452 protein-coding genes, 4 tRNA genes, 1 other RNA gene and 3 pseudogenes (2 of these 460 cut by a window edge) are annotated in these 455999 nt (G+C 68.6%); 216 read left to right on the top strand and 244 right to left on the bottom strand.

The annotated features are described in order from the left end of the window. The 6 genes from SD37_RS02775 to topA form a co-directional block, all read right to left on the bottom strand. Positions 1-1421, bottom strand: partial view of a bifunctional MFS transporter/dTMP kinase gene (locus SD37_RS02775; protein ID WP_044853701.1) — the 5' portion only. It extends 634 nt beyond the left edge of the window; 1421 of the gene's 2055 nt are visible here — the first part of the coding sequence; it begins with the start codon at positions 1419-1421; its stop codon lies off the left edge, out of view. Between the two features lie 144 nt (positions 1422-1565). Then, positions 1566-2180, bottom strand: coding sequence for a hypothetical protein (locus SD37_RS02770; protein WP_236725261.1), 615 nt, complete (start codon positions 2178-2180; stop codon positions 1566-1568). A gap of 13 nt (positions 2181-2193) precedes the next feature. Further along, on the bottom strand, positions 2194-3417 hold the full coding sequence (locus SD37_RS02765) for a hypothetical protein (protein ID WP_044853699.1): 1224 nt from the start codon (positions 3415-3417) through the stop codon (positions 2194-2196). 30 nt (positions 3418-3447) lie between these two features. Beyond that, positions 3448-4221 (bottom strand): ESX secretion-associated protein EspG, encoded by a 774-nt coding sequence (locus SD37_RS02760; RefSeq protein ID WP_044853698.1) that lies wholly within the window; start codon positions 4219-4221, stop codon positions 3448-3450. Further along, positions 4214-5005 (bottom strand): ESX secretion-associated protein EspG, encoded by a 792-nt coding sequence (locus SD37_RS02755; RefSeq protein ID WP_044853697.1) that lies wholly within the window; start codon positions 5003-5005, stop codon positions 4214-4216. Before SD37_RS02755 ends, SD37_RS02760 begins: the two co-directional genes overlap by 8 nt. A gap of 206 nt (positions 5006-5211) precedes the next feature. Next, on the bottom strand, positions 5212-8124 hold the full coding sequence (gene topA, locus SD37_RS02750) for a type I DNA topoisomerase (protein WP_174567817.1): 2913 nt from the start codon (positions 8122-8124) through the stop codon (positions 5212-5214). Between the two features lie 268 nt (positions 8125-8392). Here topA and SD37_RS02745 point away from each other — a divergent pair, with 268 nt between their 5' ends. Further along, positions 8393-9202: a S1 family peptidase gene (locus SD37_RS02745; RefSeq protein WP_044853696.1), complete on the top strand. Its 810-nt coding sequence runs from the start codon at positions 8393-8395 to the stop codon at positions 9200-9202. Between the two features lie 91 nt (positions 9203-9293). Here the strand turns inward: SD37_RS02745 and SD37_RS02740 are convergent, their stop codons facing one another. The 4 genes from SD37_RS02740 to SD37_RS02725 all read right to left on the bottom strand — a co-directional run bounded on the left by SD37_RS02740 (position 9294) and on the right by SD37_RS02725 (position 13597). Further along, the gene (locus SD37_RS02740) at positions 9294-9905 is read right to left on the bottom strand and encodes a hypothetical protein (RefSeq protein ID WP_044853695.1); all 612 of its coding nucleotides are present in this window, start codon (positions 9903-9905) and stop codon (positions 9294-9296) included. 34 nt (positions 9906-9939) lie between these two features. Beyond that, the gene (locus SD37_RS02735; protein WP_044853694.1) at positions 9940-10524 is read right to left on the bottom strand and encodes a hypothetical protein; all 585 of its coding nucleotides are present in this window, start codon (positions 10522-10524) and stop codon (positions 9940-9942) included. Positions 10525-10615: 91 nt separating this feature from the next. Further along, a complete protein-coding gene (locus SD37_RS02730; protein WP_236725259.1) occupies positions 10616-11188 on the bottom strand; it encodes a hypothetical protein in 573 nt (190 codons plus the stop codon). 114 nt (positions 11189-11302) lie between these two features. Further along, positions 11303-13597: a sodium-translocating pyrophosphatase gene (locus SD37_RS02725; RefSeq protein WP_044853693.1), complete on the bottom strand. Its 2295-nt coding sequence runs from the start codon at positions 13595-13597 to the stop codon at positions 11303-11305. A 318-nt stretch (positions 13598-13915) separates the two neighbouring features. On the opposite strand from SD37_RS02725, the gene SD37_RS02720 reads away from it, so the two are divergent. Beyond that, the gene (locus tag SD37_RS02720) at positions 13916-16399 is read left to right on the top strand and encodes a DEAD/DEAH box helicase (RefSeq protein ID WP_044853692.1); all 2484 of its coding nucleotides are present in this window, start codon (positions 13916-13918) and stop codon (positions 16397-16399) included. A gap of 28 nt (positions 16400-16427) precedes the next feature. On the opposite strand, the gene SD37_RS02715 is transcribed toward SD37_RS02720, so the two are convergent. From SD37_RS02715 to ssd, 8 genes are all read right to left on the bottom strand, one after another. Then, the gene (locus tag SD37_RS02715; protein ID WP_044853691.1) at positions 16428-17054 is read right to left on the bottom strand and encodes a bifunctional DNA primase/polymerase; all 627 of its coding nucleotides are present in this window, start codon (positions 17052-17054) and stop codon (positions 16428-16430) included. Between the two features lie 417 nt (positions 17055-17471). After that, the gene (locus tag SD37_RS02710; protein WP_044853690.1) at positions 17472-17828 is read right to left on the bottom strand and encodes an Rv3654c family TadE-like protein; all 357 of its coding nucleotides are present in this window, start codon (positions 17826-17828) and stop codon (positions 17472-17474) included. Beyond that, positions 17825-18181: a TadE family type IV pilus minor pilin gene (locus SD37_RS02705; RefSeq protein WP_044853689.1), complete on the bottom strand. Its 357-nt coding sequence runs from the start codon at positions 18179-18181 to the stop codon at positions 17825-17827. Before SD37_RS02705 ends, SD37_RS02710 begins: the two co-directional genes overlap by 4 nt. After that, the gene (locus SD37_RS02700; protein ID WP_044853688.1) at positions 18181-18354 is read right to left on the bottom strand and encodes a DUF4244 domain-containing protein; all 174 of its coding nucleotides are present in this window, start codon (positions 18352-18354) and stop codon (positions 18181-18183) included. The genes SD37_RS02705 and SD37_RS02700 overlap by 1 nt, the downstream gene beginning before the upstream one ends. A gap of 15 nt (positions 18355-18369) precedes the next feature. Further along, the gene (locus tag SD37_RS02695) at positions 18370-18948 is read right to left on the bottom strand and encodes a type II secretion system F family protein (protein WP_044853687.1); all 579 of its coding nucleotides are present in this window, start codon (positions 18946-18948) and stop codon (positions 18370-18372) included. Beyond that, positions 18942-19679 carry a type II secretion system F family protein gene (locus SD37_RS02690; RefSeq protein ID WP_044853686.1) on the bottom strand — a complete coding sequence of 246 codons (738 nt, stop codon included), beginning with the start codon at positions 19677-19679 and terminating at the stop codon, positions 18942-18944. Before SD37_RS02690 ends, SD37_RS02695 begins: the two co-directional genes overlap by 7 nt. Continuing rightward, positions 19676-20818, bottom strand: a complete 1143-nt coding sequence (locus SD37_RS02685) for a TadA family conjugal transfer-associated ATPase (protein ID WP_037318466.1) — start codon at positions 20816-20818, stop codon at positions 19676-19678. Before SD37_RS02685 ends, SD37_RS02690 begins: the two co-directional genes overlap by 4 nt. Then, complete coding sequence (gene ssd, locus SD37_RS02680) at positions 20815-21888, bottom strand: septum site-determining protein Ssd (protein ID WP_044853685.1); 1074 nt, start codon at positions 21886-21888, stop codon at positions 20815-20817. The genes SD37_RS02685 and ssd overlap by 4 nt, the downstream gene beginning before the upstream one ends. A gap of 595 nt (positions 21889-22483) precedes the next feature. On the opposite strand from ssd, the gene SD37_RS02675 reads away from it, so the two are divergent. From SD37_RS02675 to nicT, 7 genes are all read left to right on the top strand, one after another. Beyond that, positions 22484-23281 carry an HAD family hydrolase gene (locus SD37_RS02675; RefSeq protein ID WP_044853684.1) on the top strand — a complete coding sequence of 266 codons (798 nt, stop codon included), beginning with the start codon at positions 22484-22486 and terminating at the stop codon, positions 23279-23281. 620 nt (positions 23282-23901) lie between these two features. After that, entirely contained in the window at positions 23902-25716 is a 1815-nt protein-coding gene (locus SD37_RS02670; protein ID WP_044853683.1) for a glycoside hydrolase family 3 protein, read from the top strand. Next, positions 25713-26981 (top strand): exo-beta-N-acetylmuramidase NamZ family protein, encoded by a 1269-nt coding sequence (locus SD37_RS02665; protein WP_044853682.1) that lies wholly within the window; start codon positions 25713-25715, stop codon positions 26979-26981. The genes SD37_RS02670 and SD37_RS02665 overlap by 4 nt, the downstream gene beginning before the upstream one ends. An 11-nt stretch (positions 26982-26992) precedes the next feature. After that, a complete protein-coding gene (locus SD37_RS02660; RefSeq protein ID WP_145926506.1) occupies positions 26993-28768 on the top strand; it encodes a serine hydrolase in 1776 nt (591 codons plus the stop codon). A gap of 210 nt (positions 28769-28978) precedes the next feature. Continuing rightward, positions 28979-29977, top strand: a complete 999-nt coding sequence (locus tag SD37_RS02655) for a MurR/RpiR family transcriptional regulator (protein WP_037318479.1) — start codon at positions 28979-28981, stop codon at positions 29975-29977. 17 nt (positions 29978-29994) lie between these two features. Then, entirely contained in the window at positions 29995-30924 is a 930-nt protein-coding gene (locus tag SD37_RS02650; protein WP_044853681.1) for an N-acetylmuramic acid 6-phosphate etherase, read from the top strand. Between the two features lie 74 nt (positions 30925-30998). Then, positions 30999-32102, top strand: a complete 1104-nt coding sequence (nicT, locus tag SD37_RS02645; RefSeq protein WP_044853680.1) for a Nickel transporter NicT — start codon at positions 30999-31001, stop codon at positions 32100-32102. Positions 32103-32199: 97 nt separating this feature from the next. Here nicT and SD37_RS02640 read toward each other — a convergent pair whose 3' ends face one another. Next, a complete protein-coding gene (locus SD37_RS02640; protein WP_044853679.1) occupies positions 32200-33369 on the bottom strand; it encodes an MFS transporter in 1170 nt (389 codons plus the stop codon). 51 nt (positions 33370-33420) lie between these two features. Between SD37_RS02640 and SD37_RS02635 the strand changes: the two genes are divergently transcribed. After that, positions 33421-33726 (top strand): ArsR/SmtB family transcription factor, encoded by a 306-nt coding sequence (locus SD37_RS02635; protein ID WP_037318491.1) that lies wholly within the window; start codon positions 33421-33423, stop codon positions 33724-33726. Here the strand turns inward: SD37_RS02635 and SD37_RS02630 are convergent. Then, the gene (locus tag SD37_RS02630) at positions 33703-34557 is read right to left on the bottom strand and encodes an extracellular catalytic domain type 1 short-chain-length polyhydroxyalkanoate depolymerase (protein ID WP_044853678.1); all 855 of its coding nucleotides are present in this window, start codon (positions 34555-34557) and stop codon (positions 33703-33705) included. The two genes, SD37_RS02635 and SD37_RS02630, sit on opposite strands and share 24 nt — an antisense overlap. 119 nt (positions 34558-34676) lie before the next feature. Between SD37_RS02630 and SD37_RS02625 the strand changes: the two genes are divergently transcribed. Both SD37_RS02625 and SD37_RS02620 read left to right on the top strand, forming a co-directional pair. Beyond that, on the top strand, positions 34677-35951 hold the full coding sequence (locus SD37_RS02625; RefSeq protein WP_174567816.1) for a tannase/feruloyl esterase family alpha/beta hydrolase: 1275 nt from the start codon (positions 34677-34679) through the stop codon (positions 35949-35951). Positions 35952-35955: 4 nt separating this feature from the next. Continuing rightward, positions 35956-36540: a nitroreductase family protein gene (locus SD37_RS02620; RefSeq protein ID WP_044853677.1), complete on the top strand. Its 585-nt coding sequence runs from the start codon at positions 35956-35958 to the stop codon at positions 36538-36540. Here SD37_RS02620 and SD37_RS02615 read toward each other — a convergent pair. From SD37_RS02615 to SD37_RS02595, 5 genes are all read right to left on the bottom strand, one after another. Continuing rightward, positions 36518-38362 carry a helix-turn-helix domain-containing protein gene (locus SD37_RS02615; RefSeq protein ID WP_044853676.1) on the bottom strand — a complete coding sequence of 615 codons (1845 nt, stop codon included), beginning with the start codon at positions 38360-38362 and terminating at the stop codon, positions 36518-36520. The two genes, SD37_RS02620 and SD37_RS02615, sit on opposite strands and share 23 nt — an antisense overlap. Then, positions 38359-39675: an MFS transporter gene (locus SD37_RS02610; RefSeq protein ID WP_044853675.1), complete on the bottom strand. Its 1317-nt coding sequence runs from the start codon at positions 39673-39675 to the stop codon at positions 38359-38361. The genes SD37_RS02615 and SD37_RS02610 overlap by 4 nt, the downstream gene beginning before the upstream one ends. A gap of 197 nt (positions 39676-39872) precedes the next feature. Then, complete coding sequence (locus SD37_RS02605) at positions 39873-40631, bottom strand: 3-hydroxybutyrate dehydrogenase (protein WP_044853674.1); 759 nt, start codon at positions 40629-40631, stop codon at positions 39873-39875. A gap of 155 nt (positions 40632-40786) precedes the next feature. Continuing rightward, on the bottom strand, positions 40787-41518 hold the full coding sequence (locus SD37_RS02600) for a Fic family protein (RefSeq protein WP_037318511.1): 732 nt from the start codon (positions 41516-41518) through the stop codon (positions 40787-40789). Further along, positions 41515-42012 carry a phosphoribosyltransferase gene (locus tag SD37_RS02595; RefSeq protein ID WP_037318519.1) on the bottom strand — a complete coding sequence of 166 codons (498 nt, stop codon included), beginning with the start codon at positions 42010-42012 and terminating at the stop codon, positions 41515-41517. The genes SD37_RS02600 and SD37_RS02595 overlap by 4 nt, the downstream gene beginning before the upstream one ends. 114 nt (positions 42013-42126) lie before the next feature. On the opposite strand from SD37_RS02595, the gene SD37_RS02590 reads away from it, so the two are divergent. From SD37_RS02590 to SD37_RS02580, 3 genes are all read left to right on the top strand, one after another. Further along, a complete protein-coding gene (locus SD37_RS02590; protein ID WP_044853673.1) occupies positions 42127-42705 on the top strand; it encodes a GNAT family N-acetyltransferase in 579 nt (192 codons plus the stop codon). 100 nt (positions 42706-42805) lie between these two features. Beyond that, a complete protein-coding gene (acs, locus tag SD37_RS02585; RefSeq protein ID WP_065912740.1) occupies positions 42806-44776 on the top strand; it encodes an acetate--CoA ligase in 1971 nt (656 codons plus the stop codon). Positions 44777-44943: 167 nt separating this feature from the next. Next, positions 44944-45450 carry a DUF6319 family protein gene (locus SD37_RS02580; protein WP_044853671.1) on the top strand — a complete coding sequence of 169 codons (507 nt, stop codon included), beginning with the start codon at positions 44944-44946 and terminating at the stop codon, positions 45448-45450. A 55-nt stretch (positions 45451-45505) separates the two neighbouring features. On the opposite strand, the gene SD37_RS02575 is transcribed toward SD37_RS02580, so the two are convergent. Together SD37_RS02575 and SD37_RS02570 are read right to left on the bottom strand one after the other, a co-directional pair. Next, the gene (locus tag SD37_RS02575) at positions 45506-45841 is read right to left on the bottom strand and encodes a cupin domain-containing protein (RefSeq protein WP_044853670.1); all 336 of its coding nucleotides are present in this window, start codon (positions 45839-45841) and stop codon (positions 45506-45508) included. Continuing rightward, positions 45838-47142 (bottom strand): MFS transporter, encoded by a 1305-nt coding sequence (locus SD37_RS02570; protein WP_044854033.1) that lies wholly within the window; start codon positions 47140-47142, stop codon positions 45838-45840. Before SD37_RS02570 ends, SD37_RS02575 begins: the two co-directional genes overlap by 4 nt. A 108-nt stretch (positions 47143-47250) precedes the next feature. Between SD37_RS02570 and SD37_RS02565 the strand changes: the two genes are divergently transcribed. Next, complete coding sequence (locus SD37_RS02565) at positions 47251-47931, top strand: DUF2848 domain-containing protein (RefSeq protein ID WP_044853669.1); 681 nt, start codon at positions 47251-47253, stop codon at positions 47929-47931. On the opposite strand, the gene SD37_RS02560 is transcribed toward SD37_RS02565, so the two are convergent. Then, positions 47895-48677: a tRNA(His) guanylyltransferase Thg1 family protein gene (locus tag SD37_RS02560; RefSeq protein WP_236725258.1), complete on the bottom strand. Its 783-nt coding sequence runs from the start codon at positions 48675-48677 to the stop codon at positions 47895-47897. The two genes, SD37_RS02565 and SD37_RS02560, sit on opposite strands and share 37 nt — an antisense overlap. Beyond that, entirely contained in the window at positions 48674-49126 is a 453-nt protein-coding gene (locus SD37_RS02555) for an ATP-binding protein (protein ID WP_044853668.1), read from the bottom strand. The genes SD37_RS02560 and SD37_RS02555 overlap by 4 nt, the downstream gene beginning before the upstream one ends. Before the next feature lie 113 nt (positions 49127-49239). Between SD37_RS02555 and SD37_RS02550 the strand changes: the two genes are divergently transcribed. After that, complete coding sequence (locus tag SD37_RS02550) at positions 49240-49968, top strand: VIT1/CCC1 transporter family protein (RefSeq protein WP_065912739.1); 729 nt, start codon at positions 49240-49242, stop codon at positions 49966-49968. Between the two features lie 53 nt (positions 49969-50021). Here the strand turns inward: SD37_RS02550 and SD37_RS02545 are convergent, their stop codons facing one another. After that, positions 50022-51482 carry a peptide MFS transporter gene (locus SD37_RS02545; RefSeq protein ID WP_083255243.1) on the bottom strand — a complete coding sequence of 487 codons (1461 nt, stop codon included), beginning with the start codon at positions 51480-51482 and terminating at the stop codon, positions 50022-50024. 207 nt (positions 51483-51689) lie between these two features. On the opposite strand from SD37_RS02545, the gene nhaA reads away from it, so the two are divergent. Genes nhaA through SD37_RS02525 form a run of 4 tightly spaced genes read left to right on the top strand, consistent with a single transcriptional unit; the run spans position 51690 to position 54789 of the window. Continuing rightward, positions 51690-52892 carry a Na+/H+ antiporter NhaA gene (gene nhaA / locus SD37_RS02540; RefSeq protein WP_044853666.1) on the top strand — a complete coding sequence of 401 codons (1203 nt, stop codon included), beginning with the start codon at positions 51690-51692 and terminating at the stop codon, positions 52890-52892. 50 nt (positions 52893-52942) lie between these two features. After that, positions 52943-53437: a phage holin family protein gene (locus tag SD37_RS02535; protein ID WP_145926505.1), complete on the top strand. Its 495-nt coding sequence runs from the start codon at positions 52943-52945 to the stop codon at positions 53435-53437. A 15-nt stretch (positions 53438-53452) separates the two neighbouring features. Beyond that, positions 53453-54376 (top strand): alpha/beta fold hydrolase, encoded by a 924-nt coding sequence (locus SD37_RS02530; RefSeq protein ID WP_044853665.1) that lies wholly within the window; start codon positions 53453-53455, stop codon positions 54374-54376. Next, complete coding sequence (locus SD37_RS02525; RefSeq protein WP_044853664.1) at positions 54373-54789, top strand: DnaJ family domain-containing protein; 417 nt, start codon at positions 54373-54375, stop codon at positions 54787-54789. Before SD37_RS02530 ends, SD37_RS02525 begins: the two co-directional genes overlap by 4 nt. A 346-nt stretch (positions 54790-55135) precedes the next feature. Here SD37_RS02525 and SD37_RS02520 read toward each other — a convergent pair whose 3' ends face one another. Genes SD37_RS02520 through nth form a run of 4 tightly spaced genes read right to left on the bottom strand, consistent with a single transcriptional unit; the run spans position 55136 to position 58307 of the window. Beyond that, complete coding sequence (locus tag SD37_RS02520; RefSeq protein ID WP_037318560.1) at positions 55136-56320, bottom strand: MarP family serine protease; 1185 nt, start codon at positions 56318-56320, stop codon at positions 55136-55138. Positions 56321-56326: 6 nt separating this feature from the next. Further along, entirely contained in the window at positions 56327-57034 is a 708-nt protein-coding gene (locus SD37_RS02515; protein ID WP_044853663.1) for an NUDIX hydrolase, read from the bottom strand. Beyond that, positions 57031-57627 carry a TlpA family protein disulfide reductase gene (locus SD37_RS02510; RefSeq protein WP_044853662.1) on the bottom strand — a complete coding sequence of 199 codons (597 nt, stop codon included), beginning with the start codon at positions 57625-57627 and terminating at the stop codon, positions 57031-57033. Before SD37_RS02510 ends, SD37_RS02515 begins: the two co-directional genes overlap by 4 nt. Further along, a complete protein-coding gene (nth, locus tag SD37_RS02505; protein WP_037318569.1) occupies positions 57624-58307 on the bottom strand; it encodes an endonuclease III in 684 nt (227 codons plus the stop codon). Before nth ends, SD37_RS02510 begins: the two co-directional genes overlap by 4 nt. A gap of 237 nt (positions 58308-58544) precedes the next feature. On the opposite strand from nth, the gene SD37_RS02500 reads away from it, so the two are divergent. The 4 genes from SD37_RS02500 to dnaN all read left to right on the top strand — a co-directional run bounded on the left by SD37_RS02500 (position 58545) and on the right by dnaN (position 62647). Continuing rightward, the gene (locus SD37_RS02500) at positions 58545-58796 is read left to right on the top strand and encodes a hypothetical protein (protein ID WP_005166943.1); all 252 of its coding nucleotides are present in this window, start codon (positions 58545-58547) and stop codon (positions 58794-58796) included. Between the two features lie 158 nt (positions 58797-58954). Then, positions 58955-59629 (top strand): Crp/Fnr family transcriptional regulator, encoded by a 675-nt coding sequence (locus SD37_RS02495; RefSeq protein ID WP_003081747.1) that lies wholly within the window; start codon positions 58955-58957, stop codon positions 59627-59629. Positions 59630-60298: 669 nt separating this feature from the next. Beyond that, positions 60299-61573 (top strand): MFS transporter, encoded by a 1275-nt coding sequence (locus SD37_RS02490; protein WP_044853661.1) that lies wholly within the window; start codon positions 60299-60301, stop codon positions 61571-61573. Between the two features lie 9 nt (positions 61574-61582). Further along, the gene (gene dnaN, locus SD37_RS02485; RefSeq protein WP_044853660.1) at positions 61583-62647 is read left to right on the top strand and encodes a DNA polymerase III subunit beta; all 1065 of its coding nucleotides are present in this window, start codon (positions 61583-61585) and stop codon (positions 62645-62647) included. A gap of 77 nt (positions 62648-62724) precedes the next feature. On the opposite strand, the gene SD37_RS02480 is transcribed toward dnaN, so the two are convergent. From SD37_RS02480 to SD37_RS42445, 7 genes are all read right to left on the bottom strand, one after another. Further along, positions 62725-62976 carry a glutaredoxin domain-containing protein gene (locus SD37_RS02480; RefSeq protein WP_044853659.1) on the bottom strand — a complete coding sequence of 84 codons (252 nt, stop codon included), beginning with the start codon at positions 62974-62976 and terminating at the stop codon, positions 62725-62727. After that, positions 62973-63743: an MBL fold metallo-hydrolase gene (locus SD37_RS02475; RefSeq protein WP_044853658.1), complete on the bottom strand. Its 771-nt coding sequence runs from the start codon at positions 63741-63743 to the stop codon at positions 62973-62975. Before SD37_RS02475 ends, SD37_RS02480 begins: the two co-directional genes overlap by 4 nt. Next, a complete protein-coding gene (locus SD37_RS02470) occupies positions 63740-64552 on the bottom strand; it encodes an NUDIX hydrolase (protein ID WP_044853657.1) in 813 nt (270 codons plus the stop codon). The genes SD37_RS02475 and SD37_RS02470 overlap by 4 nt, the downstream gene beginning before the upstream one ends. A 90-nt stretch (positions 64553-64642) precedes the next feature. Beyond that, positions 64643-65779 (bottom strand): hypothetical protein, encoded by a 1137-nt coding sequence (locus SD37_RS02465; RefSeq protein ID WP_044853656.1) that lies wholly within the window; start codon positions 65777-65779, stop codon positions 64643-64645. Positions 65780-65817: 38 nt separating this feature from the next. Beyond that, on the bottom strand, positions 65818-66447 hold the full coding sequence (locus tag SD37_RS02460; RefSeq protein WP_037318589.1) for a hypothetical protein: 630 nt from the start codon (positions 66445-66447) through the stop codon (positions 65818-65820). Then, on the bottom strand, positions 66447-66902 hold the full coding sequence (locus SD37_RS02455) for a RidA family protein (RefSeq protein ID WP_044853655.1): 456 nt from the start codon (positions 66900-66902) through the stop codon (positions 66447-66449). Before SD37_RS02455 ends, SD37_RS02460 begins: the two co-directional genes overlap by 1 nt. 12 nt (positions 66903-66914) lie before the next feature. After that, entirely contained in the window at positions 66915-67076 is a 162-nt protein-coding gene (locus tag SD37_RS42445; RefSeq protein ID WP_005166970.1) for a DUF4177 domain-containing protein, read from the bottom strand. Between the two features lie 130 nt (positions 67077-67206). Here SD37_RS42445 and SD37_RS02450 point away from each other — a divergent pair, with 130 nt between their 5' ends. From SD37_RS02450 to SD37_RS02435, 4 genes are read left to right on the top strand one after another with little or no spacing between them, the layout of a single operon-like run. Further along, positions 67207-68151 carry an esterase/lipase family protein gene (locus SD37_RS02450; RefSeq protein WP_044853654.1) on the top strand — a complete coding sequence of 315 codons (945 nt, stop codon included), beginning with the start codon at positions 67207-67209 and terminating at the stop codon, positions 68149-68151. Positions 68152-68173: 22 nt separating this feature from the next. Further along, positions 68174-68422 (top strand): hypothetical protein, encoded by a 249-nt coding sequence (locus SD37_RS02445; protein WP_044853653.1) that lies wholly within the window; start codon positions 68174-68176, stop codon positions 68420-68422. A 22-nt stretch (positions 68423-68444) separates the two neighbouring features. Next, positions 68445-69449 carry an ATPase BagA gene (locus SD37_RS02440; protein WP_037318601.1) on the top strand — a complete coding sequence of 335 codons (1005 nt, stop codon included), beginning with the start codon at positions 68445-68447 and terminating at the stop codon, positions 69447-69449. Continuing rightward, positions 69449-70579: an ATPase BagB gene (locus tag SD37_RS02435; RefSeq protein WP_037318603.1), complete on the top strand. Its 1131-nt coding sequence runs from the start codon at positions 69449-69451 to the stop codon at positions 70577-70579. Before SD37_RS02440 ends, SD37_RS02435 begins: the two co-directional genes overlap by 1 nt. Positions 70580-70642: 63 nt before the next feature. Here SD37_RS02435 and SD37_RS02430 read toward each other — a convergent pair whose 3' ends face one another. Further along, positions 70643-70960 (bottom strand): WhiB family transcriptional regulator, encoded by a 318-nt coding sequence (locus tag SD37_RS02430; protein ID WP_044853652.1) that lies wholly within the window; start codon positions 70958-70960, stop codon positions 70643-70645. Positions 70961-71310: 350 nt separating this feature from the next. Here SD37_RS02430 and SD37_RS02425 point away from each other — a divergent pair, with 350 nt between their 5' ends. The 3 genes from SD37_RS02425 to SD37_RS02415 all read left to right on the top strand — a co-directional run bounded on the left by SD37_RS02425 (position 71311) and on the right by SD37_RS02415 (position 74790). Then, positions 71311-73476, top strand: coding sequence for a transglycosylase domain-containing protein (locus SD37_RS02425; RefSeq protein WP_145926504.1), 2166 nt, complete (start codon positions 71311-71313; stop codon positions 73474-73476). A 285-nt stretch (positions 73477-73761) separates the two neighbouring features. Beyond that, a complete protein-coding gene (locus tag SD37_RS02420; RefSeq protein ID WP_044854028.1) occupies positions 73762-74688 on the top strand; it encodes a metallophosphoesterase in 927 nt (308 codons plus the stop codon). Between the two features lie 28 nt (positions 74689-74716). After that, positions 74717-74790: transfer RNA gene (locus SD37_RS02415), tRNA-Pro, on the top strand. Positions 74791-75015: 225 nt separating this feature from the next. Here SD37_RS02415 and SD37_RS02410 read toward each other — a convergent pair. Continuing rightward, the gene (locus tag SD37_RS02410; RefSeq protein WP_044853651.1) at positions 75016-75717 is read right to left on the bottom strand and encodes a class I SAM-dependent methyltransferase; all 702 of its coding nucleotides are present in this window, start codon (positions 75715-75717) and stop codon (positions 75016-75018) included. 39 nt (positions 75718-75756) lie between these two features. Between SD37_RS02410 and SD37_RS02405 the strand changes: the two genes are divergently transcribed. Next, the gene (locus SD37_RS02405) at positions 75757-77601 is read left to right on the top strand and encodes a prolyl oligopeptidase family serine peptidase (protein WP_065912738.1); all 1845 of its coding nucleotides are present in this window, start codon (positions 75757-75759) and stop codon (positions 77599-77601) included. Positions 77602-77683: 82 nt separating this feature from the next. On the opposite strand, the gene SD37_RS02400 is transcribed toward SD37_RS02405, so the two are convergent. The 6 genes from SD37_RS02400 to SD37_RS02375 all read right to left on the bottom strand — a co-directional run bounded on the left by SD37_RS02400 (position 77684) and on the right by SD37_RS02375 (position 81728). Further along, positions 77684-77869, bottom strand: coding sequence for a 2-hydroxymuconate tautomerase (locus SD37_RS02400; protein WP_037318615.1), 186 nt, complete (start codon positions 77867-77869; stop codon positions 77684-77686). 9 nt (positions 77870-77878) lie between these two features. Further along, entirely contained in the window at positions 77879-78505 is a 627-nt protein-coding gene (locus tag SD37_RS02395) for a TIGR03085 family metal-binding protein (RefSeq protein ID WP_044853649.1), read from the bottom strand. A 62-nt stretch (positions 78506-78567) separates the two neighbouring features. Then, a complete protein-coding gene (locus SD37_RS02390) occupies positions 78568-79941 on the bottom strand; it encodes a glutamate decarboxylase (protein WP_044853648.1) in 1374 nt (457 codons plus the stop codon). Between the two features lie 123 nt (positions 79942-80064). Continuing rightward, entirely contained in the window at positions 80065-80541 is a 477-nt protein-coding gene (locus tag SD37_RS02385) for a Dps family protein (protein WP_044853647.1), read from the bottom strand. Between the two features lie 54 nt (positions 80542-80595). Beyond that, positions 80596-81018 (bottom strand): organic hydroperoxide resistance protein, encoded by a 423-nt coding sequence (locus SD37_RS02380; protein WP_037318626.1) that lies wholly within the window; start codon positions 81016-81018, stop codon positions 80596-80598. Positions 81019-81152: 134 nt separating this feature from the next. Next, positions 81153-81728 carry an NADPH-dependent FMN reductase gene (locus SD37_RS02375; RefSeq protein WP_037318628.1) on the bottom strand — a complete coding sequence of 192 codons (576 nt, stop codon included), beginning with the start codon at positions 81726-81728 and terminating at the stop codon, positions 81153-81155. Positions 81729-81875: 147 nt separating this feature from the next. Between SD37_RS02375 and SD37_RS02370 the strand changes: the two genes are divergently transcribed. Then, positions 81876-82922 carry an alpha/beta hydrolase gene (locus SD37_RS02370; RefSeq protein ID WP_037318629.1) on the top strand — a complete coding sequence of 349 codons (1047 nt, stop codon included), beginning with the start codon at positions 81876-81878 and terminating at the stop codon, positions 82920-82922. Positions 82923-83017: 95 nt separating this feature from the next. Here the strand turns inward: SD37_RS02370 and SD37_RS02365 are convergent, their stop codons facing one another. Continuing rightward, positions 83018-83548 (bottom strand): hypothetical protein, encoded by a 531-nt coding sequence (locus SD37_RS02365; RefSeq protein ID WP_044853646.1) that lies wholly within the window; start codon positions 83546-83548, stop codon positions 83018-83020. A gap of 454 nt (positions 83549-84002) precedes the next feature. Continuing rightward, a complete protein-coding gene (locus SD37_RS02360) occupies positions 84003-85445 on the bottom strand; it encodes a catalase (protein WP_044853645.1) in 1443 nt (480 codons plus the stop codon). Between the two features lie 193 nt (positions 85446-85638). Here SD37_RS02360 and SD37_RS02355 point away from each other — a divergent pair, with 193 nt between their 5' ends. Next, positions 85639-86781, top strand: coding sequence for an MFS transporter (locus SD37_RS02355; protein ID WP_044854027.1), 1143 nt, complete (start codon positions 85639-85641; stop codon positions 86779-86781). Positions 86782-86855: 74 nt separating this feature from the next. Here SD37_RS02355 and SD37_RS41790 read toward each other — a convergent pair. The 3 genes from SD37_RS41790 to SD37_RS02335 all read right to left on the bottom strand — a co-directional run bounded on the left by SD37_RS41790 (position 86856) and on the right by SD37_RS02335 (position 89409). Then, a protein-coding gene (locus SD37_RS41790) for an IS5 family transposase (protein ID WP_236725257.1) occupies positions 86856-87724 on the bottom strand; the annotation gives its coding sequence in 2 pieces (ribosomal slippage) (positions 86856-87353 and positions 87356-87724; 867 coding nt in all). A gap of 61 nt (positions 87725-87785) precedes the next feature. Next, positions 87786-88157 carry a hypothetical protein gene (locus SD37_RS02340; RefSeq protein ID WP_037318638.1) on the bottom strand — a complete coding sequence of 124 codons (372 nt, stop codon included), beginning with the start codon at positions 88155-88157 and terminating at the stop codon, positions 87786-87788. 61 nt (positions 88158-88218) lie between these two features. Then, a complete protein-coding gene (locus SD37_RS02335) occupies positions 88219-89409 on the bottom strand; it encodes an RtcB family protein (RefSeq protein ID WP_044853643.1) in 1191 nt (396 codons plus the stop codon). Between the two features lie 239 nt (positions 89410-89648). On the opposite strand from SD37_RS02335, the gene SD37_RS02330 reads away from it, so the two are divergent. Both SD37_RS02330 and SD37_RS02325 read left to right on the top strand, forming a co-directional pair. Then, a complete protein-coding gene (locus SD37_RS02330; RefSeq protein WP_044853642.1) occupies positions 89649-91148 on the top strand; it encodes a M48 family metallopeptidase in 1500 nt (499 codons plus the stop codon). A 13-nt stretch (positions 91149-91161) separates the two neighbouring features. Next, on the top strand, positions 91162-92268 hold the full coding sequence (locus tag SD37_RS02325) for a DUF4034 domain-containing protein (protein ID WP_044853641.1): 1107 nt from the start codon (positions 91162-91164) through the stop codon (positions 92266-92268). Positions 92269-92410: 142 nt separating this feature from the next. On the opposite strand, the gene SD37_RS02320 is transcribed toward SD37_RS02325, so the two are convergent. After that, positions 92411-93451 (bottom strand): aspartate-semialdehyde dehydrogenase, encoded by a 1041-nt coding sequence (locus SD37_RS02320; RefSeq protein WP_044853640.1) that lies wholly within the window; start codon positions 93449-93451, stop codon positions 92411-92413. Continuing rightward, positions 93451-94716, bottom strand: a complete 1266-nt coding sequence (locus SD37_RS02315; protein ID WP_037318649.1) for an aspartate kinase — start codon at positions 94714-94716, stop codon at positions 93451-93453. Before SD37_RS02315 ends, SD37_RS02320 begins: the two co-directional genes overlap by 1 nt. A gap of 226 nt (positions 94717-94942) precedes the next feature. Here SD37_RS02315 and SD37_RS02310 point away from each other — a divergent pair, with 226 nt between their 5' ends. After that, on the top strand, positions 94943-95539 hold the full coding sequence (locus tag SD37_RS02310; protein WP_044853639.1) for a nitroreductase family protein: 597 nt from the start codon (positions 94943-94945) through the stop codon (positions 95537-95539). On the opposite strand, the gene SD37_RS02305 is transcribed toward SD37_RS02310, so the two are convergent. Then, entirely contained in the window at positions 95500-96969 is a 1470-nt protein-coding gene (locus SD37_RS02305) for an MFS transporter (RefSeq protein WP_044853638.1), read from the bottom strand. The two genes, SD37_RS02310 and SD37_RS02305, sit on opposite strands and share 40 nt — an antisense overlap. Before the next feature lie 103 nt (positions 96970-97072). On the opposite strand from SD37_RS02305, the gene SD37_RS02300 reads away from it, so the two are divergent. Further along, complete coding sequence (locus tag SD37_RS02300; protein WP_044853637.1) at positions 97073-97912, top strand: helix-turn-helix transcriptional regulator; 840 nt, start codon at positions 97073-97075, stop codon at positions 97910-97912. 10 nt (positions 97913-97922) lie between these two features. Beyond that, complete coding sequence (locus SD37_RS02295) at positions 97923-98522, top strand: hypothetical protein (protein WP_236725256.1); 600 nt, start codon at positions 97923-97925, stop codon at positions 98520-98522. 14 nt (positions 98523-98536) lie between these two features. On the opposite strand, the gene SD37_RS02290 is transcribed toward SD37_RS02295, so the two are convergent. Then, positions 98537-98902 (bottom strand): hypothetical protein, encoded by a 366-nt coding sequence (locus SD37_RS02290; RefSeq protein ID WP_044853636.1) that lies wholly within the window; start codon positions 98900-98902, stop codon positions 98537-98539. A gap of 244 nt (positions 98903-99146) precedes the next feature. Between SD37_RS02290 and leuA the strand changes: the two genes are divergently transcribed. Then, positions 99147-100904 (top strand): 2-isopropylmalate synthase, encoded by a 1758-nt coding sequence (gene leuA, locus SD37_RS02285; RefSeq protein ID WP_037318665.1) that lies wholly within the window; start codon positions 99147-99149, stop codon positions 100902-100904. Between the two features lie 374 nt (positions 100905-101278). Here the strand turns inward: leuA and SD37_RS02280 are convergent, their stop codons facing one another. Beyond that, positions 101279-101917: a peroxiredoxin-like family protein gene (locus tag SD37_RS02280; protein ID WP_044854024.1), complete on the bottom strand. Its 639-nt coding sequence runs from the start codon at positions 101915-101917 to the stop codon at positions 101279-101281. A 58-nt stretch (positions 101918-101975) separates the two neighbouring features. Here SD37_RS02280 and SD37_RS02275 point away from each other — a divergent pair, with 58 nt between their 5' ends. Next, on the top strand, positions 101976-102584 hold the full coding sequence (locus SD37_RS02275; protein ID WP_044853635.1) for a TetR/AcrR family transcriptional regulator: 609 nt from the start codon (positions 101976-101978) through the stop codon (positions 102582-102584). Here the strand turns inward: SD37_RS02275 and SD37_RS02270 are convergent. Further along, the gene (locus tag SD37_RS02270) at positions 102541-103479 is read right to left on the bottom strand and encodes a LysR family transcriptional regulator (RefSeq protein WP_044853634.1); all 939 of its coding nucleotides are present in this window, start codon (positions 103477-103479) and stop codon (positions 102541-102543) included. The genes SD37_RS02275 and SD37_RS02270 overlap by 44 nt on opposite strands. Before the next feature lie 86 nt (positions 103480-103565). On the opposite strand from SD37_RS02270, the gene SD37_RS02265 reads away from it, so the two are divergent. Next, complete coding sequence (locus SD37_RS02265) at positions 103566-104489, top strand: EamA family transporter (RefSeq protein WP_044853633.1); 924 nt, start codon at positions 103566-103568, stop codon at positions 104487-104489. Here SD37_RS02265 and erm read toward each other — a convergent pair. Both erm and SD37_RS02255 read right to left on the bottom strand, forming a co-directional pair. Further along, positions 104392-105201: a 23S ribosomal RNA methyltransferase Erm gene (gene erm / locus SD37_RS02260; protein ID WP_044853632.1), complete on the bottom strand. Its 810-nt coding sequence runs from the start codon at positions 105199-105201 to the stop codon at positions 104392-104394. The genes SD37_RS02265 and erm overlap by 98 nt on opposite strands. 183 nt (positions 105202-105384) lie before the next feature. Then, a complete protein-coding gene (locus tag SD37_RS02255) occupies positions 105385-106083 on the bottom strand; it encodes an SDR family oxidoreductase (protein ID WP_044853631.1) in 699 nt (232 codons plus the stop codon). A gap of 88 nt (positions 106084-106171) precedes the next feature. On the opposite strand from SD37_RS02255, the gene SD37_RS02250 reads away from it, so the two are divergent. Further along, a complete protein-coding gene (locus SD37_RS02250; protein WP_044853630.1) occupies positions 106172-106735 on the top strand; it encodes a CGNR zinc finger domain-containing protein in 564 nt (187 codons plus the stop codon). On the opposite strand, the gene SD37_RS02245 is transcribed toward SD37_RS02250, so the two are convergent. The 12 genes from SD37_RS02245 to SD37_RS02190 all read right to left on the bottom strand — a co-directional run bounded on the left by SD37_RS02245 (position 106728) and on the right by SD37_RS02190 (position 119762). Next, positions 106728-107369 carry an SDR family oxidoreductase gene (locus SD37_RS02245; protein ID WP_037318682.1) on the bottom strand — a complete coding sequence of 214 codons (642 nt, stop codon included), beginning with the start codon at positions 107367-107369 and terminating at the stop codon, positions 106728-106730. The two genes, SD37_RS02250 and SD37_RS02245, sit on opposite strands and share 8 nt — an antisense overlap. 138 nt (positions 107370-107507) lie before the next feature. Then, positions 107508-108626, bottom strand: coding sequence for an ABC transporter ATP-binding protein (locus SD37_RS02240; RefSeq protein ID WP_044853629.1), 1119 nt, complete (start codon positions 108624-108626; stop codon positions 107508-107510). Beyond that, on the bottom strand, positions 108623-109618 hold the full coding sequence (locus SD37_RS02235; protein WP_044853628.1) for an ABC transporter ATP-binding protein: 996 nt from the start codon (positions 109616-109618) through the stop codon (positions 108623-108625). The genes SD37_RS02240 and SD37_RS02235 overlap by 4 nt, the downstream gene beginning before the upstream one ends. 6 nt (positions 109619-109624) lie before the next feature. Beyond that, complete coding sequence (locus tag SD37_RS02230; RefSeq protein ID WP_044853627.1) at positions 109625-110560, bottom strand: ABC transporter permease; 936 nt, start codon at positions 110558-110560, stop codon at positions 109625-109627. After that, positions 110557-111558 carry an ABC transporter permease gene (locus tag SD37_RS02225; RefSeq protein ID WP_044853626.1) on the bottom strand — a complete coding sequence of 334 codons (1002 nt, stop codon included), beginning with the start codon at positions 111556-111558 and terminating at the stop codon, positions 110557-110559. Before SD37_RS02225 ends, SD37_RS02230 begins: the two co-directional genes overlap by 4 nt. Positions 111559-111644: 86 nt before the next feature. Further along, positions 111645-113318, bottom strand: coding sequence for an ABC transporter substrate-binding protein (locus SD37_RS02220; RefSeq protein WP_465493437.1), 1674 nt, complete (start codon positions 113316-113318; stop codon positions 111645-111647). A 335-nt stretch (positions 113319-113653) separates the two neighbouring features. Further along, complete coding sequence (locus tag SD37_RS02215; protein WP_472239681.1) at positions 113654-114157, bottom strand: uridine kinase family protein; 504 nt, start codon at positions 114155-114157, stop codon at positions 113654-113656. Between the two features lie 29 nt (positions 114158-114186). After that, entirely contained in the window at positions 114187-114624 is a 438-nt protein-coding gene (locus SD37_RS02210; RefSeq protein WP_037320289.1) for a DUF2304 domain-containing protein, read from the bottom strand. Positions 114625-114636: 12 nt separating this feature from the next. Beyond that, positions 114637-115338 carry a glycosyltransferase family 2 protein gene (locus SD37_RS02205; protein ID WP_044854022.1) on the bottom strand — a complete coding sequence of 234 codons (702 nt, stop codon included), beginning with the start codon at positions 115336-115338 and terminating at the stop codon, positions 114637-114639. A gap of 59 nt (positions 115339-115397) precedes the next feature. After that, on the bottom strand, positions 115398-117368 hold the full coding sequence (locus SD37_RS02200) for a DUF6541 family protein (protein WP_044853624.1): 1971 nt from the start codon (positions 117366-117368) through the stop codon (positions 115398-115400). A 73-nt stretch (positions 117369-117441) separates the two neighbouring features. After that, a complete protein-coding gene (locus tag SD37_RS02195; protein ID WP_044853623.1) occupies positions 117442-118749 on the bottom strand; it encodes a polysaccharide biosynthesis protein in 1308 nt (435 codons plus the stop codon). Then, positions 118746-119762 carry a glycosyltransferase family 2 protein gene (locus SD37_RS02190; protein ID WP_044853622.1) on the bottom strand — a complete coding sequence of 339 codons (1017 nt, stop codon included), beginning with the start codon at positions 119760-119762 and terminating at the stop codon, positions 118746-118748. Before SD37_RS02190 ends, SD37_RS02195 begins: the two co-directional genes overlap by 4 nt. A 61-nt stretch (positions 119763-119823) precedes the next feature. Between SD37_RS02190 and SD37_RS02185 the strand changes: the two genes are divergently transcribed. Then, entirely contained in the window at positions 119824-120936 is a 1113-nt protein-coding gene (locus SD37_RS02185; RefSeq protein WP_065912737.1) for a UDP-N-acetylglucosamine 2-epimerase, read from the top strand. Between the two features lie 168 nt (positions 120937-121104). Here SD37_RS02185 and recR read toward each other — a convergent pair whose 3' ends face one another. Continuing rightward, positions 121105-121701, bottom strand: a complete 597-nt coding sequence (recR, locus tag SD37_RS02180; RefSeq protein ID WP_005166260.1) for a recombination mediator RecR — start codon at positions 121699-121701, stop codon at positions 121105-121107. A gap of 2 nt (positions 121702-121703) precedes the next feature. Then, complete coding sequence (locus SD37_RS02175) at positions 121704-122060, bottom strand: YbaB/EbfC family nucleoid-associated protein (RefSeq protein WP_007035126.1); 357 nt, start codon at positions 122058-122060, stop codon at positions 121704-121706. A 101-nt stretch (positions 122061-122161) separates the two neighbouring features. On the opposite strand from SD37_RS02175, the gene SD37_RS02170 reads away from it, so the two are divergent. Beyond that, positions 122162-122986, top strand: coding sequence for an N-acetylmuramoyl-L-alanine amidase (locus SD37_RS02170; protein WP_044853621.1), 825 nt, complete (start codon positions 122162-122164; stop codon positions 122984-122986). Between the two features lie 34 nt (positions 122987-123020). Here the strand turns inward: SD37_RS02170 and SD37_RS02165 are convergent, their stop codons facing one another. Next, complete coding sequence (locus SD37_RS02165) at positions 123021-125060, bottom strand: DNA polymerase III subunit gamma and tau (RefSeq protein ID WP_044853620.1); 2040 nt, start codon at positions 125058-125060, stop codon at positions 123021-123023. A 29-nt stretch (positions 125061-125089) separates the two neighbouring features. Between SD37_RS02165 and SD37_RS02160 the strand changes: the two genes are divergently transcribed. After that, positions 125090-125923 (top strand): spermidine synthase, encoded by an 834-nt coding sequence (locus tag SD37_RS02160; RefSeq protein WP_044853619.1) that lies wholly within the window; start codon positions 125090-125092, stop codon positions 125921-125923. A 10-nt stretch (positions 125924-125933) separates the two neighbouring features. On the opposite strand, the gene ffs is transcribed toward SD37_RS02160, so the two are convergent. Then, positions 125934-126028, bottom strand: an RNA gene (gene ffs / locus SD37_RS02155) — signal recognition particle sRNA small type. Between the two features lie 46 nt (positions 126029-126074). Here ffs and SD37_RS02150 point away from each other — a divergent pair. Further along, positions 126075-126965: a serine/threonine dehydratase gene (locus SD37_RS02150; RefSeq protein ID WP_044853618.1), complete on the top strand. Its 891-nt coding sequence runs from the start codon at positions 126075-126077 to the stop codon at positions 126963-126965. A gap of 33 nt (positions 126966-126998) precedes the next feature. Here SD37_RS02150 and SD37_RS02145 read toward each other — a convergent pair whose 3' ends face one another. Both SD37_RS02145 and SD37_RS02140 read right to left on the bottom strand, forming a co-directional pair. Beyond that, a complete protein-coding gene (locus tag SD37_RS02145; protein ID WP_044853617.1) occupies positions 126999-128471 on the bottom strand; it encodes a sensor histidine kinase in 1473 nt (490 codons plus the stop codon). Next, a complete protein-coding gene (locus SD37_RS02140; protein WP_044853616.1) occupies positions 128449-129198 on the bottom strand; it encodes a response regulator transcription factor in 750 nt (249 codons plus the stop codon). Before SD37_RS02140 ends, SD37_RS02145 begins: the two co-directional genes overlap by 23 nt. A gap of 163 nt (positions 129199-129361) precedes the next feature. Between SD37_RS02140 and SD37_RS02135 the strand changes: the two genes are divergently transcribed. Beyond that, positions 129362-129982, top strand: coding sequence for a hypothetical protein (locus SD37_RS02135; protein WP_044853615.1), 621 nt, complete (start codon positions 129362-129364; stop codon positions 129980-129982). On the opposite strand, the gene SD37_RS02130 is transcribed toward SD37_RS02135, so the two are convergent. Next, positions 129976-131049, bottom strand: a complete 1074-nt coding sequence (locus tag SD37_RS02130) for an AAA family ATPase (RefSeq protein WP_044853614.1) — start codon at positions 131047-131049, stop codon at positions 129976-129978. The genes SD37_RS02135 and SD37_RS02130 overlap by 7 nt on opposite strands. Positions 131050-131102: 53 nt before the next feature. Here SD37_RS02130 and SD37_RS02125 point away from each other — a divergent pair, with 53 nt between their 5' ends. The 3 genes from SD37_RS02125 (at position 131103) to SD37_RS02115 (ending at position 133205) form a co-directional block, all read left to right on the top strand. Further along, entirely contained in the window at positions 131103-132278 is a 1176-nt protein-coding gene (locus tag SD37_RS02125) for a sensor histidine kinase (RefSeq protein WP_044853613.1), read from the top strand. Then, complete coding sequence (locus SD37_RS02120; RefSeq protein WP_044853612.1) at positions 132275-132931, top strand: response regulator; 657 nt, start codon at positions 132275-132277, stop codon at positions 132929-132931. Before SD37_RS02125 ends, SD37_RS02120 begins: the two co-directional genes overlap by 4 nt. A gap of 67 nt (positions 132932-132998) precedes the next feature. Next, on the top strand, positions 132999-133205 hold the full coding sequence (locus SD37_RS02115) for a hypothetical protein (protein WP_044853611.1): 207 nt from the start codon (positions 132999-133001) through the stop codon (positions 133203-133205). A 1-nt stretch (position 133206) separates the two neighbouring features. Here SD37_RS02115 and SD37_RS02110 read toward each other — a convergent pair whose 3' ends face one another. Next, a complete protein-coding gene (locus SD37_RS02110; protein ID WP_044853610.1) occupies positions 133207-133650 on the bottom strand; it encodes a nitroreductase/quinone reductase family protein in 444 nt (147 codons plus the stop codon). A 99-nt stretch (positions 133651-133749) separates the two neighbouring features. Here SD37_RS02110 and SD37_RS02105 point away from each other — a divergent pair, with 99 nt between their 5' ends. Then, positions 133750-134457, top strand: coding sequence for a TetR/AcrR family transcriptional regulator (locus SD37_RS02105; protein WP_145926503.1), 708 nt, complete (start codon positions 133750-133752; stop codon positions 134455-134457). On the opposite strand, the gene SD37_RS02100 is transcribed toward SD37_RS02105, so the two are convergent. Together SD37_RS02100 and SD37_RS02095 are read right to left on the bottom strand one after the other, a co-directional pair. Beyond that, entirely contained in the window at positions 134441-135064 is a 624-nt protein-coding gene (locus SD37_RS02100; protein WP_083254862.1) for a TetR/AcrR family transcriptional regulator, read from the bottom strand. The genes SD37_RS02105 and SD37_RS02100 overlap by 17 nt on opposite strands. Before the next feature lie 33 nt (positions 135065-135097). Next, positions 135098-135292, bottom strand: coding sequence for a hypothetical protein (locus SD37_RS02095; RefSeq protein ID WP_044853608.1), 195 nt, complete (start codon positions 135290-135292; stop codon positions 135098-135100). Between the two features lie 170 nt (positions 135293-135462). Between SD37_RS02095 and SD37_RS02090 the strand changes: the two genes are divergently transcribed. After that, positions 135463-136983, top strand: a complete 1521-nt coding sequence (locus SD37_RS02090) for a 3-hydroxyacyl-CoA dehydrogenase (RefSeq protein WP_044853607.1) — start codon at positions 135463-135465, stop codon at positions 136981-136983. 155 nt (positions 136984-137138) lie between these two features. Here the strand turns inward: SD37_RS02090 and SD37_RS02085 are convergent, their stop codons facing one another. The 5 genes from SD37_RS02085 to SD37_RS02065 all read right to left on the bottom strand — a co-directional run bounded on the left by SD37_RS02085 (position 137139) and on the right by SD37_RS02065 (position 146278). Beyond that, entirely contained in the window at positions 137139-139961 is a 2823-nt protein-coding gene (locus tag SD37_RS02085) for a PQQ-dependent sugar dehydrogenase (RefSeq protein WP_044853606.1), read from the bottom strand. An 88-nt stretch (positions 139962-140049) separates the two neighbouring features. Next, entirely contained in the window at positions 140050-142872 is a 2823-nt protein-coding gene (locus tag SD37_RS02080; protein ID WP_174567814.1) for a PQQ-dependent sugar dehydrogenase, read from the bottom strand. A gap of 103 nt (positions 142873-142975) precedes the next feature. Then, on the bottom strand, positions 142976-143611 hold the full coding sequence (locus SD37_RS02075) for a L,D-transpeptidase (RefSeq protein WP_044853604.1): 636 nt from the start codon (positions 143609-143611) through the stop codon (positions 142976-142978). A gap of 117 nt (positions 143612-143728) precedes the next feature. Next, positions 143729-144613 carry a serine/threonine-protein kinase gene (locus SD37_RS02070; RefSeq protein WP_044853603.1) on the bottom strand — a complete coding sequence of 295 codons (885 nt, stop codon included), beginning with the start codon at positions 144611-144613 and terminating at the stop codon, positions 143729-143731. Beyond that, a complete protein-coding gene (locus SD37_RS02065) occupies positions 144614-146278 on the bottom strand; it encodes an N-6 DNA methylase (protein WP_044853602.1) in 1665 nt (554 codons plus the stop codon). 77 nt (positions 146279-146355) lie between these two features. Here SD37_RS02065 and SD37_RS02060 point away from each other — a divergent pair, with 77 nt between their 5' ends. The 6 genes from SD37_RS02060 (at position 146356) to SD37_RS02035 (ending at position 151029) form a co-directional block, all read left to right on the top strand. Then, positions 146356-147102, top strand: coding sequence for a PP2C family protein-serine/threonine phosphatase (locus tag SD37_RS02060; RefSeq protein ID WP_083254861.1), 747 nt, complete (start codon positions 146356-146358; stop codon positions 147100-147102). Between the two features lie 72 nt (positions 147103-147174). Beyond that, positions 147175-147259, top strand: a tRNA-Ser gene (locus SD37_RS02055). Between the two features lie 140 nt (positions 147260-147399). Then, positions 147400-147660, top strand: a complete 261-nt coding sequence (locus SD37_RS02050; RefSeq protein WP_037320341.1) for a hypothetical protein — start codon at positions 147400-147402, stop codon at positions 147658-147660. 2 nt (positions 147661-147662) lie between these two features. Next, positions 147663-147908 carry a hypothetical protein gene (locus SD37_RS02045; protein ID WP_037320343.1) on the top strand — a complete coding sequence of 82 codons (246 nt, stop codon included), beginning with the start codon at positions 147663-147665 and terminating at the stop codon, positions 147906-147908. Positions 147909-147923: 15 nt separating this feature from the next. Next, the gene (locus SD37_RS02040) at positions 147924-150665 is read left to right on the top strand and encodes an FtsK/SpoIIIE domain-containing protein (RefSeq protein WP_044853600.1); all 2742 of its coding nucleotides are present in this window, start codon (positions 147924-147926) and stop codon (positions 150663-150665) included. Next, a complete protein-coding gene (locus tag SD37_RS02035) occupies positions 150658-151029 on the top strand; it encodes a hypothetical protein (protein ID WP_044853599.1) in 372 nt (123 codons plus the stop codon). The genes SD37_RS02040 and SD37_RS02035 overlap by 8 nt, the downstream gene beginning before the upstream one ends. A 43-nt stretch (positions 151030-151072) precedes the next feature. Here the strand turns inward: SD37_RS02035 and SD37_RS02030 are convergent, their stop codons facing one another. Then, positions 151073-153544, bottom strand: coding sequence for an endonuclease/exonuclease/phosphatase family protein (locus SD37_RS02030; protein ID WP_065912736.1), 2472 nt, complete (start codon positions 153542-153544; stop codon positions 151073-151075). 194 nt (positions 153545-153738) lie between these two features. Here SD37_RS02030 and SD37_RS02025 point away from each other — a divergent pair, with 194 nt between their 5' ends. Then, a complete protein-coding gene (locus tag SD37_RS02025; RefSeq protein ID WP_065912735.1) occupies positions 153739-155073 on the top strand; it encodes a BNR-4 repeat-containing protein in 1335 nt (444 codons plus the stop codon). A gap of 599 nt (positions 155074-155672) precedes the next feature. On the opposite strand, the gene SD37_RS02020 is transcribed toward SD37_RS02025, so the two are convergent. Then, complete coding sequence (locus tag SD37_RS02020; protein WP_174567813.1) at positions 155673-156125, bottom strand: limonene-1,2-epoxide hydrolase family protein; 453 nt, start codon at positions 156123-156125, stop codon at positions 155673-155675. Between the two features lie 93 nt (positions 156126-156218). Here SD37_RS02020 and SD37_RS02015 point away from each other — a divergent pair, with 93 nt between their 5' ends. Further along, on the top strand, positions 156219-156773 hold the full coding sequence (locus tag SD37_RS02015; RefSeq protein WP_044853596.1) for a DUF305 domain-containing protein: 555 nt from the start codon (positions 156219-156221) through the stop codon (positions 156771-156773). A 42-nt stretch (positions 156774-156815) separates the two neighbouring features. After that, positions 156816-156903, top strand: a tRNA-Ser gene (locus SD37_RS02010). Positions 156904-156949: 46 nt separating this feature from the next. On the opposite strand, the gene SD37_RS02005 is transcribed toward SD37_RS02010, so the two are convergent. The 3 genes from SD37_RS02005 to SD37_RS01995 form a co-directional block, all read right to left on the bottom strand. Beyond that, a complete protein-coding gene (locus tag SD37_RS02005; RefSeq protein WP_044853595.1) occupies positions 156950-157156 on the bottom strand; it encodes a CsbD family protein in 207 nt (68 codons plus the stop codon). Positions 157157-157241: 85 nt separating this feature from the next. Then, positions 157242-157694 carry a nucleoside deaminase gene (locus SD37_RS02000; RefSeq protein ID WP_044854018.1) on the bottom strand — a complete coding sequence of 151 codons (453 nt, stop codon included), beginning with the start codon at positions 157692-157694 and terminating at the stop codon, positions 157242-157244. Positions 157695-157717: 23 nt separating this feature from the next. Continuing rightward, the gene (locus SD37_RS01995; protein ID WP_201769701.1) at positions 157718-158200 is read right to left on the bottom strand and encodes a tRNA adenosine deaminase-associated protein; all 483 of its coding nucleotides are present in this window, start codon (positions 158198-158200) and stop codon (positions 157718-157720) included. Between the two features lie 76 nt (positions 158201-158276). On the opposite strand from SD37_RS01995, the gene SD37_RS01990 reads away from it, so the two are divergent. From SD37_RS01990 to SD37_RS01965, 7 genes are all read left to right on the top strand, one after another. Continuing rightward, positions 158277-159506, top strand: a complete 1230-nt coding sequence (locus SD37_RS01990; RefSeq protein ID WP_044853594.1) for a M20 metallopeptidase family protein — start codon at positions 158277-158279, stop codon at positions 159504-159506. A 150-nt stretch (positions 159507-159656) separates the two neighbouring features. Further along, entirely contained in the window at positions 159657-160580 is a 924-nt protein-coding gene (locus SD37_RS01985; RefSeq protein WP_044853593.1) for a dihydrodipicolinate synthase family protein, read from the top strand. A gap of 451 nt (positions 160581-161031) precedes the next feature. Further along, entirely contained in the window at positions 161032-162084 is a 1053-nt protein-coding gene (locus SD37_RS01980) for a fatty acid desaturase family protein (RefSeq protein ID WP_044853592.1), read from the top strand. Continuing rightward, positions 162081-162263, top strand: coding sequence for an RGCVC family protein (locus SD37_RS01975; protein WP_044853591.1), 183 nt, complete (start codon positions 162081-162083; stop codon positions 162261-162263). The genes SD37_RS01980 and SD37_RS01975 overlap by 4 nt, the downstream gene beginning before the upstream one ends. A gap of 10 nt (positions 162264-162273) precedes the next feature. Further along, positions 162274-162432, top strand: a complete 159-nt coding sequence (locus SD37_RS43000; RefSeq protein ID WP_167369603.1) for a DUF6307 family protein — start codon at positions 162274-162276, stop codon at positions 162430-162432. Between the two features lie 142 nt (positions 162433-162574). After that, positions 162575-163918 (top strand): diaminopimelate decarboxylase, encoded by a 1344-nt coding sequence (gene lysA, locus SD37_RS01970; protein WP_044853590.1) that lies wholly within the window; start codon positions 162575-162577, stop codon positions 163916-163918. Positions 163919-164086: 168 nt separating this feature from the next. Next, complete coding sequence (locus tag SD37_RS01965; protein WP_044853589.1) at positions 164087-164581, top strand: Lrp/AsnC family transcriptional regulator; 495 nt, start codon at positions 164087-164089, stop codon at positions 164579-164581. A 332-nt stretch (positions 164582-164913) separates the two neighbouring features. Here the strand turns inward: SD37_RS01965 and helR are convergent, their stop codons facing one another. Both helR and SD37_RS01955 read right to left on the bottom strand, forming a co-directional pair. After that, positions 164914-167118, bottom strand: coding sequence for an RNA polymerase recycling motor ATPase HelR (gene helR, locus SD37_RS01960; protein WP_265736935.1), 2205 nt, complete (start codon positions 167116-167118; stop codon positions 164914-164916). A 181-nt stretch (positions 167119-167299) separates the two neighbouring features. Next, entirely contained in the window at positions 167300-169114 is a 1815-nt protein-coding gene (locus SD37_RS01955) for a LamG-like jellyroll fold domain-containing protein (RefSeq protein ID WP_044853587.1), read from the bottom strand. 77 nt (positions 169115-169191) lie between these two features. Between SD37_RS01955 and SD37_RS01950 the strand changes: the two genes are divergently transcribed. Then, positions 169192-169731, top strand: coding sequence for a hypothetical protein (locus SD37_RS01950; RefSeq protein WP_044853586.1), 540 nt, complete (start codon positions 169192-169194; stop codon positions 169729-169731). Here the strand turns inward: SD37_RS01950 and SD37_RS01945 are convergent, their stop codons facing one another. Together SD37_RS01945 and SD37_RS01940 are read right to left on the bottom strand one after the other, a co-directional pair. Then, positions 169732-170196 carry a DUF6328 family protein gene (locus tag SD37_RS01945; RefSeq protein WP_044853585.1) on the bottom strand — a complete coding sequence of 155 codons (465 nt, stop codon included), beginning with the start codon at positions 170194-170196 and terminating at the stop codon, positions 169732-169734. Continuing rightward, positions 170141-171103: a DMT family transporter gene (locus SD37_RS01940; protein WP_044853584.1), complete on the bottom strand. Its 963-nt coding sequence runs from the start codon at positions 171101-171103 to the stop codon at positions 170141-170143. The genes SD37_RS01945 and SD37_RS01940 overlap by 56 nt, the downstream gene beginning before the upstream one ends. Positions 171104-171187: 84 nt before the next feature. On the opposite strand from SD37_RS01940, the gene SD37_RS01935 reads away from it, so the two are divergent. Continuing rightward, positions 171188-171739 carry a superoxide dismutase gene (locus tag SD37_RS01935; protein WP_044853583.1) on the top strand — a complete coding sequence of 184 codons (552 nt, stop codon included), beginning with the start codon at positions 171188-171190 and terminating at the stop codon, positions 171737-171739. Here the strand turns inward: SD37_RS01935 and SD37_RS01930 are convergent. From SD37_RS01930 to SD37_RS01920, 3 genes are all read right to left on the bottom strand, one after another. Next, entirely contained in the window at positions 171736-172137 is a 402-nt protein-coding gene (locus SD37_RS01930; protein ID WP_044853582.1) for a TIGR03667 family PPOX class F420-dependent oxidoreductase, read from the bottom strand. The genes SD37_RS01935 and SD37_RS01930 overlap by 4 nt on opposite strands. A gap of 44 nt (positions 172138-172181) precedes the next feature. Beyond that, positions 172182-174179 (bottom strand): DUF2339 domain-containing protein, encoded by a 1998-nt coding sequence (locus SD37_RS01925; RefSeq protein ID WP_065912734.1) that lies wholly within the window; start codon positions 174177-174179, stop codon positions 172182-172184. 184 nt (positions 174180-174363) lie between these two features. Continuing rightward, positions 174364-175572, bottom strand: coding sequence for an ATP-binding protein (locus SD37_RS01920; RefSeq protein WP_044853580.1), 1209 nt, complete (start codon positions 175570-175572; stop codon positions 174364-174366). Positions 175573-175951: 379 nt separating this feature from the next. Between SD37_RS01920 and dusB the strand changes: the two genes are divergently transcribed. From dusB to phoU, 6 genes are all read left to right on the top strand, one after another. Then, a complete protein-coding gene (gene dusB / locus SD37_RS01915) occupies positions 175952-177097 on the top strand; it encodes a tRNA dihydrouridine synthase DusB (protein WP_037320393.1) in 1146 nt (381 codons plus the stop codon). A 42-nt stretch (positions 177098-177139) separates the two neighbouring features. Next, the gene (locus SD37_RS01910) at positions 177140-177973 is read left to right on the top strand and encodes an alpha/beta fold hydrolase (RefSeq protein ID WP_044853579.1); all 834 of its coding nucleotides are present in this window, start codon (positions 177140-177142) and stop codon (positions 177971-177973) included. Between the two features lie 58 nt (positions 177974-178031). Then, on the top strand, positions 178032-178643 hold the full coding sequence (idi, locus tag SD37_RS01905) for an isopentenyl-diphosphate Delta-isomerase (RefSeq protein ID WP_044854017.1): 612 nt from the start codon (positions 178032-178034) through the stop codon (positions 178641-178643). 65 nt (positions 178644-178708) lie between these two features. Continuing rightward, positions 178709-179428: a GGDEF domain-containing protein gene (locus SD37_RS01900; protein WP_044853578.1), complete on the top strand. Its 720-nt coding sequence runs from the start codon at positions 178709-178711 to the stop codon at positions 179426-179428. An 810-nt stretch (positions 179429-180238) separates the two neighbouring features. Beyond that, positions 180239-181642: an LCP family protein gene (locus SD37_RS01895; protein WP_044854016.1), complete on the top strand. Its 1404-nt coding sequence runs from the start codon at positions 180239-180241 to the stop codon at positions 181640-181642. A 92-nt stretch (positions 181643-181734) separates the two neighbouring features. Beyond that, a complete protein-coding gene (gene phoU, locus SD37_RS01890; protein ID WP_037320401.1) occupies positions 181735-182397 on the top strand; it encodes a phosphate signaling complex protein PhoU in 663 nt (220 codons plus the stop codon). A gap of 82 nt (positions 182398-182479) precedes the next feature. Here the strand turns inward: phoU and pstB are convergent, their stop codons facing one another. From pstB to SD37_RS01860, 6 genes are all read right to left on the bottom strand, one after another. After that, the gene (pstB, locus tag SD37_RS01885) at positions 182480-183256 is read right to left on the bottom strand and encodes a phosphate ABC transporter ATP-binding protein PstB (RefSeq protein ID WP_037320403.1); all 777 of its coding nucleotides are present in this window, start codon (positions 183254-183256) and stop codon (positions 182480-182482) included. 10 nt (positions 183257-183266) lie between these two features. Next, positions 183267-184184 (bottom strand): phosphate ABC transporter permease PstA, encoded by a 918-nt coding sequence (gene pstA / locus SD37_RS01880; RefSeq protein WP_044853577.1) that lies wholly within the window; start codon positions 184182-184184, stop codon positions 183267-183269. Positions 184185-184186: 2 nt separating this feature from the next. After that, the gene (gene pstC, locus SD37_RS01875) at positions 184187-185104 is read right to left on the bottom strand and encodes a phosphate ABC transporter permease subunit PstC (protein ID WP_044854015.1); all 918 of its coding nucleotides are present in this window, start codon (positions 185102-185104) and stop codon (positions 184187-184189) included. A gap of 211 nt (positions 185105-185315) precedes the next feature. After that, positions 185316-186443 carry a phosphate ABC transporter substrate-binding protein PstS gene (gene pstS, locus SD37_RS01870; RefSeq protein WP_044853576.1) on the bottom strand — a complete coding sequence of 376 codons (1128 nt, stop codon included), beginning with the start codon at positions 186441-186443 and terminating at the stop codon, positions 185316-185318. Between the two features lie 229 nt (positions 186444-186672). Beyond that, positions 186673-187548, bottom strand: coding sequence for a mycothiol synthase (gene mshD / locus SD37_RS01865; RefSeq protein WP_044853575.1), 876 nt, complete (start codon positions 187546-187548; stop codon positions 186673-186675). A gap of 67 nt (positions 187549-187615) precedes the next feature. Beyond that, entirely contained in the window at positions 187616-188368 is a 753-nt protein-coding gene (locus tag SD37_RS01860; RefSeq protein ID WP_044853574.1) for a winged helix-turn-helix transcriptional regulator, read from the bottom strand. 143 nt (positions 188369-188511) lie between these two features. On the opposite strand from SD37_RS01860, the gene SD37_RS01855 reads away from it, so the two are divergent. The 9 genes from SD37_RS01855 to SD37_RS01815 all read left to right on the top strand — a co-directional run bounded on the left by SD37_RS01855 (position 188512) and on the right by SD37_RS01815 (position 194422). Further along, complete coding sequence (locus SD37_RS01855; protein ID WP_083254860.1) at positions 188512-189405, top strand: LmeA family phospholipid-binding protein; 894 nt, start codon at positions 188512-188514, stop codon at positions 189403-189405. 22 nt (positions 189406-189427) lie between these two features. Continuing rightward, the gene (locus SD37_RS01850) at positions 189428-189847 is read left to right on the top strand and encodes a TlpA family protein disulfide reductase (RefSeq protein ID WP_044853573.1); all 420 of its coding nucleotides are present in this window, start codon (positions 189428-189430) and stop codon (positions 189845-189847) included. Between the two features lie 229 nt (positions 189848-190076). Further along, complete coding sequence (locus SD37_RS01845) at positions 190077-190511, top strand: DUF4395 domain-containing protein (protein WP_044853572.1); 435 nt, start codon at positions 190077-190079, stop codon at positions 190509-190511. Positions 190512-190532: 21 nt separating this feature from the next. Further along, on the top strand, positions 190533-191369 hold the full coding sequence (locus tag SD37_RS01840) for a sulfurtransferase (RefSeq protein ID WP_044853571.1): 837 nt from the start codon (positions 190533-190535) through the stop codon (positions 191367-191369). Next, positions 191369-191680, top strand: a complete 312-nt coding sequence (locus SD37_RS01835) for a DUF1416 domain-containing protein (RefSeq protein WP_044853570.1) — start codon at positions 191369-191371, stop codon at positions 191678-191680. The genes SD37_RS01840 and SD37_RS01835 overlap by 1 nt, the downstream gene beginning before the upstream one ends. A 227-nt stretch (positions 191681-191907) precedes the next feature. Then, positions 191908-192531 carry a heme-binding beta-barrel domain-containing protein gene (locus tag SD37_RS01830; protein ID WP_044853569.1) on the top strand — a complete coding sequence of 208 codons (624 nt, stop codon included), beginning with the start codon at positions 191908-191910 and terminating at the stop codon, positions 192529-192531. A gap of 9 nt (positions 192532-192540) precedes the next feature. Further along, on the top strand, positions 192541-193152 hold the full coding sequence (gene pxpB, locus SD37_RS01825) for a 5-oxoprolinase subunit PxpB (RefSeq protein ID WP_044853568.1): 612 nt from the start codon (positions 192541-192543) through the stop codon (positions 193150-193152). Then, entirely contained in the window at positions 193149-194021 is an 873-nt protein-coding gene (locus SD37_RS01820) for a 5-oxoprolinase subunit C family protein (protein WP_044853567.1), read from the top strand. The genes pxpB and SD37_RS01820 overlap by 4 nt, the downstream gene beginning before the upstream one ends. Next, positions 194009-194422: a hypothetical protein gene (locus SD37_RS01815; RefSeq protein ID WP_044853566.1), complete on the top strand. Its 414-nt coding sequence runs from the start codon at positions 194009-194011 to the stop codon at positions 194420-194422. The genes SD37_RS01820 and SD37_RS01815 overlap by 13 nt, the downstream gene beginning before the upstream one ends. Here SD37_RS01815 and SD37_RS01810 read toward each other — a convergent pair. Then, positions 194415-195269 (bottom strand): aminodeoxychorismate lyase, encoded by an 855-nt coding sequence (locus tag SD37_RS01810; RefSeq protein WP_044853565.1) that lies wholly within the window; start codon positions 195267-195269, stop codon positions 194415-194417. The genes SD37_RS01815 and SD37_RS01810 overlap by 8 nt on opposite strands. 30 nt (positions 195270-195299) lie before the next feature. Between SD37_RS01810 and ygfZ the strand changes: the two genes are divergently transcribed. The 3 genes from ygfZ to SD37_RS01795 all read left to right on the top strand — a co-directional run bounded on the left by ygfZ (position 195300) and on the right by SD37_RS01795 (position 198459). Further along, positions 195300-196427, top strand: a complete 1128-nt coding sequence (ygfZ, locus tag SD37_RS01805; RefSeq protein WP_044853564.1) for a CAF17-like 4Fe-4S cluster assembly/insertion protein YgfZ — start codon at positions 195300-195302, stop codon at positions 196425-196427. Positions 196428-196951: 524 nt separating this feature from the next. Next, the gene (locus SD37_RS01800; protein WP_037320439.1) at positions 196952-197515 is read left to right on the top strand and encodes an RsiG family protein; all 564 of its coding nucleotides are present in this window, start codon (positions 196952-196954) and stop codon (positions 197513-197515) included. Beyond that, a complete protein-coding gene (locus SD37_RS01795; protein WP_044853563.1) occupies positions 197512-198459 on the top strand; it encodes an asparaginase in 948 nt (315 codons plus the stop codon). Before SD37_RS01800 ends, SD37_RS01795 begins: the two co-directional genes overlap by 4 nt. Here the strand turns inward: SD37_RS01795 and SD37_RS01790 are convergent. After that, entirely contained in the window at positions 198456-199355 is a 900-nt protein-coding gene (locus SD37_RS01790; protein WP_044853562.1) for a DUF8083 family protein, read from the bottom strand. The genes SD37_RS01795 and SD37_RS01790 overlap by 4 nt on opposite strands. A gap of 207 nt (positions 199356-199562) precedes the next feature. Between SD37_RS01790 and SD37_RS01785 the strand changes: the two genes are divergently transcribed. The 5 genes from SD37_RS01785 to SD37_RS01765 all read left to right on the top strand — a co-directional run bounded on the left by SD37_RS01785 (position 199563) and on the right by SD37_RS01765 (position 203543). Further along, the gene (locus tag SD37_RS01785; protein WP_007032561.1) at positions 199563-199748 is read left to right on the top strand and encodes a DUF3073 domain-containing protein; all 186 of its coding nucleotides are present in this window, start codon (positions 199563-199565) and stop codon (positions 199746-199748) included. Positions 199749-199836: 88 nt separating this feature from the next. Further along, positions 199837-200697 carry a 3-hydroxybutyryl-CoA dehydrogenase gene (locus SD37_RS01780; protein WP_081736600.1) on the top strand — a complete coding sequence of 287 codons (861 nt, stop codon included), beginning with the start codon at positions 199837-199839 and terminating at the stop codon, positions 200695-200697. A gap of 125 nt (positions 200698-200822) precedes the next feature. Further along, the gene (locus tag SD37_RS01775; protein ID WP_044853561.1) at positions 200823-201722 is read left to right on the top strand and encodes a Gfo/Idh/MocA family protein; all 900 of its coding nucleotides are present in this window, start codon (positions 200823-200825) and stop codon (positions 201720-201722) included. A gap of 234 nt (positions 201723-201956) precedes the next feature. Next, the gene (locus SD37_RS01770; protein ID WP_044853560.1) at positions 201957-202607 is read left to right on the top strand and encodes a VanZ family protein; all 651 of its coding nucleotides are present in this window, start codon (positions 201957-201959) and stop codon (positions 202605-202607) included. A 177-nt stretch (positions 202608-202784) separates the two neighbouring features. Further along, entirely contained in the window at positions 202785-203543 is a 759-nt protein-coding gene (locus SD37_RS01765; RefSeq protein ID WP_083254859.1) for a GNAT family N-acetyltransferase, read from the top strand. A 6-nt stretch (positions 203544-203549) separates the two neighbouring features. On the opposite strand, the gene arfB is transcribed toward SD37_RS01765, so the two are convergent. The 6 genes from arfB to SD37_RS01735 all read right to left on the bottom strand — a co-directional run bounded on the left by arfB (position 203550) and on the right by SD37_RS01735 (position 208716). Further along, the gene (gene arfB / locus SD37_RS01760; RefSeq protein WP_236725254.1) at positions 203550-203981 is read right to left on the bottom strand and encodes an alternative ribosome rescue aminoacyl-tRNA hydrolase ArfB; all 432 of its coding nucleotides are present in this window, start codon (positions 203979-203981) and stop codon (positions 203550-203552) included. A 32-nt stretch (positions 203982-204013) separates the two neighbouring features. Next, positions 204014-205084: a phosphoribosylformylglycinamidine cyclo-ligase gene (purM, locus tag SD37_RS01755; RefSeq protein WP_044854012.1), complete on the bottom strand. Its 1071-nt coding sequence runs from the start codon at positions 205082-205084 to the stop codon at positions 204014-204016. 30 nt (positions 205085-205114) lie between these two features. Beyond that, positions 205115-206653 (bottom strand): amidophosphoribosyltransferase, encoded by a 1539-nt coding sequence (purF, locus tag SD37_RS01750; protein ID WP_044853558.1) that lies wholly within the window; start codon positions 206651-206653, stop codon positions 205115-205117. Positions 206654-206929: 276 nt separating this feature from the next. Continuing rightward, the gene (locus SD37_RS01745) at positions 206930-207331 is read right to left on the bottom strand and encodes a hypothetical protein (protein ID WP_044853557.1); all 402 of its coding nucleotides are present in this window, start codon (positions 207329-207331) and stop codon (positions 206930-206932) included. Then, positions 207315-207554: a DUF397 domain-containing protein gene (locus SD37_RS01740; RefSeq protein ID WP_044853556.1), complete on the bottom strand. Its 240-nt coding sequence runs from the start codon at positions 207552-207554 to the stop codon at positions 207315-207317. Before SD37_RS01740 ends, SD37_RS01745 begins: the two co-directional genes overlap by 17 nt. Before the next feature lie 283 nt (positions 207555-207837). Beyond that, positions 207838-208716, bottom strand: coding sequence for a helix-turn-helix domain-containing protein (locus SD37_RS01735; protein WP_044853555.1), 879 nt, complete (start codon positions 208714-208716; stop codon positions 207838-207840). A gap of 204 nt (positions 208717-208920) precedes the next feature. On the opposite strand from SD37_RS01735, the gene SD37_RS01730 reads away from it, so the two are divergent. Continuing rightward, complete coding sequence (locus tag SD37_RS01730) at positions 208921-209718, top strand: SAM-dependent methyltransferase (RefSeq protein ID WP_044853554.1); 798 nt, start codon at positions 208921-208923, stop codon at positions 209716-209718. Between the two features lie 93 nt (positions 209719-209811). On the opposite strand, the gene SD37_RS01725 is transcribed toward SD37_RS01730, so the two are convergent. After that, a complete protein-coding gene (locus tag SD37_RS01725; RefSeq protein ID WP_037320474.1) occupies positions 209812-210192 on the bottom strand; it encodes a sterol carrier family protein in 381 nt (126 codons plus the stop codon). 59 nt (positions 210193-210251) lie between these two features. On the opposite strand from SD37_RS01725, the gene SD37_RS01720 reads away from it, so the two are divergent. The 6 genes from SD37_RS01720 (at position 210252) to SD37_RS01695 (ending at position 215776) form a co-directional block, all read left to right on the top strand. After that, complete coding sequence (locus SD37_RS01720) at positions 210252-210872, top strand: type VII secretion system-associated protein (RefSeq protein WP_418189840.1); 621 nt, start codon at positions 210252-210254, stop codon at positions 210870-210872. A 104-nt stretch (positions 210873-210976) separates the two neighbouring features. Continuing rightward, entirely contained in the window at positions 210977-211792 is an 816-nt protein-coding gene (locus SD37_RS01715; protein WP_044853553.1) for a lysozyme, read from the top strand. Between the two features lie 185 nt (positions 211793-211977). Beyond that, complete coding sequence (locus SD37_RS01710) at positions 211978-212823, top strand: lysozyme (protein ID WP_044853552.1); 846 nt, start codon at positions 211978-211980, stop codon at positions 212821-212823. Between the two features lie 175 nt (positions 212824-212998). Further along, on the top strand, positions 212999-213838 hold the full coding sequence (locus SD37_RS01705; RefSeq protein ID WP_044853551.1) for a flagellar basal body-associated FliL family protein: 840 nt from the start codon (positions 212999-213001) through the stop codon (positions 213836-213838). A 4-nt stretch (positions 213839-213842) separates the two neighbouring features. Continuing rightward, complete coding sequence (locus SD37_RS01700) at positions 213843-214952, top strand: pentapeptide repeat-containing protein (RefSeq protein ID WP_044853550.1); 1110 nt, start codon at positions 213843-213845, stop codon at positions 214950-214952. Continuing rightward, positions 214949-215776 carry a hypothetical protein gene (locus SD37_RS01695; protein ID WP_044853549.1) on the top strand — a complete coding sequence of 276 codons (828 nt, stop codon included), beginning with the start codon at positions 214949-214951 and terminating at the stop codon, positions 215774-215776. Before SD37_RS01700 ends, SD37_RS01695 begins: the two co-directional genes overlap by 4 nt. A 44-nt stretch (positions 215777-215820) precedes the next feature. Here the strand turns inward: SD37_RS01695 and purL are convergent, their stop codons facing one another. Beyond that, positions 215821-218115: a phosphoribosylformylglycinamidine synthase subunit PurL gene (gene purL, locus SD37_RS01690; protein WP_145926872.1), complete on the bottom strand. Its 2295-nt coding sequence runs from the start codon at positions 218113-218115 to the stop codon at positions 215821-215823. A 119-nt stretch (positions 218116-218234) separates the two neighbouring features. Between purL and SD37_RS01685 the strand changes: the two genes are divergently transcribed. Further along, positions 218235-219860 carry an ABC transporter ATP-binding protein gene (locus SD37_RS01685; protein WP_044853547.1) on the top strand — a complete coding sequence of 542 codons (1626 nt, stop codon included), beginning with the start codon at positions 218235-218237 and terminating at the stop codon, positions 219858-219860. Continuing rightward, on the top strand, positions 219857-221584 hold the full coding sequence (locus SD37_RS01680; RefSeq protein ID WP_065912733.1) for an ABC transporter ATP-binding protein: 1728 nt from the start codon (positions 219857-219859) through the stop codon (positions 221582-221584). The genes SD37_RS01685 and SD37_RS01680 overlap by 4 nt, the downstream gene beginning before the upstream one ends. Before the next feature lie 68 nt (positions 221585-221652). Here SD37_RS01680 and purQ read toward each other — a convergent pair whose 3' ends face one another. Both purQ and purS read right to left on the bottom strand, forming a co-directional pair. Then, the gene (gene purQ / locus SD37_RS01675; protein ID WP_044853545.1) at positions 221653-222333 is read right to left on the bottom strand and encodes a phosphoribosylformylglycinamidine synthase subunit PurQ; all 681 of its coding nucleotides are present in this window, start codon (positions 222331-222333) and stop codon (positions 221653-221655) included. Beyond that, positions 222330-222569, bottom strand: a complete 240-nt coding sequence (gene purS / locus SD37_RS01670) for a phosphoribosylformylglycinamidine synthase subunit PurS (RefSeq protein WP_037320498.1) — start codon at positions 222567-222569, stop codon at positions 222330-222332. Before purS ends, purQ begins: the two co-directional genes overlap by 4 nt. 66 nt (positions 222570-222635) lie before the next feature. On the opposite strand from purS, the gene SD37_RS01665 reads away from it, so the two are divergent. Then, entirely contained in the window at positions 222636-223424 is a 789-nt protein-coding gene (locus SD37_RS01665; protein WP_044853544.1) for a hypothetical protein, read from the top strand. Between the two features lie 106 nt (positions 223425-223530). Then, the gene (locus tag SD37_RS01660; protein ID WP_044853543.1) at positions 223531-225111 is read left to right on the top strand and encodes a GMC family oxidoreductase; all 1581 of its coding nucleotides are present in this window, start codon (positions 223531-223533) and stop codon (positions 225109-225111) included. A gap of 63 nt (positions 225112-225174) precedes the next feature. Here the strand turns inward: SD37_RS01660 and SD37_RS01655 are convergent, their stop codons facing one another. Both SD37_RS01655 and SD37_RS01650 read right to left on the bottom strand, forming a co-directional pair. Continuing rightward, on the bottom strand, positions 225175-226677 hold the full coding sequence (locus tag SD37_RS01655) for an aldehyde dehydrogenase family protein (RefSeq protein WP_044853542.1): 1503 nt from the start codon (positions 226675-226677) through the stop codon (positions 225175-225177). Between the two features lie 33 nt (positions 226678-226710). Continuing rightward, a complete protein-coding gene (locus tag SD37_RS01650) occupies positions 226711-227853 on the bottom strand; it encodes an MFS transporter (protein ID WP_044853541.1) in 1143 nt (380 codons plus the stop codon). Between the two features lie 61 nt (positions 227854-227914). Here SD37_RS01650 and SD37_RS01645 point away from each other — a divergent pair, with 61 nt between their 5' ends. Together SD37_RS01645 and SD37_RS01640 are read left to right on the top strand one after the other, a co-directional pair. Continuing rightward, a complete protein-coding gene (locus SD37_RS01645) occupies positions 227915-228859 on the top strand; it encodes an ArsR/SmtB family transcription factor (RefSeq protein ID WP_044853540.1) in 945 nt (314 codons plus the stop codon). 32 nt (positions 228860-228891) lie between these two features. Then, a complete protein-coding gene (locus SD37_RS01640; RefSeq protein ID WP_044853539.1) occupies positions 228892-229527 on the top strand; it encodes an MBL fold metallo-hydrolase in 636 nt (211 codons plus the stop codon). Here SD37_RS01640 and SD37_RS01635 read toward each other — a convergent pair. From SD37_RS01635 to SD37_RS01620, 4 genes are all read right to left on the bottom strand, one after another. Further along, positions 229524-230663 (bottom strand): DUF418 domain-containing protein, encoded by a 1140-nt coding sequence (locus SD37_RS01635; RefSeq protein WP_044853538.1) that lies wholly within the window; start codon positions 230661-230663, stop codon positions 229524-229526. The two genes, SD37_RS01640 and SD37_RS01635, sit on opposite strands and share 4 nt — an antisense overlap. Positions 230664-230743: 80 nt before the next feature. Further along, entirely contained in the window at positions 230744-231496 is a 753-nt protein-coding gene (locus tag SD37_RS01630; protein WP_044853537.1) for a TetR/AcrR family transcriptional regulator, read from the bottom strand. Next, positions 231493-232209 (bottom strand): DUF2334 domain-containing protein, encoded by a 717-nt coding sequence (locus SD37_RS01625; protein ID WP_174567812.1) that lies wholly within the window; start codon positions 232207-232209, stop codon positions 231493-231495. The genes SD37_RS01630 and SD37_RS01625 overlap by 4 nt, the downstream gene beginning before the upstream one ends. A 94-nt stretch (positions 232210-232303) precedes the next feature. Then, positions 232304-233185, bottom strand: coding sequence for a phosphoribosylaminoimidazolesuccinocarboxamide synthase (locus SD37_RS01620; RefSeq protein ID WP_044853536.1), 882 nt, complete (start codon positions 233183-233185; stop codon positions 232304-232306). A 35-nt stretch (positions 233186-233220) separates the two neighbouring features. On the opposite strand from SD37_RS01620, the gene SD37_RS41785 reads away from it, so the two are divergent. After that, positions 233221-234027 carry an SAM hydrolase/SAM-dependent halogenase family protein gene (locus SD37_RS41785; RefSeq protein WP_083254857.1) on the top strand — a complete coding sequence of 269 codons (807 nt, stop codon included), beginning with the start codon at positions 233221-233223 and terminating at the stop codon, positions 234025-234027. On the opposite strand, the gene SD37_RS01610 is transcribed toward SD37_RS41785, so the two are convergent. From SD37_RS01610 to SD37_RS01565, 10 genes are all read right to left on the bottom strand, one after another. After that, on the bottom strand, positions 233910-234797 hold the full coding sequence (locus SD37_RS01610; RefSeq protein ID WP_044853534.1) for an MOSC domain-containing protein: 888 nt from the start codon (positions 234795-234797) through the stop codon (positions 233910-233912). The two genes, SD37_RS41785 and SD37_RS01610, sit on opposite strands and share 118 nt — an antisense overlap. A 26-nt stretch (positions 234798-234823) precedes the next feature. Further along, positions 234824-235567: an amino acid ABC transporter ATP-binding protein gene (locus SD37_RS01605; protein ID WP_044853533.1), complete on the bottom strand. Its 744-nt coding sequence runs from the start codon at positions 235565-235567 to the stop codon at positions 234824-234826. Then, entirely contained in the window at positions 235564-236322 is a 759-nt protein-coding gene (locus tag SD37_RS01600; protein ID WP_044853532.1) for an amino acid ABC transporter permease, read from the bottom strand. The genes SD37_RS01605 and SD37_RS01600 overlap by 4 nt, the downstream gene beginning before the upstream one ends. Further along, complete coding sequence (locus SD37_RS01595; RefSeq protein WP_044854010.1) at positions 236323-237114, bottom strand: ABC transporter substrate-binding protein; 792 nt, start codon at positions 237112-237114, stop codon at positions 236323-236325. A gap of 8 nt (positions 237115-237122) precedes the next feature. Continuing rightward, positions 237123-237896, bottom strand: a complete 774-nt coding sequence (locus SD37_RS01590) for an ABC transporter substrate-binding protein (protein WP_044853531.1) — start codon at positions 237894-237896, stop codon at positions 237123-237125. Positions 237897-237899: 3 nt separating this feature from the next. Next, a complete protein-coding gene (locus SD37_RS01585; protein WP_044853530.1) occupies positions 237900-238727 on the bottom strand; it encodes a substrate-binding periplasmic protein in 828 nt (275 codons plus the stop codon). Between the two features lie 231 nt (positions 238728-238958). After that, complete coding sequence (purB, locus tag SD37_RS01580; protein ID WP_044853529.1) at positions 238959-240389, bottom strand: adenylosuccinate lyase; 1431 nt, start codon at positions 240387-240389, stop codon at positions 238959-238961. A gap of 53 nt (positions 240390-240442) precedes the next feature. After that, the gene (locus SD37_RS01575) at positions 240443-241036 is read right to left on the bottom strand and encodes a TetR/AcrR family transcriptional regulator (RefSeq protein WP_044853528.1); all 594 of its coding nucleotides are present in this window, start codon (positions 241034-241036) and stop codon (positions 240443-240445) included. A gap of 24 nt (positions 241037-241060) precedes the next feature. Then, positions 241061-241765 (bottom strand): hypothetical protein, encoded by a 705-nt coding sequence (locus SD37_RS01570; RefSeq protein WP_044853527.1) that lies wholly within the window; start codon positions 241763-241765, stop codon positions 241061-241063. Continuing rightward, entirely contained in the window at positions 241752-242270 is a 519-nt protein-coding gene (locus SD37_RS01565; RefSeq protein ID WP_005152531.1) for a SigE family RNA polymerase sigma factor, read from the bottom strand. The genes SD37_RS01570 and SD37_RS01565 overlap by 14 nt, the downstream gene beginning before the upstream one ends. A gap of 135 nt (positions 242271-242405) precedes the next feature. Here SD37_RS01565 and SD37_RS01560 point away from each other — a divergent pair, with 135 nt between their 5' ends. From SD37_RS01560 to SD37_RS01550, 3 genes are all read left to right on the top strand, one after another. Next, complete coding sequence (locus SD37_RS01560; RefSeq protein WP_044853526.1) at positions 242406-243437, top strand: threonine aldolase family protein; 1032 nt, start codon at positions 242406-242408, stop codon at positions 243435-243437. A gap of 2 nt (positions 243438-243439) precedes the next feature. Next, on the top strand, positions 243440-244018 hold the full coding sequence (locus SD37_RS01555; RefSeq protein ID WP_044853525.1) for an HAD family hydrolase: 579 nt from the start codon (positions 243440-243442) through the stop codon (positions 244016-244018). Positions 244019-244121: 103 nt separating this feature from the next. Beyond that, positions 244122-244949, top strand: a complete 828-nt coding sequence (locus SD37_RS01550) for an SAM-dependent methyltransferase (protein ID WP_044853524.1) — start codon at positions 244122-244124, stop codon at positions 244947-244949. A 20-nt stretch (positions 244950-244969) separates the two neighbouring features. Here the strand turns inward: SD37_RS01550 and SD37_RS01545 are convergent, their stop codons facing one another. The 3 genes from SD37_RS01545 to SD37_RS01535 form a co-directional block, all read right to left on the bottom strand. Beyond that, positions 244970-245155, bottom strand: a complete 186-nt coding sequence (locus tag SD37_RS01545; RefSeq protein ID WP_037320551.1) for a hypothetical protein — start codon at positions 245153-245155, stop codon at positions 244970-244972. 120 nt (positions 245156-245275) lie between these two features. Beyond that, positions 245276-246442 carry a pyridoxal phosphate-dependent aminotransferase gene (locus tag SD37_RS01540; RefSeq protein WP_044853523.1) on the bottom strand — a complete coding sequence of 389 codons (1167 nt, stop codon included), beginning with the start codon at positions 246440-246442 and terminating at the stop codon, positions 245276-245278. 9 nt (positions 246443-246451) lie between these two features. Continuing rightward, positions 246452-247354: a TetR/AcrR family transcriptional regulator C-terminal domain-containing protein gene (locus SD37_RS01535; RefSeq protein ID WP_044853522.1), complete on the bottom strand. Its 903-nt coding sequence runs from the start codon at positions 247352-247354 to the stop codon at positions 246452-246454. Positions 247355-247526: 172 nt separating this feature from the next. Between SD37_RS01535 and SD37_RS01530 the strand changes: the two genes are divergently transcribed. Beyond that, positions 247527-248711, top strand: a complete 1185-nt coding sequence (locus tag SD37_RS01530) for an FAD-dependent monooxygenase (protein WP_044853521.1) — start codon at positions 247527-247529, stop codon at positions 248709-248711. 86 nt (positions 248712-248797) lie between these two features. Here SD37_RS01530 and SD37_RS01525 read toward each other — a convergent pair whose 3' ends face one another. From SD37_RS01525 to purD, 7 genes are all read right to left on the bottom strand, one after another. Continuing rightward, positions 248798-249916, bottom strand: a complete 1119-nt coding sequence (locus SD37_RS01525) for a transglycosylase SLT domain-containing protein (protein ID WP_044853520.1) — start codon at positions 249914-249916, stop codon at positions 248798-248800. Positions 249917-249960: 44 nt separating this feature from the next. Then, the gene (locus SD37_RS01520; protein WP_026467133.1) at positions 249961-250272 is read right to left on the bottom strand and encodes a hypothetical protein; all 312 of its coding nucleotides are present in this window, start codon (positions 250270-250272) and stop codon (positions 249961-249963) included. A 167-nt stretch (positions 250273-250439) separates the two neighbouring features. Next, on the bottom strand, positions 250440-251210 hold the full coding sequence (locus SD37_RS01515) for an ESX secretion-associated protein EspG (RefSeq protein WP_083254856.1): 771 nt from the start codon (positions 251208-251210) through the stop codon (positions 250440-250442). 4 nt (positions 251211-251214) lie between these two features. Beyond that, positions 251215-252888, bottom strand: coding sequence for a PPE domain-containing protein (locus SD37_RS01510; protein WP_044853519.1), 1674 nt, complete (start codon positions 252886-252888; stop codon positions 251215-251217). Positions 252889-252898: 10 nt separating this feature from the next. After that, positions 252899-253540, bottom strand: coding sequence for a DUF3558 domain-containing protein (locus tag SD37_RS01505; protein ID WP_236725253.1), 642 nt, complete (start codon positions 253538-253540; stop codon positions 252899-252901). Continuing rightward, entirely contained in the window at positions 253491-253877 is a 387-nt protein-coding gene (locus tag SD37_RS01500) for a hypothetical protein (protein WP_044853517.1), read from the bottom strand. The genes SD37_RS01505 and SD37_RS01500 overlap by 50 nt, the downstream gene beginning before the upstream one ends. Before the next feature lie 130 nt (positions 253878-254007). Further along, on the bottom strand, positions 254008-255270 hold the full coding sequence (purD, locus tag SD37_RS01495; RefSeq protein WP_037306078.1) for a phosphoribosylamine--glycine ligase: 1263 nt from the start codon (positions 255268-255270) through the stop codon (positions 254008-254010). Between the two features lie 176 nt (positions 255271-255446). Between purD and SD37_RS01490 the strand changes: the two genes are divergently transcribed. Both SD37_RS01490 and SD37_RS01485 read left to right on the top strand, forming a co-directional pair. Further along, a complete protein-coding gene (locus SD37_RS01490) occupies positions 255447-256565 on the top strand; it encodes a glycerophosphodiester phosphodiesterase (protein ID WP_044853516.1) in 1119 nt (372 codons plus the stop codon). Between the two features lie 192 nt (positions 256566-256757). Further along, entirely contained in the window at positions 256758-258296 is a 1539-nt protein-coding gene (locus SD37_RS01485) for an amino acid permease (RefSeq protein WP_044853515.1), read from the top strand. Here the strand turns inward: SD37_RS01485 and SD37_RS01480 are convergent. Together SD37_RS01480 and SD37_RS01475 are read right to left on the bottom strand one after the other, a co-directional pair. After that, entirely contained in the window at positions 258280-259497 is a 1218-nt protein-coding gene (locus SD37_RS01480; RefSeq protein WP_044853514.1) for an MFS transporter, read from the bottom strand. The genes SD37_RS01485 and SD37_RS01480 overlap by 17 nt on opposite strands. A gap of 80 nt (positions 259498-259577) precedes the next feature. Beyond that, entirely contained in the window at positions 259578-260516 is a 939-nt protein-coding gene (locus SD37_RS01475) for a TIGR03564 family F420-dependent LLM class oxidoreductase (RefSeq protein ID WP_044854008.1), read from the bottom strand. 122 nt (positions 260517-260638) lie between these two features. Here SD37_RS01475 and SD37_RS01470 point away from each other — a divergent pair, with 122 nt between their 5' ends. Continuing rightward, positions 260639-261136, top strand: coding sequence for an OsmC family protein (locus SD37_RS01470; protein ID WP_044853513.1), 498 nt, complete (start codon positions 260639-260641; stop codon positions 261134-261136). A 70-nt stretch (positions 261137-261206) separates the two neighbouring features. Here the strand turns inward: SD37_RS01470 and SD37_RS01465 are convergent, their stop codons facing one another. Beyond that, positions 261207-262493 carry an adenylosuccinate synthase gene (locus SD37_RS01465; protein WP_044853512.1) on the bottom strand — a complete coding sequence of 429 codons (1287 nt, stop codon included), beginning with the start codon at positions 262491-262493 and terminating at the stop codon, positions 261207-261209. Between the two features lie 54 nt (positions 262494-262547). Between SD37_RS01465 and SD37_RS01460 the strand changes: the two genes are divergently transcribed. The 8 genes and pseudogenes from SD37_RS01460 to SD37_RS01425 all read left to right on the top strand — a co-directional run bounded on the left by SD37_RS01460 (position 262548) and on the right by SD37_RS01425 (position 271844). Next, the gene (locus SD37_RS01460) at positions 262548-263228 is read left to right on the top strand and encodes a hypothetical protein (protein WP_236725252.1); all 681 of its coding nucleotides are present in this window, start codon (positions 262548-262550) and stop codon (positions 263226-263228) included. 294 nt (positions 263229-263522) lie between these two features. Then, positions 263523-264161 (top strand): GmrSD restriction endonuclease domain-containing protein, encoded by a 639-nt coding sequence (locus tag SD37_RS01455; protein ID WP_044853510.1) that lies wholly within the window; start codon positions 263523-263525, stop codon positions 264159-264161. Positions 264162-264744: 583 nt separating this feature from the next. Next, positions 264745-266352 carry an ABC transporter substrate-binding protein gene (locus SD37_RS01450; RefSeq protein ID WP_044853509.1) on the top strand — a complete coding sequence of 536 codons (1608 nt, stop codon included), beginning with the start codon at positions 264745-264747 and terminating at the stop codon, positions 266350-266352. Beyond that, a pseudogene (locus tag SD37_RS01445) lies at positions 266349-267299 on the top strand (ABC transporter permease). Before SD37_RS01450 ends, SD37_RS01445 begins: the two are co-directional and overlap by 4 nt. Beyond that, positions 267292-268104, top strand: coding sequence for an ABC transporter permease (locus SD37_RS01440; RefSeq protein ID WP_044853508.1), 813 nt, complete (start codon positions 267292-267294; stop codon positions 268102-268104). Before SD37_RS01445 ends, SD37_RS01440 begins: the two are co-directional and overlap by 8 nt. Then, entirely contained in the window at positions 268101-269678 is a 1578-nt protein-coding gene (locus SD37_RS01435; RefSeq protein WP_044853507.1) for a dipeptide ABC transporter ATP-binding protein, read from the top strand. The genes SD37_RS01440 and SD37_RS01435 overlap by 4 nt, the downstream gene beginning before the upstream one ends. After that, positions 269675-270715, top strand: coding sequence for an LLM class flavin-dependent oxidoreductase (locus SD37_RS01430; RefSeq protein WP_044853506.1), 1041 nt, complete (start codon positions 269675-269677; stop codon positions 270713-270715). The genes SD37_RS01435 and SD37_RS01430 overlap by 4 nt, the downstream gene beginning before the upstream one ends. A 10-nt stretch (positions 270716-270725) precedes the next feature. After that, complete coding sequence (locus tag SD37_RS01425) at positions 270726-271844, top strand: glycosyltransferase (RefSeq protein WP_044853505.1); 1119 nt, start codon at positions 270726-270728, stop codon at positions 271842-271844. Between the two features lie 17 nt (positions 271845-271861). Here SD37_RS01425 and SD37_RS01420 read toward each other — a convergent pair. From SD37_RS01420 to SD37_RS01410, 3 genes and pseudogenes are all read right to left on the bottom strand, one after another. Next, positions 271862-272524 (bottom strand): annotated as a pseudogene (locus tag SD37_RS01420) (FAD/NAD(P)-binding protein); the annotation flags it as partial. Further along, positions 272521-273801, bottom strand: coding sequence for an IS701 family transposase (locus SD37_RS01415; RefSeq protein ID WP_145926500.1), 1281 nt, complete (start codon positions 273799-273801; stop codon positions 272521-272523). The pseudogene SD37_RS01420 and the gene SD37_RS01415, both read right to left, overlap by 4 nt. Positions 273802-273930: 129 nt before the next feature. Continuing rightward, positions 273931-275187 (bottom strand): annotated as a pseudogene (locus tag SD37_RS01410) (FAD/NAD(P)-binding protein); the annotation flags it as partial. Positions 275188-275333: 146 nt separating this feature from the next. On the opposite strand from SD37_RS01410, the gene SD37_RS01405 reads away from it, so the two are divergent. The 3 genes from SD37_RS01405 to SD37_RS01395 all read left to right on the top strand — a co-directional run bounded on the left by SD37_RS01405 (position 275334) and on the right by SD37_RS01395 (position 279735). Beyond that, complete coding sequence (locus SD37_RS01405) at positions 275334-276464, top strand: LLM class flavin-dependent oxidoreductase (RefSeq protein ID WP_044849313.1); 1131 nt, start codon at positions 275334-275336, stop codon at positions 276462-276464. A 502-nt stretch (positions 276465-276966) separates the two neighbouring features. Next, a complete protein-coding gene (locus SD37_RS01400) occupies positions 276967-278220 on the top strand; it encodes an MFS transporter (RefSeq protein WP_044849314.1) in 1254 nt (417 codons plus the stop codon). 201 nt (positions 278221-278421) lie between these two features. Beyond that, entirely contained in the window at positions 278422-279735 is a 1314-nt protein-coding gene (locus SD37_RS01395; protein ID WP_083254855.1) for a GGDEF domain-containing protein, read from the top strand. A 13-nt stretch (positions 279736-279748) separates the two neighbouring features. Here the strand turns inward: SD37_RS01395 and SD37_RS01390 are convergent, their stop codons facing one another. After that, entirely contained in the window at positions 279749-280330 is a 582-nt protein-coding gene (locus SD37_RS01390) for a TetR/AcrR family transcriptional regulator (protein WP_083254854.1), read from the bottom strand. 134 nt (positions 280331-280464) lie between these two features. On the opposite strand from SD37_RS01390, the gene SD37_RS01385 reads away from it, so the two are divergent. Beyond that, on the top strand, positions 280465-281691 hold the full coding sequence (locus SD37_RS01385) for a lipase family protein (RefSeq protein ID WP_044849316.1): 1227 nt from the start codon (positions 280465-280467) through the stop codon (positions 281689-281691). Between the two features lie 68 nt (positions 281692-281759). On the opposite strand, the gene SD37_RS01380 is transcribed toward SD37_RS01385, so the two are convergent. After that, positions 281760-282167, bottom strand: coding sequence for a DUF3151 domain-containing protein (locus SD37_RS01380; protein ID WP_037306058.1), 408 nt, complete (start codon positions 282165-282167; stop codon positions 281760-281762). Positions 282168-282560: 393 nt separating this feature from the next. Between SD37_RS01380 and SD37_RS01375 the strand changes: the two genes are divergently transcribed. Continuing rightward, positions 282561-283778, top strand: a complete 1218-nt coding sequence (locus SD37_RS01375) for a hypothetical protein (protein WP_044849317.1) — start codon at positions 282561-282563, stop codon at positions 283776-283778. 94 nt (positions 283779-283872) lie between these two features. Here the strand turns inward: SD37_RS01375 and fbaA are convergent, their stop codons facing one another. Together fbaA and SD37_RS01365 are read right to left on the bottom strand one after the other, a co-directional pair. Beyond that, on the bottom strand, positions 283873-284904 hold the full coding sequence (gene fbaA / locus SD37_RS01370; RefSeq protein ID WP_037306056.1) for a class II fructose-bisphosphate aldolase: 1032 nt from the start codon (positions 284902-284904) through the stop codon (positions 283873-283875). An 83-nt stretch (positions 284905-284987) separates the two neighbouring features. Continuing rightward, positions 284988-285809: an LLM class F420-dependent oxidoreductase gene (locus SD37_RS01365; RefSeq protein ID WP_044849318.1), complete on the bottom strand. Its 822-nt coding sequence runs from the start codon at positions 285807-285809 to the stop codon at positions 284988-284990. Positions 285810-285859: 50 nt separating this feature from the next. Between SD37_RS01365 and SD37_RS01360 the strand changes: the two genes are divergently transcribed. From SD37_RS01360 to SD37_RS01335, 6 genes are all read left to right on the top strand, one after another. Further along, positions 285860-286771, top strand: a complete 912-nt coding sequence (locus SD37_RS01360) for an aldo/keto reductase (RefSeq protein WP_044849319.1) — start codon at positions 285860-285862, stop codon at positions 286769-286771. An 87-nt stretch (positions 286772-286858) separates the two neighbouring features. Continuing rightward, a complete protein-coding gene (locus tag SD37_RS01355; RefSeq protein WP_037306053.1) occupies positions 286859-287749 on the top strand; it encodes an SDR family oxidoreductase in 891 nt (296 codons plus the stop codon). An 8-nt stretch (positions 287750-287757) separates the two neighbouring features. Then, positions 287758-288231 (top strand): pyridoxamine 5'-phosphate oxidase family protein, encoded by a 474-nt coding sequence (locus tag SD37_RS01350; protein WP_044849320.1) that lies wholly within the window; start codon positions 287758-287760, stop codon positions 288229-288231. Positions 288232-288312: 81 nt separating this feature from the next. After that, positions 288313-289785: a flavin-containing monooxygenase gene (locus SD37_RS01345; RefSeq protein ID WP_044849321.1), complete on the top strand. Its 1473-nt coding sequence runs from the start codon at positions 288313-288315 to the stop codon at positions 289783-289785. Next, positions 289782-290648, top strand: a complete 867-nt coding sequence (locus SD37_RS01340; protein ID WP_044849322.1) for a metal-dependent hydrolase — start codon at positions 289782-289784, stop codon at positions 290646-290648. The genes SD37_RS01345 and SD37_RS01340 overlap by 4 nt, the downstream gene beginning before the upstream one ends. After that, on the top strand, positions 290645-291640 hold the full coding sequence (locus SD37_RS01335) for a PDR/VanB family oxidoreductase (RefSeq protein ID WP_044849323.1): 996 nt from the start codon (positions 290645-290647) through the stop codon (positions 291638-291640). Before SD37_RS01340 ends, SD37_RS01335 begins: the two co-directional genes overlap by 4 nt. A gap of 4 nt (positions 291641-291644) precedes the next feature. Here SD37_RS01335 and SD37_RS01330 read toward each other — a convergent pair whose 3' ends face one another. Continuing rightward, positions 291645-291929, bottom strand: coding sequence for a YciI family protein (locus tag SD37_RS01330; RefSeq protein WP_044849324.1), 285 nt, complete (start codon positions 291927-291929; stop codon positions 291645-291647). A gap of 141 nt (positions 291930-292070) precedes the next feature. Between SD37_RS01330 and SD37_RS01325 the strand changes: the two genes are divergently transcribed. From SD37_RS01325 to SD37_RS01310, 4 genes are all read left to right on the top strand, one after another. After that, complete coding sequence (locus SD37_RS01325; protein ID WP_044849325.1) at positions 292071-292646, top strand: SigE family RNA polymerase sigma factor; 576 nt, start codon at positions 292071-292073, stop codon at positions 292644-292646. Positions 292647-292737: 91 nt separating this feature from the next. Then, a complete protein-coding gene (gene nagA, locus SD37_RS01320) occupies positions 292738-293940 on the top strand; it encodes an N-acetylglucosamine-6-phosphate deacetylase (protein WP_044849326.1) in 1203 nt (400 codons plus the stop codon). Between the two features lie 17 nt (positions 293941-293957). After that, positions 293958-294380 (top strand): hypothetical protein, encoded by a 423-nt coding sequence (locus SD37_RS01315; RefSeq protein ID WP_044849327.1) that lies wholly within the window; start codon positions 293958-293960, stop codon positions 294378-294380. Positions 294381-294433: 53 nt separating this feature from the next. Continuing rightward, a complete protein-coding gene (locus tag SD37_RS01310) occupies positions 294434-295156 on the top strand; it encodes a DedA family protein (protein ID WP_044849328.1) in 723 nt (240 codons plus the stop codon). Between the two features lie 68 nt (positions 295157-295224). Here the strand turns inward: SD37_RS01310 and SD37_RS01305 are convergent, their stop codons facing one another. Continuing rightward, a complete protein-coding gene (locus SD37_RS01305; RefSeq protein ID WP_044849329.1) occupies positions 295225-296613 on the bottom strand; it encodes an FAD-binding oxidoreductase in 1389 nt (462 codons plus the stop codon). A gap of 15 nt (positions 296614-296628) precedes the next feature. Next, positions 296629-298116: an MFS transporter gene (locus tag SD37_RS01300; RefSeq protein WP_044849330.1), complete on the bottom strand. Its 1488-nt coding sequence runs from the start codon at positions 298114-298116 to the stop codon at positions 296629-296631. 91 nt (positions 298117-298207) lie between these two features. On the opposite strand from SD37_RS01300, the gene SD37_RS01295 reads away from it, so the two are divergent. Further along, positions 298208-298735, top strand: a complete 528-nt coding sequence (locus SD37_RS01295) for a TetR/AcrR family transcriptional regulator (protein ID WP_044849331.1) — start codon at positions 298208-298210, stop codon at positions 298733-298735. A 14-nt stretch (positions 298736-298749) separates the two neighbouring features. Here the strand turns inward: SD37_RS01295 and SD37_RS01290 are convergent, their stop codons facing one another. After that, the gene (locus tag SD37_RS01290) at positions 298750-299184 is read right to left on the bottom strand and encodes a PPOX class F420-dependent oxidoreductase (protein WP_044849332.1); all 435 of its coding nucleotides are present in this window, start codon (positions 299182-299184) and stop codon (positions 298750-298752) included. A gap of 234 nt (positions 299185-299418) precedes the next feature. Between SD37_RS01290 and SD37_RS01285 the strand changes: the two genes are divergently transcribed. The 3 genes from SD37_RS01285 (at position 299419) to SD37_RS01275 (ending at position 303027) form a co-directional block, all read left to right on the top strand. After that, positions 299419-299937: a MarR family winged helix-turn-helix transcriptional regulator gene (locus SD37_RS01285; RefSeq protein ID WP_044849333.1), complete on the top strand. Its 519-nt coding sequence runs from the start codon at positions 299419-299421 to the stop codon at positions 299935-299937. A 4-nt stretch (positions 299938-299941) separates the two neighbouring features. Beyond that, the gene (locus SD37_RS01280; protein ID WP_044849334.1) at positions 299942-302212 is read left to right on the top strand and encodes an MFS transporter; all 2271 of its coding nucleotides are present in this window, start codon (positions 299942-299944) and stop codon (positions 302210-302212) included. Between the two features lie 146 nt (positions 302213-302358). Next, the gene (locus tag SD37_RS01275) at positions 302359-303027 is read left to right on the top strand and encodes a DedA family protein (RefSeq protein WP_044849335.1); all 669 of its coding nucleotides are present in this window, start codon (positions 302359-302361) and stop codon (positions 303025-303027) included. Here SD37_RS01275 and SD37_RS01270 read toward each other — a convergent pair. The 7 genes from SD37_RS01270 to SD37_RS01240 all read right to left on the bottom strand — a co-directional run bounded on the left by SD37_RS01270 (position 303024) and on the right by SD37_RS01240 (position 308693). Beyond that, positions 303024-303437, bottom strand: a complete 414-nt coding sequence (locus SD37_RS01270) for a VOC family protein (protein WP_037307179.1) — start codon at positions 303435-303437, stop codon at positions 303024-303026. The two genes, SD37_RS01275 and SD37_RS01270, sit on opposite strands and share 4 nt — an antisense overlap. Before the next feature lie 184 nt (positions 303438-303621). Next, positions 303622-304368, bottom strand: coding sequence for an SDR family oxidoreductase (locus SD37_RS01265; RefSeq protein WP_044849336.1), 747 nt, complete (start codon positions 304366-304368; stop codon positions 303622-303624). Next, the gene (locus tag SD37_RS01260; protein ID WP_044849337.1) at positions 304365-305012 is read right to left on the bottom strand and encodes a nucleoside/nucleotide kinase family protein; all 648 of its coding nucleotides are present in this window, start codon (positions 305010-305012) and stop codon (positions 304365-304367) included. The genes SD37_RS01265 and SD37_RS01260 overlap by 4 nt, the downstream gene beginning before the upstream one ends. Further along, positions 305009-305878 carry a PfkB family carbohydrate kinase gene (locus SD37_RS01255; protein ID WP_083254853.1) on the bottom strand — a complete coding sequence of 290 codons (870 nt, stop codon included), beginning with the start codon at positions 305876-305878 and terminating at the stop codon, positions 305009-305011. The genes SD37_RS01260 and SD37_RS01255 overlap by 4 nt, the downstream gene beginning before the upstream one ends. A 9-nt stretch (positions 305879-305887) precedes the next feature. Then, positions 305888-306694 (bottom strand): ATP-binding cassette domain-containing protein, encoded by an 807-nt coding sequence (locus SD37_RS01250; RefSeq protein ID WP_044849339.1) that lies wholly within the window; start codon positions 306692-306694, stop codon positions 305888-305890. Further along, a complete protein-coding gene (locus SD37_RS01245) occupies positions 306691-307680 on the bottom strand; it encodes an ABC transporter permease (protein WP_044849340.1) in 990 nt (329 codons plus the stop codon). Before SD37_RS01245 ends, SD37_RS01250 begins: the two co-directional genes overlap by 4 nt. Next, positions 307677-308693 (bottom strand): substrate-binding domain-containing protein, encoded by a 1017-nt coding sequence (locus SD37_RS01240; protein WP_044849341.1) that lies wholly within the window; start codon positions 308691-308693, stop codon positions 307677-307679. Before SD37_RS01240 ends, SD37_RS01245 begins: the two co-directional genes overlap by 4 nt. A gap of 114 nt (positions 308694-308807) precedes the next feature. Between SD37_RS01240 and SD37_RS01235 the strand changes: the two genes are divergently transcribed. The 3 genes from SD37_RS01235 (at position 308808) to SD37_RS01225 (ending at position 311381) form a co-directional block, all read left to right on the top strand. Next, complete coding sequence (locus tag SD37_RS01235) at positions 308808-309842, top strand: LacI family DNA-binding transcriptional regulator (protein WP_044849342.1); 1035 nt, start codon at positions 308808-308810, stop codon at positions 309840-309842. Positions 309843-309930: 88 nt separating this feature from the next. Next, positions 309931-310800, top strand: a complete 870-nt coding sequence (locus SD37_RS01230) for a LacI family DNA-binding transcriptional regulator (RefSeq protein WP_044849343.1) — start codon at positions 309931-309933, stop codon at positions 310798-310800. Between the two features lie 47 nt (positions 310801-310847). Continuing rightward, positions 310848-311381, top strand: coding sequence for a GNAT family N-acetyltransferase (locus SD37_RS01225; protein WP_044849344.1), 534 nt, complete (start codon positions 310848-310850; stop codon positions 311379-311381). Positions 311382-311440: 59 nt separating this feature from the next. Here the strand turns inward: SD37_RS01225 and SD37_RS01220 are convergent, their stop codons facing one another. Further along, on the bottom strand, positions 311441-312466 hold the full coding sequence (locus SD37_RS01220) for a glycoside hydrolase family 76 protein (RefSeq protein ID WP_044849345.1): 1026 nt from the start codon (positions 312464-312466) through the stop codon (positions 311441-311443). A 73-nt stretch (positions 312467-312539) separates the two neighbouring features. Between SD37_RS01220 and SD37_RS01215 the strand changes: the two genes are divergently transcribed. Next, complete coding sequence (locus SD37_RS01215; protein WP_044849346.1) at positions 312540-314684, top strand: molybdopterin-dependent oxidoreductase; 2145 nt, start codon at positions 312540-312542, stop codon at positions 314682-314684. A gap of 70 nt (positions 314685-314754) precedes the next feature. Here SD37_RS01215 and SD37_RS01210 read toward each other — a convergent pair whose 3' ends face one another. From SD37_RS01210 to SD37_RS01180, 7 genes are all read right to left on the bottom strand, one after another. Next, positions 314755-315408 (bottom strand): TrmH family RNA methyltransferase, encoded by a 654-nt coding sequence (locus tag SD37_RS01210; RefSeq protein ID WP_044849347.1) that lies wholly within the window; start codon positions 315406-315408, stop codon positions 314755-314757. Positions 315409-315589: 181 nt separating this feature from the next. Continuing rightward, complete coding sequence (locus SD37_RS01205; RefSeq protein ID WP_037307205.1) at positions 315590-315982, bottom strand: DUF2784 domain-containing protein; 393 nt, start codon at positions 315980-315982, stop codon at positions 315590-315592. 118 nt (positions 315983-316100) lie between these two features. After that, the gene (pyrE, locus tag SD37_RS01200; protein ID WP_016338130.1) at positions 316101-316664 is read right to left on the bottom strand and encodes an orotate phosphoribosyltransferase; all 564 of its coding nucleotides are present in this window, start codon (positions 316662-316664) and stop codon (positions 316101-316103) included. Positions 316665-316722: 58 nt separating this feature from the next. Continuing rightward, positions 316723-319260 (bottom strand): FtsX-like permease family protein, encoded by a 2538-nt coding sequence (locus SD37_RS01195; RefSeq protein WP_044849348.1) that lies wholly within the window; start codon positions 319258-319260, stop codon positions 316723-316725. Next, positions 319260-320021, bottom strand: coding sequence for an ABC transporter ATP-binding protein (locus tag SD37_RS01190; protein WP_044849349.1), 762 nt, complete (start codon positions 320019-320021; stop codon positions 319260-319262). Before SD37_RS01190 ends, SD37_RS01195 begins: the two co-directional genes overlap by 1 nt. Before the next feature lie 84 nt (positions 320022-320105). Then, positions 320106-320600, bottom strand: a complete 495-nt coding sequence (locus SD37_RS01185) for a PepSY domain-containing protein (RefSeq protein WP_052674777.1) — start codon at positions 320598-320600, stop codon at positions 320106-320108. 43 nt (positions 320601-320643) lie between these two features. Beyond that, positions 320644-321411 (bottom strand): SDR family NAD(P)-dependent oxidoreductase, encoded by a 768-nt coding sequence (locus tag SD37_RS01180; RefSeq protein WP_044849350.1) that lies wholly within the window; start codon positions 321409-321411, stop codon positions 320644-320646. A gap of 117 nt (positions 321412-321528) precedes the next feature. Between SD37_RS01180 and SD37_RS01175 the strand changes: the two genes are divergently transcribed. Continuing rightward, positions 321529-322677, top strand: coding sequence for a hypothetical protein (locus SD37_RS01175; RefSeq protein WP_044849351.1), 1149 nt, complete (start codon positions 321529-321531; stop codon positions 322675-322677). Here SD37_RS01175 and SD37_RS01170 read toward each other — a convergent pair. From SD37_RS01170 to SD37_RS01155, 4 genes are all read right to left on the bottom strand, one after another. Then, positions 322674-323384, bottom strand: a complete 711-nt coding sequence (locus SD37_RS01170) for a type III secretion system chaperone family protein (protein WP_044849352.1) — start codon at positions 323382-323384, stop codon at positions 322674-322676. The genes SD37_RS01175 and SD37_RS01170 overlap by 4 nt on opposite strands. A 181-nt stretch (positions 323385-323565) precedes the next feature. Beyond that, a complete protein-coding gene (gene clpB / locus SD37_RS01165; protein WP_044849353.1) occupies positions 323566-326163 on the bottom strand; it encodes an ATP-dependent chaperone ClpB in 2598 nt (865 codons plus the stop codon). 88 nt (positions 326164-326251) lie between these two features. Further along, complete coding sequence (locus SD37_RS01160; protein WP_044849726.1) at positions 326252-327436, bottom strand: MFS transporter; 1185 nt, start codon at positions 327434-327436, stop codon at positions 326252-326254. 77 nt (positions 327437-327513) lie between these two features. Next, the gene (locus tag SD37_RS01155; protein ID WP_044849354.1) at positions 327514-327978 is read right to left on the bottom strand and encodes a MarR family winged helix-turn-helix transcriptional regulator; all 465 of its coding nucleotides are present in this window, start codon (positions 327976-327978) and stop codon (positions 327514-327516) included. Between the two features lie 372 nt (positions 327979-328350). Between SD37_RS01155 and SD37_RS01150 the strand changes: the two genes are divergently transcribed. After that, positions 328351-329454 carry a globin domain-containing protein gene (locus SD37_RS01150; RefSeq protein WP_044849355.1) on the top strand — a complete coding sequence of 368 codons (1104 nt, stop codon included), beginning with the start codon at positions 328351-328353 and terminating at the stop codon, positions 329452-329454. A gap of 106 nt (positions 329455-329560) precedes the next feature. Here SD37_RS01150 and SD37_RS42440 read toward each other — a convergent pair whose 3' ends face one another. Continuing rightward, the gene (locus tag SD37_RS42440) at positions 329561-329935 is read right to left on the bottom strand and encodes a hypothetical protein (RefSeq protein ID WP_145926499.1); all 375 of its coding nucleotides are present in this window, start codon (positions 329933-329935) and stop codon (positions 329561-329563) included. On the opposite strand from SD37_RS42440, the gene SD37_RS01145 reads away from it, so the two are divergent. The 3 genes from SD37_RS01145 (at position 329922) to SD37_RS01135 (ending at position 332533) form a co-directional block, all read left to right on the top strand. Next, complete coding sequence (locus SD37_RS01145; protein WP_044849727.1) at positions 329922-331022, top strand: FAD-binding oxidoreductase; 1101 nt, start codon at positions 329922-329924, stop codon at positions 331020-331022. The two genes, SD37_RS42440 and SD37_RS01145, sit on opposite strands and share 14 nt — an antisense overlap. Before the next feature lie 159 nt (positions 331023-331181). Further along, positions 331182-331931 carry a lytic polysaccharide monooxygenase gene (locus tag SD37_RS01140; protein WP_044849356.1) on the top strand — a complete coding sequence of 250 codons (750 nt, stop codon included), beginning with the start codon at positions 331182-331184 and terminating at the stop codon, positions 331929-331931. After that, positions 331928-332533, top strand: a complete 606-nt coding sequence (locus SD37_RS01135; RefSeq protein ID WP_044849357.1) for a DUF305 domain-containing protein — start codon at positions 331928-331930, stop codon at positions 332531-332533. Before SD37_RS01140 ends, SD37_RS01135 begins: the two co-directional genes overlap by 4 nt. Positions 332534-332614: 81 nt before the next feature. Here SD37_RS01135 and SD37_RS01130 read toward each other — a convergent pair whose 3' ends face one another. The 7 genes from SD37_RS01130 to SD37_RS01100 all read right to left on the bottom strand — a co-directional run bounded on the left by SD37_RS01130 (position 332615) and on the right by SD37_RS01100 (position 339935). Beyond that, complete coding sequence (locus SD37_RS01130; protein WP_044849358.1) at positions 332615-333046, bottom strand: heat shock protein transcriptional repressor HspR; 432 nt, start codon at positions 333044-333046, stop codon at positions 332615-332617. A 5-nt stretch (positions 333047-333051) separates the two neighbouring features. After that, entirely contained in the window at positions 333052-334224 is a 1173-nt protein-coding gene (gene dnaJ / locus SD37_RS01125; protein WP_044849359.1) for a molecular chaperone DnaJ, read from the bottom strand. Between the two features lie 33 nt (positions 334225-334257). After that, positions 334258-335028, bottom strand: a complete 771-nt coding sequence (grpE, locus tag SD37_RS01120) for a nucleotide exchange factor GrpE (RefSeq protein WP_044849360.1) — start codon at positions 335026-335028, stop codon at positions 334258-334260. Then, positions 335025-336899, bottom strand: a complete 1875-nt coding sequence (dnaK, locus tag SD37_RS01115) for a molecular chaperone DnaK (protein WP_044849361.1) — start codon at positions 336897-336899, stop codon at positions 335025-335027. Before dnaK ends, grpE (SD37_RS01120) begins: the two co-directional genes overlap by 4 nt. A gap of 165 nt (positions 336900-337064) precedes the next feature. After that, positions 337065-338471 carry an alpha/beta hydrolase gene (locus tag SD37_RS01110; protein ID WP_044849362.1) on the bottom strand — a complete coding sequence of 469 codons (1407 nt, stop codon included), beginning with the start codon at positions 338469-338471 and terminating at the stop codon, positions 337065-337067. Further along, complete coding sequence (locus SD37_RS01105; protein ID WP_044849363.1) at positions 338468-339139, bottom strand: DUF4097 family beta strand repeat-containing protein; 672 nt, start codon at positions 339137-339139, stop codon at positions 338468-338470. The genes SD37_RS01110 and SD37_RS01105 overlap by 4 nt, the downstream gene beginning before the upstream one ends. Positions 339140-339167: 28 nt before the next feature. Further along, a complete protein-coding gene (locus SD37_RS01100; protein ID WP_044849364.1) occupies positions 339168-339935 on the bottom strand; it encodes a DUF4097 family beta strand repeat-containing protein in 768 nt (255 codons plus the stop codon). A 161-nt stretch (positions 339936-340096) separates the two neighbouring features. Here SD37_RS01100 and SD37_RS01095 point away from each other — a divergent pair, with 161 nt between their 5' ends. Then, positions 340097-340636, top strand: a complete 540-nt coding sequence (locus SD37_RS01095; protein ID WP_044849365.1) for a YbhB/YbcL family Raf kinase inhibitor-like protein — start codon at positions 340097-340099, stop codon at positions 340634-340636. A gap of 94 nt (positions 340637-340730) precedes the next feature. On the opposite strand, the gene SD37_RS01090 is transcribed toward SD37_RS01095, so the two are convergent. From SD37_RS01090 to SD37_RS01080, 3 genes are read right to left on the bottom strand one after another with little or no spacing between them, the layout of a single operon-like run. Then, positions 340731-341165, bottom strand: a complete 435-nt coding sequence (locus tag SD37_RS01090; protein ID WP_044849366.1) for a GNAT family N-acetyltransferase — start codon at positions 341163-341165, stop codon at positions 340731-340733. Between the two features lie 22 nt (positions 341166-341187). Next, the gene (locus SD37_RS01085) at positions 341188-341748 is read right to left on the bottom strand and encodes a TetR/AcrR family transcriptional regulator (RefSeq protein WP_037307239.1); all 561 of its coding nucleotides are present in this window, start codon (positions 341746-341748) and stop codon (positions 341188-341190) included. Then, positions 341749-342075, bottom strand: coding sequence for a DMT family transporter (locus SD37_RS01080; protein ID WP_044849367.1), 327 nt, complete (start codon positions 342073-342075; stop codon positions 341749-341751). A gap of 154 nt (positions 342076-342229) precedes the next feature. Between SD37_RS01080 and SD37_RS01075 the strand changes: the two genes are divergently transcribed. From SD37_RS01075 to SD37_RS01065, 3 genes are all read left to right on the top strand, one after another. Further along, positions 342230-344524, top strand: coding sequence for a (Fe-S)-binding protein (locus SD37_RS01075; RefSeq protein WP_044849368.1), 2295 nt, complete (start codon positions 342230-342232; stop codon positions 344522-344524). A gap of 192 nt (positions 344525-344716) precedes the next feature. After that, on the top strand, positions 344717-345229 hold the full coding sequence (locus SD37_RS01070; protein WP_052674778.1) for a DUF742 domain-containing protein: 513 nt from the start codon (positions 344717-344719) through the stop codon (positions 345227-345229). Positions 345230-345259: 30 nt separating this feature from the next. Next, on the top strand, positions 345260-346255 hold the full coding sequence (locus SD37_RS01065; RefSeq protein WP_044849369.1) for a cation diffusion facilitator family transporter: 996 nt from the start codon (positions 345260-345262) through the stop codon (positions 346253-346255). On the opposite strand, the gene SD37_RS01060 is transcribed toward SD37_RS01065, so the two are convergent. After that, the gene (locus tag SD37_RS01060) at positions 346249-346941 is read right to left on the bottom strand and encodes a CAP domain-containing protein (protein WP_044849729.1); all 693 of its coding nucleotides are present in this window, start codon (positions 346939-346941) and stop codon (positions 346249-346251) included. The genes SD37_RS01065 and SD37_RS01060 overlap by 7 nt on opposite strands. 121 nt (positions 346942-347062) lie before the next feature. Further along, positions 347063-347530 carry a MarR family winged helix-turn-helix transcriptional regulator gene (locus SD37_RS01055; RefSeq protein WP_044849370.1) on the bottom strand — a complete coding sequence of 156 codons (468 nt, stop codon included), beginning with the start codon at positions 347528-347530 and terminating at the stop codon, positions 347063-347065. A gap of 73 nt (positions 347531-347603) precedes the next feature. Here SD37_RS01055 and SD37_RS01050 point away from each other — a divergent pair, with 73 nt between their 5' ends. Then, on the top strand, positions 347604-348797 hold the full coding sequence (locus SD37_RS01050) for an FAD-dependent oxidoreductase (RefSeq protein ID WP_044849730.1): 1194 nt from the start codon (positions 347604-347606) through the stop codon (positions 348795-348797). On the opposite strand, the gene dcd is transcribed toward SD37_RS01050, so the two are convergent. Together dcd and SD37_RS01040 are read right to left on the bottom strand one after the other, a co-directional pair. After that, positions 348794-349375 (bottom strand): dCTP deaminase, encoded by a 582-nt coding sequence (gene dcd, locus SD37_RS01045; RefSeq protein WP_016338162.1) that lies wholly within the window; start codon positions 349373-349375, stop codon positions 348794-348796. The two genes, SD37_RS01050 and dcd, sit on opposite strands and share 4 nt — an antisense overlap. 13 nt (positions 349376-349388) lie before the next feature. Continuing rightward, positions 349389-350594, bottom strand: coding sequence for an oxygenase MpaB family protein (locus SD37_RS01040; protein ID WP_044849371.1), 1206 nt, complete (start codon positions 350592-350594; stop codon positions 349389-349391). A 112-nt stretch (positions 350595-350706) separates the two neighbouring features. Here SD37_RS01040 and SD37_RS01035 point away from each other — a divergent pair. After that, positions 350707-350777, top strand: a tRNA-Gly gene (locus tag SD37_RS01035). Between the two features lie 72 nt (positions 350778-350849). Continuing rightward, positions 350850-351503: a YdcF family protein gene (locus SD37_RS01030; RefSeq protein ID WP_044849372.1), complete on the top strand. Its 654-nt coding sequence runs from the start codon at positions 350850-350852 to the stop codon at positions 351501-351503. Between the two features lie 351 nt (positions 351504-351854). On the opposite strand, the gene SD37_RS01025 is transcribed toward SD37_RS01030, so the two are convergent. Further along, complete coding sequence (locus SD37_RS01025; RefSeq protein ID WP_145926498.1) at positions 351855-352145, bottom strand: hypothetical protein; 291 nt, start codon at positions 352143-352145, stop codon at positions 351855-351857. A gap of 722 nt (positions 352146-352867) precedes the next feature. Here SD37_RS01025 and SD37_RS01020 point away from each other — a divergent pair. Then, positions 352868-353389 (top strand): hypothetical protein, encoded by a 522-nt coding sequence (locus SD37_RS01020; protein ID WP_236725251.1) that lies wholly within the window; start codon positions 352868-352870, stop codon positions 353387-353389. A 27-nt stretch (positions 353390-353416) separates the two neighbouring features. Continuing rightward, positions 353417-353905 (top strand): GNAT family N-acetyltransferase, encoded by a 489-nt coding sequence (locus SD37_RS01015; RefSeq protein WP_044849375.1) that lies wholly within the window; start codon positions 353417-353419, stop codon positions 353903-353905. Positions 353906-353908: 3 nt separating this feature from the next. On the opposite strand, the gene SD37_RS01010 is transcribed toward SD37_RS01015, so the two are convergent. Both SD37_RS01010 and SD37_RS01005 read right to left on the bottom strand, forming a co-directional pair. Beyond that, a complete protein-coding gene (locus tag SD37_RS01010; protein WP_044849376.1) occupies positions 353909-354562 on the bottom strand; it encodes a hypothetical protein in 654 nt (217 codons plus the stop codon). Positions 354563-354677: 115 nt separating this feature from the next. Beyond that, on the bottom strand, positions 354678-355079 hold the full coding sequence (locus SD37_RS01005) for a DUF4279 domain-containing protein (protein ID WP_044849377.1): 402 nt from the start codon (positions 355077-355079) through the stop codon (positions 354678-354680). A gap of 36 nt (positions 355080-355115) precedes the next feature. On the opposite strand from SD37_RS01005, the gene SD37_RS01000 reads away from it, so the two are divergent. Next, positions 355116-355496, top strand: coding sequence for a pyridoxamine 5'-phosphate oxidase family protein (locus SD37_RS01000; RefSeq protein WP_044849378.1), 381 nt, complete (start codon positions 355116-355118; stop codon positions 355494-355496). Here the strand turns inward: SD37_RS01000 and SD37_RS00995 are convergent. From SD37_RS00995 to SD37_RS00980, 4 genes are all read right to left on the bottom strand, one after another. After that, the gene (locus tag SD37_RS00995) at positions 355493-355831 is read right to left on the bottom strand and encodes an MmcQ/YjbR family DNA-binding protein (protein ID WP_044849731.1); all 339 of its coding nucleotides are present in this window, start codon (positions 355829-355831) and stop codon (positions 355493-355495) included. The genes SD37_RS01000 and SD37_RS00995 overlap by 4 nt on opposite strands. Before the next feature lie 111 nt (positions 355832-355942). After that, positions 355943-357628, bottom strand: coding sequence for a bifunctional metallophosphatase/5'-nucleotidase (locus SD37_RS00990; RefSeq protein ID WP_044849379.1), 1686 nt, complete (start codon positions 357626-357628; stop codon positions 355943-355945). Positions 357629-357734: 106 nt separating this feature from the next. Then, positions 357735-358520: an alpha/beta fold hydrolase gene (locus tag SD37_RS00985; protein WP_044849380.1), complete on the bottom strand. Its 786-nt coding sequence runs from the start codon at positions 358518-358520 to the stop codon at positions 357735-357737. A 14-nt stretch (positions 358521-358534) separates the two neighbouring features. Continuing rightward, a complete protein-coding gene (locus tag SD37_RS00980) occupies positions 358535-359023 on the bottom strand; it encodes a GNAT family N-acetyltransferase (protein ID WP_044849381.1) in 489 nt (162 codons plus the stop codon). Positions 359024-359173: 150 nt separating this feature from the next. Here SD37_RS00980 and SD37_RS00975 point away from each other — a divergent pair, with 150 nt between their 5' ends. Then, positions 359174-359818, top strand: coding sequence for a VanZ family protein (locus SD37_RS00975; RefSeq protein ID WP_037307576.1), 645 nt, complete (start codon positions 359174-359176; stop codon positions 359816-359818). Here SD37_RS00975 and SD37_RS42995 read toward each other — a convergent pair. Both SD37_RS42995 and SD37_RS00970 read right to left on the bottom strand, forming a co-directional pair. Beyond that, positions 359762-359935, bottom strand: a complete 174-nt coding sequence (locus SD37_RS42995) for a hypothetical protein (protein ID WP_162835863.1) — start codon at positions 359933-359935, stop codon at positions 359762-359764. The genes SD37_RS00975 and SD37_RS42995 overlap by 57 nt on opposite strands. 97 nt (positions 359936-360032) lie before the next feature. Next, positions 360033-360686 carry a class I SAM-dependent methyltransferase gene (locus tag SD37_RS00970; RefSeq protein ID WP_044849382.1) on the bottom strand — a complete coding sequence of 218 codons (654 nt, stop codon included), beginning with the start codon at positions 360684-360686 and terminating at the stop codon, positions 360033-360035. A gap of 28 nt (positions 360687-360714) precedes the next feature. On the opposite strand from SD37_RS00970, the gene mug reads away from it, so the two are divergent. The 6 genes from mug (at position 360715) to SD37_RS00940 (ending at position 365845) form a co-directional block, all read left to right on the top strand. After that, on the top strand, positions 360715-361266 hold the full coding sequence (gene mug / locus SD37_RS00965) for a G/U mismatch-specific DNA glycosylase (protein ID WP_044849383.1): 552 nt from the start codon (positions 360715-360717) through the stop codon (positions 361264-361266). Positions 361267-361547: 281 nt separating this feature from the next. Beyond that, the gene (locus SD37_RS00960) at positions 361548-362348 is read left to right on the top strand and encodes a response regulator transcription factor (RefSeq protein ID WP_044849384.1); all 801 of its coding nucleotides are present in this window, start codon (positions 361548-361550) and stop codon (positions 362346-362348) included. 146 nt (positions 362349-362494) lie between these two features. Continuing rightward, a complete protein-coding gene (locus SD37_RS00955; protein WP_044849385.1) occupies positions 362495-364339 on the top strand; it encodes an acyl-CoA dehydrogenase in 1845 nt (614 codons plus the stop codon). Positions 364340-364462: 123 nt separating this feature from the next. Next, complete coding sequence (locus tag SD37_RS00950) at positions 364463-364738, top strand: GlsB/YeaQ/YmgE family stress response membrane protein (RefSeq protein ID WP_044849386.1); 276 nt, start codon at positions 364463-364465, stop codon at positions 364736-364738. A gap of 72 nt (positions 364739-364810) precedes the next feature. Then, on the top strand, positions 364811-365107 hold the full coding sequence (locus SD37_RS00945) for a GlsB/YeaQ/YmgE family stress response membrane protein (protein ID WP_037307283.1): 297 nt from the start codon (positions 364811-364813) through the stop codon (positions 365105-365107). Between the two features lie 21 nt (positions 365108-365128). Beyond that, complete coding sequence (locus SD37_RS00940; RefSeq protein WP_044849387.1) at positions 365129-365845, top strand: leucine-rich repeat domain-containing protein; 717 nt, start codon at positions 365129-365131, stop codon at positions 365843-365845. A 3-nt stretch (positions 365846-365848) separates the two neighbouring features. Here SD37_RS00940 and SD37_RS00935 read toward each other — a convergent pair whose 3' ends face one another. From SD37_RS00935 to SD37_RS00925, 3 genes are read right to left on the bottom strand one after another with little or no spacing between them, the layout of a single operon-like run. Further along, positions 365849-367708 (bottom strand): VanW family protein, encoded by a 1860-nt coding sequence (locus tag SD37_RS00935; RefSeq protein ID WP_044849388.1) that lies wholly within the window; start codon positions 367706-367708, stop codon positions 365849-365851. A 44-nt stretch (positions 367709-367752) separates the two neighbouring features. Further along, positions 367753-368046, bottom strand: a complete 294-nt coding sequence (locus SD37_RS00930) for a GroES family chaperonin (RefSeq protein ID WP_007032412.1) — start codon at positions 368044-368046, stop codon at positions 367753-367755. A gap of 40 nt (positions 368047-368086) precedes the next feature. Next, positions 368087-369895, bottom strand: a complete 1809-nt coding sequence (locus SD37_RS00925; protein WP_044849389.1) for an NHL domain-containing thioredoxin family protein — start codon at positions 369893-369895, stop codon at positions 368087-368089. Positions 369896-370084: 189 nt separating this feature from the next. Here SD37_RS00925 and SD37_RS00920 point away from each other — a divergent pair, with 189 nt between their 5' ends. Next, complete coding sequence (locus SD37_RS00920) at positions 370085-370654, top strand: SMI1/KNR4 family protein (protein ID WP_044849390.1); 570 nt, start codon at positions 370085-370087, stop codon at positions 370652-370654. A gap of 12 nt (positions 370655-370666) precedes the next feature. Here the strand turns inward: SD37_RS00920 and SD37_RS00915 are convergent, their stop codons facing one another. Both SD37_RS00915 and SD37_RS00910 read right to left on the bottom strand, forming a co-directional pair. Continuing rightward, positions 370667-371131: an SRPBCC family protein gene (locus tag SD37_RS00915; protein WP_044849391.1), complete on the bottom strand. Its 465-nt coding sequence runs from the start codon at positions 371129-371131 to the stop codon at positions 370667-370669. Positions 371132-371166: 35 nt separating this feature from the next. Next, positions 371167-373512 carry a hypothetical protein gene (locus SD37_RS00910; protein WP_044849392.1) on the bottom strand — a complete coding sequence of 782 codons (2346 nt, stop codon included), beginning with the start codon at positions 373510-373512 and terminating at the stop codon, positions 371167-371169. Positions 373513-373788: 276 nt separating this feature from the next. Here SD37_RS00910 and SD37_RS00905 point away from each other — a divergent pair, with 276 nt between their 5' ends. The 7 genes from SD37_RS00905 to SD37_RS00875 all read left to right on the top strand — a co-directional run bounded on the left by SD37_RS00905 (position 373789) and on the right by SD37_RS00875 (position 379177). After that, positions 373789-374436, top strand: coding sequence for a DUF3558 domain-containing protein (locus SD37_RS00905; protein WP_083254851.1), 648 nt, complete (start codon positions 373789-373791; stop codon positions 374434-374436). A 26-nt stretch (positions 374437-374462) separates the two neighbouring features. Further along, positions 374463-375128, top strand: a complete 666-nt coding sequence (locus SD37_RS00900; protein ID WP_335622512.1) for a DUF3558 domain-containing protein — start codon at positions 374463-374465, stop codon at positions 375126-375128. Positions 375129-375252: 124 nt separating this feature from the next. Beyond that, on the top strand, positions 375253-375864 hold the full coding sequence (locus tag SD37_RS00895) for a DUF3558 domain-containing protein (RefSeq protein ID WP_044849394.1): 612 nt from the start codon (positions 375253-375255) through the stop codon (positions 375862-375864). A gap of 231 nt (positions 375865-376095) precedes the next feature. After that, positions 376096-376602: a hypothetical protein gene (locus tag SD37_RS00890; protein WP_044849395.1), complete on the top strand. Its 507-nt coding sequence runs from the start codon at positions 376096-376098 to the stop codon at positions 376600-376602. Next, complete coding sequence (locus SD37_RS00885) at positions 376602-377207, top strand: DUF3558 domain-containing protein (protein WP_044849396.1); 606 nt, start codon at positions 376602-376604, stop codon at positions 377205-377207. The genes SD37_RS00890 and SD37_RS00885 overlap by 1 nt, the downstream gene beginning before the upstream one ends. Positions 377208-377210: 3 nt before the next feature. Next, complete coding sequence (locus tag SD37_RS00880; RefSeq protein ID WP_044849397.1) at positions 377211-378431, top strand: hypothetical protein; 1221 nt, start codon at positions 377211-377213, stop codon at positions 378429-378431. Between the two features lie 2 nt (positions 378432-378433). After that, positions 378434-379177, top strand: a complete 744-nt coding sequence (locus SD37_RS00875; protein ID WP_044849398.1) for an ESX secretion-associated protein EspG — start codon at positions 378434-378436, stop codon at positions 379175-379177. On the opposite strand, the gene SD37_RS00870 is transcribed toward SD37_RS00875, so the two are convergent. From SD37_RS00870 to SD37_RS00860, 3 genes are all read right to left on the bottom strand, one after another. After that, the gene (locus tag SD37_RS00870) at positions 379174-379929 is read right to left on the bottom strand and encodes an amino acid ABC transporter ATP-binding protein (protein ID WP_044849399.1); all 756 of its coding nucleotides are present in this window, start codon (positions 379927-379929) and stop codon (positions 379174-379176) included. The two genes, SD37_RS00875 and SD37_RS00870, sit on opposite strands and share 4 nt — an antisense overlap. Next, positions 379926-380732, bottom strand: a complete 807-nt coding sequence (locus SD37_RS00865; protein ID WP_005160261.1) for an amino acid ABC transporter permease — start codon at positions 380730-380732, stop codon at positions 379926-379928. The genes SD37_RS00870 and SD37_RS00865 overlap by 4 nt, the downstream gene beginning before the upstream one ends. A 70-nt stretch (positions 380733-380802) precedes the next feature. Further along, positions 380803-381624, bottom strand: coding sequence for a transporter substrate-binding domain-containing protein (locus SD37_RS00860; RefSeq protein WP_044849400.1), 822 nt, complete (start codon positions 381622-381624; stop codon positions 380803-380805). A gap of 148 nt (positions 381625-381772) precedes the next feature. Between SD37_RS00860 and SD37_RS00855 the strand changes: the two genes are divergently transcribed. The 3 genes from SD37_RS00855 to SD37_RS00845 are packed head-to-tail and all read left to right on the top strand — an operon-like array spanning position 381773 to position 385230. Further along, positions 381773-383434 carry a circularly permuted type 2 ATP-grasp protein gene (locus SD37_RS00855; protein WP_044849401.1) on the top strand — a complete coding sequence of 554 codons (1662 nt, stop codon included), beginning with the start codon at positions 381773-381775 and terminating at the stop codon, positions 383432-383434. A 9-nt stretch (positions 383435-383443) separates the two neighbouring features. Beyond that, positions 383444-384391 (top strand): alpha-E domain-containing protein, encoded by a 948-nt coding sequence (locus SD37_RS00850; protein WP_044849402.1) that lies wholly within the window; start codon positions 383444-383446, stop codon positions 384389-384391. Next, positions 384388-385230 (top strand): transglutaminase family protein, encoded by an 843-nt coding sequence (locus tag SD37_RS00845; protein ID WP_044849403.1) that lies wholly within the window; start codon positions 384388-384390, stop codon positions 385228-385230. Before SD37_RS00850 ends, SD37_RS00845 begins: the two co-directional genes overlap by 4 nt. A gap of 4 nt (positions 385231-385234) precedes the next feature. Here SD37_RS00845 and SD37_RS00840 read toward each other — a convergent pair whose 3' ends face one another. Together SD37_RS00840 and SD37_RS00835 are read right to left on the bottom strand one after the other, a co-directional pair. Then, the gene (locus SD37_RS00840) at positions 385235-386239 is read right to left on the bottom strand and encodes a FecCD family ABC transporter permease (RefSeq protein ID WP_044849404.1); all 1005 of its coding nucleotides are present in this window, start codon (positions 386237-386239) and stop codon (positions 385235-385237) included. Further along, entirely contained in the window at positions 386236-387219 is a 984-nt protein-coding gene (locus tag SD37_RS00835; protein ID WP_083255239.1) for a FecCD family ABC transporter permease, read from the bottom strand. The genes SD37_RS00840 and SD37_RS00835 overlap by 4 nt, the downstream gene beginning before the upstream one ends. Positions 387220-387333: 114 nt before the next feature. Between SD37_RS00835 and SD37_RS00830 the strand changes: the two genes are divergently transcribed. Continuing rightward, positions 387334-388332 carry an ABC transporter substrate-binding protein gene (locus SD37_RS00830; protein WP_044849406.1) on the top strand — a complete coding sequence of 333 codons (999 nt, stop codon included), beginning with the start codon at positions 387334-387336 and terminating at the stop codon, positions 388330-388332. An 88-nt stretch (positions 388333-388420) separates the two neighbouring features. Here SD37_RS00830 and SD37_RS00825 read toward each other — a convergent pair whose 3' ends face one another. Together SD37_RS00825 and SD37_RS00820 are read right to left on the bottom strand one after the other, a co-directional pair. Next, complete coding sequence (locus tag SD37_RS00825; protein WP_044849407.1) at positions 388421-389278, bottom strand: alpha/beta fold hydrolase; 858 nt, start codon at positions 389276-389278, stop codon at positions 388421-388423. An 84-nt stretch (positions 389279-389362) separates the two neighbouring features. Then, a complete protein-coding gene (locus tag SD37_RS00820; protein ID WP_083254850.1) occupies positions 389363-390775 on the bottom strand; it encodes a M20/M25/M40 family metallo-hydrolase in 1413 nt (470 codons plus the stop codon). A 373-nt stretch (positions 390776-391148) separates the two neighbouring features. On the opposite strand from SD37_RS00820, the gene pdhA reads away from it, so the two are divergent. Genes pdhA through SD37_RS00805 form a run of 3 tightly spaced genes read left to right on the top strand, consistent with a single transcriptional unit; the run spans position 391149 to position 394720 of the window. Continuing rightward, the gene (pdhA, locus tag SD37_RS00815; protein ID WP_037307337.1) at positions 391149-392354 is read left to right on the top strand and encodes a pyruvate dehydrogenase (acetyl-transferring) E1 component subunit alpha; all 1206 of its coding nucleotides are present in this window, start codon (positions 391149-391151) and stop codon (positions 392352-392354) included. Position 392355: 1 nt separating this feature from the next. Continuing rightward, a complete protein-coding gene (locus SD37_RS00810) occupies positions 392356-393348 on the top strand; it encodes an alpha-ketoacid dehydrogenase subunit beta (protein ID WP_044849409.1) in 993 nt (330 codons plus the stop codon). Positions 393349-393364: 16 nt separating this feature from the next. Continuing rightward, positions 393365-394720 carry a dihydrolipoamide acetyltransferase family protein gene (locus tag SD37_RS00805; RefSeq protein WP_044849410.1) on the top strand — a complete coding sequence of 452 codons (1356 nt, stop codon included), beginning with the start codon at positions 393365-393367 and terminating at the stop codon, positions 394718-394720. A 52-nt stretch (positions 394721-394772) separates the two neighbouring features. On the opposite strand, the gene SD37_RS00800 is transcribed toward SD37_RS00805, so the two are convergent. After that, complete coding sequence (locus tag SD37_RS00800; protein WP_044849411.1) at positions 394773-395549, bottom strand: polysaccharide deacetylase family protein; 777 nt, start codon at positions 395547-395549, stop codon at positions 394773-394775. Between the two features lie 216 nt (positions 395550-395765). Between SD37_RS00800 and SD37_RS00795 the strand changes: the two genes are divergently transcribed. Beyond that, the gene (locus tag SD37_RS00795; protein WP_044849412.1) at positions 395766-396335 is read left to right on the top strand and encodes a TetR/AcrR family transcriptional regulator; all 570 of its coding nucleotides are present in this window, start codon (positions 395766-395768) and stop codon (positions 396333-396335) included. 23 nt (positions 396336-396358) lie between these two features. Then, positions 396359-398308 carry an ABC transporter ATP-binding protein gene (locus SD37_RS00790; protein WP_044849733.1) on the top strand — a complete coding sequence of 650 codons (1950 nt, stop codon included), beginning with the start codon at positions 396359-396361 and terminating at the stop codon, positions 398306-398308. Here SD37_RS00790 and SD37_RS00785 read toward each other — a convergent pair. After that, complete coding sequence (locus SD37_RS00785) at positions 398305-399231, bottom strand: quinone oxidoreductase family protein (protein ID WP_083254849.1); 927 nt, start codon at positions 399229-399231, stop codon at positions 398305-398307. The two genes, SD37_RS00790 and SD37_RS00785, sit on opposite strands and share 4 nt — an antisense overlap. Positions 399232-399318: 87 nt before the next feature. Between SD37_RS00785 and SD37_RS00780 the strand changes: the two genes are divergently transcribed. Beyond that, positions 399319-399891 (top strand): TetR/AcrR family transcriptional regulator, encoded by a 573-nt coding sequence (locus SD37_RS00780; RefSeq protein ID WP_052674780.1) that lies wholly within the window; start codon positions 399319-399321, stop codon positions 399889-399891. Here SD37_RS00780 and SD37_RS00775 read toward each other — a convergent pair. After that, a complete protein-coding gene (locus tag SD37_RS00775; RefSeq protein WP_052674781.1) occupies positions 399873-401165 on the bottom strand; it encodes a hypothetical protein in 1293 nt (430 codons plus the stop codon). The genes SD37_RS00780 and SD37_RS00775 overlap by 19 nt on opposite strands. A gap of 58 nt (positions 401166-401223) precedes the next feature. On the opposite strand from SD37_RS00775, the gene SD37_RS00770 reads away from it, so the two are divergent. Together SD37_RS00770 and SD37_RS00765 are read left to right on the top strand one after the other, a co-directional pair. Further along, positions 401224-401706, top strand: coding sequence for an FxsA family protein (locus SD37_RS00770; protein WP_044849413.1), 483 nt, complete (start codon positions 401224-401226; stop codon positions 401704-401706). Positions 401707-401794: 88 nt separating this feature from the next. Next, entirely contained in the window at positions 401795-403531 is a 1737-nt protein-coding gene (locus SD37_RS00765) for an ATP-binding protein (RefSeq protein WP_044849414.1), read from the top strand. 9 nt (positions 403532-403540) lie between these two features. On the opposite strand, the gene SD37_RS00760 is transcribed toward SD37_RS00765, so the two are convergent. Both SD37_RS00760 and SD37_RS00755 read right to left on the bottom strand, forming a co-directional pair. Next, entirely contained in the window at positions 403541-404149 is a 609-nt protein-coding gene (locus tag SD37_RS00760) for an SCP2 sterol-binding domain-containing protein (RefSeq protein ID WP_174567898.1), read from the bottom strand. A 68-nt stretch (positions 404150-404217) separates the two neighbouring features. Then, positions 404218-404853 (bottom strand): SCP2 sterol-binding domain-containing protein, encoded by a 636-nt coding sequence (locus tag SD37_RS00755; RefSeq protein ID WP_044849415.1) that lies wholly within the window; start codon positions 404851-404853, stop codon positions 404218-404220. 129 nt (positions 404854-404982) lie between these two features. On the opposite strand from SD37_RS00755, the gene SD37_RS00750 reads away from it, so the two are divergent. Beyond that, the gene (locus SD37_RS00750; RefSeq protein ID WP_044849416.1) at positions 404983-405648 is read left to right on the top strand and encodes a TetR/AcrR family transcriptional regulator; all 666 of its coding nucleotides are present in this window, start codon (positions 404983-404985) and stop codon (positions 405646-405648) included. Here the strand turns inward: SD37_RS00750 and SD37_RS00745 are convergent. Next, positions 405631-406476, bottom strand: a complete 846-nt coding sequence (locus SD37_RS00745) for a MaoC/PaaZ C-terminal domain-containing protein (protein WP_044849417.1) — start codon at positions 406474-406476, stop codon at positions 405631-405633. The genes SD37_RS00750 and SD37_RS00745 overlap by 18 nt on opposite strands. A 2-nt stretch (positions 406477-406478) precedes the next feature. After that, positions 406479-407813, bottom strand: coding sequence for a 3-oxoacyl-ACP reductase (locus SD37_RS00740; protein ID WP_044849418.1), 1335 nt, complete (start codon positions 407811-407813; stop codon positions 406479-406481). A gap of 92 nt (positions 407814-407905) precedes the next feature. Here SD37_RS00740 and SD37_RS00735 point away from each other — a divergent pair, with 92 nt between their 5' ends. From SD37_RS00735 to SD37_RS00720, 4 genes are all read left to right on the top strand, one after another. Further along, entirely contained in the window at positions 407906-409195 is a 1290-nt protein-coding gene (locus SD37_RS00735) for an acetyl-CoA C-acetyltransferase (protein WP_044849419.1), read from the top strand. A gap of 70 nt (positions 409196-409265) precedes the next feature. Beyond that, positions 409266-410219 (top strand): daunorubicin resistance protein DrrA family ABC transporter ATP-binding protein, encoded by a 954-nt coding sequence (locus SD37_RS00730; protein WP_037307366.1) that lies wholly within the window; start codon positions 409266-409268, stop codon positions 410217-410219. Next, positions 410216-411019: an ABC transporter permease gene (locus SD37_RS00725; protein ID WP_044849420.1), complete on the top strand. Its 804-nt coding sequence runs from the start codon at positions 410216-410218 to the stop codon at positions 411017-411019. The genes SD37_RS00730 and SD37_RS00725 overlap by 4 nt, the downstream gene beginning before the upstream one ends. Before the next feature lie 98 nt (positions 411020-411117). Then, complete coding sequence (locus tag SD37_RS00720) at positions 411118-411489, top strand: YciI family protein (RefSeq protein ID WP_083254848.1); 372 nt, start codon at positions 411118-411120, stop codon at positions 411487-411489. Positions 411490-411561: 72 nt separating this feature from the next. Here the strand turns inward: SD37_RS00720 and SD37_RS00715 are convergent, their stop codons facing one another. Together SD37_RS00715 and SD37_RS00710 are read right to left on the bottom strand one after the other, a co-directional pair. Beyond that, a complete protein-coding gene (locus SD37_RS00715; protein WP_044849421.1) occupies positions 411562-412068 on the bottom strand; it encodes a DoxX family protein in 507 nt (168 codons plus the stop codon). Between the two features lie 131 nt (positions 412069-412199). After that, positions 412200-413231: a glycerophosphodiester phosphodiesterase family protein gene (locus SD37_RS00710; RefSeq protein ID WP_044849422.1), complete on the bottom strand. Its 1032-nt coding sequence runs from the start codon at positions 413229-413231 to the stop codon at positions 412200-412202. Between the two features lie 71 nt (positions 413232-413302). On the opposite strand from SD37_RS00710, the gene SD37_RS00705 reads away from it, so the two are divergent. The 8 genes from SD37_RS00705 (at position 413303) to SD37_RS00675 (ending at position 419812) form a co-directional block, all read left to right on the top strand. Then, positions 413303-414064: a MerR family transcriptional regulator gene (locus SD37_RS00705; RefSeq protein WP_044849739.1), complete on the top strand. Its 762-nt coding sequence runs from the start codon at positions 413303-413305 to the stop codon at positions 414062-414064. Between the two features lie 112 nt (positions 414065-414176). Further along, positions 414177-415367 carry an ATP-binding protein gene (locus SD37_RS00700; RefSeq protein WP_044849423.1) on the top strand — a complete coding sequence of 397 codons (1191 nt, stop codon included), beginning with the start codon at positions 414177-414179 and terminating at the stop codon, positions 415365-415367. 284 nt (positions 415368-415651) lie between these two features. Further along, positions 415652-415801, top strand: coding sequence for a hypothetical protein (locus SD37_RS42990; RefSeq protein WP_007032374.1), 150 nt, complete (start codon positions 415652-415654; stop codon positions 415799-415801). A gap of 238 nt (positions 415802-416039) precedes the next feature. Next, a complete protein-coding gene (locus SD37_RS00695; RefSeq protein WP_044849424.1) occupies positions 416040-416963 on the top strand; it encodes a bifunctional helix-turn-helix transcriptional regulator/GNAT family N-acetyltransferase in 924 nt (307 codons plus the stop codon). Between the two features lie 69 nt (positions 416964-417032). After that, on the top strand, positions 417033-417389 hold the full coding sequence (locus SD37_RS00690) for a YciI family protein (RefSeq protein ID WP_044849425.1): 357 nt from the start codon (positions 417033-417035) through the stop codon (positions 417387-417389). A gap of 2 nt (positions 417390-417391) precedes the next feature. Beyond that, positions 417392-417769 carry a YciI family protein gene (locus tag SD37_RS00685; protein ID WP_052674782.1) on the top strand — a complete coding sequence of 126 codons (378 nt, stop codon included), beginning with the start codon at positions 417392-417394 and terminating at the stop codon, positions 417767-417769. Then, positions 417766-418977, top strand: a complete 1212-nt coding sequence (locus tag SD37_RS00680; RefSeq protein WP_044849426.1) for an RNA polymerase sigma factor — start codon at positions 417766-417768, stop codon at positions 418975-418977. The genes SD37_RS00685 and SD37_RS00680 overlap by 4 nt, the downstream gene beginning before the upstream one ends. A 202-nt stretch (positions 418978-419179) precedes the next feature. Further along, on the top strand, positions 419180-419812 hold the full coding sequence (locus SD37_RS00675; protein ID WP_044849427.1) for a hypothetical protein: 633 nt from the start codon (positions 419180-419182) through the stop codon (positions 419810-419812). On the opposite strand, the gene mctP is transcribed toward SD37_RS00675, so the two are convergent. Both mctP and SD37_RS00665 read right to left on the bottom strand, forming a co-directional pair. Next, on the bottom strand, positions 419809-421452 hold the full coding sequence (gene mctP / locus SD37_RS00670) for a monocarboxylate uptake permease MctP (RefSeq protein ID WP_044849428.1): 1644 nt from the start codon (positions 421450-421452) through the stop codon (positions 419809-419811). The genes SD37_RS00675 and mctP overlap by 4 nt on opposite strands. After that, positions 421449-421727: a DUF3311 domain-containing protein gene (locus SD37_RS00665; RefSeq protein WP_037307387.1), complete on the bottom strand. Its 279-nt coding sequence runs from the start codon at positions 421725-421727 to the stop codon at positions 421449-421451. The genes mctP and SD37_RS00665 overlap by 4 nt, the downstream gene beginning before the upstream one ends. Positions 421728-421930: 203 nt before the next feature. Between SD37_RS00665 and SD37_RS00660 the strand changes: the two genes are divergently transcribed. Together SD37_RS00660 and SD37_RS00655 are read left to right on the top strand one after the other, a co-directional pair. Continuing rightward, positions 421931-423547: an alpha/beta hydrolase gene (locus SD37_RS00660; RefSeq protein WP_044849429.1), complete on the top strand. Its 1617-nt coding sequence runs from the start codon at positions 421931-421933 to the stop codon at positions 423545-423547. 180 nt (positions 423548-423727) lie between these two features. Next, positions 423728-424003, top strand: coding sequence for a helix-turn-helix domain-containing protein (locus tag SD37_RS00655; protein ID WP_044849430.1), 276 nt, complete (start codon positions 423728-423730; stop codon positions 424001-424003). Here the strand turns inward: SD37_RS00655 and SD37_RS00650 are convergent. From SD37_RS00650 to SD37_RS00600, 11 genes are all read right to left on the bottom strand, one after another. Beyond that, a complete protein-coding gene (locus tag SD37_RS00650) occupies positions 424000-424575 on the bottom strand; it encodes an EndoU domain-containing protein (protein ID WP_037307397.1) in 576 nt (191 codons plus the stop codon). The genes SD37_RS00655 and SD37_RS00650 overlap by 4 nt on opposite strands. Positions 424576-424651: 76 nt before the next feature. Further along, positions 424652-425899 (bottom strand): DUF6297 family protein, encoded by a 1248-nt coding sequence (locus SD37_RS00645; RefSeq protein WP_052674783.1) that lies wholly within the window; start codon positions 425897-425899, stop codon positions 424652-424654. Further along, positions 425893-426498, bottom strand: a complete 606-nt coding sequence (locus tag SD37_RS00640; RefSeq protein WP_044849431.1) for an ABC transporter ATP-binding protein — start codon at positions 426496-426498, stop codon at positions 425893-425895. Before SD37_RS00640 ends, SD37_RS00645 begins: the two co-directional genes overlap by 7 nt. Next, complete coding sequence (locus SD37_RS00635; RefSeq protein ID WP_044849432.1) at positions 426495-427391, bottom strand: LLM class F420-dependent oxidoreductase; 897 nt, start codon at positions 427389-427391, stop codon at positions 426495-426497. Before SD37_RS00635 ends, SD37_RS00640 begins: the two co-directional genes overlap by 4 nt. An 83-nt stretch (positions 427392-427474) precedes the next feature. Next, positions 427475-429298: a phosphoenolpyruvate carboxykinase (GTP) gene (locus tag SD37_RS00630; protein ID WP_037307401.1), complete on the bottom strand. Its 1824-nt coding sequence runs from the start codon at positions 429296-429298 to the stop codon at positions 427475-427477. Between the two features lie 577 nt (positions 429299-429875). Continuing rightward, entirely contained in the window at positions 429876-430595 is a 720-nt protein-coding gene (locus tag SD37_RS00625; RefSeq protein WP_044849433.1) for a DUF6802 family protein, read from the bottom strand. A 92-nt stretch (positions 430596-430687) separates the two neighbouring features. Continuing rightward, entirely contained in the window at positions 430688-432523 is a 1836-nt protein-coding gene (locus SD37_RS00620) for a dynamin family protein (RefSeq protein WP_044849434.1), read from the bottom strand. Further along, entirely contained in the window at positions 432520-433020 is a 501-nt protein-coding gene (gene grpE / locus SD37_RS00615; protein ID WP_083254847.1) for a nucleotide exchange factor GrpE, read from the bottom strand. The genes SD37_RS00620 and grpE (SD37_RS00615) overlap by 4 nt, the downstream gene beginning before the upstream one ends. Positions 433021-433035: 15 nt before the next feature. Beyond that, complete coding sequence (locus tag SD37_RS00610) at positions 433036-433716, bottom strand: TetR/AcrR family transcriptional regulator (protein ID WP_044849435.1); 681 nt, start codon at positions 433714-433716, stop codon at positions 433036-433038. Continuing rightward, the gene (locus tag SD37_RS00605; protein WP_044849436.1) at positions 433713-434192 is read right to left on the bottom strand and encodes a YqeB family protein; all 480 of its coding nucleotides are present in this window, start codon (positions 434190-434192) and stop codon (positions 433713-433715) included. The genes SD37_RS00610 and SD37_RS00605 overlap by 4 nt, the downstream gene beginning before the upstream one ends. 148 nt (positions 434193-434340) lie before the next feature. Further along, on the bottom strand, positions 434341-435864 hold the full coding sequence (locus SD37_RS00600) for a dynamin family protein (RefSeq protein ID WP_051173906.1): 1524 nt from the start codon (positions 435862-435864) through the stop codon (positions 434341-434343). 195 nt (positions 435865-436059) lie between these two features. On the opposite strand from SD37_RS00600, the gene SD37_RS00595 reads away from it, so the two are divergent. The 3 genes from SD37_RS00595 to SD37_RS00585 all read left to right on the top strand — a co-directional run bounded on the left by SD37_RS00595 (position 436060) and on the right by SD37_RS00585 (position 438415). Next, positions 436060-437268 (top strand): sensor histidine kinase, encoded by a 1209-nt coding sequence (locus SD37_RS00595; RefSeq protein WP_418189839.1) that lies wholly within the window; start codon positions 436060-436062, stop codon positions 437266-437268. Next, positions 437265-437921, top strand: coding sequence for a response regulator (locus SD37_RS00590; RefSeq protein WP_037307422.1), 657 nt, complete (start codon positions 437265-437267; stop codon positions 437919-437921). The genes SD37_RS00595 and SD37_RS00590 overlap by 4 nt, the downstream gene beginning before the upstream one ends. Before the next feature lie 80 nt (positions 437922-438001). After that, on the top strand, positions 438002-438415 hold the full coding sequence (locus SD37_RS00585; protein ID WP_044849438.1) for a VOC family protein: 414 nt from the start codon (positions 438002-438004) through the stop codon (positions 438413-438415). A gap of 20 nt (positions 438416-438435) precedes the next feature. On the opposite strand, the gene SD37_RS00580 is transcribed toward SD37_RS00585, so the two are convergent. Further along, complete coding sequence (locus tag SD37_RS00580) at positions 438436-439347, bottom strand: SDR family NAD(P)-dependent oxidoreductase (RefSeq protein WP_044849439.1); 912 nt, start codon at positions 439345-439347, stop codon at positions 438436-438438. Then, the gene (locus SD37_RS00575) at positions 439337-439927 is read right to left on the bottom strand and encodes a TetR/AcrR family transcriptional regulator (protein WP_044849440.1); all 591 of its coding nucleotides are present in this window, start codon (positions 439925-439927) and stop codon (positions 439337-439339) included. The genes SD37_RS00580 and SD37_RS00575 overlap by 11 nt, the downstream gene beginning before the upstream one ends. Before the next feature lie 190 nt (positions 439928-440117). Here SD37_RS00575 and SD37_RS00570 point away from each other — a divergent pair, with 190 nt between their 5' ends. The 6 genes from SD37_RS00570 to trmB all read left to right on the top strand — a co-directional run bounded on the left by SD37_RS00570 (position 440118) and on the right by trmB (position 445123). Beyond that, positions 440118-441056: an ABC transporter ATP-binding protein gene (locus SD37_RS00570; protein WP_044849441.1), complete on the top strand. Its 939-nt coding sequence runs from the start codon at positions 440118-440120 to the stop codon at positions 441054-441056. A 29-nt stretch (positions 441057-441085) separates the two neighbouring features. Beyond that, positions 441086-441835: an ABC transporter permease gene (locus tag SD37_RS00565; RefSeq protein WP_044849442.1), complete on the top strand. Its 750-nt coding sequence runs from the start codon at positions 441086-441088 to the stop codon at positions 441833-441835. A gap of 179 nt (positions 441836-442014) precedes the next feature. Next, positions 442015-442935 carry an ABC transporter ATP-binding protein gene (locus SD37_RS00560; RefSeq protein ID WP_065912732.1) on the top strand — a complete coding sequence of 307 codons (921 nt, stop codon included), beginning with the start codon at positions 442015-442017 and terminating at the stop codon, positions 442933-442935. Further along, positions 442932-443684, top strand: coding sequence for an ABC transporter permease (locus SD37_RS00555; RefSeq protein ID WP_044849444.1), 753 nt, complete (start codon positions 442932-442934; stop codon positions 443682-443684). Before SD37_RS00560 ends, SD37_RS00555 begins: the two co-directional genes overlap by 4 nt. 169 nt (positions 443685-443853) lie before the next feature. After that, positions 443854-444396, top strand: coding sequence for a hypothetical protein (locus SD37_RS00550; protein ID WP_044849445.1), 543 nt, complete (start codon positions 443854-443856; stop codon positions 444394-444396). 43 nt (positions 444397-444439) lie between these two features. Then, positions 444440-445123 (top strand): tRNA (guanosine(46)-N7)-methyltransferase TrmB, encoded by a 684-nt coding sequence (gene trmB / locus SD37_RS00545; RefSeq protein ID WP_037307446.1) that lies wholly within the window; start codon positions 444440-444442, stop codon positions 445121-445123. A gap of 213 nt (positions 445124-445336) precedes the next feature. Here the strand turns inward: trmB and SD37_RS00540 are convergent, their stop codons facing one another. Both SD37_RS00540 and SD37_RS00535 read right to left on the bottom strand, forming a co-directional pair. After that, complete coding sequence (locus SD37_RS00540; protein ID WP_044849446.1) at positions 445337-447589, bottom strand: FtsX-like permease family protein; 2253 nt, start codon at positions 447587-447589, stop codon at positions 445337-445339. Then, entirely contained in the window at positions 447589-448284 is a 696-nt protein-coding gene (locus SD37_RS00535; RefSeq protein WP_037307451.1) for an ABC transporter ATP-binding protein, read from the bottom strand. Before SD37_RS00535 ends, SD37_RS00540 begins: the two co-directional genes overlap by 1 nt. Positions 448285-448465: 181 nt before the next feature. Here SD37_RS00535 and SD37_RS00530 point away from each other — a divergent pair, with 181 nt between their 5' ends. The 3 genes from SD37_RS00530 to SD37_RS00520 are packed head-to-tail and all read left to right on the top strand — an operon-like array spanning position 448466 to position 452210. Then, entirely contained in the window at positions 448466-450241 is a 1776-nt protein-coding gene (locus tag SD37_RS00530; protein WP_044849447.1) for a sensor histidine kinase, read from the top strand. Beyond that, the gene (locus tag SD37_RS00525; RefSeq protein ID WP_044849448.1) at positions 450238-450888 is read left to right on the top strand and encodes a response regulator; all 651 of its coding nucleotides are present in this window, start codon (positions 450238-450240) and stop codon (positions 450886-450888) included. Before SD37_RS00530 ends, SD37_RS00525 begins: the two co-directional genes overlap by 4 nt. A gap of 14 nt (positions 450889-450902) precedes the next feature. Beyond that, complete coding sequence (locus tag SD37_RS00520; protein WP_044849449.1) at positions 450903-452210, top strand: amidohydrolase family protein; 1308 nt, start codon at positions 450903-450905, stop codon at positions 452208-452210. Here the strand turns inward: SD37_RS00520 and SD37_RS00515 are convergent. The 4 genes in view from SD37_RS00515 to SD37_RS00500 are tightly spaced (at most 53 nt apart) and all read right to left on the bottom strand, a layout consistent with a single transcriptional unit that may run on beyond the window. Continuing rightward, on the bottom strand, positions 452207-452893 hold the full coding sequence (locus tag SD37_RS00515; RefSeq protein ID WP_044849450.1) for an SDR family oxidoreductase: 687 nt from the start codon (positions 452891-452893) through the stop codon (positions 452207-452209). The two genes, SD37_RS00520 and SD37_RS00515, sit on opposite strands and share 4 nt — an antisense overlap. A 14-nt stretch (positions 452894-452907) precedes the next feature. Further along, positions 452908-454632, bottom strand: a complete 1725-nt coding sequence (locus tag SD37_RS00510) for an arabinofuranosyltransferase AftB family protein (RefSeq protein ID WP_044849451.1) — start codon at positions 454630-454632, stop codon at positions 452908-452910. A gap of 53 nt (positions 454633-454685) precedes the next feature. Next, positions 454686-455303, bottom strand: coding sequence for a class I SAM-dependent DNA methyltransferase (locus SD37_RS00505; RefSeq protein WP_044849452.1), 618 nt, complete (start codon positions 455301-455303; stop codon positions 454686-454688). Between the two features lie 39 nt (positions 455304-455342). After that, positions 455343-455999: the 3' portion of a DUF7850 domain-containing protein gene (locus SD37_RS00500; protein WP_044849453.1), read on the bottom strand. The gene runs 978 nt beyond the window's last position; 657 of the gene's 1635 nt are visible here — the last part of the coding sequence; its start codon lies off the right edge, out of view; the stop codon is at positions 455343-455345.

The raw sequence follows: 455999 nt of genomic DNA, 5'->3' as shown, positions 1-455999 counted from the left end.
CTCCGGCGAAGCGCGTTGCGGAGATCGGCGAGGATCGGCTCGGCGCGCCTGTCGTCCATCTGCCGGTAGGCGAAGATCCCGGCGAGCAACGCGAGGACACCGCCGCCGATCATCACCGGCCGCGTGCCGTCGATCGTGATCTGGCCGCCCCAGACGTCGATCTTGCGTGACTGCACCAGGCTGATCAGCACCGGCACCAGCACGGTCGAGCCGAACAGCACGATCTTCATCAGCGACTGGTAGATCGCGTTGATCCGGCCGCGGATGGAGTCCTCGATCCGCGAGCCGATGATCGTGACACCGGTCAGGAACGCCGTCCCGGCCCAGACCCCGACGGCCGCGACGGCGACCAGCGAAACGGCGAGGTGCGGCGACAGCGCGACGACGATGAGACAGAGACCCGCGGCGACGATCGAGATGCCGAACAGCCGGTCGTGCGCGAGACGGCGGGCGAGCTTCGGCGCCACGGCCATCCCGGTGGCGAGCCCGAGGAAGACGGCGAGCACGAGGAGGTTGAACGCCGCGTCACCGGCGAGGAGGCTGGACGAGTACGGCTTGGCCGAACCGATGACCGCGCCACCGGCGGCGAACGCACCGAAAGCACCGATCATCAGCCCGCGTACCAGCGGCGTCGTCCGCACGAAACGGGCGCCGTCGGAGATCATCTGGCGGAAGCCGAACTTCTCCTCGTCGGCGGGCTTGACCTTGGGTTTCTCGACCGCGTGGACGTTGCGCAGCGAAAGTTCGGGGATCCGGGTGGCGATCACGATGGCGCTGGCCAGGTACAGCATGCCGGTGATGACGACGGCCACCTTCGCGATGCCGAGCTGGGCGTCGCCGTCGAAGAAGTGGAACGTGGTGTTACTACCGGTGAGCACGGCGTTCGCCCCGGCCGCGGTGATCACCGCGAGGCCGTAGGTCATCACCATGCCGAGCTGGTTGGCCGTCTCGACCTGGTCCGGACGGCGCAGCAGGTTCGGCACCGCCGCGTCCTTCGACGGGATCCACATCATCGAGCAGCAGCCGACCAGGAAGTTGCCGACGAACACCCACCACGGAGTGCCGACGAACGCGATCGACAGCAGGAACCCGCACCGGCCGAGGTCGCAGAGCACCATCACCTTGCGGCGGTCGAACCGGTCGGCCAGCAGCCCGCCGAGCGGGGCGAACAGCAGGCCGGGCAGCAGCGACGTCAGCACGACACCGACGAACGCGAAGTTCTGCGCGGCGTAGTTGTCGGTCAGCTTGGTGACCAGGCCGGTCAGTGTCAGCAGGTTCAGCCAGTCCGCGACACTGCACAGATAGGTGACACCCCAGAGTCGCCGGAACGGCTTGATCGCCAGCACCCGCCGCACGCGGTGGATGGTGGAAGTGTCACGGCCCGTCGAACCACCCGTGCCCGCTTCGGGCACCGATTGCACGCCCTCGCTGATACGCCCACCCCACTAGTCACGCGGCGCCGGGCGCGACCCGCGTGTACGCCGAGTCCCCCGACCGTAGAGCCAGGGTAGCCCGATGGGTGACGTCGGCACGGACGGGCCCGTCCGGCGCTACCGCCGGACGGGTTACCCGAAGATGCCCGCGATGCTGTTGAACAGGCTGGCCAGCAGCTGGATGGCGAGGACCGCGAAGACGATCATGAGGGCGATCGCGATCATCACACCGGTGGTGTTGGACGACGGCTTGGCGAGCCGCGGAAGCTGCATCGAACGCTTGGCCCGCCGAACTTCGACCTCGGTCTCTTCGTCGACGTCGACCGGCTCTTCCTGCCTCGCGCGGCGAGGCTGGCGAAGCAGCTGCGGGGGCCTCGACGGCCAGGTGCGTTGCTGGGGAAGGATCCCGATCGGCGTAGCGCCTTGCTCACCGACCGTGCTGATGATCCCGGCGGACGGAAGAAGGGCGGACTGCGCCGTGTCCGGCGTCCGGGCGGGTTGCTCTTCCGCCATCATCGCCGCGTCGACCATCCGGCTCACGACTTCGGGGTCGTGCTGCACCGGCCCGGGGATCGGCAGATGATTTTCTTCCGCCACCGACGAAGCGTCCGGCTGCGCGGCCGTACTGGTCGTGACCAGCCCGGATACCGGGTCGGCGAACGTGTCGCCCGGAGGATCTGCCTGAGTGCCATCGCCTTTCACGAAGTCGGGGGCATCGAAGAAGGGTGTATCGCCCTTCCCGCTCATGGTGACCACCTCACTACGGAATGTCCTCTGCTTCCAGGGTAACCACCTCGGCCCGGCGCACATCCGCCCAATGGGCCAGATAAATGTCACGCGCGGCAAGGCTGATCTTCACATCCTCCAGCAAAGGTTCGAAGAAAGAACGCCGGTACCGGGCATCCGTCGCCGTCGATGCGGCGAAATACAGACCGGAGAAGACCGCGAGGAAAACGGAGACGTTGATGAGCGCGGAACTCACCGGAAGAGGGACACCCAGCAGGGTTCCGGGCGCCGATTCACGGCCGGCGAACACCGTCACCACCTCCGGCCGGAGGATCAGCACGCCGAACACGACGAAGAAGGCGAACACCAGCACCCCGAACGCCACGATCTGCACCGCCTGGGCGAGGAACAGCACCAGGGCGATGTTGAACCGCTCCACCCTCGACAGGGCACGCCGCGCCGGCAGCGGGGTGTCATCGTCGGCGAAGGGCGTACCGCGCAGGACGGGCGCACCGGGCTCCACGGTCCAGGACTTCAGCTCCTTGATCTCGTCGGACAGCATCGAGGCCAGGAACACCGCGCCGATCAGGACGAGGAAGCCGACCACCAGCCACAACCGTCCCGGGCTCAGCCGTTCCACGGCCTGCCACAGCTCGGCGGTGAAGAAGCTGAACATCACCACCAGCAGGAGCAGCGGCAGCGCCCGGGACGCCAGCGTGCCGATGGCCCTGACCTGGGCGACCGCGCTGCGCGCCGCCCAGGTCAGGATCGAACCGACGCCGATCCGCACCAGCAGCATCAGCACGGCCAGCGCGGCGATGTTGGTGAGCACGGCGACCCACAGCGGGTCTTCCCACGCCACCAGCCCAGTGAGGCGTTCACCCAGCGGCAGCACCAGCACCCAGAACCCGACCGTCGCCACCATGACGGCCAGCCGGACTCGGGCGCGACTCAGCACCCGGAGCAGCTTCGCCATCAGGCGGCCGGCGACCACCGGCACCACGACCACGGCGAACGTCAGCGCCAGCACGCCGAGGACGTAGGCGAGGCCGTTGCCGCGCATCCGGGCTTCGAGCACGTCCGGCGGGACGTCGAGCAGCTTCAGCAGCCCCGCGAGCAACAGGTCGAGCAGGCACAGGAACACCAGCCCGGGCGTCGAGCGGCGCACCATGCCGGCGCCGCGTCTTCTCCGGTGGATGACCATCGGCAGCCCTCGACGCCGGAACCACGCGTCGGCCGCCGGCCGGTCCAGATCCATCGCCCGCCCTCCCTCGTTCGCAAGAGGCGGCTACGTCCGGCTCAAGTCCACCGCCTCGTGCAGCCAGCCCGCCAATGCCCGGCGGTCCATTCCACCGAACATCAGCCACCCTTCGGAAGGGGCGGCGTACAAAACGAACCTCCCTGAATCGTTGTCGACGATGACGAATCCGTAGTCCGGGTACTCGGCGTTCAGCCCGCCGAAGGCGACCAGGTCGAGGATCGCCGTCCCGGTCCGCGGACGGCTGAGCGTCTCGACGACCAGGCCGACCTCTTCCTCCTGACCGGGCAGCGGCACGCCGTGTTCGTCGATACGGATGCGCATCGGGGCGGTGTCACCGGCGGGAACGTGCGGGAGCCCGCCGAAGACGCGGGCGCCCAGCTCACCGAAATCGCTCAGGCTGAACGTGGTCCGCCGCCCCGACCGCATCCGCCAGACGACCGCCTGCTGCCCGTCGCCGTAGCAATCGACCCGCACCGAGCGGGGAGCGGACGCGAAGACCCCGGTGAGGACGCCGCGCACCGAGCCCCGCAGCATCACGCCGTGCATCCGGACCGCGGCGGGATGGATCTCGCCGTTCTCCATCAGCCCGGCCTCTTCGAGCATCGCCGCCTTGGCCGCGTACCGCTCGGCCTGCGTGACGAGATCCGCCGGCTCGTCGTAGGACGGGCACAGGCGGCGTATCTCGTCGTCGGTGATCTCCGGGTCGTAGCCCAGGTACACGCTCCGGCGTTCCGGCACGGCACGCAGCACCGGCTCGGCGGCACGCTTCATCAGTTCCCGCACCGTGGCCGGCTCACGCATGGTTCTGCACCGCCTTCACGATCCACTGTTCGGCCGTCGACCGGGTGGCCGGTCCCCAGGTGAGCGTCCAGCGGCCGGCGCTGTTCATCGCCGCGCTGAACTGGTAGCGGCCGAGGTCGTTGTCCACCAGGCCGAACGCGCCGTGCGGATACTCGGCGAGGATGGCGTTCCGCACCGCGAGATCGACCAGGACCGTGCCGTGACGCGGCCGCGAAGCACCCTCGCGGATCACCTCGACGGCCTCCCGGGCCCGCGTCGGGATCAACCCGCCCGCGTCCGTCTCGATGCGCACTGTCTCGCCGGCGCCCGGCGGATGATCGGGCAGCCCGTCGAACACCCATCCCGGGAGCGCGCTGAGGAAACCGGACCGCAGGCGCGCTCGCCTGCCGAGCTTGTTCAGCACCGTGGTGTAGTCCTCGTCGCCGAAGAACCGGACCTCCCACGGCTCCGCGCGCGACGGGAAGACGCCGGTCACGACGCCGCGGATGAACCCTCCGCGCAGCGCGCGATACAGGCCGACGGCCTCGGGCGTGACCTCACCGCCCGGGGCGAGCCCGATCGCCGTCATCCCGCTGACGAACCGGGTGTACTGCTCCACCTCCTCGGCAAGGGTGAGCCCGGGGGTCGGCTCCTCGTCGGCCAGCACCGGCGGCACGGAGAGCTCCGGATCGTAGAACTCCATCACCGAGGGACGCTCCGGAACCTCGGCGGCCAGCGGGGCGATGACCTCGTCGATGACGTCGAAGACAGCGGTCGTTGAAGTGCTCACCTGACCATTGAACACCCTGGTACCGACAATTTTTAGAACTTTTGTTCGAACGGGTGAGACCGTTCGGCGAGCGGTCGGTGAGCGGTAGCGGGGGACCTTTGGTGTCGCTTCCGGCCGGCCGGTCCCGGCACCCGCCGCCGGATGTCACAAGGGGTCCCCATGGGACGAAATTCGTCCTATGGGGACCCCTCATGACACTCGGGCTGGGCTGGCGACAGAAGCTACTTCGTCTTCGTGGCCGTCGAGCGCGAAGCGGGCTTCTTGGCGGCAGTCGACTTCGCGGCCGCCGTCTTGGTCGCGGTCGTCTTGGTCGCGGTGGTCTTCTTCGCCGCAGCCGACTTGGTGGCCGTCGTCTTCGACGCCGCGGGCTTGCGCGCCGGAGCCTTGCGCTTGGGCGCCGGGCCCTTCGCACGCTTCTCCGCCAGCAGTTCGGCACCGCGCTCGGCGGTCAGCTCCTCGACGCTGTCCGACTTCCGCAGCGTCGCGTTGTACTCGCCATCGGTCACGTACGGACCGAAGCGGCCGTCCTTGACCACCATCGGCTTGCCGGACACCGGGTCGTCGCCCAGCTCCTTCAGCGGCGGCTTCGCGGTCGCGGAGCGGCCACGCTGCTTCGGCTCCGAGTAGATCTTCAGCGCCTCTTCGAGCGTGATCGAGAACAGCTGGTCCTCGGTCGTGAGCGAACGCGAGTCCGTGCCCTTCTTCAGGTACGGCCCGTAGCGCCCGTTCTGCGCGGTGATCTCGTCGCCGGACTCCGGGTCCTTACCGACCACGCGCGGCAGCGAGAGCAGCTTCAGCGCGTCTTCGAGGGTCATCGTCTCGATCGACATCGACTTGAACAACGAGCCCGTACGCGGCTTCGGCTGCTTCGCCTTCGCGGCCTTCTTCTGCGCGGCTGTCGCTCCCTCGGGCAGCGGCTCCGGCTCGGGCAGCAGCTCGGTGACGTACGGGCCGAAGCGGCCTTCCTTCGCCACGATCTCGTGCCCGCTGACCGGGTCCGTGCCGAGCACGCGGCCTTCCTGCGGGGTCGCGAACAGCTTCTCGGCGAGTTCCGGGGTCAGCTCGTCCGGCGGCAGGTCCTCGGGCAGGTTCGCCCGCTGCGACGTGCCGTCGACCTCGCGCTCGAGGTACGGGCCGTAGCGGCCGACGCGCACGACGACGGTGTGGCCGTCGGCGTCGCTGAACAGCGGGATCGAGTTGATCTCGCGGGCGTCGATGTCCTCGACGCCGGAGCCGACCAGCTTCTTCAGCCCGCCGAGCCTGCCGACGGAACCGTCGACGCCCATGTCGCCGCCGAAGTAGAACTTCGACAGCCACTGCGTCCGGTGTTCGTCACCGGCGGCGATGCGGTCGAGCTCGTCCTCCATCCCGGCGGTGAAGTCGTAGTCGACCAGCCGCTCGAAGTGCCGCTCCATCAGGCCGATCACGGCGAACGCGACCCAGGAGGGCACCAGCGCGGAACCCTTCTTCCACACGTAGCCGCGGTCCTGGATGGTCTTGATGATCGACGCGTACGTCGACGGGCGGCCGATGCCCAGCTCTTCGAGCTTGCTGACCAGACTCGGCTCCGAGTAGCGCGCCGGCGGCGACGTCGTGTGCCCGTCCGGGCTCAGCTCGGTCGCGGTCAGCGCCTGGTCCTTGACCAGCTGCGGGAGACGGCTCTGCTTGTCGTCCGCTTCGCCACCGCTCTCGGTGTCGACGGCCTCGACGTACGCCTTGAGGAACCCGGCGAAGGTGATCGTGCGGCCCGAGGAGGCGAAGGTGCACTCCTCGCCGCTGGTGGCCGTGCCGACGATGCGCACCGACATCGTGGTGCCCTTCGCGTCCGCCATCTGCGACGCGATCGTGCGCTGCCAGATCATCTCGTAAAGGCGGTACTCGTCGGTGTCCAGATCCTTCGCGACCTGGCCCGGCGTGCGGAAGACCTCGCCGGAGGGACGGATCGCCTCGTGGGCTTCCTGCGCGTTCTTCACCTTGCGGGTGTACTGGCGCGGAGACGGCGAGACGTATTCCTTGCCGTACAGCTGCGTCGCCTGGCTGCGTGCCGCCGAGATCGCCGACTCCGACAGCGTCGTGGAGTCGGTACGCATATAAGTGATGTACCCGTTCTCGTACAGCTTCTGCGCGATCCGCATGGTGCGCTCGGAGGTGAACCGCAGCTTGCGGCCCGCCTCCTGCTGCAGGGTCGAGGTCATGAAGGGCGCGTACGGCTTCCGCGTGTACGGCTTCTCCTCGACGCTCGCGACCTTGAAGTCGCGGTTCTTCAGCGCCTCGGCCAGCCGGACGGCGTCGGCCTCGGCCAGCACGCGGATCTCGTTGTTCGAAGCCTTGAGCCGTCCGTCGGAACCGAAGTCGCGGCCCGTGGCCAGGCGCGCGCCGTCGACGGCGATCATCCTGGCCGGGAAGTTCCGCGGCGACGCCTCGGCGCCGGCGTCCATCGTCGCGGAGATGTCCCAGTACGACGCCGAGGTGAAGCGCATGCGCTCGCGTTCCCGCTCGACCACGATGCGGGTCGCCACGGACTGCACCCGGCCCGCCGAAAGCTTCGGCATGACCTTCTTCCACAGCACGGGCGAGACCTCGTAGCCGTAGAGCCGGTCCAGGATGCGGCGGGTCTCCTGCGCGTCGACCAGGTCGCCGTCGAGTTCACGGGTGCTGTCGGCCGCGGCGCGGATCGCCTGCTCGGTGACCTCGTGGAAGACCATCCGGCGGACCGGGACCTTCGGCTTGAGGGTCTCCAGCAGATGCCACGCGATGGCTTCGCCCTCGCGGTCGGGGTCCGTGGCGAGGTAGAGCTCGTCGACGTCCTTCAACAGGCTCTTCAGCTCGGTGACCTTGGACTTCTTGTCCGGCGTGACGACGTAGAGCGCCTTGAAGTCGTTGTCGACGTCGACACCCAGCCGGGCCCACGACTCACCCTTGTACTGGGCGGGTACGTCGGCCGCGCCGCGGGGAAGGTCACGGATGTGCCCGACGGAGGACTCCACGACGTAGTTCGCGCCGAGGTACGGAGCGATCTTGCGGGCCTTGGTCGGCGACTCGACGATCACCAGCCGACGGCGGCCCGCGCCATCGTCCGACGCCGCGGTCTTCTTCGTCCGTGCTCCTGCCACGCTGTCCTGCTCTCCGCTCATCTTCGGCGCCTTCGCGCCGCCTCTCGACCCGTCAGTGTGCACGCTCGCACCACCCGGACCACGTCTAGGTGGTGCAACACGCCGCCGATCGTGTGTCCAGCGCATCGCCGCTGACCTCGCCGATGTTTCCTTTCAACACCTAGCACGTGATGTCGGACACGTCCGCCTGGGGTCCCGCGTGACCGGGTCAACACCCTCCGTTCGACGGTGGTGGGTCCTTCCCGCCAACGCTTCACTTGATATCCACGCCGACCCGAAAGGACTCCACGTGACCCGACGACTTCTCGGCACCCTGTTCGCCATGCTGACCGCATCCGCACTGGTCGGCGTCACCCCGGCGGAGGCGGCGACGACCACTTTCGCCGGAACCGTGGCCTTGTCGAACTGCTCCGGGTCGGTGGTCAAACCGCCCGAGGCGAGCCTGGACGACCCGGCCCTCGTCCTCTCCAACGGGCATTGCCTCCAAGAAGGTTTCCCGGACCCTGGAGAAGTAATCGTCAACAAGCCCTCGTCACGGACCTTCAGCCTGCTGTCCAAGGACGGCCGTCCACTGGGCACGCTCACGGCGAAGAAGCTGGTCTACGCGACGATGACCGACACCGACGTCTCGCTGTACCAGCTCACCACCAGCTATTCCAAGATCCGGTCGACCTACGGTATCTCCCCGCTGACACTGTCGCCGACCCGTCCTTCGGCCGGTGTCGCGATGGACGTGGTCTCGGGGTACTGGAAGAAGATCTACTCCTGCAACATCGACGGTTTCGTCCACGAGCTGCACGAGGCGGACTGGGTCTGGAAAGACTCGATCAGGTACACCTCGGCGTGCAAGACGATCGGCGGGACCTCGGGGTCGCCGATCATCGAGACCTCGACCGGGAAGGTCGTCGGCGTCAACAACACCGGCAACGAAAGCGGTCAGCGGTGCACGATGAACAACCCGTGCGAGGTCGACGCCGCCGGCAACGTGACCGTGCGGAAGGGCATCAACTACGGGGAGCAGACCTATCAGCTGACGTCCTGCCTTTCCCATAGCGAGCTGGACCTGGCGAACCCGAACTGCAGGGCGCCGAAGCCCTGACGCCCTCGTCTCCTCTGTCACCGAATGTTATGAACGGGACTTTCATTGCAGAATTTGCAATGAAAGTCCCGTTCATAACACTCTCCAGGCCTCAGACAGCGCGGACGACGGGCACCAAACTCGGCCAGGCGGGCTCCGCACCCACGGGCGCGTCCCCGATCAGCTCCAGCACGTGCGCGAGCCGCCGACGGCCCGTGATGCGCAGCAACGAATCTTCACCCTTGAACACCTTCGCCGGGACGCCCAGCTGGGCCAGCGCCGTGATCAGCCGTTCGTGCGTTTCCGGCGCCTCCGGATCGAGCGCGAGCAGGTAGCCGTTGCCCTGCGGGCTGCCCGCGGCCAGCGCCCACATCCTCAGCATCGCGCCGTCCAGCCGGAACCCGTCGGGCAGTACCTTTTCTTCACCACGAGTCCAGTGCCGTTCCAGCGGCAGCAGATCGACCCGGAACGGCGTTCTCACCAGCGGCCGCCCGCAGTCCGCGGCGGTGACCTGCGCCTCCGCGCCGCGACGGCGGCATTCCCTCGCCAGGGCACGCGCCCGCCACGGCTCGTCGACCACGGCGGACAGGCGCGCGGCCGTCCGCCCGAAGCCCGCCATCCGCCCGGGCCCGCACAGCACACCGGCGAGGTCGGCGAGCCCAGGCCCGCTCGCCTCCGCCGAGAAGAGCGAGATCGTCCCGTCCACTCCGACAGAATAGAACACAAGTTCGACTCATAGCCAGTGACAGCCCGGTGACTCAGCGCGGTTGCTTGACCAATTCCTGGCAAACGGGGATCCGGCTGCTCGCCGAAGCGAGCTGAGGGACGTCGTTAAGGCCCCTGAGAAGGTCGAGGCGGTCGAGTTCGTCGAGGGACGACCTCGCGTCGCGAAGAGCCGTCTTCGTCGCCTCGGCGTCGGTTGAGGAGTCGAGGCGGTGACGGACATCGTCGGCTCGGGCGCGGATGCCGTCGAGCTGGGCGACCGCGGCCGTTCGCGAGGCGTCGCCGCCGGCGACCGGTGACGGGCCGAGGCTCCGCAGCGCGGCGGACGTGCGGTTCAGCCCTTCGACCACCGAGCCCATCAGCTCACTGGAGGTCCGGGACGCCTGTTGCGGCGTGCTCGGATCGACGCTGGGCAACGTCGACAGCGCACGCACGAGGCTGCCCGCGGCGCCGCAGTATCCCTCCGCCCAGGCGGAGGTGGGGTCGGCCTGCGACGCGCTGACCGTCGCGAGACCTTCTTGTCTGGCTTGGGAAGTCACCGCGGACTGCTGCCCGCACCCGGCGAGGCCGAGCCCGATACCTGTTGCTAGCGCGGCAAGGACGGTGAACCGCGGCCGCACGAAAACACCTCCCGACCTGACGACTTCCCAGCTGGCCCCCGACGGTACCGATCCCGGGTGGCAATGCAAATCAACGTGACGACAAGAAAGGTCAGGAAGGCAGCTTCTTGCAGTTCGGGGCCTGTGCTGCCAGCGCTTTCAGCGACGCGTTCGTTTCCAGCTGCTGGAACGGGTCGGGCATGTCGTTGATGGCGGACCCGATCTGCTGGAACGAGACCGCGGCGGCAGCGGCGGCCATCTTGTCGTCCTTCGGCGCGGCGTCCAATTTGGTCTTCGCCGCGACGACCTGGTCTCGCAGCGGCGTCAGCGCGTCGACGAGGCTCTTGCGGGCGGCATCGGCTTCCGCGCTCGGCCCCTGGCCGAGGCCCTTCAGTCCGGTGACGGCGTTGTCGAAACCGGGAGCGAACACCCCGAAGGCCTCGTCCATCGCCTTCCGCGCGCTCGCGACATCGCCCTGCTGGACTTCGGGCATCTTGAAGTCGCCGATCTTGGCGAAGTCGATCAGCGAGCCGCAGAAGCCGTCCATCCACGAGGCCCCGGCCGCGGCGGCGGGGGAAGAAGTGGCGGGAGAAGAAGGTGCGGGAGCGGCGGGCGGCGTCTCGGCGCCACCACCACAGCCCGTCAGCAGGAAAGCGGTGGCGAAAAGCGCGAACGAACGCCTCATGGCAGGACTCCCCGGAACAGGATCGGCTTGACGCGCAGAGATTAGCCTGCCCCGGGAAAAACGCCGGGCCCGCCACGAAAAACGTGACGGGCCCGGCGGTGGGAATCTTCGGCGTTACGCCTTCGCTTCCGCGGGTGTGTCGGAAAGAACCGACTCACGCCGCTTGGAAATGACGATCGCCGCGACGATGATCGCGACGGCGACCAGCGAGATCGCGATACGGATGCCGACGTTGGCGTCCGCGCCGATCGAGAACTGCACGACCGCCGGGGCGATCAGCACCGAAACCAGGTTCATCACCTTGATCAGCGGGTTGATCGCGGGACCGGCGGTGTCCTTGAACGGGTCACCCACGGTGTCACCGATGATGGTGGCCTCGTGCGCGTCCGAACCCTTGCCGCCGTGGCTTCCGTCCTCCACGAGCTTCTTCGCGTTGTCCCAGGCGCCACCGGAGTTGGCGAGGAAGATCGCCATCAGGGTGCCGGTCGCGATCGCGCCGGCGAGGTAGCCGGCGAGCGCGCCGGTGCCGAGGCCGAAACCGACCGCGATCGGGGCGAAGACCGCGAGCAGACCGGGCGTGGTCAGCTCACGCAGCGAGTCACGCGTGACGATGTCGACGACCCGGCCGTACTCGGGGCGGGTGGTGCCCTCCATGATCCCCGGGATGTCGCGGAACTGGCGGCGCACTTCGTAGACGACCGCGCCGGCGGCCCGGGACACCGCGTTGACCGCGAGACCGGAGAACAGGAACACGACCGCCGCACCGACGATCACGCCGACGAGGGTGTTCGGGCTGACGACCGAGTTGACGAAGAAGTTCAGCGCGTCCGTACTGGCCTGCGCCGCCTCCGGAATCGACTTCAGCGCCTTGCTGATCGCGTCCTGATAGGACCCGAACAGCGCCGTCGCCGCGAGGACCGCCGTGGCGATCGCGATGCCCTTGGTGATGGCCTTGGTGGTGTTGCCGACCGCGTCGAGTTCGGTGAGGATCTGCGCCGCCTCTTCGTCGACGTCGCCCGACATCTCGGCGATGCCCTGCGCGTTGTCCGAAATCGGGCCGAAGGTGTCCATGGCGACGATGACGCCGACGGTGGTGAGCAGACCGGTTCCGGCCAGCGCCACGGCGAACAGCGCCACGCCGCCGCCGAGCAGGTACGCGCCGAACACGGCCGCGCCGATGACCAGGGCGGTGTACACGGCGGATTCGAAACCGACCGAGATACCGGCCAGGATCACCGTCGCCGCACCGGTTTCCGACGACTTGCCGACTTCCTTCACCGGCTTGTGCTCGGTGCCGGTGTAGTACCCGGTGAGCTTCAGGATGACCGCGGCGAGCACGATGCCGATGATCACCGAGATGGTCGCGATGAGGGCCGGGCTGCCGGACTGGGTGGTGGCCCCGCTGGTCAGCTCGGAGAACGAGCCGGGCAGGTAGACGAACGCCGCGATCGTCGAAAGCACCGCGGAAATGGCCGCGGAGATGTAGAACGAGCGGTTGATCGTGACGAGGCCGCCCTCGCCCGCCTTGGCCTTGGTGATGTAGACACCGATGACCGCGGTGATCACGCCGATGGCGGGAACGATGAGCGGGAAGATCAGGCCGTGCACGCCGAAGGCGGTGCTGCCCAGGATCAGTGCCGCCACGAGCATGACCGCGTACGACTCGAAGAGGTCCGCCGCCATCCCGGCGCAGTCACCCACGTTGTCACCGACGTTGTCGGCGATGGTGGCCGCGTTGCGCGGGTCGTCCTCGGGGATGCCCTGCTCGACCTTGCCGACCAGGTCCGCGCCGACGTCGGCGGCCTTCGTGAAGATACCGCCGCCGACACGCATGAACATCGCGATCAGCGCGGCACCGAAACCGAAGCCCTCCAACACCTTCGGGGCCTGTCCGGTGTAGACCAGGACGACCACCGCGGCGCCGAAGAGACCGAGGCCGACGGTGATCATGCCGACCACGCCACCGGTGCGGAAGGCCAGGCGCATCGCCTTCTCGCGACCGCCTTCCTCACGCGACGCGGCCGCGACCCGCAGGTTCGCCTGCGTCGCCAGCCACATGCCGAGATAGCCGATCGCGAAGGAGAACGCCGCGCCGACCAGGAAGAAGATCGACCTGCCGATCTTCTCGTTCCAGTCATCGGCCGGCAAAGCGAAGAGCAGCAAGAACACGATTCCCCCGAAGATCACGAGGGTGTTGCGCTGCCGTTTGAGATAGGCAGCCGCACCTTCCTGCACTGCCTTCGCGATGTCCTGCATCTTGGTGGTGCCCTGGCCCGCGGCCAGCACCTCCTTGAGCAGAACGTAGCCGATGACCAGTGCGGCAAGGGCGACCACGGCGATCACACCGACGATGGTGTAACCACCTCCGGTGAGCGAGAGTTCGCCCGCCGCGAGGAACTGCCGGGACATTCGTCCTCCTGGAGACGTCGCCGTTGGCCAACGACGATCCGCCGATGGAGCCGGCGTGTCGACGTTGGCATGGGGATCTGAGCCGAACGTCACGCTAGTCGCACTGCAAGGCACGTCTCACATGACGCTCGCCACAGACGGTGTGGATTGCGGGAGTGTATTGGTAGTGGGATGGCGGGCGGCAAGGCGTCCCCGGCACCGTACGTTCCGTTACCTTGTGAGGCTGATCACTGTATCGATCATCCGCGACCCTTCCCGAGGCCCGTTCCGGTCGCGGGCGGGCGTTTTCTGTCGGGGTGCTGTGCGAAGCTTCCGAAGGTGGACGGCACGGCGGAATCCGGCAAGGGCCGGCGGCTTCTCGACCGCGCGACGGCGGGTATCCCGGCTTCGCTGTACCCGGTCACCCATGTGGCCGAACTGCCCGCCCGTCCGGCGGAGGCGGTGGACTGGCCGGAGTGGGTCGCGACTCCGGTCGTCGAGGCGCTGAGGGTGAGCGGCGTCGAGACGCCGTGGCGGCATCAGGCCCAAGCCGCGTCATTGGTCCGCGAAGGCAGGCATGTCGTCATCTCCACCGGCACGGCGTCGGGCAAGTCGCTCGCGTATCAGCTGCCGGTGCTTTCGGCGTTGGTCGAGAACGAGCGGGCTTCGGCGCTGTACCTGTCCCCGACCAAGGCGCTCGGCGCCGACCAGTTGCGCGCCGTGTCCTCTTTGGACATCAAGAAGGTGCGCGCGGCGTCGTTCGACGGCGACACGCCACTCGAGGAGCGGGACTGGGTCCGCGCGCACGCGAACTGGGTGTTCACCAACCCGGACATGCTGCACCGGGGGATCCTCTCTTCGCACTCGCGCTGGTCACGGTTCTTCCGGCGGCTTTCGTTCGTCGTCATCGACGAATGCCACAGCTACCGCGGTGTCTTCGGCTCCCATGTCGCGCTGCTGCTGCGCAGGTTGCGGCGGGTCGCCGCGTACTACGGCGCTTCGCCGGTCTTCGTCCTCGCGTCGGCGACGACGGCGGACCCGGCGGCGTTCGCGGCGAAACTCTCCGGGCAGGAATGCGTCCCGGTCACCGAAGACGGCTCGCCGCGCGGCGCCCGCACGGTCGCGTTGTGGGAACCCCCGCTGTTGTCGGAACTTTCCGGCGAGAACGGGGCGCCGGTGCGGCGCTCCGCCGGAGCCGAGGCCTCCCGGATCCTCGCCGAGCTGGTCATCGAGGGTGCCCGCTCGCTGGCCTTCGTCCGGTCACGGCGGGGCGCGGAACTGACCGCCCTCGGCGCTCGGCGGATTCTGTCCGAAGTGGACAGTTCGCTGGCGGAGTCCGTCGCCGCGTACCGGTCCGGTTATCTGCCCGAGGAGCGCCGCGCCCTCGAAGCGGCGTTGCTGTCCGGGCGGCTGCTCGGCGTGGCGACGACGAACGCGCTCGAACTCGGCGTGGACATCGCGGGCCTCGACGCGGTGGTGCTGGCCGGTTATCCCGGCACGCTCGCGTCGTTCTGGCAGCAGGCCGGGCGGGCCGGGCGCGCGGGTGACGCGGCACTGGTCGTGTTCGTGGCCCGCGACGATCCGCTGGACACCTATCTCGTGCACCATCCGGCCGCGATCCTGGACCGGCCGGTGGAAGCCGCCGTCCTCGACCCGTCGAACCCGTATGTACTGGCACCGCAGCTGGCCTGCGCCATCGCCGAACTCCCGCTGACCGAACCGGAGGTCGCGGCCTTCGGCGGTGACGCGGCACGGGCCGTACTCGCCGATCTGGTCAAGGAGAAGATCATCCGGCGCCGGACGAGCGGCTGGTACTGGACTTCACGCGACCGGCCGCACGCCGACGTCGGCATCCGCGGTTCCGGCGGCGAGCAGATCGCCGTGGTGGAGGCCGATTCCGGACGGATGCTCGGCACCGTCGATCCAGGATCCGCCTGTTACGCGGTGCATCCCGGCGCGGTGTACCTGCACCAGGGTTCGTCCTACGTGGTCGACGAACTGGATCTGGAAACCGGGCTGGCCCTGGTGCACGCGGAGGATCCGGACTGGACCACGTCGCCGCGCGAGATCGTCGACATCAGTGTGCTGCGCACCGAGGAGACCCGGGTGCACGGCGGGGTCACGGTGAACCTCGGCGAGGTGTCGGTGAGTTCGCAAGTGGTCGGCTACTTGCGGCGGCGCCCCTCGGGGGAGGTGCTGGACCAGACTCCGCTCGACCTGCCGGAGCAGAGCCTGCACACCCGCGCCGTCTGGTACACGATCTCGGCGGACCTGCTCGGCCCGTCCGGGGATCCCGGCGGTTCCGATGGCGTGGCGGGGACCGGGGGCCATCGGCCGGGGACCGAAGTTCTGGAGCCGGTGGGGACCGGAGGCTCCAGGGTGGGGACCGAGGATCTTGGCAAGGCACCGAGGACGTGCGCCGAGTTGGATCCGGCGCGCGTCCCCGGTGCCCTGCATGCCGCCGAGCACGCGGCGATCGGCCTGCTACCGCTGTTCGCTACCTGCGACCGCTGGGACATTGGCGGGGTGTCGACCGCGTGGCACGAGAACACCGGGGAGGCGACGGTGTTCGTGCACGATGGCCATCCCGGGGGTGCGGGATTCGCCGATCGCGGGTTTGCCGCAATTGTCCCTTGGCTGGCCGCAACGCGGGAGGCGATCGTTTCCTGCGAGTGCCCGGCCGGCTGCCCGTCCTGCGTCCAGTCGCCGAAGTGCGGGAACGGCAACGATCCGCTGGACAAGGCAGGGGCAGTGGCCGTTCTGGACACCGTGCTCGGGGCTTTGCGTCAGCACGGGGACCGGTCAGGCCACTTGGTGGTGTGAATCGATATGGCTTGAAATTGTGGGTTGATCAGGCGGCGGTGGTCAGGGTCGCCACGGGGGCGGTGGCCTTGTCGCCGGCCAGCGCACGCACGAGCACGTCGTGCACCTCGGCGGCCTCGGGCAGCTGCCAGCCCCAGACCTCGGGCTTGACCCGCCAGTGCACGACACCGTGCTGGAACGGCGACGGAGGCAGCGGGATGTAGTCGTTCGCGCCGTGCCACTGGATCGAGGCCTGCGCGGCCAGTTCCTGCGGGATGCTCGCGGCGACGGTGGTGAGGAACAGCCAGCGGCCGTTCGGCATCGCGACGATCGGGGCCGGGTGACCGGTGGCGCGCAGCAGGCGGGCGGCCCGCTTGCCGAGCTCGTCGTCAACCTCGATGGCGTCCAGCACGGTGCCGGTGGCCACGAGCAGGCTGTGGGTGTCGTCGCCGAACCAGGTGGCGACCTCGTGCGGGTGGGTCTCGATCAGTTCACGCCAGTTGTCCTGGGCCGGGACGGGACGCCGCCAGGTGAGGTCGTCACCTTCCGGGGTGATCGCGGCGGGCTCCGCTCCCGGGAGCACCGGCCAGCCACGCCACGCGAGGCCGATCGCCTCCGCCCGCATTTCGATGCGGAAGGCGCCCCGCCAGCTGTCCGGCCAATTCGCGTCCAACATTACTGTCCCTGCCTCAGGTCAACTCTGTCCTGTGTCTGTCCTGTGCCGCGCCACCCGGCGACCTTCTCGAGGTGGCGCACATCTCAATAAACGGCAAGTTGCACATCGGGAGAAGACCTCACGCGACAACCGGCGGTTACTTAGCGATGAACGCGCGGTAGCCCGACAGGACGGACCGAACGCCGCACGTCCGATGAACGGGCGGACGCGACCGGTTCGGCACCGTTCGTCGCAGCCGAGCAGGGCATCTCGTCGTCGTGACCCCGCTCACAGGGGAGTCGCCTGACCGTTCGGCGGGGCGCTGATCATGACTTCGACCGCTCGCCGCGCACCAACGACCGCTGCTCGCGCCCGGCGGTTACTCACCCGTACTACCGGCCGGTCACCGCCGGGCGACCGTTCACCGTGCGACGCCCGTCACGGTGGCCGGCCGACCGGACCGGCCCGGGCGCGCGCCTCCGCCTGACCGACGTCCCCCAGGTGGCCGGGCACCGCCGATCGCACCTCGACCAGCGCGTCGCCTCGCTCCCATCGGCAGGTCAGCAGCGTGACCGACATCCGGACGGTGACCTGGCGGGCCCGTTCGCAGGCGGCGGCGGGACCGTCGGCCGAGTGCGAAGCCGCGGCGAGCGCGGCCAGATCGGCGGCGGCCTCGGTGTGATGCCGGGTCGCGACGGCCGCGCCCATCCAGAAGGTGAACGCCGCCACGGAGATCAGGACGGCGAGGATCGAGGCCGTCCACGCGGTCGCGACCCCGCGGTCGTCCGCGTTCATGGCCCGCCACCGGGCTCGGCGGCCGGCTCGGCGATCGCGAAGGCGCGAGAACGCAGCCGGATTCCGGGCAGCAGTCCGGCCACCGGTTCGGCCTCGACCCCGGCGGTGATGGCGTCCCCTTCGCGGACGACGTCCAGCCGGGCGCCGGGTGGCGCTATCTCCCGAACCGCCTGTTCGGCACGGGCGGGTTGGCCGCGGGCGAGGAGCCGGGCCGCCTCGCGGGCGGCGTCGGTGCAGCGGAGCTGATCGGCGGCGACCCCGATCCCGGACAGCAGCAGGGCCGAGACGAACGTCAGCGCGCCGATGCCGAGCGCGGCCTCCACCGTGACGGACCCGCGGTCGCCGCCGGGCATCAGGACTTCACCGACAAGGCCCGCTCGATGAGCGCGGTGAGCCCGGCGACGACGGCCTCGCCGTTGACGATCAGGTAGAGGACACCGGCCAGTGCCGCCGCGGCCAGAGTGGCGATGGCGTATTCGACCGTCGCCATGCCGTCGTCCTCGCCGAAGGTGGGGAACTTGCTCATGGATTCGCCTTTCGCTCAGAGGAAGCCGTCGAGACGGCCGGCGAGGCCGAGCACGACGGGCAGGACACCGAGGCAGAGGAACGCGGGAAGGAAACAGAGACCGATAGGCGCGGCCAGCAGCACTCCGGCCCTTTCGGCCCGTTCCTCGGCTTCGGCGGAAAGCGACTCGCGCAGCCGGGACGCGAGATCTTTCGCATGCGCCGCCAGCGCGGTGCCCGCCCTCGCGGTGCGCACCGCGGCGACGGACAGTTCGGTCAGGCCGGGCCGGTCACGGACCGGAGCCCAGGCTTCGGCGGGTCCGGCGCCCACGGCGAGATGCGCCGCGACCGAACGCAGCGCCGTCGCGGTCGCCGACGACGCCGAGGGCGCGACGGCTTCGAGCGCGACGGGCACCGGGAGCCCACCGGCCAGACAGGCGGCCAGGAGATCGAGGATGGCCGCGGAGCGGAGGAGTTCTGAGCCGCCCTTGTCCCGGGAGGTCCGTTCCCGGAGCCAGGTGAGGAGACGTCCCGGCCGTGCGGCGACCCAGGGGCCGTGGCGTGGCCAGCAGCAGAGCGCGGCGCCCAGCAGGATCAACGCCGTTCCGGTCAGCATGGCGCCACCCGCCCGGTGAGTGCCCGGCACCAGGCCGTACCCGCCCAGATCAGCCCGGCGCCCACGACGAGCAGCAGCCGGCCGGCGCCCGTTTCGGTGAGGACGCGGACCGGGCCCGCCCCCATCGCCTCGCCGAGCGGCAGGCAGACCAGCGGGAGGACCGCGAGCACGGCGGCGCTCGCCCGGGGGCCTGCCATCTTGGCCTTGAGACGGCGGCGGAAACCGGCCTCCGCCTCGGCGTCCCGGCGCGCGGCGTCGAGCACGTCGGCCATCGGGAGCCCGTACCTGCTCGCGAGCGCCCACGCGTTCGCCAGCGCCGGTGGCGCGCCGGGATCGGCCGTCCCGCCGAGCCGGGCGGCCGCGATCAGCCCGCGCAGCCGTCCGGACGCCGCGGGCACCGCTTCCGCCGCGGCTTCGGCCGCCGTCACCGGATGAGCGCCCGCCCGGAGTTCACCGATCATCGTCCGCAGCACGGACGCGGTGAGTTCGGCTTCGGCCATCGCCGCCTTCGCCCGTGCCCGGTGCCGGTGCTCCTGGCGAACGGCGAAGGTGAGCATCAGCGTCGCCGTCGCCCAGCCGAACCCGAAAACCGGCAGGACGAGCACAGCAGGCAACAGCCACCAGCCCGCGCGAACGGCCCGCGGAAGGCGCCATGAGAACGGGGTGCCCGCCACCGGTCTCGGCCAGCAGGCCAGCCCGGCGCCACAGGAAAGGAGGAACCACGGGTTCACGCCGCCATCTCCTCGAACGGTGTCTCGTCGCCGATCCAATGGCCCTGGCTCCACACCGGGACCACCTTGGCCTCGCCTCGGAACGAACGCAGCACGCCGACCTCGTCCAGCCGCCGGATCCCGCTCGGCAGACGGCGCATGTGCAGGACGACCCGCACCGCCGCGGTCAGCTGGCTGTGCAACGCGTCCCGTTTCAGCCCGCCCAGCGCGGCCAGCGCCTCCATCCGGGCCGGGACCTCCGACGGCGAATTGGCGTGCAGGGTGCAGGCTCCGCCCTCGTGCCCGGTGTTCATCGCGTTGAGCAGCGCGCAGACCTCTTCGCCCCGCACCTCGCCCACGACCAGCCGATCCGGGCGCATGCGCAACGCCTGCCGGACCAGTTCGCCGAGTCCGATCTCCCCTGCGCCCTCGACGTTGGCGGGGCGGGCGATCAGGCTGACGAACTGCGGATGGTCCGGTTGCAGTTCACCGGCGTCCTCGACACAGACGATGCGTTCGGCCGGGGACACCGCGCCGAGCAGCGCGGAAAGCAAGGTCGTCTTGCCCGCCCCGGTCCCGCCGGACACGAGGAACGCGAGCCGTCGGCGGAGGACCGAATCGAGCAGCTCCGCGCCACTGGTGCCGAACGCCCCGCGCAAGCGCAACGCGGCGAGGTCATGGGTGGCCGGACGCAGCACACGGAGCGAAAGGGAGGTCCCGGCCGGCGCGATCGGCGGGAGGATCGCGTGCATCCGGATCCGGCCGTGCGGTCCCACTCCCGGCAGCCAGCAGTCGGTGAAGGGCTGCGCGTCGTCCAGCCGCCGTCCGCCGGCGAGGGCGAGCCGCTGGGCCAGCCTGCGGACGGCCTCTTCGTCCGCGAAACGGATCTCCGTCCTTTCGAGACCTTGTCCGGTGTCGGTCCAGACCTCGTCCGGCGCGGTGACGAGGACGTCGGTGGTGCAAGGGTTTTCGAGAAGCGGCGCGAGTGGCCCGGCGCCGACGAACTCGTCGCGGGCCAACCGCACCGCTCCGAGGACGGCGTCCTGCCCGAGCGCGCCGCCCGCTTCGGCGCGGACCGCCCGCGCGACGCTCACCGGATCCGCCGGGACGGCCGATCCGGCCAGCCGCCGCCGGACCCGCTCCACCAGATCGTCGCTCATCGCGGCACTCCGGCCGGATTCCCGTGCGCGGCCGCGAGGACGTCGGCGGCGGCCGAGGCCAGTTGCCCGCGATGCTTGAGGACGAACTCGCCGCGGTCGAGAGCTGCCGACAGGGACCGCTCACGGCCCATCGACGCGATGAGCGGGGCGCCGACGGCGTCGGCGATCTCTCGCGGGTCCAATCCGGCGGGAGACGGCGTGCGGACGGCGACCCCGATCCGTGTCGCCTGAGGTTCGAGCCTGGCGAGGACCTGTCTCGCCGCGGCGCAGGCGCGGAGTTCCGCCGGGACGACGACCACGACCAGATCGGCCAGTCCGAGCACCGTGGCCGTCTCGGCACCGAAATACCTCGGCAGATCGCAGACGACCGTCCGCCCCGCCCGCCGTCCGGCGTGCAGCACCCCCTCGATCGCGGCCGGATCGGGACCGCGGCCTTCCCGGCCATAGGACACAAAGGACAGTGCTCCGGTCGCGTACCGTTTCCGCGGCAGGGCTTCGCTCAAGGCCGTCATGGACACCCGGCCGCCGAGGTCGAGTTCCGGCCAGCGCGGCCCGCGATCGCGTTCGGCGGCGAGGAGGACGTCGATGCCGCCGCCGAGTGGATCGCAGTCGACGAGTAGCCCGCCGCTCCCGGACTTCTCCGCCCGGTACGCGACGGCGGCCGCCAGCACGGAGGCCCCGGCTCCGCCCCGCCCGCCGATCACGCCGATGACGACGCCGTCGTCACGCGCGGGCCCGTCGACGACGTCCGCGAACGCGCCGATGAGGTCGCCTTCCTCGTCCGGGAGCGAAAGGACCTTCTCCGAACCGGTGTTGAAGGCACGTTCCCAAGTCAACGGTGTCGGCGCGCCCTTGCAGACGAGCAGGACCTTGTTCCGCCGCAGCAACTTGCTCGGTGTCCTCGCGGCTTCTTCGTCGAGTACGACGAGTGGCGCGCGGGCCCACCTCCCGCGAGCGGCGGCCAGATCGGGTGCGCGTTCGACCTCGCAGCCCGCCGCCGCGGCCACGCGCAGGATCTCGTCGAGCAGGACGTCGTCTCCGGCGACGACGAGCGGATGTTCCTCGGCCATGACTCCCCCAGGGGTTCGGTCGGACTCGGTCTGTGACTCCACGGTCGCGCCGCGTCCGCTCTCGCACAACGCCATTCCCTCCCGCCTGTGGACAACTGGGGTGTTGTGGACAACTCCGACGGCGGAAACCCATTTCCCACCGTTTCCGTCGGACCCTTCTGGCACACTTTCCGGCTTTCCACACCGGGCACCTTTTCTCGTTTCTCCACCACGAAAGGCACGAAAAAGGTTGCGAACAAAGGGCAAATGGCGAGCCCGGTCTGATTCGGCCTTGACTCGACGAAGTTTCCGCGACCGACGAGATCTGAACCTTTGGCAGGGCGGGAAAATAAGAGGGCGGCCCTCGCCAGGGGGGAGGGACGAGGGCCGCCTGGGGTTCAGCCCCGGGGGGTCGGACTGAACCTGGGCCCGGTACAAGACCGGACATTCTCACTGTAACTCCGGTACCGGCCCGTTGCGGCGGACAGCGGTACCCACAATTCGGTAACGGCACGACGCGCCGGATCCTGTTCGCGGTCGTGAATTTTCCACCGTCGTATCCCGATCGTGGTCGACCAACGGGCGAGCCGCCCTCCGGCTCTCCTATCCTTGGCGAGTGGCCCAACCCAGCACGACACCGAGCCCGGTCGCGGCGTTCTTCGATCTCGACAAGACGATCATCGCGTCCTCGAGCGCGCTGGCCTTCAGCAAGCCTCTATTGCGCGAAGGCCTGATCAACCGCCGAGCCGCGCTTCGCAGCGCTTATGCCCAGCTCGTCTTCTCTCTCGCGGGTGCGGACGCGGCGAAAACGGAACGGATGCGGGCCGAGGTTTCCGCGCTGTGCACCGGATGGGACGTCGCACAGGTGTCCGCGATCGTCCGCGAAACGCTGCACGACGTCGTCGACCCTCTCGTCTACGCCGAGGCCGCCGAACTGATCTCCGCGCATCGCGCCGACGGTCACGACGTCGTCGTGCTTTCGGCGACCGGCGAAGAGGTCGTCGCCCCGGTCGCCGAAATGCTCGGCGCGACACGGAGTGTCGCCACGCGGATGCAAATCGTCGACGGCCGCTACTCCGGCGAAGTCGATTTCTATTGCTACGGCGAGAACAAGGCCGTCGCCGCGAAGCAACTCGCGGCGACCTACGGCTACGACCTCACGCAATGCCACGCGTACACCGACTCGAGCACCGACATCCCGCTCCTCGAAGCCGTCGGAAGGCCGCACGCGGTCAACCCCGACCGCGTCCTGCGCAAGCACGCGACCGAACAGGGCTGGGAGATCCTCGCGTTCGAGCACCCGATGTCGCTGCGGACCCGGATCCCGGCCCGCTCGGCGGGTCTCGTGGCGCTCGGAGCGGTCGCCGCGGGCGCCACCTGGTACGGCTACAACCGGCGCAAACGCACTCGCTGAGCGCACACCCACACGGCGGTACCGGACCGGTTTTCGCAGCCAGGGCCGCGAATTGTCCGTCGCGGAGGGTGCCCGTGTCACTAGATCGAGCCTCTGTACCGGTGCACCCGTCTGCGCACTTGAAGTGACCCGGCTCACGGCGTAGAAAGTAGGTGCGGACGTTCGGTCGGCCAGGGAACAGGTAGAAGAGAAGCCTGTTCCACCCCGGCGAATCTCCGTGTGCGGACACCGGGTACCCACGCGCAGCGCGCCGCGGGAGGCTCGTCGTCTAGGGACTGCGTACCGGGACGCCGGACGCCGAGTCCATGAAGGTACGACCAGAGTTGCACGCTTGGTCGCCCGAGTGGTCCGCACTGACTGGCGGCGCCCGCCGGCTTCGGCCGACGGGCGCCGCCAGTGTTTTGCCCGTCTTTCCCCGTCGTGACCGGTCCGATCACGCACGGCAGACGCCCCCGTTTCCCGTCGTGACCGGCCACTTCGCGTCCCTTTGTGTATGAACGGTCCGATCGCGGGGGTGGCTGATGGACAAGCAAAGTGCTCGTGGGTAGCTTCCGGATATCAGTGCTTCCGGGTGGACTTCTTTCCACCTGAGAGTCAGGCACGAATCTGGGAGGCTTGAGGTGACGACCCGAACCGCGCACGCCCGTCATCGGAGGATCCATGCGCTCGCCCTGCCCCTCGCGGGTCTGCTCACTCTCGCCGCTGGAGCCGCGGCGGGCGTTCCGGCCACCGCGCAGCCGGTGACGGCGGACGCGGAAGCACAGCGGACGCTGCGCGGGCTGAGCCTGGAGGAGAAGGTCGGGCAGCTGTTCGTCACGTGGGTGAACGGGAAGTCCGCCGACGAGGTCAACGCCAAGAACAAGGCCGACTTCGGAGTGGACACCCCGGCGCAGGTGATCGAGAAGTACCACCTCGGCGGCGTCATCTACTTCAACAACGACAGCCGCGACAACTTCGACGACCCGGTACAGGTCGCCAAGCTGTCGAACGGGCTCCAGCGGGCCGCCGTACGCAGCGGCGCCCGCATCCCGCTGCAGATCGCGACCGACCAGGAAGGCGGCACGGTCACCCGGATGGGTTCCCCCGCCACCGAACTGCCGAACGCGATGGCGATCTCGGCAGGCCGCGACACCGCCGCCGCGCAGGAGGCCGCGCGGATACTGGGCCACGAGCTGCGCGCCGTCGGCATCAACCAGGACTTCGCGCCGGACGCCGACGTGAACTCCAACCCGGCGAACCCGGTGATCGGCGTCCGTTCCTTCTCCGGCCGCCCGGAGCTGGCGAGCCAGTTCGTCGCGGCACAGGTGAAGGGCTTCCAGGACTCCGGCCGCCGCACGGAGACCGTGTCGGCCGCCGCGAAGCACTTCCCCGGTCACGGTGACGCGGCCACCGACAGTCACCTCGAACTGCCCCGGATCGACCGGAGCGAGGCCAGCTGGCGTGCGACCGACGTGCCGCCGTTCAAGGCCGCCATCGAGGCGGGCATCGACTCGATCATGAGCGCGCACATCCAGTTCCCCAGCCTCGACCCGTCGGGTGAGCCCGCGACGCTGTCGAAGCCGATCCTCACCGGCAAGCTGCGCGGAGAACTCGGTTACCGCGGCGTCGTCGTCACCGACTCGCTCTCGATGGACGCCGTGCGCGAGATGCACACCGACGCGGAGATCCCGGTACTGGCGCTCAAGGCGGGCGCCGACCAGCTGCTCATGCCGGTGAACCTGGACCTCGCGATCAACTCGGTGCTCGACGCGGTCCGCAAGGGCGAGCTGACCGAACGCCGCCTCGACGAGAGCGTCCTGCGGATCCTCAAGCTCAAGCTGGACCGGGGCATCCTGACCTCGCCGTTCGTCGACCCGGCCAAGGTCGCCTCGAAGGTCGGCACGCCGGCGAACCTCGCGACCGCGCAGGGCATCGCCGATCGCTCGGTCACCGCGATCCGCAACGACGGTGGCGTCCTCCCGCTCAAGCAGCAGCCCGCGAAGACACTCGTGACCGGCTGGGGCGTGAGCACGACGGCGTCGCTGGCCGCGAAGCTCACCGCGCACGGCACGAGCGCGACGGCGCTGCAGACCGGTCAGACCCCGACCGACGCGCAGATCGCGCAGGCGGTCGCGGCGGCGCAGAACGTGGACCTGGTCGTGGTGCTGACCAACAACGTCGGCACGTATCCGTTGCAGGGCAAGCTGTTGCAGGCGCTGGCCGGCACCGGGAAACCCGTGGTCGCCGTCGCCGCGCAGATCCCTTACGACGCCGGCTACGAGAACCCCGTCAAGACCTGGCTCGCGACGTACGGGTACATCTCGCCTTCGCTCGAGGCGCTGGCGAAGGTGCTCCTCGGGAAGGTGAAGCCGCAGGGCAAACTGCCGGTGGACGTCCCCGCGGGCAAGGACGTGGGCACGGTGAAATACCCCTTCGGACACGGGCTGACCTGGTGAACCTCAACCGCCGTCACTTTCTCGCCGCGGGCGCGCTCGCGGTCCCCACGCTGACGGCCGGGTCCTCGGTCGCGCAGGCCCAGGCGCCAAGCGAGAGCAAAGGTCCCCCGCTCACCCGCACCGGAGCGGACGTCCTCGCGGCGCGGGGCTGGGCGCCGCTGTCCGGCCGCAAGCTCGGCGTGCTGTCGAATCCGACGGGTGTGCTGGCGAACGGCGATCACATCGTCGACTCGATGGTGGCCGCCGGAGTCCGCCCGCTCGCCGCGTTCGGCCCCGAACACGGTTTCCGCGGCAGCGCGCAGGCGGGCGGTTCCGAAGGCGACTACACCGACCCTCGCACTGGCGTCCCCGTCTACGACGCGTACGGCGCGGACGCGACGAAGCTCGCCGGGATGTTCACGAAGGCCGGCGTCGACACCGTCGTGTTCGACATCGCCGACGTCGGCGCGCGGTTCTACACCTACATCTGGTCGCTGTACACGGCGATGGTCGCGGCGGCCAGGGTCGGCGCGGCCGTGGTCGTGCTGGACCGGCCGAACCCGTTGGGCGGCAAGGCCGCCGGGCCGATGCTGGACCCGGCGTACGCGTCGGGGGTCGGCCGGAAGCCGATCGTGCAGCAGCACGGCATGACCGTCGGTGAACTCGCACGGTTCTTCGCCGCCGAGTTCCTGCCTGCCGAAGGGGTCACCCCGGGCAGACTGGAGATCGTCGAGGTCCGCGATTGGCGGCGTGACCAGCTCTTCGACCGCACCGGGCTGACCTGGGTCCCGCCGAGTCCGAACATGCCGACGCCGGACACCGCGCTCGTCTACCCCGGCACCGGGATGTTCGAAGGCACCGTGTTCTCCGAAGGCCGCGGGACCACCAGGCCGTTCGAGATCATCGGCGCGCCGGGCCTCGATTGGCGCTGGCGCGAGAAGCTCGGCGAGCTGCGGCTTCCCGGCGTGAAGTTCCGTGAGGCGTACTTCGTGCCGACGTTCGGCAAGTTCGTCAACGAGCCGTGCGGCGGTGTGCAGGTGACGATCACGGACCCGCGGGCGTTCGACGCCATCCGCACCGCGGTCACCATGTTCGTCACCGCGAAGCAGGTGCATCCGGACAAGTTCAAGTGGCGGCCCGACAACTTCCTCGACAAGCTCTCGGGTTCCGACAGGCTGCGCACGATGGTCGACAAGGGCGCCGGGGTGGACGAGATCGTCGGGTCCTGGCAGGCCGAACTGGCCGAGTTCGACCGGAAACGCCGTCGCCATCTCATCTATCGCTGAGGGGAACGACCGTGCGTGTTAGGAAGATCCTGATCGCGGCTGTTTCCGTCCTGGTCGCGGCGACCACGCTGTCGACGGCGGGAGCACAGGCGATTCCGGGTACCGAAGACCAAGGAAACCGCGCGGCCGGGCGGTTCGACAGGCCGCGGGTGGGTTTCGCGCCCGCGTCCACCGTCCTGCGTGACGGCGCGCCCGCGGACGTCGGGCTCGACCCGGCGCCGATCGAGGCGGCCGAGCGGTTCATCGACGGCTGGACGAAACCGGACGCCACCGGGCATCCACACTTCTCCGGCGCGGTCGGGCTGCTGGCGCACGACGGCGTGATCGTCGAACGCCAGGCCGTCGGCGGCGCGGTCCGCTACGCCGACGCGAACGGCACCGAGCTGCCGCCGGAGCAGCAGGTCCCGATGCGCGCGGACACGATCTTCGACATGGCTTCGATCTCGAAGCTGTTCACCTCCATCGCGGTGATGCAGCTGGCCGAGACCGGCAAGCTGGAGATCTCGGCGCCGGTGGTGCGGTATCTGCCGGAGTTCGGGGTGAACGGCAAGGAGTCCGTCACCGTCCAACAGCTGCTCACCCACGTGTCGGGGTTCGCCGCGACGCCGCTCCCGTCGCTGTGGGAGGGCTACCCGGACATCCCTTCGCGCCGGAAGGCCGTCCTCGACAGCCCGCTGAAGAACCCGCCGGGCAGTACGTACCTCTACTCCGACATCAACCTGCTGACGCTCGGCTTCCTGGTCGAGAAGGTGGCCGGAGCGCCGCTGGACAAGGTGGTCCAGGACCGCATCGCGGCACCGCTGGGCCTGGCCGACACCGGGTACAACCCGCCGGCTTCGAAACTGGCCAGGGTCGCGGCGACCGAGTACGCCGCGAAGCCGCCGCGGGGGCTCGTGCGGGGCGTGGTCCACGACGAGAACGCGTGGTCGCTGGGCGGCGTCGCCGGGCACGCGGGCGTGTTCTCCACGGCGGCCGACATGGCCGTGCTGGCGCAGACGATCCTCAACGGCGGCGCGTACCGCGGTCAGCGGATCCTGCGCGAGGAGACCGTGCGGGCGATGCTGACGAACTACAACCACAAGTTCCCCGACAACGCCCACGGGCTCGGCTTCGAACTCGACCAGCCCTGGTACATGGGCGCCCTGTCGGCGCCCTCGACCGCCGGGCACACCGGGTTCACCGGGACGTCCTTGGTGATCGATCCGCTCTCGCGGTCGTTCGCGATCCTGCTCACCAACCGCGTGCACCCGACGCGGACCTGGGGCTCGATCAACCTCGCCAGGGAGACGTGGGCGAGTTCGCTCGCGAAGGCGATGGCGGTCCGCCCGGTACGCGGGCGGGACGCCTGGTTCAGCGGAGCCGGAGATGTCTCCACAGCCACGCTCACGACCCGCCCACTGCGGACCTACGGCGGGCCGCTGAAGGTCTCCTTCGATGCCTTCGTGGACACCGAAGGGCCCGCTGATTCGCTTTTTCTGGAAATAAGTACCGACGACGGAGCGACCTGGAAAACGATTACTCTGCGTGCAAACGGACCAGGGGCTCCCGCGGGTGACCAGACCGGTCTCGGCGGGCATGGCCATCGGGCGTGGTGGCGGGTCGCCGCCGAAGTGCCACAAAGCTCACAAATCACCCTCCGCTGGCGTTACACGACCGATGCTCGTTACACCGGGCGCGGAATTTCTTTGGACGGTGTGAAAGTCACTGAACGCGGCCACATACTGCTGGACAGTGAGCATAATCCCCCTACTTTCGTCGCTACCGGTTGGAAGTTGAGCACTAGGTAACCGGACAGCTCCGATGCGGTGACCGTACGGCCCCGTTGACCGGGACACAGCCCCTTGCATCGCGACACTAAGTTGCCAAGTCGTTAGCTCGACCTCGTTAACGGCCTCGACCTGGTTAGCGACTTTCTGGTCAACGATTAATCGCAAATCGAATCCGCAGACACGGATAGGTTGCGATCTTCCCGAAGGGTGTGGGTAGCCTTGTCGCAGATGCCAACGGTTAGTAACTTTCCCACGGTGGGCGATACCGATTCCGTAATCGCGGCCGCACCGTCCGAGGCCGTGCCGGCGCAGCCGACACGGGACGCTGACGCGAGCCCGCTTGTCCGGATCCGCTCACTTCTGCCTGGGCTCGCCCGGGCGGAGCAGCGCGTCGCGAAGGTCGTCCTCGACGACCCGGCGACGGTCGCGCGGCGCAGCATCACGGAGGTCGCACTCGCGGCCAACACCAGCGAAACCACCGTCACGCGGTTCTGCAAGGCCGTCGGCGTCGGGGGTTATCCGCAGCTCAGGATCGCCTTGGCGGCCGACACCGCCCGCACGGAGGCCCGGTCGAGCCGGAACCTCGGCGGCGAGATCGGCCCGGAGGACGACCTGGCCGCCGTGATCGGCAAGGTGAGCTTCGCGGACGCCCGTGCCGTGGAGGAGACCGCCGACCAGCTCGACATCCCGTCGCTACAGCGGGTGATCGATGTCCTGGCAGGCGCGGGCCGGGTGGACGTCTACGGCGTGGGCGCGAGCGCGTTCGTCGCCGCGGACCTGCAGCAGAAGCTGCACCGCATCGGCCGGGTCAGCTTCGCCTGGTCCGACACGCACATCATGCTGACCTCGGCCGCCGTGCTGAGCCCCGGAGACGTCGCGATCGGCATCTCCCACACGGGCGCGACCACGGACACCGTCGAGGCGCTGCGGGTGGCTCGCGAGCACGGCGCGATCACCGTCGCGGTCACGAACTTCCCGCGTTCGCCGATCACCGAGGTCTCCGACCACGTGCTGACCACGGCGGCACGGGAGACGACGTTCCGTTCCGGTGCGACAGCCAGTCGCATCGCACAGCTGACCGTCATCGACTGCCTGTTCATCGGTGTCGCGCAGCGGCACATGGACGCGTCGGTCAACGCGCTCGACGCGACCAGGGACGCGGTGGGTTCGCACCGGCTGGGCGTACGGCCCGACGGCAGGCGACGGCCGCGGGAAACCGGCAAATGAGCGAAAAAGTGAGGCGCATGATGACCGTCCCACGCCAGGTGGTGCACGTCGATTCGCCAACCGAACAGCGCAATCCACGGACGACCGACATCGACCTGATGTCGACCATGGGCATCCTCGGCGCGATCAACGCCGAGGACCGCCGGGTCCCCGAAGCCGTCGCGGCCGTTCTGCCGCAGGTGGCGCGGGCGGTCGACTTCGCCGTGGAGGCGCTGCGGTCGGGGCACCGCGTGCACTACTTCGGGGCAGGTACCTCCGGCAGGCTGGCGACGTTGGACGCGGCGGAACTCGTGCCGACGTTCAACGTGCCCTCCGACTGGTTCATCGCGCATCACGCGGGCGGCGCGCGCGCTCTGCGCCAGGCCGTCGAAGACGCCGAGGACAACGCGAAGGCCGGGGCCGCCGAGGTGGCCGAGGACGTCGCGCCCGGTGACTTCGTGCTGGGGCTGACGGCTTCCGGCCGGACGCCCTACGTGCTCGGCGCGCTGGCCGCGGCCAGCCGTCGCGGTGCCCGGACAGCCCTGGTTTCGGGCAATCCGGCCGCGGTGACGCCGCCCGGTGTCGATGTCCTCATCGCGGTGGACACCGGCCCGGAAGCGATCGCCGGGTCGACGCGGATGAAGGCGGGCACGGCGCAGAAGATCATCCTCACCGCGTTCTCGACCGCGACGATGATCAAGCTGGGCCGGACGTACTCGAACCTGATGGTCAGCATGCGCGCGACCAACGCGAAGCTGCGCGGGCGGACCATCCGGATCCTGCGCGAGGCCACCGGGATGAGCATGGCGGACTGTTCCGACGCGCTCACCGAGGCCGACGGCGACCTCAAGGTCGCGCTGGTCCATCTGTTGTCCGGCGAGGACGTCGCGAACGCGGCGAAGGCGCTGGCGGCCAGCGATGGCCACGTACGCAAGGCTCTCGACTCCCTGCGGGTGCGCGCGAGCTGAACCAGTACCGATTGCCCATCACCTGCTCATCTGCTTAGGCTCTCAGGTATTCACGACTGAGAGGCCGGGTGGTCATGAGCACCGGCGGACGAACCCGTTCATCCCGACGCCTCGCGCTCACGCGACGCGAACGGGCGTCCCTGGCCGGAATGGCTGGATTCATCCTGCTGCTGAACGTCGTGGGCTGGGGGGTCCTGACGCTTTTCGTGGCGCCGCGCGGCTATGAGCTCGGCGCCACGGGTGTGTTCGGGGTCGGCCTCGGCGTAACCGCTTTCGTGCTCGGGATGCGGCACGCGTTCGACGCGGACCACATCGCCGCGATCGACAACACCACCCGCAAACTGATGGCCGAGGGGCAGCGGCCGCTTTCGGTGGGTTTCTGGTTCTCCCTCGGGCATTCGACGATCGTCTTCGCCCTCTGCCTGCTGTTGTCGCTCGGCGTCCGCGCGCTCGCCGGCGCCGTCGAGGACGACTCGTCGGCGTTGCACCGGGCGACCGGGCTGATCGGGACGTCCGTCTCGGCGGTGTTCCTGTACCTCATCGGGATCATGAACCTGGTGGTGCTGGTCGGCATCGTGAAGGTGTTCCGGCGGATGCGGCGGGGCGAGTTCGACGAAGCGGCGCTGGAACGGCAGCTCGACAACCGCGGCTTCATGAACCGGCTGCTCCGTGGCGCCACGAAGGCCGTGCGCAAGCCGTGGCACATCTACCCGATCGGCGTGCTGTTCGGCCTCGGTTTCGACACCGCGACCGAGATCAGCCTGCTGGTCCTCGCCGGTGGCGCGGCCGCGTTCTCCCTGCCCTGGTACGCCATCCTGGTGCTGCCGATCCTCTTCGCCGCGGGGATGACGCTGTTCGACACCGCCGACGGATGCTTCATGAACTACGCGTACGGCTGGGCCTTCGCGAGGCCGGTGCGGAAGATCTACTACAACCTCACCGTGACCGCGCTTTCCGTCGCGGTCGCGCTGCTCGTCGGCACGATCGAGCTGATCTCGATCCTCACCGAACGATTCGGCATCACGACCGGACCGCTCGCGGCGATCGGGGCGCTGAGTCTGGACTACGTCGGCTACGCGGTCGTAGCGCTCTTCGTGCTCACGTGGCTCTTCGCGCTTCTCGTATGGCGCTTCGCGCGGATCGAGGAGCGCTGGTCGGCCCACCTGCCCGCCGAGTAGCCCTCTGACCTGCAAAAAGAGAGCAAGGGACCTTTGCTATCGCTTATTTAGCGTACCTACGCTAACGATAGCAAAGGTCCCTTGCTATCACTTTTGATCAGGCGGGTTGAGGCGCCGCAGCCCGCGAAGGGACCGAAAGCGCGAAGGCGAGCAGAGCGACGAAGGCGGCAGCCGGACCGACCCACCAGACGCCCGCCGACGACAGGACGACGCCGCCCAGCGCGGCACCGAGGGCCCCGCCGCCGTAGATCGCGGAACCGTTGAGCCCCAGGGCGACCGTCGGCGCGTCAGGCGCCAGCGAGAACAGCCGGTGCTGCTGCGGCACCATCAGCATCCCGCCGAACGTCCCCGAAGCCAGCGCGAGGACCAGGGTGCTGGGCAGGCTCAGCACGGCGACGTCCAGCAGCGCGAACGTCACGACCGTGCCGATCAGCGAGATCGAGCGGACGCGTGCGGGGCCCAGCGAGTCGGTGGCGCGGCCCGCGAAGGCGTTCCCCGCGATCTGCCCGATCCCGAAACCGACGAGCAGCCACGAGATCGTCGCGCCCACCGCCACTGGCGCCACCAGCACCGGCAAGTACACGAAGGCCGCGAAGCCCGCAGCGGTGCCGAGAACGCTCACGCCGAGCACGCGCGCGATCGGCGGCCGCGCGACGACGACGAGCCTGTCGCGCAACGACACCGTCGGCATCCGAAGTCCGGGCAGCAGCGGTACGAGCACCATGACGACCAGCGCCACCGCGCCGATCCCCCACATCACCGCGCGCCAGCCGAACCAGTTGCCCGCCAGCACCCCGATCGGCACGCCGAGCACCATCGACACGCTCATCCCGTTGGAGACCGTGGCCAGCGCGCGGCCGCGGCGCTCGTCCGACGCCAGGGCACCGGCGAGGACATAGGCGTTGGACTGGAACGCGGCGGCGCCCAGTGCGGCCAGTACCCGGGCGACGGCGACCACGGCGAACGACTCGCCGAGCGCCTGGCCCGCCATGCCGATCGTGAACAGCACCATCCCGCCCCCGAGTACCCAGCGCCGGTCGAGCCGTCCGGTGAACGCCGCGATGAGCGGCGAGGAAATCGCGTAGGTCACCGCGAAGACCGTGGTCAGCTGGCCCGCGACGGCTTCGGAGACGTGCAGATCCGCGGCGATGACAGGCAGCAGCCCGTTCATGACGAACCCATCCGTGCCGACGGTGAAGGTACCGACGGCGAGTATCAGAAGAGCCCCCAGAGCGAGCCGATCATTTGATGATCGTCGAATCGTCATACGGGGTATAGTGGCGTGACAATTCGATGCCTGTCAAATAGTTGGAGCGAAGTGAGCAGCACGCTGCCGCAGCCGTCGATCGACGAGATCGAGATCGTGCCGGTACTCCAGGCGCTCGCGGATCCCGTGCGCCTGGAGCTGATCCGCGCCCTGCGAAGCAACCCTTCGCCGCGAAGCTGCGCCATCACCGAATACGACGTCGAGATCAGCGCGCCGACGCTCTCCCACCACTGGAAGGTCCTGCGCGAGGCCGGCCTCACGACGACGTTCGTCGAGGGCCGGACCCGCTGGGTCGAGCTACGCACCGAAGACATCCATAAGCGCTTCCCTGGCCTACTGGACGCCGTCCTCGCCTAACCGCCACTTCGCCGCCAGCTCTCCCGCCGCGCAGACGCCGACGTCGAGCAGATACGGCCCGGCCTGACCGCACCCTGACGAAGGCGCGATCGGCTGGCCGTGGCCCATGCCGTCGATGACGTGCGTGTCGACGGCGGAGCCGGCGTCGGTCCACTGCTCGGCAAGCTCGCGCAGGTTCACCGGGGCGACCGTGTGGTCCGCGGTCCCGTGCCAGACGCTGACCGGCGAACGCGGCCCCGTACTCGCGGCCCGCACCTTGTCACCCCACTGCTCCGGCGTCAGATCCTTGCCGGGATTCATGCACGGATACGCGTCGATCATCGAAGCCGCGCACCCGTACGGCAGCCCGGCGACGACCCCGCCGCCCGCGAACAGGTCCGGATACGCCGCCAGCATCACCGAAGTCATCGCCCCGCCCGCCGACAGCCCGGTCACGTACGTCCGGCTTCCGGCCGCGAAGCGCGTCATCTGCGCGATCGATTCCGCTTCCCCGTATCCGCGTTTGATGTCACCCGCCTGGAACCAGTTGAAGCACTTGCTGAAATTGTTCGTCGAAACCTGTTGGGGCAGAACGAGTTTGAAACGCAACTTGTCCGCGAGCCCGACCCAGCCGGAGCCGCGCGCGTATCCGGCCGCGTCCTGGGTGCAGCCGTGCAGCACGACCACCGCCGGACGGCCGGACGGCAACCCGTCCGGAACGTATTCGAACATCCGCAACGCACCGGGATTGCTCCCGAATCCGGTCACCGGGCGGATCGTCGCCGCCTGCGCCGGAGCCGAAAGGAGAAGGGTCAATGCCGAAACCACCGCGCCGATGAGGAGTTTTCGCATCGTCCGAGGCTAAAACCGTCACCGGCGGGTTTTCCACGTGGAAGACCACCACAGCGGCGAGCGGTTTTGTGTGGTCGCACCGGGTACCGGCAACCGGAAACGCCGCTTATCGTCGGCCGATGCGGCTCTTCCTGGTCCTCGCGACGATGCTGGCCCTGACAGTCCCCGCCGAAGCGTCGGCGAGTGAATGCGCGCAAGTCCGCGTTCCCGGGGCCACGAAACAGCAACTGTCCTGTTTGGACGATCTGACCACCACCGGCACCCTGGCCACCGGGCACACCGTCCAGGCCGATTGGGCGGGTCTGACGTCGGCCGGTTTCCCCGCCCCCAAGGGCGTTCCGGGCATCCAGATCGACGGCTATTTCCCGGACACGTCGACCGCCAACACCGCGCACGGCTGGAACCACGACGCGCAGTTCGTGCTGCGCCTGCCCGACCGCTGGAACGGCGGCCTCGTGGTCTCGGGCTCCCCCGGCGTGCGGCGGCAGTACGCCAACGACCGCGCGATCGGCGACCAGGTACTCGCCGCGGGGTACGCGTTCGCCGCCACCGACAAGGGCAACACCGGCACCGGCTTCCACACCGACGGACGCCGCCCCGGTGACGCGCTCGCGGAGTGGAACTCACGGGTCACACAGCTGACCATCGCCGCGAAAGCCGCCGTGGCCCACCGCTACGGACGCCCGCCGGACCGCACGCTCGCGGCCGGGATGTCCAACGGCGGCTACCTCGTCCGCTGGCAGCTCGAGAACCGGCCATGGCTCTACGACGGCGGAATCGATTGGGAGGGAACGCTTTGGCATGAGGACGGCCCCAACCTGTTCACCTTCCTACCGCCCGCGATCAAGGCTTATCCCGCCTACGCCGCCGGTTCCGAGGTAGCGCACCAAAAGATCCTCGACGCCGGTTTCGCGCCGGGCTCGGAATTCCTGTGGCCGTACCACAACGACGTCTACTGGGGACTGACGCAACGCATCTACCAGGCCGAATTCGATCCGGCGTTCACCGGGGACGATTACGACTACGCCGCTCGCCCGCCGTCTGTCCACCACGCGGTCGAACGGATCTCGCTGACCGGCCGGATCGGCAAACCGCTGATCACCCTGCACGGCACCCTCGACACGCTCCTCCCCATCAGCCGCGATTCCGACGTCTACCGGCGGATGATCACCGAGCAGGGCCGCGCGGGACTGCAGCGCTACTACCGGATCGTCGACGGCAACCACGTCGACGGCCTGTACGACGCGTTCCCGGACAAGCTGAGGCCCATCGGCCCGTGCTTCCGCACGGCGTTCCCCGCGCTCGAAGGCTGGCTCGACGGCGTCCGCCCGCCCGCTTCGGCGACGATCCCCCGCGCGGACGGCGACCTCGCGACCACTTGCGCACTAGGCTGATCACATGGAATTCCAGGACGTCGTCCGACGCCGTCGCATGGTCCGGAAGTTCACCGACGAGCCCGTCGCCGAGGACAGTCTCCGGCGCATTCTGCGCAACGCGCTGAAGGGTCCCTCGGCCGGTTTCTCACAGGGACAAGGATTCCTGGTCCTCACCGGCGAGGAACTCGCGAAGTTCTGGGAGTTCGGGGCCGGCTGGGCACCGGAATCAGTGACCACGGCGCCGGTCGCCATCGTGCCGCTCTCGGTCAAGAACGCGTACCTCGACCGCTACGCCAAGCCGGACAAGGGAGTCGCCGATCGCGACGAGTCATGGTGGCGTGTGCCGTACTGGGACGTCGACACCGGGATGGCGACGCTGCTGATCCTCCAGACCGCGGTCGACGAAGGCCTGGGCGCCGTGTTCTTCGGGCTCGCACCGGAAAGCGTGGAGCGGCTCCACAGCGAGTTCGGCGTACCCGAGGATCACGACCCGATCGGCGTCGTGGCGCTCGGCCACGGCGACGAACCCGGCCCCTCGCCGGGCTCGTCGGCGACCAAGATCGCTCGCCGCGACTTCGACGACGTCATCCGTTTCGGTCATTGGTGAGGCGGTGCAGCCTGAGCGCGAGCTGGAGTTCCAGCGCGCGCTCGGGCGCCTGCCATTCCTCGCCCAGCAGCGACGCGATGCGGTCCAGCCGCTGCACGACGGTGTTGACGTGCACGTGAAGGAGATCCTTGGCGCGCGTCAGGTTGCCGCCACAGGCGAAATACGCGCGGAGCGTACCGATCAGGTCCGTGCCCCGGCGTTCGTCGTAGTCGAGCACCGGGCCGATCGTCGCGGTCACGTACGCGCCGAGATCGGCGTGTTCGCCCAGCAGCAACCCGACGAAGCCGAGGTCGGCCATGCTCGCGCCCTCACCCGCCCGGCCCAGTGCCAGCAGCGACGCGACACATCGGGCGGCTTCGGCGTGCGCCTCGGCCAGCGCCCGCGGTGAGGCGGCCGGGCCCGCCGCGCCGACCGTCACCGCACAGTCCATTGTGGACGTGAGTTCCGCCGCGACCGAACGGGCCAGCGCGCCGGGATCCTCGCCCCGGACCAGCAGGACGACCTCATCGGCGTGGACGCCGACCAGATCGGCGTGCCGGGCGGCGGCCATGGCCAGCCTGCGCCGGGAGACGTCGTCGGAATGCGCGATCAGCACCGCGTGCGGTGTCGACAAATCGACCCCGAGGCGACGTGCTCGCGCCAGCAACGCGGCGGGATTGCGGCCGGGCGCGGTGAGCAGATCCGACAACAGCTCCCCGCGCACCTCGTCCTCGGCCCGCGCCACGGACCGGCGCTGCATCAGCAGTACCGCGGTGACCACGCCCGCCCGCTCGAACAGGCGGCGGTCCGCCTCGCCGAGTGACGGCCCGCCGCTCAGCACCAGGCTGCCGAGGAATTCCTGTCCCGCTTGGACGGCGCACAGCCAACCATCCTCAGTGGACACAGCGCGCCCGCTCGCCCTGGACGCCGACACCGCCGTCCGCGAAAGGCTCGAGTCCCCACCGGTCCTGGCCAGGACGACGCCCTCGGCGTCGTAAACGGCGATGGCGCCGCCGAGCACGTCCGCGACCGCGGCGGCGACCTCGGCCAGGTCACCGCCGCGCAGGACGAGATCCATCAGCCGGTCGTGCGCGTCTTCGGCGCGGCGCATCGCGTCGTTGTGCGCGCTGATCGTCGCGTTGGCGGCGTTCAGCTCGGCGACCGCGCGGCGGGTCTCGTCGAGCAGATGCGCGTTGTCCAGCGCGATCGCCGCGTGGTCGGCCAGCGAGGAGAGCAGCGCGACCTCTTCCGGGCTGAACTCCCGCGTGCTCCGGTCCGAGGCGAACAGGACGCCGATGACCTTGCTGCCGATCGCCAGCGGCACCCCGAGGATCGCCGTCAGGCCCTCGTCGCGCACGCCGGTGTCGATCGACGACGTATGGCGGAACCGCTTGTCGTTGAAGTAATCCGCCGTCGCGTACGGCCGCGCGGTCTGCGCGACCAGCCCGCCGAGCCCCTCGCCCATGCCCAGCACGATGTCCTGGAACAGCGCGGAAACCGAGCCGTCGGTCACCCGGACGTAGGTGTTTCCCTCGGTCTCGTCGTTGAGGCTGAGATACGAGACGTCCACGCCGAGGAGCGCCCGCGCCCGCCGCACGATCGACCGGAGGACGGCGTCCGGATCGTCCAGTCTGGCGAGGTCGCTCGCCGTGTCGAACAGCGCGGCCAGCTCCGCCTCACGCCGCCGGTGCTCGGCGACGGTGTCGCGGATCCGCAGCGCCAGCTCGGTGGCCTTCGGATCGACCGGGACCCGCGCCAGCTGCTCGCTGCCCGCCCCGGAGGCGAGCAGTTCGAGCAGCCGGCGCAACGCCCTCGCCGTCCCAGCACCGTCCACAACGGTCATGCTGACACGTGAGCGGGCTCCGTGAGAACTTCGGAATGCAGGGACTCGCCCTTGGTCTCCCGGGCGGCGAGCAGGGCGATGACGGTCAGCGCGCACATCGCGACGACGTAGAGCGAGACCGGGATCGTGCTCCCGAACTCCTTGAACAAGGCGACCGCGATGAGCGGGGCCACCGCGCCCGCCGCGATCGACGACAGCTGCCCGCCGACCGAGAGGCCGGTGTAGCGGACCCTCGTCGGGAACTGTTCGGAGAAGAACGCGGCCTGCGGGCCGTACATCGCCCCGTGCAGCACCAGCCCCACGGTCGCCGCGAGAATGATGACACCGGAGTTCTTCGTGTCGAGCATCGCGAAGAACGCGAAACTCCACACCGCCATGCCGATCGCGCCGAACAGATAGACCGGGCGCCGCCCGATCCGATCGGAAAGCTTGCCCCATAAGGGGATCGTCACGAAATGCACGGCCGAGCCGATGAGCACCGCGTTGAGTCCCGCCGATTTCGGCAGGCCCAGCCCGGTGGTGACGTAGACCAGGATGAACGCGGTGATCACGTAGTACGAAACGTTCTCCGCCATCCGCGAGCCGATGGTGATCAGCACCGCGCCCCAGCTCTTCCGGAACACCTCGACGACCGGTGCGTGCGTGGTCGTGTTGTTCTTCTGCGCGGCCAAGAACACCGGCGATTCGCTGACCGCGAGCCGGATCCACAACCCGATCACCACGAGGACCCCGGAGAGCAGGAACGGGATCCGCCAGCCCCAGCTGAGGAAGGCCTCATCCGACTGCGTAGCGGCGAGCACTGTGAGGACCGCCGTCGCGAGCAGGTTCCCGCCAGGGGCGCCGCATTGCGGCCACGAAGCCCAGAATCCGCGTCGCTTGTCGTCGCCGTGTTCGGAGACGATCAGGACGGCGCCGCCCCATTCCCCGCCGAGCGCGAAGCCCTGCACCAGCCGCAGCAGCGTCAGCAGGATCGGCGCCAGGACACCGACGGAGGCGTACGTCGGGAGGACACCCATCGCGCAGGTCGAACCGCCCATCAGCAGCAGGCTCAGCACCAGCAGCTTCTTGCGGCCCACCCGGTCGCCGAAGTGCCCGAACACCAGCCCGCCGACCGGCCTGGCGAGGAAGCCGACGGCGTAGGTGAGGAACGCGAGCAGCGTGCCGGTCAGCGGATCGTTGGAGGGAAAGAACAATTTGCCGAACACCAGCGCCGCGGCGGAGGTGTAGAGGAAGAAGTCGTACCACTCGATCGTCGTGCCGATCAGGCTGGCGCTGACGACCTTCGCGATCGAGCCGCGGTTCTGCGTGGTCACCGAAGGCGTCCTTTCGTTAGAAACTGTTAGCGGAGCTGGAAGTGGATCCGGGAAGCGGCCGAACGCGTGAACCCGCCCCGGCCGAAGGCCCCGCTATCGCGGTGGCGGGGCGCCCTTTCGCCATCGTGAGGTGGACGACCAGGCAGCGCCCTGCCGACGTCGATCGCGGTCGCGGGTTCACCCGGAGACACAGGGGTTCACGCGGCGGTCCAGCCACCGTCGAGGGGGATCGAGGTACCGGTGACATGGGCGGCGTGGTCGCCGGAGAGCCAGAGCACGCACGCGGCGACGTCGGCGGGTTCGATCAGCCGTTTGATCGCCGAACGCCGCAGGAGGACCTGTTCGATGACGGCGTCGCGTTCGAGGCCGTGTTCCTCGGCCTGCGCCTCCAGCTGGCCGGTGACCAGCGGCGTCCTGACGTAGCCGGGGCAGACGCAATTGCTGGTCACGCCGTGTTCCGCGCCTTCGAGCGCGGTGACCTTGGAGAGGCCTTCGAGGGCGTGCTTCGCGGTGACGTAGGCGGATTTGAACGGGCTCGCGCGGAGCCCGTGGACGCTCGACATGTTGACGACGCGCCCCCAGCCGCGGTCGTACATGCTCGGCAGCACACGGCGGATGAGCAGGAACGGCGCGGTGACCATGAGCGACTGGAGCCGGACGAACGTCTCCGGCGGGAACTCGTCGATCGGCGCTATGTGCTGGAAACCGGCGTTGTTGACGAGGATGTCGATCTCGGCCGGGAGGGTCTCGATGGCCTGGGCGTCGGTGAGGTCGATGACGTGCGCGATGCCGTTGACGCCTGCCGCCGCCTTTTCGACGGCGTCGTCGATGTCGACGAGGTGGACCTTGGCCCCGGCTTCGGCGAGCGACTCGGCGCAGGCCAGGCCGATACCGCTCGCCGCGCCCGTGACCAGCGCGGACTTCCCGGCCAGATCGCTGTGATACGCACCACTCATGCCCGACGACGTTAGGTCGCCCCCGGCACTTAAACCATGTGGCTACGCGCTACACCTGCTCAAGATCCTGTATGTGCCCGTCACACCCCTGCGTTTCGTCCTCTGGATGCGGTGGTTGCGCGTGCAAGTACCGCATCCAGAGGACGAAACGCGGGCTAACCGGCGGCGTCCGAGATGGACTTCGCCTCGCGAGCGCCCGCCTCGAACGCTTCGCACGAGAAGAGCAGCCAGGACCGGACACCCTCCGAAGTCCCTTCGGCGAAGGCCGAAGCGGCTTCGAGGTACTTCGGCACCCGGCGGAAGTACGCGACCTCCGGCACCGTCAGCGCCTTCGGGTCCAGCCCCGTCGCCACCGCCGAAAGCCGGGCGGCCGCCCGTGCGACGACCCCGTCCGCGGAGCCGAAAGGCTTGAGTGCCAACAGTTCTCCGTGCACGACGGCGGTCAGTACCGGCCCCGGTACCGACGTCGCACCGGTGACGAGCTGCGCCAGCATCTCCAGCCGCGGCCCGACGTCGCCGGACGACCGCGGCCGTCCCAGCGCGTCGAGGTCCGACACGAGATCCGACGCCGCGAGGACATGCAGCCGCGCCAACGCCTGCAGCGGCGCGCGCCGCCAGGTCGGGAGCATGCCCTCCAGCGCTTCCGCGACCCGCAACGCGCCGGCCAGCACCGGATCGGTCACCTCACCGGACTCCGGCAGTTCGGGGGCGGCGCCTTCGATCCCGGCCGACGCCCGCGCCGACCGCACGGACGCTTCGGCGGCCGTCGCGGCACCGCCGCGCAGGTTGGCGGGCAGCCGGTGCACGGCGAACACCGCGTCCTGCGCCGATTTCGCGGCCGCCGCGACCCCTTCGAGGTCGAGCAGCGGCTTCAGCGGATCCGTCATGCGTCCAGCACCTGCCCGGCGCGCCGCACCACGGGCGCCTGTACCGACCACGGGAAGTTGATCCACCGATCCGTGTGCTTCCAGACGTACTCGCACTTGACCTCGGAACGCGGCTTCTCGTAGACGACCGCGCAGCGCACCTCGGCGACGTGGTCGGCGCAGAAGTCGCGGACCAGCTTGAGGGTCGCGCCGGTGTCCGCGACGTCGTCGGCGACGAGCACCTTCTTCTTCGTCAGGTCGACGACGTTCGGCACCGGCGGCAGCATCACCGGCAGATCGAGACGCTGATCGACACCGGTGTAGAACTCGACGTTCATCACGTGCAGGTTCTTGACGTCCAGCGCGTAGCCGAGCGCGCCGGCGACGAACAGCCCGCCGCGCGCGATCGACAGGATCAGGTCCGGCTCGAAGCCGTCGTCGGCCACGGCCTGCGCCAGATCCCTGCTGGCCGACCCGAACAACTCCCAGGTGAGCTCTTCCCGCTCTTCGGCCATGCCGCCTCGCCTTCTCGATCGTTCCCGCGAGCATAGGCAACACCCCAGTGGCCTTCTCGAATGCTTCGAAACTGGCTATCCAGCAAGGCCATTACCGGTCGTAGCGTCAAGATCGTGACCGACTGGAACCACCATGCGACCTTGACCGGCGAACGCGTCCGCCTCGAACCCCTCACCCGCGACCACGCGAAGGGCCTCTTCGAAGCCGGATCCGACCCGGCGATCTGGACCTGGCTCAGTCTCCGGCGCCCGGAGGACCTCGCCGCCGCCGAAGCGATGGTCGACGACATCCTCGCCGACACCGACCGCCGCGCCTGGGCGCAGATCGACGCGCACACCGGCGAGGTCGCCGGCACGACGTCGTTCTACGCGATCAACGCGCGCCACCGGATCCTGTCCATCGGCTACACCTGGATCGGTACCGCCTGGCAGCGCTCCGGGCTCAACCGGGAGTCGAAACTCCTGTTGCTGCGCCACGCTTTCGACGACCTCGGCGCGAACCGCGTCGCGTGGGAGACCGATATCCGCAACCTGAAGTCGCAGCGCGCGATCGAACGTCTCGGCGCGCAACGGGAAGGGGTGCTGCGCGCGCATCGCGTCCGGCCCGACGGAACCGTGCGAGACACCGTCCTCTACTCCCTCACCGGACCAGAATGGCCGGCGGTCCGTACCGCCTTGTCCTCAAGCGTGTGAATGCCGTGCGCAACCGCGATGCAACCTTTTACTTCGCGTCGTAACGTCGATAGCGTGCCAACGGGCGTGAAGACACGCGAATCACAGGAGGCATCGCACCATGACCGAGCAGTCGCCGGCGCTGGACAATTTGCTCACGGAGAGCAGGACCTTCCCCCCGAGTGAGACCTTCAGCGCGCAAGCGAATGCCACCGCCGACTTCTACGCCGAAGCCGACGCCGACCGGGAAGCGTTCTGGGCCAAGCAGGCGGAACGCCTCCACTGGGAAACGAAGTGGTCACAGGTACTGGACTGGACCAATGCGCCGGTCGCGAAGTGGTTCGTGGGCGGCAAGCTGAACGTCGCCTACAACTGCGTCGACCGCCATGTCGCGGACGGCCACGGCGAGCAGGTCGCGATCCATTGGGTCGGCGAGCCCGGTGACAGCCGGGACATCACCTACGCGCAGCTGAAGGACGAGGTTTCCAAGGCCGCGAACGCTTTCGAGTCCCTCGGGCTCACGGCGGGCGACCGGGTCGCAATCCAGATGCCGATGGTGCCCGAGGCGATCGTCGCGATGCTCGCGTGCGCCCGCATCGGTGCCATGCACAGTGTCGTCTTCGGTGGTTTTTCCCCGACAGCGCTGCGTTCCCGTGTGGATGACGCGGCCGCGAAGGTCGTCATCACCACCGACGGCCAGTACCGCCGCGGCAAGGCCGCGCCGATGAAGGTGAACGTCGACGAAGCGCTCGAAGGCGCCGAATCGGTCGAGAAGGTCATCGTCGTCCGCCGCACCGGCGACGAGGTGCCCCTCACCGAAGGCCGCGACGTGTGGTGGCACGACCTCGTCGACGGCCAGTCGGCGGAGCACGCGCCGCAGGCGTTCGACTCGGAGCACCCGCTCTTCATCCTCTACACCTCCGGCACCACCGGGAAGCCGAAGGGCATCCTGCACACCTCCGGCGGTTACCTGACCCAGGCGGCGTACACGCACCACAACGTCTTCGACCACAAGGCGGGCGAAGACGTCTACTGGTGCACCGCCGACATCGGCTGGATCACCGGCCACAGCTACATCGTCTACGGGCCGCTGGCGAACCGGGCGACGCAGGTCGTCTACGAAGGCACGCCGAACCCCCCGCACGAGGGCCGCCACTGGGAGATCGTGCAGCAGCACAAGGTCTCCATCTACTACACCGCGCCCACGCTGATCCGCACGTTCATGAAGTGGGGCAACGAGATCCCGGAGAAGTACGACCTCTCCTCGCTCCGCGTGCTGGGCAGTGTCGGCGAGCCGATCAACCCCGAGGCGTGGATGTGGTACCGCGAGCACGTCGGCGCGAACTCCGCGCCGATCGTCGACACCTGGTGGCAGACCGAGACCGGCGGGATCATGATCTCGCCGCTCCCGGGCGTCACCTCCACGAAGCCGGGTTCGGCGCAGAAGGCGCTGCCGGGCATCTCGGCGAAGGTCGTCGACGACCAGGGCGTCGAGGTCGGCAAGGGTGGCGGCGGCTACCTGGTGCTCGACAAGCCGTGGCCGGGGATGCTGCGCGGCATCTGGGGCGACGAGCAGCGCTTCCGCGAGACGTACTGGTCGCGCTTCGCCGACCAGGGCTACTACTTCGCCGGTGACGGCGCGAAGTACGACGCCGACGGCGACATCTGGCTGCTGGGCCGCGTCGACGACGTGATGAACGTGTCCGGTCACCGCATCTCGACCACCGAGGTCGAGTCCGCGCTGGTCTCGCACCCGACGGTCGCCGAGGCCGCCGTCGTCGGCGCGACCGACCCGACCACGGGGCAGGGCATCGTCGCGTTCGTCATCCTGCGCGGCAACGCCGTCGACGGGGGCGAGCAGGCCGTTCAGGAGCTGCGCAACCACGTGGCGAAGGAGATCGGGCCGATCGCGAAGCCGCGGCAGATCCTGGTCGTGCAGGAGCTGCCGAAGACGCGGTCCGGCAAGATCATGCGCCGCCTGCTGCGTGACGTCGCCGAGAACCGCCAGGTCGGCGACGTGACCACGCTGGCCGACTCGTCGGTGATGGACCTGATCTCTTCGGGCCTGAAGACCGGCAAGTCCGAGGAGTAGCCCTCCCTACGCGCGCCATGAAAGGTCCTTTCCTTGCAAATTTTGCAAGGAAAGGACCTTTCATGGCGTCCGACACGCCTAGCACACCCCGCCGCGCACCACTCGAACGCCTGTTCTAGGATGTGCCGGGTACCACCCCATACCCGGGCAAGGAGACGACACCGACGATGACCGTGGATGCCTTGACGCGCACTGACGCCGCGTCCGAAGAAGCGGCTACCGAAGCGCCCGTCGACTCGACGCCGCAGGCGGAGGCCACCGAGACCCCGGCCGAGTCCAAGGCCGAGACTCCCGAAACGACCGACGCCCCGAAGTCCGACGAGGCCCCGGCTTCCGACGATCAGGTGGCCGAGTCCCCCAAGCCCAAGCGCGGCCGCCCCAAGGTCGCCACCACGGCCAAGAAGACCCGCACCGTCGAGCTGACGCTCACGGTCACCGGCACCGCCGACGGCGAGTGGCAGGCCGAGCTCAAGAACGGCGCCAAGTGGGTCGCGAAGGGCCTGGAGATCCCGGCCGCCGCCGTGTCCCGCGCCGCCAAGGAGCTGCACGCGGACCTGTCCGGCCCGATCGACGAGGTCATCAACGCCGCCCGCGAGCTGCAGGCCGCGAAGGTGGCCCAGCTCGAGGCCGAGCTGGAGAAGGCGAAGCTGGCGCTGGCCGAGCTGGACGCTTAAGACTTTCCTCCCGACCGGGGCGGACGCTGGAAATCAGTGTCCGCCCCGGTTTCTGTTATCCGCCGATCGGCGGCCGCAAAGGCAGCGGCGTCTTGAACTCGATCCAGCGACTGTCCACAATGGCCTCGACACTGTGCGGGACACCGCGCGGGTGGACGATCGTCCCGCCCGCTTCGAGCGCGACCTCCCGGCCGTCGAGCGTGCCCCGCAGTGAACCCGACAGCAGGTACACGATGCTGTCGTGATCGTGGCTGTGCACGGCAGAAGCGACACCGGCCGGATAGAAGATCTCGTACGCCAGACCGCCTTCCGCCCGCGCGAGCGCCCGGTACCGGCCCTGGCCGCCGATCAGCGGCAAACCCTCCACTGTGGACATCTGCGTCCAGCTCATCGCGCGGGCTCCGGCTCCACGACCTCCTCGCGGTCCGGGTCGCGGGCGAGGACGACGCCGATGACGGTCACCACGGCGGTCGCGAGCAGGTAGACGCCGATCGCGACCCAGGTGCCGTAGCCGGCGAGCAGCGCCGTCAGCAGCAGCGGCGCGGGCGCCCCGCCGATGACACCGGCGAGGGTGTAGGCCAGCGAACTGCCGGTGTAGCGCAGCCGCGGCGAGAACTGCTCGGTGACGAGCGCGGCCTGCGGCCCGTAGAGCGCGGCGTGGATGACCAGCGCGAGCACGATCCCGATCACCAGCATGACGAACGAACCGCCGCTGATCATCGGGAAGAAGACGAACGGCCAGATCCCGGCGGCGATGGTCGCGATCAGGTACATCTTGCGCCGCGAAACCCGGTCCGACAGCGCGCCGAACAACGGCATCAGCACCAGCTGGAACGCCGAACCGATCATCACCGCGGCCAGCCCCGCGCCGCGCGAGAGGCCGGTGTGCGTGGTGACGTAGGTGAGGACGAAGACGGTGAACAGGGCGTAGAGCACGTCCGGGCAGACACGGATCAGCACGGCGGCGACGAGCGCGCGGCGTTCGGTGCGGAAGACCTCGGAGACCGGCGCCGACGGGCGTTCGCCGCGCTCCTGGATCCGGCGGAAGACCGGCGTCTCCTCCAGTTTGAGCCGGATCCACAGGCCGAAACCGACCAGCGCGCCGGAAAGCAGGAACGCGATCCGCCAGCCCCAGCTGTTGAATTGGTCCTCGGTGAGCAGCGCGGCCAGTACGGCGAGGACGCCGTTCGCGAGCAGGTTGCCCGCAGGCGGGCCGATCTGCGCGGCCGACGCCCAGAATCCGCGTTTGCCGGGATCGCCGAACTCACTCGACAGCAGGACGGCGCCACCCCATTCGCCGCCGATGCCGACACCCTGCGCGAACCGCAGCGCGACGAGCATGACCGCCGCGAAACCGCCGATGGTCTCGTAGGTGGGCAGGACGCCGATGAGGAAGGTCGCGACACCGGTGAGGACGAGCGTCATGACCAGGATGCGTTTGCGGCCGAGCACGTCGCCGAGGCGGCCGAAGATGATCCCGCCCAGCGGACGGGCGAGGTAGCCGACGGCGTAGGTGGAGAACGCCGCCATCGTGCTCGCGAGCTGGTCCTCCGAGGGGAAGAAGAGGTGCCCGAAGATCGTCGCGGCCGCCACCGAGTAGGCCGCGAAGTCGTACCACTCGAGCGCTGTTCCCGAGAGGCTGGCCGCGAAGGCCTTGTGCAGCGAGCGCCGGTCACCGGCTGGTGAAGTCATGTCCACATCCCGTCCGTTCGAGGTCCTCAACCCCGCCGGGAGGGGTTGAATTGCGGATATACTCCTTGTATACAAGGCGTATGCGCAACCCCCAATCTCGGAGGACAGATGCCTGAGCTGCGTTTCACCCTTCCCGACGGCCAGGAGCGGCGGACCGAGGTCCACACGCTCCTGAACGCCGGATACGCCGGTCGCAGCCAGGAGGACGTCGCCGCCCACGTGGCCGAACTGGCCGAGCTCGGCGCCCCCGCGCCCTCGGTGATCCCGGCGCTCTACCCGGTCGCGCCGTACCTGGCGAGTCAGACCGACGAGGTCCCCGTGCAGCACGAGCGGACCTCCGGCGAGGCGGAGTGGGCCATCGTCATCACCGGACCCGCGCCCGAGGACGTCCTCCTGACCGCCGCCTGCGACCACACCGACCGCGCGCTCGAAGCGCACGGCGTCGCGTGGAGCAAGAACGCCGGCCCCGACGTCCTCGCCGCCAATGCCTGGCGTCTCGTCGACGTCCAGGACCGGCTCGACGACCTCACGCTCTCCGCCTGGGCCGGGGAAACCCTGATCCAGCAAGGAAAACTCGCGGAACTGCTGCCGCCGTCGTACTGGCTGGACGTGCTGCGCGAACGCGGCCTGCACGCACCGGGCACGGTACTGATCTCGGGCACGATCCCGATGGTTCACGGTGTCGACCAGTTCACCGACTCCTGGCGCGTGGAACTGGGCGACCCGGCGACCGGCGAGACGATCGACCTGGCCTACCGGGTGCGGCGGCTGCCCGAACCGATCGGCTGAAGCAGTTCGCCGACGAAGGCGCGGTACTCGTCCTTCATCGGCAACTCACGCTCGACGCGGACGCGGCGCCGGGTCGCGGCGACCTCGATCTCCCGTACGGGATCGAACCCCGTGTGCTCGTAGGTCTCCCAGTACAGCCCGACGCCGCGCCGCTGCCAGGCGGGCAGTTCGGTGAAGTTGATGCCGTGCGCGTAGAGCAGCTCGTTCTTCTCGGGGATACCGGCGCCTTCCAGGATGCCCCCCGCTTCGCGTGCCGATTTCCCCGCCTTGCGCAAGGTCCAATAGCACCAGCCGTTGAGCGCACAGCGTGTCGCGTCCGCCTGGCGCCACGAGAAATAGTCGACGACGTCGCTCGCCGTCGTGCCGAGCCAGATCCGGCCGTCGAAGTGCGCGGGCACGCCGGCCGCGTGCGTGAACGCCGCCGACGCGACCCCCGCGGAGATCGACACGAGTTTCTCCACCCCACGGCCGAAAAGAGCGGCGGCGGGGTCGAGCAGGACCGAGATCTCGTCACTCTCGGTGTAGACGTACGGCGCGGCGAATTCCGCCATCAAGGCATGCGCCGTCTCGACCATGCACGCGCTGAACCGGGGATCGAACGGCTTCTCGAAACTCGCTTCGGTGAACTTCGAGAACCCGCGGCCGTCGACGCGGAGCACCGTCCACGAACCCGGCGGCACGGTCAGACCGTGGAACCACTCGCGTTCCCGTTGCCGCGCCTCGAAACCACCGGCCTCCACGGTCACCCCCGCTCCACGACGAAACCGCCCGCACCGTCGAAACCGACGGTGTACAGCTCGTCGAACCCGTCCTCGGCGCCAGGCCGCCGAAGACGCTTGAGCGTCGCATACAGACCGACGTCCGGCACCCGGGTTTTTCCCGTCCTGAGCGCGTTGCGCCGGTGCGATCCGGCGAGGTCGGGCGGGAACCAGTACGCCGCGACCGTCGCGCCGTGCCGCCTCGCGACCTCGATCAGCGGCGCCCATTCCTCCGGGGAAGGGTTGGTGTTGTCCACCACCACCGAACGGCCGTCTTCGAGCGCCTCGGTCAGTATCCTCAGCTGCCGCGCCTGAGGGCGGCGGGCGTGGCGGAAGTTGTCCTTGCTGAGGTGGACGTGCGTGCTCGCGAACTCCCGGTGGAAGAACGTCGTCTTCCCGGACGCCTGCAGCCCGATCAGGATCACCACCTCGACCATGCGCCACAATCTAGCCGACGAGTTAGGTAAGCCAATAATGAATAAGGTTTGCCTGCATTGACCACGCACGATCCCCACTCGCCGAATTGCGTTTCCCGTGTTTCACTGAATGGGTGACCGAAACCATCTCCGGCGAATCGACTTCGCATCCCCACGAACCGCACGAGACCCTCGGCGGGAAGCTGAACTGGCTGCGCGCCGGGGGCCTCGGCGCGAACGACGGGATCGTGTCGGTCGCCGGCATCGTGGTCGGTGTCGCGGGCGCGACCACCGACTCCACCACGATCGCGACGGCCGGAATCGCGGGCCTGGTCGCGGGCGCGCTTTCGATGGCGGGTGGCGAATACGTCTCGGTGAGCACCCAGCGCGATACGGAACGCGCGCAGTTGCGGCTGGAAAAGCGCGAACTGAAAGAGATGCCCGAGGCCGAAGAACGCGAACTCGCGGAAATCTACGAGTCGAAGGGCCTTTCCGCGGAACTGGCCGCCCAGGTCGCCCGCGAGCTGACCGAAAAGGACGCGTTGCAGGCGCACGCGGAGGCGGAACTCGGCATCGATCCGGACAATCTGACCAGTCCGTGGCAGGCGGCGTGGGCGTCGCTCGTGGCGTTCACCGCCGGTGCCCTGCTGCCGCTGCTGTCGATCCTGTGGACGGCGACGTCGGCGCGGGTCTGGGCGTGCGCGTCGGCGGTGGTGGTCGGGCTGGCGCTGACCGGGTTCATCAGCGCGAAACTCGGCGACGCCCGGATCGGCCGGGCGATCGCGCGGAACGTCGGCGTCGGCGCGCTGACGATGGTGGTGACGTACTACGTCGGCGTGCTTTTCGGCGTCACCGTGGACTAGGGCCTCGTGAGTGGTGACGAGGGTCAGAACCGTCATCACCACTCACGAGAAGGTCAGTGAACGCCCTTCATGAGCTTGCGGATCATCGGTGTCGCCACCAGGAGCGCCGCCCCGATCACGATGGCCACTCCGCCCACGATGCTGAAGTACGGCGCTTCGTCGTCCACCGTGTAGTACTCGGCGAGCTTTCCGGACATCGCGGTACCGAGTGAGATGGACAGGAAGTTCAGCGCCACCATCTGCGTCCGGAACGCCTCCGGCGCGAGTTTGGTCGACAGCGAAAGACCGACAGGCGAGAGCATCAGTTCCGCCATGGTGAACACGAACAGGATGCCCACCAGCGCGAGCAGCGGGCTCGCGTTCTTGCCGCTGCCGACCATCGGGAGGAACAGCAGGAACGCCACGCCCATGGCGACCGTGCCGAGCACGAACTTGATCGGCGAGGACGGCTGCCGCGAACCGAGTTTCGTCCAGATCGCCGCGATCACCGGCGCGAACACGATGATGAACACCGGGTTGATCGAGTTGACCCACGCCACCGGCATCTCCCAGCCGAAGATGGTGCGGTCGAGGCGCTCATCGGTGTAGGCCGCGACAACGGTGAACTGCTGCTGGTACAGCGAGAAGAACGCCGCGCTCGCGATGAACATCGGGATGAACGAGTACACCCGGCTGCGTTCGTCGGAGGTGATCTTCTTGCTGCTGATGATCACCACGAAGTAGACGACCGAGATGACCGCGACGGCCCCGACCACGATGTCGACCAGGTTGGCCGGGTTGATGACACCGAAGACCACCAGCAGCACGATCGCCGCGACACCCACCGCGGTGGCGCCGAAGACCAGCGGACGCCGCGACGCGGGCAGCGGGTTCGGGATCTCGCTCGCCTTGTCGCCGAGGTTCTTGCGGCCGATCGTGTACTGGATCAGGCCCAGCGCCATCCCGATCGCGGCGAGCCCGAAGCCGACGTGGAAGCCGATCTCGCTCTGCGCGAGCCCGGTCAGCAGCGGCCCGACGAAGCCACCGACGTTCACGCCCATGTAGAAGATCGTGAAACCACCGTCGCGGCGCTCGTCGCCCGGCGCGTACAGCGTCCCGACGATGGCCGTGGCATTGGACTTCAGCCCGCCGCTGCCGACGGCCACACAGACGAGACCGACACCGATACCGGCCAGCCCCGGCAGCAGGGCCAGGCTGATGTGGCCGACCATGATCAGGATCGCGCTGTAGAACAGCGTCCGTTCGGAGCCGAGCACGCGGTCCGCGACCCAGGCGCCGATCACCGCCGAGAGGTAGACCATGCCGCCGTACGCGCCGACGATGCCGAGCGCGGAGGCCTTCGGCAGCGCGAGGCCGCCCTGGCTGACTTCGTAGTAGAGGTAGATGGGGAGGATGCCGAGCATCCCGTAGAACGAGAATCGCTCCCACATCTCGACGCCGAAGAGGTTCGCCAGCCCTCGTGGGTGCCCGAAGAACCTCGTGTCTTGCTGGACCTCGGTAGAGGTACTCACCATGCCGTCCTTATCGAAGACATCGTTGTCGTTTTCCGTTGACATGCTAGAAGCTCATGATGTGGACCGGACACCGACGTCCGTAGCGATCCTGTGGCAACAGTCATGAAGGCGAGATTTCCCCAGCTGGAAGCATTAAAATTGCGTCAAGGTGCGCCGGGAAGTCTGGTCGGCAACAGTATTCGTCGTTGCCGAAATCCGGAGGATGCCGTGACCAGCGGTCCCAACCGCCCCGCGAAAGCCGTCGTCGCCGACTTCGCCCGCTATCTCCGCACCGAAACCACCGGCGGGATGATCCTGCTCGGGGCGACCGCGATCGCCTTGCTCTGGGCGAATTCGCCCATCGACGACATTTACCGCGCGATTCGCGACTTCCGGCTCGGCCCCGAATTCCTCCACCTGAATCTGACGATCGGCGACTGGGCCAAAGACGGTCTGCTCGCGCTGTTCTTCTTCGTCGCCGGCCTCGAACTCAAACGCGAACTGGTGGTCGGCGAGCTTTCGCGGTTCAAGCAGGCGATCCTGCCGGTGGTGGCCGCGCTCGGCGGCATGGTCGTCCCGGCCCTGATCGCGCTCGCCGTCGGCTGGGGGACGCCGGGCATCGACCGCGCGTGGGCCATCCCGGTCGCCACCGACATCGCGTTCGCGCTTGGCGTGCTCGCGCTGACCGCGTCGAACCTGCCGAGCAGCGCCCGGGTCTTCCTGCTGTCGCTGGCGGTGGTCGACGACCTCGGCGCCATCCTCGTCATCGCGATCCTCTTCACCGCGAAGTTCGACCTCGTCGCCGCGGGGGTCGCCGTCGTGGCCCTCGCGCTCTACGCCTACCTGCAGCACCGCCGCGTCCGCAGCGCCTGGATCTATGTGCCGCTGGCGGTCGTCACCTGGGTCGCGGTGCACTCGGCCGGCGTCCACGCCACCATCGCCGGGGTCGCGCTCGGCCTGCTCACCCGCGTCCGCGCCGACGAAGGCGAGGAGCACGCACCGGCGATCCGGCTCGAACACCGGCTGCAGCCGTGGTCGGCCGCGGTGGCGGTGCCGCTGTTCGCGCTGTTCGCGGCCGGGATCACCGTGAACGCCGACTCGCTCGGAGCCGTCTTCACCACGGCGTTGCCGCTGGCCGTGCTCGCCGGTCTGGTCGGCGGGAAGTTCGTCGGGATCTTCGGCGCCAGCCTGCTCGCGGTGAAGTTCAAGCTCGCGGAGAAACCCCGGGGAATGGGCTGGCGGGACATCGGCGCGTTGTCGATGCTCGGCGGTGTCGGGTTCACCGTGAGCCTGCTGATCGCCGATCTGGCGCTCGACGGCGCGGACGTCGAACTGGCGAAGACGGCCGTCTTGATCGCTTCCGCCGTCGCCTCGCTGGCGGGGGCCGCCCTGCTGATGCACCGCAGCCGCGTCCACGCTCAGGAGGATTGAGGCGCGACACTCGCCGGTCCGCCGCGCCCGTGCTGAGGGCACGTGGCACGATGACCGGTGTGAGCAGCCCCAAGCACGAACGCACCGGCCCCGACGGCGTGGGGGCCGTGCCCTACCTCCCCCTGTCGAGCGATGACGACGTGGTAGCGAGCGAGCAGTCCCTCGGGAAGCTCGTCGGCGATGCCACCCAGCATGTCTCGACACTGATCCGCGCCGAAGTCGAGCTGGCCAAGTCCGAGGTCGTCGCGGAGGCGAAGAAGGGCGTCAAGGGCGCCATCTACTTCCTGATCGCGCTGGTCATCGGGCTGTACAGCTCGTTCTTCTTCTTTTTCTTCCTCGGCGAACTGCTGTCGGAGTTCCTGCAGCGCTGGGCGGCGTTCCTGATCGTGTTCGGGCTGATGCTCGCCACGACGGCGGTCGCGGGCTTCCTCGGCTACCGCAAGATGAAGAAGATCAAGGCGCCGGAGCGCACGATCAACAGCTTCAAGGACACCGCCGCCGCGTTCAAGCCGCACCGCGACGACTCCCCCGCCGACCACAGCTGACGGGTTTTCGAGGCGGTGCAGGCGACACCGGATCCGTCGATCGTCCGGATCGACGGCCCGTGGACTCATCGTGACGTCTCGGCGAACGGCATCCGGCTGCACGTCGCCGAACTCGGCGACGGGCCCATGGTGCTGCTGTTGCACGGGTTCGCCGAGTTCTGGTGGACCTGGCACCACCAGCTGACAGCCTTCGCCGACGCCGGTTTCCGCGCGGTGGCGGTGGATCTGCGCGGGTACGGCGATTCGGACAAGCCCCCGCGCGGCTACGACGCCTGGACGCTCGCCGGCGATGTCGGCGGGCTGATCAAAGCACTGGGCGCGCGCAAGGCCCACCTCGTCGGGCATGCCTGGGGCGGCATGCTCGCGTGGACGGTGGGCGCGCTGCACCCCCGGCTGGTCTCCTCGGTGAGCGTGCTCGGCGGTGCGCATCCGCTGGCGTTGCGCCGCGCCGTGCGACGACCGGCACAGCTGCGCGCGTCAGGACATCTCTTGCGCTTCCAGGTACCCATGGCGCCGGAAAAATGGCTGGTCAAAGACGACGCGCTCGCCGTCGAGGAGCTGTTCCGCGCCTGGTCCGGTCCACAGTGGACGGAGACCTCGGACTTCGCCGACACCGTGGGGACGTTCCGGCAGGCGATGCTCGTGCCGGGGGTCCCGCACAGCGCGCTCGAGTACTACCGGTGGGCGTTCCGCGCGCAGTTCCGCGGCGAAGGGCGCCGATTCAGCGACGCGCTGCGAGGCCGCTTCGCCGCCCGGGTCCTGCAACTGCACGGTGAGGACGATCGGTGCGTCCTGCCCGAGACCGCTGCGGCGTCGCGGCGCTGGGCCCCCGACGCGCGGCTTGAGCGCTGGCCCGGCATCGGGCACTTCCCGCATCTGGAGGCCCCGGACCGGACATCCGGGCGGTTGCTGGACTTCCTCCGTATTTTGGAGGCATGACCGAACGCAAACCGACGGGTGTCTCGTTCGAGTCGTGGGTGGACCGGCAGATCAGTGCCGCCGAGGCGAAGGGCGAGTTCGACAACTTGCCCGGGGCGGGCAAACCGCTGCCGAAGACCAACGGCGACGACACCGCGCTCGCTTGGGTGGTGAACAAGGTCCGCGCCGAAGGGCACGACGTTTCGGCGCTGCTGCCGCCTTCGCTGGCGATCGCCAAGGAACTCGACGACCTGCCGGATCGGCTCGCCCGGGTGCGCCGGGAGGCGCGGGTGCGGGAGATCGTCGAGGACCTGAACGAGCGGATCCGCGAGGAGCATCGGCGTCCGGCGGGTGGTCCGGTCCTGCGAGCGCGGCCGCTGGACGTGGAGGAGACCTTGGCGGAGTGGCGGAAGGGCCTCTCCGCGGACTCCTGACCCACCCGCTCACGCGTGTAATGAGCGTGTCCATCCTGGGGTTCAGAGATGTGGGTGTCGTGAGTGGTAAGTGTCGTTCTAGCGGCACTTACCACTCACGACCAGGCATGACTTCGCAAGTAGTCGACTACTTGCGACGTCCCGCACTGAGTCTTCTCATCCTGGTCGTGGCTCGGGGCTGAAGGGCCCTTTCCCCGCATCGCATGCGACGAAAGCGCCCTTCGCCGCGTGAGATGAGAGGAAAGACCCCTTCAGCCGCGCCCCTCGCGCGCCATGAAAGGTCCTTTCCTTGCAAATTTTGCAAGGAAAGGACCTTTCATAGCATCGGCCGGGGAGCGAAAGGACGCTAGTTCGCGCAGGGACCCGTCGAAGTGTTCGCGCTCAGCGCCGGAGCCGTGTCCACCACCGGCTTGACCTGTTCGGACGTCAGCGTGAACCCGGTCTCCGGATCCTCGACGGCCGCGCCGAAGACGACCCCGATGACCTGCCCGTCCGGGTCGATCATCGGCCCGCCCGAGTTGCCGCTGCGGACCTGCCCGCGCACGGTGAACACGTCGCGCTGCACGGTGTTGGACTCGTAGATGTCCGGTCCGCGCAGGTTGATCCGGCCGCGCACTCTGGCGGGCGTCGCGGTGTACGGGCCGTCGAGCGGGTAGCCGAGCACGATCGCGTTGTCGCCGGCCCGCGCGACCCGCGGCGCCAGCGGGAGCACCCGCGCCTGCAGCCTCGGCACCGCGAGCACGGCGACGTCGGCCTCGGGGTCGAAGTAGACGACGCGCGCCGCGAACTTGCCCGAAGTGGACTCGATGGCGACCTCGTCGGTGCCCGCGACGACGTGCGCGTTGGTCATCACGCGCTGCGGCGCGATGACGAAACCGCTGCCTTCCAGCGCCCGTGAGCACGAAGTCGCGTTGCCGCGGATCTTCACCACGCTGCCGTGCACCTGCTTGACGATCTCGCTCGCCTGCAGCGCGGTGTCGGGCGGGCTGGTGTCCTGGACGTTCGGCTTCTGGAACGGGTCCACAATGGACGGGAAGCCGGAGGCGTCCAGCAGTTTGCGCAGTTCGCTCGGGAAGCCTTGCGCCGCCTCCGGCATGACGTCGTTGACGCCGCCGAGCACGACCGAGCTGTTGATCGACTTCGCCAGCCCCGGCACCCCGGAGACCGCCGTGAGCGGCGTCGCGATCAGCCACGCGACCACGAACACCACCGCGGCCTGCACCACCGCGCCGAGCGTCTTGTCGACGCCGGAGAGCTTGTCCGGATTGATCTTCTGGCGCAGCTTCCGGCCGACCCAGACGCCGAGGGTCTCGCCGAGCGCGACCAGGAACACCACGGTCGCCACCGCGAAGGCGACCTTCGCGGCCGGATGCTCGAACAGTTCGACGACCAGCGGCGCGATCTTGATCCCGGCGAGCGCGCCCAGCACCACTCCGACCAGCGAGGGGAGGGCGATGATCACCCCCTGGAACGCGCCGGACACACCGGCCAGCAACGCGAGCAGGATCACCAGTACGTCAACCCAGTTCAACGGCGACTACTCCTTCTCCGGCACTTGCCGCCCGTCGACCCGCGCCTGATGTTCGGCCAACGCTACGTCAAGGTCCCGGACGTCGCCGTGGTCCCATTCGCGTTCCCAGCCGCCGAGCGACAAGGTCATCGCGAGCAGGCCGCCCGTGAAGCCCCAGACGAACAGCCCGCCGACGTCGAACGCGGGCCCTTTCCAGCCGAAGCCCTCGCGTTTCACCTGGAACCGGTTGGCCGGATCGGTGAGTTCGGCGATCGGCACCCTGGCCACCGCCGCGGTCTCACCGGGGTCGACGGCGTGCACGGGGGACGGCGTCCGCCAGTAGGCGAGCACCGGCGTCACGGCGAATCCGGACACCGGCACGAACAGTTCGGGGAAGATCGCCACCGGCAGCACGCCGGAAGGCTCGACGCCGGTCTCCTCCTCCGCCTCGCGCAGGGCGGTGCCGACCGGTCCGTCGTCGCCGGGCTCGGCGCCTCCGCCGGGGAAGGCCACCTGACCGGCGTGGGAGCCGAGGGTGTCGGCACGGCGCTGGAGCAGGACGTCCGGCCCCTCCGGGCCCTCGCCGAAGAGCATCAGGACGGACGCCGGGCGATAACTCGCGTCCGGCGGCACGCTGAACCGGCTGAACGTCTCGGCGCCGACGTCCCGGCTGATCTTGACCAGTGGTTGCAGCCAGGACGGCACGGCCTCCGGGTCCACGAGAGGGCCGGTCATGGTGTCCCTTCCACTGCGGCGCGCACCTGCTCAGTGTTCATGAAGACGCGTGGGTTCTCGATGAGCCGGACGTCGCCACCCGCCGTGACCAGGTACGTCGCGGGAAGGGATGGAGGGACCTTCAGTGCCGTCCGCACCGGCCCCGACTGCCCGTCACCGTCGAAAACGGACGGCAGCCGGACACCCAGTTCGGCCAGCATCGCCAGTCCGTCGGCCCCGGAGCTGGCGACCTGGACGAGGAGCACGCGCGCGGCACCGGGCTGGGCCGCGTACTCCTGGATCAGCGGCAGCTCGCCGCGGCACGGCTGGCACCACGACGCCCACAGGTTGACCAGCACGGGACCGCCGGAAAGCGCCTTGGCGAGGTCGACCCGGGAGCCGTCACCGAGGCATTCGACGTCGACCCCGCGCAGCTTCGCCACCTCGCCCGGCCCGGGCCGCGGGCAAGCGGCGAGCCCGGCTTTCGCGCGGGCTGCCGTGAGATCCCCCGACGTCTTGACGGGCCCCTCGTCGTCACGGGCCGTGAGCAGCGCGACGATCAGGGCCACCACCAGCACGGCGGCACCGAGGGCCAGCTTGGTGACCTTGGTCACCGGCGCGCCGCCAGGTCCAGGATGTGTTCGCGCTCTTCGCCCTTGACCAGCTTCGCGGCCTCTTCGAACTCAGTCGGGCCGATTCCGTACGAGGGGCACATCTTGGCCAGCGGGCAGGCGCCACAGGCGGGTTTGCGGGAGTGGCAGACGCGGCGGCCGTGGAAGATCGTCCGATGCGAGAGGAGGGTCCACTCCTTGCGCGGGATCAGCTCGCCGACGGCGTGCTCGACCTTGACCGGGTCCTCCTCCTCGGTCCAGCCCCAGCGGCGCACCAGGCGGCCGAAATGGGTGTCGACGGTGATCCCGGGGACCCCGAAGGCGTCGCCGAGCACGACGTTGGCCGTCTTGCGACCGACACCGGGCAGCGTGACGAGGTCTTTCAGCTTGCCTGGCACTTCGCCGTCGTAGCGCTCCACCAGCGCCGCGCCCAGTCCCATCACCGAGTTCGCCTTGGCACGGAAGAACCCCGTCGGCCGGAGGTACTCCTCGAGTTCGGCGCGATCGGCGCCGGCGTAGTCGGCGGCGGTGCGGTAGCGCTTGAAGAGCGCGGGGGTGACCTGATTCACGCGGACGTCGGTGGTCTGCGCCGACAGCACGACCGCGACCAGCAGTTCGAGCGGAGTGGTGAAGTCAAGCTCGCAATGGGCGTCCGGGAACTCGTCGTCGAGGCAACGCTTCATCCGCCTGGCGCGTCTGACCAACGCGAGCCGGCTTTCACCCTTGCCCCCCGCACGGGGGGCATTGGTGGGGGCAGGAGGCACCCCGATAGCCTACGGGCGCCATCGGACGAGCCAGTGGGAGCACCCACCGGTTGACGCCCGACACGCCAGAGCACCACCTCGGCGCTTCGATCGAGGACGCCATGAGCGAGGATCTGGAGTAATGCACAGTTTTTCGGAATTCCCAGGGCAGGGCTCATGACAGTCTGGTTCGTCATCCTCGTCCCGTTGGTGATCATGTTCTTCGCGCTGTTCATGGAACGCGTGGAGACCAGGCTCAAGCACGTCGCGGTGCAGGAGAACGAAGTCGAGGAGTTCCTCGAGCAGGCGCAGCCGAACGAGGTCAGGGCCCTCTACGGGCACGGAATCGGGCGCGCGCTCGAGCTGTTCCGGCTGCGCAGGCTCGGCGGGAAGGCGGCCAGGCTACGCGCGCGGCGCGTGCGGAGTTAGGCTCCACGTTCGAGCGAGATCGTTCTCGGCACGGACGCGCCTGCGGCGAGCCGACGGGCGATCTCGCCAGCACGCCCTAGACTGACGCGAAAAGTGATCGGCGACACGATCCCCGGCAACGAGGGTCGGCGTCGTTTCTCGATGAGGAGGCACCCGAGGTGGACGAAACCCTGGCCCGAGCGGGCATTTTCCAGGGTGTTGAGCCGGCAGCCGCCGAGGCGCTGGCACAGACCTTGGAATCCGTGGAGTTTCCTCGCGGGCATGTCATCTTCAACGAGGGTGAACCCGGCGACAAGCTTTACATCATCCAGTCCGGCAAGGTGAAGATCGGCCGCAAGTCACCCGACGGCCGCGAGAACCTGCTGGGCATCTTCGGCCCGTCCGACATGTTCGGCGAGCTGTCCATTTTCGACCCCGGCCCCCGGACGTCCAGCGCGACGACCGTGACCGAGGTCCGCGCGGTGACGATGGATCGCCCGGCACTGCGGCAGTGGATCTCCACGCGCCCCGAGATCGCCGAGCAGTTACTGCGCGTGGTCGCTCGCAGGCTGCGCCGGACCAACAACATGGTCGCGGAACTGATCTTCACCGACGTCCCCGGCCGCGTGGCGCGCGCCCTGCTGCAGCTCGCGCAGCGGTTCGGCAGCCAGGAGGCCGGTCTGCTGCGGGTCACCCACGACCTGACGCAGGAAGAGATCGCCCAGTACGTCGGCGCCTCGCGCGAGACCGTGAACAAGGCTCTCGCCGACTTCGCGCACCGCGGCTGGCTGCGGCTCGAGGGCAAGAGCGTCCTCATCCTGGACCCGGAGCGCCTGGCCCGACGCGCTCGCTAGAGATCTTCACCCGCAACTGCCGCAAGTAGTCCTCTGCTTGCGGCAGTTGCGCGTTCAAGCACCGCGTTCAGAGGACGAAACGCCCCCGACAAGGGACGACACCGCACTAGGCGACCGGCGAGCCCTGAAGGTGACCGGCGGACTGTCTCCCCGGAAGCGCGTCAGCGCGACGGGGAGACTTCACCCCGCGCGCCCTCTTTTGGGCCGAAGGCCCACGGAAACATTTTGCAGGGCGCCCTCAGCACCCACGTGACCTGACTTCGGTCCAGCGCCCTGCGGAATGTTTCCGTCAGCGCGCGGCAACAACGAAGAGCCGGGCGCCACCCCCGACGTGGCGCACCGGCTCTTCGCTGTGCGCGGACCATCCCCCGACGATCCGCGCTCCCCGCCCTCCGGAACAAGGCCCCGACCCGTACGCCGGAGGGAGCTGGAGACTGTGTGCTGTTGTACAACCATCCACGGCCGTCGGCCGTGAACTCAAGTTCTTTCACTCTCAAGGACGCCATCTGGGTCCATTTGTTGCCCCGAATGACCCAGAATGGGCCGACTGTTATCCGATCGAGATGAACCGAGGCGGTTCAAGCCCCCAAGTACCCAGAACGCGGGGGTGACAAACCTTACCGTCACAGATCTGGTACTCGCGTACCAAAGTAGGTCATACTGGTACGCGTGTCCCAGTCTGTGTCCGGAAACTCCGAGAGCCACCGCACCACCCTCGCCGACTACAAGGCCGCGCTGACCGCGCCCGGCTCCCGCGGGGCGGTCGTCGCGTCCCTGCTCGCCCGCCTGCCGATCGCCATGATCGGCATTTCCGCGCTGCTCTACGTCCAGCGCGAGACGGGCTCCTTCGCTTCGGCCGGGCTGGTGTCGGCCGGTTCGCTGGTCGGCGTCTCCGTCGGCGCGGTCGTCCAGGGACGGCTCATCGACCGCTTCGGACCGACGCGGCCCCTGCTGACGACCACGGTGCTCTTCGCGCTGGCGATGACCGCGCTGGTGTTCGCGATCGAGGCCCACGCGCCGACGCTCGTGCTGGTCCCGCTCGCCTTCGGCACCGGGATCACCGAGCCGATGGTCGGCTCGGCCTCGCGGGCACTGTGGACACGACTGCTGCCCGCCGGACCGACCCGGAACGCCGCGTTCTCCTACGAGGCGATCAGCATGGAGGTCTTCTTCATCCTCGGACCCGGGTTCGCGGGGCTGTTGATCGCCGCGCCGTGGGCGGGCACCGGCATCGTGACCGGCTCCCTGACCATGATCGCGGGCGCGGTGCTGTTCGCGCTGAGCCCGACCGTGCGGGCCTGGGGCCCGGCGCCGTCGTCGGGCGGCAAACTGCTCGGCGCGCTGGCCAGCCCGGGGATGCGCACGCTCGCGCTCGCCGCGCTGGGCTTCGGCGCCGTGATCGGGTTCGTCGAGGTCGCCGTCCCCGCGGCCGCCACCGAGGCCGGGAACACCTCGATCGGCGGACTCCTGCTTTCGGCGTGGTCGGTCAGCTCGGTCGCGTTCGGCGTCGCGTACAGCCTGCGCCCGTGGCCACGGCAGATGGGCCTGCGGCTGCCGGTGCTGCTCGCCGGATTCGGCGCGCTGGTGGCGCTGCTCGCGCTGCCGGGGTCGCTCTGGGGCCTCGCGCTCGCCATGCTCGCCGCGGGCGCGCTCATCACACCCCAGTCGACGACGCATTCGGCCGCGATCGAGATCGCCGCGCCGAAGGGCACGGCCGCCGAGGCGTTCGGCTGGGTGCTCACCGCGGTGACGCTCGGCCTGGCGTTCGGGCAGTCGATCAGTGGCTATCTCGTCGAGCACGCGGGCACCGACGCGGCGTTCCTCGCCGCCGGCGCCGTCGGGTTCGCGCTCGCCGCGGTCGTTTGGCTGCTGCGCGGCACCTTCCGTCCGAAGCCGTCGGCGCCCGCCGTCGAGACGCCCGAACTTGTCGGTGCCGCCCGCTAGCTTGCGGACATGGACCTGACCGCCACCACCCGCTCCCTCTCGTCCGCCGTTTCCGCCGCCGCACGCCTGCTTTCGTCCCGGTCCGGCCTGCTCCTGCGGGCCGGCCGGGAAGGGCTGACCGTCGGCGGCAGCGACAGTGAACGAGCTGTCCGCCTGAGCGCCGAGACGATCGTGCACACCGACGGCGAGGTCGTCGTCCCGGCCGGGCCGCTCGCGGAGACGTTGCGCATGCTCGACGACGACCTGGTGCGCCTGGTCGTCGAGGGCTCGCGGCTGGCCGTACGCGTGGAAGGCGGCCGCTTCGCGTTGCCGCTGCTGAGCCGGGAACTGAACCTTCCGGAGATGCCGCCCAAGGTGTCCGAAGTGGACGGATCCGCCTTGGTGACCGCGTTGCGCACCGTCGCGGGCACGGCGGCGAAGGACGACGCGCTGCCGATGTTCACCGGTGTCCGCGTCCAGAGCTTCAGCCGCGAGCTGCGGCTGACCGCGTCCGACCGGTACCGGATGGCCGTGGCCACCCTTCCGCTGCGCTCCGAAGGCGAGCCGATCGACGCGCTCGTCCCGGCAGGCCTGCTGGCCGAGACGGCGAAGCAGGCTCGGGGCATCGTCGGCCTCCACGGTGACCGGACCCGGTTCGGGCTGAGCTGGGCAGGCGTCGCCGTCACCACCGCCGTGCTCGACGCGGGTTTCCTGTCGGAGAAGCTGATCGAGTCGTCCACTGTGGACACGACGGTCGAGGTCGCCGCCGACGCGCTGGCCGCCGCCGTGCGCCGGGTGGGCGTCTACGCGGACGAGCGCCGCGTGCTGACGCTGGAGGTCGGCGACGCGCACCTGCGGCTGGCCAGTTCGAAGCAGGACACAGGGGAGGCCGAAGAGACCCTGAAGGCCGAGGTCTCCGGCGGCCGGACGTCGCCCTCGTTCCAGGCGCGCTACCTGCTGGACGCGCTCCAGGGTTTCACCGGCGAACGGGTGCGGCTCGAGATCCAGCCCGGCATGCGGGCCTGCGTCATCCGCTCCACCGACCCCGGCGATGTCGCCCTGACCTACTACGTCATGCCGATGCTTCCCCGCTGAAAAATGTTATGAACGGGACTTTCATAACAAAATTTGCAATGAAAGTCCCGTTCATAACACGCGCGAGGGGGGCGGGGTCAGGCCGAAGCGGCCTTCACCGCGGCCTCGATCTCCGCGAACGACGGGTTCACCATCGCCTTCGAGCCCACGAAGACCGTCGGCACGACCTCGTTCCCGTTCGCCACCGAACGCACACGCGCGGCGGCGTCCGGATCCTCCCAGATGTTGACCCGCTTCACCTTCAAGCCGCTCTTCGACAGCGGCCGCTCCAGTGCGGCGCAGAACCCGCATCCGGGCCGCCAGTAGAACTCGACCTCGACGTCACTCATTCGCCGTCCTCCGACCTCAGGTAGTCCAACTGCGCCTGCACACTCCACTCGGCGGGCGCCCACAAAGCCTTGTCGACGTCGGCGTAGACGACCTCGACGACCTGGCGCGGGGTGGCGTCCGCGCCGAGGACCTTCAGTGCCGAACGCACCTGATCGAGCCGTTCTTCCCGGTGCGCCAGGTATTCACGCGCTGTCGCGGCCAGATCGGGCAGTTCGGGGCCGTGCCCCGGCAGACCGGCGGTACCGTCGGGCAGTTCGATGAGCTTGCGCAGCGAGCGCAGGTAGTCACCGAGGTCGTGCAGCACGGTGGTGCCGCGGCCGAGGATGGTGTCACCGGTCAGGATCTGCCCCTCGGAACGCAGGCAGATCGAGTCGCCGGTGTGCCCCGGCGTGTGCAGCACCGAGATCTCCAGGCCGCCGGCCTCGACCACCTCACCGTCCACAAGGGACTTACCGCCGACGCACAACGACTCGTCGAAGGCCCGCACCGGAGCGCCGACCCGTTCGGCGAACCACGGTGCGCCCTCGGCGTGGTCGGGATGGTGGTGGGTCAGGATGATCAGCTCGACGGCGCCGGTCCCGGCGAGCAGCGTCAGGTGCTCGATGTCCTCGTGGCCGGGATCGACGACGACGGAACCGGCCGCGCCGGGACCGCGCAGCACCCAGGAATTGGTGCCCTCCAACGTCATCGACGACGGATTGCGCTCCAACAGCACCGAAGCCGTCGGCGTGACCTGACGCAGCACGCCGTACGCGGGGGCGCTCACGCCGGGTCCAATACGACGCGGACCTTGTCGCCGTCGCGCACCAGCGTCGGCATGATCTTCACGATCTCGCGCTCGCTGGCCTGCGCCACGGCGGCCGAATCGAAGGTGCCCAGTTCCGCGAGCGTGATCCAGGTCGGCGGCATGAGCATGCGGCGTCCTTCCTTGGCGTCGGCGAGGGCGTCTTCGGGCCGCTGCCAGCCGGAGCCGACGGCCTCGGAGGTGGCACCGTCGGCCTGCTGGCCCTCGGGCAGTACGGCGACGAAGAAACAGGTGTCGTAGCGGCGCGGTTCCTCTGGCGGGGTGACCCAGTTCGCCCACGGACGCAAGAGATCCGCGCGCAGCGTCAGGTCGTTCGCCGCCAGGAACGCGGCGAGCGAAAGTTCGCGGGAGACCAGTTTCTCGCGAGCGTCGTGGTACCGCGTCGCGTCGCTGACGACGGTGTCCCCGACACTCGCGAGCAGTACGCCCGATTCTTCGAAGGTCTCGCGCACCGCCGCGCACACCAGGGCGCGGGCCAGCGGTTCCTCGCACCGGAAGCGCTCCGCCCACCAGGCGGGCTCCGGGCCCGCCCAGCTCACCGAGGCGTCGACATCGCGGGAATCCACGCCACCGCCGGGGAAGACGGTCATCCCGCCCGCGAAGGGCATGCCCTTCACCCGATGCTGCAGGAAGACCTCGACGCCTTGCTCGCCGTCGCGGAGGAGGATCACGGTCGCCGCGTCCTTGGGCGTCACCGGCGTACCGCCGGCGTTGGCGCGGGTGCCCACCCCGGCCCCCACCGGGATGTCGAATGTCAGTTCTTCAGCCACACCCGCAACCTAACATCGCGTTTCGTCCTCTGGTTGCGATCGTTGCGCGTGCAACTACCCCATCCAGAGGACGAAACGCGTGGCGCTTGGTTAAGAAGACCAGCCGCTGCTGCGCGAAGCCCCGTTCAGCCGGATCTTCGCCGCCTCGGCACGCTCCCGTTCGGCGAGCTCGGCGTGCAGCTCGCGCAGGAGCGCGCGATCGCGTTCGCTCAGGCTCGGGTCGTCGAGGTCGAGAGCGGGCAGCTCGACGACCTCGTGCATGCTCGGCTTGCCCGTGGCGATCTCGCGGCCCTTTTCCGGGTCCTCCTTGAGCGCCTGGCGCAGCTGCGCCACCTCGGCCGGGGTCAGGTCGGCCGTGCGCTCGGCACGGGTCTCCGCCCTCGACTTACGCGGCGGCTGCTCCGAAGACGACCCGGACGAAGAAGACGCGGACGCCGGGGCGGGCGACGGCTGCACGATCGGCACCACCGGCGCGATCGGCTCCGAGCTGCCCACCGGCCGCAGCCCGTGCCTGCTCGGCTGCTCCTTGACCGGCTCGGGAGCCGGGGCGGGTGCGGGCGGCGGAGTCACCGGCTCCGACCGAAAGTCACTGGAATGGGTACTCCCCGTGACCCAGACAGGACTCGCGGCCGACGACGCGGCCTGGTGGTACGCGGACCGCGCGACGCCGGGTCCCGCGACCTCGACGACCGAACGGATACCCGCGCGGCGAAGCGCGGTGTCCACGCGGAAGGCGACCGCGGGCGGGTTGCCCTCCGGGCCGATCTCGACCAGGACCACCCGCTGCGGCAGCGCGCCGGGCACGCTCCCGGCGGGCGTGTTCCGCCACACCGCGTGCACCGAGCGGACGTCCGGCAGCACCTGCAGGGTGCGGTCGAGCGCCTCGGCGAGGCCGAATTCGGGCTGGTTCTCACCGGTGAACCGGTGGGTGAGCACCGACTCGTCCTCCTCCACGAGCAGGTCGTTCGCCAGGGTGGCGTCGGACCGGCTCATCTCGAGGACGAGCGCCAGCTCACGCTGTTCGGACGAGCTCACCGGGATCTTCCCCGCGATCAGGGTTCCGGTGGTGAGCTCGACCGCTTCATCGATGTGCGCACGCGCGATCAGCTCACGCGCTTCGGTCAAAGCACTGTCGTCGATTCGACCCGCCAGGGCCAGTAACAGGTTGTGCAGGCGCAGGGGCACCGAGAACCCGTCCATGGGCGGGCCGTCGTGGACCTCCACCATTGCTCTGCTCCCTCCCGGCTCGCCTGGTGGTGCGAGCGTTAAGCGGCGACCAGCCGACTTCCGGTGTCCACCGCGCCCACGCAGACCAGCTCGGAGTTGGCGAGCGCGGTGCGGTGATAGCCGGTGAGGTCGATGCTCGGCGGGAGAACCTCGACGCCGGGCTCCTCGTCACCCAGCACGCGCAGGACGCGCTGCAGTTCGCCGGTCAGCCTCGGCAGCCCGTTCAGCGCCGTGACCAGGAGGACTCGCTTCGCCCCGCCCTCGCCGACGACACCGAGGTGTCGCCAGCTTTGCCGCACTTCACCCACATCCGGCCGTCCCCGCAACGTCGCGTGGATCAATACGGACACAGAGTCGACGGAGTTCACCCATTCGGGCGCACTCTGCGTGAATGTGTACCTGGTCTCGGTGACGTCGTCTACCCCCAGGGTGGAACTCACCTGATGCCAATCGGCCCCGTGGGGAATGAGCCCGGCGACTAGCAGGCGATACTCGGTTTGATCGAGGTCGATCCTGTGCTTAAGCAAAGACCTGGGCAGGGTCCGCGCGAGGGTTCCCATCGCGCCTTCACCCAGCCAGTCACGGAAACGCCAGAGGAGCTGATCCGGCAGCCGTCCGGCCAGCCGGAGCAGAAGCTCGTGCGAGGACTTCTCGATGTCGGGGTCCATCACTTCACCTCCACGATCAGTTCGATCTCGACCGGCGCCCCGATCGGCAGCTCGGAGACCCCGACGGCCGAACGGGCGTGGATACCCGCCTCGCCGAAGATCTCGCCGAGCAGCTCGGACGCCCCGTTGATCACCGCGGGCTGGCCGGTGAAGCCCTCCGCGGACGCCACGAACCCGACGACCTTGACCACCCGCACGACGTTGTCGATCCCGACGACGGAGTCGACCGCGGCGAGCGCGTTGAGGATCGAAGTCCGCGCGTACTTCTTCGCCTCTTCGGGGCTGACCTCGGCGCCGACCTTGCCGGTCGCTTCGAGCTCACCGGAGACGAAGGGCAGCTGCCCGGCCGTGTAGACGTACGAGCCGGTGCGGACGGCGGGCACGTAGGCCGCCAGCGGAGCGGCGACGCCGGGGAGTTCGATACCGAGCTCGGCAAGCCGATCGGTCCAGGTCATGGCTTCAATCCCCTAGTTCTTGGCTCGTTTGAGGTAGGCGACGTGCTGCTCGCCGGTCGGGTTCGGGAGCACGGTGACGAGCTCCCAGCCGTCCTCGCCCCACTGGTCGAGGATCTGCTTGGTGGCGTGGATCAACAGGGGGACGGTCGCGTACTCCCACTTGGTGGCGCTCATGCCCGGGAGCGTAGCCAAACCGGCGAGCGCGCCCGACACACATGCGGCAAAACCCTCTCGCGAGCGGTTCGCCGATTTCCCCCGGATGTGGTTCACTTCACACCTACTCGGGAGTAGATAGGACGTTGACATGCGGACAACGAAGTCCCTCGCCGTCGCCTTCCTGGCCACGGCGCTTGCCCTGATCTGCGCTTCACCGGCGGACGCCGACGAGAAACTGCCCGTTCCGTGGACCCTCGCCGCGGCCTTGCCCGCGCAGGCGGCGACCCCTGGCGGACCGCCGCCGGGCGCGAACGACTTCGACTGCAGTCCAAGCACGGCCCATCCGAATCCGGTGGTGCTCACCCACGGCCTCGGCGCCAACCAGACGGTGAACTGGCAGACGTTCGGCCCGCTGCTCAAGAACAACGGGTACTGCGTGTTCTCCCTGACCTACGGCGTCCCCGGCGAGCCGCTGCCGGTCTACCAGCCCGGCGGGCTCCTGCCGATGGAACAGAGCGCGAAAGAACTGTCGAAGTTCGTCGACAAGGTGCTCGACGCGACCGGCGCGTCCAAGGTGGACATCCTCGGCCACTCCGAAGGCACGCTGATGCCTTCTTATTACGTGAAGTTCCTCGGCGGGGCGTCCAAAGTGGACAAGTACGTCAGCCTGACCCCGTTGTGGGACGGGACCACGCTCTTCGGCGCTTCTCATCTGTACGCGGTCGCCGGCGCACTGGGGCTGGCGCCCGGGTTCAACGGGATCCTCGACCCGCTCTGCGGCTCGTGCCGCCAGTTCCTGCGCGGTTCGGAATTCCTCACGAAGCTGCGTGGCGGCAACGGCGTCTTCCAGCCTGGGGTGACCTATACGAACATCATGACCCGCTACGACGAGGCCGTCGTGCCGTACACGAGCGGCATGGGCAAGGGACCGAACGTGAAGAACATCGTGCTGCAGGACAGCTGTGTGCTGGACCTCGCGGAGCACGGCGGGGTCGCCGCCGACCGCAACGCGGCCGGGCATGTCCTCAACGCGCTCGACCCGGCGCACGCGAAGCCGGTGCCGTGCGTGCCCGCGACCCCGATCGGGAGCTGAAAGACCCCATTAGGCTCGGCACGTGGAGACCTGGCGTGTGGTCGCGACCGTCCTGCTCGCCGCGGCCGGGCTGCCGCTGGTGCTGGTCCTGATGGCGAAGGCCAGGGACCGGACGGACCGCTCGGCGACGGTCGCGATCACCGGCGCGGTGGCCTTCGTGGTCCTCCTGCTGCTCGGTGTGGTGATGCTCACGCTCCTGCCCGGCGCCCTGACCTGGGTCATCGTCGCGGTGGTCGCGGCCGCCCTCGGCGTCATGATGCTGGCGAGCTGAACCCTCAATTAGGGTGGGACCGGTGAGCACTCCCCTTGCCGGCTGGACCGACGAACTCGCGAGAGCCCGGCTGCATTTCGTCACCGGTAAGGGCGGCACGGGCAAGACCACCCTCGCCGCCTCGCTGGGCCTCGCGCTCGCGAAGGGCGGGCGCCGGGTGCTGCTGATCGAGGTCGAGGGCCGCCAGGGCATCGCCCAGCTCTTCGACACCGAGCCGCTGCCCTACGCCGAGCAGCGCATCGCGGCCGTCCCCGGTGGCGGTGAGCTGCGCGCGCTGCACATCGACGTCGAGGCCGCGCTGCTCGAGTACTTCGAGATGTTCTACAACCTCGGTTTCGCCGGGCGGACGCTGCGGCGGATGGGCGCGATCGAGTTCGCGACCACCCTCGCGCCGGGGCTGCGCGACGTCCTGCTCACCGGGAAGATCAAGGAATGCGTCGGCCGGACCGAATCCGACGGCCGCCACACCTATGACGCCGTCGTCGTCGACTCGCCGCCCACCGGCCGGGTCGTGAAGTTCCTCGACGTCACCAAGGCCCTCACCGACCTCGCCAAGACCGGCCCGATCCGCGGCCAGGCCGACGGCGTCGTCCGGCTGCTGCATTCCGGCGAGACCGCCGTGCACCTGGTGACGCTGCTCGAAGAGATGCCGGTCCGGGAAACCGTCGAAGCGGTCGCCGAACTCGACGGCGCCGATCTGCGCCCCGGCGCGGTGCTGGTCAACCGGGTCCGCCCGCCGCGGCTGCCCGCGCGCTCGGTCACGGCCGCCGCGGACGGCCGCGTCGACGCCTCCCGTGTCCGCGCCGGGCTCGCGTCGGCCGGGTTGAACCTGCCCGACAGCACCCTCGACGCGCTCGTCGAGGAGACGGTCGAGCACGCCGTCCGGGTCGCGGCCGAGCAGCGCGCCCGCGAACAACTGGCCGAAGCGGATCTGCCGGGCCTGGAGCTGCCGGACCTGACCGACGGGGTCGACGTCGCGGCGCTCTACGACCTCGCCGAAGCGCTGACCGAGCAGGGGGTGCGCTGATGTCGGACGTCCTGGAGATGGACCGGCTGATCGACGATCCGGAAAGCCGGGTCATCGTCTGCTGCGGTTCCGGCGGGGTCGGCAAGACGACCACCGCGGCGGCGCTGGCGTTGCGCGCGGCCGAACGCGGACGGCAGACGGTGGTGCTCACCATCGACCCGGCGCGGCGGCTGGCGCAGGCGCTCGGCCTGCGGGAACTGGGCAATCACCCGAAGCAGGTGCAGGTCGAGGGCTTCGAACCCAAGGGCGAACTCTGGGCGATGATGCTCGACATGCGCCGCACGTTCGACGACATGGTGCGCGTGCACGCCGGTCCGGAACGGGCCGAGCAGCTGCTGCAGAACCCCTTCTACCAGACCATTTCCACGTCTTTCTCCGGGACGCAGGAGTACATGGCGATGGAGAAGCTGGGTCAGCTCGCGGCCACCGACGAGTGGGACCTGATCATCGTCGACACCCCGCCGAGCAGGTCCGCTCTGGACTTCCTCGACGCGCCGACGCGGCTTTCGAGCGCACTCGACGGCCGGATGATCCGGCTGCTCACCGGCCCCGCGAAGGCGGGCGGCTGGGGTCTGCGCAAGGTCGTCAACGCCGGGTTCTCGATGTTCGCGAAGGCCGTCTCGACGATCATCGGCGGCCAGTTGCTGACCGACGCGTCGGCGTTCATGCAGGCCTTCGACAGCATGTTCGGCGGCTTCCGCGAACGCGCGCGCAAGACCGCGGAACTGCTGCGGTCCGGCGGGACGTCGTTCCTCGTGGTGGCCGCGCCGGAGCCGGACGCGCTGCGCGAGGCGTCCTACTTCGTGGAGCGGCTTTCGGAGGAGAGCATGCCGCTGGCCGGGCTGGTCGCGAACCGGACGCATCCGGTGCTGGCGCCGCTGTCCGGCGCCGAGGCCATCGCGGCCGCCGAACAGCTGGCGAAGGGCGGGACCGGCGCACCGCTGGCCGAAGCCGTCCTCCGCCTGCACGCGGACCGGGTCGCGCTGGCCGAACGAGAGACACGGCTGCTCGCCAGGTTCACGCGGGCGCATCCCGAGGTCCCGCTGGCGCGGGTGCCCGCGCTCCCCAGCGACGTGCACGATCTCGAAGGCCTGCGCGACATCGGCACGCGATTGGCCACTCAGTCCTGAATTCCCGTGAAGGGCCCCTTCCCTACCTTGGACTCAGGGAAGGGGTCCTTCACGGAAAGATGATCACGAGACTCGGACGCGTACGTCTTCCTCTTCGTCGATCCCGACGAACCTGCGCTTCGCTGCTTCAAGCAGGTCCGCCCAGCTGGAAACATCCGGCCGCCGCCGCAGCAGCGCCCGCCGTTCCCGTTCGGTCATACCTCCCCAGATACCGAAGTTGATCCGGCCATCGAGCGCTTCGGCGAGACATTCCGTCCTGACCGGGCAACCGAGGCAGACCGCCTTGGCCCGGTTCTGTTCCGCCCCCCGGACGAACAAACCGTCCGGATCGGTGTCGCGGCACGACGCATTGACCCGCCAGCTCGACTGGTTGGTTTCCATACCCCCAGCTCCCTACCCTGGTGTTCGACACACCACGGGGGGACAAAAAGCCTGCGCTCCTGCCCCCATGAGCGTGTCTCCCTTGTGCTCACGTCGGTTCTTCCCGGCACCTCCCCGGCGCCGGTGCCTCCGTTCGGCCGAATGCGACTGCCGCTCGCACTCACCCGTCTGTCGGCTTTTTCATACGTGAGACGTTGACGGACTGTAAGGGCCCTCGGTTCCCTCCGCCAAGCCCTAGAATGCCTCCGATTACCAGACGTCATCCCATGGGGTCGCTTTTGTAACCGAATTCGCACGCTCAGCGAGGTGACGTCACGGTGGGCTAACGGGATCCGCGTACCCTGGTCCGCGTGCGCAAAACGGACGGTCTGCTGAAGCTCATTGGCCTGTGTGTGCTCGCGGGGGTGCTGGTCGCGGGAATGTTGTTCCCGGTGGCGGGTGCCGCGGGGGTGATCTCCAACCAGGCGAGCGAGACCGTCGACAAGACATCTTCGGACCTTGCGGACATTCCGCCGCCGCTGGTGACGACCATCACGGACAACACCGGCAAGCAGATCGCGACGCTGTACAAGCAGTACCGCATCCCGACGACCGAGACCCAGATCAACGACGCCATGAAGTGGGCGCTGATCTCGGTCGAGGACAAGCGCTTCTACGAGCACAACGGGGTGGACTGGAAGGGCACGCTGCGCGCCGCGGTCAGCAACACCACCGGCGGTGACACGCAGGGCGCGTCGACGCTGACCCAGCAGTACGTCAAGAACTACTTGATCAACGTCGTCTACCGCGACGACAAGCCGGGCCAGAAGCGCGCACAGGAACAGTCGGTCGCCCGGAAGCTGAAGGAAGCCCGGATCGCGATCCAGCTGGAAACCAAGCTGAACAAGATGCAGATCCTGACCGGCTACCTGAACGTCGTCGAGTTCTCGCGCGAGATCTACGGCGTCGGCGCGGCCGCGAACGCGTACTTCAACACGCCCGTGGAGAAGCTGTCGGTGCCGCAGGCGGCGTTGCTGGCCGGTCTGGTGAACAACCCCGCCGTCAACGACCCGTGGAAGAACCCGGCGAAGGCGACCGAACGCCGCAACCTGGTACTGGACCGCATGGTCGACAACCAGAAGCTCGCGAAGGCGGATGCGGAACGCTTCAAGGGCGAGCCGCTCGGCGTCGTCGAAGGCGGCCCGAAGAAACCCGCGTCGAACTGCGTCGGCGCCGGACCGGAGAACGGGTTCTTCTGCCAGTACGTCGAGGACTACCTCCTCAAGTCGGGTATGACGCTGGACGACCTCTACACCGGCGGCTACCAGATCAAGACCACTTTGGACGAACGGGCGAACCACGAAGCCAAGGTGTCGGCCGAAACGCAGGTCAAGAAGACGCAGGACAACGTCGCGAACACGCTTTCCTTGGTGAAACCGGGCAAGAACCGGCACGAAGTGGTGGCTCTGGCGGCGAACCGCGACTACGGCCTTCATGCGGACCAAGGCCAGACGACCTTCGCGTTGCCCTCCGGCGTCTACAACACCGGCGGCGCGGGCTCGGCGTACAAGGTCTTCACCGCCGCCGCGGCGCTGGAAGCGGGTGTGGCCGGGATCAACACCCCGTTGCCGGTGCCCGACTTCTACACCTCCAGCGTGTTCGCCGGTGGTGGCAACAAATGCGCCCCGACCGGGCCGCCCTTGCGCTCTCGCTGGTATTGCCTCGGCAACGCGGGTGACTACAACCCGGCCGGTGGGGTCATGTCGCTGCAGCAGGCACTGGCGACCTCGCCGAACACCGCGTTCGTGAACCTCGAGGAGAAGGTCGGGAGCACCGGGCCGATCGTGGAGATGGCGCGCAAGCTCGGCATGCGCGACACCATGGCCAGCAACCTCGGCGGCGGCACCGTCGACCCGAAGTCCGACAACCCCGGCGCCAACGCCAGCCAGCTGCAGGCCTTCGGCCCGAGGCCAGGCTGGCCGGGGAACGCCTCGTTCACTCTCGGCCCCGCCCCGCTGAGCGGACTGGAACTGGCGAACGTCGGTGCCACGATCATGAGCGGCGGCGTCTGGTGCCCGCCGACCCCGCTGACCGGCGTCACCGACCGGGACGGAAAGCCGGTGCCCGTCAAGGAATCCCCCTGCGAGCAGGTGGTCCCCGAAGGTCTCGCCAACACCCTCGCGGTCGGCATGAGCAAGGACAGTTCGCCCGGTGGCACGTCGTTCGCCGCCGCGAACGGTGTCCGGTGGAACCGGCCGGTGATGGGCAAGACCGGGACCACGCAGAGCAACGGCTCGGGGACGTACCTCGGGGCCACCCCGCAGCTCGCGGGCGCGGCGATGGTGTTCCGTCCGAAGGGCGGAAACGGCGGTCTCTGCTACCTCGGACCGGGTAACGTGAACACCCGGTGCGAAAACATGTTCGGCGGCAAGACGCCCGCGCAGACCTGGTTCGGCGCGATGTCGAAGATCCTCGAAGGACAGGAACCGCTGCCACTGCCGGCGCCGGACCCGAAGTACATGGGCGCCGGACGCTGACCATCGAGGGCCGCGTTCACCAGCGCGAATCACGATGAGTCACAGTGGACTAACTTTGAGTGAGCAGCTGGCGGCCTAACGAGGAACGGTGGTCGACGCGGTCATGTCGATTGATCACATCACCCGCCGCCGACCACGGAAAGTGAAGAAAAGAGGCCATTCCAGCGATTCTTCGACATCGCCGGAATGGGGGCGAACGATCACCACCGAAGAGCACGTAAACTGGACATTGTGAGCACGCTCAGTAACAACCACACCTCGGGGGCGACGGTACGGCGCTGGGCCGTGGGAACCGCCGCCCTGGGAGCCGCGACCCTCGGTTACGCGGTCGGCATCGAAAGGCGCCGGTGGACGCTTCGCACGGCGGAGCTCCCGGTCCTCGCGGCAGGGGCGAAGCCCTTCACGATCCTCCACATCTCGGACCTGCACATGCTCCCCGGTCACGTGAGCAAGCAACGCTGGGTAGCCGCGCTCGACCGGCTCGAACCGGACCTCGTCGTCAACACCGGTGACAATTTGTCACATCAGCAAGCCGTCCCGTCCGTCCTGCGCGCACTCGGCCCCCTGCTCGACAGGCCCGGCGTGTTCATCTTCGGCAGCAACGACTACTACGCGCCGAAGCCGAAGAACCCCGCGCGCTACCTCATGCCGAAGGGCAAGAAGAAGCGGATCCACGGCGAGCATCTGCCCTGGCGCGACCTCCGTGCCGCGTTCATCGAACACGGCTGGACCGACCTCACCCACGTCCGCCGCACCATCGAGGTCGCCGACCAGTACGTGTTCACCGCCGGCGTCGACGACGCCCACCTCCGCCGCGACCGCTACGCCGACATCGCCGGCCCGGCCGACACCGGCGCCGCCGTCCGCATCGGCGTCACCCACTCCCCGGAACCCCGCGTCCTCGACGAGTTCGCCGGCGACGGCTACGACCTCGTCCTCGCCGGGCACACCCACGGCGGGCAACTCCGCATCCCCGGCTACGGCGCCCTCGTCACCAACTGCGAACTGGACCGCACCCGGGCCCGCGGCGCCTCCCGCTGGGGCGCCCAGATGTGGCTCCACGTCTCCGCCGGACTGGGCACCTCTCCGTACGCCCCGGCCCGCTTCGCCTGCCCTCCCGAGGCGAGCCTGCTGACCCTCGTCCCCAGGGGCACGACCAGGGAGAACCACCGGAAAGCAGCCCCCCGCAAAGCCCGAAACACCGTCCGCTAAACTTCTCCTCGACCCGCTAAGAAGTATCCGGGGTGTGGCGCAGCTTGGTAGCGTGCCTCGTTCGGGTCGAGGAGGTCGTGGGTTCGAATCCCGCCACCCCGACGTAGGTCCCGTAGGGCTCGCGTGTTGGCAGAAAGCGCCAACTACGCGGGCCCTACGGTGTTTTTTGGGGGTGCGACCCCCAAACCCCGCCCGGGAGGGCTTCGCCCCCCGGACCCCCCATAGGGAGTGGGTCGGCTTGGGGAGTGGGGCTCTTGTGGGTGCGCCTTGAGTTGGTCGTGAGTGGTAAGTGTCGTTAGAACGACACTTACCACTCACGAGTCGTGGTCAGCGGGTCGCGAGGAGTTCGGTCCAGCATTGGGCGAAATCGCCGTCACCGGAGCGGGCCCAGGACCAGGCCGAGCGGGCGGCGGAGGCGAGCTGGTCGCGGTCCGGGGTGGTCGCGGTTTCCAGCGCCGTCACCAGGCAAGCCTCGACATAGGTCGCCAGCGACCGGTACGTCGCGTCCGTGCGGTAGCGGATTTTCGTTCGCACGTCACGGAAACCGGCGGCCGTGACCGCGGCGGGGATGGACCGCCCGGCGAACGGGTCGCCACCCGCGCGACGGCACAGCAGATGGTGCCCGCGGAGCGCCGCGTCGACATTCGCCGTCTTCGGCCGGAGCCGCGCGCGACTCCAGTCCGATGTGGACAGTGCGAGCGATCCGCCCGGCTTGAGCACCCGCCGGATCTCCGCGAGCGCGGCACCAGGCTCCTTCAGCTGCTCGAAGACAGCGTGCGCGAAGACCACGTCCACCGAGGCTTCGGCGAACGGCAACGCCCGCGCGTCCGCGACCAAAAAGTCCACTGTGGACTTTCTGTGTCCGTCGGCGATACCGAGGGTGATCGAACCCGGGCCGCAGCCGACGTCGACGAGCCCCATCCCCGGCCCGAACAGCGGTTGCGCGAACACGGCACGTTCGACCGCCTGGCGCGCAGACCGCGCGGACACCGCATCGCGCGCGACGCCCGGCGCGTTTCCCTCCAGCACCCCGCACACAGTACGGCTCTCCAGTGGCAGGATCGAGGGGTGAGCACGCAGCCAGGCAACAAATATCCGTCCGCGGTGGTCCCGGACCGCCTGTTCGACGACGCCGAAGCCGAGGCCAGGTGGCGGGCCCGCTTCCACGCGCCGCGCATCTCGGTCCCCGAATGGGCCATCGACGCACCGGAGGCGAACGTCTACGTCTCCAACGCCAGCGGTGTCTGGGAGGTCTACTCCTGGGACCGGTCGACCGGTGAGCACCGCCGCGTCACCGACCGGCCCGCCGGCACCATGCACGCGACCCCGTCCCCCGACGGCCGCTGGATCTGGTGGTTCAACGACACCGACGGCGACGAATTCGGTTCGTGGGTCCGCGAACCGTTCACGCCCGGCTCCGCCGCCGAGCGCGCGGTGCCGGACGTCCACGACGGCTACCCCGCCGGACTCGAGATCGGCACCCGCGTGGTCGCCGTCGGTGTTTCGACCGACGACGGCAGCGAACTCTTCGCGCGTATCGACGGCGAGACCACGCGCTTCTACCGCCATGACGACGACGCCGGGATCGCGTCGCTGTCCCGCGACGAGTCCCTGCTCGCGATCTCGCATTCCGAGCACGGTGATTCCCGACACCCCGCGCTGCGCGTGCTGTCGACCGACGGCTTCACCACGGTCGCCGACAAGTGGGACGGGTTGGGCAAGGGGCTCGGCGCGCTCGAGTTCTCGCCGGTCGCGGGCGACCAGCGGCTGCTGGTGCTGCACGAGCGGCGCGGCCGCGAGGAACTGCTGATCTGGGACACCGCCGAGGACACCGAGCGGGAGATCGAACTCGACCTGCCCGGCGAAGTGGTCGCGGGCTGGTACCCGGACGCGCGGGCGCTGCTGGTCGTGCACTTCCACCAGGGCCGCAGTTCCCTTCACCGGTACGATCTCGCGAGCGGCGAATTGTCCTCTTTGGACACTCCGCCGGGCAGGATCGGCGGCGCCGGGGTGCGGCCCGACGGCACCGTCGAGTACTCGTGGTCCAGTGCCGCGCAGCCGACGGCGGTGCGCGCGCGGGCCGCGGACGGCACCGACTCGGTGCTCCTCGAACCGCCGGGTGACCGGGCCCCGGAATCCGCGCCGGTCACCGACGCGTTCGTCGACGGGATCGGCGGGCGGATCCACGCGCTGGTGTCCCGTCCGGCCGACGCGCCCGAAGGTCCGCTTCCGACGGTCTTCTCCCTGCACGGCGGGCCGCACGCGGCCGATGAGGACCGGTTCTCGGCCTACCGCGCCGTCTGGCTCGACGCCGGTTTCGCCGTCGTCGAGGTCAACTATCGCGGCTCGACCGGCTACGGTTCGGCCTGGCGCGACGCGATCGAAGGCCGACCCGGCCTGACCGAGCTCGAAGACGTCGCCGCCGTGCACGACTGGGCGGTCCAAAGTGGACTCGCCGATCCGGAGAAGTGCGTGGTCAACGGCGCTTCCTGGGGCGGTTACCTCTCCCTGCTGGCCCTGGGGACCCAGCCGGCGCGGTGGGCGGCGGGGATCGCCGGAGTACCGGTCGCGGACTACGTCGCCGCGTACGAGGACGAGATGGAGCAGCTCCGCTCGTTCGACCGGGCGCTGTTCGGCGGCTCGCCGGAGACGGTGCCGGCGGGGTACCAGGAATGCTCGCCGATCACCTACGTCGAGGCCGTGACCGCGCCGGTGCTGGTGCTCGCCGGGGACAACGACCCGCGCTGCCCCATCCGGCAGGTCGAGAACTATCTCGACAAGCTCGCGAAGCGGGAGGTCCCGTTCGAGTTCTACCGGTTCGACGCGGGACACGGTTCACTGGTGATCGCCGAGACGATCAAGCAGACGGCGATCGAAGTGTTCTTCGCGCTGCGGGCCGTCGGGCTCCGCTGACATGTTATGAACGGGACTTTCATTGCAAATTTTGCAATGAAAGTCCCGTTCATAACATCCGGGGCGGTGCGCGGAGGGACGGTCAGCGGTCGGAGAAGAGAGTCCCGCCCGCCGCCCAGTGTTCGGCGGGGATCTCGTTGATCGTCACCCAGACGCCTTCGGGGTTGCCACCGCAGGTCCGGACGAAGGCGTCGGTCACCTCGCGCACGAGGGCCTGCTTCTGTTCGGCCGTGCGGCCGGGGAACATCGAGACACTGATCATCGGCATGCCCGAACTCTAAAGGCCGCGATCGTGCTTCCGGAGCCTGTCCACCGCGTACGCGTCGCCTTCGAAGGTGAGCCGGACCGCGTCGCGGCCGAAGACGAACAGCAGCAACTCGATCGGCGCGCCGATCACGGTCACCGTGTCCGGCCCGTCCTTCACCCGCGCTTCGCGACCTTCGGGGGTCTTCAGGATCACGCCGACCGGTGATTTCCGCAGGTTCAACTTCGACGCCTGTTTCGCCGACTTCCACGCCACCGCGTCACGGGCGGAGTCCGCCGGACGCGGCTCCCAGCCGGGTTGACCACGGCGGACGTCCTCGTGGTGCACCAGGAACTCCGGCCCGTTCACCAGCTCGTCGAGGGGGCCGATCGTGGTCGGCCAGTACCAGGCGGGACCGGAGCGGACCTTGCCGACGACCTCCGACCACGGCCGCGCGGCGTACGAGTCCTGCACCCGCTGCGTGTAGGAGGCGAGCGCGGGCACCAGTATGCCGGGCGCCGCGTCCGGGCGCCGCTCACGCACCAGCAGGTGCGCCGCGAGATCCCGCGTCTTCCAGCCCGCGCACAGGGTCGGCGCGTCCGGGCCGATCTCCTCGAAAAGCTCGCTCAACGCACGACGTTCGTCTCCGGCGACTCCCATAGCCCCCGACGTTACGCGCCGGTAGGGCCGGGGGAAATCCGGCGTGACGCAGGGCACCCGGCTCAGTGATGGAACGCGGTACGCGGTCGCGGGCCATGATCGAGCTCGGGTAGCAGCCGCTGGAGGTCGGCGAGCAGCAGGTCCGCGAGGTCGTGCGTGAACCCGTTGCGCACCACGATCCTCAGCACGGCGAGATCGGTCCTGTTCTCCGGGAAGGTGTACGCCGGGACCAGCCAGCCACGCTCGCGAAGCCGCCGTGACACGTCGAAGACATCGAAGGTGTCGACGTCGGCCTTCGTCGTGAAGGCGAACACGGGCAGCTGATCGCCGCGCGTCAGCAGTTCGAACGGGCCCAGCTCGGCGATCCCGTCCGCCAGCTGGGTGGCCACGTCCCGCGAAGCCTGTTGCACGGCACGGAAACCTTCGCGTCCGAGCCGGACGAACGTGTAGTACTGCGCGGCCACCTCGGCGCCGGGACGCGAGAAGTTCAGTGCGAAGGTCGGCATGTCGCCACCGAGGTAGTTGACGTTGAACACCAGCTCCTCCGGCAACGCCTCCTTGTCGCGCCACACCACCCAGCCGACACCCGGGTAGACCAGCCCGTACTTGTGCCCGGACGTGTTGATCGACGCCACCCTCGGCAGCCGGAAGTCCCACACCAGCCCCGGATCCAGGAACGGCGCGATCATCGCGCCCGAGGCGCCGTCGACGTGCACCGGAATGTCCCACCCGGACCGTTCGTGCAGGCCGTCGAGCGCCGCGGCGATCTCGGCGACGGGCTCGTAACTACCGTCGAAAGTGGACCCGAGGATCGCGACGACGCCGATCGTGTTCTCGTCGCACCGGGCGATCGCCTCGTCCGCGGTGAGATGGAACCGGTCGCCGTCCATCGGCACCAGCCGCGGCTCGACCTCCCAGTACTCGCAGAACTTCTCCCAGCAGACCTGGACGTTCGCGCCCATCACCAGATTCGGCTTCCCGGCACGCCCCAGTTTCGACCAGCGGCGCTTCAACGCCATCCCGGCGAGCATGCAGGCCTCGGAGGAACCGGTGGTGGAGCAGCCCATGATCGCGGTGGGATCGGGGGCGTGCCACAGCTCGGCCAGGATGTTCACGCAGCGGCGCTCGAGTTCCGCGGTCTGCGGGTACTCGTCCTTGTCGATCATGTTCTTGTCGACGCATTCGGCCATCAGCTCGCGGGCCTGCGGCTCCATCCACGTGGTGACGAAGGTGGCGAGGTTGAGCCGGGCGTTGCCGTCGAGCATCAGCTCGTCGCGGACCAGCTGGAGCGCGGTGTCGGGCGGCAGCGGTTCTTCCGCGAGGCTGTCGTGCGGGAGGCGGATACTCGCGGCGAGCGCGGGGTACGCGCCGGCGTGCAGCGGGTTGGCCCCGCCCTTGCGGTCCGGATCGGTCGGTTTCCCCTTGTGCAGCACCATGGGCCCGAAGGTAGCCCTGGCCGTCTCCGGCGGCACCTCACCTACCCCGGACGTGCAAGGAAAGGTCCTTTCCTCGCAAATTTTGCGAGGAAAGGACCTTTCCTTGCGCGCGGCAGGGGATGGTCAGGCCTGCTGGGCCTGCCACATCCAGTGCGCCTTCTCGAGTTCCTGGGTGATCTCGATCAGGAGGTCCTGGGTGACCAGGTCGCTCTTGTCGGTCTCGTCGATGCGCTTGCGCAGCCGCTCGATGAGCGCCGTGAGGATGTCGACGATCGCGGCGACCGTGGACTCGACGGACTGCCAGTTGTCGGGATAGTCCGGCAGACCGGAACTCTCCACGACGGCCTTCGCCTGTCCGTTCGGCGAGATGCCGATGGCGTTGGCGCGCTCGGCGACCTCGTCGACGTACTGGCGCGCGGTGGCGACCAGCTCGTCGAGCTGCAGGTGCGCGCTGCGGAAGTTCGCGCCGACGACGTTCCAGTGGGCCTGCTTCGCGATCAGCGACAGATCCACCAGATCGACCAGCGTGGCCTGCAAGGCGTTACCGGTGATCTCCTTGTCGGCCTCGCTCAGCGGACTCTGGATCGGGGACTTGCCCATCTTCGGTCTTCCTTTCAGAAATTGCCGGTACAGGTGGATCTGTCGCGCGCGGGATCAGACCGTCGCCGACAGCGCGACCTCGATGTTCCCGCGGGTCGCGTTCGAGTAAGGGCACACCTGGTGCGCCTGCTCGACGAGCTGATCGGCCTGCGCTTGCTCCAGGCCGGGCAGCGAAACCTTGAGCGCCACACCGAGGCCGAAGCCCTCGCCTTGTTTGAGCACGCTGACCTCGGCGGTGACGGTGGAGCCGTCCAGCTTCACCTTCGCCTGGCGCGCGACGAGCTGCAGCGCGGAGTGGAAACAGGCGGAGTAGCCGGCGGCGAAGAGCTGCTCGGGGTTGGTCTTGTCACCGCCCGGCCCGCCCATCTCCTTCGGGATCGCCAGCGACTCGTCGATGACGCCGTCAGAGGACGTGACCTCACCGTTGCGGCCGTCGCCGCGAGCGGTGGCCACAGCGGTGTACAGAGCCTCAGCCATTCTTCGCCTACCTCCTGGTTCAACACGCCCCGTTGAGCGTCTCTGTGGTGCCAACGTCCCGCAACCGCGAAACCTTGCCACCCCATGGCAGGCATCACGTCCGGGAATACCCGGACGTCGATCGGAGCAAACGACTAGTGACCGGCGCGACTCAACGCGAACTCGGCGACCTGGCTGCCGATCAGCCGGAGGGTGCGGACGGTCTTCTCGTCGGAAGCGCCGCCGGCTTCGTCGAACTTGGTCTCCGCGGTGTTGATCGAACCACCCAAGGGGGTGGCCCAGCCGCGCAGCGCGTGCGTGATCGTGCGGAGCTGATCCAGCGTGGTGACCGCGGCCTGCCAGCCGAACGCGACGGCGGCGAGGCCGACGGCGCGGCCGTCGAGGTACGGGCGCTCGTCGTCGCGCAGGTCCTCGACGTAGTCCAGGGCGTTCTTGACCAGACCGGACAGCGCGCCGTGATAGCCCGGCGAGACGACGATGACACCGTCGGCGCGGCGGATCGCCTCGACCAGCCGCACGGCCCGTTCGTGCCGTTCTTCCAACGCGGTGTCGTAGAACGGCAGCACCAGTTCGGGCCCGGCGATCAGTTCGGTGGTGACTCCGGCCTCGGCCGCGCTGCCCAGTGCGATGCGCAACGCCCGCTCGGACTGCGATCCCTCCCGCAGGGAGCCGCCGATACCGAGGACATGAACCGTGTTCGTCGAAGTCACGTTTTCGAGGCTAACCCCTCTACTTGACTGGAGGACCAGCATCTGGAACGGAGGTCTGCGTCACACCCGTTCGCCGCAAACGGCCCGATCCCGCTGGACGGTCTACCTACTCGCAAGTAACGTGATCTGAAGCGCTGAGGAGGAAGTATGGCGATACCGCTCCAGATCCGGGTCGAAGCCGCGTTTTCGCAGCTGGCGTTCTGGCTTCCGACACCGGTGAGACGGGCCATCGCCGGACCGCCGCTCCGCCTGGACGGCCAGGAACTCGCCCTGGACGCCCAGCTCCTGCTTCGCCTGCAGAAGCTGGCGAAGGCGTCGCTGGTGCGGGGCAGCGTCGAGGAGTCACGCAGTCTCCTTCTCGCGAGCAGGCATCTGGTCAGCGGGCAGGTCATCGAACCGGTCTCCACCAGGGAACTCCTGATCCCCACGGGGGACGGCGACGTGCCGGCCACCCTCTACACCCCGGCCGGACTGCCGGACCCGTCCGCGCTGCTCGTGTTCTTCCACGGCGGCGGCTGGGTGGTCGGCAGCCGCGCCTCCCACGACAACACCGTCCGCTACCTGGCGAAACAGGCCGGCGTGCGGGTTCTTTCGGTGGAGTACCGGCTCGCGCCGGAGACTCAGTTCCCCGGTGCCACCGAAGACGCGATCGCGGCTTTCGAGTACGCCTACGCGAAGGCGCGGGATCTGGGCGCCGATCCGGCGCGTATCGCCGTCGGCGGCGACAGCGCGGGCGGGAACCTCGCGGCGGTGACCGCGCAGCAGGCGGTGAAACGCGGCGGCGGGGTCCCGGCGTTCCAGCTGCTGTTCTACCCGGCGACCGATTTCACCGTGCGCCGCCGCTCCCGGGAATTGTTCGCGGAGGACCTGTTCCTCACCGACTCGGATATGAGCTGGTTCGAAGGACATTACGTGCCGAAGGGCACCGATCTGTACAACCCGAAACTGTCCCCGCTGCACGGCGACGTTTCCGGATTGCCGCCCGCGTATATCGCGACGGCCGGTTTCGATCCGCTGCGCGACGAGGGCGAGGCTTACGCGGAGAAACTGCGGAAGGCCGGGGTCCCGGTGGCGCTCAGCCGCCAGCCGGACCTGATCCACGGGTACATCAACTTCCTCGGCGTCGGAAGGCGGTTCCGTGAGGCCACCGCCGAAGCGGCGGGCGCCCTGCGACTGGGCCTGGCCCCCAAGTGACGGCCAGAGCCCGAGTGAGGAGAAATGTCCCCACTCGGGCTCCGGCCCCCATATCGTGGCCCGCCGCCCTGCACGGCGAAACCAGACGACTCCCGCTACGGCGTAGGGACCGGGAGCGGCGGCAGCGGAAGCGGCGGGACAGGGAGTCCGCCGAGCAGGCCGGCGAGAATGCCGGTCACGGCCGCGAGCAGGGCTTTCACCAGGTCACTGACGATCTTCAACGGTCCTGGCAGGTCCGGAAGCGACGGGATCGGCACCGGCAGCGGCGGCAGCTGGCGCGCCTTGGCCGTCGGGTCCGCCAGCAGCCTGCTGGTCTCGTCGGAGCGGCCCTTGGCCAGGTCACCGAGCTTCTGGGTCTCGGTCTGGATCTGGTAGCGCTTGCCGGCGGCGATGTCCGCCAGCACCGGGCTCAGCTTGTCCAAGTCCGCCCGGGTCTTGCCGACGTCACCGGCGTAGGCCACCTTCGTGAGGCCGTCTCGCATCTGCAGCACCTGCGCGGCGAGCGCCTGTGTGTTCGACGAGCCCTTCCCACCCTCGGTGCTAGCCGTTGCGGCGCCGGCTGAGGCCACCGCCAACAGACTGCCTGCGGCTATCGCGGCAATCGTCCGGGCAATGTTGCCTTTCATTCCCTTACCTCCTGGCCTCTGGGACCTAACGAGGTAAATCGATACCCGCCGTATCGAAGGAACACCAGCCGATCACCGGTTTGAACCGTTTTCTAACCCTTACGTGCCGGATTCATGAGAAGCGAAGACCCCCGCAATTGATTAACGTCGAAATCTTGTGCCTCCCCCTGAAGATCATCTTTTTCGATCCGGTTTATGACCATCAGTGACCGAACGACCCGGTAGTACAGTTCGTTCACCCACAGCGGTGTAAACGGTGATCGTTTAGCTTCATCACTCTGTCGGACAGGCGTGTCGCACTGGTCCACTCGTGTTGTCCCCCACGCACGTCCCGCCACCTGTATGGCGCAACTGGTTTCACATGCGAGTGGGGACATGGAAGCACCCGGTGCGCGAAGACGACGCGCACCGGGTGCGTTCCGGTGGTGGGAGCAGCCTCTCGAAAGAGGTCTTCTTACTCGCGGAAAGCGTCCGCGACCTTGTCTCCGAGGTCCTTGTCGACGTTCCGCCAGTACTCGAAGACGCGCTCGAGCACCGGCCGCGAGACGTCGTTCGAGGCGTGCCCGATGATGTTGTTCGCGAGCCGCTCACGCTGCTCGTCGTCCATCACCTCGCGCACGAGGGTGCCCGGCTGGCCGAAGTCGTCGTCCTCCGCGTGGAGCCGGTACGCCGACCTGATGACCTCGTCCTCGACGCCGTAGCTCGACGACGTCTCGGAGGCGATCTCCGCGTTCGCGTGCGGGCCGCCGTAGGAGTTCGGCGCGTACACCGGGTCGCCAGGGTTGTTGTAGCGCATCGCGCCATCGCGCGAGTAGCTGTTCACCGGGGACTTCGGCGCGTTGACCGGCAGCTGGGCGTAGTTCGCGCCGATCCGGTAGCGGTGCGCGTCCGGGTACGCGAACAGGCGGCCCTGCAGCATCTTGTCCGGCGACGGGCCGATGCCCGGGACCAGGTTGGACGGCTCGAACGCGGCCTGCTCGATCTCCGCGAAGTAGTTCGCCGGGTTGCGGTCGAGCACCCAGCGGCCGACCTTGATCAGCGGGTAGTCGCCCTTCGGCCACACCTTGGTCAGATCGAACGGGTTGAAGCGGTAGTCCGCGGCTTCGGCGTAGGGCATCACCTGGACGTACAGCGTCCAGCTGGGGTGGTTGCCCTGCTTGATGTTCTTGAACAGGTCGCGAATGTAGTAGTCGGCGTCCTCGCCCGCGATGCGGTCCGCGTCGGCCTGCGGCAGGTAGCCGATGCCCTGGTCGGTCTTGAAGTGGTACTTGACCCAGAACTTCTCGCCGCCCGCGTTCTCCCACAGATAGGTGTGCGAGCCGAAGCCGTCCATCTCACGCCAGTTCGACGGGATGCCGCGGTCGCCCATCAGCCAGGTGACCTGGTGCGCCGACTCGGGGCGCAGGGTCCAGAAGTCCCACTGGATGTCGTGGTCGCGCAGGTGGTTGTCGGCGCGGCGCTTCTGCGAGTGGATGAAGTCGGGGAACTTGATCGGATCGCGGATGAAGAACACCGGGGTGTTGTTGCCGACGATGTCGTAGTTGCCCTCGGAGGTGTAGAACTTCACCGCGAAGCCACGCGGATCGCGCCAGGTGTCGGGCGAACCGTTCTCCCCGGCGACCGACGAGAAACGGGCCAGGCTCTCGGTGCGCACGCCCGGCTGGAAGACCGCGGCCTTCGTGAACTGGCTGACGTCTTCGGTGACCTCGAGGAAGCCATGGGCGCCGCCACCCTTGGCGTGCACGACGCGCTCGGGCACGCGCTCACGGTTGAACTGGGCGTTCTTCTCGATGAGGTAGTGGTCCTGGAGCAGGATCGGGCCGTTGGCGCCCAGCGTCAGCGAGTCGTTGTCGCTCGCGACGGGGATGCCCACGTTGTTCGTGGTCGGCAAGGTCACGCCGGTGCCTCCTGTTTCGTGGTGGTCCCACCACCCTCCCGCGTTTTCTGGAATGAGTCAAGAAACAGCCCCGGGGCGGGTGACGATCATGACGAAATGAAGTTGCACGCGCGTACCAAGTTACGTTCTCATCGGACGTATGGCTCTCGCTCCGTACCGTCGCGTGCTGGCCGTGCCCGGGGTTCCCAGCTCGATGCTGCTGATGTTCCTGGCCCGCCTGCCGATGACCGCGATGGGCGTGACGATGACGCTGTACGTGGTCAACGACCTCGGCCGCGGCTACGGCGCGGCCGGGCTGATCGGTGCGGCCACCACGCTCGGCAGCGCGATCGGGGCCCCGCTCGTCGGCCGCTACGTCGATCGCTACGGGCTGCGGCCGGTGGTCGCGATCTGCGGGCTGGCGTCGTCGGCGTTCTGGATCGGTGCGCCGCATCTGCCGTATCCGGTGCTGCTGGTGGTCGCGCTTCCCGCGGGGGTGCTGTCGGTGCCCGCCGGGACGCTGGCGCGGCTGGTGCTGACCGCGCTCGTGCCGCTGGAGCAGCGCCGGGCGGCGTACTCGCTGGACACGATCTTCGTGGAGGCGTCGTTCATGATCGGGCCGTCGGCCGGGATCATGGCGATCACGCAACTGCCCGCGGTCTACGCGCTCACCGGTATCGGGGTCTGCTTCGCGCTTTCGGCGGCGCTGATCTACCGGCAGAACCCGCCGATCCGCGCCGAGGCCGACGCCGAGATGTCCGCCGGGGAGCGGCCCCCGATCCGGAGCTGGCTCACCGGACGGCTCGTGATGGCGATGTTCATCGCGGGCGGCGCGCTGTTCTGCCTGGTCGGCATGGAACTCGCCGCGCTGGCGACGCTGCGCGCGAGTGGCGACATCGCCTGGTCCGGACTGCTGATCACGCTGATGTGCATCGCGTCCGTCCTCGGCGGGGCGATCCACGGCGCGGTGCGGCGGTCGCTTTCCCAGGGCACGCTGATGATGCTGCTCGCGGTGCTGACACTGCCGGTCGGGCTGGTCGCGGGGCCGTGGTGGCTGCTGGCGATCGTGCTGTTCCCGAGCAACGTGCTGTGCGCGCCCACGCTCGCGGCGAGCACGGAGACGGTCAGCGCTGCGGCGCCGCCCCGAGTCCGCGGCGAGGCGATGGGGCTGCTGGACGCGGCCAGCCGGGTCGGGCTGGCCATCGGGAGCCCGATCATCGGGTTCGTGATCGACCACTCCAGCCCGGGTTGGGGCTTCGCGGCTTCGGCCGTCGGAGCGCTGGCGATCGCGTCAGTCGGCCTGTTCTGGCGACGCACCCGTACGCCCGCGAAGGTGCCCGCGCTCGCTTCGTCCTGAAGCGTTTCGTCCTCTGGATGCGGTAGTTGCGCGTGCATCTACCGCATCCAGAGGACTAGGGCGTGTCCTGTAAGTCATTGGAGCCAGAGCACGATCGCGGCGATGGTGAGCTCGGCCTGGTAGTAGGCGGCGCGTTTGGCGTAGCGGGTGGCCAGGTCACGGAACTGTTTGAGCCGGTTGAAGCACCGTTCGACCACGTTGCGCTGTTTATAGGCCTCGGCGTCGAACGCTGGTGGTCGCCCGCCGCTGCGGCCTTTGGCTGTGCGGCGGGCGATCTGGTCATCCCGTTCCGGACTGACGAACCTAATCCGCCGGTCTCGCATCGCCCGGCGGGTTGACGGATGCGAATACGCCTTGTCCGCGATCACCGTCTCCGGTCGGCAGCGTGGCCGGCCGGGACCGATCCGGGCGACGGTGATGCCGTCCAGCAGCGGAACCAGCTGCGGGTTGTCGCCAGCCTGGCCCGGGGTGAGCAGGAACCGCATCGGCAGGCCCCGCCCGTCCACAACCAAGTGGATCTTGGTGCTCAGCCCGCCACGGGACCGCCCGAGTCCTTCCCCGTCAAGGGCGAGAGCTTCGATTCCGTCGCTGCATCCCCCTTTTTCCGGGCACCGGCGGCATGCTGGTGCGCCCGGACCACACTCGAATCGACGGAAACGATCCACTCGAGGTCGCCAACGGCGTCGTCTTTGACGATCACCCGGTCGAGAATCCGGTCCCAGGTGCCGTCTTTGGTCCACAACCGCAGCCGCTCATGCGCCGTCTTCCAAGGCCCGTAACGATCAGGCAGGTCACGCCAGGGCGCACCAGTGCGCAACTTCCACAGGATCGCGTTGATGACCTGGCGATGATCCCGCCACCGCCGACCACCACCTTGCCGCGGCGGCAGCAACGGCTCGATCACCGCCCAAGCCTTATCCGTCAACTCACCACGACCAACCACACCCGCAATCCAACCGAACCCCAGCTAGATCACTTACAGGACACGCCCTAGATGCGGGGGGCTAGGCGCAAACTTTGCGGAGGGCGTCGAGGCGGTCGAGGTTGCGCTTGGTCCAGTCCGCGATCTTGCCCGCGTCCTGGATGTTCTCCTTCTGGACCTGCAGATACGAGTCGGCCATCCCGGTGAGCGCGCTCGCCACGTTCTGCTCGCCGACGCTGTTCGCCAGCTCGCGCAGGCGCTTCTCCTTGTCGGCGGCCCGTTCCTTGATCGTCGCCGGGTCCGGGTTGAGGTCGGCGAGGCTGAGCGCCTCGGCGCACGCGCCGACCTTGGTCGCGGCCTTGTTCGTCTGATCGACCGCGTTCGTGACCTCGCTGCAGCCCGCCAGCGCCAGACCGGCCGCGGCCAGCAGCGCGGCGATTCCCCACCTCTTCATGCGTCCACAGTAGCGATTTCGTGGGCGGTATGTCGGAGTCGTCCGGCATACCGCCCACGCCTCACCCCTTGACGCAGACGACCTGCTTCAGATGCGCGACCACCTCGACGAGGTCGGTCTGCGCCTTGATCACCGTTTCGATGTCCTTGTACGCGGCCGGGATCTCGTCCACCACCCCGGAGTCCTTCCGGCATTCCACGCCGGCGGTCTGCGCGGCGAGGTCGTCGGCGGTGAACAGCTTCTTGGCCTTGTTCCGCGACATCCGGCGGCCCGCGCCGTGCGACGCGGACTGGAAGGACGACGCGTTCCCGAGGCCGCGCACGATGTACGAACCGGTACCCATGCTGCCCGGGATGATCCCGAGGTCACCCGAACCCGCGCGGATCGCGCCCTTGCGGGTCACCAAAAGGTCGACGCCGTCGTAGGTCTCTTCGGCGACGTAATTATGGTGACAGCTGATCGCGTCGTCGAACGTCGTCTGCGGGACGACGTCCTTGAGCGCCTGCTTGACGAGCGCGACCATGGTCGCCCGGTTGCGCGCCGCGTAGTCCTGCGCCCAGAACAGGTCCCGCCGGTACGCCTGCATCTCCGGCGTGCCCGCCACGAACACCGCGAGGTCCGGATCCGGCAGATCCGCGTTGTGCGGCAGCTTCCGCGCGACGGCCATATGGCGTTCCGCGAGTTCCTTGCCGATGTTGCGCGAACCGGAGTGCAGCATCAGCCACACGCGGCCTTCATCGTCCCCGCCCTGTTCGAGGCAGACCTCGATGAAGTGGTTACCGCCACCGAGGCTCCCGATCTGGCGCGCCGCGCGGTCGTGCAGATCCTGGACGCCGGGGTGCAGGTCACCGAAGGACTTCCAGAAGGCGTCCCAGCCACCGACACCGTGCACCTTCGCCGGGTTCACCGGCGACTTGTGCAGCCCGAAGCCGACCGGGACCGCCGATTCGATCCGGCGGCGGAGCTTCAGCAGGTCGTCGGGCAGATCCGCGGCGGTGAGCGAGGTCCGCACCGCGCTCATCCCGCAGCCGATGTCCACGCCGACGGCGGCCGGGGACACGGCGTCGCGCATCGCGATCACGCTGCCGACCGTCGCGCCCTTGCCGTAGTGGACGTCGGGCATGACCGCGACCCCGTGCACCCAAGGCAGGTTGGCGACGTTGTGCAGCTGTCGCATGGCCTGGTCTTCGACCGAGGTGGGATCCGCCCACATCCGGATCGGAACCCGCGAGCCTTCGACCGCCGTGTACATGACTTTCCCTTCGTGGAAAACGTTTTGTCGCCCTTGAGCATGCACGGGCCGGACGAACCGGACAAGGCAATTAGCAGCCTCCACAATGGACAGTCCACACGCGACCACGCCGGGCGGGGTGATGTTCATCGCGAAGTCTTCGATCGTATTCGAAAAGTGATCGGCCCTCGCCGGTGCTTCGGGCACAATGAGCGCTCGGTGTCGGGGGTACACCAACTCTGGGGAAGGTCCGTTTCACGGTGAAGTCTTTTCGCGGGCTGCTCGCTGCCGCCCTGCTCGCCGCGTTTCCACTGCTCGTACTGGCGTTCGTCGGCGGGATCGTGGCACTCGAGGTACTGGCGCTGCGGCACAATGTGTTCACGGCGGTGAAGCTCGGCATCGTCACGGTTCCGGTCGGGTGGATCCTGCTCAAGACCCTGCTCACGGTCGAACGGGCGACCGGTGACGACGTACCCGGCGTCGCGGTGACGCCGGAATCCCAGCCCGCGCTCTGGGCGCTGGTCCGGGAGCTGGCGGACGAGGCGGGCACGCGGCCGCCGGACGAGATCTACCTCGATCCGGACGTCAACGCCGCGGTCACCGAACGGACGTCGTGGCTCGGACTGCGGGTGCTGCGCCGCCGGATGATCATCGGTGTCCCGCTGATCATGGGCCTGCGCCAGGACCAGTTCCGCGCGGTCCTCGCGCACGAGCTGGGGCACTACAGCAACAAGGACACCCGGTTCTCCGCGCTGACCTATCGCGGGCGCAAGTCCATCGCGCGGGTGGTCAACGGCCTCGGTCGCGAAGGCTACTTCGAGCGCTTCGTCGGCTGGCTCTTCAAGCAGTACGCGAAGCTGTACTTCGCCGTCTCGATGAGCGTCTGCCGTGCCCAGGAACTCGCCGCCGACGCCGTCTCGGCACGGCTCGCGGGCACCGAAGCGGCGGCCTCGGCACTGCGTGAGATCGAAGCGCTGGCCGTCACCTGGCGGTTCTTCATGAACAACTACGCCGCGATCGGCTGGGACGCGGGCTACCTCCCGGACCGGTTCGGCGAGGGCTACCGCGCGCTGCTCACCGACCCGACCCGGGCGGAGCAGATGGAGGAGATGCGGCGGAACCCGTCGGAGGAGAAGACCTCGCGGTACGACACGCATCCGGCCACGCGCGACCGTGTCGCGACGCTCGAAGCCGGGCCGCGGGTCCCCGTCCGGCCCGGTGGCGAACGCCCGGCGGCCGAGCTGTTGACCGGCGCCGAAGAGATGCTCGACGAAGCGCTGTTCACCGTCTTCTCCGACGAGGCCCACGCGATGCGGCGGACGGACTGGCAGTCCCTGGTCGCCATCGGCCGTCGTCACGCCGCCGCCGAAGCGGCCGCCGAGGTCCTGGGCGAACGCACCCTGGACATGGCGCTGGACCTGCTCGACGCGGGCAGGCACGAGGAACTCGCCGACCCGGACGAGAAGCCGCCCGCCGGCGCGGGGGCCCGCGCTCGCCGCGAGTTCGCCGCCGTCTCCGTCCGCAGGCGGATGGAGGTCGTGGTCTCCGCGGCCCTCGCCGACGTCGGGGTGGCCCGCTGGACGCTGTCGTGGTCCGGACCGGCGCCGTTCACCCTGGACGGGCAGCTCGAAGACCTGCTGCCGTCCGCCCTCGACAAGGCCACCGCGGCCGAATCCGACACCGCGCCGCTGCGCGCGCTGCTGACGGCCGCCGGGGTGACCTCGGGTTACCGGCCGTCCGTCACGCTTGTTCGTTCTTAAGGAGTTTTCGAAAGTGCTTTGGCTGCTCAAATCCCGTGAACGCAAGGCCGTCTTCGCCCTGATGAAGGAGGCGAAGCGCCGCGGCATCAGCGTCGACGAACTCACCGACACCATGACGCCGGAAGAGCTCGTCGCGCTGCTGCCGCCGGAGAAGCCCAAGTTCAAGGGCAAGATCCCGGACGTCACGCGCTGGGGTCTCCCGCCGGACCACGAGGTTTCGACCGAGGAGTACTGGACCGACGAAGAGATCCTCGCCGTCCAGGCGTCGACCGCGCGTGGTGATTGGGAGGGTGCCGCGGCGCTGCTGGCGTCGACCTGGGGGAACTGGGATCGCCGCAACCTGGTGAACGGCGCGCTGGGCGAGGCCGCCGCGCAAGACGACGCCTGGCTGCGGACGTGGCGCAAGGCCCGGCCCGGTGACCCGGGCGCGGCGCTGGTCAACGCGGAATCGCTGGTGCACGTGGCCTGGGAGGTGCGCAGCGGACTGCAGGCGAAGCACGTGACCGAGGAGCAGTTCGCCGCGTTCTTCCGGGTACTGGAGCAGGCCGAAGAGGCCGTGCGCGAGGCGGCCGCGCTCGCTCCCGAGGACCCGACGCCGTGGGTGACCGCGCTCGCGATCGCGATGGGGCGGCAGTACGAGAACGACCAGTACCTCGAGGTCTGGGCGGAACTCGTCGCGCGCGATCCGCAGCACCGCGGGGCGCATTCGCGGGCGCTGCAGTACTGGTGCCCGAAGTGGTTCGGCTCGGACGAGCTGATGTGGGAGTTCGCCGAGACCGCCGCGGCCAAGTCGCCGAAGCTGGCGCCGCTGCTGCTGATCGCCGCGCACGAATCCGAGTTCCGTGACGTGCCCGCTTGGCGGGATCCGCGGGTCGCCGGCGCCCTCGACGGGATCGTGGCCTGGCTCGACGGCGAAGGACGCGACCACCCGTCGACGCGTTCGGACCGGGCGTACGCGGCGAAGGCGCTGGTGGAGAACGGGCGCTTCGACGAGGCCGTCGAGCAGTTCCGGTTCCTGGGGACGCGGGCGGACAGCGGGATGTGGGCTTACAGCCGGGACGCGCGGGGCGAGTTCCTGGCGACGCGGTACGCGGCCTGCTTCGGCGCGACGAAACCCTGACGCGTTTCGTCCTCTGGATGCGGCTGGGATCGGGGCGCGCGTGCAATGAAAGGTCCTTTCCTTGCGAAATTTGCAAGGAAAGGACCTTTCATCTCACGCCACTGAGATAGAACGCGTTTCGTCCTCTGAACGCGGGACGGGGTCAGGAGTTCGCGGCGACCAGTTCGGCGATCTGGACGGCGTTCAGCGCCGCACCCTTGCGCAGGTTGTCGTTCGACACGAACATCACCAGGCCGCGGCCACCCTCGACACCCGGGTCGGTCCGCAGCCGCCCGACGTACGACGGGTCCCGGCCGGCGGCCTGCAGCGGGGTCGGGATGTCCGACAGCTCCACCCCGGGCGCCCCGGTCAGCAGCTCGGTCGCGCGGACGACCGAAAGCGGCTGCGAGAACTCGGCGTTGATCGAGAGCGAGTGCCCGGCGAACACCGGCACCCGCACACAGGTGCACGAGACCAGCAGCTCCGGGATGCTCAGGATCTTGCGGCTCTCGTTGCGGAACTTCTTCTCCTCGTCCGTCTCGAACTCACCATCGTCCACAATGGACCCGGCGAGCGGGAGGACGTTGTGCGCGATGGGCCGCGCGTACTTCTTCGGTTCGGGGAAGGTCACCGCCGAGCCGTCGTGGGTCAGCGCGCCCGCGTTCGCCACCGACGCGGCGAGCTGGCCTTCCAGCTCTTCGACACCGGCGAGGCCGCTGCCGGACACCGCCTGGTAGGTGCTGGCGATCAGCCGCACCAGCCCCGCTTCGGCGTGCAGCACCTTGAGCACCGGCATCGCGGCCATCGTGGTGCAGTTGGGGTTCGCGATGATCCCCTTGCGCGCTTCCTTGATCGCCTCCGGGTTGACCTCGCTGACGACCAGCGGGACGTCCGGGTCCATCCGCCAGGCCGACGAGTTGTCGATCACCGTGGCACCGGCCGCGGCGAACCGTTCGGCCTGCGCCTTGGAGGTCGCGCCACCGGCGGAGAACAGCGCGATGTCCAAACCGGACGGATCCGCGATCGTCGCGTCCTCGATGACGATTTCCTGGTCCTGCCAAGGAAGCTTCGTACCGGCGGACCGCGCCGAAGCGAAGTAGCGCATTTCCGCGACCGGGAAACCCCGTTCGGCCAGCAGACGGCGCATCACGCCGCCGACCTGACCGGTCGCCCCGACGACTCCTACCCGCAATCCCTCGGCCATCAGCGACCACTCCCCGCGTAGACGACGGCTTCTTCATCGCCGCCGAGTTCGAATGCCTCGTGGATCGCGCGCACCGCGTCGTCCAGCTGCGCGTCGCGGATCAGCACCGAGATCCGGATCTCCGAGGTGTTGATGATTTCGATGTTGACGCCTGACTGCGCGAGCGCCTCGCAGAACGTCGCCGTGACACCGGGGTGCGAGCGCATCCCCGCGCCGACGAGCGACACCTTGCCGACGTGGTCGTCGTACAGGACCGACTCGAAGCCGATCTCGTCCTTGATCTTCTCCAGCGACTGCACGGCCTTCGCGCCGTTGGCCTTCGACAGCGTGAAGGTGATGTCGGTCCGGCCGGACACCGTGCTGGACACGTTCTGCAGGACCATGTCGATGTCGATCTCGTTGTCGGCGATCACCCGGAAGATCCTGGCGGCGGCGCCGGCGTGGTCCGGTACGCCGGTCACCGTGATCTTGGCTTCGGAGCGGTCGTGCGCCACACCGGTGATCAACGCTTGTTCCACGGGGATCTCCTCGATAGAACCGGCCACCGTGGTGCCCGGCTTGTCACTGTAGGAAGAACGGACTCGGATCGGGACGCCGTAGCGGCGCGCGTACTCCACCGAGCGCAGGTGCAGGATCTTCGAGCCGCTGGCCGCGAGTTCGAGCATCTCCTCGTACGGGATGGTCTCGAGCTTCTTCGCGTCCGGCACGATCCGCGGGTCGGCCGAGTACACACCGTCCACATCGGAATAGATCTCGCAGACGTCGGCGTTCAGCGCCGCGGCCAGCGCGACGGCGGTGGTGTCCGAACCGCCGCGGCCGAGTGTGGTGATGTCCTTGGTGTCCTGTGACACGCCCTGGAAACCCGCCACCAGCGCGATGTAGCCCTGGTCGAGGGCTTCGGTGACCCGGCTGGGGCTGACGTCGATGATCCGCGCGTTGCCGTGCACCGACGTCGTCACCACACCGGCCTGCGAACCGGTGAACGACCACGCCTCCGCACCCTGCGCCGAAATCGCCATCGCGACCAGCGAGTTGGAGATGCGCTCACCCGCGGTGAGCAGCATGTCCATCTCCCGCTCCGGCGGAGCCGGATTGACCTGCTGAGCCAGGTCGAGCAGCTCGTCCGTCGTGTCACCCATGGCGGAGCAGACGACGACGACGTCGTTGCCGGCCTTCTTGGTGGCGACGATGCGTTCCGCGACGCGTTTGATCCGGTCGGCACTTTCCAGCGACGAACCGCCGTACTTCTGGACCACGAGGGCCACGCCCGAACCTCCTCGACGGGCCGGGCGGCTCCTGGTGGGCACCGAGGAGCCCCCGCGTCCCTTATTTGGGCGAAAGCCTACCGGGGACGCGCACGCCCGCCACCCTCGTAAGTGGTCCTGACCACCACTTCGAGGACTCCTCGAAGTAAATCTTCCTTAACACCAACGAAATAGTCGGAGGGCTTTCGCTTTAGTGACGGAGAGCACCCCTTGCTAGAGTCCGGCCGTGCACAAGCCCGCCGAGACCAGTACCCCGATCGCGCCGATCCTGGCGGCGAGATGGAGTCCTCGCGCCTACGACGAGTCAGCCGTCGTCACCGAAGAGCAGCTCCGCGCGCTGCTCGAAGCGGCCCGATGGGCACCCTCGTTCGGCAACACCCAGCCCGCCCGCTACCTGGTCGGCCTGCGGGGCACGCCGTCGTTCGACCGGATCCTCGCGACGCTCAACTCGGGCAACCGCGCGTGGGCGCACCGCGCCGGGCTCCTGCTGATCGGCGTGATGGTGACCACGAACGAGAAGGGCGACGTCCCTTACGCCGAGTACGGACTGGGGCTGGCGAGCGAGAACCTCGTGCTCCAGGCCGTCGAGCTCGGGCTGATCGCGCACCAGATGGCGGGTTTCTCCGCCGACGCGGCGAAGGACTTCTTCGGACTCCCGGACGAAGTCGTACCCAAGGTCGCCATCGCCGTCGGTTCGCCGGCGGACCCGTCGGTGCTCGAAGAGGATTGGCGGATCGAGCGCGAGAAGGCGCCGAGGGAGCGCCTTCCGCTGGCGGAGTTCGCCTACTCGGACACCTGGGGCACGAGCGCCTTCTCCGACTGAGGGAGCCAGCGGAGGGCGAGCACCCCCAAGGCGAGGTGCAACAGGCTCAGCACCACCACGGCCGTGTGCAGACCCGAAACGAAGGCATCCTTCGCGTCAGCCTCGGCGGCGGACGCGATTCCGGGCAGCTGGAGGGTGCCGTCGAGGGTGGGCGCGAGACCCGGTCCGGCCAGGCGGAACACCAGCGCGGCGAGCGAGCCCATGAGCGCGATGCCCAGCGCGTTGCCGATCTCGTTGGCTGTTTCGGCGATCGCGCCCGCCGCTCCCGCCCTTTCCGGGGGGACCGCCGCGACGGCCGTGTCGGCCACCACGCTGAACGAGATGCCGTAGCCGACACCCGCGACCACCGTCGAGGCGACGTACCAGCCCACCCCGCCCGTGACGCCGGTCATGAGCAACAGCAGCAGACCGGCGGCGACGGAGAAGTGGCAGAGGATCAGCGCGGTCCTCTTCCCCACGCGATCGACCAGCGCGGGGGTGACGACGCACAGGATCGTCAGCACCGCCGCCCCGGGCAGGGCCAGGAGCGCCGCGTCCGACACGGACAGGCCGAGCACCGACTGCAGGTGGATCCCCGCCAGGTAGGCGGCCGCCGACCACGCCATCAGCGGCAGCAGGCCGGTGACGATCGCGATCGTGAAGACCCGGTCGCGGAACAGGGAGAGGTCGATCAACGGGGGGTCGAGGGTCCGTTGCCGCCGGGCGAACCACACCAGCAGGACCGCTCCGGCGATCCCCGCGGCCACCGCGACCGCGGACGGGCCTTCCGCCGCGGTGTGCTTGACCCCGTAGATCGCGAGGAGCAGGCCGGTGGCGGACAGGGCCACGCTCGGCACGTCGACCCGGCCGGTCCCGCCTGCCCGGACCTCCCGGAGCAGCACCGGCGCGAGCAGCAGGAAGACCGCGATGACCGGCAGGTTGACCAGGAAGACCGAACCCCACCAGAACCGTTCCAGCAACGCGCCGCCGACGATCGGGCCGATCGCGAAACCGGCGGCGAACGCGGCCGCGAAGACGCCGATGGCCTGGGCGCGGCGCCTCGGATCGGTGAAGAGTTCGCTCAGCACCGCCAGCGCCGACGGCAGCAGCGTCGCGCCCGCCAGGCCCATCACCGCCCGGCACGCGATCAGGAGTTCCGGGCCGGGGGCGAACGCCGCGCCCGCCGACGCCGCGCCGAACACCGTTGCGCCGGTCATCAGCAGTTTCAACCGGCCGTAGCGGTCGCCGATGGCGCCGAACGCGATCAGGAACGAGCCGACGGCGAACCCGTAGCCGTCCAGGATCCACAACTGCTGATCGGCCGTCGGGGCGAGCGCCTGGCTGATCCTGGGCATCGCGAGGAACAGGATCGACCCGTCCATGGAGACCAGGAGGACCGGGCAAAGGATCACCAGCAGGCCGAACCAGGCCCGCTTGCTCTCTCGTGTCATGACGTCGACGGTGTGACAACGCCCGTCCCGCGGCCATCCCCATGTCGTGGGTACCCCTGACAGGTACACCCACGGGCCGGTCCGGCGTGCTTAAGCTCGAAGCGTGGAGAGTCTCGGGGTCTTCTTGAAAAGCCGTCGCGACCGGGTGACGCCCGACGAGATCGGGCTGCGCACCTACGGCACCTCGCGTCGCGTGCCCGGCCTTCGGCGGGAGGAACTCGCCCAGCTCGCCGGAGTGAGCGCCGGGTACTACACGCGGCTCGAACAAGGACAGGCCGAAACCGCTTCCCGCCAGGTCCTCGACGCGCTCGCCAGGGCACTACGGCTCGACGACGTCGAGACCGGCCATCTGCACAACCTCGCCCGGCAGGCCACCCTGCCCCGGATGACCGACCCGGGTCCGGAAGACCCGCACCCCCGCGTCCTCGCGCTGCTGGAGAACCTCGGCGAGGCCGTGCCCGCGCTCGTCTTCGGACGGCGTGGCGACGTGCTCGCGTGGAACCACGCCGGGAACGCGCTCATGGCCGGACATGTCGCGTTCGACGCGCCGCGGGATCCGGACCGGCGGCCGTCGCTGCCGAGGATGTTCTTCCTCGACCCGCTCGTGCGCGAGCTGTACCGCAACCGGGCCGAACTCGCCCGGGTCCACGTCGCCTACCTGCGGTTGACCGCGGGCCGCTACCCCACCGACGCCCGGCTGGCCGCGCTCATCGGCGAACTTTCGATGCGCAGCGACGACTTCGCGGCGCTGTGGGCGACGGGCGACGTCGCCGATTGCACCGTCGGCGCCATGCATCTGCGGCACCCCACGGTCGGCGCGGTGAGCGTCGACTACCAGGTGTGGGTCCAGCCGGACAGTCCCGATCACCGGCTGGAGATCTACACGCCGAAGGATCCGGGTTCCGCCGACGCGCTGAAGATCCTGACCCAGTTCGATCGCTAACCTGGGTGATATGGGGGCTTTGCGCAGTCACTTCCGGAACGAGGCACGGACGCTGGCCGGCCTCTGGCTGTATCTGAGGCGCCGCCAGGACGGGGTCGACGGCGACGCGGTGGCCGTGCCGTACGGAGCAGGCGGCAAGGCGATCTTCGTCATCTTCGCCGTGGTGAGCCTGGTCGAAGCGGGCCTGTTCTGGCTGATCGACTTCGGGCTGTTCGCCGACCTGCTGTTGCTCGCCCTCGGGATCTACTCCGTGCTGCTGATCTTCGGGATCTACGCGGGCACCGTCGTCCGGCCGCACGTGATCTCCTCGCGTGAGCTGCGGGTGCGCTACAGCTCGTTCTACGACGTGCGGATCCCGAGGGAGAACGTGGCCGCGCTGCGGCATGCGAAGGAGAGCCACGATCCGCTCAAGGCGAAGGCCTTTCGCGACGAAACGTGGCTCAGCCACGACAACTACTACGAGACCAACCTGGTCGCCGAGCTACGCGAACCGGTCACGGTGACCCGGCCGCTCGGGAAGACCGAGTCGGTGCGCGTCGTGAAGTTCCACGCCGACGACCCGAAGGCCGCCGTGGCGGCTTTCGAACGCCTCGGCTCCGATCGCGTTTAGCCCGCTAAACGCGGCTAGTTCGAGCCGCCCACGCGCCGGATGATCTTCGCGACGATGCCCGAGACGACCATCCAGAAGACCGCGGCGATGCCGTAGTTGATCAGCACGCGGAGCTTGGCGTCGGCGGGCATGAACAGGTCCTTGAAGCCCAGCAGCAGCCCGTCGGCCCAGCCGCGGACGAACGAGACGATGCCGTTGTCGGGGTTGGCCTCGCCGATCACGAAGACGATGTGCAGCACCAGGATCGCCGCGAAGATCAGCCCGATCCAGCGGACGACACCGGCCAGCACGCCGGCCGCGCGGCCACCGCCCGCGCGCCAGTCGATCTTGCGCTTGGTCGCCTGATCTGCGGTTTCCTTCTCTTCAGCGTGCTCGCCCATGCCGGGCAGTGTGGCACGCCCTCAGGTCCGATTGCTACCCGCGAGTAACCCAAATGGGCGCCACTTGAGTCACGGTTCGATCGCGGGCCGGGTTTCCTTTCGGGAGATCTCGCGGTTAAGGTGGCGTCGTGGCTCGAGCTCTCCTGCTTCGCTGCCGCGACGGGGCCTGATCTGACCGGCTCCCCGTCGCGGGGCTTCGTGGTGCCGGTCGTCGCACCCGATTCTTCAGGAGAACCGTCCCCTCATGAGCATCCGTAAGCCCACGCGCCCGGCCCCTTCCGAGCAGGCTTCGTGGAACACCCAGCGCGGCACTTCGATGCCCGTACACCGCTATCGCCCCTGGTACCAGCTGGTCGAGGACATCGACCTGCCCGACCGCACCTGGCCGGACAAGCGCATCGACACCGCCCCGCTGTGGTGCGCGGTCGACCTGCGTGACGGCAACCAGGCCCTGATCGACCCGATGTCGCCCGCGCGCAAGCGCAAGTTCTTCGATCTGCTGGTCCGCATGGGCTACAAGGAGATCGAGGTCGGCTTCCCGGCGGCGTCGCAGACCGACTTCGACTTCGTCCGCGAGATCATCGACGAAGGCGCCATCCCGGACGACGTCAGCATCCAGGTGCTGACCCAGTGCCGTCCCGAGCTGATCGAGCGCACCTTCAAGGCACTCGAAGGGGCCCCGCGCGCGATCGTCCACATCTACAACTCGACGTCGATCCTGCAGCGCCGCGTGGTGTTCCGCGAGGAGCGCATCGGCATCACGAAGATCGCTTCGCAGGCCGCCGAGCTGGTCGTCGACTACGCGGCGAAGCAGCCGGACACCGACTTCCGTTTCCAGTACTCGCCGGAGTCCTACACGGGCACCGAGCTGTCCTACGCGCTCGAGGTCTGCAACACGATCACCGGGATCTGGCAGCCGACGCCGGAGAAGCCGGTCATCCTGAACCTGCCCGCCACCGTCGAGATGGCGTCGCCGAACGTCTACGCCGACTCGATCGAGTGGATGCACCGCAACCTGGACCGCCGCGATTCGGTGATCCTGTCGCTGCACCCGCACAACGACCGCGGCACCGGCATCGCCGCCGCCGAACTGGGCTTCCAGGCGGGCGCGGACCGGATCGAAGGCTGCCTGTTCGGCAACGGCGAGCGCACCGGCAACGTCGACCTGGTCGCGCTGGGCATGAACCTCTACAGCCAGGGCGTCGACCCGCAGATCGACTTCTCCGACATGGACGAGATCAAGCGGACCGTCGAATACTGCAACCAGCTGCCGGTGCACGAACGCAGCCCGTGGGCCGGTGACCTGGTGTTCACCGCGTTCTCCGGCAGCCACCAGGACGCGATCAACAAGGGCCTCGACGCGCTGAAGGCCGCCGCCGACAAGGCGGGCACGCCGGTCGACGAGCACCCGTGGGAGGTCCCGTACCTGCCGATCGACCCGAAGGACATCGGCCGGAACTACGAGGCCGTGATCCGGGTGAACTCGCAGTCCGGCAAGGGCGGCGTCGCCTACATCATGAAGGCCGAGCACCAGCTCGACCTGCCGCGGCGGCTGCAGATCGAGTTCTCGAAGGTCGTCCAGCGCCACACCGACACCGAGGGCGGCGAGGTCGACCCGGCCACCATGTGGAACGCGTTCTCGGCCGAGTACCTGGAGCTGAAGACGCCGCTGGAGCTGGTGCGCCAGCACGTCAGGGACAACGGCGACGGTGAGTACGACATCACCGCCACCGTGCGGGTCGAAGGGGACGAGCACGAGGTCACCGGGCGCGGCAACGGCCCGATCGCGGCGTTCTTCGACGCGCTGTCGACGGTCGGGTTCGACCTGCGACTGCTGGACTACAGCGAGCACACGCTCTCGCCGGGCGACGACGCGCGGGCGGCGTCGTACATCGAGTGCGCGATCTCCGACCGCGTGTACTGGGGCATCGGGATCGACCCGTCGATCGTGACCGCCTCACTGCGGGCCGTCGTCTCGGCCGTGAACCGGGCCAACCGGTAGCGGCCCGGCTCCAGTAAGTACCCGTCCGTTCGGGCAGCGACTGTTCGCCGACGAAGGTCGATGGTCCGTGAAGGCCTCCTTGAGGGAATCAGAGTCCCTCAAGGAGGCCTTCACGGACTTGATAACACGGGCAATGATGGTCAATCGAACGAATCGGCCCGGTGAATCCTTTATGGACAGTTGGAGAGCCTCAGGAACCGCCGCTCAAGTTCCTGGCATTGCGGTTGCGTGCGGGAAGGGGACCCGGGTTCGTCCATGAAGGAATCGGGACACTCAACGTCCCAATTCCTTCATGGACGCGGGCACCGAGCTGAACCGAGGTGGGACCTACCCGTCGGCGGCTCGGATCGTCACTCACGACCCGCCAAACCGCACTACAGGGCTTTAACCGCGGCCAGGACGTCGGCCGGGTCGGTGCGGGTGGTGTAGTCCGGGTGGACGTCGATGAAGCGGATGACGCGTTCGCGGTCCACCACCAGCACGGTCGGATACGGCAGTTCCCATTCGGTCGCCCCGTTGAGCTTCTCGACGTCGCCGATGAGCGTGTCGAAGGCCGGCTTCGTCGCCGGATCCAGCCGGAACGTGATGCCCAGCGCCCGCCCGAGTTCGTTGCCCACATCGGACAGCACGGTGAACTCAAGATCCTTTGTGGACAGTGAGTCGTCCGGAAGCTGCGGGCTGACCGCGACCAGCCGCGCCCCCAGGTTTTCCAGTTCCGGCAACACTTCCTGCTGATAAGTGCGCAGCGCCAGATTGCAGTACGGGCACCATGCGCCGCGATAGAACACCAAGACCGCGGGTCCGTCCGCGACCAGTTCGCCGAGTGACACCCGCGCCCCCGTCGCGTCCGGCAGCGTGAAGTCCGGCATCGCCGCCCCCGGTTTCGCCGCCGCCTCGGCGACGACCCCGACGAAGCGCGCACGGTCGGCCTTGAGCACCTCCGCGATCTCGGCCGGGACATGGCTCGCGACGTTGCCCCGCAACTCGGCGAGGTCGGTGTTGAGATCCCCCATCATCAGCTCCTTGGATTGTACTGATCGGTACAGTGGAGCCGACTGTACTATCCGGTACATGAACGGTCAACCGGCGGCGAAGACCCCGCGCGGGCGGATGACGCGGGACGCGATCATCGACGCGGCGGCGGAACTGATGTACGTCAACGGCGTCGCCGGGACGAGCGTCGACAAGGTGCTCGCGGCGAGCGGGGCCGGGAAATCGCAGATGTACCACTACTTCAAGAACAAGGATCAGCTCGTCGAGGCGGTGATCGCCCGCTTCCTCGAGAATATCCTCGGCAACCAGCCGACCATCTTCGCGCTGAACGACTGGGCCGACTTCGAGCAGTGGACGCGGGAGATCCTGGCCATCCAGAGCACGCCGAAGGGGCCGATCGCCTGCCCGCTCGGCAACCTCGCCGGCGAACTCGGGGACGATCCGAAGATCGCGCCGCTGCTCGACAACGCGTACCGCGAATGGGAGTCACATCTCGAAAAGGGCCTGAAGACCCTGCAGGAAAAGGGAAAGCTCGCCGAGGACGCGGATCCGGCCCGGCTCGCACAGGCCGCGATGACCTGCGTCCAGGGCGGCCTGCTGATGGCACACCTGCGGCACGACATCACGCCGATCGCCGACGCGCTCAAGATCGCGCTGGATCACCTGAAGAGTCACGCTCGCCCGTAAGCGCCGCGACCTCGTCCGCGAGCGCGTCGAGCACCTTCGCCACCGCGGGCCGGGAGGACGCGCCGAGCCGGTAGACGGCTTCGACGTGCCGCGCCGCCTTGATCCCGGCCAGCGGGCGGCAGACCAGCCCGCTGCCCCGCCGGGTGTCCATTGTGTACCGGGGCAGCAGCGCGATCCCGTGCCCGGCGGCGACGAGCCGTTCGGTGATGCGGAAATCGTTGATGCGCTGGACGACCTGCGGGCGTACGCCGGTGCGGATGATCAGCGACTGGAGGATGTCGTCGACCGGGAAACCGGCGTTGACGCTGATCCAGCGTTCGTCGGCCAGTTCCGAGAGTTCGATGCGCCGTCTTTTCGCGAGCCGGTGACCGGCGGGGAGCGCGACGTCGAGCGGTTCGCGCAGCAGATGCCGCGTCTCCAGCCGTTCCGAGCCGAGCGACGGCGCGTGCTCGTCCCGGTGCGCCACCACGATGTCGTAATCCGCGACGAGCCCCGGGACCTCCGGCGGGGTCATGTCGACGTCGCGCACGATGACGTCCAGTCCCTCGAACTCCGCCGTGCGGTGCAGCAGTCCGGGCAGCAGCATCAGCCCGGCCGACTGGAAGATCGCCATCCGGACCCGGCCGCGCGGGGCACTGCGGTAAGTGTCCAATTCGGACTCCGCGCGGTCGAGCGCCGCGAGCACGTCGTCGGCGCGGGCGACCAGCGCGCGGCCCGCGTCGGTCAGCCGGAGTCCCCGGCCCGCCGGTTCCGTCAGCGCGAGCCCGACGTCGCCCTGCAAGGCGCGCAGCTGCTGGGAAACCGCGGACGGCGTGCAGTGCAGGGCCTTCGCGGCCGCCGTCACGCTGCCGCGGTCGGCGAACTCCCGCAGGGTCCGTAACCGGCCGATGTCCATGCGCCACCTACTGTGAAGTCAAACTGAATGGTCACTGAAAATATTATCGCTTGTCCTTCACGATATGCACCCGTAAGAGTGAAGGCATGCCCGCCCGCGACCGTTTTCTCGCCCTGCTCGTCGCCGTCCTCTGGGGCTGCAACTTCCTCGCCATCCACGCCACCCTCGGGCAGTTCCCGCCCGTCTTCGCCGGCGGTCTGCGTTTCGCGGTGATCGCGATCCCGACCATCCTGTTCGTGCCGTGGCCGAAGGTGAAGATCCGCCACCTGCTCGGCTACGGGCTCGGCTTCGGCACCGGGCAGTTCGCCTTCCTCTTCATCGCGATGGACACCGGCATGCCGACCGGTCTCGCGTCCTTGGTGCTGCAGGCGTCGGCGCCGTTCACCGTCCTGCTCGGCGCCGTCTTCCTGCGGGAACGGGTGTCCGGACGGCAGCTCGCCGGCATCCTGCTCGCCGTCGCCGGGATGGCGACGATCGCCTGGCAGCAGGCGGGCAACGCCGCCCTGCTGCCGGTGATCCTGACCCTGCTCGGCGCGCTGAGCTGGGCGTTCGGCAATCTGAGCACGCGGCAGGCGGCACCGGACAACCCGCTGAATTTCGTCCTCTGGATGTCGGTGGTGCCGCCGCTGCCGATGTTCGCGCTGTCGATGGTCATGGAGGGCCCGGCGGAGATCGGCCGCTCGCTGAGCACGCTGGGCACGCCGACCGGGCTGATCGGGCTCGGCGGCCTGGCCTACGTCGTGCTGTTCGGCACGATCGTCGGCTCCGGGATCTGGACCTCGCTGATGCGCCGCAACCCCGCGGGCGTGGTCGCGCCGTTCTCCCTGCTGGTGCCGGTGGTCGGGCTGTCGATGGCGTTCCTCGTCCTCGACGAACGGCCGTCGCCGCTCGAAGTCGTCGCGGCGGCCGTCGTCATCGGCGGGGTGCTGTTCGGTTCGACGAAACGCCGGGCCCGCGAGCCGGAATTCCTGGCCGAAGCCGAAACGCCTCAGCCCACTGGCGTGCGGTGAGGTTCTTGGGCAAGGCGGTCGGCGCGATCCCCTCCGCCCGGAGCCACCGGCCGGCATTTCGCAGTCCGGCCGTGGCGAGGATCTCGGCGACACCACGGCCGCGACCGGTGAACACCCGCCGCACGAAGTCCTGGTAGCGCTCGCGGTCCGCGTCCGCGACGAGTGATGCCGGCCGCCGGACCATGGTGAGCAGTCCGCCGTCCACACCGGGCATCGGACGGAACGCCGACGCCGGAACCCTGCCGACCAGCCGGAAATCGAACCACGGCCACCACTGCGCGGTCATCATGGTCGCGCCGCCGACGCCCGCCCGACGGCGCGCCACCTCCCATTGTACGAGCAGCACCGCTTCGGTCCAGCCGGGAGCGTGCAGGACACGTCGCAGCATCGCGGTGGTCAGATGGAACGGCAGATTTCCGACCAGCACGTACGGCGTCGCCGGAAGAGGGTGGCGCAGGAAGTCGGCGGTGACGATCTCCGTCGGCGGCTCGACCCGGCGCGCCAGCAGTGCGGCGCGGCGATCGTCGAGCTCGATGGCTGTCAGGCGTCTGCCCAGCCGCTGCAACGGAAGGGTCAGCGCGCCGTCACCGGCGCCGATCTCCACGATCGGCCCACCGGTGCCGTCGACGAGCTTCACGACGGTTTCGATGACCGTTCGGTCGACGAGGAAGTTCTGGCCGAGTTCGTGACGGCCAGGACGCTGTGTGCGCAAGGGATCTCCGCGGCTTCGAGGGGAGCCGGGCAGCCTGAAGCAGACCCGGCGACGACTCGCTCGGGCAGCGGTTCCTTGCGATGGACGTAGGAGCCGCCGCTAGACGCGGCGGGTCCTGGTCATTGCGGCTGCGCACATGGCGGCGAAACTACCTCGGCCCGGAGACCGTCCGCCACCGATTTTTCACGCTCCGATCCGGCTCGTGCCGAGGTGCTCGACCGGACCGGACAGCGCGGCCTTGACCTGACGCGTGAGGTCGTCGGCGAGCACCTCGGTCTCCCCCTTTTCCAGCCCGTCGACGACCTGCCGCGCGACGTCACGCGGGTCGTTCTTGGGGACCTCGAGCCCCTGCGTCATGTCGGTGTCGGTGTAGCCGAGGTGAACGCCGACGACCTGGGTGCCCTGGTCGGCGAACTCGATGCGAAGCGAGTTGGTGATCGACCAGAACGCCGCCTTCGACGCACCGTAGGAACCCGAGCCCGCCGCCCACGACAGGACCGAGTGGACGTTGACCAGCGCGCCACCGTCCTTGAGCTGCGGCGCAAACGCTTGCGCGACGCGGAGCGCGCCGAAGACGTTCGTTTCGAAGACGGGGCGGTGCGCGTCGACGTCCTCGGTCAGCAGTGAGCCGAGTCCGAGGGTCCCGGCGTTGTTGAAGACGATCGTGGCGTCGCTGGCCTTCGCGGCCAGCGCGCGGACGGAATCGGGGTCGGTGACGTCGAGCGGGAGCGGGACGATCCGCGGATCCGTCTCCTCGCGCGGCACCCTGGCCGTGGCGTAGACCTTGGCGGCGCCGCGGTCGAGGAGTTCGGCGACGAACGCCTTGCCGAGCCCGCGCTGCCCGCCGGTGACCACGGCGACGGCACCCTCGAGTGAGGTCATGACTTGCTCCCTTGACAGAAGTGTTCGGCTTTTGCCTCTGTCATTCAGGATGGAGACGAAGGCCGACAGAGTCAAGTACGCTTGACCTATGTCATGGACCGCGACGGACCGGTACCGGTTGCGCGCCGCCCCCTCGGGACTGGCGCTCGTTCAGGACTTCCTCAACACCAAGGCCATCAAGACCTACGGCCTGGACCTGCTGAGCGACGCCGATCTGGCGCGGCCTTGGGCGGGCGAGGCGCTGGCGGAATGGTCGCGGGCAAGGGACGCCGAAGTGCCCGACATCACGCTGACCTCAGGGGACCTTCGCGCGCTTCGCGACCTACGGGAGTCGTTCGTTTCGCTGGTGGACGGCGAGGACACGGCTGTCGAGAAGCCGATCAAGGCGGATCTGGTCCTGCGCGACGGCGTCGTCCGGCTGTTCCCGTCCGGCACCGGACGGCAGTGGCTCACGTCGGCGCTGTGGACGGAGACGTTGCTCGCGCAGCAGGCCGGGATCTGGCCGCGGCTGAAACTGTGCCGGCTCGACGGCTGCCGGTCGGCCTTCTACGACGTCTCGCGCAACAACAGCGGCGTCTGGCACGACGTCCGTACCTGCGGGAACGTCGCGAATCTGCGGGCTTCGCGGGAGCGGAAGAAAGCGCTCAGCTGAACGAGGACAGTGCCGACGGGATCGGGATCTCGCCGCCGATGACGTCGAAACCCTGGTTCTCGGTGAGGGGTTCCTCCAGCGTGCCGACCATGACGGCGGCGACGTCGGCACGGCAGACGCGGCCGGGTTCGAGGTGACCGGCGACCTTGACGTGCCCGGTGGGCGGATCGTCGGTGAGCGTGCCGGGCCGGACGATCGTCCAGTTCAGGCTGGAGCGGCGGAGGACGCTGTCGGAGATCTGCTTCGCCATCAGGATCGAGCGGACCAGACGGTCGCCCTGATCCGGCGAATCCGCGAACTGCGCGGAAAGCTGCACGAACCGCGAGACACCCGCCTTCTCCGCGGCGCGGATCGCGGTGATCACGCCGTCGCGGTCGACGAGGTTCACCGACGCCGGATCCGGATCGGGTGCGCCGATCGCGCTGATCACGACCTCGGAACCGGCGAGCGCCTCGACGAGGTCGTCCGCGTCGGCGGTGACGTCCGCGACCACGGTTTCGGCGCCGAGACCCGCGACCTCCTCGGCCCGGCGGCGGCTGCGCAGCCCCGCCCGCACCTGATGTCCCCGCCCCCGGAGCAGCCGGACCACGTGAATCCCCGTCCGCCCCGACGCACCCAGCACTGTGACCCGCATGGCAGAAGTCTGCCCGAAACCGGCGGCCGGTGCCCGGTGTCACGCCCCCCGCGTTTAGTCCTCTAGATGCGGTAGCGCGTGAAGGCCCCCTTCCCTCGGCTGAGCCGAGGGAAGGGGGCCTTCACGCGCTTCAACGAACTAGAGGATCTCGGCGGCCGAGCCGACGTCGGGCAGCCCGCCGATGTCGGGGTTCAGTTCCCCGGCCTCGACGAGTTCCGCCTTGACCTCGTGCGGCCTGATCCGCCCGTCGCGGATGTCCTCCGCGTAGTGGCACGCCACCCGGTGCCCCGCGCCGATCTCCCGCAGCTGCGGTCGGTCGGTGTCGCACAGGCTCTGCTGCTTCCACGGGCACCGCGTGTGGAACCGGCAGCCGGACGGCGGCCGCGCCGGCGAGGGCAGGTCACCGGCGAGCAGGATCTGCTCCCGGGTGTCCTCCACCGTCGGGTCCGGCACCGGGATCGCCGACAGCAGCGCCCGCGTGTACGGGTGCAGCGGGTTCTCGTACAGCGTGTCGGCGTCGGCCTCCTCGACCAGCGAGCCGAGGTACATCACGCCGATGCGGTCGGAGATGTGCCGCACCACCGCGAGGTCGTGCGCGATCACCAGATACGTCAGGCCGAGTTTCTCCTGCAGGTCCTCCAGCAGGTTGACCACCTGCGCCTGCACCGAGACGTCCAGCGCGGACACCGGTTCGTCGGCGACGATCAGATCCGGCTCGACGGCCAGTGCCCTGGCGATGCCGATGCGCTGACGCTGACCGCCCGAGAACTCGTGCGGGTACTTCCGCAGCGACGACTCGGGAAGGCCGACGGCGGCGAGGAGTTCACGCAGCCGCTTGGCCGTCGCCTCCTTGTCCTTGTCGAGGCCGTGCGCCTTCATCCCTTCCACCAGAATGGATTCCACCGACTGCCGAGGGTCCAAACTGGACATCGGGTCCTGGAAGATCATCTGCATCCGGCGGCGCGCCTTGCGCAGGTCCTCGCCCTTGAGCCCGGCGACGTCCGTGCCGTCGAAGACGACGTTGCCGTTCGTCAGCTCGGTCAGCCGGAGGATCGCCCTGCCCAAAGTGGACTTGCCGCAGCCGGATTCCCCGACCAGACCGTAGGTTTCACCCTTGCGGATGGCCAGGTCGACGCCGTCGACGGCGTACACGTGCCCGACCGTCTTGTCGAACACGATGCCGCGCTTGATCGGGAAGTGCACCTTGAGGTCGTTGACCTCCAGGAGCACTTCCTGCCGCGGTACCACTGACGTCATCGGGCCCCTCCTCGTGCGGCCACGGCCGGGATCACCGGGTTGTGGCAGCGCAGCAGCCCGCCACGATCGGGGGTCAGCTGCGGTGAAACCTCCCGGCACACGCCGAGAGCGTTCGGGCAGCGGGGCGCGAACGCGCAGCCGCCGTCCCATGGGATGTTGTCGGACACGGATCCCTTGATGGGGATCAGTTTCTCGCCGCGACCCGCGTCGAGACGCGGGATCGAGGCGAGCAGCCCGTGCGTGTACGGATGCCGCGGCTCGGCGAACAGCGCGTGCCGTTCCGCGCGCTCGACGATCTTGCCGCCGTAGAGCACGTTTACCTCGTCGCAGAGACCGGCGACGACACCGAGGTCGTGCGTGATCATGATCAGCGCGGTCCCGGTCTCCTGCACCAGTTCGCGCAGCAGCGCGAGGATCTGCGCCTGGATCGTCACGTCGAGCGCGGTGGTCGGCTCGTCGGCGATGAGCAGGCGCGGACGGCAGGCCAGCGCGATCGCGATCAGCGCGCGCTGCCGCATCCCGCCGGAAAGCTGGTGCGGGTACTCGGAAAGCCGCCGCGACGGGTCGGGGATGCCGACCTTGTCCAGCAGCTCGATGGCCTCTTTCGACGCCACCTTCCGCGACATCCCGCGGTGCCGTTCCAGCACCTCGGTGATCTGCAGCCCGATCGGGATGACCGGGTTCAGCGAGGACAGCGGGTCCTGGAACACCATGCCGAGGTCGCGACCCCGGCGGTCCCGCATTTCCTTGTCGGGCAGGCGAAGCAGATCCGTGCCTTCGAACGACACCGAACCGCTGACCTGATTGCCGCGCTTCGCGAGCAGCCGCATGATCGCCAGCGAGGTCACGGACTTACCGCAACCGGACTCACCGACGAGACCGACGGTCTGGCCCGGCTCGACGTCGAAAGAGACCTCGTCCACCGCGGTGAACGGCTTCTCACCGCGCCGCTGGAAAACGACCTTGAGGTCGCGTACTTCGAGGAGTGCCATGAAAGATCACCGCCTGTTCTTCGGATCGAGGGCTTCCCGCAAGGACTCGCCGAGCAGCGTGAACCCGAGCGCGACCACGATGATCGCGATGGCCGGGTAGTACGCCAGCTCGGGGCGGATGTCGAGGAACTGCCGGGCGCTGCGGCTCAGCATGATCCCCCACTCCGCCCGGTTCGGGTCCGGGTCGCCGAGACCGAGGAACGACAGCGCGGCCGCCTCGAGGATCGCGGTCGCCAGAGTCAGCGTGGCCTGCACGATGACCGGGCCGAGCGAGTTCGGCAGCATGTGCCGCAACACGATCGTCCCGCGCTTGACGCCGAGCGACGTCGCCGCGAGCACGTGGTCACTGCCTCGTTGCGCGAGCATCGAACCGCGCAGCAACCGCGCGAAGATCGGCACGCCGACCATCGACACGGCCACGATCACGGTCCACTGGCTCGGCTTCTGGAACAGCGCGGCGACCGAGATCGCCAGCAGCAGCGAAGGCACCGACAGCATGACGTCGACCAGGCGCATCAGCACCGTGTCGACCCAGCCGCCGAACGCGCCGGCGAGACCACCGATGATCATGCCGACCGCGACCCCGATGATCGTGGCCAGCACGCCGACGAGCAGGGTGTTCTGGGCTCCGACGAGCAGCCGCGAAAGGTAGTCGCGGCCGAAGTCGTCGACACCGAGCGGGAAACCGGCCTGTGCGCCGGGGATGATGCCCTGGCCGAGGATGACCTCGCTCTGCAGGTACCGCTCGTAGGGGTCCTTCGGCGCGATGAACGGCGCCAGGATCGCCAGCAGCAGGAACAGGGCGGTGATCGCGGCGCCGATGATGGCCACCGGGCTCCGCACCATCCGGCGCACCGCCTCGCCACCGAGGCTGTGCCCCTTCGCCGACGTCGCGGCGAGCTTGTCGATCGGCTCTTTCTTCTTGTTCAGCAATGTGTTCATCGGACACGCACCCTCGGGTCGATGAGCCCGTACGAGACGTCGACCAGCATGTTCACCAGCACGTAGACGAGCGCGCCGAACAGCAGCAGCGCCTGCAGCCGCGGGTAGTCACGCCGTTCGATGCCTTCGGCGAGCAGGAAGCCGAGGCCGCGGAAGTTGAACACCCGCTCGGTCAGCACGGCGCCACCGAGCAGCGCGCCGGTCTGCAGGCCGATGGTGGTGACCACCGGGAGCAGGCCGTTGCGGAGCACGTGACGGCGCCGCACGACCGGCTGGGTCAGGCCCTTCGAGTTGGCCGTGCGGATGAAGTCCTCGTTCAGCACGTCCAGCACCGAGGCGCGGGTGATCCGGACGATCACCGCGAGCGGGATGGTGGCCAGCGCGAAGGCGGGGAGGATCAGGTGGGTGATCGCGTCCCAGGCGGCGTCCCATTCCTGGGTGATGATGCCGTCGAAGACCGCGAACCCGGTGACGGTGGTGGCGTCGAGCCCCGCCATCTGACGGCCCTGCGAAGGAAGTCCCAGCGGGGCGGCCAGCACGTCCTGCATCATGTAGCCGAGGAAGAACACCGGCACCGCGACGCCGACCAGGGTCAGCACGATGATGACGTTGTCGATGGCCCCACCGCGGAACCGGGCGGCCAGGTAACCGAACGGGATGCCGAGGCCCACCGCGATGATCATCGCGGACAGGCCGAGTTCGAGGGTGGCGGGGAGGAAGTTCCCGATCTCCGCCATGACCGGCTGGGCGGAGACCAGCGAGTTGCCGAAGTCGCCGGTGACGGCCCGGCCGAGGAACTTGAAGTACTGGATGAAGATCGGATCGTCGAGGCCGAGGATCCGGTTGAGGTCGGCGATCTTCTCCGGCGTCGCCTTGTCACCCAGGAGGGCGCCGGCGGGGCCACCGGGCAGTGATCGGAGCCAGGCGAAGACCAAAATGGACAGGATCAAGAGCGTCGGTATCGCTTGTAGCAGCCGACGCACGAGAAAACGGAGCACGTGCGTTCCTTTGTTGCCAGCCCGGGAATGGGCCACAGGGGGCGGGCGCGGTAGCGCCCACCCCCTGGTGGCTTAGTGGTGGAGGATCAGTTGACCGTGACGGTGTAGAAACGCTCGTCGGTCAGCGGGCTGGCGACCAGGCCCTTCACCTTCGGGCCGACGACGATCGCCGGGGGGCCGTAGGAGATGGGGATGGCGGGCAGGTACTCCATGATCTTCTGGTTCACTTCCTGGTACGCCTTGGTGTGCGTCTCACCGGCGGGCGCGGCGTCCGCGGCCGAGATGGCCGAGAACAGCTCCGGGTTGTTGAAGCCGAACTCCGGCTTCTCGCGGCCGAAGAAGGTACCGACGAAGTTGCCGGCGTCGTTGTAGTCACCGGTCCAGCCGAGCAGGTGGACGTCCTGCTTGCCGGCCTTCTGGACGTCGTCCTTGTAGCCACCGTTCCACGGCTTGGCGATCGCCTCGACCTTGATGCCGATGGCCTTCATGTCCTCGGACAGCGAGGTGAAGATGTCCGCCGGGTTCGGCATGTAGGGCCGGGTGACCTCGGTCGGGTAGTAGAACTTCAGCGTCATGCCCTCGGCGCCGGCTTCCTTCAGCAGGGCCTTGGCCTTCTCGCGGTCGAACGGGTACTTGGTGACGTTCTCGTTGTAGCCGTCGATCGCCTTCGGCACGAACTGCGTCGCGGTTTCGGCGCCCTCGGGGAGCTTCGACTTCACGAACTGCTCACGGTTGAGGCCGTAGGCCAGCGCCTGGCGGACCTTGAGGTCCTTCAGCTTCGGGTTGTTCTTCTGGTTGATGCCCATGTACAGGATGTTGAACGACGGGCGGATGAGCACCTGCTCACCGTCGTTGCGCAGCAGGCCGTAGTCCGCGGGCGACGGGTAGTCGTAGCCCTGGATGTCGCCGGCCTTGAGCGCCTGCTTGCGGGCGTTCTCGTCCGGGATGACCTTGAAGACCAGCTTGTCGAGCTTGGCCGTCTGGGTCGGCGAGTCGGTGGCCTTGGAGAGCGTGATCTCACCCTTGGCCTGGTCCCAGCTCTCGAACTTGAACGGGCCGGTGCCGGTCGGGTGCTTCAGCGCGTACTCGGGGTACTGGAACGAGTCACCGCTCTGGGTGACCTGGTCCGCGTTGTACTTCTTCAGCGCGTCCGGGCTCTGGATCGAGAACGACGGCAGCGTGAAGGCGGCCGGGAAGGCGCCCTTGGCCTTGTTCAGGTTCAGGACGGCGGTCGACTCGTCCTTGACCTGGCAGTCCTTGTACACCGGGGCGCCGGAGGCGTCACCCTCGTTCTTGGCGAAGCCCTCGAAGACGTCGCCGTAGTAGATCATCTGGCTCTGGGCGGCGGCGCCCTTCATGTTGAACATGCGGTTGAAGTTGAAGCAGACCGCTTCGGCGTTGAACGGGGTGCCGTCGTGGAACTTGACGCCCTTCTTCAGGGAGAAGGTCCACGTCTTGCCGTCGTTGCTGCCTTCCCACTTCTCCGCCAGGCCGGGCTCGAGGTCCGCGGTCCCCGGCTTGTTCATGATCAGGGTGTCGTACATCTGGCGGATGATGCGGAAGGTCTCACCGTCGTCGTTGAACAGCGGGTCGAAGGTCTTCGGGTTACCGGCGGCGCCGAAGACCATGGTGCCGCCCGAGCCACCTCCTGCGCCCTCTTCACGCTTCGACTCGGCACAAGCGGAAATGGAGACCGCGAGTGCGCCGGCAAGCCCGATCAGGGCCACACGGCGCGCTCGGGTCGCCCGCAGTTGCTGCATCTGGCACCCCTTGAGGAGAATTTCGGTGTTTTAGTCACCGTCCGGTCGGTCGGAAACTCGAACTCCGCGGACGATCGGTGTGCTCGCCGACACTAGCGGGAACTCGGCCCGCACTTAAGCACGTGAGGTTACGATCGCGCTACGCGAAGGCCAATACGACCGCAAAGTGTCCGCAATTCCGGACGGAGCGTAATCAATTCCGCGCCACTAACGCGTAGAGTGCCGGGTCACTAACACAAATGGGTGTCCACCACTACACCCAATGGTTGACTGACAAAAGTGGACAACACCCGACTCGTTGAAGTTCGCGGAGGCCGCATCCGCGCTCGTGCGACTCAGGAAATCCGGTAATCCGCTGCCATCCGCGTGCCGTCGACGGTGAACCAGCCACGTTCGAACAGCTGCCATCGGCGCAGTTCCGCCCGGGATTCCGCACCGTCCCTGGCGACGGCACGGTCCAGGCGCTCGGCCTCACTCCCGCCGTCCAGCCAGACCAGCAGGGACAACGACGGCCGGATCCGCGCCCTGCCACTGGAAACGCCTTCCAGCACCAGGACGTCGGGGACGTCGATCTCGACTTCTTCACCCGGCTGAGGGATGCCGGTGGACCAGTCCACTCGCCGGTAGCCACCCGGTTCGCCCGCGCGCAACGGCTCCAGAACGCCGGTTTCCCAGCGGGGCCACCACGAAACGGGTTCGTCCCAGGTGGCGAAGTCGTCGGTGCTGACCAGCGCGACCCGGACCCCGCGTCCGGCGAGATCGGCGACGATCTTCCCGGCCAGCGTGGATTTCCCGGAGCCGGACGGCCCGTCGATGGCGAGTACGCGGACGGCCCCCAGTCTCGGCGGGGCCGCCAGAAGGGCGTCGATCAGCGTGCGCGTGCGGGACTCACTTCGGAAAGCCCTTTGGCGTCGTCGGGAGCCGCCGTCTTGGCCTCCAGCGCGGCGACCCGTTCTTCCAGGTCACGCTGGGCGTCGGCGAGTTCGCAGCGGAGCAGCGCGATCTCCTCGACAGAGGTCCGGACCTCTTCTTCGAGATGCCCGACCTCGGTCGACAGATGCAACGCGACCAGCGCCAGCACGACACCGGCCAAGAGGAATACGAAGTTCGACGGCGTCTGGACGCCGGTTATCCGCGCCATGAAGTCGGCGGCCTGCGGAACGAGCGCGAGCACCATCACCCCGATGGCGAGGACGAGCCACACACCCGCGTACTTCTCGCGCAGTTTCCGCCGCCGCATCATCTCGAGGACGACGAACAGCACCAGACAGGCGACGACGATGCTGAGAACGCGCCAGCCGTCCATAATCAGCTCCTTTTACGCCGAATCCGACGAGTCGACGGCGGGGCGGCGGCGCACCAGCGCCAGCAGCAGGGCGAGTCCGGCGCGGCCGAGATAGACGGCCGATTTCACCGGTGAATGGCTCGGCGTCCCGCCCGCCCGTTCCCGCATGATCACCGGGATTTCCTTGATCTTCAGTTCGGCGCGGATCGCCAGCACCAGCGATTCGACCGTGTCGCCGAGGTATTCGGCCGGGTAGTACGCGGCGAACAGTTTGATCGCCTTCGGGCCCATCGCCTTGAACCCGGAGGTCACGTCGGTGAGCTTGGTCTTCCCGAGCCGGGAGAAAACGAGGGACAGCACGACCATCGCGTATTTCCGCGGGCCGCTCGCCTTGTACGAACCCTTGCCCGCGAACCGCGAGCCGATCGCGATGTCGACGTCGTCGAGCGCGTCCAGCAGGGCGCCGACCTCGTCGGGGTCGTGCTGGCCGTCCGCGTCCACCTGGACGACGACGTCGTAGCCGCGGGCGGCCGCGTACCGGAAGCCGGTGCGCATGGCCCCGCCGACGCCGAGGTTCACCGCCAGGCGGGCCACCTCCGCGCCCGCCGCGCGCGCGAGCTTGGCCGTGTCGTCGGACGAGCCGTCGTCGACCACCAGCACGTCCATGCCCGGCAAGGACTGCTTGACCTGGGAAATGACCGCGCCGACACTGGCCTGCTCGTTCAAGGCAGGCATCACGATGAGTACGCGACGGGTGGTCACGGACGTACTGGACACTGGATCACTCTATCTTCTTACTGGCCGTGAGCGGTGTCGGACCCGGTGGTGGCGCCTGCGGCGACCACACCTTGCTGACCTTCGATTTCGTAGATCGACGCGTCGGAGTTGTGGAAGACGCGCTTGAAACCCGGAGTGATGTCGAGGCGCTGCAGGCCCACCGCGGACTGCGCGTTGGGGGCCACCTTGCCCTTGCCGACGAGCACGTACCGCACCTTGAGGTCGGTGAGCGCGGCACGCACGCGCGGCTCGCGGTTGATGTCGTTGAGGAACACGCTGAGCCAGCCGGCCTTGGTGGTGAACTCGGCGCCGTAGTTGGTCCACTCGACGGGCTGGACCCCCGCGAGGGCGTACATCCACACCGAGCCGTCGGCCTTGTCGTTCATGACGCGCTCGCCGGGGACGACGTGCTGCCCGAGCCAGGCGTAGGCCTCTTCCTCGCCCTTGCTGACCGACGGGCCCTCGCCGTAGTTCATCGCCAGCCGCGCCGAGTTGCGGCCGATGTAGCCGCCACGGCTCAGCAGCGTCACCACCAGGCCGATCACCAGCGCGCCCGCGATGGTCGCGGTGAACGGGTTCAGGTTCGGCCTGCGCTCGCCGATCTTCTCGGCGAACCTGCCCGACGCGGTGTGCACGAACTCGCCGAACGCGACCGCGCCCGCCAGCGGCACGAGCGCGCCGAGGCGCCAGTGGTCGTTGTAGAAGGGGCCGGTGAGCGTGTGGATGAGCGGGGTCTCCAGCGAGATCGTCGCGGCGAACAGGCCGCCGAGGACGACGTACGCGCCCACCATCCAGAGCATCCGCCGGTTCCGGACCAGGAAGAACACCCCGATGATCGCCGGGATGCCGATCCACCACTGCGGGAACGCCGCCATCGGCGAGAACGTGATGGTCTGCCCGAGCGCGCCGGACACGCTGGTCTCCGACGCCCAGTACGCGCTGGTCACGCCGCCCGCGTTGTAGAGCGCGGGCAGGACCGTCGGCAGCCCGAGCACGGCCGCCAGCACGATCGTGGCGACCAGCGAGGCGGCGCTGCGGCGCCAGCCGATCTTCTCGAAGCGGAACAGCACCGCGAGCAGGATCAGCAGGAAATAGACCATGATCACGAAGATCAGGCTGGTGTGCAGCCCCGCCAGCCCGGCGACGCCGACGCCGATCGCGACCGGTCCGGCGATGCCGTGCGGTTTGAGCAGCAGGCGGGCCAGCGCGAGCATCGCGGGCACGAGCGCCACCCCGGCGACGTAGGGCCACAGCGGGCCGCGCCACAGCGAGTCGTACGGGAACGCGGTGAACCAGGTGGACACGGCCGCCGCGGCGGCGGTCCCGAGGACCGGCATCCGCCAGGCGTGGCACATCGCCGCGACCCCGACCGGGACGGTCAGCACGACCACGAGCGCCGCCAGGTTCAGCGTCGGCATCATCGTCAGGCCGCCCTTGCCGAAGACCAGGGCGAGCAGCGCGTGATAGGTGTCCGGGTAGAAGTAGTCGGTCTGGTTCGGCAGGTTCGCGATGGTGCCGACCGTCGACGCGCGCGCGTCGCCGTGCTCGGCGATCCAGCGCACCAGGTTGCCGTGGAACGGCGCGTCCCAGCCCTGCTGGACGTTGTTCAGGGAGTGCGAGCCGCGCAGGAAGGTCACCGTGCCGACACCGAGGCCGACGACGACGCCGGCACCGATCAGCAGGTGATCTCGCAGGGACCGGTTCGGGGCGTCTTCGGCCTCGGCCCAGTCGGGGTGACGCTTCGCGGTGAAGCGGAGCACGAGGAACGAGACGCCGAAGCCGACGACGGACAGCAGCAGGACCCACAGGGAGACGTTGAGCATCGACCAACGGATGCCCAGGCCACCCAGGATCGGGATGCCGATGGCGACGAGGCCGAAGGTCAGCAGCGGGGCGGCCGCGGCGAGCGTCCAGCCGCGCAGCCTGATCGCGGCACCGAAGACGAGCCCCGGCAGCCAGAACGCCAGTAACACCAAAAGAACGTTCATCGAATTCGCTGTCCAACCCTACTTCGGCGTAAGAAGACCACCCCGGTTCGCGGCGCGTGATGGCGCGGCCACATTACCGAGACGTTTCGGACGGCCGTGCGTTGCCCGTGTCCGGGGTGCCCCGCACCACGAACGCCATGACGACCAGGAGCCCGACGGTCGGCCCGGCGGCGAGGCCGACGACGGCGCGCACGACGGTGTCGCCGGGGAAGAACAGCAGCACCAGCGCGGTCGCGACGACGACGGCGGCCCAGGTGATCAGCACCTTTGTGGCCTTTGCCTGCGCGACGAGCACGGCGGCGAGCAGCTGCATCGCGGCCAGCAGCACCGACGACCAGACCAGCCCGGCCATCCACCAGGCCTCGGGGTCGTTCTTGGCGCCGTAGACCAGGCGGACCACCCACGGGCCGATCAGCCAGCCGATCAGCGCGCCGAGGGCCGCGAGCGCCAGCGCGCCCGCCGAACCGAGCGCGAGCAGCCTGCGGAGCCGGTGCTTGCCCTCTTCGGTGCTGGACAGCCGCACCACGGTCGGGACCGCGAGCGCCTGGACCGGCGCCATCAGCGTCAGCGGCGTCCTGGCCACGAACAGGGCCAGGAAGAGCACACCGAGCTTGTCCTTGTCGCCGCCGGGCGCGAGCAGGCTGACCAGCGCCGGGTAGCCGGTGATGACGCTCGCGGTGAGGCCCGCGCCCGCGAGCAGCATCAGCATGTTCGTGACGATCGGCTTCGCGGGCTCGTCGGCGTCGAGCTTGGGGTCGACCAGGCGGGCGGCGCCGCGGGCGAAGAGCAGCCAGGCGAACGAGCCTGTCGCGGCCGCGATGGCGAACCAGTACAGCTGGGTGAGCCCGGCGACCACCAGCGCGGCGACCACGAGGATCCGCACGGCCGCCTCGACCAGGATCAGCCAGGAGTAGGACCGGACGTGATCCTGGCCGATGAGCAGGCCGCGCGCCGCGAACTGGAAGGCGAACGAAAGGCCGCCGGCGAGCACGATCACGGCGAGCGCGAACTGGCCGCCGTAGACCTTTTCGGTCACCGGGGGGATGAGGGTGAACAGGGCCGCCACCGTGACCGCGACGACGCTGGTGACGAACGCGATGACCGCGGGGCGCCCGGCCTTGCGGCCTTCGAGCGCGGCGTGCGCGGACTGGCGGGAGATCTCCTGTTCCAGCGGGGACAGGGCGGCGCCCAGCCCCATCAACATGCCCCAGAAGGAGAGCAGGACGGCGTTGTCCTCCGGCGGGAGGACCCGCCCCCAGACCACGGTGAGGGCGTAGCCGAGCGCGATCGCGATCAGCAGGTAGACGCCGATGCGACCGGCGGACTTGCCGGTGTCCTTGGCCAGTTGTTCGCCGGTGTTGTCGGTCACGGTGCCGCTCATCGGCGCAGCCGGGCTCGCAGTGCCATGAAGAGGCCTCGAAGTGCCCCGGCACCGAAACCGGCGGCGAACACGGGCGCGAGCCGGGCGACGGCCTTGGCCTCGGCCTTGGTCGCGCCGAACTTCGTCACCGCGAACCCGGCGGCCGTCGAACCCGCGGCGGCCAGCGCGACGACGGTCTTCGGCCGCTTCGCCGCGACACCGAGTCCGAGTACGCCGACGGCCATCGCGGCGAACAGGCCGTTGCGCGCGGGGCCGGGCGACGCGAGATACGAATCGACGAACGTGGTGCCGCGGAAATAGGACTGCCCGATGAACTTCTTGAACGAATCGCGGCCGTGGTAGGTCGCGGAGAACTCCGGGGCGAGGAAGATACGGTGCCGTTCGGCTATCCAGCGCAGAACACCGGTGTCGTCACTGGCGAAACGGACGTCTTCGAAGAGTGACTCGAACGCGTTGGAGGAATCCTCGAGAACGTCCTTGGGCGCGGAAAAGAATCCGGTGCCTTTCGGGAAGACGTCGAACTCTTCGATACCGAAGGACATCAACCGCGGGTTCGCGCAATAACGGCGCCACGGGATCTTGACCAGACCCGCCATGAATCCCGCGTACGGATTGTGTTCGGACGCGACGTTGATGTGACCGTTCCACACCGTGCGCTCCGGATGGTCCACGAGCTGGTCGCGGAGGAAGGTGAGGGAACCGTTGTCCACGATCACGCGGCTGTCGAGCAGCAGGATCTGCCGCCCGGACGCCTTCGCGATCCCCGCCCGGCGTGCCTCGAACCGGCCGCTGTTGGGCTGGGTGAGGACGGTGATCCCGTACAGCTCCTGCAGCCTGGCGAGCTTGTCCGGCGTCGCGTCGGTGCTGCCGTCGTCGACCACGACGACCTCGACCGGCCAGTTCGCCGCCTGCGCGGACGCGATCAGGGCGCCGACACTGCGGTCGATCCAGTCCTGCTCGTTGTAGACCGGGATCACCACGGACAGGGCCGGGAGGAGCGAATTCGCACTCACCCCGGCGAGGCTACCTTGCGCGGCCCACCAGTATCCTTCGGGCACCGCAGACCCCGACAGAATGGCTCTTCCGGTGATTTCCTTCATTCTCGGCACCACGGCGGAACTGATCAAAATCGCGCCGGTCTACCACGGCATCCTCGAACGCGGGGTCCGGCCGAAGATCTGGTTCACCGCCCAGCACGTCGACGAGGTCTCGGACGTTCTCGCCGACCTGAACCTCCCGGAGCCCGACGTCTGGCTGGTGCCGAAGGAGAAGGCCCACAACCTGGAGTCGCCGGCGCAGGTGCCGGGCTGGGCCGCGCAGGTGCTGCGCACCGCGTGGAGCCGCCGCGCCGAGCTGAAGGCCGCGCTGGTCGAGGACGGCCGCCCGCCGCTGGTGCTGGTGCACGGCGACACCTTCACCACGCCGTACGGCTCGCTCATCGGGAAGCGGATCCTCAAGTCGCGCGTCGGGCACGTCGAGGCGGGGGCGCGGTCGGGCAGCATCATGTCGCCGCTGCCGGAGGAGCTGAACCGGAAGATCGCCGCGAAGATCGTCGACATGCACTTCGCGCCGAGCGCCCGTGAGGTGAACAACCTCCGCAACGCCCGCGGCGTCGTCGTCGACACCGAGGCCAACACCGCGATCGACGCGATGCGGCTGGCCATCAACGGGCCGCTCGACATCGAGGGGCTGCCGGAGAAGTTCGGTCTCGCGACCCTGCACCGCTTCGAACTGGTCTCGCGCGCGGACAAGTACCGCGAGGCGCTGGAGATCCTGCGCGAGCAGAGCAAGCAGATGCCGATCCTCTACATGGCCGGCGCACCCGAACGCGAGAAGATCCGCTCGCTGGGCCTGGCGAACCTCTTCGACGAGAAGAACTTCATCATCCAGCCGAAGATGCGGTACCTGAAGTTCCTGCCGCTGGTCGCGCGCGCCGAATACGTCGTCACCGACTCGGGCGGCCTGTCCGCGGAGTGCTACTACCTCGGCCTGCCGTGCGCCGTGCACCGCGAGCGCACCGAGACGCCGCAGCACCTCGGCGAGACCGTCGTGCTGACCGAGATGCGCGGGGACAAGCTGCAGCACTTCCTCGACACCTACCAGAACCGCCGCGGTGAGTCGTGGGTCGAGAAGTTCCACCCGTCGGAGATCATCGTGGACACCCTGGCGCGCCTGGGCTACTGCTGATCGCGTGGTCCAGGGGGTCGTGAGTGGTAAGTGTCGTTCTAACGACACTTACCACTCACGACCCCCTGGACCCACCGCCGCATCCCTCGGCACGCTATGAAAGGTCCTTTCCTTGCAAATTTTGCAAGGAAAGGACCTTTCATAGCGTTCGAAACCAGCGAAGCGGAGCTAGAGAGCCCGCCGTCCCGAGAGAGCGCGGCCCAGCGTCAGCTCGTCCGCGAACTCCAGGTCACCGCCCATCGGCAGCCCGGACGCGAGCCGCGTCACGGTCAGCCCCGGGAAGTCGCGGAGCATCCGCACGAGGTACGTCGCGGTCGCCTCGCCCTCGGTGTTCGGGTCGGTCGCGATGATGATCTCGCTGATCTCCGCGCCGCCGATCCGCGCGAGCAGCTCACGCATGCGCAGCTGCTCCGGGCCGATGCCGGACAACGGGTCCAGCGCCCCGCCGAGCACGTGGTAGCGGCCCTTGAACTCGCGCGTCCGCTCGACGGCGAGGACGTCCTTCGGCTCCTCGACCACGCAGATGACCGTGAGGTCGCGGCGGGTGTCGCGGCAGATCCGGCAGGTCTCCTGCTCCGAGACGTTGCCGCAGACCTCGCAGAACTGCACGCCTTCCTTGACCTTGCCGAGCACTTCCTGCAAGCGCGCGATGTCCGCCGGATCGGCCGCCAGTAGGTGGAAGGCGATCCGCTGCGCGCTTTTGGGACCGACGCCGGGCAGCCGCCCGAGTTCGTCGATCAGATCCTGGACGACACCCTCGTACAAAGTCAGCCGCCGAGCCCGGGGAATCCGCCGAGGTCCGGCATCCCGCCACCGAGGCCGCCGGCGAGCGGGCCGAGCTTCTGTTCGGTGAGCTTCTGCGCGTTGGCCGAGGCGTCCCGCACGGCCGCGACGACCAGGTCGGACAGGGTCTCGACGTCGTCGGGGTCGACCACCTTGGGGTCGATGGACAACGACTTCAGCTGGCTGTCACCGGACACGGTCGCGGTGACGAGCCCGCCGCCGGAAGTGCCGGTCACCTCCGTGTTGGCCAGCTCTTCCTGGGCCTCGACCAGCTTCTGCTGCATCTGCTGGGCCTGCTGCATGATCTGCGACAGGTCGAAGCCGCCACCGGGTTGCACCATGATCCGATCGGTCCTCTCCTGGAAAATCCTGTGCCGCCTACCAGCCTAGCCGTCACTCGTATGGCACCGTGGGCGCCGTGCGACGACGGCTGAGCCTGGTGATGGCGATCGGATTGACGCTGTTCGCGGCGTGTGGCGTGGAAACGGCCGCGCCACCGGCGGCGAATCCGACCGTCCCGGGTACCACCACGGTCCTCACCACCCTTCCGCAGCCGAGTTCCGCGCCGAGCGCGCCGCCTTCGAGCGCGCCGCCTTCGAGCAGCCGGCAGTCGAAGACGGGCAAGGTCGTGGTGCTGGATCCCGGCCACAACGGCGGCAACTCCGGCAGACCGGGTGAGATCAACAAGCAGGTCCCGGCGGGGCGCGGCAAGACGAAACCGTGCAACACCACCGGAACCTCGACGAACTCCGGCTACTCCGAGCACGCGTTCACCTGGGACGTCGCGCAGCGGGTCTCGGAAGCCCTGAGCGCCAAGGGAATCCGCGTCATCCTCACCCGGCAGAACGACACCGGCGTCGGGCCGTGCGTCAACGAACGCGCCGCGATCGGGAACGAGGCGGAGGCGGACGCGGTGGTGTCGATCCACGCCGACGGCTCGAATTCCGCCGGTGCGCACGGATTCCACGTCGCCTATTCGGCCCCGCCGCTGAACGCGCAGCAGGGCGAGCCCTCGGCGAAGCTCGCGACGGCGTTGCGGGACGGCATCCGCGCGGGCGGCTTCCCGACGTCGAACTACCTCGGCGCGAACGGGCTCGCGCCGCGTGCCGACCTCGCCGGGCTGAACCTCTCGACCCGGCCCGCCGCGCTCGTCGAATGCGGGAACATGCGCAACGACGCCGAAGCCGCGGCGATGTCGAGCGAAGAAGGACGTCAGCGGTACGCCGCCGTCATCGCGAAGGCCATCGCGGACTACCTCGCGGCCTGACCCACTCACGCGTGTCGGCGGGCGTCAGCGTTCGTCAGCGCTCGTCAAGGGGGCGGGCGTTGAGGTGGTCGGTGAGCAGTTTCCGGGCGATCTCCTCCGGGTCCTGCTCTGGCGGGAGCGGCGGCGGGGGCGGCGCGGGGCTCGCGTCCTCGGAGTAGAGCTCCTCGTCGTCCTCGACCGGCTCGGGCGGGAGCGGGATGTCCGGCTCGGAGGTCGCCACCTTGGGCCGCTGGGGCTCCGGCTTCGGCGGCGGAGGGGCCGCGGGGGCGCCGGACGCCTCGGCGGACCGGCGGGTGAACGATCGCTCGGCCGAGGGCGGCGGCGCCGCGGCCTTGGGCGCGGCGGCCTGCCGGGGCTGCGCGGCGCCGTGCACGCACCGCACCTGCCAGTCGCCGCCGAAGACCTCCTTGAACGCGGCCGCGATGCGTTCCGTGTGCTGCGGCTCCGAAAGCCTGAGCGCCACCGGTTCCGCGTTGTGCGTGAGGGTGACGGCGTTGCCTTCGACGCCCACCACACTCGCCTGTGTGAGCATCGCCCCGGTCACGGCACCACCCGGGAGCTTGCGGATCGCGGCCTGCACCTGCGGCCAGCGGCCGCGGATCCCGTCCGCGTCCGACCCGCCACCCGCGGCCGCCGCGGGTGGCGGAGCCGCAGCGGCAGCGGGAGCCGCAGCGGACGCGGAAGGACGTTGGGGAGCGACCGGCTCGGGCCGTGCGGCGGGCTGAGCCGCCGCGGGCTGCTGTACCGGCGCGGCTTGCTGGGCGGGAGCGGGTGCGGCGGCGCGACGCGAGGGCCGCTGGAACTCGCGAACGGGCTCGCCCGCGGCGGGAGCGACCGGGGCCGGAGCCGCGGCGGCAGGAGCGGCCTGTGCGACCGGAGCCGCTTGGACGGCACCGGCGACGGGCGCCGGAGCCGAAGCGGCACGGCGTTCGAGTCGTTCGAGCCGGGCGAGCAGCGCGTCGGTGCCCTCGGCGACCGACGGCAGCAGCATCCGCGCCGTCAGCAGTTCCAGCACCAGCCGCGGCGAGGTCGCGCCCCGCATCTCCAGGAGTCCATTGTGGACGATGTCGGCGTACCGCGACAGCGTGGCGGGCTCCAGTTTGCCCGCCTGCTCCTTCATCTTCTTGAGTTCGTCGTCCGGCGCGGCGACCAGCCCGCGTTCACCGGCGTCCGGCACCGACCGCAGCATCACCAGATCGCGCAGCCTGTCGAGCAGGTCGGTGGCGAAGCGGCGCGGGTCGTGCCCGGCCTCGGCGAGGCTCTCGACGGTGCCGAACACCGCGGCCGCGTCGTCCGCGGCCAGCGCGTCGACCATGCCGTCGATGAGCGCCACGTCGGTGACGCCGAGCAGGGACACCGCCCGCGAGTAGTCGACGCCGTCCGGCCCGGCGCCGGCCAGCAACTGGTCCAGCACCGACTGCGTGTCCCGCGCCGAACCGCCGCCCGCGCGGATGACCAGCGGATACACGGCAGGCTCGACGACCGCGCCCTCGGCGGCGACGTTGCGTTCGAGCAGCTCGCGCATGGAACTGGGCGGGATCAGCCGGAAGGGATAGTGGTGCGTCCGCGACCGGATGGTGGGCAGCACCTTGTCCGGTTCGGTGGTCGCGAAGATGAAGATCAGGTGCTCGGGCGGCTCTTCCACGATCTTCAGCAGGGCGTTGAAGCCCTGCGTGGTGACCATGTGCGCCTCGTCGATGATGAAGACGCGGTAGCGCGAGTCCGCCGGGGCGTAGAAGGCCCTGTCCCGCAGCTCGCGGGCGTCGTCGACACCACCGTGACTGGCGGCGTCGAGTTCGGTGACGTCGACGCTGCCGGGGCCCTCGGGCGCGAGGTTGCGGCATGAGTTGCACTCGCCGCAGGGATCCGGCGTCGGCCCCTTCGCGCAGTTCAGCGAACGCGCCATGATGCGCGCGCTCGACGTCTTGCCACAGCCGCGCGGGCCGGAGAAGAGGTAGGCGTGGTTGATCCGGCCGGCCGCCAGCGCGGTCCGCAGCGGATCGGTCACATGCTCCTGCCCGACGACCTCGGCGAAGGTAGCCGGACGGTACTTTCGGTACAGCGCTAATGCCACGGCCGCGAGACTACCGGGAAGGTCCGACGGTGAGACCAGCACCGACCCCAGGCACGTATCCGGTCCGCTTCGGCACCGCCGAACTGCTCCGCGACGCCGATCGTTCCAACGCCTGGATGATCTCGGTCGACGGCGTGGCCCAGTCGCACGTCAACCTCGACGATCCCGCGGATCTCGAGTTCGACTACATCCGCCGGATCGCCGACGTCGTCGATTGCCTCGGCGAAGGCCCGCTCGACGTGCTGCACGTCGGCGGAGCGGCCTGCACCCTCCCCCGCTACATCACGGCGACGCGGCCGCGCTCACGCCAACTGGTCTTCGACGCCGACGGCGAACTCGTCGCGCTCGTCCGCGAGCAACTGGGCCTGAAGGGGCTGAAGGTCCGTGTCGGCGACGGCCGCGAAGGCGTCTCCGCGAGGTACGACGCTTCGGCCGACTTGGTCATCGTGGACGCCTTCGAACGCGGCGTCCTGGCAGGCGGGCTCGCGACCGTGGAGTTCACGAACGAGGTCGCGCGCGTCCTCCGCCCGGCCGGCACCTATGTCGCCAACGTCTCCGACGGCCCGAACCTGCCGTTCCTCCGCCGGTTCCTGGCCACCCTGGCGACGTCGTTCCCGCATCTCGCGCTGCTCGCGGAACCAGGCGTCCTCCGGGGCCGCCGCTTCGGGAACATCGTGGTCGCCGCTTCCCGCGTCGAACTGCCGGTCGAGGACCTGACGCGGCGGGCGGCGTCGTCCGCCTACCCGGCTCGTTGCGTGGCGGCGGAGGATCTGCGGCAGCTCCAGGGGAAGGCGCGTCCCGTCTCGGACGCGGAAGCCCTGCCGTCGCCTGTGCCGCCGAAGGATGTCTTCGGGATCTTCTAGCCCCGGAAACGAAAGGGGATCCCGCGCACCCGTCAGAGCCTGCTTATCCTTGCTGCCTTCCGGCCCTGGGGAGGTTCACAAGATGGACGCCGCGCGGGATCCGGGGACCAGTGTAGTCACTCCCGCCCCGGCATGGAGGACAGTGGGGGGTATGAGCACTCCGACCTGGGAAGATGTCCTGAAGGCCGCCGAGGCCGTTCATCCGTTCGTGCGACGCACGCCGGTGTTGCGCGCCGAGGTCGACGGGCGGCCGCTCGTCCTCAAGCTGGAGCATCTGCAGCGGAGCGGTTCGTTCAAACTGCGGGGCGCGGTGAACGCGCTGGTGAGCGGGCCGTTGCCGGAGCGGGTGCTGACGGCGTCCGGCGGCAACCACGGGCTGGGGGTGGCGACGGCGGCTTCGCTGCTGAATCTGCCCGCGACGGTGTACGTGCCGGAGTCCGCTCCGCAGGCGAAGACGGCTCGGATCGAGGCCACGGGTGCGAAGCTCATCCGTCACGGCGCGACGTACGCCGAGGCTGCCGCGAAGGCGCTCGAAGCCGCCTCAGAGCCCGGTACGCGGTACCTGCACGCGTACGACGAGCCCGCTGTCGTCGCCGGCCAGGGCACCGTCGCGGCCGAAGTGGTCGAGGACGCTCCGGACGTCGACGCGTTCCTCGTCGCGGTCGGTGGTGGCGGGCTGGTCGCCGGGACGTCGCTGGCCGGGGTGCCCACGTTCGCCGTCGAGCCCGAACGGTGCCGGGCGCTCAACGCGGCGCTGGAAGCGGGCGCGCCGGTCGACGTGGAGATCGACTCGGTGGCGGCCTCCGCGCTGGGCGCGAGCAGGATCGGGAGCGTCCCGTTCGAGGTACTCCAGGGCCGGGTGACGTCCGTGCTGGTCAGCGACGCGGAACTGCTCGCCGCACGAGACCGGCTGTGGGAGGAGTTCCGCCTCGCCGTCGAACCGGCCGCCGCGGTGCCGTTCGCCGCGTGGCTGGCCGGGCGCACCGAAGGCGAGCTGCCCTGCGTGATCCTGTGCGGCGCGAACAGCGAGTGGACACCCTGATCAAGGACTGATTCAGGACTGATTCACGCTGCATCAGGCGGCCCGGAACCGGACCCGGAACTCCGTCCGCCCCGGACGGCTGGCCACGGCGACCTGCCCGTCGTGGGCGGCGACCACGGCGGCGACGATGGCCAGCCCGAGGCCGGTGCTGCCCGCCGCCCGCGACCGCGAATCGTCGCCGCGGGCGAACCGTTCGAAGACGTCCGGAAGGATCTCCGGCGGGATCCCCGGCCCACCGTCGACAATGGACAGTGTCACCACCGAGTCCACTATGGACAGGGAGGTGGTGACCTCGGTGCCTGCCGGGGTGTGCGTGCGCGCGTTGCCCAGCAGGTTGATCACCACCTGGTGCAGCTGATCCGCGTCACCGAGGACGATGATCGGTTCGGGCGGAACCTCCAGCAGCCACTTGTGCTCCGGCCCGGCGACATGCGCGTCGGCGACGGCGTCCGCGACCAGCCGGGAAAGATCGACCGGCTCGCGCACCACCGGACGGCCCGAATCGAGCCGCGCCAGCAGCAGCAGATCCTCCACCAGGCCGGTCATCCGGGTGGATTCCGATTCCACCCGGCCCATCGCGAACGCGATGTCCGGCGGCACCTCGGAGCCGGACCGCCGGGTGAGTTCCGCGTAACCGCGGATGGCCGCGAGCGGCGTCCGCAGTTCGTGGCTGGCGTCCGCGACGAACCGGCGCACCCGGGTTTCACTGGCCTGGCGCGCCGACAGCGCGTGGGAGATGTGGCCGAGCATGCGGTTGAGCGCGAACCCGACCTTGCCGACCTCGGTCCGCGGGTCTGTGTCCACTTCGGACACTCGTTCGGACAGCGCGACCTCGCCGCGGTCCAACGGGAGTTCGGCGACCCTGGTCGCGGTGGCGGCCAGCCGGTCGAGGGGTTTCATGGTGCGCCGGACGGTGACGGCGCCGAGCGCGCCCGCCAGCACGATACCGCCGACGGCCACTCCGCCGAAGATGAAACCCAGGTTCCACAAGGTGTCCTTGACGTCCTTTGTGGGCAGTCCGGTGATCGCGACCCCGCCGTTGGACGCCTGCTTGGCCACCACGCGGTACTCCCCGAGCGACCCAAGCTCCACGTCGGTGGGTTTGTCGGTCGGCGTCGACCGCAGCAGGGCCGCGAGCTGGGCCGGGCCGATCGGGTCGTGGGGGAACGGGTCGGCGACCTTCGCGTCGTAGCTGGACCGCAGCACGGCCGCGACCACACGGCCGTCCGGGAGGATGTTCACGAACAACGAACCGGTGCTCTGGCCGTACGCGCGCAGGCCTTCCGGGACCCGGTCCCCGCCCGGCCGTCCCGACGGCGGCGGACGGCTGGCGCGTTCGCTGGTCTCGGCGATCCGGGCGTCGAGCTGGTCCATCAGGATGTCCCGCAACGCCAGTTCGGTCACCACGCCGACCACCAGGCAGACGAGCGCGAGCAGCCCCGCGACCTGGGCGATCAGCCGCCGTCGCAGGGACCAAGGCCGCCTACCCCGCGGGCTTGAGGACATACCCGGCGCCGCGCATCGTGTGGATCATCGGTTCCCTGTCGGCGTCGATCTTCTTGCGGAGGTAGGAGATGTACAGCTCGACGATGTTGGCCTGGCCGCCGAAATCGTAGCTCCAGACCCGGTCGAGGATCTGCGCCTTCGACAGCACGCGCTTCGGATTGCGCATGAGGTAACGCAGCAGCTCGAACTCGGTCGCGGTCAACGGCACCAGCTCACCGCCGCGATGCACCTCGCGGCTGTCCTCGTCCAGGGTCAGGTCGCCGACGACCAACGTCGAACCGCTCGGCCCGGCGACCCCGCCCGCGCGCCGCAGCAGCGCACGCAGCCGCAACGCGACCTCCTCCAGGCTGAACGGTTTGGTGACGTAGTCGTCGCCGCCCGCGGTGAGCCCGGCGATCCGGTCCTCCACCGCGTCCTTGGCGGTCAGGAACAGCACCGGCAGGTTCGGCACCTCGGATCGCAGGCGCCGCAACACTTCCAGGCCGTTCATATCGGGCAGCATCACGTCCAGCACCACCGCGTCCGGCCGGAACTCCCTGGCGACGCGGACCGCCTCCGTTCCGTCGGCGGCGGTGCGGAGATCCCAGCCCTCCATGCGCAGGGCCATCGACACGAGTTCGGACAAGGTCGCCTCGTCGTCGACGACCAGCACCCGCACGGGGCTGCCGTCGGCACGGCGCAGGCCTGCCTTCGCGGAACCGGACGACGGGACGTTCACACTGGTCATGCTGTCATCCTCGGCGGCCCCGGTGAGCCTTCCCTGTGCCCCGCCTGTGCGTTTCCTGTGAACGATCACCCGGCCGGGTCACAGCGCGCCCCCACCGGCGGCACAGCTTCCGCACAGCGACGGCGCAGAGCATGGCCGCAACCGAGTACACGGAGGCGACCAGATGACCGAACCGACCAAACCCGGCGAACCCGCGGGGCCCGTGACGGGGGAACCCGCGGCGTGGGGCGCGCCCCCGCCCGCCGATGCCCCCAAGAAGGCCTGGTCCGGCCGCAAGACCGCGGTCGCGGCGGGGGTGGCGTTGGTGATCGCCGCCGGTGGCGGTGCCGCGATCTGGGCCGGAACCGTCGCGAACGGTGCCGAACAGGCTCAGGGCGGGATGATGGGCGGCCCGGGCGGCCGAATGGTCTTCGGCCCCGGCGGGGGTCTGCCGCGCGACGCGCTGCACGGGGACTTCGTCGTCTCCGACGGCAACGGCGGCTACCGCACCGAGCGGCTGCAGACCGGGGAGATCACCGAGATCAGCGCGACTTCCGTCAGCCTGACCAGCAAGGACGGCTACAAGCAGGTCTACACGATCGACGCGTCGACCCGGAAGGCCGGTGATCCCAAGACCGGCGAGACGGTGACCGTGACCGCCACGGTCTCCGGGACCACCGCGACGGCGACGAGCATCGGCAAGCCGGGCCAGAATCAGCGCGGCCAGAACGGCGGCCAGCCGGGCCAGGGCCAGCCGGGTCAGGGTGGCCGGCCGGGTCAGGACGGGCCTCGGTCCGGCTACTGACGCAGGGCGGCACGCAACGCGGCGGCCGTCTCGGCGGGTTCCTGCCCGGAGGTGTCGAGGACGACGCGGCCGCCGCCGGACCGCCGCGTCCTGGCCGCCTCGGTGATCGCGCGGGCGGCCACCCGGTCCCGTACGCCGGGTGGCACGCCGCGTAGTTCGTCACCGGCCAGCAGCGCGGATTCGCCCTCGGCCCGGCTCCGGACGCGTGCGGTGAGCGTCGTGTCGTCCGCGTCGAGATGGACGACGTCGACCTCGTCGAAGACCCGCCGGTGCTCCGGAAGGAATTCGCGGGTGACGATGAGCAGCCGCCTCGCCCCGGCTTCGCGGTAGCCGCGCCAGAGGGCCGCGAGGTTCGCCGCCTCCAGTGCCGGATCCGGGCCGGGCCGGACGAACCCGAGTTGCGCGAGATCGACGTAGGCGACCGGTTCCCCTTGCTCCCAGAACTCCCTCAGCACGGTCCACGCGGCCGTCGACTTGCCGACCGCGGTCGGTCCGGTCACCACGGTCACCGGACCGGGCTGCGGCTCCACGCCCTGGGGCGGCAGGATCGGTCCGTCCTCCACGGCACAGCGGCGGAACAGGGCTTCCACGGTCTCCTCGGGCCGCTGCCCGGTCGTGTCCAGTTCCTCCCCGAAACCGGTGCGGTCGTAGGCGTCCGCCACCGCGAGGAGGTCCGGCAGCGCTGTCGCGGGCGAACCACGGCCGAGGAAACGGCTCCGGAGTTCTTCTCGGTCGCACGTCAGCCGGACGAGCGTGAGGTCGAAGTCCCGGCCCTCGAACTCCCGCTCGACGCCGTTCTCGGGGTCCACCACTCCGGACACGACCACCTGCCTGGTGCCCCGGTGGCGCAGGATTTCCAGCACCCGCAGGAGATTGGCCGCCTTGATCGCGTGCGAGGCCTCGCCCCCGCCGGGCGGCGGGCCGATGAGGCCGAGCTGATCGATGTCGACGTAGGCGACGTTGCCGCCCGATTCCACGGCGCGGGTGTACAAACCCCACGCGGTGGTCGATTTCCCCGCCCCCGGTGCCCCCGTCGTCCAGAGCACGGGCGTCTTCGCGTTTCCCATCGCTTTGGATCTTAGGAACCCGTGTCCACCGGAATTAGGGCAGAGTTGGGCGCGTGCGGGACATCAGTGGTTCGCTGGCGAGACAGGCCTGGGCGGTCGCGGCCGTCTGCCTGGTCTGCGACGCGGGGCTGTACCTCATCGGCGGGCCGCCGCTCTGCCTCGGCTGGCAGTCGTGGGTGGTCCTGCTCGGCGGGATCCTCGCCAACGCCGCCCTCGCCGGGCCGTCACGGTATTCCGGCTGGGTCTCGGCCGCGCACGCCGTGCTGCTCATCGCCGCTCCGCTCCTGCTGTTCCCCTACGACCACTACCTGCAGGCCACCAACGCGGGCGTCCTGATCGCGGGATACCGCGCGGGCGCGTGGCTGTCGGCCAAACCCGCGCTGGCCGCGCTCGGCGTCATGCTCGTCGGGCTCTTCGCCTGCAACCTGATCCCGATCGACCGGGGCAACCGGGACTGGCGGCTGCTGATCATCGACGTCGGCGTGAGCGGGCTGCTGCCGTGGATGGTCGGCCGCTACACGACCGCGCGGCGCGCGTACATCGCCGATCTCCAGCGGGCGGAGGAACAGCGCCGGCAGCATGAAGCCGAGGCGGTACGCCGTGCCGTCACCGAGGAACGCACGACGATCGCCCGCGATCTGCACGACGTGATCTCCCACCACGTCAGCGCGATCGGCGTGCACGCCGGTGCCGCGCGGCTCGGCCTGCCGGACGGGGAACCCGCCGTGCGCCGTTCACTCTCCGCCGTCGAATCGTCGAGCCGGGCGGCGATGGCCGATCTCCGGCGGCTGCTGGATCTGTTGCACGGCAAGGAGAACGGGGACGCGCAGCGACAGCCGGGGTTGGACAACCTCGACGAGCTGCTCGACAACCTCCGTACCGCCGGGCTGCCCGCGCGGCTGACCAGTCACGGCGGGCCGCGGGAACTGCCGGGCTCGGTGAACGTCGCGCTGTACCGCATCGCGCAGGAGGCGCTGACGAACGCGCTCCGGCACGGCTCCGGCGGCACCGTGGAGATCGACCTCGCCTACCGGCAGACGGAAGTCGTCCTCACCATCACGAACGAGATCGGCGGCCCGGGGCGGACTTCGCCCGCCGAGTCGACGAAACGCGGTCTCACCGGGATCAGGCAGCGGGTCGCGTTGTTCGGCGGACAGGCGGAATGCGGACCGCTGGACGACGGGCGGCATTGGCGGGTTCGAGTAGGTTTTCCCTTGGAGGCGCAGTGATCCGGGTTCTGCTGGCGGACGACCACGCGATGTTCCGGTCCGGGATGCGCGCGGTACTGGACACCCAGGCGGATTTCACTTGCGTCGGCGAGGCGGCGGACGGGCGCGAGGCCGTCGCGCAGGCGGCCGCGCTGCGCCCGGACGTCGCGGTGCTCGACGTCCGGATGCCCAAATTGGACGGTCTGGCCGCGACCGAGGCGATCATGTCCGCGCCGGGGAACGACACCCGCGTCCTCGTGCTGACGACCTACGACTCCGACGAGTACGTCTACCGCGCGCTGCGGGCCGGGGCGAGCGGGTTCCTGTTGAAGAGCCTCGCGCCCGAAGAACTCGTCTCCGCCATGCGGGTGGCCGCGCGCGGCGACGCGCTGATCGATCCGACGGTGACCCGGCGGCTGGTCTCGACCTTCGCCACCAGCATCGAACCCGCGGCCGCCGAACCGGCGGAACTGGAGCGGCTCACCTCACGCGAACGCGAGGTCCTGCTGCTGGTCGCCGACGCCTCCAGCAACGCGGAGATAGCCGCGCATCTGCACGTGGGCGAGGAGACGGTGAAGACCCACGTTTCCCGGATCCTGGCGAAGCTCGGCCTGCGGGACAGGGTGCACGCCGTCGTCTACGCCTACCGGAACGGACTGGTCGGCGGCCGGTGATCGGTTCGCCGCACGAGGCTCACGGTGCCAGAATCGCGGGTGTACACGTCGAGGCGGGGAGCTGCGGATGAAACGCTGGGTCACGCTCACGATCGGACTGGTCTTCCTGCTGGTGGGCGGGGTCTGGGTGCTCCAGGGCGCCGGCGTGCTGACCGGCAGCTTCATGACCGGGCAGAAGCTGTGGTTCCTGATCGGGCTCGTCGCGTTCCTGGTCGGGGTGGTGCTGGTGGCGGCCACCGCCCGCCGCTCCCGGCGGGCGCCCTCGGACGAATGACTCAGCGGAGCTTGAAGATCGGGTAGCCGGGCGCGATCTCCAGCAGCTTTTCGTCGGACGCCTTCGCGTCGACACCGTCGAAGAACACGCCGACCTCGAACTTCCAGCGCTTGAGGTAGGCGCGCAGGATCTCGGGCTTCTCCTCGTCGGCGAGTTCGACGTAGGTGAACGTCTCGGTGCGGCGCCCGACGGTGAGCTGCCCCTCTTCCGCGACACGCAGGTTCCGCACCCACTGCGTGACGCCGCGCGGAGCCACCAGGTAGCGCTCGCCGTCCAGCTTCAGCAGGTTGACCGGGACGGAGCGGAGTTCGCCGCTCTTGCGGCCGCGGACCGAGAGGACCCGGCTGCCGAGGACGCTGACGCCGAGCTTCGTCAGCTTGAGCACGAACTCGTTGAACACGGTCGTCGACTTGGCGGGCTTGATGTAGCGGGCTGCGGTGTTCATCTCGACTCCTGAAGTTTTGGGAGAGCAGTGCTCTCTATTAAGAGCAGTGAACACCAGTGCATCGCACCATGTCAAGAGCAGTGCTCTCATTTAAGCGCGATGCTCTATTATGAGAGCGTGCCTGCCACCCAGACCGCACGTGAACGCGCCCGTGCCGAACTCACCCGCGAGATCAAGGACGAAGCCCGCCGCCAGCTCGCCGAAGTCGGCGCGCTCGGCCTGTCACTCCGCGCCGTCGCGCGCGAACTCGGCATGGTCTCTTCAGCGCTCTACCGGTACTTCTCCAGCCGGGAGCAGCTGCTGACCGCCCTGATCGTCGACGCTTACAACGCCGTCGGCGAAGCCGCGGAGGCCGCCGACGACCCCGAGAAGACCTCGCTGGAACGGTGGACGTCGATCTGGCACGCGGTCCGTGCCTGGGCGAAGGCGCACCCGCACGAGTACGCGCTGATCTACGGTTCCCCGATCCCCGGCTACCAGGCCCCGCAGGACACCATCGCGCCGGCGGGCCGGGTCGCCTTCGCCCTCGTCGCGGTCCTGCGCGACGCGAATCTGCATGTCGAGACCGAGGTCGGCGAGATGCCCGTCGAGCTACTGCACCAGCTCGACGCCGTCACAGAGATCCTCAGCATCAACCTGGCCCCGGAGACGACGTCCCGGCTGATCATGGCCTGGACCCAGCTGTTCGGGATGATCAACTTCGAGCTGTTCGGCCAGTACGTCGGCTCCGTCGACCCTTCGGACGCCTTCTTCGCGCACGGGATCCGTCAGATGGCGGAGTTCACCGGGATCAGGATGACCGGCTGAGCGCGGTCCACGACCGCATCAGCAACTGGACGGCGTCCACCACGTCCTCGTCGCCGGTCCCCTCGGGACTGAGGAAGCGCTGCAGCAGGAGACCGTCCTCGAGCGCGTGCAGGATCAGCGCGAGGAAGGCCGGGGCGGCGGGCGGTTCCGCGCCGCGGGCGGCGAGTTCGATCTTGACCGAGGTCTCCAGCAGTGCCCTTGTCGACTTCTCGCCTTCGCCGACGAGCGGCCGCGCCCCGGGATTGCGCAGGGCGTAAAGGGCCAGCTCGGTGCGCAGGATCAGCCAGCCTTCGAGATGTTCGGCGCGTTCGACGTTCCACGCGCGCAGCCGGTCCATCATCTCGGCGAACGAGCCGACGCCCTCAGCCAGCGCGGCCACCTCCTCGGCCTCGCGCTGGGTCCGGCGGCGCAGCAGCTCGACGACCAGCTCGTGCTTGCCGTCGAAGTTGCCGTAGAAGGCACCGCGCGTGAACCCGGCCCGTTCCGCGATCTGCTCGACCGACGTGCCGTTGACCCCGCGTTCGGCGAACAGCTCCGCGGCCGCCGCGATCAGGCGCTGCCTGGTCTGCTCGCGGCTTTCCTCCCGCGTCAAGCGCTTCGCCATCACAGGGCGATCTTAGGGCCGGGCGGGAAAACGTCCTCAGAGGTTGCGGCTGGTCTTCCGGCCGGTCAGCCACACCCCGCCCGCAAGAACCGCTGAGGCGACCACGACGGCCAAGACGGTGAGCGGCCACAACGCCTGGCTCGCGAAGAAGGCGGCGACGGCGCCGAAGAGCACGGCGACGAGAAGCAACGGCGTGGTCCGGACGGTCGCGGCGGCGGGGACGGTGGTCATGGGAGGTTTCCCTTCGGGCGTGGTGCGCGGAACACTCGGTTTTCGCGGAGGAGACCGCGCCGGCTCGGTGGCCTTACGCCGAGTGGGGCACGGATCACCCTTCCGGGCGAGATACCCCCATGGCGGCTAACGTCACGCCGGGGACGACATCGAGGGAAAGGCGGCTCGCGGTGGAGAAGTGGGCGGAGCAGGTCGGCAGGATCCGGGTCATCGGAACCGGGGTGATGGGCCGGGGCATCGTCCAGCTCGCCGTGACGGCGGGGCTCGAAGTCGAGCTCGCCGACGCCCAGCCCGAAGCCGTCGAGAAGGCCATCGACCACGTCGGCGCGATGCTCGGGAAACTCGCCTCGAAGGGCAAGATCACCGAGGACGCCGCCGCGTCCGCGAAGGAGCGGCTGATCGCGGTCGCCGATCCGCTGGCCCCCGCCGACGGCGTCGACCTCGTCGTCGAAGCGGTCCGCGAGGATCTGGAGATCAAACGCACGCTGTTCGCCGGGCTGGAACGCGTCTGCGGCCCGGACACCGTGTTCGCCACCAACACCAGTTCGCTTTCGGTCACCGAGATCGCCGCCGCGCTGACCGATCCCGGCAGGCTGCTCGGGCTCCACTTCTTCAACCCGGTCCCGTTGATGCGGCTGGTCGAGATCGTGCCCGGCGCGCGGACCGCCGCGTGGCTGCCGCCCGCGATGACCGAACTCGTCCGCGGCTGGGGGCACGAACCCGTCCTCGCCCGCGACGCCCCTGGCTTCCTGGTCAACCACGCCGGCCGCGGACTGGGCACCGAGGCCCTACAGATCCTCGCCGAAGGGATCGCGAGCCCGGCCGAAGTGGACCGCGTCGCGCGGGACGTGCTCGGCCTGAAACTCGGCCCGTTCGAACTGCTCGACCTCACCGGCCTCGACGTCTCGCACGCGGTGCTGGAAAGCATCTGGAGCGGGTTCCACGGCGAGCCGAGGCTGCGGCCGTCGTGGCTGACGCGCCCTCGCGTCGCCGCCGGGCTGTTCGGGCGCAAGAACGGCGAGGGCTTCTACCGCTACGTCGACGGCGCGCAGGAGACCGAGCCGGAGCCGGAGGCGCCGGAAGCACCCACCACGCCGGTGTGGGTCGAGGACGAACGTCTCGGCACGCTCCTGTCGTCGGCGGGGATACAGGTCGTCCACACGGCCTATCCGGACACCGTCCTGATCGTCAGCCCGATCGGTTCGTCCACTGTGGACGCCGCGTTGGCCGCGGGACTTCCGGCTGAGCGGGTGGTCGGGGTCGATCCTCTGGGCGGCTACGGGAAACGGCTGACGCTGTCCGTCCACCCCGCGCTCGACCCGGCCGCCGGCCGCACCGCGTGGGGCGCGCTCGCCGCGACCGGGCTGCCGGTGACCGTCGTCCGCGACGGCCCCGCGCCTATCGCGCAGCGGCTGCTGGCGTCGATCGTCAACACCGCCTGTTTCATCGCCGGACAACGGCTCGCGACGCCGGAGGACATCGACACCGCCGTCCGGCTCGGTCTCGGCTACCCGCGCGGACCGCTGACCTGGGGCCAGGAGGCGGGCGCGGAACTCATCCTGCGGGTCCTGCGCGGACTCGTCGCGAGCACCGGTGACCAGCGCTACCGGCCGAGCGGCTGGCTCACCGAACGGGTCGCGCTCGGCCTTCCGCTCACCTCGGCGGGCACCTCCCCGGCCGACCTGCGCTGACCACTCGCGCCCCCGACGCCCGCGTTTCGTCCTCTGGATGCGGTACTTGCGCGCGCAAGTACCGCATCCAGAGGACGAAACGCGAGTCGCGAAAAGGCCGAAGGCCCCCTCCCCCGGGCTGAGCCGGGGAAAAGGGGCCTTCGGGTAGGTGCCGGTTACCAGCCGCGGTCGGTCACCGCACCGTTGGACGCGTTCCAGAAGACGTAACCGCCCTGGAAGTTGTTCTGCCGTCCACCGGTGACCGCGAACTCGTCGGTCGTCGGATACCTCAGGTACCCGGCCTCCCACTTGAGCGCCTCCCAGCGCTGGCGGATGGCACCCCAGACCCCGTGCGCGTCGGTCTGCATCGTCCAGTAGATCGAGCCGGCCTTGGTGAAGTGGACGTACCGGCCGATCCCGTCCGGCGTCGTCGCCTCTTCCATGGTCGGGTACCCCATGGGCCCCGCCTCCCAGCCGAGCGCTTCCCACCTGGCACGGATCCGGCCCCAGATCGCCTTGGCGTCGGTCTGCACCGTGTAGTAGATCGACGCGTTCTTGCTGAAGTGGTTGTACCGCCCGGCCTTGTCCGGCGTGATGCTCTCGTCCGTGGTCGGGTAGCCGAGCTCACCGGCCTCCGCGCCCAGCGCCTTCCACTTCACCCGGATCCGGCCGAACACCGGATGCGCGCCCGTGTTCACCGTGTAGTAGATCGACGACTGCATCTTGCCGGGCCACAGCGGGAAGTCGTTGTAGCGGCCCGTGGTGTCCGGCGTGGTCAGCTCGTCGGTCGCGGGCGGGCCGAACTCCTTGTGGCCGCCGACGGCGAGGTACTTCTTGAGGATCTCGCCCTCGATCTGCTTGACGCCCGTTTCCTTCGACCAGTACAGCCGTCCGCGTTCGTAGGTGCGGAAGCGGACCGTGCCGTCGACCGCCTCGGGCGCGGTCGGCGCGCCGAGTCGTTGCGCCAGCGCGGGTTCGTCTCGGTAGCGCTTGTCGATCGGAGTGATGTAGTTCGCCGTGATCGTCTGGTCGGTGGTGCCCACGGTGATCTTGGTCAGCCGGTCGGTGGCCCCGTTGGACCAGCCGGTGAAGGTCGACGAACCGTCCGAAGCGACCTGCGCCGCCTGGATCTCGATGACCGCGCCCTCGACCACCATCGCCGAGGCGGCGCCGCCTTCCGGCGTGATGCCGAGCGCCGCGGCGACGTTGCTGGTCAGCGTGAGCCGGTGCTCGCGCGGCTTCGCGATGTAGGTCTTCGACACCGTGACACCGGCGCTGTCGGTCGCCGACGCGGTGAACTCCAGGGTGGAGTCCGTGTGGTCGGTGAACGGCATGGTGAACTCGGGGCCGGTGGCTCCGTGGTCCGGATGCGCGTGGCAGACCGCGTTCTCCGGGCAGTGCCGGATCAACGTGGTCCAGGTGACCGGCAAGGCGCCGTCCTCGGCGTCGGTGACCGTCGCACCGACCTTGACCTCCTCGCCGACCGCGAACAGCCGGTCACCGGGGTCGGTCAAGGTCAGCTTCGGCGAGTGGTTCCCAGGAGCCACGGCGATTTCCGTGCTCCCGGACGCCTGCAGCCCGTCCTTCACCGTCAGTTTGGCGGTGAACTTCTCGACGCCCTCCGGGTAGGTGTGGCTGACCTTCGCCCCGGTGCCGGTCTTGCCGTCGCCGAAGTCCCATTCGTAGGTCAGCGGGTCGTTGTCGAAGTCGTACGAAGCGGTGCCGTCGAACGAAACCGTGCGGGTCTCGGCGTTCGTCTCCGAGGTGGCCACCGCGACCGGCTCCTTGTTCCCGGTGGTGTAGCTGAGCCGTCGCAGCAGACCGCTGTTGAGGTCGGCGAAGACGATGTCACCGTTGGCCGCGGCCGCGAACTTGACCGGACCGCCGATGCCGGTGAACTTCGGCGGCGTCTCCTGCGGGCGGACGATCCGGCCCTGGGTGTCGTACTTGACGGTCCACAGCTTCTCCGTGGCGTAGTCGCCGAAGAAGTACGCGCCCCGGTACTCCTCCGGGTACGACTCTCCATTGTAGACAATGCCGGCGGTGATGCTGTTGCCGTTGTCGATGCCTTCACCGTGACGGACCGCCAGCATCGGCGGGGTGTTCACCGCCGAAGCGCACTGCGCCATCGTGGAGAAACCGTCGGCGGGCTGGTTGCCCTCGAAACAGGGCCAGCCGTGGTCCGCGCCCTTCTGGACGAAGTTGAGCTCTTCCCAGGTGCCCCAACCGACGTCGCCGACCACCGGGAGACCGGTGGCCGCGTCGAGGGTGAACCGGAACGGGCTGCGGAAGCCGCTCGCGAACACCTTCGAGCGCAGGGAGTTCGGGTTCGCGGCACTGTAGTACGGGTTGTCCGGCACGCCGGCGCCGTCCGCGGTCACGTGGAAGATCTTGCCGAAGATCTTGTCGAGGTCACGCACGTTGAGCGCGTACGGGTCGGCGGCACCCTGGAAGCGGGAGCTGTCGCCGGTCGAGAACCACACCGTGCCGTCGGGAGCGGCCACGACACCGGTGATGCCGTGGATGTCGGTGTTGCCGACGCCCTCGACGAGAACCTTCTCCGCGGTCAGCCCGGTCGGCTGCGTGGTGCCGGAGACCGTCCAGCGCGAGCCGCGCATGGCGAAACCGCCGCCCGCGATGTCGACCGCGCGGGCGGTGTAGATCGTGCGGGAGGTGGCGAAGTCGGGCGCGATGGCGATCCCGACCAGACCGAGGTCGCCGGTGCTGCGGACGGGCAGGTTGGCGATGGTCTGGATCTGGCCGGTGGTGGACACCCAGTTGACCTTGCCGCCCTTGCCGGTGGTCAGGATCGAGCCGTCGGGCAGGTAGGCGAAGTCGGTCAGATCCCGGACGGCCTGGCCGCTCGGCTGGTCACGAAGGAGGAAGCCGGGTGGCAGCACAGGTGCCGCGGACGCCGATGTGGACGTCAACGGCACCAGCAAGGTCACTATCAGCAACGTCACGAAGGCGTGACAGAGCGCACGGATTCTCGAAGGCATGCAGAGGGCCCCTTTCCCCAGTCGAACGTCTCATCGACGGGGTCTACGTGGGCATTTCACACTTTCGAGTGCCTTTATGGAACTGTGATCACCAGCGCCGGTCGATCACCTGCCCCGTGGTCCGGTTCCAGGTGACGTAGCCGCTCTGGAAGCTGCTCTGCCGTCCGATCTGGATGGTGAACTCGTCCGTCGCCGGATACCGCAGGTACGAGCGTTCCCAGCCGAGCGCGGCCCAGCGCTGCCGGATCGCGCCGTAGACGGCGTGCGCGTCGGTGGCCATCGTCCAGTAGACGGAGCCCGCCTTCGTGAAGTGGTTGTACCGGCCGACGCCGTCCGGGGTCGCCGACTCGTCGGTCGACGGGTACCCGAGCGGCCCCGTCTCCCAGCCGAGCGCCTCCCACCGGACGCGGATCCGGCCCCAGATCGCGCGCGCGTCGGTCTGCACCGTGTAGTAGATCGACGCGTTCTTGCTGAAGTGGTTGAACCGGCCGATCCCGTCGGGGGTGCCGAGTTCGTCCGTCACCGGGTAGCCCAGCGGCCCGGCCTCCGCGCCCAGCGCCACCCACTTCACCCGGATCCGCCCGTACACCGGATGCGCGCCGGTCGACGGCGTCCAGTAGATCGACGACTGCATCGTCCCCGGCCAGTTCGGGAAGTGGTTGAACCGGCCGACGCCGTCCGGGGTGGCCGTCTCGTCGGTCGCGGGCGGCCCGAACTTCCGGTGCCCGCCCAGCGCGAGGTACTTCGCCAGGATCTGGCCCTCGATCTGCTTCACCCCGGTCTCGGCGCTCCAGTAGAGCCTGCAGCCCGTGTACGTCCGGTAGCGCACGGTGCCGTCGGCGACCTCGGGCCCGGTCGGCGCGCCGAGACGTTGCCGCAGCGCCGGTTCCGCCTGATAGCGCTTGTCGATCGGGGTCAGGTAGGTCGCGGTCAGCGTGACGTCGTGCGCCGGAACGGTGATGGTGACCGTGCGCGAGGTCCTGCCGTCGGACCAGGTGGCGAACGTCGAGACCCCGTCCGCGGCGACCTCCGCCGCGTCGACCTCGAACGTCGCGCCCTCGGTGACCATCGCGGTGCCGACCCCGCCCTCGGCCGGGATGCCCAACGCCGCGGGAACGTTGCTGGTGAGCGTCAGCAGATGTTCACGCGGCCTCGCCACGTAAGTCCTGCTCGCCCGCACCCCGGCACTGTCGGTCACCGTCGCGGTGATCTCGACCCGGGAATCCTGGTGGTCGGTGAACGGCATGGAGAACGACGGGCCGGTGCCGGACGTGCCGGGATGCGCGTGGCAGGTCGCCTCCTCCGGACAGTGCCGGATCAGCGTGGTCCAGGTGACCGGCAGGGCGCCGTCCTCGGCGTCGGTGGCCGTCGCGCCGACGACGACCGGTTCCCCGACCGCGAAGGTGTACGCGCCGAGATCCGTCATGCCCAGCTCCGGTGAGTGATTCGACGGCACCACGACGACGTCCGTGCCGCCCGTGGCGCCGAGGCGGTCGGTGACGGTCAGCCGCGCGGTCACCGTTCCCACACCGGCGGCGTAGGCGTGGCTCACCCGGACGCCGGTCTGGCTCGTGCCGTCCCCGAAATCCCAGTGGTAGGTGAGCGGATCGCCGTCGAAGTCGTAGGAACCGGCGCCGTCGAAGGTCACCGTCCTCGTCGACGGCTCGGTGCTCGACGTCGCCACCGCGACCGGTTCGGCGTTCGTCCCCGGATAGCTGAGCCGTCGCAGGAGACCGCTGTAGATGTCGGCGTACACGATGTCGCCGTTGGCCGCGGCCGCGAACTTGACCGGGCCACCGGCGCCGGTGAACTTCGGCGGCCGTTGCGGCGCCTGCACCAGCCTGCCCTGGCTGTCGTACGTCATCGTCCAGATCTTCTGCGTGACATAGTCGCCGAAGAAGAACGCGCCCCGGTATTCGTCCGGATAGGACGATCCACTGTAGACGATCCCCGCGGTGACGCTGTTGCCTTCGTCGGTCCCGGAACCGTGGTGGTACGCGGTGATCGGCGGGGTGTTGACCACCCCGGCGCAGCCGGGCAGACCGGAGTACCCGGGTGTCGGGGCGTTCGCCTCCCAGCAGGGCCAGGCGTGGTTCGCGCCCGGCCGCACGACGTCCACCTCTTCCCAGGTGTTCCAGCCGACGTCGCCCACGACGGGCAGGCCGAGCCGCGGGTCGAGGGAGAACCGGAACGGACTGCGGTACCCGCTGGAGAAGACCTTGGAGCGGTTGGCGTTCGGGGCCGCGGCGGAGAAGTACGGATTGCCGGGGACGCCGGCGCCGTCCGCCGTGACGTGCAGGATCTTGCCGTAGAGCTGATCGAGGTCGAGGGCGCGCAGCGCGCCCGGGTCCATTCTGGTGAAGTCGGCGGCGTCGCCGATGGAGATCCACAAAGTACCGTCGTCGGCCGCGATGAGCCCCGTGATGCCGTGGACGTCGTGAAAACCGGGAAGGTCGACGAGCACTCGCTCGTTCGTGAGCCCGGTGGGGGTGTCCGTTCCGGTGACCGTCCAGCGCGCGACGCGCATGGTGAACGCACCGACGCCGGTGTCGAACGACCGCGCGAGGTAGATCTGGCGCGACGTCCCGAAATCCGGTGCGACGGCGAGGCCGACGAGGCCGAGGTCGCCCTTGTCGTGCACGGGAAGCGCCGCGATCGTCCGTGACGGGCCGGTCGGGGGAACCCACGCGACCTTGCCGCTCTTGCCCGTGCTGAGCACGGAACCGTCCGGCAGGTAAGCGAAATCGGTCAGATCGAACGCGGCCTGGCCGCTCGGCTGATCACGGAGAACGAATCCGGACGGCAGAGTGGGCGCTCCGGTCGCTTCCGGAGCGCCCACCCATCCCGGGAGAAGCAGGATTGAAACCGACAGCGCGACGAACGCGCGAGTGAGTACCCGGCTCCTGAACATCGGCACTTCCCCATTTCCGGCGTGTCATGGCACGTCGCCGGGGCGGGGAAGGTTATTGCCGCCAGGAGCTTTCATTTATCTCAAAGCAACCGAACCGCAACCATCAGGCCACGACCTGCACCACGTCGCCACTCTGCAGAGTCGTGAAGTACTTCTGCGAAGCCGCGGCGGACAGGTGGATGCAGCCGTGCGAGTACACCGAGAGGCTGCCGGTGTGGAACGCGATACCGGGCAGGAAGAACACCGAGTTCGGCATCGGCGCGTCGAAGGCCTTCGAGTGGTAGTTCTTGACCTTGGCCGAAACGTGGAAGACACCGGTCGGCGTCGCGTGCCCCTTCTTGCCGGGCAGCTGCTTGACCGGGCCGTAGATGACCTTGCCGTCCTGCAGCAGCCAAGTCTTCAGCGCGGAGAGGTCCACGCAGGCGCTCACCCCGGGCGAGGCCAGCGCGGCCTTGCACGGAACGTCGGCCGGGTTCGCGACCGGCTTGGCCGCCGGTTTCGGCGTGGGCTTGGGCGTCGGCTTGGGCTTCGACGACGTCGGCGTGGGACTGCTGCTCGACGTCGGCGTCGGCTTCGGGGATGACGAGCTGGGCGACAAGGATGTCGTCGGCGCCGTGGTGCCGGCCGCCGGGTCGCCCTGCGCGACGGCGCCGCCACCGGGCGCGCTGCCCCCGCCGGAACACGCGGTCAGCACCAGCGCCGTGGCCAGTGCGGTCACCCCCACCAGGAACCTCTTCACGACCTTTACCCCCGATTGTCCGTAGTCCGTCTGACATGGGTAAAGACGGAACTCACCCGTCAGGGGTTGTTGATCGCCAGGTCACGATCACGTCTCGGGGTCGCTGACCTGCGGGAATCAGTGCACGCGGCCGACGACTCGCGCGTACATCCGGCCCGGATTGGCGCTTTCGTCCAGATAGCCGGGCAGGGGCGGCAGTTCCCGCGCGAACACGTCCAGCCGCGCGAACAGCTCGTTCGCGTCCGCGGGACGCCGTTCCGGATCCTTCTCCAGCAGATCCGCGAGCAGGACGTTCAGTCCACCCGGGACTCCGTCCACTTCGGCCGGACTCTCCTTGACCTGCTTCTCGAACACCGCGTACGCCGTCGGCCCGGTGAACAACTGCCTGCCGGTCAGCATCTCGTGCAGTACACAGCCCAGCGCGTACAGATCGCTGCGCGGTCCCGCGACCCCGCGCTGGATCTGCTCCGGCGCCATGTACGCGGGCGTGCCCAGGATCTGCCCGGCGCGGGTGAACTGGGCGACGTCGGTCTCGCGCAGCATCGCGAGCCCGAAGTCGAGCACCTTCACACTGCCGTCGGGGCACAGCATCAGGTTGGTGGGCTTGAGATCGCGGTGGCAGATCGAAAGCGCGTGCGCGGCGGAGAGGACGGCGCACGCCTGCGCGGCGATCGCGGCCGCCCACGGCACCGGCAGCGGCCCGTGCTCGGCGGCGAGATCGGCCACGGTCACGCCCTCGATGAACTGCATGACCTGGTACAACCGCTCGTCATAGGTCCCGAAGTCGTACAACGTCGGCGCACCCATGTGTTCCAGCGTGGCGAGGATCCGCGCTTCCCGGATGAACCGCTGTTCGAGTTCCGCGTCCGGACCGCCGGGGAGTCCGAGGAACTTCACCGCCACGCGGCGGCCGAGATGCCGGTCGTGGCCCGCGTAGACCGCGCCCATCCCACCCCGGCCGAGCGGCAGCTCGTCGAGTTCGTAGCGGTCCGCTATCAGCACCTAATTCTCCGGGATCAACTGTCCTTCGGTGAGTCCGGCCAAGCCTAGTCTCACCAGCTCCAGGCCCGATTCCGCCGCCTCTCGCAAGGCGTCCTCGAAGGCCGCGAGCCGGGTGAACGCCTCCCCGTGGGCACGCTGCGTCTCGATCGGGAGGCGGGGGACGCGGGTGCGCTTGAGGTCGATCCTGGTCGACGACGTCGGCGCGATCTGCCCGGCCGCGCGCAGGCAGCCCGCCAGGAACGCCGCGTCCAGCCGTTCGGGGTCGGTGCGATACCTGGACACAGACGGATCGACGCCGACCGAAGGTCCACTGTGGACATAGGCGGGCACGGCGGGCGAGGCGATGACGTCTCCCGCCTCCACCGAGTCCGGCACACTGAGCACACCGGCCTTCATCAGCTCGCCGATCGTGGTGAACGCGGGCTTCTCGTCGGAGACCGCCAGCGACGGCGGTTCCGGCCGGATCGCCTCGAAATGCCGTCGCACTTCGAGGAATGCCTCGCCCGCGTGTTCGTCCCGCGCCTGATGCCTGGCCGGGGAGAGGTCGATCTCCTCGTCGAGCAGGTCGATGATCCGGACCGCGCCCGGCACCTCCGCCCCGCGCAGATGCTCGCGCCACAGTCCATCCACAGTGGACGGATCGGGTTCGGCGAGCAGCAGCAGCCGGGACGGCGGGCGCTCGCCCGGCTCCGGCCGCCTCAGCAGCCAGAGATCCGCGCCGGCGACCGTCACCACCGCGCGCAAGGCACCGGCGCGCAACAGGTTCCCGCGGATCCGGCGGCCCGTCCGGCGGCCGGCGGCGGCCAGCGGCATGCGGATCGCGACCAGTCCGCCGGGTTTCACATGCGCGAGACAATGCTGCACCCACGCCAGTTCCGGTTCGCCGCGCGGCGGCTGGCCGTACTCCCAGCGCGGGTCGCCGACGAGTTCGTCGTAACCCCATTCCCGTTCGTTGAACGGCGGATCGCAGACGACGGCGTCCGCGAGAAGTCCCTCGTAGGAGTCCATCGTCAGCGCGTGCGCGCCGTACATCTCCATGTCCGCGCCCGCGAGCAGCAGCCGGTGCGCGGCGATGCACGAGATCGACGGGTCGTCGACCTGGCCGAGCAGCCGGGCGCCGCCGGAGGCGAGCAGGAGCGTCCCCAGTCCGCACGCGGGATCGAGTACGACGCCGGGACGGGGACCGATGAGCCGGGACATCAGCGCGACCACCGGTTCCGCGGTCACGGACAACTGACGGGAGTGCGCCTCGACGTAGCGGGCGCACAGGAACTCGAAGGCCTCCCGCGCTCCCTGCTCCTCGGCGAAGCGGTCCAGCAGTTCGAACAGCTCCGGATCGTCGTAGCGCGGCGAGAGTTCCCACTCCTCGGACCCCCGCCGGGACAGGAACGAGCCCATCCTGCCGACGCGCAGGCTCAACGACAGGTCGTCACCGAGGTTCCGCAACCGCTGCCAGACGCGCTCACCGAGCGGGACCTCGAACGGCTTCCCGCGCTCACGCAGCCAGTTTTCGACGTCGGACAACGCGAAGAGGGGGCTCGACGCGGTCCCGCCGACGGGCGGCGGAAAATCGCCGTACCGTCGACGCCAGTTGCTCACCGCGGCGCGGCCGACGCCGGCGACGCGGGCGATGTCCGCCGCGCTGACGGTGGCTTGCTCCTCCATCGGCGCATCGTAACCGACAGCTGAGCATTCCAGCCTCACGTTTGTGAACTCAGTACACAGCTGCTTTACTGGGTGCTATGACGTACACCCTTCGGTACGCGGCCGGCTCGGACGTCGGGCGGCGCCGTCAGGTCAACCAGGACTCGGTCTACGCCAGCCCCAGGCTGCTCGCGGTCGCCGACGGCATCGGCGGCCAGCCGCACGGCGAAGTGGCGAGCGCCGAAGCGGTCGGCGTCCTGTCCCGGCTCGACGCGGACCTCCGCTCGTTCGACCTCGCGGAGGTCGACCTGATCGAGGTCCTGTCCGGTGGCGTCCGCGCGATCGGCGACCGGCTGGTCGCGACGGCCGAACGCGAACCGGAGACGCACGGCATGGGCACCACCCTGACCGCCCTGCTGTTCGACGGCGCGCAGTTCGCGGCCGCGCATATCGGCGACTCCCGTGGGTATCTCCTGCGCGACGGGACACTGCACAAGATCACCCGCGACCACACCCTCGTGCAGGCGCTCGTGGACGACGGGCGCATCGACGCGTCGGAGGCCGAAGGGCACCCTCGCGGCTCACTGCTCATGAAGGCACTCCTGAGCACCGGCAGCGGCGAAGCGGACATCTGGACCTTCGACGCGGCCCCCGGAGACCGTCTCCTGCTGTGCTCGGACGGGTTAACGGCAACGGTTGTCGAAACCGTTATCAAGGACGTCCTGGGCGCCTTCCAAGATCCCGCCGAGACCGTGCCGAGACTGATCCACCTGGCCAACGAGGGCGGCGGACCGGACAACATCACCTGCGTCGTCGCCGACGTCCTCGCGTCATCGCGGGCTTGAGACGGCCAAGCCGGAAACGCAGGTCAGACCCGCCTTCGAAGGGGCGAGAAGGCATCCGGTAAAGTTCCCCACGGAGGATTGGCCGAGCGGCCTAAGGCGCACGCTTGGAAAGCGTGTTGGGTTCACGCCCTCGCAGGTTCGAATCCTGTATCCTCCGCCGTCAGCAAGGCCCCGGACGTTCCGACGTCCGGGGCCTTGTTGATTACTTAGCAGGACCTTCACTTAACAGAGTCAGTTGATCACGCTAAGTTTAATGGTGGTCGTTCCAGCCCCCGACGTCCCAAGGAGTCCGCCAAAATGGCCGGAGTCGAAGAGATCCGCGCTGGTATCGCGCTCGCGAACGAAAAAGCATCCGCGGGTATCGCCGCACTTCAGCAGGCAGCGCAATCTCTTGAAGAAGCCCAGCTTTCGCTGTCCCAGGCCACGCAGGGCAGCACCCAGCACGAGGTGAGCCAGGCTCACGGGCTTCTCGCCGAAGCCCTGCAGGGCATCACCGGCATGCAGAGCACCATCCAGGCGGGCATCTCGTCCGCCGAGTCGTACTCCACCCGCCTCTGAGCATGTACCTCGAAGAACTGCACCAGCTGCTGACGGCCGTCCAAACCGGCCTCGCCGACGGGCGCACTCATGCCGAGCGGGCCAGAAGCCTGCTCGAAGAGGCCCGCCGAGCCATCGTGGATCCACAGGCCCAGGCCGTGCCTTGGGTGCCGTCGCAGCTGGCGCAGGCCGACGAGGGAATAGAAAACCTCCTGACGCGCCTTTCCGCCGCTGACGACCTGGTCAGCGGTTACCAATCACGCCTCTGAGATCGGCGAGCCGGTATGGGCAGCAAAGCGAGTGAACAGCGCAATCGCGTCGCCACGGCGCTGGAGCGGGTCCGGCACCAGATCGGGCTCGTCCTCGGGGCCGCCGACGGCGCCCGCCAGGCCGCCGAGGCGGAACTGGCCAAGCTGGAACTGGAACGGCAGATAGTCCGGGTGGGGATGAACAACTCCACCGCCGATCAGCACGCCGAATGGTCGCGGCATCCCGCCGCGACCGAGGTGTTCGGCATGCTCGGCACCGTGCGGGGCCAGTTCTACGCGGACTGGGAAGCGGGGCCGGACGCGCTGCGCGACCTGGTCGCGCACAACGCGCCGGGCCCCGCCGGGCAGCAGCCGGGCAACTGGCTCGGCCGCGTCGGCGGGAATCCCGGCATCAGCGCGCCGGGGCTGTGGCGCGTCGGTTCGGCGACCGTGCCGGGCCGCGACATCCCGCGCACGTTCGACGTCGCCATCCCCCTGCTCGACGAGTCGCATCTGTCCATCACCTCGGCACCGAAGACCCGGGCCGCGGTGGACGGCATCGTGCAGAACCTGCTGATGCGCGTGCTGAGCACGTTCGAGCCCGGCGCGGTGCGCGTCCACCTGTGGGACGTCGGGCAGCTGACCGCGATCCTGCCGGACCTCTACCCGCTGAGCCGCACGAGCGCGCTCACCCTGTACGACCCGGGACGGCTCGAAGACCTCCTCGACGAGCTCGCCGGGCACATCCGCCGTATCCACGCGACCGGGATGCAGGCGGGCCACACCTCGCTGCGGGAGCTCCGGCAGGCGAGCGGCCAGCGCGTCGAACCGTTCCGTGTCGCGGTGCTCTACGGCAACGGGGAGACCCTCGAACCGGAGCGCGCCCGCGAACTGAAACGCGTCGCCAGCGGGGCGCTCGCGGCCGGGATCTGCCTGATCCTCGTCGACGTGCCGACCACGCTGTCGACGTCGGTGGAGACCTTGAGCCTCCTCGACGACCGTCGCGCGGTCAGCAGCATGACCGGTCCGGACCTGGTCGTCGACCTCGATCCGCCGATGCCGTCCGCGCAGGTCATCCGGGCCGCCGGGCGGATCGCCGAGGCGCTGATCGCCAAACAGGGCGGGCCCCGTTCGTTCGCCGACCTCCTGCCCACCGAGCTGGGCAAGGAGAGTTCGGCACGGGAACTGCGGGCGCCGGTCGGGTTCTACGAGGGCGAGGCGGTGGAGGTCGTCATCGGCGACGCCAGCCCGCACGCGCTCATCGGCGGGCCGAGCGGTTCGGGGAAGACGAACTTCCTGTACTCGCTGCTCGGCAGCCTCGCGGCGCGGTACTCGCCGGACGAACTCGCGCTGTATCTGCTGGACTTCAAGGAAGGCGTGTCGTTCGCCGGGCTCGCGCCGGGGCGGCGGGACGCCAGCTGGCTGCCGCACGCCAAGCTCATCGGCGTCAACGTCAACACCGACCGCGAGTTCGGCCTGGCGCTGCTGCGGTTCCTCGCCGACGAGCTGCGCCGTCGTTCGGCGGCGGCGAAACAGCACGAGGTCACCAATCTCGCGGACCTGCGCGAGCAGGACCCCGGCGGGCACTGGCCGCGGATCGTGGCGGTGATCGACGAGTTCCAGTACCTGTTCGCCGGCCGCGACGGGGTGACGGCGACCGCGACCCAGCTGCTGGAGGACATCGCGCGGCGAGGCCGGTCGCAGGGCATCCACCTGGTGCTGGCGAGCCAGGACGTCGCCGGGATCGAGGCGTTCTGGGGCAAACCGGCGGTGTTCGAGCAGTGCACGCTGCGGATCGCGATGCCGAAGGCGCGGCGGGTGCTGTCCGAGACCAACAACGCGGCGGTTTCGGCACCGAAGTGGCATGCGGTGATCAACCACGATTCCGGTGTCGCGCACGGGAACCAGCTCGCCCATGTGCCGGACGCGAGCAGCAAGGACGTCTTCGTCAAGCTGCAGCACCGGCTGTGGGAACGGTACTCGGAGTCGTTCAAGCGGCCCCGGCTGTTCGACGGCGCGCATTCCCCCGTCCTGGAACGGTTCCCGGCGTTCAACGATCTCAAGCCGACGAAGAAGCCGCGGGCCCTGCTGGGTCAGTCCATCGACGTCGACGAGGCCGCCTGCGGGGTCGACCTGCCGAAGGCGCCGGGCCGGAACGTCGCGGTCCTGGGCGCCGCCACGGCGGAGGCACTGTCCATCATGGACTCCGCCGCGCGCTCACTGGCCCGTCAGCATCCGCACGGGTCGGTGGAGTTCGTGCTCAGCTGCCCGATCGAGGCGTCCGTCCCGGCGGTGACGGAGCTGGTCGAACGGCTCCAAGCGGACGGCCACCACGCCTCACTGGTCGACGATCTGCCCGGCCGGGTAATCGATATCGCGGAGAATTTGTCCTCTTTGGACACTGCTAAAGTGCTGCTGCTGTACGGCGTCGATGCCTCGATCCCCGCGCTGGAGGCCAAGGCGCCCGGACAGCTGAAGAGCGGCTTGGACCAGCTACGGGTCCTGCTGAAGCAAGGGCCGACGCACGGCGTCCACACCATCGGCTGGTGGCGCAGTATCGCGCGGCTCAAGGACACCCTCGGGTTCGCGGGCACCGACGACATCGGCACCTGGGCGGCGCTGGACGTCCAGGGCAACGAACTGTCGCCGTTCGCCGCCGGGCAGGTCGTGCACTGGTCGCCGCGACCGGGTCGCGCGCTGTTCTTCGACCGCACCACCCACGGCGCCCCCGAGGTGATCATCCCGTTCCAGCGTCCGGAAGGGCTTCTCGATGGATGACGGCATCACCGCGGCGATGCGGTACAAGGAGATCGTCGGCCTCGCGCGCGCTTCGGCGGAGAACCTCCGCAACTGGGAGATCGGCCGCGCGGACGAGCTGGAGGCCCGGCTCGCCGAAGCGCATCAGGCCGTCGCGGACGCCGCCGAACGCGAGCAGCGGGCGATCGACCGGTGCACGCGCTGGTGGAAGATGGCCCAGCACAACGTCGAAGGCCTCTCCTGGCTGCCGGACGACGAGGAACCGCAGCCGGTGCCGACCGCGCGGGCCGGTTACCTGGAGCGGTACCTGGAAGAGGTCAAGCCGAGCTACCAGGAACTCGTCCAGGCCGTCCTTTCCCTCGGCTGGCGCGCCAAACGCTCGTGAGTGGTAATGACGGTTCTAACCGTCATTACCACTCACGAGACCATCAGGGCAGGTAGGGACCGAAGACCTTCTCCAGGTAGTCGGTCAGGTCATAAAAGGTGTCCTGGACCGGGTTGCCCGTGCTCGGCCGGAACCGCAGCACCTGCGGGTCGTGGTCGCTCGCCTGCTTCGCGAACTCCGCGTTCAGGTGGACGACGTCGTACTCGGTCCCGCGCGGCGCCCGCGACGCCAGGATGTGGTCCAGCACCTGCGACTGGCCCTCGAAAACGTAGCTGTACCGCTCGTTCTCCGGCAGCGACGCGATGAGGTCCTTCAGGGCGCCACCGGCGGTCAGGGTCTGTACCGCGGGCGAGAACGGGTAGTCGTTCAGGTCACCGGCCACGATGATGTTCGCGTTCTTGTCCGACGCGAGCACCTTGTCGATGAAACCGCGGAGCACGGTCGCCTGCTTGGCCCGCTGCACTTCGGAACTCCGCACCGGCGGCTGGTTGCGGCCGTGCGTCGGCTGGTCGCCGCCCTTGGAGTTGAAGTGGTTCGCGATGACGAACACGGTGCGGCCCTGGAAGACGAACTCGCCGGCCAGCGGCTTGCGGCTGGACCCCCACGCCTCGTCGGCGGGTTCGACCCGGCCGGGCGAGATGGTCAGATGGGTCTTGCCGCGTTCCTTGACCACGCCGACCGGGGTGACCGCGTCGCCGCCGGGTCGATCCACAAAGGACACCCGGGCCGGGTTGAACAGGAAGCCGACGCGGATGTTGCCGCCCGGCTGCCCGCCGTCCTTGCCGTTCTCCGGATCGATCTGACGCCACTCGTAGCGCGGGCCGCCGGCGGCGACGATCGCGTCGACGAACTTCCGCAACGTCTGGTCCGCGGCGACGGTGCCGTCGTTGGCGGGCCCGTTGTTGTCCTGGATCTCTTCCAGGTTCAGGATGTCCGGCTTCGCCAGGTTGGTGGCGATGGCCTTGGCCAGCTCGCCGAACTTCTCCGCACTGTCCAAAGCGGACAGGTTCTCGACGTTGTAGGTCGCCACCGACAGCTCACCGCCGCGCTGCGCGCGAGTGCTCTCCCGCTGGAGTCCGTTGTCCTTCGCGGCACCGAGCTTCGTCGCGAACAGCGTGTAGCCGCCGAAGTTGCTGTACTCGACCGGACCGGCGGTCTCGCCGGTGAGCACGTCACCGGTGTTGACCTTCGGGAACGGCTGCTCGGCGAACGGGATCAGCGACGCGACCTTCAGGACACCGGTGTTGAGCCGGTCGTAGTCCAGGTACACCGCGCCGCCGCGGACGCTCGGGTTCTGTTTCGGCTTGGTGGTCACGTAAAGCTCGTTGAACGACGACGTCGGGCCGACGACCCGCGCGTCGGAGACGCTGACCGGCTCGCTCTCGTGCGCCTCCCAGAAGTCCAGCGAGTACTTCGCCGGCTCCAGCGGCAGCGGTTCGATGTCGCCTCCCGGAGCGGGGGCGACGGTGTCCGGGACCGAGTCCGGCGTGACGACTGTCGGCGCGGGTACGGCATTCCCGCTCGAATCGACCGTCCACTGTGCACTCGTCAGCTCGGTGAGCGACTGGTACGGCGAGGTCGCGGGGGCGTCCGGGTAGAACTCGCGGACGGTTCCGGTGGCGGTCACCGCGTCACCGACGGTCACGGCGGGCGTGGTCGAGCCGGTGAAGACGAACAGCCCCTCGCTGGTGCGCGGGTCGGCGTCGGGGGCGGTGTCGGTGATCCAGAACCCACGAGCCGAGCCGAAGCTCCGGATCGCGGTCACGACGCCGGTGACCCCGGCGACCTTCCGGTCCTTGAACGGCGAGATCCGGGTGCTGCCCTGGATGTCGTGGATCTTGGCGGTCACCGGCGGCGGTCCGGTCTCACCCGGCGTCTCACCCTTGCCGTTGGTCGGGGTGGGCGCGCCGGCGGTGAAGTCGGCGGCGTTGTCGTCGGTGTCCGCCAGCGTCGCCGCCCTGGCGACGGACGTGGTGTTGGACGGCGCGGGTGCCGCGGCGCCCTCGCGGATGACGGCGCCGGAGCCGAATCCGACGAGGTCCTTGACCCGGGTGTCGGCGGCGCAGTCCGCGGCGGTCTTGCAGGTCAGCGCGGTGGTGCCCTGGACGAGCGCGATGGTGCCCGCGGTGGCGGACAGGGTGATCGTCCCGGTGGCGTCCGGCGTCGGCAGGGCGACGGTGCCGCCCGCGCCCTTCGCCTCCGCGACCAGGTACCGCGCACCCGGCGCGACCCCGCCGGTCAGCGGCGTGCCCTGCCAGCCGCTCCCCGACGCGGGCGCGTACTGGACGCTGAAGCCGTCGAGGTTCACGATGGCGGCGCCACGGTTGGCGAGTTCCACGAAATCGTTGATCAGCGTGGCCCCCGAGTTGCCACCACCGCCGTAGACCTCGGCGATCACGGCGTCGGCGCTGGGCGCGGCGAGCGCGGCCGGAGCGGCGGCACCGCTCACGGCCAGCCCGGAGGCGACGGCCACGGTCAGGGCCCTTCTCCGGGCAGCACGTCGGGATGTGGTCACGCTGAGTCCCCTCTTCGCAAGATCGGTCGAGGAATACTCCCCCGAACAAGTGAAATGAGGAAGACGGCAAGACAACGATTCGTCACCGCTAGCCCGTTCGGACCCCTGCTTTCGTCGGCTTCAGGGCTGGTTTCGCCGTGTTCTCGCGTGAGAGGATCAAGGTCCGCCGCCTGCACACCTCAGGAGGCGTCTTCATGCGCGGACTACTTCGCGTGCTCGTCCCTCTCCTCGCCGCGGGTCTCGTGACCCCGGTTCCCCCGGCGGCCGCCGGACCACCCGGGAAGCCCGCTTTCGAGGTGATGATCGCGGCGAGCGCGGTCGCGTCCCGCACCGACCGGCGGCCGAACGCGGGCGGGGGCCACGATCCCGTCGCGCGCAAGACCTTCATCTCGTGGTCCGGCAAGGCGGCCGACACCTACGTCCAGGCCTACGACCACCGGACCGGCGCCTGGACCGCGCCGAAGAAGATCGCCGACGGCGAGTCCGATCCGCACAACTACCCGACGATGCTGCTCGCCGGCGACGGCCACCTGCTGATCTTCCGCGGTATGCACAACACGCGCACCGTGATCAGCCGCGCGCCGCTGGCCCATTCGCTCGAAGGCACCTGGACCGACACCGAGATCCCCGAGGGGGACTCGGCGAGCTATCCGATGCCGGTCAAGACCGTCGACGGCACGCTGTTCCTGTTCTACCGGGAGACGACGAACGAACTCGATCCCACCGCGAACAGCGACTTCCGCCCGATGAAGTACATCGTCTCCCGCGACGACGGGAAGACGTGGAAGAACTCGGTGCAGCTGACCGGGAAACCGTGGGCGTTCGGTTCGCTGGGCCGCGCCGACCACATGGACGAGGTCTACGTCGGCCAGTTGCGCTATTCGCCGTCGTCCGGGCGGATCCAGTTCGTCTACACGCTGGCCGGCGGTGGGCCGACACAGCACAAGCACGACGTCTACCACCGCAACGTCTACTATCTGTCGTTCGACGTCCGTACCCTGCGCTTCTTCTCCGCGGCGGGTCACGACCTCGGCACTCAGGTCGACGACGCCGAACAGGAGCGGTACCTCAAGGTCGTCGAAACCCCGCTCGAACTCCCGGGCGGACTCAAGTCGCCGGACTACATCCTCCAGGTCGGCACGCAGCGCGACGGCAAACCGTTCGTCACCTGGTTCCAGTTCGACGCCGCAGGCTCGCCGCGCGATTTCGCGGGGGCGTGGAACGGCCGGGAGTGGGAAGTGCGCGAAGTCGCGAACGGACTCCGATTGCGCGAGATCGAACCCCTCAAGGGCGGCACTTGGCGCGTTTACGGAACGCGGGACGGACGGCCGGACATCGAAACGTTCCTGCTCGGGAATGGGCGCGTCTGGAAGCCGGAAACCGTGATCACCACACCGAAACCGGTCCAGCGCGTCGAGGTGATCACCGGATTCCGGGACCCCGCCCGCATTCTGGCGACCGGGGCGGCCAGCGCCCGTGACGTCTCCGTGGCCGACGGTGACATTTATGTAGCGGGGGCGCCGCGCTAATAGCCCATTGGGGTTTCCCTGCCTTAAATGAACCTCAAGTCCGGGTACAACCGGGCATTTCCGGAGTTACCTTTGGCGACGTGAGCGAAGACACAATCGCCGCTCACGTCGCCGGAGGGCAGGTCTCGCCCCCGGCGGCCGCAAGGCTTCTGGCGCTCGCCGGGGAGGGCGAGCGGGGGGAACCGGGGGAATGGGGGGCGCACCGCCGGTGCACGGGACCCGTCGGGGGAGGACGGAGCCCGTACGCCGGCGGTGCGTCATGTCCGGACCGCTTCCGTCCTCGTGAGTGGTGATGACGGTCAGACCGTGCCTTAAGGCTCTACTTGGGCGGCGGCGGTTGATCCCGAGCCCGGTCCGCGAAGGACTCCTTCGGGGACCCGCAGTTGCTTACCCACTGCTCCGGCTCGCGCCCCGAGAGCCGCACCCTGTGTGGCGTCGCACCGCCTCACGATCCACACGCCACCCCGCAGGTCAGGCGCCGGTCCGTGAAGGCCTCCTTGAGGGACTCTGGGTCCCTCAAGGAGGCCTTCACGGACTCGATGGTCGCCACATATGGCCCGCAAGCACCAGCAGTCACAACAGCGCTGGCCTCGCGCCACTCACGAGTCGCGGCCACGCACCTGCCGCGTCCGGTACTTCCCGAGGAGCGACTTCGCCCCGGCGATCGCCGCCTTGCCCGCGCCCTTCGCGCTCGCGGCCAGGAACGTCGTCCAGTCGAAGTAGTCGCGCCACAGCACGATGCGGCCGTCGCGCACCTCGAACGTGCCGCACACCCAGAACTCGGCCTCCCACGAACCGCGCCGCAGGACGTCGGTGCGCTCGGTGAGCACGATCGGGCCGTCGGCGGCGATGTGGTGGGTGCGCGCCTCGAACCCGCTGCCGTAGCGGGCCAGGGTGCGCAGCTGCTTCTCCACCGCGGCAAGGCCGCGAGCCGGGGGAAGCGGGACGTTCTGGTAGACGATGTCGATCGCCACGAAGCCGAGCGCGCGATCGATGTCGAGCTCTTCGAGGGCCTGAAGGAAACCGGTCACCACGGTCTTCGGATCCGTCATGCTCACCGAGGCTAATCCGTTTTTGAACCGCCGGAAGGTCACAGCCGTATCACAAGGCGGAGGGGCCGGTTCCCCATGACTACGGAGGTCTCAATGCGACGGCGACTGCCGATGGCCCTGCTCGGACTGCTCGTCTGGGTACTCGCGGGCTGCTCGACGGCCACGGGTGCCGCGCCGGCGCCGCAGGGCACGCCGGGCGCGAGCCAGGCCGACATCACGTTCTCCCAGCAGATGGTCCCGCATCACCAGCAGTCGATCCAGGTCGCGAACCTGGCCTCCGAACGGTCGGCGTCCGAGTTCGTGAAGGCCATCGCGGCCAAGATCATCAAAGCCGAATCGGCCGAGGTCCAGACCATGACCGGCTGGCTGCAGTCGTGGAACGCGGCCGCGCTCCCCGCCGCGGGCCACGCCGGGCATTCGATGCCGGGGATGATCACCTCGGGACAGGTCGCCGGGCTGGAGAACCTGACCGGCGCCGAGTTCGACCGGGCCTGGCTCCCGCTGATGGCCGAACACCTGCGCAACGGCGTCACGATGGCGAAGACCGTGCTGTCCTCGGGCGAGCACGCCGAGACGAAGGCGCTGGCGCAGGAGATCGTCGAGAACCAGACGGCGGCGATCGACGAGATCACCGCGCGGATTTCTTGACCCCCTGAAGGGCCCGTGAGGCCCTCCGGTATTGTTCTCGGCGGTGGCGTGTCCGAGCGGCCGAAGGAGCACGACTCGAAATCGTGTGACGGTTAATACCCGTCCGTGGGTTCAAATCCCACCGCCACCGCAGCGAAGAGCCGGTCTCCACGGAGACCGGCTCTTCTGCGTGTGGGCTACTGGTTGAACTTGTCCTTGAGCTCCTGCACGCCGCCTTCCGCGCGGTCGCGCAGATCGTGGCCGGTCTCCTTGACCTGGCCCTCGGTCTGATCGGCCCGGCCGGAATTCGCGAGGTCCTGGTTCCCGGTCTTCTCGCCGAGCTTCTCCTTGGCGGCGCCGATGGCCTGCTCGGCCTTGTCCTTCGCCTTGTCGAAAACGCTCATGGCGGATGTTCCTCCTTCGACCGCGGCCGCCGTATGCGACCGCCTGCCTTCGGGTTACCCGCCCAGCCGGAGGTGACACCTCGGCTCACCCGATGCGGTTACCCCGTTGCCCGTGGAAGAAGTCTTCGAGCAGGGCGGCGCATTCGCTCTCCAGCACGCCGCCGACGACCTCCGCTCGGTGGCTGAGCCGCCGATCGCGGACGACGTCCCAGAGCGACCCCACGGCCCCCGTCTTCGGCTCCCAGGCGCCGAAGACGAGCTTCGCGACCCGTGCCATCACGAGGGCGCCCGCGCACATCGTGCACGGCTCCAGCGTCACCGCGAGCGTGCAGCCTTCAAGCCGCCAGCCGTCGCCGTAGATCTTGGACGCGGCCCGCAGCGCGAGGATCTCCGCGTGCGCCGTTGGGTCGCCGAGTTCCTCGCGAGCGTTGCGGGCCGAAGCCAGCGGGGTCCCGTCCGGTGACAGGACGACGGCGCCGATCGGCACGTCGTCGCCCGCACCCCGCGCCGCGGCGATCGCCGCCTGGACGGCGGCGATGTCGGCGGCGGAGGCGGAGGGGCTCAGATCTCGTCCAGGATCTTGGTGAACTCGGCGGCGAAGCCACACCGCTGCGCGACCATCTGGAGTTGTTCGTCCGGATAGAGGTCGACCTCGCCGACGATCACCTCGAGCTCCGCCCCCGGCAGGCCGAGATCGGCCAGGATCTCCAGATCGCCCTCCGGCCAGACCGCGTCGTCATCCTCGTCCGGCGGGTCGACTCTCAGCACGTCGAGGACGTCGGCGGCGATGTCGTAGTCGAGCGCCGCGGCCGCGTCGGACAGCAGCAACGAAGGCCCTCGGGGACTCGGCCGGACGATCACGAAGAACTCGTCGTCGACCGCCAGCAGCCCGAAGGCGGCACCGGTCGAACGCAGTTTTCCGAGCTCAGTGATCGCAGCGTCGAGTTCGGCGAGCGCCCCTGGATCAAGAGAGCTGCACCGCCATCGACCGTCCTCCCGCACCACGGCCACCGCGAACCCCGTGATCGGCTCTTGCACCGCCATGCGCACACCGTATTCCGCCCGCATTCGGAACGCACGCACGGTGCGCCCGAACCGCCTCATGCGCCACTATCGAGACATGACCGGACCCACCGACCTGCCCACGCTCCCCGACGCGCGCTTCGCCGGTTTGCTGGACGAAGCCCGCGCCCTCCAAGCGAAAACCGTAGAACTCCGCCGGAAGATCCACCGGAATCCGGAACTCGGCCTCCAGCTGCCGAAGACCCAGGCCGCGATCAAGGCGGCCCTCGAAGGGCTGCCGCTGGAGATCATCGAGGGCAAATCGACCACCTCGCTGACCGCCGTCCTGCGTGGTGGGAAGCCGGGTCCGGCGGTCCTGCTCCGCGGCGACATGGACGCGCTGCCGCTGCGGGAGGACACCGGCCTCGACTTCGCCTCCGAGGACGACGGCGTGATGCACGCGTGCGGGCACGACACCCACGTCGCGATGCTGGCTTCGGCGGCGCGGCTGCTCAGCGAGCACGCCGACGAGCTGGCCGGCTCGGTCGTCTTCATGTTCCAGCCGGGCGAGGAAGGCGAGCACGGCGCGCGCCACATGATCCACGAGGGCGTGCTCGACGCCGCGGGCGAACGGGTCGAGAAGGCGTTCGGCCTGCACATCTTCACCCAGGTCGCGGCCGGCATCGTGCAGACGCGGCCGGGGCCGATCATGGCGTCGGCGAACAGCTTCCACGTCACCGTCACCGGCCGGGGCGGCCACGGCTCGGCGCCGCACCAGGCCATCGACCCGGTTCCGGCGGCGGCCGCGATGGTGAGCGCGCTGCAGACGATGGTGACCCGCAAGGTGAGCGTGTTCGAACCCGCGGTGGTCTCGGTCACCCGGATCGAGGCCGGGACGACGACGAACATCATCCCGGAGACGGCGTTCCTGGAGGGCACGATCCGCACGCTGTCCGAGCGGACGCAGGCGTTCGTGCGCGAGGAGCTGCCGAAGGTGTGCGAGGCGGTCGGCGCCGCGCACGGCGTCCGCGTGAGCGCCGAAGTCCTCCCCGGCTACCCCGTCACCGTGAACGATCCGCGGGTCGCGGGCCGGGTGCTGGAACTGGCGGCCGAGGTCCTCGGTGCCCGCAACGCCGAGGTGATGAAGGACCCGGTGATGGGCGCGGAGGACTTCTCCTATGTCCTGCAACGCGTGCCCGGCGCCTTCGCCTTCCTCGGCGCCTGCCCGCCCGGCGCGGACCTGGCCACGGTCGAGGCCAACCACTCGAACCGGGTGGTCTTCGACGAGGACGCCATGGCCAACGGCGTCGCGCTGTACGCCGCCTTCGCCCTCGACGCACTGCGGTAGTCATCTCGTCTCGTGAGTGGTAATGACGGTTCTAACCGTCATTACCACTCACGACCATTTGGACCGACCACCCGTCCCAACTTTCAGGACGCATGTCCCGATGAGGCCATCGTGCTAACGTGACTTGTCACATCATATATCAGATCGGACATGCCAGTGACGACCGCTTCTTCGTTCGACGAGCTGAAACGACGGCTGTCCGGGGTCGTAGCGATCCCGGTGACCCCGTTCGACGCCGATGGCGCCGTGGATCCGGAGACCTACGCGAAGCTGGTGGACCGGCTGATCACCGGCGGCATCGACGTCGTGACGCCGAACGGCAACACCGGCGAGTTCTACGCCCTCGACGAGGCCGAGGCGCGGCACTGCCTCGAACTGACGGTCAAGACCGCGGCCGGGCGGGCGACCGTGGTCGCCGGCGTCGGACACGACGTCGCCACGGCGATCCGCGCGGCGCGGCACGCCCGCGAGACGGGGGCGGAGCTGATCATGATCCATCAGCCCGTGCATCCGTACGTCTCGGCGGACGGCTGGGTCGAGTACCACCGCGCCATCGCGGCGTCGGTCCCGGAACTGGGCGTCGTGCTCTACGTGCGCGACCCGGCGATCGAAGGCGAGCGGCTGACCCGGCTCGGCGACGCCGCCCCGAACGTCATCGGCGTGAAGTACGCGGTGCCGGATCCGGTGCGGTTCGCGTCGGTGGCGAGGGACGCGGGCTTCGAGCGGTTCGCGTGGATCGCCGGACTGGCGGAGCTGTCCGCGCCGGGCTACTTCGCCGTCGGCGCGACCGGGTTCACGTCGGGACTGGTGAACGTCGCGCCGTCGATCTCGCTGGAGATGTTCGGCTCGCTGCGGGACGGCGACTTCCGCGGCGCGATGGCCTGCTGGGAACGCGTCCGGCCCTTCGAAGAGCTGCGGGCCGCGGACGGGAACGCCAACAACGTGAGCGTCGTGAAGGAAGCGTTGGCGCAGCTGGGTTTGTGCCGCGCGGACGTACGCCCGCCGAGCCGTCCCTTGACCGGCGCCGAACGGGACCGGGTCGGCGTCCTGCTCGGAAAATGGGGTCTTCGCTAGAAGACTTTTCTGACCGTGTTCACGCCCTCCCTGGGGGGTGGGCGTGAACACGGTGACAGGTCAGAGGTCGTGGCCATCGACGATCGCGGCTTGGCCCTTATGGGCGCCTCGAGGCACGCCGTGCGGCGTGGCGGGCGGCTGCTCACCGGCGGAGCCGGTGGGACCATGAGCGCGAGGAGATCGATGTCTGGCCGGTGCTCCTGTCTCCGGTCGAATCTCGGACCGGACGGAACCGGGGGAAGTTTCCCTCGATGTCCTTGACTGTACGCCAGATCGTGCTGTCCGGGTGAATTGCTTCCGCTGGACGGCCGTGGGACGATGGGGACAGACCACGGAGCTACCGTGGCGTGTTGTGGGACCAGTGCCTCTCTCGGCCGAACCAGACCCTTCGGTGTACCGAAACCCGTTGCTGGACTGACCACTCTCACAAACCAGAACGGTGTGATTCCTCATGACCTTCGCAACGCCGCTGGATCAGCCGGCGTCGCCGTCCAAACAGGGCACCGACTTCGCCGAACTGTCCAAATTGGTCAAAGACGCCGGCTTGCTCAAACGGAGGCGTGTCTACTACGCGCTGAAGATCTCCTTGAATCTCCTCGCCTTCGCGGGCGGCTGGGTCGCGTTCGCGCACCTCGGCGACTCCTGGTGGCAGCTGTTCCTCGCCGCCTTCTTCGCGATGATGTTCACGCAGCTCTCCTTCATCGGGCACGATGCCGGGCACAAGCAGATCTTCTCGAGCCGCAAGGCCAACGACGCCACGGGATTCGTCCACGGTGGACTGACCGGGTTGAGCTACGGCTGGTGGATCGGGACGCACAACCGTCACCACGCCAACCCCAACCACGAGGACGAAGACCCGGACGTCAACCTCGCGGCCCTCATCTTCACCAAGGCCCAAGGCGCCGAACGGCGCGGTTTCCTGCGCTGGATGGCGAAGTACCAGGCTTTCCTGTTCTTCCCCTTGCTGTTGCTGGAAGGCCTGAACCTGCACGTGTCGAGCGTGACGGCGATCTTCCAGCGCGGCTTCAAACGCCGGAAGCTCGAATCGGCGCTGATGCTGGCCCACATCGCCGCGTACCTGACGGCCGTGTTCGTGGTCCTCTCGCCGGGTGTCGGTTTCGCTTTCATCGCCGTGCACCAGTGCCTTTGGGGTGTCTACATGGGCTGCTCGTTCGCCCCGAACCACAAGGGGATGCCGACGCTGTCGGCGGGCCACAAGCTCGACTTCCTGCGCAAGCAGGTCCTGACCTCGCGCAACGTGCGCGGCGGTCCGGTCGTGGACTTCGCCCTCGGCGGGCTCAACTACCAGATCGAGCACCACCTGTTCCCGAGCATGGCGCGGCCGAATCTCAAGCACGCCCAGGTGATCGTCCGGGAGTTCTGCGAGAAGCACGGCATCGACTACGCGCAGTGCGGCTGGGCGGCGTCCTACGGGTACGTCCTCCGGCACCTGCACGAGGTCGGCGCTCCGTTGCGCGCCCAGACGACGGCGGGTGCGCGATGACCGCCGCCGTCCACTCACTCGGCGATGTCGCCGAGCCCGCCGCCGACGATCGCTGCCCGACCTGCCCGCATCCGATGTCCTCGCACGACGCGATCGCGCGGCGGTTCTGCACCGCGACAGCGGCCGGCGGCTTCAGCCGCGGCTGCACCTGCGCCACGAAGCCCGAAACAACCGAATAGAGGACGCACCATGAACGCCGAAACCATCCCCGTCTCCCGCTACGAAAAGCGGGTCGACACCGTGAAGAAGATCGTCACCGAACACACCACCCTCGACAACGAGGCGGCGTTCTCCCTGGCCGTGCACATGGTCCGGGCCCTCGACACCGTCCCGGAGCCGGTCCGCTGACGGGTGTGGCCGAAGTTACTCGCGCGTTAACAACGCGTCAGTGACCCGCCCCTGGCCGTCAGGGAGCTGTTGCCGGAGCGGCCGGGGTGGGTCGATCGGAGTTGTGCTGGCGGAGCACTGACCGATCGACGCGGAGGTAACCGTGACGCTCAGCGAGCTCCTGCCCAGCCTCGGCTGCGAGGCCGCCGACCACCTCGAACCCGGTGTCTGGCCACGGAGCACCTGTCTCGGCCCCGGCGGGGAACTGCTGTTCGCCGGCGCCCCGGTGTCCCACCTCGCCGCCCGGTTCGGCACCCCGGCGTATCTGCTCGACGAGGACGAGGTCCGGCAGAACGCCCGCGCGTACCGAAGGGCGCTGCCGGACGCCGAGGTGGCGTACGCGAGCAAGGCGCTGTGCACCCGGGCGGTCCTGCGCTGGATCGCCGAGGAAGGGCTCTCCCTCGACACCTGCTCCGCGGGCGAGATCGCCGTGGCCCGGTCGGTCGGGTTCCCCGCCGAGCGGATCCTGCTGCACGGCAACGCGAAGACCCCCGAAGACCTCAAGGCCGCGTTGTCCTACGGCGTCCGCCGGATCGTGGTGGACTCGCTCGACGAGATCGAGCAACTCGGTGCGCTCGCCACCGGCGCGCAGCAGGTGCTGATCCGTGTGACCCCCGACGTCGCGGCGGGGACGCACGCGGCGATCACCACGGGCACCGAGGGGCAGAAGTTCGGCTTCTCGCTGCGCGAGGAGGTCCGGGACAACCTCGACAGGGCCGTTTCCGCCGTCCTCGCCCAGCCGGGGCTCCGGCTGGCGGGGCTGCACTGCCACATCGGTTCGCAGGTGTCCCGTGTGGACTTCTACGAACAGACTGCGCGCAAGATGATCGCGGTGCTCGTCCGGCTCCGCGCGACCCACGGCGTCACGCTGCGGGAACTGGACCTCGGCGGCGGGCACGCCGTCCGCTATCTGCCCGGCGACACCGGTTTCGACCTCGACGGCTACGTGCGCCGCCTGCGGGTCGCACTCGCGTACGAATGCACGTCGCACGGCTTCCCCCTGCCGAAACTGACGATCGAACCGGGCCGCGCGATCGTCGGTCCCGCCGGTATCACCGTGTACCGGGTCTGCGCGGTGAAACGCGGTTCGCGCACGTTCGTCGCCGTCGACGGCGGGATGAGCGACAACGCCCGGCCCGCGCTCTACGGGGCCGCGTACACCGCGCGCCTGATCGGCAGGCGCAGCCGCGCGGCCCGGCGGCCGATGACGGTGGTCGGACGGCACTGCGAATCGGGCGACGTCCTCGCCGACGGACTGGCGCTTCCCGACGACGTCCACCCCGGGGATCTGCTCGCCGTACCGTGCACCGGGGCCTACCACCACTCGCTCGCGTCGAATTACAACCTTGTCGGCAGGCCGCCGGTCGTGGGCGTCTCGCGCGGTACGGCGACCCTGCTCGTCCGGCGGGAAACCGAGGAAGACCTGCTGAAACGCGACCTCGGCTGACTCGCCTTCCGAAAACCTCCCCACTCGCTCTATCGAACGACAGAATCCTGCGTGCGACGACGCTGGAAAAGAGAATCGCGACAAACAACTTAACGGCGGTAGCATTCTGGACATTGATCGATACGCTGCGCGACAAGAATCGCATGCCGAAACAAAGGGAGGGACGGCATGGGTGACGAACCACGCGCGCAGATGGAGCAGCGCACACCTAGAGGTTTGGACAATACCGATCGCACTCTGATCGCCCTGTTGCAAGTCGACGGGCGGGCCTCGTTCACGGCGCTCGCCAAGGCCGTCGGCCTGTCGGAAGGGGCGGTGCGGCAGCGCGTCCAGCGACTGCTGCGGGACGAGACGATGCAGATCGTCGCGGTCACGGATCCGACGAACGTCGGACTCGGACGGCAGGCGATGGTCGGGATCAAGGTCCAAGGCGATCCGCGGGCGGTCTCCGACCAGCTCTCCGGATTGCCGGACGTGCATTACGTCGTCCTCACCGCGGGAACTTACGACCTGCTCGCCGAGGTCGCCTGCCGGGACGACGAACACCTCTTGAGTGTGCTGAACGACGACATCCGGCCTATCCCGGGTGTCGTGAGCACCGAGACCTTGGTCTATCTGAAACTGGCAAAACAGACATACGCCTGGGGCAACCTGACCCGCTAGTACCTCGGTCCGTGTGACGAAGGGGCCTTTCCCCGCGAAATTCGCGAGGAAAGGCCCCTTCGTCGTCGCTCGCTTTCCTCCTGAGGTTCCGAGGGAGCGGGGTCGTGAGTGGCGAGTGACGTTAGAACGACACTCGCCACTCACGACGTCGTTGCGGGACCGGTGGCATGGCCAAGGTCGTACCCGGGCCTCCGCGGCCGCGGGACCTCGTTCCTGCTCTCAGGGGCCATGCCCGGGGGCTGAAGGGAACTTTCCCCGCGTCTCATGCGGCGAGGGGCGCTTTCCCCGCATCGGATGCGACGAAAGGCCCCTTCACCCCGCCCCCGCCACGGCTAGACGCAGCGCAGATACGCGTCCGGAGTCCGCCGCCTGGAGTCAAGCCCGCGAAGGACCTTCGGCAGCTGCCCGCTGTACAGCACCCCGAGGCGCTGGGTCGCCCTCGTCAACGCGACGTACAGTTCCGCCTCACCGCTGGGGCCTTCCACGAGGATCCGTTCCGGTTCCACCACGAGGACGGCGTCGTACTCCAGGCCCTTGGTCGCGGACGGCGCGATCGCCCCGGGGATTCCCGGCGGCCCGATGACCACCGAAGTGCCCTCGCGCCCCGCTTCCTCGCGGACGAACTCCGCGACGGCGTCTTCCAAGTCCACTTCGGACAGTTCACGCGCCCACGGCCGCACGCCGCACGAACGCACCGACTCCGGCGGGACGGCGTCCGGCGCGAAACTCGTGAGGAGCGAGGACGCCACCGCCATGATCTCCGACGGCGTCCGGTAGTTGACGGTCAGCTTCCGGTACAGCCACCGGTCGGCGACGTACCGGGAGAGCATCGCGTCCCACGACCGCGCGCCGGAGGGCGACCGGCGCTGCGCGAGATCCCCGACGATGGTGAACGACCGGCTGGGACAGCGCCGCATCAGCACCCGCCAGTCCATTTCGGACAGTTCTTGCGCCTCGTCGACCACGACGTGGCCATAGGTCCATTCCCGGTCGGCGGCGGCGCGTTCGGCCAGGTCCCGTTCGTCGCGCTTCGCGTAGCGCGCCGCCAGGTCCTCCGCCTTCAGCACGTCCGTCGGCCGGAGCGCGAACTCGTAGTCGTCGTGATCGTCTTCGACCTCGATGAGTTCGAGCACCCGCTCCGCGTACTCCTTCTGGGCCAGCTGCCGCCGCTCCTCCGCGCGGCGCTCGGCGGTGCGGTCCCAGCCGAGCAGTTCGACGGCCTCGTCCAGCAGGGGCACGTCTGACACCGTCCACGCCGCCGCGTCCTCGCGGAACAGCGCCGGATCGGCCCCGGCGGCCCGCAACCGCGCCGTCGAGCCGTAGAGGTCGGCGAGCAGCCGCCGGGGCGTCAGCACCGGCCACAGGCGGTCGAGCACCGCCCCGAGCCCCACGCTGCCCTCCAGATCCCGCCGGAGGTTCTTCAGCATCTCCGGCCGGTTGTGCGTGTCGTCCCGCGGCAGCCAGCCCTCGCCGACGCGGTCGACGGCGCGTTCGGCGAGCGCGGTGATCACCTCGCGTTCGAAGACGGCCTTCGCCTCGTTGTGCAGCAGCCCGCTCTCCCTGGCCACCTCGCGCGCGGCCGCGGCGATCCCGGCGTCGAGTGTCACGGTGACGTCGTCGAGTTCGATCGGCTCCGGGCCGGAGGGCAGTTCCTGCCGGTCCGCCACCGCCGCCGCGAGCACGTCCAGGATCGCCAGCGAGCCCTTGAGCCGCTGGACGACGGGCGGATCCTCGCGTTCGGTGTGCAGACCGGCGACGAGGTCTCCCGGCGTCGTGAAGACGGCGCTGGTCTCGCCGAGCGACGGCAGGACCCGGCCGATGTGGTCGAGGAAGCCGCTGCTCGGCCCGACCACGAGCACGCCGCGGCGTTCCATGCGCTCCCGTTTCGTGTACAGCAGGTACGCCACCCGGTGCAGCGCGACCGCCGTCTTGCCGGTGCCGGGGCCGCCCTCGACGACCACGACACCCGGGTGCTCCAGCCGGATGATCTCGTCCTGTTCGGTCTGGATCGTCGCGACGATGTCCCGCATCCCCTCGCCGCGCGGCGCGTTGACCGCGGCCAGCAGCGCGACGTCGCCCCGTTCCCCCGCCACCTCCGGGCGGCCGAAGACCTCGTCGGTGAAGTCGAGGACCTTGCGGCCGAGGGTGCGGAACTGACGTCGTCGCGCCATTCCCTCCGGGGACGCGCCCGTCGCGCAGTAAAACGCCCGCGACGCGGGCGCGCGCCAATCCTGCAGCAAGGGTTCGTAGTCGTTGTCTTCGTCGAAAAGGCCGACCCTGCCGACATAGATCCGTTCGCCCGAAAGGGCGTCCAAACGGCCGAAACAAAGGCCCTCGTCGGCGACCTTCAACCGGGCCATTTCGCGGGCTTTCGCGGCGACGGACACTTCCCGGTCCGAAAGCCCGAACCCTTCTCCGCGCAGCGCGCCCGCGTACGCTTCGCTCACCCGCAGACGTTCGGCGTCCAGCCGCCCGTACAGCGACGTGACGTACTCCCGTTCGGACCGCAATTCCTCGTCGTACCCCTGATTTGACAAGTTCCCCTCACAGCGGCTAGACTACTGACACATTCGGCGTATCGATCGAGCATTTCTGATCGGACGCCGATTTTTTATTGTCCACCCCTTGTCAAGAGGGACCCGCCGTTACCGGGAAAAGGATCGTGCGCGATAATGGGGGCGCGAACCCACCATTACCGCGCACGTTTCGTGCCGCCGTTCAGCCGAGCATGAACTCGCCGGGGTCCAGCGCCCTCCCCACCACGCGGACGTCACCGAGCCAGCCGTGGAAAGCCTGTTCGACGATCGAGTCGTAGGCGTAGGCACCGATCAGCCACGCGCCGCCGGGGTTCGCGATCCCGGCGGCCGCCGTCTTGGGGTTGCGCAGCACCGGGCAGCCGTCGACGTACAGCGTCGTCCGCCTCCCGTCGTTGACCGCGGCGACATGGATCCATTCCCGCAGCGGCAGTTCGTGCCCCCAGCAGGTGGAGATGCCGTTCTGGTTCAGCGGGAACACCGCCCACTGGAACGCCGCACCGTCCGAAAGGGACAGTGTCGCGGCCGGCTCGCCGGGATCGTCACCCGTCTTGCCCGCCTTGCCGCCGGACCCCTGCCTGCCGAAGAGCGCGGCCCAGGAATGGTTGCCGTCCTTGAAATCCTCGGGCAGCTTGACGAACGCCTCGACGGTGTAGCCGCGCGCGAACGTCTCCGCGTTCATCGGCGCGGAGTCCGCCGTGCGCAGGTAGGCCCCGCGCGCCGGTTTCTTGCCGCCATCGAACCGGAGACTCGACCTCGACGGCTGCCGCCCGGAGAACTCGCCGGAGAACCGCAGTGTGTCTTCCGCGCTGCCGGGCAGGGTCACCCGGACCAGGTCGTTGCCGCGGCCGGACAGGTCGCGGATACCGCCCGCCGGTGCGCCGTCGCGGCCTTCGAAGCGCCAGTAGGCCACGGTTCCGCGGACGAGCTGCCGTTCGGCGGGACGCGCGGGCGGGACCGGGACCGGCGCGAACCCGGCGAACCTGGCGCCGAAATCGACGTCCAGGCTGAAGTAGTCCACCGGGCCGGTGCGTTCGATCTCCTGCCGCTGCAGCTCGTTCAGCCGCGGCGCCTGCTCGGCCAGCCACGGCGAGAACGTGCGGACGTCGATCACGTTCCGCGTCAGATCGAACCGGTAGAGCCGGATCATCGCGCTGCCGCCGTAGTACCGGTCCTGGTAGTTGGTGATGTGCAGGTGGACGTCGTGGCCGGCCTTGTTCTTCTTCACCGCGCGGCCCGGCGGCCAGAAGTGCCCGTTGAGGGTCAGGAAGATCTGGTCGTTCCCGGCGACCAGTTCGTCCCACACCTTCTGCCCGAACTCGGAAAACCGGGCCTGGCCCGCGTCGTCGGCCCATACCAATTCATGGATGGTCAGGATCGCCGGAAGCCGCGGATGCCGCGCGAGTACCGACCGCGCCCACTCCAGCCCACCCGCCGACGGCCGCCAGTCGAGCGCGAGCAGCAGCCATTCGCGTCCGCCCCCGCGGAACACGTGGTAGCTGTTGTAGCCGTCCGGGCTCGCGCCGCGGAAGGTCCGCGAACCCCGTTGCCGGTGCGGGCCGAACGCGTCGAGGTACGGCGTGCGGCCGCGCTGGTCGTCGGTCGAGGACTTGATGTCGTGGTTGCCCGCCAGCGTGCTGTACGGGAACCGGCGGCGGTCCAGGTGCTGGAACGACCGGCTGATCTGGTCGAACTCACCCGGCTGCCCGTTCTCCGTGAGGTCGCCGAGATGCGCGAGGAAGACGATGTTCTCGTCGCCGCCGGTGACGTGGCGCAGGGTGGCGTCCAACGGCGCGGGGTCGCCGCGATCGGCGTCGAAGAGGTACTGCGTGTCGGGCAGGACGGCGAGGGTGAAGCAGGCGTCTTCGGTGTCCATGCCGTGGCGGCCGGGGGTCGCCGAAGCCGCCGGGGCGCCGAGCGCGGGCAACGCGGACACCGCCGCACCGGCGCCGAGCAGGCCGGCGCCGCGCAGGAATGTCCGTCGAGAGGAGTCGTTCACGGCCGCAACCTACGGCGGCGGAGGCAACGCGTCCCGAACCGCGGATGAACACTTGCCCCGCTCGGTAGCTTCGTGGCATGGGGAACGTCAAACGCTGGCCCGTGCTCGCCGGGGTCGGTGTGGTGGTGGCCGCGGCAGGCTGGTGGATCGTGGACGAGATGCCGTCGGTGGACGACGCCGTCGCGCGGGACGCGCTGCCGTCGATCGACGAGCATCTTCGCGCGTGGCTGGCGACGGCCGCCCGCTCCGGCGACCCGAACATCCGCTGGGTGTGCACGCAGAAGGTGATCGAGACCCGGGCCGACGGCGAGCGGGTCAAGGTCGGCCTGGTCGCGAGCTGCGACGAGGTCGCGAAGGAAAACGACGGACTCGTCAAGCGCGGCGGAATCCGCCGTCAGCCGGTGGTCTACCGCGTGGAACGCACGCCGGACGGGTACCGCGTACTCGACTGGAAGTTCGCGGAGGACGGCGCGGGCTACTCGCCTTCGGTCAAGGCGATGTTCTCGTGGGTCGGCGCCCGGCGGGTGCTCGACGGCACGAGCCCCGACGACCCGGCGAAGATCGCGCCCGCCGCTTTCGGCCTGCCCGAAGACACCCCGGTCCGCGCCCGGCGGTGATCAGTCGCTGTTCCGGTCGATCATCTTCGGCACGATGAACCACATCACGACGAACAGCACCGCCGAGACCACACCGAGGACCGTCATCGCGATCGGGCCGAAGACGACCTTGGCGATGAGCGAGACGGTCGTGGTGATCGCGGCCGCGAGGCAGCCGAGTCCGATCAGGACCGAACGGTTGCCGACGGTGAGGATCCGCTCACGGTTCCCGGTGCGGAACAGCAACCGGTGCCACGCGGCGGGCGCTGTCAGCAGCACCGTCGAGCAGACCGTGAGCAGGACCGCCGTCAGGTGAACGGATTTCTCGAACCCGCTCGCCTCGTGGAACTCGTCGGTGAACACCACCGTGAGCAGGAACCCGAAGAGGATCTGGACGCCCGCCTGCGCGACCCGGAGTTCCTGCAGGAGCTCACTGACGTTGCGGGTCAGGCGTTCGTTCTTCGTCTCTCCGGTGTGCTCGACCATGCGGCGACTCCAAGACCATCGGTTGACGGGTGACTTTTTCATGCCAGCCGAGCGAAGTCACCGACACGACCACGACGGCGAGGCCCAGCCACTGCGTACCGGACAAATGTGCGTTCAGGAACGATACGCCTATGACGGCCGCGGTGACGGGGAACGCCAGTTCCGCCAACGTCGCCCTGGCGGCCGGGGTCGACCGCAGGCCCAGGTAGTACAGGCTCAGCGCCAGCAGACCGGGAACCAGCGCGAGCAACCCGAGTCCGATCGCGTTGTCCCAGCCGACCGCGAACCCGCCGCCCTGGACCGCCACGATGCCCGCCGCGACCGGGAGCCCGACGGTGAACCGCAGGGTGGTGACCTCCTTCGGCGCCAGTTCGGTGGAGAGCAACCGGCCGAGCACCGTGCCCGCCGCCCACAACGCGGCCGCGCCGATCGCCAGCAGCGCCGCCTTCGCCGCGGCCACCTGGATGTTCAGCGGATCCTTGAACGCCAGCAGCCAAGCACCGAGCAACGCCGGGATCGCGAAGAAGGCGTAACCAGGGCGAACCCTTTCGCCGAGGACGAAGAACGCGGCGAGGACGGCGAACACCGGCTGGAGCTTCTGCAGCACCAACGGCGTCACGGGGTCGCCCAGTTTGAAGGCGGCGGTGAACATCGCCGTCGCCAGGGCGGACGAGCCGCCGCCGATGGCGAGCACGGCCAGCCATTCCCGCGGGCCGCACCGGCGCAGCGCGCGGAAGGCACCCGGGATGAGCGGGCTCAGCACGAGCACCACCAGCAGGTGTTCCCAGAAGACGACCGTGGCCGCCGGGAGCGCCTCGGCGAGCGGAAGGCGCAGAAGGCCGTCAGTGCCCCAGAGGGCCGCGGCGACCGCGACCAGCCAGGTGCGGTCCGGAGGATTGGTACTCACATTTCCTGCCCATAGTTTGAGAATGATCGCCCGACCGAGTGATCGGTCTGGCGTGCCCGATGTCCGGCGGACTAGGCAGGGGGCATGCGCCCCGTCCCCGCACTCGCCATCGTCCTGTCCACGGCCGCACTGGCCCTCACCTCCGGCACCGGACCGGCCACCGCCGCCACCGAAGCCCCGGTGCACGTGATCACCGCCAAGGGCAAGCTCACGACGTACAAGCCGGAACTGGTCCCGGCCGGCGCTCGCGCGCACGTCTTCGGGTTGACCTCCAAGGCTTTCGGCACCTCGACCGCGCTACTCGTGACCGGTCTGCTGCCCAACCGCGAATACGGCGCCCACGCGCACACGAAGCCCTGTGGTGCCACCGGCGACCTGGCCGGACCGCACTACCAGAACGTCGAAGACCCGGTGAAGCCGTCGGTGGATCCGGCCTACGCCAACCCCCGCAACGAGATCTGGCTGGACCTCACCACCGACGCCACCGGCCGCGGCGTCGCCGTGTCCAAAGTGGACTGGACGTTCGGCGAGCGGCGGGCGAACTCGATCGTGATCCACGAAACGCATACGCACACCGACCCCGGCCACGCCGGGACCGCGGGTGCCCGGCTGGCCTGTGTCACCGTCGGGTTCTAGAACCCCCAGCCGCGTTCCGGCCGGATCCTGATCCGGACGTTGTACTCCCGATCGAATTTCGGGACGTCGTAGTCGATCGCGGGATAATGCTTCTCGTACTTTTCGAGGAAGCCCGGCTGCTCCGACGCGAGACCGTCCGGCAGGATCTCGGCCTTGCCGCCGATCACCAGGATCGAGCCGCCGTGTTCGTCGCTGTTGAAGTGGATGCTGACTTCGGGGTTGGCTTCGATGTGCCGGGTCTTCGCCGTGTCCGGCTGACTGAAGACGATGAAGTCGTCGCCGTCGAGCACGAACCACACCGGGCGGGGCGAAGGGCGGCCCTTCGGGCTGATGGTGGTCAGCCAGGCGACGCTTTCCTTGGCCCGCTCGGCGAGCCGCGGGTCGGGTTGGTAGCTCATGTGTCGAACCAACCACGACCCGCGGGCATTTCTTCCTCGCTCGCTCAGCGAGACGCGACGAGTTTGGCGTAACGCGTCCCGGCACCGAGCAGCACCAGACCGGCGAGGAGGAAGGCGGCGACCCTGGCCAGGCCGTCGAGCGCGGAGAGATCGAACAGGACCAGCTTCAGCACCGCCGCCCCGACCAGTACCAGGCCGATCACCCGCAGGCCGACCACCGCGATACCGCGGATGAGCAGTACGAGCGCCGCGACCGTCCAGGACACCGTGATCACCACGTGGCCCACCAGGAAACCCGAGCGGCCGGGGAGGGCCAGCAGCGCGCCGCACAGCACCATCGCGCCCGCGCCGTAAAGCGCGCAGATTCCGGCGAAGAACCACGGCACGATGTTCTCCGACGCGGCCCTGAACAGCCCGAGCCGGTGCGCGACCCACGGAAGCGTGATCGAGACGGCCAGGATCGCGACGGCGACCAGCAGCGCGGCGGCGAGGTCGGCGTCCAGGCGATCCCTGATCAGGAAGAAGAGCGTGGGCGGGACGTCGAAGGCCAGCGCGATGACACCGCCGATGACGGCGAACCCGAGTCCGCCGAAGAGCGCGACATGCTTCTTCGTCCAGAGCGCGACCAGTGCCAGCAGCACCCCTTCGCCGAGCAGAATCGCCGACCGGGCACTGCCGTCGAACAGCGTCATCGTCGTCTGGAGGGCCGCGACGAGCCCCGCCGCCCCCGCCAGGTCACCCGTCCAGCCGTCGAGCCACTGCCCGGCCGCCCACACGCCGAGCAGCACCAGCGCGACAGACGCGGTCACCAGCACGGCCGAGGTCTTCGGGAGGAACAGCGCGGCGAGCAACGACGGCGCCGGAGCGGTGGCGAGCAGGGCCAGCGCGGCGGCGTCGCCGGAACGCTTGGTGGTGACGATCAAGGCGAGCGCGAGACCGACAGCGCCCGCTGCCAGCGCGGCGGCGGTGTTGGCGGCGCTGCCGCCGACACCGGTGAACGCCGTACTGAAGACCGACGCGACCAGCGGCGGGATCCCGGCGGCGACCGCGACCGACGGCCACGACTGGCGCAGCTGCACCGGCGTCGAGGCGACCTGGACCACCAGCAGGAACGCGACCAGTTCGGGCTTGAAACCCTGCGTGATCAACGGCGCGCAGACCACACAGCCGAGCACGACGGCCGTCGCGAGCAGCGACGACTTCCACCGCACGGCCAGCAGCAACCCGCCGACCGCGACCAGGAGACCGAGCGCCAGACCGGCGTAGGCCGGGAGGTACTCGTACATCGTCGTCGCGGCGATCGTGTCGAGGTACAACGCCCCGATCCCGGTCGCGGCGAGCGCGAACGCGCCCGTGCGGCCGGCCGGGGTGCGGTGCAGGCGCAGCCCGATCCCGACGAGCAGCACCCCGAGCGCGGCACCGCCGATCCCCCGCGGCAGCGGGCCGAACCAGCCACGCTGGATGGCGAGCACGAGGAACAGCACGATGCCGAGCAGCGTGACCGCGCCGCCGATCCAGGCCAGGAGCCTGCTGCCGGCGCCCTCCTTGCTCAGCTTCTCCGCCAGCGTGGTCTTGGGGACCGGCTGATACGGGCGGGCCTGCTGCGGCTGCTGGTACTGCTGACGGTATTGCTGCTGCCACTGCGAGTACTGGGCCTGCTGATACTGCTGGTATTGCTGCTGCTGGTGGTACTGCTGCTGGTACTGGGGATGCTGCGGGTGGGTGAAGTAGCGCGGGTACGGCTGGGGCGGGATCTGGGGCTGCTGGGGCTGGGCCTGCTGGGGTTGCGGGGCCTGCTGCGGCTGATGTGCGGCGGCCTGCTCCGGCTGCTGTGCCGTGGGCTGCTCCGGCGTCTCCTGCGGTGCGGGCTGGTCGGCCTGCACCTGGGGTGCCTGCTCAGGAGCCTCTTCCTGGGCCGTCTCCGCTCCGGACCGGACGGTCCGCAGCTCCGTACCGACCCGCGCGAGGCGGGCCCCAAGGTCGTCGATCTCCCCGGCGAGCCTGAGGAGCACATCCCCATCGGTGGTCATGGCGATCAGCATGCGGTCTGGAGCGGGCCGAGGGATCCGTAGCACTACTCAATCGTGATGACGATGTGGTCGCGACCTGCGAGATCATCGCGATCGGGCCCAAGCGCCGGTGGTCGACGGCAGCATGTCGAGACGCCCACAGGCGCGACGCGCCAGTTCGCGCCCCGGCGCGGGCCCAACGGCGGTTGCCGTCGATTCACTCCGGCTGCGTGGTCCACAGCGCGCTGATCGGCAGGCACGCGAGGTTCTCCCCGAAGGGGAGCTGCTGGTCGCCGCAGTAGAGGACAAAACCGGCACGAAGGCGGTCGCCCAGGCGTCGTTGAAGAACCCGGATCGAGCGAAAATCATCGGTCCGAACCGTTTCAGCGGCCTTCACCTCGATTGCGACCACACGGCCGGCATTGTCCTCCAGGACCGCATCGACCTCGTAGCCGTCGCGGTCCCGATAGTGATGCAGACGAGGCATCGTCTGGCTCCACGTGACCTGACGCGCGAGTTCGCCAATGACGAATGTTTCGATGAGCCCGCCTGTCGTGGCGTCGTTGGTGACACCGGAGACAAGGTGCCCGGCGAGGCCAACGTCGTTGAAAACCAGCTTAGGTGTGGCGACCGCCCGCGTCGTCGCGTTCGCCGACCATGCCGGAATCAATCGGATCAGGTAGATCAGTTCGAGGAGTCCGACGTAGTCGCGGACAGTCGACGCGGGGAGTGCGAGATCGGAGGAAAGCCGACTGTAGTTGAGCAAGCCACCGGACTGTGCCGCGAGCATCCCGATAAGACGCCGCATATCGGAGATACGTTGGATGTCCGCGACTTGATGCACGTCCCGGCTCATGATGTCGTCGAGGTAGGACCTGAAGAACTGAGCACGTCGCCGTGGAGTTTCGCGACGTACGGCTTCGGGATATCCGCCGCGTGCGGCGAGAGCCAGGTAATCACGGCGACGCAATGTCGAGGACGCTGCCTGCAATCGACTACCGTTGAGGAACGCCGCGTCGACGAAACCGTCAGGCCCGCCAGTGATCTCCCCTTGAGACAAGGGGAACAGCTCGATCGTCTCCGAGCGCCCTGGCAAAGAATCAGGAAGTTGACTCAATCCGAGAAGGCGGGCCGAGCCGGTCAGCAGAAATCGCCCCGGACGAGGATCCCGGTCCACTATGTGCTTGATGGTCAGCCATAATTCCGGGACTCGCTGGACCTCATCGATGAGCATAGCCCCCGGCGCGTCCAGGAACGCCACTGGATCGGCGTCGGCCGAAGCCCTGGTCCGCGGGTCGTCCAGATAGCGTCGCACACCATCCGGATGGTGATCGCGCAAACACTGCTCGGCAAGAGTGCTTTTACCGGTTTGGCGGGCTCCATTGATGATGACGACACGCGTGTCGCCGAGAGCCTCCGTGACCATGTCAGCGGCTCTGCGCGGGAGGTAACCATCAGCTCTGTGCACAACTCAACGGTACCAGTGTCCGTGAATCTGCCGACCCTACCGTCGCTGATCTGCCGAAAACTGTGTCGCTGATCTGCCGATGATCCTATCGTGAATCTGCCGATACGAGACCTTCGCTCGCACCGGCAGCCCACCTAGGCGGTCTCATCGGCCGTCCGTCCCCGGAACTTTAGGGGCCGCACGCTCAAGAAGGCGAAGCTGCGAAATCCTCCGGTCCGGGTTCAGGCCCGCTGGCCGATCCCCGACGGGCCGATGAAATCGGTCCATGGTCGCCCCTTGCCCTGTTCCGATCGGCGGAGACCGGCCCACCTGCGAGTGACAGACACCACAAGCGACAATGGAGGACGTGACAGCCACCCTGAGCAAGCCCACCCTGAAGATCGGCCCCTACGAGGTCGATCCCCCGGTCGTGCTCGCTCCGATGGCGGGCATCACCAACGTCGCCTTCCGGCAGCTCTGCCAGGAGTACGGCGCGGGCATCTACGTCTGCGAGATGATCACCGCCCGCGCGGTGGTCGAACGCCACCCCGGCACGATGCACATGATGACCTTCGGCGAGAACGAAAAGCCCAGGTCCATGCAGCTCTACGGGGTCGACCCCAAGACGATGGCCGAGGCCGTCCGCATCATCACCGGCGAGGGCCTCGCCGACCATATCGACAGCAACTTCGGCTGCCCGGTCGCGAAGGTGACGCGTAAGGGCGGCGGCGCCGCGTTGCCGTTCAAGCGCAAGCTGTTCGCCGACATCGTCCGCGAGTCGGCGAAGGCCGCGGCCGAGGCGGGCGTGCCGTTCACGGTCAAGTTCCGGGTCGGGATCGACGACGACCACCTGACCTACCTCGACGCCGGGCGGATCGCCGAGGCCGAGGGCGCGGCGGCGGTCAGCCTGCACGCGCGCACCGCCGCGCAACGCTATTCCGGCCAGGCCGACTGGACGAAGATCGCCGCGCTCAAGGAGGCCGTCACCAGCATCCCGGTGCTCGGCAACGGTGACATCTTCTCCGCCGAGGACGCGCTGCGCATGGTCGACGAGACTGGCTGTGACGGCGTCGTCGTCGGCCGCGGCTGCCTGGGCAGGCCGTGGTTGTTCGGCGAGCTGGAAGCCGCCTTCGCCGGGCGCCCGCAGCCCACCCCGCCGAACCTCGGCGAGGTCGCGAAGGTGCTGCGGCGCCACACCGAACTCCTCGTCGAACACGACGGCCACGACAAGGCCATGCGCGACATCCGCAAGCACATGGCTTGGTACTTCATGGGTTTCCCGGTCGGCTCCGAGCTGCGGCGCGGCTTCGCGATGCTGTCCAGCATGGACCAGCTCGACGATCTCATCGCCCGCCTCGACCACGAAGCGCCGTTCCCCGTCGCGGCCACCGGGCCTCGCGGGCGGCAGGGGTCGCCGGGCAAGGTCACGCTGCCGCACGGCTGGCTCGACGACCCGGACGACGACTGCGTCCCCGAGGCCGAGGACATGCACTCCGGGGGCTGAACCGAAAAACGCTCCCGCCGGACGGCCCGTAAAGTCGGCGACGTGATCGAGCAGCTGAGCATCCCCACCGCCGCCGGTTCCTTCGACGCCATCGCGGCCGGCCCGGAAGACGGGCGTCCCGTCCTTCTGCTGCACGGGTTTCCCGAGGCCGCGGTGGAATGGGAGCACCAGGTCGCGACGCTCGGCGTGCTCGGATATCGCGCGGTGGCACCGGATCAGCGCGGTTACTCGCCGGACGTCCGGCCGGAACAGTCGTCCGAGTACAGCATCGACCATCTCGTCGGTGACGTCGTCGCGATCGCGGATCGCTTGGGGTGGAACGAATTCGACCTCGTCGGACATGATTGGGGCGGTGCCGTCGCGTGGTGGACGGCCGACGCGCATCCCGGCAGGCTCCGCAGTCTCACCGTCATTTCGACGCCGCATCCGGCGGCGCTGGCCGACGCCATGAAGACCGACGAGGATCAGCATCTGCGGTCGGCCTACATGACCGAATGGCGGCAGACCCGCGTCACCGAGCGGCGGATGCTCGAAAACAACGCCGACGCGCTGCGCCGCATGTTCGACTGGAAGCTGCCGCCCAGCAAGGTCGACGAGTACATCCGGCGACTCTCCGAACCGGGCGCGCTCACCGCCGCGCTCAACTGGTACCGCGCCGGACGGCCCGGCGGGAAGATCGGCCCGATCGAGGTGCCGACGCTCTACATCTGGAGCACCGAGGACGCCGCCTTCGGATCGACGGCCGCGCTCGACACCGCGAACCGGGTGACCGGCCCGTACCGCTTCGAGATGATCGAGGACGTCTCCCACTGGGTGGTGGAGGAGGCGCCCGAGGCCGTCACTTCTTTGGTGGTGGAACACCTTTCATCCCACTAACAGGGGTAACTCTGGTCGCGGTACCGGTTACAGCGAGCCGGATGGTTCAGTGGGCCCGGTGAACAACACGACCGAAGTGGACACCGAACGCATCGTCTACGTCACCGAGGACGGCGAACCGACCGGTGAAACCGCGCCCAAGCTGGCCGCCCACCACGAAAACACCCGGCTGCACCTGGCGTTCTCCTGTTACCTCTTCCGCAGCAGCGACCAGGCGCTGCTCATCACCAGCCGCGCCGCCTCGAAGAAGGTGTGGCCCCGGGTCTGGACCAACAGTGTCTGCGGGCATCCCGCACCGGGTGAACCCCTCGAGGAGGCCGTCCGGCGCCGCGCCGCCTTCGAGCTCGGGCTGCCCCGGTTGGCCGGGCTCCGATGCGTCCTCCCGGCGTACCGCTACCGGACCCCGCCGTTCGAAGGGGTGGTCGAAAACGAGTTCTGCCCGGTCTTCGTCGCCTGGGTCGACGACGATCCCGAGCCGCATCCGGACGAGGTCGGCGACTGGCGTTGGCTGAGCTGGAATGATTACTCACTGTTGTTGAATGACGATGTGACTGACGTGAGTTACTGGGCGAAGGATCAGTTTTCGCAGCTCAAAGACGTCGAGCCTTTTTCGGCCTTACAGAACGACACTTCGGTGCGTGACAATGGTGCCGAACCGTCGTCCACTTGAGCGATATTCACTTTGGCCCGTACCGATACCTCAAGAGATCCCTCCTGTACGACGAAAACCAATTCGTGGCGGAGGTGAGCGTGGCAGCCGACGACGAGGCCGCGCTCCCACCGGGCGCGCCGTCCACCGATCTGCTCAGCCTCCACGAGTCGATCGCCGGTGTGCTCGCCACCCAGGGTGACTGGCGGCGTGCCTACCACCATCTCAAGTCCGCCTTCGACCTCGCCCGCGCCGGCAGCCTGCGGGACACGCTGACGTCCAGCTACAACCGTCGCTACCTCGACCAATGGCTGCACGGCCCGTCCGTCGAACGCCGAGGCCCGGCCGGGATGGCGATCGCACTGGTCGACCTCGACCTGTTCAAAGAGGTCAACGACACCTTCGGGCATCTGGTCGGCGATCGGGTCTTGCGTGAAGTGGCCGACCTGTTGCAGCAAGGACTCCCGTCCGAGGGGTTCTGCGCCCGCTACGGCGGCGAGGAATTCGCGCTCGTCCTGCCGGACGTCGACCACGCCCACGCGGTGCGCATCGCCGACACCGCCCGCATCCGGGTGGCCCACCATCCGTGGGCCCGGATCCGGCCTGGTCTTTCGGTGACGATCAGCGTGGGACTCGCCCACGAAAACCGTGCGGAAGTGGTGGAACCGGAACGGCAGTTGCGCCACGCCGACTCCTTGTTGTATATGGCGAAACGGGCGGGCCGGAACAAAGTCGCGTATCACGATAAGGATTCGTCGCGGACGATTCCCCGTTCGATGAACTCCGCGGACTCCCCCGGCGCCTAGCCACCCACTCGGTTATCGCCACACCGTGCGTAACGGTTCCAGGTGTTTTAACGACCTTTTAACCAGGACCGCTCACCCGATCGCATGGACCGTTCGGCGCTTCTCGGTACCTTGGGTGAAGAAATTTCGGGGATGGTTGTCGTCACGAACCTGAGGTGTCCGTACGATAACGAAAGAGCTTCGACGCCAGTTGTGAAAGGAGACCGAGTGCCCGACGAGCACCACAACCCGGGGACCGGTCGCCACAGCAACATCGACAGGAGCGCCGGTGAGCGCCGCTCCGGTCGTGAGCAGCGTGGCCGTCGCCGCTCGATGGACACCCACGGCGGGATCAGCGTTTCGGACGTCGTCGCACGTCATACCGGTGAACGCCCGATCTTCGACCCCGAAGCCGAGGCACCGGCGCCCCGTCGTCTTCGGCGGCCCGAGCCGGCGCCGGAGCCCCCGAGACCCGGTTCGCACGCCGCCCGGGCGGAGCCGCCCGCGCCCCGCCGTCCTCGGCGGGCCACCCCGGCCGAGAACCCGCCGCCCGCGCCCCCGCAGGCCCAGGCGCCGCGGACCCCGCAGCCCACCGAGACACCGCGGCCGCCTCGCGCCCGCCAGCCGCGCCGCACCACGCAGGCCGCGCCGAGCCCCGAGGCTCCGACGCAGCGCCGTCCGCCGGTGGTGAACCCGGGCGCGCAGCAGCCCGCGGCGCCGCCGCCGCCCCGCCGTCCTCGCCGACCGGCGCAGCGGCCGGTCCAGCAGCCATCCGGCCGGCAGCCGTCCGGCCCGCAGTCGCTTTCCGCCGGTGTCCCGGCGCGGTCCGAGATGGACCGGCTCACGATGACCGACGAGCTCGAGGCGATCGACGAAGCGACGATCACCAAACGCAAGATCGACCACACGCTCGCCCGGTTCTCCGCCGCGCACGACGAACTCGCGGCCGAAGAGGCCAAGAAGCGCGAGCGCCGCGAACGGCTCGCCGCCCGGCCCGCCGCGTTGCTGGAGCAGACCCGCACGGCGCTGCAGCGGGTGGTCACCACCACCGACAGCGAGCCTGCCGAAGCCGCCGAGCAGTCGGCTCCGCAGACCCGCTTGCAGGAGAAGAAGGAACGCAAGACCAAGCAGACGGCCAGGTCGGGCCGGATCGCCGTCGCCGTGGTCGCCGCGCTCGTGTTCCTCTCCCTCGGTTCGGCCTGGGGCGCGCAGACCTGGTTCGACGCGAAGTTCCACACCGTCGTCTCGCTCGACGAGGATTCGGCCGACATCCAGGACGCCGCCGGCCAGACCGGTGACGAGAACTTCCTGATGGTCGGTTCCGACACCCGCGACGGCGCGGCCGCCGAAGACGGCGTCGGCGACGCGGACGGCACTCCGGGCGCCCGTTCGGACACCATCATGATCGCGCACGTCCCCGCCGACAGGCAGCGCGTCGTCATGGTGTCCTTCCCCCGCGACCTCGAGATCAGCCGCCCCGAATGCAAGCGCTGGGACCCGGCGACGTCGTCGTACACGGATCAGACCTCTCCGGCGCAGAAGATCGCGAAGCTGAACACGGCCTACGCGGTCGGCGGCCCGCAGTGCGTCACGAAGGTCATCCAGCAGATCACCGGCATGAAGATGAACCACTTCGTCGGTATCGACTTCAACGGCTTCAAGTCCATGGTCGACGCTGTACAGGGCGTCACGGTGTTCAACGAGAAGCCGATCGACGACGGCACCCTCGGCATGATCATCCCGCAGGCGGGCGAGGTCCGGATCTCCGGCGACCAGGCGCTGAACTACGTCCGGGCGCGGCACGTCAAGGGCGACCCGACGTCGGACTACGGCCGGATCAAACGGCAGCAGACCTTCCTCGGCGCGCTGCTGAAGACGGTGATGTCGAAGGACGTCATCCTGGACACCGGCAAGCTCAGCGGTTTCATCGACGCGTTCGCGAAGGCCACCTTCGGCGAGAACCTCGGCATCAAGCAGATGATGACGCTGGCGAAGTCGATGCGCGGGATGGGTTCGGACAAGGTCAAGTTCCTCACCGTGCCCACCACCGGCGAAGCGAACAACCGCGGTAACGAGGTGCTGGTGCAGAGCAAGGCGAAAGCCGTCTTCGAGGCACTGATCAACAACACCCCGCTGGAAGAGAAAGCGCCGGAAGCGCCGCCGAGCGAGAGCGCGTCCGCTCCGACCAGTTCCGCCAAGTCCGGCGGCGGCAAGAAGAGCAGCAGCTCAGGCTGAAGATCCGCGGAAGGATCATTCGTTAGTCCGGGTTCACGTCAGGTTCACTCTGGGATGCGGCTTTTGGCCCCTGTTGCCCGTAGGGTTGGGCCATGCGTGAGGCTTACCATGTCGAACTCGAACAGCTCGCCGAGAACCTAGCGAGCATGTCGCTCCAGGTCGCCGACGCGATGGAGCGGGCGACCCGGGCGTTGCTCGAGGTCGATCTCGGACTCGCCGAGCAGGTGATCACCGACGACGCGAAGGTCGATGACGCGCGCGCCGAATGCGAGGAGCAGGCGTACGCGCTGCTGGCCCTGCAGGCACCCGTCGCGACCGATCTGCGGACCGTCCTCGCCGCGATCCACGCGGCGGAAAGTCTGGAGCGGATGGGCGATCTGGCGCTGCACGTGGCCAAGGCCGCGCGCCGCCGTCACCCCGAGCCCGTGCTGCCCGAGGCCGTGCGAGGTGACTTCGCCAAGATGGGCGAGGTGGCCGTCAAGCTGGCCCGGCAGGCCGAGCAGGTCATCAAGTCCAAGGACGTCGAGGCCGCCCGCACGATCGAGTCGGACGACGACGAGGTCGACGAGATCCACAAGCACCTGTTCACGGTCATCATGGACCGGAACTGGGACCACGGCGTCGCCGCGGCCGTGGACGTCACCCTGCTGGGCCGCTTCTACGAGCGCTTCGCCGACCACGCCGTCTCCGTCGCACGCCGGATGATCTTCGTGGTGACCGGGAAGATGCCCGGCTACGGCCCCGACGAACTCTGATCCACCCGCGCACCAAGCGCGTGAAGGCCCCCTTCCCTCGGCTCAGCCGAGGGAAGGGGGCCTTCACGCGTGATAGGGAGGCTCAGCCGAAGCGGCCCGAGATGTAGTCCTCGGTCGCCTTCTCGTCCGGGTTCGAGAAGATCTTCTCGGTGTCGTTCAGCTCCACCAGGCGACCCGGCTGGCCGACGCCCGCCAGGTTGAAGAACGCGGTCTGGTCCGAGACCCGCGCCGCCTGCTGCATGTTGTGGGTCACGATGACGATCGTGTACTCCTTCTTGAGCTCACCGATCAAGTCCTCGATCGCCAGCGTCGAGATCGGGTCGAGCGCGGAGCACGGTTCGTCCATCAGCAGCACGTCCGGCCGCACGGCGATCGCCCGCGCGATGCAGAGCCGCTGCTGCTGACCACCGGAGAGGCCGCCGCCCGGCCGGTTCAGCCGGTCCTTGACCTCGTTCCACAGGTTCGCGCCGCGCAGCGCGCGCTCGGCGACCTCGTCGAGTTCCTTCTTGCCCTTGGTGCCGCCCAGGCGGAGACCCGCCACGACGTTGTCCCGGATGGACATCGTCGGGAACGGGTTGGGCCGCTGGAAGACCATGCCGATCGTGCGGCGCACCTGCACCGGGTCGACCCCGGCGCCGTAGATGTCCTCGCCGTCGAGCAGCACCTCACCCTCGACGCGGGCGCCGGGGATGACCTCGTGCATGCGGTTCAGCGTGCGCAGCACCGTCGACTTGCCGCAACCGGAAGGGCCGATGAAGGCGGTGACGTTCCGAGGCGGCACCGAGAGGGTGACGCCGTCCACGGCATGGAACTTGCCGTAGTAGATGTCCACGTCCTTGACGTCGATTCGTTTGGCCATCTCAAACAGCTCACTTCTTCTTCGGGGCGACAAGACGGGCAAAGAGCATGGCGAGGAGGTTCACGATCGCGATGATCAGCACCAGGGTGAGCGCGGCACCCCAGATCCGGTCGAAGGCGACGGTCCCCTCGTTGAACGGGTTGCTGACCCGTTCGTTGTTCATCAGGAGCGGCAGAGCGGCCTGCTCGCCACCGAAGATGTCCCAGTTCACGTAGGCCGAGTAGCCCACGAGGACCAGCAGCGGCGCGGTCTCGCCCATGACCCGGGCGAGCGCCATCATCACGCCGCCGACGATGCCGGACAGCGCGGTCGGCAGGACGATCTTCATGATCGTCTTCCACTTCGGCACGCCGAGCGCGTACGAGGCTTCGCGCAGGTCGTCCGGAACGATCCGCAGCATCTCCTCCGACGAGCGGACCACCACCGGGATCATCAGCAGCACCAAGGCCAGCGACACCGCGAAACCACTGCGGGGCAGGCCGAGCGTGGTGATCCACAGCGCGTAGATGAACAGCGCCGCGACGATCGAGGGGACACCGGAAAGGATGTCGACCATGAACGTCGTGGTCTTCGCGAGCTTGCCGCGGCCGTATTCGACCAGGTAGATCGCGACCAGCAGGCCGATCGGCACGGCGATGATCGCGCACACCAGGCCCTGCAGCACCGAGCCGATGACCGCGTGCAGCACGCCGCCGCCGACCTCGTCCGAAAGCACCGAGCCGAAGTCCTCGGTCCACCAGTTGCTGTAGGGGATCCGCTTGACGCCGTTGATGACGACGGTGGCGAGCAGCCACACCAGCGGGACGACGGCGATCAGGAACGACAGCCAGATCAGGACCGTCGCGAGCCAGTTCTTGCTCTTCCTCGCCAGGCTGACCTGCTGGAACGCCGGGGTGAGGGCCGGGGTCTTTTCGAGCGTGGTGGACATGCTCAGTCCCCCTTCTTGGCGATGATGGATCGCGCGAGGAAGTTGACCACGAAGGTCAGCAGGAACAGCACGAGGCCGGCCGCGATGTACGCGCCAGCCGAGATCTCGTTGTTGAGTTCCGCGTAGTCCGCGGCGATCTTCGAGGCGAAGGTGGCGCCGCCGTCGAAGAGGCTCCAGGTGAACTCACGGCCCACCGCGCCGGTCAGGATGATCGCGAGCGCGATCGTCTCGCCGAGCGCGCGGCCGAGGCCCAGCATCGAAGCGCCGATGTAGCCCGCCTTGCCGAACGGCAGGACGGTGGTGCGGATGACCTCCCAGCGGGTGGCGCCCAGCGCCAGCGCGCCTTCGATCTGCGGGGTCGGCGTCCGCTCGAACACCTCGCGGGAGAGCGAGGTGATGATCGGCAGGATCATCACGGCGAGCACGATGCCCGCGGTGAAGATCGTGCCGCGCATGTCCGGCGAGACGTTGCCCGCCGCGAAGATCGGGATCCACGAGAAGGTGTCGTTGACCCACTGGGAAAAGGGCTCGATCGTCGGCGCGAAGACCATCAGGCCCCACAGGCCGTAGATGATCGAGGGGACCGCGGCGAGCAGGTCGATCACGTAGGCGAACGGCCGCGCCAGCCGCTTGGGCGCGTAGTGGGTGAGGAAGAGGGCGATCCCGAGCGAGATCGGCATCGCGATGATCAGCGCCAGCAGCGCGGAGTAGATCGTGACCAGCAGCAGGCCCATGATGCCGAACCGCATGTCGCCGGGGTCGGTCTGCCAGACCTGGCTGGTCAGGAAGCCGACATTGTCCGCCTGCAGCGCCGGGACGGCCCGCACCAGCAGGAACAGCCCGATCAGGCCGATCAGCGCGACGACGAGGACGCCGGCGCCGGTGGTCAGGAACTGGAAGATGCGGTCACCGGGCCGCACCGTCCTGGACTTGGGATTCGCGAGGGGCACCGAGGACTCCTCGGGCGGTGACGCGGCGGATTGCGGCGAAATCGGGTCCTCCGGGACGGTCTCGCGGACGGCAGAACGCCCACCGGGGTCGCCGGTGGGCGTTCTGGTCGAAGACGAATCGCTCATCGACTACTTCTGTCCAGCCTGTCTTTACTCGTCAACCTGGGGGTTGGCAACAGGGTCAGGCGATGGCCTTGACGGCGGTCAGGACCTTGTCCTGCAGGCTCTGCGGGATCGGCACGTACCCCTTGTCCGCGAGCGGCTTCTGGCCGTCCGTGGCGGCGACGGTCAGGAAGGCCTTGACGGCCTTGGCGACCTCGGCGTCGGCGTACTTCGAGCAGACGATCTCGTAGGTGGCGAGCAGCACCGGGTACGCACCCGCGACGTTGCCGGAGTAGATCGAGTCCAGGTCCAGCGCGAGGTCGTTGGTGCCCTCCTTCTTGAACTTCGCCGCGTCGAGGGCCTTGGCGACGTTCGCCGCGGTCAGCTCGACACCGCCGGAGCCGCTGTCGATCAGGGCCGACTTGATGCCGTCCTTCGCGAAGGAAGCCTCGACGTAGGTGATCGCGCCGTCGGTGGACTTCACCGCGTTGGCGACACCGTTGGACTTCTCCGCGCCGTTGCCGACACCGCCGTTGAACTTCTTGCCGTCACCCTGGGTCCAGGCGCCCTTGGACGCGACCTTCAGGTACTTCTGGAAGTTGTCGGTGGTGCCCGACTCGTCGGTGCGGGAGATGACCTGGATGGCCTTGTCCGGCAGGTTGACGCTCTCGTTGCCCTTGACCGCCTTGATGGCCGGGTCGTTCCACTTGGTGATGCCACCGTTGAAGATCTTGGCGGTGACCTCGGGGGTGAGGGTCAGCTTGTCGACACCCTCGACCTTGTAGGCGACCGCGACCGGGCCGATCACGAGCGGCAGGTTCCACGCGTCGCTGGCGCAACGGGCCTTCGCCTTCTCGGCCTCCTCGCCGTCCTTGAGCGGCGAGTCGGAACCGGCGAAGTCGACCTGGTTGCCGTTGAACTGCTTGACACCGGCGCCCGAACCGCTCGGGTTGTAGTTCACCTTCTGGCCGGAGCACTTGGCGGCGTACTGCTGCACGAAGATGTCGATCGCGGTCTTCTGTGCGGACGAACCCTCGGCCGAAAGCGGGCTCTTGCCACCGCATTCGACACCGGCCGTGCCGCTGGGCGCGGCCGCGGCACCCGTGCCTTCGGTCTTCGTCGCCGCCGGGTCGGATCCACAGGCGCCGAGCACGAGGGCGGCGCTAGCCACGATGCCGATCGCGCCCGCGGGCCGCATGATCTTCACTGCATTTCCTCCACTGGGAGACATTCGCCGGATCGGTGGAACGGGAACGTTCCTGCCGGACCCGGACATTAGGCACTCACAGTGGACAGGTGACCGTCAAAGGGTGAACGAAAGGTGAACAAGGCGCCCGATGTGAGCAGCGCGACTACTCCGAAAGGGGACCGTGTCCCGCGCGTGACCTGCGCGTTTGCTCTCCGTGACCGGTCAAGGACCAGACGTGGGAACCTGATTACCGAGCGTATTGAACGTCGACCTCGTACCGGGTGAAGCCGAGCTTCGAATAAACGGCGAGCGCGGGAGCGTTGTCGCCCTCGACGTACAAGATCACCTGACCCAGTCCGCGATCGCGGAGATACCGCAATCCGGCGAGTGTGAGCGCCTTCCCGAGGCCGCCGCCTTGCGCGTCCGGGTCGATGCCGACGACGTAGACCTCGCCGGCGGGCTCGCCACCGAAACGACCGGGCACCGCTTCGTGGACCTTCGTCCAGTGGAAGCCGATGACCTCGCCGTCCCGCTCCGCGAGGAAAAATCCTCCCGCGTCGAACCAGGCCTCGGTCTCGGTCGCGCGGACCTCGTCGGCGGTGAGGGCGCCCTGTTCGGGATGCCAGTCGAAGGCGCGCGCGTTGACGCGGACCATCGCCTCCTCGTCCTGACCGGGGACGAACGTGCGCAGCGTGATCCCCTCGCCGGTCACGGGTTCCGGCCAGTCCGCGGTCTCGACGTCGGCGTGCAGGATCAGCAGTTCGCGAGCGCGCCGGAAGCCTTCGGTCCCGGCGAGGTGTACGGCGGCGGGGTGATCGCCGTGCGCCCATACGCGCAGCGGCTTCCCCGCGGCCCGTTCGACGAGTGCCTTGACGAGGGTCCTGCCGTGTCCGGAGCGACGGCGCGAGGGATGGACGAACAGTTCGGCGACCTGGTTGCCGTGCGAATCGCCTTCGGTGTCCAGGTGCGCGTACGCGACCAGCTCGCCTTCGAGGCGGCCCAGCAGATGCAGGCCACCGGCGAAACCGGTGTCCTCCGGCTTGCCGTCGGCCTCGCGCACGGCGAGAAGGAAGCGGCGGATCTCCTCCGTGTCCGGTTCACCGGTCCACACCACATCGAGCATGAAACCGACAGTACCCGGGAACCCTGCCTCTGCCCGGACGTCTTGTCAGAGGAGGAGAGGAAGGGATTCAGTGCGCCGAAAGCTCGCTCGGCTCGTAGACGCTCGCGTCCGGGGCGATGGCCTGGTGCTTGGCCGCCGAACCCTTGGCAGGCCGCTCGAACTTGTAGCCGACGTTGCGCACGGTCCCGATCATCTGCTCGTGCTCCGGGCCCAGCTTCGCGCGCAGGCGCCGCACGTGGACGTCGACCGTGCGGGTGCCGCCGAAGAAGTCGTAACCCCAGACCTCCTGCAGCAGCTGGGCACGGGTGAACACCCGGCCGGCGTGCTGCGCGAGGTACTTGAGGAGTTCGAACTCCTTGTAGGTGAGTTCGAGGGTGCGCTTGCGGAGCTTCGCGGTGTACGTCGCTTCGTCGATGACCAGTTCGCCGACCCGGAGTTCGGCGTCGACCTGGGCGGCGCCGCCGTCGCGGGTGGTGACCAGCCGCAGCCGGGCGTCGACCTCGGCGGGACCGGCCGTCGGGAGCAGGATGTCGTCGGTGCGCCATTCCGCGCTGACCGCGACCAGGCCGCCTTCACCGACCACGGCGATGATCGGCGTGGAGGCTTCGTCCTCACCGGCGCCCTTGAGCAGGCGGCAGAGGCTCTTCGCGGAGGCGAGATCGCTGCGGGCGTCGAGGACGATGACGTCGCGGTGGCCCGCGTCGAGCAGCGCGGTCACTTCCGGCGGGCGGACGCGTACGGTGTGGGGCAGCAGATCCAGGGCGGGCAACACCGAAGTGGCATCTGCTTCCGCGGTCAGTACCAGAAGGTCCAGGCTCATCGCCGCACCGCCCTTACTCGTAGTCGCCTCGAACGTGGCTACAGCCGGTGCTTAGTGAGAATAGCGGGTGAACAGCCGGACACCTACCCCGTGCTGGATCGATCACACCTGCACAAAGAACAACCCGAAGGAGATTCGACGCGATGGTGAGCAGGCCCGTGGCGCAGGACGACCGACCGTCCCCCGGCCGGTCAGCCAAGCGACCGAGGCGCCGTGGCCGGGGCTGGCTGATCGCCCTCGCGGTGCTGGTGGTGCTGCTGGTCGGGGCCGATTTCGGGGCGGCGGCCTTCGCCGAGCACACGATCTCCCAGAAGGCCCGCGAACAGCTGAACCTGACCAACGATCCGGCGGTCACGGTGCATGGTTTCCCGTTCCTGACCCAAGCCCTTTCGGGTGACTACAGTCACATCACCATCAACGCCCAGGGCGTCGCCGTCCCGCCGAAGTTGCGTGACGTGGACTTCAACGCGGAGATGAGCGACGTCAAGGCTCCGCTTTCGGATCTGACGTCCGGCAACACGAAGTCGATCGTCATCGGCACGCTCAAGGGCGAAGTGACCGTCAAGGCGTCCGACATCGCGAAGCAGGCTCCGCTCGACAAGATCGAGAACCTCAAGATCGAGCCGGTCACCGAGGACTACGTCCGCAACGGCGAGAACGGCCAGGGCGAGACGACGCCGCCCACCACGAACGCGCAAGGCGAGCCGATCGACAGCTCCAGCGCGGGTATCCGGCTGTCGGGCAACGTGCAGATCGCCGGGCAGAAGGTGGAGATCTTCTGCTTCGCCATGATCGAACTGAACGGCCAGAAGATCAGCATCGAGCCGAAGCGGCTGCAGTTCGGGAATGACAAGGAGACAACCATCGTTCCCCAAGCGGTGCAGGACGCGCTGCTGCCGAACTTCAACGCGACCATCGACACCGGCGCACTGCCGTTCTCGGTGACTCCGACATCGGTGCGCGTGAACAGCGGCTCGGTGACCATCAAGGGTGAGGGCAAGAACGTCGCCTTCAGCGGAGCGAAGCCACGAGGTTGATCGACACAGGGGTGATCTCGAAATGACCGGAGTGTGGGTGCTGCTGGGCGTGCTGGCGCTCGGCGGGGTGGCCGGCGCGCTGCTGCGGGCGCGCAACGGACGGATCCGGGCGGCGAAGCCCAGCGCACCCACACTGCCCGGCCGCGTCTCGGGTGCCCTCGCTCCGGAGGGCGTCACCCTCATCCAGATCTCGACCACTTTCTGCGCGCCCTGCCGCCACACCCGCGCGATCCTGTCGGCCCTCGCGGACAAGACCGACGGGCTGACCCACGTCGATCTCGACGTCACCGAGACCCCCGAAGTCGCCAAGGCGCTTTCGGTATTGCGGACTCCGACGACGCTGGCCTTGACACCGGACGGCCGGGAGGTCTTCCGCGTCGGCGGCGTTCCCCGAGGTCAGGAGCTTCTCGAAGCCCTGAAGCCCCATCTGGCGAACGCCTGATCCCGGGTTTTGGGAAGCGTCCCAAGGTGTGAACACGGTTCCCAACCTGAGGGAGCTCTGCGTACCCTCGTGCCCGTGAACAGGCTGCCCCGAACCTTGCTGACCCAGCGCCGCGCAGTGGATCTGTGCCGCGTTCGCAGCAGCCTGTGTCCGGCTCGCTGAGCGCGTCTTCGCTGCTTGCGCGTGCCCTTCCGGCACGCACCTCTTCCCTCTCATCGCAGGAGGATCCATGTCCGCAGGACCGGCCGTCGACCCCCGTGGTCCGCGTTTCGCCGCCATCCTGACGACGATCGTGCTCGCGGTCGTGCTCATCACCCAGTGGTGGCCACTGCTCGCGGCGCAGGCGGTGGTGTTCGCGATCGGCGCGTTCGTCGGCCTCAAGCCGGCGCCGTACTCACTGATCTACCGGTACCTGGTCGCGCCGCGCCTCGGCCCGACGACCGAACGCGAAGACGCCGCCCCGCTTCGGTTCGCGCAGGCCGTCGGCTTCGTGTTCGCCGTCGTCGGCACCGTCGGCTTCGCCACCGGCCTGACCGCGCTCGGGTTCGTCGCGACGGCGTTCGCGCTGCTGGCGGCCTTCCTCAACGCGGCGTTCAACTTCTGTCTCGGTTGCGAGATGTACCTGCTCATCAAGCGTTTCAGTCCCAGCCCCCGCGCGTCCTAACCCAGAAAGAGAGTCAGCTCCATGAGCCGTGAAGACGTCCTGGTCACCACCCAGTGGGCCGAGGAGAACCTGGACACCCCGGGTGTCGTGTTCATCGAGGTCGACGAGGACACGACCGCGTACGACAACGGGCACATCCGCGGGGCGGTGAAGTTCGACTGGCGCAAGGACCTGCAGGACGGGGTCCGCCGCGACTTCGTCAACAAGGAAGGCTTCGAGAAGCTCCTGTCCGAGAAGGGCATCTCGAACGACGACCGCGTCGTCCTCTACGGCGGCAACAACAACTGGTTCGCCGCGTACGCGTACTGGTACTTCAAGCTCTACGGCCACGAGAAGGTGCAGCTGCTCGACGGCGGCCGCAAGAAGTGGGAACTCGACGGCCGCGAGCTGAGCTCGGAAGAGGTCAAGCGCGAGCCGACCGAGTACAAGGCCAAGGAACAGGACCTTTCGATCCGCGCGTTCCGCGACGAGGTCGTTTCCGAGATCGGCAAGAGCAACTTCGTCGACGTGCGCTCGCCCGACGAGTTCTCCGGCAAGCTGCTCGCCCCGGCGCATCTGCCGCAGGAGCAGTCCCAGGTCCCCGGCCACATCCCTGGCGCGCTGAACGTCCCGTGGGCGAAGGTCGCCAACGAGGACGGGACCTTCAAGACCGAGGAAGAGATCAAGGAGCTGTACTCCGACGAGGGCCTCGACGAGTCGAAGTCCACGATCGCGTACTGCCGGATCGGCGAGCGCTCGTCCATCGCGTGGTTCGCGCTGCACGAGCTCCTCGGCTACGAGCAGGTGAAGAACTACGACGGTTCGTGGACGGAATACGGCTCGCTCGTCGGCGTGCCGGTCGAGTTGGGAGCGAAATGATGGCGGCAGACGACAGCTGCGGCGCGCCGGTCCAGGAGGCCACGCCCGCCGATTACGACACGCGTGGCCAGGTCGTGCTCGCGGGCAAGGTGACCGGTGCGGAAGGGCCCGTCGGCGGCGCCTTCGTGCGGTTGCTGGACGGCGGCGGCGACTTCACCGGCGAGGTGGTCTCGTCGGCGGACGGCGACTTCCGTTTCTACGCGGCTCCCGGCGACTGGACGGTGCGCGCGCTGCACAAGAGCGGGAACGGTGAAGCCTCCGTCACGGCTCAGGGCCCTGGTGTCCACCAGTTGGCCATTTCGGTCGCCTGACGTTTCGCGCGTGAAGGCCCCCTTCCCTCGGCTCAGCCGCGTGAAGGGGGCCTTCACGCGCGTGTGGGCACTGCCACGCGACCTCGGCAGGCCTGTCCGGGCAGGTAGCGACTAAAGTGCGTTTCGTGGAGATCCTGTTTACGACTTTGCTGGTACTCGCCGGCGTCGCGATCACGTGGTTCGCCGTGTACGTCGTCTACCGGCTTTACGCGGACCAGCGCTGACCCATGACGGCTAGTGGCGACGAGGCCATCCAGGCCGCGGAGAAGCGCGCGGATAACACGCGCGACCGAAACCTCCCCCAGTTCGACGACATGCCCGTCCCGGGCGACACGGCGAACCTGCGCGAGGGCCCGAACCTCAATGACGCCTGCCTGGCGCTCCTGCCGCTCGTCGGCGTGTGGCGCGGCGAAGGCGAGGTCGACTACCCGACCATCGACGGCCCGTATCGGTTCGGCATGCAGCTGACCATCGCGCACGACGGCCGTCCCTTCCTCACGCACGAGGCCCGCGCCTGGCTGCTCGACGAAGACGGCAAGGTCATCCGGCCGGCCGCGCGCGAGTCCGGGTTCTGGCGCCCGCAGGCCGACGACACGATCGAACTGCTGCTGACCCACAACACCGGCATCGTGGAACTCTTCTACGGCAAGCCGCGCGGCAAGGCCTCGGTCCCGGCCTGGGAACTGGGCACCGACGCCGTCGTCCGCACCTCCTCCGCGAAGGACGTCACGGCCTCGCAGCGGCTCTACGGCATCGTCAACGGCGAACTCGGCTACGTCGAAGAGCGCGCCATGATGGGCCAGGAACTGCAGCCGCACACGTCGGCGCTGCTGCGTCGCGTGGTGGGCTGACCGTTTCCCGTGCGGTGGCGTGCCTACGGCGAGCACGCCGCCCTGCTCGACTGCGATTCCCTGACCCAGACGATCGCGGCGCACGCCACGATCGCGGCCACGCGCCCGGACGGTGTCGCCGAACTCGTCCCCGGCGCCCGCAGCCTGCTCGTGGTGGAAACCCCGGGTTCGGGCGCCCTCGCGGCCGTCCGTGAACTCCTGTCCGGCGCCGATCTCGAACATCCGCCCGGCGGCGAACCCCGCGAGATCACCCTCGACGTCACCTACGACGGCGAAGACCTCGAACTCGTCGCCCAGGACGCCGGAGTGTCCACAAAGGACGTCGTGCGGTTGCACACCGACGCCGTCTACACCGTGGCCTTCACCGGGTTCGCGCCCGGTTTCGGTTATCTGACAGGGCTTCCCGAACCGCTCCGGCAGCCGCGGCTGCCGACCCCGCGCACCCGGGTGCCGCCGGGTTCGGTCGGGATCGCGGGCGAGTTCACCGGCGTGTACCCGCGGGTCTCACCCGGCGGCTGGCGGCTGATCGGCCATACCCGGGCCGTCCTGTTCGACCCGCGCGCCGATCCGCCCGCGTTGCTGGCGCCCGGCGACCGGGTGCGGTTCCGGAGCGCCGGATGAGGGCCGTCGAAGTGGTCGATCCCGGTCCACTCGCGCTGGTGCAGGACCTCGGCAGGCCCGGATACGCGCATCTCGGCGTCCCGCCGTCCGGTGCGCTGGACGTCCCCGCGCTGAGGCTGGCCAACCGGCTCGTCGGCAACGACGAGGCCGCAGCGGGCGTCGAGTGCCTGTTCGGCGGCCTGCGGCTGCGCGCGAAGACCTCCTGCACGATCGCGGTGACCGGACCGCCCGCCACCGTTCGCGTTGACGACCGCGACGTCGGCTCGCACGCGCCCGTGTGGCTGGCTGCCGGCCAGGTCGCGTCGATCGGCGCGCCCGCCACCGGATTGCGGTCCTACCTGGCGGTTTCCGGCGGGATCGCGGTCGACGCCGAACTCGGCAGCCGGTCGCGGGACGTCCTCTCGGAGATCGGGCCCGCGCCACTGCGGGCGGGCGACGTCCTGCCGCTCGGCCCGCCGTCGGTGTCCGGCGGCGCCGACGTCGTACTGCCCACGGTGGCTCCGGCGGAGCTGGTCGTGCGGGTCGATCCGGGCCCGCGGGCTCATTGGTTCACGGGGTTGGCGGCCGGGCTCGCGAAGACCTGGACGGTGACCGCGGAATCCAACCGCGTCGGGCTCCGGCTCGACGGCCCCGCCCTGACTCGCGGGGACGAATACGCGGAGCGGGAATTGCCGAGCGAAGGCCTGCTGACCGGTGCCGTGCAGGTGCCGCCGAGTGGTTTGCCGGTGGTGTTCTTGGCGGATCATCCAACTACCGGCGGTTATCCGGTGGCGGCCGTGGTGAGACAGGCGTCACTCCCGTCACTCGCGCAGGCCCGGCCCGGAACCCTTCTCCGCTTTCACTCGTCCACGAGGATGTGGAACAGGTAAAGGTCGCCGGTGGCACTGGTGTCATCGACACGAATTCGGTCCCAACCCAGCCAGAACTGCCGCAGTCGCTGCGGATCGCGCTGGCCACCGGTCAGATGCGGCGCCCGCTCGGCGACACGCTCCGCCCGCTTCTCGATCTCTTCGCCGACGGCGAGTACCAGGTCGCCGGCCCCGAACGGCTGGCCGAAGACCGCTACCTGACGCCGAGCGCCGACTGGCCGCCCGCCGACGTCTCACGGGTCGGCTACTACCGGACCGCGATCAAGAGCGGGCACCGGCCGGTCGCGGTGGTGCTGGAGACCAGCGACGCGGCGGTGATCCTCGACGGGCACCACAAGATCGCGGCCTACCGCGAGGAAGCGATCCTGCCGCATCTGCTGATCATCAGCCCGCTCAGCTGATCGTGTACTCGCTCTCGTAGGCGGCGGCCAGTTCGGCGTGGACCGCGCTGGAGTCGCTCAGCGCGACGCCGTCGAGCGTGTGCACCCTGGTCAGCTTGCGGACCGACGAGGCCAGGAACAGGCCATCGCCCTCGCCGAGGTCGGAGACCTGGAGCGGCTCGACCTTGATCGACCAGCCCGCCCGCTCGGCGCCACGGAACAGCGCCGCCTGCGTGGTTCCCGGCAGGATGCCGATGGTCGCCGGCGGCGTGTAGAGCGTCCTGTCCTTCGCGAGGACGACCGTCGAAGTCGGCCCTTCGAAGACCGAACCGTCGGCGGCGGTGAAAATCACATCGCTCGCGCCGCGGCGGCCCGCCTCGCGCAGCGCGGCCATGTTGACGCCGTAGGAAATGGACTTCGCCCCCAGCAACAGCCACGGTGCGCGCTCGGCGAGGCCGGGGTCGATGCCGCGTTCGAGGGTGATCGCCGCGACGCCTTCGACACGGGCGCGCAGTACCTTCTCGTCGATCTCCACACCGAGCGCGAACCCGAACGGCTTCTCCTCCGGGTCGCCGTCGATCCCCCTGGTGTACACCAGTTTCAGCGCGATCTCGGCGCTGCCGGTCCAGTTGTCGATGACGGTCCGCGCCGCCAGTTCCCACGCGGAGAGATCCGGCGCCGGGAGGTCGAGCATGGCGGCGGAACGGGCCAGCCGGTCGAGATGCGGGCCAAGCTCACGAGGTCGCCCGTCGACTACGAGGATGGTCTCGAACACGCCGTCCCCACGAAGGAGTCCGAGATCGTCCACCCGCAGGTGAGCGGCTTCGGGGTCGGCAAGGGTCCCGTCGAGAAAGGCAAGCACGCGCATACCGACACGGTACTCACTAACATGGGTTTTATGTCCTACCGCTCCCCCTTGCTCGACCTTCCCGGACCGATCGCGGCACCCGACGGGCATCCCGAAGAGGGTGTCCCGTGGCATTGGGGAGACCCGTTCGCCGAGCAACGGACGGCGGCGCGCGGCGTGGTCGTGATCGACCGTTCGCATCGCGAGATCCTGGCCGTGACCGGGGAAGAACGGTTGTCCTGGCTGCATTTGGTGATCTCGCAGCACGTCACCGGGCTCGCGGAAGGCACCGGCACCGAGGCGCTCGTCCTGGACAGCCAGGGCCGCGTCGACACCCACATGGTCGTCGCGCACGCGGACGGCACGGTGTGGCTGGACAGCGACCGGGGCGCGGTGGCGTCCAGCGCGCTGCCCTCCGGTGGCAAGCAGCCGCTGCGCGAATACCTCGAAGCGATGAAGTTCTGGTCCAAAGTGGACATCCGCGACATGTCCGATGAACTGGCGTTGCTGACCGTCCTCGGCCCCGACGCGGACCGCGTCCTGTCCGCCGTGGACGTCTCGCTGGGCTCGGACGCGTACTCCGTCGCCGCGATCCCCGGCGGTTTTGCGCGGCGGATGCCGTGGCCCGGGCGGAACAGCGTCGACCTCGCCGTGCCTCGCGCGGACCTGGCGGCCTGGTGGCGCCGGCTGACCGACGCGGGCGCGCGCCCCGCGGGCAGCTGGGCGTTCGACGCGCTGCGGGTCGAGTCGCTGCGGCCGCGGCTGGGCATCGACACCGACGACCGCACGATCCCGCACGAGGTGAACTGGGTCGACTCCGCCGCGCATGTGGCGAAGGGCTGCTACCGCGGACAGGAAACCGTCGCGAAGGTCCACAACGTCGGGCGGCCGCCGCGGTACATGGCGCTGCTGCATCTGGACGGTTCGCCGGAGATCACGCCGGAGACGGGTGATCCGGTGGTCGTCGGCGAGCGGACCGTCGGGCGGGTGGGCAGCGTGGTGCAGCACCACGAACTGGGCCCGATCGCGCTGGCGCTGGTCAAGCGCTCGACGCGACCGGGTGCCGAACTTCTGGTCGGTGCCGAGGACCGCGTCGTGCAGGCGGCCATCGATCCGGACTCCGTGCCGGGTGAGGCGCCTGCTCCCGGACGGGAAGCGGCTCAGCGGCTGCGGAGCTGAGACTTGGCTGGTCCGGCGACGCGTCCATGAAGGAATTGGGACGTTGAGTGTCCCGATTCCTTCATGGACACCCTCGGGTCGACCTGCGGCGACCGTGTCGTCATGGCCGCCGTCGCACGCCATCGTCGCCTACTCGTCGCCACCCTGGCGACGTGTCCGTGAAGGCCTCCTTGAGGGACTCCTAGTCCCTCAAGGAGGCCTTCACGGACCTTGCGGCGTCTCTCACGGCAGTCTCGCTGGCCACAGCGGTCGCGCGTGACGGACTGCTTTCACCGACTCCCCCACCCCGCCATCCACAAGTTGTCCACAACCTTGCCCACCTGTGGACAACTCCGCCGACCAGCCCTTTTCCACCCCCACCCCCGGTAGACTGGACCAGGGGCCGCCCCCGGGACGGGTGGGGGGCGCGCTCTGGAAGGGACCGAAAGAGCGGTGGCCCATCGGAGGGTTCGGCAGGGGGCGAAAGATCCTTGTGGTATCGCGCCCTGCGGAACATTTCCGCTGGAGCGCGATAAGCTACGCGGGTGATCGAAGTCCGGCCCGGTGGTCGCCGTCGTATCGACCGCGTGCTCGGCCCTGGGTATCTCAGCGACCTCGGCGAGCTGCCCCTTTCCGTGCTGCGCGAGCGCCGTGACGAGGCCGCGCAGGAGGAGACTGACCTGTCCTACCTGCGACGGCTGCTGCACGCGCGGATCGACATCGTGCGAGCCGAGCAGGAGCGCCGGAGTTCGGGTGGGGAGCGCAGCGTCGTCGAGCGGCTGGCCGCGATCCTGGCGGACAACGCGATCGGCCCGGCCACGGGTTCGGGCAGGCATCAGCGGCTGGAGCCGTCGCGGGCGGGTGAGCACCGGCGGTTCGCCGAGGCGCTCATCGGCGACACGGACCTTTCCGACGTGAGCACCCTGTCGGACGAGAAGCTGGTCAGCGCCCTCGACAGGTACGCCGACGAAGAGGTCTCCGTCTCCTCGTACCGCCGCGAGGTGCAGGGCGTGATGGACACGATCAACGCCGAGATCGCGACCCGCTACCGGAAGGGCACGGCGTCGGTCGACGATCTGCTCGACACCGAACGCGGCGGACCCGAGTGACGAATCCCGTCCTGGTCGAGGTCGTCCGGTCCGGTTTCGTGGAAAGCATCCACCGCGGCGCGCTGGTGATCACGGCCCCGGACGGGTCGGTGCGGTTCTCCGCGGGCGACATCGAGCGGCCCGTCTACCCGCGCTCCTCCAACAAACCGCTCCAAGCCGTCGGGATGCTGCGCGCCGGTCTCACCATCGGCGACGAAGACCTCGCGCTGGGCTGCGGATCGCACAACGGCGAGCCCGGCCACGTCGAGGGCGCCTTGTCGATGCTGTCCCGCGCGGGCCTGACCGAGGACGCGCTGGCCTGCCCGCCCGCCTTCCCCCTGCACGAGCCGAGCATGCTCGCCGTGGCCGCGGCCGGGAAACGCCGCGCCGCCATGAACTGCTCCGGCAAGCACGCCGCCATGCTCACCACCTGCGCCCAGCTCGGCTGGGCATGCGCGGACTACGCGTCGGCGACCCATCCGCTGCAGAAGATCATCCAGGCCACCATCGCCGACCTCACCAGCGAACCGATCGAAACGGTCGGCGTCGACGGCTGCGGCGCCCCGCTGTTCGCGTTCTCCCTCGCCGGCCTCGCCCGCTCCTTCGGCAGGCTGGTCACCGCCATGGGCGGACCGGAACGCCGGGTCGCGGACGCCGTCCGCGCGTATCCCTGGCAGGTCGCGGGCACCGGCCGCGAGGACACCGTGCTGATGCGGAGTGTCGAAGGTCTGCTTTCGAAGGGTGGCGCCGAGGGCGTGCACTCGTTCGCGCTCCCCGACGGCACCGCGCTGGCGCTCAAGATCGACGACGGCGCCGCGCGGGCCAGGCTCCCGCTGCTGCTCGCGACCCTGCGTCACCTCGGCATCGACCCGGGCGGCGAAGCGGAACAGCTGGCCGGGTCGGCCGTCCTCGGTGGCGGGAAACCGGTCGGCGAACTGCGCGTCGCCGCCGGCCTGTTCGGCTAGTTGGCGCGTTCCCGCGCGGCCAGGTCGCCCCAGAAGTCCCGCAGATCGGCGAACAGATCCGCCAGCTCGTCGACGTTGCCGGTGCGGAGCGCGTCGAGAATGTCGTGCACCTCTTCGGCGGTCGTGTCGGCCTGAAGGATCGAGTCCGCGAAGAGCTGCACGAGACCGCCATAGTCGAGTTCGACCGCGGAGCCCGGATGGAAGCTGTCCAGCCAGCGTCGCGTCTCTTGCAGTACGCGGCCGGGCCCGGAGTCGCCGAAGGTCGCTTCGAGCAGGTCGCCGACATCGCGCGCCCGATGACGCGCATCGGCCATCGACACCCGCCACGACACTTCACGCTCTGGGTCGTCGCGGCCCTTGCCCAGCTTGACCCGGCGCATCCCGGGGTCGAACAAGACGAACCACGGGAGCGGAACGGTCCACGTCGTCGAGAGCGTGTGCGAGGCCGAAGCGGACAAGTCGCCGATGGCCGACTTCGCCCGCGAGCGGATCATCTCGAGCGAAGCGCCACCCGCGTCGAGCACCGCGTTCTTCAGCGCCGGATGCGCGTCACCGAGGAAAGTCACCAGCGCCGCGGCCGAGCGGGCACGGATCTCCATCGGGCAGACCAGCGGACCCGGGCCCGCGTCACCGTGCTCACCCTCGGGCACGTCCGCGGGGTCCAGGACGAGCACGTCGGTGAGCAGACTGGGCGCGGGACGGCCGTCCGCGAGTTCGGCGGGCAGCAGCCGTCCGACATGCTGTGACTTGAGCCACAGTGCCTGCTCGCGCGTCCCCGCGGCCGAACGATCGAGCCGGGCCGCTTCGACGGCCTCGAGCAGGCGTTCGTCCGGTGGATCGCCCAGCGCGAGCAGGGGCTCATAGACGCGGAGATAAGCCGCGAACGGACGGGGCACACGAGCATCGTGACACGCCGACCTGCGACTATCGCCACCGACCGGCCGGTAACCGGCGTTCGGGGAACACTGTCGCCACCGGCACACCGTGCCACGTCGCATCCAACCCCCCGGACACGGTACGGTGTCAGCAGGAAAGAATTGTCGAGACGATGCGGGGCCGCCGATTCCCCCGGCCGCCCCGCCCCTGTGCGAGGGGGTCGAGCCATGGGGCGCGGCCGGGCTAAGGCCAAGCAGACGAAGGTGGCGCGCGAGCTCAAGTACAGCTCGCACGAAACCGACTTCGATGCTTTGCAGCGCGAGCTGTCCAGTAGTTCCTCGGAAGACAGGCACGAGGACGACAAGCGGTATGACGACGACCCGTACGACGGGTACGACGAATACCGCCGCTGAGCAACGCGTGACACGCGAGGGTGGTCGGGGCTTGCCCCGGTAACCACCCTCGCGTGTCGCGTGCTGCCCAAAAGATGGAGGAGGTGCCATGTCCGACGTATCGCGAGTAGGTGTCATCGGAGCCGGTCTCATGGGCTCGGGCATCGCCGAGGTGCACGCGCGTGCCGGTCTGGACGTGATCGTCACCGAGGTGAACCAGCCGGCGCTGGACTCCGGGCGGGCGCGGATCGAGAAGTCGCTGCAACGCGGCGTCAAGAACGGGAAGCTCTCGCAGGAAGACGCCGACGCGGCGCTCGGACGGCTTCGCTTCACCACCGAGATCGGCGAGTTCGCCGACCGTGACCTCGTGATCGAGGCCATCCTGGAACAGGAGCAGGCCAAGGTCGAGGTGTTCCGGTCGCTGGACAAGATCGTCGAACGCGAGGACGCCCTGTTCGCGTCCAACACGTCTTCGATCCCGATCATGAAGCTCGGGATGGCCACCAACCGCCCGCAGCAGGTGGTCGGTATCCACTTCTTCAACCCGGTCCCGGTGCTGCCGCTCGTCGAGCTGGTGCCCTCGCTGCTGACCAGCGACGACACCGCCCGCCGCGCGGAGGAGCACGCGACGTCGGCGCTGGCCAAGACGGTGATCCGGTCGCAGGACCGGGCAGGGTTCATCGTGAACTCGCTGCTCGTGCCGTACCTGCTTTCGGCGATCCGGATGATCGAGTCGGGCTTCGCGTCGGCCGAGGACATCGACCGCGGTATGGAGCTCGGCACCGCGCACCCGATGGGGCCGCTGCGGCTGTCGGATCTGATCGGCCTGGACACCATCAAGGCCATCGCGGACTCGATGTACGCCGAGTTCAAGGAGCCGCTGTACTCCTCGCCGCCGCTGCTGCTGCGCATGGTCGACGCCGGCCTGCTCGGCAAGAAGACCGGCCGAGGCTTCTACAGCTACTCCTGACCCCGTCCTTCTCCCGCATTTAGTCCTCTCGATGCGGTGGTTGCGCGTGCAAGTACCGCATCCAGAGGACTAAATGCGGACTGCCGGAGCCGGGGCTCGCAGGCCGACGACCTAGACTCGGGATCGTGGGACAGGGACAGCTGCGCGCGGGTTTGGTCGGGGCCGGTCCATGGGCGAAGACGGTGCACGCACCGGGCCTCGCCGATCACCCCGGGACCACGTTGAGCGCCGTCTGGACCAGGCGTCCCGAAGCCGCGAAGGAGCTGGCGGAGGCGCACGGCGCCGAAGCGGTCGACAGCTTCGAAGAGCTACTGGACCAGGTGGACGCGGTCGCGTTCGCTGTGCCGCCCGCCGTTCAGGCGGAGCTGGCGGTCAAGGCCGCCGCAGCGGGCAAGCACCTCATCCTGGAGAAGCCGATCGCCGCGGATCTCGACGGCGCACGGCGGCTCGTGGACGCGGTCGACGCCGCCGGGGTGGCCGCTCTCGTGGTCCTGACCTTGCGATTCTCGCCGATGACCCGCGACTGGCTCGACGGCATCAAGGAAGCGGGCGGCTGGCGCGGCGGCGGGGCGCGCTGGCTTTCGGGCGCGCTGCTCGGCGGGAAGTACCAGGCGTCGCCGTGGCGGACGGACTCCGGCGCGCTCGCCGACATCGGCCCGCACGCCTTCGATCTGCTGGACGCGGCTCTTGGCGAGATCACCGACGTGCTCGCCGCTCACCGGACCGAGGACGATCTGTGGCGGGTCCTGTTCGCCCACGCGGGTGGCGCCACCAGTACGGCGACCTTGTCGCTGCGGTTGCCGATCCAGCCGACGGTCGTGGAAGTGGCCGTATACGGCGAGCACGGTTATCGCACTTTAGGGCGGAAACCGGGGTCGGCCGGTGAATCGTTCACCGCGCTGCTGGACGATTTCGCCGCGATGGCGGCGAGCGGAACGACGTCCCATCCCTGTGACGTGCGTCGCGGACTGCACCTGCAGAAGCTGATCGAACGCGCGCGCGAACTCGCCGGGCACGGCAAGTAGTACACAGGTCACTCACAAGGCTTTTCCTTGTGCGATAACGCCTTCTACCAGTTGCTTCGCGGTCATCCACAGGTTTGTCCACAGGCTCCATTGTGGACGGTCATCGGCTGAACCCAAGCACGGGAAAGCCTTTTCCGCTACCGGAAAAGATCACCTCATAGTGCGGCCGCTCCACCATGCCGAGTTGATCTTGCAATGCGAAGGTGATCTTGGGCGCTCCGGAAAGGAAGGGCCATGGGAGAGCTGCTCCGCGCTTTCGGCGCGATGATCCCGTTGACGATCACCGCGATTCCGTACGCATTACTCGGCTGGCCGCTGCTCGCGGCGCATCGGCGGCGAAGACAAGCCGACCGCTTCTCCGCGTCGGCGACAGCCGCCGTGGACATGACGCTGGCACTGGCGTGCTTCCTGGTGTTATGCCTGGTCACGATGCCCGTGACCGGTGCGCAGGGCAGCAGGCTGAGCCTCGAACCCGGCACCGACCTGCGTCTCGCGCTCAGCGACAGCGCCAATCTTTGGCAGGCACTGGGCAACGTCCTCATGCTGAGCCCGCTCGGCGCCCTGCTCCCGTTGCGCTCGCGACGGCTGCGTTCGCTTGGCCGGATCGCGCTGGGCGCCCTGGCCGTCTCGGTGCTGGTGGAGGGTACGCAATACCTGATCCAGGCAGGCCGGGTGACCTCCGCCGACGACATCCTGCTGAACACCCTGGGCGCCGTGCTCGGCGCCGCGCTGAGCAAACGCCTCTGGCACCGGCTGGACGTCCGACCGCCGGTGACGATCCCGATGCAGGTCAGGCGGGTTTGCGAGGCCCCTGTGCGGCTGCGGGTGCCGAGGTCGGTGTGGGACGAGCGGTATTCGGGTGTCGCGCATCCGCAACGCCGGTAAACCACTTGACCGTCGTGCGAAAGTGACTGCGAAAGCCTTGCTCACGCGGAAAGAGGGATGCCTCATGCCTGACGCCTTCAGCGGCGTCGGCACGAGCTAGCCGGCGCCCACGCCAGCTCCACACGCACGCGGTGTTCCCGTGCGTCCCTTCTTCTTGCCCGAAAGGCTTGTCCACCAGTGCTTTCCGAGACGATTCATGCTTTGCAGTCCTACATCCGCACGACCGCGGCGAAGTTCCGCGAAACCGAGCGGATCGGGCCGTTCCTCGCCACCTACACGACCGGGAACGACCACCTGTTCCTCAACTACGCGATCCCCGACAACGCCCGCGTGCCCACCTCGGGCGACGTCGCGAAGCTGACCGAGGCGTTCCGCGCTCGCGGGCTCACGCCACGGCTGGAGTTCCTGACCGAGGCCGCTCCCGGAGCCGAGGCCGTGCTGGTCGAAGGCGGCTACACCCTGGAACGGCGGATCCCGTTGATGGTCTGCCCACCGGGACAGGTCGTCGAACAGCCGGTTCCCGCCGGAATCGTCCTGAAGACTCCGGTGACACCCGCCGAACTCCGGTCGATGATCCGGGCGCAGAACATCGCGTTCGGGGAACCCGATCCCGGCGAGCACGTCGAGCCGTCGCCCGCGCAGCTGAGCGGCGAGACGATCTCGGTCATGGCACTCACCGAAACCGGTGAATGTGTCGGCGGCGGGGTCGCGACGGCGATCCTCGACGGCGCGAGCGAGATCGCCGGCATCGGCCTGATCGAGGAGTATCGGCGGCGCGGGATCGCCGCGGCGCTGACCGAGCACCTCACCCGCGAGGCCCATGCCCGTGGCGGCGATTCGGTGTTCCTGACACCGGGGGCCGGGCAGGCGGAACGCGTCTACGGCCGTGTCGGTTTCAAAACCGTGGCCGAGTGTGTGCACCTGTCACTCGTCTGAGGCCTGTCATTCCTCGGAAAAGCGGCCGCGGCGAGTTCGTTTGACCTCGCCGCGGCGCTTCTTCGAGGCCAGGCGGCGTTCCTTCGAACCCCGCGAGGGTTTGGTGGGACGCCGTTTGGCGGCCGGGGGCGCCGACGCCTCCAGGAGCAGCATCACCAGCCGTGCCCGCGCGGCTTCGCGGTTCATCAGCTGCGAGCGGTGTTCGGACGCGGCGATCGTGACGACGCCGTCGACCAGGCGCGACGAAAGCCGGTCCAGCATCCGGGCCCGGAGATGCTCCGGGACGGCGGCCGAACCGGCCACGTCGAAGGACAACTCGACCCGCGAGTCCGTGGTGTTCACGCCCTGCCCACCCGGACCAGAGGACCGGGAGAACCGTTCGCTCAATTCGGCACCCGGGATCACGAACCGGGTACCGACCACCACGTCATCAGCCACGCATCCAGTGTGTCATCCGGGACCAACGGATATCAGAAGCGCGGGTGGTCTCCGGAGAGCACGGCGCGCGGGCCGTCCGGGTCCTCCGCGGGCTGCACGTCGCCGAGGATCCACGCCGGCACGTGCCGCGCGGTCAGCATCGCCAGCGCGCGGTCGACATCGTCGGGGCCGACGATCGCGACCATGCCGACGCCCATGTTGAACGTCTTCTCCAGTTCGGCGCGCTCGACCTTGCCGCGGTGCCCGATCAGCGCGAACACCGGCGCCGGGGTCCAGGTGCCGCGTTCGAGCCGGGCGACCAGGCCACGCGGCATGACGCGGGCGAGGTTCTGCTCCAGCCCACCGCCGGTGATGTGGGCGAACGTGCGGACTTCGGCCTCGGCCGCCAGCGCGAGGCAGTCCTTCGCGTAGATCCTGGTCGGCTCCAGCATCTCCTCGCCCAGCGAGCGGCCGAACTCCTCGACATGCCCGTCGAGCGGCATGCGCGCGATGTCCAGCAGCACGTGCCGGGCCAGCGAGAAACCGTTGGAGTGCAGACCGGACGAGCCGAGCGCGAGCACGACGTCGCCAGGGCGGACCCGCTCCGGGCCGAGCACCGCGGACGCCTCGACGACGCCGATGCCGGTGCCCGAGAGGTCGTAGTCGTGCTCGCCCATCAGGCCGGGGTGTTCGGCGGTCTCGCCGCCGAGCAGCGCGCAACCCGCGCGGACGCAGCCTTCGGCGATGCCGCCGACCAGCGCCGCGATCTTCTCCGGCACGACCTTGCCGACGGCGATGTAGTCCTGCATGAACAGGGGCTCGGCGCCGGTGACGACCAGGTCGTCGACGACCATCGCGACCAGGTCGATGCCGACGGTGTCGTGCTTGTCGAGCGCCTGCGCGACGGCGATCTTGGTGCCGACCCCGTCGGTCGACGAGGCCAGCACCGGCTCTTTCCACTTGTCCAGCTTCAGGGAGAACAGCCCGGCGAAACCGCCGACCCCGCCCATCACCTCGGGCCTGGTGGCCCTCTCGGCGTGCGGTTTGAGCAGCTCAACGGCTTTGTCACCAGCGTCGATGCTGACTCCGGCGGCGGCGTACGTGGCGCTCGTGGACTCGCTCACGGAAGCGGACTCCAACTCTGAAAGAAAGGACTAAGGACGCCGGACGGCGTCTTCAGCACCGTACCCGGCAGGGCTGACAGGCTTCGCCGCGCCATTGACCGAGTCCATGCTCTCCAGCAGGTGTTTCCCGATCAGCGCGTCGTCAGGAAGCGCGATCGGGTACTCGCCGGAGAAACAGGCGGTGCACAGCCGCGACTTCGGCTGCTCCGAAGCCGCGACCAGTCCGTCCAGAGAGATGTAGCCCAGGGAGTCGGCGCCGATCGACCGGCGGATGCCGTCGACGTCGACGCCGTTGGCCACCAGTTCGGCGCGGGAGGCGAAGTCGATCCCGTAGAAACACGGCCAGCGGACGGGCGGCGAGGCGATCCGGACGTGCACCTCGAGCGCGCCGGCCTCCCGCAGCATGCGGACGAGCGCGCGCTGGGTGTTGCCGCGGACGATGGAGTCGTCGACCACGACGAGCCGTTTGCCGCGGATGACATCGCGCAGCGGGTTCAGCTTCAGCCGGATGCCCAGCTGGCGGATGGTCTGCGACGGCTGGATGAAGGTACGGCCGACGTAGGCGTTCTTCACCAGACCCGTGCCGTAGGGAATGCCGGAACCCTGTGCGTAGCCGATCGCGGCCGGGGTGCCGGATTCGGGCACCGGCATCACCAGGTCGGCGTCGGCCGGATGCTCGCCGGCGAGGCGGCGGCCGATCTCGACGCGGGTGGCGTGCACACTGCGGCCGGCGATCGAGGTGTCCGGGCGGGCGAGGTAGACGTACTCGAAGACGCAGCCCTTGGGCTCGGGGGTGGCGAAGCGCGAGGAACGCAGGCCCTCGGCGTCGATGGCGATTAGCTCACCGGGCTCGACTTCGCGGACGAAGGACGCTCCGCAGATGTCCAGCGCGGCCGTCTCGCTCGCGACCACCCAGCCGCGTTCGAGCCTGCCGAGCACCAGCGGGCGCACACCGTGCGGGTCGCGGGCGGCGTACAAGGTGGACTCGTCGGCGAAGACCAGGCAGAACGCGCCCTTGAGGGTGGGCAGCAGTTCCAGCGCGGCGGCTTCGATGCCCTTGTCGGCGGCGTTGGCCGCGAGCAGCCCGCACACCAGGTCGGAGTCGCTGGAGGAACCTGTCAGGCCCGCGTGCGGCTTGAGCCCGGCGGCGACCGTGCGGTCGCGCAGTTCGGCGGTGTTGACGAGGTTCCCGTTGTGCGCGAAGGACAGGCCGCTGCCGGTGGCGGTAGTGCGGAAGATCGGCTGCGCGTTCTCCCAGATGGTCGCGCCGGTGGTCGAGTAACGGCAGTGCCCGACGGCGATATGGCCCTGCAGCGACTGCAGGACCTGCTCGTCGAACACCTGGCTGACCAGGCCGAGATCCTTGAAGACGACGATCTGCGAACCGTCGGAGACCGAGATGCCGGCCGCTTCCTGGCCGCGGTGCTGAAGTGCGTAGAGCCCGTAGTAGGTCAGCTTCGCGACCTCTTCTCCGGGCGCCCAGACACCGAAGACGCCGCATTCCTCGCGGGGTTCCGGATCGGGCTGGTCGGTCACGGGCTGTCCGGGGACGGACGGGTCGGAAACCACCGAGGTGCTCCCAGGGGAGAAGAGGGCAGGCCGCCACCAGTGTAAACGGTGGGCAGGAGATCAACGCGCCGTGCGACGTGGCACTGGACACGCTTCAGTCGGTTACTCGCAGTGAATCCGCGTCCCCCGGTCGACGCGGGCAGGACGTGATCGGGGCTCGCGCCTCTACGTATGACCGTGAGTGACGGGCAGGGTTCAGGACCCGGCACTCACGACCCCCGACCAGCCGACCGCTCCCCCTCGACAGAGGCGGTCGACTGTGCTTGAGCGGCTTGATCAACCGGCGGCGAGCCACTTGGACGTGCCGCCACGACCCGGAACCCAGCATCCCTTGGACACCTTTTCCGGGAGATACAGCGAGCCGGGCGTGCGCTCGTCCGGGAGCGCGAGCAGTGCCGTCAGCACCGTCGCCGCGTCGCCGGCGGACCGCCACAGCCACACCTCCGGCTCGAGGATGTCCTCCTCGGTGCCGGGCATACGGGTCGCCACGACATCGTCCTCGGCGTTGAGCCGGACGACGTCGACCACGTTGTCGTGGACTCGCACGCCGACCACGGCCAGGACCTCGCCGTTCGCGTCACAAGGGTGCACGAACTGATACCCGCGGTGGATCAGTTCCTTGAGGCCGCTTTCGATATCGGTGATTTCCGCGGTGATGGTGTCACCCGAGAACATCATCGAATTCGCCGTCCTTGGCACCCGCGAGGAACGCGGCCATCTCCGCCTGGGTGTAGATCAGCGCGGGTCCGGTCGGGAAGCGCGAATTGCGCATCGCGATCTCACCGGACGCGAGCGGAGCCACCTCCACGCAGTTGCCGATCGCGTTGCTGTAGCTCGCCTTGCGCCAGTGCGCACCGGTAAGACGATCAGCCGGGATGCCGTTCTCGAACTGTTCAGCCATGGTCCCCACCTTCCCCGACAGAAGACTTCGGGCGATGCATCTGCATGTGCATTTGCCTGTGATCCAAAGTTAGCACGTGTGGCTGCAGCGGTAAATGCACGTGCAGAAGTTTTTGCAGAATTCGCGTGCAGTGAGTACTGACACCCCCGACCGCCCCACTAAAGCGTGATGATCGCCGTCTCCAATGGGGGAACAACTACAGTTCGTGAGCGGGTTTTGGGGCGAGCGCAAGAAAACCGCCACCGTCACCGGGACGGCGGAGAACCCCACAACGGTGAGTGATTCAGATTTCCGCTCGGCGCTTCAGGAGCATCTGGCGGCTGCGGTCCGGCGTCTCCGCGTCGACCGCGAGCATGTCCAGCGCCCGGCTGTACCGCTCGATCTCGTCGCGCTTGTCGATGTAGTGCGCGCCGGTCAGGTATTCGGTGTAGGCGATGTTCGGCAATTCCTCTTCCGCGAACCTGAGCAGCGAGAACGCGCTGTCCGCGGAGTAGCCGCTCCGGTCGAACGGGAGGATCTGCACCGAGATGTTCGGCTGCTGGATCATCTCCAGCAGGTGGTCGATCTGGCCCTTCAGGATCTCGCGGTCGCCGATCGGCCGGTGGAGCACCGATTCGTCGAGCACCAGCCACAACCGCGGCGCGTCCGGTCTGGACAGCATCTTCTGGCGCCGCATCCGCAGCGCGACCCGGCGGCGGACCTGCTCGTCGACCATGTCCGGACGGCCGTGGCTCATGATCGCCCGCGCGTAGGCCTCGGTCTGCAGCAGACCCGTGACGTACAGCGGCTCCCAGACCTGGATCCGGGCCGCGGCCTCTTCGAGTCCGACGAGGTCGTTGAACCAGCTCGGCATCAGGTCGCCGTAGCGGCGCCACCAGCCCGGTTCGTTCGACTCCTTGACCATGTCGAGGAACTGCTGCCGCTCGTCGGGGTCGGTCATCCCGTACATGGTCAGCAGGTCGGCGACGTCGCGTTCCTTGAACCCGACCCGGCCGAGTTCGAGACGGCTGATCTTCGATTCGGAACCCCGGATGCTGTAGCCGGCCTCCTGGCGCGTGATCCCGGCGTCCTCGCGCATCCGCCGGAGCTGTGAGCCGAGGATCATCCGGCGCGCGGTGGGACCCAGGGACTGCTCACCACCGGGCGGGTTGACCGCGTTCATCGACCGGGGACCTTTCGTACGCCACTACTCACCTGGGATCAAAACCCGACTACTCAAAGTACACGTTTGGACCTCGACACGACAGGCATGGCTCGGTTTACCGGTCGCGCACGTGGTTCTACTCTACGTAGAGCCCGAGACTTCCGACACAGTTTTGTGAGGTTCAAGATGCCCGACGCCCCGCCCCGGACGGAACGAGTGCCTGTGGGTGTCGACCCGACCCGGGCCAGCATCGCCCGGGTGTACGACGCCTTCCTCCTCGGCAAGGACAACTACGAGATCGACCGGGAGGTGCTGCGCAAGGTCCAGCAGGCCGCTCCCGAAGCGCAGGACCTGGCGACCGAGAACCGCGGCTTCCTGATCCGGTCGTGCCGGTTCCTCGCCAGCCAGACGGGCATCACCCAGTTCCTCGACCTCGGATCCGGCCTCCCGACCGCGGAGAACACGCACCAGGTCGTGCAGCGGATCAACCCGGAGATCAAGGTCGTCTACGTCGACAACGACCCGGTCGTGCTCGCGCACGGGCGCGCCCTGCTCGAAGAGAACGAGAACACGCACTTCGTCTCGGACGACATCTTCGAGCCGGAGCGGATCCTGGAGAACCCGGACATCCAGCGGCACATCGACTTCACGCAGCCGATCGCGTTGCTGCAGCTCGGCACCCTGCACCACTACAACGGGCCGCACGAAGCGCCCGCGCAGATCATGAAGAAGTACATCGACGCGCTGCCGTCGGGTTCCTACGTGGCGATCTCGCACTTCTCCGATCCGCAGGACGAGCTGTCCGAGATCGCCCGCAAGATGGAGGACTTCTTCCTCCACAGCCCGATGGGCTCGGGCACCTTCCGCACCAAGGCCGAGATCGAGGAGCTGTTCCACGACCTCGAGATGGTCGAGCCGGGCGTCACCCTGTGCGCCGACTGGTGGCCGGACGGCCCGCGGATCAAGGACCTGAACACGGCTCAGCGGACGATCTCGGGCGGCGTCGGCCGGAAGAAGTAAGGCTGGTCCTGCCCCTCGCGTGCGTGCAATGAAAGGTCCTTTCCTTGCAAATTTCGCAAGGAAAGGACCTTTCATTGCACGCGGGGACGGGGTTCAGAGCCGGACCAGCGGCAGCCAGCGGGCCAGGTCGGCCCGGCTCCCGGAGGCGGTGACCCGCCCCGACTCGACGGCGTCGGCCCAGGCGAGCAGGCCGGTCGCCAGTTCCAGCCACGTGCGCGGATCCGTTTCGACGACGTTCGGCGGCGTCCCGCGCGTATGCCGCAATCCTTCGACACACTGCACCGCCGCGAACGGCGGCACCCGCACTTCGACACTCTTCCCCGGGGCGTCCGCGGCCAGCGTCCGCAGGCTCAGGCGGACCGCCGCGGCCAGCTCGGGACGGGCCGGATCCGGAGCGGATCCGCTCAACCAGGGGGAAATCGCCGTGATCGCGGCACGTAACTCAGCGGGGTCGACCGAACGCGAAGAGGCCATGGGAGAACAGTAGAGTGAGCGCGAACAAACCTTCAGGCACCCGGAACGTGGGGATGGCGATGGCGCAGCGGGACGAGGCGGATCGGTCGGCGTCGAGCCTGGCGGGCAAGCGGAAACCGCGCAAGCCGAAGATCACCGAAGAGATGCGCGCCAACGCCAAGGCCAATCCGAACAGCTGGCTGTACGTCATCGACGAGGCCTTCGACCCCGAGGGGCCGGTGCCGTCCTGGGCGGTCGTCGGCGCGTACCCGGTGAACGGCGCGGGCGAGATCGTCGAGGACTTCCACCCCAACGACCGCTACCGGCCCTCGCCCAAGGCGCTCGGTTTCCCGGAGCCGCGCAACGAGCTGGAGCAGTTGCTGCAGCTGGTGCGCACGAACCACCGCCCGGCCGCCGACCTGCCGCGGGTCTTCCTTGACTCGACACTGTTCGTCTACGCCCTTTCCCCGGTCCAGCGCACGGTGATCGGCTTCCACAACACCGACGGCCAGGTGCTGGTGCCGGCGTACACGGCGAAGACCCTGGTCCCGAGCGAATGGCCGCACGCCCGCGCGGTGCTGGGCCGGGACATGGTCCCGTTGCTCGCCGGGCATCCGGTGGCGATCAATCCGCACGATCGCCTCACCGCGATCGTCCCCTCGGAGCACCTCGACAAAGCCCTTTCGGACGAGCGTCGCTAGGGCTCGGTTAACCCACTCGGCCCAATATTCTGCCGCTGAACGCAACACTTTCGGGTGATGTTCGAGTCGCTGATTCCCTTTCCACGGGGGATCGTGACGACGTGATGAGTCGCAGAGTGTGTTCGAAAGGCTGGGGGGCCGTCCTCGCGGCGGGGGTCTTGCTGCTCGCGCAGACCCCCGCCGCGGCACAGGAAGCCAGACCCCGATACGACGGGGCCGAGGAGCATTACGCCGGCTCGCAGATCGCGTTGCACGAAGGCGTCGACGCCGCGCTCGGCCCGCTTTACGGCGGCGAGGCGCAGACCCTCGGCCACGATGTCAGCGGACATCAGGGCGACGTCGACTGGCCGGGTGCGGCCAGGACCGGCGCGAAATTCGTCTACGTGAAGGCGACCGAGGGCACGGGTTTCGTCAATCCCCGGTTTCCTCAGCAGTACAACGGTTCCTACGGCGTCGGCATGATCCGCGGGTCGTATCACTTCGCGCGGCCCGACATCTCGGACGGCGCTTCGCAGGCGCACTACTTCGTCGACCATGGCGGCGGCTGGTCCGGCGACGGCAAGACGCTGCCGGGCGCGCTCGACGTCGAGTACAACCCGTACGGCGAAACCTGTTACGGCAAGACGCCCGCCCAGATGGTGGCGTGGATGGCGTCGTTCGCGGAGACCTATCTGTGGCGGACCGGACGGCATCCGGCGATCTACACGTCCACGAGCTGGTGGAAGCGCTGTACCGGCAACAGCAACGTCTTCTGGCAGAACCCGCTCTGGCTCGCGCGCTACAACACGGAGATCGGTGAGCTGCCGGCCAGCTGGAAGACCCAGACGATCTGGCAGTTCGCGAACAAGGGCAGCCTGCCCGGCGACCAGAACTGGTTCAACGGCACAGAAGATCGAGTACGCGCTCTGTCACAGGGCTGAACCCCTCACCTGCGAGTGTTACAAGATCACAAATCACCACCAAGATGGAAATGAAAATCACCCACGTGTAGCACCAATTTCACGGAAGTTAGTGACAAACCCGACACTGTCGTCAACAATCGTGGCCGGACGGCTACCTGCAGTTAGTCGTCCTCAGCGAGGGTTATCCGTGAAGGGATTGTCGTATGCGCACTTCCCGAAGAATCGCCATCGCCGTCGGCTCCGCGCTGCTCCTGCTCAGCAGCACGGTTCAGGCGTCGGCCGCCCCGTCCCCGGAGATCATGTCGATCGAACAGGATCTCCAGCAAAACGACCACACGATCGGATCGCAGATCCGCCGCGTGGAAGGCGACACCTCCACCCCGGAGTCCAAGGCCAAGGCCGCTCAGCCGCAGCCCGAAGCCGGGGTGCTCGCGACGGTCGCGGGCATGGACGTCGCCAGCTACCAGCAGAACGTCGACTGGGCGTACTGGTGGGGACAGGGCAAGCGCTTCGTGTGGACGAAGGCCACCGAAGGCACCAGCTACAAGAACCCGTACTTCGCCCAGCAGTACAACGGTTCCTACAACCAGGGCTTCATCCGCGGCGCGTACCACTTCGCGCTGCCCAACGTCTCCGGCGGCGCCGCGCAGGCGGACTTCTTCATCAACAACGGCGGGGGCTGGTCCGGCGACGGCAAGACCCTGCCGGGTGCGCTCGACATGGAGTACAACCCGTACGGGGCAACCTGTTACGGCTTGAGCCAGGCGTCCATGGGGGCATGGATCCGGGCGTTCCACGATCGCTACAAGGCACGCACCGGCCGCTGGCCCGTCATCTACACCTCGACGAGCTGGTGGAGCACCTGCGTCGGCACGTCGCAGAACTTCGGTGGCACCGTCCCGCTGTGGGTCGCGCGCTACGCGTCGACCGTGGGTTCCCTGCCCTACGGCTGGAGCTTCTACACCGTGTGGCAGTACACCTCCAGCCCGCTCGACCAGAACACCTTCAACGGCGCCTATGACCGTTTGCAGGCACTGGCCAACGGCTGAGCTGCGCATTTCGTGAAGAAGCGGCTCCCGGCCTCGGCCGGGAGCCGCCTTCGCGCGCGAGGTACCTTCCGAGCAGAATGCCCCTGAGCTCCTGGCACGGGCGGATCCGGAACCGGTATCGGCCACCGTCCGTCTGATCTCCAGCCTCAGGCCCCAGTACGGAAGGCGAGACCCGATGACCTACCCACCCCAGCCAGGCCAGCCCTACGGCCAGGACCCCCAGGGACAGCAGCCCGGCGGCTACCCGCAGCAGGGTGGATGGGACCAGACCCAGCAGTACGGTCAGCAGCCTCAGCAGGGCTGGGACCAGACTCAGCAGTATCCGCAGCAGCCCCAGCAGGGGTGGGACCAGACCCAGCAGTACCCGCAACAGCAGCAGGGCTGGGATCCGAACGCGCAGCAGCAGGGCTGGGACCCGAACAACCCGGGCTACCCGCAGGGTTACGGCGGCCCGCCCGCGCCGCCGCCGAAGAGCAAGACCGGGCTGATCATCGGGATCGTGATCGGCCTCGTCGTGCTGATCGCCTTCGGTGTCACCGGTTTCGTCGCGCCGGGCTTCCTGCTCAGCAAGGACGAAGGGAACAACACGGCCGCGCCGCCGCCGGCGTCGTCGTCCGGCAACGCGCCGACCGAGGCGCCGAAGAGCAGCAGCCCGAAGTCGAGCGCGCCCAAGAGCAGCCCGAAGAGCACCGAAAGCGGTGGCAGCGGCTCCGACGGCAACCCGAAGGGCGTCCAGAGCCTCAAGGACTTCATGGCCAAGGTGAGCGCCGGTGACAAGGCGGGTGCGCTGTCGCTGGTCTGCGAGGACATGAAGGCGACCATGGGCGACTCGATCGACATCATGGCCCCGGCGCCGTCGCAGCTGGAGATCACCAAGACCTCCGGCATCGGCGACGGTTTCGTCAGCGGCGACATCGAGGGCACCGTCAAGGGCAAGAAGGTGAGTGGTTCGGGCATCGCGTCGGACGACAACCCGGACAAGTCCTTCTGCGTCCGCAACTTCTTCGTATTCTGAGCAGATGAAGCGGACGCTCCGCTCCCCCCTGCTCTGGACGTTCGTGGCCTCGCTCGTCCTCCTGCTCGCCGTCGGCGGCTGGTTGCTGACCGATCCGGCGACCAGCCGCAGCGAGGCGCTGAAGACCGGCGGTATCGCCGGTGGCGCGATCGTCGCGCTCTACGCCTTGTGGCTCAACGACCGGCGGCGCCGCGTCGAGGAGCGGCGGCAGGAGATCGAACGGCAGCGCCAGGAACTCGAACTGCGGCGGGCCGACCAGGACCGGGACCGGATCTCGGACGAACGGTTCGCGAAGGCCGTCGAACTGCTCGGGCACGACGCCGACCAGGTGCGGGTGGGGGCCCTGCACGCGCTGGCCGGGCTGGCCCGCGGACGGGCGGTCTACACGCAGACGGTGCTGGACATCCTGTGTTCGTACCTGCGGCGGCCGTTCGAGCATCCGCGGTACGCGGACACGGCGAAACTGCCGGGGAACACTCCTCCCAAAGAGGGCTCGGAGGTGCAGGATCAGGAACTCCAGGTGCGGCAGACCGCGCAACGGCTCATCGGCGAGCTGCTACCGGCCGCGGATTCCGAGGGCACCCGCGGATACGACCTCGACCTGACCGGCGCGGTGCTGGAGTACTTCGATCTGTCGGATCGCAAGATCGGCAAGCTGTTGCTCCGCTACGGCGGGCTGTACAACAGCACCAATCTGTCCGGCTGTGTGTTCCTCGGGCCGGTGTACCTGACCGGCGCCGGCACGAAGGAGAAGAAACGCATCGGCTTCTTTCGGTGCAGCGGAGCCAAGTTCACCCAGCGAGCGTGGTTCAGCGGAGTGCAGTTCTCCGAGGACGTCGAGTTCGACGGCACGGTGTTCGCAGGTGAAACGTCCTTTAAGGACAGTGTCTTCGCGAAGAACGCCGTCTTCGCCCGGGCGGAGTTCGGGAAGACGCTGGATCTGCGCCGTGCGCGGTTCGAAGGCTTCAGCGACCTGAAGTTCCGCAAGGCACCGGTTTCCGTGTCGCTCTACAACACGACGGTGGAACCGGGGCGGGATCACGAACTCCCGGCGGACTGGGTCGTCGAAACCCTGCCCGACGGCCGTGCCCGGCTCACGGTGATGGCCGGATGAGACGCCTGCTCAGGTCGCCGTTGCTGTGGACGCTGCTGTCGTCGGTCGTCGTGCTGGTCGGGGTCACCGCCTGGCTGCTCACGGATCGCGCGACCAGCCGCGGTGACGCGCTGAAGACCGGCGCGCTCGCCGGCGGGGCGATCGCCGCGCTCTACGGGCTTTGGCTCAACGACAGGCGAAGGCGGACCGAAGAGGACAGGCACGAGATCGAGCGCAGCCGGATCTCGGACGAACGTTTCGCCAAGTCGATCGAGCTGCTGGGCAACGAGGCCGACCAGGTCCGCGTCGGCGCGATGCATTCGCTGGCGGGCCTGGCCAGGACGCGGCCGGAGTACCGGCAGACGGTGCTCGACGTGTTGTGCGCGTACCTGCGGCGGCCGTTCGACCATCCGAAGTTCAGCCCTGACGAAGACTGGAAAGATCCCGAACGCAAGGCCGGGGCCGAGCGGGAACGGCTGGTCCGTCGCGCGGCCGAACGGCTGATCCGCGACATCCTCCCGCACAGCGGGACCACCGGGCCGACGTTGTCGCTCAACCTCAGCGACGCCCGGCTCGACAAACTCGAGTTGCTCGGCAGGCGAGTCGGCTGGTTCGGCGCGGATCGCAGCGAAGTGCTGACGCATCTCGACCTCACCGACGCCGAACTCGCGGGGAAGTTCTCGCTCAGGAACGTGACGATCCACGGCAGGTTCGACGTCACCAGGGCCGAGTTCAAGCGGAAGGTCCTGCTGGAGAACCTCGTCGTCGAGACGCCTGTCAACCTCGACGTGGCCACCTTCGCGGAGCCGCCTTCGCTGGAGGGGGCCAAGTTCGCGGACTCGTGAGTGGTGATGACGGTTAGAACCGTCATCACCACTCACGACAGCCTTTAGTCGAACAAGGCAGGGAGCGTGCGCTCCCAGGTCTCGCGAAGCTCGTCCAGCGTGAACTCGGTGATGTCCTGGAGTTCGAGCGAGCCCGATTCCGGGTCCACCACACCGGTCTTGCGCCACGGCAGGCCGCGCGCGGTCAGCATCTCGGTGAACCGCAGTTCCTCGGTGCGCGGCACGGCGACCAGCACCCGGCCCGCGGACTCGGAGAACAGCTGCACGAACGGGTCCTGGTCCGCGTCGAGGAAGACGCGGGCGCCACACTGTCCGATGAGGACGGTCTCGACGAGGGTCTGGATCAGGCCGCCGTCGGAGAGGTCGTGCGCGGCGGAGATCATGCCGTCGCGGGAACCGGCGATGAGGACGTCGGCGAGCAGCTTCTCGCGGGCCAGGTCGACCTTCGGCGGACGGCCGCCGAGGTGGCCGTGGAGTTCGCGCGCCCAGGCGGAACCGTCCAGCTCGTCGTGGGTCTCGCCCAGCAACAGCAGGGTTTCCCCGGCCTCCGCGCCGATCCCGGTCGGGATGCGGCGGGTGACGTCGTCGATCACGCCGAGCACGCCGACCACCGGCGTCGGCAGGATGGCCACGTCACCGGTCTGGTTGAAGAAGCTGACGTTGCCGCCGGTGACCGGGATGCCGAGTTCGACGCAGCCGTCGGCCAGACCGTGCACGGCCTGCTCGAACTGCCACATCACCCCCGGGTCGGTCGGCGCGCCGAAGTTCAGGCAGTCCGACACCGCGACCGGCTTCGCGCCGCTGGTGGCGACGTTGCGGTACGCCTCGGCCAGCGCGAGCTTCGCACCCTCGTACGGGTCGAGGAAGACGAACTTGCTGTTGCAGTCGGTCGAAACGGCGACGCCGCGGCCGGTCGACTCGTCGATCCGGATGACGCCGGAGTCCGACGGCTGCGAGAGCACGGTGTTGCCGCGCACGTAGCGGTCGTACTGGGAGGTCACCCATTCCTTCGACGCCTGGTTCGGCGACGAGATCAGCTTGAGGATGTCGGCGCGCAGTTCGTCCGAAGTGGACGGACGCGGCAGCTTCGCCGAGGTGTCGGCCTGCAGGGCGTCCTGTGTGGACGGCCGCTGGATCGGCCGGTCGTACACCGGACCCTGGTGCGCCACCGTGTGCGCCGGGACGTCGACGACGACCTCGTCGTTCCAGGTGATGACCAGGTGCTCGCCGTCGGTGACCTCGCCGATGTCGGTGGCGATGACGTCCCACTTCTCGCAGACCTTCATGAACGCCTCGACGTTCTCCGGCGCGACGACCGCGCACATGCGCTCCTGCGACTCGCTGGAGAGCACCTCCGCCGGGGTCATCCCGGTGGCACGCAACGGAACCCGGTCGAGGTAGATGTGCATGCCGCCGTCACCGGCGGCCGCGAGCTCCGACGTCGCGCAGGAGAGCCCGGCGCCGCCGAGGTCCTGGATGCCGACAACGAGCTTCTGGGCGAACAGTTCGAGGCAGCACTCGATGAGCACCTTCTCGGTGAAGGGGTCGCCGACCTGGACGCTCGGGAGCTTCTTGCGGCCACCCGAGGATTCGTCGCCGGAGAAGGTGTCGCTCGCGAGCACGGACACGCCGCCGATGCCGTCGAGGCCGGTGCGCGCGCCGAACAGGATGATCTTGTTGCCCTTGCCCGAGGCGAAGGCCAGGTGCAGGTCCTCGACGCGCATCGCGCCGACGCACAGGGCGTTGACCAGCGGGTTGCCGGAGTAGCTCTGGTCGAACACCAGCTCGCCGCCGATGTTCGGCAGGCCGAGGCAGTTGCCGTAGCCGCCGACGCCGGCGACCACACCGGGCAGCACCCGGCGGGTGTCGGGGGCGTCGGCCGGGCCGAAGCGCAGCGCGTCCGCCACCGCGAGCGGGCGCGCGCCCATCGCCATGATGTCGCGCACGATGCCGCCGACGCCGGTCGCGGCGCCCTGGTACGGCTCCACGTAGGACGGGTGGTTGTGGCTCTCGACCTTGAAGGTGACGGCCCAGCCCTCGCCGATGTCGACGACGCCCGCGTTCTCGCCGATGCCGGCGAGCATCTTCTCCTTCATTTCGGGAGTGGCGGTCTCGCCGAAGTAGCGCAGGTGCTTCTTCGAGGACTTGTACGAGCAGTGCTCGCTCCACATCACCGAGTACATCGCCAGTTCGGCGTCGGTCGGACGGCGGCCGAGGATCTCCCGGATCCGGGCGTACTCGTCGTCGGCGAGGCCGAGTTCGACGTACGGCTGGCTCTGTTCCGGGGTCGCTTCGGCAAGTGCGGTGGTGTCGACTGGGATGTCAACGGTGCTGGTCACGGTGTCCACATCAGGGTTCGCCACGGCCTTAAGAGTAGGCGAGCGGATAGGGCGGCTCGCGGTCGCCCACGGATAAATCGGTCGCGCGGACGGTAGTGATCCGCTTACCGTCGACAATCGTGCTTTCCGCCACATATCCCCTTCCGAGACTGAGGCTTCCCGCCAAGCCGACCGCCTGGCGCTATCTGGTCACGATGATGCTCGCGCGCCCGGGACTGCTCGCCGTCTCGGCGATCAGTGGCGCGCTCTGGTCGCTGCCGATCGCCCTGCTGCCGGTCGCGATCGGCCGCGGCATCGACGCGATCGGCCGCGGCGACGGCGATTCCGTCTGGCTGTGGGGTCTCGCGGCCGCGGGACTCGGCATCGCGCAGACGCTCGCGGGCACGGTGCAGCACTTCGCGGCCTACGGCTGCTGGATCCATGGCGCCGGGGTCACCCAGCGGATGGCCACCGAGCACGCGGCGAAACTGGGCGCGAACCTGCGGGACACGACCACGACCGGCGACGTCGTCGCGATCACCACCAGCGACATCAACCCGATCGGTGACTCCTTCGAGGTGCTCGGCCGGGCCTTCGGTTCGCTGATCGCGTTCATCGTGTGCGCGACGGCGCTGCTGACGACGTCCCCGCTGCTCGGCGTGGTCGCGCTGGTCGGTGTCCCGCTGGCGGTGGTGGGCATCGGCCCGCTGCTGAAGCCGCTGGAGAAGCGCCAGACGAAACAGCGGGAGGAGAAGACCGAGGTCAACGCGCTGGCCGCCGACATCGTCTCCGGCCTGCGGATCCTTCGCGGCGTCGGCGGCGAGAAGCAGTTCCTCGACCGCTTCCGCGGTTCCAGCCAGAAGGTCCGGCTCGCCGGTGTCCAGGTCGGGCGCAGCGAGGCGTGGCTCGCGGCGGCGGAGATCGCGCTGCCGGGCCTGGTCACGGTGGCCATCACCTGGCTGGGCGCGCAGCTCGCGATCGAGGGCACCATCCAGGTCGGCGAGCTGATCACGTTCTACGGCGTCTCGGTGTTCCTGGTGATCCCGGTGACGACGGCGACCGAGTTCGCGGGCGTGCTGAGCGCCGCGCTGGTTTCGGCGCGGAAGGTGTGCAAACTGCTGTCCACCGAACGCACGCTCGCCGAACCGGAGCATCCGGTGCCGCTGCCGGAAGGCGCGCTGGACCTGTACGACGGGACGTCCGGGATCAAGGCCGAGGCGGGCAAGCTGACCGTCGTCGATGTCGGGGCGGACGCCGAGGCGGTCGCTTCGCGCATGGCACGGTTCACCGATCCGGATGAAGCCGCGCTGGTGGGCGGGGTCCCGGTGAACCAAGTCGCCCTCGCCGAACTGCGGCGGAGGGTCGTGTTCGCGCACAACCAGGACATCTGGTTCTCCGGGGTGCTGCGCGAGCAGGTCACCCCCGCCGAGCCCGGCGACGTCGAGATCACCGAGGCGCTGTACGCGGCGGACGCCGACGACATCGTCGACGCGCTGCCCAACGGCGTCGACGAGGTCATCGGCGAACGCGGACGTGAGGTTTCCGGCGGTCAGCGGCAGCGGCTGAACCTGGCCCGCGCGCTGGCGACCGACGCCGACGTCCTGCTGCTCGACGAGCCGACCTCGGCCGTCGACGCGCATACCGAAGCTCGCATAACCGAACGCGTCGCGAAGCTGCGGCGCGGCAAGACCACCGTCGTGTTCAGTCAGAGTCCTTTGTGGACTCATGTGGCCGACGTGGTCGTGAGTACGAAAGTACCGGCATGAAGAAGCTGCCGCTGGCAGACAAGAAAGACGTTCGACGATGGATCAAGGAGACCGCGCGGGAGAACAAGCGCGAGTTCTCCGTGATGCTCGGCCTGTTCTGTGTCGCGACCGCGATCGGGCTGGCCGGGCCGCAACTGCTGGGCGCGCTGGTGGACGAGGTCGTCGAAGGCACGACGACCACCACCATCACGCTCCTCGCGATCGCGTTCGTGGTCGTGCTGGGCGCGCAGGCGTGGTTCAAGGGGCTGGCCCGGCTCCGCGCGCGGGTGTTCGGCGAGCGGATCCTGGCGCGCAACCGCGAGGAGTTCGTCGGGAACGCGCTGACCCTGCCGCTCGGGACGGTCGAGGCCGCGGGCACCGGTGACCTGCTCAGCCGGGCGACCACCGACGTCAACCGCATCGACCACGCGGTGCGGTTCGGCGCGCCGGAGATCCTGATCGCCGCCGTCACGGTGGTGTTCACGGTGGTGGCGATGGTGATCACGTCGCCGTTCCTGGCGCTGGGCCTGCTGGTCGCGCTGCCGCTGCTGGTGCCGGTGAACATCTGGTACCAGCGGCGGATCCCGGACGTGATGCGGCGGATGCTGGACAAGTGGTCCGTGCTGCAGTCGACCACGCACGAGACCGCGGAAGGCGCGCGGACGGCCGAGGCGCTGAACCTGACCGGCCGCCGGATCCAAACCGGGCACGACGGTCTCGACGCCGCGATGCTGGGCGAACGCGAGGTCCGGGCGCTGCAGACGCGGTGGATCCCGTCGCTGGAGATCAGTTACGTGCTGCCGGTGCCGGTGATGCTCGGGCTGGGCCTGCTCGCCTACTCGAACGGCTGGGAAGGGCTCGGCACGATCACCGCGATGCTGCTGTATTCGCAGGTCATGACGGGTCCCCTGAACGAGGCGCTGTTCTGGCTCGCGGACCTGCAGGTCGCCGGAGTCTCGCTGCGACGCCTGCTGGGTGTGCGGTCCGCCCCGGAGTCCACCGTGGTGCCGGAGACCCCGCGCGGCCAGGACATCGAGGTCCTCGACGTGCGCTTCGGCTACAACGCGGACCGCGAAGTGCTCCACGGGATCGATCTGCGGGTGCCCGCCGGTGAACGGCTGGCGATCGTCGGGCCGTCCGGGGCAGGCAAGTCGACGCTCGGACGGCTACTGGCCGGGATGTCGGTGCCGACGTCGGGCTCGGTGCGGATCGGCGGCGCCGAGGTGTCGACGCTGCCGGACGACGTCCTGCGTGGCGAGGTCCTGCTGCTGACCCAGGAACAGCACGTGTTCGCCGGGACGCTGCGGGACAACCTCACGCTCCCGGCCGGGGACTGGTCCGACGACAAGCTGCTCGCCGCGCTGGACTCGGTCGGCGCTTCGGAGTGGGTGGCCGGGCTGCCGGACGGGCTGGACACGAAGGTGGGGGCCGGCGCGGTCGCCGTCCCGGCGGCGATGGCGCAGCAGCTGGCGCTGGCGCGGGTGGTGCTGGCCGACCCGCACACCTTGGTGCTGGACGAGGCGACGTCGCTGCTGGACACGGGTTCGGCGCGGGAGCTGGAGCGTTCGCTGAGCGCGGTGCTCGAGGGGCGCACGGTGATCGCGATCGCGCACCGGCTGCATACGGCGGCCGCGGCGGACCGGGTCGCGGTCATCGAGGGCGGCCGGGTGACCGAGCTGGGCTCGCACGCGGAGTTGCTGGCGGCGGGGGGCCCTTACGCGGCGCTGGTGGCCGCGGCTTCCTGAGGTCGAGAGTGTGTCATGAGGGGTCCCCATAGGACAATTTTCGTCCTATGGGGACCCCTTATGACACTTCAGGCAGTGGCCACCAGGGCGTCCACGGCGCTGTAGAACATGCCGAGGCCGTCATCGGAAGGGCCGGTGAGGGCGTCGATGGCGTGCTCCGGATGCGGCATGAGCCCGACGACGCGGCCGTTCTCGCTGCGGATCCCGGCGATGTCGTTGCGCGAGCCGTTCGGGTTGCCGCCGACGTAGCGGAAGACCACGCGGCCCTCGCCCTCCAGTTCGTCGAGGGTGGCCTGCTCGGCGACGAAGCATCCGTCGATGTTCTTCATCGGGATGAGGATCTCGGCGTCCTTGTCGTACCGGGTGGTCCACGCGGTGTCGTTGTTCTCGACCCGCAGCCACTGGTCACGGCAGATGAAGTGCAGACCCGCGTTGCGGATCATCGCGCCCGGCAGCAGCCCGGCCTCGCACAGGATCTGGAAGCCGTTGCAGATGCCCAGCACCGGCATGCCCTTGTGGGCGGCCTCGATCACCGACGACATCACCGGCGCGAACCGGGCGATGACGCCGGCGCGCAGGTAGTCGCCGTAGGAGAAACCGCCGGGGACGACGACGGCGTCGACGCCCTTGAGGTCCTCGTCCGCGTGCCACAGCGGCACGGCTTCGGCGTCGGCGTAGCGGACCGCGCGGGCCGCGTCACCGTCGTCGAGCGTGCCGGGGAAGGTGATGACCCCGATCCGCGCGCTCACGCTTCGACCCGCTTGATGGTCCACTGCTCGATGACGGGGTTCGCGAGGAAACCCTCGGCGATCTTTTCGAGCGTCGCATCGTCGACGGAGTCGTCGACCTCGATCTCGAAGTGCTTGCCCTGACGGATCTCGGTGATCCCGGTGAAGCCCAGACGACCGGCCGCGCCGAGCGCGGCCTGGCCCTGCGGGTCGAGGATTTCGGGCTTGGGCATGACGTCGACGACAACTCGGGCCACGGCAGGCTGCTCCTTATTCACGCAGGTCGTGGGTACCGCCAGAGCCTACTTCACTACGGTTGACGCATGACCTACGGGCAACCGCAGTACGGGTACACCCCGCCGCCGAAGAAGTCGAAGGCGTGGCTCTGGATCACTCTGGCGCTGGTCTTCGTCCTGCTCGCGGGCGGCGTCGCGTTCACCGGCTGGGTGACGCCCGGGTTCTTCAAGGCCAAGGCCGACACCACTTCGCGCGCGACACCGGAGCAGCTGAGCCAGTCGTTCGTGAACGGCGTCGCCGAGGACCACGTCAGCGAGCTTTGGTGCGAGATCCGCTCGAAGCGGTCTTACAGCTTCGAGCAGACCATGGCCGTCTCCGAAGGCGCACAGCTCAGCACGCCCGCGCATCAGCGTGCGCAGCAGGAGTACTCGGCCGCGTTGACCACCGCGGGCGTGACCGTCGGGTTCGCGATGATCCCCGGTGAAGGCGGCTGGTGCGTGCGCGACGCGAAGGTCGGCGGCGAACCCGAGCCGCTGCCGGGCATCGACACGAAGCCCGCGCCGCGCCCCGTGGTCAAGACCGGCGAAGAGGCGGGGAACAAGTTCGTCGACGCGATCAACGCGCGCGACATCCCGGCCGCGTTGTCCGTGCTGTGCGGGAAGGTGCCCGACACGACCCGCGACGGCGTGCAGCAGGTCATCCACGGCGAGGCGCGGTACACCGTCGAGAAGGCCGACGTGCTGACCACCGCCGAGCAGACGATCCTGCATCTCACCGGTGATGTCGACGGCGTGCGGGCGGTCGGCCGGGTGGAGACCGACGACTCGGCCCAGGACGGCCCCTGCGTGGCGTCTTTTTCACCCGACTCCGATTGAGCTCGCCCCAATCCTTCGACTGGGGGATGCTCGGAGCGCGAAGCTGGGCCAAGATGAGGCCCGTTGGCGGGACGCCAACACCGGGTGAGCAGCAGCAGGAGGCACCGTGGCCGATCAGGACTCCTTCGACTACGTCATCGTCGGCGCGGGCAGCGCGGGATGCGTGCTGGCGAACCGGCTGAGCGAGGATCCGTCAGCGCGGGTCCTCCTGCTCGAAGCCGGCGGCGAGGACGACGCCGACGAGATCCACATCCCCGCCGCGTTCCCCGGTCTGTTCAAGACGAAATGGGACTGGAACTACGAGACGGTCGAGCAGAAGCACACCGGCAAGACCCTGTACTGGCCGCGCGGGAAGACACTCGGCGGCTGTTCCTCGATCAACGCGATGATCTACATCCGCGGCAACCGCGCGGACTACGACGGCTGGCGCGACGGGCACGGCGCCGAGGGCTGGGGATTCGACGACGTCCTGCCGTACTTCAAACGGGCGGAGGGGAACCAGCGGCTCGGTGGGCCACTGCACGGCACCGACGGTCCGCTGAACGTCGAGGATCGCCGCTTCACGCACGAGCTTTCCCACGCCTGGGTGGATTCCGCGGTCGCGTGGGGCCTCAAGCGCACCGACGACTTCAACGGCGAATCGCAGGAGGGCGCCGGGGTCTACCAGGTGACTTGCAAGAAGGGCCGACGCTGGTCGACGGCCGACGCGTACCTGCGGCCCGCGCTGTCCCGCCCGAACCTCACCGTGCGGACCAACGCGCAGGCGACCCGCGTCGTCTTCGAAGGAACCCGCGCGGTCGGTGTGTCCTATTTGGACAAAGGCGCCGAGACGACGGTGCGCGCGTCGACCGAGGTCCTGCTCAGCGGCGGTGCGGTGAACTCGCCGCAGCTGCTGATGCTCTCCGGCGTCGGACCGGCGGAACACCTGCGGGAGCACGGGATCGACGTGGTGGCCGCGCTTCCCGGGGTCGGCGAGAATCTGCACGACCATCCGGCCTGCGGGATCATCTGGTCCACCCGCGGCACCACCGACCTCGTGGACGCCGCGACGCCGGGCGGCCTGGTGCGCTACCAGCTCACCAAACGCGGCCCGCTGACCTCGAACATCGGCGAGGCGGGCGCGTTCTTCCCCGCCGCGGACGGGGTTTCGCCGCCGGACATGCAGATCCACGTCGCGCCGACGTTGTTCTACGACAACGGAATGCGCGAGCCGACGGTGCCGGGCTTCACGTCCGCGGCGACACTGGTCGATGTCGCGAGCCGGGGGCGGTTGCGGTTGAAGTCGGGGAATCCCTTGTGGAAACCGGAAATCGACCCGGCCTACTACGCCGAGTCCGTCGACATGGAGAAGATGCTCGCCGGGATGCGGGCGCTGGTGGAGATCGGGAAGTCCGGTCCGCTGGCGCGGTACCTGGACAAGCCGTTCCTGCCGGAGCGGCACGACCTGACCGACAGCGAACTGGCCGACTACGTGCGCGAGAAGACGCAGACGCTGTACCACCCGGTGGGGACCTGTTCGATGGGGACGGGTGAAAACGCCGTCGTCGACCCGTCGCTGAAGGTGCGCGGGGTGGACGGGCTGCGCGTCGTGGACGCGTCGGTGATGCCCGTGGTGCCGCGCGGGAACACGAACGCGCCGACGATCATGGTCGCGGAGAAGGCCGCGGACCTCATTCGGGGCAAGTAGGACTCGTGAGTGGTAATGACGGTTCTAACCGTCATTACCACTCACGAGACCCAAAGCGCACCGTTACCTTTTTCCGTGCAGCACGGTGATCAGCTTCGCCACCAGGGCGTCGGTCTTTTCCTTGCGGGAGAACGAGGTCAGCACGATCGGCGCGGTGAAGCGCTGCCGCGCGACGGCCTTCGGGCGGGCGAACTCGCGCAGGCCTTCCGGGCCGTGGATCCGCCCGAAGCCCGAGTCGCCGACGCCGCCGAAGGGCAGCGAAGCGATACCGGCGAAGGAAAGCGGCGCGTTGATCGACGTCATGCCGGTGCGCAGGCGGGCGGCCAGTTCGAGGCCGCGCGACTTCGAGAACACCGTCGAGCCGAGGCCGTACTTGGTGTCGTTGGCCTTCGCGACGGCCTCGTCCATGTCGCGCACCTTGGCGATGGTGACGGTCGGGCCGAACGTCTCCTCCTTGACCGCCGAGGAATCCTCCGGCACGTCCACGAGCACCGTCGGCTGCACGTACCGGTCGCCGACCGCGTCGACGCCGCCGACGAGCGCCTTGCCGCCGCGTTCGATGGCGTCCGCGATGTGCCGCTTGATCACCGCGAGCTGCGAAGGCATCGTCACCGGGCCGTACTGAGCGGCCTCGTCCGAACCGGCCCGCACGTCCTTCGACTTCTCGACGACCTTCGCGACGAACTCGTCGTGCACGCTCTCGTGGACGTACACGCGCTCGACGCCGATGCAGGTCTGGCCCGAGTTGGAGAACGCGCCCCATACGGTCGCGTCGGCGGCGGCTTCGAGGTCGGCGTCCGCGTCGACCAGGACCGCGTCCTTGCCGCCCGCCTCGATGATCACCGGCGTCAGCGTCTCGGCGGCGGCGGCCATGATCTTCTTGCCCGTGCCGGTCGAACCGGTGAAGGCGATCTTGTCCACGTTTGCCCCGACGAGCGCCGCGCCGGTCTCACCGAAGCCGGTGACCAGCTGCAGGACCGGCCACTCCGGGACGACCTCGGCGAAGGCGTCGACCAGCCATTTTCCCACGCCCGGCGTGTACTCACTGGGTTTGAAGACGACGGTGTTGCCGGCGGCGAGCGCGTAGGCGATGGAGCCGAGCGGGGTGAAGACGGGATAGTTCCAGGGGCCGATCACGCCGACGACGCCGAGCGGCTGGTACTCGACCGTCGCCGCCTGGTTCGACATCATCAGCCCGGCCGCGCGGCGCTGCTTGCCGAGCACCTTGCGCGCGTTCTTGCCCGCCCACGCGATGTGCTCGATGGCGAGGACGCTCTCCAGCTGCGCGTCCGCGAGCGGCTTGCCGGTCTCGTCGCGCACGACCTGGCACAGCTGCGGCAGCCGCCGGGTGATGACGCCCTTCCAGCGCCGCAGCCGCTCCGCGCGACCGTCGAAACCGAGCCCGGACCACCATTCGGCGGCGTCCCGCGCGCGGGCGACGGCGGCGCGGACGTCGTCGGCGGTGTGCACCGGGTAGGTACCGACGACCTCGTCGGTCGCCGGGCTGAGGGAATCGAAGGTCTCCCCCACGCTGCGCGCGGTCGGCTTCGGCTGGACTGCGGTCATCGACTTCTCCCGTGTCTCGGCTCAAAGCCCAGGCTACGACGTTACTGACGGCGTGCCAATAGCTCGCCTGGGGTGTACCACCAGCATTACACAGGAGACAACGGCCGCGAGGGCACCGAGCAACGGGCAAAGCCACATCGGCAGCACCCCGATCGCCAGCGAGCCGAGGCCGAAGCCCGACGCCTGGACGGTGAACGCCAGCGAGAACCCCTCCGACCGGCGGCGTTCCGGCAGCAGTTTCTGCAGGTTGACCGACGAAACGGCCATCAGCGGACCGGTGCAGAGACCGATCAGCGCGACCCCGCAGAGCAACCCTGCCCAGCCGAAACCCGCCGACACCACGAGCCCGCCGAGTACGAATCCGGCCAGGAACAGCCGGGGGTCACCGACCTTCCCCCGCGCCGCGTACAGCGCGCTCCCGGTGATGCTGGCCGCGCACAGCACGACGATCACGACCGCGGTCGCCGATTCCGGCGCGCCGAGCCGCTGGACCAGGGGGAGCAGGCCCACCTCGATGGTCGACAGCAGCAGCCCGACGGTGAACAGCCCCATCAGCCACGGAACACAAGCGGCGACCGGGATCGACTGGCGCTCGACAGTCCTTTGTGGAGCCCGAGCGATCGTTCGCCGGGGCACGAGAAGGGCCGCGAGCAGGGCGACGACGGCCATCGCGAGGACGGGGACCGCCGGGCCGGACGTCGCCAGGAGCGCCACCAGCAGCGGCCCGCCGACGATGACGCCTTCGAGGATCATCGCGTCGACCGAAACCGCCCTCGGCAGCTCCTCCTCGCTCACCGTTCCGGCGAGCAGCGTCCGGAAGCCGCCGTTCAGGCCGCCCGCGACCAGCCCCGGCGGGATCGCCAGCGCGAGCAGCACCAGCTCCGGGGCACCGGCGGAAGCGGCCGCGGCCAGTACGAACAGTCCAGCGGCGACCAGCGGCAGCAGCAGGACGAGGCCGCGTGCGGGTCCGACGCGGTCGAGCAGTCGTCCGGTCGGCACGGCGCCCACCATCTCGGCGGCGACGAAGACGGCCATCATGAGGCCGCCGAGCCGGTACGAACCCGTCGTCGCGGTGGTGAGCACGGTGAAGGCCAGCGGCGCCATCGTGGCGGGCAGCCGGTTCAGCTGTACCCCCGCCGACCAGCGCCAATACCCGGAATTACGCAGCAAGGTCATACCGCGAACCCTGCCGAACGCACCCTGGCGCGCACTATTGATTAGGATATAGCCTAATCATATGATCGAGCTGGTCCTCACGGCCGCGAGCGCCAACCGGGTCCGCTTCGGCATCTCCCCGCTCGACGAGACCATGGGCGCGATGCAGACGCTGCTCGGACGGCGCGGGCATCCGAGCCATCTGCCCTGGCTGCGCGAGGCCGCCGCCAAGCTGCCGCACCTGCCCATCGGCGACTTCACCAAGGTGATGGGCGCGCGGCACTACATCACCGACTTCCTCGGCCCGCCGCCGAGCGGTCCGGAGACCACCGCCGCCGCCCAGCTCGCCGAAATCCGCCGCACCCCGCCGGATCAGGTCGCCCGCGAACTGTCCAAAGTGGACGCGGACCTGAGCGGACTCCCCGAGGACCCGGCCGAGGCCAGGGATCTGCTGGCCGGGCAGATGGAGATCGCCTGGACCGAACTGGTCGAACCGCATTGGCCGCGGATGCGCCGGTTCCTCGTCGCCGACATCGAGGAGCGCTCGCGGCGGCTGGCCGCCGGCGGTATCGCACTGGTACTGGAGGACATCCACCCGCGCGTGCGACTCGTCGACGACGTCCTGGTGATCGAGATGAAGGAACGCAACCGGGTCGACCTCGACCGCCGCGGGCTGCTGCTGATCCCCGGGGTCTTCGCGTGGCCGTCGGTCGGGGTGATCGCGATGGAGCCGTGGCAGCCGTCGCTGCTGTACCCGGCCCGCGGCGTGGCCGAACTCTGGTCGGATCCCGAACGCCCGTCCGGCGCGCTCGCCGGAGTGCTCGGCCGGACCAAGGCCGCGCTGCTCACGACGCTCAACGAGCCCGCGAGCACCACGGAGCTGGCACGGAGACTGAGCTTCTCGGCGCCGACGGTCTCCCAGCACCTGACCGCGATGCGTGCCGCAGGCCTGCTCGACACGCGCCGTCGCGGCCGCGAAGTCCGTTATCTACGGACCGAACTTGGCGACGCCCTGCTTCGAGCCTAGGCTGGAAATGATCCACCGCGAAGGAGAGCCCCATGCGTATCGTCCACTTTGGACACGCTTGCACCCTGCTGGAGACCGAGGGCGCACGGATCCTGATCGACCCCGGCACCTTCTCGGCCGGTTTCGAAGGTGAGCGGGAACTGGACGCGATCCTGATCACCCACCAGCACTTCGACCATCTCGACTCCGACAGGCTGCCCGCACTGCTGGAGGCGAACCCCGGCGCGCAGCTGATCGTCGACCCGGGTTCCGCCGAGGCCGTGCGCAAGATCGGCGCCGAGTTCCAGATCGCGAACCCCGGCGACGCCTTCGGCATCGGCTCCAGCGACATCAACGTCGTCGGGGGTGAACACGCCGTGATCCACGACGAGATCCCGGTGATCCCGAACGTCGGGTACATCGTCGATCACGGCGCCTTCTACCACCCTGGTGACTCGTTCTTCGTGCCCGAGCAGAAGATCGACGTCCTCGGCCTGCCCACCGGCGCCCCGTGGCTCAAGGCGGGCGAAGCCGTGGACTACCTGCGCGCGGTCTCCCCGCGCCTGGCCGTGCCGATCCACGAAGCCGTGCTCGCCCGGCCGCAGATGCACTACGGCCTGTTCGCCAACCTCGCCCCGGAAGGCACCGAGGTCAAGGTTCTCGACGTCGGGGAGCCGGTAAAGCTCTAGCGGTACGCCAGTTTGCGCACCAGGATCTCCGCCGGGCCCCGGTAGGACCGGCGGTGCATCAGGTACGCGACGACGACCGAAAGCAGCCACACCCCGAAGCCGCAGGCGGCCGCGACGAACGTCCGGCCGCCCAGCCCCAGCATGAACGGGGGCGCCAGGATCAGCCACGCCACCGATTGGAACAGGTACGCGCTCAAGGTGCGCTGTCCGAGCGCGGAGATCGCGGTGACCACGACACCGCGGCGCTTCTTGCCGATCGCCATGCCGATGAGGCCGAACAGGCTGATGTAGCCGATCGCGCCGAACAAGCCCGCCCCCTCGTACATCAGCTTCGCGAGCCCTGCGGTGCCCTCGTCGAAATCGACGTAGTCGCCGGCGAAAAGGCCCATCGGCAGCGCGCCCGCGATCGCGACCCCGAAACCGCCGAACACGCCGACGAGGAGAAGGTTCCGGTTCGGCTCCTCCAGCAGGCGCTTCTTCGCGGCCCACGCGCCCACCCAGACGAAGAGGATCGACGACAGCAGGACCGCCGTGCTGACCGGCCATTCCGCGAGCCGCTCCCGCACGGCGTCGCCGTACGTCGGCGCGAGTGACGACGCGTCCTCGACGGACGGGAAGGGCGCGCCGCCGCCGGAGTTCCCGCTGATCACCAGGTACATCAGCACGGCGAGATAGCAGAGGCCGAAGCCCAGATACAGCACCGGGATCCGGTAGAAGCCCTTGCCGCGCCGCAGGAGCAGCAAGGCGAACACCACGCCGATGACTCCGTACGCGCCGAGCACGTCACCGGAGAAGAACAGCACGCCGTCGACGGCGCCGAAGACCAGCAGCCAGGCGTGACGGCGAAGCAGGACGCCACGTGTCCGCGTCCATGGCTCGCCCAACGCCTCCTGGCGATCCGCGAACTGCACCATCCCGTAGCCGAGCATCATGCCGAACAGCGGCAGCGCGCACGCGTGGACCAGCACGAACAGCACCACGAAGTACGGCCGTTCCAGGCCCTCCGGCGTCTGCTCGACACCCGGCGTGTTCCCCAAGAAGATGCTCGCGGTATGCGCCAGCGCGACCAGCAACAGCGCGAAACCGCGGGCCAGATCGGGTGCGAGCACCCGCTCACTCGTCGGTAGCGATGACATCGATCCCCCTTCGAAAGATTTAGTATCCAACGTACACTAAATAATGTCCGACGGATACTAATGCTCGGGGGTGGTGGTTGTCAGCTCGCGTCGACGAGGGTGGCGATGCCGTTGAGGACGACGTCGAGGCCGAAGCCGAAATCGGGATCGTCGGCCTGGTCGGGTGGCGCGGCACCGAGTCCGGCGGTCAGGAAGCCCGCGGCGTCGGGGAAGCGCTCCGGGTCGATCAGCTCGGCGAGGCCCTTGCCGTAGGACTGCTCGGCCTGCGCCTGGCTCAGCCCGCTGTCCTTCCTGCCCTCGGCGAGCTGGATGGCCTGCGCGCACGCGAGGCGGACGTAGCCGCCGATCAGGACCAGGATCCCGCCCTTGGTGCTCCAGTCCAGGCCCGTGTCGCGCAGCGTGCGCAGGAACGCGTCCATCCAGGCGACCGCGTGCGGACCGGCCGGGGGCCCGGAAAGCGGCAGCTCGACCAGCCACGGATGGCTCATCAGCACTTCGCGGTTGGCCTCCGCCAGCGCGGTCAGCCCGGCCCGCCAGTCGCCGGCGGGGTCCAGCGTGGGCGGATCGCCGATGGCGACGTCGGCCATCAGCTCCAGCAGCTCCGCCTTCGAGCCGATGTGGCGATACAGCGACATCTTCGTGACGCCGAGGTCCTTCGCCACGTTGGCCAGCGTCACGTTCGCGACGCCTTCGCGATCGGCGAGCGCCACCGCGGCCGCCACGACACTGTCGATGTCGAGCACCGACGGCCTGCCCCGCGTCGGCCGCTCCGACCGCCGCCAGAGCCGCATCAGCGTCGCCTGTGCGTCACCCTGGCCGGCGTCGTCGGTCATCCGGTCAATCTAGCCCGCGATCGCGAGAGCGAGCCGTAGGTGGTTCCGAAAGCGCGGTTCTCCAGCGAGACGTCGACGGCGTCGAGGAACGCCTGCCGCAGTCCCGGCCGGGCGAGGTCGGCGGCGTCGATGCCGAGCCGCACGAGCCCGCCGCGGCGCGCGGCCCTGGCGGCGGCGAGCACCAGCGCGAAGCACCGGACGGTCTCCGTCCGCTGCGACGGCCCGCCGAACTCCTGCACCCTGGCGCGCCGGACCTCGCCGGAGACGAGATCCCGCACCGAGACCAGGTCCGCGCACAGCGTGAACCCGTGCTCGCGCAGGGCCTGGAAGGTGCCCTCCGACGCGATCCAGCGCGGCGGCGCGAAGCCGTCGACGGCCATGCCGTTGGCGTCGAGCGCGGCCTTCGCCGCGATCAGCCGCAGCCGTGCCTCGTGCGCGGGCAGAGCCGCGAACTCGGCGCGTTTGCCCAGGTAGACGGCGCGGTGGGTAGGTGGGATGCGGTGGTCGTAGCCGTGGAGGAGGACAGAGTCGCCGCGAGCGCGGCGCGTCCGTACCCACTCGGTCACCGGGCCCTCGCCGGTGCGAGCGGCGTAGAGCACGGACAACGGGACCTTGCGCCGGTCGAGTTCGGCCGCGAGGTCGGCACAGCGGTGCAACGTCCGGGTGGTCACGCCGGACAGGGAAACCAGCAAACGTGCGTCCACGGTGCCCATTGGGCCAGACCGGCCTTGCGCCGGACTGACGACGGAGTGAACGCCGCAGGTCAGCCACGCGAGAACCAGCCCTCCGTTCACCCGGCCGGGCGAATCAGGCGGGCCAGTCGTCGAGCGAACGGCCGGTGATGCGTTCGTACGCGTCGATGTACCTCGCCCTGGTGGCGGCGACGATCTCCTCGGGCAACGGTGGCGGCTCCGGTCTCTCGAGCCGGTGCCAGCCGGAAGCGGGACCGGTGAGCCAGTCGCGCAGCGGCTGCTTGTCGAACGACGGCCGCGACCTGCCCGGCCTACAGCCGCCGGCCGGCCAGTAGCGGGACGAATCCGGGGTCAGGACCTCGTCGGCGAGCACGAGGTTCCCCTCGCGGTCGATGCCGAACTCGAGCTTCGTGTCGGCGAGCAGGAGGCCGCGTTCGGCGGCGAATTCCGCGCCGCGGCGGTACACCGCCAGCGTCGCCTCCCGGACCTCTTCCGCCCGCTCGCGGCCGAACTGCCCGACGACGTCGGAGAAGGTGATGTTCTCGTCGTGCGAGCCTCGGTCGGCCTTGGTCGCGGGGGTGAAAATGGGGTCGGGCAGGCGGGAGGACTCGGTCAGGCCGGGGGGAAGTTCGACGCCGCAGACCGTGCCCGTCGCGCGATAATCGGCGAGACCGGTGCCGGTGAGATAGCCGCGGGCGACGGCTTCGACCGGCAGCATCGCCAGCCGCCGCACCAGCAGCGCGCGGCCGCGGACCTCCGCGGGAATGCGTTCGTCGTCGTAGGAGACCAGATGGTTGGGGAGGACATCGGAGAGCTGGGAGAACCAGAACACGCTCATCGCGGTGAGCACCCGTCCCTTGTCCGGGATGGGCGTGTCGAAGATGACGTCGTAGGCCGAGATCCGGTCCGAAGTGACGAGCAGCAGATGCTCGTCATCGACGGCGTAGAGCTCACGGACCTTGCCGGCGGCGATCTTCGGGTATTCGAGCGTCGTCACGGCTGCACCCTAGCGATCAAGGATGATGGCTGATCATGCCGATCCACTGCGTCTCCTTCACGACCGACTACGGCTTGAGCGACGGTTTCGTCGCCGCTTGCCACGGGGTGATCGCGCGGATCGCCCCCTCGGCACGGATCATCGACGTGAGCCATGAGATCCCTCCGCAGCAGGTCAGGACCGGCGCCGAGGTGCTGGCGCAGACCGCGCCCTTCCTGCCGGACGCGGTGCACCTCGCCGTCGTCGACCCCGGCGTCGGGACCGCGCGGCGCGGCGTCGTGGTCGTCGCCGGGCGCGGAATCCTCGTCGGCCCGGACAACGGACTTCTCATTCCCGCCGCCGAAACACTCAGCGGGGTGATAGCCGCGTACGAACTCGCGTCACCGGAATACCGCCTTCCGGTGACGTCGTCGACGTTCCACGGACGTGACGTCTTCGCCCCCGCGGCGGCGCATCTCGCGCTCGGCGTCGCACCGGAGGAGTTCGGCCCGCCCGTCGACGACCTGGTGCGGCTGCCGGATCCGTTCGTCGCGGTGTTCCCGGGCAAGCTGGTGGCCGAAGTGCTCACGGTGGACCACTTCGGCAACGTCCAGCTGGCCGCGGGCCCGGCCGACCTCGAACTGGCCGGCCTGTCCGGCACGGTCTCGGTCAGCAGTGAGCGCGTGCTGGTGAAGGCACTGGTCGGCGACACCTTCGGCACGGTGCCGCCGGGAGGGAACGTGCTCTACACCGATTCGGCCGGACGGCTCGCCGTCGCGGTGAACGGCGGCTCGGCCGCGTCGGTGCTCGGGCTCGGGCCCGCCCAGGAATGCACGATCACCTCGTCGCCGACGGCGAGCTGACCCGGCCGGGTCACCGCCATCTTGATCCCGAACGAGACGCCGCCCTCGGGCTCGCGGCGGTAGTCCGCCAGCGACCGGATGGGCTCCGGGCCTGCCTTTTCACCGGTCTCCTGATCGACCATCGGCACCGTGCACCGGATGCAGACCTTGGCGTAGCCCAGCTCCACGCCGCCCGCGGTGAGCGAACGGACTTCGTCCTCTCGATGCGGTTCCGGCCAGCCCGCGACGACGATGTTGGGCCGGAAGCGGTCCATCGGCACGGCCTCGGCGCCCCGCGACGCGATCCGCTCGTTCAGACCGTCCAAAGAGGACTCCGAGGTCAGCAGGATCGCGTGCGCGTCGGCGAACGCGGCGGTGCCGGGGACCTCGCCGTTGGTGACGCGCTCGTGCTCCGGCGCGAGCCCGACGAACACCGACGGGAGACCGAGGACCGCCGAGAACCACTCCGCGGCCTCGGCACCTTGGTGCACGCCCTTGCCCTGCCAGGTGAACGTCGCCGCCGGATGCCGCGGCCCGTCCGTGACCGTCTCGACCAGGAGTTCTTCGACGCCGGGAGCGGCGAGCCGCAGCCGGGCGCCGTCGTCGAGCACCTCGGCCCGGATCGAGGCCATCACCGGATGCTTCCGCTGACTGCGGAACTCGCCTTCGGCCGACACGACCATCCAGGATCGGTCGAACATCAGGCCCGCCGGGGTGACGTCGGCCGTGTCGACCGACGTCCCCGCGCAGCCTTTGACCGGGTAATAGACCAGCCTCGCCACTCTCGCCATAGCCGCAGGTTAGCGAGTCGTCCGCGTCAGAGCACCTGGGACAGGAACCGTTGCAGCCGCTCACTTCGCGGAGCGTCGAAGATCGCTTCCGGAGCGTCATGTTCGACGATCTTCCCGGCGTCCATGAACGCGACCTCGTCCGCGACGCCGCGCGCGAACCCCATCTCGTGGGTGACCACGAGCAGGGTCAGCCCGCGTTCGGCGAGCCCGGCCATCAGGGTGAGGACGCCCTTGACCAGTTCCGGGTCGAGCGCGCTGGTCGCCTCGTCGAACAGCATGACCTCGGGCTCCATCGCGAGCGCCCGCGCGATCGCGACCCGCTGCTGCTGCCCGCCCGAAAGCGCGCTCGGCCGGTACGGCGCCTTGTCGGCGAGACCGACCTCGGCCAGTCGCGCGTGCGCGATCTCGGTCGCCTCCTCCTTGCCGAGCTTCCGCACACTGCGCAGCGGCAAGGTGATGTTGTCCAGCACACTGCGGTGCCCGAACAGGTTGAAGTGCTGGAACACCATCCCGACGCGCTGCCGCAACGCGTCCGGATCGGACGAGATCACGCTCTCCCCGCCGAGCAGGAGGTCACCGGAATCGGGCTCCTGCAGCCGGTTCACACAGCGCAGCAGCGTCGACTTGCCGGAACCCGACGGGCCGATGATGCAGGTCGTGCGGCTCTTCTCGACCTTGAGGTTCACGCCCTTCAGTACTTCGAGGGTGCCGAAGGAGACGTGGACGTCGCGGAGTTCGACGCTGGAGGAACGGACAGCGGTGGTGCTCATGACATCGGGACCTTTCCGCTGTTGACCAGTGTCAGATCGTCACCTTCGTCGTCGACGCGGATCTTCTTGCCGGTGCGCAGCTTCTTGTCGATGTAGTTGACCAGATGCGTCAGCGGCACGGTGATCACCAGATAGACGATGCCCGCCGCCACCAGCGGCGACAGGTTGCCGGTGTTGGCCGCGAGATCCTGTCCGATCCGGAACAGGTCGCGCTGCTCGGCGAGGAAACCGAGGAAGTACACCAGGCTGGAATCCTTGACCAGCGCGATGAACTGGTTCACCAGCGCGGGCAGCACGCGTCGCACACCCTGCGGGATGACGACGAGCGCCATCGCCTTGGTGTAACTCATGCCCAGCGCGCGGCTGGCCTCCATCTGTCCTTTTTCGACACTCTGGATACCGGCGCGGAAGATCTCGCCGATGTAGGCGGCGGCGATCAGGCTCAGCGCCAGAATGCCCAGCGGGTAAGGGTTCCGCGCCAGTGACGGGATGAGGATCGCCCCGCCCTGCCCGATCACCAGGATGGTCAGGATCGCGGGCAGGCCGCGGAAGACGTCGGTGTACACCCGGGCGGGCCACCGCAGCCACGCCTTGCCGGACAGGCCCATGGTGGCCAGCAGCATGCCGAGCACGGTGCCGATCAGCGCCGAGAACACCGACAGGATCAGCGTGTTCAGCAGCCCCGTCCGAAGCAGGTCGGGGAAGACCTGCCGGATGTACTCCCAGTTCAGGAAGGTGTTGAGGAAATCGTTCACTTACTGCTGCCCGGCCTTGAACTCCGCGGGCACCGGCGCGTTCGGTTCGAACCGCTGGTGCACCTTTTCCCATGTCCCGTCGGCGATGACCTGCTTCAGCCCCGCGTTCAGCTTGCCGACCAGCTCGGTGTTGCCCTTCTTGACCGCGAAACCGTGCGGAATGGTCGTGGTGATCGCCTTGACCACCTTGAGTTTCGCGTCCGGGTTCTTCGCCGCGTAGTCCTCGGCGGTCGCCTGGTCGAAGATCGCGCCGTCGATCGCGCCCGCCTTGAGCGCGGCGAGCGCGGCGGCGTCCTGCGGGAACCGCACGGCCTGCGCCGCAGGGGCGTTGGCCGCCAGCCAGCTGTCCGAAACCGTGCCCTGCACGACCCCGACCCGCTTGCCCGCCAAGGAGTTCTCGTCGGTGATGCCGACACCGTCACGGGCTTCGATACCGAGCGACTGGTAGTTGTAGGGCGCCGAGAAGTCGACCGTTTTGCGGCGTTCGTCGGTCTGGGAGATCCCCGAGCTGCCGATGTCGAACTTGCCATTGGCGACCTGGCTCAGCAACGTCGAGAACTCCGTGGAGACGAACTCGAGTTTCAGGTTCTGGCTGGTGGCGATGGCCTTCAGCAACTCGTTGTCGAACCCGGTGAACACGCCGTTCTCCTGATAGGCGTTGGGTTTCGAATCGCTGAGCGTGCCGACACGCAACGTGCCACCGCTCGCGCTTTCGCCGCCGCCGCACGCCGCCAGGACCGCCACGAGAGAGGCGGCGGTGAGAACTCTGACGGCGGCGAGTGACTTCTTCATCGTGATCCTCACGCCTTGAACTGGTCCGGTACCGGCGCCGTCGGCAGGAACCGGTCGTGCAGTTTGACCCAGGTGCCGTCGGCGATGACCTGCTTCAGGCCTTCGTTGATCTTCGTCTGGAGTTCGGTGTTGCCCTTCTTCACCGCGAAGCCGTGCGGGACGTCGGTGGTGAAGGACTTGACGACCTTGAGCTTCGCGTCGGTGCTTTCCTTGACGTTCGTCTCGGCGATCGCCTGGTCGAGGATGTAGGCGTCGACGGCGCCGCTCTTGAGCGCGGCCAGCGCCGGGGCGTACCCGGGGAACCGCACGGCCTGCGCGTCGGGCACGGTCGACGACAGCCACTTGTCACCGACGGTCGCCTGGATGACCGCGACCCGCTTGCCTGCCAAGGCCTTCTCTTCGGTGATCGGCGAGCCGTCCTTGGTCTGGATGCTCATCACCTCGAAGTTGTACGGGCTGGAGAAGTCGACGTTCTTCTTGCGCTCGTCGGTCTGCGCGATGGCCGAACTGGCGATGTCGAACTGGTTGTTCGCGACCTGGCCCAGCAGCGAGGAGAAGTCCGTCGAAACGAACTCCAGCTTCAGGTTCTGCTTGGCGGCGATGGCCTTCAGCAGCTCGTTGTCGAAGCCGGTGAAGTTGCCGTTCTCGACGTAGATGTTCGGCGGCGCGTCGCTCAGCGTGCCGACCCGCAGGGTCTTCTCGGTGACGGACTCCCCGCCGCCGCAGGCGGAGAGCACGGTGACGAGTCCGGCGGTCAGTGCCGCGATCAGGGTTTTCCTCATGACTCAGACCCCCGGGTTCTGGACGGGCAGGCCGGGGCCGCCCTGTTCGAGTTCCTTCGGCAACGGCTCGGTCTTGAAGAACTGAGCGTGCAGACGGGCGACGGTCCCGTCGGCGACGGCCTTCGCGAGACCGTCGTTGAGCTTCTTCAGCAGCTCCTTGTTGTCCTTGCGGACGGCGAACGCGGACGGCGTGTCCTTGGTCTCGACGGTGTAGCCGAACTCCAGCGGGACGTCCGGGTTCTGGTCGATGTACTTCTGCCCGATGTCCTTCGGCACGACCCAGCCGTCGAGACTGCCGGCCTTCAGCTGCGCGAAACCGGCGTTGTAGTCGGGGAAGCGCACGACGTTCGCGCCGGGGACCTTGCCACTGGCGAAGTCGTCCTGGACCGACGCCTGCACGACGCCGAGCCGCTTGCCGCCGAACGCGGCGACGTCCTTGAGGCCCGCGCCCTTCTTGGTCAGGATCGTGGTGAACCCGGTGCTGTAGCCGTTGCTGAACGCGACGGTCTTCTTGCGGGCCTCGGTGGTGGAGATCGTGGAGCTGCCGATGTCGAACTTGTTCGTGGCGACGGCGGCCAGCAGCCCGGCGAACTCGGTGCCGACGAACTCGACCTCGAAGCCCTCGCGCTTCGCGATGTCGCGGAGCAGTTCGTTGTCGTAGCCGGTGAAGGTGCCGTTCTCCAGGTAGATGGACGGCGGCGCGTCGGTCAGGGTGCCGACGCGCAGTTTCTGGGCGCTCGTGCCCGCGTCACCGGAGCCGCAGGCGGCGAGGGCGAGGGTGACCGCTCCCGCCGTGACGACGGCGACGAACTTCGACAGCGTGGATCTCATCGCTTCTTCCGTGGGTTTCGGCGCCAAGGCGCGATACAAGCACGCCAGGCCGCGGGATGGGCGGCCTGGCGCTCCGGGTTCAGCGATCGAGATTAGGGATTTCGCCCGTTCGAGTAACTTCGTCCCACTCTGTGAACGTCCTGGGGTGGGGCTGCTCACAGAGTGGCCTCGGTACAGCGGGTCGTGAGTGGCAAGTGCCGTTCTAACGACACTTACCACTCACGACCCGCGTCAGAGGATGGGTGCGGGCGAGTAGGCGGCAGCCTCCGGGAAACGCTTGAGGATCTCCTCGACGCGCGAAGCGATCGCGGCCACCTGACGCGGGGCGACACCGGTGAACGAGATCCGGTCGGCGAGAAGTTTGTCCAGCTCACCGCGGTCGAGCGGGATGCGCTCGTCGGCGGCGAGGCGGTCGAGGAGGTCGTTCTCCGCGAGCCCCTGCTCCCGCATCGCGAGCGCGACCCCGACGGCGTTCTCCTTGATCGCCTCGTGCGCGGTCTCCCGACCGACGCCCGCGCGGATCGACGCCATGAGCACCTTCGTGGTGGCGAGGAACGGCAGATAGCGATCCAGCTCACGGGAGATGACCGCAGGGAAGGCGCCGAATTCGGCCAGCACCGTGAGGAAGGTCTCCAGCAGGCCGTCGAGGGCGAAGAACGCGTCGGGCAGCGCGACCCGGCGGACGACGGAATCGGAGACGTCGCCTTCGTTCCACTGGTCGCCGGCGAGTTCGCCGATCATCGACAGGTAGCCGCGCAGCACCACGGCGAGCCCGTTGACCCGCTCGCACGAACGCGTGTTCATCTTGTGCGGCATGGCCGACGAGCCGACCTGGCCCGGCTTGAAGCCTTCGGTGACCAGTTCGTGGCCCGCCATCAGGCGGATCGTCTTCGCCAGGCTCGACGGGGCGGCCGCGAGCTGGACGACGGTGGACAGCACGTCGAAGTCGAGCGAGCGCGGGTACACCTGGCCGACGCTGGTGAACACCCGCTCGAACCCGAGGTGCGCCGCGACCCGCGACTCCAGTTCGTCCAAAGTGGACTCGTCACCGAGGAGGTCGAGCATGTCCTGCGCGGTGCCGACCGGCCCCTTGATCCCGCGCAGCGGGTAGCGGCCGATCAGGTCGTCGAGCCGCTCGAACGCGACGAGCAGTTCGTCGGCGGCGGTGGCGAAACGCTTGCCCAGGGTCGTCGCCTGCGCGGCGACGTTGTGCGAACGGCCTGCCATCACGGTGTCGGCGTGCTCCACCGCGATCGCGGCGAGCCGGGCGAGCACGGCGCCGACCCGGCCGCGTACCAGCTCCAGCGAACGCCGCACCTGCAGCTGCTCGACGTTCTCGGTGAGGTCGCGCGACGTCATGCCCTTGTGCACGTGCTCGTGCCCGGCGAGCGCGTTGAACTCCTCGATCCGGGCCTTCACGTCGTGACGGGTGACCCGCTCCCGCGCGGCGATCGAGTCGAGGTCGACCTGTTCCAGCACGCGCTCGTAGTCGGCGACGACCCCGTCGGGCACCTCGACGCCGAGGTCCGCCTGCGCCCGAAGGACGGCGAGCCACAGCTCACGCTCCAGCACGACCTTGCGTTCCGGGGACCACAGTTCGACCAGCTCAGGCGAGGCATAGCGGCCGGCGAGCACGTTGGGGATGCGGGGCTTTTGCGTCACGCGGCCAGACTAACCCGCCGCATTTCGTCCTCTGAACGCGCTTGCCCACCCCCCTAGGCGAGCGCGGCCTGCAGCATGCGGGCGGCGGCGGCCCGGGGTTCCGGGTCGACCTCGATCAGCGCGTTGACGACGGCGCCGTCGACCAGGGCGACCAGCCGCTCCAGCTCGGCGCTGTCCACCGGGGTGCCCGAACGCGCGAAGATCTCGTGGAGCAGTTCGTACAGCTGCGCGGACAGCGTCCGCATCAGGGGCCGCAGGTACGGACGCCTGCCCGTCCCCACGAGGCGTTCGTAACGCAGGAGGACGGCTTCGGCGTCGGCCTCGCGCTCCGGGCGGAGCGGGCCGAGCAGCATGTCCAGCACCAGGTCGACGGTGGCTTCGACACCGCGGTTGCGGGTCGCCAGCTCTTCGAGCCGGTTCCGCCCGGTCTCCAGCTCCTGGTTCGAATGGTGCTCGACAGCGGCGGTGACGAGTTCTTCGAGCGAGTCGAAGTAATACGTCGTCGAGGCCAGCGGTAACCCGGCGCGTTCGGCGACCGCGCGGTGCCGCACGGCGTCGAACCCGCCCTCGGCGAGCAGGGACGCGGCGGCCTCGACGAGCTCGGCGCGCCGTCGCTCACCCTTCGGCGTTGTCGCTGCGGCGGTCATGACGGGCTATTTTGCCAGGCGCGCTCAGTAACGGGTGGCGAGCACGCCGACGAGCCTGTCGACCTCGGACGCGGAGTACGCGGGAGCGCCCGAGCCGTCGCCGAGGCTCACCACGACCACGAGCGATCCCTTGGCTGTCGCCCGCCGCGCACTGGCCGCCCCGGTGGGCAGCGGCGGGACGGAAGCGCCCGCCGGGAAGACCGCCGCGGAAACCGTGCCGCCCGGCACCTGGAACCCCGCGGACCTGGCCCCCGTCGTACAGATGTCGCCGGGCGTCGACTTGGCGACATCCACGGGGACCGGGAGCTCGCCAGCGAGGGCGGTGGCGAGCTCCCGATCCACCTGGTCGCACCCGTAGGTGCCTTCGGCCGTCATCCGGCCGGTCTTCTCTGGCCCGCTGCCCCCCTGCTGAGGCGGCGGGTTCGAGAAGTTCGAGGACTCCCCGCTGTCAAGAGGACGTGCGGAAGCCGCCTCGGGTTGCCCCGCGGAAGCGGCCTCGTTGTCGGATTTGGCCGCGGTCGGCACTCCGAGATCGACGTCGCCGAGCACGCCGAACATGCCCACTCCGCCCAAGACCAAAACCAGTGCACTACAGGCGACCGCGATACCGTTTCGACGTCGCGCCGTGGCGCGTTTGGAGGCGCGGACGACGTCGGCGGTGTCGAAGCTCGGGGACGGCATGTCGCCGGGGGCGTCACGGAACAACGCCTTGAGGTCATTCTCGTCCATCCCGTGCCACCTCCTCCTTCTCCATGACCTGCCTGAGGTTCGCCAGCCCGCGCGCGGTCTGGCTCTTCACGTTCCCCTCGCTGCAGCCGAGCGCCTTCGCCGCCGCGCCGACGTCCAGCCCTTCGAAGAACCTGAGCACCAGCACGGCCCGCTGTTTCGGGGGTACTTCACGCAACGCGGCCAGCAGGTCTTCCCTGGTGACGACCTGTTCGCCGAGGTCGAAACCGTCCTGAGGGGGTTCGGGCAGCTCTTCGGTCTGCCACTCCCGCCGCCACGGCCGCCTCGACTCGTCGATGGCCGCCCTGACCAGCGTCTTCCGCACGTAGGCGTCGGTCGCCGCCCGTTCCCTGATCTTCTTCCACCTCCGGTGCAACGCGACGAACGCCGTCTGCGCGAGATCGTCCGCGCGATGCCAGTCACCGCAGAGCATGTACGCGGTCCTGCGCACGGAGTCCCGCTTCGCGGCGAAGTACTCCGCGAACTCTTGTTCGTCGCGCTGGTTCACGCGGTTGTTGTCTCCGCTCTTGCCTCGTCGGTGGGTAGGACGGAACCGGGGGCGTCCACGGTTGCATGAGCGGGCCCGGCGGACCAGCCGGGGAGGAGGTTCAGGGCGGACCGGACGATGTGATGTGATCGTACCGTGACCTTGAGCCCCGACCCGCTGATCGATTTCCGCTCCGACACCGTCACCCGGCCCGACGACGTCATGCGCCAGGCCATGGCGAAGGCCGAGGTCGGTGACAACGTCCTCGACGGAGACCCGACGACAGCCGTCCTCGAAGAGCGCGCCGCGAGACTCCTCGGCATGCCGGCCGCGCTGTGGACCCCGAGCGGGACCATGGCGAACCTGATCGCGCTGAGCCTCCATCTCCAGCGTGGCGACCGGTTCCTCGCGCCGCGCGGGGCGCATGTGATCACCGACGAACTCGGCTCCGCCGCCTGGCTCGCGGGTGGCATGGCGGACCCGCTGGAGCACGACGCCGGACCGGGACGCCCGACGCCGGAGACGCTCTCGGCCGCGATCGGCGGCGGTCCCACCGGACCCTACTACTCGCTGCGGACCACGCTGCTCTGCCTGGAGAACACGCACAACTCGGCGGGCGGCGCGGTCACCCCGCCCGACGAGCACGCCCGGCTGCTGGCGGTCGCGAAAGAGGCCGGGCTCACCGTGCACCTCGACGGCGCCCGCCTCTGGCACGCGGCGGTCGCGCTGGAGGTCCCGCCCGCGGCGCTCACGGTCGGTGTCGACAGCGTTTCGGCTTGCTTCTCCAAGGGACTCGGCGCGCCCGTCGGCTCGGTGCTGGCCGGCAGCCCGGAATTCATCGAGCGGGCGCGGCGGATGCGGCAGATGCTCGGCGGCGGCGTCCGGCAGAGCGGCGTGCTGGCCGCGGCCTGCCTGGTCGCGCTGGACCGCGTCGACGACCTTGCGGAGTCGCACGAGAACGCGACACGGCTCGCGGGCGGGCTGGCCGAGCACGGCTGGGAGGTCAACGAACCCGAGACCAACATCGTGCTGGCCGCCGCGCCCGACCTCGAAGGCAGGTTGAAGTGGCTGGAGGGGCTCGGGATCCGCGTGCTGCCGACCGCGGGCCGGATCCGGTTCGTGGTGCACCGGGACCTGTCCGCGGCCGACATCGAAGAAACACTTCACCGCATCAGGACCGGGGGCTGAACATGAACTGGATCGTCTTCGACTACGGCGATGTCATCAGCGAGCACACCGACGCGCTGCCCACCCTCGCCGCCGCTTTCGGCGTCGAACTCGCCGATTTCGAGCCGCACTACTGGGCCGAACGGGTCCGGTACGACTCCGGCGGCTCGGACCTGGAGTACTGGCAGAACGTCGGCCGCGCGCTGAACGCCGACGTCGACCGGGCCTTCGCCGAGGAACTGACCCGGATCGACGTCGAGGGCTGGACGCATCTGGAACCGGCGGTGGTGGAACTGCTGGAGGGCCTGCACGAGGCGGGTGCCGCGCTCGCGCTGCTCTCCAACGCGTCGTCGACCTTCGGACGCTGGGTGCGCGAACAGGACTGGGCGCAACTCTTCCGGGTGAAACTCTTCTCCGGCGATCTCGGTTGCATGAAGCCGGACGCGAAGATCTACCGGATCCTGCTCGGCGAACTCGGCGCCGAACCCGCCGACTGCCTGTTCTTCGACGATCGTCAGTCCAATGTGGACGGTGCGCGGGCGGTGGGGATGAAGGCGGAACGCTGGCTCGGCGTGGAAACCGCGCGATCGGCACTCGGCTGAACGGGCGGAGATATCACCCTCATCGTTCATCCGCTCACACGCGGTGAATCCGATGACCTAAGCTGACTTCGTCCCGAACCGAGTATTTCCACGGTAGGTGCCCATGCCAGGTCCTCATGACCGGCGTCCGTTCGTGCCCGTCGATTTCGACCGGCCGAGCATCGCGCGAGTCTTCGACGCGCTCATGGGCGGCCAGGACAACTACGAGGCCGACAGGGTGGTCCTGCGCCAGATCCTCGAACTGGCACCGGAAGCACAGGTCATGGCCAAGGAGGTCCGGCACTGGCTGGTCCGGACCGTGCGGTACCTGGCCGACAGGGCCGACATCGACCAGTTCCTCGACCTCGGCTCCGGCTTCCCGACCGTGGACAACACGCATCAGGTCGCGCAGCGGTACAACCCGGAGGCGCGGGTCGTCTACGTCGACCACGATCCGGTGGTACTGGCGCACGGCCGCGCGCTCCTCGCGTCGAACGACTTCGCGCATATGGCGGGCAACGACCTGACCGAACCGGCCACGGTCGTCGAGGAACTCAAGCGCACCCACCGGCTGGACTTCGACCGGCCGATCGGGCTGATCCTGTGCGCGATCGTCCACCACATCCAGGACCTCGACGAGGCGCGGGAAATCGTCCGCGCCTACGTCGGCGCGCTGGCCCCCGGCTCGTTCGTCGCGCTGCTGCACCAGCACAACCCCGCTGACGGCTCCGAAGCGGCCGACCTCGCGACTTCACTCGAGAAGCGCTTCAGCGGCACCGGACTCGACACGCTGTACCGCACGCGCGAAGAGATCAAGTCGTTCTTCGGGGGACTCGAACTCGTCGACCCCGGGCTGACCTACCCCCACCTGTGGTGGCCGGACGGCCCGCGCTTCACCCCGCTTTCGCCCGTGAACTTCACGTCGCTCGGCGGGGTGGCGCGCAAGCCCTAGCGGCTCAGCGGTTCAAGCCTTCAGCGGCGAAGCTGCTTCGGGGTGCCCTTGCCCTTGATGGCGCCATACGCGGCCGTGCCGAGGAAGACCGCACCACCGATGACGGCGATCCAAAAGACGGCCTTCACGAGGAAACCGAGCACGGACCCGAGCACCATGAAGGCCACCCAAGCCAGCAGCAGCCCGCCGACGATCTTCCAGAACATGGCATCCTCCGATTGCCTCACCGTGCCCGAGCGGGCCCGGTGAGTCCAGGTTGTCAGGCAGAACTCGCGAGCGCCTTCGTTCTGCCCAACGTTCAGGGAGAATTCCGGGTTCCCCCTGACCTAGGGGCGCTGACCCGTGAGCCAGTCGCCGAGCCGCCGGATCCCCTCGTCGATGTCCTCACGCGAGCCCGCGAAGGAGAACCGCACGAACCTGCCGCCGTCGACAGGGTCGAAGTCGATGCCGGGGGCGATCGCGACGCCGGTGTCGGCGAGGAGGCGCTGGCACCAGCTGAGGCTGTCGTTCGTGTACTCGGAGACGTCGGCGTAGGCGTAGAAGGCGCCTTCGGCCGGGGCGAGCTTGTCGATGCCGATGCCCTTCAGCCCGGCGAAGAGCGCGTCGCGGTTGGCGCGGTAGCGCTCGACGTGACCGTCGGCCTCCGCGTACGCCTCCGGGGTGAACGCGGCGATCGCGGCGTGCTGGGAGACCGCAGGCGGGCAGATGGTGAAGTTGCCGGTCAGGACGTCGATCGCGCGATGCAGTCGCTGGGGTGCGAGCATCCAGCCGAGCCGCCAGCCTGTCATGGCGAAGTACTTCGAGAACGAGCCGAGGACGAGCGCCTCGCTCCCGTACTGCCAGGCGCAGTCGAGTCCGGCGCCGTAGGAGATGCCGTGGTAGATCTCGTCGCTGATCAACTGCACGCCGCGTGACGCGCACCAACCGCTGATCGCGGCGAGTTCACCCGGTGGCAGCACGGTGCCGGTGGGATTGCTCGGACTGGCCACGATGAGTCCCTTGACCGGCCCCAGTTCGTCGAGCAGGCCGACGGTCGGCTGGAAGTTCGTCTCGGGTCCGGTGGCGAACTCGACGACCTCGCAGCCGAGCACCTTCAGCAGGTTGCGGTAGGCCGGATAGCCGGGGCGCGCCATCGCGACGCGGTCCCCCGCTTCGAAGGCGCTGAGGAACGAAAGCAGGAAACCGCCGGACGAACCGGTCGTCATGATGACGTCCTGCGGGCTCACGTCGACCGGGTAGGTGCGGTTGTAGTGCGCCGCCACGGCCTCGCGCAGTTCCAGGATGCCGAGCTGCTCGGTGTAGCCGAGGGTGTGGTCCTTCAGCGCCCGCTGAGCGGCTTCGAGCACCGGGCCCGGCGCCGGCGCGGACGGCTGCCCCGCGACCAGCGGGACCAGGTCGCCGTGACTGCGCTGCCGGGCCTGCGCGGCCGAAAGGACGTCCATGACGTGGAACGGCGGGACGTCGGAACGAGCGGCGGGACCAGGGAAGGACATGGGGTGAGGCTAACCCGCCTTCGCGAGGAGAACCGCGAAGCCGTCGAGAAGGCGTTGAAGGCCGAACTCGAAGAGCGTGTCGAGATCGAAGTCGAACGGGGCGCGCATGACGACGTCGGTGAAGTTCGGGAACCGGCCGCCCGAGACGAGGTCCCAGAGGATCGGCTCGTGTTCGGCGAGCCAGTCGTCGGCGGTGAGCGCGGTGCCGGATTCGGATTCCGCCTCGGCCTCGAAGTTGAGGGCGGTGCCGCGGACGTGGTTGAAGATCGTGATGTGCGCGTACATGATCGTCGACGGCGGGAGGCCGTGACCGTCGAGGGCGCGGGTGGCCCAGTCGGCGTGCTGGAGCAGATTCGGCAACGGCTGCGGGCGGGTGACCGAAAGCGCTTGCGCGAGCCAGGGATGGCGGCGGAAGAGCGCCCATTGGGCCCTGGCCATCAACTCCAGTTGCGCCCGCCAGCCGGGCGGCGGATCGGGTGGGAAGCGGATCTCGCCGAGTGCGACGTCGGCCATTTCGAGGATGAGGTCGTCCTTCGCGGAGACATGGCGATACAGCGCCATCGGCGCGACGCCGAGACCGGACGCGATGCGGCGCATGGAGAGCGCGCGGATGCCCTCGGCGTCGGCGATCCGGATCGCGGCCCGCACCACCCGCCGGCGCGACAGCTCCGGCTCGGTTCTCGGCGCGGCTTTCGGGGTACGGCCCGTGACGACCGTGCCGGCGCCGGGTTTGGCGACGACCAGACCGTCCCGTTTGAGGGTGGCGAGCACCTTCGTCGCGGTCGCCATCGCGACTCCCCATTCGGCGATGATCTGGCGCGTCGAAGGGACTTTCTGGCCCTCGCGCAGCTCACCGGTGACGATCCGGCGGCGGATCTCGGCGGCGATCCGCAGGTAGGGCGGATCGGTCATGGTCGGCTCCTTGCCGTAGTGCGCTTGTTCGCCTCGCGGTCCATTCCCACAAGTGCACTAGGCACATCGCACTAGTGCACCAAGGATTCCCAGCTGCTCTTTCCAGGGTCGCCGCCGCGCTGCTCATACGTTGTACGCAGTGCTTCAAAACAGCGTACACAGGGGAGTTCACATGCGGCAGGTACTGATTTCGGGGGCGGGGATCGCCGGGACGACGCTCGCGTACTGGCTGCGGCGGCACGGCTTCGCGCCGACCGTCGTCGAGCGGGCACCGGCGCCGCGGGTCGGCGGGCACGCCGTCGACATCCGCGGCACGGCACTCGGCGTCGTCGAGCGGATGGGAGTGCTTGAGCGGCTTCGGGAGCTGAGAACGGACATGCGCGGGATGTCGTTCGTGAACGGGGCCGGGAAGACGCTGGCGAAGGTCACCGAACACACGCTGACCGGCGGGCTCACCGACAGCGACGACGTCGAGATCCTGCGGGACGACCTGACCGAGGTCCTGGCTTCGGTCGCACAGGAAGGCGTCGAGTACGTCTACGGCGATTGGATCACCGGGATCGCGCAGCACGCCGACGGCGTACGGGTCACCTTCGCCCGCGGCGAGGCACGGGACTTCGCTCTCGTCGTCGGCGCGGACGGGCAGCATTCGGCCGTGCGTTCCCTGGTTTTCGGTGCGGAGAAAGAGTTTTCGCACCATCTGGACACGTATCTGGCGGTGTTCACCGTGCCGAATTTTCTCGACCTGGACCGCTGGCAGACCTTCCACCTGACGCCGGGGAAACTGGCGGGCATCTACAGCGCGCGGGGGAACACGGAGGCGCGGGCGATGCTCGGCTTCCAGTCGCCGGAACTCGATTTCGACCGTCATGACCTTGAGCAGCAACGGAAACTCATCGCCGACCGGTTCCACGGCCAAGGCTGGGAAGTACCGCGGCTGGTGCGGGAAATGGCTTCGAGCGAGCTGTACTTCGACTCGATGACGCAGATCCGGATGGACCGGTTCACCGAAGGACGGGTCGCACTGGTCGGCGACGCGGGCTACGGCCCTTCGCCACTTTCGGGACAGGGAACCAGTTTGGCGCTGGTCGGGGCTTACGTGCTGGCGGGTTCACTTGCCACCGCTCACGACCATCGCACCGCTTTCGCCACTTACGAAAGGGAAATGCGGCCGTTCGTGCTGCGGAATCAAGCACTGGCGGCGTTGAACCAGCGGAAGCAGACGCGATTCGCGCAGTGGAAGCAGATCCAGTCGATGCGGATGCTGAGCCGTCTGCCGTTCAGCTCGCGGGTGATGAAGGCGGCGATGCGGCCGCTGACCGAAGCGTCGAACGCGTTGGTACTGAAGGACTACTGAGGCGAAGCCGGTCGCGGTGAGCGGTCGGTACAGGTGGTCGTGAGTGGCAAGTGTCGTTCTAACGACACTTACCACTCACGACGCGATCAGTAGCCCTGGTATCCGCCGCCACCGGCCATGGACTTCAGACCGGGGTGGCCGTCGAACCCGCCGTAGCGCGAGAACGTGTACCGGACCCCCGCGATGATGTTGTCGACCGGGTTGTAGATGTCGTCGTGCCCCGGCAGCTTGTGCGCGTTGAAGGTCGGGTCGATGCACTGCATCAGGCCCTTCGACGGAGTGCCCTTCGCGGCGTTGGAATCCCAGTTGTTGATGGCGTTGGGATTACCGCCGGACTCCTTCTCGATGATCGTCCAGATCTTCTGGATGTCCGCGTCGGTCACCGGGATCCCGGCCGCCTGCAGGATCTTGATGGCTTCCTGGATCCACTGCTGGACGTTGCCCGGCGGCGTCGTCGACGGCGGGCCACCGCTCGGCCCGAGGCCGCCGCCCCCACCGCCACCGCCGCCTCCTCCACCGCCGCCACCTCCGGTGTGGAGACCGCCGGTGCGTTTGGGGACGGTGCCGTCCTTGCCGGGCATCGGGACCTTCGAGTAGCCGCCCTCGATGTCCTTCTTCATCAGCTCCTGGGACTTCTGGATCATCTGGTTGGCCTGATCGAGCAGACCCTTGACCCGGGTGTCCGCGGTGCTGGTGACCGTGTTGATCTCGGTCTTGGCCTTCTGGATGATCTCGGCGGCCGAAGGACTCGGCGCCGGCTTGTGATCCTTCTCGGCCTGCGCGGCCGCGTTCTTCGCGGCGTCGGCGGCGGCCTGCGCCTTGGTGTTGATGGCGTTGACCTGCTCTTCGGCGCCCTTGTAGGCGTCCGCGACCTGGGTCTTGATGTTGCCGAGGTCGGTGTGGACGCGATCGAGGTCGTCCACGACCTTGCCCAGCTGTGCCTCGACGTTCTGCCCGGCCTTGGTGATGGACCTGACGTACTCGAAGAAGGCGTCCGCGGCCGGGCCGCTCCAGACGCCACCGTTGAGGGCGTCGGTCGATCGGGTCAAGGCGGCGCTGTGGTCACCCGCGTTGTCGGCCGCCGTCTTGAACTGCACCGAAGCGTTGTGGATGGCGTCGAGGTTCACCTTGGCGACCTGATCGGCCTTCTTGACGAGTTCACCCCAGCCGTCCGGCGTACCGGCGCCGACACCGTTCAAAGCCACTGCTCAAGCCCCCTTGGTTTCCGGCCCCCAGGCCTGGCGAGTTCTCACAGATCCCCGTGCACCTTCAGGTTGTCCACGTGGACCGCTTCGGTCTCCTTGATCAGCCCTGCCGCCTTTCGCAGTACGAAGGCCGTGGCCTCCATCAGCTGACCGGCCGAATCGAATTCGTTGTGGACGCCTTGTTTGAACTTGCCGACCGCGCCGTGCGCGTCGCCGTGTTCGTCCACTCCGCCGAAGGGGCTTTCCTTCTCGTCATCCATCCCGGTGACGCCTTTTTTGGTCTTCTCGAACTCGTCCTTGAGCTTCTCCACCTGTCCGGCGGCGATCCCCATGGAATCCGGGTCGTACACAGGCACGGTTCGTCATCCCCTTCACGGAAAACTCGTATCCGCCCGATCAGACGCGCGGCCGATCAGGACGGTTCCCGCGCACACTTTAAGACCTCGGAAGCGGGCCGTGTGCGCATCCACGCCAAGTTCCACCCCGCCGATATCGACTTCACGAAACGGCCCAATCGGGCAAGTCAGAAATCGGCGACTTCCCGGATCCGCGTCGCCAGCAGCTGATTGTCCGCCGGGGTGATGGTCGCCCAATCCCGGCCGTCGCGGTTCCGTGCGACCTGGAACAGGTACCGCCCGGCGTCCGTGTCGTAGAAGGCGACCACGCTGTCCGCGCGGCGCGGGCGGCCGTCCCGGCCCGCGCGTTCGACGCCGAACTGGCCGCGGGCCTCCTGGCCGAGCAGCATGCCTGCCACCTCCTGGGCCTGCCACAGCGGGACGTCCAGGTCTTCCAGGGCGGTGACCAGTGCTTTCGCGTCGCCGCGGGCGGCGGCGTCGGCGTCGCGGAGGACGTCGTGCGGGATGCTGATCGACTGGCCGACGCCGGGGCCGAGGTCGCCCGCGACGGAGACGGCCGCTTCGGCGAGGGCGCCTTCGCGGGCGGGGATCAACCACACCTGGCCGGAGTCGACGACGCCGAGCAGGGCCTGGTTGCCGACGCTGACGGCCTGACCCTTGATCTCCCGATCGGTCCACACCCAGACGTCGATCGCGAACCGGGGGTGCGCGAACAGGTTCAGCATGTCGACCAGCTCGCCGGACGCCTGGTACCCCCGCGCGAGGCCTCGCCCGCGCAGGGATTCCCAGGCCTCTTCGATCAGGGCCGCGCGTTCCGTATGGGTCGTTCCCGGACTCGGCACGTCAAGGGAGACATGGCGGCGGGGCAGCCGTTCGGCTTCCCAGAGCATCTCGAACTCGAGTGCGGACAGCACCAGGCTGCCGGTGTCGTTCGGCACAGGTTCAGCGCGCTTCCCGGTTGCCGTGCTCACCGATCACGTCGGGCGACACCATGCGCTCGTCGGTGAACAGATCCTTGTCGTCGACGCCGAAGCGGCGGATGTGCTCCGCGTCCTCTTCGACGTCCTGGGTGGCCGCGCGCTCCATGAACTTCGACTCGGCCTTCGGCTGCTTCGCGCCGATCTTCTCGGAGCGCCGCATGGCCTCTTCTTCGGGAAGCTCGCCGATCGGCAGCTGGCGGGTCGGCTTGCCGCCGCCTTCCTGACGGGGACGGCGGTCGCGTTCCTTGTCCCCGCTCAGCGCGCCGCCCGCGACACCGGCGCCGAGCGCGGCGGCACCGGCACCCAGGTCGCCCGCGGCCGGGCCGGTGACCTTCGGAACGGCGGGGAAGCCGCGGCCCGACTCGTTGCCGCCCGCCAGTGGCGCCTGCGGTCCGGCGCCGACCGAGCGGCCCTTGCCGAGCGCCTGGTCGCCGCCGCCCTGGCCACCGCCGACGCCACCGAAGACGCCGGGGCCCGAGCTGGAACCCGGCCCCTTGCCGAGGGCGCCGTCGATGCCGGGGCCGGGGCCGAACGACTTGCCCGGCGGCTGCGCCGACGTCGAGCTGCTGCTCGGCGGCAGGCTGCCGGTGGACTGGCCCGGCGGGACGTTCGGGGAGCCCGGGGGCAGGTTCGGCGCACCCGGCGGGATGAACGGGGAACCGGGCGAGCCGGTGATCGGGTACGACGGCCTGCCCTGTTCGGGCTGCGGCGCGGGCCGGTTCGGCGTCACCCAGCCGCTGCCGGGCGCCGGGGCCGGCCTGGACGTGCCGGACGGCGTCGTCGGTGCGGCGGCCGCGGGGGCGGTCGCGCCGGTGTTGGGCAGTGAAGCACCGGTCTTCCGGGAGACACCGCCTCCGCCGACGGCGACGCCGTAAGCCGGGGTCGGCGCGTCGTACGACGGCGCCTTCGGGTTGCTGACGGGCTGCACGACCGGCGGCACGTACTTCGACTCGACGGCGGCCGACGCGGGCCGCACACTGCCGTCCGGGGTCAGCTCGGTGGCCGTGCCCGCCAGGTCGAGCGGGCCTGCCCCGCCGCCGACCCCGGCGGCGGTCGTGGTCTGGGTCAGGTTCATCGCCTGCGGGTCGGCCAGCGTGTCGGTCGTCAGCAGGTTCTCGCCACTGGTCTTGGCGTAGTCGTTCAACGCCTCCTGCGCCTGCGCCCGCGCGTTGTTCGCCGCGCTGACGCTCTTGGCGTGGTCCGTCTCGAAGCCGATGAGGCTCAGCACGACGTCGCCGAGGGTCAAGCCGCCCGCGCCCTTCCGGACCACTTCCGGATCCGGGAGCTTGTGCAGTGTCCGGTTGAAGGCCTCACCCTGGGCGAAGATCATCTCGGCGGAATGCGAGACCTTCGAGTTCGCGTCCTGGGAGAAGCCTGCCTGCTCGGTGAACACCTGGCCGGCGGCGCCACCCGCCTCGCTCTGCCATTCCACGCCGAGCTTGCCCAGCTCGTCGCGCAGCGTCTTGTCGGTGTCGGCGAGCGCGGACGCGACGGACTTCAGCGCGTCGACGGCGATGCCGATGCTGCCGGTGCCGTCGCCGCTGCGGAAGCGCTCGATCTCGGTCGCGATCCCGGTGTCGGTGTAGCCGTCGAACCGAAGATCGCGGAGCTTGCCCGCGAGGTCGGAAACGTTCACGGCGCCCTCCCTAATTGCGTGCTTTCAAGGTCTGCAAAGCCATGTCGGCCGCCTGCGCGGACATCTCGCACAGTTGCGGCATGGTGAACGCGCCGGCGGTGACGGTGACGGCCCGCACCGCCAGCGTCTGGCCTTTCGCGACACCGACGAGCGTTTCGCAATCGGCCGGTTTCCCGGCGTCGCGGTAGTTCGTGATGGCGGGGAACCCGCCGACCGCCTTCGGTTCCGTGGTCATGCTGTTCTTGCGGCGTTTACCGGTGAACCACTCTTCGACGTCCGCGGTGACCGTGCGGAGGTAATAGCTGTGGAAGGGCTGCGCGGCGTCCGCGTCGAGGACACAGGTCGGGCCGTCGATCGGTTCCGCGGCCGCGCGCGGCTTGCTGTTGATCTTGAGCTGGTCGAGCTGCGGCTCGGTGATCAAGGCGCACGGATCGACGCCCTGCAGGCTCAACTCGGCGGGCCTGGCGGGCAACGCGGACGCCTTGGCGCCCTGCGTGGCCGAAGCCAGCGCCGGTTCGTCGGGAAACGCCTGTCCGCCCGTGTCCGTGGTACATCCGGCCAGCACGAGGGTGAGCACCCCGCCGGACACCAGCACACGAGGCTTACGCCCGGTGTACACCACGGTCCCCGAACGCGGCGGCCTTGTCCGCATCACTGGTCTTGTACTCCTTGGCCGCCGTGCGGAGCTGGCTCACCAAGCCCCTGAGCCCGGCAACGTACGCCTTGACCTGCGCGGCGTACGACTGGTCGCCGTCGGCCACGAGCTCGTTCCAGACGCTGGTCGCGTGGACGCTCACGGTGTCGTTGGCCGGAGTGTCGATGCGCAGCTGATCGAGCCGCGTCAGCAGCTTGTCCTGCAGCGCGTCGACCTGTTCTTCGACGATCTTCGCCACTTCGAGCAGCTTCGATGGATACACTCTGATGTCGGCCACCGACGGTGGCACGGGGACCGCGGACGTGAGGTCCTGGATCTTGCTCGATGCTGCCATTCCCCACCCCTTGTACGGACGGTGACCGTTCGCCCTGTCGAGGCTACCAACGCTGATGTATCGGCTGCCTAAGCTTCACAGGAAATACCGGGTTAGACGTACCCGGGACCGGAACGGTTCCGTCGGGAATTCACGAGACCGGGGTGGCGATCTCTCCCTTGGCGGCGAGCAGGGCGATGTCGGTGCGGTGGTGCGATCCGGCGAGGTGGACCTTCTCGACCGTCGCGTAGGCATCCTTGCGGGCGGCCTTCAGGTTTTTGCCGGTGCCGACGACCGACAGCACACGGCCACCGGAGGAGACCACGGCACCGTCGTCGCGGCGGCGGGTCCCGGCGTGGAGCACGCCTTCGATCTCGCCACCGGTGATGACGTCGCCCGTCCTCGGCTTGCCGGGGTAGCCGTCGGCGGCGATGACGACGGTGACCGCCGCGCCGGAGTCCCAGTCCAGCGGCGGCAACTCGGCGAGCTTGCCGGTCGCCGTCGCGTGCAGGACCTTGCCGAGCGGGCTGCGCAGCAGCGCCAGGACCACCTGGGTCTCCGGGTCGCCGAAGCGGCAGTTGAACTCGATGACCTGCGGGCCTTCGGAAGTCAGCGCGAGACCGGCGTAGAGCAGGCCGGAGAAGGTGGCGCCGCGGTTGTCGAGTTCGTCGACCACGGGCTGCACGATGCGGGCGACGACGTCGTCGACAAGGTCCTTCGGCGCCCAGGGCAGCGGCGCGTAGGCGCCCATGCCACCGGTGTTCGGGCCCGCGTCGCCGTCGCCGACGCGCTTGAAGTCCTGCGCGGGCAGCAGCGGGACGACCGTGCGGCCGTCGACGAAGCAGAAGAGCGAGGCTTCCGGACCATCCAAAAAGGACTCCAGGAGCACCGGGTGGCCGCCGTCGAGCAGCATCAGCGCGTGCTTGCGCGCGACGTCGACGTCCGTGGTGACCACGACGCCCTTGCCCGCGGCGAGGCCGTCGTCCTTGACCACCCAGGTGGGGCCGAAGCGGGCGAGCGCGGCGTCGAGGCGGGCCGGGGTGTCGACCACCTCGCAGTGAGCCGTCGGCACGTTGGCGGCCGCCATGACGTCCTTCGCGAACGCCTTCGAGCCTTCGATCCTGGCCGCGGACGCGGACGGGCCGAAGCAGGCGATGCCCGCCTTCCGGACCGCGTCGGCGACACCGGCCACCAGCGGGACCTCGGGGCCGACCACCACCAGGTCCGCCTGCCACTGCTTGGCGAGGGCGGCGACCGACTCGGGGTCTGCCGCTTCCACGCCGAGCTGCTCGGCCACCGAAGAGGTGCCGGCGTTGCCCGGGGCACAGGCCAGTGCGGTGACGGAAGGGTCTTCCGCGACCGCGAGGACAAGTGCATGCTCACGGGCGCCGGACCCGATTACCAGTACGCGCACGACGCACAGGGTAACCGTGCCGGTGAGCTACGAAGACGTCGCCGTCCTCGAGCGGGTGGTTCCATCCGGCGTTCACCCGGCGGTCAGCGCTCCGCCGGTCCGTCTTCGCCGTCCGGACGCCTCCTGCGTCAAGGGTGGCGCGGTACCCCGAGTTCAAGCGAAAGAGGTTCCCCACCATGCGAAAGCGACTGGGCGTACTCGCCCTGTCCGGTCTCGCCCTGCTCAGCGTCTCCGGGCTCGCGGGCGCCACCGAGCCGGGTGCCCGAGAGGTGACGGCGCAGGCCAAGGGTCACCATGGACCGGTGATCGTCGGACATCGCGGCGCCCCCGGCTACCGCCCGGAGCACACGCTCGCCTCGTATGAACTCGCCTACCGCCAGGGCGTCGACTGGGTCGACGTCGACCTCGTGCCCACCAAGGACGGCCAGCTGGTCGCCCGGCACGAGAACGAGATCGGCGGGACCACCGACGTCGCGAAGCACCCCGAGTTCGCGAACCGGAAGACGACGAAGGTCATCGACGGCACGTCGTTCACCGGCTGGTTCACCGAGGACTTCACCCTCGCCGAGCTGAAGACGCTGCGCGCGACCGAGCGGATCCCGCAGCTGCGGCCGAACAACAAGATCTACGACGGCCGCTACCAGATCGCCACCTACCAGGAGGTGCTCGACCTGACGCGCCGCCTCGGCCGCGAACTGCGCCGTGAGCTGGGGACCTACCCGGAGGTCAAGCACTCGACGTACTTCTCGTCGATCAAGAACCCGACCGAACCGAAGCTGGTCGAGCTGCTCAAGCGCAACGGGCTCAACCACCCGAAGGCGCCGGTGATCATCCAGTCCTTCGAGGTGTCGAACCTGATCGAGCTTTCGCGTCAGGTGCGGGTGCCGCTGCTGCAGCTGACCTCGGCGACCGGCGCTCCCGCCGACTTCATCGCGAAGGGTGACCCGCGGACGTACGCCGACCTCGTCACGCCTGCGGGCCTGAAGGAGATCTCGAAGTACGCGGACTACCTGGGCCCGGAGAAGGCGCAGGTCATCCCGGTGGTGAACGGTGCGCTGGGACAGCCGACCAGGCTCGTCGCCGACGCGCACCAGGCCGGGCTGAAGGTGGGGCCGTACACGTTCCGCAACGAGAACAACTTCCTCCCGCAGAACCTGCGCTCCTCGGCGAACCTCGCCGAGTACGGCAACGCGTTCGCCGATCAGGAGGCGTTCCTCAAGGCGGGTGTCGACGGGTACTTCGCCGACCACCCGGACACGGCGCTGGAGGCGGTGAAGGCGTTCGAGGGGCGCTGACGCTCTCTCGGCCGGGCGCGACCGCCTGAAGTGTCATGAGGGGTCCCCATCGGACAAATTCGGTCCGATGGGGACCCCTTATGACATCCGGCGGGGGTTCGGTCTTAACGGGGTCTTGACACGCCCAGGTCGGCGGGCCTAATTTCGGCGGATCTCAATGGTCTGTCCGCATACCTTTTAAGTGGGTGCCCGATGGATGTCTCAGCCAAGCAGGCCGCCGAACCCGCCGACGAAGACAGTGCCCGGCTCCACCAGCTCGGCTACGCGCAGGAACTCCGGCGCACGATGTCGACCTTCTCCAACTTCGCCGTCTCCTTCACCATCATCTCGATCCTCTCCGGCTGCCTGACCCTCTACGGGTTCGGCATGAAGACCGGCGGTCCCGCCGCGATGATCTGGGGCTGGCCGCTGGTCGGCCTGTTCGTCATCCTCGTCGGGCTGGGCATGGCCGAGGTCTGCTCCAGCTATCCGACGGCGGGCGGCCTCTACTACTGGGCCGCGAAACTCGCCCCGCGCAACGGTGCGGCGTGGTCGTGGTTCACCGGCTGGTTCAACCTCATCGGGCAGATCGCGGTCACCGCGGGCATCGACTTCGGTGCGGCGCTGTTCCTCAACGCCTTCCTCGACCTGCAGTTCGGCTTCGAGGCGACGCCGGGCCACACGATCCTGCTGCTGGCGATCATCCTGCTGATCCACGGCCTGCTGAACACCTTCGGCGTCAAGATCGTGGCGCTGCTGAACAGCATCAGCGTGTGGTGGCATCTGGTCGGGGTGCTGGTCATCGTCGGCGTGCTGATCATCGTGCCCGCGAAGCACCAGGACGCGTCGTTCGTCTTCGGCGAGTTCGTGAACAACACCGGCTGGGCGTCACCGGTCTACGTCTTCTTACTGGGCTTGCTCGTCGCGCAGTACACGTTGACCGGGTACGACGCCTCGGCGCATATGACCGAAGAGACCAAGAACGCGGCGAAGGCCGGGCCGCGCGGCATCATCAACTCGATCCTCGTCTCACTGGTCGCCGGCTGGGTCCTGCTGATAGGCCTCACCTTCGCGATCCAGGACTACGAAGGCGCCGTCGGCTCGGAAACCGGGGTGCCGCCCGCGCAGATCTTCATCGACGCCACCGGCGCGACGACCGGCAAGTTCCTGTTGCTGATCTGCATCGGCGCGCAGTTGTTCTGCGGGATGGCGTCGGTGACCGCGAACTCACGGATGATCTACGCCTTCGCCCGTGACGGCGCGATCCCCGGTTCGAAGTTCTGGCACCGCATCAACAAGCGGACCCAGACACCGACCAACGCGGTGTGGCTGGCCGCCGGCGGCGCGCTCCTGCTGGCCCTGCCGTACCTCTGGAGCGCGACCGCCTACGCGGCGGTGACCTCGATCGCGGTCGTCGGCCTCTACGTGGCCTACGTGATCCCGGTGTTCTTGCGGGTGCGCAAGGGCGACGACTTCGAACCGGGGCCGTGGAACCTCGGCCGGTGGGGCAAGCCGATCGGCATCGTCGCGACCATCTGGGTCTGCTTCATCTTCGTGCTGTTCATGCTCCCGCAGGGATCACCGGTCACCATCGACAGTTTCAACTACACGCCGATCGCCTTCCTCGTCGTCCTCGGTGGTGCCGCGGTGTGGTGGTTCGCCTCGGCACGCAAGTGGTTCACAGGTCCGAAGGTCCAAGGTTCCGAAGAGGAACTCGCCGCCGTGGAACGGGAACTCAAGGAACTCGGGTAACGGTCTCCTGGGCGCGGCCGACGCGGACTCCGGTCACCGCGGCCGCGCCCAGCCCACCGACCGCGGCGAAGGCGTAGAAGCCCCAGGGATACGCGATACCCGCGCTCAGCAGGGCACCGCCGAGGATCGGGCCGCAGATCGCGCCGACCCGGCCCACCCCGGCCGCCCAGCCGATTCCGGTGGCGCGCATGGCGGCCGGGTACGTCTTGCCGATGTAGGCGTACACGAGAACCTGCGCGCTGAACACGAACCCGCCGGTGAGGAACACGGCGACGTACAGACCGGCCGCGGGCAGCTTCACGCTCAGCAAGGCGAGGAAGACCGCCGCCCCGAGGAACCAGGCGATCACCGACGGCCGCACGCCGACCTTGTCCGCCACGCGACCCGCGATGAGCAGACCGGCGACCCCGCCGAGGTTCAGCGTGAGCAGCAGCCCGAGCGCCGCGCCGAGCGGGTAGCCGGCCTGGCGCATGATCTCCGGCAGCCAGGTGTTGAGCCCGTAGACCAGCAGCAGCCCCATGAACGACGTCACCCAGAACGCGAGGGTGGCCCGCAGCAGACCGCCCCGGAACAGCCCGCCGACGACCTCCGCCGCCGACTTCTCCTGCGTCTCCCGCGCCCGCTCGAAGGACTCGGATTCGGGCAGGTACTTGATCATCAGCGGGACCAGGACGAGTGCGGGCAACGCGCCGGCGACGAACATCGCGCGCCAGCCGAGCGGCTGGATCAGCCAGATGCCGAGCAGGGCGGTGAGCACCGCGCCGACGTGGTAGCCGGTCATCACCGTGGTGGTGGCGCTGCCGCCCCTTCCCTTGCGCGCGTACTCGGTGACCAGCGCGATCGCCGTCGGGAGACAGCCACCGAGGCCGAGCCCGGCGAGGAAGCGGAACAGCCCGAAGAAGAACGCGGACGGCGCGATCGCGCACAGCGCGGTGCACACCGAGAAGGCGCCGACCGCGATGATCAGCGCCTTCCGCCTGCCGATGACGTCGGTGATCGTGCCGATCGCCATCGCGCCGATCATCATGCCGATCAGCCCGAACGTCGAGATCACCGACGCCGTACCGGGGGTCAGGCCCCAGACGTGGTCACGGAGCAGCGCGGGCAGCACCGTACCCAGGACGACCAGGTCGAATCCGTCGAGCAGCACCGCCGTCCAGGCGAGCGGGACCACCCACGAACGGGCCGTGGCAGGGGACATGGGGACCTCCAGCTGTGTTCGCTATGCGCACGAGTATGCACAATCCGAACGCTGTGAGCAAGGCCACTGGTCCTGAGGATTCATCGGCCCTTGGCGAGGTCTCCGAGAACGCGCCAGGTGCGGAGCCGCTCCTCCGTGCCCCGGGTGCCCGCCTGGGTCGCGACGACCTCTGTCGCCCCGGCGTCGAAGTACCGGCGGATCTCGGCGGCGACGGTCTCCTCGTCCCCGGCGATCACCAGGTCCCCGGCGGAATCCACGCCCTGCGCGTCGAAAATGGCGCGGTAGGAGGGAATGTCGCGGAAGAAGGCGTACTGCCGGTCGACGATGGCGCGGACGTCGTCGGGGTCGTCGGTCACCACCACCGGCACCATCGCGATGATCCGCGGCGCCGGACGGCCCGCGGCGGCCTTGGTGATCTCCGGGACGATCAGCCGGGAAAGCGCCTTCGGCCCGGCGAGGAACGGGATCGTGCCGTCGGCGAGTTCGCCGGTGACGCGCAGCGCCTGCCGTCCCATCGCGGCGATGATCAGCGGGATGTCCGAGGATCCGGCGACCCGCACCGAAGCCCCGAAACCCTTGGCGTGCGCGCTGACCGTCTCGCCCTGGAAGTCGATCTCGCCGTCGTCGAGCACCTGGCGAAGGATCGTGAGGTACTCGCGAAGGTGCTTGATCGGCGGCGGATACTCGACGCCGTACGCCGGTTCGAGCCAGTTCTTCGCGCCGGTACCGAGGCCGAGGACGAACCGGCCGCCTGTCGCGGCCTGCGCCGTCTGCGCGAGACCGGCGATCAGCAGCGGATGCCGAGGGTAGATCGGGACGACGCCGGTCCCGACGGCGATCCCCGGCACGGCGCGGCCCGCGAGGGCGGCGACGGTGATGGCGTCGTGCTCCATCTGCTGGGAGAACCAGACCGATGTCAGGCCGGCCTCGGCGGCTTGAGCTGTCTGCGTGACGAGTTCGTCGACGATGTTGACGGCGTTCGCGGTGTCCCCGGACGGGAGGGCAACTCCGATGGTCATGTTCAACGCTAACCGCGCTGTCCAAAGGATATTTCGGTGTTCACCAGCTGAGAACACGCGCGCGGTTTCCCGGGGTGGCCCACTCTGGGCGGCGTCCGACACCTCGATCCTGGAGTGACCCGATGTCGCTGACCGATGTCATCGAAGGAACCAAGACCGCCGTCGACGCCGACCCGCGCAACGCCGCCGTTTCGTTCAGCGTCGCCAACGCGTTGATCCCCGGAACCGCGACGCGGGTGGACGTCCGCGTGCGCGACCACTCGCTCACCGTCGACGAACCGGCCGCGCTGGGCGGTACCGACACCGCCGCGAACCCGGTCGAGTACGCGCTCGCCGCGCTCGGTTCGTGCCAGGTGATCACGTACCAGTTCTGGGCGGCGAAGCTCGGGGTACCGCTCGACGGGGTCAAGGTGACCGTGGACGGCGACATCGACCTGCACGGGTTCTTCGGGTTCTCGGAGTCGACGCGGCCCGGTTTCGGCGAGGTGCGGGTTTCGGTCGAGCTGAGCGGGCCCGCCGGGGCGGAGGTCTACGAAGACCTGAAGCGGCAGGTGGACGAGCACTGCCCGGTTTTGGACCTGTTCCGGAACGAGACTCCGGTCAAGACCTCGGTCGCTTGAGACGCCATGAAAGGTCCTTTCCTTGCAAATTTTGCAAGGAAAGGACCTTTCATGGCACGCGTAAGGGGCGTCAGACGAACTCGTGCCGCACGATCGTCTGCTCCCGGCCCGGCCCCACGCCGATCGCCGAGATCCGCGCGCCCGAAAGCTCTTCGAGCCGCTCGACGTAGGCCCGCGCGTTCGCGGGCAGCTCCTCGAAGCTGCGGCAGCCCGAGATGTCCTCGAACCAGCCCGGCAGCTCTTCGTAGATCGGCAGCGCGTGGTGCACGTCGGTCTGGGTCATCGGCATGTCGTAGGTGCGGAACCCGTCGACCTCGTAGCCGACGCACACCGGCACCTTCTCCAGCCCGGACAGCACGTCCAGCTTGGTGAGGAAGTAGTCGGTGATGCCGTTGACCCGCACCGCGTAGCGCGCGATGACCGCGTCGAACCAGCCGGTGCGCCGGGAGCGGCCGGTGGTGACGCCGAACTCGCCGCCCTGCTTGCGCAGGTACTCGCCGGACTCGTCGTCCAGCTCGGTCGGGAACGGGCCGGAGCCGACACGCGTGGTGTACGCCTTGAGGATGCCCAGGACGGTGGTGATCTTGCCGGGGCCGATGCCCGAACCCGCGCTCGCGCCGCCGGACGTCGGGTTCGACGACGTCACGAACGGGTAGGTGCCGTGGTCGACGTCGAGCAGCGTGCCCTGCGAGCCTTCGAGCAGCACCGTCTCGCCGCGTTCGAGGGCCTGGTTGAGCTGCAGGCGCGTGTCGGCGATGCGGTGCGCGAACTTCTCGCCGGCGGCCAGCACCTCGTCGGCGACCTGGTCGGCGTCGAGCGCCTTGCGGTTGTAGACCTTGACCAGCACCTGGTTCTTGAACTCCAGTGCCGATTCGACCTTCTGCCGGAAGATCTTCTCGTCGAGCAGGTCCTGGACGCGGACGCCGACGCGGGCGATCTTGTCCTGGTAGCAGGGGCCGATACCGCGGCCGGTGGTGCCGATCTTGCGGCTGCCGAGGTAACGCTCGGTGACCTTATCGATGGCGACGTGGTACGGCATGATCAAGTGCGCGTCGGCGGAGATCAGCAGCTTGCTGGTGTCGACGTCGCGTTCTTCCAGCCCGGCGAGTTCGTCGAGCAGCACGGCGGGGTCGATGACGACGCCGTTGCCGATGACGTTGGTGACGCCCGGCGTGAGGATCCCGGACGGGATGAGGTGGAGCGCGAAGTTCTGCCCGTCGGGAAGGACTACGGTGTGGCCCGCGTTGTTACCGCCTTGGTAACGCACGATCCACTGGACGCGGTCGCCGAGCAGGTCGGTGGCCTTGCCCTTGCCCTCGTCCCCCCATTGGGCCCCGATCAGCACGATGGCCGGCATGTGACACTCCAGGTGTTCGGCGACTTGTGGTTTGGCGCTGGTAAATGCCGGTGCATGAGCGTAACGGAGGGCCTTCGGGTGCGCGGAATAGTGGTGGTCTGTCCAGAGGGCGAGCCCACACTCCCGGACATCGACGACGTCGAAATGGTGCGCGTCCCGAGCCGTCCCGGCAAGGCGGAAATCGACCCCTTGCTGGGCGAACACGATCATCTGGTGGTCGCGGGCACCGACGCCGACCTGGCGGCGGTCGCGCTTCGACTGTTGCGAAAAGAACAGCTCTCCGGCGTGTCGCTCGGATTCGTGCCCTCCTCGCCGGACTCCGACGTCGCCCGCATCTGGAGCCTCCCGACCCAGCCGCTGCGCGCCCTCGCGCTCGCCCTGCGCGGCGAGGTCGATCCGGTTCCGCTGATCCGGGACGACACCGGCGGCGTACTGGTCGGGCGCGGGGTGGTCGGCATGGTGCGCGGCGTGGCCTACTGCGACGAGCACACCGTCCTGCGCGGGCCCGCGCGCTCGATCGAGGTCGAGCCGGACGCGAGCGGGCCGGGGCTGATGGTCCGGGTGACCAAGGGGACCCTCTTCAAACGGCCCTCGACGCAGTACGCGCGGGCGTTCCAGCTCGGCTGCATCCCGACCCGGCCGAGCAGCGACGGCGTCGTCCACCCCCGCGCGATGAGCCGGTGGACCTGGTACCGGCACACCGAGGATCTCCGGCTGGTCCGCGGGCTCGCCTAGCCCGTTCGCCCGTTCGGCCCAGAACCTTCCGCTGGACTTTCCGAAAAACTTTCGCGCGACGCTCAGACCCCTTTCACGCCTGCCTCCCCTGCCCGCGCGCTCCCTCGACCAGCGCGTTTCGTCCTCTGGATGCGGTAGTTGCCCGCGCAAGGACCGCATCCAGAGGACTAAATGCGGCGTGTTGGTCACTCGTCGTTCACAAATGTCCAGCAGGGTGTCACTCGACGGTGTTGCGTGGGCCATTTCCGTCCCTCAAGGTGACCAGGTCCCCAAACCTGACACGGAGGCAGCAATATGCCAACTGCGCTTGCTGTTCGTCGCTCCTTCACCGTTCTCGCCGTTTCGGCCATCGTCTCGGCGGGCGTCGTCGGCGTCGCCGAGGCCACGCCGCCGGGCATCCCGTCCGCCGACACCGCCAAGACACAGCTCGCCGCGCTGACCGTCAAACCGGACGGCTCGTCGACCGGGTACAGCCGCGACAAGTTCCCGCACTGGTCCGATCAGGGCAACAGCTGCAACACCCGCGAGGTCGTGCTCAAGCGGGACGGCACGAACGTGCAGCAGGACAGCAGTTGCGCCGCCGTCTCCGGCAGCTGGTTCAGCCCGTACGACGGAGCCACCTGGACCGCGGCGTCCGATGTGGACATCGACCACGTCGTCCCGCTCGCGGCCGCCTGGCGCACCGGGGCGTCGTCGTGGACCACCTCCCAGCGACAGGCGTTCGCGAACGACCTCAGCGCACCGCAGCTGATCGCCGTCACCGACAACGTCAACCAGGAGAAGGGCGACAAGTCGCCGGACGCCTGGAAACCGCCGACCGTCGGCTACTGGTGCACCTACGCGAAGATGTGGACCACGGTGAAGTACAAGTACAAGCTCACCGTCAAGTCGGCCGAGAAGACCGCGCTGACGGACATGCTCAACCGCTGCTGAACTGGTCGGTCCGTGAAGGCCTCCTTCCCTGCCTTGAGGGTCAGGGTCCCGGCAAAGTCGCATTACCGCTGATCAGGTGGGGCGCGAGTGGCGATTCGGGTTCTCTTGAGGGGTAGGCAAACGCGACGTGATGGAGCCGGTGGTGCGCTCGCCGAAGAGGCCCGGCTCGTTCTTGACTGTCCATAGAGGACACGAAAAGAGATCGTGGTGCCCGATTTGGGTGCTTTGCGCGGCTTTGTGGCCGGGTCGTGAGTGGCAATGAGCGTTAGAACGCTCATTACCACTCACGACCCTCCTGCAGAACTACACATACAGGGCCCGCCCGCCCCCTCCGGACAGCCGGCGATGCCCGGCTCGAAGCACCAAAAACATACTGACCAGCGGCAATCGACTTTGCCGGTTCCCTGCCTTGAGAGCAGGGAAGGAGGCCTTCACGGACTTTCGGGACTGTCAAGCGGAAAGGTGGGACGTTTCGTGGGTTGGGAGGCGAACTCAGTATGTGGGCGGGCCTCAAGGCCGTGATTAGCGTGAATCGGGTCGGCGCGAGCACGAGCGCGCCCCGTTCCCCGCTGGAGGCCACCCGGTGTCCCGTACCGCCGCCACAACCCTTTTCGCCTTGTCCGCCCTCGTTCTCACGGCCTGCTCCCCGGCCGGTGGGACGACGGGCGCCGACGCCGGCCCACCCAAACCCGGCGGCACACTGCGGCTGGGGATCTCGTCGAGCCCGGACTGCGTGGACCCGCAACAGGTCGGGACGAACGCCTCGCTCAACGTCGGCCGCCAGCTGGTCGATTCGCTGACCGATCAGGATCCCGCCACCGGCGAGATCAAGCCTTGGCTCGCCGAGAAATGGGAGAGCAACGCGGATTCGACCGCCTTCACCTTCCACCTGCGTGACGGCGCGACCTTCTCCGACGGCAGCCCCGTCGACGCCGCCGCGGTCAAGACGAGCTTGGACGGGATCAAGGCGCTCGGCCCGAAATCCCAGCTCGGCTCCGGCTATCTGGCCGTCTACAAAGGAACGACGGTGGTCGATCCGAAGACGGTGAAGGTCGAGTTCTCCGTTCCCAGCGCGCAGTTCCTGCAGGCCAGCTCGACAATGTCGCTCGGCATCCTCGCGCCCGCCGCGTACAAGAAGACGGCCGAACAGCGCTGCCAGGGTGACGGGCTGATCGGATCCGGTCCGTTCGTCTTCGAAAGCCTGAAGCAGAACCAGGAAATCGTCGTCGCCAAGCGCAAGGGCTACGCGTGGGGCTCGTCGCTGTTCAAGCACCAGGGTGAGGCGTACCTCGACAAGATCGCGTACAAGGTCGTGCCGGAGCCCGGCGTCCGCACCGGCAGCCTCGCCTCCGCGCAGCTCGACGCCATCACCGACGTCCAGCCGGTCGACGAACCGCAGTTCACCGGCAACGGCTTCACCGAACCCGTCCGCCCGAATCCCGGCATCGTGTTCAACCTGCACGCCAACGTCACCAAGGGCGTGCTCACCGACGAAAAGGTCCGCCAGGCGGTGGTCAAGGGCATCAACCGGACCGAGGTCACGAACACCGTGCTGACACCGAACTACAAGCCCGCCACGAGCATTCTCGGCTCCGCCACGCCGTTCCACGCCGACCTCTCCCCACTGCTCGCCTACGACCCGGCCGGTGCGGCTTCGTTGCTGGAGAGCGCGGGCTGGGTGCCTGGTCCCGACGGGATCCGTACGAAGAACGGCCAGCGGCTGACCGCGAAGGTGGTCTTCTCCCTGGTGTTCAACCAGAACAAGAGCGTGCTCGAGCTCGTGCAGCAGCAGCTGCGCAAGATCGGTTTCGATCTCCGGATCGAACAGCACACCACCGCCGAAACCGTGCAGATCACGCAAAGCGGCGAGTACGAGTACCTCTGGTACAACACCACGCGCGCTGATCCGGACATCCTCCGCAACCTGTTCTCCACCAAGGCGAACAACCGCAGCAAGCTCGCGCCGGGCAACCCGCTGGACGCGCCGCTCGACGCGCAGTCGTCCACTGTGGACCCGGCGAAACGGAAGCCCGCGGCCGAGCAGGCGCAGCGCGCGATCATCGAAAACGGCTACTCGGCCCCGGTCTTCGAACTGACGCAGGTGCTGGCGCACGGGCCGAACGCGCACGGCATCGGCTTCGAAGCGTCGTCCCGGCTGCAGCTGTTCGACGCCTGGGTGTCCGGCTCGTGACCAGGTACCTGCTCCGTCGGATCCTTCAGGCGGTCTTCGTCCTGTGGGCCGCGTTCACCGTGTCCTTCGTGATCCTCTACCTTCTGCCGGGCGACGCGATCAGCGCGAAACTGGGCGGCGGCGAGGCCGGGATCTCGGTGACGCCGGAACAGCTCGCCGCGGCGAAGGCGGAATACGGCCTCGACGACGCCTTGCCGGTGCAGTACGGGAAACGGCTGGTCGCCGCGCTGCAGGGCGACTTCGGCCGCTCGATCGCCACCGGGGACGACGCCACGGACATGGTCGTCTCGGCGTTGCCACCGACGCTCGCGGTCACCGGATTCGCGCTGCTGCTCGCTATCCTGTTCGGCGGCGGGGTCGCCATCGCCGGGACCTACACCCGGCATCGCTGGCTGAGCAACGTCCTGCTCGCGCTGCCACCACTGGGGATCTCGTTGCCGCCCTTCTGGGTCGGGCTGCTGCTCATCCAGTTCTTCTCCTTCCAGCTCCGGCTGGTGCCGGCGCTGGGGTCGAACGGTTTCGCGTCGCTGATCCTGCCCGCGATCACCCTCGCCATCCCGACCGGCGCGATCATCGGGCAGGTGCTGGCGAAGAGCCTCCGCACGCAACTCGCCGAGCCCTACACCGAGATCGCGCTGGCGAAAGGGGCCAGCCGGTGAAGAGTCCATTTCGGACACATACTGCGCAACGCGGCGGTACCGACGCTGACCATCGCCGGGGTGGTCGCGGGCAACCTGATCGCCGGTTCGGTGATCACCGAGACGGTGTTCTCCCGCGACGGCCTCGGGCGGGTGACGTCGTCGGCGGTCACCGCACAGGACATCCCGGTGGTGCAGGCGGTGATCGTGCTCGCGGCACTGGTGTTCGTCGTGATCAACCTGCTCGTCGACCTCGTGTATCCGCTGCTGGACCCGCGGATCGAACACCGGGAGAAGGCCGATGCCTGACGTCCTCGTGCGCACCCGCCGACCCGGCCTGGTGGTCGCGGTCGCGGTTCTCGCGTTCGCCTTGCTCGCCGCACTCGTCCCGGGCCTCTTCACCGGTCAGGACCCGCTCGCCGGCGTCCCCGCCGAGAAGATGCAAGGCCCCTCGCTCGCGCATCTGTTCGGCACCGACGAGACCGGACGCGACATCTTCGCGCGCGTGGTGCACGGCGCCGCGCTTTCGTTGCAGGCGACGGTGATCGCCGTCGTCGTGGCGCTGGCGGCCGGTTCCGCGCTGGGTCTGCTCGCCGGATTCCGGGGCGGCGCCCTCGATTCGGCGATCATGCGCGGGGTCGACGTCCTGCTGGCGATCCCGTCCATCCTGCTTTCGCTGGCGCTGGTCACCGCGCTCGGCTTCGGCACGACCAACGTCGCGATCGCCGTCGGCGTCGCCAACCTCGCGCAGTTCGCCCGGCTGATGCGCGCCGAAGTGCTGCGCGTCCGCAGTGGCGTGTTCGTCGAGGCGGCGCGGGCGGGTGGCGTGCGCTGGACCGGTGTGCTCGGACGGCACGTGCTGCCCAACGCGCTCGGTCCGGTCCTCGCGCTGGCGACGCTCACCTTCGGTACCGCGGTACTGGAGGTGTCCGCGCTGAGCTTCCTCGGCTACGGCGCCACCCCGCCGACGCCGGAGTGGGGCTCGCTCGTGGCGGGCGGCCGCGGCTTCCTGGCCACCGCCTGGTGGATGACGACCTTCCCCGGTTTGACCGTCGCGGCCGTGGTGCTGTCCGCGAACCGGCTGTCACGGGCGATCGAAGGAGACGTGCGATGAGCGAACTGCTGACCATCCGGGATCTCGCGGTTTCCTACAAGAACGTGCCCGCGGTGGACGGCGTGGGGTTGTCCATCCACAAAGGACAGATCGTCGCGGTGGTCGGCGAGTCCGGTTCCGGCAAGAGCACGACGGCGCACGCGGCGATCGGCCTGCTCCCGCGCGGCGGCCGGATCGAACGCGGCGAGATCACCTTCGACGGCCGCGATCTCACCAAGCTGTCCGACCGCGCTTGGCGATCCGTGCGCGGACGTGAGATCGCGCTGGTGCCACAGGATCCGACGGTCTCGCTGAACCCGGTCCACCGGATCGGCGACCAGGTCGCCGGAGTCCTGTTGATCCACGGCCTGGCGGACCGGCGCGGTGCCGGCGCGGAGGCGGTGAAGCTGTTGCGCAAGGCGGGGATCAGCGATCCGGAGGCGCGGGCGCGGCAGTATCCGCACGAGCTGTCCGGCGGCCTTCGCCAGCGGGCACTGATCGCGGCGGCGCTCGCCGGGCGGCCGAAACTCATCATCGCCGACGAGCCGACCAGCGCGCTCGACGTCACCGTGCAACGGCAGATCCTCGACCACCTCGAAGAACTCGCCGCGGAAGCGGGCACCGCGATCTTGCTGATCACGCACGACCTCGGCGTCGCCTCGGATCGGGCATCGCGGATCGTCGTGTTGTCGCAGGGAAGCGTCGTCGAGGAGGGGACCACCGGCGAGATCCTGTCCGCCCCGTCGGAGAAGTACACGCGCGACCTGCTCGCCGCCGCGCCCAGCCTCTCCGACACGCCACTGCGGGAACCGAAGCCGCCGTCGTCCGACATCCTCGTCTCGGCCCGCGGGCTCGGAAAGACCTTCGGAGCCGTCCGTGCCGTCGACGGCGTCTCGTTCGACATCGCCCGCGGGCGAACCCTCGCGCTGGTCGGCGAATCCGGCTCGGGGAAGTCGACGACGGCGCGGATGCTCCTGCGACTGGAGACCCCGACCGACGGCACCGTCGAGTTCGACGGCCAGGACATCACCGCGCTGCGCGGCGAGGAACTGCGGCGGCTGCGGCGCCGGTTCCAGCTGGTGTACCAGAACCCGTACGCCTCGCTGAACCCGAAGTTCAGCATCGAGGACGTCGTCTCCGAACCCCTGCGGGCTTTCGGTGTCGGCACGAAGGCAGAGCGACGGGCGCGAGCGGCGGAGCTCGTCGACCAGGTCGCGTTGCCGTCCTCGGTGCTGAAACGCAAACCCGCCGAACTGTCCGGCGGGCAACGGCAGCGGGCGGCGATCGCGCGGGCACTGGCCCTGCGCCCGGAGCTGATCGTCGCCGACGAACCCGTTTCCGCACTGGACGTTTCGGTACAGGCGCAGATCCTGCGGCTGCTCGTCGACCTGCAGGAAGGACTCGGGTTGACCTACCTGTTCATCTCGCACGACCTCGCGGTGGTCCGCCAGATCGCGGACACCGTCGGCGTACTGCGCGGTGGCGAACTCGTCGAACTCGGCCCGGCGCAAGAGGTCCTGTACCGGCCGAGCGCGGACTACACCCGGGAGCTGCTCGCCGCGATCCCCGGCCGGAAACCGTTGGAGGCACGGTGAAATTCGGGCTCTTCTCCCTTGTCGCGAACCATCCCGACCCGGTGACCGGGGAGACGCCGACCCAGCACGAACGGCTGCGCCGAGTCGTCGACGAAGCGGTGTTCGCCGAGGAACTGGGCTTCGACGCGTACGGCGTCGGTGAACGCCACGGCGAGCCGTTCCTCTCCTCGGCGCCACCGGTGATCCTGGCCGCGATCGCCGAGCGCACCGAACGCGTCCGGCTGCTGACCACGCTGACCGTGATCAGCGTGCTGGACCCGATCCGGGTCGCCGAGGATTACGCGACCCTGGACCAGCTTTCCGGCGGACGGCTGGAACTGATGATCGGCAAGGGCAACGATCCCCGGCACTTCCCGCTGTTCGGCCTCGAAGAAGAGCGGCAGTGGGAATACCAGGCCGAGAAGTTCGCCTTGCTGCGCCGCCTCTTCCTGGAGGAAGGGGTGACCTGGGACGGCGAGTTCCGTACGCCGCTGACGGACGTCACGACGCAGCCTCGTCCGTTCCACGCGCGGCCGAGGATCTGGCACGGAAGCGCGTCGAGCACCGAGTCGACCGAACTGGCCGCGAAGTTCGGTGACCCGCTCTTCACCGCGAACGGCTTCCATCCCAAGAAGAAGTACGCCGATCTGATCGACCACTACCGGCGGCGATGGATCGACCACGGCCACGACCCGGCGGACGCGCTCGTCGGCTCGGGAGCGGGCGGGTTGTATGTCGCCAAGACGTCGCAGGCGGCGTTGGACGGCTACCGGCCGTACTTCGAGGCGCTGATGAAGACACCCGCGTACCGGCACAACAAGTCGGAGTTCACCACGTTGGAGGACAAGATCGCCAACGGTTCCGCGCTGGTCGGGAGCCCGGAACAGGTGATCGACAAGATCGGCGACTACCACGCGTCCTTCGGGCACGAGGTGCAGGCGGTCTCGGTCGACGGGCTGACGTCGGACGAGGCGCGTGATGTCCTGGAGCTCTTCGCCTCGGACGTCATCCCGATCGTGCGCGAAGAACTGCCCTCGCGGGTTTGGGAAAACCAGTAGGTTCGGTCACGTGCGCATCCTCTTCTCGTGCCGTCCGGCCTATGGCCACCTGTACCCGCTGATGCCGCTCGCGATCGCCGCCAGGGACGCGGGACACGAGGTGCTCTTCGGTACCGGTGAAGCCTTCGTGGACAAAGTCCGCGCGCTCGGTTTCGACACTCACAAGGTCGGCGAATCGATCCAAACCGCCAGTGACGAGGCGACCCGGAGACATGGTGAGGACAACCCGATCGAGGTCGTCCTCACCATGTTCGGCGAGATCCTGCCGCAGGCCACGATCGCCGACCTGACCCCGCTGCTCGCCCGGCTGCGGCCGGATCTGGTCGTCTACGAGATGAGCGACATCGGCGCCGCCACCGCCGCCCGCCGGGCCGGGATCCCGGTACTCTCCCACGTCATCGGCCGCTCGATGCCCGCCGAACTGATGGCGATCGCCGCCGGCCGGCTCGCGCCGCTGTGGGACGGCACGACCCCCGCCAACCTGATGCTCGGCGACGCCGGGATCGACCTGTGGCCGGACAGCCTCCGCGACCCGGAGCTGGCGGGCATCCCCACGCTTTTCCGGCTGCGGCCGGTGCCCTGGAACGAACCCGGCACCCTCCCGTCGTGGCTCGACGGCCGCGACCGGCCGCTGGTGTACCTGACGCTGGGCACGGTCGCCTTCGGTGCCATGGACGTGCTGCGCGCGGCGATCGACGGCCTTTCCCGGCTGCCCGTGGACGTCCTGGTCGCGCGCGGCCCCGGGGACCCGGCCGCCGTGGGCGAGGTGCCCGCGAACGTCCACGTCACCGGATTCGTACCGCAGGCCGAAGTCCTGCCGCGGGCCGATCTCGTGGTGCACCACGGCGGCACCGGGACCGTACTCGGCTCGCTGTCGGCCGGGGTGCCGCAACTGGTGCTGCCGCAAGGCGCGGACCAGTTCGTCAACGCCGAATCGCTGGAGGCGGCGAACGCCGGGCGAGCACTGGTCGGCGACCAGATCACCGCGGACGCCGTCGAGGAGCGGGCCAAGACGCTCCTCGACGACCGGCGGGTGCGTGAAGTCGCGGCCAAGCTGCGGCATGAGATCGCCGCCATGCCGTCGCCCGCCGAGGTCGTGCGGAGGCTGGAGGAGTTCGCCGCGCGCTAAGGAGCGCGTTTAGCCCGCTAAACGCGCTCCGGGTGCACTTGCGTTCCGCCCTCTGATCGCGAGCGAGCGGCGGCGAGGCGCAGGATCTCCCGGGCGACGGAGTCGTTCTGCCGGAAGGGAAGCGCGTTGGTCCGGGGACGCGTGAACGCCCCGGCGGACCGCGCCGACGTATGCGGGCCGAGTGCGAACCGGCGTGGGTGCGCACGGCCGTCGCGGTCGAGCATCCGGCCGTCGGAGACCCGGGTGTGGATCCGGCCCGCGAGCAGCCTGTCACCGGTGACCTTGTCCAGCACGACCTCCTCGGCGATCCCGCCGTCGTCCCGTAACTGTCGCAAGAGGACATCGGACGCCCGCGTGACGCTCGGTTCCGGCAGCCGCGCCTCGACGAACGTGCGCGCCTCGGTCTCGCCGGGGAAGCTCGCGCCGGAAGCGACGAACCTCCGGCGCTCCTCATCGGCCACCACCCGCATTTCCGCGCCCAGGAAGGAAACCAGGCCCGCTTCCTGGAGCGCGAGCAGCTCTTCGAGCCGTCGCGGCGGCGGACCGCTGGCGAAGTACGAGAAGAAGCCGAGGAACCAGCCGTCCAGATCGGACAGTTGCGAGGCCGCGTCCAGTCGTCCGGTCTGCAGCAGCGCGGGTAGCTGGCCCATCACCGACAACAACGCCATGAAGGCACCTAGTACTCCAGCTGTAGATCGTGATCTTGGTGTCGTCGCTGGTAGTGGCTTGTTTTGGCTCGGTGCTGGTGTCGGCGTCGCCATTGCGACCAGCCCAGGGTGTCGATGGTGGTGTAGGCCGGTTCGATGACGAGTTTGCTGTAGAGGTGCCTGATCTCGTTGCGTGTCAACGAGATCAGGCCCGGGGTGGTGTCGGCGCGGGCGTGAGCGCTGGCGATGGCGAGGAAGGCGTGCGCGAGCATGACCAGGGTGGTCCAGCGATACCAGGAGGTCCAGGTCCTCACCTGATGCTGGTCGAGGCCGGTGAGTTCTTTGCCGGTCTGGAAGGTTTCCTCGATGGTCCAGCGGCGCCCCGCGATCCGGGCGAGCTCGGGCAGCGACGCCGGATGCGGGCTGTAGCAGCGGTAGAACGCGGTCTCGCCGGTCCGCTGGTTCCGGCGCATCAAGGCCCAGTGATGCCCGGATTTCCCGGCCGGGTTCAGTCGGATCCGTGTCCAGAGGTAGTAGCGATGTCCTTTCGCGCCGGGCCCGGCGGAGAGTTTCTGCCACGCTCGTTTCGGGAGCCGGCCGGCCAGCTCGTCGACGCGGACGTTGCTCGGGCCGGGAACACGGTGGTCACAGGCCACGGCCAGCACATAGGCCTGTTCCCGGGTCTCGAGCGGATCCCGCAGCCCAGCGCCGTCTTTGCCGTAGGCCTCGTCCCCGGTCACCCATTTCGCGGGCGTGCCCGCGTCCAACGCACGGATGATCATCGACAAGGCGAGCGCCGACTTCGTAGCGAACCCGGTTCCGGCCGGGACACCCGCGCGTTCCCGCCGCACCGGGTCCTCGGCCCAGCTCTGAGGAAGGTAGAGCTCCCGGTCGATCAGCGTGTGCCCACGCCGCGCGGAATAGGTCAGAAACACCGACATCTGCGAATTCTCGATCCGCCCCGCCGTGCCGGTGTACTGCCGCTGCACCCCGACCGTCTCGGTGCCTTTCTTCAGATCCCCGGTCTCGTCGATGACCAGCACCGCATCCGAATCGGCGAGGTGCTCCAGCACCCAGCCACGCAGGTCATCACGGACGCCGTCGGCATCCCAGCTCGCCCGCGACAGCAGATGCTGCATCCCGTCCGGGGTCCGTTCCCCGACCCGCTCGGCGATCGTCCAGCAATTCACCCGCGACAGCCCCGACAACAGGCCCGCCACGAACCGGCCCGCTCGCCGACGCGGCTCCACCCGCGCGAACCGGCCCGCAACACGACCTAAACCCTCACCCAGCAACGCCTGCCACCGCACAACCTCTACGCTGACAGCCGCGGCCACCACACGATCTTGAGTTGTCCTCACAAACACCCATGATCACTGCGGTGGCCGCACCCATCTCAGCGGGTCACCCAGCACCATCACGAACTACAGCTGGAGTACTAGATCCGCGCTGTACTCGGCGTCCGCCCGCCGGCTCAGATCCGCTTCGACGTATTCGCGCAGTTCCTTGCCGTACTCCTCGGCGGTGCCGAACCGGACGCCCGCCATCGGCCGGTCGAGCCGGTCCAGGTCGAGCCGATCGTCCGCCGCCGGGACCGCACGCGCCACCAGCGCGTCGAGTTCACCGGGCGCCGCGTCCGCGAAGGCGTCGGCGAAGACCGCGAAATCCATGCGCACCCGTTCGGGATGGGCGGTGAACAGTTCGCTGTAGTAGGCCCAGGCGATCTCCTTCGAGATCAAGGGCCAGACATCGCGGCGGAAATCGAGAGTCCCCGGGACGGCGCAGAGCTTTTCGATGGCGTGCGCGTCGAAGAATCTGGGCAGCTGCAACGGTTTCCCGCGCAGCCGGTAGCCGATCTTCGCGTGATACGGGACTCCGCGCCGCGAACCGATGTGCAGTACTGGCTCGGCACCGCTGGGAAGGTATTTCAGCCCGCCGCACGCCTGTTCTTCGAACCGGCCGCCACGGCCTTCGGTCAGCAGCAGCATCAGATCGACGAACGCCAGGCCGAAACCACGCACCAGCACGATTTCCCCCGGCTCGATGGCCGAGTAGTCGACGTCGGCGGTGTAGCCGGCCGGGTAGTACGCGAGGCCGTGGCGTGCGGCGAAGTCCACGAGCTCGGTCTCGCGCCGATCCGGTTCGGCGTCGAGATGACCGACGGTGAACAGGACGGCGTCCACTTCGAGTGGTTCCGCACGGTCCTCCAGCCACAGCGACTGCGGCTCGCCGTCTTCGAGCCGCACCGCGCGGGTCCGGTGCTCGACGACCTCGATCCCCGCCGGGAGCCCCGCGAGGACCTCGCGGTGGAACCAGGAGAGATAGGCGCTCTGCAGCCGTCGCGTCGGGAAGTGATCACTTCGCAGTGCCTCGAGTTCGGGACGCAGACTGTCGTCGATCCCGACGTCGAGCGCGCCCTCGCGGACCAGCCGCGCCCACTCGATCAGCGAAGGGCCGGGCCGGACCGGACCGTCGATCCGCACCGTGTCGTCGGTGAAGACCGTGACGTCCTCGGGCATGGAGTTCATCCGCAGCAACGGCGACTGCCCGTACCGCCAGACCCGTCCGGCGCCGGGCGGGAACGGATCGACGAGATGCACCACCAGGCGCCGCTCACCGAGCAGCTCGGCGGCGTTCGCGCCGAGTCGTTCGAGTACACCCACCCCGCGCGGACCGGCGCCGACCACCGCGAGCACGAAGGGAAGGTCCGCGGTACTCACGAAGTCGAAGCTACGCCGGGGATCCGGCGCGTGCGCGGCTTCTCAAGGAGCGGAACTCGTTGCCACAGCTGAGAGAACGGGCGTACTCGTCGATCGGGGGAAGTCAACGGAAGGGACGGACGATGCCGGTCGAATTCCTGGGTATCGGAGGCACCAACGACGGTTCGGAGACGCATCCGCGGTCGGGCGGCGTCTTCGACAAGGACTACACGCTGCGCCTCGCGCGGGCACACGAGGAGTTCGGCTGGGATCGGGTGCTGTTCGCCTACGGTTCCAGCGGACCCGATCCCGCGCAGGCGGCGGCCTACGTCGCGGCGAAGCTCGACAAGCTCCAGATCCTGTTGGCACATCGGCCGAACGTCTCGTATCCGACGTTCGCGGCGAAGACGTTCGCCACGCTGGACCAGCTCTCGGACGGCAGGCTCACCGTCCACTTCATCACCGGCGGCAGCGACCACGAACAGCAGCGCGAAGGCGACTACCTCACGAAGGACGAGCGGTATTCACGCACGCGTGAGTACATCCAGATCGTGAAGCAGGCGTGGACGTCCGAAGAGCCCTTCGATCACGAAGGCGAGCACTACCGTTTCGCTGACTTCGTCCTCGATGTCCGTCCTGTGCAGCAACCGCGTCCAGGCGTGTCCTTCGGCGGCTCGTCTCCGGCCGCGTACGTAGCGGGCGGGGCCGAAGCGGACATCTTCTGCCTCTGGGGTGAGCCCCTCGCGCAGACCGCCGAGCAGATCGAAGCCGTCAAGGCCGCGGCGAAGGCGGCCGGGCGGACCGACGTCCCGCGGATCCAGGTCGCGTTCCGGCCGATCATCGCGCCGACCGAGGAACTCGCCTGGGAGAAGGCCTACCGCACGGTCGACGCCATCAAGGCGAGGACGACCGGGGGCAGGCAGCTGACCAGGCGGCATTCGCTCACGAATCCGGAGAACACCGGTTCGCAGCGGCTGCTCGCGGTCGCCGCGGCGGGTGAACGCTTCGACCGGGCGCTGTGGACCCCCACCGCGGCCGCGACCGGCGGCGCCGGGAACTCCACCGCGCTGGTCGGCACGCCCGAAACCGTCGCGCAGGCCCTGCTCGACTACTACGACCTCGGCGTCGACATCCTCTCCGCACGCGGATACGACATGCTCGGCGACACGATCGACTTCGGCCGCCACGTCATCCCGATCGTGCGCGAAGAGGTCGCCAAGCGCGACGCCGCGAAGGCGGCCTCGGCCCGGGAAGTCCTCGCGGTCGACGGCTGACGCTCACGGGGATCAACCGCTATCCGGCCGAGCCGTTCACCCGACCGGACGGCGGATTGATCATCCTTTTGGCGGATAGCCTCCGCATCGCTTTCGAACGTAACGGCGATCACACAGCGGAGCGGAAGTGCGGATCGGCCCCACTCCGCACGCCGGCCGCACGGGTCCGCGCGGATCATCGTCGCGGAGCCGGAATCCGAAGCCGGACAACGCGGCCGCGCCCGAATTTTCCTGACGACAGGCGTGAAACAGCCAAAAACCGCTGGTCTGGACCGCGGTATCGGTTATCGGGACATCGCCGCGGGCGACGGCGATCCCGGCGGCGCCGGGCGGTTCGCCTTCGAAAAAGATCTCTAACTCCAGAAACCCGGCGAAAGAACCTAGCCAATCACGAACAGTCAGGAGACACTTACGTGAACGAATGACGCTTCGTGACGAGCTCGTGACCGCGTTACTCTCGGTCACGAGTTTGTCGCGTAATAAGGACCCTATTGGGGGCAGCATGGCTTCGGCCGGACGGGTCACTTACCGCGAGGTGTTCGGTGTAGCCGAGTTCCGTTCGCTCTGGTTCGCCGAGCTGTTCTCGATCTTCGGCGATCAGCTCGCCAGGGTCGCGCTCTCGGTCCTCGTCTTCACCGAAACCCGCTCCGCCACCCTGACCGGCCTCACCTACGCGCTGACCTACGCCCCGTCGCTGCTCGGCGGCATCTTCCTCACCGGCTTCGCGGACCGCTTCCCCCGGCGGACCGTGATGGTGGTCGTGGACCTGCTGCGGGCCGCGCTGATCGCGCTCGTCGCCGTCCCGGTGCTGCCGTTCTGGGTCCTGTGCGTCCTCGTCGGCGCCGTCTCGCTGCTGAACCCGCCGTTCAAGGCCGCCCAGCTGGCGTTGCTGCCACAGATCCTCGAAGGCGACCGGTTCGTCGTCGGCATGGCCGTCCGCAGCATGACCGTCCAATCGGCACAGCTGGCGGGTTTCGCGGGCGGCGGTTTCCTGCTGACCGCGCTCGAACCCCATATCGCGCTCGCGCTCGACGCGGTCACGTTCCTGATCTCGGCGCTGTTCGTCCGGCTGGGACTGGCCGCGCGCCCCGCCGCGGCGACGGGCGAGAAGCGCAAGTCGTTCTTCGCCTCCATCGGCTCGGGCGGGAAGATCATCTTCGCCAGCTCCGGCCTGCGGGCGCTGCTGCTGTTCACCTGGCTGATGGGCCTGCTCCCGGTGTACGAGGGCATCGCGGCGCCCTACGCCGAAGCGTCAGGGGGCGGCCCCCAGGTCATCGGGCTCCTGCTGGCCGCCGATCCACTCGGGAGTGTGATCGGCGCGTACATCTACTCGCGCTGGGTCCCGGCGCACATCCGGCCGAAGCTGATCGGGCCGCTTTCGGCGCTGACGGCGATCCCGCTGTTGCTGTGCTTCCTGCAGCCGGGCCCGGTGTCGTCGATCGTGTTGTTCGTGATCTGCGGTGGTTTCGGCACTGTCGCGCTCATGCAGGCGACGGCGTCCTTGACGCTGGCGGTGCCGGACGAGAGCAGGGCTCAGGTGATGGGTCTTTCGAACACCGGGCTGACCACGACGATGGGCGTGAGCCCGTTGATCGGCGGCATTCTCGCCGATCAGATCGGTCCGCAGTCGACTGTCGGCGTCTTCGGTCTTGCGGGATTGGTGCTGACGATCCCGCTGGCGCTGAGCTGGTGGCGGAACCTCACCAAGAACCCGGACAGATGGCAGGAGAAAGACGCCGCACGCGCGGAACATTGAGGTGTTCCACGCGCCGGCTCACTCGCGCGGCCCGCAGGCCCGCGCCCAGCTCACTGATCCCTACCGGCCATCGCTGGCACCTTTCCCTCGGCCTCTCAGAGAAAAGTACACACCTAGGGAGCTTGTCGACAGCCCGCAAGTCGGTGGAAGCTGTCGGTAAGTAGGGGGTTTCGGAGAATGACGCAAGAGTCAGGGGGAAAGATGATCACATCGGAGGAACGCGCTGGACATCGTTCGGCTCTCACGGTAGCGACGTGGGAGCTGTGGAAGAGGCCGAAACACTGGATCGCCTACACCGGGATCTCGGTGGCGACGATGCTGGCGCTGACGGGGGTCCTCGCCGCATCGATCTCCATCACGTCTTCGCAGGTCTTGTTGTGTTTCCTGCTCGCCGGGCTGGCGATCGCGCACACCGAGGCGACCCGCCGGATCGAACGGCAGCGGCGCAGCATGAGCGTCACCCCGCACATCAACATGACGTCGGTCTGGGTGCTGCCGGGCGCGATCCTGCTTCCGCCCCAGCTCACCGCGCTTCTCGTGACCGTGATCTATCTGCACCTCGGATACCGCAGCTGGGCGGGCCTCCGGACGGTCAATCCACACCGGACTGTGGCGAACGCCACATCGATGACGCTCACCGCGTTCGCCGCCTGGGCGGCCGTGCAGGTGGTCGGGGCCGCCCCGGAATCGGTGACCTCGATCTGCGCCGCCAGCCTGGCCTTCTTCCTGATGAACGCCGTCTTCACCGGAACCGGCCTCTACTTCGCGGCGCCGACGAAGGCTTCGGTGCAGACTCTCCTCGGCTCTTGGGACGACAACATCCTCGAAGCCTCCACGGTCTGCATCGGCGCGCTGGTGCTCGCCGTGCTGCCGCACCAGCCGGTGCTCGTCCTGCTCGTCTTCCTTCCGCTGTACCTGCTGCAGCGTTCGGTGCTGATCAAGCAGCTCGAAGAACTCGCCACCACCGACCAGAAGACGCAGCTGCTCAACGCCACCACCTGGCAGCAGGGCGCCGTCCGTGAGGTCGCCCGCGCCGAACGCGAGAACGGCCAGTTCGGCGCGCTGATGATCGACCTCGACCACTTCAAGAGCATCAACGACACCTACGGCCACCTGGCGGGCGACGACGTGCTCAAGGGTGTCGCGGCGCTGGTCAAGGCCGAGACCCGGACGCAGGACCTCGCCGGCCGGTTCGGCGGGGAGGAATTCGTCGTGCTCCTGACATCGTCGTCGAAGCAGGAGTCCGTCGCGGTCGCCGAGCGCATCCGCCAGCGGATCAGCGAGATGGTCATCAAGACGCAGGACAACGAAGGCAACCACGTGGTCATCGAGCAGCGGACCGCGTCCGTCGGCGTCGCGACCTTCCCGCTCGACGGCCGGACGATCGACGAGGTGATGGCCTCGGCCGACGCGTCGGTCTACGCGGCGAAACGCAACGGGCGCAACCGCGTCGTGTCTTCGCCGGACCTGACGACGACCGTCGAAGAGCCCCTGCTGGAGGCCGTCGCGGCGTAAGTCGTGTCCTGGGCTATTTCAGCCTTTCCATCACGTCGGCGGCCGCGGTCCGAAGGCGTACCACGCCTCCGACGGTGAACTCGGTGAGCAGGTCGATGAGCGCGTCCGCGTCGGGCGGCTCGCCGTCCCAGCTCGCCTGGACGAGCGCTTCGGTCATCGCGAAGAACAGGGTGACCAGCGCCTTGTCCGCGCGGCCCGAGTCGACGCCGTGGCTCGCCCAGCGCTGCCTGCTCGCCTCGGTGTAGACGCCGGCGAGGCGTTCCCGCAGCCGGGTGAGGGCCGGATCGCCCAGGCGTTCCGCCTCACGCAGCACGGGGAACGCCTCGGGATTCGCCGCGACGAAGGCGAACATGTTGGCGTAGTTGCCGCGCGCCCACGACCGGAGTTCGGGCTGCGAGACGTCGAGCGCGGGTGCGCCGATCGCCTCGAAGGCCCGCTCCTCGATATCCGCCACGACCTCGGCGAACAGCGTCGTGCGGTCGCCGAACTGCTCGTAGACGGCCTGGCGGGACACGCCCGCGCGCCGGGCGATCTGCTCGATCGTCGCGGCCTGCGCGCCGTGCACCGCGAAGACCCCGGCCGCCGAGCTCAGCACCCGGGCGCGCTGCTCGCCGATCGGGAGTTTGCGGGGTCTCCCTCTCGGCGCGGGGCTTGACATCGTGCGCCACCTCACTGACTCTCTTTTCCGACATCCCTGTCGAAAATGTTTGTGCTCAACGAGGAGCAAGCATGCGTCCAGGTTCCCGGCGTGGTGTGCCCGCCGCCGTCTCAGCGGCCACCGTCGCGGCACTGCTGACCTTCGGGGCACCACAGGCCAGCGCCGCCCCGTCCTTCTACGACCCCCCGTCGCCGCTGCCCGCGGGTGCTCCCGGCGACATCATCCGGCACGAACCGTCCACTTTCTACGTAGATCCCGTGAAACTCATCAAGGCCGACGCGGACGTCCAGCGGATCATGTACCGCAGCACCGACACGCACGGCAGGCCCAACGCCGTGACCGGCACGGTCCTCACCCCGAAGAAGGCCTGGACCGGCCCCGGCGAGCGGCCCGTCGTCGGTTACGCCGCCGGGACACAGGGCGTCGGCGACCAGTGCGCGCCGTCGAAGGCCCTCTCCGCGGGCATGGAGTACGAAGGGCCCTTCATCGCCGGGCTGCTGCTTCGCGGCTACGGCGTCGTCGTCACCGACTACGAAGGACTCGGCACCCCCGGCGTCCACACCTACGTCAACCGCGTCGCCGAGGGCAACGCCGTCCTCGACTCGATCCGCGCGGCACAGCGGCTGCCCGAAGCGAACCTCCCCGACAGCGGTCCGGTCGCGACCGCGGGCTACTCGCAAGGTGGCGGGGCGTCGGCGTCGGCCGCCGAACTGCAGCCGTCGTACGCCCCCGAACTCGCACTGAAGGGCTCCTACGCGGGCGCCGTCCCGGCGGATCTGGCCGAGGTCGGCAAGAACATCGACGGGCACTACGCGTTCGGATTCCTCGGCTTCACGCTGGTCAGCATGGACGCGGCGTATCCGGAGCTGAACATCCCGGCCCTGCTGAACGCGAAGGGCGTCGAGGCGTTCGAGAAGGTCAAGCAGGAGTGCACCGGCGACGCGATCTTCGCGCACGCGTTCACCCAGTCGAAGGACCTGACCAAGGACGGCAGGCCGCTGACCGCGTATCTCGGCGAGGAGCCGTACAAGACGCGGGTCGGCGAGCAGCTCATCGGGGCGCGGAAGCCGGGTGCGCCGACGCTGGTCGTCCACAGTGCACTCGACGACATCGTCCCCTACGCGCAGGGACGGACCATGGCGCGTTCGTGGTGCGCGAAGGGCGCGAAGGTGCAGTTCTCGACTTCGCTGGTTCCGACGCACGTCGGCGGGGCCATCCGGGCGTTCCCGGAGGCTTTCGCTTGGCTTGAGGGGCGCTTCGCGAGGCTTCCGGCCGTAGGGAACTGCGGGCTGTTCTAGGGGTCACCAAGTGCCATGAAAGGTCCTTTCCTTGCAAAATTTGCAAGGAAAGGACCTTTCATAGCGCGCTACTTGAGGCCGGTGGCTTCCGCGGCGGCCGGATCCGAGTCGCTGAGGAAGGTCTTGCAGCGGTCGTACTCCTCGGTCTCGCCGATCTTGCCGGCGGCCTTGCCGAGGACGGCGAGGGAACGCAGGAAGCCCTGGTTGGGGCGGTGCGACCACGGCACCGGACCGTGCCCCTTCCAGCCCGCGCGGCGGAGCTGGTCGAGACCGCGGTGGTAACCGGTACGAGCGTAGGCGTACGCGGCGACGGTTTCGCCGGCATCGAGCGCCTTCTCGGCGAGCGAGGCCCACGCCTCGCTGTAGTCGGGGTGCTCGGCGGCGACGGCGGCCGGGTCGCTCCCGGCGTCCAGAGCCGCCTGCGCGGCGGTGTGCTCGGGGAGATGCGTCGGCTGGGGGCCGAGGAGGTTCGTCATACGCCCATCTTGCCAACGGTCTCCCCAAGGGCGCCCTGCGCCCGACGGAGACTTCACATCGCACGCCCTCGCTCGGCCGAAGGCCACGAAAGCTCGATGAAGGGGCGCCTTTGCGAACCACTCGACCGGAGTACGAAACTGCGCCCCTTCGGCGAGCTTTCGTCAGCGCGCGATCAGCAACACTGTGACTAGAAGAACAGGCTCCCGAGAATGCCCCCACCGGCGAGCACCAGAGCGGCGACGAGGACCGCCGCGACAAGTCGTTTCGGCATCATGGCGGCACACCTTGCCCTGCTTCGCACGCCGGCCGCAACTCCGCCACCCCTACGGGTGAACCCCGATTTTCGACCCCGAATGCCCGTCCCGTGATCTGGAGCAGGGAAGATGTGCCGCATGACAAAGGCGACAGAAGTGACCGGGGACCTTTCGCCGGGTGTCATCCCCCGCAGCCCCATCGCGAAGACGAGGCTGTTCTTCAAGCTCCACTGGCACCGCGGCGCGCCGGGACAGGCGACGCCGGACTGGGTGCTGAACTTCTGCTACAGCATGTGGCTCGCCGCGTTCGCCTTCAAACTGGTGGGCTCGTCCTGGGACATGTCGTGGCATTTCATGTGGCTCCGGGACGACCTCGCCCCGCCGCACCTGATCAACACCGTCGGGACGGTGATCATCATGGTGCTCGTCGCGATCCACAGCTACACCGGGATGGGCGCCGACCGGCGTTCGCTGCGGCTGATGCAGATCGGGCTCGTGGTCTTCCTGATCGCGGCACCGCTGGACGTCATCAACCACCGCGTCAACGGCCTCGACCTGACCGCGTGGAGCCCGTCGCACATGATGCTCTACATCGGCACGGGCATCATGCAGGCCGGCGTGATCATGGGCTGGCTGAAGTACGCCAAGCCCGGCCGGGCGCGCACCGGTGTCCTGCTCGGACTGTGGGCGTTCTTCCTGGAGAACACGTTCTTCCCGAACGGCCAGCAGGAGTACGGCATCCTCGGGCTGCGCGCCTGGGAACGCGGCGCGCCCGAAGCCGAGCCCGAACTGCTGAACTTCGCCGCGAACCAGATCGGGCATCCGGTCGACCAGGTGGCCGTCGAGTACTTCACGATGCCGATCGACGACTGGGTCTACCCGCTGTGGGGCATCGGCGTGATGGCGTTGATCTTCGCGCTGGCGCGGCACACGACCGGTTTCCGCTGGGCCGGTACGACGGTCGCCGCCGTCTACCTCGGCTACCGGCTGGTCATGTGGCCGCTGTTGCTCGGGATGGGTTTCCCGGTCTCGGTCGTGCCGTTCTACCTGCTCGCCGTCGGCCTCGCGGTGGACCTGGCGTTCCGCATCGGCCGGGGGCATCCGCTGCTGACGGCGGGCGCCGGCGCACTGCTGGTGACGGCGTTCGGCTACGGGATGCTGTGGGTGCAGTCGCAGTTCCGGCCGTGGATCCTCGGCGACGCGCATACCGAGTCGGCGCCGCCGGTGGCCTACTGGACGGCCGCGGTCTGCCTGGCCGGGGTCGGTGCGCTGTGGGCCGCCGCCGGGCCGGGAACGCGGGCGGTGAGCTCGCTGCTGGCGAAGCGTCGCGAGAAGACGACACTCCCGGCCGCCTGAGCCTCTGAGTACGTGAAGGCCCCCTTCGCCGCGCTAGACGCAACGAAGGGGGCCTTCACGTACTTCCGCATTTAGAGGACTAAATGCGTTCTGGTCAGGAGAGCTTGTTGCCCGCCGAACCCAGCGACTGGGCCGCCTCGACGACGCGCGCGGCCATACCGGCCTCAGCGGCCTTGAGGTAGCTACGCGGGTCGTAGACCTTCTTGTTGCCGACCTCGCCGTCGATCTTCAGCACGCCGTCGTAGTTCTTGAAGAAGTGGTCCACGACGGGGCGGGTGAAGGCGTACTGCGTGTCGGTGTCGACGTTCATCTTCACGACGCCGTAGGAAACCGCCTCGCGGATCTCCTCGGGCAGCGAGCCGGAACCGCCGTGGAAGACCAGCTCGAACGGCTTCGACCCGGCCGGGAGGCCGAGCTTCTTCGACGCCGCCTCCTGACCGCCCTTGAGCACGTCCGGGCGCAGCTTCACGTTGCCCGGCTTGTAGACGCCGTGCACGTTGCCGAAGGTCGCGGCCAGCAGGTAGCGGCCGTTCTCGCCGGAGCCGAGCGCGTCGATCGTCTTCAGGAAGTCGCCCTCGGCGGTGTACAGCTTCTCGTTGATCTCCGCCTCGACGCCGTCTTCCTCGCCACCGACGACGCCGATCTCGACCTCGAGGATGATGTTCGCGGCGGCGGCCTTGGCGAGCAGTTCCTGCGCGATCTCGAGGTTCTCGTCGAGGTCGATCGCGGAGCCGTCCCACATGTGGCTCTGGAACAGCGGGTGCTGACCGTTCTTGACCCGTTCGGCCGAGATCTCGATCAGCGGGCGGACGAAGCCGTCGAGCTTGTCCTTCGGGCAGTGGTCGGTGTGCAGTGCGACGTTGACGTCGTACTTGGCGGCGACGACCTGGGCGAACTCGGCGAGCGCGACCGAGCCGGTCACCATGTCCTTGACCTTCTGACCGGACGCGAATTCCGCGCCGCCGGTGGAGAACTGGATGATCCCGTCGCTCTCCGCCTCGGCGAACCCGCGGATGGCGGCGTTCAGGGTCTCCGACGAGGTCACGTTGATGGCCGGGTAGGCGAATTCGTTCGCCTTCGCCCGGTCGAGCATCTCCGCGTAGACCTCGGGGGTGGCGATGGGCATCGTTTACTCCTCCTCGAAGCAGGCTGGTGCACCTCTCGGCCGAATCGTACGAGGTCGGCCGGGAGGTGCCTACAGCCGTCGCGTCAGAGAAGGACCGAGGCGAGCGCCCGATAGGCCGGCAGAGGATCGGAGTCCAGCACCTGGATGGTGACGTGGTCCGCCCCGGCCTCGATGTGGGCGCTGAGCCCGCGCCCGATCGTCTCCGCGTCGCCGTGCAGTGCCAGCGCGTCGACCAGCCTGTCGCTGCCCTCACCCGCCAGGTCCTCGTCGGTGAAGCCGAGTTTGCGCAAGGCGTTCGTGTAGTTGACCAGGCCCAGATAGAACTTGACGGTTTGACGGCCGACGGCGCGGGCCCGCTCCGGATCGGTGTCGAAGACGACCTTGTGCTCCGGCGCCAGCAGCGGGCCCTGGCCGAGGACCTCGCGCGCCTGGCGGGTGTGCTCGGGCGTCATCAGGTACGGGTGGGCACCGGCGGTGCGGTCGCCCGCCAGCTTGAGCACCTTCGGCCCGAGCGCCGCGAGCGCGCGGGCTTCGACCGGCACCCCGGCGGCGTCCAACGCGTCCAGGTACTCGACGAGCGCCCCGTACGGTTTGACGAACTTCTGATCCTGCTCGGGATGGCCCGCCCCGACGCCGAGGAGGAAGCGGTCCGGATGCTTCGCGGCGACACGGTGGTACGACTCGGCGACGGTGGCCGCGTCGACTTGCCAGATGTTGATGATGCCGGTGGCGACGGTGATCGAAGTGGTCGCGTCGAGCAGCGCCTCAGCGGCGTTGAGGTCGCCCGGGGGCGAACCGCCGAGCCAGATCGCGCCGTAGCCGAGCTGCTCCAGCTCGACCGCCAGCTCCGGAGAGATCTTGCTCTCAAGCTGCCAGACACCGAACCTGCCGAGTTCAATTCCCATGACCCGAGCCAACGCCTGCCTCCGCCGATGTCTTCCCTTAGGTTCGAAGTATGGCGAAACTCGGCAACACCGACCTCGACGTCCGGGGGATCAACCTCGGCGGGAACGTCTTCGGCTGGACCGCGGACGAGCAGCAGTCCTTCGCCGTCCTCGACGCCTACACGGCGGCGGGCGGCAACTTCATCGACAGCGCCGACCTCTATTCGGGCGGCGGTTCCGAGACGATCATCGGCGACTGGCTGGCCAAGCGAGGCCGCCGCGACGACGTCGTCATCGCGACCAAGACCGGCATGTGGGAAGAACGGAAGGGGTTGTCGGCGGCGAACATCGCGGCGGCGGCCGAAGACTCGCTGCGACGGCTCCGGACCGACCACATCGACCTCTACTACGCGCACATCGACGATCCGGAGACCCCGATCGAAGAGACGCTGCGCGCCTTCGACGCGCTCGTGCGCGCGGGCAAGGTCCGCTACATCGCGGCGTCGAACTACTCCGCGGAACGGCTGAGCGAAGCACTGTCCATTTCGGACCGTGAGGGACTGGCGAAGTACGTCGCGCTGCAACCGCACTACAACCTCGTGGAGCGCGACTACGAGCGCGAACTGGCGCCGACGGTCGAACGCGAAGGGCTGACCGTCCTCCCGTATTTCGCGCTGGCCAAGGGTTTCCTGGCCGGGAAGTACCGGTCGAAGGAGAACATCGGCGACAGCCCGCGTGCCGCCCGCGCTTCGTCCTATTTGGACGAACGCGGCGAGCGCGTCCTCTCGGCGCTCGACGAGATCGCGGCTGCCCGCGGCGTCTCGGTCGCGGCGGTTTCGCTCGCGTGGCTGTTCGCCCAGCCGACCGTCACCGCGCCCATCGCGAGCGCCCGCTCGGTCGAGCAGCTGAACGACCTCCTGCCCGCCGCCGACCTCGCGCTCACCACCGAGGAGGTCGACGCCCTCACCACCGCCTCGGCCTGAAACCCCCGCGTACTTACTTGTGGGTAGCTTACTCCGGGTAGGTTGAGGTACCGTCCGAAAGCCGTAGGGCTCGGACGAGGAGGCAACGTGGCCAAGAACAGCGTGAACGGCAAGGTCGTCCTGATCACCGGCGCCGCCAGGGGCATCGGCGCGGGACTCGCCGAACGCCTGGCCGCACAGGGCGCGAAGGTCGCTTTGGTCGGCATCGAAGCCAAGGAACAACAGGCCGTCGCCGACAAGATCGGCCCCAGCGCGCACGCCTGGGAAGCCGACGTCACCAGCTGGGACGACCTCGAGCGGGCCACCGCGGGCGTCGTCGAGCACTTCGGCGGGATCGACATCGTCATCGCGAACGCCGGCATCGCCACCTCCGGTTTCGTCCGGTCGGTGGATCCGGCCGCCTTCGAGAAGGTCATCGAGGTCGACCTCCTCGGCGTCTGGCGCACCTTCCGCGTCACCCTCCCGCATGTCATCGACCGCAAGGGCTACCTGCTCGCGATCTCCTCGCTGGCGGCGATCACCCACGCGCCCGGCATGGCCAACTACGCCGCCGCGAAGGCCGGTGTCGAGGCGTTCTGCAACAGCTTCCGCGCCGAAGTCGCGCATCTCGGTGTGAAGGTCGGCGTCGCCCACCCGACCTGGATCCGCACCGACCTCGTCGAGAGCGCCGACAAACACCCCGTCTTCGGCAAGCTCCGCACCGGCATGCCCGGCCTGCTCGGCAAGACCTACCCGCTGTCCGTCGCGCTCGACCACCTCCAGGCCGGGGTCAACAAACGCGCCCGCACCGTGCACGTGCCCCGCTGGGTCGGCGGGCTCAAGCTGATCCGCGCGTTCCTGCCGCCGATCATCGAGATCGGCGCGAAGAGCCGGATCAAGAAGGCCGACGCGGCCGCACTCGTGGACATCGAGCAGCGCGGCGCGTACGAATCTTCGATAACCGGTCAGGCAGGCCGGGCCGCCACGAAGAAGGGCTGAGACCGCGCATGTCCCGTCGCGACCAGATCCGCATGACCCCCGACGAACTCACCGCCTTCCTCGACGAGCAGAAGGTCATCAACGTCGCGACGATCGGGCCGAACGGCCGCCCGCATCTCGCGCCGCTTTGGTACTACCCGCACGAAGCGGGCATCGCGACCTGGACCTACGGCTCGTCCCAGAAGGCCAAGAACCTGGAGCGCGACCCGCGCGCCACCGTGCTCATCGAGGACGGCGAAAGCTACGACAAGCTGCGCGGGATCTCCCTCGAAGCCGACGTCGAGGTCATCACCGATACGGCCGCGGTCACCCAGATGGGTATCAAACTCACGCAGCGCTACGCGGGCGCGAAGCCGGGCGACCCGGTCCCCGACGAACTCGCCGGCTTCATCGGCAAGCAGGCCCCGAAGCGGGTCGGGCTGATCTTCCGGCCGACCAAGATCGTGAGCTGGGACCACTCGAAGCTCGGCGGAACGTACTGACAGGTAGGTAGTACTAGCAAGTAACTGTTACTTCCGGTAACGTCATCTGGGCACGAACGCCTCGAAGTGGAGGATTGCCAGATGACCGAGCGATTCAAGGTCGTGATCGTGGGCACCGGGTTCTCCGGGCTCGGCCAGGCCATCCAGCTCGAAAAAGCCGGAATCCGGGACTACGTCATCCTGGAGAAGGCGGACGAAGTCGGCGGTACGTGGCGCGACAACTCGTACCCCGGCTGCGCCTGCGACGTGCAGTCCCACATGTACTCGTTCTCCTACGAGCAGAACCCGGACTGGTCGCGGTCGTTCTCGCCGGCGCCGGAGATCTTCCAGTACCTCAAGGATGTCACCGACAAGTACCGGCTGCGCCGCAAGATCCGGTTCGGCGTCGAACTCACCGGCGCCACCTGGGACGACACCACGCGCCGCTGGCACGTCCACACCAAAACCGGCCAGGACATCGAGGCCCAGTTCGTCGTCTCCGGCGTCGGCGGCCTGCACATCCCGCAGGTCCCCAAATTGCCGGGGATCGAGAAGTTCAAGGGCCAGACCTGGCATTCCGCGCAGTGGAACCACGAATACGACCTGCGCGACAAGAAGGTCGCCGTCGTCGGCACCGGCGCCAGCGCGGTCCAGTTCGTCCCGCGGATCGCCCCTGAAGTCGACGAACTGACGCTGTTCCAGCGCACCCCGCCGTGGATCATGCCGAAGCCCGACCACGCCATGCCCGGCTGGGCCAAGACCGCCTTCCGCCGCATCCCCGGCGTGCAGCGGCTTTACCGCAACGCCCTGTACTGGTTCCTCGAAGTGCGTGCCGTCGGCTTCAACGGCCACCCCGCGATCATGAAAGCGGGCGAGGTGATCGCGAAGCGCCACATCGGCAAGGCCATCAAGGATCCCAAGCTGCGCAAGAAGGTCACCCCCGACTACACCATGGGCTGCAAGCGGGTTCTGATCTCCAACGACTACTACCCGGCGATCAACCGGTCCAATGTGGACGTCAACACCGACGGCGTGCGCGAGGTCAAGGCGCACAGCGTCGTCGACGGCAACGGTGTCGAGCACGAGGTCGACGCGATCATCTACGGCACCGGGTTCAAGGTCACGGACGCCTTGGAATACCTGGACATCACCGGGATCGACGGCCGCGACCTCGCCAAGGAATGGGCGGCCGAGGGGATGCGCACGCACAAGGGCATCAGCGTTTCCGGCTTCCCCAACCTGTTCTTCCTCCTCGGCCCGAACACCGCGCTGGGGCACAACTCCGTGGTGTTCATGATCGAATCGCAGGCGCGCTACGTCGTCGACGCCATCAAACTCGCCGACTCGCGCGGCGCCGCCGCACTCGACGTCCGCGCCGGTGTCCAGGAGAAGTTCCAGCGGGAGATCCAGGACAAGCTGGTCAAGGGCGTGTGGACACAGGGCGGTTGCAAGAGCTGGTACCTCGACGCGAAGGGCGTCAACCGCACGATCTGGCCCGGCTTCACCTGGCGCTACTGGCTGGAGACCCGCAAGGTCGACCCGAGCGACTTCGAACTCAGCGGGAGGGCGTCATGACGGACCACGAGCAGATCGTCCTGCACGCGCGCGACGTCAGGTTCGACTGGGCGTCGCTGCCGATGCACTGGATCCCCGGCGAACCGCAGGCCACGCATACGATCAACGTGCTGCATCTCGCGCTGCCGGAGGGCGAACGCTGGTTCGTCGAGGTGTTCAAGCAGGCCGTTCCGCTGATCCGTGACGAGCGGCTCAAGGAGGACGTCCTCGGCTTCATCGGCCAGGAGGCCATGCACGCCGAGGCGCATGACGGGGCGGCCGGGCATCTCGAAGCGGCAGGCGTCGACGTACGGCCGTACATCGCGCAGATGGAGTGGATGTTCCGCCGTCTGCTCGGCGATCGCCCGCTGTCCGCCAAGCGGTGCGAGGAATGGCTGATCGAACGGCTCGCCGTCATCGCCGCGATCGAGCACTACACCGCGTTCCTCGGCCAATGGATCCTCGACGCCGAAGCCCTCGACACCGCGGGTGCCAACCCGACGATGCTGGATCTCCTGCGCTGGCACGGCGCCGAAGAGGTCGAGCACCGCTCGGTCGCGTTCGACCTGTTCATGCACCTCGACGGTCGCTACGGCCGCCGCGTGCGCAGCATGCTCGTGGTGACGCCGGTGCTCGCGTGGGTCTTCTTGCGGGGCACCAGGTTCCTGATGCGCAACGACCCGACCCGGCCGGGCAAGGCGAGCTTCCGCGCCTACCTCCGGGTGGCGAAGCTGGGCCTGCTGCCGTCGGGCAGGCAGTTGCTACGCGAGATCCGGCCGTACTTCCGGAAGTCCTATCACCCCACCGAGACCGGCGACACCGATCAGGCCGTCGCGTATCTCGCGCGTTCCCCGGCCGCGCTGGCCGCCGACGAACCCCGATGACGCGGCCGCTGCGGCTCGACGGCAGCGGGCGGACCGACCGCTTGATGTCGTCGCTGACCGGTGTCGTGGCGGTGTACCGCAGGCTCAGCGGGGTGAGCGGCCGCCGCCGTCCGCCGGTGGTCGCCGTCGACCGCGATCTCCCGCTGGTGGTCGACGATCTCCGCGCCGAGGCCGAAGGCGTCGTCAGCCTGCGGCTGGTGCACGAGCGCGGCGAGGAACTGCCGCGCTGGCGGCCCGGCGCGCATGTCGATCTCGCGCCGCGGCCGGGGCTGGTCCGCCAGTACTCCCTGTGCGGCGACCCGGCCGACCGCTCGGCCTACCGCGTCGGCGTCCGGTTGCTCGGCGAGGGATCGACGGCGGTGCACGCGCTCAAGAAGGGCGCGCGTGTCACCGCGCGCGGCCCGCGCAACGCGTTCCCGTTCGTCGCGAGCCGGGCTTACCTGTTCATCGCGGGCGGTATCGGGATCACGCCGATCCTGCCGATGGTGCGGCAGGCGGCCGCTTCCGGCGCGGACTGGCGACTGGTCTACACCGGTCGCGACGAGGCTTCGATGCCGTTCCTGGAGGAATTGTCCGGACTCGGCGACCGCGTCTGGATCCGGCCGGACACGGACTACGGGATGCCCGCTTCCGGCGCCGAACTTCTCGAAGGGGCACCGGAAGGCGCGCCGATCTACTGCTGCGGACCGGTTCCGATGATCGTCGGTGTCCGCACGGACGCGGCGCTGCACACGACCGGCCCGGTGTTCTTCGAGCGGTTCTCGACGCCGCCGATCGTCGGCGGCAAGCCGTTCCGCGTCGCACTGGCCCGCAGCGGCGTGACGCTGGACGTGCCGGCCGACCGCACGACGCTGGACGTCCTGCGCGAAACCGTGCCCGGCATCGCGTATTCGTGCCGCCAGGGATTCTGCGGGACCTGCGAGCTGCCGACGGTGACCGGCGACCGCGTCCGGGTGTGCGTCGAACGCGAGCCGGTCACCCTCGACCTTTGAGCCGTCAGGATTCCTGGGGAATCCAGGAGCCGATCACCGGCTTGAACTCGCGGACGGTCCGCTTCGCCACCACGCCTTCGAGGTGGTACGGATCCTGGTCGATGATCTCGAGCAACGCGGTCTCGTCCGCCGCCCGGTACATCGAGATGCCACCGGAGCCGTCGCCCAGCGGGCCGCCGAGCGCGACGACGCCCTGGTCAGCGAGGCGGGAAAGGAATTCCCGGTGCCGGGGGCGCACGTCCGCCAGCTTCTCCTGCACGTACGTGATCTCCACCAGGAACCAGGCCATCGACGTCTCCAAAGGTCGTTCCAACAGACACCCCCAGCTTCTCAGGATCCGATCAGGCAGGACTCCTGCCCCACCCGATACGCTGATCGAGCGCCACGCACAGGTTGTGCTTCAAAGGGGTAAATGAACAGGTAGGGGTACATGCTCGAGGGCAATGCGGAACGCAGTGTCGAGGCGACCCTCGGCCACTTGCGCACCATGGACGGACCGGTCGCGCCACCGCCGCCTGCGGCACCGCTGACCCTTGAGGATCTCTATCGCCAGCATCGGATGCGGCTCGTCCGGCTGGCCATCCTGCTCGTGGACGAACCCGCGACCGCCGAGGACGTCGTCCAGGAGGCGTTCACCGGGCTGCACCGCAACTGGGGACGCCTGCGTGACGCCGCCGCGGCCGTCGGCTATCTGCGCACCGCCGTGGTCAACGGATCACGCAGCGTGCTGCGGCGCCGCAAGACCGCTCGCGAGTACGTCGCACCGCACGCCGTCAACGCGCGTTCGGCCGAAAGCCTCGCCATGCTGTCGAGTGAACATCAGGCCGTGGTGAGCGCTTTGTCCAAACTGCCCCCGCGTCAGCGTGAAGTTCTGGTACTCCGTTACTACGGTGGGCTGAGTGAGGCCGAAATCTCGGAGGCCGCCGGGATTTCGAAAGGTACCGTTAAGTCAACCGCCAGCCGGGCGCTGGAGGCACTGCAGAAAGCGATGCAGTCGCCGAACTGACACCCGGCCTCACTCTCGAGCGCTGGGTTGTGCCGCCATGCTTGGTCCAGACCAATATATGCTGGGGGGCGTGAGAGGCGCCGGAGATTTCGTGATCGTGGGCGGCCGGGTCGTCGCCCCGGACCGTGTACTCGACGACGGTTGGCTGGCCATCGCCGGCGACAAGATCGTCCAAGTCGGTTCCGGGGCACCCCCGGACATCGACCGCGTGGACGTCGACGGGTGCCTGGTCGTGCCCGGCTTCGTCGACACCCACTGCCATGGCGGTGGGGGCGGCTCGTTCTCCAGCGCGAACCCCGAGGAGCTGTACCGCGCCGTGCGCGCGCATCGGCGGCACGGGACCACGACCATGCTCGGCAGTCTCGTCTCGGACCCCATTCCGGTGCTCCGGGACCAGATCGCGGCCCTTCGGGAGCTGGTCCAAGAGGGTGAACTTGCCGGCATTCACCTCGAAGGACCCTTCATCTCGAAGGCGCGCTGCGGGGCACACGACCCGGCGACGCTGATCGAACCGGACACGGCGACGGTCAACGCGCTGCTCACCGCGGGCCGTGGCGACATCCGGATGGTCACCCTCGCCCCCGAACTGCACGGCGGGATCAAGGCTGTCCGGCAACTGGCCGAATCGGGCGTCATCGCCGCCATCGGGCACACCGACGGCGTCGAAGACCAGATCATCCCGGCGATCGACGCCGGCGCCTCCGTCGCGACACACCTCTTCAACGCCATGCGGCCGCTCCACCACCGCGAGCCGGGCCCGATCGGCGCCCTCCTCGACGACGAGCGGATCACCGTCGAGCTGATCTGCGACCTCGTCCACGTGCACCCGACGGTGCTGCGGCTGGCCGCGCATCACGCGGGCAAGGGCCGGACGGTGCTCATCACCGACGCCATGTCGGCCACCGACGCCGCCGACGGCAGCTACATCCTCGGCCGTCTCGAAGTCGACGTCCGCGACGGCGTCGCCACGCTGGCCGGGAACGGTTCGCTGGCCGGCAGCACCCTGACCATGGACGCGGCCTTCCGCAACCTGGTCCGCGGCGCGGGCATCGACCTGCTCGACGCCGTCCGCGCGACCTCCGGGCGGCCCGCCGAACTGCTCGGCCTCGCCGACCGGACCGGGTCGCTGCGCGCCGGTCTCGCGGCCGACGTCGTCGTGCTCGACCGCGACCTGCGGCCGGTCAAGGTGCTGCGCCAGGGCGAGTGGGTCGAGGACGAGGCTGCGGCTACATTGAGCGCCACGGCCCCGCTGAGCGGCGCGGTCGAAGGTGGTGTGTCGGTCAGCGACGGGTAGCGGCGAGAGGAGTACGGATGAGCGAGCCCAAGGACCCGGAGAAGCTCCTGGCCGATGCCCTTCGCGCTCAGGCCGTCTTCGCTCCTTCGGCGGAACGGATCGCCGAAGCGTCCACCGAGAAGCCAGTCGAATCGGACACCGAGAGTAATTCGGACACCGAGGAGACTCCTGTCGCCGCCGAGCCGTCTCCGTCCGCGCCTCCGGGGGAGGGCGAACTGCCGCTGCAGTACGGGCTCCTCTCCGGCGCGGGTGCCGACTCGCTCGAACGGGAGCGCGTCGCGCTGGAGGACGCGGAAACGGCCAGGCTGGCGGAACGTCCGATGCCGCCTCCAGCCCCTTCGCCCGGCAGTGCGCCGCTGCCCGCGTACTGGGTGTTGCTGCTGGCCGTGCTGCTGGGACTGGCCGCCGGTTCGGTGATCGGGCTGCTCACGCTGATCTGAGCGGGTCTCCCCGTCGGGTCAGGCCACTCAGCGTCACCCTGTACCGTTTTGGTGTGATCCTGGCGCAGAACAACGTGACGACGATGGGGCTCCTGCCCGAGTGGCTGGACCCGATGCACCTGCTGAGCGGGCTGACCGTCCCGGTCATCACGGTGCTCTGCCTGATCATCTTCATCGAGAGCAGCATCTTCCCGGTGCTGCCCGGTGACTCCCTGCTGTTCACCGCGGGCCTGCTCATCGCGTCCAACAAGATCGAGGCGCCGCTCTGGCTGGTCTGCGTCCTGGTCACGGTCGCGGCGCTGCTCGGCAACCTGCTCGGCTACGGCCTCGGCTGGAAGATCGGGCCCTGGCTTTTCCGCAACCCGGACTCGAAGTTCTTCAACAAGAAGTACGTCGACCAGACGCACGCCTTCCTGGAGAAGCACGGACCGAAGGCTGTCGTACTGGCGCGGTTCGTGCCGTTCGTGCGGACGTTCATCACCTGGATCGCGGGCATCGGCAAGATGGACCCGAAGAAGTACTTCACCTACACCGTCATCGGCGGCGTCCTGTGGGCCGCCGGGATCACCGCGCTCGGCCACCTGCTCGGCGACATCCCGTTCATCCGCGACAACATCGACGCGATCTTCATCCTGATCGTGCTGGTGTCGGTGGTGCCGATCGTGCTCGAGTACCTGAAGTCGCGCCGCGAGAAGAAGCACGGCGCCACCGCGACCGGCATCGTCGCCGACACCGCCGAGGACATCACGCAGCAGATCCCGCGCGTGCGCGACTGACGCGTTCGCTCGTGTTATGAACGGGACTTTCATTGCAAAATTTGCAATGAAAGTCCCGTTCATAACATCTAGAGGGAGAACATCGAGCCCGGATTGAAGAGGTTCCCCGGGTCCAGCGCCTGCTTGATCTGGCGATGCACGCGAAGGCCGACCTCGCCGATCTCCTTGGCGAGCCACTCGCGTTTGATCCGGCCGATGCCGTGCTCACCGGTGACCGTCCCGCCCAGCGACAGGCTGACGTCGAGAATCGCGTCGAAGGCCTTCTGCGCGCGGGCGAACTCTTCCTCGGAATCCGGCGCGTAGACGATCGTCGGGTGCATGTTGCCGTCGCCGGCGTGGCCGACCACGGCGATCCGCAGCCCCACCTCTTCGCTGATCCGCTCGCAGCCGGCGATCAGTTCGGCGATCCGGGTGCGCGGCACGCAGACGTCGTCGGTCAGCCAGACGCCGTACATCTCCAGCGCGGTGAGCACGACCCGCCGCACCTGCAGCAGCATCTTGCCCTCTTCGAGATCGTCGGTGGCGTAGGCGAGGTCCGCGCCGCAGTCGACGCAGATCTGTTCCAGCACCGCGAGTTCCCGCCGCGCGACCTCGCCGCCGGAGTCGGATTGCGCGAGCAGCAGGGCCTTGCAATCCGATCCGGCGCCGACGTCGGTCTTGAGGTAGGTCTCGGCGGCCTTGATGGACGTCGCGTCCATGATCTCCAGCAGCGAGGGAACCAGCCCCTCGCGCACGACCCGCGCGACGGCTTCCCCGGCGGCCTCCGTGCTGCTGAAGCCCGCGACGAAGGTGGAAGGCAACTGCGGCAACGGTTTCAGCGCCACGGTCGCCTGCGTGATCACGCCGAGCGTGCCCTCGCTGCCCACGAAGAGCCGCGCGAGGTCGTAGCCCGCGACCCCCTTCACCGTGCGGCGCCCGGTCTTCAGGATCGACCCGTCGGCGAGCACGACTTCCAGGCCCAATACGGAATCCGTGGTGACGCCGTATTTCACGCAGCACAGTCCACCGGCGTTCGTGGACAGGTTGCCGCCGATGGTGCACCAGTCGTAACTGGAGGGGTCAGGCGGATAGAACAGGCCGTGCTTCTCCACCGCGTTGCGGAAATCGAGGTTCACCACACCGGGCTGCACGACGGCGAGCCGGTTGCCCGCGTCGATCTCGACGACCTTGTCGAGTTTGGTCAGCGCCAGCATCACGCAGCCGTCGATCGCGTTCGCGGCGCCGGACAGGCCACTGCCGGCGCCGCGGGGCACGATCGGCACCTCGAACTCCGCGCAGGCCTTGACCACGGCCTGTACACCCTCCACATCGGACGGCAGCACCACCGCGAGCGGCTTGCCCGCCGAGGCGAGCGGCATCATGTCGCGCGAGTACGCGGCCGTGACGTCGGAGTCGGTGAGCACCGCGGCCTTGCCGAGATGTTCACGGAGGCGGGTGACCAAGGCGTCGTTGCTCATGACCCCATCGTAGGCTCATGAGATCCGCACTACGGAATCTTTCTTCCGATTGAGCAGAACGAAGGCCTGAATACCCGTATAGACGAGCACGGCGACACCCGCCCATGCGGTGACGTGCATACCCTGGGTGAAAGCCTCGCGCGCCGACGTCAGGAGCGCCTGCCCCTGCGCCGGATCGAGCTGGTGCGCGGTGGCGACGGCGCCGCCCAGCGTGTCGCGCGCGGCCTCGGCCGTGCCCTCCGGCAGGCCGGCGCGGTAGACCGCGGTCGCGACACTGCCCAAGATCGCCGTGCCGAGCGCGCCACCCAGCTCGAACCCGGTTTCGGAGATCGCCGAGGCGGCTCCGGCCCGCTCGGCCGGAGCGGCCGAGACGACCAGGTCGTTCGTCAGCGTCTCGGAGAGGGCGACACCGCCCCCGAGCAGCGTGAACGACACCACGACGTAGGCGAGCCCGCCGCCCGCCGAGACCTGCGTCAACGCCAGGAACCCGACCGCGGCGACCAGGAGGCCGCCACTGACCAGCACCGAGACCCGGATCCGCTTCGCGAGCCAGGCCGCGAGAAGCGCGCCCGCCACACCGGCGACCGTCGCCGGGAGCATCCACAGCGCGGCGACGACGGGGGTCAGGCCGAGTACCAGCTGCAGGTACTGCGGGACCAGGAACAGCAGGCCGACCATGGCGAACACCCCGAGCATGTTCGTCACGACGGACGCGCTGAAGGCCCGGTTCGAGAACAGCTTCAGGTCGAGCATCGGCTCGTCGAGGTGGTTCTGCCTGCGGATGAACACGACGCCGAGCGCGAGACCGAGCAGGACGCTGATCGCCGCCTTCAGGCCGAAGCCGTCTTCGGCGATCAGCTTGATGCCGTAGACCACCGGCAGCATCGCGGCCAGCGAGAGCAGCGCCGACAACGGGTCGAAACGGCCCGGCTTCGGGTCACGCGCCTCCGGCAGCACGAACGGTCCGACGACCAGCAGCACGAGCATCACCGGGACGTTGATGAGGAACACCGAACCCCACCGGAAATGCTCCAGCAGCCAGCCGCCGAGCACCGGCCCGACCGCCATCCCGCCGGAGAACCCCGCGCTCCACACCCCGATCGCGATCCGGCGCTGTCTGGGGTCGAGGAAGATGCTGCGGATCAGCGACAACGTCGACGGCATCAGCGTCGCACCGCCCACGCCGAGCAGCGCCCTGGCGATGATCAGCATGAACGCGCTGGTCGAGAAGGCCGCGAGCACCGACGCGGCACCGAACGCCGCCGCACCCATGAGCAGCAGTTTGCGGCGCCCGATGCGGTCGCCGAGCGTGCCCATCAGGACCAGAAGGCCCGCGAGCATGAACGAGTAGATGTCGACGATCCACAGCTGCTCCGCACCGGTGGGCGCCAGATCCTCGGACAGGAACGGCAGCGCGAACCCGAGCACCGTCATGTCCACGCTGATCAGCAGCACCGGAAGCACCAGTACCGCCAACGCCCACCACTGCTTGCGCCCCGCCATGGCGCACTCTCCTCTGTTAGATAAACCGTCTGGACGGTACAGTTACCGCCTGATGCGAAGGTAAACCGTCCGGACGGTATAGTCAACTGATATGGCGAAGCCCACCGCGAAGGAACGCGTCCTCGACTCGTACGAGGAGATCCTCATCGAGCAAGGCCCCGGCGGGGTCACGCTCGAAGCCGTCGCCGCGCGCGCGGGGGTGTCGAAGGGCGGCCTACTCTACCACTTCGGCTCCAAGGAAGCCCTGGTCGACGGCCTGCTGGAGCGGCTATCGCGGCTCTCGGACGAGGACCTCGAGCAGGCGCGAAAGGCGCCCGAAGGCGTCGTCTCGTGGTACCTGCGCACCGCCATCACCGACGCGACCCAGCGCAAGCCGCTGCACCGCACGACCATGGCGACGATCCGGATCATGCTCAACGAACCCCGCGTCTTCGAGGTCGTCCAGATCTACAACCAGAAGGTCCACGACCTGATCAGTGAGCACGTCGGCGACTCGCTGACGGCCGAACTGGTCATCCTGGTGGGCGACGGGCTCTACCTGCGGTCGGCACTCGGCCGGGACGACGCGAGCCGCCTGCTCGACCGGATCGACGAGATCAAGGCGCGCATCCAGCCCTGACCGTCATTTCGCGTTTAGCCCGCTAAACGCGCCTGGAGGCCGTAGACGCGCTCGATCGGGATGGTCAGCAGGACACGCTGGTCGGCGACCATGGCGTCCCGGAACTCGTCCCAGTCCGGATGCTCGCCGCGAGCCCGCCGATAGTGATCCACCAGGGCGTCGACGGTGGCGTCGTCCCGGGCCGCGGCCGTCGGCGTCAAGACGGCCGGACCCTCGACGACGACGTAGCCGTCGCCGCTTTCCGTCGACACATGGAAGGTCGCCCGCGGGTCGCGCCGGAGATTCTTGGTCTTCGCGCGCGGCGCGGTCACCGAGATCAGGATCGCGCCGGCGTCCGCGTCGTAGAGATAGTTGACGGTCGACAGCTGAGGCCTGCCGTCGCGCTTGATGGTGGCGAGGGTGCCGAAGTTGCGGTCGGCGAGGATCGCGTAGAGCGCGGAGTCGGTCATGTCTCCCTCAAAGCGCGGGCCGCCCGGGTTGTTCCCCGGCGGCCAAAACACCAGCTCAGCGCCCCAAGGCGGGCGAATCGGACAAACATGCACGAATAAATGTGCTTGCATGCGGCAACTAAAGTGTTGTCCGACACACAAGGTCACTTTCTCCTTGCGAAGCACTCTTGAGAGGAACATCCTTGCTCTAGGCAACTAGTTGCAGTGACCAAGCAACCGGCGAGAGAGACACCCATGACACCCACGACACCCGGCATCAGGTCGAAGGCCGACCTCGACCTGGCCGACACCCTCGGGCATGAGCTCGTGCGGCTCGTGCGCCTGGTCAACCGGGCGAAGTCCCAGGTGTCCAAGCAGGGGCCGGACGGCATCGAGAGGGCCGCGTACGCGATCCTCTTCTGCCTCATCCACGTCGGCCCTCAGCGGACCAGCAAGCTCGCCGAGTTCCTGCACTCCGAGATCTCGACCATCAGCAGGCAGTCGAGTTCTCTCGTCCAGCACGGGCTGGTCGAGCGTCTGGCCGACCCCGAGGACGGCCGCGCCTGCCTGCTCGCACCGACCGCCGAAGGACTCCGGGTCTTCGAGGAGAACCGCAAGCAGCGGAACCTATGGCTCGCCGAGGTACTCGGCGATTGGTCCGACGCCGACCGGGAAACCCTCAACTCGCTGTTCCACCGGCTGAACGACGACATCGAGAAAACATCTCCACAGTTCGCCGACCCCGCGTCGGCGTCGAAGGCCAAGGGGGCCTGAAGCAATGAGTACCACCGTAGAAAGTCCGCCAGCCATCCAAGAAGATGGTCCCCGGCTCAGTCACCGTCAGATCGTCACGATCCTGATCGGCCTGATGTCGGGCATGTTCCTGGCGGCGCTCGACCAGACGATCGTGGGTACCTCGATCGTCCGTATCGCGAATGACCTGAACGGGTTCGACCTGCAGGCCTGGATCACCACGGCCTACCTGATCACCTCGACGATCGTCACGCCGATCTACGGCAAGCTGTCCGACATCTACGGGCGCAAGCCGTTCTACATCGCCGCGATCTCGATCTTCCTGATCGGCTCGATCGCCTCGGCGTTCGCGACGTCGATGTACGAGCTGGCCGCGTTCCGCGCGATCCAGGGCCTCGGTGCCGGTGGCTTGATGTCGCTGGCGATGACGATCATGGGCGACATCGTGCCGCCGCGGGAACGCGCCCGCTACCAGGGTTACTTCCTCGCCGTGTTCGGTATCTCCACCGTGCTCGGCCCGGTGCTCGGCGGGTTCTTCGCCGACTTCGACACGCTCGGCACCGTCTTCGGCTACCAGATCGACGGCTGGCGCTGGGTCTTCCTGATCAACGTGCCGATCGCGATCGTCGCGCTGTTCGTCGTGGCCCGCGTGCTCAACGTTCCGCACCAGCGCCACGACCACAAGATCGACTGGTGGGGCGGGCTCGCGCTCGTCGTCGCCGTGGTGCCGTTCCTGATCGTCGCCGAGCAGGGCAACAAATGGGGCTGGGGCTCGCAGAACGCGATCATCTGCTACATCATCGGCGCCATCGGCGTGGTGGCGTTCATCTTCATCGAGAAGCTGATGAAGGACGCGGCACTGATCCCGCTGCGGCTGTTCAAGAACTCGACCTTCACGGTCGCGATCATCGGCGGCGTCATCGTCGGTGTCGCGATGTTCGGCGCGATCATGATGATCCCGCAGTACATGCAGGTGGTTCAGGAGTTCTCGCCGACCGAGTCGGGTCTGCTGATGATCCCGCTGATGGCGGGCATCATGAGCGGTTCGATCATCTCGGGCCAGATCACCAGCAAGACCGGTCGCTACAAGGTGTTCCCGGTGGTCGGCACGCTGCTGATCGCGGCGGGCGCGTTCTTCTTCGCGCAGGTCGAGTACAACAGCGAGCTGTGGCACCCGCTGGTCGCGGCCGCGATCATCGGCCTCGGCCTCGGTGCCTGCATGCAGACGCTGATCATCGCGGTGCAGAACGCGGGCCCGCGCAGCGACATGGGCGTCTCGACCGCGTCGGCGACGTTCTTCCGGCAGATCGGTGGTACCGCGGGTGTCGCGGTGTTCCTGACGATCCTGTTCAACGTCCTGCCGGGCAACATCACCAAGGCGTTCGGCGGCAACCCGCCGAGCGGACCCGGCGCCGCGGCGCTGGGCGACCTGCAGTCGAACACGAGCGGTATCGCGAACCTGCCCGAGGCCATCAAGACCCCGGTCCTGATCGGCTTCACCGAGTCGATCACCACGGTGTTCTACGTGGCGGGCGCGGTCGCGCTGCTGGCGACGCTGGTGCTGCTGTTCATGAAGGAGATCCCGCTGCTCGGCGGCTCGGCTCCCTCGGCGGCTTCGGCTCTCGAAGGCGGCGAAGCGCTCCTCGAAGAGGACGAAGCGCCTGCCGAAACGGCTTCCGAGAAGACGGTCGTGACCGCGCCCGTCGAACCCGGTAAGCACGCGCTGACCAACGGGAACGGCAACGGGGTGTTCCGGGCGGGCTCCGCCCAGATCACCGGCCACGTCCGGCGGGACGACGCGACGAACGTCGCGGGTGCGGCGCTGACCCTGATCGACCACAACGGCAATCAGGTCGCCAGGACGCACACGAACGAGAACGGCGTCTACTCGTTCGCCGGCATCGTGGGCGGGCGGTACACGATCGTCGCCAGCGGCCGCTGGTTCCGGCCGGTCGCGGCGACGCTGACCGCCACCGGCGCCGGGGTGCTGCGCCACGACGTCGAGCTGGTCAGCACGATCCTGCTGAGCGGGGTCGCCAGGACCGACGGGGACCGGGTGGTGCCGGACGCGCGGATCACCGTGCTCGATTCCTCGGGCGGCGTCGCCGCCGTGGCGAGGACCGACGCGGAGGGCAACTACACGGTCAGCGACCTGCCGGCCGGGACGTACACGGTGATCGCCAGCGGCTACCCGCCCGCCACCAGCCGGGTGGAGCTGCTGGGCGGTGACCAGGCGGAACACGACGTCCGGCTGAGCTACGACCAGGCGCTCGACGAGTTGGTCGACCACTCCTGAGGCTGAGATGAAAGGTCCTTTCCTTGCGAATTTCGCAAGGAAAGGACCTTTCATGGCGTTCGGGGGAGGCGTGACCGGGACTTTCGGATACCTCGATTCCATGGTTCAGCCGCGTGAGGTTCGCCGAGTACACGTAGGCTCGCGTCGTGAGTGAGGTGTACACCGAGGCCGCGGGCATCGGCGTGAGCTGGCTCGACACCGCCGGGCCGGTGCTCGTCTGGGTGATCGTGCTGAGCTTCATCTTCGTGGAGTGCGCGCTGATCATCGGACTGTTCCTGCCCGGTGACTCCCTGCTGTTCGCGGCCGGGGTCGTCCTCGCACAGCACGGCTCCGACCTGAACGCGTGGCTGCTCTCGGCCGCCGCACTGCTCGTCGCGATTCTCGGCAACCAGGTGGGCTATTACATCGGCCGGTCGACGGGCTCCAAACTGATCGCGCGGCGCGGCGGCAAGGTGCTGAACCGGCACAATCTCGACCGGGCGCGGGCGTTCCTGGATCGCAAGGGTTTCTTCGCCATCGTCGCCGCGCGCTGGATCCCGTGGATCCGCACGCTGGCGCCCCTCATCGCGGGGACCGCGCGGATGGATCCGCGCCGGTTCGCCCTCGCGACGGCGCTGGGCGGGCTGCTCTGGGTGCCGACGCTGGTGCTGCTCGGCTACTACGGCGCCGGCCTGCTGGACGAACTGCCGTGGGTGAAGACTGTCGCGCTCTGGGTCAGCATCGCGTTCTTCGTGGTCGGTACGGCCTACGGCGTGATCCGCTACCGCCAGGAGATGCGGCGCCCCGCCGAAGAGGCCGAAGAGAGCACAACCTAGGCCTCGGGGTCAGCCCAGATTTCCAGCTGGATCCCGTCGGGGTCGCGGAACACGATGACCGAGGAACCCTCCAGGGTCCGCGAACCCTTCGACGGTGTGTAGACGACGCCGTACTCCGAAAGGCGCGCCTCCCACTCGGCCAGCTCCGAACGCGAAGAGACCTTGAACGCCACGTGGTCCAGACCGGTCCGCCGTTCGTCGAACCGCGGCCGCTCGGTGCCCTGGTGTTCGACCAGCACCACCGCGAACCCCTCGCTCGGCGAGCGCAGCACGACCTTCCGCAGACCCGTTTCCGGGTCTTCGCGACGCGTGAACTCCTCGAGTTCGAGCACGCGGGCGTACCAGGGCACGCTCCGGTCCACGTCGGTCACGGTGAGTGCCAGGTGGTGCACAGACATGAGCTTGGACATCGGGGATGACCGTCCTGATCAAGAAGCTGGGGGCGCCACCAGGGTGACACAGGCGCCTCGGGCGCCGAGGTGATCCGCCGACTTCCCACATGAATCGTGATATCCGCCGGGAAACAGTGTTAAAAAGTGGCTGAACCGCACGCGGACCCGATATCGCCTCGTGACCGCTCCGTGGCCCCGGCCGTCAACGCCCTCCGCTGACGGTCAGCACCGTCCCGGTGGTGTACGACGCGGCCGGGGAAAGCAGCCACAGCACGGCTTCCGCGACTTCGCCGGGTTCACCGGCCCGTCCCATCGGAATGGTCGGGGCGAGCCGGTCCATCCGGTCGGGCATCCCCGCCGCGGCGTGCAATCCGGTGTGGATCATGCCGGGGGCGACCGCGTTGATCCGGACGGATTCCTTCGCGACCTCTTGTGCCACGCCGTAAGTCATCGTCTCGACGGCGGCTTTCGTGCCCGCGTAATGGACCCATTCGCCGGGCGATCCGGTGCGCACGGCGGTGGAGGACACCGTGACGATCGCGCCGCCCGCGCCGCCGTACCGGGTGGACATCCGGCGGATGCCCTCGCGGACGCACAGGAAGACACCCGTGATGTTGACATCGACCACCCGGCGGACGACGTCCACGTCGTACTCGTCGAGACGGCCGGGCGTGTTGCCGGTGATGGCCGCGTTCGCGACCACCCCGGCGAGCGGGCCGAGCGCGACGGCCACGTCGAACAGGGCCACCACGTCGTCTTCGGACGCCACGTCCCCGCGCTGGGTGATCGCCTGGACGCCGTGCTTCCGGACGCGCGAAGCGACGTCTTCGGCCGCTTCGGTGTCGCCCGCGTAGTTGACGACGACGTCATAACCGCGCGCGGCGGCCAGTTCGCAGACCGCCGCGCCGATGCCCTTGCTGCCGCCGGTGACGACGAGAACCCCACTCATATGGCGAAGTTAACCAGGGGGAGATTCTCCAGGACCAGGTCGGCCCGGTCGCTGGTGGACGCGATCAAATCGGCGTTGCGCTGGTCCGAGCCGAGCGCGCGGCGGCGGGCTTCGACCAGCGAGCGGCCGTAACGGCGGTGCCGTGACACGAGCCGCTCGATGCGCTCGGGTTCGTCCGGCGCGAGGAACCACGACTCGGCGAGGATCGGCTTCACGCCGCTCCACGGATCGTCCTGCATGAGCAGGTAGTTGCCCTCGGTGATGACCAGCGGGACGTCCGGGGTGACCGCGACGGCACCGGCGATCGGTTCCTCGATCTCACGGCGGAACTCGGGCGCGTAGACCGTCTCGCGGCCTTCGGCGAGCCTGCGCAACAGGTGCACGTAGCCGGCGGCGTCGAAGGTGTCCGGCGCGCCCTTGCGCTCCACGCGGCCGAGCCGCTGCAGCTCCACCTGCGCCAGGTGGAAACCGTCCATCCCGACCACGGCCGCCCTCGTGCCCAGCGCCTTCGCCAGTCCCCAGGCCAGCGTCGTCTTACCGGACGCGGGCGCGCCGACGATCCCGAGCACGCTGCGCTGTCCCGGCTTCGCCAGCGTCTGAGCCCTGCTCAACAGGTCCTCGAACACCGATGGCGTGGCTGTCATGGCAGTCCTTCTCCCATCTTCGCGACCGCGGCCGTCCATGACCTCGGTCCTTCATGCCGCACCCGTTCGGCGGCCACCTCGTTGGCGAACGCGATCCATGTCGGGACATCCCCTTCGTCCCTGGCGACCGCATACGCGAAAGCTCCGTGCCAGACGTCGCCCGCGCCCAGAGTGTCACGCGCACGGGTGACAGGGACCGGGACGGCACCGGATTTTTCCGGCGTCGACCAGCGCACCGGCTCCGGCCCCGCCGTCGTGATGACCACCGGTACGCCGTGTTCGCGGGGATCGTCCCCGCGGTACAGCGACGAGCACGCGGCGATGTCGACCAGCGGAAGGAGTTCGGCGAAGACCGGCTTCCAGCTCCCCGCGTCGAGCACCACCGGCACCCCGCGCTCCCGTGCCCAGCGCGCCACGTGCAGGGCGACCTCCGGATGATGCCCGTCCAGGAGCACGCACCCGGGCATTTCGTCCTCTGGACGCGGTAGTTGCGCGTGCAAGGACCGCATCGAGAGGACGAAACGCGAGGAAGCGTGGGCGTTGCGCGAGACGACGGTGCGTTCCCCGTCGGATTCGCGGACGACGATGGCGCTGATCGCGGGCGGGTCGGGCAGTTCGGGATCGAGGTCGGCCAGGTCGACGCCGTGCGCTTCGAGGTCGGCGCGGGCGAGTGCCGCCAGCGGATGCGCACCGGCGACCGTCAGGAGCGTCGCGTGAGCGCCGAGCGCGGCCACGGTCACCGCCGCGTTCGTCGCCGGCCCCCCGGCGGCGACGTCCATCGACAGCGAACGCACCTTCTCGCCCGGCGCCGGGAAATCGGCGACGCGCTGAACCTGGTCGACGGTGCACAGGCCCGCCAGCAGCACTCTCACTCGCTACAACCCGGTGTGCACGGCCGAAGCGACCTCTTCGACTTCGCCGTTCTCGCCGAGCTTCAGCGCACCCGTGAGCAGGCCGACGACCTGGTTCATCGTGTGCGTCTTCGGCGAGACGACCGCGACGCGCTTGCCGAGGCGGTGCACGTGGATACGGTCGGCGATGTCGAACACATGCGGCATGTTGTGGCTGATCAGCACCACCGGCAGCCCGCGTTCGCGGATCCGGTTGATCAGGTCGAGCACCTTGCCGGATTCGGCGACACCGAGCGCGGCGGTGGGCTCGTCCATGATCACCGCCTTGGTGCCGAACGCGGCCGCCCGCGCGACGGCGACACCCTGGCGCTGCCCGCCGGACAACGTCTCCACCGGCTGGGCGATGGACTTGATGTTGATCCCGAGTTCGTCCAGGATCCGCTGCGCCTCGTTCCGCATCGCGGTCCGGTCCAGCTTCCGGAACACCTTCCCGAAGATGTCCTGACGCCGTTTCTCCCGGCCGAGGAACATGTTCGACGCGATGTCGAGCGCGGGTGCGACGGCGAGATCCTGGTACACCGTCTCGATCCCGTAGTGGCGAGCGTCCAAAGGGGACTTGAAGTGGACGGTCTCACCGTCCACTTTGATCTCCCCGGCGTCCGGGACCACCGCGCCCGAAAGGGCTTTGATGAGACTCGACTTCCCGGCGCCGTTGTCGCCGACGACGGCGAGCACCTCTCCTGGGAACAGTTCGAAGTCGGCACCGTCGATGGCGGTGACCCGGCCGTAGCGTTTGACCAGTCCCTTTGCGGACAACGTCGGCGTCGTCATGACTGCTGCCTCCTCGCGAAACGGTCGACGCAGACGGCGCCGATGAGCAGGGCACCGGTGGCGACGTCCTGGTAGAGCGCGTCCACCCCGAGCTGGGTCAGCCCGGACCGCAGTACCGCGACGACCAGCGCGCCCATCATCGTGCCGAGTACCGAACCCCGGCCGCCGAACAGGCTCGCGCCGCCGAGCACCACCGCGGTGATGGAATCGAGGTTGCCGAGCTGGAAGGCGTTCGGGTCGGCGTTCGGCACGCGGCCGAGCGCCTGCCAGGCGGCGATCCCGACGATCACCCCGGCGACGATGTACACCGAGAGAATGGTGCGGTTGACCTTGATCCCGGACAGCCGCGCGGATTCCGGCGCGTTGCCGACCGCGTACACGTGCTTGCCCCACGGCGTCCGCGTGAGCGCGTACCAAAGTCCCAGGTACATCAGCAAAGCCAGCGTCATGCCGTACGTGATCGGAATGCCGCCGAACAGGTACCGGCGGGTGCCGAGCCATTTGAGCAGTTCGTCGGCGACCGGGACGGCCTGGCCGCTCGCGAACAGTTTCGCGGCCGCGGTGAGCACCGTCAGCAGGCCGAGGGTGACGATGAACGGCGGCAGCTTGATCCGGGTGACCAGCGAACCGGTGACCATTCCGATCGCCACCGTCGCCACGATTCCCAGCAGCAGCGCCCAGATCCCGGAGACGCCGCCGACGACGAGCTTCGCCATGATCAGCGTCGCGAGCACCATCGCGGCCGCGTTGGCCAGGTCGATACCCGCGGTCAGGATGATCAGCGTCTGCCCGAGGGCGAGCGTGCCGACCACCAGGGACTGTTGCACCACAAGGGAAAGGTTGTCGAGGTCGAGGAAGGTGTCCGTCGACAGCGAGAACACCACGATCGCGACGAGCAGGGCCAGCGCGGGCCCGACGGCGGGCGCGCGCAGGAAGAACTCGCCGAGGGTGGGGCGTTCGCCGCCCTTGAGGGTGGCTGTCGTCATTTCGTCCCCCAGCAGTTCTCGAGGCCCCATTTGGTGTCCTGGCTTTCCACACCGGGGATCGGCTTGTCCGTGATCACCGCGGATCCGGTGTTGACGAATCCGCTCGGCTTCTTCCCGGTCTTGGCGTAATCGATGGCGGCGAGGACGCCCTGCTCGGCCATCTTCTTGGGGAACTGCATGACCGTGGCGGCGTACTGGCCGTCGCGCACGTTCTTGACGCCTTCGCAGCCGCCGTCGATCGAGCCCATCACGATCTGGTTCACCAGGCCGCGGGCCTGGAGCGCGGCGTAGGTGCCACGGCCCATCGGCTCGTTCATGGTGTAGACGGCGTTGATGTCGGTGGTGCGCTGCAGCAGGTTCTCCACGCCCTGCTGGGCGAGGCTCTGGTCACCGTTCGCGGGCGTCTTGCCCTTGATCTCCGGCGAGGCGTCGGTCAGGCCGATGCCCTTGAGGAACCCGGTGTGCCGCTGAGTGTCCACTGTGGATCCGGCGGTGCCGTCCACCATGAACAGCTTCGGCGCCTTGCCCGCGAGCGCGGCCTTGACGTACGCGCCCTGCTGACGTCCGGCCTCGAAGTTGTCCGTGGCGAAGGTCGCGTCGACGGCGGTGTCCGGCTCCGTCGCGGTGTCGAGCGCGATGACCAGCACCCCGGCCTTGCGGGCGCGGTCGATGGCGTCGAGGACACCGGTCGACGAACTCGGCGTGATCAGGATGGTGTTCGCACCCTGCTGCATGAGGTTCTCGATGGCCCGGACCTGACCGTCGTTGTCACCGTCGAACTGACCGGCGAGGGCGCTGAACTCCGCGCCGTTCGCGTCGGCGGCGGCCTTGGCGGCCGCTCTCAGCTCGACGAAGTAGGGATTGGTGTCGGTCTTGGTGACCAGGCCGACCTTGGCCTTGCCGCCTCCGCCGGTTTTCGACCCGCCACCCCAGTGGCGTTCGACCGTGCAGCCGGCCGTGGTCGCCGTGAGCACGGCGACCAGTGCCAACGCGACGAGACTGCGCTGTCTCATGGGGGATGCCCTCCGATTCAAGGCTGTCGGCGATGGACGGGAAGGTAGACAGGGTTATGCTCAGTCGCAAGCGTTTGCGCAAACGCTTGCAGCAGACCTGACCGAGGATTGGTAATGCCGCCGTCACGCTCCTCCCGTCCCACCCAACGCGACATCGCCGAACTGGCGGGCGTCTCCATCACGACCGTTTCGCATGTGGTCAACGGGACGAGGGCGGTCGCCGAGGAGACCAAGGCCGCGGTTCTCCGCGCGATCGAGCAGACCGGCTACACCGGTGACGCCATCGCTCGCTCCCTGGTCACCGGCGGGACCCGGTCGATCGGCGTCGCGATCTCCCTCTTGGCGAATCCGTACTTCGCGGTGCTCATCCAGGCGATCGAACGCGAAGCCGCGTCGGCCGGGTACACGGTCCTGCTGGCGGACACGCACGACACCGTCGACACCGAGCGTGAAACGGTACGGACGCTGCGTTCCCGCCGGGTCGACGGACTGCTGATCACGCCCTCGCCCGGCGACGGCTCGGTGATCGGCGAACTCGTCTCGCTCGACGTCCCGACCGTGCTCATCGACCGGCTCTCCACGCGCACCGACGTCGACCAGGTGGGCGCGGAGAACATCCAATCGACGTCGGCGCTGACCGCGCATCTGGCGTCACTCGGGCACCAGCGGATCGGCATGATCAGCGGCGCGGCCGGGCTGAGCACCAGCGAGGAGCGGATCCTCGGCTACCGGCTGGGCCTCGGCCGTTCGGGGCTGACCTGGACGGAGGAGCTGGTCGCCTGCGGGCAGTCGTCCCGCTCGGGCGGGGCACTGGCACTGAGCACGCTGCTCGCGCTGCCGGAGCCGCCGACGGCGCTGGTGGTCGGCAACGACAGCATGATGGTCGGGGTGCTGCACGAGCTGCGCCGCCGAGGCCTTCGGGCCGGGATCGACCTGCCCGTCGTGGTCTACGACGACGTCGAGTGGGCCGATCTGGTGGAGCCGCCGCTGACCACGATGGCGCAGCCGATCGAGGAGATCGGCACCCAGGCGGTGCGGCTGCTGCTCGCCAGGATCAACGAGCCGTCGCGCAAGGCCCAGACGATCCGGATTCCGCCTACGCTCCGCCATCGGGCGTCCTGCGGATGCGCGCACGTTCACTCACATTGATGATTGTTGGACGACTTTCCGGTCTTGCGGCCGAACCGGGCCCCGTCAGCCGTTACCTTCATTCAAGCTCGGATGAAGGCGTGGATCGATGACGGCATTGTCCCCGGCGTTACCCCTGTGGGAGGACACTCCAGTCACCCACCGGTTCGGGGTGGCCATGGCGATGCACGCGAACCCCTATTCGGGTGAACTCATCCGCGCCATCCGCCGCGCCGCACGCCGTCACGGCTGCGAGATCACCCTCGCCGACACCGGTGACAGTGTCGCCAACGAGGCCGCGGTCATCCGCGCGCTGCGTGCCGACCGCGTCGACGGCGTCCTGCTCGTCCCGGCGGCCGGCGACGACGCGGTGATCAACGGGCTGGTCCGGATGGGCGTACCGACCGTGCTCGTCGACCGGATGGCCGGACGCAACGACGTCGACCAGGTCGGCTCCGAGAACATCCAGGCGGTCTGCGCGCTCGTCCGGCATCTCGCCGGGCTGAGGCACCGCAAGATCGGCTTCATCTCGGGCGAAGAGGACATGACCACCTACGAGGAGCGGGCGCTGGGCTACCGGCTCGGTCTCGGCCGCTCCGGCATCCGGTGGACGTCGCAGCTGGTCGCGTGCGGGCAGTCGACCCCGGGCGGGGCGGCCGCCGCGACCGCGAAACTGCTCGACAGCTGGCCGTCGCCGACCGCGCTGGTGGTGGCGAGCGAGGCGATGATGATCGGCGTCCAGTACGAGGCGCACCGCCTCGGCATCCGGATCGGACGCGACCTCGCGATCGTCGGCTACGGCGACATGGAGTGGGCCGGGCAGGTGACCCCCGCGGTGACCACGATGGCGCAGCCGATCGAGGAGATCGGGCGCAAGGCCGTCGAACTCCTGCTGGCCCGGATCACCGACCCTGAGCGACGGCCCGAATCCGTACGGCTCGCGCCGCGCTTCATACACCGTCAGTCCTGCGGCTGCTGAGTCACAAGTCGCTGGTCAGAAGGCCGCCGCCGGGTGATGATGGCGGAATGACCGAGCTGTGGACCGTGCACACCGCCGACCTCGACGCCGCCGTGCTGGAAGCGGCGCGCGCCCTGCTCGACGACGCCTTCGACGGTGATTTCAGCGACGACGACTGGGAGAACTCCCTCGGCGGCATGCATACGCTGATCTGGGAGGGCGGCGAGCTGATCGGGCACGCGTCACTGGTCCAGCGGCGGCTCGTGCACAACAGCCGGGTACTCCGGACGGGTTACGTCGAGGCGGTCGCCGTCCGCTCCGACCACCGGCGGCGCGGGCACGGCGCCGCGATGATGGACGCGCTGGAGCGGGTCCTGCGGAAGGCGTACGACCTCGGTGCGCTTTCGGCGTCCGAAGACGCACTGGAGTTCTACGCGTCGCGTGGCTGGCTGCTGTGGCGCGGTCCTTCGTCGGTCATGACGCCTACGGGCGTGGAGGCGACGAAGGAGGACGACGGGTCGATCCATGTGCTGCCGGTGGGGGTCACCCTCGATCTGGACGGGGAGATCACCTGCGACTGGCGCTCGGGCGACGTCTGGTGACGTCGCGTTTAGCGGGCTAAACGCGAAGTCGGGGGTCTGGGACCCACGCATTTAGAGGGCTAAATGCGGTGGTCCAGGGTGGCGGCGGCCTCGAGGAGCATCCAGGCGCTGATCTGGACGGACAGGTCGCGTTCGGGGGCGTCGGGGGCGAGGGGCAGCGAAGGCGCCGGAGTCGCCCAGTCGGCGCTGAAGAGCGGCCCGTGCGGTGTCGCGGTGGCTCCGCTCCAGCAGGCTTCGGCCGACCGGAGGACCAGATCGCGCGCCACCCCGCTCGGCAGCTGCGGCGCCGCGAGCGCCAGGTACCGCGCCAAGATCCCGGCGAACAGGCCGCCGTCGCCGCCTTCCTGTCCCCGGATCACCCCGTTCGGCGCGACGTGCTCCGCGACCGCGTGGATCGTCCGCTCCACTCTGTCCATTTCGGACAGTTCCAGACAAGCGCCGAGATAGACCCCTTGGCAGTACGTGAAAATATGCTTGACCAGCTCACCGGAGTCGACGCGCAGACCGTCCCACACCAGACCGGTCGCCGGATCGACGAGCCGCTCGGTCATCCAGTCGGTCAGGCCGCGCGCGTGCTGCGTCGCCCCTTCGCGGGCATGGAAGATCGCGGCCGGGCCGTTCGCGGGCGCGTTCTTGAACCGGTCGCCGACGCGCCACCAGATCCCGCCGCCCGCGTCGTCGGTCCAGCCTTCGCGCAGCCGCGAACTGATCGCCTCCAGCCCACCGCGGACGTCGAGGCCGAGGTGGCCGACGCGTTGCAGCGCGAGGCCGAGCCAGGCGATGTCGTCGTAGTAGTCGTTGATCCACTTGCCGAAGTTGCGCAGCCGCAGAGATGCCACGAACCGGTCGATCAGCTTCAGTCGATCCGGTGAAGGATCCCGCAGTTGCGCGTCGACGAGGGTGTCCAGCAGATGCGCCTGCCACCAGTAGTTCCAATGCCAGTGGACGCGCTGATCGGCCGAGGGTGGCCAGCCGCTGCGGCCGAGCACGGTCCCCGGCAGTCCCCACACCCGGCGCAGATGCCGGTCGCGGATCGCGCGTTCGGCGGTCGCGGCCCGTTCGGCGAGAGGTCTGTCCGCACTCATCGCGTCATCATCCCTTGCCCGCTGACATACCGCTCAGTATGTTGAGACGATCCCCGAACCCGCGAGGTGCCTCATGACCACGGCGCATGTGACCTGCCCCCTGTGCGAAGCCACCTGCGGCCTGGAGGTGACTTTCGACGAGAAGAGCCTGGTCACCCGGGTTCAGGGCGACCGCGAGGACGTCTTCTCGCAGGGATACATCTGCCCGAAGGGCGCCTCGCTCGGCGCGCTGCACCGCGACCCGGACAGGCTCACCGCGCCGCTGGTCAAACGCGACGGCGAGTTCGTCGAGGTCACCTGGGACGAGGCCTTCGCCGAGATCGACAGGCGGCTGCGGCCGATCATCGACCGGCACGGCAAGAACGCCGTCGCGGTCTACTCCGGCAATCCGACGGTGCACAACGCGGCACTCGTCCTCTACGGCCGTGTGTTCTTCAAAGCCTTGGGCACCAAGAACTTCTACACCGCGACCACGGTCGACCAGATGCCGAAGCACTTCTCGTCCGGCTACCTGTTCGGCGACCCGCAGGCCATTCCCGTCGCCGACCTCGACCGCACCGGCCATCTGCTCATCCTCGGCGCCAACCCGTTGGTGTCCAACGGAAGCCTGATGACCGCGGCCGACGTCCGCGGCAGGCTCCGGGGCATCCAGAAACGCGGCGGAAAGATCGTCGTCCTCGATCCGCGCCGCACCCGGACCGCCCAGCTCGCCGACGAGCATCACGCGATCCGCCCCGGCACCGACGCGTTGTTCCTGTTCGCGCTGGTCAACGTCCTGTTCGCGGAGAACCGGGTCGCCCTCGGACGGCTCGAAGAGCACGTCACCGGCGTCGACGAGGTCCGCGCGCTCGCGGAGCCGTTCACCCCGGAGGCGGTCGCGCCGGCGACCGGCCTCGACGCGGCCGAGATCCGCCGGATCGCGCTCGACCTCGCGGACGCCGAACGGGCCGCGGTCTACGGCCGGATGGGGACCACGACCCAGTCGTACGGCACCATCGCGAGCTGGCTGGTCGACGTCGTCAACACGCTCACCGGCAACCTCGACCGCGAGGGCGGCGTGCTGTTCCCGCTTCCCGCCCTCTGGCGGCCGCGCCGGTCGTCACCGTTCACCAGCGGCCGGTGGACGAGCCGGGTGCGCGGGTACCCCGAAGTGCTCGGCGAGCTGCCGGTGGCCACGCTCGCGGACGAGATCGAGACGCCCGGCGAAGGGCAGGTCCGCGCGCTGGTGACGATCAGCGGCAATCCGGCGCTGAGCACGCCCAACTCCGCGCGGCTCAGCGAAGCGCTGGGGCAGCTGGACTTCATGGTCTCCCTCGACGTCTACCTCAACGAGACCACCCGGCACGCCGACGTCATCCTTCCCGGGCCGTCACCGCTGGAGCGGCCGCACTACGACGTCGCGCTGTACGCGCTCGCCGTGCGCAACGTGGCGAACTGGACGCCGCGGACGCTCGAGACGGAGATGCCGCAGGAGTGGGTGACCCTGCTGCGGATGGCCGGGATCGCCGCCGGTCAGGGCCCGGACGTCGATGTCGCCGCCTTCGACACGATGGTCGCGGCCGAGACCGCCCGCCGCACCGGCGTCGACCTCGCACTCGCGGAGGGCCGCACGGGCCCGGCGCGGATGATCGACCTGATGTTGCGCGGCGGACCGTACGGGCTGACGCTGGCCGACCTCGAAGCCGCCCCGCACGGCATCGACCTCGGCGCGCTGAAGCCGCGGCTGCCGGACGTGCTCGCCACGGCGAGCGGGAAGGTCGAACTGGCCCCGGACGCGATCACGAAGGACGTCCCACGGCTGCGCGCGGAGCTGGACAAGACGCCGGACGGCGGGTTGCTGCTGATCGGGCGGCGGCATCTGAGTTCGAACAACTCGTGGATGCACAACCTGACGCCGCTGGTGCGCGGCGGGAACCGGTGCACGGTCCAGGTTCACCCGGAAGACGCCTCGCGGCTCGGGCTGACCGACGGCGGGCTCGCGTCGGTGACTTCGCGGGCGGGGAAGCTCGAAGCGCCGGTGGAGGTCACGGCCGACGTCCGGCCCGGGGTGGTGAGCATGCCGCACGGCTGGGGGCACGACCTCGACGGCATGCGCACGAAGGTCGCCACGGCGCACGCCGGCGTCAACTCGAACCTGGTCGCCGACGAGACCCTGCTCGACGTCCCGTCCGGCAACGCCGTGCTGAACGGGATCCCCGTGGACGTCGCCCCGGTTTAACTCGCGTTTCGTCCTCTGGATGCGGTAGTTGCCCACGCAAGGACCGCGTCCAGAGGACGAAACGCGTGGGTCACCAGGCCTGGGTGAGGTCGGCGTGCTGCCGGACCCAGGCGTGCATGACGATCCCGGCGGCGACACCGGCGTTGATCGAGCGCGTCGTGCCGAACTGTGCGATCGAGACGACCAGCGACGCCGTCTTCTGCGCCTCGGCCGACAGCCCCGGCCCCTCCTGGCCGAACAGCAGGACGCACTCGCGCGGCAGTTCGGCGGTCTCGATGGGCTGCGACCCGGGCGTGTTGTCGACGGCGACCACGGCGAGTCCCTCGGCGGCGGCGAAGGTCAGCAGCCCGGAGACGTCTTCGTGGTGGAGAAGGTGCTGGTAGCGGTCGGTCACCATGGCGCCGCGCCGGTTCCAGCGCCGCCGTCCGACGATGTGCACGGCGGCCGCGGCGAACGCGTTCGCCGTCCGGACCACGGTGCCGATGTTGTGATCGTGCTGGAAGTTCTCGATCGCCACGTGGAACGGGTGCCGTCGGCCGTCCACATCGGACACGATGGCCTCGCGCCGCCAGTAGCGGTACCGGTCGACGACGTTGCGGCGGTCCCCGTTGGCCAGCAATTCGGGGTCGTACCGCTCGTCCGCGGGCCACTCGCCCTCCCACGGGCCGACGCCGACCTCTTCCCGCGCCACCCATTCGGTGGGGCCGGCCTCTTCCTCAGTCACCGGGTGATTGTCACTCAGTGGTCGCCATCGGAAGGCCTTCGGGGGTATTCGGCGGATCCAGGTTTCCGCTGGGCGTGCGGCGGCGAGGTCCTCGTACCGGGTTGTACTCGGGCCTTGCGGGCGTGCGTCCAGCGGGAAGCTGGGCCGTCGAGACCCCCGGAGGACTTCCGATGGTGACCACTCAGCCCATGCTGACGCGGTGCGCCGGTGCGTCCCCGTCGTGGTCGCGGTGCCGCCAGCGCTGGACCGTGCCGACGTAGGAGACGATCACGGTCGCCATCGCGATCACGACGACCAACGGCAGCGTCGAGCGCGGGAACACCGTGTCGTAGAGGTAGTAGGCGTTGAAGCCGCCGGGCAGGTCGCCGAGGCCCTGTAGGTGGCGGAAGTAGTTCTCCGCCGCCGTCAGCGGGCATGGCCAGGGGAAGACGTTGACGAGAACACCCCATGCGGCGAAGAACACATGCACGAAGATCACCTTCGGCCACCGCCACGCGAGAAAACCACCGAATCCGATGAACAGCAGCGCGAAAATGTGCACCGCGACTGTCACGTTCGCCAGGAAACCCGCCACCTCAAGCCCCCTTTCACACCCCTACCAGCGACGTTACCCCTTTCGTATCGAGAAACGCTCACGAAAAAACGGGGCATCCTCCGTTCGCGCGGAGGATGCCCCGTACGGGACGTTTTAGTCAGGACAGTCCGAGATCGTCCTTGTTCAGAATGTAACGGTATTCGAGGCCTTCCTTCTCGATGGCCTCGCGCGCTCCGGTGTCCCTGTCGACGACGGTCGCGACGCCGACCACGTTCGCGCCGGCCTCGCGCAGCGCCTCGACGGCGGTGAGCACGCTGCCGCCGGTGGTCGAGGTGTCCTCGACGGCCAGCACGCGCTGTCCCAGCACCTCGACGCCTTCGATCCGGCGCTGCATGCCGTGTTCCTTGACGGCCTTGCGGACCACGAACGCGTCGAGCACGACGCCGTCGGTGGCCGCGGAGTGCAGCATCGCCAGCGCCACCGGGTCCGCGCCGAGGGTCAGGCCGCCGGCGGCGACGTAGTCCCAGTCGTGGGTGAGCTGGCGGAGCAGCTTCCCGATGAGCGGCGCGGCCGCGTGATGCAGCGTCGCCCGCCGAAGATCGATGTAGTAGTCGGCTTCCTTGCCGGAAGACAACGTCACCTTGCCGTGCACGACGGCCAGTTCGCCGACCAGTCTGGCCAGTTCGAGTTTCGCCGCTTGATCAACCCCGGGGTACGCCACGGCCGAGAGTCTTACACACGCCCGGCCGGGCGCCCCCGGGGTGTTTCCCCCAGTGTGTTCAGTCACTGCCGGTCGTCGCGGCGTCCACGGGCTGTCCTCGGGTCGCCGCCCAGGCCGGGACCAGGGTCGCCGCCAGTGCGAGCGCCGCCGCGATCCCGATGATGGACAGGTAGATCAGCGGCGAACCCATCGGCAGCAGCGAATCGGCCGCCACCAGGCAGAACGGGACGATCGCGCCCGCCGAGACGACCGTGCCGAGCACGATCCCGATCAGCGCGACGAGCCCGCCTTCGAAGCCGGCCATCCGCAGCACCTGCGCCCTGGTCGAGCCGGTGAGCCGCTGGAGCCCGAACTCGCGGCGCCGCCGCATCGTCGCCATCACCAGCGTGTTGGCCACCGAAATCACCGTGTAGGCGATGATCATCCCGACCATCAGGTAGTTCACCCAGGCGCCGACGGCCTGGTCCTTCGCGTGCGCCGCGACGAGCGCGTCCCGGTCGCCGACGGACACCGGCTGCCCGGCCGTCGCCTCGCGAAGCCGTTCGGTCAGCACGGCCGGATCGACGCCCGGAGCCGCGCGGACGAGCATCTGCTGCGCGAGTCCGGCGGTGGTGTGCGGCGCCAGCAGGCTCGCCGGGAGCAGCATGCTCTCGAAGCCGGGGCGCTGGTCGGTCAGCGCGACGACCTTGACGTCGACCTTGGCGCCGTCGCCGAGCCTCAGGCTCAGCGTGTCGCCGATGCCGCGGCCGAAGTCCTTCGCGTAGACGTCGGGGAGCGCGATGGTGGCGCCGGTCAACGCTTTCAGGTCGCCCTGGGTCACCTTCGTGTCGGTGGTGGCTCCGGCACCGGCCGCGGTGAGGCCGATCGCCGGGCGTCCGTCGTCGGAGCGCTCGTACGGCACCTCCATGAACACGCTGCTCGTCACGTACTCGGACGCTCCGGCCACTCCGGGCACCGACTGGATCCGCTGGACCAGGTCCGGCGACAGCCCGGTCCCGTGCGGCGCGCCGAGCACGGCGTCGGCGCGGACGTCCTCGGTGAACGCCTGGTTCGCCAGTTCCTGCTGGGTGGTCTGCAGGTAGATGTTCGCGGTCGCGATCCCGACGGCGAGCATGATCGGGGTGACCGCGCCGGCCGCCCGGACGATCCCGGCACGGGTGTTGAGCACGGCGAGCCGGGCGTCGATGCCGCCGAGCAGGCGCATCGGCCACTGCAGGAGCGCCGTCATCACCTTCGCGACACCGGGGGTGATCATCGCGACGCCGAGCGCCCAGAGGATCACCGCTGGCCCGGCGGTGCTGGCCGCGATCGGACCGGTCATCACCGCGACGGTCACGATCGCCAGCGCGGTGCCGCCGCCGAAACAGAGGGCGGCGAGGACGAAGCGCGTCGGCGTCAGCCAGCGGCGGGTGACCGCGGCTTCGGCGAGCGCCTCGGTCGGCCGGATCTTCCCGGCCCGGCGGCCCGCCACGAAGGCGGCGATGAACACCGCGAGGATCGCGGCACCCGCGCCGACCACCGACGGCAGCCAGCCTTGGTAGAACCGCAGAACCTGGGGCACGACACCGTTTTCGACCAGCTGCCCGAACAGCCATTCACCGAGGAACGGGCCGAAGGCGGCGGCGAGCGCGGTGGCGAGCAGGCCGACGGCCAGCGCCTCGCCGAGCACCATGCGCCGCAGCTGGCGCGGGGTGGTGCCGATCGCCCGCATCAACGCGAGTTCCCGCGAGCGCTGCTGGGTGGACAGGCTCAGCGTGCTCGCGACGACGAACATCGCCACCATCACCGAAAGCCCACCGGACACCGCGGCGATGACGATCAGGTTGGATCCGCTCGACTCGGCCTCGGGGAATTCCGCGACACCGCGGTCGATCCCGCTCAGGACGGTCGCACCGGTCGCGGCCGCGGCGACACTTTCCCGGACCGCCTCGATGTCGGCGCCCGGCTTGGTGAAGACGCCGATGACGTCGGCCTTCCCCGGATAGCCGGAAAGCCGTGCGGCGTCGGCGGCGGAGAAGAACACCCCGGCCCGCGTGATCGAACGCGGAGCGGCGGCGACCCCGGCCACCCGGAACGTTTCGATCTCGCCCCGCGCGGCGATCTCGACGCGATCGCCGGGCTTCAGCCCCGACGTCGACTCGACGACGACCTCGCCCGCGCCGGGCGCGGTACCCGCCGTCAGCGCGTACGGCGTCAGCGCGGCGGAATCCCAAGCGTGGCCGAGGGCCTGCCGTCCGTCCGCCGCGAGCGGGATGCTCACTTCGCCGACGACGTCCGAGACGCCGGGCACGGAACGCAAGCGCGAGACGAGACCGTCGTCGAGCCGGACGCGCTCGGGCAGCCGCGCGTCCTCGAATTTCCGGTCGTCGTCGGCTTCGAGAGTGGCCGGGTCCTTCTTCGGCAGTTCGAAGGTCTGGCCGCCGGTGACGATGATCGGGACGGCCGCGAGGCGTTGTGGTTCCGCGTTGGCGCGGATCCCGGTCTCCATCAGGCCGCCACAGGACGCGACGATCAGCGCGCCGAAGAAGACGGCGACGAAGGTGCCGATGAACCCGCCCTTGCGCAGGCGCAGGGTCCGGAAAGCGAGTCGCAGCATCACACACCCGCCGTGTGAACCGGTCGGCCCCAGGCACCCAGGTGGGTCATGCGCTCCGCGACGACGTCCGCCGTCGGCGCGTGCAGTTCGTCCGCGATCCGGCCGTCGGCCAGGAAGATGACGCGGTCGGCGTAGGAGGCGGCCATCGGATCGTGCGTCACCATGATCACCGTCTGGCCGGTCGTGCGGACGGAATCGCGCAGCAGTCCGAGGACCTCGGCGGCGGTCCGCGTGTCGAGCGCCCCGGTCGGCTCGTCGGCGAAGACCACCGCGGGCCGGGTGACCAGCGCCCGCGCGATCGCGACGCGCTGAGCCTGACCACCGGAGAGTTCGCCGGGAAGATGCTTGCGGCGCCCGGAAAGGCCGACGCGGGCGAGCATCTCCTCGACGACGCGGCGGTCCGGTTTGGCACCGGCTAGCTGCTGCGGAAGCGTGACGTTCTGCTCGACGGTCAGCGCGGGGAGCAGGTTGAAGGCCTGGAAGATGAAGCCGACCCGGTCGCGGCGCAGCTTCGTCAGCTTCGTCTCGCTCATCCCGGCCAGCTCCTGCCCGTCGAGTACGACGGACCCCGACGTCGGCCGGTCCAGTCCGGCCGCGCAGTGCAGGAAGGTGCTCTTGCCCGAGCCCGAGGGGCCCATCACCGCGGTGAAACCGCCGCGCGGGAACGCCAGCGTCACCCCGTCCAGGGCGACGACGCCCTTGCCGTATTCCTTGCGGACGCCGTCGAGCCGGACCGCGTCACCGTTCCACCCAGTGTTCATGGGGAAAACCCTAGGAATCCCCGGTCGAAAGCACCCTGGGGCGAGCGTGCGTCTCGGAGGTAGGGCGTTCCCTACCTCACCGGCTCAGCGTGCCTCGCCGGTCTTCGCGTCCACAGTGATCTTGTGCTCGGCGCCCTTGCCGTCGCGAAGCCCGATCTCCCAGACGAGGGTGCCGTCGGCCGCGCGGTCGATCTCCATCTCGTCGAGCTCGCCGGGCTGACGCTGCTGCGCGGTTCGCAGTGCCTTGACCGCGTCGACGTCCGCCTGCCCGACCTTCGCCAGGTCGTCGCTCGGCTTCGCCGTCTGCTGCTCGCCGAAGACCTGACCACCGTCCCGGCTCACGCGCACTTTGTGTTCCTGCCCGTGTGACGCGACCTTGATCTCCCAGGCGTCGTTCCCCGGCTCCACGTCGAAAACCCGCCCGTCGGACACGGCGCCCGCCGCCGCTTGGATCGCCTTGACCGGCTGAGTGCCTTCCTTGCCGGGCACCGGTGCGGCCGGGCCTGGCGGCTGCTCGGTGGAACAGGCGGCCAACACCAGCGTCAGCACCCCGGCGGTGACAAGGCGTGAGGACTTCATGATCCGCGCATACCCGCCCGGAGCAGGTCCAAACCCTCAGGTCTCAGGTGCGGCCCTTGCCGCCGAAACCGCCGCCGAGCCGCCGCAGCACCGCCCTCGGCAGCAAGCCGCCGATCGCGACGATCGCCTTGTACTGCAGGCTCGGCACCGAGATCACCTTGCCGCGGCGCAGATCCGTGAGCGCCTCGTCCACGACCTGCTCGACGCCGAGCCAGAACGCCTTGGGGCCCGGCCGGTCCAGCCCCGCCCGCTCGTGGAACTCGGTGGCGGTGAACCCCGGACAGAGCGCCATCATGCGGACGCCCTCCGGCAGGGAGGCCGCGATGCCCTCGGTGAACGACGTGACCCAGTTCTTGCTGGCCGTATACGTCGAACCGCGGCCGCTGAAGAAACCGGCGACCGAGCTGACGTTGATGATCGCGCCCTCGCCGCGATCGATCATCGCGGGCAGCGCGGCGCGGGTCAGGCGCAGGACGGCGGTGACGTTGACGTCGAGCTGACGCTGCAGCGCGTCCGGCGGGATGGTCCAGAAATCGCCGTTGAGGCCGAATCCGGCGTTGTTCACCAGGAGGTCGACCGGCTCGTCGGCCAGCCGGGTCTCGACCAGCGCGCGTCCGTCCACTTCGGACAGATCGGCGGGCAGGACGACGACGTCGACACCGTGCGCCTCGACCAGTTCCGCGGCGAAGGCCTCCAGCCTGTCGACGTCGCGGGCGACGAGCACGAGGTCGTACGCCTCGGCGGCGAGCCTGCGCGCGAACTGCGCGCCGATGCCGGCGGTGGCGCCGGTGATCAGTGCGGTGGGAGTCATATCCGGAACCTACTCTCCAGTCGGGTGGTTTCCTCGCCGAGACGACGAGCGGTGGACGTCACCCTCAGTGGGGACCTGACGTGCGACGACTTCGGTCGGGAAGTATCGTCCCGGCCCATGGGGAAGCACAGCAGGCGCAAGCCGAGCTATCTGCCCAAGGTCGCGGCCGGTGCCGCGCCGCTGGCGTTGTTGCTCGCCGGCCCGGCCACCTCACTCGCCGCGCAGGCCGACCAGGCGATCCCGCTCGGCAGCCTCCCGCTGCCCCTCGACCACCAGCGCGAAGGCAGCTTCGATCGCGGCGTCGGTGCCACCAGCGAAGGGGACACGACCGTCCTTCGCGGCTTCCTGACCAGCACTGAACGGAACGTCTACAACAAGGACCTCGGCGACGCGAAGATCGTCGCGGACGTCCGCCGGTCGGTGAGCGAGAGCGTCGAGGCCCGCGACGGCGTCACCGTCCGCCCGGACAAGGTCGGCGCGCTCACCGCGTCGAAGACCGCCCAGACTGTCACCCAGGGCCAGCGGAACACGATGAAGCTCGATCCTCACGGCAGTGTCGTCGCCGGCAACGAGACCAAGGTCGAGCGGAGCGCGGCACGGCTGACGGAGGCCGCCCTCGACCCTCGCACCGGCACGCCCTCCTTCACCACCGAAGACGCCCGCGCGCTCGGCGCGTCCGAAGGGACCTACCACGCCGTCCGCCCGATGCCCGGGTTCGGCGTGATCACCGAGACCGAACACCACGCCGGTGGCGAAATCGACAGGACCCTCCGGCTCGACGGCGGTTTCTCCGGCGACCTCGGCGGCACACTGGAGGCCGGGCGGTCTTCCGGCTACGCCGTCGACCTCGGCGAACTCGCCGCCGTCGGGACGACGTCGGCGCAGCACGGCGGCGGCCGGTTCAAGGGTGTCCTGCCCCTGGACGCCGGTACCGGCACCGACTTCGGCCAGGAACACGCGTTCGGCGGCAACGCCGGTCCAGTGAACGGGCTGGTGACGACCGGGCAGGACGCGGGGCTCGCGCAGCACGGCGCCGTGCTGACCGGATCCGGCGCGAACACGATCAGCGGGGATCTCGGCGTCGGCGAGGTCGCACAAGTCCACGGCGCCACGACGTCGTCGATCCGCGGGGTCCTGCCGACCGTCGATCCAGCCCAGGCTGGGCACGTGACGCAGTCCGGGACGCTCGACGTGACGGTGCTCGGCAGGCCGGCGCACACCGGCGTCACCGCCGGGGCACTGCCGCTGGAACTCAGGCGGTCCTAGCCTTTGGGCTCGATGTCGCCGGCTTCTTCGGCCTGCCAGTGGCGGCCGGGGGTCGGGGTGTTGTTGTACTCCTCGTCGAACGGGTCCACGATGTCGGCGATCTCGCCGAGGTCGCGCAGCAACCGCTCCAGCCGCGAAGGTCCGGCGTTCGGGGCGACACTCGCGAGCACCCACTCGTTCTCCAGCCACGCCACGCCGACGTCGCCGCCGAGCGAATCGGCCGCGTCGACGAGTTCCTGCGTGATCACCTTGCGGGCGCCCTCGGAGTCGTCCGCGAAGGCGTAGCGCTGGCCGATCGGGCCGAGCATCTCGGGCATGTCCTGGCGCTGGAACGGCACGCTGGACAGCCACATCTCCAGCGGCACCTCGTGCACGCGGTTGCAGCGCACGGCGACGACGACCGCCGGGATCTGGCCCTCGGTCTCGATGTCGAAGATGAAGACGGGGCGTCGCCCGTCGGAGGTGAAGGTGGACCCGGCCACGACGTTGACCGCCGCCTGCGCGCCGAAGTACCCGATGGCGCCGCCGGACCACTGCCGCGGCAACCTGTCGTCCTCCTCGACGAACTGCCAGCCGCGCAACTCGGCCCAGCGCATTCGCTCGCGATTGCGCGAGCCCTCCTTCGCCCGGTCGGCCGCGAGCAGCCCCAACCCCGCCACCAAGGCGACGGCGGCGACGACGAACCAGATCCACGCCGGAATACCCACGACCGTCAGGGTATCCCCCTGCGCTCACCGGACGTGATCGCCGGGCGTCGTGTCGCGCCACCCCTTTCGGTGCCGTGGCCCGAAGCCGTGCCGGAAGGTCGACAAATCGCTGTGTCGCTAATGTTATGAACGGGACTTTCATTGCAAAATTTGCAATGAAAGTCCCGTTCATAACATCCGGTCACTCCACCCGGGTGACCGTGAGGGACTCCGACGCCTCCTGGGCCGGGATGTCCACCCGGACCGTGTCGCCGTCGCGGACCTCACCGGCCAGCAACTGTTTCGCCAGCTTGTCGCCGATCGCCGACTGCACCAGCCGCCGCAGCGGCCGCGCGCCGTAGATCGGGTCGAAACCGTTCAGCGCGAGCCATTCGCGTGCCGCGGCGGTGACGTCCAGCGTCAGGCGGCGCCGCGACAGCCGCGAGGCGAGCCGCGCGATCTGGATGTCCACAATGGACGTCAGTTCGTCGGTGCCGAGCGCGTGGAAGACCACGATGTCGTCCAGCCGGTTCAGGAATTCCGGTTTGAACTGCCGCTGCACGACCGCCATCACCGCGTCGTTGCGCTGCCGCTCGTCGAGCGCCGGGTCGGCGATGGCCTGCGAGCCGAGGTTCGAGGTCAGCACCAGGATCGTGTTGCGGAAGTCCACCGTGCGGCCCTGGCCGTCGGTGAGCCGTCCGTCGTCGAGCACCTGCAGGAGCACGTCGAACACGTCCGGGTGGGCCTTTTCGACCTCGTCCAGCAGCACCACCGAATACGGCCGCCTGCGCACCGACTCGGTCAGCTGCCCGCCCTGGTCGTAGCCGACGTAGCCCGGCGGCGCCCCGACCAGGCGCGCCACCGAATGCTTCTCGGCGTACTCGCTCATGTCGATCCGCAGCATCGCGCGCTCGTCGTCGAACAGGAACTCCGCCAGCGCCTTCGCCAGCTCGGTCTTGCCGACACCGGTGGGGCCGAGGAACAGGAACGAACCGGTCGGCCGGTCGGGGTCCGCGACGCCCGCCCGGGTGCGGCGCACCGCGTCCGAGACGACCTGCACGGCTTCCTTCTGCCCGACGACCCGCTTGCCGAGCTCCTCCTCCATCCGGAGCAGCTTGCCCGTCTCGCCTTCCAGCAGCCGTCCCGCCGGGATGCCGGTCCACGCGCTGACCACGTCCGCGACGTCGTCCGCGCCGACCTCCTCCTTCAGCATGACGTTCTGCTGGCTGACCTCGCTGGCGGCCGTCGCGGCCTCGAACTCCTTCTCCAGCGCGGGAATCCGGCCGTAGCGGAGTTCGGCGGCCTTGCCGAGGTCGCCGTCGCGTTCGGCGCGTTCGGACTCGCCGCGCAGCTGCTCCAGCTGCCCCTTGAGTTCGCGGACGCGCTCGATCGAGCCCTTCTCGTTCTGCCAGCGCGCTGTCAGCGCCGTCAGCGTCTCCCGCTTCTCGGCCAGTTCCGAGCGCAGCACGGCGAGCCGTTCCTTGGAGGCGGCGTCGTCCTCTTTGGACAGAGCCATCTCCTCGATCTCCATCCGGCGCACGGCACGCTCGACCTCGTCGATCTCGACCGGCCGCGAGTCGATCTCCATCCGGAGCTTCGACGCGGCCTCGTCGACCAGGTCGATCGCCTTGTCCGGCAGGAACCGGGCGGTGATGTAGCGGTCGGACAGCGTCGCGGCGGCGACCAGCGCGGCGTCGGTGATGCGCACCCCGTGGTGCACCTCGTACCGCTCCTTGAGCCCGCGCAGGATGCCGATCGTGTCCTCTGTGGACGGTTCGCCGACCAGCACCTGCTGGAAACGCCGCTCCAGCGCGGCGTCCTTCTCGATGTGCTGGCGGTACTCGTCGAGCGTGGTCGCGCCGACCATCCGCAGCTCACCGCGGGCGAGCATCGGCTTGATCATGTTGCCCGCGTCCATCGCGCCCTCGCCGGTCGCGCCGGCGCCGACGATGGTGTGCAGTTCGTCGATGAAGGTGACGACCTCGCCCGCGGAGTCGGTGATCTCCTTGAGCACGGCCTTCAGCCGCTCTTCGAACTCGCCGCGGAACTTGGCGCCCGCGACCATCGAACCGAGGTCCAGCGCCACGACCCGCTTGCCGCGCAGGGACTCGGGCACGTCTCCGGCGATGATGCGCTGGGCGAGCCCCTCGACGATGGCGGTCTTGCCGACGCCGGGCTCGCCGATCAGCACCGGGTTGTTCTTCGTCCGGCGCGAGAGCACCTGCACCACGCGGCGGATCTCGGTGTCGCGGCCGATCACCGGGTCCAGCTCGCCCGCGCGGGCCCGTTCGGTCAGGTCGACGCCGTACTTCTCCAGCGCCTTGAACGTGCTTTCCGGATCCGGGCTGGTGATCCGCGCGGAGCCGCGGACCTTGGCGAACGCGTCACGCAGCGCGTCGGGGGTGGCGCCGTGCCGTTTGAGCAGGTCGGCCACCGGGCCGCCTTCGGTGGCGAGGCCGACGAGGAGATGCTCCGTCGAGACGTACTCGTCGCCGAGTTCGGTCGCGAGCTTCTGCGCGTGCGTCAGCGCCTTGACCGCGTGCGTGTCGAACTGCGGGCTCGACACGGTGGCGCCGGTCGCCGACGGCAGTGCCGCGATCAGCGGCTCCAGCTCCTTGTGCACCTGCTCGGGGTCGGCCCCGACCGCGGTCAGCAGCGGCGCGGTGAGCCCCTCACCCTGCGCCAGCAGGGCGCCGAGCAGATGCGCGGCAGCGACGTGCGGATTGCCGGCCATCGTGGCCGCCTGCGCCGCCGACGAGATCGCCTGCTGGGTCTTCGTGGTCGGGTTGAAAGCGTCCATCCCTCACCTCGTACTAGGTCCTGCGAAGTTCTTCTCGACTCCTACAACGTCAGAAAAGTTGAGTCTGTTCCGCTCAACCCTGAATTCGTCATCCTCCGGTCGGCGAGACGGCCTCCGCGGGCAGGCGGGGGCCCACCCGGCCGAGGCCGACGACGGCCGCGCAGGCGCACGCGGCCACGAGCACCCACGGGATCCAGACTGCCACGGAGAACAGCGCGACGATGGTCGGCGCGATCACCGCGGCGAGGGTGAAGGCGTATTGGAAGGCCGCCAGATACCGTCCCCGCGCCTCCGGCGGCGCCGCCGCTTCGGCCAGCGCCCCGGACCGCGGCCCGAAGGCGAGATCGCCCGCGGCCAGCACGAGGGTCGCGCCGAGCAGGTACACCGGCTGGAAGACCTTCGGCACGAACACCACACCGAAGCACGCCAGGCACCACACCGCGAACAACGCCGAGCCCGCGCGCATCGCGGCGATCCGGGTCATCCCGCGGGTGACCCGCAACGCGACGACACCACCCAAACTGGTGACGACGGTGAGCAGCGCGATGATCGCGCCGGGCAGCCACCGAGGCCCCTGCAGCGTGTTGAAGACGTACACCGGCATCCCGATGAGGAAGAAGTCCATGGTGAGCGCGAAGAGCCCGCTGAACACGATCAGCGCGAGATAGGGGCGGTTCCGCCAGACCCCGGCGGGGCCGGAGAGCCGGCGCGCCTGCCGCGGGACCGGCGGGACCAGGGTCGAGAGGATGGCCGCGGCGACGACGAACGTGAAGACGTCGACGATCACGGCGACGTACAGGCCCTCGCGTCCTATCCAGACCAGCAGCCCACCCGCCGCGAGCCCGCCCAGCCCGAAGCCCGCGGAGCGCACCATCGCGGCTTCGGCGAACGGCCGGTCCTTCGGGCCTTCGCCCGCGACGTCGGCGATGAGCGAGAACTGCGAGCTGTAGAACAGCTGCTGTCCGGCCGCGAGCATGACCGAAGCGCCGACGACCCCGGCGAACCCGGCGGCCGGCAGGAACGCGCCCGCCCCGGCGGCCTGCAGGAGATGGGAGCAGATCATCACGGTGCGGGGGCCGAACAGATCGACGAGCCGCCCCGCGAGCGCCGGGACCAGCAGACCGGCGAGTGCACCGAGAGTGACCGCCGCCCCCGCTTGAGCGAGGGGCAGACCGACCACCCGGATGACGAAGACGAGGCCCAGCGGGAGGAAGAGTCCCGAGCCGAAGTTGTCGATTCCCAAGGCGACCAGCAACGCGACCCGGCTCCGCACGAACACCGACGTTACCGGGGGGACAGCGCTACGAAAGGGTCCGTTCAGTCAAGACCGGCGGGTAGGTACGAGCGGTGTCAGACCTCGCATGTCCGCACGGACAGGACGGCGCGGATGTCCTTGTTCATCTCGGCCAGCCGCGTCGTCAGGTCGACGACCTTCTCCTCGGTCCAGTCACCGAGCGCACGCTCCATGAAGTCCAGGTATCCCGCCCGCCTGCGGTCCAGTTCCGCGCGCCCCCGCTCGGAGAGGCTGATGATCGACGCGCGGCCGTCCTCGGGCGCGGGACGCCGGTCGATCATCCCGGCCGCGGACAGCTGGGAAAGCTGGCGGCTCACCACCGAAAGGTCCACAAAGCGCCGTTTGGCCAGTTCAGACGGGCGCGCTTCGCCGTGCTTCGCCAGGTCGGACAGCAGCATCGCGGCGGCCGGATGCAGACCGGGGTCGTCCTGCCACGCCTGCATGATCCAGGCGTGCTGCAACTGGGAGGCGGCCTTCAACTCGCGCATCAGGTCGACCCTGGCGTCGTCGGCGGAGCTCATCGATGCCTCCTCGGTACTTGTACGATACAACTTTATTCGGCGACGCTTGCGTAAGGCAACTATTTACCTCGTGAGATCGCCCACTGCCGCCCGGATTCCAGTACACCCGTCCGGAGCAACGATGCGGGCAAAAGGGCTCGCGGCAGCTAGTCTCGCGGACGAGCCGGAAGCAGCCAGACCGGCGGACAGCCACTGACCGGAGAGGTGAATGATCCGTGAATTCTTCTCCAGTGGTCACCCTTTCGTGAATCAGCGGATCCCCCTTCCGGTATGCACTACCCGATCAGCGACTCCCAGCCCGTGACAGCCGACGCGGTCAGCCCGGTTCCCCGGTCCTCGGCGCCGAGGGAAGCCCCGCCCGCGGTCACCGCGATGGTGCGGCTCATCCGGGACACCTGGGCGAAGTCGGAGCCGTTCATCCCGGAGATCTCCCAGTTCTTCTACGGGATGCTGTTCACCCTCGCGCCTGCCACCCGGGACTTCTTCCCGATCAACATGGAGGTCCAGCGCGGCAGGCTGGTGCGCGCGCTGGTCCACATCGTCCAGATGGTCGACCGGCCGGACGATCTGGTGCCGTTCCTGACCCAGCTCGGCCGCGACCACCGCAAGTTCGGCGTCATCCCCCGGCATTACGAAGCCGTCGGCACGGCACTGCTCGCCTCTCTCAAGAACCATCTCGGTCCGGACTGGACACCGGAGGTCGAGCGGGCCTGGGCGGAGGCGTTCACCATCGTCGCCCGCGCGATGCAGGAGGCCGCCGCGGCCGACGTGAACCCGGCGTCGTGGTCGGCCACCGTGCTGGAGCACCGGCGGCTCACCTGGGACCTCGCCCTGGTCCGCGTCCAGCCCGAGTTCCCGGTGCCGTACCAGCCGGGTCAGTACATGAGCGTCGAAGTGCCGCAGCGGCCGAGGCTCTGGCGCTACCTCTCCCCGGCGAACGCGCCGCGTGAGGACGGCGGCATCGAGTTCCACGTGCGCGCCGTCGACGGCGGCTGGGTGTCCCGCGCCATCGTGAGCCACACGCAGCCGGGCGACGTCTGGCGGCTCGGCCCGCCGCTCGGCAGGCTTTCGGTCGACCGGACCGACGGCCGCGACGTGCTGATGATCGCGGGCGGTACCGGTATCGCGCCGCTGCGCGCCATTTTGGACGACCTCGCGCAGTGGGGCGAGAACCCGAAGGTCTGGCTGTTCTACGGTGGACCGTCGCGTGAGGACCTTTACGACCTCGACGAGTTGCGCGCCCTCGCCGCCACGAACCCGTGGCTCACCGTCACCCCGGTGGTCGAACGCGGTGAGGAAGCCCCCGGCTGCGAACAGGGCACGCTCGCGGAAGCCGTTACCAAGTACGGATCCTGGCCCGGCCACCGCATCCTCGTATCCGGCTCGCCCACGATGATCCGGGCGACGGTGTCCAGGATGCTGGTCGCCGGCAGCGCGCTCGACCAGATCGCGTACGACCCCTTCACCATCGACTAACAGCCTTTCCCGCCGCGCGAATGCGATTCCACAATAGAGATCAGCGGACAGCCGCGTATCGTTACGCTACTCGGTAATCACGGAGAAGCACCACCCGATCGGCGGATCACGTTTTCGTGTCGGCCTGGCGAAAAGCACTGGTGGACAATGAAATCCGCGTCGCATGATCACCTTTACCGTGCGACAGACGAGGTTTACGGCGCGTATACCGTTTGCTCCGTTCGAGCGGGAAACAACGATTCTTGGATCCTTTTACGACGGTCGGGCATACAGTCGAGAACCTTCGGGGGAACACGAGCACGATGACATCGGGTCTGGAGAATATGCCCGATCCAACTGGAGAAAATCGTTCACCCATGACTGCCGAAACAGTGAAGTACGAACAATCACCGGGTTCGTCGAGATCTTCGCCGCCGGTTCCCGTCCCGCCCTTGATCGAAGCACCCGCGGCGGACAAGACGGTCCAGATGGCCAAACTCATCCGGGAGAGTTTCGCCGCCGTCGAAGCCAAAGCCGAGGAGCTTTCCCAGTACTTCTACGGGGTGCTCTTCTCGGTTTCGCCGGATGCCAGGGCATTGTTCCCGATCAACATGGCCACCCAGAGAAACCGATTGCTGCGCGCCCTCGTCTACGTCGTACAGATGGTCGACCGGCCCGATGAACTGACCACATTCCTCGGCCAGCTCGGCCGGGATCACCGGAAGTTCGACGTCCTCGGCCGCCATTACGACGCCGTCGGCGTCGCACTGATCGCCGCGCTGAAACGGTTCTTGAAGGACGACTGGACGCCCGAGGTCGAAGACGCCTGGGTCACCGCGTACGGCGTCATTTCCAAGAGCATGCGTGAGGCCGCGGGCAAGGAGATCGGGCCGGCGTGGTGGAAGGCGACGGTGATCGAACACCGCCGGGTCTCCCGCGACGTCGCCGTCATCAGGGTGCGCACCGATCAGCCGCTCCCGTACCGGGCCGGTGGCTACGTCAGCGTCGAGGTCCCGCAGCGGCCCCGGATGTGGCGGTACTTCTCGCCCGCGAACGCGCCGCACGACGACGGGACGATCGAGTTCCACGTGCACGCCGTGCGCGGCGGCTGGGTCTCGCGCGCGATCGTCCACCACACCCGGGTCGGCGACGTCTGGCGCCTCGGCCCGTCGCTCGGCGCGCTTTCGGTCCTCCACACGGAAAGCCGTCCCCTGCTGATGATCGGCGGCGGTACCGGGGTCGCCCCGCTGCTCGCGCTGATCGACGACATGTCGCGCTGGCGGCACAACCCGCCGGTGCACCTGTTCTTCGGCGGCCGGAAGCCGGAAGACCTGTACGCCCTCGACGACCTCCGCGGGCTGACCGTCACCTGCCCTTGGCTCACGGTGACCCCGGTGACCGAGGAAGGGACCATCGCCGGAGGCGACCGCGGCACGCTGGCCATGGCGGTCACGCAGCGCGGCGACTGGAAGGAGCGCGACGTCTACGTCGCCGGGTCGCCGTCGATGATCCGCGCGACGATCGCGAAACTGCTCGCCGGCGGGACGGACCTGGCGCGCATCAAGTACGACCCCTTCACCCTGGACTGAGCCGGCGAACCGTTCGTATTAGGCCGATCGGCTGTTCCACCTGGGCTCAACGCACCAGTAGGCCGGTGAATCATTGACCGCTGGTCACCGACGGATTTATGGTCTAGACCACATTGCTCCCCCTCACGGGAACACCGTCGTTCCATCCCAGGAGCCGGCATGACCGTCAAACGTAAGCTCATGGCAGCCGCCGCCGGTGCGGTTCTCGCCCCGATCGCCATCGTGGCCATCCCGCAGGTGGCCAGCGCGCACGGCTACGTGCTTTCGCCGCCCAGCCGTCAGGCGAACTGCGCTCAGGGCAAGGTGTCCGGATGCGGCAGCATCGTCTACGAACCGCAGAGCGTCGAAGGCCCCAAGGGGCTCCGCAGCTGCAACGGCGGACTTCCGCAGTTCGCGCAGCTCAACGACGAATCGAAGTCGTGGCCCGCCGCGTCGGTCGGCAACAGCGTGACCTTCAACTGGAAGTTCACCGCCTACCACCGGACCACGAACTACGAGTACTACATCGGCGGCACCAAGATCGCCGACATCAGCGGCAACAACTCCGCGCCGAAGGACCCGACGTCGCACACGGTGAACCTGAGTGGTTTCAGCGGCCGCCAGAAGGTGCTGGCCATCTGGAACATCGCGGATACGCCGATGGCCTTCTACAGCTGCATCGACCTGCAGATCGGCGGCGGCAACCCGCCCACCACCAGCAACCCGCCCACCACGTCGAATCCCCCGACCAGCACCACCACGCCCACCACCAGCACTCCGCCCGCGGGCGGCACCTGGGCGGCCGGGACGGCCTACGCGGTCGGCGACACGGTGACCTACGGCGGCGCGAGCTACCGCTGCCAGCTGGCGCATACCGCGATCCAGGGCTGGGAACCGCCGAACACCCCGGCGTTGTGGACGCGTCAGTGAAGCTCGCCCTCGTTCTCGTCGCCGGTCTCGTGGCCCTCGCGGGCTGCGGGACCGGTGATGGCTCACCCACCACCGCCGGTGCCCCGCTCTCCCCGGTCCCCCAATCGGCGGCGGGCGCCCCGGCGTCCGCGGAGTACAACGACGCCGACGTGATGTTCCTGCAGATGATGATCGCCCACAACAGTCAGGGCATCGAGATCGTCAAGCTGGTGCACACGAAACAGGGGCAGCTACAGCCGCTGAAGGACCTCTCCGCCGCCATCGAGGCGACGCAGCAGACCGAGAGCTCCGACATGCGGAACTGGCTGAAGTCCTGGGGTAAACCCGAGACGGGCTCGATGGATCCGCACGCGCATCACCACCACGGTGGCGACGGGCTCACGGACAAGGGTCTGCTCGAAGCGCTGTCCAAAAAGGACGGCAAGGAGTTCACCCTGGACTTCGTGGACATCCTCGTCGCGCACCAGCACAACGGCGTCGCGCTCGCGCGGACCGAGCTGAAGGACGGCAAGAACCCGGAATCGAAGGCGCTGGCTCAGCGGATCATGGACTCACGCACCGGTGAGGTCCAGCAGCTGCGGACCCTGGTCCCTGGCCAGTAGCCCCTCCCGTGGTGGTGTCATGAGGGGTCCCCATAGGACAAATTTCGTCCCATGGGGACCCCTTATGACACTCTCGCGAGGTCAGCGGAGGCGTGGTTTGGGCTTCCAGACCACCAGCGCGGTCTGCTGCCGCAGGGGCACGAGGTCCTTGCGGTAGGAGGCGTGCACGGCCGCGGCCGTCTGTTCGGCGGCGGTGTACGCGGCCGCGAGTTCCTCGGTCAGTTCGGCGATCCGGTCCCGCAGCGCGTCGACCTGGTTCTCCAGCTCGATGATCCGCTTGATGCCCGCGAGGTTGACACCGTCCTCTTGGGACAGTCGCTGCACTTCGCGCAGCAACGCGATGTCCCGCATGGAGTAGCGCCGTCCGCCACCGGAGGTCCGGCCCGGCGACACGAGACCCTGCCGGTCGTAGGACCGGAGGGTCTGCGCGTGCAGGCCGGAAAGCTGCGCCGCCACCGAGATGACGAACACCGGGGTGTCTTCGTCCGCACCGTGCGGCAGCCCGCCGAACATCCTGCTCACCTGCCTTCGAGAAGTTCGGTGATCTCCGGTCGCGGGTCGTGTTCGGCCATGGCGTCCGCGTAGGCCTCCAGGGCCTCACGGGCCTTGTCGTCCAATTTGGACGGAATGGCCGCCTGCAGGGTGACCAGCAGATCGCCCTGCGCGCCGTCCCGTTTCGCGATTCCCTTGCCGCGCACGCGAAGTACGCGACCACTCGCCGTGCCCTGCGGCACCTTCAGCGAAACCTTGCCTTCGAGGGTCGGCACGGTGATCGTGCCGCCGAGGGCCAGTTCCGTGAACGACACCGGCACGGTGATCGTCAGGTCGAGGTTCTGCCGCCCGAAGATCGGATGCGGTGCGACGTGCACGCGGACGTACAGATCGCCCGGCTGCGCGCCCCCGCGGCCCGGTTCACCCTGGCCGGCGAGCCGGATCCGCTGGTCGTCGGCGACGCCCGGCGGGATCCGCACGGTCAGCGTGCGGGTGCGGGTGCTGACGCCCTCGCCCGCGCATTCCGGGCAGGGCTCGTCGATGATCGAGCCGCGGCCGCGGCAGTCGCGGCACGGCTCGGAGAACGCGAACGCGCCCTGGCTCCGGCTGACCAGCCCGCTGCCCTGACAGGTCGAACACGTCCGCGGGGAAGTCCCCGGTTTCGCGCCGTTCCCGCCGCAGGTGGAACACGTCGCCGGGCTCGACAGCCGCAGCGGCAGGGTCGCGCCCTTGACCGCCTCGGTGAAGTCGATCCGGACGTCGGTCTCCACGTCCGTGCCGCGCTGCGGCCGGTTCGCCGTGGCACCGGCGGCGCCGCGACGGCCGAAGAGGCCGCCGAGGATGTCGCCGAGCCCGCCGAAGCCGCCCTGCTGCTGACCGGCCTGGCCGAAGATGTCGCCGACGTCGAAGCCGCCGGCGCCACCGCCGCCACCCGGGAAGCCGAAGCCGCCGGGACCGCCGGAGCCGAAGAGACGCCGGGCCTCGTCGTACTCCTTGCGCTTGGACGTATCGGAAAGCACGCCGTAGGCCTCGGAGACCGCCTTGAACTTCTTCTCCGCCTCCGCGTTGCCCGCGTTGGCGTCGGGGTGGTTCTCCTTGGCCAGCTTGCGATAGGCCTTCTTGATCTCGTCCGGGGTGGCATCGGAGGAGACGCCCAGCTCACGGTAGAAGTCCTTACCGATCCATTCTCGTGCACTCACCGAACGTCTCCTCCTTTCACGCCGTTTCGCCGATCAGCGGTTGTTCTCATCGAAAAGTTCGCCCTCGAGCGGCAGTTCGCCGCCGACGGGCGGGTCCACCGGGGTGGCCTGCGCCTCCGGTGCGGGGGCGGCCGCGGGGGCCGCACCCGGTTCGTGATCGGTGACCCCGACCAGCGCGGCACGGAGCACGCGCTCGCCGAAGCGGTAACCGCGGCGCATGACCGTGGTGACCGTCGGGCCCGCGACGTCCGGCGAGGTGCTGTGCTGGACGGCTTCGTGCACGCTCGGGTCGAAGGCTTCGCCCTCGGCGCCGAACGGCTCGAGTCCCGACCGCTGCAGGCTGGCGACCAGCTTCTCGCCGACCGCCTTGAAGGCACCCGTCAGATCGCCGTGCTGCTCCGCACGCTCGAGGTCGTCGAGCAGCGGGAGCAGGTCGCCGACGACCGACGCCTTCGCGCCGGCGACGACCTGCTCGCGGTCACGGTCGACCCGCTTGCGGTAGTTGGCGTACTCCGCCTGGAGCCGCTGAAGGTCCGCGGTGCGTTCCGCCAGCTCCTTCTCCAGACCGGTGGCCACCGATACCGAATCGTCCACAATGGAGTCCCCGAGGCCGGGGCCCGCGTGCGCCGCTTCGGGCGCCGCGGGCTCCTCGGTCGGAGCGGCGTGCTTCGGGCCGTCCTGGGGCTCGGACGCCGGGGCGGCCTGGCGGACCTCACCGGTCAGCGGATCGATCCGCCGACGGTCCCGCACGACCACCGGTTCGTCCGGGCCCCGGCCCTCGGTTTCGTCGTAGCGTTCGGTCACTTCTTGTCCTTCTCGTCCTCTTCGACGATCTCGGCGTCGACCACGTCGTCGGCCTTGGCCTGCGAACCGGCACCGGCACCGGCACCGGTGGCGCCTTCACCGGCGGCGGCACCGTCGGCGGCGTTCCCGGCCGCGTTGGCGTAGAGCGCGGTGCCGAGTTCCTGCGAAGCGGTGTTCAGCTTCTCGATGGACTCACGGATCTTCGCCGAGTCGGTGCCCTTGAGCGCCTCGTTGGCCTCGTCGATCGCGGTCTTCACCTTGCCCTTGAGCTCGTCGGGCAGCTTGTCCTCGTTGTCCTTGACGAACTTCTCGGTCTGGTAGACGAGCGTCTCGGCCTGGTTGCGGGTCTCCGCTTCCTCGCGACGCTTCTTGTCCTCCTCGGCGTGCGCCTCGGCGTCCTTGACCATGCGCTCGATGTCGTCCTTCGGCAGCGCGGAGCCACCGGTGATCGTCATCGACTGCTCCTTGTTCGTGCCGAGGTCCTTCGCGGTCACGTGCACGATGCCGTTGGCGTCGATGTCGAAGGTGACCTCGATCTGCGGCACGCCACGCGGGGCGGGCGGCAGGCCGGTCAGCTCGAACATGCCGAGCTTCTTGTTGTGCGCCGCGATCTCGCGCTCACCCTGGAACACCTGGATCTGCACCGACGGCTGGTTGTCGTCCGCGGTGGAGAAGATCTCCGAACGCTTGGTCGGGATCGTGGTGTTGCGCTCGATGAGCTTGGTGAACACGCCGCCCTTGGTCTCGATGCCCAGCGAAAGCGGGGTCACGTCGAGCAGCAGGACGTCCTTGACCTCACCCTTGAGCACACCGGCCTGCAGCGCCGCGCCGACCGCGACGACCTCGTCCGGGTTCACGCCCTTGTTCGGCTCGCGGCCGCCGGTCAGCTCCTTGACCAGTTCGGCGACGGCGGGCATCCGGGTGGAACCACCGACGAGCACGACGTGGTCGATGTCGCCGACGGCGATCCCGGCGTCCCGGATGACGTTGTTGAACGGCGCCTTGGTGCGGTCCAGCAGGTCCGAGGTGATCTTCTGGAACTCGGCGCGGGAGAGCTGCTCGTCGAGGAACAGCGGGTTCTTGTCCGCGTCCACGGTGATGTACGGCAGGTTGATGCTGGCGGAGTTCGAGCTGGACAGCTCGATCTTCGCCTTCTCCGCCGCCTCGCGGATGCGCTGGAGCGCCATCTTGTCCTTGGTCAGGTCGATGCCGCTGGACGACTTGAACTTGTCGACCAGCCAGGTGACGATGCGCTCGTCCCAGTCGTCACCACCGAGGTGGTTGTCACCGGAGGTCGCGCGGACCTCGACGACGCCCTCGCCGATCTCCAGCAGCGAGACGTCGAACGTACCGCCACCGAGGTCGAAGACCAGGATGGTCTGTTCCTTCTCGCCCTTGTCGAGGCCGTACGCCAGCGCCGCCGCGGTGGGCTCGTTGACGATGCGGAGCACGTTCAGGCCGGCGATCTGCCCGGCCTCCTTGGTGGCCTGCCGCTGCGCGTCCTCGAAGTAGGCCGGGACGGTGATGACCGCGTCGGTGATGGTCTCGCCCAGGTACGCCTCGGCGTCGCGCTTGAGCTTCATCAGCACCCGGGCGCTGATCTCCTGCGAGGTGTAGGCCTTGCCGTCGATCTCGGTCTTCCAGTCGGTACCGATGTGCCGCTTGACCGACCGGATGGTCCGGTCGACGTTCGTCACGGCCTGGTTCTTCGCCGGCTGACCTGTCAGCACTTCGCCGTTCTTGGCGAAGGCGACGATGGACGGGGTGGTGCGTGAACCTTCCGAGTTGGCGATGACCGTCGGCTCGCCGCCCTCAAGGACAGCGACGACCGAGTTGGTCGTGCCGAGGTCGATGCCGACCGCTCGCGCCATGGTGTGTTCCTCCTGCTATTCGTGACCTGCACGTTCACGCCCACCTTGAGTGGGCGCCACGCAAGTTCTATCGGGATGGTGCGGCTTCCGTCAAGCTGGACTTGAGCCGCCTGCACTCAACCTTGTACCCGGCTCAACGAGCGACCCGGGCGTCTTGTTCCCGGCCTACCGGCAGACCGTGCCCGGAGCCGGTGTGACCCCGCTCACCAGGTACTTCACCTCTTCGGTGCGCACGCAGCCCGAGTTGAGCAGCCCCGTGTGCCCGTATCCGGCGTCGACCAGCAACATCGAGTTCTCGATGTTCCGCGCGAGCCCCTTCGCCCACACCAGCGGCGTCGCCGGATCGTGTTCGCCGCCGACCACGAGGATCGGCGCCGCGCCCCGCACGTGCTGTGGCCGCGGCAGGTACGCGGAGGCCACCGGCCAGCCCGCGCAGCCGCTCGCCATGTCCCAGAACTCGGAGTAGCGCCAGCTGTGCGGCGCGAGGGCCTTCACCAGCCCCTGCATCGCCTTCATGTCGGCGTAGGAGGTGAAGGGCGAGCCGAAGTCGTGGCAGCCGATCGCGCGGTACGCGCCGTACGACGGGTCCAGCTGCGCGTAGGGCAGCAGCCCGTCCGCGTTCCCCGCCCTCGCGGCTTCGACCGCCTTCGCCAAGTCCGGCCAGAACATCGGCAGGATGATCGAGCCGTACAGGCCCGACGCCATCTCCTCGGCGGTCACGTTCCGCCCGAGTTGCTTCGACGGGACACCGCCGGGCGTCCGCATGAGGGCGTCGTAGGTCGCGATGACGTCCTTGCCGCGAAGCACGCACTCGTCCGAAGTCGTGCACCACTTCGCGAAGTCGTTGAGCGCGCCTTCGGTCGCGATGGCCTCGTCGAGGACCGCCTGCCGCGTCGGCCGGGAGTGGTCGACGGCCCCGTCGAGCACCATCGCCCGGATCCGCTTCGGATACTTCTCCGCGTAGGCGGCGCCGAGTTCGGAACCGTAGGAGACGCCGAGCCAGTTCACCTTCGGCTCGCCCAGCGCGATCCGGATCGACTCGATGTCGTCGGCGGCGCTCCAGGTGTCCACATGGGTCAAACCCGGTCCTGTCCTCTTGAGACACTCGGCACCGGAAACGCGGTTGTGCGCGATGAGCTTTTCGTAGTCGGCACGGCTCTTCGGGAACCGGCTGACCGCGGGGTCGTGCAGATCCGGACCACAGGTGATCGCGGGGGTGCTCGCCCCGACACCCCGTGGGTCGAAGCCGATGACGTCGAACCGCTGCCGGACCTCGGCCATTTCCGGCTTGTCCAGCGCGAACCCCTGACCGCCGTACTTGAGGACGGTGACCCCGGAGCCGCCCGGCCCGCCCGGGTTCGTCAGCAGGGAGCCGACGCGGCGCGCGGGATCGGTCGCGGGCAGTTTCGCCAGCGCGATCGAGAAGACGCCGCTCACCTGGAGCTTCGCGCATTCCAGCGTCGGCGCGTACTCGGTCGCGCAAGGTTTCCAGTCGATCCCGGGCGCGGCGGACGCGGGCATCGCGGAAAGCGGCAGCAGGGTCAGCGCCGTGAGCGCGGCGAGCGTCTTCATGCGGTCTTCACCGTGACCTTGCCGGTGCCCGCGGTCAGGTCCAGGACGTTCGGCGACGCCTGGTCCTGCCGTACGCCGCCGGTCTCGACGCCGCCGACCTCCGACTTCGCGCGGACCTGGTACGCGCCGTCCGGGACGGTGACGGTGATCTTGCCGACCTCGGCGTTCGCGGTGACCGCGCCGGGTTTGGCGAGCCCGACCTCGATGTCGCCGGTGCCGGTGCGCAGGTTCACCGGCCCGGAGGAACTCAGTACCTTGAGATCCCCGACGTCGCCGTGCAGATCGACCGACGCCGCGCGGGTGAGCGTGATCTTCCCGGTGCCGATCCCGCCGGAGATCGCCAGCTCACGCGGGACCACGACCTCGTAGTCCACGCCGCACTGGCTACAGCCGCCGAGTACCAGCGTGCCGTTCTCGACGCTGTACGTCTTGCCGGGATGACGTCCGGTGTAGGTGACCTGGCGGTGCAGCGAGACCGGTGCGCCGTCCTCGACCCGGAGCGTGACCCCGCCGACCGGGACGTCGACCCGGATCGCGGTGATCTGCTCGGTGACGGGTGTGCCGTCGCTCAGCGTCTCGCGGTTTTCGGTTGTGCAGCCGACGATCCCGAAGGCCGTCAGCGCGCCGAGTGCGAGCGCGCCGAGGACGCGCTTCTCCTTGTTCCCCATGAGAAAGTGTTTCCCCCGATAAAGTCCGTCAGGCCGCGTTGACCTTGACGCTTCCGCTGTCGGTGTTGAGATCGAGCTTGTGCGGAGCCGAACCGGACTGGTTCACGCCGATTTCGCGGTGGCCGCTGTCGGTGGTGCCGGTGACGTTGTAGTCGCCCGAGGGCACGGTGACCTCGATCGAACCGCTGTCGCTCCGGGCCGTGACGTCGGAGCCCTTGATCAGTTCGAGTTCGATGCGGCCGCTGTTGGCACGCGCTTCGACGTTGCCGCCGAGCCGTTCCCCCTTGATGGCCCCGGAACTCGCGTGGACATCGACGTCCTGCCCGATGTTCTTGAGTTCGACGCGACCGGAGCCGGCCTTGACCTTCACCGTGCCGGGGACGTCGCGGACCTCGACGCGCCCGGAATCGACCGTTATGTCCACAGTGGACATCCCGGCGATCTCCACCGCGCCCGAGTCGACCTTTCCGGTGACCGGGATGCCCGCCGGGACGACCACGTCGTAGTCGACCTCGCAGCTGGTGCCACAGCCGGCGAGGACCAGGACGTCGCCGTCCATGCGGTAAGCGTCACCGGGCTTGTTCCAGCGGTATGAAAACTCCTGGTGGACCTTCGCCGGACCGGAACCCGTGGTGATCTTCACGGCGCCCTCGTCATTCTCGACGCGGACACTCTTGATCGACTGGGTCAGCTCGGCGGTCGCCTCCGCGTCGGACGGCCACCACCAGCCGAGGCCGGTGAGGACACCGACGCCGATCAAGGCGATGCCTCCGATTGCGAGGAGTGGGCGCGCCATGGTCTTGAGTCCCTCCAGAGCAGGTTTTCGTGTGTCTCGACGCTAAGGCCCGCGCGCCGGGATGGACATAGGGGTAACCCCCGGATTCGTCCCTGATCCCGCACCGGGGTCCTCGGGGTCATAACCTGGCGGGGTCATCGGTTCCACGATCAGGAGGACGCATGCCGCAGGCACCCGATCCGTACGACTTCCTGCCCGATCTGCCTGCCTTCACCTTGAGCAGCAACGACATCGAGGAAGGCGGCTTCCTGCCGACGCCGCAGCTGTCCGGGATCTTCGGCGCGGGCGGCGAGGACCGCTCCCCGCAGCTGTCCTGGGAGGGCTTCCCCGCGGAGACCAAGAGTTTCGCCGTGACCTGCTACGACCCGGACGCCCCGACGGCGAGCGGGTTCTGGCACTGGGCGGTGTTCAACATCCCCGCCTCGGTGACAGCGCTCGCGGCGAACGCCGGCGACGAAGCCGGGTCCGGCCTGCCGAAGGGCGCCATCACCCTGAAGGGGGACGGCGGCGTGAAGCAGTTCCTCGGGGCCGCCCCGCCGCCCGGACACGGACCGCACCGGTACATCTTCGCGGTGCACGCCGTCGACGTCGAGAAGCTGGAAGTCGGCGAAGACGCTACGCCTGCCTTCCTGGGCTTCAACCTCTTCAGCCACGCGATCGCGCGGGCGACCCTTACGGCCCTGCACGAGAACAAGGGCTGAGGGGGCTCTTCCGGTCAAGTGTCATGAGGGGTCCCCATAGGACGAAATTCGTCCTATGGGGACCCCTTATGACACTCCGGCACCCACGAGCGCGCTAGACCCGCCCACCGGGCCGAGGCCGCTCCATGTACTGGCCGTCCGCCGGATCCCCGAAGCCGAACGGGCGGTACAGCTCGTGCGCGTCGGCGGTGTGCAGCATCCACCGGAACTCCGCACCCGGCCCGTTGTCGACCATCTCCCGCACCAGCTCCTTGCCGAGCCCGGCACCGCGCGCGTCCTCGACGACGAACACGTCCGCGAGGTAGGCGCTGCCGATGGTGTCGGAGAACGCCCGCGCGAACCCGACCAGACGGCCACTCGAAATCTCGTACGCGCCCACGACGCGCCACGCGTTCCTGACGACCTTCTCGACCATCTCCCGATCGCGCCACTTGCCCCAGTAGGCGCCGGTGGAGAGGAACTTCCACACCGCGTCGAGGTCCACCCGTGCCGGGTCGTCATCCAGTTCGTAAGCGCCGACAGTCCTCATGAGCCGAAAGTTACCCGGCGGGTCAACGCGGTTTCAGCAGGTAATCCACCACCGGCCGCAGCTCCTCCGCGGACGGTGGCTCGTCGTCGATCAGGCCCTGGATCAGCAGGCCGTCGATCCCGGCGAGGAAAACCCGGAACGCGACCTCGTCGTCGTGCCGGACCATCGAGGTCAGCACGTCCAGCCAGCGCCGCGCGGCGGGCCGCAGTTCGGGTTTCCGCGCGGCCAGCAGGTACAGCTCGTACTCCGCCATCGTCCGGCCCCGGCGCGGGCCGAGCGCCTGGGCGAGCAGCCCGGCGACCTCTTCGGCACCGCGGCTGCCGCGGGAACGGGCCCTGTCGATCATCCAGTAGACCTCGGTCGCCATATCCCTCGCGCACGAGATGAGGGTCGCGATCAGGAGGTCGTCGAGGCTGGAGAAGTGATACGTCGTCGAAGCTGTCGGCACGCCCGCCTCGGCGGCGACCGTCCGGTGGGTGACCCCGGCGACGCCGTCCCGCTCGATCACCCGCAGAGCGGCCGCGATGATCTCCTCGCGCCGCTTCTCGCCCCGCGCCTTCCGGCCGTCGACCTGGATCTTCACTTAGTGCGCGCTCCCTGCCTCGATCAACACGACGCCGCCGATCACCAGTACCAGCCCGCTGATCACCGCGAGGTTGACCGGCTCCTTGAAGAACACGATGCCGACGGCCGCCACCAGCGCGACACCGGCCGCGGCCCAGATCGCGTAAGCGACGCTCACCGGCACGCCGGCCTTCAGAACGTACGCGAGGGCGACGAACGCGATGGCGTATCCGGCCACCACGACGATCGACGGGCCCACCTTGCTGAAGCCTTCGGAGAGTTTCAACGACACCGTCGCGGATACCTCCGCGGCGATGGCCAAAGCGAGAAGAAGGTACGCACCCATATGACAAAAACTACCTGGACGATCGTCTTAAAACAAAGAGAGGTGTACACCACATCGGTGGGACTTGGGCGCGGTCAGTGGGTTACCCATCAGTAAGAAGCATTAGTCTGCCCGAACCACCACACCGCTTCACTCGGACGAAAGGCACCCGACGATGGGCGCTGTACAGCTGACGCTCGGCGGGATCGCGGTCCTGCTCGGCGTCGTCGCCTGGGGAATGTTCTTCGCGACCATCGCCCGCTTCGTGCGGGTGATCCGCCTCGGTCAGCCGGACTCGACCCGCAACGGGCCGTTCATGCCGCGGATGAAGACCTTGATCAAGGAATTCGCCGCGCACACCCGCATGAACAAGGTCAAGAGCGTCGGCCCGGCGCACTGGCTGGTCATGTGGGGCTTCCTGATCGGGTCGCTCGCCCTGTTCGAGGCGTACGGCGAGGTGTTCGTTCCCACCTGGGGCTGGCCCATCCTCGACGACTGGTCGGTCTTCCAGCTGCTCATGGAGCTGCTCGGGGTCGGCACCATCGTCGGCATCCTGGTGCTGATCTGGGTCCGCCAGAAGAACCACCCGCGCCGCGCCGACCGGCAGTCCCGCTTCCAGGGCTCCAACTTCAAGTGGGCGTACTTCATCGAGGCCGTCGTGCTCATCGAGGGCATCGGCATCATCGGCGTCCGCGCCGCGAAGTCCGCGCTGAACGTCCACGAGACCCCGGTCTGGGCCGCGTTCGTCTCGCATCCGATCGGTGAGCTGCTGCCCGCCAGCCCGAACCTGGTGTCGGTGTTCGCGTTCGTCAAGCTGATGAGCGCCACGATCTGGCTGTTCGTCATCGCGCGCACGATGACCATGGGCATCGCCTGGCACCGCTTCAGCGCCTTCTTCAACATCTACTTCAAGCGCGAGGCCGACGGAGGCGTCGCACTGGGCGCGCTCAAGCCGATGATGAGCAACGGCAAGGTGCTCGACCTCGAAGAGGCAGACCCGGACGAAGACACCTTCGGCGTCGGCAAGATCGAGGACTTCACCTGGAAGGGCTGGCTCGACTTCTCGACCTGCACGGAATGCGGCCGCTGCCAGTCGCAGTGCCCCGCGTGGAACACCGGTAAGCCGCTTTCGCCGAAGCTGCTCATCACCCAGCTTCGCGACCACGCCTACGCGAAGGCGCCGTACCTGCTGGCGGGCGGCAAGCGCGACATGGCCGGTGACGAGGTCGGCTTGTCGGGCGACAACATGTACGCGGGCATCGACGTCCTCGCCATCGCGGAGTCCCAGAAGGCCCTCATCGGCGACGACGGCGGTGTCATCGACCCCGACGTGCTGTGGTCCTGCACCTCCTGCGGCGCCTGCGTCGAGCAGTGCCCGGTGGACATCGAGCACGTCGACCACATCGTCGACATGCGCCGCTACCAGGTGATGATCGAGTCCTCGTTCCCCAGCGAGCTCAACGGGATGTTCAAGAACCTGGAGAACAAGGGCAACCCGTGGGGCCAGAACGCCAAGGACCGGCTCGCCTGGACCGAGGAGCTCGACTTCGAGGTGCCGGTGTTCGACGGCGACCTCGGCGACACCGAATACCTCTTCTGGGTCGGCTGTGCCGGCGCGTTCGAGGACCGCGCGAAGAAGACCACACGCGCCGTCGCCGAACTGCTGCACATCGCGGGCGTGAAGTACACGGTGCTCGGCTCCGAGGAGTCCTGCACGGGTGACCCGGCCCGCCGCGCGGGTAACGAGTTCCTGTTCCAGATGCTCGCGCAGCAGAACGTCGAGATCCTGAACTCGGTGTTCGAGGGCCGCGAACGCAAGGAGCGCAAGGTGGTCGTCACCTGTGCCCACTGCTTCAACACGCTCGCGAACGAGTATCCGGAACTGGGCGGCCAGTTCGACGTCGTGCACCACACGCAGCTGCTCAACCGCCTGGTGCGGGAGAAGCACCTGACCCCGGTCGCCCCGGTCGCCGAGGACGTCACCTACCACGACCCCTGCTACCTGGGCCGCCACAACAAGGTCTACGACGCTCCGCGTGAGCTCGTCGGCGCTTCGGGCGCGCAGCTGCGGGAGATGCCGCGACACGGTGACCGCTCGATGTGCTGTGGCGCGGGCGGCGCGCGGATGTGGATGGAAGAGAAGATCGGCAAGCGGATCAACGTCGAACGCGTGGACGAGGCGCTCGGCACCGCGCCGTCGAAGATCGCGACCGGTTGCCCGTTCTGCCGCGTGATGCTCACCGACGGCGTGACAGCGCGCCAGAGCGACGGTCAGGCGAGCGAGAAGGTCGAGGTCGTCGACGTCGCCCAGCTGCTGCTGACCGCGGTCAAGCGCAAGCCGGAGCCGCAGCTGGTGCCGTCGGGCGCCCCGTCGCTGGACGGCGTCTCGGATGCCGAACTCGACGGAAAGGCCGACACGCCCACCGACGAAACGGCCACCGGCACGCCACTGCCCGAGGAAGACAAGTAGCACGTCAAGGCCCGAGGGGACATTTTCTCGCACATAATGCGAGAGAATGTCCCCTCGTGTTTTATCTGGACCAGACCATTCCGTTCCCTTACCCGTTCGGCGGTACACCGCGACGATAAGCTGGCGTTTCCTCGTTGCCGTTGTCGTCCGCGAGGTTCCTTTCGGCGACGCAGAAATGGGGCGAGGAAATCAATGGGCAACCGTCACGAACTCCGTCCGGGCAGGGAACACCGCCTCGCGATGCCGGGATCGTCGGCCCCTCGTCCGCTCAGCCGCCTGCCGTCGACCGCGGCACTCGCCCGGATGGCGCAGGAGGCGACCATCCCCAGTATCCCGGCCGCCCGGCGGCCCCCGCGACAGCAGCAGCAACGCACGCGCGTCCGCCCGTACGTCCGCACGGGCGGACGCACCCAGTCCAAGCGGAACTTCGCCATCGAAGCGATGATTTCCGTCCGGACGGACGCCCCCTGGAACGCGCCGGGGTTCAGCGTCGAATTCCATTCGGTCCGGTCACTGTGCCGTCGTCCGACTTCGGTCGCCGAAGTGGCCGCGTCCTTAAGCGTTCCACTCGGCGTTGCAAAGGTCCTTTTGGGTGATATGGCCGAACTCGGTTTGGTCACCGTTCATGAAACGCAGGCTGAATTCGACGGTCATCCGGCACTCGCCTTGATGGAACGCGTCCTGCAGGGTTTGCGTCGTCTGTGAGATCGCCGCACTCGCACTACGCTACGCAAGGTGAGTGAAGAATCCGGTGGCGAAAGCACCCTGACCGTAGTGCTGGCGGGCGGGGTCAACCTCGCCATCGCGGTGCTGAAACTGATCGCCGGGATCATCACCGGCTCCGGCGCGATGCTCTCGGAAGCAGCGCATTCGGTGGCCGACACGATCACCGAGGTCCTCCTGCTGACCGCGCTGAAACGCTCGGACCGCCCCGCCGACCGCGTCCACCCGTTCGGCTACGGCAAGGAACGGTACTTCTGGTCGCTGCTCGCGGCGGTGTCGATCTTCGCCTCCGGGGCGATGTTCGCGTTGTACGAAGGCTTCTCGACGGTGTTCGGTGAGGAGACCGACCAGACCGATCCGATCGTCGGCTACATCGTCCTCGCGATCGCCTTCGTCCTCGAGTCCGTCTCGTGGGTCCAGGCCGTGCGGCAGGTGCGGCGTGATGCCGCCGAAGCGGGTCAGAAGGTGTCCGTCTACCTGCGGATGATCGACGACCCGGCGCCGAAGACCGTGCTGTTCGAGGACTCGGCCGCGTTGATCGGGCTGCTGCTCGCCTTCGCCGGCATCGGCCTGCACCAGCTGACCGGCTCGCACGTCTGGGACGGCGCGGCGTCGATCGCGATCGGCGTGCTGCTGGCGCTCGTCGCCTATGTGCTCGGACGCACCAACCGCGGCCTGCTGATCGGCAGGCAGGCCGATCCGCGGCTGGTGCGCGGGCTCCGGGATCACCTGGTGGCCGCGCCCGAGATCGAGGCCGTCGTCGATCTGCAGACCATGCTGATGGGCACCGATCAGGTGCTCGTCTGCGCCCGTGTCGACTTCGACGACGCACTCGGCGCGGCCGACCTCGAACGCGCCTGCGTCCGGCTGGCGACCGAGCTGACGGCGGCCTTCGGCGATGTCACCGAGGTGTTCATCGAACCGGTCCCGCGTACGGATCCCGAGCTGCGCGCGGCGGTACTGGCCCGCTACGGCGACATCGCGCAGCGATGGGACAAGGGTCAGTAGCCGAAGTTCTGCGTCCAGTACATGCCCTTGGTGTTCACGCCGACGCCGATCTTCTTCAGCTTGCAGTTGAGGATGTTGGCGCGGTGACCCTCGGAGTTCATCCACGCTTCCATCACCTTCGCGGCCGTCGACTGGCCCTTGGCGATGTTCTCGGCGCCGGGCTTGTCGTAGCCGGCGGCCCGGATGCGCTGGTCGAAGGTCACGCCCTCCGGGGTGGTGTGCGAGAAGTAGTTCCGCTCGGACATGTCGTCGCTGTGCCCCTGCGCCGCGGCGGCGAGATGCGACTCGTTGCTCACCGGGGAGCAGCCCGCGTCGGCGCGCTCGGAGTTGACGAGATCGATGACCTGACCGGCGAGGGAGCTGTCCTGCGAGCGAGGCGGCTTCGGCGGCTCACTGGAAGGCGGCTTCGGTGCCTCGGAGGGCGGGGCAGGCGGCTCGGCCGGAGCGGAGGACGAGCTGGGCGGGGCCGAGGAAGACGTTGGGGCCGCCGAAGACGACGACGGAGCGGCAGTACCGGGTGCGGGGCCGCCTGGCGCCGGAGCGGACGTCTGACCGAAGTAGGCGGGCGGCTTCGCGAGGGCGTCGCCGGGTCTGCCCTTGGTGTCGGGAACGCTCAACGACAGGTTGCTCAGCGCAGTGCCCTGGAACCGGTCGGTCACCATCAGGTAGCTCGCGCTGGCGATCACGCCGCCCAAAAGGAAGCTGAGCGTGACCAACAGTAACCGGGTTCTTGTTCTATTGGGGGACACGGGGCCGAAAACTATCACGAACTGGTTACGGCAATACCCCCGAAAGTAGTAATACCGCTCAGCGGTGGTGGCCGGTGAGCCGCTGGGTCGACTCGTTCGTGATCGCCGCCGCGTCGGCCAGGAACCGGAGCACCGTCTCGAGTTCACCGTCCGTGTACTTCTCGCAGGCCTCGCGCACCGACTTCACCAAGTGATCCCACAACGGGGCGGCGTCGGCCATCCGCGCCCCGTCGATCTCGATGAGCACCTTCCGCCGGTCTTCGGGATGCGGCTTCCGCGCGACGATCCCCTTGCCTTCGAGCCTGTCGATGAGCGCGGTGATCGAGGCGGGCGCGAGCCCGGAGAGCTGCGAGAGCGCCTTCGGCGTCTGCGGACCGAAGCGGGCGAGGTAGTCGGTCACCTTGCTTTCGACGGCCGAAAGCCCGCTCTGCTCGGCGATCGCCGTGTGGAACATGACCGTCTCGGTCGACAACGCACGCGACCCGTTGAGGATCCGCTCGACCAGTTCCGCTCGCTCACTTGACACGCCGTCCAGCCTAGCGGAGTCTTTAGTTCGATAGAACGAATTAGTTTCTAAGAGATTCGATGGGGTGAACGACATGGCGAAGGTACTGATCGCCGGTGGGGGTATCGCGGGCACGATCACGGCGATCGCACTGCACGAGACGGGCCACGAACCGGTGGTCCACGAGGCGTACGACCGGACCGCGGAAGGGGTCGGGGCGTTCCTGACCCTCGCGGTGAACGGGCTCGACGCGCTGGCCCCGCTGAACCTGAAAGACGTGGTCAAAGGCCTGGGCTTCGACACACCGCGGATAAAGATGCGGCTGGGGAACGGACGGGAAGTGGCGGAACTACCGCTGGGCGGGCCGCTGGAGGACGGCACCGTGAGCCAGACCGTGCTCCGCTCCGACCTCTACCTCGGCCTGCGCGACGAAGCCATCAGACGCGGCATCGAGGTCCACTACGGCAAGCGTTTGACCGGCGCGCGGGAGACCGGTGACGGCGTGCGCGCGACGTTCGACGACGGTTCGTCGGCGGAAGGCGAGCTGCTGGTCGGCGCGGACGGGCTCCGGTCGCGGGTGCGGCGGATCATCGACCCGCAGGCGCCGTCGCCGCGCTACGTGCCGCTGCTGAACACCGGCGGGGTGGCCGAGGGCCTGCGGCTGGACGGCGAACCCGGTGTCATGCACATGACCTTCGGCAAGCGGCTGTTCTTCGCCCACGTCATCCATCCGGACGGCGGCGTCTGGTGGTTCGCGAACGTCCCCCGGAAGCAGGAGCCGTCCCCCGCCGACCTCGCCGCGATGACCGGCGACGCCTGGCGCGGCGACCTGATCCGGCAGCTCGCGGTGGACCGCACCCCCGCCGTCGAGATCGTGCGCGCGACGCGGGAGGTCTACCGGCCGTGGGCGACGTACGACTTCCCGAGCGTGCCGACCTGGCGGACGGACCGGATGGTGATCATCGGCGACGCCGCCCACGCGACCTCACCGGCGGCGGGCCAGGGCGCCTCGATGGCCATCGAAGACGCCGTCACGCTGGCGCGATGCCTGCGTGACCTCCCTTCGATCCCGAAGGCGCTCGCCGCCTACGAAGAACTGCGACGCGAACGCGTGGAGGCCGTCGTCGAGCGCGGTAAGCGCAACGGCGACTCGAAGGCGGCCGGCCCCGTCGGCCGGGTGATCCGGGACTTCTTCATCACGCGGGCGTTCAAGAACCCGCCGGAAGAGGATCCGAACGCCTTCATGTGGCGGCACCGGATCGACTGGGAAGCGCCCGCCTTGGGTTAGCGCCAGGTGTCCACGCGGTGGAAGTTCTTGTACGCGCGGCTCGGGGTCGGTCCCCGCTGGCCCTGGTAACGCGAGCCGGCCTCGTTCGAGCCGTACGGGAACTCCGCCGCGCTGGACAGGCGGAAGATGCAGAGCTGGCCGATCTTCATCCCGGGCCAGAGCGTGATCGGCAGGTTCGCCACGTTCGAGAGTTCGAGCGTGATGTGGCCGGAGAAGCCCGGGTCGATGAAGCCCGCCGTGGAGTGGGTGAGCAGGCCGAGGCGGCCGAGGGACGACTTGCCCTCCAGACGGCCGGCGAGGTCGTCGGCCAGCGTCACGGTCTCATAGGTGGAGCCGAGGACGAACTCGCCAGGGTGGAGGACGAAGGGGTCTTCGCCCTCCTTCTCGACCAGCGACGTCAGTTCGTCCTGCTGGAGCTGCGGGTCGATGTGCGTGTACTTGCTGTTGTCGAACACGCGGAAGAAGCGGTCGAGGCGCACGTCGATGCTCGACGGCTGGACCATCGTCGGGTCGAACGGGTCGACACCGAGACGGCCGGCGTCGAGCTCTTTACGGAGGTCACGGTCGCTGAGGAGCACCCGGTCAGCGTAGTCAAGCGGCCTTCATGTGCCTGCCGTAGGTCGGGTCGAGCCGGAACACCTTGGTGACCTGCCGCAGATAATGGCGCCGCCCGGCCGCCCCGATCCGCTCCTGGAGTGCCGTCGCCCCCGGCACCAGCCGCCGGACGGTCTCGGCGGCGAAGTTGGCGCCCGCCACCGCGACCACGGCCGCCTGCGCGAGCGGATCGTCGGGCAGCTCCAGGAAGTCGGCGTTGCTCTTGCCGAGCAGCAGCCTGCTGATCGCCCCGTGCCCCGCGACCGACACGTGCGCGAGCACCTTGCCGAACGCGCCCCGGCCCTCGCCGATCCCGGCGTGTGCCTTCATGAGCGCCGCGGCGAGCCGTTTCGAGTCGTCGTCCGGGATGAACTCGGTGGTGGCGAGCAGCCACAGCAACCGCCAGGCGTCGTCCTCCCCGGCGGGCAGGAGTTCCTCGTCGACACCCATCAGCCAGCCGACGTAACGCCAGAGATGCAGGATGTCGGCGCGCTCGCGGGCGCTGTAGCGGAGTCCGAGCAGTTGCGTGCCGAAGACGTAGACAAGGGAGAAGAGGAGGAGAGTGCCCGCGGTCTGGACCTGGTTGACCGGCCTGTCCCAAGCGGCGTAATCCCAGTCCTCGCGGCGATTCATCGCGGCGCGGACATGCGCGTGCACCACCCGCACCCGCAAGGCGGACTCGTACCCGTGCCCACCGGGCACAAGCGCTCCCGGCGTGGTCACGTGGATCCACCACGTCGCAGTCTCGACGAGGCGCCGCGCCGCCTTGTACTCGATCTCGCCCGTCCCGACGAGCGACTTCGTGGCGCGCGACGCGAGGTACCCGCCCATCAACGAGACGTCGCCGAGCGGGAAGAGCCCGAGCAACCCGGCGCGCGTGATCGCCCGCGCCCCGCGCTCCAGCCTGTCCTGGTCGACCCAGTACGGCGTCGCCTCGACGTCACGGAAGAACGCTTCGAGTTCCTTCGGCGCGCCCTCGACGCTGTCGATGCCTTGCCGCAGCGCCTGTTCGAAGGTTTTCCGACCGCCGTTCCGCAGGTAGGGCACCAGCACGTCGACCGCCGGATCCTCCCGCTGCGCGAACTTCCGCAGCCGGGCCACCTGGCGCTCGTCGCCCCTGATGTCGCCCTCGATGAACAGCCTCGACGCGACCCGGAACCCGCCTTGGCGGAACAGCTCGGGATCGGGCAGCCTCTTGTCCATCCGGCTCACCTCCGACGTAGACAACAAGTGTTGTCACTTGGAGGTGGTGGCGTCAAGACAAGGTGGGGTCTTGGCAAGGAGAGATCCGGACCATGTATGCTGGCCGAGCACTGCGGATGTAGTTCAATGGTAGAACATCAGCTTCCCAAGCTGAATACGCGGGTTCGATTCCCGTCATCCGCTCTCCTGCGAAAGCCCCAGGTCAGTGGATGTCCACTGTGGACCTGGGGCTTTCGCTTTGCTTCGGAGTCCCCGATGACCAAGACCTTGCCGGACGATCTCCGCGCCGACGTCCAGACGCTCTGGGACTACCACGACATGCACCACGAACTCCGGCCCACCGATGTGGGGATCGGGCTCGGCAGCCACGACCTCGGCGTCGCCACCTACACCGCGGAACTGTTCCACGCTGGAATGTTCCCGCTCATCGTCTTCACCGGAGCCAACGCCCCGACGACCGTCGAACGCTTCCCGCGCGGTGAGGCAGTGCACTACCGCGAACACGCGCTTGATCTGGACGTGCCGGATGACGCGATCCTGATCGAACCCGAGGCGCGGAACACCGGGGACAACATCACGCTTACCCGGAAGCTGCTGGAGTCTCGCGGCGTCGAGGTCGGGTCGGTCGTCCTCATCTCACGGCCGTACCAGCAGCGACGCGCCTACGCGACCTGCAAGAAGCTCTGGCCCGAGATCGACGTCATCTGCGCTTCCCGGCCATTACCGCTGGATGACTACGTCGGGAGCATCGGCGACGTGGAGCGCGTGATCAACATGCTGGTCGGCGATACACAGCGGATCACCGTTTACGCCGAACGCGGCTTCGCCATCCAGCAGAAGGTCCCGAACAACGTCACAAACGCGTACGACCGCTTGGTCCAAGAAGGTTTCGCAGAACGCCTGATCTAACGAAAGTGTGTTCGGAGCTGGACCGGAAGAGCACGTACGTCGCGTTCATACGTTGCCATTAAGACACGTTCCACCTGGACCGGGACAGAAACCTTCCTGCACCCTGGAAATCCTTCGAACCTCACGCAGAAAAGATTTAAGTTATAAGAACGACTTCCCCGGGTCGCCCGAATCGAACGGAGCGCCAGCCCCAGACCACATGGAACGTATCTCTACTCAACTCTTCCGCGACTTCACAGTCTTGCCCTCATTTGACCCTTTGCGCCACGCCATAAGTCCCGACATTATCAACATAATCGAGAAAGCTCCAAGCGCCACAAACAGAGTCCATGTGTACCAGGCTTGAGGGCGTCACATGAGCCACATCGGCGCAGAAGCAATGGCAGTTAACAGAAAGGCTGCCGCAAGAGATGGCCAGTTTCGCCACTTCCCCCTCGCATGCGCCTCCTCCATGCCAAGCAGACTATCGATCTGGATCGAAAGCGCCGCCTCGAACTTTCCAACAAGCACGTTTTCGCTGTCCAACGTCAGTTCGCGCAACTTCTCAATCGAGTTCAAATTTTCTTGGATCGAACTTCGTAGACGATTTTCTCTACGTCTTGCCGCGACCAAACCAGCCAGTGCGGCCACCACTGTCGCCACAGACCAGTTAATGTTGAAAAATCCACACGAACTCCGTATAGATAGATCCAGACTAACAGGACGTTGCTTTACACGCCGAAAGCGTGACGCTGCGCAGTCTTACGCAATCACCTCCTTGCACGGTCCTCGGAGGGTCGTCGCTGCGGCAAAATCCGTTACAGCAACGCGTCTAGCATCCGGCATTCGTACAACAGGGGTCTGACTGCTGAGGGGCCGACACGCGAGTAAGCATGTAGCCGGTCTCTACCAGTAGCGACTCTGGCAAGACCAGCAGTTCGAGCATCGAAGGCGGAAGCTCCGTGCAGCGTTCGTGATCATCGTCGTGTCAGTTGCCTACCGCGACCACGGCCCCGTGTCGATCAGAGTCACGCCAACTTACTCGATCCGCCGCCGAGTTCGTGTCGAGCTATCACCTTGGCACGCCGACCGAGATCGCTTTCGCCGTCGAATACACCGACTGTGCGAAAACGACCACGCGGCGACTCGGTGTCCGGCTGCACCTCGGCCAGTTGCCTGAGTGCTGCCAACGCAGCCGACACCGGGTTCCCTCCAGTCGTCATATCCCCATCCCAGCCGCGGTCACGCTCCCCACTCGGGAATGCGGTGTACGCATTGTGCCTGGCGCGCAAGTTCATGTAACGCTGCGTAAGCGTAGTCGAGGTGTCCCCGACGGTGATCAGCGATGGACCGGATTTGTACCGCTCCCTGTTACGTTCCGCACCGTGCCAAGAATCTCGGGTGACAGCACAGCGGTCGCTTTGCTCATCGTGCTGGCGGGCGCGCTGGTACTTCCGCTCTTGCTGTTCGGCGGGATCTTCCTCGCTGTCGGCCTGAACACGGGCGATGAGCCAGGGCCATACACGGTCGTTTTCGCCAAGCCGGGTGACGAATGCGGGCCGAAAGGGCAATACCTCGACGCGTCCACCGGCGAGCCACTGAGGTGCATAGGCGGCGGAATCCGGACGTCGTCTGTCGAATTCCCCGGCTTTTCGCCCGCACAGAACGACGAAGTTCGCAACTGGTTGGCCACGTTGGCGGAGGACGGTGGTTTGAACGTCTTCGACCATCGTTCGGTCCAGGCGAAAATCGACGAGATCGCGGCAGGGTTGCCGCCGGGAACGCGCGTCGAGCGGGAATCCGGCACGACGGAGACCTGGATCGGCGCGGGTTTGGCGGGCGCCGGGCTGCTCTTGGGTTCCGGCTTCGCCCGGCGGTGGTTCCAGAACCGCCGGGCCGGTTATTGATTTCCGAGCGTTGTTACGGTGCGGGACATGGAGATCCGGGGGTTCACGAACGACGACTGGGCGCAGGTGTGGCCGATCGTGCGCGAGGTCGTGCAGGCAGCCGACACTTACACCTACGACCCGAACCTCACCGAGGCCGACGCTCGCCGAACCTGGGTCGAGTCGCCGCCCGGCCGGACGGTGGTCGCGATCGAGGACGGCCGGGTGCTCGGGACGGCGAAGATGGGGCCGAATCGCGCCGGGCCGGGATCGCATGTGGCGACGGCCAGTTTCATGGTGGACAAGGACGTTCGCGGCAAGGGAATCGGCAGTGCGCTGTGCGCGCATGCACTGGAATGGGCGCGGGCGCAGGGTTTCGCGGGGATGCAGTTCAACGCGGTCACCGAGGCGAACGCCGCCGGGATCCGGGTCTACGAGCGGCTCGGGGTCAAGATCGTCGGGACGGTGCCGGGCGCGTTCGAGCACCCGACGCTGGGGCGCATCGGGCTGCACGTCATGTACTGCGACTTCGGCTGAGGGTCAGCCTTCGACGAGTTCCCAAGGGGCGTCGGCGCTGGCGCGGTCGTACACCTGGCCGGGCGCGGCGCTCAGCACCAGCGCGACGTCCGGGTACAGCGTGACGGCGTGCTCCATCTCCAGGGCTTCGACCTCGAAGTCCTCGTTCTCCGGCACCTGGAAGCCGACGAGCAGCCAGGTGCCGTCCGCCTCGCGGACGACCTGGCGCACGGCGCGGGCCGGGGCGGCGGGGTCGGTGGAGATCTCGGCGAGTTCGGCGCTCACCTGCACTTCTTCCAGCGGCGAACCGGGGTGCGTCCACGCCGCGAGGCGGGCGGCGCGCACCAACAGGTCTTCGTCGTCGTCATCGGAGTCGGCGACCGAGCTCAGCAGCCACGCGCGCCGCTCCGGGTCCCAGTCGGCGGCCATGCCGGTGGGGAGGCCGGCGAGCGCGGTGAGTTCGGGGATGAGGTCCACCGCGTCCCGCAGGGGCAGCGAGCCGAACGCGTCGCGGTTGAGTTCCATGTCTTCGGAGAACTCGTTGCCGTCGCTGATGAACCAGTCGCCGTCGTCGTCGAGTACGACGAACGCGAGGTTCGACGGATCCTCCACCAGCGACCGGGAGATGATGACCGGCGACTCCGGATCCTGACGCAGCGGCCAGTTCTCGCTCGACATGCTGGGCTCCCAACGGGGTTGTCCGGCTGTGGGGCACCATCCCACCATCTCCGGCGTCGCCGCCGCGCACCGGCTCAGCCGAAGGGGCGGCGGCGGCCCTCGGTCGCCGGGCGGATCATTCGCTGAGGTCGTACTCGTCGACGTCCAGCGCCGCGGCGGCTTCGGTGAGGAAGGCGAGGACGGCGGGCGAAAGGTGCCAGCCGAACTCCTCGCCGCCGTCGCGGTGATGGAAGTAGCGGACGACCTGCAGTACCGCGCTCGCGCCCTCGTCCACCAGTTTCCGGATTCCCGGGCGGACCGGGGCGAGCCTGCCGATCACGCTCTCGATCTGGTCGTCGACCGGGCCCGGGCCACGATGGGTCACCTTCCACGTGTGCATCCGCGGCAACCGGTGTTCGGCGGACCGTGAACCCAGTACCAGGGCCTCGTCGGGCTGCATGCCGAGCCGCGCGGAGATCTCCCCGGCGGACACGGTTTCGCTCTTCAAAGCGAAGGAGCAGTACTGGTGGACCTTCATACGCCCCGGACCCTAGCTTTCGGGCAAGCTGACCAGGTGAATCGTGATCAATCGCTTATCGAACGCCTCGCCAGGGAACGAAACGCCTGGTTGTGCACGCTTCGCGCGGACGGTTCGCCGCATGTCACGCCGGTGTGGTTCGTGTATCTCGACGACGTCTTCTGGATCGGCAGCGGTGAGCGGAACGTGAAGGTGCGCAACGTCGGCGACGATCCGCGCGTCAGCATCGCGCTCGAAGACGGTGACGCGCCCGCGGTCGCCGAGGGCTCGGCTCGCGTCCATCGCGGGGCTCTGCGCGAAGACGTTCTCGCGGCGCTGGCGGCGAAGTACGACGGCTGGGCCGCCGGCGAGGAGATCGAACCCTTCGGTGCCAGGGTCCTGCTGGAAGTCCCGGTGAAACGGTGGTTGCTCCGCTAGTCGTCCAGCCCCTTCGTGAGCCTGGCGGGCGCCTTCATCCGCCAGGCTTCCTCGATGAGTTCACGCAACTGCGCTTTGTCGGCCTTCTCCAGGTCGACGAGGATCGCGCCGTAGCCGTCGTAATGCGGGGTGGTGAAGTACGCGGGATCGCCGGAAGCCAGCAGGGCCTCCTTCTCCGCGTGCTCGCATAACAGCATCAATCCGCCCTCGGCCTCGGTGCGCAGCCGGGCGAAGCTCTTGCCCGCGACCTTGAGCGACGGCGTGCGGTACGACGTGGACACCTCGACCTCGGGCAGCCTGCCGGCCAGGTCCACGACTTCTTCCCAGGTCGTCATGGCGGACATTGTGCCCTGGGTCACTGACAAAACCACGCCGTGAACGCAAGGAAAGGTCCTTTCCTCGCAAATTTCGCAAGGAAAGGACCTTTCATGGCGCGCGCCGGGGGGCTACGGCAGGACGGTGATCCGGTCCGCGGGAGGCGGAGCGATACCCGGGTTCGCCGCGAAGTAGTCGATCAGCGCGTCGAGGTCCACCGGACCACCGGAAAGATCGGTCCCCTTGGTGAACTCGGTGAAGCCGTCCCCGCCGGCGGCGAGGAAGTTGTTCACCGAAACGCGGTACGACGCCGCCGGATCGATCGGCGTGCCGTTGAGCGTCAGGTTCGAGATACGCGCCCCCTGGGCCGCCGACGCCGAGTACGAGTACTTCAGCGACTTCGAGATCTGCAGTGTCCGCACGACGCCGTTCGCCTGCCACTGCTGTTCGAGGACGTTCTTCAGGTTCGCGCCGGTGAGCGTGATCGTCTGCATGATGTTCGCGAACGGCTGCACGGCGAACGCCTCGCCGTAGGTCACGACACCGTCGCCTTCACCGGCGGGCGAGGACGCGTAGGTGAAGTCGGTGCGGATGCCGCCCGGGTTCGTCATGGCGATCTGCGCGTTGTTGCTCCGCGTGGCCGCGAGCTGGGCGTCCGCGATGACGTCGCCGAGCGGGGACTCACCGGAGGCCGCGCCCTTGGCTACCAGGTCGGCGGTGATGGTGCCGACGGCCTTGTTCGCGATCGGCGCGGCCTTGACCTTGGCCTCGTCGATCAGCTTCTGCACGTCGGCGTCCGGCGTGACGTCGCGGGTGACGATCTCGTTGTGCGCCTTGGTCTCGCCGCGGACGACGTCGCGGGTCCGGCGGTCGATCTTGAGGTCGACGACCGAAAGCAGACGGCCGAACGACGCACCCTGGATCACCGGACGCGGCTTGCCCGCGGGGTCCTCGATCGAGCAGTTGTACTGCTGGTGGCTGTGCCCGGTGAAGATCGCGTCCACTGTGGACGTCACCTGTCGCGCGATGGCGGTCGCGGCGCCCGGCCGGACCTTGCATTCGTCCGGACCCGCGGTCTCGGAGCTGTCGCCCTGGTGCAGCAGGACGACCTGCGCCTTGATCCCGAACAGGTCGAGCAGTTTGGCGGTGCGGTCGATCGCCTGGACCTCGTCACCGAACTTCAGGCCCTTGATCGCCTCCGGGGTGACGACCTGCGGCAGGTCCTTCAGCGTCGCGCCGATGACGCCGATCGGGACGCCGCCGGAGAACTCGATACTGAACGGCAGCAGCGCGGGGATGCCGTTCTCGTAGTACACATTGGACCCGAGGAACGGGAAGTTCGCGCCCTCGAAGGACTTCCGGAACTGGCAGCCGTCGGTCGGATGGCAGCCGCCGTTCTGCATCCGGCGGAGTTCCTTGAGACCTTCGTCGAATTCGTGGTTGCCCACCACGGAAGCCTCGACGCCGAGCAGGTTCAGCAGTTCGACGGTCGGCTCGTCGTGGAACAGCGCCGAGATCACCGGCGACGCGCCGATGCTGTCCCCTGCCGAGAGCACGACGGAGTTGGCCACTTCACCGCGAAGCCGCTTCAAATGCGTCGCGAGATAGGCGGCGCCACCCGCGTTGACCGTCGCGCCACCGGGCAGCGTGACGCGCCCGCTCGAACCGGACGGCGGTTCGAGGTTGCCGTGCAGGTCGTTGAACGTGATGATCCGGACGTCGGTGGTGGCCGTCGCCGCGGACGCGGGCCCGGCGACGGTGGCCAGCGCGGTCAGCGTGGCACCCGCGAGCACGGCCAGGCGGGTAGAGAGCTTCATTCTTTCCTCCGATTCGCGCCCGGAGTCCCCAACGGGCGCACGGCGGAGGAGTTTGCCTGGCGAACTTGACGATCACCAGAGGCGAAAGCAGGACGATAAGCAAACGTCACATGGCGCGTGAACCGTTCAGCAGCACGCGCGCCACCAGCTCCGGCTCGTCACTCATCGGCACGTGCCCGCAGCCGGGAAGGACGAGCAGTTCGGCCTTCGGCGCGATCCGGCGCAGCTCGGCGGCCTTCGGGCGGGCGAGGATGCGGTCGCGCCCCGCCCACGCGATGGTCACCGGAATGTCCTCGACGACGCCCGCGAACCGGAAGCCGCCCCTGGCCTGTTCCAGCGTCGGGCGGAAGCCGGGGCAGCCGGCGAGCGCGCGCATGTCCTCCATGACGACCTGCGTGGTGAGCCGGTCCGGGCGGCCGACGATCATGCCGGTCAGCATCGACCGGCCCGCCGGGGTCGCGGCGAGACGCCGGGCGGTGCGTTCGGGGATCCGCTCGGCGAGCAGGCGGTGGGTGCGCAGCATGCTCAGCGCGTACCGCTGCTGCCTCGGCGTCCACAGTCCGGCCGGGGACAACGCCGTCACGCTGCGGACGAGACCCGCTTCCCCGAGCGCGAGCGAGAGCAGGCCGCCGAGCGAGTTGCCCGCGACGTGCGGTTTACCGAGGCCGTGGTCGCGGAAGAACCTCCCGAACATCTCGACGGCGGCCTCGATGCCGTAGCCACCGGCGTGCGGGGCCGATTCGCCGAAGCCGGGCAGGTCGACGGCGATGACGTCCCGATGCGGCGTGAGCAGCGGGAGCACGGGTGACCAGGCCTGACGGCGGTGGCCGACCCCGTGGATGAGCACCAGCGGCTCGCCTTGGCCCGCGCGGTCGAAGACGACGTTGTCCATCCCCCGAGACTAGGTTATTTACTGCTACCGGCGGTAACAGGTAAATAAAGACGCTCGCGCCGCCGGCCGACGTCGTTCGGCATCGGCTCCAGGTCCCCCGTCGCGATGAACCCGAGCCGCAGGTACAGCCGCCGCGCCCGGTCGTTGTCCTCCGCGACGTGCAACCAGACCTCGCGGGCGCCGTCGGCCTCGGCGGCCGCCCGCACCTCACCCATCAGCCTCGCGGCCAGCCCCTGACCTCGCGCTTCGGGGGCGACCCACATCGAATAGAGGATCCAGCTCCCGTCGCGTGCTCGCCCGGCGACCAGGCCGACCGGGCGATCGGCGTCGAAGGCGGCGAACCAGGCGTCCCCTTCCAGCCTCGCGAGCCATTCTTCGTCGGGCTGCTCCCGTTCGGCCGCGGCGATCGAACCGTAGTTCTCGGGGGTGTCCGTGAGGGCACGCAAGCGGATCTCACGGAAGACGTCGAGATCTCCGGCGGTCAGCCGTCGCACGAGCACCATCCGGGAAGAATCCCACGGCCATCGCGGTGATGGGGAGCGAATATCGCCGATCGGCCAAGACGGGGATCGGCCGGTCGGCCGATCCGATCCCGCCTGCCGCGGCCCTTCGACCGAAGTGGCGGGACCCTGGTGATCCATAACGTCGGTGTCATGACGAACGCACAGGTCACCGCCCTGCAGTACGGCTTGATCGGCTTCTTCGCGCTGTGGGCGACGCTGCTGATCCCGCAGCTGATCATCCTGCACGCCCGGCACGGCCAGGTGCGCCTTCGTCCCGTCCTGACCATGGCCGCCGTGCTCCTCTACGGGAGCATGACCTTGGCGGTGACCTTCCTGCCGCTGCCCGGCCCCGGCGCGAAACGGCTGAGCCAGACCGTCCAGCTGAACCCGTTCCAATGGGTCGCCGACATCCACACCGAACTGCTCAAGCACGGGCTGCCCGCCGCCGACTGGTTCACCACCCAGACCTTCCAGCAGGCCACCATGAACGTGCTGCTGTTCGTCCCGCTCGGTTTCTTCGCCAGGACGCTCTGGAAGCGCGGCCTCATCGGCACCACGCTGCTCGGCCTCGCCGCTTCGCTGCTGATCGAGATCACCCAGCTGACCGCGAACTTCGGCACCGCGCCCTACGTCTACCGGATCTTCGACGTCGACGACCTGCTCAACAACACCGGCGGCGCGATGCTCGGCTGGATCGCCGGAGCCCTGCTGCTCAGCCTCGTGCGGAAGCCGGTTCCTTCACCGGTCGAGCAGCCGCTGCGCCGCGAGCGGATCGACTTCGCCCAGGCTCGCTAACCGCGCCCGCCGCCGCTCGGCCGCGCGCCGCGCGGCCCGCCGGTCTTCCAGGACCACCAGCACCGTGGCCACCAGGAAGATCACCGCGACCAGCCCGAGGATGAGCGAGAGCTGCAAAACCCCTCCTCGAAGACGACCTTGTGCGCGAGATCACAAACTGTACGCAGTTCGTGGTGACTTGGCCACCCCTCGCGACGACGGATCGTGGCGCCGGTCACGCCGGGAGCGCGGCGAACCAGGTCCGGTCCGCGGTGCACCACCGGTCGAAGGTCAATCCGGCGGCGGTCAGGGCGGCGTCCAGCGCGGGAAGCGGCAGACAGCGGCAGGTGAACGGCTGGCTCCACCACCGGTCCCCTGACGAATACCGGACGACGGCCGACAGCAGATCGCCGTCCCGGACGATCTCGCCGAGCCGGAGGTCGACCTCGCCGAGCCGTCCGCCTTGGCCGTCCCGGACCGTTTCGAACCACTCCGGCGGATGCCATTCGACGAGCACCCGCCCACCGGGCGAGACATGCCACCGGGCCGCGGCCAGGAAGGCCGCCCGGACGGCCTCGTCGGCGGTGTTGACCAGGTGACTGCCGAGCAGCACCGCGTCGAAGAGCCGGTCGAGCCGCAGGTCCTCGATCTTCGAACAGACCGTCTCGGCGCGGACGTGGGCGAGCATCTCCGGCGAATCGTCCACCGCGACCACCGGATGGCCCAGGTCGAGCAGGCCGTGCGTGATCCGCCCGCTGCCGCTGCCGAGTTCCAGGATCGACGCGCCGCCCGGAACCGCCGCGTGCACGATCCCGGGCTCGCCCGCGGGCGGCAGCAGCCGGTACACCTCCACCGAACAGCCGTCGGCCGTGAAAGCCCCCTGATCCATACCCGCCAGCGTGCCGGAAACTGGCCGGGTGAGGACACGACCGACCAAGGACCAGCTGGCCGCCGCGTACGGCAAGACCATCGACGACGTCATCGCGCCGGATCTGGACGTGCTGTTCTGCGGGATCAACCCCGGCCTCTACTCGGGCGCGCTCGGCCTGCACTTCGCCAGGCCGGGGAACCGCTTTTGGCCCGCGCTGCACCGCGGCGGCTTCACACCCCGGCAGCTCGACCCCAGTGAGCAGGACGAGCTGATCGGCTACGGACTCGGCATCACCAACGTCGTCGCGCGGACGACGGCACGGGCCGACGAGCTGTCACCGGACGAATTCCGCGAAGGCGGACGGCTGCTCACGGCGAAGGTCGCCGAATACCGGCCGCGCTGGCTCGCCGTGGTCGGGATCACGGCCTTCCGGACCGCGTTCGGCCTGCCGAAGGCGAAGGTCGGTCCCCAGGACGCCGAGATCGGCGGCGCCCGGGTCTGGGTGCTGCCGAATCCGAGCGGGCTGAACGCGCATTGGACGCCCGCGACGCTCGGGGAGGAGTTCGGCCGCCTCCGGGCCGAAGTCCACTCTGAGTAGCGAACGCGTCAAGATCTCCCGTCGACGCGCTCATTCGAGCAAGAGATCCACCACCAGCAGATACCCAGAGTTTGCTGCGACGATGCGATACATCTATGAGGGGGATACCGCGTCACGTCTCCGGACCTACTGACTCGTAATAGTTACAAGGTGTTATTCCCGTCCGGTCCCGCAGGGGGGACCGGTTGACGAGGGTGACCACGCCGGGGGGCCGTGGGCACCGAATGGACGTCATGTCCTCTTGTCCGGGGATAGCGGGCAGGAAAGCGGAGGGGTCCGTGATGCGAGGCATCGAGCCGAACCGAACGCAGGCCGGGAGGCCTGGCGGTCCGCCACCAGGCGGCAGAGGACTCGGCGTGGCCGCCGTCGATCCGATCCCGATCTTCTGCGAGGGCCTGAGTTCCCTGGTCCACCGCACCCCCGGGCTCCAGTGGCTCGGGCACGCGGGCAGCCACCATGCCGCCCTCCAGCTGTGCGAGCAGCTCAAACCGGACGTCATCGTGCTGGATTCGGCACTCGACCCGAACTGCCACCTGTCCAGGCTGCTCAGCGGCGGCGATCCGGCGCTGGTCATCATCACGCTGGTCAGGGACACGAACCGCACGCAGCAGTACCTCGCCGCGGCGATCGCGGCCGGGGTGCACGCGATCGTGCCGAGGGCGACCGACGGACGCCATCTGACCGAGGCGATCCGGCGGGCGCACAGTGACCGCCGCTACATCGATCCGACCTTGGCGGCACTGACGGCGCGGCCGAAACGCCAGCCCGTGCTCGCCAAGACGGGCGAACCGCCCAAGGCGGCGACCGCCCGCGGCCTGATGCCGCTGTCCCGGCGCGAGTACCAGGTTCTACAACTGGTGGCCGAAGGACTGGAGAACTCCGGGATCGCGAAGATCCTGTTCCTCTCCGTCGAAACGGTGAGGACGCACGTCAAGAGCATCTTGCGCAAGCTTTCGGCCCGCGACCGGACACACGCGGTCACCATCGCGTTCCGCGCCGGCATCCTGATCGCCACCCCGGACGACGCGCACACCCCGCCGGAGGCGACCCCGGCCACCACGATCGCCCCGTCCCCCCGCTGACCCCCTAAGCCCCCCAGATTGCTGATTTCCACATCACAACAGTGGCCATTCACTTGCCGCCGGTTACCCACAGGTAATATCCTGAAGTTACCGGCGAGTAGGGGACGTGTGCCCGGCCGGGGAGCCGAACACATTGGAGTGACGAAATGGGCCACTACAAGAGCAACGTCCGAGACCTGGAGTTCAACCTCTTCGAGGTCCTCGGCGTGCAGGACCGCCTCGGCAAGGGCGTCCTCGCGGAATCCGACGAGGAGACCGCGCGCGGCGTACTGACCGAGCTGAACAAGCTCGCTTCCGGTCCCCTCGCCGACTCGTACGCGGACGCGGACCGCAACCCGCCGGTGTACGACCCGAAGACCTTCTCGGTGAAGATCCCCGAGTCGTTCAAGAAGAGCTACCAGGCGCTGATGGACGGCGAATGGTGGCGGCTGGGCCTGCCGAACGAGCTGGGCGGCTTCGGCCTGCCCCCGACCGTGCAGTGGGCCGCCGCCGAGCTGATCCTCGGCGCCAACGCGCCGCTGTTCATGTACATGGCGGGTCCGAGCTTCGCCGGGATCGTCGACAAGAACGGCACCGAAGAGCAGAAGCAGTGGGCGCAGATCATGATCGATCGCGGCTGGGGCGCAACGATGGTGCTCACCGAGCCCGACGCCGGTTCCGACGTCGGCGCCGGCCGCACCAAGGCCGTCAAGCAGGAGGACGGCTCCTGGCACATCGACGGCGTGAAGCGGTTCATCACCTCGGCCGAGAACGACATGGTCGAGAACATCATGCACCTGGTGCTGGCCCGTCCCGAGGGTCCCGGCATCGAGACCCGTCCCGGCACCAAGGGTCTTTCGCTGTTCCTCGTGCCGAAGTTCCACTTCGACGGCAAGACCGGCGAGCTGGGCGAGCGCAACGGTGCCTTCGTGACCAACGTCGAGCACAAGATGGGCATCAAGGCTTCGACCACCTGTGAGCTGACCTTCGGCCAGCACGGCACCCCCGCCAAGGGCTGGCTGCTCGGAGAGGTGCACGACGGCATCGCCCAGATGTTCCAGGTCATCGAGTACGCCCGCATGATGGTCGGCACCAAGGCCATCGCGACGCTGTCGACCGGCTACCTCAACGCGCTCGAGTACGCCAAGGAGCGCGTCCAGGGCGCCGACCTGCCGAACATGCTGAACAAGACCGCGCCGCGCGTCACGATCACCCACCACCCGGACGTCCGCCGCTCGCTGATGCTGCAGAAGGCGTACGCCGAGGGTCTGCGCGCGGTGTACCTCTACACGGCCTCGTTCCAGGACCAGGTGTGGACCGGCGAGGGCGACGAGGCTTCGCAGAAGGTCGCGCACGGCGTCAACGACCTGCTGCTGCCGATCGTCAAGGGTGTCGGCTCGGAGCGCGCCACCGAGCAGCTCGTGCAGTCGCTCCAGACCCTCGGCGGGTCCGGCTTCCTGCAGGACTACCCGATCGAGCAGTACATCCGTGACGCGAAGATCGACTCGCTGTACGAAGGCACCACGGCCATCCAGTCGCTGGACTTCTTCTTCCGCAAGATCGTCCGCGACAAGGGCGCTTCGCTGGCCTACGTCGCCGGCGAGATCACGAAGACCGTCGAGTCGGAGGTCGGCAACGGGCGGCTCAAGAACGAGCGCGGTCTGCTCAAGCAGGCGCTCGAGGACACCCAGGGCATGCTCGGCTCGCTGATCGGCTACCTGACCTCGTCGCAGGAGGACCCGCAGAACATCAACAAGGTCGGCCAGCACACGGTCCGCCTGCTGATGTCGGTCGGCGACCTGCTCATCGGTTGGCAGCTCATCAAGCACGCCGAGGTCGCCATCGCCAAGCTCGACGCGGGCGCGTCGGCGAAGGACACCCCGTTCTACGAGGGCAAGATCGCCGTGGCGTCGTTCTTCGCCAAGAGCGTGCTGCCGGAACTGACCGCGCGCCGCGCGATCGTCGAGGCCGCTGACAACAGCCTTATGGAGATCTCCGAAGCCGCTTTCTAAACGATTTAGTGACGAAAGGCCCTCTCCTCCGCGGAGAGGGCCTTTCTGGTTTCGAGGGGGTTTTCGGGGGGCATCTCCGTGCTGAGTCCGCCTCCCGGCGGAGACCTCGGCAAAGGAGTCTCAATGACAGTCACCGGCATCATCACGGCGATCGTGGTCGGTTTGATCCTCGGGGTGCTCGGCAGGTTCTTCGCCCCCGGCAAGCAGTCCATCCCCATCTGGCTGACGATCATCGTCGGTATCATCGCCGCCTTCCTCGGTACCTGGATCGCCCGTGGGCTCGGCTACGCGGACACCAAGGGCTTCGACTGGCTCGAACTCATCACCCAGATCGTGGTCGCGGCCGTCGGTGTCGCCCTGGCCGCGAACCTCTACGGACGCCGGGGTGTCACCCGGTAAGGGGTCCTGAGGCGCGACGAGCCCGGATCGGTGCCACCGTGGGCTCATCGATCTCCAGCGAAGGAGGAAACCATGTTGGGTGGCCTTTGGGGCATCATCACCACGATCGTGGTCGGTCTGATCCTCGGTGTCATCGGCCGGATGCTGGCGTCCGGCGATCAGAAGATCCCGATGTGGCTGACGATCGTGGTCGGCATCATCGCCGCTTTCATCGGCAACTGGCTGGCCGGGGTGTTCGGTGTCCGTGACACCCCGGGCATCGACTGGATCCGGCACGCCTTCCAGGTCGGCGCGGCCGTCGTCGGTGTCATCGCCGCGGCCGCCATCTACGCGAAGGTCAAGGGCGGCGGACACCGCGCCGTCACCTGATCAGGGCTACGGTCGGCCCCTGTGACCACTCGACTCGAACTCAGTGGCCAGGGGCTGACCTCCCTGTCCGGCACGACCCTCCCGGCGACGCTGGAGTACCTGGACCTCTACGACAACCGGCTGACGTCCGTTCCCGACGAGCTGTGGTCGCTGTCCCGGCTCCGCGTGCTGAACCTCGCCACCAACCGGCTGACGTCGATTTCGCCCTCGATCGGCGCGCTGCGGCAGCTGCACACGCTGGATCTGGGCCACAACGAGCTTTCCGCCGTGCCCGACGAACTCGGGGAGCTTTCCGGGCTGACGGAATACCTTTACCTGAGCGACAACCGGCTGACCGCGTTCCCCGCCGTGCTGTGCTCGCTCGGGCGGCTGAAGTACCTGGGGTGTACGGACAACCGCATCTCGACGCTGCCGGAAGATCTGTCCGGACTGACGTCGTTGCGCGAACTTCGCTTGTACGGCAACGGATTGACCGAACTGCCGGAGTCGCTGGGGACGCTCTCCTCGTTGCGCGAACTGCATCTGCGGAAGAACCGGCTGACGTCGTTGCCGGAGTCCATCGGCGAGCTGAGCGAGTTGCGTCAGCTGGACCTGCGCGAGAACCGGCTCACCGCACTGCCGGATTCGCTCGTCCGGCTGTCCAAATTGGACAAACTGGATCTGCGGTGGAACAAGGACCTCCGGGAACCGTTGTGGCTCGCGGACTTCGAAGCCCTCGGCTGCATGGTGCTGCGCTGAGCCTCAGGCGCAGATGACCGCCGTCCGCGGCGAGTAGGTCGCGTTGCGGGTCTCGCGGCGGACCTCGGTGCCGGAGACGACGTCGATGAGCACGCGGGTGTCGGAGGTGCTGAAGCCGGCGGCCCCGGGGTCCGGCACGCACCCGGGGCCCGAGCCGATCCGCACCGGCTGCGGGACGAAGGAGTGCCGTTCGCCGCCGGCGCTCTGGACGGAAAACCGTTTCGTACCCCAGATCCGCACGGTCACCGAGCCGTTGGCGGGGATGACCTGGATGGCGATCCCGGTCGGGGCGTCGTTGACGATCTGCATCTCGACCGGCGAGCCGTCGTCGTTGACGGCCTTCACGTCGCGCGCGACCGGGTAGCGGTCGAGGTAGTGGTCGTGCTCCAGATGCCCGCCGTCGGCCAGTCCCGCCAGGTATGCCGCGTTGTAGAGCGTCGTGGCGAGCTGGGAGACGCCGCCGCCGACCACGACCGGGCCGGTGCCGTCTTCGTTCACCGGGGCGGGGACGTAGCCCGCGTCCGCCGTCCTCGACCCGGACCGCGCGCCCAGGCTGAAGGTCTCGTTCGGCTTCACGATGGTCCCGGAGACCCGGGTGGCCAGCGCCTGCGTGTTCGTCATCGCCGGACCGCTCAGGCCCGACGTGGTGAACTCGCCGATGATCTCGTTGATGCCGAGGACCTTCGCCGCGTCGGTGCTGACGGCGGGGCTGCTGGCGTCGTAGACCGCCTTCAGTTCCCGCTCTTCGCTCTTCGCGAGTACCGAGGTCAGCGCGGAGAAGGTGAGGTCCCAGTTGACCTTCCGCGCGTCCTTCGACGGCTGGACCGCCGGCCGGTCGTCGACGAAGACGATCTGCGCGTCCGCGCCGTCGGTCTCGGTCTCCTTCAGCTGCGGCTGCGCCGCGGCCCGGAGCTTGCCCTGGTCGATGCGGACTTCGAGATTGCCGCCGTCACGCGCGGCGAACTGGAAGGACCCCGCGAGCACGTTCGGTTTCAGCGTCGCGTCCTTGCCCTCGCCGCGGATCAGCAGCGGTTTCGCCACGGCAGGGACGACAACGCCGTCGAGCGCCGCGTGCACCCCGGCCGAGTTCGCCTTCACCGGCGCGACGTTCACCTTCAGCTCGACGCCGTCGTCGCTCAGCCAGCGGTCGATGACCGCGGTGACCGCCGCCTTGACGTCGACGAGCGTCTGACCGGCCCGCGGTTCGACCGCGACCGGGCGGACGCGGGCGTCGCTGCCCGCGATGGGCTGGAAACCGATGGTCCCCTCGACCGGCGGGCGGTTCAGTTTCGCGGCGGCGAGGTCGGAAACGGCCTTTTCCAGCTTCGGCGCGTCCGCCCAGGTGACGACGCCGACCTCACGGCTGCTGAAGAACGACATCAGCCGCGTGTACGGACTCAACGGCTGATGACCGGCGCGGCCCAGTGTCTGCGGCCAGTCCAGGCCGAGGCCGGACGACGCCGGCTGCAGCTCGGTGCGCACGTCCCCGGCGCGGACGCGCACCGGCCGGATCAGCCTCGGCTCCAGCTCACGGCGGAGCTTCGACTCGGCCTCCTTGTGCGTGAGGCCGCCGACGTCGATCCCGGCGACGGTGACGCCGCGCGGCACGTCGCCGGCGCTGACGATCAGGTCCACCGCGTACGCGAGCACGAACAGGCCCATGAGCACGCCGGCGGCCATGAAGGCCTTGCCGAGGACCTTCCGGAACTTCGACGCGGGCGGCGGCGGATGCGCCACCCTGTCGACCTCGAAGAGTTCGTCTACCAGGTCTTCGTCATTGTCTTCGACGGCGCTGCCGGTCGCCGGGAGGAGTTCGTCGGTGAACAGGTCGGTGCCCGGCTCGTCGTGCTCATCGCGTACCAACCCTCACCACCCCTCCGAGCCCTCCCATCCCTCCCAGCGGCTGGTTACAGGTACAACCCCGTACCGTGCTCCGTCCGCTCGGTCGCCACCGCGTGGATGTCGCGCTCGCGCATCACCAGGTGCCCCTCGCCCTGGATCTCGACCTCGTGCTGGTCGTCCGGGTTGAACAGCACACGGTCGCCGGTCTTGACGTTCCGCACACTGTTGCCCACGCCCAGTACATCACCCCAGGCGAGCCGCCGCGCGACCTGCGCGGTGGCGGGGATGACGATGCCGCCGGAACTTCGGCGCTCGCCGTCCTCGGGGGACAGCTTCACGAGCACCCGGTCCTGCAGCATCTGAATCTCGAGTTTCGGCCCATCTGACACGTAGACGACTCTACTTACCCGGATCCCCGGCCATGACCAGGCTCAGCACGCTTTCTCCACCGTTTTCGAACCGCACCGGCACTCCCCAGTCCTGCCGGGTGATGCGGCAGGCGGGATGCTCGCCCCCGTCGTCGCAGCTCGCTGCCTGAGCGACGATCTGCAACACGCCTTCGGTGACTCCGGGGGCGAAGCGGAGCTTGCGGAACAGGTCGGTGCCCACACCCGCGCCGTCGGCGAGGAGTTCCGGCGGCGACGAGCTGATCTCCAGCCGCGTCGACGGGCCGTAGCGGTCGTCGAGCTTCTCCCCGGGCGGCGGGGTGAAGACGACGGAGAACTCCAGCTCACCCGGCGCCAGCACGGTCGGCGGGCGCCGGACCGCGTGCGCGTCCCCGGCGACGGACCGCTCGCCGAGCGGCACCGGCCCGATCCGGCTCCCGGCGGACTCGACGACCAGCAGTGAGCCGTCGTGCACCAGCAGACCGGAGGGTTCGGCGAGACCGGTCGCGAGCGTGGTCACCTCTCGCGTGAGCGGGTCGTAGCGGCGGACGGCGCCGTTGTAGGTGTCGGCGATCGCGATGGTGTCGCCGGGCAGCACGGCGAGGCCGAGCGGATGCTGCAGGAGCGCCTGGTCGCCCGCGCCGTCGACGTGCCCGAAGGAGAACAGGTCGACGCCGACCGCGGTGTGCACGGTGAACGTCTCGTCCTCGGGCTGGATCCAGCGCAGCGCCGACGTCTCGGCGTCCGCGAGCCACAGCCGCCTGCCGTCGGGCGTGAGGCCGGACGTCTGCGCGAAGAACGCTTCGTGGACGTCGCCGTCCTTCAGGCCCTCGACGGTCGTACCGGCGAAGCGGCGGATGGTGCCCGAGACCGGCTCGAACACGCTCAGCGTGTGGTTGCCCGCCATCGCGACCACGACCCCGCCCGCGGGGCCCCACCAGGCGACGTCCCACGGGCTGGTGAGGTCGATGTCGAGCGCCTTGCCGGTGTCGACGCCGTCGCGCCACTGGCGGCCGGTACCGGCGACGGTGGTGACCTCGCCGGTGATCAGGTCGATACCGCGCAGCCGGTGACCGGCGGTGTCGGCGACGACGGCGTGGTAGCCCGCGCGCTCGGCGACCTCGTACGGCAACAGCGTGATCCCGGACGGCTCGGTGAAGCTCGCCAGGTCGAACGGGCCGTCCTGCGCGCCGCGGGCGCCACTGCCGAAGCGGCGGATGATCGTCTCGCCGTCGGAAGCGAACTCGACGATGGAGTGGTTGCCGGTGTCGGCGACCAGGATCCGGCCCTCGGCGGTGGTGACGGCCTTGCTCGGGAAGCGCAGCTCGGTGCGCTGCTCCTCGGCCGGGACGTACGGGCTTCCGCCGCGGCGGAGCGTGCCCTTGGCCTCATGGGTCGTGACGAGGTCGGCGATCACGCGGCGCAGTGCCTCGCCGTGCCCCTCACCGGCGGCGACGTGCACGACGTAGCCCTCGGGGTCCACGACGACCAGCGTCGGCCACGCCTTGACCGCGTACTGGGACCAGGTGGTCATCCGCGGGTCGTTGAGCACGGGGTGGTGCACCTCGTAGCGCCGCACCGCCGCCTCGATCGCGGCCGCCTCGCCCTCGTGCAGGAACTTCGGCGAATGCACGCCGATGGTCACCAGGACGTCGGCGAACTCGGCCTCCAGCGGGCGCAGCTCGTCGAGGACGTGCAGGCAGTTGATACAGCCGCTGGTCCAGAAGTCCAGCAGGACGACACGGCCGCGCAGCCCGGCGAGCGTGAGCCGCTCGCCGCCGGTGTTGAGCCAGACGTCACCGGCGAGCTCGGGCGCCCGCACGCGGGACTGCGTTCGTGGAGAAGTCACGACAAGAGTGAACTACACCCGGAGCCGCTGTGTTCCGGGCTCCGCGCGTTGAGAGGGCGAGCTCACCCCAGGGGAGGAGGCTCATGTGGGTGATGAGGGCCCGAGTGGGAGCGGCGTTAAAAGAGAAGGCGTCTCCGCGTCGCGCGACTTAGGCTCGAACACATGTCCACAGTTGAGCACGCCTTCACCCTCAAGGAGGCACATGACCTCCAGGCGAGCTTGGCCGAACCCGTGCGCCCCGGGTTGAGCGAGGCCGAGCTCGACGACGTCGAAGCACGTTTCGGCTTCCGATTCGCCGCGGACCACCGGACCTTCCTCTCCGCCGGGGTGCCGATCGGCGACCGCTGGCCGGATTGGCGCTGCGGCAACCCCGAACAGCTGCGGAAACGGCTGGATTGGCCGGTCGACGGGGTGCTCTACGACATCGAGCACAACGGCTTCTGGCTGCCCGGCTGGGGGATGCGGCCGATCGACCTGGCCGACGCGCTGGCCAGGGCCCGTGAGCACCTCGCGCGGGTGCCTCAGCTGGTGCCGGTCTGCGGGCACCGGTATCTCCCAGGGATAGCCGGGAGTTCGGGCTATCCGGTCTTTTCGGTGTATCAGACCGACATCATCTATTACGGCTACGACCTGCGCGGATACCTGCGGCACGACTTCGGCGGCCAGCCGCTGGGCCCACCGCCTCCGGGCGGCCCGCGGCACGTCGAATTCTGGTCGCACTTCGTGGACTGAGGCGCCCGCCGGTCAGGATTCGGCGGCGGTTTTGAGCCGGGCCAGGGTCGCCGCGATGTTCGCCCGGTTGGCGTCGTCCCGGTTCCAGACCCCGGTGAACAGCGACGTCGGGCCGCGGAGCCAGCCCGGCCGCCGGTCCCACGTGCTCTCGACGGCCACACAGCCGTCGTCGGTGGACTCGATGTCGTACTGCCAGCGCGCGACGGGAAGACCGGCGAAGGTGGTCACCTCGAACGCGAACCGCTTGCCCTCGTCGGCGTCGGTGATCGTCGAAAGCGTGCTCCACCGGCGGATCCCGTGGCGGTTGCGGCCACGGAACTTCGCGCCGACGGCAGCGGCCTTCGCGTCACCGACCCAGCGGTGCCCCTCGTACTCTTCGGCCATTCCCGCGAGCGCGCCCGGGTCGCTGACCAGGGCGTACACCTTCTCGGGCGGAGCGGCGATGGCGATCTTGCCGGTGGCGCTGGGTTCCGTCATGACATACCTCCGTACTGAGGGTATGTGAAATACCCTCAGTTGTCCCGGCGGAGCATGCGACTGATACCGGCGGCGACCGTCGTGGCCAGCACCCAGCCCGACGCGGTGAACCCGGCCGCGACCCAGTTGTCCACGCCGTGCATGTACCAGCGCGACTTGTTCCCGAAGTCGACGATCGGGACCAGGAGATCGACCGTGTACAGCACCGGGTTCCACTGCAGTCCGGTGTCGTCCTGGTTGACCAGGCATCGCGGCCCGCTCACGGTGAGCTTGGGATTCGTGACGCAGTCGTCGACGCCGAGCCCGAACCACAGGCTTCCCAGCACGAGCAACGTCAGCAACCAGCCGAGTGCCCGCACCGGGCGGAAGCCGTAACCGACCATCGACCGCTGCAGCCAGCTCCACACGTGCACGCCGGGACCGAAGAACTTGAAGCCCTTCGCGAGCGCCTCGTACCGGAACTGCTGTTTCTTCAGCATCACCGTGGAGGCGTGCTCTTCATTACCGGACGCGCGCAGCGTCGCCGCCAGCTGGTCGTAGGGTCCCGGCCGGTAGCCGTCCATCGCCTTGCGCAGCAACACGATCCGATGGTCGATCGCGCGGTCGTCGTCGAGGGCGATGTCCTCCTGGAGCGCGTCGTACCGGAAGTCCTCCAGCTCGATCCCCGCCGCCGACGCCCAAAAGGCCTCGTTGTCGCCCAGCGTGCCGCAATGCGCGCGCCGCAGCACGATCCGGCCGTCCGGGGGAGTGGCCGGGGTGAGCAGGAACTCGTCGGCCGAAACGTCACTGCCGTCGAGCGCGATCCCGTGCTGCGGCAGGGAACCGAGCCGCGCGCCGCGGAAATCGACGCGCCGCGCGATCTGGGCGCCGTCGAGGTTGACCCCGCCCTGCGCGATGAACGGGCGCTCCTTGTTCTCGGTGAGGACGAGGTCCCGGCCGATCCGCGCGGTGCGGACGTCCAGCGAGTAACTGGTGTTCGTCCGTGCGCCGGGCTCGGTCAAACTGGTACCGAAGAGGTTCACGCTGCCGCCGACCTCCGCGCCCTGCAACCGCAGGGTCCCCTCGACGGTCGCGTCGGTGAGCTGGAAGTTCCCCGCGATCTTCGCGCGCCGCGCGGAGAACACGTCGCGGCGCGGATGCAGGAACATCGAGTTCCAGGCGAGCACGTTGCCGCCGACGGTGATGTCGGCCATACGCAACTGTCCCGACGGCACCCGCAGACTCGTCGCCTCGATGTCGCCGCCGATCGTCGTCCCGTCGAGATGGATCGCCCGGTCGTAGTACGGGGTGCTCCGCCCGCGCACCACCTGGACCTCGGCCCCGGCCAGCCGCAGCGATCCGCCGATCCGCGCGTTGACCATCCGCAGCGTCCCGGTCGCCTGCATGCCGTCGCTCAGTTCGAGGTTTCCGTTGACCGTCAAGCGATCCGCGACCAACGCCGGCCGCGGGTCGATGTACGGGTCGTTCGATTTCCAGGCGCCCACCACGATCGGACCGGACTGATTCACCGAAAGCCGGGCCTCGCGCATGATGATGTCACTGTCCACAGTGGCGCTCGGCAGGAACATGATCCCACTGGCGGTGAAGCGTTTCCGCTGCGCCGCGGGCCCGTAGTTGTCGACCTCGCAGAGCAGGCTGCCACCGATGTGGATCCCGTTCCCGTTGAGGGCGAACCCGTCCCGGTTGTTGAGCGTCGCGCCCGAGAAGTTGACGTTACCGCCGGCCCGCATACCCGGGATGCGGACTTCCCCGTTGGCCACCAACCGATACGCGAGCAGCGCGCCGACGATGGTGACGCGGTCGGCCTGGATCGCCTTCCCCCGCGGATGGGAGATCACCGTGCGGGTCAGCACGACCGACCCCTCGATGACCGCGTCCGTGAGGTTGACCGCCGCGTTCGGCATCCCGCGCTCACGATCGTCGCCGCGCTGGACCGTGGTCTCCTCGATCTCGTGCTCGCCGTCGACGTGCACGACGCTGCGGATCAGGCGGACGTCGTTGCGGGTGCGGAGATTCCGCGCCTTCAGCCCGGGCAGCCAGCACTTGCGGAACACGAGCCCCAGCAGATGCGCCTCGCGGACGTCCGGCGGATGCTCGAACCGGCACCGCTCGAACCGGAACAGATACTTGAGGTCCGCCGCGCGCAGATCGAGCGTCCCGGTGATGTAGGCGTCCTCGACCTGCACGATCGGCGCGTTGGTCGCCTGGCGGCGCCACCGGAGCAGACCTGTCGTCCCCGGCTTCATCAACTCGGAAGCCGGGACCTCGTACCGCTTGTCGGGGTTCGGGTCGAACGGATCGAGCGGCGGCAGGGCGGCGTCGCCGTTCGTCTCACCCTCCCCAGGATCGCGCGGCCCGTTGTTGCGCCGAAAGCCCGGCATCGTCTCGCTTCCCTCCCCCGTCGTTCCCCGGCCATCAGCGAAGCCGATCATGCCCTGGATTCGCAAGGGGCCCAAGGGTCAGTAGACCGGAACCTGCCAGAAACCAGGACGGCAGAACGGCCCTCGGGGTTACAGACCAGGGCGTTCGTGTTCGTCTCGGTGATCTTCGTCGGACTCGTCACTGGGCGGGTGGCTCGCTGCTACGGTCACTCACCGGAGTCAGAGGTGGACTACGGGTAGGTCGCGCCCTTCGCGGCCCGTGCGGGGAGGCACGACATGACAGAGCTGGCCATAGAGCCCCGGAAGATCGGCAGTCCGATACGGCCGTCGGCGATTCTTCTGCCGATCATCATCGCCACCAGCGTCACGCTCAGCGGCTGCGGCAATGAACCACCAGTTCACAGCACACCACCGACACTCCCGATGTCTTCAGCACGCCTGCCTTCGAGTGGTGCGCCCGCCGTACCGGAACCGATCTACAACACGACAACGGTCGAGAAGGATCCGTGCAGCGCTGTCCCGAACGCCGAAATCGAAGAACTCGGCGGCAAGGTCGAGCGCTCCCGGACTGTTGATCTGTCAGTGGGTTTGAGCTGCAGTTGGCTGTTTTTCGAAGCTCCCAGCACGGTCAGCGCCGGACTGGCCGTCGGCAACAAGGACGGTCTAAGCGCCCTATACGCCCAGAACGCGGCCGGCGGCCTCACCACCTTCAGGCCTGTCGCACCTGTCGCCGGACACCCAGCGGTCATCTATGCCAACGGCAGCGAGGGCAAGGGGACCTGCACTCTCGCGGTCGGCATTCGGGATGACCTCGTCTACACCGTCACCCCGCACCTGTCGTCCGGGAATCCGATGCTCACCGATCCCTGTGGAATGGCGACCAAGGTCGCCGCCGCGGCGATCGAGAATCTCAAGAAATCCTGATCAGGCGATCACATCGACCTGTGGCCATGCCTGTCCGAATGAAGACCAAAGAGCCTCGACGCACTCCGCCAGATCGGGAAGGCCGACTGATGCACCACGCTGGGAAACTCCTGTCGATCGCCGCAGTAGGCGCCGTCGTACTCGCCGGTGCATGCAGCGACCAGAAGGCGGCAACGCCGACCTCGCCCGCACCGTCCTCCGCCCGCCTTCCGGCAAACGGAGCGCCCGCGGTGACGAACCCGATCCTGAACACCTCGCAGGCCGAATCGGACCCGTGCAGCACGGTGACCACCGCACAGATCGAAGAGATCGGTGGGAAGGTCGAGCGGTCCGAGCAGGAACAGATGACCGTGGGCAAAGCCTGTGCGTGGATCTTCGCAAAAGGGGCGAATACTGTCAGTGCCGGGCTTGTTGCCGGCAACAAAGACGGCCTTAACTCTCTCTACGCACAAAACGCGACTAGCGGCTTGACCACGTTCAAACCGGTCGAACAGGTCGTCGGCTACCCGGCCGTCGTCTATGCGAACGGCGGCGAAGGGCCGGGGACCTGCACGCTCGCCGTCGGCGTCCGAGATGACCTCGTCTACACCATCATCCCGCGACTCGGCAGCGACCACCCTTCGTACTCCGATCCCTGTGGTCTGGCGACCAAGGTCGCCATTGCGGCGATCGAGAATCTCAAGAAGTCCTGATCAGCGGACCAGAAAATGACATGTCGCGCAGCCAACCGGCCGCGACTTCGCCCCGAGTAGCCATGGACCAACGGCAGGACGAGGCCGTATTGGAGGCGATTCGGCAAACCGGAAAGGCCGTTTGATGCGCCGGAGTAACCAGTTCCTGTCCGTGGCCGTCGGAGCCGTGGTGGTCCTCGCAGGTGGCTGTAGCGATCAGAAGTCCGGGAACCCGACACCGGCGCCGTCACCGCCTCCGGCCTCGACACAGCTTCCGAGGGACGGCGCTCCCACGGTTCCCGAACCGATCAAGAACACGGCGGGGGCGGAGACGGATCCATGTAGCGCAGTGAAGACCTCGCAGATCGAAGAACTCGGCGGAAAAGTCGAAAAGACCGTGACCGACGACGGTGCACTCGGCAAGAACTGCGGTTGGATTTTCGAGGAGGGACCCAGCAATGTCAACGCCGGCCTCGTCGTCGGCAACAAGGAAGGTCTGAGCAGCCTTTACGCGAAGAAGGCACACGGCGACTTCGTCACCTTCAAGCCGATCGACCCGATTGAGGGCTACCCCGCCGTCATTTACGGCACCACTGGTGGACGTGCGGGCTTTTGCAACCTGGCCGTCGGTCTTCGCGACGACCTCGTGTACACCGTAGTTCCCCAGCTTTACACGGGCAATCCCATGCTCTCGGATCCCTGCGGTTTTGCGGCCAAAGTCGCGGCTGCCGCGATCAAGAACTTCAAGCGGGCCTAGGAGCGGCGGTGAGGCTTCTCCAGCTCAATGCCGACGCCGCGACGACGTGTCTCTCCAGACCGGGCGAAAAGGCTGATCGGGACGAAAGCAAGTCGATCCCCCATCTTTCGATGGTGATCTTCCGCGAAGGGGCTGATCGGCGGTTTACCTGCTGCTATCGTCACCGGTTGGAGTCAGTGGGGAACTACGGGTAGGTCGCGCCCGATCGCGGCCCGTGCGGGGAGGCACGTCATGACACGACCGGGAAGCGGCCCTCAGGGGATCTACGAGCAGGTGAGCTCGACGGCGCCGCAGGCACCACCGCCGCCGGGCTCGGGGTTGATCCCGGGTGCCGCCGCGGCGCCGCCCCCGCCACCGCCGCCGAATTACGGCGAACTGGGCAGCGGGCAGGCGAAGGCCGACTTCGCGGCCGCGTCGGCGAACGGCGGCTGGGAATTCGACCCGGCAGCCATGGACAAGGTGATCAAGTCCCTAGAGGACTGCATCGAGAACGACTTCAGTCAGGCGCAGGACCACGCTACTTGGCTGACAATGATCCAACCTCCCGGCCAAGAGGTCGGCAGCGAGGGCTATGCCGCTGCTGCTAACAAATCGGGAGCGGCTTATCAAGACTTCCTGCAGGGCGCCCGCGACTACACCATGGCCTACCTTGGGACCTTGAAACAGATCCGTACCGCCTATCAAGAGCAGGACCAGGCGGCCCTCGACGCCCTCCGCCAGATTGGAAAGACCGCCTGATGCGAGCTTCGGCCACAGTCCTGACCATCGCAACCCTGGCCTCGCTGGCTCTGCTCGGCGGATGCAGCGATAAGAATGGCAACGACCCCACGCCCACCGGTGCACCTTCGCCGACCGGCTCTTCGTCTGCCGGAGCCCCCGCGGTGAAGGATCCCATCACGAACACTGCAGCGGTCGAAGCAGACCCTTGCAGCGCCATTCCCGCTGCCGAGTTGGAAGCGATAACCGGCAAGATCAAAAGGTCTCGCACCGAAGACATGACCGCCGGAAAAGGTTGTACCTGGGTCCTCGAACTGAGTCCGAACACCATCAACGCCGGACTCGTCACGGGAAACAAGGAGGGCCTGGGCACCCTGTATGCGCAGCATGCGGCGGGCAGTCTCACGACGTTCAAGCCAGTCGATCCGATCGATGGCTACCCAGCTGTCGTCTACGCCAACGGAGGCGAAGGCAAGGGAAACTGCACTCTTGCCGTCGGCGTCCGGGACGATCTCGTCTACAACGTCATCCCGCGGCTTTCCAATGAGCACCCGTCTTTCGCCGATCCGTGCGGCATGGCCACGAAGGTCGCTGCCGCGGCGATCAAGAATCTCAAAGGAGCGTAGGCCGTGACCTACAGCGGCTGGGAGATCTTCACGAAGCTCAACGCCAACCCCGCGACAACGGAGACCCTCGACCGAGCGCAGGTCGCGTCGCACAAGCTCATGGTGATCCACGAGAACATCAGCAAAGCCATGGGCGACAGCCAGACAGCGCTGAGTTCCTTCTGGAAGGGCAAGGCCGCCGACAGCGGCACAGCCGGCCTCGCCCCGCTCATCGCGACCTCCAAGATCGCGGGCGAGAACATGGACCGCGCCCGTCAGTCGATGTTCGACCAGAACGCTTCCTTCCACTACACGCGCGGCAATGTCCGCCCGGTCGAGAAGGAGCGCGCCGGGGACAGCGGGCCGGAGGACGTCCTGTCCATCGGCGCGAGTGACGACGAGATCGCCGCCGCGAAGTTCGACGCGGACACCAAGCACAACGTCGAGATCTACGAGCCGTACTACCAGAGCACTCAGCCCCGGCAGCTGACGCTCGCGCCGGTCTACCCGGCCGCGCACGATCCGAACGTCTCCGCCGGGCCGATCACGCCGGATCCGATCGATCCCGGGCACACCATGGTCAGCGGGTTCAGCGGCGGTCATTCGGGTGGCGATTCGGGGCGGACGGGGCCTGGGCCGGGTGGGTACACCGGCGGGCCGAGTTCGTACAGCGCGCCGCCGGGGGCCGAGGGTTACCAGGCGCCGAGGCCGCCGGTCGTGCCGCCTCGGATGCCGCAAACGCCGCTGCCTTCGCAGCCGCCTCGGCGGCCGAACGACCAGACCGATCTTTCCTCGGTGAAGCCCGCGCCCGCGATGCGCCCGGGTGAGTTCCGGCCGCCCGGCTTCGGGCCCGGCGGTGGCGGTCCGGCCGGTCCAGGCGGACCAGGCGGCGGATTCGGACCGGGTTCGGGTGGGTTCAGTGGCGGATTCGGGCCTGGTGGCGGGTTCGGGCCGGGTGGGTCGACCGGTGGGCCCGGGAGCATGGGGCCCGGTCGCGGTGTCGGGGCCGGTATGCCCGGCGAAGGCGCGATGCGCGGTCCGGCCGGTACGCCTGCCGGGGGTGCGGCGGCGGGCAGGCCCGGCGCGCCCGGGATGGGCGGCGGCATGGGTGGCGCCGGTAAAGGCGGCAAGGGTGGCGAGGACGAGGAGCACCAGCGCAAGATCATGCTTCAGGAAGAGGACGGCGATTCCATCTTCGGCGGCTACGACGGCGACAAGCCGGTCCCGCCGGTGATCGGCGCGTAGCCGTGCTCCGGAAGCCTGTCGAGCTGACGCTCCAGACCTACGAAACCCTGCTGGATCAGCATAATCTCGGCGATATCCACCCGACGCTCGTACGCGGCGCGCAGTGGTACCTGCCGGAGGAGCGCCGTGCGCTGGCCGCCACCGCACAGTCCGAATTGGACGGACAAGGACTGCTGACGCGTGGCCGGATCGACGACGAATTCCTCGACACGCTGCGCTTTCTGCAGCGGCCGGCGGTCGAGTACTACTCGTGGGTGAAGTCCGAGGGGCGGGAACGGACCGTTCGCGCCGCAGGGAGTGGCCGGGAAGCGGTCACGGTCGTCCTGGTCGACAAGGTCGTCTACCTCACGCCGACCCGGCCGGACACGCTCGCGCAGGATTTCACCGGTCTGCTCCCGGAGGCACCCGCCGCGCGCACGCCTTCGCTGAACTGCTCGGAAGCCGATCTGCACGTCCTCATGAAGGGCGAGATGCTGACCGGCACCAGCCCGAGCATCCGCGACGCCAAGAAGGTCCTCCAGTGGATCCGGTCACCGCACACCTTCTTCGGCAGGCTGTACGTCGCCATCCGTGACGGCGGCGGCAACCGGAAACGCGTGGAGAAGCCCCCGGGCTGGATGGACACCGAGCAGGGCCGCGTCGTGTTCGGCCCGGACACCAAGGGCTGGGTGAGCCTCATGGGTGCCGGGCCGCACGAAGTGGCCGCCAAGGTCGTCCAGCTGGAGGCGCAGCTGCGGGGACGCTAGCCCTGGTGGTTCGGGTTCAGCACCCGCGAGAGGAACGTCTTCGTGCGTTCCTCCTGCGGGTCGCCGATGACCTGGTCCGGCGCGCCCTGTTCGACGACGACGCCGCCGTCCATGAACAGCACGGTGTCGGCCACCTCACGGGCGAACTGCATCTCGTGCGTGACGACGAGCATCGTCATGCCCTCCTCCGCCAGCTGCCGCATGACCGCGAGGACGTCACCGACGAGTTCGGGGTCGAGCGCCGACGTCGGCTCGTCGAACAGCATGACGTCGGGGTTCATCGACAGCGCCCTGGCGATCGCGACGCGTTGCTGCTGCCCACCGGAGAGCTGCGTCGGCAGCGAAGACTCCCTCTCCGCCAGGCCGACCTTCGCGAGGTTTTCCCGCGCGATGCGCTCCGACTCCTCCTTGCCGCGCTTCAACACCTTGCGCTGCGCGACCGTGAGGTTTTCGAGCACGCTCAGGTGCGAGAAGAGGTTGAACGACTGGAAGACCATGCCGATCTTCGTGCGGGCGGCGTCGATGTCGACGTCCGGATCGGTGATCTCGCTGCCGTTGACCACGATCTTGCCCTGCTGCGGTTCCTCGAGGAGGTTGACGCAGCGCAGCAGCGTCGACTTGCCGGAACCCGACGGGCCGATGATGCAGACGACCTGGCCCCGCTCGACGTGCAGGTCGATGCCCTTGAGCACTTCGAGTTCGCCGAACGCCTTGTGCAGTCCCGAAACCTCGACGATCGTCTGGCCGCTCATACCGTTCCTCCGCCGGGCACTCCGGCTCCGTATTTCTTCTCTAGCCGCTGCTGCAGGATCGACAGCGGAATGGTGATGACCAGGTAGCACAGACCGGCGACGACGATCGGCGTCAGCCCCTTGGCCTCCAGCAGCGCCTGACGGCTGAACTGCGCCAGCTCCTGCTGCGCGGGCGTGGTGCCGAGCAGGAACGCCAGCGAGGAGTCCTTCGTCAGCATGATCAGCTCGTTGGCCAGCGGCGGCAGGATGATCCGGAACGCCTGCGGGATCACGACGGTGATCATCGTGCGCGCCGGCGACATACCGAGCGAACGCGCGGCTTCGACCTGTCCGCGCGGCACCGCCTGGATACCGGCGCGGATGGTCTCCGCCATGTAGGCCGAGGACACGATGCCCAGCGCGAGCATGATCGACACGTTCCGCGGCAGGAACACGTTCGGGAAGGCGATCGGCACCCCGACACCGACCGCCAGGAAGATCAGCAACGCGGGCAGGCCGCGGAAGAATTCGATGTACCCGCGCGCGAACCAGCGGTACGGGCCGACCGACGAAAGTCTCATCAGCGCGAGCAGAAGCCCCAGCCCGAGGCCGAGTGCGAAGCCCAGCGCGGTGAAGATGATGGTGTTCTTCAGCGCGACGGTGATGACGTCCGGGAACTGCTTCGCGGCGACGTCGAGATCGAAGAAGGCCTTGCCCAGCCGTCCCCAGTCGGCCAGGAACGCGAACACCACGACGATCACCAGCAGCAGCGCGTACTGCGCCCACCGGAACGCCGATCGTCGCTGGCGGCGGCTCAGTGCCATTTCACTCCTCAGAAAGGTGGCGACAAGCCTGTGGCCGGTGCGCTGGCACCGGCCACAGAGAAGGTGATTATCAACCGGCGGTCGGGCTGCCCGGCTGCCAGGTGGGTGCCTTGCCGAACCACTTCTGGTAGATCTGCGCGTACGAGCCGTCGGTGACCGATGCCTTCAGCACCTCGTTGACCTGCGTGAGCAGGGCGGTGTTGCCCGTCTTCATCCCGATGCCGTAGAACTCGTTCGTCTTGAACTCCGTGACGACGGTGGTGTCCGGGTTCGTCTTCACGAAGTCGTACAGCACGCCGTTGTCGTTGACGCCGGCGTCGATCTGACCGCTCTTGACGGCCTGCTCCAGCAGCGCGAGGTCGTCGAAGGTGACGATCTCGGCGCCGGCGGCCTTCTCCTTGGCGTAGTCGGCGCCGGTGGTGGCCGACTGGACACCGATCTTCTTGCCCGCGACGTTGCTCAGGTCCTTGATCGGCGAACCGGTCTTGACCAGCAGCGCCTGCGAGGCCTCGAAGTAGGGGTCGGAGAAGGCGAACTTCGCCTTGCGCTTGTCGTTGATCGTCATACCGGCGGCGGCGAGGTCGCACTGGCCGGTGTTCATCGCTTCGCCGGACTCGATGTTCTCGAAGGCGATGTCGACGATGCTCTGCTCGACGCCCAGCTTCTTCGCGATCAGGTCGACCAGGTCGACGTCGAAGCCGACGATCTTGTCGCCCTGCTTGACCTGGAACGGCTGGTAGGGCAGGTGCGTGCAGGTGGTGAGCTTGCCGGAGGCGACGAGCTGCACGCCACCGGCCGCGGTGTTCTGCCCACCCTCGTCACCGCAGGCGGTCAGCGCCCCCGCGGCGAGGGCGAGCGCCGGGATCAGGGCGAGCGCTTTCAATCGGGCCACGTCGTCACTCCTTGTAGTTCCCATGTGTCGAGAGCACGCATATTGCCACTCATCCGGCGGCAAGCCCAGCACCGCGACGTTACAGGGCCGTTTCGGCCGTAACGGTCCTCACGCCGGGTATCGCGCCGACATGGCAGGGTGAGCGAGTATGGCGACCATGAACAACAACTCGGCGCCGCGCCTTCCGCCGTCGGGCCGCCGTCCGCGGACGACGACTTCGGCGCGGCGGGCGGCGAAACCCGGAGCGCAGTTCGACGGCTATCTTTCGCCGTCGAGACCGCACGCCGGCGCGTACGACGAGATGTTCACCGCCGACGGCACGGTCCGCCAGCCGTACCGGGCCTTGTACGAGTCGATCTCCGCGCTGACCTCCACGGATCTTTCGTCCCGGTCGGCGGCGATCGACCGCGCCATGGTGGATCAGGGCATCACGTTCTCGCTGTCCGGCCAGGAACGCCCGTTCCCGCTGGACCTGGTGCCGCGCGTGATCACTTCCACCGATTGGAGCAAACTCGAACGCGGTGTGGCGCAACGGGTCCGCGCGCTGGAGGCCTTCCTGGCCGACATCTACGGCGACCGGCAGATCCTGCGTGAAGGCGTTCTCCCGCGACGGCTGATCACCTCGTGCGAGCATTTCCAGCGCGAGGCGTTCGGGATCAACCCGCCCAACGGCGTCCGCATCCACGTGTCCGGTGTGGACCTGGTGCGCGACGAGGAGGGCACGTTCCGGGTACTGGAGGACAACCTCCGCAACCCGTCCGGGGTGTCGTACGTGATGGAGAACCGCCGCACGATGGCGCGCGTGTTCCCGGACCTGTTCGCCCAGCACCGGGTCCGCCCGGTCGGCGACTACGCCTCCCATCTGCTGCGGGCGCTGCGGGCGGCGGCCGCGGCGAACGTCGCCGACCCGATGGTCGTCGTGCTCACCCCGGGGGTGCACAACTCCGCGTACTTCGAGCATTCGCTGCTGGCCCGGCTGATGGGTGTCGAACTCGTCGAAGGTCGCGACATGTTCTGCCGTGACAACGTCGTCTACCTGCGCACCACCGAGGGCGAACAGCAGGTCGACGTCATCTACCGGCGGATCGACGACGAATTCCTCGATCCGGTGCACTACCGGCCGGATTCCGTGCTCGGGGTGGCCGGGATCCTCAACGCGGCCCGCGCGGGCAACGTGGTGATCGCGAACGCGGTCGGCAACGGCGTCGGCGACGACAAGCTCGTCTACACCTACGTGCCCGAGATGGTGAAGTACTACCTCAACGAGAAGCCGCTCCTGCCCAACGTGGACACCTTCCGGTGCTGGCTGCCGGACGAGTTCGACTACGTGATGAACCATATGGAAGAGCTGGTCGTCAAGCCGGTCGAAGGCTCCGGCGGCTACGGCATCGTCTTCGGGCCGGAGGCGACGCCCGCCGAGCTGACCGCGCTGAAACGGAAGGTCAGGGCGCACAAACGCGGCTGGATCGCGCAGCCCGTCGTCCAGCTCTCCACCGCTCCCTCCAAAGTGGACGATCGGCTGGCGCCGCGGCACGTCGACCTGCGACCGTTCGCGGTCAACGACGGCAAGGACATCTTCGTGCTGCCGGGCGGGCTGACCAGGGTCGCGCTCCCGGAGGGGAGCTTGGTGGTCAACTCGTCGCAGGGTGGTGGCTCGAAGGACACCTGGGTACTGGCGCCGCGATCCTCGACGGCGGAGCGGGAGCTGGAACGGCCAGCCCTCGGCGCACTGTCCCAAGTGGACGGTCTGGTCGCCGAACAGGGCCCCGAGCTGACCACCACCCAGCAACAACAGCAGCAACAGGCATAGGGAGGTACCGTGCTGGCCCGCAACGCGGAATCGCTGTACTGGATCGGCCGGTACGTCGAACGTGCCGACGACACCTCCCGGATCCTCAACGTCTCCGTGCACCAGCTGCTCGAAGACGCCAGCGTCGATCCGGACCACGCGAGCCGTCAGCTGCTCGCCGTCCTCGGCATCTCGCCGGAGGGCATGGACTCGCTGGACGTGTGGAAGCTGACCGAACTGGTCGCCTACGCCAAGGACAATCCGGCGTCGATCGTCGGTTCGATCAACTCGGCCCGCGAGAACACCCGCGGCGCCCGCGAGGTCGTCTCGACCGAACTGTGGGAATGCCTGAACGCGACATGGAACGCCGTGCCGGACAGGCAGCGGTACGCGCGCCGCGCCGGTCCGCACGCCTTCCTGTCCTTTGTGGAGGAACGCGCGGCGATGTTCGCCGGTCTCGCGGATTCGACGATGAGCCGGGACGACGGCTGGCTGTTCATGGTGCTCGGCCGGTCGGTCGAACGCGCGGACATGGTGGTGCGGCTGCTGCTTTCGCGGGTGCAGGACAGCGCGTCGTCGCCGGGCTGGATCACGGTACTCCGGTCGGCGGGCGCGCAGGACACCTATCTGCGGACCTACCGCGGCGCGCTCGACGCCGCCCGCGTCGTGCAGTTCCTGCTGCGGGACACGCTCTTCCCGCGTTCGGTGTTCCACGCCTTGCGCCAGGCCGAAGAATGCCTGGAGCAGCTGGATCCCGGGGTCAACTCGCGGGCGAACGAGAAGTCCGAAGCGCTCCGGCAGCTCGGCCGGGCACGCAGCGAGCTGGAGTTCCTGCGGCCGTCGGATCTGCTGGAGGATCTGCCGAAACGGCTCGGTGCCCTGCAGACGTCGATCAAGGACATCGGCGACGCGGTTTCGGTGCAGTTCTTCCATTCGTCGCCATGGGTGGCCTGGAGCGGTGCGGAGGTTTCGCTGTGACCTGGCAACTTCGGGTGGCTCACCGGACGGGCTACCGGTACGCGACGCCCGCCACGCAGTCGTACAACGAGGCGCGGCTGACCCCGCGGTCCGACCGGCGGCAGACCACGGTCGTGAACCGGGTCGAGACGACGCCGGCGACCCGTGCCTACCGGTACACCGATTACTGGGGCACCGTCGTCACCTCGTTCGACCTTCACGCGCCGCACACCGAGTTCACCGTGCTCGCGACGTCGGTGGTCGAGACCGCCGACGAAAGCGAGCCGATCCGCTCGGCGTCGTGGAAGGACCTGCGCAGCGACACCGTCATCGATCACCGCACCGAGTACCTGACGCCGACCCCGTACACGCCGCGTGATCCGGAGCTGACGAAGGTCGCGCGCGAACTGCGGAAGGGGCTCGACCCGGCGGAGGCCGTGCTCGCGATCTGCGAGTGGGTCAACAAGCAGCTGAAGTACCAGCCGGGGACGACCGGCGTGCACAGCACGGCGACCGACGCCTGGCGCGCACGCGAAGGGGTTTGCCAGGACTTCGCGCATGTGACGCTGGTGATGCTGCGCGCGATCGGCGTCCCGGCGCGGTACGTCTCCGGGTACCTGCACACGAAACCGGAGGCGAAGCTCGGCGAGACGGTCGAAGGCGAGAGCCACGCCTGGGTCGACGTCTGGACCGGCGGCTGGTGGGCCTACGACCCGACGAACGCGATCCCGGTCGGGACGCGGCACGTCTGGGTCGCGTACGGCCGGGACTACGCCGACGTCCCGCCGCTCAAGGGCATCTTCACCGGCGGCGGACAGTCCACTTTGGACGTCTCGGTGCAGCTGACACGGCTGACCTGACCCGTCAGGCCCGTCGCCGGAGCAACAGCCAGAGCAGGTAAGCACCGCCGAGGGCCGCCGCGACGACGCCCGCCGGCAGCAGCGACGACTCCAGCAGGCGCTGGCCGAGGTAGTCCGCCGCGACGACCAGGGCCGCCCCGACGAAGGCCGACGCCACCAGGTTCGGCCCCGGCAGGCGCGTCATCCGGCGCGCCAGCTGCGGTGCGGCGAGGGCGATGAACGGGAGCGGCCCGGTCGCCGCGGTGGCGGCGGCGACCAGCGCCACGGCGACCAGCACCAGGGTCCGCCGTACGCGGGGGACGTCGACGCCGATCCCGATGGCGGTGTCGTCGCCCATCTCCAGCATGCGCAGCGCGCGGCCGTTCGCGAACACGATCGGGGTGAACACCGCCATCGCGATCGCCAGCGGCACGAAGTAGGTCCAGTCGCGTCCGGCGAGGTCACCGACGAGCCAGCCGACAGCCTGCGCGGCGGCTTCGAGGTTCGCCTTCACCAGCAGGTACGAGTTCACGCCGACCAGCACCGCGCTGACCGCGATGCCGAGCAGCACCAGCCGCGAACTCAGCAGTCCGTGCGGCGCGCACAGCGCCATCACGACGGCCGCCGTCAGCAGTCCGCCCGCCAGCGCGCCGAGCGAGACGACGCCGGGCGCGGAACCGAAGATCAGCAGTGTCGCGATGCCGCCGGTCGCCGAACCCGTGGTGAACCCGATGATGTCCGGGCTGCCCAGCGGATTCCGGGTCACCGTCTGGAAGATCGCGCCCGCCAGCGCCAGCGCGGCGCCGACGAGGATCGCCACCAGCACCCGGGGAAGCCGTCCCATGACGACCAGGTACTGCGCCTTCGTCCCCTGGCCGGCCAGGGTCGCGAGCACTTCGCCGGGGCTCATCTCGTAGTCGCCGGTGCCGACCGAAAGCACGACGAGGGCCAGGGTCACCAGTGCCAGTGCGGCGACGACGGCCAGCGATCGTCTGTCCAAACCGGACTCACGACGGACGAGCGTGGTCATCGGCGCACCGCCTTCAGTCGCCGGGCCACGATCACGAACGCGATCCCGCCGACGACGTCGGTCATCACGCCGACCTGGATCTCGCCCGGTGAGCCGAGCAAGCGCCCGAGGACGTCGCAACCGAGCAGCAGTACCGGCCCGAGCAGCGCCGAAAGCAGCATCACCCAGCGTTCGTCCTGGCCGATCAGCGACCGGACGACGTGCGGGATCATCAGCCCGACGAAGGCGATCGGCCCGCAGGCCGCGGTCGCCGCCGCCGACAGCAGCCCGACGGCGACCATCCCGGCGACCCGGACGAGCGCCGGATTCGCGCCGAGACCGCGGGCGGTGTCTTCGCCGAGCGCCAGCGCGTTCAGCGCGCGGGCCAGGACGACCGCGATCACCACCCCCGCGACGAAGAAGGGCAGCAGGACGGAGAGGGTGCCGAGGTCCCGGTTGACCAGCGAGCCGACCAGCCAGAACCGCATGGCCTGCAGGTTGTGCGTGTTGATCATCTGCATGCCCTGGTTGATCCCGACGAACACCGCCTGGACCGCGACACCGGCCAGCACCAGCCGCAGCGGACTGGTGGCGCCCCGCGTCCCGCCGATCACCGAGACCAGCGCGGTGCCCGCCAGCGCTCCGGCGAAGGCGAACCAGACGTATTCGCCGGGCGAGGTCACCGAGAACACCGCCGAGCCGAGCACGATCGCGACGGCGGCGCCGTGGTTGATGCCGAGCAGACCGGGTTCCGCGACCGGGTTGCGCGTGATCGCCTGCATCAGCGAGCCGGCCAGCCCGAGCGCCATCCCGACGAGCACGCCCAGCACCGTCCGGGGCAGACGATCGTCCCGGACGACGACGTCGGTGTAGCGGCCGTCGTAAGCGAGGAGGGCGTGGAGGACTTCGCCGAGGGACAGGCGGTTCGAGCCGAAGCCGATCGACAGCAGGATGACCGCGGCGAGCGCGATGAGCGACCCGGTCAGGACCAGCGTTCTCACGGAAACGCTGGTCCGGGGTGATCTGACGCGCTCCGTGACCTGGACCATGGCGTTCACGATAAGGGAAGGCTAGCCTAACGCCGAACTTCGGTCCCTCGGCGAAAGAAGATCTCCATGCACCTCTCTCGACGCGGCTTCCTCGCCGGCACCGCGGCGCTCGGCGCCACCGGCCTCCTGACCGCCTGCGGCTACCAGGAAGAGGCGCCGACGGCGGGCACGGGCACGACGTGGTCCTACACCGACGACCGCGGCCGCAAACTCGAAGGTGAGCGGCCGACCCGGATCGTCGCCCAGGTGACCGCCGCCGCGGCGCTGTGGGATCTCGGCGTGAAGTCGGTCGGGATCTTCGGCCCGTCGAAGTTCGCCGACGGCAAGCCGGACCCGCAGGCGGGCGGCGTCGACCTGAACACCGTCACCTCGCTCGGGAACGTGTGGAACGAGTTCAACTTCGACAAGTTCGTCGCGCTGAACCCGCAACTGCTGATCAGCGTGATGTACCTCAAGGACCAGATGTGGTACGTCCCGGACACGCAGACGGAGAAGATCGACAAGGCCGCGCCGAGCGTCGGGATCCGGCTGCAGGACATCTCGATGCCCGAGGGAATCGCGAAGTTCATCTCGCTCGCGAAGGCGCTCGGGGCGGATACGGAAACTCCCGCGATCAAGGCCGCGAAGGAGGAGTACGAGAAGGCTGACGCCGCCCTCGGCGAGGCGGCGAAGAAGGCAGCCGGGCTGAAGATCCTGCTGGTGTCGGCGCAGAAGGACGCCGTCTACATCTCGAACGCGCCGAAGTTCGCGACCTCGAAGCACTACCAGAGCAAGGGCCTGGACTTCGTCACGCCGGAGGCGCCGGACGAGAGCCAGGGCGGTTACTACCAGCAGATCAGCTGGGAGAACATCGGCAAGTACCCCGCCGACGTGATCATGTACGACAACCGTGGTGGTTCGCTCTCGCTCGGCCCCGAGGGGCTCGGCGGCGTGCCGACCTGGGCCCAGCTGCCCGCGGTGAAGGCGGGGAAGCTGATCCCGTGGAACAACGAGACGCCGTTCTCGTACCAGCGCTTCACGCCGCAGCTGACGGAACTGACCGCGGCGCTGAACAAGTTCGCTTAGGTCTGGCGGGCGCGAGTGTCATGAGGGGTCCCCATAGGACAATTTTCGTCCTATGGGGACCCCTTATGACATCCGGGAGCACCCACCCTCAGCCCAGGAACTCACGCAACGCCGCCGCGAGGTCGGCCGGATTGTCCTCCGCCACGTGGTGCCCGGACTCGATGGCGAAACCGCGCACGTCCTCGGCCCAGTCACGCCACACCGCGACCGGGTCGCCGTACAGGTCGGCCATGTCGTCGCGGCTGGACCACAGCATGAGCATCGGACAGCCGAGTTTCCGCCCGGCCGCCTTGTCGGCGTCGTCGGCTTCGCGGTCGGGCCCAAGCCCGGCGCGATAGTCCTCGAGCATCGCGTGGACGGTCTCGGGATCGTGGATCGCGCGCAGGAAGTCAGCGTGGTTCTCGGCGCCCATCGCCTCGGGATCGCCGCCGTACCAGGCGTCCGGGTCGGCGTTGATCACGCGCTCGGCGGGTTTCGCGAGCTGGCCGAAGAAGAACCAGTGCCACCAATCCCGCGCGAATTTCGCGTCGGCGCGGGCGAGCGCTTCGCCGATCGGGACGCCGTCGAGGATGACCAGCTTGGTGACCGCTTCGGGGTGGTCCATGGCCAGCCGATGCGCCACGTAGCTGCCCCGGTCATGACCGGCGACGGCGAACCGTTCGTGGCCGAGGTGCCGCATGAGCGCGACGATGTGCCGGGCCATGGCGCGTTTCGAGTGCGCGGAGTGGTCTTCGGTGGTCTCGGGTTTCGAGGACTGGCCGTAGCCGGGCAGATCCGGGCAGACGACGGTGAACGCGTCCGCGAGCCGGGGCGCGACGTCGTACCAGGTGGTGTGCGTACGCGGATGTCCGTGCAGGAGGACGAGAGGCGGTCCCGAGCCGCCGTGACGGACTCTTAAGGTCACTTCGCCGACGTCGACGTTCTCAAGCTCGAAACCCTCGAACATGATCCTCCCGTACGCGCCATGAAAGGTCCTTTCCTGGCAAATTTTGCAAGGAAAGGACCTTTCATCGCAGCGTGAGCGGGAAGATCAGCTGCGCGCGTGCGCGTCCAGGATGTGCGCGACCGCCTCGGTGACCCGCTGCGCGAAGTCGATGTTCAGCCACTCGTCCGGCACGTGGATGTTCGAGTCCGGGCCGCAGGCGCCGGTGACCACGAACTGCGCCTCCGGGTACTTCTCGCCGAGCAGGCCCATGAACGGGATCGACCCGCCCATGCCGTAGCTCTTGTGCGGCGCGCCGAAGACCTCGCCGCTCACGCGGTGCAGGGCGTCGTCGAGCCACGGCGCGGTGTCCGGCGCGTTCCAGCCGTTTTCGGCCTGGAAGTCGCCGAGTTCGACCGAAGCGTCGTACGGCACGTCGGTGGTGAGGACGCGGCGGACCGCCTCCATCGCGGCCTTCGCGTCGGCCGTCGGCGGAAGCCGGAAGCTCAGGGTGAGCGTGGTGCTGTCGCGCAGCACGTTGCCCGCGTCGGCCGGGAGCGGGAAGCCCTCCGCGCCGATCACCGAAAGCGTCGGCCGCCACGAGTTGTTGAGCAGCAGTTCGAGGTCGTCGTCGGACACCGTCCGGCCGACCACCGGGAAGAGCGTCTTCGCCGCGCCGGGCGCGATCTCGACGACGCCGCGAGCCTCGTCGACGCGGTTCTCCGGGATGTCGACGCTCAGTTCGGCGAGCTTGATCTCGCCGGTCTCCGCGTTCTCGATCCGGTCGAGCAGCACGCGCAGCACACGGAACGAACTCGCCACGATGCCGCTGGCCATCCCGGAGTGCTGTGCCGATTCGAGCACCCGGACGGTGACGTTGACGTGCAGCATCCCGCGCAGGCTGGTGGTCAGCCACAGGCGCTCGTAGTCCGTGCCGCCCGCGTCGAGGCAGACGACCAGCGAGACAGCGCCGAGCCGCTCCTTCAGGTGCTCGACGTACGCCGGCAGATCCGGGCTACCGGACTCTTCACCGGTTTCGAGCAGCACGACCGCGCGGGAGTGCTCGCCACCGGCGGCACGCACGGCCTCGATCGCCGTCGTCGCCGCGTAGCCGGAGTAACCGTCGTCGACGGCGCCGCGGCCGTACAGCCTGCCGTCACGGATCACCGGCGTCCACGGGTCGAGTCCCTCGGACCAGCCGCCGACCGGGGGCTGCTTGTCGAGGTGCCCGTACATCAGCACGGTGCCCTTGTCGGCCGCTTCGGACGTCGCCGGGATGTCGACGACCAGCAGCGGGCTGCGGCCTTCGAGTTCCACGACCTCGAGCGTCGCGCCGGGGATCTCCCGGGCGGCGATCCAGGCACGGACGTGCTCGACGGCGGCGGCGAGATGACCGTTCGCCGCCCATTCGGTGTCGAAGGCGGGCGACAAGGCGGGGATCGCCACCAGGCCGGACAAGCTCGGAAGGACGTCGTGCGCCCAGTTCGAAACCACGGTTTCGCGTACGGATTTCTGCTCCACGTCCGCCATCCTGCCACGGGTGCGGGAGCGTGTGATGGGTCACAATGGCGGGCACGCATCGTCATCGGTCAAGGTGGGCGCTACACCCGTCGGTGCGCGCCGACCGCTGGTCGGCCCGCGGGTGAATCACCTACTTTCGGCGGCCCCACACTCGGGCTTCCTAGCATTTTCCCTGATCAGACACCCTTTCTCAGCAACAAATCAGCAACCGCCACTGACCAAACCGGCGTCCGGCATGCCAGGATGTGCGCACGAACCGTCAACGCCGATGGTGACCCAGCGCTTCAGATCCGACGCGCTGGTCCCCGCCGGCGCAGTCACTGTGGCCGCCACAAGTGGCCGCCAGAGGCGCCGACATCAAGGAGAACAGCGCATGCCGTCCGAACACTGGACGCACCCGGAGCCTGGAGACGGCCCCGCCGCGGTAGCGGCCCAACCGTCCCCCGAACAGGTGATCGCCGGTTTGCGAGCAACGAGCGAAGGTGGCGCTGAGCTGACTCAGCTGCTCACCCCCGAAGGCGAACGGGTCTCCTCGCCGCGATTCGACCGGTACGTCGACGACATCGACGCGGAAGCCCTCAAGAGCCTCTACCGCGACATGGTCCTGGTCCGCCGCGCGGACCGCGAGGCCAACGCGATGCAGCGCCAGGGCCAGCTCGGCATCTGGGTCCCGCTGCTCGGCCAGGAGGCCGCGCAGATCGGCTCCGGCCGTGCGCTGCAGAAACGGGACATGGCGTTCCCCAGCTACCGCGAGCACGGTGTCGCGTACGCCCGCGGCGTCGACCTCAAAGAGGTGCTCGGCATCTTCCGCTGCACCGACCACAGCGGCTGGGACTACAAGGCCCACGGCTTCCACCCCTACACCATCGTGATCGGCAACCAGGTGCTCAACGCCGCCGGTTACGCGATGGGCCAGAAGTTCGAAGGCAAGGTCGGCGACGACAACGGCGAAGCCACCATCTGCTACTTCGGTGACGGGGCGACTTCGCAGGGCGACGTGCACGAAGGCTTCGTCTGGGCCGCCGTCTACGACGCGCCGCTCGTGTTCTTCTGCCAGAACAACCAGTGGGCGATCTCGGAGCCCACCGAACGCCAGTCGCGGCTGCCGCTCTACCAGCGCGCCCGCGGTTACGGCTTCCCCGGCATCCGCGTGGACGGCAACGACGTCCTCGCCTGCCTCGCGGTCTCCCGCTGGGCGCTGGAGGAATGCCGTCACGGCAACGGCCCGGTGCTGATCGAGGCGTTCACCTACCGGATGGACGCGCACACCACCACCGACGACCCCACCCGCTACCGGCTCTCCGACGAGCTGGAGGAGTGGAAGCTGAAGGACCCGATCGAGCGCGTCCGGGCGTACCTCGCCCGCGGTGGCGGCGCCGACCAGGCGTTCTTCGACCAGGTGCAGGCCGATTCGGACGCGTTCGCGGCCGAGCTGCGCGAGTACTGCTTCAACATGCCCGAACCGCCACCCGAGCGGATCTTCAAGAACGTCTACGCCGAGTCCACGCCGATGCTGGACGCGCAGCGCGAACAGTATCTGTCCTATTTGGACGGTTTCGTCGGGGCGGGTGAGCACTGAAATGAGCGACCTCCAGAAACTCACCATCGGCAAGGCGATCAACCTGGGCCTCAGGCGCGCCATGGAAGAGGACCCCAAGGTCCTGATCATGGGTGAGGACGTCGGCAAGCTCGGCGGCGTCTTCCGCATCACCGACGGCCTGCAGAAGGACTTCGGCGAGCAGCGCGTGCTGGACACGCCGCTCGCCGAGTCGGGCATCATCGGCACCGCGGTCGGCCTGGCCGTCCGCGGTTTCCGCCCGGTGTGCGAGATCCAGTTCGAGGGCTTCATCTTCCCCGGCTTCGACCAGATCGTGAGCCAGGTGGCGAAGCTGCACTACCGGACACAGGGCAAGGTCAAGATGCCCATCGTGATCCGGGTGCCGTTCGGCGGCGGCATCGGCGCGGTCGAGCACCACTCGGAGTCGCCGGAGTCGCTGTTCTCGCACATCCCCGGCCTCAAGGTCGTCTCGTGCTCGAACGCCGTCGACGCCTACTGGATGATCCAGCAGGCCATCAAATCCGACGACCCGATCCTGTTCTTCGAGCCGAAGAAGCTGTACCACTCCGGCGCGATGAAGGCCGAGGTCGACACGGAGGGCACGCCGGACGCGCTGTTCAAGTCCCGCGTCGTCCGCGAAGGCACGACGGCCACCGTCGTCGCGTACGGCCCTTCGGTGAAGGTCGCGCTCGACGCGGCCACCGCCGCCGAGGACGAGGGCAAGTCGCTCGAGGTCATCGACCTGCGGACGCTGTCTCCGCTGGACCTGGACCCGGTGTTCGAGTCGGTGCGCAAGACCGGGCGGCTCATCGCGCTGAGCGAGGCGCCGTCGGAGACGTCGCTGACCTCGGAGATCGCCGCACGCGTGCAGCAGGAATGCTTCTATTCGCTCGAAGCCCCCGTGCTGCGGGTGACCGGATTCGACACGCCGTACCCGCCTGCCAAGCTCGAGGAGCATTACCTCCCCGACCTGGACCGGGTGCTGCACACCGTCGACCGCTCACTCGCCTGGTAAGGGGGACTTTCCCGAAATGCCCGAATACAAGCACTTCCCCCTGGCCGACACGGCGGAGGGGCTGACCGAGGCCGACATCATCGCCTGGCAGGTCAAACCGGGTGACACCGTGACGGTGAACCAGATCGTGGTCGAGGTCGAGACCGCGAAGGCCGCCGTCGAACTGCCCATCCCGTGGGCGGGCGTGGTCACCGAACTGCTCGTCGAACCGGGTCAGACGGTGGAGGTCGGCGCGCCGATCCTCACCATCGACGTCGACCCCGACGGCAAGGCGGCCCCGGCGGCCGCCCCTTCGAAGGAAGAGGAACCGGCCGAGGAGGAGATGAAGCCGCTGGTCGGCTACGGCTCCAAGGCGGTCGTCACGCACCGCCGGGCCCGGAAGGGTGCGGCACCCGCCGCCGCCCCGACTGCCCCGACTGCCCCGGCCGCTCCGGTCGCCGCTCCCGTGGCGGCGGCTCCGGCACCCGCTCCCGCCAAGCCCAAGGGCGGGTACGTGCCGCTGGCGAAACCGCCGGTACGCAAACTCGCCAAGGACCTCGGCGTCGACCTGCACGCGCTCACCGGCACCGCCGACGGCGGCGTGATCACCAGGGACGACGTCCAGGCCGCCGCCAACGGTTCGGCCGCGCCCGCCCCTGTCCAGTCCGTTGTGGACAGTGGCTACGACCCCGCGACGCGGGAACGCCGGGTACCGATCAAGGGTGTCCGCAAGGCCACCGCGGCCGCGATGGTGCAGAGCGCCTACACCGCCCCGCATGTCACGGAGTTCCTCACCGTCGACGTCACGCCGATGATGGAATTCCGGGAGAAGCTCAAGAAGTCGCGGGAGTTCGCCGGGGTCAAGGTCACCCCGCTGACGTTCGCGGCGAAGGCCGTCTGCCTGGCGGCCAAGCGCACTCCGGACGTCAACGCGGTGTGGGACGAGGCGGCACAGGAGATCGTCTACAAGGACTACGTGCACCTCGGGATCGCCGCGGCCACCCCGCGCGGGCTCGTCGTGCCCAAGGTCCGTGACGCGGACTCGATGTCGCTGAAGGAACTCGCGATCGCGCTCACCGAGCTGACGGACGTCGCCCGCGAGGGCAAGACGACCCCGGCGGCCATGCTCGGCGGGACGATCACCATCACCAACGTCGGCGTCTTCGGCGTCGACACCGGTACGCCGATCATCAACCCCGGCGAGTCCGCGATCCTGTGCCTCGGCGCGATCAAGGACACCCCGTGGGTGGTCGACGGCGAGATCAAGGTGCGCAAGGTGCTCCAGCTTTCGCTGAGCTTCGACCACCGCGTGGTCGACGGGCAGCAGGGTTCGGAGTTCCTGGCCGACGTCGGCGCGCTGCTGGCCGACCCCGCGGTCGCGATCACCTACTGACCGCTCGTGAGTGGTAATGACGGTTAGAACCGTCATTACCACTCACGAGGCCTCAGCCGAGGAAGTCGGCCAGCGGTACGGGTGTGAGGCCGTCCTTCTTGGCCTGCTCCAGGAACGCGGTGTAGTCCTGGGTGAACGTCTTGCGGAAGTGCATCAGCACGATGTCGCCCGGACGCAGCTTGTCGCCGGCCTGGAACTGCACATGTCCGTCGTTGACAGCCGCGGACCACAGCACCGCGACCCGCATCCCGCACGCGGAGGCGGCGCGCAGCGTGTTCGCGTCGTAGTTGCCGAACGGCGGGCGGAACAGCACCGGCCGCGTCCCGAACTCGGCCTGGAAGTCGTCCGCGTCGTCGCAGATCTCCTTGCGCTGGAACTCGAACGGCTTGCCCTTGAGGTTCGGATGGTTCACGGTGTGGTCGCCGAGCGTCGCGCCGGCCGCGTCGAGGATGGCCTTGAAATAGGCCTCGTGCCCCTTCACGTACTTCTGGTTCAGGAACAGCACCGGATGGGTGCCGGACTCCTTGATGAGCCGCAGCGCTTCCGGATCCTTGACCGCGCCGTCGTCCATCGTGATGAACACGTAGGGCTTGTCGGTGGCGATGCGCCGGACGACCTGGACGGCGCCGTCCACCGGCGGCGGCGCCTTCTGCTGGATCGTGCCGAACGGGTAAGGCGCGGTGAAGGCCGGACCAGGGGCCGCGCCCGGGGCCGGGTTCGGCTGATCGGGTTCGTCAGGTCGAGCCGCCGGACTCGGTGACGAACACGCCACCACGGCGAGCACCACCGCCGCCAAGCCGGCCGCCACCCGCCAGTGTCGCTTCGTCATGGCACCGCCACGCATTCCGCACCCCCGTCCTTCTCCGTAGTCATGGAACGAGCAATCGTTTACACGATTGGGTGACGAGGGAGACGGGTGTTACGTTGCGCGACTCCCGAGCAAATGTGATCCAGTGCACCCGGCCAAATCGGCTTGACGGAGTGAGTGCTCACTCCGCACACTGGTCGCATGACTGAAACCACCGCCCGGCGGAGAGCGCCGGGGATGAGCGCCGAGGAGAGGCGCCGGATGATCGTCCAGTCCGTGCTGCCGCTGCTGGTGGAGCACGGAGCCGGTGTCACGTCGGCCCAGATCGCCCGGGCAGCCGGGATCGGCGAGGGCACGGTCTTCCGCGTGTTCAAGGACAAGGACGAACTCTTCGCCACTTGCTTCGCCGAAGCGCTGAAGCCCGATCAGGTGCTCGACGCGATCGCGGTCATCGACCTCGATCAGCCTCTCGAAGACAGGCTCGTCGAGGCTGCCGACGCACTCAGCGCGCACCTCCAGCGGATGGGTGCGCTGATGGCCGCGATGCACGGTTCCGGCAACCGCCCGGCCCGCCGCGAACCCACCGGCAAGGACCATCGACGGGAATCGATGGGCGTGATGCGGGACGCCATGGCCGAACTGTTCGAACCGGAGCGGAAACGCCTTCGCCTGCCGTCGGCGCAACTGGCGGCGCTCTTCCTGTCGTTGCTGTTCAGCGGCCGGATGCGGTTCGACGAGAACGGCGACGAACCGACCACGATGGAACTCGTCGACGTCTTCCTCAACGGCGCCGTGGTGGCCGCGTGATCGGCCCGCCCGGCGGGGGCGGCATGGAACTGCTGCTGGCCCGCGGCGGCAGACGCCGCCGTCCACCGACGACGGTGCCCGACAGCGGGCTCACCGGCCCGGTCGACATCCCGGATCCCGAGCCCGACACCGGGCCGAAGGATCTCAAGTCACGGCTCAACCGCATGTGGGTCAACGTCGTCGGCACGGTCCGTGGGCTGCCGAAGGTCGCGAAGCTGACCTGGCAGGCGAGCCCGGTCCTGACCATCACGATCACCGTGGTGACGCTGCTGTCCGGCCTCCTGCCCACCGCGACCGCGTACATCGCGAAGCTGCTGATCGACTCGGTGGTCGCGGCGATCCAGGGACACGGGACGAAGAGCGCGATCGTCGGCGTCGCGCTGTTCCAGTTCGGCGTCCTCGTGCTCACGGCGCTCTCGCAGGCGCTGACCACGTACGGCCAGTCCCTGCTCCAGGAACGGATGACCCTGACCATCCGCCACCAGGTGATGGATCACGCGAGCAAACTGCATCTGTCGTACTTCGAGGGTTCGGCGTCCTACGACATGCTGCGCCAGGCCGCGCAGGAAGCGCCGACCCGGCCGCTGTCGATGATGAACTCGGCGCTGGGCCTGGTCCGGACGGCGATCACCTTCGGCAGCATGATCGCGCTGCTCGTCTCGATCAGCCCACTGCTGGCGCTCGTCGCGCTGGTGGCGCCGATCCCCGCGTTCATCTCGCAGTCGAAGTACGGTGCCCGCGCGTTCTGGCTGACGCTGATGATGTCGCCGCTGAAACGGCGGATGGACTATCTGTCCTCTTTGGTCACCACCGACACCTATGCCAAGGAGACCAAGCTCTTCGGCCTCGGCCCGTACTTCGTCGACCGGTTCCAGCGGCTCGGCCAGGTCTTCTACGACCGCCAGCGGAAACTGACCCGCAACCGCAGCATCAGCTCGACGTCATGGGGACTACTGAGCACCGCCGCCGGATCGGCGATCGCGCTGTACATCGCGCTGGAGGCCGTCGGCGGCAGGCTCACCCTCGGCGATCTCGCGCTGTACACGGCCGCGGCGGCCTCGGTGCAGACGTCGGTCCAGGGACTGTTCACCGCGTTTTCCGGGATGTACGAGAACAATCTCTATCTCGACACGCTGTACCGCTTCCTCGGCACGAAACCGGAGATCGTCGCGCCGCCGGAGCCGCGTCCTCTTCCGTCCACTGTGGAGGGACATATCGAGTTCGAGGAAGTGTCCTTCACCTACCCCGGCGCCCCGGACCCGGCGCTCGACGGCGTGAGCTTCGAAATCCGGCCTGGCGAGACGGTCGCCGTCGTCGGCCGCAACGGAGCCGGGAAGTCGACGCTGTTCAAACTGCTGTGCCGGCTGTACGACCCGACGGGCGGGCGGATCCTGCTCGACGGCGTCGACATCCGTGAGTACGACCCGGTGGAACTGCGACGGCGGATCAGCGCGATGTTCCAGGACTACGTGACCTACCAGGGCACCGCGTCCGAGAACATCGGACTCGGCGACCTGACGCATCTCGTCGACCGCGAGCGGATCGAGGAGTCGGCGAAACGCGCCGGGGCCGACGAGCGGATCGTGCGGCTGCCCAGCGGGTACGACAGCCCGCTCGGCCGCTGGTTCGACCAGGGCGTCAGCCTTTCCGGGGGCGAATGGCAGAAGATCGCGCTGGCCAGGGCGTTCCTGCGGGAAGCGCCGATCCTGATCCTCGACGAGCCGACGTCCGCGCTGGACGCCCAGGCCGAGCACGACCTCTTCTCCCGCCTGCGGGAACTTTCGGAGGGCCGGACGACGCTGTACATCTCGCACCGGTTCTCCACCGTCCGGCAGGCCGAGCGGATTCTGTTGCTGGAGAACGGAAAGGTCGCCGAGTACGGCACGCACGAGGAGCTGATGGCGGCACAGGCGGGCTACGCCGAACTGTTCACCCTGCAGGCCTCCGCGTACCTCGACGAGGCCGCGAGCTAAGGAAGAAGCACGACTTTTCCGCTGCCTTCACGGCTTTCGACCCGCTGGTGGGCCTTAGCCACTTCGTCAAGTGGGTAGGTGCGGTCGATCGCCGTCCGCAGGCCGCTCGCCACCCGGTCCAGCGCCGGGGTGCGGGCGGCCCGCACGTCCGCGATGAAACCCATACCGCCGAAGCCGGTCATCGTGAGTCCGCGGGGCAGGAGGTCCGCCGCCGTGATCGACGGCAGCGCGCCGCTGAGCAGGCCGTAGACCAGGATCCGGCCTCGGCCGGGCGTCATTTTGTCGAGCAGTTCAGTGGTTTCCGGCCCGCCGATGGCGGCGAAGACGACGTCGATCCCGTCCGGGAGTTTCGCGCGCCAGCCGGGATCGTCGTGGTCGAGGACCAGATCCGGGTTCAGGTGTTCGACCGACGCGGCCTTCCTGGCGCCGGTCGTCACGATGATCCGCTGATCGGCCGCGAACCGCGCCAGGTAACCGCCGATCGCGCCACCACCCGCCTCGATCAGCACCGTCTCGCCCTTCGCGAGTTTCGCGGTGCGGACGAGCGCGAGCGCGATGGACGCCGGAACGGCCGCGGCGACGGCGTCCACCGCGTCGAGGTCGTCCGGGATCGGAAACGTGTCTTCGCGTGGTGCGACGAACAATTCCGCGTAGGCGCCACTGGTCATCGACATCGCGACGACCCGGCGCCCGACGAGTGCGGCGTCGTCCGCCTCGACGACCGTGCCCGCGGCCTCGTGCCCGAACACGGCGGGCAGCTCCCCGGCGGGCAACGCCCCGGACCGTTGCTGGATCTCGTAGTAAGGCACCCCGATCGCCTCGGTCCGGATCAGCACCTCGCCCGGTTTCCGTTCCGGCACCGGGACTTCTTCCACTTTCAGCACTTCCGGGCCACCCTGCTCCCGCATCAGCACCGCACGCATCACATCACCCCATGGCTAACTGGACCGTTGGTCAAGTTCTCTGCCGGTACTATATGGACCGACGGTCAACTTGTCGAGGGGACGCCGATGGCAGCCGAACGCGCGGACGCCGCCCGCAATCGCCGGGCGATCCTGCGCGCCACCGAGGAACTGCTGGCCGAGCACGGCCTGGAGTACGTGTCGATGGAACGCGTGGCGGCCGCCGCCGGCGTCGGCAAGGGCACCGTGTTCCACCGGTTCACCAACCGCGCCGGACTGATGACCGCGCTGATCGAGGAGCGGATGCGCGCCCACAACGAGGCGTTCACCGCCGGCCCGCCGCCGCTCGGCCCCGGAGCCCCGCCTCGGGAACGGCTGACGGCGTTCTTCGACGCGGTGATCGCGGTCGCGACCAAGAACGTCGCGCTCATGGCGGCGTTCGAGAACTCGGCGAAACACCGGCACGACAACGATCTCTACGTGAGCTGGCACAAGCACGTCAGCGGCCTGATCGCCGAGGCGAGGCCGGACCTCGACGCGGAGGTGATCGCGCACGTGCTGCTCGGTTCGCTGCGCAGCGAACTGGTCGCGCATCTGCTGAAGAGCGGGGAATCGGCACGGCTGGCCGACGCGCTGCGATCGATGGTGGACAGCCTGCTGGGTCAGCTCCGCCGGACGTAGCGCTCCGGCAGTTCGGTCGCGACGACCTCGACGTGATTGAGATGGATGCTCTTCACGGGGCCTTCTCTATTCTCCTCGACGTCGAATCTCATGTTCTCGATCCGGGATTCGCTGATCCACAGCACGGACACGTCTTCCCCGAGACCGTGCAGTGAGAAGGTCCCGCCGGTCAGCGTCGAGTTCGTGATGAAGAAGTCACGGTGATCCAATCCGATGATCCCGTTGTAGTCGAAGACGCACTCCGAGAAAGTGCAGTTTTCGAACCGGGCCCGGATCGAGTATTCGCCGTGGCCGGTGATCACGAAGGTCGCGTCGCTGAAGTCACAATCCTTGAAGAGGAAACGGCCCCAGTAACTCCGATCACTGTCGAAGACCAAACGTCCAGAAAACCGCACATCGGAAAAGGTGTCGCCGTTCTCGAACCGGAACTCGCCGTTCCGGAACTCGGCACCGCGGTAGGTGACCGCACTCGCGTTCCGCGGCCCGATCCGGAAGACACCCCGTTCGAAGGTCGCCTCGTCGTAGCTCAGCCGCCCGGTGGTGGCCAGGTCCATGACGATCGGCTCGGTGAACGTGGTGCCGGTCAGGTCGAGATCGAGTGCGTTCCCCCGCCAGTCCTCCCCGAGCCTGTCCCGCAGGACCCGGAGAACGGACTCCCGCACCTTGCGCTCGGAGGCGTCGTCCGACACCGGCAGCCGGAGGTAACCGCAGAGCACGTCGACGCAGATCTGCCGGTTCGTGACCCAGTCGTCGGCGAGCCCCGCCATCGCGTACAGCCCGGCGAGCCGCACCGCCGCGTTCTCGTGGGCGAGTTGTTCCGCAGCGGTGCCGAACCGTTCGTTGAAGCCCTGCGCCCGCTCACGTTCGTCCTTGGCCTGCGCCAGCAGGTGCTCCGACTCCGCGACCCGCTGCTTGCGCAGGTTCACCGCGAGCAGCACCACGCCGCCGAGTCCGGCGACCACCGCGAGCGCGATCTTGAGCAGTTCGAGGACCTCTGTGGTGCCGAAGGAGGTCGCCGACGGAAGACTCGGGAAGCCGAGCAGCCACAGCAGTGCCGCACCGACCGCCCCGGCGACGACCAGCGCGAGCGCCATCCACTGGAGCACCGCCCCGGTGATGGGTTTGTGCCGCCAGGGCTCGATCAGCCGGAGTCCATCACGGGTCCGGCGCCGCCGAAGCCGCCGGATCCGGCCGATGGTCAAGATCACCAGCACCAGGGCGGCCGTCGCGCCACCGAGTACACGAGGGTCACCGCGACCCAGCCAGGTCCACACGATCGACCACCGTATCGGGGGTAGGGAGCAAAACGGGCGAGCCGTACGTTGTCCAGGTATGGCTGTCGCGTTCTTGCTCTATGTCGTCGCCGAGATCGCCGCTGTCTGGGCGGTGGGCTCGGCCGTTGGCGTGCTCGGCACGATCGCCCTGCTCTTCGCCGGTGCGTTCATCGGCTCCTGGCTCGCCCGCCGCGAAGGCGGCCGCGCCTTCCGGGCGTTCGCCGAATCCGCGCGGCTCGGCCGCCCGGCCGACGCGGAGCGGGAACTCACCGACGGGATGCTGATCGGCCTCGGCGGCCTGCTGATCCTGCTGCCCGGTTTCGTCAGCGACGTCATCGGCCTGCTGCTCATCCTGCCGCCGACGCGCGGGGTGGCTCGCAAGGTCTGGCAGAAGCGGATGCAGCGCCGCGCCATCAAGTTCGCCAACCGGTCCCACGGGCCGGTGATGGTGGTGGACAGCGAGGTCGTCACGGACACGCCGCCCACGGAAGCGGCCAAGCGGCAGCCTCAGGTGATCGAAGGCCGCATCGTCGAGGGTTGAGTGCCGCGCCAGCTTAGACACCAACTTCGCCATTAGACTCCAGTGTCTAAGCTAGTGTCTAAGCTAGTGTCTAAGCTGGGACGGCGACATGCTCTACGACGAACTCGCCGAGATCATCACGAACCTTCGCGATCTCGGCGGCGACCACGCCTTTGTCGAGGCCAAACGGGCTGAAACCAAGCTTCCGAAGAGCGTGCGCGAGACACTTTCGGCGTTTGCCAACACCAGCGGTGGCGTCCTGCTCCTCGGCCTCGACGAGGCCAACGGGTTCGAGGCGACCGGAGTTCGCGACCCGGCCAAGATGGAGGCCGATCTGGCCGCGTTGTGCTCGGAGAACCTGGAGCCGCCGCTACGTCCCCTTATCGGGACCCACCGCTTCGAGGGCGCGGACCTGGTGGTCGCGGAGATCCCTGAACTGCCGCAGGGTAGTAAGCCTTCGTACAACCGCGGTGTGGGTATGACGCAGGGAAGCTTCATCAGGGTCGCCGACGGAGATCGCAGGCTGAGCCCATACGAAGTGCAGCTGATGATGGCGAATCGAGGTCAACCTCGGGACGACGAACAGCCCGTCATCGGTACGACCGTCGCGAATCTCGACAAGGCGCTGGTCGACACCTTCCTGAGCCGGCTCCGCCGCCATCGCAGCAGGGCGTTCGCGAATTTGGATACCACCGCGGCACTACGACGAGCGAAAGTCCTCATTGGCGACGAACTGTCCCTCGCGGGCCTCCTGGCTCTGGGGGAATACCCTCAGGAGTTCTTCCCGCAACTCATGCTCACCTTCGTCCACTACCCGACGAAATCAGGGCCCGATCCACGAAATGGAACGCGGTTCATCGACAACGTGGCTGCCGAGGGCCCTATTCCGGTAATGGTGGACGAAGCGCTCATCGCTCTTCGCCGCAACATGAAACGACGGTCCACCGTGCGCGGCGCCGGCCGGGCCGAGACTTACGAATACCCCGAGACAGCGTTACGCGAGGCAGTGGTGAACGCGCTGGTGCACCGCGACTACTCGGGTTCTTCCCATGGGACACAGGTGCAGGTCGAGATGTACCCCGACCGTCTGCTCATCCGTAACCCAGGCGGTCTCTACGGATCGGTCCGTGAAGAGAACCTAGGCGTCGAAGGTACGTCGTCAGCACGCAACGCCACGTTGCTGAAGATTCTCGAAGACACCCCGTTGCCTGGGTCGGATCGTCCGATCTGCGAAAACCGTGGCTCCGGGATCCCGGCGATGCTGGCCGCCATGCGAGACGCGAAACTCAGCCCGCCGAGGTTCGCCGATGACATTTCCACCTTCACGGCGACTTTCCCGAACCACACCCTGATGGGAGATGACGCGGTTCGTTGGATCGCTTCGCTGGACGAGCACGGCCTCACCGACAGTCAATGTCATGGCCTGGCGATGCTGTTCCATGGCGAGACGCTCAACAACCAGGCTTATCGAAACGCCAACGATCTCGATTCCCGTGTGGCGACCGAAGAGCTCGGCGACCTCGTCGCACGAGGTCTCCTGGTCCCGGCCGGTGGCCGCCGGTACGCGCAGTACACCCTTGCTGAGGACGTGGTGCCCACTTCCACGGACAGTCCGTCCCCTCCCAGACGTCGCGCCGACCGACGCGAAGAGATCCTTGAAGCACTGGGTGACGATGAGGCGACGCGTGCCGACCTGGTGGCGGCGACCGGACTGCATGACCGCACGATGACCCGATGGCTGAGCGTTCTGCTCCGGCAAGGACTGGTCGAAGCGACAGAGCGAAACCTGAGGAGTCCCAACGTCCGCTATCGCCGCACTTCTCAGCGAACTCTCGATGAGGGGTGAAGGACGCTTTCAGCCCCCGCTCGGCTTCGGGATGTCGAAATAGCCGCTGAACCGGACGGCCGGGGCGTACTCGCCCTTGACCTTCACCTTGCCGGTCACGAACATCGCCGCCACGGCCGCGTTGCCGGTGGCCATCCGGATGAAGTCGTCGACCGACAGCGTGATGGTCGTGTCCGGAACGCGTGCGAGATCGGTGCTGGAAACGCAGACACCGTCTTCGATGACCGTTTGAAAGCGATCGAATCCGTCTTCGCCGTCACCGTCGGTAAAACGCCATGCGACGACGAAGTCGACATGCCGGGCGCGTTCGGGAACGAAATGGTCCGACATTCTGCGGAAAATCTCGTCGAGGAACGCCGCGCGCAGTTCCGGGTGGTCTGCGATGGCCTTGAGCTGCTCTCGTGACGCGCGCTGCACGACGTCGACGAGTACCTCGGTCTCCAGCGAGCTCAACTCGATGCCCGCGCCGGTTTCGCCCAGCATGTGCAGGGTTTCCAGGACCTGCACGAACTGCTCGGGGCTCAGTTTGGTGAGTTCGAGCTTCTCCGCGAAAGCGTTGACGACGTGCTCGCCCGCGGTGCGCGTCTTGTGCAGCCGCGAGGGGCGGGAAAAGCGCACCTTGTCCCGCCATCGCCGGTTCGGAGAATTTCGGGGCACGGCACGGAAGTCTATCTGCTCGGCCGGGTTCAGGACGGCTTCGGCAAGTCGAAGAAACCGATCAGGCCCGCCGCGAATGCCAGGTCACCTTTTACTTTGATCTTTCCGGTGACGAATAGCACAGCGGGTGTCGCCTGATGGGTGATGAGCCGGAAGAAATCGACCGGGGCGATCGTGATCGTCACCCTCGGCTTCTCCTTCATGTCCCGGCCGACCCTGCACTCACCGTGCGAGATCACCGTTTCGTAGCGGTCGTACCCGCCGTCGCCCTGCCCACCGGACATCCGCCAGTGGACCACCGCGTGCAGCGTCTTCGCCCGGTCCTGCCGGATGTGGGCGCCCATGCGGTCGAAGATCTCGCGCAGCACTCGCTCGCGGAGCGGCCGTTCGGCGACGACGCTCTCGAGTTGCGCACGCGAGGCGCGGGCGACGAGGTTCGCGAACCGGGCCGGATCGACCTTGCGGAGGTCGAACGCCGGCGCGGATTCCGCGAGCCGTCCGAGCGCGGCGAGCAGCCGCCGGACGTCGTCCTTCCCCAGCTCCTTCGGGTCGATGGCCCCCGCGACCTCGTTGACGTCGAGCGCGTGCGCTTCGGGCGAATCCGGTTCGATCCGTTCCAGCGCGTCGACGAGCGCGCGGCCGGTCAGCCTCACGGTCTCGGTCATCTGCCCCTCCAGCTCCGCCTACCCGAGCGTAAGGCTACCCGCGAGTAGGTAGCCGGGCAAGCGTGCCGAAATCACCCATGCCAGGGGTAGCCCGGTAGCGTCTTACGGGAACTTAAAGGGAGGTCCTGAGTGTCCGAGGAAGTACCGCGTCCCGCCGAACGCGCCAAAAGGCTGCCGAGAGCGGTGCGGGAACGCCAGATCCTGGACGCAGCGGTCTCGGTGTTCTCGCGCTACGGCTATCACTCCGCGTCGATGGACGAGATCTCCGAGGTCGCCGGCGTGTCCAAGCCGATGATCTACACCTACCTCGGGTCCAAGGAAGACCTCTTCGGCGCGTGCATCCGCCGTGAAGCCACGCGCCTGCTCGAAGCGGTGCAGGACGGCATCAAACCCGACCTGCCGCCGGACATGCAGCTTTGGCACGGCCTCCGCGCGTTCTACCGGTTCGTCGGCGATTACCGCGAGTCCTGGACGGTCCTGCACCGCCAGGCCATGACCGTCGGCGGCACCTTCGCGGCGGAGATCACCGACATGCGCACCCGCGCGATCGAACTGGTCGCCGCGCTCGTCGTCTCCGCGGGCACCCGCAAGGGCCTCGGCGAGCAGGCCGAGTTCTCCGGCGCCGGGTTGTCCGCCGCGCTCGTCGGGGCGGCCGAGTCCCTGGCCGACTGGGCGCTCGACCACCCCGATGTCTCCGACGGCGTGCTCGCCTCGTGGCTGATGAACCTGGTCTGGCTCGGGTTCAACGACCTGGTCGAGGGCGAGATCTGGAAGCCGTCAGAGAGCGACGACTGAGCCCTCCAGATGCGGCTTCGGCTTGCGCGCGTTCCAGAGTTCGAAGGCCCAGCCCTCGCCTTCGCTCCACGTCGTGAACGCCGCCTTCGACGGCAGCAGCACCGGCTGCTTGAACTTGACGTCGACGGCGAACGCCTCCGGCAGCCTGCCCTCGAACGCCGCGAGCGCGTGCGCCTTCGTCCACATGCCGTGCGCGATGGCGGCGGGGAAGCCGAACGCCTTCGCGGTGATCGCGTGCAGGTGGATCGGGTTGCGGTCGCCGGAGACCTCGGCGTAGCGACGGCCGATGTCGGCGGGCACGTGCCAGATCGCCGTGGGCGCGGGCTGGGCGAGCTGACCACGTGACGTCTTCTCGCCGCTGCCGCCGCCGCGGCGCAGGTACGTGCTGACGTCCGTCCAAACAGGACTGTCGTTCACGAGCAGCTCGCTGACGACGTCGAACTGCTTGCCCTTCTCGTGCGGGCGCAGCTCCTCGGCGCGCACCCGCAGGGTGAACGACTCGTCGAGCCGCAGCGGCCGGTGCTGGGTGATGCGGTTGGCGACGTGCACCATGCCCAGCAACGGGAAGGGGAAGTCGCGCTCGGTCATCAGCGCCATCTGCAGCGGGAACGCGAGCATATGCGGGTAGGTCGCGGGCAGGACGTCGTCCAGCCGGAACCCGCACACCTGGTTGTACGCGGCGAGATGCGCGGGGTCGACGACGACGCCCTCGCGGACGAACTCGGTGCCCGGCAGCGTGTTCCCGCCGCTCTTGCGCAAAGAGCCGAGCAGCGCCTTGGGGTACAGCGAAGACAGGCTCGGCGACTCGTGGAGTTCCTTGACGGCCATGCTCACGCCCCCAGCAGGGCCTGGCCGCAGACGCGGACCACGTTGCCGTTGACCGCGGCCGACGCGGGGTTCGCGTACCAGGCGATCGTCTCGGCGACGTCCACCGGCAGCCCGCCCTGGCCGAGACTCGACAGCCGTCGTCCGGCCTCGCGGATGAACAGCGGGACCGCCGCGGTCATCTTGGTCTCGATGAAACCGGGCGCGACCGCGTTGATCGTGCCGCCGTACTCGGCGAGCTTCGGCGCGCCGTCGTTCACCATGCCGATCACGCCCGCCTTGCTGGTGGCGTAGTTGGTCTGGCCGACGTTGCCCGCGATGCCCGCGATCGACGAGACGCCGATGATCCGGCCGTTCTCGTGCAGCACCTTGGCGGACAGGAGCTTCTCGTTCACCGCGAGCTGCGAAGCGAGGTTCACCGCGATGACCGAGTCCCAGCCGCCTTCGGTCATGTTCCCCAGCGTCTTGTCGCGGGTGATGCCCGCGTTGTGCACGACGATGTCGACGCCGCCGTGGCGGCTGGTCAGGTACTCGGCGAGCTTCTCCGGCGCGTCGGCGGCGGTGATGTCCAGCTGCAGCGAGGAGCCGCCGACCTTGTTGGCCACCTTGGACAGATCCGCGCCCTGCGCGGGGATGTCGAGCGCGACGACGTGGGCGCCGTCGCGGCCCAGCACCTCGGCGATGGCGGCGCCGATGCCGCGGGAGGCGCCGGTCACCAGCGCGACCTTGCCGTCGAGCGGCTTCGCCCAGTCGGCCGGGGCGGAGGCGGTCTTGGTCTCGGTGCCGACGCGGATGACCTGGGCGTCGACGAAGGCGGACTTCGCCGACAGCAGGAACCGGAGCGTGGACTCGGCGGCCTCTTCGGCACCTTCGGCGACGTACACGAGCTGGGCGGTCGCGCCGCGCTTCAGTTCCTTACCGACGGAGCGGACGAAGCCTTCGAGCGCGCGCTGAGCGATCCGCTCGTGCCCCTCCGCCAGCTCGGGCGGGGTGCCGAGGACGACGACCCGGCCCGACGGCCCGACGCTGCGGATCACGGGGTGGAAGAAGTTGTAGACCTCGCGAAGCTGCTTCGGGTCCTTCACGCCTGTCGCGTCGAAGACGAGTGCGGCGTGCTTGCCGGCCGCCGTCGAGACGACGTCGATACCCGCGCGGTCCAGCTGCGCCTCGACCACCTTTTCGAGGCGACCACCCGGCGCGGAGCCGAGAAGTGCGGGACCCTCGAGGGCGGGCTGGCCGGGCTTGTACCGGCGGAGCGTCGCGGGGTTCGGCAGGCCGAGCTTCGGCACCACGAACTTCCCCACCGGGGATTTCGTGAACTGCTGGTACCTGTCAGCCATCGCTTGCCTCCCGTGCAGTTTGCATCACGTCGCATTCTAACCTACTCGCTAGTAGGTTACAGTGTGAGAGAGCCTACGGAGGAGTGGAAAAAATGGCCACGAAAAGGACGGCACCCGTGCGCAAGGTCGCGATCATCGGCGGCAACCGGATCCCCTTCGCCCGTTCGAACGGTCCGTACTCGAAGGCGTCGAACCAGGACATGTTCACGGCCGCCCTCGACGGCCTGGTCAGCCGCTTCTCCCTGCAGGACGAGGTGATCGGCGAGGTCGCCGCCGGCGCCGTGCTCAAGCACGCCCGTGACTTCAACCTCGCCCGCGAAAGCGTCCTCGGCAGCAGGCTGAACCCCGCCACCCCGGCCTCCGACGTGCAGATGGCCTGCGGCACCGGCCTGCAGGCGATCGTCAACGTCGCGAACAAGATCGCCCTCGGCCAGATCGATTCGGCCATCGCGGGCGGCGTCGACACCACATCCGACGCCCCGCTGGCGGTCAACGACGACCTGCGTCAGATCCTCGTGCAGCTCAACGCCGCGAAGACGCTCCCCGAACGGCTGAAGCTCGCCGCGAAGCTGCGCCCCGGGCACATCGTCCCCGAGATCCCGCGCAACTCCGAGCCGCGCACCGGCCTCTCCATGGGCGAGCACGCGGCGCTGACCGCGAAGGTCTGGGACATCACACGCGAGGCACAGGACGAACTCGCCGCCACCAGCCACCAGCGCCTGGGCGCCGCGTACGACAGCGGTTTCTTCGACGACCTGGTGACGCCGTACCTGAAGCTCGCCCGCGACCAGAACCTGCGGCCGGACTCCAGTGTCGAGAAGCTCGCGAAGCTGAAGCCCGCTTTCGGCGGCCCCGACGGCACGATGACCGCGGGCAACTCGACGCCGCTCTCCGACGGCGCTTCGACCGTCCTGCTCGCCACCGAGCAGTGGGCGAAAGCCCGGAAGCTGCCGGTGCTGGCGTACCTGACGTTCTCGCAGACCGCCGCCGTCGACTACGTCCACGGTGAAGAAGGGCTGCTGATGGCGCCCGCGTACGCGGTCCCGAGGATGCTCGAACGCGCCGGGCTCACCTTGCAGGACTTCGACTTCTACGAGATCCACGAGGCCTTCGCCTCGCAGGTGCTCGCGACCCTCAAGGCGTGGGAGGACCCGGCGTTCGCCAAGCAGAAGCTGGGCCTCGACGAGCCGCTCGGGTCCATCGATCGGGCGAAGCTGAACGTCAACGGTTCGTCGCTGGCGGCCGGGCACCCGTTCGCCGCGACCGGCGGCCGTATCGTCGCCACGCTCGCGAAGCTGTTGAACGAGAAGGGATCCGGCCGCGGCCTCATCTCGATCTGCGCGGCGGGCGGCCAGGGCATCACCGCGATCCTCGAGAAATAGTCCGTTCGCGCGGAGCGGATCCGGGAAAAACCCCGGTGCCTTTGTCGGCGCCGGGGTCTAGTTTGTCCGCATGTTCGCGGTTCAGGCGAAAGCGCTGGTCAAGACCTATGGGTCCACACGGGCGCTCGACGGGGTCGATCTGTCGATCCCGACGGGCAAGGTGCTGGGCCTGCTGGGGCCGAACGGCGCCGGCAAGACGACGACGGTCCGCATCCTGACCACGCTGCTTCGCCCGGATTCGGGCGAAGCGGAGGTGGCCGGGCATGACGTGCTGGCCCAGCCCGACGCCGTCCGGCGGTCGATCGGGCTCTCCGGGCAGTACGCCGCCGTGGACGAGAACCTCACCGGGTTCGAGAACCTGTACATGGTCGGCAGGCTGTACGGGAGCAAGAAGGCCGCGGCGAAGGCCAGGGCGCGGGAACTGCTGGCGCGGTTCCGGCTGGAGGACGCGGCCGACAGGCCGGCCAAGACGTACTCCGGCGGGATGCGGCGCAGGCTCGACCTCGCGGGTGCGCTGGTCGCCGAGCCGACCGTGGTGATCCTCGACGAACCGACCACCGGGCTCGACCCGCGCGGCCGGATCGACACCTGGGAGGTCATCAAGGAACTCGTCGCCGACGGCACCACGGTCCTGCTGACCACGCAGTACCTGGAGGAGGCCGATCAGCTCGCCGACTCGATCGTGGTGATCGACAAGGGGAAGGTCATCGCCCGCGGCACGGCCGACGAACTCAAGCAGGAGATCGGCGGCGAGCGGCTGGAGCTGGTCGTGGCGGAAACGAGCGATCTCGCCATCACCACGCAGGTGCTCACCGAGGTCGGCTCGGGGACACCGACGGTCGACGAGCACACCCGCAAGGTCGACGTCCTGGTCGAGGGCGGACCGAAGGCGCTGATCGAGGCGCTGCGACGGCTGGACGGCCACGGCGTCGCCGTCCAGGACGTCGCACTGCACCGGCCGACGCTCGACGACGTCTTCCTTTCGCTGACGGGGCACGCCACGGACGAGGGAGAAAAGCAGTGAGCGCGGTCGCGAAGGCCTTCTCCGACGGTGGCGTGATCACCTGGCGGAATCTGAAGAACGTCCAGCGCAACCCGGACTGGCTGATGGCGGCGACCCTGCAGCCGATCATGTTCGTGTTGCTGTTCGCGTATGTCTTCGGCGACGCGATCGGCGGCGAAGCGGGCGGGCTCGCGTACCGCGAGTTCCTGATCGCCGGCATCTTCGCGCAGACGGTCGCGTTCAACTCGGCGTTCACCGTGATCGGGTTCGCGAACGACCTGCAGAAGGGCATCATCGACCGGTTCCGCTCCCTGCCGATCTCGCGCCTCGCGGTGATCTTCGGCCGGACGACATCGGATCTGGTGATCAGCGTGGTGGCACTGATCGTCATGTCGCTGTGCGGGCTGCTCGTCGGCTGGCGGATCCGCGGCAGCTTCCTCGACGCGGTGCTCGGGTACCTGGTGATGCTGATGTTCGCCTGGGCGCTGTCCTGGGTCGGCGCCTGGATCGGGCTCGTCGCGCGCAGTGTCGAGGTCGCGCAGAGCGCCGGGCTGATGTGGATGTTCCCGCTGAGCTTCATCTCGACCGCGTTCGTCCCGGCGGACAAGCTGCCCGGGGTGCTGAAGGCGATCGCCGACTGGAACCCGTTCACCGCGGTGATCAACTCGGCCCGCGACCTGTTCGGGAACCGCTTCGGCGCGCCGCCGACGGGCTGGCCCGCCGAGCACGCCTCGCTGTACGCGATCCTGTGCTGCGTCGCCATCATCGCGATCTTCGCGCCCCTGGCGACGGCCCAGTACAAGAAGGTCGCGAGCCGCTGAAAATTTTTTCGGCAGAAATGTCGAACCGCCGTCGAGCCGCTCGACGCGCTGGTGAAGGCGGGGTAGAAACAGCCCCGCCAAGACACTGAGGAGCAGCGATGCGGTTTCTGATGATGCACCGGCTCGACGAGAGCGCCCCGGAAGCCTGGAACCCGAGCAAGGAGTTCATCGAGCAGATGGGCGCCTTCATCCAGGACTCGTTCGAGAAGGGCATCCTGATCACGGCGGAGGGTGTGCACCCGTCGGAGCGGGGCGCGAAGGTCCGCAAGGTGCGCGGCGGCAAGATCACCGCGACCGACGGCCCGTTCACCGAGGCCAAGGAGGTCATCGGCGGGTTCGCGCTGATCAACGCCAAGGATCTGGCCGAGGCCGTCTCGTTCGCCGAGACCTACGCCGCCCTGTTCGACGAGATCGAGGTCGAGGTCCGGACGGTCGTCGAGGAAGAGGACATCGCCGCCTTCACCTCGTGACCCCCGCGAGTGTTATGAACGGGACTTTCATTGCAAAATTTGCAATGAAAGTCCCGTTCATAACATCGGTGGTCACTTCGTGATGGCCTTCTCGGCGCGCTTCGCCAGCTTCTCGGCGCGCTTCTCCGTCTTCGACGCGGCCCGGCGGGCGCGCCAGCCGAGCGAGGGCTTGCCCGCGGTGTCGGCGGCGGCCAGCAACAGGCCGCCGGCGAGGCTGGCGTTCTTGATGAACTGGATCTGCTGCTGCTGACGTTCGGCCGGTTCCTTGATCTCCCAGAACCGGTGCGCGGCCAGCGTCGTCGGGACGAGGCTGCCGAGCAGCAGCAGCGAGGCCAGCCGCGGCGCCCGCCCGGTGGCGAGCGCGACTCCGGCGCCGACCTTCACCGCCGCGTCGATCCGGACCAGGGTGGCGGGGTCGCGCGGCACCGATTCCGGCACCACGCCCTCCAGCTTGTCGAAGGACTCGGTGAGGAACGGCTCCGCGGCCTTCGCGTGGCCCTGGGTGTCCCTCAGCGCGCCGATCCCGCCGGAGATGAAGATCGCGGCGAGGAGCGGACGTGCGACGCGGCGGAGAATCACGGTCGTAGCCTTTCTTGATCCGGACCAGGGAAAGCAAATCTATCCCCAGACTTCCCGCCTGCCAGGGCGCCGAACCGCGCTAACGGGGTATCCGTGAATATTTCTCTGGTACTAGACAGCGCTAGATTTCGTTAGCGAGCCGGATACGCCTTCGGCAGCTTGAACCCGTGGTCCGCCGCGACCTCCCGCAGCCTGTCCGGGTAGTCGGTGATGATGCCGTCGACGCCGTCGTCGATGAGCTTGTGCATCGTGGCCGGGTCGTCGATCGTCCAGGGCACGACCTTGATCCCCGCGCGGTGCGCCTCGGTGACCAGGGCCTTCGTGGTGAACGGCCGGTAGTCCGGGTCGCCGACCTTGCCGCCCTGCGGATTGCCGTGCACCGGCGAAAGCGCGCTCGCGCCGAACGACTTCACCGCGCGGACGGGGCTGCCGCCGAAGTCGTCGATGTCGAGGCCGCCGAGCCACGGCGATTTACCCGGCTGCCCGACCTGGAGGAACTCCGGCTGCGTCAGCGCGACCACCGGGAGCCACGGCGCGACCTCGCGCAGCCGCATCAGCGTTCCCCAGTCGAAACTCTGGACGGTGACGTTGCGCGCGAATCCCGACCGCAGGATCTCGCCCACCGCCCGCTGGACGAACTGCTCACGCGGGGCGGTCTCCTGCGGAGCGGCCGCCTCGACCTTCGTCTCGATGTTGAACTTGACGCCCCACGCGTGACGCTCGCGCGCCAGCTGGAACAACTCGGCGAGCGTCGGCATCTTGGCGCCGGGGGAGAGCGTCTGGCCGGGGTGCGCCGGCTGGCGGATCGATCCGCAGTCCAGCGTGCGGACCTGGGCGAACGTCAGGTCCTTCACGTACTTCCCGACGTACGGGTACGCCGGGTCGCCCGGCGTCGCGGGTGCGGTGTCACGGCACTTCGCGGGTGTCGTCTTGCGGTCGTGGGTGATCACCTCGCGACCGTCCTTGGTGATCTGGATGTCGAGTTCGAGGGTGGTCACCCCCAGTTCCAGCCCTTTGCCGAACGACGCGAGCGTGCTCTCGACCGTGAGGCCGAGCCCGCCGCGGTGGGCCTGGACGTCGAAGGCGCGGCGGGGGTGCGCGTCGGCGACCCCGGCCGTGGTCAGAGTGAGCGCGGTGGCGATGACCAGCGCAAAGGTCTTCATGGCCGAACCATGACACAGCCGGGTGAACTTCGATTGACTTTGACGCAACGTCAACCTCTACCGTCGTGGACATGCCGAACGAGAAGGAGTGGTCGATCCAGGACATCGCCCGCACGGCCGGGACCACGAGCCGCACGCTGCGCCACTACGGCGACATCGGGCTACTCGAACCGAGCCGGGTGGGGAGCAACGGATACCGCTACTACGACCAGGACGCGCTGGTGCGGCTGCAACGGATCCTGCTGCTTCGCGAACTCGGGCTGAGCCTGCCCGCGATCGGCGAAGTCCTCGAAGGGGAGCAGGACACGACGGCGGCGCTACGCACGCACCTGAAGTGGCTGGAGCAGGAGCGACAGCGGCTCGGACGGCAGATCGAATCGGTCAAAACGACCTTGAGGAAGACGGAGAGAGGTGAACGACTGATGGCAACGGAAGTGTTCGACGGCTTCGACCACACGAAGTACGAGAAAGAGGTCACCGAACGCTGGGGCGCCGACGCCTACAAGCAGGGCGACCAGTGGTGGAAGTCGCTGAGCGCCGAGGACAAGAAGGCGCACCAGCAGGAGCAGAAGGACATCGCGGCCGCATTCGGGGAAGCCCGCGCGAAGGGCCTTCCTGCCGACGGCGACGAGGCGCAGGCGCTCACGCAGCGGCTGTACGACTGGCTCCGGCCGGCCGTGCGCGCGGTGTCGAAGGGCTACTTCGCCGGTCTCGGGCAGCTTTACGTCGATGACCCGCGCTACGGGCAGTACGACGAGAAGCACGGTGCGGGAACCGCGGAGTACATCCGCGACGCGATGACGGTCTACGCCGAGCGGAACCTGCGGGATTAAGACCGAAGGACGGGGCTGCAGACCCGTCCACTCGGCGTAACCCGCCGCGACACGCCTATCCCTCTATGGCGGAATATCGGACCCACACTAGAAACGCCGATAGCGTGTGAGAGTGGATCCCATCCGCAACCCCTTCGCCCCGGGCGCCGGTCAACGGCCGCCCGAGCTGGCCGGTCGTATGCGTGAGCTCCAGGCCTTCGAGGTCGTCCTCGAACGGGTCGCGCGCGGGAGACCCGAACGCAGCCTGATGCTGACCGGCCTGCGCGGCGTGGGCAAGACCGTGCTGCTGGGCGAGCTGCGCTCGAAGGCCATCAAGCACGGCTGGGGCGCGGGCAAGATCGAAGCCCGTCCCGACACCGAACTCCGGCGACCGCTCTCGGCCGCGCTGCATCGCGCGATCCGCGACCTCGCCGTGCGCCATCGCGCGCCGGACCGGGTCGAGCAGGTACTCGGCGTGCTCAAGGCGTTCGCGCTGCGCGCCAACAAACCGGACGCCAAGCTGCGCGATCGCTGGCAGCCCGGGATCGACGTGCCGGCGGCGCAGGGCCGCGCCGATTCCGGCGACATCGAGATCGATCTGGTCGAGCTGTTCACCGAGGTCGCGGAGCTGGCGGCCGACGTCGGCACCGGCGTCGCGTTGCTGATCGACGAGATCCAGGATCTGCTGCCCGAGGACGTCTCCGCGCTTTGCGCCGCCTGCCACGAACTCTCGCAGTCCGGGGCGCCACTGGTCGTGGTCGGCGCGGGACTGCCTCACGTGCCCGCCGTCCTCTCGGCGTCGAAGTCGTACTCCGAACGCCTCTTCCGCTACGCGCGTATCGACAGGCTCGAGCGCGAAGACGCCGACCTCGCGGTGATGGCGCCCATCGAGCGGGAAGACGCGGGGATCGAACCGGAGGCACTGGACGCGCTGTTCGACGCGTCCGGCGGTTACCCCTACTTCATTCAGGCGTACGGCAAGGCCGCCTGGGACGCGGCCCCCGCCGATCCGATCACCGTGAAGGACGTCCAGGTCGCCGCGCCGGAGGCCGAATCGGAACTCGCGGTCGGCTTCTTCGGCTCCCGCTATGAGCGCGCGACACCCGCCGAACGCGAGTACCTGCTCGCGATGGCCGAGCTGACCCAGGGCCGGGATGAAGCGGCCGGCACCGCCGATGTGGCCGTCTACCTGGGGCGGAAGCCGTCTTCGCTGTCTCCCGCGCGGGACAGCCTGATGAAGAAGGGCCTGGTGTACTCCGCCGAGCGCGGGCACATCGCCTTCACCGTCCCGCATTTCGGCCACTACCTGCTCGGCCGGGACTAGATCTCTCTCGCACTCTCTAGCACTAGGACTATAAAGCGGTAGAAAGCTCTACCATCCTCTTCATCGCGCCCTCTTCCGCCGTATGGCACGAACACTAGAGACCGCTAGCGTTACCAAGAAGTGACCGGCGACACCAAATCTCTCCGGATTTTCCTTCCCGTTGCCGATGATTCATCGGCAGGTGTGCCAAGTCACCGGATAATCGTTGGATTCCTTGTGAAAAAGGGTGCATACTAGAAGCACAGCCACGAAGACACAAGACCCTCAAGGGGATGACTTAACCGATGAACAACATCGCCGCCAAGCTCCGTGCCCGTCGCGCCGAGGCTCGTACTCGCCGGGCGCTGAACCGGGCGATCGACACCGCGGCCACCGCGACCGTTCGTCAGGAGCTCATCGCTATCTCCCAGGCGCGTCACACGCACATGCGCTGACCTGACAACCACCGTTGTGAGTGTCGCCCATTAGAGTGACCTACGACACATAGTGCGTGAGGTGTAACGCCGCGGAACACCGCGTCGATACCCACTACGACCCCGTGATGCTGGCGGACCCCCGACCTGGCAGCATCACGGGGTTTCCATATGTCCGGATCCTTCCGCGAAATTTCTTGCCGTCACCGCTTCGCGCGGTAATCTTTGACCCAGTCAACGAATCTGTTGAGGTGGTCAAATGACTGGATCCGCGGACCGGGTGGCGACCGTCCGGGCGTTCAACCGCCTGTACACCGGCGTGATCGGCGTCCTCGACGAAGGACCGGCCGACGCCGAGTACTCCCTGAGCGAGGCCAGGGTCCTCTTCGAACTCGCGCAGCAGGATGCGACCCAGGTCACCGACCTGCGCAAACGCCTCGACCTCGACGCCGGCTACGCGAGCAGACTGCTCGTCAGGCTCGAAGGCCGCGGCCTCCTCATCCGTGAACGCAGCGACGAGGACGCGCGCCGTCAGGTCATCCGGCTCACCGAAGAGGGCAAGAAGGCCTTCGCCATCCTCGACGCGCGCTCGGTGGACCGGATCGGCTCGCTGCTCGGCCGGTTCGCCGACGACGAGCAGGAGCGGCTGCTCGGCGCGATGGACACGATCACGTCGCTGGTCGGCGAACGCGCGGCCGATCCCACACTGGTCCTCCGGCCGCCCCGGCCCGGCGACTTCGGCTGGGTGGTCCACCGCCACGGCGCCCTCTACTCGCGCGAGTACGGCTGGGACGAACGCTTCGAAGCCCTCGTCGCGCGGGTCGTCGCGGACTACGCCGACCATCGCGGTGATCCCCGCCAGGCCGGATGGATCGCTGAACTCGACGGAGAGCGGGTCGGCAGCGTCTTCTGCATGCCAGCCGAGGACGGACACACCGCGAAGCTGCGGCTGCTGCTCCTCGAACCGGCCGCTCGCGGACGCGGCGTCGGGAAGCGCCTGGTCACCGAATGCGTCGAGTTCGCGAGAGCGTCCGGTTACCCGGCGATCGAACTCTGGACGGTCTCACTGCTGGACGCGGCGCGGGCGATCTACCAGAAGGCGGGCTTTCAGCTGGTCAGCGAAGAGACGATCCCCGGCTTCGGCTATGAGCTCACCGGGCAGACCTGGCGGCTGGAGCTGTGAGATGACGCGATCGTGTCGATTCGCGGCGTGCTTGCTCGTCTAGGGACCATCGATCCCAGGGAGGAAGTCATGCCCCACTACATCGGATTCATCCGCGCGACCAAGAACGCGCACGACCATCTCGGCCCCGACGAGGCACAACGCGTCCTCGAGAACTATCTGGCGTGGGCCGACGAGCGGACGAAGGAGGGGCGGTTCGTCGGCGGCGGCGGGCTGTCGAAGAGCGGCCGTGTACTGCGTGGTTCGGGCGGCGAGGTCGGCGCGACCGACGGTCCGCATACCGAGGCGACCGAGATCGTCGGCGGCTACCAGGTCATCGAGGCCGACGATCTCGATCAGGCGGAGAAGATCTTCGCGACGCACCCGCACCTGCGGTTCGGGCCGATCGAGGTGCGCAAGGTCGGCGAGCGCGGTTGCGAGGACTGACGATGCCGAAATTCGTCGGTCTGATGACCTTCCCGCGGGATGCCGAATCCACGGGTCAAGCCACGGAGAGCGGCATAGACCGGTACTTCGCGTGGCAGGAGGAACTGCGGGCGTCGGGCAGGCTGATCGCGGCCGCCGGGCTCGACCCGGAATCGCGGGTGGTGCGCGCCGGGACGATCACCGACGGGCCGTTCACCGAGGCCAGCGAGATCGTCGCCGGGTATCTCGTGGTCGAAGCCGCCGATCTCGACGAAGCGGCGAAGCTGTTCGAGACGCATCCGATCGCGGTGGACGGCGTCGGGATGTTCGTGGTCAGCGAGATATCGCTGGAGCTCGACACCCCGCGCGAGGAACACCTGAGCCGCTTCGAGCGGTCGTGAACCGCCCGGCCGGCGTGGTCGAGCATCTGTTCCGGCACAGTGCCGGGCGGATCGTCGCCACGCTGGCCAGGGCGCTCGGCCCCGAACGGCTCGATCTCGCCGAGGAGGCCGTCGCGGACGCGCTGGAGCAGGCGTTGCGCAGCTGGCCGCAGTGCGGGGTGCCGGACAATCCGCAGGGCTGGCTGTTCCGGGCGGCGCGGAACCGGGCGATGGACGTCGTCCGGCGGGAGCGGGCGCTGCGGGCACTGCTGCCGCGGCTGGTGGAACTCGACGGCTACGACGTCGACCGGCGTACCGACGACGAACTCGTGCTGATGCTGCTGTGCTGCCATCCCGCGCTGCCGACGGTCTCACAGGTGGCGCTCACGCTGAAGACCGTGGGCGGGCTCGGGGTGAACAAGATCGCGGCGGCTCTGCTGACGAAACCGGCGACGGTCGCGCAACGGCTGGTGCGGGCGAAGAGGTGGCTGCGGCGCTCCGGGAAGCCGCTCACCCTGCCGGGACCGGACGCACTGGAGTCCAGAGTGGACAGTGTGCTGGCGGTGCTCTATCTGCTGTTCAACGAGGGCTACGACGCGACGACCGGTGAGGTCGCGGTGCGCGGGGAGCTGTGCGGTGAGGCGATCCGGCTGGGACGGCTGCTGCTGGCCGAGCCGAAGACGGATCTGCCCCGGGTGCGGGCGCTGGTCTCGCTGATGCTGCTGCAGGCGAGCAGGCTGCCCGCGCGGGTCGACCTCGCCGGCGATCTGCTGCTGCTCGACGAGCAGGACCGCGACCGCTGGGACCATCCGATGATCGCCGAGGGGACGCGGTTGTTCGGGCTGGCGTGCACCGGCCCGGAGATGTCGGCCTACCACGTGGAGGCGGCCATCGCGCTGTGTCACAGCACCGCTTCCCCGCCCGACTGGAGCCGGATCGTCGGGCTGTACGACGACCTGCTGGCGCTGCGACCGTCGCCGGTGGCGCGGCTGAACCGGGCGATCGCCGTGTCCATGGTGGACGGTGCCTTCGTCGGGATCGCCGAACTCGAGGCCATCGAGGCCGACCTGCCGGATTACCCCCTGCTACCGGCCGTCCTCGGCGCGCTGTGGCTGCGCGCCGGCGACCCGGCGCGCGCCGCCGTCCACTACCGGCGGGCGCTGGCGCTGCCGTGCTCGGAGCCGCGACGCCGTTTCCTCACCCGGCGTCTGGCGGCCTGCACCCCCTGACCCGCTTTTCGGCCTCCGCGCGCGAACCCCACCCCCCACCCGTCCCAGGGGGGCGCGCCCCGCTCCAGCGTATCGGGAGGGGGTGTCGGGGAGCGGGGTCGTGGAGGATCAGGGGCCGAGTTGTCCACAACGGCGGTGTCGTGTGGATAACCGAGGGGAGGGAGGCTGGGGGACGGCACGCCATCCCTGGTTATCTGGACACGTGAACTGGACCGCGTACATCGACGGCTATTGCGAACGGGTCGCGCCGGGTCTCTGGGGTGAGCCGCTCAACAGCCTCAGCAACCTCGCGTTCCTGATCGCCGCGATCGCCGTCTGGCGGCAGGCCAAGGAAACCCACGGCCGCGTCTTCGCGCTTCTCATCGGCTTGGTGTTCCTCGGCAGCACGGCCTTCCACCTGTTCGCGACCCGCTGGGCCGCGGCCGCCGATTCCGGCTTCATCCTGGTGTTCGTCCTGTACTGCGCGGCGGTGTTCCCGCACGTGTTCTTCGGGGTCCGGCGCGGGCTGTCCTGGCTCGGCATCCTCGTGTTCCTGGCGTTCACCGCCGTCGTCGCGTCGCTGGGCGGCGGCCTGTACCTGTCCGCGCTGATCGGGCTCGTGGTCTTCGCGGTCGTCCTCAAGGGCGAGGATCGCCGCGGGTTCGCGCTCGCCGCGGGGGTCTTCGGGGTGTCCCTCGCGTTCCGGACGACCGACCACACCGTCTGCGGGCACTTCTCCGCCGGGACGCATTTCCTCTGGCACCTGCTGAACGGGTTCGTCCTCTACCTCGCGGCGTCCACGGCCACGAAAAAAGCCGCGTCCCGGCGGGACGCGGCTTCTTCGGTCAGCGATTAGTGGACGCCGATCTCGCGGAGATCCTTGTCGTGCTCATCGGCGTGGTAGTCCTCGGGCTCGGTGTCGTCCGTGCCGTTGAAGACCTTCATCTGCCGCGCGATCACCGTGAAGATCACCGCGATCAGCAGGTTCGCCAGCAGCGCCACGAAACCGACGTAGATCTGCAGCTGTGAGCCGCTGAACGGGTGCCAGCCGAAGATCGACAGCTTGTCCAGCGCCAGCGCCGAGCCGCCGAAGTGCGCCTTGCCGGTCGCCGCGTTCGGGATGCCGTACAGCAGGATCAGGCCCCAGCCGATGCCGACGACCCAGCCCGCGATCAGGCCCCAGCGGTGGAACCACCGTGTGTAGAGCGAGATCGCCACCGCGGGCAGCGTCTGCAGGATCAGCACCCCGCCGATGAGCTGCAGGTCGATCGAGAACTGCGGGTCGATGAACAGGATGAACGCCACCGCGCCGAACTTCACGATCAGCGAAGCGAGCTTGGCCTGCTTCGCCTCTTGGCCCGGCGTCGCGTTCTTCTTGATGTACTCCTTGTAGATGTTGCGGGTCCACAGGTTGGCCGCCGCGATCGACATGATCGCCGCGGGCACCAGCGCGCCGATGCCGATCGCGGCGAACGCGATCCCGGCGAACCACGACGAGAACTGCGAGTCGAACAGCACCGGGACGACGGTGTTCGTATCGGGCTTGCCGGTGGCGTTGTTGGTGATCGGCTTGACCGAAGCGCTGATCGCCACGTAACCGAGCAGCGCCAGCAGACCCAGGACCAGCGAGTACGCCGGCAGCGCGACCATGTTCCGCTTGATCACGCTGCGGCCGCGCGAAGCGAGCACGCTGGTGAGCGAGTGCGGGTACAGGAACAGCGCGAGCGCCGAACCGAGGGCCAGCGTGGCGTACTGCAGCTGGTTGTTGGCGTTGAGCAGGATGCCGTCCGCCGGGGACTGCGACTTGTCGAACTTCGCGTCGGCCGCGTCGAAGATCGCCGACCAGCCACCGAGCTTCGAGGGCAGGTAGATGATCGCCACGATGATCACGAGGTAGATCAGGATGTCCTTGACGAACGCGATCAACGCGGGCGCGCGCAGGCCGGACTGGTAGGTGTAGACCGCCAGGATGATGAAGGCGACCAGCAGCGGCAGGTGCCCGATGATGCCGGAGCCGTTGATGCCCATCGTCCGCAGCACCGCTTCGAGGCCGACGAGCTGCAGCGCGATGTAGGGCATCGTCGCGATGATGCCGGTGATCGCGATCAGCAGCGCCAGCGTCGGCGAACCGAACCGGCCGCGGACGAAGTCGGCGGGCGTGACGTAGCCGCGGACACGGGAGACCGACCACATGCGCAGCGCCGGCATCAAGACGATCGGGTAGACGATGATCGTGTACGGCAGCGCGAACATGCCCATCGCGCCGGCGCTGAACATCAGCGCGGGGACGGCGACGAAGGTGTACGCCGTGTAGAGGTCACCACCGAGCAGGAACCAGGTGATCCACGAGCCGAACTTGCGGCCGCCGAGACCCCATTCGTCCAGGTGGTCGAGGGTGTTGCCGGCCTTCCAGCGCGAAGCGACGAAGCCGAGGACGGTGACGACCGCGAAGAGGATCGTGAAGATGATCAGCTCGGGCCACTGGATGCCGTTCACTTGAGGTCCCCCTCGTCGAGCTTGTCGACCGACAGCCGGTCGGGACGCTCACTGGTCGGCTTGTCCTTGGTCATCACGAAGACGATCCACGTGCACAGGACACCGACGGCCACGAACACGAATTGGAACCAGTAGAAGAACGGCATCCCGAACAGCCGAGGGCCGTCCGTGTTGAACAACGACGTGATCAGCACCAGCAACGGGATGATCAGCAGGAGGTTCCAAGGGCTGAACTGAAAGCCCTTCACCTTCCCGTCTGCCTTACCTGACGCCATCGGACCTCACCTAACATTCCCGTAACCCCGGATGGTCCCGATGACCCTAGAACCTCTCCCCCACCTGGGTCACGCGTGCCCGATATCGATTTGATCAGCACCGTCGATCCGACGAAGGGCGGTTGCCGCCCGCATCCGGAGCGGATATCAATAGCCCGCAGTCGCGAACAGGAACTTCGCACGCAAGACCAAAGGGGCATCGGATGAAGAAACTCCGCTATGCGGTGGTGATCCCGGCTGTCGCCGGCACCATGCTGGCCGGGTTCACTCCTGCGTTCGCAGGACCGGAGGCGGCCACGCAGCAGCCTCTGAACTCCACCAACATTCCGGCGAAGTACGCGGGCCAGAAGCTGGACTGGCACAAATGCACGGCCAATGAGCTGCCGTCCGCGCCGCCTCCGGGGGCCGAGAACATCGAGTGCGCGACCTACCGGTCGCCGCGCAACTGGTACAACCCGGGCGAGAACATCGACCTGACGATCGCCGTCAGCAGGCTGGCCGCGACCAGCGGCACCGCGACGGCCAGCGTCATCACGAACCCCGGTGGCCCCGGCGCTCCGGGCCGGAACTTCCCGGCGCGTCTGCGCAACCAGACGAAGCTGCGCGCGAACCAGGAGATCATCGGTCTCGACCCGCGCGGAACCGGCAAGAGCACCAACATCACCTGCGGCAACGCGATCGGCACCGGCTCCGACCTCGACCCGCGCGACCGCAGCCGGGCGAACCTCAACCTGATCCTGGACGCCACCAAGTACGCGGCGGACTCGTGCCAGGTGAAGTCCGGCGAGCTGGGCCCCCTCATCAACACCGCCCAGACCATCCGCGACATCGACCTGCTTCGTGTCCTGCTGGGCCGCGACAAGATCAACTGGGTCGGCTACTCGGCGGGCACCTGGATGGGCGCGCACTACGCGCAGCAGTTCCCCACCCGGACCGGCAAGTTCCTGCTCGACTCGTCGACCGAGTTCACCACCACCTGGCAGAACTCCTTCGACGGGCAGCCGCTCGGCTTCGAGCGCCGCTGGCGTCAGGACTTCCTGCCGTGGATGGGCAAGTACGACAAGGTCTACGGCTTCGGCAAGACCGGTGAAGCCGCGCGCCAGAGCTACGAGAAGGTCCGCTTCGCGCTGACGCAGAAGCCGGTCGAGGTGGACGGCGTGCCGGTTTCGGCCAACGCGCTCGACTCGACCATCGCGGGGTACCTCTACTCGAAGCGCAACTTCCCGGCGCTGGCCGAGTACCTGGTCAACCTGAAGACGCTGACCGAGGGCACCTCGACCCAGCAGCAGAAGAGCACGGCCGCGCAGAAGGTCAAGGCGGAGACGGTGGACGGTGACGGCGTCATCGGCCCGCAGCCGCTGTTCGTCCCGAGCGACGGCGACTCCTACAACGCCAGCTTCTGGTCCATCCCCTGCAACGAGGGCCCCTGGTACGGCAACCGGAACAGCGTCATCCGGCAGTCGCAGAAGCTGATCGACAAGGACCTGCCGCTGCTCGGCGCGGGCTGGCTGATCCAGCCGTGCATCTTCTGGAAGAACAAGCCGGTCGACCTGCCGAGGCTCGACGGCGTCGGCGTCCCGCCGGTGCTGATCGTCCAGTCGGTGCACGACCCGGCGACCCCGATCGAGGGCGCGACCCGTGCCCACCGCGCGTTCGCCAACTCGCGGATGATCACCGTGACCGGCGAGGGCGACCACGGGATCTACGCCGGCGGCAACGCGGGTGTGGACAAGGTCGTGGAGGACTTCCTCGTCGACGGCAAGGTGCCGAACGACCAGAGCCTCCCCGGACTCCCACTTCCGGTGCCCGCGGGCGGCTGATGCCCCCAGGGATTGTGGCCCCGTCGAGCTTCGGCTCGGCGGGGCCCTTTCTTTCGCCCCGTCCCCAGCCTGTGCACAGAGTTGTCCACAGGCTGGGGGTAACTCCGGTCTCGTGAGTGGTGATGACGGTTAGAACCGTCATTACCACTCACGAGAGGGGCCGGTATTACTATTGGGTCCATGGTGCGAGTGCCGTTGACGGGCGAGGAACGCGAACGTGGCGAGCGGCTGGGGCTGGTGCTCCGGGACGCGCGTGCGGCGGCGTCGCGGAGCATGGTCGAGGTCGCCGCGGAGGCCGGGATCTCGGTGGAGACACTCCGCAAGATCGAGACCGGCCGGATCCCGACGCCCGCCTTCTTCACCGTGGCGGCGATCGCGGACGCCGTCGGGCTGCCGCTGGACACGCTGCGGACGGCCGCGGAAGGCAACGACGGGGAAGTCGCCGAAGCGAGTTAAGGGCGCAGAGTCGCCAGGGCGTGGGCCCGGTCGTTCAGGTAGAGGAACCCGTCGATCGGCAGGTCGAAGCTGTTCAGCAGGCTTTCCAGGGTGGCGAACTCGTCCACCCCGAGCCGCAGGTCCTCGTTCACCGCGTGCGCGATGAGGACGTCGGCAAGCTCCTCCCACTCACCCGACCAGTGCAGGGTCCGGTAGAAGGCCAGGACGTCCGGCGCGACGCGGTCCGCGATCTGGTCGAGCAGGCTTTCGCCGAAGAAGCTGATGCGGCCGGCGGCCAGGTCGGCGACGGTCGGGTTCGCCGGGTCGGCCGCGGTGTCGGGATTGCGGACCACGCCGGGACCCGCGACGGGATATCCCGTCTTGACGTGCCCGTTGTCCTCGACGAGCACGATCAGATGCACGCCGTACCGCTCGCCCGCGCAGCGCCAGCGGCCGTTGTGCTGTCTGCGACGAGGTTCGCTCGGATCGTTCGCGACGTCCTTGATCACCGCGATGATCTGCTCGTCGGTCCAGCCCGCGGGGAACTCGCTGGTCGCCCGCCGTCCCTTTCCCGGTGCGTGCCCGCCGCCCACTCGTGCTCCCTTCGTCGCACCGAGGGTAACTCGCATTCGGAGTATTCGAATGATCCGAACGCGGGAACGGGTGAGTTCAGGTGCTCACGGAGAGCACTATCGAGCCGACGATCAGCAGGTCGACGCCTCGCAGTGCCTGGAATCCCGCGGCGCCGCCGCTGACGTCGTAGTTCATCGGCGGCCGGGTCGCCGTCCGCAGCGCGGCGACGACGGCGAGCGGGATCGCGAGCCACACCGGCCAGGCCGGGGTCACGCCGAGCGTCAGCGTCACCAGGCCGAGCAAACCGCCCCATACGAGGCCCAGCGCGGCGATCACCAGGCCGTTGACCAGCCGTAACTCCCAGTCGGACGCGCCGAGCCAGCGTTTGCGGCCGGGGTTGCGCCACAGTTCGCCGAGCCCGCCGACGAATGGCACGAGCGCCGCGTACGCGCCGAGCGCGAACATCGCCCCCACCGGGACGGCCGGGAAGGCCAGGTGACCGATGCCCACCAGGCAGGCGAGCACCACACCGGCCGCCGCGTAGCGCAGACGGCCGAGCACCCCGGCCCACGCGAGCCGCAGCGTCGTCGGGCGCCGCAGCGACAGCCACGGCACCGGCCGCGACTCCGGGATCAGCAGCATGGGGTCCATGAAGACGGCGGCCATCGCCCGCAGCAGGCGCGCGTTCCAGCCGTCGACGAGGTCCCCGCGCCCGGCCGCGGACGTCGGCCGGCCACCGAAGGCCACCGCGATCGCGACCACGAACAGGGCGCCGGCCAGCAGCTCGACCGCGATCGGGCCCAGTCCGGCCGCGGCCACCGCCAGCCCGGCCAGCGCGAGTACGACCGGACCCGCCGTTTCCCCGCGGATCGCCGTCCGCCGCGCGGTGACGGCGGCCAGGATCGCCCCGGAGGCGGTCAACGCCGCCATCGCGATCCAGACGTCCTTCGAGCCGCCACCGATCGCGGTGACCAGCGCGCCGGTGTAGCCGACCACGACGACCAGGCCGCACCACAGGGTCCACATCCGCTTCACGACGACGCGGCGCCTGTCGACGCTCGCGAAGTCCATCCACGTCAGCGCCGCCGGTTCGGCCCAGACGAAGCCTCGACGCAACAGGCTGCGCCAGAAGATCGCGCACAGCACGATCAGCAGACCGAACACCGCGGGGAAGTCCACAAGAGACTGTCCAAAAAGGAAAGCATGGAGTTTCGGCAGGTTCTCGAACGCGGTGAACAGCGCGCCGCCCCCGAACAGCGCCAGAAACGTCTGGTAATCTCCGTTGAACACCCCGCCGAAGCGCTGTCGTCCCGGGACACGCGTGGGGGCTTTCGTGGTCACCACAACTCGAGGGTGGAATCGGCCGCTTCGAGCAGCGGAGGATGGTGCGTGGCCACGACGACGGCCGCCCCGGCGTCGGTCGAACGCTTGATCAACGACGTCAGCCATTCCTTCCCGGCGACGTCGAGCGCCCGTTCTGGCTCGTCGAGCAGCAGTACGTCGTGTGGCCGCGCCGTCGCGCCCAAGAGCAGCAGGCGACGGCGTTGCCCGGCGGAGAACTTGCCCGCGGTGACCTTCGCGCGTTCGGAAAGGCCCGCGTCCGCGAGAAGCGCGTCGAAGTCGCCGAGATCGGCACCGAACGAGCCCTCCAGCAGTTCGAGATGCTGCAACGGGGTCAGTTCCGCGAAGAAATCGGAATCGTCGAACAACACGGAAACCTTGCGGCGGAAGGACAAATCGCGTTCATCGGGTTTCCCGCCCGCGACGACGACCCGGCCCCGCTGCGGTGTCTGCGTTCCGTACAGGCACCGCAGCAGGGTCGATTTCCCGACTCCGTTCGGGCCGACGATGACCGCGCATTCGCCGGCCTCGACCTCGAAGTCGAGGGCCTCGAACAACCAGTGCTCCCCGGCCTGGACGCCGAGACCACGTACGTCGATCATGGGGCGCGCAACAGTTCGATCACCGGGGCGAGTGCCTCCATATTGTGTTCCAGCACGGTGAAGTAGCTGAACCCGAACCGCTCGCGATGCGCCAGGAGCTGTTCGGCGATCTGCTCGTGCGTGCCGACGAGCGCCGTCGGCAGCACGGCGAGCTGGTCGACACTCAATTGCCCTTTGACGAGTTCACGCAGATTCTCCAGCCCCTTCTGCCGATCCTCGACCACCGCGACGAAATGCGGGAGAAGGTTCAATTCCACGTCGCGGCCGTTCAGTTTCCCGCGGACGAAGTCCACCCGCTCCGCGATTCCGTCCGCGTCGTCGGGTGCCAGCGCGCCGCCGTCGGGAACGGCCTTCGTACCGGTGAATCCGATGATGTCGGCGTGTTCGGCGGCGAGGCCCAGCAGCCTGTCACCGCGACCGGCGATCATCAGCGGCGGCCCCGGTTTCTGCACGGTTTCCGGTTTGTGGGCTTCGTCCGCATAGAGCCGTTTGAGTTCTTTGATGGTGTGTTCGAGATGGTCGACGCGTTGGCCGGCGCGCGGGAATTCCATCCCCGCGGCTTCGAATTCGGACTTCACGTATCCGGCGCCGAGGCCGAGTTCCAGCCTGCCTTCGGTGAACTGGTCCGTGCCGGTGACGTCACGGGCGAGCAGCACGGGATTGTAGAAGGCGGTGTTGATGACGAAGGTGTTGAGCCGCACCCGCTCGGTCACCTCGGCCGCGAGCACGAGTGCGGGAAAGGGCGGCGCCATCCCGATATGGTCCGCGGCGCCGACGACGTCGAAGCCGAGATCCTCGGCCTTCCGGCATTTCCCCACCCACGCCGCGCGACTCTCGGGGACGATCATGTTGACCCCGAACTTGAACGGCTTGGGCTTCCCTCCAGTGGTCATGAGATCACGTTACCCAGCGCGAAAGAAGAAGGCCTCATCCTCTGGCATGACCATGAGGATGAGGCCTTCTCCGGTGTTCTGGATCAGCCGAGACGCTGCTTCAGCGCGTCCAGCTCGTCACGCAGCGAAGCCGGGACCTTGTCGCCGATCTTCTCGAACCACTCCTCGATCAGCGGCAGTTCCTGGCGCCACTCGTCGGCGGAGACGTCCAGCGCGGCCTGGATGTCGGCCAGCGGCTCCTTGAGGCCCTCGGTGTCGAGGTCCTCGGCGTTCGGCACGAAACCGACCGGGGTCTCCTTCGCGTTGCCCTTGCCCTCGACGCGGTCGATGACCCACTTCAGGATCCGCGAGTTCTCGCCGAATCCCGGCCACAGGAAGCGGCCGTCGTCGCCGCGGCGGAACCAGTTGACGTAGAAGATCTTCGGCAGCTTGTTCGCGTCGGCGTTCTTGCCGAGGTCCAGCCAGTGCTTGAAGTAGTCACCGGCGTGGTAGCCGAGGAACGGCAGCATGGCCATCGGGTCGCGGCGCACGTTGCCGACCGCGCCGGCGGCGGCCGCGGTGGTCTCCGACGACATGGTGGCGCCCATGAACACGCCGTGCTGCCAGTCGCGGGCCTCGTTCACCAGCGGAACCGTCGTCTTGCGGCGGCCGCCGAACAGGATCGCCGAGATCGGCACGCCCTGCGGGTCGTCCCACTCCGGCGCGAGGATCGGGCACTGCGACATCGGCGTGCAGTAACGCGAGTTCGGGTGCGCGGCCTTCTCGTCCGACTCCGGCGTCCAGTCCTGCTTCTTCCAGGAGGTGGCGTGCGCGGGCTTCTCGCCCATGCCCTCCCACCAGACGTCGCCGTCGTCGGTGAGCGCCACGTTCGTGTAGACCGTGTTGCCCTTTTCGATGGTGCGCATCGCGTTGGGGTTGGTGTGCCAGTCGGTGCCCGGCGCGACGCCGAAGAACCCGAACTCGGGGTTCACCGCGTAGAGACGGCCGTCCTCGCCGAACCTCATCCACGCGATGTCGTCACCGAGGGTTTCGGCGCGCCAGCCCGGGATGGTCGGCTGCAGCATGGCGAGGTTGGTCTTGCCGCAGGCGCTCGGGAACGCCGCCGCGACGTAGTGGACCTTGTCCTCCGGCGAGATCAGCTTGAGGATGAGCATGTGCTCGGCCAGCCAGCCTTCGTCACGGGCGATGACCGAACCGATGCGCAGCGAGTAGCACTTCTTGCCCAGCAGCGAGTTGCCGCCGTAGCCGGAGCCGTAGCTCCAGATCTCCCGGCTCTCGGGGAAGTGCGAGATGTACTTGGTGGTGTTGCACGGCCACGAGACGTCCTTCTGGCCGGGCTCCAGCGGGGCGCCGACGGAGTGCAGCGCCGGGACGAACTCGCGCTCGGTGCCGTCCTCGGTGACGAACTTGTCCAGCGCGGCCTTGCCGGCGCGGGTCATCACGCGCATGGAGGCGACGACGTAGGCGAAGTCGGTGATCTCGATGCCGAGCTTGGGGTCTTCGGCGCCGAGGGGGCCCATGCAGAAGGGGATCACGTACATCGTGCGACCGCGCATGCACCCGCGGTACAGCTCGGTCATCGTGGCCTTCATCTCGGCCGGGTCCATCCAGTTGTTGGTGGGACCGGCGTCTTCTTCGTTCTCCGAACAGATGAAGGTGCGCTCTTCGACACGGGCGACGTCATTCGGATCGGAGGCGGCCCAGTACGAGTTCGGCTTGGCGTCGAGCTGCACGAACGTGCCGGCGGCGACCAGTTCGGCGTTGATACGCGCGGCCTCTTCGTCGGACCCGTCGACCCACACCACACGGTCCGGAGTGGTCAGTTCGGCGACCTCCCGGACCCAGGACAGCACGCCGCTGTGCGTCGTCGGCGCTTTTTCCAGTCCGGGGATGGCGACTGCGGTCATCTCTACTCCTGACTTCCGACGGCAGAAGCCCACACCGGGAACGACGCTGTTCCGATGCGGGCTTCGATGCCGGCGACCGAATGGCTTCGCACACCGGCGGGAAGACCGGCGTGCAGGTTTTGGGATTCCCCGAGAGTAGCCGGATGACCGGCAGGTAACCGAGAGCTGACCTGTCGGTTCTCTCACAAGAACGATAAGGGAATCGATTCAGTATCACCGGAATGGGCCATACGCAAAAATTCTTCCGGTGATCGATGGCACAACGCAGGAGCCGAATCGGACATGAGAAAGCCCGGCACGACGTCTCGTGCCGGGCTCTTCTGTGACCAGAATTACATCATTTCGCCTAATACAATGAGTCCTTTTCGTCCTCGGGTTCCGAGGAAGCGGGGTCGTTGCAGGCCGGGGACCGAGGCGGTGGCTCTGACCGGCTGTGGGGGACGGGCGAGCGTGGCCGAAGGGGACTTTCCCCTCATCTCACGCGGCGAAGGGCGCTTTCCCCGCATGCGATGCGGGGAAAGCGCCCTTCATCGCAAGCGCTAATGGGTACCCGTATTGGTTTAGTCCATTTCAGGATTCAGTTCGGGCTGATCCACTGGCCGGTGGCGGAATCGATCTTCGCCACTCCTTCGAGTGTTTCGGTGCCCGCGCCACCCCACGCCGCGTCGCCCGCCGGGTCGCCCACGGCGGCCGGGGTGTTCGCGAAGGCGGAGCCGATGTCCTCATTGACCACCCCGCTGTTGGTCTCGGTCCACTGTCCCGGGCCGGTGTGCTCGTAGGTCTTGGAGTTGCCCGAAGCGTCCGTCTCGACCGCGATGTCGGCCTTGCCGTCACCGTCCTTGTCGGTGAACGCGATCGTGCGGCCGTCCTCGGTCTGGATGACGGCGGTATCGGGGGTCCCGTCACCGTCGGTGTCGATCGTCGGGGGGCCGACCTCGACGTCACCGTTCGGCATGTCGGCGTGCATGGTGCCGCTGGTGCCCGCGTCGGAGCCGTCGGAACCGCTGCCGCCACCGGCTTCGACCCAGGCGCCGGCGGCCTCGTCGTAGACGGCCTCCTGGACGACCTTGCCGTTCTCGTCGAGCACCGCGTACTGGTCGGCGTCGCCGTCGCCGTCGGTGTCGACGAACGCCTGGCCGGTGCCGTCGTCGTGCTGGATGACGGCGGCGTCGTTCACGCCGTCCTTGTCGAGGTCGTAGTTGAGCTCGGCCTGGTACTCCTCGCCGTCAACGTGGACCGTGACCGCCTCCGTGGAGCCCGCCTCGGTGTCCGTGCCGCCGCTCTCGTCGACCCACATGGGATAACCCCCTCGTTGACCTGACTGGTGTGTCGAAGCTTATGACTCACCGTAGGCCCGTTCGGTTCCGGTCCACAACAGGGCCGCCCTGGTCAGGCGTCCCGCAGTGACCGGATACGGCCGAGCAGCGCCTCGGCGCGGTCACGGCCGTCGGAGACGTCCTTCAGGCGTTTCGCGACGGCCGAGATCTTCTTCGCCCGTTCCTGCGCGCCCATCTTGATCGTCTTGTCGACTTCCTTCAGCTCCGCCTCGATCGCGTCGATACGGCGGCCGAGGGCTTCGTCGAGCGCCATCGACAGCTGCTGTTCGGCCTCGATCAGCTGTTCGGCGACGAGCTGGTCCAGTGTGGACCGCGCGTCGGCGATCGCCTCGACCAGCCACTGCTTCATGTGCTGCTTGTCGGACGCGTGTTTGCGGGTCCGCGCCATCCACCAGCCGGCGCCGAGGCCGATGATGATCGTGGCCGGCAGGATCACCGGGTTCAGGATCGCGACACCCGCCAAGGGCAGCGCCGCGACCTTCCCGGCGCCGAGACCGCCGGAAACACCCATGAAGATGAGCAGCTTGTCTTCGGCCGTCGGCGGCTTCTTGTCCGGCGGCCGCAGCACCACTGGCGGACCACCCGCCCTGGCGAACTGACCGCGGATGATGTCGAGCTCCTCGGCCGAGAACAGCTCCGAGAGCGCGACGTTGGTGACCTGGTTGAGCCGCTGGGAGAGCAGCATGGAGATCCGCTGCGACGTCGTCTGCAGCGCGATGTCCACCTGCTGCGGCAGCGCGGCGAGATCGTCCCGCTTCGCGCCGTCGATGCGCTGGCGGAAATGCGTCGACGCGTCGCGCATCTGCCTGCTGGTCTCGTGCCCGACCTCGACGCGGGTCCGCTGGATCTCCGCGCGCAGTTTCAGCTGCCAGCCCCGCGTCGAAGACCGGCGTTCGGTGGTGAGGTCGTCGCGGCGCTGCCGCAGCTGTTCCGCCTCGGCCTCACCGGCCGACAGCGCACGGCTTTCCGCCTGCAGCTTCGCCTTGAGTTCGCCGAGCGCGCTCGACAGCGCGCGCAGGGTGTTGGCCTCGCCCAGCATCGCCGAGCGGCCGACCAGCATCTCCTGCAACGCGCCCTGGAGCGCGGCGATACCGGCCTTCTCCCGCAGCATCATGGCCATCTGCTCGTTCGGCGCCTTGGCCGCCGTCTCGAACATGCGCGCGGACACCGGGTGGAAGACCGCGTCGGCGAACCGGGGAGCGTGCTCGGCGAGCAGCCGCCGGTCGGCTTCGAGGACCTCGCGCCAGCCGCGGAACTGGTCGGTCTTGGTCAGCGCGAACAGCACGGTCTCGACGCGCTCGCCCATGTCGTGCAGGAACTGCAGTTCCGGCGCGGTGAACGGCGAAGAGGCGTCGACGACGAACAGCAGCGCGGTGGCGCCCGCCGCCGCCTCCTTCGCCAGCTCGCCGTGCATCGAGTCGAGCCCGCCGACGCCAGGCGTGTCCACAATGGACACGCGTTCGAGCAGCGGGACCGGGCCGGAGACCTCGACGTAACGCGGCGGGATCTGACCCTCGGGCAGTTCGTGCGCGGCCGAGACCCACCGGATCAGGTCGTTCAGGTGGATCGGCACCGGCGCCAGCTGCCCCGGATAGCAGGCCTGCGCGGACCACTGCTCGGCGTGCTCGAAGACGAGGTACGTCGCCGTGGCGACGTCGGCGTCCACAGGGGACAGTCCCGGCATGGAGAGGAGCGCGTTCACGAGCGAGCTCTTGCCGCGGTTGGTCTCGCCGACCACCACGACCGACGGCTTCTTCGGCCGGGCCTTCCGGATGTCCTCGACCCACTTCGCGGCCTGCGGATCGGCTTCGCGGACGACCGTGAGGAGCTGTTCTCGCGTGCTCTTCACGACCGCGGGCAGGCCTGCCGCCGCGCTCGGAGCGGTCACTGGGCCTTCTTCGCGTAGACGATGACGATCGGCGCGCGCAGGACCCGGTCGTGATCGGCGAAGCCGACGACCTCGGTTTCCGCGACGAGCCCTTCGAGTGCCGGATCCTCGGTCGCGACCGCGCCGCCTGCCTCGTGCACGGCGGGGTCGAACCGCTCGCCGTCCGGGCGCAGGGCACGGACGCCGATACCGGCGAGACCGTGTTCGAGCCGCTCGACGACGCCACCGCTGCGGGCGCGATCGAGGGCGTACAGGCAGAGCTGGATCAGCGCCTGCCGGTCGGCGAGAGCCTGTTCGAGGTCGGCCGGACCCGTGGTCGTGGACTCCACATCGGTTTTCGACGCGACCGCGACGGTCTCGGTTCCCTCGGCGGGCAAAGTCTCTCCGGCGGCTTCGGCGATGATCGCCGCCGCGATCTGGCCGGTCGGCACGTCGTCCGGATTCACCTCTTCGATGTCCACGGTCTCGACGGCCTTCTTACGCAGCCACGCTCCCACCCGCACCGACCCCCGTCACTGATGTCCCGGGCTTCCCGATCGGCCCGGAGAGATTTCACCAGTGTCGGATACTTCTCCGTCGTCCGGGGGCTGAATCGGCAGAACGGGGCGGAGGAATCTGGTGATCAGCTCCTTCATCACCGCGAGTTCCGCCGTCGGATCGAGGTCCGGTTCCAGAATCACGCGTGAAAGGGGTGCGTCGACCAACGCGACCAGCCAGCTGGCCACCACCTCCGGTTCGAGGCCGGGGTCGATCCGGCCCGCTTCCACCGCCCGCGTCACGATGCCGACGAGACCGTCGCGCAGGCCGCGGTCGTTGCCCTGTACGAGTTCGGCCAGTTCGGCGTCGCGGGAGCACTGCGCGGCGACCTCGAGGACGAGCTTGGCCGCCACCGGATGCAGCAGCTGTTCGGACACGTGGGCGATGACGTGGAGGATGGCCTCCCACGGGTCTTCGATCTCCCCGGCGGCCGCGAGCAGGGCCGCGGTCTCGTCGGCGTCCTGTTCGAAGATGCCGACGAACACCGCCCGCTTGTTCGGGAAGTAGTGGAACAGACTGCCGGTGCTGATCCCGGCCGCGCGGCAGATCTCCGCCGTCGTGGTCTTCTCGAAGCCCTTCATCGCGAAGCAGCCCGCGGCGGCGTCGAGGATCGCGCGGCGCTTCGCCTCGTATTTGGCCGGGTCGACCGTCCTCATTTCACCGTCGGCGGCTCGTCGCGCCAGGGATGGCCGTGGTCGAGAAGGGCCTTGGCGACGGCTTGACGATCGACGTCGGCCTTCTCCCGCACCAGTTCCCGGCCGTCGGCGGCGAGCAGGACGAGTTCCTTGCCGTCGAAGAAGACGGCCTCGAGTTCGGCCTCGAAGGCGCGGGTGCGACCCTCCTTGAGCAGGGTGATGCGGGACGGCGTCACCTTGACGATGAGCCGCTCGTGCGCCCAGACACCGGCGAACAGCAGGCCCAGGACCAGGCCGGCGCCGATCCCGGCGATCGCGCCCCAGGGCCGGGGGATGTCCGAGACGAGCTGGAACGGGCCCTTGAACGGCACCCAGCTCAGGGAGACCACCCAGCCCGAGATCGACTGGAGGAACCACCCGAGCGCGGCGCCGGCCAGGGGGCAACCGAGCCAGGAGGCCGTACGCAGCCACTGGGGCTCGTCGACGATCGTTTCCATGCGCCCATTATTAGACCGAGCGCTCGGTTTATCAATCTCGGGTCGCCTTTAGCCCGCTAAACGCGACGCGTTTCGTCCTCTGGATGCGGTAGTTGCGCGTGCAAGTACCGCATCCAGAGGACGAAATGCAGGGAGCTGGACGCGGGGGTCAGTCGCGGATTTGCTGCCAGATGAGGAAGTACGCGCGGTGCACGACGTGCGCGACGCGGCTCTGGGCGGGCGTCGCGCCGAAGGACGCGAAGGAGCGCCACCAGCCGGCGCGCTCCAGCGCGTGCGCCGCGAGATCGGCCCGGGAGGCACCGGGCTTGCCGAGCTGGGCGCCGATGTCGGCGTTGCTCCCGACCCGCAGGACCTCCTCTGCCAGGTCCTCGGGCATGTCGACCGCGCCGGAAGCGACCAGTGTGAGCGCTTCGAGCAGCCGGAGCTGGTGCGCCTCGGGCTTGGCGAGCAGGACCTCGATCGCGTCGTGGACGCGTTGCCGTTCGGCCGGGTCGCCCGACGCGTGGGCCAGCGCGGTGACCGACGCCAGGGCGGCGGCCGCCTTGATGCCGTCGGCGCGGGCGGCGAAGACGATGCTCAGCCGCTGCCGGACGGCTTCCAGGCCGGAGGCGTCGAGAAGCTTCCGTCGCAGGGAACCCGCGGTGATCTCGGGTTCCTTCCGGATCGCTTCGACGGCGTACCGGACGCCGAACAGGTCCAGTTTCTCCAGCAGCCGCAGCCGGGTGCCCGCCGCGACGTCGCAGTCCCAGCTGGTGAAGATGTCCGCCGAGATCAGCATGGTCTCAAGGATGTCGTCGTCCATCTCGGCCAGCTGGCGGAGCGCCTCGGCGTCGCCGGAGGTGAACCCGCCGGACTCCGCCGACTCCGCGATCAACCCGATCACCGGCAGCACGTCCGCGACGCGGGGCTTCAGCGTCGCGGCCTGCTTCTCCGACAACAGCGTCGCGGCCTTCCACACGTCGCCGCCCGAGCCTTCGACCGACTCCGGCGCGATGGTGTCCGCCTTGTTGAGCACCGCGATCGCGTTCACCGGGCCCGCCTCGCGGCTCGCGGTCGCGGCGGTGAACGCGGCCAGCGCCTGCTGGTCGTCGGCGCGCACGCCCTGCGTGACGACGTAGAGAACGGCCTCGGCACCCGCGACGGCGTTGCGCGAAGTGTCGTCCAGCTCGTCGGAGCCCTCTTCGTCCTCTTCGCCATCGTCGGGCTTGCGATGCTTCGCCGCGCCCAGCAGCTGCTCGGTCCGTGACACCGACGCGGCGTCGAGCGAGCCGAGGCCGGGGGTGTCGATGACGGTCATCCCCTGCAGGACCGCGTTGGTGAGGTACGCCTCGATATGCGAGACCTTGTCGATCTCGATGCCCAGCTCGGCCGGGATCATCCCGTCGGCGGCGAAGGGCAGTACCTGCTTGCGGCCGTCGTTGAAGACGATCTCGACGCGGTCGACGGTGCCGTACTGGAACCGGGTCACCAGCCGGGTGCACTCACCGACGTCCGTCGGCGCGACCCGGCGCCCGATCAGGGCGTTGACCAGCGTGGACTTCCCGGATTTGATCCGGCCCGCGACGGCGACCTGCAGCGGACCGCCCAGCCTGCGCAGCACTTCGGCGAAGCCGGCCGCGGTCCGCGCGGACACCTGAGGCTGCAGGCGATGGCAGAGGTTGGCCACCGACATCGACAACGGGCCGGCGAGCCGCCCCTGCTCCGTCGCTGACGTCACGACGCCTGCCCCCTCCCAGTCGCCAAGCTTGCCGAGTCGAATCGTGCCATGCCGCTCATCCTCGGGTCGCACCGAAGGTGGTACCGGCGACCGACGCGCGAGCGCCCCGGGCCGACATAGTGTTACCAGGTGCGACGGTTGAGCCTCTGGATGCGTGCCCACCCCATGGCGGGGGACAGTTTCATCGCCGTCGTCCTGCTGTTCACGGACCTGCTGATCTACGTGGCCGCGGTCGAGACGCCGGAACTCCCGATGCCGCCCTGGTACGTGGCGGTGCCGCTGGACATCGTGATGGTCGCGCCGCTGGTCTTCCGGCGGAAGGCGACGCTGTGGTCGGCGTACCTGGTGCTGCTGATCGGCATCCCGCACGGCGCACTGGAGCTGGGCGCGGCCAGCGCGTTCGCGGTGATGATCAGCATCTATTCGGTGCTGGTCTACGTCGGGCGCAAACAAGGACTGTTGTATCTGGCGGCCACCCTGACCATTTCGGGGCTCCAGCTGTGGGCCGATCCGCCGCAGGACGTGTGGGTGCTGGCGATCATCGGCGTCTTCTCCAGCGCCCTGTGCTGGACGCTCGGCGAGTTCGCCGGCGCGAGGCGCGCCTATCACGAGGAGGTGGAAGCCAGGTTGCATCTACTTGAGACGGAACGGGACCAGGCGACCAGGATCGCCGTCGGTGAGGAACGCGGACGGATCGCCCGTGAGCTGCACGACGTCGTCGCGCACGCGGTGAGCGTGATGGTCGTGCAGGCCGACGGCGCGTCCTACGCGGTCGACGGGAATCCCGAGATGGCCAAGCGGGCCTTGCAGACGATTTCGGAGACCGGCCGCGGCGCGCTCGCCGAGCTGCGGCGGCTGCTGGACGTGCTCCGCAGCGACGGCGACGACGAGCCGCGCGTGCCGCAGCCGGACGCCAGCGCGCTGACCGACCTGGCGGACCGCATCCGCCAGGCGGGAGTGCCGGTGACCCTGGCGATCGGCACGGAAGCGCTGGCCGGGCTGCCCGCCGGTGTCTCGCTGGGCGTGTACCGGATCGTCCAGGAGTCGCTGACGAACACCCTCAAGCACGCCGGGCAGGGCGCGCAGGCGGAGGTGCTGGTGCGCCGGGAGGCGGACGTGATCGACGTCCGGGTCACCGACGACGGCGCCGGTGGCGCGAAGCAACTCGTGCCCACCGCCACGAAGGCGGCTCCCCATGGAGCACCCGCCGGGCCGCGGCGACTCACGGTCCCCGGCGGGAACGGTTTGATCGGAATGAAGGAACGGGCGAACGTCTTCGGCGGCACGCTGGAGGTCGGACCCGCTCCGGGCGGAGGATGGCAAGTGCACGCGAGGCTCCCGGTTAGGTTGGCGACGTGATCCGAGTGGTGGTCGTCGACGACCAGGAATTGATGCGCGTCGGGTTCCGGATGGTCCTGGGCGCGCAGGCCGACATCGATGTCGTCGGTGAGGCCGGTGACGGGGCCCAGGCCATCCGCCTCGCGGAGGAACTGCGGCCGGACGTCGTGTTGATGGACGTCCGGATGCCGGTGCTGGACGGGGTCGAGGCGACGAAGCGGATCGTCGAGGCCGGGACCGCGCGGGTGCTCGTCATGACGACGTTCGATCTGGACGAGTACGTCTATTCGGCGTTGCAGGGCGGGGCGAGCGGGTTCCTGCTGAAGGACACGCAGCCGGATCACCTGGTGTCGGCGCTGCGGGCGGTGGCCTCGGGTGACGCGGTGGTCTCGCCTTCGGTGACCAGGCGGCTGCTCGACCGGTTCGTCGGCGGTGGCGGGAAGCCGATGCGGGACGCGGCCGAACTCGACGTCCTCACCGAGCGGGAGCGGGAGGTGCTCGTGCTGATCGCGAAGGGCCTTTCGAACCTGGAGATCGCCGAGACGCTGTTCCTGTCCGAAGCGACGGTGAAAACGCACGTCGGGCGGATCCTGTCCAAACTGGATCTCCGGGACCGGGTGCAGGCCGTGGTGCTCGCGTACGAGACCGGTCTGGCCCGCCCCGGCGTCAGCTGAAACGCTCCGGAAAAGTGGTCATTCGGTGAGCACTTTGCGGTGGATCCTTGTCTCCAGAGCCGCTACTGGAGGAGAAGGAAATGCTGCGAGGACTCACCACCACCACGTTCTACGCCGACGACATGACCGCCGCGATCGAGTGGTACTCCGACCTCTTCGGGATCGAGCCGTACTTCGTGCGCGACGGCCATGACGAGAAGCCGGCGTACGCCGAGTTCCGGATCGGCGACTACCAGCACGAGTTCGGCATCGTCCGCGGCGACTACCGGCCCGCGATGGCCCAGCCCGGCCCTGGCGGCGCCATCGCGAACTGGGCGGTCGACAACGTCGAGGACGCCTTCGCAAAACTGCTCGCGAAGGGCGCGAAGGAGTACGAACCGATCATCGAGCGGGGGCCGGGCTTCGTGACGGCGGCCGTCGTGGACCCGTTCGGCAACGTCCTCGGCGTGATGTTCAACCAGCACTACCTGGACGTGCTGGCCGGGAAGAAGTAGCTCCCGGCCAGCACGGTGACTCAGCGGTACAGGGCGTGATCCGCCGTCTCCGGATCCTTGCCCGCGTCCCTGACTTCGGCCATCCACTTGCCGAAGTCGGGGCGTGAGCCGTCGACGTCGGTCAAGCCGTACTCGTTCATCAGCGTCCACGAGGCCAGCGTTTTGCCCGCGAACCGCGAGACCTCGGGGTCGGTCGCCAGTTTCGCGACGCCCCGCCCGAGCAGCGCCGGGGTCTCCGAGATGGCGAAGTCGATCGGCGCGGCCTTGCCGACCGCGTCCCGCCACGTCTCTTCGGTGACCTTGAAGTAGTCGAGCATCGCCTCCGACCGCAGGAAGCCCGGCGTCACGGTCATGCCGACGCAGCCGTACTTCTTCAGTTCGGCCCCCAGCGCCCTGCCGATCGCGCGGACACCGCACTTCGCGAGGAAGTACGGGATCCCCGCGCCGACGTACTCGTCGTGATCACCGTCGGTGACCTCGAGGACGAGCCCGCCCTCTCGCTTCACGACCAGCGGGAGGAGCCGGTGCAACGCGATCAGATGGGTGTCGAGCGCGTTGTGCACCAGGGTGAGCGCGTCGTCGAGACTGGAATCCCAGTACGCCCCTTCGAAGTCCGCCAACGGGTCGCCGCCCCAGACGTCATCGACCAGGACGTCGATCCGGCCGTCCACTTCGGATTCGATCCGCGCCTTCAGCGCGTCCACATCGGACACTTCGGTGAAGTCGACGCGGACGGGGATCCCCCGGCCGCCCGCCGCGTCGACGAGTTCCGCGGTGTCTTCGATCGTCTCCGGCCGCTTCATCGGCGACCCGTGTTCCCGCGTCGTGCGGCCGGTGACGAACACCGTCCAGCCGAGCCTGCCCAGTTCCACCGCGATCGCCCGGCCACAGCCACGCGTCGCCCCCGTGACCACCGCTACTTTATGATCCACTTCGGACACTTCCCTTCCACGCGGTCAGCACCGCGTCCACGTCTTGCCCCACGCGGTCGACATACCGGCCCTTCGGCCGGATCGACCAGTCCAGCGCGGCCCCGTTGGCCACCCCCAGCAGCACTCGTGCCGCGCGGACGACACCCGGCGCGTCCGGCAGGTCGCGTACCGCCGCCCTCGTCAATCGCCGCAATTCCGCTTCCACCGCCGCGAAATGCGCACCGAGCAGCGCGCGAAGCTCCGGATCCCCGATGTCCACCCCCAGCTGCCCGAGATGGTTCGCCGCCGTCTCCGCGTCGCCAAGGCCCTCGTAGATCACGATGACCGCCGCCCGCAGACCTTCCACGGGATCGGCCACTTCGCCGCGTTCCCGCATCCGCTCGACGACGATTCGCGTGTTCAACCGGCTCAACGCCTGCAACAGGCCGTTTTTCGAGCCGAACCGCTGAGCGACCGTGCCGACCGCGACCCCGGCCTCCGCCGCCACATGGGCCAGCGTGAAACCCGGGCCGATCCTGCCGATCACGGTCTCCGCCGCGGTCAGCAGTCGTTCGTCGGTGATGGTGCGGGGCCTCGCCATGCAGTTATTGAACCATGGTTCATTAACCCTCGCGAATCAGGGTCGTTCTCAGGGACATCACCGATCGCGTACGCCGCCGGGAGACGGCAAGCTACGTCTCAGGTCGGGTACCAGGTTGGCACCTCAGGATGACGCGCTCGGCCACCCACATGGACGACGATTGTTTTCGCAGTCGCCGAGGGGAGCAGACATGATCGAGGCAGTGGGCCTCACCAAGCGGTACGGCAAGACACTGGCGGTGAACAACCTGTCCTTCTCCGTCGCGGGAGGGGAGGTCACCGGTTTCCTCGGCCCCAACGGGGCGGGCAAGTCGACCACCATGCGCATGATCCTCGGCTTGGACAACCCGACTTCGGGTTCGGTGCGCATCGGGGGCAAGCTCTACCGCGAGCTGAAGGATCCGCTGCGGACGGTCGGCGCGCTGCTGGACGCCAAATGGGTGCACCCGAACCGATCGGCGCGGGCACATCTGCAATGGATGGCGAAGTCCAACAAGATCCCGATGGCCAGGGTCGACGAGGTGCTCGAAATCGTCGGGCTCACCAGCGTCGCCGGGAAGCGCGCCGGCGGATTCTCCCTCGGTATGTCGCAGCGACTGGGGATCGCGGCGGCGCTACTGGGCGACCCCGAGGTCCTCCTCTTCGACGAGCCGGTCAACGGGCTCGACCCCGAAGGCATCCTCTGGATCCGCAAGTTCATGCACCGGCTGGCCGACGAAGGCCGCACGGTCTTCGTTTCCTCGCACCTGCTTTCGGAGATGGCGCTCACCGCGAGTCAGCTGGTCGTGATCGGCAAGGGCGAGCTGATCTCCCAGTCCTCCACCGAAGACTTCGTTTCCCGGGCCGCCGAGAACACCGTCAAGGTCCGGTCGCCGCAACTGCCCGCGCTGCGCTCCGCGCTGACGCTGGCGAGCGCACAGGTCACCGACACGGGCAAAGCACTCGTCGTGTCCGGTTTGGACAGTGACAAGATCGGCGAGATCGCCGCGGCCAACCAGATCGTGCTGCACGAGCTCAGCCCGCAGACCGGCTCCCTGGAGCAGGCCTTCATGCAGATCACCGGCGATTCGGTCGAGTACCACACCGGTCTCGAAGCCGAAGCCGCCGAAGTGGTCGCCGCCGCCCAGTAGCCGCTGACTCTCGTGAGGAAAGAAAAGCCATGACTCTGCTCGCCGTGGAACGCATCAAGCTGTTCACCACACGTTCACCGTGGTGGTGTGCGCTGATCACCCTCGCGGTCGTGATCGGTTTCGCCGCCATCATCGCCGGCAACGCCCCCGCCGGTGAACTCACCGACGTCAGCCTGACCCAGTTCGGCTACAAGTCCGGAATGGCCGTGATCATGGTGCTCGCCGCGCTTTCGGTGACCACCGAATACCGTTTCGGCACCATCCGCACCACCTTCCAGGCGGTGCCCAACCGCACCTCGGCACTGCTGGCCAAGACCGGTGTCGTCGCCATCCTGTCTCTCGTGATCGGCGAGATCGCCGCGTTCGGCGCCTGGGGCCTGGCCGCCGTCATGCGGTCGGAAGACCTCGCGCTGAACACCACCGGCGAGTGGATCAGCGTCGCCGGTGTCGGCGTCGTGTTCGCGCTCGCCTCGGTGATCGCGGTCGCCGTCGGCATCCTGATCCGGCACAGCGCCGGCGCGATCTCCCTGCTGCTGATCTACAACCTGGCGGTGGAGAACCTGGTCCAGCTCATCCCGAAGCTCGGCCAGGACATCCACAAGTGGATGCCGTTCAACGTCGCCGACAAGTTCGTCCGCGGCTCGGGCACCGGGCAGATGGACGGCCCGCCGCTGTCGGACTCGGTGCTGAGCCAGGGTGGGGCGCTGGCCTACTTCGCCGGTTTCGCGCTGGTGCTGCTGATCATCTCGCTGGTCGTCGCGAACAAGCGCGACGCGTAAGGACTTTCCACAGGGGAGAAAGCCGGTCGCGCAGCTCGGGGGAGTGACGCGACCGGACGGGGAGAAAAAGGGGAACAAGGACCGGGCCGCCACATCGGGGGGCAGCCCGGTCCTTTCCTCATGACCGGCCCCGGGACCCGGCTTTGAGTACTGTCGGAAATCCACCGGAGGGAGGGCCGATGATCGAGGCCACGAGGCTGACGAAACGCTATGGCGACAAGATCGCCGTCGACGACCTTTCCTTCACGGCCGAAGCGGGTCGCGTGACCGGATTCCTCGGCCCCAACGGGGCGGGGAAATCGACCACGATGCGGATGGTGCTCGGACTCGACAATCCCACGGCCGGTTCGGTGCGCATCGACGGCAAGGCCTACCGCGAACTCCATGATCCACTTCGGACGGTCGGCGCGATGCTCGACGCGTCGTGGCGGCTTCCCGGCCGTACGGCCCGCGAGCATCTGCGCTGGATCGCCGCGACCAACGGCCTGCCCGACAACCGGGTCGACGAGGTACTCCGGCTGGTCGGCCTGGAATCGGTCGCGCGCAAACGGGCCGGGCAGTTCTCCCTCGGCATGTTGCAGCGGCTCGGGATCGCGACGGCGCTGCTGGGCGACCCGCGGGGGTTGCTGTTCGACGAGCCGGTCAACGGCCTCGACCCCGAGGGCATCGTGTGGATCCGGCGGATGATGCACGCGCTCGCCGCCGAGGGGCGCACCGTGTTCGTGTCCAGCCACCTGCTGCCGGAGATGGCGCAGACCGCGCAGGACCTCGTCGTGATCGGCCGGGGCAAGCTGATCTACCAGGGCACGATGGAAGACTTCATCGGCCGCGCGAAGGGCCTCGGCGTGCGCGTCCGCAGCCCGCATCTGCCCGAGCTGCGGACGGCGCTGACCGCGAAGGGCGCCGCGTTCCGCGAGGAGGACGGCGCGCTCATCGTGTCCGAAATGGACAGCGACGACATCGGCGAGCTCGCCTTCGCCGCGGGCGCGACCCTCCACGAGCTGAGCCCGCTCACCGGGTCTCTCGAACAGGCGTACATGCAACTCACTGCCGAAGCCGTCGAATACGGCACCGGCCAGGCCCCGGGGGTGGTCCGATGACCGCGGCGAACCTGCTCCGCGCGGAGCGGATCAAGCTGCAGAGCACGCGCGCGCCCCTTTGGTGCGCCGCCATCGCGGTCGTCCTCGCCCTCGCCTACACCGCCTTGTTCTTCGGCTTCGTGCCGCTCGAAGAAGAGACGACCGTCACCACGACGCAGACCGCGAGCGCCCTCGGCCGCACCGTGGTGCTGGTGCTCGCCATCCTGACGGCGTCGAGCGAGTTCAACTGGGGCACGATGAAGCTGAGCTTCCAGGCGGTGCCGTCCCGCGTGCCGATCCTGCTGGCGAAGGGCGTCGTCGTCGGGGTGTTCTCGGGACTGATCGGATTGCTCGTCGGCTTCGGCTCGTGGGGGCTGGCGTACCTGATCAAACCGGCCGCCGACCTGGGGCTGGCCTCGGGCGCCGACTGGCGCGCGGTGGCGGGCCAGGGCGCGACGTTCCTGCTGACCGGTCTCCTCGGCGTCGGTCTCGGACTGCTGTTCCGCAGTACCGGTTTCGCGCTCGGCTTCGCGTTGGTCTGGACGCAGTTGATCGAGGGTCTCATCGTGCTGATTCCGCGCGTGGGCGACGACATCTACCCCTGGATGCCGTTCTTCGCGGCGAATCAATTTTCGGGGCCGGATCTGACGGTTTCCATGCTGAAACTCCACCTGCCCCTGGGGCCATGGGGTTATTTGGCTTATTTCGCGGGCATCTGTGTGGTTGTCTATACAGCTGGGCTGATGATCACCCATCGAAGGGACGCGTGAGCTTTTACCGCCTCCAAAGGAGTTAAGTCCACGTTAAGAGGCTGTGGCTTCTCTCACAGGAAGCGGACATACTGTTCGTCACCGGGCGATGCTCGGGATGAGCCTATTTTTCGGCTCTCGGCCCCGGAGGTGATCCTTGACGGTGGATTCCGGTCAGGGAGTAGAACGCATGATCCCGAAAGCCCGCACGGAAAGCACGCAGCCGCGGCTCGAGCCCATGCTCGACCTCGAATGGTCACAGGCGATCGAACTGCCCCGCACGGTGGCGTCCGCGACCCGGCCATCCGATATTCGCCGCGCCTGGGTGCACCGCGCACCCGAAGATGTCGTTGTCGCGTTGTACCGCGCGTCCAGTGGAATGCACGGCGAAATCCCCGCACCGTGGTGGCTTCGCGCCGTCGTGGACGGAAGACTCGAATCGCGGGAACTCGGTTTCCGCATCGAAGATCGCATCGCCGGCCTGCTCGGCAGGCGTCCCGGTTGGGAATTCGTCCCGTGGGCCGCGGACGGCGAATCCGGGTACTGGGAGTTCATGCCTTCCGAACGCGGAGCGTCCGGGCATTCGATCCCGACCACGGTGCTGAACACCAGCCGCCACGACGGCTGGATCGACGTTCTCCCCGCCCACTCCAGTACGACGCCACCGCCGATCGCGGTCGCCGGATTCGCGGGCCTGCGCTCGCGGCTGGGGGAGTTCGAAGCGTCCCGGTAACCCCACGTTTAATGGGTGGGTGGAAAACGAGGACCAGCCACGGATGCGCAGCGTGGTCAGTTATGTCAAACGCGGCGGCCGGATGACCGTCGGGCAGCAGCGAGCGTGGGACGAGCTGTGGCCGTCGCTCGGCCGCACGGTCGGCGAGCTGCCCGAAGGACCGGTGGACTTCGACGACTGGTTCGGCAGGCAGGCCCCGGTCATGGTGGAGATCGGTTCGGGCATGGGCGAGACCACGTCCCAGCTCGCCGCCGCGGCGCCGGAACTCAACTACGTCGCGGTCGAGGTGTACGACCCGGGCCTCGGCCAGCTGATGTTGCGCGCCGAGAAGCTCGGGGTGAAGAACCTGCGGCTGATGCACGGTGACGCGGTCATCCTGCTGACCGAGCACGTCGAGCCGGGCACGCTGGCCGGGGTGCGGCTGTTCTTCCCGGACCCGTGGCCGAAGAAGCGGCACCACAAGCGGCGGATCGTGCAGCCGGGGTTCGTCTCGCTGGTGGCCTCGCGGCTCGCGCCGGGCGGGACCTTCCACATGGCGACCGACTGGGAGAACTACGCGGAGCAGATGATGGAGGTCTGCTCGGCCGAACCGCTCCTGCGCAACCGCCACGCCGACGAGCCCGGCGGCTGGGCCCCGCGCCCGGACTGGCGCCCGATCACCAAGTTCGAGAACCGCGCCGACGTCGAAGGCCGGATCTCGCACGACCTGATCTTCGAACGGGTCTGAAGCGCCTGAAAGGGCCGGTCAGGACGTCCCCCGTCCTGACCGGCCCTTTCTGTACACCCCGCGCCCGCGGGACGCCCCCTGCGCGTCCCGGTGCCCGTTCGTCCCTCCCCCGACAGAGGGACGACCGGGTCACCCGGCTCGTGGGTGGAACCACCGACTCCACCCACGAGACCTGCCCGCCCGGGCGCCATGACGCCATTCGGGCGAACTTTTCTATTCGTCGGCGAGCGGCTCCGACTGCACCCGCTTGAGCGCCGGGGTCGAGACGGATGCCCCGAGCAACGCCACCCCGATCCCCAGCACCACGGGCGCCAGCAGCCACGGGCTCAGCACGACAGGGTCCTTTTCGACCATGCTGTAGAGCCCCATACCGACGCCTATCCCGACCACACCCGCGCCGATGGTGGCCACCATCGCGGGCAGGGCCGCCTCCATCCGCAGCGCCCTCGCCAGCACCCGGACCGGTGTCCCGGCCGCGATGAGCGCCCCGAAGGTGCGGCGGCGGTCCATCACCGAACCGGCGGTCGCCACGGCCGCGCTGCAGCCGGCGAGCACGCCTGCCGCGATCAGGCCGATCACGGTGACCCGGCGCAGGTCGCCGAGTTCCTGTTGCTGGCCGATCAGGTGCAGGCCGCGGCTGCCGACCTCCTGGCCGGGTGCCGCGCCGACCAGCGCGGTCCGCACGACCTCTCCGTTCGACGGCGTCGTCGGCACGACCACGTCGACGTTCTCCGGCTTGACACCCGCGGGTACCAGGGCCGGATCGATGACGATCGTGCTGTAGGTGTCCTTTTCGGACTGGGGGAAGGTGTGCGCGGGGATGTTCGCGGCGAACGGCACCCCGGCCTGGTTCCACTTCCCCGTCACCCGGAACTGCGCCGGGTCGATCTTGTAGCTGCTGTAGATCGCGGGTCCCGGCTGACACGAACCACCGATGTTCACCCGAAGCAGCTTCACCGCGTCTTCGCAGGTCATCACGAAGGCCCGGTTCAGCGACTGGCTGCCGTCGGACCGCATCTCACCGCTCGCCAGGTAGACCTGGCCGACCGCGACGGCCTTTTCGGTGATCCCGTTGCGGGCGAGGGTGGCGTTGGTCTTGTCGACCACCTGCTGTGCCTGGGCTACGTCGGCATCGGCGTAGAGGACCTCGTCCTTGAAGGTCCGGCCGCCGCCCGCCATCGATTCGAACGAGGGCAGCAGCGTGAGCGCCATGGAGCCGGTGAAGACGGCGAGGACGACACCCGCGGTGGCGCGGTAGGCGCTCTTCGGGTCGTCACGGAGCCTGCGCCCGGCCAGCAGCGACGCCGGTTTGCGCCAGACCCGGACGAAGGTGCCGCCGACCGCCGAGGTGACCCACGGGCCGATGATCGCGGCCGAGGCGACCAGCAGGAAGAGCCCGAACATCACCATCCCCAGGTTGCCGTTCTCCTGGCTGACCGCGAAGAGGAAGAACGCGCCGGACACGGGGACCGCGAGCAGGCGCCACCAGTGCAACGGCTTGCGAGCGTGCGCCGAAGCCGCGAACAGCGGCGTCTTCAGCACCCGGCGGATGCCGAGGACCCCGGCGAACACGACCAGCAGCGGGATCGCCACGGCGACCGCGATGGTCGAGCCGAGCGAAAGGCTGAAGTCCGACGCGAGCCAGGTCCCGCCGCCCCACGGGACGAAGGTCGAGAGGCCCTGTAGCGCCGGTGCCACGAGGATGCCGAGCAGCGCGCCGACGATCGCGGACAACGCCGTCTCACCGGCGACGATCTTCGTCACCTGACCAGGCGTCGCGCCCGCCAGTCGCAGCGCCGCCATCCGCACCTCGCGCCGGGCCGCGGTGAGCCGGGCCGAGGACGCGACGAGCACCAGGCTCGGCACGAGCAGGACGATCACACCGACCCAGGCGAGCAGTTCGAGCAGCGGATCGGGCTTGGCCTGCTTGTCGGGGAAGCCGTCCGCCGCCTGCGCCGACTGCGGCATCGATTCCGGGGTGTGGCCGACGATGGCGACCAGCTGCTCCGGATACATCAGGGAGTCCGGGCCCAGCGAATCGACGAGTTTGCCGAACCGGTCCCCGAGCTGGGCGGACGGCGTCGACTGGATCAGCTTCCCGAGCGCGGGCGAAACGACCGCCTCGCCGGGGCCGGGCAGCTTCGGGATGCCCGGAGGCAGGCTGAGCATCGGCGAGGTGCCGGTCTGGGCGATGTCGACCCGGGTGATCTCACGGTCACCCGAGTAGTCCTTGTTCGCCGCCATCAGCAGCGGCGCCGGGCGCTGGGCCTCGCCGGAACTGGAGTAGTAGCTGTGGATGTCCTGCCAGATCGCCCGCTGCGAACGGGCCTGCGTGGCACCGGGGAGGGAGGCCAGCAGGAGCACCAGACTGGTCGCGACGGCGACCCCGACCGCGGTGAGGATGGCCGACGTGCGGGTCCGGCGGTCGACCCGGAGCACCCGCATGGCCAGCTGGAAACTGTTCATTACGCAGCCAACCTCGTCGCGATCAGCCCGTCGCGGATGGAGACCGTACGCGGCATGGCCTCGGCGAGTTCGCGGTCGTGGGTCACCACGATCACCGCGGCCCCGCTGTCGGCGGCCGCCGAGAGCAGCGCGTCCATGGTGGCGCGGCCGGTGCGGGTGTCGAGGGCGCCGGTCGGCTCGTCGGCGAAGATCACCTTCGGCCGGTGCGTCAGCGCCCGTGCGATCGCGACGCGCTGCGCCTCACCACCGGACAGCTCGCCGGGGCGGCGCTTCTCCTTACCCGCGAGACCGAGCTTCGCCAGCCATTCACGGCCGGCCTCGATGGATTCCTTGCGGCCCTTGCCACTCAGCAGGGACGGCAACGCGACGTTCTCCTCGGCGCTCAGCTCGGCGACGAGCATGCCGGACTGGAACACGAAACCGAACTCGGTGCGCCGCAGTTCGCTGCGCTTGCGCTCGTTGAGCTGGTCGACCCGCTGTCCGGCGAGGAAGATCTGCCCGGAGTCGGCGCGGAGGATCCCGGCGAGCACGTGCAGCAGGGAGGTCTTTCCCGAGCCGGAGGGGCCCACGATGGCGACCGCGTCCCCCGCCTGGATGTCGATGTCGATCCCGGCCAGCGCGTACTGCGTGCCGTACCGCTTGACGAGCCCCCGCCCGGAAAGTACCGGCTGCCCTGTCCACTGTGGATCTTCCACCGTGATTCTCCCTAGTCAGTCACTTGGTGTTCTGCTTCGGGGAAGAGCTTCGCTTCGAAGGGCTCGTGTCCACTTCGGGCAGACGGCCAGTGCTGATCATCGCCGCATCGGCCGATCGGCCGACCCACGTCGGACCGGTCGGCCAAGGTGCGGACGGCGGCGGATCCTCTACCGTCACGGTGTGACAGCAGGTCCATCCCAGAACAAGTTCTACGCACGCGCGAGCACCCTCGTGCGCCGGATCGGCATGCCCGCGGCCGTACTGCTGGCCGCACTCGCGTTCGACCTGCTCTTCATCACCGACGCCGCGTTCGACAACACGGGCCCCCGCGGCATCGACCTTCTGCTGTTCCCCGGCATCTTCGCGATGGTGTTCTGCGCGCTCTGGGCGCAGAAACGGGCGGCCGTCGCCGCTGTCGCCGCGTCGGTGGTGCTGGTGGCCTACACGCTGGTCGTCCGGTACTTCGACATCCCGACCTACTCGAGCGTGCTCGCCCACCTGTCCATCACCGAGGTGGTGGCCGGGGTGGAGGTGCTGTTCTACGCGGCGCGCCGGACGCGGCCGGGGGTCGCGTTCGCCGTGATCACCGGGCTGGTGATGGCGACCCTGACCGCGGTTTCTGGCCGCTACTACTACGGCAGCACCTCGAACGGCACCCTGGCACAGGCGATGCTTTTCGGCGGGATCCTGCTCGGCGGGACGCTGGTCTTCGCACTTCCCGGACGCGATCGCACGGCGAACCCGAAGAGCTACGAGAAGCTGCAGAAGATCAACAAGCTGGTGCTGGGCCAATGGCCGCTGATCGGCATGCTGTCCGTCGCGCTGATCGTGGAATTCGGCTTCACCTACGCCAGCGGGGCGCACGGCTTCCCCATCCTGGTCTGCTCGATCGTCGCGGCGGTCATCGCGGTCGCCGCGCCGCGAAGGCCCGCCGACGCGATGATCGGGCTCACCGCCGTCATGTTGCTGTCCGCGCTGGTGACGCCGTTCCTCCGGCTCGGCTACGAATACGCGACGCCGGGCGGCGTGCCGGGAACGCAGGTCGTCGCGGGAATGGGCGCGATCGTCACGCTGGTCCGCGCGATCGGGCTCGGCAAGTCCCTCTCACGGCTCGCGGGGATGACCGGGGTGGTGACGCTCGCCTGCGTTCTCAACACCAGGCGGCCGAGTCCCCGGCTGATGACCGATCCCGACGACATCGCCGGATTCGCGATCGCCGGACTGCTGCTGCTCGGCATCTCGGTGGCGATCGGCCTGGCGCTGCGTTCGCGGGATTCGGAGCGCACGCAGGTCATCCAGTCGGCGATCAGCGACGCGCAGACGTCGGAACGGATGGCGCTCGCGCGGGAACTGCACGACGTCGTCGCCCATCACGTGACCGGGATCGTCGTGCAGGCGCAGGCGGCGAAGATGATGGGGGAGACGAATCCGCAGGTCGCGGTCGAGGCGATGGGCCGGATCGAGGACGCCGGGGTGGAGGCGCTCGCGGCGATGCGGCGGCTCGTGCGGAGCATGCGCGGCGACGCCCCGGCCGGGAGCAGCGAGTTCAGCGAACAGGCCACCACCGATCTCGCCGCCGACCTGCGGACCCTGATCGAACGGTCGAACCACGGCGTGGAGACGTCGATGAAGCTCGACCTGCCGTCGAACGTGCCGCACGAGGTGGGGCGGTCGGCGTTGCGGCTGGTCCAGGAGTCGCTGACCAATATCGGCAAGCACGCGTCCGGCGCGAAGGAGGCGCTGGTCATCGCCGAGGTGTCCGACGGGCAACTGCACCTCCAGGTGACCGACGACGGACGCGAACCCCAGGGCCGTCCGGCGGGCGGGTCGGGCGGATACGGTCTGATCGGCATGCGCGAACGCGTCGCCCTGCTGCACGGCCGGCTCTCCGCCGGACGTGTGCCGGGCGGCGGCTGGCGCGTCGAAGCGTGGCTACCACTTGAAGGAGAAGAGTGATCCGGGTACTGATCGCCGACGACCAGGACATGGTGCGGATCGGCTTCCGGATGATCCTGGACGCACAGGACGACATCGAGGTGGTCGCCGACGTCGCGGACGGCGTCTCGGCGGTCGCGAAGGCGCGCGAACTGCGGCCGGACGTCTGCCTGCTGGACATCCGCATGCCCGGGATCGACGGACTCGAGGTCACCAAGCAGCTGGCCGGGCCGGACGTCACCGACCCGCTGAAGGTCGTGGTGGTCACGACGTTCGATCTGGACGAGTACGTGCACACCGCGCTGCGGAACGGCGCGAGCGGGTTCCTGCTGAAGGACGCCGGCCCCGCGCTGCTGATCGAGGCCGTGCGCGCGGCCGCCCGCGGGGACGCGCTGGTCTCGCCGCAGATCACCGTCCGGCTGCTGAAGCACTTCGACGGCGGGATGGTGAAACGCGACGTCAGCCCGCCTTCGGAGCCGCTGACCGCACGGGAGCTGGACGTGGTCAAGGCCGCCGCCAAGGGGCTGACGAACACCGAGATCGGCGCCGAGCTGTTCCTGTCGCTGTCCACGGTCAAAACGCATCTGGCCTCGGTGCAGGGCAAGATCGGTGCGCGGAACCGGGTGGAGATCGCGGCCTGGGCGTGGCGGAGCGGCGTCGTCGACTGACCTAAGCTCTTTCCATGCAACGCCGTTTCCACGCTCCTGTCGTTCTTCCCGCCGACCCCGCTTGCTCGTTGCTGCGTGACGCCGTGGTCGACGTGGACGAGACGGGACGTATCGCCCATGTCGGTCCCGCATCCGGGGCTCCCGAAACCTCCGCTCCCGTGACCCGGTTGAGCGGCATCCTCCTGCCCGGCCTGATCAACGCGCACGCGCACAGCCCGATGACGCTGCTGCGCGGGATGGGCGGCGACCTGCCGCTGCTGCGCTGGCTGACCGAGATCATCTGGCCGACCGAGGCGAAGCTGAAGCCCGCCGACATCCGCACCGGCATGGTGCTGGGCTCGGTCGAGATGCTGCGGCACGGCGTCACGACCAGCGCGGAGATGTACTTCGAAGGCGAACAGCTCGCCGACGCGGTGCTCACCACCGGTGGTCGCGTGCTCCTGGGCCCGCCGATCATGGAACTGCCGGGGATGGACTGGCGCGCGATGCTCCAGGGCATCGAACGCTGGATCGACACCGACGGTCTCCGGTTCGGCCCCGGCGAGCGGATCGAGATCGGCTATGGGCCGCACTCGGCGTACATGCTGAACGCCGAAGCACTGCGCGCGACCGCGGAATCGGCGGCCGAGCGGGGCGCGCTGGTGCAGATCCACGTGGCCGAGGCGGCACTCGAAGACGTCAAGCAGCGCGAAGAGCACGGCTCGGTGCCCGCGCTGCTGGAGAAGGTCGGGATGCTGCGGGGCCGCACGCTGGCCGCGCACGCCATCCACCTTTCCGACGAGGACATCGCGCTCTTCGCCGCGCGCGGGGTCGGGATGGCGCACTGCCCGGGCTCGAACGCGAAGCTCGCTTCGGGCATCGCGCGGGTCACGGAGCTGCGGAAGGCGGGCGTCGCCGTCGGCCTGGGCACGGACGGCCCGGCGTCGAACGACGACATCGACCTGTGGGAGGAGCTGCAGCTCTCGGCGATGTTCGCGAGGCTCGCGACCGGCGACTCGACCGTGCTGACCGCGGCCGACGCGTTCCTGCTCGGCACCCGCGGCGGCGCGGACGCGCTCGGCCGGACCGACATCGGCGCGCTGGAGACCGGCCGCTGGGCGGATCTGGTGCACGTCGACCTCGACGACCCGGCCTTCGCCGCCGGACTGGACGTCCCGGACGAGCAGCTGCTCTCGAATCTGGTGTGGGCGGCGGGTTCGCGCCGGGTGCGTGACGTGTGGGTGGCTGGCGAGCAGGTCGTCGGCGACGGCGAATCCCTGCGGGTGGACCGCGCGAAGGTGCAGGCCGAAGTCGCCGAAACCTCCGCCCGCCTGCGTTCCTAGACCAGTCCTCGTGGCCGCAGGGTCACTTCCGTCGGATGGGCGTCACCGGTGGCGGTGACGGCGGCGACCACGGCGGCCGCGACGGATTCGGGACGCAGGAAGCGTTCCGGCTCGTACGCGCGTCCTTCGTCGGCGATGATCGCCTGCTGCATCTCGGTGTCCGTGCGGCCGGGGTAGATCGACGTCACCCGCAGGGCGGACTCCTCTTCGCGCAACGCGTCGGCGAAGGCGCGGACGGCGAACTTGCTCGCCGCGTACGGGCCCCAGCCCGGACGCGCGTTCTGCCCGGCACCCGAGTTGATCACGACGACGTGCCCCTTCGCGGCGCGCAACGCGGGCAGCAGCTGCCTGGTCAGCGTGACCACCCCGAGCACGTTGACCTCGAAGTTGGCCCGCCAGTCGGCGTCGGTGGCGGCTTCGATCTTGCCGAGCCGCGCGACACCGGCCGAGTGCACCAGCACGTCCAGCTCGCCGAACTCGGCGGTCGCCGCTTCCAGCGTCTCGGTGTCGGTGAGGTCGATCGGCCACGGCCGCGCGTCGGGCAGCGTACCGGCGAGTTCGCCGAGCGCGCCCGCGTCGCGGCCACCGAGCAGCAGGCGGTGGGTGGGGGCGAGGGCGCGCGCGACCGCGGCGCCGATCCCACGGGTGGCGCCGGTGACGAGAGCGAGGGGAAGATCAGCCATGGGCGTCACGCTAGTCACCCGCAGTCGACCGGCGGTGACGCGACCCGGGGGAACCGCACGGAGCCACGGGTGAACGACCCGACGAGGTTGTCCGCGAACCGTCCCGCCGTCAGCGGATCCCGTACGGACGCGTCGATCTCCACGATCTTCGGGCAGTCCAGCACCTGTCGCGCGGCGGCGACGTCGCCGGCGCGGGCCGGGCCGCCCTCGATGATCGGGAGCCGCGCCGAATTCGCCAGTTCCCAGACCGGGGACAGCCATTTCTGGTGCCCGGGCCTGCCGTCGGGGAGTGACGTCGAATGCGCGGCGAACGGGTTGGCGAGGCCGTAACCGTCACGCAGCCGCACGTCGAGCGGGATCAGCAGGCCGAGCGCGCCCATGCTGTCCGCGGCGACGGTCACGTACGGCCTGTTCGTCGGGTACGCGTACCAGCGCCTGGTCGCGTAGTCCTGGATCAGCACCGCGGGCCCCGCGACGCCGCGGACGGCCTCCAGCGCCGGCGGCATCGCCGGATGAGCGGCGTAATCCACGGCCAGGAGCGGATGTTCGTGCCCGGTCGCTCGCGACCAGTACGACCGCTCGTCGGTGACGCCGACGGCCCGCGGCGCGGCGGTGTGCGCCGGGCGGAGCGACGTCGCGGCCACGAACGCCCAGCAGCCGACGCCGACCAGGAACGCCACGGTCACCCTCGTCACCGGCACCGCCAGCACGGGTAGTAGCAGGCAGAACAGTGCCGGGAGCAGCATGCGCCCGTGCATGAAATCGCCACCGACCCTGACCACGTACAGGGAGAGCACCATCGCGCCGACGAGCGGGACCGCCGTCAGTACCACGAACGTTCTGTCCATAGTGGACGACACGGTGAGGACAGCGGCGGCGAGCAGCAGAACCGGAAGCAGGAGCCAATACGGCTGGACGAGATCGACGAGGTACGCCCAGCCGCGAGCCCAGTTCGCCTCCGACGCCTCCTTGACCAGTGCGGTGTTCGGAGTCAGCAGGCCGTAGTAGCCCATCCGGAACACTTGATACGCCAACGGGAGCGCGGCCGCCGCGGCCAGCAGGCCCAGCGCACGACGGAGTCCCGGCCGCAGGAGGAAGAGCAAGGCCGCCAAAGCGACACCGCTGAAGAGCGCGAGATCCGGACGCACCAGCGGCCCCAGTCCGGCGACGACGGCGACCGGCCAGGTCCACAGACCGTCCACTGTGGACGTACGACGCACGAGCGCCCACCAGGTGCCGCCCAGCCACAGGGTGATCAGGCCGGTTTCCAGCCCGGACGTCGCGAAGTCGCGGAACGGCGGCAACGCGCACACCACCAAGGCACCGGCGGGTGCGAGGCCGGGAAACGCCAGCGGCTGATAGAGCCGCCGGGCACCGTCCAGGCCGAAGAACAGCCCGGCGACCGAGAAGACCAGTCCGGTGACCACGGAGATCCACTCCAGCGGCACTCCCGGCAGCAGGCCGAGCACGCTCAGTATCGCCGTCCACAAAGGACTGGTATTGGTCTCGACCCGCTCGCCGATGTTGAACACCGGCCCGTTGCCCGCGAGGATCTGGCGGACCGTCCGCAGCACGATGAGCCCGTCGTCACTCATCCAGCGGCGGCGCCACGCGAGATCGGCGTAGACCACCAGAACCAGACCGAACCCGAACCACGTCCAGGTCGACGGCCGGAGGGACCAGGCACGCGAAGGCCACGCGGGGGTGCTCTCGCCCGCGGTCGTACTCGTCTGCGTCATGGCCCCGCCCGACTCGGTTGCGTGCGCAGGGAATCAGGTCCGCCGCCCGCGCGTCAAACCGCGCGGGCGTGCAGACAGGCTTGCGGCCGCTTCTTCCCGGCCATGGTCAGCCGCGCGGTGACCTCGAATCCCGCCTGGCCGAGCAGCTCGGCGACCCACTCCGGCCGCAGGAGGTAGGCGTCGTAGCTGACGGGGTGGCCGTATGCCCTTTCGGGGCTCAGGCGCTCGTCACCGGCGTGGAAGCCGATCAGCAGCCGCCCGCCGATCACGAGCGTCCGGCGGAACCCGGCGAACACCGCCGGAAGCGTCTCCGGCGGCAGGTGGAAGATCGACCACCAGGCGACGAGGCCGCCCAGCGAGCCGTCGGGGACGTCGAGCGCGGTCATCGAACCGACGTCGAACCGCAGGTCCGGGTACTGACGACGAGCGAGTTCGATCATTTTCGGCGACAAGTCGACACCGGAGACGTCGAGTCCGAGCGAAGCCAGGTGGGCGGTGACATGCCCCGGCCCACAGCCGACGTCGGCGACCGGTCCACGCACCTTTTCGGCGAACGCGGCCAGCATCGCGCGGCCGAGCGGGTCCTGGTCGAAGAGCGGCCGGACGGTGACGGCGTAGTCCTCGGCGACGGTGTCGTAGGACTCGCGGGTGGCGTCGAGATGTGAGGTCACGGTGGGCGACGCTAGCGGCACCCACCGACAGTTCGAGGCTTACGGCTCGATCAGCCCGGCGTCCCTGGTCAGATCCTCCTGCGCGCCGAGCCTGGTCACCGGGGTGCAGCCTGTCACTGGGTCCGCCGCCGAATCGGTGCCGTCGTACCGCGCGGCACCGGACCTGGTCAGCCGCCGGGAGCCGGGGTCGAAGCAGACCTGGTACGAACCCGTGCGCACGCCCTCGAAGGCGTACCGCCCGTCCGGTCCGGTCACGGCCGAAGCGACGGCCTTGCCGTCCGCGTCCTTCAGCGTCACCTTCAGGTCCGGGACGCCGATCTCGTCACGAGACTGAAGACCGTCCTGATCCTTGTCCAGCCAGACGAAGTCGCCCATCCTGCTCACGGGCGCGACCAGCCCCGCGGCGAGCGTCGGATCCTGGCGTTTCCGCGGGCCGACCGCGGTGGTCGCGGTGCAGCCGTTCGCCGGGTCGGCGTCGGAATCCTTCGCGTCGTCGCCCGCGTCCTTCGTGGTGAAGGTATAGCCCGCGAACTCGGGCGGAAGCGCGCCGATGTCGAAGCAGACCTGGTAGATGCCATCCTTCAGCTTGGCGAACCGGTACTTGCCGGCGGCGTCCGTGGTGAGGGTGCCCAGCGCCGTGCCCGAAGCGTCCTTCAACGTCACCTTCACCCCGGCGACGCCCGGCTCACCGGCGTC

Origin of the sequence: Amycolatopsis orientalis, from assembly GCF_000943515.2 — a bacterium.
GTDB classification, from domain to species: domain Bacteria; phylum Actinomycetota; class Actinomycetes; order Mycobacteriales; family Pseudonocardiaceae; genus Amycolatopsis; species Amycolatopsis orientalis.
This window is presented reverse-complemented; position numbering and strand designations above follow the sequence as displayed.

Bases quoted from the DNA above. Each gene is read 5' to 3' on its own strand.
- SD37_RS02770 (WP_236725261.1), bottom strand. From the start codon at position 2,180: ATGAGCGGGAAGGGCGATACACCCTTCTTCGATGCCCCCGACTTCGTG.
- SD37_RS02765 (WP_044853699.1), bottom strand. From the start codon at position 3,417: ATGGATCTGGACCGGCCGGCGGCCGACGCGTGGTTCCGGCGTCGAGGG.
- SD37_RS02760 (WP_044853698.1), bottom strand. From the start codon at position 4,221: ATGCGTGAGCCGGCCACGGTGCGGGAACTGATGAAGCGTGCCGCCGAG.
- topA (WP_174567817.1), bottom strand. From the start codon at position 8,124: ATGAGCGGAGAGCAGGACAGCGTGGCAGGAGCACGGACGAAGAAGACC.
- SD37_RS02730 (WP_236725259.1), bottom strand. From the start codon at position 11,188: ATGAGGCGTTCGTTCGCGCTTTTCGCCACCGCTTTCCTGCTGACGGGC.
- SD37_RS02725 (WP_044853693.1), bottom strand. From the start codon at position 13,597: ATGTCCCGGCAGTTCCTCGCGGCGGGCGAACTCTCGCTCACCGGAGGT.
- SD37_RS02715 (WP_044853691.1), bottom strand. From the start codon at position 17,054: ATGTTGGACGCGAATTGGCCGGACAGCTGGCGGGGCGCCTTCCGCATC.
- SD37_RS02710 (WP_044853690.1), bottom strand. From the start codon at position 17,828: ATGAACGCGGACGACCGCGGGGTCGCGACCGCGTGGACGGCCTCGATC.
- SD37_RS02705 (WP_044853689.1), bottom strand. From the start codon at position 18,181: ATGCCCGGCGGCGACCGCGGGTCCGTCACGGTGGAGGCCGCGCTCGGC.
- SD37_RS02700 (WP_044853688.1), bottom strand. From the start codon at position 18,354: ATGAGCAAGTTCCCCACCTTCGGCGAGGACGACGGCATGGCGACGGTC.
- SD37_RS02695 (WP_044853687.1), bottom strand. From the start codon at position 18,948: ATGCTGACCGGAACGGCGTTGATCCTGCTGGGCGCCGCGCTCTGCTGC.
- SD37_RS02685 (WP_037318466.1), bottom strand. From the start codon at position 20,818: ATGAGCGACGATCTGGTGGAGCGGGTCCGGCGGCGGCTGGCCGGATCG.
- ssd (WP_044853685.1), bottom strand. From the start codon at position 21,888: ATGGCCGAGGAACATCCGCTCGTCGTCGCCGGAGACGACGTCCTGCTC.
- SD37_RS02655 (WP_037318479.1), top strand. From the start codon at position 28,979: ATGCCAACGGTTAGTAACTTTCCCACGGTGGGCGATACCGATTCCGTA.
- SD37_RS02650 (WP_044853681.1), top strand. From the start codon at position 29,995: ATGATGACCGTCCCACGCCAGGTGGTGCACGTCGATTCGCCAACCGAA.
- nicT (WP_044853680.1), top strand. From the start codon at position 30,999: ATGAGCACCGGCGGACGAACCCGTTCATCCCGACGCCTCGCGCTCACG.
- SD37_RS02640 (WP_044853679.1), bottom strand. From the start codon at position 33,369: ATGACGATTCGACGATCATCAAATGATCGGCTCGCTCTGGGGGCTCTT.
- SD37_RS02630 (WP_044853678.1), bottom strand. From the start codon at position 34,557: ATGCGAAAACTCCTCATCGGCGCGGTGGTTTCGGCATTGACCCTTCTC.
- SD37_RS02625 (WP_174567816.1), top strand. From the start codon at position 34,677: ATGCGGCTCTTCCTGGTCCTCGCGACGATGCTGGCCCTGACAGTCCCC.
- SD37_RS02620 (WP_044853677.1), top strand. From the start codon at position 35,956: ATGGAATTCCAGGACGTCGTCCGACGCCGTCGCATGGTCCGGAAGTTC.
- SD37_RS02615 (WP_044853676.1), bottom strand. From the start codon at position 38,362: ATGACCGTTGTGGACGGTGCTGGGACGGCGAGGGCGTTGCGCCGGCTG.
- SD37_RS02605 (WP_044853674.1), bottom strand. From the start codon at position 40,631: ATGAGTGGTGCGTATCACAGCGATCTGGCCGGGAAGTCCGCGCTGGTC.
- SD37_RS02600 (WP_037318511.1), bottom strand. From the start codon at position 41,518: ATGACGGATCCGCTGAAGCCGCTGCTCGACCTCGAAGGGGTCGCGGCG.
- SD37_RS02595 (WP_037318519.1), bottom strand. From the start codon at position 42,012: ATGGCCGAAGAGCGGGAAGAGCTCACCTGGGAGTTGTTCGGGTCGGCC.
- acs (WP_065912740.1), top strand. From the start codon at position 42,806: ATGACCGAGCAGTCGCCGGCGCTGGACAATTTGCTCACGGAGAGCAGG.
- SD37_RS02580 (WP_044853671.1), top strand. From the start codon at position 44,944: ATGACCGTGGATGCCTTGACGCGCACTGACGCCGCGTCCGAAGAAGCG.
- SD37_RS02575 (WP_044853670.1), bottom strand. From the start codon at position 45,841: ATGAGCTGGACGCAGATGTCCACAGTGGAGGGTTTGCCGCTGATCGGC.
- SD37_RS02570 (WP_044854033.1), bottom strand. From the start codon at position 47,142: ATGACTTCACCAGCCGGTGACCGGCGCTCGCTGCACAAGGCCTTCGCG.
- SD37_RS02565 (WP_044853669.1), top strand. From the start codon at position 47,251: ATGCCTGAGCTGCGTTTCACCCTTCCCGACGGCCAGGAGCGGCGGACC.
- SD37_RS02555 (WP_044853668.1), bottom strand. From the start codon at position 49,126: ATGGTCGAGGTGGTGATCCTGATCGGGCTGCAGGCGTCCGGGAAGACG.
- SD37_RS02545 (WP_083255243.1), bottom strand. From the start codon at position 51,482: ATGGTGAGTACCTCTACCGAGGTCCAGCAAGACACGAGGTTCTTCGGG.
- SD37_RS02535 (WP_145926505.1), top strand. From the start codon at position 52,943: ATGACCGGTGTGAGCAGCCCCAAGCACGAACGCACCGGCCCCGACGGC.
- SD37_RS02525 (WP_044853664.1), top strand. From the start codon at position 54,373: ATGACCGAACGCAAACCGACGGGTGTCTCGTTCGAGTCGTGGGTGGAC.
- SD37_RS02515 (WP_044853663.1), bottom strand. From the start codon at position 57,034: ATGACCGGCCCTCTCGTGGACCCGGAGGCCGTGCCGTCCTGGCTGCAA.
- nth (WP_037318569.1), bottom strand. From the start codon at position 58,307: ATGAAGCGTTGCCTCGACGACGAGTTCCCGGACGCCCATTGCGAGCTT.
- SD37_RS02500 (WP_005166943.1), top strand. From the start codon at position 58,545: ATGACAGTCTGGTTCGTCATCCTCGTCCCGTTGGTGATCATGTTCTTC.
- dnaN (WP_044853660.1), top strand. From the start codon at position 61,583: ATGGACCTGACCGCCACCACCCGCTCCCTCTCGTCCGCCGTTTCCGCC.
- SD37_RS02480 (WP_044853659.1), bottom strand. From the start codon at position 62,976: ATGAGTGACGTCGAGGTCGAGTTCTACTGGCGGCCCGGATGCGGGTTC.
- SD37_RS02465 (WP_044853656.1), bottom strand. From the start codon at position 65,779: ATGGTGGAGGTCCACGACGGCCCGCCCATGGACGGGTTCTCGGTGCCC.
- SD37_RS02460 (WP_037318589.1), bottom strand. From the start codon at position 66,447: ATGGACCCCGACATCGAGAAGTCCTCGCACGAGCTTCTGCTCCGGCTG.
- SD37_RS02455 (WP_044853655.1), bottom strand. From the start codon at position 66,902: ATGACCTGGACCGATCGGCTTGCCGAGCTCGGTATCGAACTCCCCGGC.
- SD37_RS42445 (WP_005166970.1), bottom strand. From the start codon at position 67,076: ATGAGCGCCACCAAGTGGGAGTACGCGACCGTCCCCCTGTTGATCCAC.
- SD37_RS02450 (WP_044853654.1), top strand. From the start codon at position 67,207: ATGCGGACAACGAAGTCCCTCGCCGTCGCCTTCCTGGCCACGGCGCTT.
- SD37_RS02435 (WP_037318603.1), top strand. From the start codon at position 69,449: ATGTCGGACGTCCTGGAGATGGACCGGCTGATCGACGATCCGGAAAGC.
- SD37_RS02430 (WP_044853652.1), bottom strand. From the start codon at position 70,960: ATGGAAACCAACCAGTCGAGCTGGCGGGTCAATGCGTCGTGCCGCGAC.
- SD37_RS02400 (WP_037318615.1), bottom strand. From the start codon at position 77,869: ATGCCGATGATCAGTGTCTCGATGTTCCCCGGCCGCACGGCCGAACAG.
- SD37_RS02395 (WP_044853649.1), bottom strand. From the start codon at position 78,505: ATGGGAGTCGCCGGAGACGAACGTCGTGCGTTGAGCGAGCTTTTCGAG.
- SD37_RS02390 (WP_044853648.1), bottom strand. From the start codon at position 79,941: ATGGTGCTGCACAAGGGGAAACCGACCGATCCGGACCGCAAGGGCGGG.
- SD37_RS02385 (WP_044853647.1), bottom strand. From the start codon at position 80,541: ATGGGCAAGTCCCCGATCCAGAGTCCGCTGAGCGAGGCCGACAAGGAG.
- SD37_RS02380 (WP_037318626.1), bottom strand. From the start codon at position 81,018: ATGGCTGAGGCTCTGTACACCGCTGTGGCCACCGCTCGCGGCGACGGC.
- SD37_RS02370 (WP_037318629.1), top strand. From the start codon at position 81,876: ATGGCGATACCGCTCCAGATCCGGGTCGAAGCCGCGTTTTCGCAGCTG.
- SD37_RS02365 (WP_044853646.1), bottom strand. From the start codon at position 83,548: ATGAAAGGCAACATTGCCCGGACGATTGCCGCGATAGCCGCAGGCAGT.
- SD37_RS02355 (WP_044854027.1), top strand. From the start codon at position 85,639: ATGCTGCTGATGTTCCTGGCCCGCCTGCCGATGACCGCGATGGGCGTG.
- SD37_RS02340 (WP_037318638.1), bottom strand. From the start codon at position 88,157: ATGAAGAGGTGGGGAATCGCCGCGCTGCTGGCCGCGGCCGGTCTGGCG.
- SD37_RS02335 (WP_044853643.1), bottom strand. From the start codon at position 89,409: ATGTACACGGCGGTCGAAGGCTCGCGGGTTCCGATCCGGATGTGGGCG.
- SD37_RS02320 (WP_044853640.1), bottom strand. From the start codon at position 93,451: ATGGCCGAGGGATTGCGGGTAGGAGTCGTCGGGGCGACCGGTCAGGTC.
- SD37_RS02305 (WP_044853638.1), bottom strand. From the start codon at position 96,969: ATGACACGAGAGAGCAAGCGGGCCTGGTTCGGCCTGCTGGTGATCCTT.
- SD37_RS02295 (WP_236725256.1), top strand. From the start codon at position 97,923: ATGGGGGCTTTGCGCAGTCACTTCCGGAACGAGGCACGGACGCTGGCC.
- SD37_RS02290 (WP_044853636.1), bottom strand. From the start codon at position 98,902: ATGGGCGAGCACGCTGAAGAGAAGGAAACCGCAGATCAGGCGACCAAG.
- leuA (WP_037318665.1), top strand. From the start codon at position 99,147: ATGAGCATCCGTAAGCCCACGCGCCCGGCCCCTTCCGAGCAGGCTTCG.
- SD37_RS02280 (WP_044854024.1), bottom strand. From the start codon at position 101,917: ATGGGGGATCTCAACACCGACCTCGCCGAGTTGCGGGGCAACGTCGCG.
- SD37_RS02275 (WP_044853635.1), top strand. From the start codon at position 101,976: ATGAACGGTCAACCGGCGGCGAAGACCCCGCGCGGGCGGATGACGCGG.
- SD37_RS02270 (WP_044853634.1), bottom strand. From the start codon at position 103,479: ATGGACATCGGCCGGTTACGGACCCTGCGGGAGTTCGCCGACCGCGGC.
- SD37_RS02265 (WP_044853633.1), top strand. From the start codon at position 103,566: ATGCCCGCCCGCGACCGTTTTCTCGCCCTGCTCGTCGCCGTCCTCTGG.
- SD37_RS02255 (WP_044853631.1), bottom strand. From the start codon at position 106,083: ATGACCTCACTCGAGGGTGCCGTCGCCGTGGTCACCGGCGGGCAGCGC.
- SD37_RS02250 (WP_044853630.1), top strand. From the start codon at position 106,172: ATGTCATGGACCGCGACGGACCGGTACCGGTTGCGCGCCGCCCCCTCG.
- SD37_RS02245 (WP_037318682.1), bottom strand. From the start codon at position 107,369: ATGCGGGTCACAGTGCTGGGTGCGTCGGGGCGGACGGGGATTCACGTG.
- SD37_RS02240 (WP_044853629.1), bottom strand. From the start codon at position 108,626: ATGACGTCAGTGGTACCGCGGCAGGAAGTGCTCCTGGAGGTCAACGAC.
- SD37_RS02235 (WP_044853628.1), bottom strand. From the start codon at position 109,618: ATGGCACTCCTCGAAGTACGCGACCTCAAGGTCGTTTTCCAGCGGCGC.
- SD37_RS02230 (WP_044853627.1), bottom strand. From the start codon at position 110,560: ATGAACACATTGCTGAACAAGAAGAAAGAGCCGATCGACAAGCTCGCC.
- SD37_RS02220 (WP_465493437.1), bottom strand. From the start codon at position 113,318: ATGCAGCAACTGCGGGCGACCCGAGCGCGCCGTGTGGCCCTGATCGGG.
- SD37_RS02210 (WP_037320289.1), bottom strand. From the start codon at position 114,624: ATGGACGGCTGGCGCGTTCTCAGCATCGTCGTCGCCTGTCTGGTGCTG.
- SD37_RS02205 (WP_044854022.1), bottom strand. From the start codon at position 115,338: ATGCCTGCCTTGAACGAGCAGGCCAGTGTCGGCGCGGTCATTTCCCAG.
- SD37_RS02200 (WP_044853624.1), bottom strand. From the start codon at position 117,368: ATGAACGTTCTTTTGGTGTTACTGGCGTTCTGGCTGCCGGGGCTCGTC.
- SD37_RS02195 (WP_044853623.1), bottom strand. From the start codon at position 118,749: ATGAGCGGCACCGTGACCGACAACACCGGCGAACAACTGGCCAAGGAC.
- SD37_RS02185 (WP_065912737.1), top strand. From the start codon at position 119,824: ATGGCTCTTCCGGTGATTTCCTTCATTCTCGGCACCACGGCGGAACTG.
- SD37_RS02175 (WP_007035126.1), bottom strand. From the start codon at position 122,060: ATGGTGCAACCCGGTGGCGGCTTCGACCTGTCGCAGATCATGCAGCAG.
- SD37_RS02170 (WP_044853621.1), top strand. From the start codon at position 122,162: ATGGCGATCGGATTGACGCTGTTCGCGGCGTGTGGCGTGGAAACGGCC.
- SD37_RS02150 (WP_044853618.1), top strand. From the start codon at position 126,075: ATGAGCACTCCGACCTGGGAAGATGTCCTGAAGGCCGCCGAGGCCGTT.
- SD37_RS02145 (WP_044853617.1), bottom strand. From the start codon at position 128,471: ATGTCCTCAAGCCCGCGGGGTAGGCGGCCTTGGTCCCTGCGACGGCGG.
- SD37_RS02140 (WP_044853616.1), bottom strand. From the start codon at position 129,198: ATGACCAGTGTGAACGTCCCGTCGTCCGGTTCCGCGAAGGCAGGCCTG.
- SD37_RS02135 (WP_044853615.1), top strand. From the start codon at position 129,362: ATGACCGAACCGACCAAACCCGGCGAACCCGCGGGGCCCGTGACGGGG.
- SD37_RS02130 (WP_044853614.1), bottom strand. From the start codon at position 131,049: ATGGGAAACGCGAAGACGCCCGTGCTCTGGACGACGGGGGCACCGGGG.
- SD37_RS02115 (WP_044853611.1), top strand. From the start codon at position 132,999: ATGAAACGCTGGGTCACGCTCACGATCGGACTGGTCTTCCTGCTGGTG.
- SD37_RS02110 (WP_044853610.1), bottom strand. From the start codon at position 133,650: ATGAACACCGCAGCCCGCTACATCAAGCCCGCCAAGTCGACGACCGTG.
- SD37_RS02105 (WP_145926503.1), top strand. From the start codon at position 133,750: ATGCTCTATTATGAGAGCGTGCCTGCCACCCAGACCGCACGTGAACGC.
- SD37_RS02095 (WP_044853608.1), bottom strand. From the start codon at position 135,292: ATGACCACCGTCCCCGCCGCCGCGACCGTCCGGACCACGCCGTTGCTT.
- SD37_RS02085 (WP_044853606.1), bottom strand. From the start codon at position 139,961: ATGCCTTCGAGAATCCGTGCGCTCTGTCACGCCTTCGTGACGTTGCTG.
- SD37_RS02080 (WP_174567814.1), bottom strand. From the start codon at position 142,872: ATGTTCAGGAGCCGGGTACTCACTCGCGCGTTCGTCGCGCTGTCGGTT.
- SD37_RS02065 (WP_044853602.1), bottom strand. From the start codon at position 146,278: ATGGAGGAGCAAGCCACCGTCAGCGCGGCGGACATCGCCCGCGTCGCC.
- SD37_RS02060 (WP_083254861.1), top strand. From the start codon at position 146,356: ATGACGTACACCCTTCGGTACGCGGCCGGCTCGGACGTCGGGCGGCGC.
- SD37_RS02050 (WP_037320341.1), top strand. From the start codon at position 147,400: ATGGCCGGAGTCGAAGAGATCCGCGCTGGTATCGCGCTCGCGAACGAA.
- SD37_RS02045 (WP_037320343.1), top strand. From the start codon at position 147,663: ATGTACCTCGAAGAACTGCACCAGCTGCTGACGGCCGTCCAAACCGGC.
- SD37_RS02040 (WP_044853600.1), top strand. From the start codon at position 147,924: ATGGGCAGCAAAGCGAGTGAACAGCGCAATCGCGTCGCCACGGCGCTG.
- SD37_RS02035 (WP_044853599.1), top strand. From the start codon at position 150,658: ATGGATGACGGCATCACCGCGGCGATGCGGTACAAGGAGATCGTCGGC.
- SD37_RS02025 (WP_065912735.1), top strand. From the start codon at position 153,739: ATGCGCGGACTACTTCGCGTGCTCGTCCCTCTCCTCGCCGCGGGTCTC.
- SD37_RS02020 (WP_174567813.1), bottom strand. From the start codon at position 156,125: ATGACGGATCCGAAGACCGTGGTGACCGGTTTCCTTCAGGCCCTCGAA.
- SD37_RS02015 (WP_044853596.1), top strand. From the start codon at position 156,219: ATGCGACGGCGACTGCCGATGGCCCTGCTCGGACTGCTCGTCTGGGTA.
- SD37_RS02005 (WP_044853595.1), bottom strand. From the start codon at position 157,156: ATGAGCGTTTTCGACAAGGCGAAGGACAAGGCCGAGCAGGCCATCGGC.
- SD37_RS01995 (WP_201769701.1), bottom strand. From the start codon at position 158,200: ATGGCGGTGCAAGAGCCGATCACGGGGTTCGCGGTGGCCGTGGTGCGG.
- SD37_RS01990 (WP_044853594.1), top strand. From the start codon at position 158,277: ATGACCGGACCCACCGACCTGCCCACGCTCCCCGACGCGCGCTTCGCC.
- SD37_RS01985 (WP_044853593.1), top strand. From the start codon at position 159,657: ATGCCAGTGACGACCGCTTCTTCGTTCGACGAGCTGAAACGACGGCTG.
- SD37_RS01980 (WP_044853592.1), top strand. From the start codon at position 161,032: ATGACCTTCGCAACGCCGCTGGATCAGCCGGCGTCGCCGTCCAAACAG.
- SD37_RS01975 (WP_044853591.1), top strand. From the start codon at position 162,081: ATGACCGCCGCCGTCCACTCACTCGGCGATGTCGCCGAGCCCGCCGCC.
- SD37_RS43000 (WP_167369603.1), top strand. From the start codon at position 162,274: ATGAACGCCGAAACCATCCCCGTCTCCCGCTACGAAAAGCGGGTCGAC.
- SD37_RS01965 (WP_044853589.1), top strand. From the start codon at position 164,087: ATGGGTGACGAACCACGCGCGCAGATGGAGCAGCGCACACCTAGAGGT.
- SD37_RS01950 (WP_044853586.1), top strand. From the start codon at position 169,192: ATGGGGAACGTCAAACGCTGGCCCGTGCTCGCCGGGGTCGGTGTGGTG.
- SD37_RS01945 (WP_044853585.1), bottom strand. From the start codon at position 170,196: ATGGTCGAGCACACCGGAGAGACGAAGAACGAACGCCTGACCCGCAAC.
- SD37_RS01935 (WP_044853583.1), top strand. From the start codon at position 171,188: ATGCGCCCCGTCCCCGCACTCGCCATCGTCCTGTCCACGGCCGCACTG.
- SD37_RS01930 (WP_044853582.1), bottom strand. From the start codon at position 172,137: ATGAGCTACCAACCCGACCCGCGGCTCGCCGAGCGGGCCAAGGAAAGC.
- SD37_RS01925 (WP_065912734.1), bottom strand. From the start codon at position 174,179: ATGCTGATCGCCATGACCACCGATGGGGATGTGCTCCTCAGGCTCGCC.
- SD37_RS01920 (WP_044853580.1), bottom strand. From the start codon at position 175,572: ATGGTCACGGAGGCTCTCGGCGACACGCGTGTCGTCATCATCAATGGA.
- dusB (WP_037320393.1), top strand. From the start codon at position 175,952: ATGGAGGACGTGACAGCCACCCTGAGCAAGCCCACCCTGAAGATCGGC.
- SD37_RS01895 (WP_044854016.1), top strand. From the start codon at position 180,239: ATGGACCGGCTCACGATGACCGACGAGCTCGAGGCGATCGACGAAGCG.
- phoU (WP_037320401.1), top strand. From the start codon at position 181,735: ATGCGTGAGGCTTACCATGTCGAACTCGAACAGCTCGCCGAGAACCTA.
- pstB (WP_037320403.1), bottom strand. From the start codon at position 183,256: ATGGCCAAACGAATCGACGTCAAGGACGTGGACATCTACTACGGCAAG.
- pstA (WP_044853577.1), bottom strand. From the start codon at position 184,184: ATGTCCACCACGCTCGAAAAGACCCCGGCCCTCACCCCGGCGTTCCAG.
- mshD (WP_044853575.1), bottom strand. From the start codon at position 187,548: ATGCTCGATGTGGTGTGGACCGGTGAACCGGACACGGAGGAGATCCGC.
- SD37_RS01860 (WP_044853574.1), bottom strand. From the start codon at position 188,368: ATGAGCCTGGACCTTCTGGTACTGACCGCGGAAGCAGATGCCACTTCG.
- SD37_RS01855 (WP_083254860.1), top strand. From the start codon at position 188,512: ATGGTGAGCAGGCCCGTGGCGCAGGACGACCGACCGTCCCCCGGCCGG.
- SD37_RS01850 (WP_044853573.1), top strand. From the start codon at position 189,428: ATGACCGGAGTGTGGGTGCTGCTGGGCGTGCTGGCGCTCGGCGGGGTG.
- SD37_RS01845 (WP_044853572.1), top strand. From the start codon at position 190,077: ATGTCCGCAGGACCGGCCGTCGACCCCCGTGGTCCGCGTTTCGCCGCC.
- SD37_RS01840 (WP_044853571.1), top strand. From the start codon at position 190,533: ATGAGCCGTGAAGACGTCCTGGTCACCACCCAGTGGGCCGAGGAGAAC.
- SD37_RS01835 (WP_044853570.1), top strand. From the start codon at position 191,369: ATGGCGGCAGACGACAGCTGCGGCGCGCCGGTCCAGGAGGCCACGCCC.
- SD37_RS01830 (WP_044853569.1), top strand. From the start codon at position 191,908: ATGACGGCTAGTGGCGACGAGGCCATCCAGGCCGCGGAGAAGCGCGCG.
- SD37_RS01820 (WP_044853567.1), top strand. From the start codon at position 193,149: ATGAGGGCCGTCGAAGTGGTCGATCCCGGTCCACTCGCGCTGGTGCAG.
- SD37_RS01810 (WP_044853565.1), bottom strand. From the start codon at position 195,269: ATGCGCGTGCTTGCCTTTCTCGACGGGACCCTTGCCGACCCCGAAGCC.
- ygfZ (WP_044853564.1), top strand. From the start codon at position 195,300: ATGTCCTACCGCTCCCCCTTGCTCGACCTTCCCGGACCGATCGCGGCA.
- SD37_RS01785 (WP_007032561.1), top strand. From the start codon at position 199,563: ATGGGGCGCGGCCGGGCTAAGGCCAAGCAGACGAAGGTGGCGCGCGAG.
- SD37_RS01780 (WP_081736600.1), top strand. From the start codon at position 199,837: ATGTCCGACGTATCGCGAGTAGGTGTCATCGGAGCCGGTCTCATGGGC.
- SD37_RS01770 (WP_044853560.1), top strand. From the start codon at position 201,957: ATGGGAGAGCTGCTCCGCGCTTTCGGCGCGATGATCCCGTTGACGATC.
- SD37_RS01745 (WP_044853557.1), bottom strand. From the start codon at position 207,331: ATGATGTTCTCGGGTGACACCATCACCGCGGAAATCACCGATATCGAA.
- SD37_RS01740 (WP_044853556.1), bottom strand. From the start codon at position 207,554: ATGGCTGAACAGTTCGAGAACGGCATCCCGGCTGATCGTCTTACCGGT.
- SD37_RS01735 (WP_044853555.1), bottom strand. From the start codon at position 208,716: ATGAACGCGGTCAACCCGCCCGGTGGTGAGCAGTCCCTGGGTCCCACC.
- SD37_RS01725 (WP_037320474.1), bottom strand. From the start codon at position 210,192: ATGGCCTCTTCGCGTTCGGTCGACCCCGCTGAGTTACGTGCCGCGATC.
- SD37_RS01720 (WP_418189840.1), top strand. From the start codon at position 210,252: ATGGCGCAGCGGGACGAGGCGGATCGGTCGGCGTCGAGCCTGGCGGGC.
- SD37_RS01715 (WP_044853553.1), top strand. From the start codon at position 210,977: ATGAGTCGCAGAGTGTGTTCGAAAGGCTGGGGGGCCGTCCTCGCGGCG.
- SD37_RS01710 (WP_044853552.1), top strand. From the start codon at position 211,978: ATGCGCACTTCCCGAAGAATCGCCATCGCCGTCGGCTCCGCGCTGCTC.
- SD37_RS01705 (WP_044853551.1), top strand. From the start codon at position 212,999: ATGACCTACCCACCCCAGCCAGGCCAGCCCTACGGCCAGGACCCCCAG.
- SD37_RS01700 (WP_044853550.1), top strand. From the start codon at position 213,843: ATGAAGCGGACGCTCCGCTCCCCCCTGCTCTGGACGTTCGTGGCCTCG.
- SD37_RS01695 (WP_044853549.1), top strand. From the start codon at position 214,949: ATGAGACGCCTGCTCAGGTCGCCGTTGCTGTGGACGCTGCTGTCGTCG.
- SD37_RS01680 (WP_065912733.1), top strand. From the start codon at position 219,857: ATGAAGAAGCTGCCGCTGGCAGACAAGAAAGACGTTCGACGATGGATC.
- SD37_RS01665 (WP_044853544.1), top strand. From the start codon at position 222,636: ATGACCTACGGGCAACCGCAGTACGGGTACACCCCGCCGCCGAAGAAG.
- SD37_RS01655 (WP_044853542.1), bottom strand. From the start codon at position 226,677: ATGACCGCAGTCCAGCCGAAGCCGACCGCGCGCAGCGTGGGGGAGACC.
- SD37_RS01650 (WP_044853541.1), bottom strand. From the start codon at position 227,853: ATGACCTTGCTGCGTAATTCCGGGTATTGGCGCTGGTCGGCGGGGGTA.
- SD37_RS01645 (WP_044853540.1), top strand. From the start codon at position 227,915: ATGATCGAGCTGGTCCTCACGGCCGCGAGCGCCAACCGGGTCCGCTTC.
- SD37_RS01640 (WP_044853539.1), top strand. From the start codon at position 228,892: ATGCGTATCGTCCACTTTGGACACGCTTGCACCCTGCTGGAGACCGAG.
- SD37_RS01635 (WP_044853538.1), bottom strand. From the start codon at position 230,663: ATGTCATCGCTACCGACGAGTGAGCGGGTGCTCGCACCCGATCTGGCC.
- SD37_RS01630 (WP_044853537.1), bottom strand. From the start codon at position 231,496: ATGACCGACGACGCCGGCCAGGGTGACGCACAGGCGACGCTGATGCGG.
- SD37_RS01625 (WP_174567812.1), bottom strand. From the start codon at position 232,209: ATGGGCACCGTGGACGCACGTTTGCTGGTTTCCCTGTCCGGCGTGACC.
- SD37_RS41785 (WP_083254857.1), top strand. From the start codon at position 233,221: ATGCCGATCCACTGCGTCTCCTTCACGACCGACTACGGCTTGAGCGAC.
- SD37_RS01610 (WP_044853534.1), bottom strand. From the start codon at position 234,797: ATGGCGAGAGTGGCGAGGCTGGTCTATTACCCGGTCAAAGGCTGCGCG.
- SD37_RS01605 (WP_044853533.1), bottom strand. From the start codon at position 235,567: ATGAGCACCACCGCTGTCCGTTCCTCCAGCGTCGAACTCCGCGACGTC.
- SD37_RS01595 (WP_044854010.1), bottom strand. From the start codon at position 237,114: ATGAAGAAGTCACTCGCCGCCGTCAGAGTTCTCACCGCCGCCTCTCTC.
- SD37_RS01590 (WP_044853531.1), bottom strand. From the start codon at position 237,896: ATGAGGAAAACCCTGATCGCGGCACTGACCGCCGGACTCGTCACCGTG.
- SD37_RS01585 (WP_044853530.1), bottom strand. From the start codon at position 238,727: ATGAGATCCACGCTGTCGAAGTTCGTCGCCGTCGTCACGGCGGGAGCG.
- SD37_RS01575 (WP_044853528.1), bottom strand. From the start codon at position 241,036: ATGACCGCCGCAGCGACAACGCCGAAGGGTGAGCGACGGCGCGCCGAG.
- SD37_RS01570 (WP_044853527.1), bottom strand. From the start codon at position 241,765: ATGGACGAGAATGACCTCAAGGCGTTGTTCCGTGACGCCCCCGGCGAC.
- SD37_RS01555 (WP_044853525.1), top strand. From the start codon at position 243,440: ATGAACTGGATCGTCTTCGACTACGGCGATGTCATCAGCGAGCACACC.
- SD37_RS01550 (WP_044853524.1), top strand. From the start codon at position 244,122: ATGCCAGGTCCTCATGACCGGCGTCCGTTCGTGCCCGTCGATTTCGAC.
- SD37_RS01545 (WP_037320551.1), bottom strand. From the start codon at position 245,155: ATGTTCTGGAAGATCGTCGGCGGGCTGCTGCTGGCTTGGGTGGCCTTC.
- SD37_RS01540 (WP_044853523.1), bottom strand. From the start codon at position 246,442: ATGTCCTTCCCTGGTCCCGCCGCTCGTTCCGACGTCCCGCCGTTCCAC.
- SD37_RS01535 (WP_044853522.1), bottom strand. From the start codon at position 247,354: ATGACCGATCCGCCCTACCTGCGGATCGCCGCCGAGATCCGCCGCCGG.
- SD37_RS01530 (WP_044853521.1), top strand. From the start codon at position 247,527: ATGCGGCAGGTACTGATTTCGGGGGCGGGGATCGCCGGGACGACGCTC.
- SD37_RS01505 (WP_236725253.1), bottom strand. From the start codon at position 253,540: ATGCGGACAAGGCCGCCGCGTTCGGGGACCGTGGTGTACACCGGGCGT.
- SD37_RS01500 (WP_044853517.1), bottom strand. From the start codon at position 253,877: ATGGCAGCATCGAGCAAGATCCAGGACCTCACGTCCGCGGTCCCCGTG.
- SD37_RS01490 (WP_044853516.1), top strand. From the start codon at position 255,447: ATGCGAAAGCGACTGGGCGTACTCGCCCTGTCCGGTCTCGCCCTGCTC.
- SD37_RS01485 (WP_044853515.1), top strand. From the start codon at position 256,758: ATGGATGTCTCAGCCAAGCAGGCCGCCGAACCCGCCGACGAAGACAGT.
- SD37_RS01480 (WP_044853514.1), bottom strand. From the start codon at position 259,497: ATGTCCCCTGCCACGGCCCGTTCGTGGGTGGTCCCGCTCGCCTGGACG.
- SD37_RS01475 (WP_044854008.1), bottom strand. From the start codon at position 260,516: ATGACCATCGGAGTTGCCCTCCCGTCCGGGGACACCGCGAACGCCGTC.
- SD37_RS01470 (WP_044853513.1), top strand. From the start codon at position 260,639: ATGTCGCTGACCGATGTCATCGAAGGAACCAAGACCGCCGTCGACGCC.
- SD37_RS01465 (WP_044853512.1), bottom strand. From the start codon at position 262,493: ATGCCGGCCATCGTGCTGATCGGGGCCCAATGGGGGGACGAGGGCAAG.
- SD37_RS01460 (WP_236725252.1), top strand. From the start codon at position 262,548: ATGAGCGTAACGGAGGGCCTTCGGGTGCGCGGAATAGTGGTGGTCTGT.
- SD37_RS01455 (WP_044853510.1), top strand. From the start codon at position 263,523: ATGCCAACTGCGCTTGCTGTTCGTCGCTCCTTCACCGTTCTCGCCGTT.
- SD37_RS01440 (WP_044853508.1), top strand. From the start codon at position 267,292: ATGCCTGACGTCCTCGTGCGCACCCGCCGACCCGGCCTGGTGGTCGCG.
- SD37_RS01435 (WP_044853507.1), top strand. From the start codon at position 268,101: ATGAGCGAACTGCTGACCATCCGGGATCTCGCGGTTTCCTACAAGAAC.
- SD37_RS01405 (WP_044849313.1), top strand. From the start codon at position 275,334: ATGCCGGTCGAATTCCTGGGTATCGGAGGCACCAACGACGGTTCGGAG.
- SD37_RS01400 (WP_044849314.1), top strand. From the start codon at position 276,967: ATGGCTTCGGCCGGACGGGTCACTTACCGCGAGGTGTTCGGTGTAGCC.
- SD37_RS01395 (WP_083254855.1), top strand. From the start codon at position 278,422: ATGATCACATCGGAGGAACGCGCTGGACATCGTTCGGCTCTCACGGTA.
- SD37_RS01385 (WP_044849316.1), top strand. From the start codon at position 280,465: ATGCGTCCAGGTTCCCGGCGTGGTGTGCCCGCCGCCGTCTCAGCGGCC.
- SD37_RS01380 (WP_037306058.1), bottom strand. From the start codon at position 282,167: ATGACGAACCTCCTCGGCCCCCAGCCGACGCATCTCCCCGAGCACACC.
- SD37_RS01375 (WP_044849317.1), top strand. From the start codon at position 282,561: ATGACAAAGGCGACAGAAGTGACCGGGGACCTTTCGCCGGGTGTCATC.
- fbaA (WP_037306056.1), bottom strand. From the start codon at position 284,904: ATGCCCATCGCCACCCCCGAGGTCTACGCGGAGATGCTCGACCGGGCG.
- SD37_RS01365 (WP_044849318.1), bottom strand. From the start codon at position 285,809: ATGGGAATTGAACTCGGCAGGTTCGGTGTCTGGCAGCTTGAGAGCAAG.
- SD37_RS01360 (WP_044849319.1), top strand. From the start codon at position 285,860: ATGGCGAAACTCGGCAACACCGACCTCGACGTCCGGGGGATCAACCTC.
- SD37_RS01350 (WP_044849320.1), top strand. From the start codon at position 287,758: ATGTCCCGTCGCGACCAGATCCGCATGACCCCCGACGAACTCACCGCC.
- SD37_RS01345 (WP_044849321.1), top strand. From the start codon at position 288,313: ATGACCGAGCGATTCAAGGTCGTGATCGTGGGCACCGGGTTCTCCGGG.
- SD37_RS01340 (WP_044849322.1), top strand. From the start codon at position 289,782: ATGACGGACCACGAGCAGATCGTCCTGCACGCGCGCGACGTCAGGTTC.
- SD37_RS01335 (WP_044849323.1), top strand. From the start codon at position 290,645: ATGACGCGGCCGCTGCGGCTCGACGGCAGCGGGCGGACCGACCGCTTG.
- SD37_RS01330 (WP_044849324.1), bottom strand. From the start codon at position 291,929: ATGGCCTGGTTCCTGGTGGAGATCACGTACGTGCAGGAGAAGCTGGCG.
- SD37_RS01325 (WP_044849325.1), top strand. From the start codon at position 292,071: ATGCTCGAGGGCAATGCGGAACGCAGTGTCGAGGCGACCCTCGGCCAC.
- SD37_RS01315 (WP_044849327.1), top strand. From the start codon at position 293,958: ATGAGCGAGCCCAAGGACCCGGAGAAGCTCCTGGCCGATGCCCTTCGC.
- SD37_RS01305 (WP_044849329.1), bottom strand. From the start codon at position 296,613: ATGAGCAACGACGCCTTGGTCACCCGCCTCCGTGAACATCTCGGCAAG.
- SD37_RS01300 (WP_044849330.1), bottom strand. From the start codon at position 298,116: ATGGCGGGGCGCAAGCAGTGGTGGGCGTTGGCGGTACTGGTGCTTCCG.
- SD37_RS01295 (WP_044849331.1), top strand. From the start codon at position 298,208: ATGGCGAAGCCCACCGCGAAGGAACGCGTCCTCGACTCGTACGAGGAG.
- SD37_RS01290 (WP_044849332.1), bottom strand. From the start codon at position 299,184: ATGACCGACTCCGCGCTCTACGCGATCCTCGCCGACCGCAACTTCGGC.
- SD37_RS01285 (WP_044849333.1), top strand. From the start codon at position 299,419: ATGACACCCACGACACCCGGCATCAGGTCGAAGGCCGACCTCGACCTG.
- SD37_RS01280 (WP_044849334.1), top strand. From the start codon at position 299,942: ATGAGTACCACCGTAGAAAGTCCGCCAGCCATCCAAGAAGATGGTCCC.
- SD37_RS01270 (WP_037307179.1), bottom strand. From the start codon at position 303,437: ATGTCCAAGCTCATGTCTGTGCACCACCTGGCACTCACCGTGACCGAC.
- SD37_RS01265 (WP_044849336.1), bottom strand. From the start codon at position 304,368: ATGAGTGGGGTTCTCGTCGTCACCGGCGGCAGCAAGGGCATCGGCGCG.
- SD37_RS01260 (WP_044849337.1), bottom strand. From the start codon at position 305,012: ATGACAGCCACGCCATCGGTGTTCGAGGACCTGTTGAGCAGGGCTCAG.
- SD37_RS01250 (WP_044849339.1), bottom strand. From the start codon at position 306,694: ATGACGACGCCGACGTTGTCCGCAAAGGGACTGGTCAAACGCTACGGC.
- SD37_RS01245 (WP_044849340.1), bottom strand. From the start codon at position 307,680: ATGACGACAGCCACCCTCAAGGGCGGCGAACGCCCCACCCTCGGCGAG.
- SD37_RS01240 (WP_044849341.1), bottom strand. From the start codon at position 308,693: ATGAGACAGCGCAGTCTCGTCGCGTTGGCACTGGTCGCCGTGCTCACG.
- SD37_RS01235 (WP_044849342.1), top strand. From the start codon at position 308,808: ATGCCGCCGTCACGCTCCTCCCGTCCCACCCAACGCGACATCGCCGAA.
- SD37_RS01230 (WP_044849343.1), top strand. From the start codon at position 309,931: ATGACGGCATTGTCCCCGGCGTTACCCCTGTGGGAGGACACTCCAGTC.
- SD37_RS01225 (WP_044849344.1), top strand. From the start codon at position 310,848: ATGACCGAGCTGTGGACCGTGCACACCGCCGACCTCGACGCCGCCGTG.
- SD37_RS01220 (WP_044849345.1), bottom strand. From the start codon at position 312,466: ATGAGTGCGGACAGACCTCTCGCCGAACGGGCCGCGACCGCCGAACGC.
- SD37_RS01215 (WP_044849346.1), top strand. From the start codon at position 312,540: ATGACCACGGCGCATGTGACCTGCCCCCTGTGCGAAGCCACCTGCGGC.
- SD37_RS01195 (WP_044849348.1), bottom strand. From the start codon at position 319,260: ATGCTGCGACTCGCTTTCCGGACCCTGCGCCTGCGCAAGGGCGGGTTC.
- SD37_RS01190 (WP_044849349.1), bottom strand. From the start codon at position 320,021: ATGAACACTGGGTGGAACGGTGACGCGGTCCGGCTCGACGGCGTCCGC.
- SD37_RS01185 (WP_052674777.1), bottom strand. From the start codon at position 320,600: ATGAAGTCCTCACGCCTTGTCACCGCCGGGGTGCTGACGCTGGTGTTG.
- SD37_RS01180 (WP_044849350.1), bottom strand. From the start codon at position 321,411: ATGACTCCCACCGCACTGATCACCGGCGCCACCGCCGGCATCGGCGCG.
- SD37_RS01175 (WP_044849351.1), top strand. From the start codon at position 321,529: ATGGGGAAGCACAGCAGGCGCAAGCCGAGCTATCTGCCCAAGGTCGCG.
- clpB (WP_044849353.1), bottom strand. From the start codon at position 326,163: ATGGACGCTTTCAACCCGACCACGAAGACCCAGCAGGCGATCTCGTCG.
- SD37_RS01155 (WP_044849354.1), bottom strand. From the start codon at position 327,978: ATGAGCTCCGCCGACGACGCCAGGGTCGACCTGATGCGCGAGTTGAAG.
- SD37_RS01150 (WP_044849355.1), top strand. From the start codon at position 328,351: ATGGTGCGGCTCATCCGGGACACCTGGGCGAAGTCGGAGCCGTTCATC.
- SD37_RS01145 (WP_044849727.1), top strand. From the start codon at position 329,922: ATGGCCAAACTCATCCGGGAGAGTTTCGCCGCCGTCGAAGCCAAAGCC.
- SD37_RS42440 (WP_145926499.1), bottom strand. From the start codon at position 329,935: ATGAGTTTGGCCATCTGGACCGTCTTGTCCGCCGCGGGTGCTTCGATC.
- SD37_RS01140 (WP_044849356.1), top strand. From the start codon at position 331,182: ATGACCGTCAAACGTAAGCTCATGGCAGCCGCCGCCGGTGCGGTTCTC.
- SD37_RS01130 (WP_044849358.1), bottom strand. From the start codon at position 333,046: ATGTTCGGCGGGCTGCCGCACGGTGCGGACGAAGACACCCCGGTGTTC.
- dnaK (WP_044849361.1), bottom strand. From the start codon at position 336,899: ATGGCGCGAGCGGTCGGCATCGACCTCGGCACGACCAACTCGGTCGTC.
- SD37_RS01110 (WP_044849362.1), bottom strand. From the start codon at position 338,471: ATGAAGACGCTCGCCGCGCTCACGGCGCTGACCCTGCTGCCGCTTTCC.
- SD37_RS01105 (WP_044849363.1), bottom strand. From the start codon at position 339,139: ATGGGGAACAAGGAGAAGCGCGTCCTCGGCGCGCTCGCACTCGGCGCG.
- SD37_RS01100 (WP_044849364.1), bottom strand. From the start codon at position 339,935: ATGGCGCGCCCACTCCTCGCAATCGGAGGCATCGCCTTGATCGGCGTC.
- SD37_RS01095 (WP_044849365.1), top strand. From the start codon at position 340,097: ATGCCGCAGGCACCCGATCCGTACGACTTCCTGCCCGATCTGCCTGCC.
- SD37_RS01090 (WP_044849366.1), bottom strand. From the start codon at position 341,165: ATGAGGACTGTCGGCGCTTACGAACTGGATGACGACCCGGCACGGGTG.
- SD37_RS01080 (WP_044849367.1), bottom strand. From the start codon at position 342,075: ATGGGTGCGTACCTTCTTCTCGCTTTGGCCATCGCCGCGGAGGTATCC.
- SD37_RS01075 (WP_044849368.1), top strand. From the start codon at position 342,230: ATGGGCGCTGTACAGCTGACGCTCGGCGGGATCGCGGTCCTGCTCGGC.
- SD37_RS01070 (WP_052674778.1), top strand. From the start codon at position 344,717: ATGGGCAACCGTCACGAACTCCGTCCGGGCAGGGAACACCGCCTCGCG.
- SD37_RS01050 (WP_044849730.1), top strand. From the start codon at position 347,604: ATGGCGAAGGTACTGATCGCCGGTGGGGGTATCGCGGGCACGATCACG.
- SD37_RS01040 (WP_044849371.1), bottom strand. From the start codon at position 350,594: ATGGACAAGAGGCTGCCCGATCCCGAGCTGTTCCGCCAAGGCGGGTTC.
- SD37_RS01030 (WP_044849372.1), top strand. From the start codon at position 350,850: ATGACCAAGACCTTGCCGGACGATCTCCGCGCCGACGTCCAGACGCTC.
- SD37_RS01015 (WP_044849375.1), top strand. From the start codon at position 353,417: ATGGAGATCCGGGGGTTCACGAACGACGACTGGGCGCAGGTGTGGCCG.
- SD37_RS01010 (WP_044849376.1), bottom strand. From the start codon at position 354,562: ATGTCGAGCGAGAACTGGCCGCTGCGTCAGGATCCGGAGTCGCCGGTC.
- SD37_RS01005 (WP_044849377.1), bottom strand. From the start codon at position 355,079: ATGAAGGTCCACCAGTACTGCTCCTTCGCTTTGAAGAGCGAAACCGTG.
- SD37_RS00995 (WP_044849731.1), bottom strand. From the start codon at position 355,831: ATGACGACCTGGGAAGAAGTCGTGGACCTGGCCGGCAGGCTGCCCGAG.
- SD37_RS00990 (WP_044849379.1), bottom strand. From the start codon at position 357,628: ATGAAGCTCTCTACCCGCCTGGCCGTGCTCGCGGGTGCCACGCTGACC.
- SD37_RS00985 (WP_044849380.1), bottom strand. From the start codon at position 358,520: ATGGACAACGTCGTCTTCGACCGCGCGGGCCAAGGCGAGCCGCTGGTG.
- SD37_RS00980 (WP_044849381.1), bottom strand. From the start codon at position 359,023: ATGGTGCTCGTGCGACGGCTGACCGCCGGAGATCTCGACGTCTTCCGT.
- SD37_RS00975 (WP_037307576.1), top strand. From the start codon at position 359,174: ATGACGAACGCACAGGTCACCGCCCTGCAGTACGGCTTGATCGGCTTC.
- SD37_RS00970 (WP_044849382.1), bottom strand. From the start codon at position 360,686: ATGGATCAGGGGGCTTTCACGGCCGACGGCTGTTCGGTGGAGGTGTAC.
- SD37_RS00960 (WP_044849384.1), top strand. From the start codon at position 361,548: ATGCGAGGCATCGAGCCGAACCGAACGCAGGCCGGGAGGCCTGGCGGT.
- SD37_RS00955 (WP_044849385.1), top strand. From the start codon at position 362,495: ATGGGCCACTACAAGAGCAACGTCCGAGACCTGGAGTTCAACCTCTTC.
- SD37_RS00950 (WP_044849386.1), top strand. From the start codon at position 364,463: ATGACAGTCACCGGCATCATCACGGCGATCGTGGTCGGTTTGATCCTC.
- SD37_RS00945 (WP_037307283.1), top strand. From the start codon at position 364,811: ATGTTGGGTGGCCTTTGGGGCATCATCACCACGATCGTGGTCGGTCTG.
- SD37_RS00930 (WP_007032412.1), bottom strand. From the start codon at position 368,046: ATGCTGCAGGACCGGGTGCTCGTGAAGCTGTCCCCCGAGGACGGCGAG.
- SD37_RS00920 (WP_044849390.1), top strand. From the start codon at position 370,085: ATGTCCACAGTTGAGCACGCCTTCACCCTCAAGGAGGCACATGACCTC.
- SD37_RS00915 (WP_044849391.1), bottom strand. From the start codon at position 371,131: ATGACGGAACCCAGCGCCACCGGCAAGATCGCCATCGCCGCTCCGCCC.
- SD37_RS00910 (WP_044849392.1), bottom strand. From the start codon at position 373,512: ATGCCGGGCTTTCGGCGCAACAACGGGCCGCGCGATCCTGGGGAGGGT.
- SD37_RS00905 (WP_083254851.1), top strand. From the start codon at position 373,789: ATGACAGAGCTGGCCATAGAGCCCCGGAAGATCGGCAGTCCGATACGG.
- SD37_RS00900 (WP_335622512.1), top strand. From the start codon at position 374,463: ATGCCTGTCCGAATGAAGACCAAAGAGCCTCGACGCACTCCGCCAGAT.
- SD37_RS00895 (WP_044849394.1), top strand. From the start codon at position 375,253: ATGCGCCGGAGTAACCAGTTCCTGTCCGTGGCCGTCGGAGCCGTGGTG.
- SD37_RS00890 (WP_044849395.1), top strand. From the start codon at position 376,096: ATGACACGACCGGGAAGCGGCCCTCAGGGGATCTACGAGCAGGTGAGC.
- SD37_RS00885 (WP_044849396.1), top strand. From the start codon at position 376,602: ATGCGAGCTTCGGCCACAGTCCTGACCATCGCAACCCTGGCCTCGCTG.
- SD37_RS00870 (WP_044849399.1), bottom strand. From the start codon at position 379,929: ATGAGCGGCCAGACGATCGTCGAGGTTTCGGGACTGCACAAGGCGTTC.
- SD37_RS00865 (WP_005160261.1), bottom strand. From the start codon at position 380,732: ATGGCACTGAGCCGCCGCCAGCGACGATCGGCGTTCCGGTGGGCGCAG.
- SD37_RS00855 (WP_044849401.1), top strand. From the start codon at position 381,773: ATGGCGACCATGAACAACAACTCGGCGCCGCGCCTTCCGCCGTCGGGC.
- SD37_RS00840 (WP_044849404.1), bottom strand. From the start codon at position 386,239: ATGACCACGCTCGTCCGTCGTGAGTCCGGTTTGGACAGACGATCGCTG.
- SD37_RS00830 (WP_044849406.1), top strand. From the start codon at position 387,334: ATGCACCTCTCTCGACGCGGCTTCCTCGCCGGCACCGCGGCGCTCGGC.
- SD37_RS00825 (WP_044849407.1), bottom strand. From the start codon at position 389,278: ATGTTCGAGGGTTTCGAGCTTGAGAACGTCGACGTCGGCGAAGTGACC.
- pdhA (WP_037307337.1), top strand. From the start codon at position 391,149: ATGCCGTCCGAACACTGGACGCACCCGGAGCCTGGAGACGGCCCCGCC.
- SD37_RS00810 (WP_044849409.1), top strand. From the start codon at position 392,356: ATGAGCGACCTCCAGAAACTCACCATCGGCAAGGCGATCAACCTGGGC.
- SD37_RS00805 (WP_044849410.1), top strand. From the start codon at position 393,365: ATGCCCGAATACAAGCACTTCCCCCTGGCCGACACGGCGGAGGGGCTG.
- SD37_RS00800 (WP_044849411.1), bottom strand. From the start codon at position 395,549: ATGACGAAGCGACACTGGCGGGTGGCGGCCGGCTTGGCGGCGGTGGTG.
- SD37_RS00795 (WP_044849412.1), top strand. From the start codon at position 395,766: ATGAGCGCCGAGGAGAGGCGCCGGATGATCGTCCAGTCCGTGCTGCCG.
- SD37_RS00790 (WP_044849733.1), top strand. From the start codon at position 396,359: ATGGAACTGCTGCTGGCCCGCGGCGGCAGACGCCGCCGTCCACCGACG.
- SD37_RS00785 (WP_083254849.1), bottom strand. From the start codon at position 399,231: ATGCGTGCGGTGCTGATGCGGGAGCAGGGTGGCCCGGAAGTGCTGAAA.
- SD37_RS00780 (WP_052674780.1), top strand. From the start codon at position 399,319: ATGGCAGCCGAACGCGCGGACGCCGCCCGCAATCGCCGGGCGATCCTG.
- SD37_RS00770 (WP_044849413.1), top strand. From the start codon at position 401,224: ATGGCTGTCGCGTTCTTGCTCTATGTCGTCGCCGAGATCGCCGCTGTC.
- SD37_RS00765 (WP_044849414.1), top strand. From the start codon at position 401,795: ATGCTCTACGACGAACTCGCCGAGATCATCACGAACCTTCGCGATCTC.
- SD37_RS00755 (WP_044849415.1), bottom strand. From the start codon at position 404,853: ATGACCGAGACCGTGAGGCTGACCGGCCGCGCGCTCGTCGACGCGCTG.
- SD37_RS00745 (WP_044849417.1), bottom strand. From the start codon at position 406,476: ATGGCCGTCAAGGAACTCCACGAGTCGCCGAGCCTGTCTTCGCTGTAC.
- SD37_RS00740 (WP_044849418.1), bottom strand. From the start codon at position 407,813: ATGGCTGACAGGTACCAGCAGTTCACGAAATCCCCGGTGGGGAAGTTC.
- SD37_RS00735 (WP_044849419.1), top strand. From the start codon at position 407,906: ATGGCCACGAAAAGGACGGCACCCGTGCGCAAGGTCGCGATCATCGGC.
- SD37_RS00730 (WP_037307366.1), top strand. From the start codon at position 409,266: ATGTTCGCGGTTCAGGCGAAAGCGCTGGTCAAGACCTATGGGTCCACA.
- SD37_RS00720 (WP_083254848.1), top strand. From the start codon at position 411,118: ATGCGGTTTCTGATGATGCACCGGCTCGACGAGAGCGCCCCGGAAGCC.
- SD37_RS00710 (WP_044849422.1), bottom strand. From the start codon at position 413,231: ATGAAGACCTTTGCGCTGGTCATCGCCACCGCGCTCACTCTGACCACG.
- SD37_RS00705 (WP_044849739.1), top strand. From the start codon at position 413,303: ATGCCGAACGAGAAGGAGTGGTCGATCCAGGACATCGCCCGCACGGCC.
- SD37_RS42990 (WP_007032374.1), top strand. From the start codon at position 415,652: ATGAACAACATCGCCGCCAAGCTCCGTGCCCGTCGCGCCGAGGCTCGT.
- SD37_RS00695 (WP_044849424.1), top strand. From the start codon at position 416,040: ATGACTGGATCCGCGGACCGGGTGGCGACCGTCCGGGCGTTCAACCGC.
- SD37_RS00690 (WP_044849425.1), top strand. From the start codon at position 417,033: ATGCCCCACTACATCGGATTCATCCGCGCGACCAAGAACGCGCACGAC.
- SD37_RS00685 (WP_052674782.1), top strand. From the start codon at position 417,392: ATGCCGAAATTCGTCGGTCTGATGACCTTCCCGCGGGATGCCGAATCC.
- SD37_RS00665 (WP_037307387.1), bottom strand. From the start codon at position 421,727: ATGGCGTCAGGTAAGGCAGACGGGAAGGTGAAGGGCTTTCAGTTCAGC.
- SD37_RS00660 (WP_044849429.1), top strand. From the start codon at position 421,931: ATGAAGAAACTCCGCTATGCGGTGGTGATCCCGGCTGTCGCCGGCACC.
- SD37_RS00655 (WP_044849430.1), top strand. From the start codon at position 423,728: ATGGTGCGAGTGCCGTTGACGGGCGAGGAACGCGAACGTGGCGAGCGG.
- SD37_RS00640 (WP_044849431.1), bottom strand. From the start codon at position 426,498: ATGATCGACGTACGTGGTCTCGGCGTCCAGGCCGGGGAGCACTGGTTG.
- SD37_RS00635 (WP_044849432.1), bottom strand. From the start codon at position 427,391: ATGACCACTGGAGGGAAGCCCAAGCCGTTCAAGTTCGGGGTCAACATG.
- SD37_RS00630 (WP_037307401.1), bottom strand. From the start codon at position 429,298: ATGACCGCAGTCGCCATCCCCGGACTGGAAAAAGCGCCGACGACGCAC.
- SD37_RS00625 (WP_044849433.1), bottom strand. From the start codon at position 430,595: ATGTGGGTCGACGAGAGCGGCGGCACGGACACCGAGGCGGGCTCCACG.
- SD37_RS00610 (WP_044849435.1), bottom strand. From the start codon at position 433,716: ATGAGGACGGTCGACCCGGCCAAATACGAGGCGAAGCGCCGCGCGATC.
- SD37_RS00605 (WP_044849436.1), bottom strand. From the start codon at position 434,192: ATGGAAACGATCGTCGACGAGCCCCAGTGGCTGCGTACGGCCTCCTGG.
- SD37_RS00600 (WP_051173906.1), bottom strand. From the start codon at position 435,864: ATGTCGGTGGCCAACCTCTGCCATCGCCTGCAGCCTCAGGTGTCCGCG.
- SD37_RS00595 (WP_418189839.1), top strand. From the start codon at position 436,060: ATGCGTGCCCACCCCATGGCGGGGGACAGTTTCATCGCCGTCGTCCTG.
- SD37_RS00585 (WP_044849438.1), top strand. From the start codon at position 438,002: ATGCTGCGAGGACTCACCACCACCACGTTCTACGCCGACGACATGACC.
- SD37_RS00575 (WP_044849440.1), bottom strand. From the start codon at position 439,927: ATGGCGAGGCCCCGCACCATCACCGACGAACGACTGCTGACCGCGGCG.
- SD37_RS00570 (WP_044849441.1), top strand. From the start codon at position 440,118: ATGATCGAGGCAGTGGGCCTCACCAAGCGGTACGGCAAGACACTGGCG.
- SD37_RS00565 (WP_044849442.1), top strand. From the start codon at position 441,086: ATGACTCTGCTCGCCGTGGAACGCATCAAGCTGTTCACCACACGTTCA.
- SD37_RS00560 (WP_065912732.1), top strand. From the start codon at position 442,015: ATGATCGAGGCCACGAGGCTGACGAAACGCTATGGCGACAAGATCGCC.
- SD37_RS00555 (WP_044849444.1), top strand. From the start codon at position 442,932: ATGACCGCGGCGAACCTGCTCCGCGCGGAGCGGATCAAGCTGCAGAGC.
- SD37_RS00550 (WP_044849445.1), top strand. From the start codon at position 443,854: ATGATCCCGAAAGCCCGCACGGAAAGCACGCAGCCGCGGCTCGAGCCC.
- trmB (WP_037307446.1), top strand. From the start codon at position 444,440: ATGCGCAGCGTGGTCAGTTATGTCAAACGCGGCGGCCGGATGACCGTC.
- SD37_RS00540 (WP_044849446.1), bottom strand. From the start codon at position 447,589: ATGAACAGTTTCCAGCTGGCCATGCGGGTGCTCCGGGTCGACCGCCGG.
- SD37_RS00520 (WP_044849449.1), top strand. From the start codon at position 450,903: ATGCAACGCCGTTTCCACGCTCCTGTCGTTCTTCCCGCCGACCCCGCT.
- SD37_RS00515 (WP_044849450.1), bottom strand. From the start codon at position 452,893: ATGGCTGATCTTCCCCTCGCTCTCGTCACCGGCGCCACCCGTGGGATC.
- SD37_RS00510 (WP_044849451.1), bottom strand. From the start codon at position 454,632: ATGACGCAGACGAGTACGACCGCGGGCGAGAGCACCCCCGCGTGGCCT.